The organism is Xanthomonas sp. CPBF 426 (genome assembly GCF_903989465.1).
Lineage (GTDB): Bacteria > Pseudomonadota > Gammaproteobacteria > Xanthomonadales > Xanthomonadaceae > Xanthomonas > Xanthomonas euroxanthea.
Genome location: NZ_LR861805.1, coordinates 919383 through 1380755, shown reverse-complemented (window position 1 = coordinate 1380755; position 461373 = coordinate 919383). Strand labels below are relative to the sequence as shown.

The window sequence follows — 461373 nt, the reverse complement described above, 5'->3', positions numbered from 1 at the left end:
ATGTTTGAATTGAATATGCCGCTGTGCGGTCGCAGCGCCGATTCGGTGCACCGTGCCGTGCCGGCATGCTGCTGCACTTGCGCGCTCGGCAGCAGGGCCGCATTCGAACCGCGCCTCTTGCGAGGCAATCAGAACCGCGGCAATCCGGTCAATGCCACAACAAAAAAACGGACACGCATCCAGCGATGCGTGTCCGTCCAGAGGCAGCGCGCAGGCACATGCCTTAGTGAAGCGTCACCCTCAGGCGGTCTGTTCGCCGCGCTTGCCAACGCGGTACAGCAGCCAGCCGACCAGGGCGAGGATCGCCAGGCCGAACCATTGGTTGAGCTGCAGGCTGGCCGGCAACGCCAGCACATCGGCACGGCTGGACAGCACGATCGGCACCGCGATGGCGATCCCCATCAACGCCTCGCCGGTGATCAGGCCGGCGGCGAACAGCACGCCCGGGCGGTGCACGCGGTCGCGGCCTTCCTCGTCGTCGGCGCGGATCTTGTGGAAGCGTTCCACCAGATGCGCGATCAGGCCGCCAATGAAGATCGGCACCATCAGCTCCAGCGGCAGGTAGATACCGATCGCCGCCGCCAGCACCGGCACGCGGAAGCGCTTGCCGGTCTTCTTCAGCCATTCGTCCAGCGCGATGATCGCCGCGCCCACGCCGGCACCGATGGCAATCATCGACCACGGCAACTGCCCACCGAACAGGCCCTTGGCGACCGAGGCCATCAGCGTGGCCTGCGGCGCAGCGAGCGAATTTGGATGCTGCGGGGTAGCCGGGCCGATGCCGTAGGCCTGCGCGAGCAGGTTCAGCACCGGCGCCATGATCAGCGCGCAGGAAAACGCGCCGATGCCCAGCATCAGTTGCTGCTTCCACGGCGTGGCGCCGACCAGATAACCGGCCTTGAGATCCTGCAGGTTGTCGCCGCCCACCGCTGCCGCGCAGCACACCACCGCGCCGATCATGATCGCCGCCACCGCACCCAGAGGCGCGGCGCCGATGCCGACCGGCACCAGGCCATCCTTGCCCAGCAGCAGCACCAGCACTGCCGAGGCGAACAGGATGGTGGAGATGGTGATACCCGAGACCGGGTTGTTGGACGAACCGATCAGGCCGGCCAGATAGCCGGACACCGACACGAACAGGAAGCCGGCCACGATCATGATGATGGTCATCGGGATCGACACGTGCCACTGCTGCACGATTGCCTGGTACAGGCCCAGCAGCGGCAGGGTGCACAGCACCAGCGCCACCAGCATCCACTTCATCGGCAGGTCGCGTTCGGTCTCGGCAACCACACCGCCACCGCTCTTGCGCGCAGCGGCGAAGCCGCTCTTGACCCCGGACAACAGCGATTTACGCAGCGAGAACAGCGTCCACACGCCGCCGATCAGCATCGCGCCGACACCGAGGTAACGGATCTTCGCGCCCCAGATGCCGAATGCCGTATCGGCCGCCGGCGCGCCGACCAGGCTCTGCGCCAGTGCCGGGTCGCTGCCCATGAAGAACTGCTGGTACAGCGGAATGGCGATATGCCAGGACAGGATCGACCCGGACAGCACCACGATGCCGACATTCAGCCCGACGATGTAGCCCACGCCCAGCAGCGCCGGCGACAGGTTGGTACCCAGATAGCCGACCAGGCGGCTGCTGCCCAGGTAGGTGGCCTGCGCCCAGGTGTCCGGGATCACCCGCAGACCGCTGGCCGCACCCAGCTTGACCAGCGCACCGATGGCGCCGGACATGGCCAGGATCTTCAGGCCCGGGCCGGGATTCTCGCCGGCCTTGAGCACCTCGGCCGCGGCCTTGCCTTCGGGGAACGGCAGCGGGTCTTCGACGATCATCGAGCGCCGCAGCGGCACCGAGAACAGCACCCCGAGCAACCCGCCCATGCCGGCGATACCGAGCACCCACCAGTACTTGAAGTCCGGCCAATAGCCCATGATCACCAGCGCGGGAATGGTGAAGATCACCCCGGCCGCGATCGACGAACCGGCCGAGGCACCGGTCTGGACGATGTTGTTTTCCAGAATGGTGCCGCCGCCGAGCAGGCGCAGCACGCCCATCGAGACGACCGCGGCCGGAATGGCGGTGGCGATGGTCAGGCCGGCAAACAGGCCCAGATAGGCGTTGGCGGCCGAAAGCACCACCGCCAGCACGATGGCCAGCACGACGGCGCGGAAGGTGAGCTGGCGCGGTTGCGCGTCATGGCTCATTGGGCAGTTCCCCTGTGGCAAAAAATCCGCACCACGCTAGCGCCTACGCAGGGTTCCGTCCAGCTGCGCCGCGGCGTGACAGTGTGCGTGATGTGGCGACTGGAATGCCTGAAAGTGTGTCCACCAGGGCGGCAGGCGTGCATCAGCGCGTGCCAGCGGCTGCATCGTCATATCGGGGATCTTCTACCGGTGACGATGCGTCGGCTGCTGCACCGACGCTGGCAGCGTTGGCGCGGCCGTTCGCCGCAGAAGGCGCGCCAGCCACACTGGCTCAATGAAAATCGCGCGAGGGCAGTTGCATGTCGCCGAGCAGGTCGCTGAGGTCGTGCAGGTCGCCGGCGATCAGGTGCTCCACGCCGTCCACGCGTTCCCAGCGGCCACGCACGGCCAGCAGGCGCGATTCCAGCAGTGCGCGGCGGCGGCGCAGCGCCAGGTGCGACCAGACGATGACGTTGATCATGCCGTGCTCGTCTTCCAGGGTGACGAAGATGGTGCCCTTGGCAGTGGCCGGGCGCTGGCGCTGGGTGACCAGGCCGGCGACATGCACGCCGCTGCCGTGGCGGCGGCCCTGCAATTCGCGCAGGCCGAGGATGCGCCGTTGCCGCATCTGCGGGCGCAGCAGCGCCATCGGATGCTGGCGCAGACTCAGGCCGACCGAACGGTAATCGGCCAGGATCTCCTCGCCTGCGCGCGGTGCTTCAAACTCCACCACGCGTTCCTGCGGGCTGCCCGGCAGCAGCGGCCGGCGCGCTTCCACGCCGGCCATCGCCCAGCGCGCGGCATTGCGGTTGCCGACCATGCCCTGCAGGGCGCCGGCTTCGGCCAATGCCAGGCGTGCCTTTTCGTCGAGTGCGGCGCGCAGGCACAGATCGCCGATATCGGCGAAGGCCCGCTGCGCGCGCGCGGCGACAATGCGATTGGCCACCACCTCCGATAACCCGGCGACCTGGCGCATGCCCAGCCGGATCGCCGGTTGTTCGCCGGGGTCTTGGTCGCTGCGCCAGGGCCGGCCACCGACCAGCGTGTTGTCCCAATCGCTGTGCAGCACGTCCACCGGCAACACCTCCACGCGCGCGCGCTCGGGACTGCCGCGGCGCGCGTCCTGCACGATCTGGCTGGCCGAGTAGAAACCCATCGGCTGCGCATTGAGCAGCCCGCAGGCGAAGGCCGCCGGCTCGTGGCGCTTGAGCCAGCAACTGGCGTAGACAAGCTTGGCGAACGAGGCGGCGTGGCTTTGCGGGAAGCCGTAGGAACCGAAGCCCTTGATCTGCTCGAAGATCTGGTCGATGAAGGTGGAGGCGTAGCCTTTGCCCTGCATGCGCTCACGCACCCGCGCGCGGTGCTGTTCCATATCGCCGCCGCGCCGCCAGGCCGCCATCGAGCGGCGCAGATTGTCCGCTTCGCTCTCGGTGTAATCGGCAGCGTGCATCAGCAGTTCCATCACCTGTTCCTGGAACAGCGGCACACCGAGCGTTGGCTTGAGGATGTCCTCCACCTCCGGCGAGGGATAGTTCACCTCCTCGCGGCCCTGCCGCCGGCGCAGATACGGGTGCACCATATCGCCCTGGATCGGGCCGGGGCGCACGATCGCCACTTCGATCACCAGGTCGTAGAACACCGCAGGCTTGAGCCGCGGCAGCATCGCCATCTGCGCGCGCGATTCGATCTGGAATACGCCCACGGTATCGGCGCGCTGGATCATCCTGTAGGTCGGCGCATCCTCGCCCGGCAGCGTGGCGATGCTGTAATCGCGCCCGCGATGCCCGCGCACCAGCTCCAGCGTCTTGCGGATGCAGGTCAGCATGCCCAGCGCCAGGCAATCGACCTTGAGCAGCTTCATCGTCTCCAGGTCGTCCTTGTCCCACTGGATGATGGTGCGGTCGGCCATGGCTGCGTTTTCCACCGGCACCAGCAGCGACAAGGGTTCATCGGAGATGACGAATCCGCCCACATGCTGCGACAGATGGCGCGGGTGATCGCGCAGGTGTTCGGTCACCGCAAGAATCTTGTTGATCAGCGGGTTGGCCAGATTGAAACCGGCCTCTTCGATGCGCTGTTCCATGGGCGTTTCGCCATTGCCCCAGCCGTAGCAATTGGCCAGCAGCGCGATCTGGTCCGGCGGCAGGCCGAAGGCCTTGGCCACATCGCGCACGGCGCTCTTACCGCGATAGCAGATCACGGTGGCGGCCAACGCCGCGCGTTCACGCCCGTATTTGTTGTAGACGTACTGCAGCACCTCCTCGCGGCGTTCGTGCTCGAAATCGACGTCGATGTCCGGTGGTTCGTTGCGTTGTTCGGAGAGAAAACGCGCCATCAACAGACGCGTTTCATCCGGGTTGACCGCCGTGATGCCCAATGCATAACACACCGCCGAGTTGGCCGATGAGCCACGGCCCTGGCAGAGAATCTTCTTCGACCGTGCGAACTGCACCACGTCCTGCACGGTGAGAAAGAACGCCTCGTACTTCTTGTGCGCGATCAGCGCCAGTTCCTTCTCAATGACGGTGCGTACCTTTGCCGGCGTTCCATTCGGCCACCGCTCACGCATCCCCTCTTCGGTGAGCTGTCGCAGATAACTCGCTGGGGTATGTCCTTCCGGCACCAGCTCGCGCGGGTAGGTGTATTCAAGCCTGGAAATATCGAAGCTGCAGCGCTGCGCCAGGTCCACGGCGGCCTGCAACAACGCATCCGGGTAGATGTTGCCCAAGGCCCGCCGCGTGCGCAGATGGCGCTCGCCGTTGCGGAACAGATGCGCGCCGCACTCGGCCAACGGCAAGCTGTGGCGGATGGCGGTCAGGGTGTCCTGCACGATGCGCTCGCGCCGCTGCGCCATGTGCACATCGCCGCTGGCCAGTGCGCTCATGCCCAGTTGCTGCGCCAGCACCTGCAGGGCAAGCAAGCGCGCCGCATCGTCCTGTTCGCGATGCAGCTCCACCGCCAGGAATGCACGCGCGCCGAACACCTGCTGCAACCAGGTGCCCTGCCCGGCCTGCGGCTGCGCACCGGGCAACCACACTGCGAACACGCCGGGCTCCACGCCGCGAAACTGTGCCTCCACCTCGGCACGCCCCAATCGATAGGCGCCCTTGCTTGCCGCACGCCGCGCGGTGGTGATCAGCGCGCACAGCTGCGGATAGCCCTGCGCGTTTTCCACCAGCAGGACGAAGCGGGTGCCATCGACCAGGGTGAACTCGCTGCCGACGATCAGGCGCACGCCGGTGGCGCGCGAGGCTTCCAGCCCGCGCACGATGCCGGCCAGCGAGCACTCGTCGGTGATCGCCAGGGCGCTGTAGCCGCAGTGTTGCGCGCGCGCGAACAACTGCTCCGCGCTGGAGGCGCCACGCAGGAACGAAAAATCCGACAGGCAGTGCAGCTCGGCATACGCGGGCAGCCCATCGGCAACCATGGCATGGGCGATATCGTCGTTTGCCGCGCGCAACCGCGCGGCGACCGTCCAGCCGCGCGGCATGCGCCCACCGGGCGTATCGCGGTCCACACCGTCGACGGCGTCATCCCAGCTCATGCGCGCACACCGTCAGCCTCGCGCTGCCAGTGCACGGGTTTTCCAGTGCGCTGCAGGTCGATGCGTTGCCGTTGCCGCTTCGCTGCGCGGCATTGGGCGCCTACGCCACCGCTGCGGCGACCGGCCCGGCAGGCAGTGCGCCGGTGCTGCAACGGGATGGATCGGATCATGCAAACCACCCGTGCAGCATCCAGCCATCGACACGGCCTGGTGCGGCAAACACCCAGGCCTGCCGCCCGCGTGCGGTTTCCACCACGTAGTAATCGCGACGCGCCTCGTCGTCGTCCCACCAGCCGCTTTCCAGCCGCTCCGGGCCGGAGACGATGCGCAGCTGGGTCTCGTGCAGGGGCACCGGTTGCGGCAGCAGCCAGGTCGGGCGTGGCGGACGTGGCGGCGCACCGGTTTCGCGCACCGCATCGCCAATGGCGCGCCGCCAGGCGCGCTCCGGGCGCGGGTCGTCGGCCGGCAGTACGCGATACACCGCCTCGTCGCCGAGCCGCGCACGCAGGCGCTCGCGCAGTTGCGGCCACTCCACCGATTGCTGCGCACGCTGATCGAACAGATCGCGCATGGCCGGCACGAACGGCGGCAGCTGCCGCGCCAGCAGGCGCATCGCCACCACCGGCCGCGGGATCTCCACCCGCTCCAGCCGGTTGCGCGCAAGCTCGAACAACAGCGTCGGCGCCCGTTCCGGGGTGAGCAGGCCGATCTCGACATCGGTGGCGCCTTCTTCGTGTTCCAGCCGCAGCAGGAACCGTTGCACGCCGCCATCGCGGATGGACAGGTAGGTGCACAGATCGCCGATCAGGCGCCGCAGCGGGAACAACAGCGCCGGATGCATTTCCACCTCGTAGCCGAGTTCCACCCGCTGGTCGAAGTGATCCGGTGGCGCGTAACACTCCAGGGGGTCGTCGACCTGGCCGTAGAGGCGGTCCAGATGCTCGAGCAGGCCCGCACCGAACCGCCGGCGCAGCCCATCGCGCGGCAACGCGCGCACCGCCGCCAGCGTGCGCACGCCCATGTGCTGCAGGCGCTCACCGGCATCGCCCGGCAACGCGGCGCGGCGTACCGGCACCTGGTCCAGCGTGGCGTGCAAGGCCGGCAACTGCGTCACCACCATGCCATCGCGCAAACCGGCCAGCACACGCGCGGCACGCGGTGTCGGTGCCAGGGCAAGCCGGTGCTGGAAGCCCAAGGCCTGCAGTTCATCGCGCAGCCGACGCTCGAAACGCGGCCACGGCCCGAACAGTTGAAAACTGGCGCCGGCCTCCAGCACGATGGCGCGCGACCATTGCTGGCTCACCAGCGAACTGTGCCGGTACGCCCACGCCGCAAGAAACCGCTGGGTGCGCGCCTCGGCCTGCGCCTCGTAGTCGATGGTGCGCACAGTGGCCATCAGCGCATGCGCCGCCGACAGCCGCATGCCGGCTTTCAGGCCGGCGGCGGACGCCGCTGGATTGACCGAATGCAGGCTGCGCAACTGTGCCGGCCCTTCCACCAGCACCAGCGGTGCGTCAGGCTCTTCCAGGCGCCGAAGGACGGCGTCCAGCGCCAGCTGCGGCAGCAAGATGCAGGCCCACAACATGCGCGCGCCTCAATGCGCCAGCCGCAACGGCTGCGACGGGACCTGCCCGCCGCGGCACTTGCGCACCTGCCAGGCATCGCGCTCGGGCAGAAATTCCAGCCGCAGCGCGGCCGGCGATGCATTGACCGCATGCTTGCGATCGCGCAGCGCGAACGCGCAACAGTTGCCGCTGTCGGCGGCGACTTGCAGCCGCCGCAATGCGCGTGCATCGCCGGTCTGCGGCCAGCCCAGTACCGCCGCGCAGGCGCCGCTGCGCAGGCATTGTTCGAACGCCCACAAGGCATCGCGCGGCTCGGCCTGCACCACTTCCAGATGGTCCAGCACCACCCCGCCCGCCTGCCAGGCCGGCGCATAGGGAATGAACGGCGGCGCCACCAGCACCACCCGGCTGCTGGCGCCGGTCATGCGCGCCAGCGTGGGCAACAGCAGCGCGATCTCGCCCACGCCGTGCGCGGGCAGCAGCAACTCGGTCAGTGCCCGCCGCGGCCAGCCGCCATCGGGCAGCAATGCGTCCAGTGCCCCATGCCCGGTGGATTCGCCGCCATGGGCGATGGCGGTGCCGTGACCTGCGCGCCATACCGTGCGTGCGGCCAGCAAGGCGTCCAGCGGCAGGGCGACTGCCGCGTTGCCGTCCTGCCTGATGCGCGCGGGCTCCTGGCTCATCTCAACCCTGCCGGATCAGACCGCAGTACAGCCCTTCGATCGCGAAGTCGGCATCGGCGGCCACCACGATCGGCGCATGCGCGCGGTTGCGCGGCAGCAGGCGGATGCGTTCGGCACCACGCTCCAGCCGCTTGATGGTGATTTCGCCATCCACCCGCGCCACCACGATCTGCCCATCGCGCGCCTCGCTGCTGCGATGCACGCCGACCAGATCGCCGTCCAGGATGCCGTCGTCGATCATCGAATCGCCTTGCACCTGCAGCAGATAGTCCGGGCGCAACGAAAACAGCGCACGGTCCAGCCACAGCTGCCGGTCCAGGCCGATATCCGCCCCGATCGGCACGCCGGCCGCCACCCGCCCCAGCACCGGCAAGGCCAGCAACGCATCGCGCGCGGCGCCGCCCGGCATGCGGATGCCCCGCTTCTGATTGGGCAGCAGCTCGATCAAGCCGGCCTCGGCCAGCGCCTGCACGTGCTTTTGCGCGGCATTGCGCGAGGCGAACCCGAATGCCTGCGCAATCTCGGCCAGGCTGGGCGACACCCCTGCGTGGGCCTGCTCCTGCAGGAAAGCCAGCACGGCCAGACGTTTGGGAGAGAGAGGTTCCATGGGAGTGCAGCGGCCGGACGGGGCAAGGTGTACATTTGTACACCTATCTGTCGCAGCAGGCGAGATTGGCCCGTGCAGGTTGCTGAGCCGCTTCAGCCAGGACCGGCCTGCGACCGGCCGGATACGACCCAGCGCCGAATCTGGCCGCGCGGGCCGCTGCGCTTGCGCCTGGCTTACCGCGCACGCATCCGTTTGTGGATTGGCAACAAGCGCACGGCTGCGGTCGCCGGCGAAACCGTCATCGTGCTCAATGGCGCTGCGCTGTTAGCCGATGATCCGGAGCTCTACGGCAGCTACATCGGGCTGGCCGACGGCATGATTGAAGCACCCGCCTTTGCCGATTGCTTGCGGCCGCCCGTGCAACCCCGGCAGCAGGAGCGGATCCACCCACCTGCGGCGCACTACCGCCGAGGTCACGGCGCAGGCTCACTCTCAAGAACCTTGCTCTGAAGAACCTTGCTCTGAATAACCTCGAGGCGCTGGGACATCGCGCGTGGCCAGGCGCCCGCCCTCTCGTCGGGCGCCCAAAACGGCAGCAGCATCGATCAGCTCTCGCGCGTGCTCGCCGGCCGCTTCCGCGTCGCCGCCGCTTTCCTGGCGGCAGCCTTGCGCACGCCAGGCCCCTTGGTCTTGGCAGCTTTCTTGGCCGCTGCCGAGCGGCTGCTGGAACTGCGTTTGGCCGCTGCACTCCTGGCCTGGCGCGACAGCGCCTGGGTGCCGGCAACCTGCTTGGCGGTGGTCTTCTTGCTGGCCGTCTTCAAGGCCTTCTTGGCGCCTGCCGACCGCGTGGGCGAGGTCTTCTTGGTGGCGTTCTTGGCGGCCTGTTTCGTCGTCTTCTTGGCGGCCTTCTTGGTGGCCTTCTTGGTGGCCTTTTTCGCCGTCTGCTTGGTCGCTTTGCGGGTGGTCTTGTTTGCGGTCTTGGCGGTGGTCTTCTTGGCCGCCTCGCTGTCCTGCGCCGCCTTTTTCTTGGTGCTCCTGGAGGCGCTCTTGGACGGCTTGGCATCCACGCCATCGCGGCGCGCCTTGGACAGGCCAATCGCAATTGCCTGCCTGGTGCTCTTGGCACCATGCTTGCCTTCGCGCACGTGGTCGATTTCTTCTTTGACGTATTCGCCGGCCTGGGTACTGGCCGACTTGCCCTCGCGCTTGTCCTGGGCGGCCGCGCGCCGCGTCTTGGCTTCTGGCATGGGGGTGCTCCCGGTGCGTTGTGACGTGCCGATGTAAGCAACCGCCACGTCAACGCCTGGTCGACAACGCACTTGCGGTTGAACAACACGCCGTTGAACAGCATGCCGTTGAACAGCACGCTGCCAGCCTGCATCCAGCGCGTTGCTTGTCAGCCTTCGCCTGCCGGCAATGGCTCGCCCTGCGCATCGTAGGCTGGCGGGTGATAGAAGTTGACCGTCTTCAGCGGCGTGTCACCGGTATTGCGAATCTCGTGCGCCTGGCCACGCTCGATCGCGATCAGGCTGCCGGCCTGCAATGCCTGCGTGTGGCCATCCACGATGGCCTCGCCCGCGCCGTCCACCACGAACAGCCATTGGTCGGCGCCGCGATGGCGATTGTCCGGGCCACCCTCGCGATCGCCCGGTGCCATCACCATTTCGGCCGCCTGCATCTGGCGCAGCGAAAACAGCACCTTGAAGGGGTTGCTCAATTCCAGCGTTGCGTACTGCATGCGCGCGTCTCCTCATCGGTTGCGCCGATGCTGTCGCCGCACACGTCAAGGCGGCGGCAATGCACTATTGGCTGCGGCAGTACCAGTCCCAGATCACATCGGGCAGATGCGCCTGCAGTGGCAGCTCCAGTGCGCGGTAGCCATCCAGCACATCGCGCAGCATCTGTTGCGCTGCGGTGGGCCCGGTGACGCCGTCGAGTTCATCCTGGCTCAACTGCAGCAGCGACCAGTCGTACAGGCGATCGATCCGCTGGGCCATTGCCGCCTGCAGCCAGGCCTGCAGTGCGAACACGCGATACCCCTGCTGCTCCAGCTGCGCCACTGCCACCTCGAGCGCCTGCCCCACACCACGAAACCATTCGGTGTGCCCGCCCGCCGCACTGCGAATCGCCAATGGGGCCGGTGCGTTGTGCTCACCCAGGGGCCGGCGCAGTTGCAGTTCCAGATCCCGCGCATCGCGTTCGCGCTCGGCTTCCACCAGCACGCCGCGCTCCAGGTCGAAGAACGCAAACCAGCGCGGATGCAGGCTGCCGATGCGGCCCAGCGGGTCGCGCGAAAAGCCGATCTTGCAATGGTCTTCCCACTGGCACGGGAACACATAGGTGAAGCAGCGGCCGTCGATGGCCACCTTGCCACGGCGCAGCTGCGCGCTCATTGGCCTGCCTTGCGCTGCGCCTGCAACTCACGAGGTTGATGAGCCTCGACCGGCTGCTCCCAACCGAACACGCTGCGCCCGCCATAGCGGTGCGCATCCACGCGTTCCTGCGCGATATACGCCTCCACCGACGGACCGCGTGCGCCGGCCTCCAGCCGACGTGCCTGCGCATCCAGCCGCGCGATGGCCTGCAGCCGCTCCTCGTTGCCGAGCCGGGCCTGCTGCATCGCCTGCTTGAGCACGCCGATGGTGTGATCCAACACGCGCGTGGGCACCGGGAACGGATGCCGGTCCTTGCCGCCGTGGGCAAGCGAAAAGCGCGCCGGGTCGCTGAAACGACACGGGGTGCCATGCAACACCTCGGCCACCATCGCCAGCGAACGCACGGTGCGCGCGCCCACGCCCGGCACCTGCAACAGCGCGGTGAAATCGGCGGGGCCGCACTCGGCCGCAGCCGCCAGGCTGGCGTGCAGCCGGCGGGTGATCACGTTTTCGCTGCGCACGTCGTGATGGCCGGGCATGCTCAGATGCGGTTGCTGCGCGGGGTCCCAGCCCTGGCCTGCAAACAGGTCACCGGTGACCGGCGCCTGCGCCACAGCAGGCGCAACCGGTGCCTGCGCGGCGTCGATGCGTTGCCACTCACGGGCAAGGCGATCCGGCGGCAGCGTCTGCAACAACGCCACCTGCGCCGCACGCGCGGCAGCGGCGCGATGGTCGGCCAGGTTGACGATATTGCCCTGCTGCGGCCCGTCGATGGCCGCATGCGGCGCATCCACAAAACTGCTCAGCCCTTCCGACAACCAGTGATAGCGGCGCGCCTGCTTGCGTTGCCCGTTCATGCCCTGCTGCACCACCACCCAGCGCCCGTCGTCGCTGACGATGAAACTGTGCAGATACAGGTCGAAGCCATCCTGCACCGCGGCGCTGTCCACCTTGGCCACCAGGCGACTGGCCTGCGCCAGCGCAGCGCCATCCAGCCCGACCCCATCGCCCACCGCCAGCAGTTCGGCCGGCGTTGCGCGCGAGTGCCGCCCGCGCCCACCGCAGACATGGATGCCGAGTTCGCCGGACAACGGCGTGAGCCCGCGCTTGAGTGCGCCCATCACGCTGGTGGTGATGCCGGAGGAATGCCAGTCCATCCCCATCACCGCGCCAAAGGACTGGAACCAGAACGGATGCGCAAGCCGCCGCAACAATTCATCGCGCCCATAGGTGTGCACGATCGCCTCGCACATCACCGTGCCCAGGCGCGTCATCCGCTCACCCAACCAGCGCGGTACGCGCCCGCCATGCAGCGGAAGATCGGCACTGCCGCCGCGCCGGCTCATTGCAACCTCGTCGTCATCTGCACAGGATAGCGAGACCGCCGTCGCACGCCGTGCGATTGGCGTGGACCGCAATAACGCGCAACTGACGAGTTCAGTTCCAGCGGACCGCTGAAACCGGCACGGCGAGCTCGGCCCATTGCCATCGCGCAGTGCCGCGCATGCCCGGGCATCACCCACGTACCGATGTGAACACCATCACCGCATTGCCTACACCCTGCGTTGACCGTCGCGTGGTCAAGGTGAAGGCCCTCTCAGCCATCGCCACGGGGCTCGCATGAATGCCACTCCCGCCGCAGCCCGTGACACGGCGCCGGCCACCGCCACCACTGCCGCGCCGACCTACCCGGTCAACCTGCGCATCAATGGTCAGCCTTACCAATTGCAGCTCGAAGCCTGGGTCAGCCTGCTTGACCTGCTGCGCGACCGGCTCGATCTCACCGGTACCAAGAAAGGCTGCGACCACGGCCAGTGCGGTGCCTGCACGGTGCTGGTCGATGGGCGCCGCATCAACAGCTGCCTGACGCTCGCCGTCATGCAGGACGGCGCCGAGATCACCACCGTCGAAGGCCTGGCCGAGGGTGATCAGCTGCATCCGCTGCAGCGCGCCTTCATCGACAACGACGCCTTCCAGTGCGGCTATTGCACGCCCGGGCAGTTGTGTTCGGCGGTGGGCCTGATCAAGGAAGGCAAGGCACACGACCGCGACCAGGTACGCGAACTGATGAGCGGCAACCTGTGCCGCTGCGGTGCCTACCCGCAGATCACCGATGCGGTGATGCAGGTCATGGGCAAGCCCAGCGACAGCAGCGACAGCGCCGCCACGCCATGGACCCCAGGGACGGTGCCGGCATGATTCCGCTCACCTACACGCGCGCGGACTCCGTCGATGCGGCCCTCACTGCGTTGTCGGTGCGTGGCAGCGATCCGCACCCGGTGCCTGCCGAAGCCCCGGTGCGCCTGATCGCCGGCGGCACCAATCTCACCGACCTGATGAAGCTGCAGCTGATGCGGCCGGGCAGCCTGGTCGACATCAATCGTCTGCCACTGGACGGCATCAGTGCGCTCCCCGAAGGCGGCCTGCGCCTGGGCGCACTCGCGCGCAACGCCGACACCGCTTACCACCCGGAGGTGGAAACGCGTTACCCCCTGCTGAGCGCGGCGATCCTCGCTGGCGCCTCGCCGCAGATCCGCAACATGGCCAGCAATGGCGGCAACCTGCTGCAGCGCACGCGCTGCCTGTATTTCTACGACCACGCCACCCCGTGCAACAAGCGCGAGCCCGGGACCGGCTGCTCGGCCATCGGCGGGCTCACCACCTACAACGCCATCCTCGGCGCCAGCGCGCAGTGCATTGCCACGCACCCGTCGGACATGTGCGTCGCGCTGGCTGCGCTGGACGCGGTGGTGCACGTGCAAGGCCCCAATGGCGAGCGCGACATCCCGTTCGCGCAGTTCCACCGCCTGCCCGGCGAGCACCCGGAGCTGGACAGCACGCTGGCCCCGGACGAGCTGATCGTGCATATCGACCTGCCCGATGCGCAGCGCTTCGTCGCGCATAGCGCCTACCTGAAGATCCGTGAGCGGCTGTCGTACGCCTTCGCGCTGGTGTCTGTGGCCGCCGCGCTGGACCTGGCCGAGGACGGCAGCATCCGCGAGGTGCGCGTTGCCCTGGGCGGCGTGGCGCACAAGCCCTGGCGCAATCCCGACGCCGAGGCGCAGCTGGTGGGCAAGCCGGCCACGGCCGACAGCTTCGGCATCCTGGCCGATGCCCTGCTGCAGGGTGCGCAACCGCAAGGCAAGAACGCCTTCAAGCTGCCGCTGGCACGCCGCGCGATCGTGCGTGCGCTGGACGTCGCCCGCGAGGGCACCATCGACAACCGCGGGCGAACCAGCGCGCTGGAGGAAGCGCCATGAACGCACGCAGCACCGATGCACTCGACAACGACCTGAGCCCGCCGGTTGCCGACAGCGGCACCGGCTATCGCCCCACCGGCACCGGCGTCACCCGCATCGACGGGCGCGCCAAGGTCACCGGCCAGGCGCGTTATGCCGCCGAATGGCCGGTGCCCGACCTGGCCTATGGCGTGGTGGTCAACAGCAGCATCGCCAAGGGCGAGATCGTCGCCTTCCATCTCGACGCCGCGCGTGCGGTGCCCGGCGTGCTGGAGATCGTCACCCATGAAAACCGGCCGCATATGCGCGGCATGGACGTGTTCTACAAGGACATGACCGCACCGGCCGGTTCGCCGTTCCGCCCCTTGTACGACAACAAGATCCTGTACAGCGGCCAGCCGATCGCGCTGGTGGTGGCCGACACCTTCGAAGCGGCGCGCCATGCTGCGCATCTGGTGGAGGTGGAACTGCTGCAGGACCCGCACGACACCAACCTGATGACCAACCTGGACCGTGCGCACAAGCCCAAGGCCATGAAGGCCGGTTTCTCGCCGCCACCCAAGGACAAGGGTGAGCCGGACAGCGCCTTCGCCAATGCCGCCGTCCAGGTGCAGGCCGACTATTACAGCGGCGTGGAGCACCACAATCCGATGGAGCTGTTCGCCTCCACGGTGATCCGCGACGCCGATGGCCACTTCACCATCTACGACAAGACCCAGGGCTCGCAGAACAGCCGCTGGTACGTCTCGCATGTGTTCGGCCTGAGCAAGCGCAAGGTCACCGTGCGCAACCCCTACGTGGGCGGCGCCTTCGGCTCCGGGCTGCGCCCGCAGTATCAGTTGCCGCTGGCGGTGATGGCCTCGATCCTGCTGGACTGCTCGGTACGCGTGGTGCTGACGCGGCAACAGATGTTCACCTTCGGCCATCGCCCGGAGACGCTGCAGCGGCTCAAGCTCGGTGCCGACCGCGATGGCCGCCTGCAGGCGATCTGGCACGAGGCCATCGCCGAGACCTCGCGGATCGAGGACTACGTCGAGGTGGTGGTCAACTGGAGCGGGCAGCTGTATGCCTGCGACAACGTGCATCTGGGCTACAACCTGGTGAGCCTGGACCAGTTCAGCCCGATGGACATGCGCGCCCCCGGCGCCGCACACGGCGTGCATGCGCTGGAAGTGGCAATGGACGAGCTGTCCTATGAATTGGGCATGGATCCGCTGGCGCTGCGCCTGAAGAACTACGCCGAGGTCAACCCGGCCGACGACAAGCCCTACTCCACCAAGGCACTGCGCGCGTGCTACCAGCAAGGCGCCGAGCGCTTCGGCTGGGCGCAGCGCCCGTTGCAGCCGCGCGCACGCAAGGAAGGCAACGAATGGGTGGGCTGGGGCATGGCCACCGGGCAATGGGATGCGATGCAGATGTTTGCGCGCGCGCACGCGGTGCTGCACGCCGATGGCCGGCTGGTGGTGAGCAGCGCAGCCAGCGATATCGGTACCGGCACCTATACGGTGATGGCGATGATCGCGGCCGAAGCACTGGGCCTGCCGCTGGAACAGGTCACCTTCCAGCTGGGCGATTCGACGCTGCCGGTGGCACCGATCGAAGGCGGCTCATCGCACGTGACCACGGTGGGCTCGGCGGTGGACGGCGTGTGCGGCAAATTGCGCGCGCGGCTGCTGCGGCTGGCGCAGGCGTTACCGAATTCGCGCTTCACCAAGGCCAAGCTGGACGAGGTGGTCTTTGCCGATGGCACGCTGGCGTTGCGCGCCGACGCCGGCACCACCATGGCCCTGACCGAGGTATTGCGTGCTTCCCAGCTGGAACAGATCGAAGACAAGTTCCTGCTGCTGCCCAATGTGCTCAAGCAACGCAACTACACCCGTGCCACCCATGGCGCGGTGTTCGTGGAAGTACGGGTGGACGAGGAGCTCGGCACGGTGCGGGTCACCCGCGTGGTCAGCGCCGTGGCGGCCGGGCGCATCCTCAACCCGATCACCGCGCGCAGCCAGATCGTCGGCGGCGTGGTCTGGGGCATCGGCCAGGCGCTGCACGAACACACCCAGTCCGATCACCGCTTCGGCCGTTTCATGAATCACGATTTTGCGATGTATCACGTCTCGGCCAATGCCGACATCCACGACATCGATGTGATCTTCGCCGACGAGGACGACCGCATCGTCAGCAGCCTGGGTGCCAAGGGCGTGGGCGAGATCGGCCTGGTCGGCGTCTCGGCGGCGATCTGCAATGCGATCTTCCATGCCACCGGCAAGCGCATCCGCAGTACCCCGATGACGCCGGACAAGGTGATGGCGGACTGAGGCCTGCACTGCAGGTGCCCGCGCGCGCCCCTCAGGTAGAGCCATCTGCCTGAGGGCGGACGCGCCGGCAGCGTGCTGGCGCTGCAGCGTCTGCGGCAACCGCAGGCGCAACAATCCGGTCAGCCGCGCGTCGGTGGTGCCGAACAGGACAGTCGGCGCGTCCTGCTGGTGGGAGGATGTGTCTTTCGGAGGATCCAGCGTCAGCGGCACAAAAGTGCCGCTGGCGGTCGGCGCATCGCGCCCAACCGACCATGCCATGCACTCAGGTGCGCGTGGCCGCCAGAAAATGCGCACGGTCCTGCTGGGTGCGGCGGCGGATCTCCGCCAGGGCATCGCTCTCGGTCGCCTCCAGCATGGATTCGAACAGGCGCTGGAAGTGGTTGCGCATGGCCGTGCGTGCCGCCATCGGGTCGCGTTGCTGCAGGGCCTGCAGGATGGCGGTGTGTTCGTCCACACGGGTGGCGCCGTCGTCGTGGCAGACCCGCGCGTACACCTCGCGCACGCGCGGCAACTCGTTGCGCATGCGCCAGATCAGCTGCACGCAGTGCGCCACCACCGGGTTGCCGCTGATCCGCGCGATCGCCAGATGGAAGGCGCGGTCGTAGTCGGCGGCGGCCGCATCGCTGAGCCCAGGCGCCGACAGCGCCTGGATCATGCCATTCAATTCATCCAGCTCCGCATCGGTGATGTGGCTGGCCGCCAACGCGGCCGCTTCCGCCTCGATCACCGCGCGCGCGGCGGTCAGCTCGAACGCGCTGACATCCGGCAAGGCGCCCTCGTCCGAGGCCAGGCGTGGCTTGACGTACACGCCCGAGCCGATCTTGATCACGATGCGGCCCTGCGCCTCCAGTGCGATCTCGGCTTCGCGCACGGTCACGCGGCTGACGCCGAAGCGCTCGGCCAACTCGCGTTCGCCCGGCAGGCGCGAGCCGACCGGGAATTCGCCCGTGTCGATCAGCGCGCGGATCTTGGCGGCAACGGAGTGGTACAGGCGGTTTTCGGACATCGGCGACTCAAACCCTCAAGGTGATCGGCCCGGCACGCGGGTGCCGGACAGGTGGCGCGGCGGAAACCGCGCCGGTGGCGACGCTAGAACCGGTAGCGCACCCCCAAATAATAGCGTCGCCCGTAGGTGTTGTACTCACGGAAGCTACCGGGCACCGGCATGTCGGAGATCCGCGGCTCATTGGTCAGGTTGGACGCCTCCAGCGACACCGACAGCTGCGCATTGACGCGGTAGCTGGCACGCAGGTCCAGGGTGCCGCTGTCGCGCACGTAGCGGTTCTGCGCCGGGGCGCCGACGAACTTCTGGAAATACTCCGAGCGGTACTTGTAGATGGCCTGCAGGTCGACCGCGCCGATGGCGTAATACAGCTGGCCGGAGAACACGTGCCGCGACAGGCCGAAGATATTGGCCGGCGCGACGATGCCGCCGCTCACCAGCCCGGTCGCCGGATCGATCTGGTCGCCCAGGCGCAGATCCTGGGTCTTGTAGTTGGAATCGGCGTAGTTGTAGCTGAGCTTGACGCCCAGGCCGTCGAATGGCGCCGGCAGGTAGGAGAAGCGGTGGGTGCCGGTCAGCTCCAGCCCGGTGAGATCGCTCTTCTGCCGGGTGGTGACGTCCTGCACCACCGGCACCACCACCGACGTGCCGTCGATGACGAAGCGTTCGTCCACCACCGTGGGCACCGCGCCCCCGGTGAACTGCTTGTAGTAGACCGCGGCGCTGAGCAGGGAGTCGGCATTGGGGTACCACTCCAGCGACACGTCTGCATTGGACGACAGCAGCGGCCGCGTGCGCGGGTTGCCGGTGGCGGTGATGCTGCCGATCGCCTCGCCGACGGTCGTGAATTCGGTCCCCGGTTCCAGGATGAAGGTGCGCCCGGCAGACAGCGCCACCAGATCCGGGCGGGCCATGGCCCGGTACAGCCCCAAGCGCAGCTGGGTCTGGTCGGTCAGGCCGATGTTGGCGTTGAAGCTGGGCAGGAACACGCGGTTGGACGCGCGCACCGTCTGCGCGGCGAAGCGTCCGGTTTCCACCAGCTGGATGGTGCCGTCGGGGTTGTCGATGACGTCCAGCTCGCCGCGCAATCCCACCGAGCTCACATCGGTGCGCACCCAGCGCACGCCCAGGTTGCCATCCAGCGGTCGCCCGAACAGCGTGCTGGCAAATTCGCCCATCACGTACAGCGCGCGGGTCTTTTCTTCCACGTCGGAGTCGGCGGTGCCGCGCGGGTCGGCATTGCGGCCGGTGTCGTCCACGCCGGTAATGGCGCCGAACAGACAGCGGCTGTCGAAGGTGGCCCACTGCTGGATGGTGTTGCCGCTGGCGCCGGAGAGGAAATCCTCCTGCGGGAACGGTTGCCGGCAGGCCAGGTTGGCGGCGCGGATCGTGGCCGCATCGGTGACGTTGCGCTCGACGCGGTCGTCCAGGTCGCGGTAGGTCGCCTCGGACAGGCGCACGCCACCCTTGATGGAGGTAAGAAGCCCGCTTTCCGGGGTGAAGGCGCCATCGAAGCGCCAGGCCCGGATGGTGTGCTCGCGGCGCAACTCGTCGCGGCGCGCACGCGCGGCCGCGCTGAAATTGTCCGGGTTGTTCAGGTCGAACGCAGGATCGACCACGATCCCCGGCACATCGCCGGCATAGGTATAGGTGTAGTCCACGCGCTGCCCGTTGATCCCGGGCACGCGGTTGCCGTTGATGTCGGTGGCATTGGAGCGCAGCCGCATCATGCGGTCGATCTCGCTGCGCTCGGTGCGCGAATACGACAGGTCGGTGGACAGCATCCAGGCCGCGTTCGGGCGCCATTCCACGCGCAGCCCGCCACCGCGGTACTGCTCGTCGCGCACCTTGTAGTCGGTGGACGATTCCACCGTACTGCTGCCGGTATGGCCGAGCAAGGCGCCGTTGTCGCCCACCTGGCGGTTGTTGAGGTTGCGCAAGGTCTCGGAGAAATTGAGCTCGGCGCGGTCTTCGGTGACGGTGCGCTGCGAGTCCTGGTAATCCAGGGCCACGTCCAGGCCGTCGAACGGCCGCCATTGCAGCGCTGCGAAGGCGGCATCGCGTTGATCGTGTTCGCTGATCTGGCGGTACACGCGACTGCCGGGCGCCAGGTAGTACGGCGTGCCCGCCTGCACCTGCGCCGGGGTCACGGCGGTGCAGTTGCGGCTGGCGCCCACCACCTCGTTGGCGTTGCAGGCCGTCCAGGTGGAGCTGCTGCTCATCACCTCTTCCGGGTTGGTGCCTTCCAGCCGCTGCAGGCCGAGCGAGACCCCCAGCTTGCCGGCCCCGCGCAGGTCGAACTGGTCCAGGTAGCTGACGGTGCCGCGCCAGCCCACGCCATCGGCGTCGCGCAGCTTGCTGTCGCCGTCGGCATAGGTCGCCCGCCCGTCCAGCTGCACGCGGCGCTTGCCGAATTCCAGCGGCCGCACGGTCTGCATGTTGACCGTGCCGGCGATGCCGCCCTCGACAAAGTCGGCGCGCTGGGTCTTGTAGATCGCCACGGTGTTGATGAGTTCGGAGGGGAACTGGTTGAAGTTCACCGAGCGGTCGCCGCTGCCGTTGCTGGCCTCGCGCCCGTTGAAGGTGGCCGAGCCCAGGAACGGCCCCAGGCCACGGATGGAAATCTCCGACGCGCCGCCCTTTTCGCGGTGCGTGGCCGCACCGGTGATGGTCTCGATCGCCTCGCCGATCGACAGCGCCGGCAGGTCGCCGATGTCCTCGGCCGACAGCACGTCGGCCACCACCGTCTGCTCGCGCTTGCTGTCAATGGACGACTGGATCGAGCTGCGGATGCCGGTGACCTTGACCTGATCCAGCGTGGTGGGCGCTTGCTCCGGTGCCTGCTGGGCGGCATCGCTTTGCTGGGCCAGGGCTGCCTGCGCGCTTGCCAGTAAAAAGGCAGTCAGCAGCGCCTGGGCCAAGGCATTCCGAATAATTGGTCTACGTAATTGGACTAGTTTCAGATAACGCACAATTCCTCCTCCCAAAGGACGCTCGAGACCGAGCGAGGTGGAGACTCCACGCGGATCAACGCCAAGTCAACCATTTCTGCGATTTATCTAACGAGCCACCTGACTAGGCCAGTTCTGTGGATTATTTTGTGCAATTGCAGCATGACATCGAGCCGATCGCGGGCTTCAATACAGACCAACTGGACTACTCTTTTGGTTGACGATCCAGCCTGCACTGTTACCCTCGGCCATCACCGACGCGCCAGCGTCCAGGAGCATCCCGATGCGATCCCCCGTTTCCCTTGCCTGCCTGTTGCTGCTGTGCGCGCCCGCCTGGATCGGCTCGGCCCAGGCCACCTCGTACCTGGTGCACGACCAGAGCGAGTACGCCGTGGCAGCGGCCGCGCTGCGTGCCGGCGATCGCATCGTGCTGGCCGATGGGCAGTGGCGGGATTTCGCCATCGTGCTGCGCGGGCAAGGCACCGCCGAGCAGCCGATCACCCTCACCGCGCAGACGCCCGGCAAGGTGATCATCAGCGGCACCTCCGACCTGCGCATGGCCGGCACCTACTTGGTGGTGTCGGACCTGGTGTTCCGCGACGGCCACGGCCCGGGCGATGCGGTGCTGTCGTACCGCATCTCCAGCAAGGAACGCGCGCGCCACAGCCGCATCACCCGGGTGGTGGTGGACGGCTTCAGCAAGCCCACCCGCAACGATTCGGACAACTGGGTGGCGCTGTACGACAGCGACAACCGCTTCGACCACAACCAGCTGGTCGGCAAGACCAATGCCGGCCCCACCCTGGTGGTGGTGCGCGACGCCACCCAGGGCCTGGACAATCGCCATCGCATCGACCACAACTGGTTCGGGCCACGCCCCAACCTGGGCGCCAATGGCGGCGAGACGCTGCGCATCGGCACCAGCAGCGACGCCGACAGCGCCTCCAACTCGGTGGTGGACAACAACTGGTTCGAAGGCTGCGACGGCGAGGTGGAGGTGGTCTCCAACAAGTCCGGCGGCAACACCTACCGCGGCAATGTGTTCAAGCAATCGCGCGGCGCGCTGGTGCTGCGGCATGGCGATGGCAACCTGGTCGAGCGCAACGTGTTCTTCGGCGACGGCAAGGCCAACACCGGTGGCATCCGCGTGATCAACCGCAAGCAGACCGTGCGCCACAACTACCTGGAAAACCTGGCCGGGGATGGCTATTCGTCGGCGCTGAGCATCATGTACGGGGTGCCCAATTCGCCCGCCAACCGCTACGTGCAGGTGGACCAGGCGCGCATCGAGCGCAACACCTTCGTCAGCGTCAACCAGCTGTTCTTCGGTGCCGGCATGGATGCCGAGCGCACCGCCGCGCCGATCAACAGCCGCTTTGCCGGCAACCTGATCGTGGCCGCCAGCGACCCGGTGCGCGTGCTGGGCGATCTGTCCGGCATCGCGTTTGCCGGCAACCTGCAAAGCCCGCTGGCATCCACCCGCCTGCCCGGCGGCGTCGACAGCCGCCAGGTGACGATGACCCGCGCCAGCACCGGCTTGCTGGTCGCCGACAACGCCACCGGCGTCGGCGCCGACCCGGCGCTGAGCTACATCGCACGCGACCAGGTGGGCGTGAGCTGGTATCCCAAGCAGGCGCCGCAGGCGGTGAGCGACAGCGGCCGCCGTACGCGCGTGCGGCCGGGCCCGACCAGCCTGACCGACGCCGTGGCGCACGCCGGCCCCGGCGATCGCCTGCAGCTGGATGCAGGGCGCTACCAGGTCGATGACATCCTCGACGTGGACCGGCCACTGACGCTGGAAGGCCCGCAACACGGGCGTGCGCGGATCCGCTTTTCGCAGCCGGCGCTGTTCCAGATCGCGCCCGGCGGCACACTCAGCCTGGCCCGGCTCGAGATCGATGGCCGCGCCGCGCCCGCACAGCCGGGCAACGCGGTGATCCGCACCAGCCCCGGCACCGCCGTGGCGCAGTACCAGCTCACGCTGCGCGACACCCACCTGCATCATCTGGACGCCCAGCCCGGCTTCGATGTGATCGCGCTCGGCAAGGGCAGCCTGGCCGACCACATCCTGCTGGACAGATTGCTGGTCGAAGACGTCTCCGGCCGGGTGCTGTCCGCACGCGCCGAGACCGACGACCGTGGCACCTACAACGTCGAACAGGTGACGGTGCAGCAGTCGCAGTTTCACCGCGTCGCCGGGCCGGTGCTGGACCTGTATCGTGGCGGCCGCGATGAAAGCACCTTCGGCCCGGTGCTGCAGCTGAGCGACTCGCACTTCACGCAGGTCGGCCGCGCTGCGGATGCGTCGCTGCGCCTGCACGGCGTGCAGCGTGTCGCGCTGCGCAACAACCGCTTCGTCGACAGCGCCGCGATCCTGGCGCAACCCACCACCGGCACGCCCCACCTGATCGCCAGCGGCAACCAGTTCGTTCGCACCCCGGCGTTGCATGCCGACGCAGCGGAGCCCCTGCTATGACCCGTTCCACCCGCCTGTTGCTGCTGGTCCTGGTCGGCGCCGGCAGCGCCCTGTCCTGTATCGCCGCGCCGTCACCAGCGGCCGAGCCAGCGGCGCAGCCGCAACCGCGCGCCACCGACGCCGCACCAGTGCTGGTCACCGCCCAGCAATGGCGCGCCATGGCCAGCGATGGCGCCAGGCTGCCGGTGTTCGCCCGCGAACAGGCACGCGCAGAAGCCAGCGTGCGCGCGGCGATGGGGGCCGGTGTGGACGTGCCGGTGCCCAGGGACCCCGGCGGCGGCGCCAGCCACGAACAGCACAAACGCAACTACCAGGCCATCCAGGCAGCCGGCGCGCTATACCGGCTCACCGGCGACCGCGCCTATGCCGACTATGCGCGCGACGTGCTGCTGGCCTACGCACGCCTGTATCCCACGCTGGGCGCACACCCCGCCGGGCGCGGCCAGGTGCCGGGGCGGCTGTTCTGGCAGTCCTTGAACGACTCGGTGTGGCTGGTCTACGCAAGCCAGGGCTACGACGCCATCCGCGACACGCTCAGCGCGCAGGACCGCGCCACCATCGACCGCGACGTGTTCGCGCGCATGGCGCACTTTTTGTGCGACGAAAGCGCAGACAACTTCGACAAGATCCACAACCATGCCACCTGGGCGGTAGCCGCCGTGGGCATGACCGGCTATGTGCTGCGCGACCAGGCGCTGGTGGACAAGGCGCTGCGCGGCAGCAGGCGCGATGGCAAGGCCGGCTTCCTGGCGCAGGTGGACCAGCTGTTCTCGCCGGACGGCTACTACGCCGAAGGCCCGTATTACCAACGCTATGCCCTGGCGCCGTTCGTGCTGTTCGCCAACGCGATCGCGCGCAACCAGCCGCAGCAACGCATCTTCCAGCGCCGCGACGGCGTGCTGCTCAAGGCCGTGGACAGCCTGGTGCAGAGCAGCTACGGCGGCTATTTCTTCCCGATCAACGACGCCATCCTCGACAAGGGCCTGGACACCGAGGAACTGGTGGCCGGCATCGGCATCGCCTACGCGCAGACCCACGATGCGCAACTGCTGTCCATCGCACAACGCCAGCGCCGCGTGCTGCTCACCCCCGAAGGCCTGGCCGTGGCCAGCGCGCTCGCGCAGGACCGCGCCCAACCGTTCGCCTTCGGCAGCGTGTTGCTGCGCGATGGCGCACGGGGCGACCAGGGCGCGCTGGCGATCCTGCGCAGCGGCGGCGACGACGGCCAGACGCTGGTGATGAAGAACACCTCGCAGGGCATGGGCCACGGCCATTTCGACAAGTTGAACTGGCTGTTCTACGACAACGGCCAGCGCGTGGTCACCGACTACGGCGCGGCGCGTTTCCTGAACGTGGAAGCCAAGGCCGGCGGCATCTATCTGCCGGAAAACAGCAGCTGGGCCAAGCAGACCATTGCGCACAACACGCTGGTGGTGAACGAGACCAGCCACTTCAACGGCGACTGGAAGGTGGGCGAGCAGCATGCGCCGACGCAGCTGCTGTTCGCCGGCAGTGCCGACACCCGGATCGCCTCGGCGCGCATGCAGCAGGCCTACGACGGGGTCAGCTTCACCCGCACCCAGGCGCTGCTGTCGCACCCGCAGCTGCGCCTGCCGGTGGTGGTCGACCTGCTGCGCGTCAGCGGCAGCGCGCCGGCACGCTACGACCTGCCGCTGCACTTCAACGGGCAGATCATGCAGGTCGGCTTCACCGCAGAGCGCGCACTGACGCAACGTCCGGTGCTGGGCAAGGCCAACGGCTATCAGCACCTGTGGGTGGACGCCTCCAGCGATGCGAGCACCGACACGCGCAGCCTGAGCTGGCTGCTCGCCGGCCGCTTCTACAGCTACCGCTTTGGCAGCAGCGCGCCGGCGCGTGCCCTGCTGGTGGAGAGCGGAGCCAACGACCCGGACTTCAACCTGCGCCGCGAACCGGCGCTGATCCAGCGCGTGGATGGGCAGGCCAATGTCAGTTTCTTCGGCGTGCTGGAACCGCATGGCGAATACAACGGCACTGCCGAATACGTGCATGGCGCCGACAGCCGCATCCGCGCCATCGAGCGCGTGCGCGGCGACGATGCCGAGGTGATCGTGCTCACCCTGGTCGGCGGCCAGCGCATCGCGCTGGCGGTGGCCGACGACGCCGATGCACAACGCGCCCACCAGGTGCAGGCCGGAGGCCAGCACTACCGCTGGCGCGGCGGTTACGCGCGCTTCGATCGCGCTGCAGGTGAAAAATGAGCACCGCCTCCACCTCCACGACACCCACGCGCCCCGCAGGCAAGCGCTCGGCGGTGCGCTGGCTGATCGTGGCGCTGATCGCGGTGGCCACGGTGATCAACTACATCGACCGCAACGCGCTGGCGGTGATGTGGCCGGCGATCTCGCGCGACATCGGCGCCACCAAGGAAGACTACGCGCTGCTGGTCACCATCTTCATGCTGTTCTATGCCGCCGGGCAGTTCGTGTTCGGGCGGCTGTTCGACATCATCGGCACCCGGCTCGGCTTTGCCTTGTCCATCGCGGTGTGGTCGCTCTCCATTGCGCTGCATGCCATCACCCACTCCATCATGGCGTTCTCGGTGGTGCGCGCACTGCTGGGCATCAGCGAAGCCGGCGCCTGGCCGGGCGCGGTCAAGGCCAATGCGGAATGGTTTCCCACCCGCGAGCGTGCGCTGGCGCAGGGCATCTTCAATGCCGGCGCCTCCATCGGCGCGATCGTCTCGGCACCGCTGATCGCGCTGCTGTTCCTGTCGTTCGGCTGGAAGGGCACCTTCGTGCTGGTCGGCGTGCTGGGCATGCTGTGGTTACTGCCGTGGCTGGTGATCTACCGTGCCGGGCCGGACCGGCATCCCTGGGTCAACGCGGCCGAGCGGGCGTTGATCCTGGACGCACCCGAGGCCGGCAGCGCGCCGCCGCCGGCTTACCTGCCCACGCTGCGCCAGCTGATGTCGCACCGGCAAAGCTGGGGCATCGTGCTGGCGCGGTTCTTCCTGGATCCGATCTGGTGGCTGTTCGTGTCGTGGCTGCCGATCTACCTGGCCGAGACCTTCCACTTCGACATCAAGCAGATCGGTGCGTTCGCCTGGGTGCCATTCGTCGGCGCGATGCTGGGCAGCCTGTGCGGCGGCTGGTTGTCCGGGCGCCTGATCGCGGCCGGCTGGAGCGTGGACCGCGCGCGCAAATGGACCATCACCCTGGGCGGGGCCATCATGGCGCCGGCGCTGCTGGGCGCCGTGCAGGCGGCCGACCCGCGCATGGCGGTGCTGACGATTGCCGCGGTGCTGTTCGGCTTCCAGATCGCCATCGGCAATATCCAGACCCTGCCCGGCGATCTGTTCGCCGGTAAATCGGTCGGCTCGCTGGCCGGCATCGGCGGCATGGCCGCGGTGGCCGGCACCCTGATCACCACCTGGCTGGTCCCGGTGATGACCGCGACCTCGTACGCACCGATGTTCATCCTGGTCGCCGCGCTGGTGCCGGCCTCGCTGGCCGCGCTGTGGCTGGTCACCGGCCGCATCCACCGACTCGACGCACCGGGCACCTGAGCGTGCCTGCCGCCTACTCCGCTTTCCCCACACCAACAGGACATACCCGCATGCATTTCCACGACAAGGTCGCCATCGTCACCGGCGGCGGCCGCGATATCGGCCGCGCCATCTCGCTCAAGCTGGCCGCTGCCGGCGCCAAGGTCTGCATCAACTACGCCAACGACGACGCCAGCGCGCGCGACACGCTGGCACAGCTGCAGGCCGCCGGCGGCCAGGGCATCCTGCACCGCGCCGACGTCACCGATGCCACCGCCGTGGCCGGCCTGCTGACCGCCACGCGCACCGCCTTCGGCCAGCACATCGATGTGCTGATCAACGTGGCCGGCGGCATGCTGGCGCGCAAGCCGCTGGCCGATATCGACGAGGCCTTCTTCCATCAGGTGATGGACCTCAACCTCAAATCGGTCTACCTGACCACCCAGGCGGTGGCACCGCATATGCGCGAAGGCGGCGCGATCGTCAATTTCGCCTCGCTTGCCGGGCGCGATGGCGGCGGGCCGGGCGCGGCCATCTATGCCACCGCCAAGGCGGCGGTGATGACGTTCTCGCGCGCAATGGCCAAGGAACTGGGCCCGCGCGGCATCCGCGTCAACGCACTGTGCTGCGGCATGATCGCCACCCGCTTCCATGACGATTTCACCAAGCCGGAAGTGCGGGCCTTCGTCGCCAACGCCACCCCGCTGCGGCGCGAGGGCCGCCCGGAGGAAGCCGCCGATGCGGCGTTGTACCTGGCCTCGGATGCGGCCAGCTTCATCAACGGCGCCAACCTGGACGTCAACGGCGGCGTGTTCTTTTCCTGATCGACAAAGGAGGCTTGCGCATGGTCTGGCGATGGATGATGACTGCGACACTGAGTGTGGTGCTGGCAGGCCCGGCCACGGCGCACCCGGCACCCCGCTGGGTGCCGGCCTGGATCGCCTCGGCGACGCCGGACCGGCTCGACGGCGGTGCCGACACGCCGCTGCAATTTGCCGATGAAACGGTGCGCCAGGACATGCGCCTGGGCAGTGCGGCGGTGGCCTTGCGCGTGCGCATCAGCAACGAGCTGGGCACCACCCCGCTGACGATCGGTGCGGGCACGGCGCGTCTGCTCGGTAGCACCGGGGACGCCCACCCGCTGCGCTTCGATGGGCGCGCCAGCGTCACCGTGCCGCCCGGCGGCGTGCTGCTCAGCGACCCGGTGCCGTTGCGCGCACCGGCATTGGCCGAGGTGGCGGTCAGCCTGTATTTCCCCACGCCGGCGCGCCCGGCGGTACGCCGCACCGCGCTGCGGGTGGTCAAGGGCCAGGCCGAGGTACCGGACAGCAAGGCGCTGGCGTATCGCCAGAACGTCATCTCCGCCCTCTACGTGCAACCGCCGCATCCCCGCCAGACCGTGGTGGTGGCGCTGGGCGATTCGATCACCGAAGGCGCCACCGCCACGCGCGGCGCCAATGGCGACTGGCCGGCTTTGCTGGCCAGGCGGCTGGAGCAGCGTTGCCCCGGCAGCGTGGTGGTGCTCAACGCCGGCATCAGCGGCAACAAGCTGCTCGACGATGGCCGCAGCCCCAGCGCGCTGGCGCGGCTGGATCGCGACGTGCTGGCACTGCCCGGCGTGGACCAGGTGATCCTGTTCGAGGGCATCAACGACATCCGCCACAGCGGCCCGCCGGATGCGATTGCCGGCCGCACTGCTGCCGACATGGTGCTGGGCTATCGCCAGATCGTGACCCGGCTGCAGCAACACGGCATCGCCGTGATCGGTGCCACGCTGACCCCGTTCGGCAACTCCGATCGCTACGAGCCGGTGGCGGCGGCCACGCGCCAGACGCTCAACGGGTTCATCCGCGATGGGCAGGCGTTCGATGCGGTGATCGACTTCGACGCCGCGCTGCGCGACCCGGCCAGGCCGGAGTGGCTGCCCGCCGCGCTGACCCGCGACTTCCTGCATCCCAACGATGCCGGTTACCAGCGCATGGCCGAATCAGTGGACCTGTCGTTGTTCTGCAAGGCCCGCTGAGGCGCCTTGCCACGGTGACGCGCCTGCGCCAGGCGCGCTGCCACGGTGACACGGCGGCACGGCCGCATGCACGCTTGCCTGCCTTCAGCTCTGGCGCTTTTTCAGGATGCTGATCTCCCCGGAGGTCTCCAGGATCGCCATGTCGATATCGGCATCGTCGCGGCAATCGGCCTTGCGTTTTGCCACCTCGAAATCGGCATAGCTGACGTTGTGGCGGACCAGTTCCTTCCAGTAGATCTGCCCGCCCCGCGCCAGCAGCGCGGGGGTGCCCTGCACCCAGGTATCGATCCGCCGGCTGCGCGCGGTGGCCATGCCCACCAGCCAGTTCAATACCAACAAGGTGGCCGCCAGGATCATGCCGCCCAGCAACGAGACGTCTTCGCCGATCAGCGAGTTCTGCACCGCGGTTCCCAGCAGCACGATCAGCAGCACGTCGAATGGCGTGGATTGGCCCAGCGCGCGTTTGCCGGTCAGGCGCGTCAACAGCAGGACCACGCTATAGACCGCAACCGCGCGCAGCACGAACTCCCACCACGGCATACCCAGGTGCATCATTTCGTAGAAGCGCACGCGTGTTTCCACGTCCAGCATCGTGTGTCCTGACCGGTTTGATCGATGGCGCACGCTAGTGCGCAAACGGTGAAGGGGCCGTGCTGTCGCAGCGCCACTGCGGCCGACAATTCGGCACCCCTCGTGCACCGCAGCACGGCTTTTTGCTGGCGATCCGTTAGCGTCTGGCCTGGACACACGGGGATGGCGGGCATGGGGACTGGAATCACACGTCGCGGGTTGCTGCTGGGTGCCGCGTCGGCAGCGTTGTCGGCACAGCTGCCGGTAGGGTTTGCGTTGCCGCGGCGTGCGGCCGCGGCGCCGGCCTTTATCGATGCGTTGATTGCGCGCATGAGCGTGGAGGAAAAGGCCGGCCAGCTGACGCTGTCCGGTTCGGCGCAACAGACCGATGCGGCGGCGGCGGCCAATCCGGTCAACACCGTGCCCACCGCCGAGGGCCAGCTTGCCGCCGTACGTGCCGGGCGGGTGGGCGGCATCTTCAATGGCTCCAATGTGCTGTGGCACCGGCAACTGCAGCAGGCCGCGCTGCAGAGCCGGCTGAAGATTCCGCTGCTGTTCGCCGCCGATGTGATCCACGGGTTCACCACGGTGTTTCCGGTGCCGCTGGCTGAGGCCGCCAGCTTCGAGCCGGCGCTGGCGCAACGCACCGCGCGCGCCGCCGCACTGGAAGCCAGCGCAGTCGGCATCGACTGGACGTTCGCACCGATGGTGGATATCGCACGCGATGCGCGCTGGGGGCGCGGCGTGGAAGGCAGTGGCGAAGACGTGCTGCTTGGCCGGCGGTTTGCGCAGGCGCGCGTGCGCGGCTTCCAGGGCGAAGGACTGGATCATGCCGATGCACTGGCGGCCTGCCCCAAGCATTTTGCCGCCTACGGCGCCGCCGAAGCGGGCCTGGACTACAACACCGTCGACATCTCCGAGCGCAGCCTGCGTGAGGTCTATTTCCCGCCGTTCCAGGCCGCGTTCGATGCCGGCGCAGTGACCACGATGGCGGCGTTCAACGAGATCGCCGGCATCCCTGCCACGGCCAATCGCTGGTTGCTGAGCGAGGTGCTGCGCGGCGAGTGGGACTACCGCGGCCTGGTGGTGTCCGACTACACCGGCGATCTGGAGCTGATCGGGCACGGGGTCGCCAGCGATGCGCGCGAGGCAGCCAAGCTGGCGTTCCTGGCCGGTGTGGACATCAGCATGCAGAGCGGGCTGTATCTGCAGCATCTGCCGGCGCTGGTGGCCGCCAGCGAGGTGACCATGGTGCAACTGGATGCATCGGTACGCCGCGTGCTGCAGTTCAAGGCCGCGCTTGGATTGTTCGACGATCCGTTCCTGCGCATCGTGCCGGCACGCGCACAGGCACGGCAGCGGCGCCCCGAAACACTGGCGCTGGCACGCGAGGCGGCACGCAAATCCATCGTGCTGCTCAAGAACGATGGCGAGCTGCTGCCATTGAAGACACAAGGGCAACGCATCGCGCTGATCGGGCCGATGGCGCGCAACTGGACCGACAGCGCCGGCCCCTGGAGCCTGTTCGGCGGCGACGACAGCGGTAACGACCTGGCCACCGCACTGCGCGCGCGGCTGCGCGACCCGAGCGGCCTGCAGGTGGTGCAAGGCTGCGACTTCGAACATGGCCTGCCCGGCGGCGTGCAGGCGGCCGTCACCGCAGCGGCATCCGCGGATGTGGCGGTGCTGGCGATCGGCGAGCCGATGCGCTACTCCGGCGAAGCGCAGTCGCGCAGCGAGATCGTCATCCCCTCCGGGCAGCAAGCGCTGCTGGCGGCGGTGGCGGCCACCGGCACGCCGGTGGTGGTGGTGCTCAGCAACGGCCGTGCGCTGGTGATCGATGGCCCGGTACTCAAGGCACCGGCGACCCTGGTCGGCTGGTTCCTGGGCTCGGCATCGGGCGCCGCGCTGGCGGACATCCTGTTTGGCGCGCACGGTCCGTCCGGGCGCCTGCCGGTGAGTTTTCCGCACACCGCCGGGCAGCTGCCCTATAGCTATGCGCACAAGCCCAGCGGCCGTGCCGACCCGCGCCCGGATGCCTTGCAGCCATTCAAGACCCGCTACCGCACCGCGCCCCATGCCGCGTTGTTTCCGTTCGGGCATGGGCTGACCTATGGCCGCATTGAATACGGCGAGCTGCGCCTGAGCGATGCACGGCTGGCGGCGACCGGCAGCCTGCGCATCAGCGCGCGCATCCACAACCGCGGCACCCGCGATGCCGAAGAAGTGGCGCAGCTCTACATCCGCGACCGCAGCGCCAGCGTCACCCGCCCGGTGCGCGAACTGAAGGACTTCCGCAAGCTGGCGGTGCCGGCAGGCGGCAGCGTCGCGGTGGAGTTCGTGCTGCGCCGTGAGGACCTGCTGTTTATCGGCCAGGCATTGAAGCCGACGGTAGAGCCTGGCGTATTCGATCTCTGGGTGGCGCCCTCGTCGGAGGCTGAGGGCGTGTCCGCGAGTTTTGAATTGATGGGCTGAGTACGAATCGCGCTCGGAATGGCCCGGCCAAGGAGATGGATTTACCGCATGTCCTGCTAGTGGTGAGAGTCCAGCGACTTCGGCTGACCCAGCTTTTGACTGAATTCAAATGCGGCTACGACGTGGCATCCCGGATGTCTTGCCCAGGTGTGGTTGAACAGGTGGGGGTAGATCAGCTGCAGAGCGGCTGATCTGTGACATTGCTGCAGGGCCCTTGCCCGCCCACCATCGCAGGACACGCCGCAAGTACGTCCTTGTAGGCTCTTACGCGGCATCCATGCCGCGTAAGGTCCCGCGACGGTGGGTGGGCAAGGACCCGTCGGGATGGTCGGTGTGCATGGTCAGGAGCAGTGATGCCGTGCCCTGCGATGTGATGAGACGCAGTGCGATCTGATCGGCGTTCTTCGACGCGAGCAACTCGCTGCCATGCCGACATCGATTCACTCGTCATCGAAGGCACGTCTAGCCAACATGCTGACGCCATCGCTACAACCTTCGAAAGCTTTGTTAGCCGATCGTATTTCCGCGCAACACCTCTGCCAGGAACGGCGCGGTGCGGCTGCCACGCTGCCGCGCGACCGCCTCCGGCGCACCGGCCACCACGACGGCGCCACCCGCACCGCCCGCGCCCGGCCCCATGTCCAGCACCCAATCGCTGCTGGCGGCCACGCGCATGTCGTGTTCGACCACGATGACCGTATTGCCGGCTTCCACCAGGCCTTGCAACTGCCGCATCAAGGTATCCACGTCGGCCGGATGCAGGCCGGTGGTCGGCTCGTCCAGCACGTACACGGTGTCGCGTCGCTGCGCGCGTTGCAGTTCGGTCGCCAGCTTGATGCGCTGCGCCTCGCCACCGGACAGTTCGGTGGCCGGCTGCCCAAGCCGCAGATAGCCCAGCCCCACTTCGCGCAACACCTGCAGCGGGCGCAGCACGCTGGCATCGTCGGCAAAGAAGCTGGCGGCCTGGTCCACGGTCATCGCCAGCACCTGCGCGACGTTGTGACCCCGCAGCGCGATCTCCAGGGTCTTGGCGTTGTAGCGCGCGCCGTGGCAGCTGGGGCATGGCGCGTACACGCTGGGCATGAACAGCAATTCCACATGCACCGAGCCCTCGCCCTCGCAGGTGGCGCAGCGGCCCTTGGCGACGTTGAACGAAAACTGCCCCGGGTCGTAACGGCGGCGGCGCGCGGCTGGTGTGGCGGCGAACAACTTGCGCACCGGATCGAACAGGCCGGTGTAGGTGGCCAAGTTCGAACGTGGCGTGCGGCCGATCGGTTTCTGGTCCACCCGCACCAGGCGGCGCACCTGGTCGAGCCCGCCGACGATCGCACCACCCAGCGGCACCTGCGTGCCGCGCTCCAGCGGATCCAGCGCTTCGTCGTCCTCTGCCTGCGCCTGTCCAAGATGGGCGCCGAGCAACTCCACCAACGCCTGGCTCACCAGCGACGACTTGCCCGAGCCGGACACGCCGGTCACGGTGGTGAACACACCCAGCGGCAGGTCCACATCCAGGTCGCGCACATTGTTGCGGGTGATGCCGCGCAGCTGCAGCCAACCGGTGGCCGCACGCGCGTGGCTGTGCACCTGCGGCGGGGTGCCGAACAGGTAGCGGCGCGTGGACGAGGCTTCCACCTGCTCCAGTCCCGCCGGCGGCCCGCTGTACAGCACCTGCCCGCCGTGCACGCCGGCCGCCGGGCCGACATCGACGATCCAGTCGGCGTGGCGGATCACATCCACCTCGTGTTCGACCACGAATACCGAATTGCCGGCCGCCTTGAGCTGATCCAGCGCGCCCAGCAAGGCCTGCGCATCGGCCGGGTGCAGGCCCGCCGATGGCTCGTCCATCACATACACCACGCCGAACAACTGCGAGCGGATCTGCGTGGCCAGCCGCAGCCGTTGCAGCTCGCCCGGCGACAGCGTCGGCGTGCTGCGCTCCAGGCTGAGATAACCCAGGCCCAGCGCCTGCACTACGGCGATCCGCGCGCGCAGGTCGGCGGCGATGCGTTGCGCGGCGATCGCCTGTTCCGGATGCGTGTCGGCCTGCCCACGCTTGCCGTTGCGCTTGCGCTGGCCATCGGCAGCTTCGGCAGCCGGGCGCAGCAAGTCGGCCACCTCGTCCAGCGGCCGCCGCGACAGCTCGCCGATGTCCAGGCCCGCAAAGGTCACCGACAGCGCTTCGCGCCGCAGCCGCTTGCCGTCGCACTGCGGGCACTGCGTGCTGATCAGATACTGCGCCGCGCGCTTTTTCATCTGCGCGCTCTGCGTGGTGGCAAAGGTGTGCAGCACATAGCGCCGCGCGCTGGTGAAGGTGCCCATGTAGCTGGGCTCCTCCTTGCGGCGCAGCGCGCGCCTGGCCTCGTCCAGGCTGTAGCCGGCGTACACCGGCACCACCGGTTGCTCGTCGGTGTAGAGGATCCAGTCGCGGGTCTTCTTCGGCAGCTTGTGCCACGGCAGGTCAACGTCGTGGCCCAGCGTGGTGAGGATGTCGCGCTGGTTCTGGCCATGCCAGGCACCGGGCCAGGCGGCAACCGCGCGATCGCGGATGCTCAGCGTGGGATCCAGCACCATGGTCGCCTCGGTCGCATCGTAGATACGCCCCAGACCATGGCAAGTAGGGCAGGCACCGGCCGGGGTATTGGGCGAAAAGCCGTCGGCGTAGATGATGTCCTGCCCCGGCGGGTAGCTGCCCGCACGCGAATACAGCATGCGCAGGGAATTGGAGATGGTGGTGACGCTGCCCACCGACGAGCGCGCACTCGGCGCGCCGCGCGCCTGCTGCAAGGCCACCGCCGGCGGCAGGCCTTCGATGGAATCCACTTCCGGCACGCCGACCTGGTCGATCAGGCGCCGCGCATACGGCGAGATCGAATCCAGGTAACGCCGCTGCGCTTCGGCAAATACGGTACCGAACGCCAGCGACGACTTGCCCGAGCCGGACACCCCGGTGAACACCACCAGCGCATCGCGCGGGATGTCCACGTCCACGTTCTTGAGGTTGTGCTCGCGCGCACCGCGCACGCGCACCAGGCCGGAGGATGACGAGATTGGATTGGACATGACCACCAGACCGACATTCGACAACGCACTAGCCTAGCGCGGGACGCATGCAGCCGATGTCAGGGGCAACGGCCAGTGCTGCAGCGCCTGACGCTGATCGCCTTGAAATGCGTCAATCGAGGGCCCTGCAGCCAACTCTCAGCGTCGAGAGTGCGGCGCCCTCACCGCTTGCGGGACACGCCCTGAACCCATCCTTGGGGCTCGGTGGCGGCATCCATGCCGCCACACGGTCCCGCAACCGGCGAGGACACCGCACCAGACAGTTGGTCGGCGCTCGTTCGGAAAGCTGTTTTTCGTGCGGCGTGCATCAGACGTGCAACCGATGCTTCATGATCGAACGAGACGCATCCAGCACTGCTCTTCCATGCACACCGACCATCTTGACGGGTCCTTGCCCGCTCACCGTCGCGGGACCTTACGCGGCATGGATGCCGCGTAAGAGCCTACACGGACGTACTTGCGGCGTGTCCCGCGATGGTGGGCGGGCAAGGGCCCTGCAGCCAACGCGCAGCGTCGAGAGTGCGGCGCCCTCACCGCTTGCGGGACACGCCCTGAACCCGTCCCTGGGGACTCGGTGGCGGCATCCACGCCGCCACACGGTCCCGCAACCGGCAAGGACACCGCACCAGACAGTTGGTCGGCGCTCGTTCGGAAAGCTGTTTTTCGTGCGGCGTGCATCAGACGTGCAACCGATGCTTCATGATCGAACGATACGCATCCAGCACTGCTCTTCCATGCACACCGACCATCTCGACGGGTCCTTGCCCGCTCACCGTCGCGGGACCTTACGCGGCATGGATGCCGCGTAAGAGCCTACATGGACGTACTTGCGGCGTGTCCCGCGACGGTGGGCGGGTAAGGGCCCTGCAGCCAACTCACAAACCAGCCGCTCTACAACACAATCACCCCAGCGCGTGCGCCGGCACCGGCTGCTCGCCGGTCTCGGCCAGCGCCTGCATGCGCGCCACCACACCACTGAACAGCCGTGCAGTTGCCGCGCCACGCGTGCGGAAGATCTCCTCAAGCTCGCCGTAGTACCACAAGGTGCCGGCGCGCCCGGCGGTGAACACGTTGAAGATGTCCTGGCCCACGGCCGGGTTCTCCAGGTCCTGCACGATGGTGCGCGCGTTATAGAGCTTGTCGCAGCCGGACACCAGCAGGGCGCGCTCGGGCGTGTTGCGCAGGTGGTCCAGATAGGCCAGCTTGCGTTCGCGCCAGTCGCGTTTGCGTGCGCTGTCGGTGTTGTCCACCTCGGCCTTGTCTTCGGCGGTGGCATCGGTGCATGCCATCACGATGTCGGCCACCGCATCGCCGAACTGCGCGCGGATCGAGGCCTCATGGCCGCCGCCGCAATCTTCCACCACATCGTGCAGCAGCCCGGCAATGGCCTGTTCTTCGTCGCCGCCGCATTCCAGCACCAGCGTGGACACCCCCAGCAAGTGGCTCAGATACGGAATCTGCGTGCCCTTGCGCACCTGCCCGGCATGGGCGATGCGCGCGTAATCCACGGCCAGGGCGTAACGTTCGGTGAGAGCGGTCATGGGGCGTCCGATGCGAGCGAGCACGCATTATCGCCGAGCGCGATGGCGCACCGGGTGAGGATGGCGCGAGGATGCGTGTGCAGACTCAATGACGCGGCGTTGCGGCCGATACCGCTAGGCTCACCCCACGCCGCACGATTGCCCAGCCATGCCCACGCTCCCCGTTTGCAACGCCTGCCGCGACGGCCAGGACTTTCCCACCGCCATCACCATGGCGTTCCAGCCGATCGTGGACGTGTCCACCCGCAGCATCTACGCCGGCGAGGCGCTGGTGCGCGGCGTCAACGGCGAATCGGCCGGCAGCATCCTGGCCGCCGTGGATGAGCGCAACCGCTACGCCTTCGACCAGGCGTGCCGCATCAAGGCGATCGAATGCGCCGCGCAGATCCCGCTGCCGGCCTTGCTGTCGATCAACTTCATGCCCAATGCGGTCTACAACCCCGAACACTGCCTGCGCGCCACGCTCTCGGCCACCGCGCAGTACGGCTGGCCGCTGGACGCCATCATCTTCGAGGTCAGCGAACAGGAACACCTGGCCGAGCCGGCACATCTGCTCGACATCATGCGCACGTATCAGGCCCGCGGCCTGAAGACCGCCATCGACGACTTCGGCGCCGGCTATTCCGGCCTCGGCCTGCTGGCCGACTTCCAGCCGGACCTGCTCAAGCTGGACATCGCCCTGGTGCGCGGCATCGACGCCGACCGCAGCCGCCAGGCCATCGTCCGCCACACCACCCGCATGTGCGAAGAACTCGGGATCGCCGTCATCGCCGAAGGCATCGAACACCCGGACGAATGCCGCGCCCTGCGCGACATGGGCATCCACCTGCAGCAAGGCTACCTGTTCGCCCGCCCGCAGATCGGCGAACTGCCGCAGGTGCATTGGCCGGAGTAGCCATCAGGCGCGCCACCACCCCAGCGTGTAGCTCCGCTACGGCCCGGCAGCTGCCGGCGCACGCAGTGTGACGATGTGTCGGGCCAGCGACCTCAGATCGCGCGTACCGAGTGGTAACAGCCGGATGGCCAAGGAATGGAGGAATCGAGCCGCCAAAAGCACTCGCTCTTCCGATTCCCGATTCCCGATTCCCGATTCCCGATTCCCCAATCCCGATTCCCGATTCCCTATTCCCCAGCGCTGGCCAGCTCGGAAGCCGGCACCGGGTTGGCCTGATGTGCCAGGTACTGATGGATCTGCGCCACCACCGCCGCGCCTTCGCCCACCGCCGCGGCCACCCGCTTGACCGAGCCGGCCCGCACATCGCCGATGGCGAACACGCCGGGGCGGTTGGTTTCCAGCGGCAGGCAGGCCGGCACGCCATCCCCACGCGCGTTGCCGGTGACGACGAAACCGCGCTTGTCCATCTCGACGCATTGCTGCAGCCAACCGGTGTTGGGGTCGGCGCCGACGAACAGGAACAGATGCCGCAACTCCACCCGCGTGGTCTGCCCGTCGGCGCGCGTGCGCAACACCGCCGCCTGCAGACCACGCTCCGGATCGCCCTCCAGCGCAGACACCTCGGTGCCGGCATGCAGCTGCACGTTCGGCAGCACGGCGATGCGGTCGATCAGATATTGCGACATCGACGATTCCAGCCCTTCGCCGCGAATGATCAGGTGCAGCTCCTTCACCCGCGGTGCCAGGAACGCCACCGCCTGGCCGGCGGAATTGCCGCCGCCCACCAGCGCCACCACCCCGCCCTCGCACAGCCGCGCTTCCACCGGCGAGGCCCAGTACGACACGCCATGGCCTTCGAAACGCTCCAGCCCGTCGATCTCCGGACGCCGGTAACGCGCGCCCGAGGCGATCACCACGGTACTGGCCAGCAGCTGCTTGCCGTCGGCCAGATCCAGCTTCAGCGCGCCATCGTCGCGCCCGCATTCCAGCGTGCCGGCCTCGATCGGAATCGCCAGCTCGGCGCCGAATTTCAACGCCTGGTTGTAGGCGCGCCCGGCCAGCGCCTGGCCGGAAATGCCGGTCGGAAAGCCCAGGTAGTTCTCGATCCGTGCCGAGGCGCCGGCCTGCCCGCCGATGGCGCGCTGGTCCAGCACCAGCACCGACAGGCCCTCGGACGCCGCGTACACCGCCGTCGCCAGGCCGGCCGGGCCGGCACCGACAATCGCCACGTCGTAGCGCTTGTCCGGGTCGATGTCCGGGGTCATGCCCAGGCAATGCGCTGCCTCGGCATCGCTGGGCTGGCGCAGCACCCGCCCGCTGGGGCACACCATCACCGGCAACTCCTGCTCCTGGATGCCGAAGCGCTGCACCAACGCGCGGCCTTCCTCGTCGGAGGCATCGATCACCGTGTTCGGGTAACCGTTGCGGGTCAGAAAGCCCTGCAACCGGGTGAGGTGCGGATCGTCCGGCTCGCCGATCAGCACCGAGCCCGAGGCATCGCCTTCGATCAGGCCGACCCGGCGCAGGATCAACGCACGCATCACCACCTCGCCGACTTCGGCCGAGCTGATCATCAGCGCGCGCAGATGCGCGGTGTCGAACGGCAGCGCCAGGCAGCCCTGCGGCCCGGCACGTCCGCCGGCCAGCGACGCGCGCCCGGCGAGTTGACTCACCTCACCGGTGAACTGCCCGGGCGTGTGCGAGGTGACCGGCTTTTCGTTGCCCAGCCCGTCGCGCCGGACCACTTCGATGGCGCCTTCCAGCACCACCCACACCGGTGCGTGCGCATCGCCCACGTCGAAGACGATCTCGCCGGCAGCGAAACGCTGCGCCGGCCCGCTGGCAAAACGCCGCGTGATCGCCAATTGGCCCGAGTCCAGCTCGGGAAACATCTGATGGTGGCGGGTATCGGCCAGGGACATGGAGGGGCGACGCTGAGGGGGGAGTGCATGCAAGCATGGCCAGCCGTGAGGGCGATGGCAATCACCCGAATGGGCCATGCCGGGCGCGACAGAGCGCGCATGCACGACCAGCACGGGTGGGTACGTCAGTGCGGTGTTCGCGCAGGCACAACGCATCACGCAGGTGTCAGCGCATCGCACGCTCACCAGCGGCGATCGGCACGACCAGCCGCAACCGTGCGCGCAGAACGTAACTGACGCAGCCGCTGCGCTGGCCGCCAAGCGAACACGGCCCTGGAGCCGCTGCCGGCACGCCGCGCTCGAACGCTTCGATTGCTCCGGTTACCTGTCGCTACTGTTGCTGCTGTTGCTGCTGTTGCTCGGGCTGCTCTGGTTACTCCGCTTGCTCCGCAGCATGCCGACAAACGTGCACCACGCCTTCTCAGCCACGCGCCGGTTGCACCTGCTCCCAGTGCGGCCCGTGCTGGCCGGCGGCCATGCGCTCTGCCGGACGCACGCGAAACACCACGCTGATGCGCTCGCCCACCGCACGTGCGGTCTTGGCAATGCCGTGCTCGTGGCTCAGTTGCGAGGCATGGCTCATCGCCAGCAGGCTGCCGGGTGCCAGTTCCACAGCGATCGCACGCGTGTTGCCGTCCTTTGCGCGCAGCTGCATCCGCCGCGTGGCGCCCAGCGACACCAATGCAATCGGATACGGCGCCTGCAGTGTCTGCAGCTTGTCGTGATGCATGGCCACGCTGTCGCGGCCGTCGCGATACAGATTCAGGCCCACGGCGTTGTACGGGGCAGGCAACACGGCCTGCACCGCAGCGAGCAGCGCCTGCAGCGGCAGCCCGGGCGGCAGCGGTGCATCCAGCCGATACGAGGCCAGCAGGCGCGGCACCTCCACCACACGGTCATACATCTCGCGGCGCTGGCTGCGCCAGTCGGTCGCCTGGCGCAGCGCGGCAAAGCACTGCTGCGCCACGGCAGGCGCCAGCAGCTGCGGCCAATAGCGCACGCCGCCCTGCGTATCGTGCAGCAGCTGCACGGGCACGGTGGGAGTATCGAACAGATCCATCGGGGTGATATGCGGACGGTTTGCGCGATTTCAGCAGCCCGGCGTTGCGATTGCCCGCAGCTGAAGCCCCGCATTCGCACGCTCTCTCGCAGTTGCTGGCATTGCGCTCGTTCCGTGCAGAAAGGCGACCGATCTGCGCATCCGCTGCCTCCTGCGCGCAGCGCCGGCAACCTCTCAAAGACAGGCACACGCATCACCGCCGCCCGCCGCGCACGGGTTAGCGAGCTCAACGATGCAGCCATGGATGCCATGCGATCAGGCCCGACAGCTGTGCTACGGTCCGGCGCTGCATCCGCCTGGAACCGTTCGCATGCAGCATCGCTCAATCGCCTTCTCTCCCCTGCGTTGGCTGGCGTTGCTTGCCGCCTGCGTCAGCTTCGCCGGCAACGCGGCGCCACGCGCAGACGACGCGGGTTTCAGCGCGGTGGATCCGTTCATCGGCACCGGTGGCGAAGGCCACACCTATCCCGGCGCCACGGTGCCGTTCGGCATGGTGCAGCTGAGTCCGGACACGCAGATCAAGCCGCGCAAGGAGGCCTATGGCTGGGCCGCCGGTTACCGGCATGGCGACAGCACGATTGTCGGCTTCTCGCACACGCACTTTTCCGGCTCCGGGCATTCGGACCTGGGCGATGTCCTGCTGATGCCGCAAACCGGCCAGGTCAAGCTCGAACGCGGCGATGCCGCCACACCGGGCAGCGGCTATACCGCGCAGTTCGACCACGCCAGCGAGCAGGCGCAGCCCGGCTACTACGCGGTGACCTTGAAGGACCGCAACATCCGCGCAGAACTCACCGCCAGTGCGCGCGTGGGTGTGCATCGCTATCAGTTCCCCAAGGGCGTACCGGCGCATGTGCTGGTGGACCTGCGCACCAGCCTGTACGACTACCCCGGCAAGGTGCAGTGGTCGCGGCTGCGCGTACGCGGCGATGGCACCGTGACCGGCTTTCGCGAAACCCGCGGCTGGGCACCCGGCCGCCAGCTGTACTTCGCCATGCGTTTTTCGCGCCCACTCACCGCTACCCAACTGCACGACACCGAGCAGGACATCCCGTACAAGGGATTCCCGCCGCCGGGCGAGAAGAACCCCGCGCAGCGCGCACAGATCGAAGGCCGGCAACTGGTCGGCGTGTTCGATGTTGCCAACGATGGCACGCCGCTGGTGGTCAAGGTTGCGCTGTCGCCGGTCAGCGAGGCCGGCGCCATCGCCAATCTCGATGCGGAGGTGCCGGGCTTCGATTTCGACCGCGTGCGTGCCGATGCACGCGCGCAGTGGACACAGGCACTGTCGGCGATCGATGCGCAAGGCACGCCGCAACAACGCACCCAGCTCTACACCGCGCTGTATCACACCCTGCTCGGCCCCACCCTGTTCATGGACAGCGATGGGCAATACCGCGGGCCGGACAATGCGGTGCATCAGGCGCATGGCTGGACCAACTACTCCACCTTCTCGCTCTGGGACACCTACCGCGCCCTGCATCCGTTGCTGACCCTGGTGCAGCCGCCGCAACGCAGCAGCGACATGGTCAATTCCCTGCTCGCCTCGCGCCGTGAGAGCGCCTACGGCATCCTGCCGGTCTGGGCGTTCCACGGCCTGGAAACCTGGTGCATGATCGGCTACCACGCCGTGCCGGTGATTGCCGACGCCTACATGAAAGGCATCGGCGGCTTCGATGCCAACGAAGCGCTCGATGCCATGGTCGCCAGCGCCAACTACGGCCCCTACGACGGCATCGCGCAGTACCGCGAGCTGGGCTACGTGCCCATCGACGAAGAAGGCGAAGCCGCGTCCAAGACGCTGGAATACGCCTTCGACGACTGGACCATCGCGCGCATGGCCGACAAGCTCGGCAAGCCCGCCATCGCCGCAGAATTCAGCAAGCGCGCCGGCAACTGGAAGCACGCCTTCGACCCCGCTACAGGCTACATGCGTGCACGCACGCGTGCCGGCAACTTCCGCGAACCATTCGATCCATCCACTAGCGGCTACGGCAGCGACTACACCGAAGGCAATGCCTGGCAGTACTCCTGGTATGTGCCGCAGGACGTCGCCGGGCTTGCCACCGCACATGGCGGCGACGACAAACTTCTGGCGCGCCTGGATGCGGTGTTCGATGCCAAGGTCGACCCCAAGGTATTCGCGCACATGGAAGACATCACCGGCCTGATCGGCTGGTATGCGCACGGCAACGAGCCCAGCCACCATGTCGCCTATCTGTACGCCTACGCCGGCCAGCCCTGGCGCACCCAGGCACGGCTGACCCAGATCATGGACACCCAATACCACGCCGGCCCCGAAGGCCTGGCCGGCAACGACGATCTCGGCCAGATGTCGGCCTGGTACGTGTTCACCACGCTGGGCTTCTATCCGGTGGCACCGGGCAGCAACCAGTACATCATCGGCCGCCCGTTCCTGCCGCGCGCCACGCTCAAGCTGCCCAATGGCAAGCGCTTCAGCGTGATTGCCGATGGCCTGAGCAAGGCGCGCAGCTACATCGGCAGCGTCACCCTCAACGGCCAGCCGCTGACCCGCGCCTACCTCACGCACGAAGAAATCCAGGCCGGCGGCGAGTTGCGCTTCCGCATGCAGGCCACACCGAACACGCAATGGGCCACCGATCCGGCGCAGCGGCCGTATTCGATGTCGACGCAGACGCGCTGAGTCAGTAGTGGATGCCCATGCGTAGCCCGCAGGCGTCGCGCTCCACCACCGCCGGCAGGCTGCCGGCGGTACCTGCGGCAATGCGCTGCGCGCTCCAGCAGGCCACCAGGGCATCCAGCACATCGTCCGGCTTGGCCAGCGCACGCGGCACGCGCTCCAGCAACGCGGCCACCTGCCTGGCGCCATAGCACTGGCCCAGCAAGGCGGCGCGCTGTTGGTGGCCTGCACTGCTCTTCTTGCCCGCCGCCAGGCCATGCCCGCCGGCGAGCACGGCGAACGACACCTCCGGGTGCACCTCGAACACGCGCTCCGCCCACGCCGGATCGGCGCGCAAGGCATCGTCCCAGGCGCGAATCTTCGACAGCAGCGCAAACGACTGCACGCCAAAGCCACGCTGCCCGTCGTGGTCCAGCGCCCGATGCAACGCAGAGGCTTCCACCTGCCTGGGTGCATGCAGCATGCCGCGCAATGGCGCGGCAAAGATGCTGCATGCGCGGCGCCCACCCACAAAGCGCCGCGCCTGCACATCCGCAGCGCGGGGCGCGTGCTCGCTCAGACCGATCGGGATATCCACGCCCAGCACGGCGACGTCCCCCAATGCGCTCGCCACCGCGGCCACTGTGGGGTAGCCGGCAAACTGCAATCCATCGCCGGCCTGCCACACCGCCAGCCAGCCGCTGCCGGCGCCATCGATCCCTACACACTGCATTGCGGTCCTCCCGGTCGTGGCCTGCGTGCACGGCGCAGCAGCACCGCACGCACGCCCTCTGCGTGGCGCGTTCACATCATGCACAACATTCGTTCACCCGCACGCATCGCCGTGGTTTCCAGACTGCTCCGCATCGGCCGCAGCACGCTGCGGCCCTGCCATCCCCCAATGCAGGAGCCAGCGCATGTCCAGCACCAAGAACCAGTATGAAATGCAGAACCCGCTCACCCAGTTTCCGCAGCCGAAGTTCCCTGAGCAGACCCAGGAAGCGCCGGGCACCATCCATGCATTGCAGCCCAAGGCCGACCACGGCGAGCAGAGCTACCAAGGCTTCGGCCGCCTGAAGGGCCGCAAGGCGCTGATCACCGGCGCCGACTCGGGCATTGGCCGCGCCACTGCAATCGCCTACGCACGCGAAGGCGCCGACATCGTGCTGAACTACCTGCCGGAAGAAGAACAGGACGCTGCGGAGGTGGTGAAGTTGATCGAGGCCGAAGGCCGCAAGGCGATCAGCATCCCCGGTGATCTCAAGGATGAGGCTTTCTGCGACCAGTTGGTCGCACGCGCGGTCAAGGAGCTTGGCGGGCTGGACCTGCTGGTCAATATCGCCGGCAAGCAGACCGCGATGAAAGACATCGCCGACATCACCACCGAGCAGTTCGACGCCACCTACAAGACCAACGTGTACGCGATGTTCTGGCTGTGCAAGGCGGCCATCCCGCACCTGCCGCCGGGCGCATCCATCATCAACACCGGGTCGATCCAGTCCTACCAGCCCTCGCCGACGCTGCTGGACTACGCGTCCACCAAAGCGGCCATCGTCAACTTCACCAAGGGCCTGGCCCAGCAGGTCGCCGACAAGGGCATCCGCGTCAACGCGGTCGCACCTGGCCCGGTGTGGACCCCGCTGCAGCCCAGCGGCGGCCAGCCGCCGGAAAAGATTCCCGAGTTCGGCTCGGAAACCCCGCTCAAGCGTGCCGGCCAGCCGGTGGAAATGGCGCCGCTGTACGTGATCCTGGCCTCGCAGGAATCCAGCTACGTCACCGGCGAAGTGTTTGGTGCCACCGGTGGCTTATTGCTGTCCTGAGTTAGCTTAAAGCGCACTTCCAGCGTCACGCCACCAGAACCCCGCCGATCGCTGCATGCGCAGCGGTCGGCGGGGTTTTTTCGGTGGCGTTTTCGGTAGTGGCGGCAGTCTCGAATGCTGGTGCATCAGCACCACCGAACCCCAAGGTAGTTCGACCAGCTACGCAAAGACGGCTTCGATCATTGCAAAAGCTCCCCTTCTCCCGCCGGGAGAAGGTGCCCCAGGGCGGATGAGGGTACGCAACCCCACCAATGCTCTGCCCACGGCCTGCGCTTACTCCGTCATCACCACCGTCTGGATCGCATGCGCCGGGATCTCCAATTCACTGGACGCCGCGCCCACATACAGGTTGTAGCGGATCGCTACGTCGCTGGCATTCATCACCACCGTCGCCAGGCTGCCATCGGTGTTGAGAAAGGACGTCGTTGCCAGATTGCTGCGGCTGCTGGCCGCACTCACCCGACGCGCGCCGGGGCGGATGAACTTGGAAAAGTGGCCGATATACCAATAGCTCGGCGTGTAGATCACCTCGCCGGTGCGCGTGTCGGCATGCACCGGCGCAAAGCAGTAATTGCCCACGTGGTTCGGCCCGCCATTTTGATCGAGCAGGATGTTCCAGTCAGTCCAGCCCACCGCCCCATGATTGAGATCGTTGATGATGGCGGTGCCATAGCGCTCACCATTGGGCCAGTACTGCAACTTTGCCGGGTCGAACTTTTCCACCGCCGCTTCGGTCAGCAACAGCGGCTTGTCCGGGTACGCCTGCGCCACCGCCGCCACGTTCTCCACCATCGGCGCGAACCCGGCCCAGGTCTCGTACCAGTGGAAGCCCATGCCCCACGCGTATTTCGCCGCTTCCGGATCGTCGAAGATCACATGCGCGCGGTGCAGCATCATGTCGCGGTTGTGGTCCCACACGATGATCTTGCGGTCGCCATAGCCGGCCTGCTCCATCGTCGGGCCGAGGTGGTTCTTCAAAAAGTCGCGCTCTTCCTCGGCGGAAAACACCATCGACTCCCAGGTTTGCACCGCCATCGGCTCGTTCTGCAGGCTGATGCCCCAGATCGGGATGCCCGCCTTCTCGTAGGCCGCAATAAAGCGCGTGTAGTAGGTGGCCCAGGCCTGCGCATACGCGGGTAGCAACTTGCCGCCCTTGAGCATGTTGTTGCTGTCTTTCATGAAGGCCGGCGCGCTCCACGGGCTGGCGAATGTCGTCAACTTGCCGCCGGCCGCCGCAATGGCCTGGCGCAGCATCGGGATGCGATAACGCTCATCGTGCCTGACCGAAAAGCTCTTCAGCGCCGCATCGCCTTCCTTGATGTAGGTGTAGCTGCCGCTGCTGAAATCCGAGCTGTGGATGGCGGTGCGCGCCAGCGTATAGCCAATGCCCTTTTGCGGGTCGTAGTAGGCAGTGAGCAATGCGCGCTGCGCGGGCTTGGACAGCCTGGCGAAGGTCTCGGCACTGGCGTCGGTGATCGCCCCGCCGATGCCCAGCACCTTCTGGAAGCGCCGCTGCGGATTGACGAAGATGGAGTTCTCCTTCTCGGTCAACGCATGCCCGGCGGTGGGCGCATCGGCAGTGCTGACACGCATCTGCTGCGTGGCGCCTTGGGCGGAGGTGTAAACGCGTAGTGCACCGGCGGCAGTGGCTGGCGGAGTAGCAGCCTCCGCAACCGCAGCTTCTACCGCCTTCGATGCGGGCGTGGATGCAGACGGTGCCGTCGATGCCAGCATCGGAATCGGCGTTGTTGCTGTTGCTACTGTTGCAGATGCAGATGCCAACACCGTTTCAGTCACAGTACCCCAAACCCCCAGAACCCCCACCACCGACCACGCAATCGTTCGCTTCACCGTGCACCCTCCCAGGTTGGTGACCAAGCCTAACCGACCAACGCGGCGCAACATCGCGCAACAAACGAGCGCAACCGTGCACCCTTCCACCATCGGACACTCCCTTCTCCCCTCGGGAGAAGATGGCCCGAAGGGCCGGATGCGGATACGTCTGCTCAGAGTGCAACCAACCCACTGCAATCAAGGCAACAACCTAAACCCCAACTGGAAAGACAGCCCCACGACTCCAGCAGACGCATCCTCACCCCAACCCCTCTCCCGCTGGGGAAAGGCTTGGTCTGCGCGCCGCATCAACGCGACGAGCGTCGATCACCCCCGCGCCAACCGATCCAGAATCCCAGGCACTTCCAGTCCAAGCTCGCGCGCCAGAAACCCCACTGGCCCAATCCGCCTGGCCAACTGCCTGCCCGCCGCCGCATGCACAAACACGCCCCATAACGCAGCGGTCAACGCATCGCAGCCGCGCGCGGTAAACCCGGCAATCAACCCGGCCAGCACATCGCCAGACCCGGAGGTGCCCAACCCGGATGCGCCCCCGCGATGCATCCACAGCGCACCATCCGGCCCAGCAATGAAACTGTCCGCGCCCTTGAGGATCACCACGCTGCGCAGCTTCTGCGCAAACTTCAGCGCGTACGCGCCCGGCGCCGCTTCCACCGCCGCCTTATCGTCGCCGGCCAGGGTCGCCATCTCGCCCGCATGCGGCGTCAATACGAATGGCCGCCCGATCGGCGCCCGCAGGCCACGCGATAACGCACCGGCATCCAGCACCAAGGTGCACACCGCCTGCTCGGCGGCGCGCCTGACCATCGCCGTGGTGGTGGCCGACGACGCCATGCCTGGCCCGATCACTGCCGCATCGCAGGCCGCCATCGCCCCGTCCAGCGCGCGATGCCCGCGCACGATCTCGCCCTGCCCGTTCTGCGCCAACCCCAGCACCAGCGCCTCCGGCACCGCCAAGGCCATGCCCGGCGCCACACTGGCGGCGGTGGCGATCTGCAGCTTGCCCGCACCGGTGCGCAGCGCCGCCTCGCCGGCCAGCAGCACCGCACCGGGCACGCGCATCGAGCCGCCCACGATCAACACGCGCCCGCGCTGCTCCTTGTCGCCACCCGGGGCCGGCAACGGCATCGACCGCAAGGCGGCCGCGGTGAGCATGCGCACGCGCGGGGCGGCCATCAGCGCGCCCCGGCCGGGCGGTCGGACTCGGTGGTCACCGGCTCGTCGGCCAGCTCCGGCGGCACGAACTTGGTACGCAGCAACTCCAGCGATTGCCCATCGGCCACAGCCGCGTATTCGGTGACGCCACAATTGGGTACATCTCCCTCGCGGTCGATGCCCAGGATGGTGGCCTCGTCCATCCGCTCGATCAGGTAACGGAAGCAATTGACGATTACCTGATGCCCCACGATCAGCACCCGCGCGCCCACATGGTTGCGCTGCAGGTCACCCACCACCCCGCGCAGGCGGAAGATCACATCGCACCAGCTCTCGCCACCGGGCGGGCGGAAGTAGAACTTGCCCACCAGCTTGCGCTGCTCGGCCAGCTCCGGAAAGGTCGCAAGAATGCCGGCCGTGGTGTAGCGGTCGAGCACGCCGAATTCCTTCTCGCGCAAACGCTCGTCCACGCTGACCGACTCGGCCGGCTGCCCCAGCGCACGCGCCACCGCAGCGGCAGTCTGGCGCGCACGTATGTAGGTGGAACTCAGGATCAGCGTCGGGCGCTCCTGCTCGGGCAAGCCGGCCATCCACGCCCCCAGCGCCTCGGCCTGGCGCTCGCCAAGGTCCGACAACGGCACATCCGCATCGCGGTGCTCCAGGTCGATCAAGGCCGCCCCATTGGACTCGGCCAGATCACGCGCCACATTGCCCGCGCTCTGCCCATGCCGCACCACCCACAACCGCGCCGGCCACTGCGCCGAGACACCGGCTACCGCACTGTTCTCACTCACATGCTTCTCCTGCACAACGTCGGCCTCAGGTGTCGCACAGCCGCCGTGAAAACATGGTCGACCAGCGCATCCGTGACCGGCGTTTCAATACGCACGCGCATCCATGACTGATGGCGCAGCAACAAGCGAACGCAACGGACAACGAACGCCGCGCCGCTATACTGCAGCCCCCCACCAGCCCGCCGCCCATGTCCAACGTCCTGTTGCTGCGCACGGCAAAAGAGCGCGAAGAACTGCTGCTGGAAGAGGTGCTGGACGCCACCGAGCAATGCATCGACGCCATCGGCCTGGGCGCCACCAGTTTCGAACTGATCGCCGAGCGCGCCAGGGTCAGCTGCGGCAGCCTGCTGCAACGCTTCGAAGACAAGGACGCGCTGGTGCGCGCATTGCTGGAGCGCAACTACATGCGCGCCATCCGCCAGATGTGGCTGGTGGAACGCCCGGCCAACGTGCACGTGGTGGATTTCATCGCCGGCCTGCTCGAGGAATGGCTGCTGCAGGAAATCAACATCAAGCGCACCCGCATCGACCTGGAACTGCACCTGGCCACCCTGCGCGACCCGGTGCTGGCCGCCTTCATGCGCCGGCAGAGCGCATCGCTGATCGAACACCTCAGCGCCCTGCTCAAGCGCCTGCTCCGCGGCCACGCCGACCCGGCCAGCAGCGAACAGGAATTCCAGGCCCGCGTCTTCGCCGTCGCCGCCATGTGCGGCGGCCTGCACAGCGTGATGACCAGCGGCATGGAACTCAACCGCATGCATCTGCAGCTGATACTGCGGGAGAGTCTGTCGGGGATTTTGAAGTCTGCGCCGGTGTGATCGGCTGCTTCATGCGTGGTCGGCTGCGATTACACAGCTGATGCTGTGCGCTTGTACCGGTTCCAGAATGCCGACCAGATAAGATCCAGCTTCATACCAAGGAAGGATGTCGCATGCGAAATCGAATCACGCCCAAGGTAACTGTGCTGCTAATGCTGCTCGTGGCGTTTGCGTTCGCTAGCATTCCTGCACTGGCCACAAGTACGGTCGTCACCTTTCGAAGCGCTGACAACACATATGAAGTCGAACTGTATGTCGGTGGTGGAAGCAAAGAAAACGACGGCATCGCCGGCGCCATGATTCGCTGGCCCGGCTATGAGCACAGGGACCTGCCTTTCACCGGCGTGAAGTACCACCTGGATAAGGAACACACCCGCGCAGGAGCCAAATTCGTCAATCCAGGCGACCCTCAATACGCCCCGTCTTTTACTGTGGAGATAGAGGGTAGAAGTGGCCGCCTGACCGTTGGCAAGCGCGTCATTCCAGGCAGCGCCTCCTGGATAGTGGGCCCCTACGCCTACCCTTAGCGGCTCGGCAAACGCTACAGGATCCATCAAAAGGACGAACGATGAAAACACACATGCGCAGTCTATGGACCAGTCTGATCTTGTTGATCGCCCTGCTGACAAGTACGTCCGCTGGCGCCACCGGCGATGTCCTGTCGTTTGAAACAGATACCGCCGGCTACAGCTTTCTGGTCTATAGCGGAGGCGACCCTGATGGCATAGGCGGCCTGGTCATGACCTGGCCGGACATTGCATCACGCGGGCTTCCATCGGAAAGCACGCAGTGGTACTTCAAGCCAACTGCGAACCACATGCGCATCGTTTTCACCAACCCCGGACGCACCGACTTGCCACCGTCGTTCACGCTTGAAATCAAGGGCAAGCGAGGCACGCTCAAGTTCAACAAACGCACGATCAACGGCAAAGCATACTGGTATACCGGCTCACTGGCGGAATACTGATCACCTTTCCAGGATAACAACACACTGCAAGTACATCCGCGAGGACCGATCTGACGGCGACGCCGGTAACGGCACCTGTCCGCAGAATGCCCAGCCAATGGCAGATTGGTGGCAATGGACAGATCGGGTTTGGCAGGACGTCTGGACAGCAAGCAACCAGTGGACCATCACTGCGTCGTGCCATGCCGCGACAAAGCCGCAGCGCCCGGCCACACCGACCATCATCAAAGGCGCTGAAGCGCCAACTGATCCAGGATGGTGCGCATGGCGCCCGCCGCATCAAAGATAGCGCTGCCCAACACGGGCAAGGTGCCGCGGTCCAGCCGATCGGCGTTGCCGGCAGCGATCACATCGCCATGGGCGGCGACGGTCAGCAACAACTGATCCAGTGCATCTACCTGCTCCACGGTAATGCCGAAGGCAAACGCATCACGCTGCATGTCATCCCCTGCCCGCCTGCGTGTACGGGGCGACGCCATCACTGGCCGGCTCATGCGACCTCCCCGGCGTCAGCACGTTCGCTGTCAGAGGCGTCGGGCTCCAGGCGCGCGGGCCACTGCACCTGCGCCAGTGCCTGCGTCACCTGCTCGGCCAGCAGCTCCAGGCAGCACGCCAGTTCGTCCAAGCGGATGGCTGGCTGCCGCAACTGCTCTTCGGCCTGCGTGCGTGGCTGCGCCAAGCGCGCCAAAAACCGCATGTGGTCGCGTAATTGCTGCAGGCGGTATTGCGCGTTTTCTGGCAAAAAGTAGCCAGCTTCGGCGTTGGGTTGACGATGAGCCTCGGTCATAGGATCTCTCGCATCAAGAGAAACCACCATTTTCGGAGGTGGCAAGCCGCTGTACGAGGAGTTCCGAGGCTCCGTGAGGTAAAGATTGCTATCGCAACTGGAATAGGTCAAGTGCAATAGCGAAAACTAGAGACCCATGCCAGCTATGGCCGAGCTTGATTACCGATCCAGCCTTGTAAGTTGGCCTCTATCGCTTGCCAGATGGCATATCGGTAAGTGCACAATGTCCGCTTGTTTCAAACCAAACAGGCGGGAAGGCCAAGCGTGATTGTTTACCAGTCGACCAAAGCCGCGTTTCTTCTGCTTTCGCAACAACAGCCCATCGAACGAGTAATTTCAAACGCTTACACCGTCAAGACAGGGAGATATGCGCCCGAGAGCGAGTTCCGAGCCTGGCGGCACTCCCTTACGCACATGGCTGATGTTCTAAGTGATGACAACCTGCCGGATGACATGGGCATCGGAATCGAATTCGGCATCGCACAAACCGCCAAGCGCATCGACTTCATTCTAAGTGGGCTGGGCGAGACTAATGAACCGCGCGCGATCATCGTAGAACTCAAGCAATGGTCGACGTCATCCGTCACCGATAAGGACGGCATCGTCAAAGCGCAGCGCGGTGGGGCGAACGAGAGCGAAGGCCTGCATCCATCCTACCAAGCCTGGTCTTATTCCGCACTGCTACAAGGCTTCAACGAAGCGGTGCACGAAGGAGGCGTGCAGCTGCAGCCCTGTGCCTACCTGCACAACCATTTTCGCGATGGCACCATCGACGATCCCCGCTATGCGGCGTACACCGACAAAGCACCGCTGTTTCTGCGTGGCGTTGAGGAGAAGCGCAAGCTGCGGGAGTTCATTCGCCAGCATGTGCGACAGGGCGACAACGGCCAACTGCTCTACAAAATCGAGCAAGGCCGTATCCGTCCCTCCAAGATGCTTGCCGACAACGTTGTCGGCATGATCAAGGGCAATCAGGAATTTGTGCTGATTGACGAGCAGAAGTTGGCCTACGAAACCTGTCTGGCGCTTACTGCACAGGCCAGCGCTGAACGCAAACAGGTCCTGATCATCAAGGGGGGCCCCGGCACCGGGAAATCAGTAGTGGCAGTAAACCTGATGGTTGAGCTGACCAAGCGTGGCGTCACCACCAAATACGTATCTAAGAACGCCGCTCCACGCGCGGTTTACGCGCAAAAGCTGGCCGGGCATATACGCAAGATTGAAATCGGCAACCTGTTCTCGGGCTCAGGAAACTTTCATCAGACCGAACAAAATGTGTTTGGTGCGTTGGTGGTGGACGAGGCGCACCGCCTCAACGAGAAGAGTGGCCTGTACGGCAATTTAGGCCAGAACCAAGTGATGGAGCTCATCCGTAGCGCCCACTGCACTATCTTCTTCGTCGACGACGACCAGGTCGTCACCTTGTCAGACATCGGCCACACCGGCGAATTGCGCCGTTGGGCCGCAGATCTCAATGCCGAGGTGACTGAACTTGAGTTGGCCTCACAGTTCCGCTGCGCCGGTTCGGATGGCTACATCGCTTGGCTGGACAACTTCCTCGATATCCGTCAAACCGCCAATGCCGATTTCGACCGTAACGCCTTTGATTTCCGCATCGTCGATTCTCCGGTGGAACTGCATAACCTGATCCGAGAGAAAAACAAGCTCAACAACAAGTCACGGGTTGTCGCCGGCTACTGCTGGGATTGGAAAAGCAAAGGCGATGCGAACGCTTGGGACATTGAAATTCCCGAGCATGGCTATCGGGCGCAATGGAATCTGGGGAGCGATGGCAGCTTGTGGGCAATCGCTGAGAACTCCGTCGAGCAAGTCGGTTGTATCCATACCTGCCAAGGATTGGAGCTGGACTATGTAGGTGTGATCATCGGCACCGACTTGGCTTGGCGTGGAGACCGCTTGGTTACCGATCCGAGTAAGCGTTCAAAGCAAGACCGCTCGATACGTGGATACAAGTCACAATCCAAGAATAATCCGGAGATTCATGACCGCGTGGATCGCATCATCCGGAACACGTACAAAACCCTGATGAGCCGAGGCATGAAGGGTTGCTATGTCTATGTAGCCGACTCAGAGCTGAAGAAATCGATCATTGTGTGACAGCTTCATTCCAAAGCAGATACCTTTCGAACCTATAGGAGTTCCTATTCTAGGCTTTCCGGCCCGCTCGCTACACCCGATTTACATCGGGCGTTCTAGTCGTTCCCAGCGACTTAAGCCGCTAAGGTAGAAGGATTTCTGCATTTCGAAGAATAGCCGTCTAAGTAGAACCATGCACCGACATGGAAAAATTAACGTTGTATTACTTAATAACCAAGGGGATTTAAGATGTTTAAGATTGACGGCCTAGACAAACTGACAAAACAGCTCACACAAGCGCAACTAGCCATAGAAGAGCTCGATGGCGAAATTGAAACGGTGAAATTCGATCCCAACGACCCCGCCAGTATTGAGTCTGCAATACATCAAACTAATACCACCCTAGATGCGAAGATCGCCACTTGGGCTGACAACCCACTTGTCGTGCAGCTGGTTGACGGGATGAAGGAACAATTTCGCGAAGCGATAATCGAACGCGCTGCTGCGGCACGCCTTGAGAGAGGTGAGCAATGACCGCGCTCGACTTGTTTGATCAGATAAACTCGACGGTGCTCGACCTCCAGGGAGCAACACTGCAAACCTACGAGCGCCCACTGCGGAAGCTGGGACAGCTCCTGAATCACCCGGATCTTGCTCAATTCAATGAAGAGTTGACTGCTGACCTTAATCTTGACCAGTTCATCGAAGATGGCCGAAAAACTGGGAGCAGCTTCGTTGGCAGCAACGTGTTGAATTGGCCGGAAGATCCAGAAAGACAAATTGGCATGCAGTTATTGTTGGTGAAGTACTTGGCGGAGGACCCGCGAAGAGCAATCGATCTTTCGCACGAGTTCTATTACTCAGGCAAGAAGATCATCAGCGGCATTCAGACAATGACAGGGCAATTGATTGTCCCGTTCGCCAGGGATTTCAAAGCCTACGTGAAGGCAAGTGGCAGTACGGTTATCAATCTTATAACTCCGCCAAAATCGAACAAAGTTTTCATAGTGCATGGGCGTGATGTTGCCGCACGTGAGTCGGCCGCCCGATTTCTTGAAAAAATTGGAATCGACGTGGTGATTCTGCACGAGCAGGCCAATCAGGGGCGCACTATCATCGAGAAGATTGTGGCGCACTCGGATGTCGGCTTCGCGGTTGTCCTGCTCACGCCAGATGATGAAGGACGTTCCGCCGGTACCGAGAGATGGGAATACCGTGCCCGCCAGAACGTGTTGCTGGAGCTAGGCTATTTTATAGCCAGACTGGGACGTGAGAACGTTTGTGCATTGAAGAAAGGAAACGTGGAGATCCCTAGCGATTTCGCGGGAGTGGTCTGGACGGCAATGGAAGATAACAGTGGCTGGAAGACCGAACTTGCTAAAGAACTCAAGGCGGCCGGCTATGCGATTGACTGGAACCGGGTAATGGGATGACCCGCTTTCAAGCCCAACTAGAGGCGGATCATCTAGCCTGTGCAGCTGCTACCACTTCAATCAGACAGTCCTAATGCGAGAGGAAACACACGAGATGCTCCTGCGGAGGCTGGCGCCCCGTCGATTGAAGATGTCCCGTTATCTGAGTTCGCGTAGGCATAGCCAACTCAGGTTACGGTGCCCGGCGCACACCTTCTCTGCCAGGTGTTTGATCAGGCTAACGACCGCCCGCCGAGGAAGAACACCTGTTCGCAAAGCTCGCCTAGTGCATCCGCAATCACAAGCAGATGCGGCAAATTAGGATCATTAGATCGCATCGCCAAGCCCCAGTAACTGCTTGAGATAGCGCGCTGCCAGCGCTCGCTCGCGGGCACGCCCGCTGCGTAGGGCGTCCTGCAGCGCCAGCAGTTGGTGCAAGGCAGGGTCGGCCAGCGCAGCGTTGGGCGCACCGGCCGACAACGGCGACAAGCCGGGGCCTTTGGCTGTGCCCTGCGCGCTTGGCCACACCGGTGCCTCCCCTGGGGAGCTGGCAATCGCAGTGAACAATGGGGGCACGCCAAAGGCCGTCGGAATGCCATGCCTTAGCGGCCCGATCACGGCAGGAAAGGCGTAACGCACACCGTGGACCGCAAACTCGTGCAGCGCCGTGCGCACCGTCTCCCACTCGCCGCGACTTTTTTTCAGCGCCAAGCCGGATGCCACCGCGCGCTTGACGCTGCGATGCACCTGCGAGGCGCTCATGCCCAGCGCTTCTCCAAGGGAGGCATAGGTCCAGGCCTGGCCCGCCTGGGCGACCTGCTTGTACAGCACCACCAGATCCTGGGGCTTCAGTTCCACAGCCAAGCCCGCCTTATTCCATATTCCGGAATATGGAATATCCGGCGAGCGAGCGATTTTTGCAAGCGGGCATTTTCGAAAGCGAACCCCGAGCCTTGATCTACAGCCAAACAGTGGGAACGGACGACCTCACCCAATACTTCGCGGCTTGACAGCCTCTTCCTGCACTACCCCTCTCTCCTGCGCCTGACTCTGCGCTTGCGCCAAGGTACGCCCATCTAGCTCTTGCAGCTTTGCTAGCGATTGCTCCACCGGCGTAGTGACGGCCACGTCGGTGGGCATGCTGGCGCGCAGATGGGCCGGGTTGCTGGGTTCGCCCTGTACCACGAACACGGTGGCACCGGCCGCTGCACGCGGAGTCTGGTTGCTCAGCATTACGTGGTCGATGCGCTCGAGCCCGTGCTCTTTTGCCAAGTGGGCCAGGCTGGCGCTCATCCGCTCGCTGTGCGCATCGCTGGCGCGGCCCATGCTGGCATCCAACCGGCCAACCAAGGTGCTGGCTTGTGCATGCAACGGATGAGGCGCGGGGTGGGCGTCTTCTGCGTCTGCCTGTCGTGGCCTCCCAGGCACCGGCACTGCAGGCCCGCCGTTCTGCCGCTGCGGCTGGGCCGGCCGATGCCCCTGCTCCTCCTGCCCTGGCTGTACCCCTTCACGCCCTCGCCCTTGGTCCTGTTGCTGCTCCCGCACCGGCCCGGGTGTAGTGCTGGTCAGCACGTATTGCCAGCGCGTCTGCGCTGGGTTGCCTTGAACCGCCGCGATGAACCCATCGTACTCGGCTGGATGAATTGTCTGGCAGCCAGCCGAATCGGTACTGCCGCTGGAACCGCTATGAATCTTGAAGGTGTCGTTGAGATTTTGCACACCGTTGAGATCGGCTTGATCAAACCAGCCGTCCGCATTGCTATCCCGCTGTACCCCGCCCCGCCCTGCATCGACAGCCGCCTGACTTGGGCGTAATGCGTTGTCTTGGGTGCCTGGCCGGCTGGGATTTGGGTGCTGCCCCATCCGCATCTCGATGGTGCCTTCGCTCAGGCGACCGAGATCCCTGATGCCATCGGCATTGACATCCTCGCCTTCGATCTTCCTGGGCCTGGTGATGCTTTCAAAGCCTGGCGACGGTGCAAATGTCCTGTTCTCCATGCCGCCTTCCGCACGCGGGCGCCGCCCCGTGTTGCCTGCATGATGATCGTACTGCGCAGTCGGCTCGGTGTTTGCTTGTTGGGCGACCTGCGTATGACGCGTGCCATCGGCATCCTTCCACAGTACGACCAGGCGGTCGTTGTAGACGCCCGTGCCGCCCTGAGCTTCGTTGATGGCAGGGGTTGCCGGATCGTCGCTCCGCAAGCTTCCGGCATGCGCGCGATCCTGCATGGCCGCAAGCGTTGAGTTTTCCTGGCGAAGGCCTAATACCACGCGCTCGTTGGGTCGCGAGAGTGCCTCGTGCGCGGCCTCGTTACCTCTCACCTGCACGATGCTCGCATAGACGTCATAGCGCTGCGCGTCGCTCAAGGCAGCCATTTGCGCCTGCGGCGGAATTGCTGGCTGGTTTGACGCGGCTAGTTGCAAGCGTTGCAGCACACTGGCATCCGCGGCGACGACCGGCCCTTGTTGTTGATTGGCGATTGCACCGGCGGACGCTGCGCCGATATAGCGATCCAGTGCGTCACGCAAGACCTCTGCCTGGCCTTGTCTGCGCTCATCAAGCATGCGCAGCGCCTCGGCCTGTCGATTGGCGTTGAACAACGCAGAAATCTGGTCGGCAGTCGCGCGGATGTCTAAATCGTTGGATCTCGCCATTTCGATGCTCCTTGCAGAAGTGGTCACTCGCTGATGAAACGGTCCTCACCATCTGGATAATCCGCACATGCCGGTTCGCCTGTGCGCTGCTGGCGACAAGGCCACTGCGCTCTAGCAACTCGTTCTACCAGCTCGAAGCGTTCGCCTGTCCACCGAAGAAAACCAAAATGGGCGTAAGACCCGACGCGCTTTGGGTCATCGGTGGCCAGCGGCTGGTCAGGGTCGAATTCCATCAACCATCGCATTGTCGGCGCCAAGGGCAGCTTGTCATCGAACAGAAAAAGCTCCGAGCCGCCGTGGTCGTTTTGCCGGGCAACATCTTCTGCAGTCAAGCTAGGCGCTGGTGGAAACACCGCTGCACTGACATCGCGTGCGGTGCCGTCCTTGGTGACGCGATACGCCTTTCGCCCTTTGCCTGACTGGCACGCGAGGCCTGCCTCGCCCGCGCCACATTTCACCGGCCAGACCAAGTACACCGTTTTGTCAGGATCCGCACTTTCAAACGAACGGATCGTCAGATCACCCGCAACCACAGTGAAGTCCGCGCGCCGTCCCAATCCGGGTGCGGCCACGTACACGGCATCGCGCAGGCGCGCTTCGCGCGCTTGCGGCGAGGCATCGACCGCATCTGCAGGCAGGGCAAGCAATGCAGCCGCCATATGCGCAGGTGCCGGGCCTTTGCAAAACCCGTCCCTTAGCAAAGGCGCAGGCGAGGAGCCCTGTGATTGCGTACGGTCCACACAGACGGCGCCCATCTGCCGTTCCAGTTTGAAGGACACCCAAGGTGAAGGCGTCGCAGCAGGCGCCTGAGGAAAAGACGATGCTGCGTGTGCACCACTTGGGGGTTTTGCGGCAGCCAGTTCCATCGAAAGCCGTGCACACCCAAGCGTCATGATGGGCGCCAGCGCGGTCGCCACAATGCAATGCGTCAGCTTCTTCACGGGCATCCTTGAACGAAGAGGGCGAACGCCACGGACTGTGGCCGCATGAGCAGGCTCGGTCAAGTGACTGATCGCAGACGAAAACGGTTCAGCGACACTCTCATTTCGGGACCGAAATAGACGCTGCATCCCGCAAAGACGCCATCTGGTATGGACTCAGCGCGACTGTCCGGGGTGAGCAGCAATTCGGATGGTTCGGAACGTTCAACCAACACGCTGCGTGCGGCTCCATGTGATCGCCAGCATTGCACAAGGAGGTCGAAGTAGCCTGTGTTAAAGCTAGCCTAGAGCATGGATGACCCATAGGCGCTGCCCCGTCCTTCCTGATTTGCCGCACCAGTCATCCGACAACGACTTCGCCTGAGCGACGGCCGGTCACGACCATCTCGTACCACCTGCCCATTGACCGTACTGGGTAGCGGCAAGCGCACCTCGATTAGCGAGCAGGTGCGCTCACGCCATCGAAAGCCACCTGCTCCCGCGCCCTCCCTGCACTATCCGCGCAGCGCCACCCGAAGCGCCTCCCCCGCCAACCGCGCACTCGCCAGCAGACGCTCCAGGCTCTGCCCATGCCGGGCGCTGGCGGACAGCCCGGCCATGGTGGTGCTGACGAAGTCCGCCAGCCGGTCTGCGTCGTGCGGGCGCTGCTTGGCGATGTGGGAGCGGATCAACTCCTGGGCTGCGACATGGAAGCCGCAGGCGGCCTCGCGCGCCTGCGCGTCGTTGCTGCGCGTGCCTTCCAGCACCAGGCAGCCGGTGGCGGCAGGGTCTACGGCGTAGCAGCGGGCGGCCTGCTCCAGTACGTCGGCCAGCGCGTCGGCCAGTGGACGGGCGGTGTCCAGGATCTGTGGCAACGGGATGGCCCCGGTCTGCGCGTAGCGGTCGAGGATGCGCGCATACAGGCCGGCCTTGCTGCCGAAGGCGGCGTAAAAACTGGGCGGGTTGATGCCCAGCGCTTGGGTGAGGTCGGCCACGCTCAGTGCGTCGTAGCCGCGCGCATGAAACAGCTGCTGCGCGGTGGCGACCGCTTGGTCCGGGTCGAACGCCCGCGGCCGGCCGCGGGCTCGGGGGGTTTCTGTAGTCATAGTTACAAAATCCTTGACGGCAGGCGAAAACTATTATGTATTACTCGCTACATTAATTGCGAGGTGATGCATGTCAGCGTTCAAAGACAAGTCGGTATTGGTGCTCGGTGGCAGCCGGGGGATTGGGGCCGCCATCGTGCGGCGCTTCGTGGCCGAGGGCGCACGGGTGACGTTTACCTATGCCGGCTCTGCCGAGGCGGCGCAGCGCCTGGCCGGTGACACCGGCAGCACCGCGGTGCTGGCCGACAGCGCCGACCGCGATGCGGTCATCGACACGGTGCGCCGCAACGGGCCGCTGGATGTGCTGGTGGTCAACTCCGGCATCGCATTGTTCGGCGATGCCCTGGATCAGGATCCGGACGCGGTGGACCGGCTGTTCCGCATCAACGTGCACGCGCCCTACCACGCCGCCGTGGAGGCCGCGCGGCAGATGCCGCCCGGCGGGCGGATCATCGTGATCGGCTCGGTCAACGGCGACCGCATGCCGCTGCCCGGCATGGCGTCCTACGCGCTGAGCAAATCCGCCCTGCAAGGGCTGGCGCGCGGGCTGGCCCGTGACTTCGGGCCGCGCGGCATCACCATCAACGTGGTGCAACCGGGCCCGATCGATACCGACGCCAACCCGGAAAACGGGCCGATGAAAGACCTGATGCACAGCTTCATGGCGATCAAGCGCCACGGCCGCGCCGACGAAGTGGCCGGCATGGTGGCCTGGCTGGCAGGCCCGGAAGCGAGCTTTGTCACCGGGGCGATGCATACGATCGATGGTGCGTTTGGAGCATAGCGCGGCGACGTCTGCGTTGACGGCACTGCAGCTCGACACGTGCGACCGACGGCGGCAAACGCCCTCCGTCAACACACATGGCGAGCTGACGTTGCACCGCCAGCATCTTGATTCACCGGCATCTCCTGCCGGCAGCGCGTGATCGCATTCCCATACCATGCGGCGCATGGCATGGGTCATCGCAGGCCTGGCCCTTGCTGTCGCGCTGATCCCAGGTTGCCTATAGTTGCGGCGAACCCTGCAATGGATTGACCAATGCACATGATGTCATCCGGCCGGTGCCTGGCCCTTGCACTCGCCGTCGCTGTGACCGGCAGTGCCTGTGCACGGACGCCATCACCCGAACAGAAAAGGACTTCCCCCATGCCAGACCACGTCACCACAGGCCGCACCATCAACGGGCACACCTATTCGGACGCTCCGGTTGACGTAAAGCTGGGGCCGAACACCTTCCGCATCCCCGCCAACTACCTGGACAGCCAGATCGCGCCATGGCCGGGCGAAGGCGTCACGCTGGTCATCGAGTGGCCAGACATGACCCCCACCCCGCCCGGGGCACGGGCCAACCCGCGTACGAATGATTTCCGGAAAGAAATTTCAGTTCGGATCAACTACATCGACCGGGTTCCCATCGAGACATCTTTGGAGCGACACTCGTCCAATGAGGCAATTACCGAAGCCAATTCGGTGGAACGCCGAGATCCGAGGCAGCGCCTTGATCTCCGCCTTGCCCAGCAAGACACTTTGGGCCTGACGCCCTACGCAATAGACGAAGCGAAAATGCTGACGTACTCAAAAGAGTACGAGGACCGCTATGGAAAGCCGCCGATTCGCAACCCCGCCTACGAAGATGACTGGTACGTCGCCCGCGACTCAAGCGGTGGGCTCATCACCTTCATCAAGTGCGACAGCACAAAATTTCGTGGGGATGGCGTGCGGCTGGAGGGATCTGAGGTGGTACACGAAAAAGGCGCTGTTGCTGCAAGTTGTGTCCACTACTTCTCTGACATCGAGAACAAGCTTTCCATCACCCTGAACTATAAGCGCGCCTTCTTGAAAGACTGGAAACACATGGAAGACGCGGTACGGAACGTGCTGGCACGGACCAAGGTGAAGTGATCAGCGCGACTATCAGGAGCAGGACATGAGCGGATTGAGCGAGCAGGATCTGAAGATTCTTTCCAGCTACGCGGACGCGGGCAACCGCGAGCTGTACTGGAACTATCTTTCGCAACTAGATGGTTCAGATGGTTACGGGACGTTGGCGTTAGGCGTGGTGCGCAACGACAGCTTGCCTGGTCGGGTCGCAAATAGTTACGCACAGGATTACGCCAGGACCCAACACGACAACGGCTCGCGTTTTGCCAACGCTGAATTGAGCGAGAGGCAATGGGAAGCATTTGGGCAAACCCTGCTCAAAAAGGATCTTGAAGTCAGACGATACTGGATGAGCGAACACCGCCCGGACCTTGCGCAGAACTTGCCAGGTGCTGACGTCATGCTGGCACACGACCAAGCTTTCCTGGACCATGAGCTCGACCCCAACTGCTGGACCCCACGCGTCCTCCTGCAAGCCGCCCTGGAAAAAAGCGGCCCCCAGAAGCTGGAACAGATATGGACCAACATGCTCGACAACGAGTACGTCGGCGCCACTCGCATCAGCAATACCGGCTACGAGACCTTTGCGCAGATGGGACTGGCGGCCGGCAGCCAGTACCTGGCCAAGCTGGGCACCACCGAGGCGATCCAGATGCTGGAGGGCCGCTCCGCCGTCGACCCCAACGTCATCGGCAGCAACAGCTTCTACGCGATGTACTTCGAGAAAGAACAGAAGTGGGTGAACGTCAGCGCAGGCGGCGGGCATCTGTCCCTGCGCGAAGAAACCAATGCCGGCCGTATCGCCGAACTCGACGATGCCCGCGCCGTGCGCCTGGAGCGGCAGCAGAAAGCTACGCAGTTCCACGAAGACGACCCGTACCGCTCCATCACCCGCAGCCCGTTCACGGCGTCGGCCGACGGCCTGCCGGATCCGACGCAGGCGCCCACCAAACTGACCGATATCGGCCCTGATCACCGCGACTACGCACTGCTGCAGCAGGTGCGTGCGGGTGTAAGCGCGATCGATGCGCAAGCCGGGCGCACGCCGGACGAGAGCAGCGAGCGCCTCATCGCCAGCGTGATGACCCTCGCCCGCCAGAACAACCTGGACCGGGCCGACCATGTGGTGCTGAGCCAACAGACCGCCGACAGCCCGGCCGGCCGCCACGTGTTTGTGGTGCAGGGCGAGTTGAACAACCCGGCGCACCTGCGCGCCCACATGCCGACCGACGTGGCCGTGCAGACGCCGGTGGAGCAGTCGCTGCAGCAGCTGGAGGTGGCCAGTACCGACCGCCAGCAGGCGTTGGCGCAGAGCCAGCAGCAGGAGATGGATACCCGTCAGCGTGAGAGTGCGTCGATGCGCATGGGATAAGGCAGCGCTGCTCAGAGCACCTCCCTGTCTACTTCCGGCCGATCTCGATGCATGACGCGCGGCACTGGCCCTACCGGAGCCGGCCAGTGCAGGTCTGCGCACATCCGCGACAACGCAGCGTGCCCCACGATGACAATGCACCGGCGTAACCGCGCCAGTTGCGCCCCGGCGCCGCTGGAACTCATGGCAAACCAGCAGTCCTCAAACGCCAACGGCCCGGACAAGCCGGGCCGTTGGACGATGCCGCGTCTGGCGTCAGCCGATCAGGCGAACGGGTCCTGCAGCACCATCGTGTGGTCACGATCCGGGCCGGTGGAGACGATGCTGATCGGGCAGCCGGCCAGTTCTTCCAGCGCGCGCAGGTAGGCACGTGCGGCCACCGGCAGCTTGTCCCACTCGGTGATGCCGTGGGTGTTCTCGGTCCAGCCCGGGAACTCCAGGTACACCGGGGTGCACTCTTCCCAGCCCTGCGCGTCCAGCGGGGCGTATTCGGTGCGCTTGCCGCGGTATTCGTAGGCGATGCAGACCTTGAGCTTTTCCATGCCATCGAGCACGTCGAGCTTGGTGATGCACAGGCCGGAGATGCCGTTGATAGCCACCGCACGCTTGAGCGCGACGATGTCCATCCAGCCGCAGCGACGCGGGCGGCCGGTGGAGGCGCCGTACTCGGCGCCGCGGTCGCGAATGCCCTGGCCCACGTCGTCGTCCAGCTCGGTCGGGAACGGACCGCCGCCCACACGCGTGGCGTAGGCCTTGGCGATGCCCAGCACGTAGTCGATGGCGTCAGCGCCCACGCCGGTACCGGCCAGTGCGCCGCCCACGGTGGTGTTGGAGCTGGTGACGTACGGATAGGTGCCGTGGTCGATGTCCAGCAGCGCGCCCTGCGCGCCTTCGAACAGCACGCGTTTGCCCTGCTTGCGCAGGTCGTGCAGGATGCCGGCCACGTCCGACTTCATCGGCTGCACGTAGTCGCCAAAGGCCAGTGCCTCGTCGAAGGTCTTCTGGAAGTCCACCGCTTCCACGCCCAGGTACTTGGTCAGCACGAAGTTGTGGTAGTCCAGCGCGGTGCGCAGCAGCTCTTCCAGCTGCGGCGGGTAGTGCAGGTCGGCGATGCGGATACCGCGGCGGGCCACCTTGTCCTCGTACGCCGGGCCGATGCCGCGGCCGGTGGTGCCGATGGCCTTGCCGCCGGCGGCCTTCTCGCGCGCCTGGTCCAGCGCGATGTGGTACGGCATGATCAGCGGCGCAGCCGGAGAGATCTTCAGGCGCGAGCGCACTTCCACACCGGCGCCTTCAAGCTCGCTGATCTCCTTGATCAGCGCGGCCGGGGAAATCACCACGCCATTGCCGATAAGGCACAGCGCGTCGTCGCGCAGGATGCCGGACGGAATCAGGTGCAAGACGGTCTTCTTGCCATTGATGACGAGCGTGTGGCCGGCGTTGTGGCCACCCTGGAAGCGGACCACCGCACCGATCTCTTCGGTGAGCAGATCGACGATCTTGCCTTTGCCTTCATCGCCCCACTGGGCACCGAGCACGACAACTGACTGACCCATGACGGGTGAACTCCTGAGTTTTGCTGCGGCCATCGGGGCCGCGGGATGGGACCGGTTCACGGCTGGCGGCGTCGCCTGGCGCGCGGCTCCATCGGGGAGCCTTGCAGCGGCGCGTAAAGCCCTGACACGGAAAAAGCCGAACGAGGTGCCCTGTGTGAGCGTGCCCGGCCGGCTTTTGTGCATTATCCGGGTTTCCGGTGACGTGCACTACCCCCGGCGAACGGCGGATCGGGGGCTGGTCGGATTGCCGCTGGCCATCGGTTGCGCGGTGCTCCGGGCGCTGCCGGTCCCTCGCAATCCCAAACCCCCATCGCGGGCCGTAGGAGCGCACCCGGGCGCGACTGCTTCACCGGTAATGCCTGTCGCGCCCCGGTGCGCTCCTACGCTGCCCGTTGCGGTCGGAACCACCCACTCAGTGACGCACAGTCCACAGCGCGATGGCGCCCAGCACCAGGGTCACACCGCCGATGGCACGCAGTTGGGCCGTGGGCAGGCTGAACAGCTGCTCGACCATCCGCTTCCAGGCGGCGGGCGCGGCGAACAGCAGCAGGCCTTCGATGACGGCGATCAGGCATAACGCGGACAGGAACTCGTGCATCAGCAACACCAGGACAAACGTGGGAGCTGCAGTGTGCCCGGTTCGGCAGCCTGCCATGCCCCACCGTAGGAGCGCACCTGGGCGCGGCGGGATTGCCGGTAAAGCAGTCGCGCCCGGGTGCGCTCCTACATGGCGAGGTGGCGTGCCTCGCGAGATCTGCAGACCGCCTGACGCACGACCATTCGATCCACGAAAGGCACCGGATCAACATCCCGACACGCCGCACCTCGTAGGAGCGCACCTGGGCGCGACAGGCATTGCCGGTAAAGCAATCGCGCCCGGGTGCGCTCCTACGAGGATGCCGGGGTTTGGTCACCTCTCAAAGCCAGATTGCGTCCCAGAACGGGTAATCGCCCACGCGGCTGACCAGCCCGGCACGGAGGGGATTGGCGATGAGGTAGCGCGCGGCTGCGTGCAGGTCCTCGTCCTTGCGCAACGCGTGGTCGTGGTAGCTGCGGCTCCAGACCGGTGCGTGATGCTGGCGCTGATCGTTCACCGCGCGCGCTGCACACGCTTTCATGCATGAGACGGCGTTGGCCAACCCGGTGGTGCTTCCAAGCTGCAACAACCAATGCACATGATCCGGCATCAATACCCAGGCCAACAGCCTGGCATCGGAGGGCGTTTCCGCGGTGAACGCGCGGCAGGCCGCTGCGGCCATCAGCACATCTGCGAACACAGGGCGACGCTGCCATGTCGTGGTGGTCAGCAGGTAAGCGCTGTTGGGCGAAGACTGCCTGCCACGGCGCAGCGCGCGATGCCCGGGAGTGTCGATGTTGGCCATGGCACGATGCTGGCGGCCTCGGACCACGCGAGATATCGGCAGTTGCCGCGTTCTGCGCTAGGGATCCATGTGGCGGCTGACTGTCAGAGGCAATCAGCGGGGTCCGCCGGCAAGGCCCGTCGCGCCCGGGTGCGCTCCTACCCGGTCGAGTCTGGCCAACCCGACGGGGAAGGCGCGCCAGGCAGCTGCGGACTCCGGACATACCCACCACCATCGCAGTCCACGAAACGCCATCGGCCCGATCCATCGGCCCACACGCGCCACGCGTAGGAGCGCACCTGGGCGCGACGGGCACTACCGGTAAAGCAGTCGCGCCCGGGTGCTCTCCTACGGTTGGGCGCGCGTCTGTCTGCCCGGCAGTGATAGGCACATACGCCAACGCCCGCGTTCGGCGGGCGTTGTCGTTTCAAGGCATGGCGATCAGCCAGCGATCAACGATCGCTCTTGAGGTATTGCAGGAACGGGTCGTTCTTGTCCAGCACCACCACGCCGTTGCCGTCGGTCATGGAGCCGCGGTACGCCTCCAGGCTGCGATAGAACGCGTAGAACGACGGATCCTTGGCACCGGCCTGGCCGTAGATGCGGGCGGCGTCGGCATCGCCTTCGCCGCGCAGCTTCTGCGCATCGCGCTCGGCGTCGGCCACGATCACCGTGGACTCGCGGTCGGCCTGGGCGCGGATGGTCAGGGCCTGCTCTTCGCCTTCGGCACGCAGCTTGCTGGCTTCCTGCTTGCGCTGGGCGCGCATGCGCTCGTAGACGTCGGTGATCACCTGGCTGTCGGTCGGCAGGTCGATCTGCTTGATGCGCAGGTCGGTGATCTGCATCCCCAGGCCCTTGATGGCGCCGTTGATGCCCTTGAGCTGGTTGGCGATCAATTCGCTGCGGTCGCCGGAGACCAGCTGCTGCAGGGTGCGCGAGTTGATCTGGTTGCGCAGCGAGTCGGTGATGATCGGGGCCAGGCGCGAATTGGCGACCGACTCCTCGCCACCGGTGGCGCGATAGAACGCCCGCACGTCGGAGATGTAGCCGATGGCGAAGAAGTCCACGCTGACGTCTTTCTGCTCGGCGGTGAAGTAGCGCGCCGGGGCGGTGTCCAGCACCTGGAAGCGGCGATCGAACACGCGCACCGATTCCACCACCGGGATCTTGAAGTGCAGGCCGGGCTTGAGGTCGGCACGCACCACACGGCCCAGGTTGAGCACCATGGCGGTCTGGTCCTCGCGCACCACGAACACCGAGCCCATCAGGGTCAGCAACACGGCGACGATCAGGCCGATGACTAGCGAATTCTTCATTATTCGGTTCCCTCACGGCCGGTCGGGCGCGGGCCGCGCTCCGGATTGCGGATGCCCTCGCTGCCGCCACTGGTTTGCGGCGGATTCAACAGCACATCCTGCGGCACCATCGACGGCATGCCGCCGTTGCCCGTAGTGCCGCTGTTGCTGGCGGACTTGCCGGCGTCGGCCGGCAACGGCACGTAGATGACCTGGCGGCCATCGCTGCCGATCACCTTGCGGTTCTCCGACAGCACCTTCTGCACGGTTTCCAGCCACAGGCGCTTGCGCGTGACCTCGGGGGCGTTGGCGTACTGCTCCTGCAACAGCGTGAAGCGATCGGCGTCGCCCTCGGCCTTGGAGATCACCGCCTGCTTGTAGCCTTCGGCGCCGGTCCGGGTGCGCGCACCCTGGCCGCGTGCCTCGGGCACCACCTTGGCGGCGTAGGCCTGGGCTTCGTTGATCAGGCGCTCGCGCACCTGCTGGGCGCCGTTGACCTCGTCGAAGGCCGGCTTCACTTCTTCCGGCGGGCGGGCGTCGGGCAGGGTCACGCCGGTGACGGCCAGGCCGGTGTTGTAGGCGTCCAGTGCCGCCTGCAGGCGATCCTTGGAGGCAATGGCCAGCGGGCCACGGTTGTTGAGCACGGTATTGAGATCGGAACGGCCGACCTGCTCACGCACGGCACTCTGCGCGGCCTGCTCCAGCACCAGATCGGCATTGCGCGAACCGAACAGGTACTTGCGCGGGTCGCTGATCTGGTACTGCACGTTGAGCGAGACGTTGACGATGTTCTCGTCGCGGGTCAGCACCGGCACCTGGTTGCTGAAGGTCTTGATCTCGGTGGCGTTGACCTTGCGCACCGACTCGACCGGCCAGGGCAGCTTGAAGTTCGGGCCGGGCTGCAGGATGCGCGAGAACTGGCCGAAGCGCAGCACCACGCCGCGCTGCTGTTCGCCGATGAGCTGGAAGCTGGAGAACAGCACCATCAGCACCACCGCGACCAGGATCCAGCGCCCCACGCCACCATCGAACAGCTCTTTCAACGGGGCGGGCAGATTGCCCCAGCCACCACCGTTGCCACCACCGCGCGGGCCCCAGGACCTGCGACGGTTGGGGTCCGGGCCGTCTCCGCCCTTGTTGCCGGGTGTGTTCCAGGCCATGCACGCTCCATGATCGAGGGGCTGTGCGGGCCAGTCCCGCAGTGCCGCCGTGTTGTTTGATTCGCTGATTCTACTAGATGGGGCAGACCGACCGTTTTGAAAGGCCCCAATTGGTGCATCCCGGTTTAGCCGCTGGGGTGAATCGAGCAGATGGCCGGGTTCGCAGACGGGGAAGGACACGCTGTCAGCGCGATCTGGGGGCAAGCACCGGGCGCGCGTTCTGGAGTTGGCCAATGGTGATCACGCCGAGACTGGACGCGGACCCGGCCTGCGATGCGCTGCACGATGACGCCGACGACATCGTGCTGCTCGCTGACGCGTGGCCATTGTCAGTCGACCGATCCGGCGTCTGGCCTGGCTGGATAGCCCAGGGTCGCGGTCAGGCCAAGCAACCGCTGCGCTTTGCCGACCCCGGGTTGCGGCGCAGGATGCCGCCGATGGCAGGCGAGCATCGGTGTCCAAACGGCACTGGCGGCGCAGCTGACGTTGGCATCAGCGCTGAGGGGCATGCGGCTGGGGCGATGCTGCGCTGGCACGACGCAGTCCGGAACGCGTCCGCCAACCCTGCTTCCCCCTCGTCGCCGCACTCACGCCATCGGCGGTTCGTCTTTCTGGTTGAACACGCGCTCCATCACTTCCAGCAACTCATCTTCGGAGAACGGCTTGGTGATGTAGGCGCGTGCGCCCTGGCGCATGCCCCACATGCGATCGGTGTCCTGGTCCTTGGTGGTCACCAGGATCACCGGGATGTGCTGGGTGGTCGGCTCGCGCTTGAGCGTGCGGGTGGCCTGGAAGCCGTTGAGGTTGGGCATCACCACATCCATCAGCACCAGATCCGGGAGTGACGACTTGGCCGCTTCCACGCCGGCGGCACCATCGGTTGCAGTGATGGTCTCGTGCCCCAGCTTCTCGACGATGCGCTGAATCCCCAGCAGCTGCGACGGCGAGTCGTCGACGATCAGAATGCGTGCCATGTGTTTCCCCTAGTGTGCGCGGCGAGTGTAGTGCGCCGGCCGCGCTTGCGGTAGCTGGGCCAGGCGGTGCGCCCGGCGATGCCGTTACGAGGCGTGATCCGGTGGCGCGGCGCGATCGCCTCAGCCAACACTTACTACGTTGGACAGGACGCAGTTGGATGCAACAACGTCGCAGAAAGCCGCTCGCCGACGTATTACGTGCATGCTGCCCTGCCCTCAATCCCTCATCGATACGAGGGGGACGACGGGTCCCTTCTCCCATCAGGAGAAGACAGCGCCGATGAGGGGACGGCGGCGATTCAACCGCGCAGATCGACGTTCACCATTACACCGCCTGCCCACCGAACCCTCACCCATTTCCCGCGTCACCCCACGCCGCCTACACCGATTCGCCGAACGCCTTGGCCAGGTTGCGGTAGGCCTTCTTCTGCGCATCGTCGGTGGGGGCCGGGGCCAGGATCTCCAGCTCCACGATCTGGTCGCCCGGGGTGGTGCCCGGCAGGCCGCGGCCGCGCAGGCGTAGCTTGCGGCCGGCGTCGGAGTCGGCCGGCACCTTCAATTCCACCGCCCCGCCCAGGGTCGGCACGCTGATCGTGGTGCCCAGTGCCGCCTGCCAGGGCATGACCTGCAGGGTGTACAGGATGTTGCGCCCGTCCACCTCGAACTGCGGGTGCGCGGCGTATTCGATCTCCAGCAGCAGGTTGCCGCCGCCATTGCCCTGCCCGCTCAGGCGGATCACCTGGCCAGGCTGCACACCCTTGGGCACGCGCACGTCCAGCTGCTTGCCGTTGATGGTGATGCGCACGCTGTCGCCCGCGTACACCGCTTCCAACGGCACCGCCAGCTTGGCGCGGGTATCGCCGCGCGCCTGCGGCCCTGCGCCGGCACCAGCCCCCGGGCCGCGCGGACGGCCGCCGCGCTGGCCGGCAAACAGGCTTTCGAAGAAATCGCTGAAGCCGCCACCGGCGCCGCCATTGCCGAACACTTCCTCGAAGTCGTAGCCCTGCCCGCCGCCGTAGCTGGGCGGGGCCTGGAACTCGTCGCCCGGGCGGAAGCCCTGTGCCTTGAGCTGGTCGTAGGCCTTGCGCTTGGCCGGGTCGCGCAGCGCCTCGTAGGCTTCGTTGATGGCCTTGAACTTGTCTTCGGCGCCGGCTTCCTTGCTGACGTCGGGGTGGTACTTGCGCGCGAGCCGGCGGTAGGCGGTCTTGATTTCCGCATCGCCTGCGCTGGGCTCCACGCCCAGCGTTGCGTAGTAATCCTTGAATTCCATCTAATCACCTCTGAAAAAAACGGCCCGCAGCCGAGGCCACGAGCCAGTCATATCGCAGCCGGGCGGGCAACCGCACCTATTCTACGGTGCGGTTGCCGCCGGGAAGCGAAGCAGGCCGCTTCGCTCCAGGTTTTGCGGCCTTACTGCACGGTGCCGCCGCTGGTGTCCTGGCCGGTGCCGACCTGGATGCGGCGCGGGGTGGCCGCCGGGCGCTTGGGGATGCGGATTTCCAGCACGCCGTTATGGCCGGCGGCGGTGATGCCGTCGTGGTCGGCACTGTCGGGCAGCGCGAAGCGGCGGTGGAAGCTGCCGTAACGGCGCTCGATGCGCGAGAAACGCTCGGTCTCGGTGCTGGACTCGCTGTTGCGCTCGCCCTTGATCGACAGGATGCCCTTGTCCATCTGCACCTCGATCTGGCTGGGGTCGATGCCCGGCAGGTCGGCATACAGCACGAAGTGGTTGGGCTCTTCCTTGATGTCCACGCGTGGCACCCACTGCGCGGTCACCACCGCCGATTCGTCGGTGTCGCCGTTGTGCTCGAAGAAACGGTCGAACACGTGCTTGATCTCGTTTTGCAGCGCGTGGGTGGGCCACTGGGGATAACGAACGATGTTCATTGCGAGCCTCCAAAAGGTTGGGTGAGGGGCCGGCTGCCGCGGCGTGCGCACGTTGCGCCGGCCATGTGCGTCAGATAGGCGTGCGGCTGCGGATTTCAAGCGCGTTGACGCGCTTTTCCCCTGCCCCTTTCTAGAATTCGTTCAGCCACAGGAGCCCGCCCCATGACCATCCACGTTGGTGACCGCATTCCCGAAGTCGTGCTCAAGCGCCTGCGTGAGGGCATCGAGGCGGTCGACACCCACAGCCTGTTCGCGGGGCGCAAGGTGCTGCTGTTCGCGGTACCGGGCGCCTTCACCCCGACCTGCTCGGCCAAGCACCTGCCCGGTTATGTGGAGCACTTCGATGAATTCCGTAAACGCGGCATCGAGGTGCTGTGCACCGCGGTCAACGACCCGTTCGTGATGCAGGCCTGGGGCCGCAGCCAGCTGATTCCCGACGGCCTGCACCTGCTGCCCGACGGCAACGCCGAACTGGCCCGCGCGCTGGGCCTGGAGATCGACGCCAGCGGCTCGGGCATGGGCCTGCGCTCGCGCCGCTACGCGCTGTATGCCGATGATGCCGTGGTCAAGGCCTTGTTTGTCGAAGAACCTGGCGAATTCAAGGTGTCTGCCGCCGATTACGTGCTGCAGCACCTGCCCGATTGATGCATTGATTCCCCCCGTCCACTCAGAAGGAAACCGGCCAGCCATGTCTACCCAGCCAGCCAAGCAACTCCCCGGCATTACCGATACCGCCACCTTGCGCAACCGCGCACGCCAGAGCATCGAAGACGGTGCCATCACCGAGAGCTACCACGCCGACCGCGAGGCGGTGATCGACCTGCTCAACACCGCACTGGCCACCGAATACGTGTGCACCCTGCGCTACTACCGCCACTACTTCATGGCCAAGGGCATGCTTGCCGACGCGGTCAAGGGCGAATTCCTGGAGCATGCGCAGCAGGAACAGGAACACGCGCACAAGCTTGCCGAGCGCATCGTGCAACTGGGCGGCGAACCGGACCTCAACCCGGACACGCTGACCAAGCGCTCGCATGCCGAATACAAGGAAGGCACCGACCTGCGCGACATGGTCAGGGAGAACCTGATCGCCGAACGCATCGCCATCGACAGCTACCGCGAGATGATCGACTTCATCGGCGACAAGGACACCACCACCAAGCGCATCCTGGAAAGCATCCTGGCCCAGGAAGAAGAGCATGCCGACGAGTTTGCGGACCTGCTGGAAGGCTGGATCGGCGAGTGAGTTGAGCGAGCCGCGTGATTGCAATGTAGCGATGCGTTGCCATCGATGGTGGCGTCGCATCGACGACGACATCGACGTCGACGTCGAAGATAAGTCGAAGTCGAAGTCGAAGTCGAAGTCGACTCGATGATGCAACAGACAGGGCGCCGAGAGCGCCCTGTCTATTTTCGTGCCCAAGCGCCGCGTAGGAGCGCACCCGGGCGCGACGGGGCGTTACCGGGAATGCCCTGTCGCGCCCGGGTGCGCTCCTACGGGGTTGCCGGCCACCGCACATGCCCGTTACCGACCCGGTCAGCGCAATACGCGAAAGCGCAGCTGTGTCCAGGCACCGTCGCTGGCCATTGCGGTGAGCGTATGCGTGCCGACTTCCGCGAAATCGCGCTGAAATCCCTGGCGTCCGTTGGTCTGTGCGATCCAGCGGCCGTCCAGCAACCAGTCGATGCGCGCGTCGCTGCCCAGCGCACGCAGGTGCAGGCGCACCGGGCGCGATGCGGCGTTGGCACGCGCCAGCGTGGCGCGATCGCTCAGCCCGTCGATCCGCAGCACGCCGCCACCGGTCATGCGTCCATCCGGCAGACAGTCCGCGGCCAGTGGTGGCAGTTGCGCAGCCTTGCGCTCGGCCGCACTGAGCCAGGGCGACACCAACGCCGGCCAGCGTGCCACGGCCTGCGGCACGCGCTGATGCGGCTGGCTGCACTCCTGCGACAACCGCTGCCCGCTGCGCGCATCCACATCGAAATGCAGCTGCCCGCCGTGCCATAGCCGCGCATCGCGTTCGGCAAAGGTGGGCGGTACGGCGCCATCGAGCACGTAGGCGTCGGCGCGGCGTGCGCATTGCGCCGGTGGTGTCTGATCGGCCGCGCCGCCGAGCGGCCAGCAGATGGCCAGCGCCTGCACCGTGGGCGGCATCGGCACCGGCGCGCTGTCGCCGGCGCTGCGGGGCAAGGCGTCGATGACCTCGAACATCAACGGCAACGCGGTGACGGCGCCGTACTGGCCGGGCAGCGGCGTGCCGTCCGGCCGCCCCACCCACACCCCGACCGTGTAGCGGCGCGTGCCGCCGATCGCCCACGCATCGCGGTAGCCGTAGCTGGTGCCGGTCTTCCAGGCCACGCCCGGGCGCGCAGTGGTGTCGAAGGTCCCGCCGCCATACCCGGGGCGCGGATTGCTCTGCAGGATCTCGCGCACGATCCAGGCCGCGCCCGGCGACATCAGCCGGCGCTCGATGCGCGGATCGTCCGGCGTGTAGCGCACACGCCCAGCGATACCGCCGCGATTGAGCGCCGCAAAGGCACCGACCAGCTCCTGCAGTTGCGCACCGGTGCCGCCCAATATCAATGCAAGCGACGGCGTGCTGCCATGTGCGAAACGCAGGCCGATGCCGGCATTGGACAGCCGCGCGGCAAACCGCGCCGGGCCGATCCGGTCGAGCAGGTCCACCGCCGGCACGTTCAACGACAACCGCAACGCCGTCGCCGCGCTCACCGGGCCATTGAAGGCCGCATCGAAATTGCCGGGCCGGTAGCTGCCAAAGCTCTGCGGGGCATCCACCAACAGGCTTTCGGAATGGATCACCCCATCGTCCAGGGCCATGCCATACAGGAACGGCTTGAGGGTGGACCCGGGCGAGCGCCAGGCCTGCACCATGTCCACATGCCCCAGCCGCTTGCGGTCGCCGAAGCTGGCCGAACCCACATACGCGCGCGCTTCCATGCTGGCGTTGTCCACCACCAGCAAGGCGGCCGAGGTGCGCTCGGGCAGCTGCGAGAAATAGGTGGCCACGCGCTCCTCCAGGGTGCGCTGCAGTTCGACATCCAGCGTCGTGACGATGCGCGCTGCACGCGGTTGCACGCCGTGCAGCCGCTGCGCGAGCAAGGCCGCATGCAATGGCGGTGTGAGCGAGCGCGTCACCACCGGCTCGATCCGCGCATCGTCCACCTGCGCGCGCGACCACACCCCCAGCTCCACCATGCGATCGAGCACCTTGTCGCGCGCGCGTTGCGCGGCCTCGGGATGGCGATCCGGGCGCAGGCGGCTGGGCGATTGCGGCAATACCGCCAGCAATGCGGCTTCGGCCTGCGACAAGGCCTTGGCCGGCTTGCCCAGATACGCCCAGCTGGCCGCTTCCACGCCTTCGATGGTGCCGCCGTAGGGCGCGCGCTCGAGATACAGCGTCAGAATCTCGCGCTTGCTCAGGTGCGCTTCCAGCTGCAGCGCGCGCAACAACTGCTTGACCTTGCCCCACGGTGTGCGCGTGTGCGGGTCCAGGATGCGCGCCACCTGCATGGTCAGCGTCGAGCCGCCGGAGACGATGCGCCCCTGCCCGATCCACTGCCCGCCGGCACGCAGCAGGCCCCACGGATTGACCCCAGGATGGCGCCAGAACCAGCGGTCCTCGTAGTTCAGCAACGCCTGCAGGTACAGCGGCGACACACTCTGCGGGCTGGCCGGATAGCGCCACACCCCGTTGCGGTCGGCGAAGGCGCGCAACGGCGTGCCATCGCGTGCCACCACCAGCGTGGAGGTGTCGCGCGACTTGGGCAGTGGCAGCGGGAAGGCCAGGTCCAGCAGCAACACGGCAGACAGCAGTGCCACGGCGCCCCAGCGTAGCCCTGTCAGCCAGCGGCGGCCATGCCGGGCCACACCATCGTCGCCAGCGGCGCGTTCCTGCGTCCGGTCGGTCCTTGCCTGCACGTGCTGCTGCTCATCCATCCTGCCAAGGATGCAGGGCAAAACGCATTTCGGCCACTATCGCGCGGCATGCTGTGGCAACGCGCGATCAACGTTGCTGCACGCTGCTGCCTTACGCGAGGACACGCGCGTTAGCCCACGCCCGCCGCGCGCAGCGGGCGAGGCGGCCGTGCAAACAACCGCAACAAGCCCATCGCCAGGAATACCGCAGACAGGCGCAACGCAATGCCGAGCCAGCCGCTGGCCGCCGAATCGGAGACCGAAAAGACCGTCCAGGCCGCGTTGAGCGAGACATGCAACACCCAGCCGCTCCAGATCGTGTAGCCATCCTGCGCGTCCACGATGGCAAACAGCAGCGCACCGATACCGGTTATGGCGAAGATCAACAACGCCTCGCCACCTCCACCGCCGGCCCCGAGCCAATGCACGCCGCCAAACACAAGCGCCTGCACCAGCGCGGCGATCGCCGGGCGCCATGCCAGCGCACGGCAGGCAAAGACGAAGCCGAAACCGCGAAAGACGATTTCTTCGGCCAGCGGAAACAGCAGTGCCAGCCACAGCAGGCCAAGCAGATCGTCGGTACCGACTGAGCTGGACTGCGTCCACAGCCCAAGCCAGCACGGCAGTGTGGCCAGCAACGTCAGCGCAGGGCCACGTATGCCGTTCCAGCGCAGCCCCAGACGCGCCGCGAGTTCGCCTGGCATGCCAGGACGTAGCAATGCCGCTGCGACCAGCACGACCACCACGCTGAGCAGATTGTCGGCAATCCCGCCGCCGTAGGGCACCGGAATTTTCGGGATTGGAAAACCAAGGGCCTTGGCCACATCACGCACCTGCAGCGCGACCAGCAGCACCACCAACCAGACCGCATGCCGACCGACACGGCGCGGGAGTGTATCGAGCAGCATGCAGACGTCCTTGCGTGCAAACAGCGGGTGACTATACCGCTGGCGGCGACATCGGCGCAGCGTCCGGGGTTGATGTGGTGCGACCAGACCCGGTTCGCATCGCGCGCCAGCTGCCTGCCGCAATGCAATGGGCCGCCTACTGCTGCTCCAGCGCGGCGCGATAACGCAGCAAGGCTTCCGGCGCGTCGGTCTGGATGATCGACACGCCATCGCGGTACAGGCGGCCCCAGACCTTGTCCGGGTCGCGCACCGCATCGGCGTCGCCACCGTAGCCGGCAATGAAGCCGCCCCACAGCGAGTTGACCATCAGCCGCACCTTGTGCGTCTTGCTCACTGCAACCAACGCCGGCAACTGGGCTGGCGACATCCTGGGCAGCTCGAACGCAGCCGGATGTGCGTTGCGCGTCTGCGCAGTGGCAATCGCCGCCAGATCGGCAGTGCCATGTGCATTGATCAGGATCGGGAAGAAATAGACCTTGTCGAACGGCAGCATCGCGGCCAGTGGCGGCGTGGCGATGCCGGCTTCGGCCTTGACGATCACCTGGTGCTGCATGCCGGCACGGGCAACCGCATCGACCACCTGCACGTAGATCGCGTCCTTGACGTCCAGGTTGAGCAGGATGTGGCCCTTGGAGGCGGCCAGCATCTGCTCGAGCGTGACCACGCGTTGGTCGGTCAGCGGCGCCTGCGCGCCACCTTCGTCGCTGCGCAGCCGCAATTTTTGCAGGTCGGCCAGGGTCAGCTCGGACAGCTTGCCGGTGCCGTCGGTGGTGCGGTCCACGGTGGCGTCGTGCAGCATCACCAGGGTGCCATCGGCGGCGCGGCGCACGTCGGTCTCCATCACGTCGGCGCCGATGGCGATGCAGCGCTCCAGTGCGGCCAGCGAGTTCTCCGGCGCGCTGTCCTTGAAACCATGCTCCGGTGCCGGCGCATGGCAACCGCGATGGGCCACCACCACGATACCGCCGCCGGGATTGCTCAGCCGGGCCTGGATCGCGGCGACGCCGCCAGGTGCTGCGCTGGCAGGGGTGGCAAGTGCCGCGCCCAGCATAGCCGCGACGGCGGCGACAGAACGTAAGGTCATCGAACAACTCCGCTTGTAGGATTAACAGAATGACTGCGCTTTTTGTCAGGAGGGCGCGGCAGGCAGAGACGGTGCGAGATCTGCCATGCACAGATCTCGCTTGCTCCACGTTGCCCGTACGCTACCGACGTCCGCGCCGCAGTATGTTCGCCGCGCCTAGAGCGTCGGCGTAAAACGCAGGCCGAACCAGTAGGTCGTTGGCACCGAATAACTGTCCTTGAGCAGGTTCTGCCCGGGACCGGTGACGCTGGTGATGCGGCTGTGGGTGAGGTTGCTGACCTGGCCGATCAGGCTGAGCTGCTTGCTGATGGCATAGGTGGCGGTGAAATCCAGCTGCGAACGCGGCGACCAGTACAGATCCTGCCAGTCGATGTTGCTGACGATGGCGCGCAAGGCCTTGCCCTGGCGATTGTAGGCCGCACGCAGCTCCAGCCCGCCGGTGTTGTAGAACAGCGTGGCATTGGCGGTGTAGTCCGGCTGGCCGACCAGGTTGTCGAGCTTGCGCTCGCGCTGGCGCACGTTGCTGCCGCTGCCGACGCTGTAGGGCACATCCAGGCTGCCATCGAGCACCGCAACATTCGCGCTGAAACCGACCCCGCTCAGCCATGGCGCAATCGGCGCCAGGGTGTTGACGATGCCGTTGAATTCCACGCCGCGGATGCGCGCCTTGGCAGCATTGGCCGGCGTGCTGATAAGCGCGTTGGCATAGGTGGTGCCGTCGAAGCTGAAGCTGTCGGTGCGCGAGAGCGTAAAGATCTCGTCCTGGATGCGCTTGTCGAACACGGCCACGGACGCGAACGCGTCGAAATCGCCGGGCAGGCGCCATTCCAGCGACAGATCCAGGTTATTGGATACACGCGGCTTGATGTCCGGGTTGCCGATGGTGACGGTGACGCCTTGCGCATTCGGGTTGCCGGCATCGGCGGTGTTGACGAAGCCGATCGAAGTGCGCGCCGCATACGCATCGTATGGCGGGCGGCCGAGCGTACGGCTTGCGCCGGCGCGCAAGTCCAATGCATCGCTCAGGTGGTAGGTCATGATGGCCGAGGGCAGCAGATAATCGTAGTCCGCGTTGGTCGGGTTATCGATATACACATAGCGATTGGTCGCGGTATCCAGCTGCCGCTGGCGGCCGACCGTGTTGAGCCTGGTGCTGTCGAAATGCAGGCCGCCTTGCACGTTGAAACGTTCGCTGCGATAGCTGACCAGCCCATAGCTGCCGACGGTCTTTTCGGTATGGGTGAAGTTGTCCTGGTTGCTGAAGGCCTGCTGGTCGGTGCTGTTGAACGCGCTCAGCGGCGTGGCGGCCAACGCGCGATTGGCCTTGTCGGGATCGATGGTGATCAGGTTCAGGCCGGCATAGCGCATCGGCGCCCGGCCGGTGCCCGCCACATCGGCCAGGCCCAACGCCGGCGCACTGGTATTGGGCTGGTACTCGACGCGATAGATATCGTAGGACGGTCTGTCGGTGGTATACGACACGCCTGCCGCAAAGCCGATGCCCTGGTCGCTCTCGCCCTGGTTGAACCCATAGTCGAGCCGGCCGGTGAGAATGCGATCGGCGGCGGTGCGTTTGTAGTCCGGGCGCCAGTACGACAGGCTGTAGTTGCCCAGATCGTTATAGGCCTGCGGCGACACCCCGAAGCGCTGGTCGACGCCGGAGGTGTCGTAGTTGAACGCGTAATCGGGCGTGGCATTGACGGTCACGCCGCTGCCGGTCTGGCCCACCGCTACCGGCGCGGCGCGGGTGATGCCGGTGGCGTACTTGATCATGCGGATCGGCTCGTCGTAGGTCGCATCCGACCACGCCCCGCGCGCGGAGAACTGCTGCCGGTCGGTGGGCCGCCAGATCGTGCCCAGTTGCGCGACCTTGGTACGCGTGGTGACGATCTGGTTCGAGTAGCCCACTTCGATATCGCCACCGGGGTAGCTGCCGGAGGTGGCGGTCTGGTTGAACACCTGGCCACGGTTGCGCGGGTCGATGATGACCTCGTTGCGCTCCATGTTGTCCTTGAAATAGTAGTAACCGGCCGTTGCATAGGCCTCGAGCGCGGCACTGGGATGCACCTCGAACTTGCCGGTGACACCGTAACGGTCGCGCTGGTTCTGCACGTACCAGTACTTGTCCTGCTGCGGCACCGCCCAGCCATTGCCGAGATTGGCGCCGGTCTGCAGCACGCCGTTGGTGTCGTAGAACCCGTAATGCACCGTGTCGGTGGTCATGTGGGTTTCGGTGTAGCTGCTCAGCGTCTGGTAGTTGGCCGACAGCGTAAAACCGTACTGCTGCTCGCTGCCGAAGGTGCGGCTGCCGGTGGCGTTCAAACGATAGCCGGGGTCGTCCTGATCACGCGGCTTGCCGACATCGTTGGCGTGGCCGAGTGCGGCTTCGGCGCTGAAGAACGGCTTGCCGCCGTTTTCGAATGCGCTGCGTGTCTTGAGGTTGATCGCCCCGCCGGTCGCATTGGGATCCAGGTCGGGCGTGAAGGTCTTGACCACCTGCAACTCGCTGACCATCGATGCCGGCAGCAGATCCAGCCGCACGCCGCGCGTGATCGAGCCGAGCGTGCCGTTTGGCGTGCCGGGCGAGGCGATGGTCAGCCCGTCGATGGTGACGTTGTTGTAGGACGGGCCCAGGCCGCGCAGCACCGGTGTGGCAGCCTCGTCGCGCGGATGCTCGTTGTCGGTGGCCGGCAATACCGACAGGCCGGGCACGCGGCGCAGTGCTTCGACGATGGTGCTGTCGGGCAAGGCGCGCACATCGGTGGCGCTGATCACATCGGTGATGTTGGTCGCCGCGCGCTTGCTTTCCACCGCGGCGGCATTGGCACGGCGCACGCCGGTGACCTGCATGGCGTCGAGCGTCTGCACGCCGGTTTTGCTGGTGGTGGCCGGTGCGTCGGGGTCGGCTGCATCGCCTTGCGACGCTACTGGCGATACCGTCGATGTAGCCGATGCAGAAGCTATCGATGCAGCGTCTGAGGAATCTGCAGATGCCTCTACTGACAACGCAGAGCGTTGCTTTGCAGCCGCAACGTCGGCATCGGGCGTGGCAGCCTTGTCATTGTTAGCTGTCGCTTCGGACGTGGTTGCCTCGTCATTATTCGCTGTAGCTGCGCTCGTTAATGGGCTCGCGGTCGCGCCCCTCGCCGTAGAAGACGCTTCAGCTGAGGCGTCGGCTGGCATCGCCGCACGCTCGCTTGCGTAGGCCTGCAAAGCAGGCGAACAGGCCGCAATGGTCACGGCGAGAACGGACAGGGGCAAACGGTACGAATCGGAGCGCTGCATGGAATCCCGGGATCGCGCAGCAAGGACGCCGCGCCGATGAGAAAGCACGCCACCGTAGCCAGCAAAAATGACCCTTGCGTGTCGCTGGCATCGCATCGAAAAGACAGTGCGCAACGATGTCGCTGGATGCGAAGCAGGCAGTTGGCAGTTCGCGAAAACCTTCTGAGTGACGCGGGAAAACCCCTCCCCCTCCGGGAGAGGGGTTGGGGTGAGGGTACGGGGCGAAGCCACCCGGCGGTGAATGACATGAGGCTTCGCACGTACCCTCCTCCGCCCCTGCGGGGCACCTTCTCCCGAGGGGAGAAGGGAGAGTTTCGGTGGCCCGCCAGGGGATGGCGCGACCCTACGGCTGCACCACCGTCATCGTCGCCGGCGTGCTGCGCCCCACGCCGCGCAACTCGGGGCGGTACATGTCTTCCACCAACGATGGCGGCACCGTATACGTGCCCGGGGTGACGGCGCGCACCAGGTAATACAGCTGCGCTTTGCTGCCCGAGGAGAGCGCCAGCGCGGCCACATAACGGTCGTCGCGGAACTCTTCGTGCTTGACATCGGCGGCGCTGGAACGCTCGCTGATGCCGATGCCGTCCACCACCACGTCGGCCCACTGTTTGGCATCGCCGAGATTGAAGTTCTCGATCTCCAGCCCGGCCGGCAACAGGTCGGTCAGCAGTGCGTCGGGCATGTCGCTGTTGGCGGTGATGGCCACGCGCACGATCAACGCCTCGCCTTCCTTCAATGCACGCGGCGTCCACGGTTTGCCGTCGGTGGTGTACCAGCTGCGCTCCACGCTGAGGGTGCGCGTGTCCGGCTCCGGCGCGCTGCGCGGGATGCCGGCCACTTCCAGGCTGGCGTACATCGGGGCCTCGCCCTGCGGCGCGAACTGCACGCCGCGCGCCAAGGCGGCGCTGTCGAAACTGCGCCCGAACAGGCGCGCCGGCGCGATCTGCTGCGTTTCGCCGCCCACGCTCAAGGTGCCGGAGACCTGCTTGCCCTGCCCGACCATCAAGGCCTTGCCCAAGCGCGCCAGAGCCACCTGCTCCTGCGTGCTCAGCCACAGCCAGCCGGTGGCGCGTCGTGCATCCAGCGCACGGCCCAGCGCGACAGCGCGGGTGTCGTACTCGGGCCTGGACAGGCCACGCTCGTGCAGCAGCGCCATCATCAAGGCATCGTCGCGGATCGCGCTGCCGTAATCGGCGAAGTACGACGGGCGTTCGCTGCTGTCCTTGGCAAAACCGGCCTTGATCGCCGCCTGCCCACGCTTGGTGTCGCCCTGCAGCGACAATGCCGCCCCCAGATGCACCAGCGACAGACCGGTCAGCGCCTTGTCGCGCTGGTTGTCGTACAGCGCACGCAGCGTGCCCAGCGGGGCGCGGTTGACGCGTGCCAGCACGTAGCCGGACCAGGCCTGGTTGGCGAACTTCAGGCTATCGCGGCGATCCTGCCCGTAGAACTCGTTGCCGCCGGACAGCAGGTCCTCGCTGAGCCGATTGAGCGCCTTCTGCAGCACGTTGTCGGGCACCGCAAAACCGGCGTCTTTGGCATCGAGCAGGAACTCGGCGATGTACGGGGTCAGGCCCGGATTGACGTAGCCGTCGTCGCCCCACATCGAAAAATGCCCGCTGGCGATCTGCATCGAGGCCAGGCGACCGAACGCGCCTTCCATGCGCTCGCGGCGTTTGGCCGCCTCCAGCCCCTTGGTGCCCAGCGCCCGGGCGGTGGCGTCGTCGAGCAACAGCGCGGCGTAGCCCTTGCTGGTGGTCTGCTCGGCGCAGCCATACGGATAGTCCAACGCACCCTGCAGGGCGCTGGCGAACGGAATCGGCGGCAGCGGGCTGACCACCATGCGCGCGGTCACCGAGCCGGCCATCAGGCCATCGGCAAAGCCGCTGTCCAGGCTGACCGGTGACAGCGGATCGAGCACGCGCGTCTGCGCACGCAACACCTGCGGCCAGCCGGCACGCACCGGCAGGTCGTAGCTGCGGTCGGCCTTGAAGCCGTTGCCGTCCACGCGCACACGCACCTTGGCCACGCTATAGCCTTCGGTGGCGCTCAGCGGGAAGCTCAGTGTCTGCTTGGCATCCGCACCGAGCTTGACGCTGCGCGCGGCCTCGGCAATGGCCAGTGGGCCGATCCCGTCCACACGCACGTTGAACTCGCCCGGCTTGCCGGTGAAGTTCTGCACGTCCAGCGTCACCGTGCTGCGGTCACCCGGCGCCATCACGCGCGGCATGCTGGCCTCGGCCAGGATCGGCGCGCGCACCACGGTTTCCATGGACTGATTGCCGAACCGCGTCTCCGAATACACCAATGCCGAGACCCGCAAGGTGCCGTTGAAATCCGGCACCGGCAGTTGCACGCGTGCATTGCCCCGGGCATCGAGTTTCACTGAGCCGGAGAACAGGTCCACGGTCTGCACGCGCGCGGTCGGGCGCTTGGCTTGCGGCAAGGCTTCCAGCGCCATGTCGCCGCCGAACTTGAGCTTGCCGCTGGCGCCTTCGAAGCTTTCGATCACCCGCCCGTAGATATCGTAGGCATCGGTACCCAGGCGTCGCTGCGCGAAGAACTGCGCATTGGCATCGGGCACCGGGAAACGGGTGATGTTGAGGATGCCCACGTCCACCGCCGAGATGGTCACGTGCGCCGCCTTGCCGGCCAGCTCCGGCACGCTCACCGTCACCGGCAAGGCCTGCTCGGGGCGCATCTGCTTGGGTGCCGCCAGGCCCACCGCCACACGCCGCGCCTTGCGGTCCATCGGCACATACGCCACGCCCACCGCGCGCGCCGGGGTGATCTTGCTCGGCGCGCTGCCGCCGCGGAACACCAACGCGGTGACGTACACATCGTGGCGTTCCCAGGCCTCGGTGACCGGAATGTCGAACGTGCTCCCCGGCTTAACGTCGATGTCCTGCACGTACAGCAGCTTGTCGCTTTCCACCAGCAACACGCCCTTGCCGGCATGCGGCGGGGTCAGCGTGACGGTGAGCGTGTCGCCGGCGCGGTAGCCGGTCTTGTCCAGCGCCAGCTTCACCTTGTCCGGGCGCGCGTCCAGGCCGCGGTTTTCGTCGTTCCAGCTCCAGCCGGCGCGGAACGGGTAGCGTGTGGTCAGCCCGGTGGCCGGGTCGAACACGTCCAGGCGGTACTCGCCCCACTCCACCGGAAACTCGAGCTTGGCGTTGCCGCCGGCGATGTCGAGCGTGCGCGTGTCCTTGTTCTCGAAGCGGCGGGTGAAGTCGTAATCCCAATGGTCGTCGGTGTAGTTCCAGTGGTAGTCGCGTAGCTCGCGCACCAGCGTGGCCTTCAGGCCCTTGGCCGGTTGCGGCTTGCCATCGGCATCCACGCGGGTGAGTTCGAAGCGTGCGGTGCCATTGGCATCGGTGCCGTCCTTGTCGTCGAACAGGGGGCGCACGCCGACCAGCGCCTTGGCCGGCCACAGCACGCGCTTGACGGTGCGGGTGACGGTGCGCCCGCCGGTCTCGTAGACGCTGCCCGAGACCACCGCGGCAATCGTGCTGACCGGCCTGGCTTCGGCCGGCAGCGCAATGTCTTCGCGCAACACGCCGTCGCTGCCGAACGTGGTATCGATCACGTCCTTGGCTTCGCGCGGCAGCTCCAGCGTGGGGTCGCCGAAGAACCAGCCCGGCAAGGAATCGAGCGGATGCTGCTCGACGCTGACCGCAAGCTTGGCGGTGAAGCGGTTGCCATCGGCCGGCGCGCCATACAGGTACGCGGCATTGGCGAGCAGCGTGAACGGCTGGCCGGCGCTCAGGGTCTTTTGTGTGCTGTCCAGATCCAGCTTCATGCGTTCGGGCAGGAACTCTTCCACGCGCACGCTCATGCCCTGCACGGCGTCCTTGCTGGTCGGATCGGTGCGGAATTCCACCTGCCAGCGACCGGTCGGCGCATCGGCCGGGATCTGCTGGCTGAACTCGAAATAGCCCTGCTCGCCCGGCTGCAGCCGGGTCTCGCGGAAGGTCTTGCCGTCCGGCTGCTTGAGTCGCAGGAACACCGGCTGCGGCTTGGTGGGCTTGCCGTCGTTGTCGCGCAGGATCGCCGACACGCGCATGGTCTCGCCGGGGCGATACAGGTCGCGGCCGGCCCAGGCGAACACGTCGAACCAGGCGCTTTCGCGCCCGGCCACCGCGAATTCGCTCAGGTCCAGCGCCGGCTGGTTAAACGGCAGCACCGAGATATCGGTCTTGCTGCGCGCCACCAGCACATGGCCGGCATCGAGCGTGTAATTGAGCAGCGCATTGCCGTTGCCGTCGGTGGCACCCTTGAGGAACAGCTCGCCCTTGGCATCGAGGATGCGCACTTCCACGTTCTTGATTGGCTCGCCGCTCTGCAACGAGGCGGTGTGCACGAACAGCTTGTCCTTGTAGGCGCGCGTATGCAGGCCGATGTCGCTGACGGTGAAGAACGCCGTCTCCTGTTCGTTCTCGAAGCTGCCGGCGCGCTTCATCACCGCAAAGTACAAGCCCGGCTCTTGCAGCTCCTTGATGTCCTGCGTGGGCAGGTAGGTCAGCACGCGCTCGTTCTGCTTGCCGCCCAGGATGAAACGGTTGACGTACACCGGCTCGGCCAGCCTGGACAGCGGTTGTTTGTCGTTGTATTCGCTCTCCAGCTCCCAGCTGCCGCGACGGCCGCCGCGCTGGAACTGCTGGAAGAACGCCGGCAGTGACTTCTCGCGCACACGCAGGAACTCCACGTCCACTTCCGGCACGTTGACCGACACCACCGGCAGGCCGCGGCTTTCGCGCGCCGGCAGCACGCTGCCTTGCGAGGCGAACCCGGCCACCGGCTTGAGCGCGCCGGTGTAGACCTTCTGCTTGAGCGGCTTGCCCAGGCGGCTGCCATCGGCCGCCAACAGGTTGGCGTCGACCAGCACGGTGTAGTCCTTGGCCGCTTCCACGTACGGGTAGCGCAACGTCTTGCCATCGTCGGACAGCGTCCAACTGCTGTCGCCGGTGCCGACCTTTTCCTCGAAGCGCACCAGCGCATCGAAGTCCTGGGTGCCGACCAGCGGCCGCGAGAATTCCAGCGCCAGCGACAGCCCGTCGCTGGTCTGGTCGGGATAGGCGCGCGCCAGCACAAAACCGGTGATCGCCTGCTTGTCGGCCTTGATCGCCTCGCCGCTGGCGGCAGGCAACTGGCCGCTTTCGTTGCGCTTGCACGCCACCGCGCCGATCGCCACGCACAGCACTACCACCCACAGCAACATGCGCCGCGTGCCCGACCACCTCATCCCTGATTCCCTGCTGTCCATTCGCGCTACCCCATGACTGAGGACGTAAGTATAGCGATGCCGTTCACGTCACCGATGGCGGCATGAGGCGACGCAGGGACTTGCCGATGGGCGGCGATGATGCGCCACCTGGCCAGCGCTGCGATGGCACCTGCGTGCCCGACCGACGGTAAGCGCAGTGGTTTGACGCCGGTCCATGGCAGGTCGCTGAGTTGCCGCTTGGCTGCAGGGTCCTTGCCCGCCCACCATCGCGGGACACGCCGCAAGTACGTCCCTGTAGGCTCTTACGCGGCATCCATGCCGCGTAAGGTCCCGCGACGGTGGGCGGGCAAGGACCCGTCGAGATGGTCGGTGTGCAGGGGCGCGCACAGGGTATGGCGTGCATTGTTCGGAGGATGGTGCGTCCAACAACCATTCCATCACAAGCAGAGCAACAAGCAGGCGTTCAACAAAGCAACCGACGCATTTTCTGGTGCGGTGTCCTCGCCGATTGCGGGACCGTGTGGCGGCATGGATGCCGCCACCGAGCCTACACGGACGTACTTGCGGCGTGTCCCGCGAGCGGTGAGGGCACCGCGCGCACGACCAACCAGGCTTTTGACTGCATCCCAAAATGCGGCCAATAAAACCACTGCGCTCGCCACCAAGCGGGCGCTCACCACACTTTGAAAGCCACTCCTAGCGCAACTGCAGCACCGTGCGCATGTACATCTCGATCAACGCCGGCTTGTCCGCGCGCAGGCAGGCCTGCACGTTCGGCGTGCCTGTGCCTTCGCGGGTGTACCCCTGCGCATCGACGTCCAGGTGCAACGGCGTGGTCGGGCACAGTGCGGGGCGCAGCAGCCAGGCCACCGGCACCGCGTCGAACAAGGTCGGCGTGGCGCTGGCCCAGGGCTGGTCGGTGTTGCGCCACTGGTAATACAGCTGGGTGAGCGCATCGGTGAGCCCGTCGCCGTGTGCAAACAGCGCGACGCGCTCGGGCTCTTCCAGCGGAACCTGGGTGGCGTCCAGGGGCAGCAACACGATCGGCACGCCGGCCGCGAACACCCGCTGCGCCGCCGGCACATCGGCCAGGATGTTGTACTCCGGCGCCGGCGCACTGGCCGGCCGATACGCCGATTTGCCATAGCCAACGCGGACCGAGCCGCCCATCGCCACGATGCGCTTGAGCCTGGCAAAGCCGGCCGGGTCGCGCTGCTGCGCCAGTGCCGCGTCGGTCATCGGCCCCAACACCAGCAAGGTCACCTCGCCGGGATGCAGGTGCGCCTGCTGCAGGATCATCGCCGCCGCATCCGGCAGCTTGCCTGGCGCCTGTCCCCTTGCGGCCCAGCGCGCCTGGCTGAAGGGGATCGCGCTGGTGGTGCGTGCACCCACCGCCAACGGGATCTCGCTGCGCCCGGCCTGCTGCAACAGGCGCTGCAGCAACTGCGCGCGCAAGCCGGTGTCGCCCCAGGCCGATGCGATGCCCAGCACCCGCAGCTGCGGGCTGCGCAGCAACAACCCCAGCGCAAACGCATCGTCGATGTCGTCGCCGATATCGGTGGAGACCACCAGCAACTCGGTGGATGTGGGTGTTGGCGGCGCCTGCGCTGCGGTCACGGCAGGCGTCTGCCCCCATGCCACTGCCGATGCGCACCACAGCCCCAGCATCCACCACGCGTTTCGCCATCTCTGCTGCATGTCCCTGCTCCTGCGACCATAAAAAAACCGCCGGCGTGTTGGCCGGCGGTTCAATCGTGCTACACCACCACGCCGATCAGAAATTGGCGCGGAACTGCGCGCCGACGATGCGCGGGTCGTTGATGAAGCCGGTGAGGTTGTTGAAGTCGATCGCACCGGTCACACGGATCTGGTTGGTGCAGTTGCGGCAGAACACCGACACCTCGTACGCGCCCGCACCCCAGTTGTAGCCGATCTTGGCGCCGCCTTCGACCAGCGGCTGGCCGGTGAACTCCTTGGAGTCGTACAGGAAGAAGTTCACTTCGCTGCGGTAGGACCAGTCGGTGTAGAAGAACAGCTCGCCGTCGTTGCCCATCGGGATGCCGTAACGCAGGGTGGCGTTGGCCATCCACTTGGCAGCCTGCGGCAGATCGTTGCCGTCGATGATGGCGTTGCCGGCCGCGTTGAGCGGGTCGGTCACGGTGCAGGTGCGGCACACGCCCACCGACAGCGCCGGGTCGTCGATGCGGGTCCAGTTGTAGGCGCCGCCGGCGGTGACGCGCAGGTTCTGGGTGAGCAGCGCTTCGAAGTCGAACTCGGCGCCGCGCGCCTTGGTCTTGTCGGCGTTGAGCAGGCGCACGTCGTTGGAGACGCCGCCCACCGCGGTGAGCTGCTGGTTCTTGACGCGGAAATCGTAGATGTCGAAGCTCAGGCGCGCGCGGTTGTCGAACAGATCCGACTTGATGCCGATCTCGAACGAATCCACCGTCTCCGGCTCGGCCACGGTCAGCGGCGCGGTGCCCGAGGGCACGCCGAAGCTGGCGCCGCGGAAGCCGCGTGCCGCACGGGCGTACACGTTGACGTCGTCGTTGATGGCGAAGGTGGCCGCCAGATCGCCGGTGACCTTGGAGTTGTCGGTCTCGCCGCTGGACGGCTCGACCAGCGTGACGCGATCCAGCGCCAGCACGTCGAAGGTCTTCTTGTCGTAGGTGTAGCGGATGCCGGCGCGCAGGTTCAGGCGATCGGTGGCCGCATAGTTCAACGAGCCGAATGCCGCCCATGAGGTGTTGCGCTGGCGGGTCAGCTGGTAGCTGGCCAGATCGCCGCCGCTGAAGGTGTTGTAGGTGTAGTTTTCGCCTTCCACATCGTCATGGAAGTAGTACAGGCCGGCCTGCCAGTTGAGCGGGCCCTCGTACTGCGATTCGGCGCGCAGTTCCTGGCTGTACTGGTCCAGGCTCTTGATGCCGCCGGCGGTTTCCACCGGGAACGGAATCACGCCCGGGCCGGACGGCGGTGCGAACACCGCGCCGAAGCCGCCGTCGATGTCGCCGCGGCTGTAGTACTTGCCGATGCCTTCGTAGGCGGTGATCGAGTGCAGCGCGATGTCGCCCAGGTCCCAGGTCAGGTTGGCGCTGCCGCCATAGGTCTGCAGTTCCTGGTTGTTGGCGCCGTCGATGAAGGACTTCTCTTCGTCGAAGCCGTCCACCAGCTGGTTGGTGCCGGGCTGGATGACGTTGGCGCGGAACAGCCGCGCGGTGCCGTCCAGGTGACGCGCATGCGCGTTGAACAAGGCACTGAAGTCGTCGCTGGCCTGGTACAGCAGCTGCAGGCGCACGGCCGAATCGGTATAGCCTTCCAGGTCGCGGCCATCGCGGTTTTCCACCCAGTCGTCGCGACGCTGGCCCAGCGTGGACAGACGCGCCGCCCAATGCTCGCCCATGGCGATGCTCAGGCCGCTTTCCAGCGTCATCGTGCCGTAGGTGCCGTAGGACAGGCTGGCGTAGCCGTCGTTGGCGCCAATGGTCGGCTTGACCGAGTTGAACTTGACCACGCCGGCCGGCGTGTTGCGGCCGAACAGCGTGCCCTGCGGGCCACGCAGCACTTCCAGGCCTTCCAGATCGAAGATCGGGAAGCCCTTCAGGAACGCGTTTTCCTGCACCACGTCGTCATAGATCAGCGACACCGGCTGCGAGGCGTAGGTGTTGAAGTCGGTGTTGCCGTAGCCGCGGATGTACACGCGCGGGAACACACGGCCGTTGGACGATTCGATGTTGAGGCTGGGCGCCTTGCCCGCGAGCACGCGGATATCCGAGCCGCTGGTGGAGATGGCATCCAGAAATTCCGGACGCAGCACCGATGCCGAGACCGGCACGTCCTTGGAATCTTCCGAGCGGCGCTCGACCGTGACCTTGACCGCGTCCAGGCGCACGACACCGTCGTCGCTGGGCGCCTGCTGGGCGGCGGCATGAAGCGGAAGAAGGGAAGCGACGGCAACGGCGAGCGCGCTGATCTTGAGCGACCGGCTGGCGGACATGGGAAGACTCCGAATTCGGTTGGCGGAGCGGCCTGATCTGCATGCCGCGTTGCAACAGAATTAACACGATTTACACAAATTTGGCAGAGCGCGTGCGAAAAAGTTTTCCGAATTCGAAAAGGCGTTCGAATTAATGCAACACCCAAGTGCATTTTGTGCGCCGGGGGCGTGCCCGGTCTCAGCGAACGATCAACCGCCCCCGGGCGGCGTCGACCGGCACCCGCACCCAGCCTTCCATCAACACCCGCGCACTACGGCTCATCAGTGCCTTGGTGACCCGCCATTTGCCATCGATCGATTGCGCCTCGGCGCCGACCCGCAGGGTGCCGGACGGATGCCCGAAGCGCACCGCCGTGCGCGTCACGCCGCCGGCGGCCAGATTGACCAGCGTGCCAGGCACAGCCGCGGCTGTCCCGATGGCGACGGCCGCGGTGCCCATCATGGCGTGGTGCAACTTGCCCATCGACAGCGCGCGCACCAGCAGATCGATCTCGGCCGCGCGCACCGGCTTGCCGCTGGACGCGGTGTAATCAGCCGGTGGCGCGACAAAGGCCACCTTCGGGGTGTGCTGCCGCGTGGCTGCCTCTTCCACCTTTGCAATCAAGCCCATCCGCAACGCGCCGTGCGCGCGCAAGGTCTCGAACATCGTCAGTGCACGCGGGTCGCCATTGATCGCCTCCTGCAGCTCGGTGCCGGTGTAGCCCAGGTCGCGCGCGTTGACGAAGATGGTCGGAATGCCGGCATTGATCAGCGTCGCGGCGATCGTACCCAGGCCGGGAACCTCCAGCTGATCGATCAGCCTGCCGGTGGGAAACATCGCCCCCCCCTCGCCTTCAGCAGCGTCGGCCGGGTCGAGGAATTCCAGCTGCACCTCGGCGGCCGGAAAGGTCACCCCATCCAGTTCGAAGTCACCGGTTTCCTGCACCTGGCCATCGGTCATCGGCACATGCGCCACGATGGTCCTGCCGATATTGGCCTGCCAGATCCGCACCGTCGCCACACCGTCGCGCGGCACCCGCGCGGCATCGACCAGGCCATTGGCAATCGCAAACGGCCCCACCGCCGCCGACAGGTTGCCGCAGTTGCCGCTCCAGTCCACAAACGCGCTGTCGATGGATACCTGCCCGAACAGGTAGTCCACATCGTGCCCGGCGCGCGCACTGGCCGACACGATCACGCCCTTGCTGGTGCTGGAGGTCGCCCCACCCATGCCGTCGATCTGCTTGCCGTACGGGTCGGGGCTGCCGACCACCCGCAGCAACAACGCATCGCGCGCAGGCCCGGGCAATTGGGCGGCAGCGGGCAGGTCCTGCAGGCGAAAGAACACGCCCTTGCTGGTGCCGCCACGCATGTAGGTGGCCGGGATGCGGAGTTGGGAGAGAGGGGTCATGGGCTTGGTCTATCTCGGTTGATCGTGATCGCGGCGAAGACGCATCGACTGCGGCGCTGCCGGAGAGTTGAGGCAAAACTCGCGTCGAACCGCTCAGGCGTCGCCGCTCATCCACGCAGGAATGTCGCGCTGCATCTGCAGCACACGCCAGATGACGATGTCCGTGTTGCGTTCGATGTAGAAAATCAAATAGGGAAATCCCTTCGGTGGCCACACCCGCAGGTCCTGCAGCTTCAACAGCACCGCATGTCGGCTGGAACCGACACCCGGGCGCTGCATCAGCATCTTGACCGCCGACTCCAGCGCGTCGGCAAACGCCAGTTCCAGCGCGAGCCCGGCTTGTTCGCCATACCACGCAGCGGCTTCGTCGACGTCGCGCAGCGCCAACGGGCGCCGGCGCGCCGGCTTCACTTGCTGGCAGCGCGTGCCTGCGCGCGCTCACGCATCTTGTCGAAAAAATCAGGCTCCGTTGCCACGGCCGGCCCGGAGTTGGCCCCATCCAGCAGCAACCCACGCAGCTGTTCCACATCGCGTTGCTTACGGATCAGTTCGCGTAGGTACTCACTGCTGGACCCGTAGGCATGCTCCTGGACTTGCTGATCGACGAACTGCTTGAGCTCGTCGGGCAAAGAGATATTCATCGTGGCCATACGACCTCCTGATGGCAAAGATTGCCAAAGCGTGCGCGCCTGCACGGGTGGGTGCAAGCGCGACCTGGCGTCCTCGGGCGTCGAAGCCATCAGGCTGCCGAGGCCTCAAGAAAATCCTGGGCAAACCGTTGCAATACGCCGCCCGCTTCGTAGATCGACACTTCTTCGGCGGTATCCAGCCGGCAGGTCACCGGCACCTGCAGCTGCTCGCCATTACGCCGATGGATCGACAGCGTCAGCGTGGCACCCGGCGTGCGCTCGCCGACCACATCGAAGGTTTCGCTGCCGTCGATGCCCAGCGTCTTGCGATCGCTGCCCGGCTTGAACTCCAGCGGCAACACGCCCATGCCGATCAGGTTGGTGCGGTGAATCCGCTCGAAGCCTTCGGCCACGATCACCTCCACGCCGGCAAGACGCACGCCCTTGGCGGCCCAGTCGCGCGAGGAACCCTGGCCGTAATCGGCACCGGCAATGATGATCAGCGGCTGCTTGCGCGTCATGTAGGTTTCGATCGCCTCCCACATGCGCAGCACCTGCCCTTCCGGTTCCAGCCGCGCCAGCGAGCCTGCCTTGACCTGCCCATCGACCACCGCCATTTCGTTGACCAGCTTGGGGTTGGCGAAGGTGGCGCGCTGCGCGGTGAGGTGGTCGCCGCGATGGGTGGCGTAGGAGTTGAAGTCCTCCTCCGGTACGCCCATCTGCGCCAGATATTCGCCGGCCGCGCTGCCGGCCAGGATCGCGTTCGACGGCGACAGATGATCGGTGGTGATGTTGTCGCCCAGCACCGCCAACGGGCGCAGCCCGCGCAAACTGCGTGCACCGGCGAGCGCGCCTTCCCAATACGGCGGGCGACGGATGTAGGTACTGGTCGGCCGCCAGTCGTACAACGGGCTCACCTGGATGCCGTGCCCCACGCTGCGCTTGAACATCGGATCGTAGACGCTGCGGAAGTGTTCCGGCTTGACGCTGCGCGCCACCACCGCATCGATCTCCGCATCGCTTGGCCACAGATCCTTGAGCGTCACCGCAACGCCTTCGGCGTCGATGCCCAGCACATCCTTTTCGATATCGAAGCGCACTGTCCCGGCGATGGCATAGGCGATCACCAACGGTGGCGATGCCAGGAACGCCTGCTTGGCGTAGGGATGGATGCGCCCGTCGAAATTGCGGTTGCCCGACAGCACCGCTGTCGCGTACAGATCGCGGTCGATGATTTCCTGCTGGATCGCCGGATCCAGCGCGCCACTCATGCCGTTGCAGGTGGTGCAGGCAAACGCGACGATGCCAAAGCCCAGTTGTTCCAGCTCGCCCAACAGGCCGGCCTCTTCCAGATACAACTGCACCGCCTTGGAGCCCGGCGCCAGCGAACTCTTGACCCACGGCTTGCGGGTCAGTCCACGCGCGTTCGCGTTGCGCGCCAGCAAGCCGGCGGCAATGACATTGCGCGGGTTGGAGGTATTGGTGCACGAGGTGATCGCGGCGATGATCACCGCGCCATCGGGCATCTGCCCCGGCACATCGTCCCAGACACCGGCAATGCCGCGCTCGGCCAGCGCGCTGGTGGCCACGCGCTTGTGCGGATTGGACGGGCCGGCCATGTTGCGCACCACGCTCGACAGGTCGAACTGCAGCACACGTTCGTACTGCGCTGTGACCAGATCATCCGCCCATAAACCCGTCTGGCGCGCGTAGGTCTCCACCAAGGCAATCTGTGCGTCCTCGCGCCCGGTCAGACGCAGGTAGTCCAGCGTCTGCTGGTCGATATAGAACATCGCCGCGGTGGCACCGAACTCCGGCGTCATATTGGAAATGGTCGCGCGGTCGCCGATGGTCAGCGCGCTGGCGCCGGCTCCATAAAACTCGAGATAGGCACCGACCACGCGTTGCTGGCGCAGGAATTCGGTCAGGGCCAGCACGATATCGGTGGCGGTGATGCCGGGCGCCGGCCGGCCCAGCAATTCCACGCCGATGATGTCGGGCAGGCGCATCCACGAGGCACGGCCGAGCATCACGTTCTCCGCTTCCAGCCCACCCACACCAACCGCGATCACACCCAGCGCATCCACATGCGGGGTGTGGCTGTCGGTACCCACGCAGGTATCGGGAAAGGCCACGCCGTCGAGCGTGTAGATCACCGGCGACATCTTCTCCAGATTGATCTGATGCATGATGCCGTTGCCCGGCGGAATCACTTCCATGTTCTCGAACGCGCGCTTGGTCCACTCGATGAAGTGGAAGCGGTCGGCGTTGCGGCGATCTTCCACACTGCGGTTCTTGGCGAAGGCCTGTTTGTCGAAGCCGGCGTATTCCACTGCCAGCGAGTGATCGACGATCAATTGCACCGGCACCACCGGGTTGACCTGCGCCGGATCGCCCCCCTGCTCGGCGATTGCATCGCGCAGTCCGGCCAGGTCGACCAGCGCGGTCTGCCCCAGGATGTCATGACAGACCACACGCGCCGGAAACCAGGGAAAATCCAGGTCGCGCCTGCGCTCGATCAACTGGCGCAGGTAGGCCTCCAGCATCTGTGGCTGCGCGCGCCGCACCAGGTTTTCGGCATGCACGCGCGCGGTATACGGCAACGTTGCGTAGGCGCCGGGTTGCAGCGCATCCACGGCGGCGCGCGCATCGAAGTAGTCCAACGAGGTGCCCGGCAAGGGCTTGCGGTACTGGCTGTTCATGGCTGGCGATATCACAAAGCGGGCGGGGTCTGCTGGTGCTGGTGCTGGTGCTGGTGCTGGTGCTGGTGCTGTTGCTGGTGCTGTTGCTGGTGCTGTTGCTGGTGCTGTTGCTGGTGCTGGTGCTGGTGCTGTTGCTGTTGCTGGTGCTGCTGGTGCTGTTGCTGTTGCTGGTGCTGCTGGTGCTGGTGCTGCTGGTGGTGCTGGTGCTGGTGCTGGTGCTGTTGCTGGTGCTGTTGCTGGTGCTGGTGCTGCTGGTGCTGGTGCTGGTGCTGGTGCTGCTGGTGCTGCTGGTGCTGCTGGTGCTGCTGGTGCTGCTGGTGCTGCTGGTGCTGCTGGTGCTGTTGCTGCTGTGGCTGTGGCTGTTGTTACAGGCGCTCGTGCTGCTAGTCACCACCTGCTGCTCGCCACTCTCCCTTCTCCCGCAACGCGGGAGAAGGTGCCCGAAGGGCGGATGAGGGCCGCTCGCAGGCAGCAGCTTTTCAGGAGCGCTGATCCAGCGGCACGAACACCTGATCCTCTGGACCCGTGTAATTCGCAGAAGGCCGAATGATCTTGCCGTCCATGCGTTGCTCGATGACGTGCGCGCTCCAGCCAGCCGTACGCGCCAGCACGAACAGCGGCGTAAACATCGCCGTCGGCACGCCCATCATGTGGTAGCTGACCGCACTGAACCAGTCCAGGTTCGGGAACATCTTCTTGATGTCCCACATCACGCTCTCCAGGCGCTCGGCGATGTCGTACATCTTGCGGCTTCCCTGTGCCTCGGAAAGCTCGCGCGCCACCTCCTTGATCACTTTGTTGCGCGGGTCGGACACGGTATAGACCGGATGCCCGAAGCCGATCACCACTTCCTTGCGCTCCACACGCGCCTTGATGTCGGCCTCGGCCTCGTCCGGCGTGTCGTAGCGCTTTTGCACCTCGAAGGCCACTTCGTTGGCGCCGCCATGCTTGGGCCCGCGCAATGCGCCGATGCCACCGGCGATGGCGCTGTACATGTCGCTGCCGGTGCCGGCAATGACGCGGCTCGCAAACGTCGACGCGTTGAACTCGTGCTCGGCGTACAGGATCAGGCTGGTGTGCATCGCACGCACCCACGACTCCTTCGGCGCAAACCCGTGCAGCAGATGCAGGAAGTGCCCGCCGATCGAGTCGTCGTCGGTTTCCACCTCGATGCGCTTGCCGTTGTGGCTGTAGTGATACCAGTACAGCAGCATCGACCCCAGCGAGGCCATCAGCTTGTCGGCGATATCGCGTGCGCCAGGATGATTGTGGTCGTCCTTTTCCGGCTGCAGGCAGCCCAGCACCGACACGCCGGTGCGCATCACATCCATCGGATGCGACGAAGGCGGCAGCTGCTCCAGTGCGGTTTTCACTGCCGCCGGCACGCCGCGCAGCGAACGCAACTTGGCCTTGTAACCGCGCAGTTCGCCACTATTGGGCAACTTGCCATGCACCAGCAGATAGGCGATTTCCTCGAACTCGCTGGTGGTGGCCAGGTCCAGGATGTCGTAGCCGCGGTAATGCAGGTCGTTGCCGCTGCGCCCCACCGTGCACAGCGCGGTGTTGCCCGCAGCGGTGCCGGACAGGGCGACGGATTTCTTCGGCTTGAAGCCGGGATTGACGGTGTCGTTCATGCGATGCGCTCCCAAACGGTGTCGTGTTGCGGTGTCACGGATGAAATGGCCGAACCTGCACGCAGCAAGGCGCGATCATGCGCCTTTGCGTGCAAACAAGCCGTCCAGGCGCTGCTCGTAGTCGTGGTAGCCGATGCGCTCGTACAGCTCTTCACGCGTCTGCATGGTGTCCAGCACGGCCTGCTGATGCCCATCGCGCCGGATCGCGGTGTAAACCGCTTCGGCCGCCTTGTTGGCCGCACGGAACGCCGACAGCGGAAACAGCTGGATCGCCACGCCGGCCTGCGCGAGCTGGTCGCGTGTGAACAGCGGCGTCTTGCCGAATTCGGTGATGTTGGCCAGCACCGGCACGCGCACCGCATCGACAAACCGCGTGTAGGTCTCCAGGTCATACGCGGCCTCGGCAAAGATGCCGTCTGCACCGGCCTCCACGCAGGCGATCGCACGCTCGATCGCCGCATCCACGCCTTCCATCTGGATCGCATCGGTGCGTGCGATCAAGAAGAACGCCGCATCGGTCTTGGCATCGGCCGCCGCCTTGACCCGGTCGACCATCTCGGCCTGGCTGACGATCTCCTTGCCCGGCCGATGCCCGCAGCGCTTGGCGCCGACCTGGTCTTCGATATGGCAGCCGGCCGCGCCCGCCTTGATCAGCGACTTGATGGTGCGCTCGATATTGAACGCGCTCGGCCCGAAGCCGGTATCCACGTCCACCAGCAGCGGCAGCGCGCAGACATCGGTGATGCGGCGCACGTCGATCAGCACGTCTTCCAGCGTATTGATGCCCAGGTCCGGCAACCCCAGCGAACCGGCCGCAACGCCACCGCCAGACAGGTAGATGGCCTGATAGCCGGCGCGCTGCGCCAGCAGCGCGTGGTTGGCATTGATCGCGCCGATCACTTGCAGCGGCGATTCGGCGGCCAGCGCGGCGCGGAAGCGCGAGCCGGCGGAAGCAGTGGGCGAGGACGTCATGGTGGTTCCTGGGGTGGGATGCGGGATAGAGCGCAAATGGCATGCCAACGCCAAGCCATTGATTCGACTGGACCAGTCAGCGCCAAATGTTGCAATACTGCAACGCGCCAAGCACGATGCAACATCCCTGCAACGCGACGCCACCGATGCGCAGCCCCCGATTTATCGAGCCGACGGAGACCTCTGGCCCCGTCATCTGGACCGTCAGCGTCTCTCGCCTGACCGGCCTGCTGGCCGACGTCATCCCCGAGTTCGACCAGCGCGCGCGCATCGAGCAGGTCAACCTCGGCTTTGCCGAGGCCGTGGAGGTCATCGGCCAGCGCCTGCGCCGCGAGCGCTGCGACGTGCTGGTCGCCGGCGGCTCCAATGCCGCCTATCTGCGCAGCCGGCTCGCACTGCCACTGGCGCCGATCCAGGCCACCGGATTCGATCTGATGGAAGCGCTGGCGCGCGCACGCCGCATCGCACCGCGCATCGGCGTGGTCACCCATGCCACCGACGTGCCCTCATTCCGCGCGTTTCAGGACAGCTTCGACCTGGACATCGAGCACCGTCGCTTCGTCACCGCCGAAGACGCGCGTGACTGCATCGCCGACCTGCGTGCCAGCGGCATCCAGGTCATCGTCGGCACCGGCATGGCGATCGATTTCGCCGAGCAGGCCGGCTTGCCCGGGGTACTGCTGTACTCGGCAGATTCGGTCCGCCTGGCACTCGAGCACGCCATCGCGCTGGGGAGCGCACCCGGCAACGATCACTCCGCCAGCCGCACCGTCACGCGCCGGGTGCGGCGCACCGACGCATTGCTGGGCGACGATGCTGCAATCACCCAGGTGCGCGAGCTGGTGCAGCTGTACGCCCCACATCCGGGCACCGTGCTGATCAGCGGCGAGACCGGTACCGGCAAGGAACTGGTCGCACGCCAGTTGCATGCCGGCAGCCGCCGGCGTGGCCGCTTCGTCGCCATCAACTGCGGCGCCATCAGCGAGTCGTTGCTGGAGGCGGAATTGTTCGGCTACAGCGACGGCGCCTTTACCGGCGCACGCCGCGGCGGCCATGTCGGCCTGATCGAAGCCGCGCAGGACGGCACGCTGTTTCTCGACGAAATCGGCGAACTGCCGGTGCCGCTGCAGACACGCCTGCTACGCGTGCTGGAAGAGCGCGAAGTGCTGCGGGTTGGCGCCACCCTGCCGGTCGCCGTGGACGTGCGCGTGGTCGCCGCCAGCCTGCAACCGCTGCAGGCACTGGTCGAGCAAGGACGCTTCCGCCGCGACCTCTTCTATCGCCTGGCAGCGCTACGCATCGCCCTGCCGCCACTGCGCAACCGCCCCGACGAGATCGCCTTGTTGCTGGCGCATTACTTCCAGCACCTCGGCGGCATGCCTTCCCCGCTGTCATCGACAGCACTGCAGCGGCTGCAACAGCACGCATGGCCGGGCAACGTGCGCGAATTACGCAATCTGGTCGAGCGCCTGTGCATTCATTGGAAGGCACAACCGCGCCACAGCCTTGACCTGGATCAACTGGAACGCTGGGCACCTGAGCTGTTCGAGATGCGCATTGGCGATGGCGATGGCGATGGCACAGCAGCACCCGGGCACACCGATCTTGCGAGCTCGCGCCTGCAACTCACCGCAGCGGTCGTTCGCGCAGCGCTCGATCGCGCAAACGGCAATCGCGCCCTCGCCGCACAGGCACTGGGCGTCTCGCGCACGACGCTGTGGCGCTGGATGCAGGCACACGCGGCGGCATCGCGGGATTGAGATACAGGCTTCGCCTGGCCGGGCTGCACGCGCGGACCTGTTTCGCGAATCTTCACAACGCCAGCCGCGCGCTCGGCGGCAACAGGTCATGCGCCGCGTTCCACACACCAGGGGTGCTGCCACATTGCTGATGTGATCACACGCAGCGCCGCTACCCAGCACCCACCCATTGAACGAGTGCGCAGCGATCACTTGACCCGCATGTACTCGGTATCGCCCGTACTCAGGTGCCCGGTCGCCTGGTCGATCGCATAGTTGACGGTGCCATCGGCGCCGGACACCTGCAGCACGCCCTTGTTCAAGATCGCCGGATGATTCTTCGTCCTGACGCCGCCGCCGAGCCGCTCCGGCGTGGTATCGCGAATGATGAAGCTCTCGCCGTTGTGCTCGATGCTGAGCACGTTCTTCTCCGACGTCGTGTTGACCCACCTGCCCACGTACTGCTCGCCCACATCGCGTGCACAGCCGGCCAGCAACGCCATCGCAACCAGAGCACTTCCAAGCAGCGCCTTCATCGCCACTCCTTCTTCAACGCGGGGGACTGCAGGATGGCGATTCGTTCCCGCGCCTGCAACAAGCAGGCACAACCGGATGAACAGGCCTGTCAGCGACTTGAACAAGTCGTTGGGATCAACGGGCTCTGCATCCCACTCGCACGGATAGCGGCGACACCTGCGATTTGACGGCATCGGCTGGTCCACATCACTTCAAGCGAGCCAGACGCCCAAGGCGGTTGCAGGAGCGCCTTCAGGAAAACAAAAAAGCCGGCGCATGGCCGGCTCTTCTTCTCGCGTTGAAACCCTTGTTGTTGCTGGATTTCGATGGTGGGCGGTACAAGGTTCGAACTTGTGACCCTTGCCGTGTGAAGGCAATGCTCTACCGCTGAGCTAACCGCCCGGTGACGCGAGCCGCACATTATAGGGCAGCTGCGGCGATCGTCAACAGGTTCATCGGCGACGGCGGCAATGCGCTCGAAAACGCCCCATTCCGGTGGCTGGGCGTGGCGCCATGACTCCCTGGCGCGACGCTGTGGCAGTCGATTCGGCGCCGTCAGATGCCCGATACGCCCGTCGATGCCCCGCGCCAGACAACGGCGATCACGCGCGCGACCGCAGCGCGCCGCATCACATCGTGTGCGTCGGCTTGTCGGAGGTCGTCAATCCCGCCAGCAGCGTCTCGATCTTGTTGCGCACGCTCTCGCCTTCCTGGCCGTCCGGGAACTGCACGCCGATGCCGGCGGCGCGGTTGCCCTGCGCACCGGCCGGGGTGGTCCAGATGACCTTGCCGGCAACCGGCAGGCGTTCGCTGGAGTCCGGCAGGGTCAGCAGCAGGAAGACTTCGTCGCCGAGCATGTAGCGCTTGGGCGTGGGCACGAAGATGCCGCCACCTTTCACGAACGGCATGTAGGCGCTGTAGAGCGCCGGCTTGTCCTTCAACGCCAGCGACAAAATGCCCTGGCGTGCATTCATTGCACTCATCGAGTTCCCCTAGAACGTGCCGGACGCTCTCCCTCGCGCCAGGCCAGCAACAATTCCGTCACCGCCAGATCGGCGCGGACGGTGGTGCGCAGCAGGTCGCGGGTGCGATTGGCGGCGTCGAACCAGGTCGCCAGCTTGTGCAACCGCGATGGATCGGTCAAGCCGGCCGATGCCTGTGCCAGCGCAAGGTCCGCCGCGTGGCGCAGCCGTTGGTCGGCCTGGCCGTCGTTGGTCCAGCGCTGCGCAACCTCCACTGCGCCGGCGCGCCCGGCGGCGATCTGTTCCAGGTCCTGCGCCACCGCGCGCCGCACCGCCAGGCCATCCTCGCGCAGCCACTGCGCCGCAAGCCCCGGATGACCGCGCGCGGCGTCCAGCGCTTCCTGCGCAGCCCGCTCGTCGACGCCCTGCGACAGCAGCCAGGCCAGCGCCTCGTGCGCGGGCGGCAGCTTGAATTCCAGCCGCTGGCAGCGGCTGCGGATGGTCGCCGGCAAGCGTGCCGGCTGCGCGCTGATCAGCCACAGGTAGCGCCCCGGCGAGGGTTCTTCCAGCGTCTTGAGCAGCGCGTTGCAGGCAGCGCGATTGATCGCATCGGCCGGGTCGACGATCACGATCTGGGCGATGCCGTACTGCGGGGTCAACGAGAGCTTTTGCGAAATCTCGCGCACCTGCTCGATCACGATCTCGGTGCGCAGCTTGTCGCCGGTGCGGTTGGGAATGAACGAGATCAGCTGCAGATCCGGGTGGGTCCCGGCGGCGATCAGCTGCCGGCTGCGCTGCGCCAGCGCCGGGTCCGGCGCGCTGGCCAGCACGTGCTCGGCCAGCGCCAGGGCCACCGCACGCTTGCCCAGGCCATCCGGCCCGCAGATCAGCAAGCCGTGGCCAAGCCGGCCGGCGTCCAGCGCCGCCAGCGTCTGGTCGTAGGCGCGCTGCTGCCAGGGTGAGAACGCAGTGGTCATGGCGTGGGCTCCGGTTGCGGCAGGCGGCGACGCTGCAGGTACCGCGCCACCGCCGCGTTGTGTTCGGCCAGGGTGGCCGAGAACACGTGCGCACCCGTGCCGTCGCCGACCGCCACGAAGTACAGGGCATTCCCCGGTGCCGGACGCACTGCCGCCAGCAAGGCCTCGCGGCCGGGCATGGCGATCGGGGTCGGGGTCAGGCCGGTGCGGGTGTAGGTGTTGTACGGCGTATCGGTGGTCAGGTCGCGGCGGCGGATATTGCCGTCGTAGCTGCTGCCGATGCCGTAGATCACGGTGGGGTCGGTCTGCAGCTTCATGCCCAGCTGCAGGCGGCGCAGGAACACGCCGGCAATCAGCGGACGCTCCGCACCCAGCGCGGTTTCCTTTTCGATGATGGAGGCCAGGATCAACGCCTGCTCCGGCGAGCTGAGCGGCAGATCGGCAGCGCGCTGCGCCCAGGCCTGCGCCAGCGCTTTGTCCATGGCGAGGTGAGCGCGCTTGAGCACGTCCAGATCGCTGTCGCCGCGCTGGTAGAGATAGGTTTCCGGCAGGAAGCGTCCTTCCGGGTGCTGGTTGGCGAACCCCAGCCGCGCCATCAACGCCGCATCGTCCAGCGCAGCGATGGATTGCTGCAGCGGCGTGGCGGTGGCGATCGCGGCGCGCAGCTGGCGGAAGTTCCAGCCTTCCACGATCGTGAAGCGGTACTGGATCACCCGGCCCTGGCGCATGCGTTCGAGCAGCTCGCGCGGCGACAGCGCCGGGGCCAGCGCGTATTCGCCCACCTTGAGTTTGCCTGCCGCATCGACCTGGCGCGCGAGCAGCTGCCATTCCAGATCGGTGCCCTGTGCCACGCCGGCGGCGCGCAACTTGCGCAGCGTGGCCTTGAGTGAATCGCCGGGCGCGATCACCACACTGGGCGCACTCGCGCTCACCGGCGTCTGGGCAAAGTGCAGGTAATGCCGCCACGCCACCACCGCCGCAATCGCCAGCAGCGCTGCAAGCAACAGCGCCGTGCCCAGCACGGCCAGACATCCACGTTTGCCAGTCACCGCCACACGCACCTCGTCATTGCCCCAGCGCCGCGCAGGATACCGCGCGCCGGTGATGTCCCGTTGAAGCGCTCATGCCTGGTCGAAGGCGCGCAGCACGCCGCGCGCCTTGGCGCGGGTTTCGTCCAGTTCGCGCTGCGGGTCCGAATCCACCACGATCCCGGCGCCGGTGCGGAAATGCACCTGGTCCCCGGCCACCTCGGCGGTGCGGATCAGGATGTTCAGATCCATGTCGCCGTCGCGATTGAGCCAGCCGAATGCGCCGGTATAGGCGCCACGCGCGGTGCCTTCGAGCTCGGCGATGATCTGCATGCAGCGCACCTTCGGGCAACCGGTGATGGTGCCGCCCGGAAATACCGCAGCAACCACCTCGCCCGGGGTGACGTCGGGGCGCAGACGGCCACGCACGTTGCTGACGATATGGTGCACATGCGCGTAGCTTTCCACGCCCATCAGCTCGTCCACCTCCACCGTGCCCGGTGCGCAGATGCGCCCCAGGTCGTTGCGTTCCAGGTCGATCAACATGACGTGCTCGGCGCGCTCCTTCGGATGGCCGACCAGCTCGCGGATGCGCGCGGCATCGTCGTCGCCGGCAAAGCGCGCGCGGGTACCGGCGATCGGGCGCGTCTGCACCACATTGCCCTGCACCGACACCAGCCGCTCCGGCGAGGAACTCACCACCACGCGTCCTGCCGCGACGAACAGGCCGGCAAACGGGGCGGGATTGGCCGCGCGCAGGCGCGCATGCAACGCCGCCGGATCGACCGCAGCGGCAAACGCCGCATGCCAGGCGCGCGAGATATTGGCCTGGAACACGTCGCCGGCGCGCAGGTAATCGAGCACACGCTCCACGGCAGCGGTAAAGCGCTCCGGCGCATCTTCTTCGACAGCCACCGGCCCGGCCCACGCTGGCAACGGCGGTAGCGCGGCGCAGGCGGCGATGTCCTCGACGATGCGGGTCAGCAGATCTGCACGGCCCGGCTCGGCCAGCGCGATGCAGCGGCCCTGCACCCGATCGCGCAGCACCGCGGCCGGTGCGCGCAGCGCCAGCGCGCTCGGCAAGCCATCGCTGCGCGTGGGTAGCTGCAGAATCGGTTCGACCTGCGCGGCCAGCTCGTAATCCAGCAGCACCGCCCAGCCACCGCGAAACGGCCACGGGCCGGTCGCAGCGTGCGGCAGGCGCTCGGCCTGCCAGGCCGCATCCAGTGCCTGCAGAAATCCGCCTTCCAGCACCCGTCCATCGCCGTCGCGCGTGCGCCCGTCGGCATCCAGCCGCAGGCTTGCGCCGTCTGCCAGCAACAACACATCCCAGCGGCCGTGGGCGGTGCCGGAAGCAGTGGATTCGAGCAGTGCCGGATAGCGCTGCGGCGCCAGCCGATGCAGCGCCAGCAGGTCGATGTCCGCGTGCAGGGGTCTGGTGAGCGTCATCGGCCTGGTGTGGCGTGGGGTGCTAAGACGCGCCACCCTGCAATGGAGGCAGGGCACGCATGATGAGAGGGGTCAGGTCGCGCAGCGAGGTTCGGCAGCGCCACTGTCCGGGTGTGGCGGACGGAATCCCATGCGTCGTGTACCGCGAGACATCACTCGCGGTACACACGCACAGTGATCTCAGATGCGCTTGAACACCAGCGTGCCGTTGGTGCCGCCGAAGCCGAAGCCGTTGGACATCACCGCGTCCACCTGCACTTCGCGCGCCACGTTCGGCACGTAATCCAGGTCGCAGCCTTCGCTGGGCTCTTCCAGGTTGATGGTCGGCGGAATGATGCCGGTGTGCAGCGCCATCACCGAGAAGATCGCTTCCACGCCGCCAGCCGCGCCGAGCAGATGGCCGGTCATCGACTTGGTCGAGCTGACCATGGTCTTGTAGGCGTGGTCGCCCAGCGCGCGCTTCATCGCCAGGGTTTCTGCCAGATCGCCCAACGGCGTGGAGGTGCCGTGCGCATTGAGGTAGCCGATCTGCTCGGGATTGAGCTTGGCATCGCGCATTGCCGCGGCCATGCTGCGCGCCGCGCCCTCGCCGTCTTCGCTGGGCGCGGTCATGTGGAAGGCATCGGAGCTGGCGCCGAAGCCGACCAGTTCTGCATAGATGCGCGCGCCACGCGCCTTGGCGTGTTCATACTCTTCCAGCACCAGCACGCCGGCACCGTCGCCCAGCACGAAGCCGTCGCGCTGCTTGTCCCACGGACGCGAAGCGCCGGTCGGATTGTCGTTGCGGGTGGACATCGCCTTCATTGCGCAAAAGCCGCCCACCGAACTCGGCGAGGAGCCGCGCTCGGCGCCACCGGCCAGCATCACGTCGGCATCGCCGTGCTGGATCATGCGCATCGCGGTGCCGATCGAATGGTTGGAGGTGGCGCAGGCCGACACCGCCGAGAAGGTCGGGCCTTTCAGGCCCTTGATCAGGCTCACCTGGCCCGGCAGCATGTTGATGATGGTGCTGGGCACATAGAACGGCGAAATCTTGCGCGCGCCGCCCTCGTGGAATTTGATGGTCTGCTCTTCGATACCGAGCAGCCCGCCGATGCCGGAGCCGAGAATGGCGCCAACGCGTTCGGCATTGCTTTCGTCGATTTCCAGGCCGGAATCGTCCAGCGCCATGAACGAGGCGCCGACGCCGTAATGGATGAACGAATCCATCTTCTTGACGTCCTTGGCGGACACGAACAGCGTGGGATCGAAATTCTTGATCTCGCCGGCAATCTTGGTGGTGAACTGCGAGGCATCGATCTGCGTGATCGGGCCGATGCCTGAGCGCCCGTGGATGATTCCATCCCAGCTGGTGGCCAGATCATTGCCCAGCGGCGACACCATGCCCATGCCGGTAACGACAACACGACGACTCATTGCAGATCTCCTCACCACGGAACGGACGGTGCTTGCGGTTTGCGGATGACGCTTGAAAAACACAGGGCCGCATCAGCGGCCCCATGGAATGTCTGACGCAGCAACGGCTTGACGCACGCCGCCGCAGTCAGGAACAACGCATCAGCTCTTGACGTGAGCCTTGACGTAGTCGATCGCCTGCTGGACCGAGGTGATCTTCTCAGCCTCTTCGTCCGGGATCTCGCACTCGAACTCTTCTTCCAGCGCCATCACCAGCTCGACGGTGTCCAGCGAGTCGGCACCCAGGTCATCGACGAACGATGCGCTGGTGGTGACTTCCTCTTCCTTGACGCCGAGTTGTTCGACGACGATTTTCTTGACGCGTTCTTCGATGGTGCTCATTGGGGATATCGCTCCAGATGGAGTAGTGGTGGTACGAAAAAAACGCCATCGCCGCTGCGATGGCCGCGTTGGATAGTGTAGTGGAAGCGACCGAGCCTTGCATTGCATCACAAGTCCCCGCCAATCAGCCACTTAGCGCCTCCCGGCGCCGCACGCTCACGGCATGTACATGCCGCCGTTGACGTGCAGGGTCTCACCGGTGATGTAGCCGGCACTCGGGCCGGCCAGGAACGCCACCGCGTTGGCGATGTCGTCCGGCTGGCCCAGGTGGCCGAGCGCGATCTGCTGCAGCAAGGCGGCCTTGGCCTCGTCCGGCAGCGCCTTGGTCATGTCGGTATCGATGAAGCCGGGCGCCACCACATTCACGGTGACCCCGCGCGAGCCGATCTCCTTGGCCAGCGACTTGGAAAACGCAATGATGCCGGCCTTGGCCGCGGCGTAGTTGGTCTGGCCGGGATTGCCGGTCACGCCCACCACCGAGGCGATGTTGACGATACGGCCCTTGCGCGCCTTCATCATGCCGCGCATCACCGCCTTGGAGGTGCGGAACACGCTGGTCAGATTGGTGTCGATGATCGCCTGCCAGTCGTCGTCCTTCATCCGCATCAGCAGGTTGTCGCGGGTGATGCCGGCATTGTTGACCAGGATCGAGATCGCGCCGAACTCCTTGCCGATCGCATCGATCAGGCCATCGACCGCCGCAGCGTCGGTGACATCGAGCTCACGGCCGTGGCCGCCTTCGGCAGCCAGTCGCTCGCCGATCGCCGCAGCGCCGGAGGCCGAGGTCGCGGTGCCGATCACGGTGGCGCCCTGGGCGGCCAGCGTCGCGGCGATGGCCGCGCCGATCCCGCGACTGGCACCGGTGACGAGGGCGATCTCGCCCTGCAGAGGCTTGCTCATGAATGCTGTTCCTCGAGTGGGAAGCGCGCGACCGCAGCCGCGAGCGGTGAGGGCTGCCGGCAGGACCGGCAGGTGCGTCGAATCAGTGGGTCCACGCCTCGAGCGCGCCGGCATAATCGGCCGGCGTGGCCAGCGGACGGGCGTCCAGGCGCTTGTCGATACGCTTGATCAGCCCGCTCAGCACCTTGCCGGGGCCGCATTCGGCGATCCGGCTGATGCCCTGGGCGGCCAATGCCTGCACGCAGCCGGTCCACTGCACCGGCAGGTACAACTGCTCGGCCAGCGCCTGGCGAATCGCCTCGCTGCCGGTGTGCACGCGTGCATCGACGTTCTGCACCACCGGAATCTGCGGGGCGTGCCAGCTCAGGCCGGCCATCGCTTCGGCGAGCTGGTTGGCGGCATCGCGCATCAACGGGGTGTGCGAGGGCACGCTCACCGCCAGCTTGACAGCCTTGCGCACGCCACGCTCGGCCAGCAAGGCCAGCGCGCGATCCACCGCCGCCGCATCGCCGCCGATCACGATCTGACCGGGCGAGTTGAAATTGGCCGGCACCACCACCTGGCTGCCTGCCGCCTCGGCACAGACCTCCTGCACCAGCGCATCCTCGGCGCCCAGTACCGCCGCCATTGCGCCGACACCGGCCGGCGCGGCGGCCTGCATGAACTGGCCGCGCAGCCGGACCAGGTGCGCGCCGTCGTGCAGCGACAGGGCGCCGGCAGCGACCAGCGCGGTGTATTCGCCCAGGCTGTGCCCGGCCAGGACCGCCGGGCGCTGCCCGCGCTGCGCATTCCACAGCCGCCAGACCGCCACACCCGCAGCCAGCAGGGCCGGTTGGGTGTATTCGGTGCGGTTGAGCATCTCTTCCGGGCCGCCCTGGGACAGGGCCCACAGGTCGACGCCGGCGCCATCGGAGGCTTCGGCAAATGTTTCGCGGATCTGCGGGTGCAGTTCGGACAGTTCGGCCAGCATCCCTAAGGACTGCGAGCCCTGGCCGGGAAACACGAAGGCGAGAGTGGATTCGGTCACGCGTTGCTGCCTACAAAAATCGAGCCGGGATGATACGTGCGAAATCGTCCCGGCGTCTGTACTGCCGCGTATGCAAGCCCCCGCCAGCGGGGCCGCCGACACGCCTACAGCAAGGCGTTGAGCAGATCCATGTCGCCATCGGCCAGCCAGTCCACGCACATCACCAGCACCAGCAAGACGCCGAGCGAGGTTGCCGCGTGGATGGCCAGGATGGCACGCGCCAGCGCCCCGGCAGAGCGGCCCAGGCGGCCGGTGAGCTGCGCAAACCGCTGCAATCGCCCGGTCACCACATGCGCATGCGCCGCCACCGCCGGGCCGGCCGCATCGAAGGCGCACGTCATCAACCGCTGCAGCACCGCGCGGCGGCCGCGGTAGTACTTGGCCACCCCGTAGCCGAACACCAGCCAGTCGCGCGCCTGGGCCTGCGCCAGGTCCATCACTTCCAGCGGGTCTTCCTCGAAATCGATGAAGCCGACCGCCTGCCCGTCGAAGGTCATGTTGCGCGGAAGCGGCTGGCCGAAATAGGCGCCATCGCGATGGGCATCGGCGATGGCCGCCACCGCCAGCGAAACCAGCCGGTCGCGCTCGGGCGCATCGGCCTCGCGCAGGCAACTGGCAAAGGAACGCCCGTTGTCGCTGAGCACCAGGGCCGCCTGTCCGCAACCGACCACGCGCGGCACATTGACCGCTTGCGCCTGCAGCTCGCCGAGCCGGCGTGCCTCCAGATCGCGCGCAGCATCGCCGCCACGGTGCGGCGGTGGACGCAAGGCATCCAGGCCCCAGCGGCGGGCAACGAAGTTGAGTGCTCCAAGCGAGACCGCGCGGCTGTGGCGGCGGTACTGCTTCAGCCAGACGCGCTGTCCGGCGATGACGATGGGTTCTGCCATGACGGGCCCGTCCCTGATGCTGTCAGGCAGCGCCGGCGGACGCGGCGCTGCCTGCCGGACTCAGTAGCGCAGCAGCGCCGAGCCCCAGGTAAATCCGCCACCGAATGCTTCCAGCAGCAGCAATTGACCACGCTGCACGCGGCCGGAGCGCACCGCTTCGTCCAGCGCCAGCGGCACCGAGGCCGAGGAGGTATTGCCGTGGCGGTCCACGGTGACGACCACTTGCTCCATCGGCAGATCCAGCCGCTTGGCGGTGGCCTCTATGATGCGCAGGTTGGCCTGATGCGGGATCAGCCAGTCCAGGTCGTGCTTGTCGTAGCCATTGGCGGCCAGGGCCTCGTCGACCACCGAATCCAGGGCCTTGACTGCGTACTTGAACACGTCGTTGCCCTTCATCAGCAACGCGCCGCCGCCGTTCTTGCCCTCGCCGAAGCCCACCGATACGCCAACCGGATCCCACAGCAGTTCCTTCTTGCTGCCGTCGGCATGCAGATGGGTGCTGAGGATGCCGGTGTCTTCGTCGGCCTTGAGCACGACCGCGCCAGCGCCGTCGCCGAACAACACGCAGGTGGTGCGATCGGTCCAGTCGACGATGCGGGTCAGGGTTTCGGCGCCCACCACCAGCACGGTCTTGGCATCGCCACTGCGCACGAATTTGTCGGCCACGCTGAGCGCATAGACAAAGCCCGAGCACGCCGCGTTGACGTCGAAGGCACCGCAGCCGACATTGCCCAGCCGCGCCTGCAGCAGGCAGGCAGTGGACGGGAAAATCAGGTCTGGGGTGGTGGTGCCGACAACGATCAAGTCGATCTCGTCGGCGGTCACGCCGGCCGCTTCCATCGCCTTCAACGAGGCGAAATACGCCAGGTCGCTGGTGGTCTGGTCGTCGGCGACGATGTGACGCTCACGGATACCAGTGCGCGAGAAGATCCATTCATCGCTGGTGTCGACGATCTTGGACATGTCGTCGTTGGTCAACACCTTTTCGGGCAAATAGCTACCCGTGCCCGCGATTCTGGAATAGATCCGCTTGCTCATACTGTTCCCTGTTGCAAGAGCCGCGGTGATCGGCGGCTCCGGAAGAAGCGAGGGTCACCCGGCGGCGTCGAACGCGCCGGGTGCCACGAATCAATCTTCTTGGACGGCCGACGACTTGGTCGCAATCACCTTCTTGCCGCGGTAGTAACCGTCAGCGGTGATGTGGTGGCGCAGATGGATCTCGCCGCTGGTCGGATCGGTCGACAGCTGCTTGGCGGTCAGGGCATCGTGCGAACGACGCTGGCCGCGACGCGACGGGGTAACTCGGGATTTCTGCACAGCCATGGGATTGCTCCAACTTAAGTTCGATAACTTGTCTGTCGAGTCGAACTGGACGCTTCACGCCCGCGCCGACCTGTCTTTCCGCCCTTCACAGCGGCGGTTACTGTTTTTTGAACGCTGCCAGCGCCGCGAACGGACTGGCCTTGTCTTGCTCTTCCTGGGTCGGAACCCACTCGGCCTCGACGGCCTCGCTGCCCGGCGCCATCGGCACCACCGGGATCGACAGGACCAGCTCGTCCTCGACCAGGTCTGCGGCCCGCAGCATGCCATCTTCCGGCACCAGCAAGGCTTCGTACTCGGCCGGCAACGCCGCTTCGTCGGCTTCGTCACGGATCAAACCAAGACGCTGCCTGATTTGTACCGGATACAGGAAACGCTGCAGGCTGCGCTGGCAGGCCAGCGGAAGCTCGACATCGACACTGAGCTCGACGTAGGCAACCTTCAACAGGCTGTCCTGATCGAACTGGAGCGAGTAGACACACTCGCCCTCGGTATCGACCAGGCTGCCTTGCAGGCGGGTCATCGCAGAGAGCGGGATGCGGCCATCGAAGCGCCTGCGCGCTGCGACCATCCGCCAAGCATCCAGCATTTCGGGTACGTTCGCGGACATAAGCCGCAGAATGTTAAAGATCCGCCGACGCCCTGTCAAATACCCCTATTCACGCACCTGGCACGGCGCCAAGGCTGGCAGACTTCCCTACCCGTCCGACGCAGCGCCCATGATGCCACGCCTGATTCTTGCCTCCACCTCAGTCTATCGGCGCGAGCTGCTTGGCCGGCTGCGACTGGACTTCACCACCGCCCGGCCGGAGGTCGACGAGCAGGCGCACCCCGGGGAGGCCCCGGACGCGCTGGCCAGCCGGCTGGCCGCGGAAAAGGCGGCGGCGGTGGCCGCGCAGGCGCCCGACGCCTGGGTGATCGGTTCGGACCAGGTCGCCGACCTGGACGGCCAGGCCCTGGGCAAACCGGGCACGCTGGAGCGGGCGCATGCGCAGCTGACGGCGATGTCCGGCCGCGTGGTGCGCTTCCATACGGCAGTGAGCCTGGTCGGCCCTGGCCGCACCACGCACGCGCTGGACCTGACCGAGGTGCAGCTGCGCCCCCTGACGCGCGCCGAAATCGATCGCTACCTGGCCGCCGAGCCCGCACTGGATTGCGCCGGCAGCTTCAAGTGCGAGAGCTTCGGCATCAGCCTGTTCGACGCCATTCGCTCGCAGGACCCCACCGCCCTGGTCGGCCTGCCGCTGATCGCGCTGGCACGGCTGCTACGGCAGGCGGGGTTCGAGATTCCGTAGGAGTTGCATTGCGGCCGAGCGTGGAGGCCGCACACGGAAAGATCGGGCAGCAGCAAAAATCCCGAGTCCCCAGTCCCGGCATCCATGCAAGCGGATTCGGCCGCATACGGCCTTAATCGGGCCGAGCCAGCGGGCAGAACTGATACGGATAGTCGGCCTGCCCCACATGCGAGGACAGCGTGCGGCAGCGCGCAGGGTCCAGCGTCAGCCCGTACGCGGCCAGGCGCTGCTGCGCGGCCTCGCGCACGGCACGGTCTGCAGCGGCGATGTCCGCCGCCCTGCCCTTGGCAATGTTGAGTACGCAGCGGCCCGGCTGAGATGCATCCAGCTCGGCGCGCAGGCCGCGCGCGATCAACCAGCGCAGGTGCGTGCATTGCGGTTGCACGCTCCACCCCAGCTGCTGCGCCCAGCGATTCATCCGGTCGACCCGCAGTTGCTGCTTGTCGCGCGCCGCGCCCAACATGGCGTATAGCTGCGGCCGCTCGGCAATCAGCGTGCGCACGCGCTGCCGGTACTGGTCGGTCTCGGCGATATTCGTCGCCACACCGATATACCGCGCCTGCCGCGGAAGCAGCGGCACCCGCCAGGATTGCGGCTCGTCGCCGACCAGCAACACCGTGGAGGCGGCAGGTTCGCCCATCGCCGGTTGCTGCACCTGGAAGCTGTCGCGGGCCCAGGCTTCATGCCCCCAATCTTTCCACCCGACCACCGCGACCAGGGCGCATAGCCCGATCAACCAGGCCGCCTTGCGATCGGCGCGTGTGGCGAATGCGTGCCGACACACGATCCAGAGCACCAAGGGCGCAAGCAGCTCCAGCACCACCAGATAGCGATGAATGCTGAAAATGGCCTGCCACAGCGCGTAAGCAACGCTGAAGAACATCAGCAGGACCATGGCCGAGCGATCCAGCCCAACCTGCCGTACGGGCCGGCGCAGCACGCCGCGTCCTGCAGCGACCAGCGTCACCGCATACAGCACCGCCCAACCGGCTTGCACCAGACCGAGATCACCGATCCGCTGCGGCTTGAAGGTAAACAGCAGCGGCCAGATCAGCTGCTCGCCGAGATTACGCGGCAACCACCGCACATCGGCGATCGACACCGGCTGCGCCAGCGGCGATTTGAAGACTCCGTTGAACTGCGGAAACAGCGGATTGCCCAGGTGTTGCCAGACCTGCCAATACCAGGGCCCGGCTATCAGCACCAACACCAGCACCGCAACGCCGGCCAGCACGCCGAGGCCCAGCACGCGCGAGCGCATCCGCTCGCCATCGCAAAGGACCGCCGGCACCAACGCCAACGCGTAGAGCGCATTGGTGAGCTTGAGCGAGACGGCCAGACCCATCAGTGCGCCAGCGATGGCCCATCGATGCACAGCGTGCGCACCGTGCCGCGCACGCGCTTGCGCTGACAACACCAGCGCCAACGCTGCCAGCACAGGGATCGCACTGGCGGTATCGCCCATGGTGCCGCCAAGTTCGGACAGAAACACCGCGCTGCACATGCCGGCCACTGCTAGCAGCGGCGCCCACTGCGCGCGCCGCGCTTGCCCGGCCAGTACGCGCCATGCCACTGCCGCCACCGGAACGAACACCAGCGCATGCAAGCCGCCCAGCAGCAGCCCGACCACCGGCCCGGGAAGCTGCAGCATCAGCCAGGCATGCAGGGCATCGAGCAATGGGCTGAAGTAACTCTGCATCTGCGCCGACGCCAGATCCACGCCCAGCCGATCATGTGCCCAGGCATCGCCAATATAGAGGTGGTAGTTGCGCAGGTCCCAGTTGGCGTCCTGGCCCAGCCCAAGCGAGAGCAGCGCACCCAGCAGCACGACCGCCGTCACCGCTGCGGCGATCTGGCGTGGCGAATGAAAGCCGAACTGGCGATCGGCCCAACCCAACAGCCGCTGTCGCCGGCCCACCGGTGTCGATGTCGCGATGGCTGCCATCAGCGGGCAGCTACAGGCGCACGCGGCGCCACGAGAATGGCGACGCCCGGCTCGGCCAGATACGCCAGATGCTTGGCCTCGACGCGTCCGCGCGTGACCGTGTCCAGGATCAGCCCGCACGCCAGCAGCAGGAAACCCAGCAGCATCAGCGCCACGCACAGGATCGCCGTGGGGAACCGCGGCACCAGTCCGGTCTGGAAATAAGTCTCGAACAACGGAATCGCCAGCACGATCGACAACGTGGCGCTAAGCACAAAGCCGATGGAGAAGAACAACAACGGCCGCTCGGCCTTGAACAGCTTGGCGATGGTGGTGAGGATGCGCCAGCCGTCGCGCCAGGTGTTCAACTTGCTTTGCGAGCCTTCCGGGCGCACGCCGTAGGCGGTTTCGACCTCGGCCACCGGCATGCGCAGCTGCAATGCGTGCACGGCCAGTTCGGTTTCGGTTTCGAATCCGTGCGCATGCGCAGCGAAGGATTTGACGTAGCGCCGGGAGAACACGCGATAGCCGGACAGCATGTCGTCGAAGCTGCGACCGAACAGCAGCCCCGCGCAACGCGTCAGCAACACGTTGCCGATACGATGACCGGGCCGATACGCGGCCTGCTGCTGATCGCGCCGCGCCCCGACCACCATGTCCAGGCGCTCGTCGATCAGCTTGCGCACCAGCACCGGTGCGGCAGCCGCATCGTACGTCGCATCGCCATCGACCAGCACGTAGATGTCGGCCTCCACATCGGCGAAGCCACGCCGCACCACATTGCCCTTGCCCTGCAATGCCACGCGATTGACCTGCGCGCCCGCCGCCGCCGCGACTGTCGCGGTGGCATCGCTGGAATTGTTGTCCAGCACATGGATCGCCGCGCCCGGCAAGGCAGTCGCAAACGCGCCGACCACCGAGGCGACCGTGGCCGCCTCGTTATGGCAGGGCACCAGCACGGCGATTCGGATCCCGGGCACAGGCACGGGAGGGACAACAGTCATGGCATCGGTCATTGCGTGATCTAAGGTGTGGAAATGGTAATGGGCTGTTCCCACCAGTCCTCGACGCTGCCGTCGTGGCCGTGCAGGCGCAGTCCCAGCCAATGCGTGCCCGGCGGCAGCGCATGCGTGTCGAAGGTGGCGCTGAAACCGACATTGGGATGCTGCGGGTCGGTGGAGATCTTCCAGTACGGGCGCACATCCAGCAGCGTGCCGTACTCGGCCTGCGCGACCGGACGCCCGTCCAGCAGCAGCTCCACATTCGACAGGCCGACGCCATCCTTGAACGCCCAGCCACGCACCTGCACCTGCCCGGACACCTGCACGTCCGGCAGCGGCGTATCGATCCAGGCCATCGCCGGGGCGATGCACGGCCCGGGCTGGCGCTGCGCCGGCAGCGCGAACAGCAGGAAGCGCTGGTAGCCGTGATCGGTGGACACCACGGTGGGCGGCGGCAGCGGCCCGACCATCTCGCAGATGGCGTGATAGCGCTTCAGCAGGTCGCGATAACGCTGATCGCTGGGCGAGAGCACCAGCAGCCGCGGCCCGTTGCGCGTGCCGTCACTGAGCAGCCCCCATTGCAACAACTGCGCGCTGCGCCCGTGCTTATCGTTCAACTCTGCACGCAGCACCTCGACATTGGCATCGTGCAACTGGAAGCCCAGCTCGGCACCGACCTTGAAATTTTCCGCCAGTACGCGCGTACCCGGCGGCATCTGCGCCAGCCGGGTCTTGACCGCGCGCGCCAGGTCCTGCCACCCGGCGAAGTTGCGCGGATAGTATTTTTCGCCGGCCGCATGCGCGCGAAGCGACGGCACCGACACCGCCAGGTAATAGCCATACGCCCCCAGGGTGCCGAGCAGCGCGATCACCCAGGCCGCGCGACGCAGCGTATGCGGCCAACGCATCAGGATCACCGGCACCGCAACCAGCAAGGCCAGGTAGCCCGGCAGCGGCCAGTGGAAACTGATCCGCTCGGCATCGCTGAAGAAACCGAGCACGAAGATCGCCACCGTCGAAATCCCGCCCAGCAGGCCGAAATAGCGCCATTGCGCCCGCGAACCACCGCCGGCGCGCGTGCCGGCCAGACCGACCTTGAGCATCGCCCAGGCCAGCGGCGGGGTCACCAGCACCGCTTGTATCAGCAAGAACCACAGCCCGGTGACCTGGAAACGCCACGGATGCCGGTCGACCAGCTGGAAGCGCAGCCCGGCCTCGTCGTGCTCGGTATTCCAGAACAGCAGCGGCAGCCAGCTCACCGCGCCCACCGTCAGCGCCATCCAGATGCGCGGGTCGCGCATGACCGCACGCCCCTGCGGGATGCACAGCAGCGCGATGCAGCCCACACCGATCACGCCGGCAAAACGGTAGTGACTGAGCGCGCCGATCACCAGGCCGATGGCGAGCTCGAGCGCACTGGTGGCATCGACCTCGCGCAGCAGCCGCGCGCCGGCATCCATGCACAGCACCGCCGCCAGCGCCATCGGCACATCCGGCACCGCCAGGATGCCCAGCGTGGCCGACAGCGGCATCAGCAAGGTCAGGCTGCCGGCCTGCCAGCCCAGCGTGGAGCCGAACCAGCGCGTGGCGATATGCGCGATCAACCAGGGAATCAGCGCGGAAATGGCCAGAAACGGCAGGCGCAGGGCCAGCAGGTGATGCCCGCCCAGTTCCACGCCCAGCCGCGCCAGCCAGGCCGTCATGCCCGGCAGATCCGAATACGCGGCGGCCAGATGCTGGCCTTCCTGCCAGTAGAACGCCTCGTCGACGAACAGCGGCAGCCGCGCGGCGATCAACAGCTTGACGGCCGTCGCCAGTGTCCACAGGATCACGAAGGTGCGATGTGCGCGTTGGTCCCCCTGCATTGCCCTGTGCACTCTTCTTCCACCTACGGAATTGTGATGTCGATACCGCTGCGTTCCACGGAAATGCTAACCGATGCGCTGCGCCAATCGCTGCGGCGCGCACAAGACCAGGTCAATTCGCTGCTGTTGGGCAAGGCGCAGGAAGTGCGTCTGGCGTTCGTGGCGCTGCTGTCCGGCGGCCATCTGCTGATCGAGGATCTGCCCGGCCTGGGCAAGACCACCCTCGCCCACGCGATGGCCTCCAGCCTGGGGCTGGGCTTCCAGCGCGTGCAGTTCACCTCCGACCTGCTGCCGGCAGACGTGCTGGGCGTGTCGGTCTACGACGCCGCCTCACGCCAGTTCCAGTTCCATCCGGGCCCGGTGTTCACCAACGTGCTGCTGGCCGATGAAATCAATCGCGCCCCGCCGCGCACGCAAAGCTCGCTGCTGGAGGCCATGGCCGAACAGCAGGTCACGCTCGATGGCGTCACCCATGCGTTGCCGGAGCCGTTCTTCGTGATCGCCACGCAGAACCCGGTCGATCTGTCCGGCACCTTCCCGCTGCCGGATTCGCAACTGGATCGCTTCTTGCTGCGGCTCAGCCTGGGCTATCCCAGCGCCGATGCCGAGCGCGCGCTGCTGTCGGGCGTGGACCGGCGCGAATTGATCGCCCAGGCGGCGCCGCAACTCAGCGACACCGACGTGGTGGCGCTGCGCACGGTGGTGGGCCAGATCCATACCAGCGATGCGCTGATCGGCTATGTGCAGGCCTTGCTGCTGCGCAGCCGCCAGCACGCCGGGGTGCGCGTGGGGCTGTCGCCGCGTGCCGGCATCGCGCTGCTGCGTGCGGCCAAGGCCTATGCGCTGCTGCTCGGGCGTGAGCACGTGCTGCCGGAAGACGTGCAGGCGCTGTTCGTGGCCGTGGCCGGGCACCGGCTGGTGCCGGAGGCCGAATCATCGTCCGGGCCAGCGCTGGCCAAGGCGCTGCTGCACAGCGTGCCGGTGGACTGATCCCGGTGCGTGCGCACGTGCGCGGCATCGGCCGCCGACTCAGCCTGCTGGCGCGCCCGCGGGGCGCGGAGGCCTTGCCGATCGTGCTGGATCGGCGGCGCATCTACGTGCTGCCGACGCGCTTCGGGCTGTTCGTCACCGCCTTGCTGCTGGCGATGCTGCTGGGCGCATTGAACTACAACAACAACCCGGCCCTGCTGCTGGCGCTGTTGCTGGCCACCGCCGGGATTGCCAGCAGCATCATGGCGCACCTGCAGCTGTCGGCGCTGCGCATCGAGGCGGTCTCGGCCGAACCGGTGGTCGCCGGCGAGCCGTTGCGCATGCGGGTGTCGCTGGCACGTCGCGACACCCGCGCACGGCGTGGGCTGCGCCTGGATCATCTGGACAGCAGCGGCTTCTGTGCGTTGCTCGCGCACGACATGGCCGAGGTCGACCTGCTGGTGCCCACCGAACGGCGCGGCTGGCAGGACATCGAACGCATCCGCCTGTCCAGCACCCAGCCACTGGGGCTGGTGCGCGCCTGGTCGTGGGTCTGGCCGGAAACGCCGCTGCTGGCCTATCCCAAGCCCGAAGAACAGGGGCCGGCATTGCCAGAGGGCGCCGGTTCGCCCAACCAGACCCGCCTGCACCCGCAAGGCGAGGAGTTGCACCAGCTGCGCCCGTATCGCGCCGGCGATGCGCCACGCACGATTTCCTGGAAGCACTCGGCGCGCCGCGACAGTCTGCTGGTGCGCGAGTACGAGCAACCCCTGGGCATCGAAGTCACGCTGGACTGGCGCACGCTCAACGCGCTGCCGTACGAGCGCCGCATTGCGCGGCTGGCGCGCTGGGTCAACCTGGCCGAACGCGACGGGCGGCGCTACCGCCTGCTGCTGCCGGGCCAGCCGCCGCTGGGGCCCGCACAAGGCAGCTCCCACCATCACCTGTGTCTGCGCGCCCTGGCCCTGCTTCCCCATGACTGAGCCATCCGTCCCGATCACCCAGGCCAGCCGCGGCTGGGTGCTAGTCACCAGCTGGCTGGCACTGGCGCCGTTGCTGCTGCAGCTGCCTGGCCTGCTCGCCGGCACCATTGCCGTGGCCGCCGTGCTGGTCGGCGTGCTGAGCTGGCGCGCCACCCTGATGGCACCGGTGCGGGTGTTGCTGGTGGTGGCGATGCTGGGCGCGGTGTACTGGCAGATCGGCATGCGCTTCGGCCGCGACACCGGTTGCGCAGTACTGGCGTCGATGCTGGCGATCAAGGCCTCCGAGCTGCGCACCCTGCGCGATGCGCGCAGCCTGCTCGGCTTTGCGTTGTTCGCCCCGTTCGCGGCGTTTCTTCTCGACCAGGGGCCGGCGACGATGGGGCTGGCACTGCTGGCGGTGGTGAGCGCACTGCTGAGCATGCAACGGCTGGCCGACGAGGAACACCGCACCGCCACGCCTGGGCTGCGGCTGCAACTGCGCAGCATCGGCAAGCTGGTCGCCATCGGTGTGCCGCTGGCGCTGGCCACGTTCTGGCTGCTGCCGCGCCTGAGCTCCCCGCTGTGGGGCGTGCCCGAGCGCGCGCTGTCGCGGCCTGGCCTGTCGGACGACATGTCGCCGGGCGAATGGATCGACCTGATGGCCGACGACAGCCCGGCGCTGCGCGTGCAGTTCACCGGCACGGCGCCACCGCCGCAACAACGCTACTGGCGCGGGCCGGTGATGTGGGACTTCGACGGCCGCACCTGGCAGCGCGCGCGCTGGACCGGCCGCAGCCAACCGGCATCGGTCACTGCCGGGCCGCAGACTTATCGCTATCGCCTGGATTACGAGCCCACCGATCGTCGCCAACTGGTGTCGCTGGACCTGCCCACGCAGGCGGTGGCCAATGCCGATCTGTCGCCCGACTACGAACTGTTCGCACGGCGGCCATTGAGTGCGCTGACCCGCTGGGAGCTGCAATCGGCACCACCGGCCCGCTTCGACACCGACCTGCCCGACCAGTTGCGCAAGCGCGCGCTCGCGCTGCCGCCGGGCTTCAATCCACGCACGCTCACGCTGGCACGGCAATGGCGCAGCGAGGCCGGCGGCAACGACGATGCCGTGGTGCAGCGGGCGCTGCAGTGGATCACCCGCGAGTTCGCCTACACCCTGGATACCCCCCTGCTCGGCCGCAACAGCGTCGACGAATTCCTGTTCCAGCAAAAGGCCGGGTTCTGCGAGCACTTCAGCTCTTCGTTCGTGGTGCTGATGCGCGCGGCCGGCATCCCGGCGCGCGTGGTCACCGGCTATGCCGGCGGCACCTACAACGGCTTCGGCAATTACTGGGTTGTGCGGCGCATGGATGCGCATGCCTGGACCGAGGTCTGGCTGGCCGGGCGCGGCTGGGTGCGGGTGGACCCCACCGCTGCCGTGGCACCGGAACGCATCTACGACACGCTGGAAGACCGCGTGCAGGTCGGGGCGGGCAACAATTTCGCCCAGCTCGGGATGTGGGCCAGCCTCGGCCAGGTCAGCGACCTGCTGCGCCGGGGCTGGAACGACCTGGTGCTGTCCTTCGATGCGGACCGCCAGCAACGGCTGTTGCAGCCGTTCGGCATCGATCGCCTGGACACCTCGCAACTGGCCGCTATCTTCGGCATCTTCGCGGTCAGCGCACTTGCATGGATGGGCTGGCTGCTGGCGCGCGGCGAGCGTGAGCGCGACCCGCTACTGCGTGCCTGGCATCGCCTGGGCCGCCGCTACGGCAAGCTCGGCCTGGCCCGCGAACCGCACGAACCGGCCATCGCCTGGGCGCAGCGTGTCGCCTGTTCACACCCCAATCCGGCATTGTTGGCGCTCAGCCAACGTTTCGCTGCCGCGCGCTACGCTGGCGCTGATTCGGACAGCGCCTCACTCCTCAAAGATCTGCAGCAGCATCGCCCGCGAACCGGAGCTTCCTCATGAGTACCCGCTTTCTCCTTCCCATTGTCGCCGTGCTCGGGCTCGCCGCCTGTGCCACCGCGCCCAAGCCGCTGCAGGGGCAGTTCCCTACGGTCAGTCCGAGCGATTCCACCGCCAGCGCCCAGGTCGGCACGTCGGTGCGCTGGGGCGGCAAGATCATCCAGACCAAACCCGGGCAGGGCCAGACCTGCTTCGAGTTGATCTCGCGCCCGCTCAATGCCAGCGGCCGCCCGGACCGCAACGCCGTGGACGCCAGCGATGGCCGCTTCCTGGCGTGCCGCTCGGGCTTCTACGATCCGGCCGTGTTTGAGCCGGGCCGCGAAGTGACCTTCATCGGCAAGATCGAAGGCTATGAAACCACCAAGATCGGCGAGTACGACTACAAGCTGCCCAAGGTCAATGCCGACGTGGTCTATCTGTGGCCGGTCGTGCGCGAAGTGGACGTGGTGCCGGCCTACCCGTACGGCCCGTGGGGAGACCCGTGGGGTCCGCGCTGGGGCGGTGGCTGGGGCTGGGGCCGCGGCTGGTGGTAACCGGCTGCTGAGTCAGTGACACGCAAAAACGCCGCTCCCAGGGAGCGGCGTTTTTGCGTGTGCGTCTCGGCTGCTCGAACAGGCGCATGCGCTCGCTCGCGCAACGAGGTCAGGGCGTGCCGAAACGTCCCAGCGGCGCGCCGGCCAGCAGATGCAGGTGGATATGGAACACGGTCTGGCCGGCATGCTCGCGACAGTTCATCACGATGCGATAGCCGTCCTGCGCCAGTCCCTGCGCGCGGGCATATGACGCTGCGGCAAGTGCGAGCTTGCCCACCAGCAACGCCTGCTCGGGCGGCACATCGTCCAGCGTGGGAATGGCGTACTGTTTGGGAATGAACAGCACATGCACCGGCGCCTGCGGTGCGATGTCCTGAAAGCCCAGCACCTCCTCGTCTTCATAGACGATGCTGGCCGGGATTTCGCGACGAATGATCTTGCCGAAGATGGTGTCGGACATGGTGGAAATGGGGAATGGGTAATCGCAAGAGCTTACCGCGTGCGCTACTGTTTTCGCTTTTCCAATTCCCGATTCCCCACTCCCGATTCCCGGCGCTCAAAGCACCTCACTGCGGGTGCCAAAGGCATGCGACAAGGTGCCGCGATCCACGTATTCCAGCTCGCCGCCCAGCGGCATGCCCTGCGCGAGACGACTTGGACGCACCGCATGCTGGCGGGCCAGCTGCGCCAGGTAATGCGCGGTTGCCTCGCCTTCCACGGTGGCATTGGTGGCGATGATCATTTCGGTGACTTCACCGGCGGCCAGACGCTCGCCGAGCCGGTCCAGCCCCAGCTCGCGCGGGCCGATACCATCCAGCGGCGACAGCCGGCCCTGCAGGATGAAGTACAGCCCGCGGTAGCCGGTGGCGTGTTCGATCGCCAGGCGATCGGCCGGCGATTCCACCACGCACAGCTGCTGCCGGTCGCGACTGCTGCTGGCACAGATCGCGCAGATCTCCGACTCGGTGAAGTCGCGGCATTGCACACAATGGCCGACCTTCTCCACCGCATTGGCCAATGCGGCAGCCAGCCGACGCCCACCCTCGCGCTCGCGTTCGAGCACGTGGTAGGCCATGCGCTGGGCCGATTTCTGGCCCACACCCGGCAACACCCGGAAGGCCTCGATCAGTTGTTCGAGAAGAGAGGACATTGGGTTGGGAATCGGGAATCGGGAATCGGGATTGGGGAATCGCAAAAGCCAAAGACAATCTCGCTCTTACGATTCCCGATTCCCCACTCCCGATTCCGCGCCTCTCAGAACGGCAACTTCATGCCCGGCGGCAGCTGCATGCCGGCGGTGGCCGAGCCCATGCGGTCCTTGGACTCGGCGTCGATCTTGTTGGAGGCGTCGTTGAAGGCGGCGGCGATCAGGTCCTCGGCCATTTCCTGGTCGGAGAGGATGCTCGGGTCGATGCGGACCTTGCGGCACTCCTTGGCGCCGGTCAGCGTCACGCTGACCATGCCGCCGCCGGCGGTGCCGGTGACTTCCAGCTTGGCCAGTTCTTCCTGGGCGCGCTGCAGGTTTTCCTGCATCTTCTGCGCCTGCTGCATCAATTGGGCAATATTCCCACGCATGTGTCGTTACTCGTCGTAAGGGCGGATGGAATCGGGCACGACCCGCGCGCCTTGCTGCTGGATCAGCTGCTGCACATTCGGGTCGTTCATGAATGCTGTTTCGGCCGCGCTCTGGCGCTCGCCTTTCTGGCGATTGGCCCGCTCGTGCAGGGTCTCGACATCGGCGTTGCCGGTTTCGATGACGATGCGCGGCGTGTTTCCCAACTCGGGCGCGAGCGCCTGCGCAAGGTTGGCGATGGAACGCTCGGAATTGAGGTATTCGAAGCCCGGCGCCAGCGCCAGACGCAGTACGCCGTCGCGATGGTCGAGGAAGGCGGCATTGGCAGCGAGCTGTCGCGAGGGACCGTTCAGGCCACTGCGGGTAACCAGCTCCAGCCACTGCTCGGCGTCGGCGATGCGGCCGTCGTCGAGCAGGACCGACGGCTCGGTTGCCGGCGCCGGCACGGAAGGCGCAGCCGCCGGTGGCATCTGCAGCACCGGCGCTGCAGGTGCTGGAGCCACGGCGGCGGCAGGAACTGCCACGGCAGCGTCGGGCGCGACCGCAGCGGGCAATGCCGTATCGGCTGCCACGGGTGGCGCCATTGCCGCTTCCGGCGCGGGCGCACGCGGCGCTGCGGGGACGGGGGCAGCGTTGGCGCGCACCGGCGCATCGTCCATCGCCCAAGGCGGCGTGTCGTCGCTGCGCGCGGGAGCTGTGGATGGACGGCTGTCGGTCGCTGCTTCCACAGCGGGCAATACCACGACGGGGGCTGGCGCAGCAGTGGCCGGGGCCGGTGCGACGACCGCAGCCACGGCAGCAGGTACGGCTTCCTTCAACCCTGCCGGCTGTCCCACGGCTGCAGGCGCAGGCGCGGCTGCCACCGGTGCGGCGGCCTGCACGCCAGTTGCCGCAGAACGCGCGTGACCGCCGGCATTGGCACCACGTCCATCGTCACTGCCGCCAGCCGGCACCGCCGCCGCAGGGCGGAAGGCCAGCATGCGCAGCACCGCCATCTCGAACCCGGCGCGCGGACTCGGCGCCAGATACAGATCGCGGCGGCCGTTGAGCGCCATCTGGTACCACAGCTGCACCACTTCCGGACGCAGCTGCGCGGCATAGGCGGTCGGGTCGATGCCATCGCCGACAAAGGCCACCGACGGCACCAACTGCTGCACCTGGATGCGGTGCAAGGCCTCGGCCAGCGCCTCCAGCACGCCGCTCCAGTCGGGCGAGAATTCGGCCAGCGCCGCAACCACCTGCATCAGGCGCGCGCCATCGCCATCGGTCAGCGACTGCAGCATCGCCCCGACCTGGGTGCGATCGACCGTGCCGAGCATGGTGCGCACCACCTCCTCGCGCAGTGCGCCGCCGGCATAGGCAATGGCCTGGTCGAGCAGCGACAGGCCATCGCGCAGCGAGCCGTCGGCGGCCTTGGACAGCTGCACGATCGCCGACGGATCCGACTCGATCTGCTCGGCGGCCAGGATCCGGGTCATCTGGCCCTGGATCTGGTCCTCGTCCAGCCGCTTGAGGTTGAACTGCAGGCAGCGCGACAGCACGGTCACCGGCAGCTTCTGCGGATCGGTGGTGGCCAGCAGGAACTTCACGTGCTCCGGCGGCTCTTCCAGCGTCTTCAGCAGCGCATTGAACGCCGCCTTGGAGAGCATGTGCACTTCGTCGATCAGATAGACCTTGAACTTGCCGCGCGAGGGCATGTACTGCGCGTTCTCGATCACCTCGCGCACATCGTCCACGCCGGTGTTGGACGCGGCGTCGATTTCCAGCAGGTCGATATAGCGGCCGGCGTCGATATCCAGGCAGGCCGGGCACTGGCCGCACGGATCGGCACTGGTGCCGGTCTCGCAGTTCAGCGATTTGGCGAAAATGCGCGCAATCGTGGTCTTGCCCACGCCGCGGGTGCCGGTGAACAAGAACGCGTGATGCACCCGCCCACTGTCGAGCGCGTTACTGAGCGCGCGGACCACGTGTTCCTGGCCTACGAGTTCGGCAAAACGCTTCGGGCGCCACTTGCGGGCGAGAACGAGATAAGACATCGGGCAACCAGCTTCCTCTGAACCGATATTGTGCCACGGCGCGTCAAGTGGGTCGTTCAGCGGCCGTCGTGCCCGCCGCCTCCCGGACCGGTGGACCGCCGCAGCAGGGTCGGTGACCGGCCAGACAGCAGCGCTGGCAGCGTCGTGCCGGCCCGGCGGATCACTTACCTTGTTAATGGCGCCCGCGGCGGCTAGAATCCCGCTCCTGCCGTCGACCCAGTCGCACGGCAGGTACGGAGAGGTGTCCGAGTGGTTGAAGGAGCACGCCTGGAAAGTGTGTAAGCGTCTAAACCGCGCTTCGGGGGTTCGAATCCCCCTCTCTCCGCCAGAATACGCAAACCCCTGAGAAATCAGGGGTTTTTTGTTAGCGTAAAAACTGGCTGCAGCCGCGCAAGTCGGAACACACGACACTTATGCGCATTCCTCATCATCTCGTTCGAGCCCCCTCCGGACTCTGGTCCTACCGACAGCGTGTCCCGGTCGATTTGCAGCCCATCGTGGGTCGCCAGACCTTCAAACGCACCCTGCACACTTACGACATGCGCGAGGCAAGGCTGCGCGCGCTGACGCTGGCCGCCCGCTATGCTCAGGTCTTCATTGTGTTGAGGGACCGACGCATGCAAAGCCAAGACGACGACCTGGACGCGCTTCTGGCGCGCCTGACCGGCACCCAACGCCCGCAGGAGCTGACCCTAAATCGGACGCGCGCGGCGGACGGGTCGATCACCGAGGAATGGCAGATCGACACCCCAGAGGACGTCACGCTCTTCCAGCAACTGATGGCGCTCACCGCCCCGCAGCCCAGCGCGCTGGGGGAGCTGATTCAACAGCACGTGCCGCCTCTCCCCACGCCGAGGCGGGTAACCAAACCTTCCCTCGAATCAATCACGCTCGGGAAGGCCCGAGACGCTTGGCTAAACAGCCTCAAAGGCAGCACCCTGCCCAAGACCTGGACCATCAAGCGGACCGCTGTCGAACTGCTGACCAGCTTCTTGGGCGAGAAGACCAAGCTGCACACGGTCACCCGCTCGGACTTGGCGCGTTGGTATCAGGACATGCGGGAAAAAGGCGCCTCTACACCCACGCTCACCAACAAGCAGTCCTACATCGGCGGCAAGGGCGGGTTCTTCGAGTGGGCCCAAGCCTCCGGCCACTACCCTCGGGGCGACAACCCCGCGTCCGGGCACGTGAGCTATTCGACCCGGGAAAAGCGCGCTCGGCGGAAGTTCGGGTTCAAGGCTTACGACGCCCACCAAGTCCAGGCGCTGTTTGCCCCGGCTGCTTTTGAGGCGCTGCCCCTGGCCGCGCGGTGGGCTTCCCTCATTGGCTTGTATACCGGCGCCCGCGCTTCGGAGGTCGGCCAGCTGCTGACTGCCGACGTAGTGGAAGAGGGCGGTATCCCTTGCTTCCAGATTTCGGACGAGGGCGAGCATCAGAAGGTGAAGACGGACAAGAGCTTGAGGACCGTGCCGATTCACCCCGACCTCCTCGCCCTGGGCTTCCTGACCTGGGTGGAGCAGGCGCGCGCCGAGGGACAGGGGCGCCTGTTCCCGGCGGCCAAGGCCGACGCCAAGAACGGCCAAGGGAACTGGATCTCCAAGGCCTTCAGCCGGCACCTGGCCGAGGTGGGCAAGAACTGGCCCACGGCCAAGCGAGGCTTTCACTCGCTGCGCAAAACCCTGATCCAGGAGTTGCAGGGAGCGGGTGTGGTTTCCGAGCTCCGCGCTCAGCTGGTCGGCCATGAGTTGGACGACGAGCACCACGTGACCTACAGCCGATCCTTCACCGCCAAGGAGAAGCTTGATGGGCTGCGAGGCGTATCGCCGGGCCTGTCGGTGCTGGCCTACGGGCTCAGCCTGGACGCGCTGTCGGCCTTGATGAATAAAAAAACATCCGTCGTCTCCTTGAAAGAACATTCTTCAGGAGCTCGATGAAGCCAGCGAAGATAAAGACTAACAGCGGGCACAAAATCGCTTGGCACAATTAACTCTATGCCTTCGGAAGTTGCGACCAAGGCTCACCGTCGCGTCAACGGACTGAGCCTTGATAACTTCAACTAACTTAGCGAGTGAGTACCATTCGAGACCAGATTAAACTCCTACCGCTGGATCCAAGCAAAGCTTCCTGTAAACATCAGGATTCACGCTATTCCAACGATACTGCCTGCCGGAAGACTGTCCCAAAAATGCAACCTGCTGATACTTCAGCAACTCGCCACCTGCCTTCACCTCTCTGCTCTCACATGCGTAACGTATGTCCGAAATAGTGACATCCACAAAACCTAGGTTTTCCTGAACAAGCCGGTATAGGCCAGCAGATAACTGGCGACCAAATCCCTTAGAGACAAACACGCCCTCCGAAGTCTTGTATGAAATCAACACAAGACCCGAATCAATATCGGAGTAAACCTCGATGTCGCCAGCATCGCTAGGCATAGCGCCCAGCGACACCGAAGCTGAAAAATCATTCGACCTCTTAAGGCTTTCCAAATCCTTATAAGCTCTAGGAGCGTCGTAGGGAGCACACCCAGAAAGAGCAAGTAGCAGCAAAGATAGAAACTTGAACCTACTCATCCTGACCCCACTCTGGGATGTAATTGGATAAAAATGGCCGAGAGCGCTCAGGAACCAGTCCCATACACCGACGGGAGCAATCCTCGCCCATCTGACATGTCGCACCTAACCGGTTAACGTCCATATCCGCCTGATTGTCCGCCTGCATCTCATAGTGGCCGCGTCGCCTTCCATCTCCATACAACCCCAGGCGCCCGGCGTAGTAATCCTTGGTTTCCTTAAGCGCCATCATTTCCAAGACCAACTCAGGGTTCTTTGTCGCCTGCGTTGCCTTGCAAGCGGCAAGGCAATGATAGAACTGATCGCTCCCCGCAATATTTCGGCTCTTCATTTCTGAATTCAACGAGGAAAGTATCTTCATTGCCGTCGCACCACCTCGATTAGCGCCCGACTCAAATTCTGGCTGCTTCATTCGGTATTGGCCAAATTGGAATGTGCCAGACTCAAGCCCTAGCGGATCAATCAGGTAAAGCGGACTTCCTCCAACATAGCCAAATGTCGACAAACCGCCGCCCAATCCAATCGGATCACTCTGCCCATACCGCCCGGTAGCAGAGTCGTAGTCCCTGAAGTAATTTTGATTCAACCCGCTAGCCGCATCAAACCGCTGCCCCGGGAACCGCATATCCAACACCAACGCCGCACCATCGCCATCCGGATCCTGATTCGGCGCAGTGTTGCCGAAGGCCTCACCCTTTAGGCTCCAGCTCCACACCGCCACGTTACGAGCCGGGTCAACCACCACACGCGGGCTGCCCAGGTGATCGGGTTCGATGTAGTGCAGCTTGTTGGCGTTGGCAAGCAGGCCGACCGGTAGATCGTCCAGCCAGATCACCTGTTGCTTGGGCGCTCCATTGGTGTCGTAGTCGCCCAGCCAGTGGCCGGCTTCATCGTAAAGCGTGTAGGTGTTGGTGGTGCCGAGGAAGCGGCGCACCTGCTCGCCTTTACCGTTGTAGCGATAATTCATCACCAGCACGCCTGCACGCTTGACCATGCTCATGCGGCCGGATGCGTCGTAGGGGAACTCCCTCGCCTTGCCACCGATGCTCAGCGTATTGCCTGTCTTGTCGTAGGTGCGCGCCACGCCAGCTACTGCACTCAGGCGATGATTGGTCGTTGGATAGGTGTAAGCCTGTGTAACGCTGCCAACCTTGGCGCTGAGGCGATTGCCGGTGGCGTCATAGCTATAGCCATCAATGACGGTTCCGGTGACACCGTCGGTGAGGGCTGTGAGGCGGCCGAGCGTGTCGTAGCCCAGGCCGATCTCCGGCGTCGGATTGCCGGCTGGGGTCAGTGAGGTGAGATTGCCCACCTCATCGAACCCGAACCCGACATCCAGACCGCCAACCGCTTTGTCCTGAATGGCCTTGGGGCGATAATCCTGGTCGTAAGCTCGGGTCAGCACGCGGCCGTTGCCGTAGGTCCAGCCGGCCACCGGGCCCATGGGCAGATGCGTGGCACCCCTGACCAACACCTCGCGCGAGCCGCCAGGCGCTGTATAGCCCACCTCGGCGATCTGGCCCAGCTCATTGCGGACATAGTCAACCATCGCCCCGTCCGGATAAACCATGCTCGTCAAGTTCCCGCCTGCCGTGTAGGCATAACGGACCGTCAATGCCTTGCCATTGGTCGTCTGGACCTTGCGCACCAGGTCGCCGAATCGGTTGTAGCAATACTGCGTCGTGCCGCTGCCGTCCTTCATGCTGGCCAAGCGCCCGGCTGCGAATTGCTCTCCCGCCACGCAGACGGCCGGGGCCACGTCGTAGACAAAACGGGTCTCGAGCGCTGCATCGGCATAGGTCACCGACACTGGGCGGTTCAAGGCATCGTAGGTGTAGGTGGCCTGCCGGTTAGCTGCGTCCTTCCTGGACAGCACGTTGCCTGCGTCGTCGTAGGTGAAGCCGGTGCTGCCCGTGTCGGGACTCTGTAACGCCAACAGTTCGCCCAGACCATTGCGCTTGTAGGTCGTCTTCAAGCCTTTCGGGTCCGTCACCGCTGATAGCTGTCCCAGCGCGTCGTATTGGAAAGCACTCGTCGCCTTGATGTCGGCGGTGTCTTCAATACTCTGCTTCAAGCGATGCAAGGCATCATAGGTATAGGTGCTTGACCTACCCATGGCATCTATCCGCTCCTTCAACGTGCCCACTGCATCGTAGGTAAAATCCGTTGGGTTGCCCTGCGCATCTGCGGTTGTTTTTAGGTGGCCTAGCTCATCGTAGAGCCGGGACATGGTGGCCTTAAGCACACCTTTTGAGTCCTGGATTTCCTCCTTAACTCGCCGTCCGGATTTGTCGAGCGTGTAGACGAAGGAGTTGCCGTAACGATCCGATACCCTGGTCAGCCGGAATGCGCTGTCGTAGATGAAGTTAGACACGTCGCCGCCCGGCAGCGCAACCTGCTTGACCAAGCCGGTGGGCCAATAGCTGTAGCGCGTAATGCGGTCATCCGTCTCCGAGCCGCTGTCCTGTCCCCGGACCATGCTTGCCGTCAGCCGACCTCGCGCATCGTAGCTGTAGTCGGTCACAACCCCATTCGGATCCTTCTGCGACAACACACGGCCGGCGCTATCGTAACTGAGGAGTTGGGTGACCTGGCCCACTGCATTGGTGATCGTCTTCAGGTCTCCGCCCTGGGCCGCGGGATAGTAGTCGTAGGTGGTGGCGTCGCTGAGATCCGTGCGCGCTCCGTCCACACGCAGAAGCACTCCCACCAGGGGGCAGCTTCCTGCGGTTACGTCGGCCTGCTCGCAATAGGTGAAGGTCTGCTGACGCTGCTTCCCGGAAACGGCATCTTGCTCGACCTGGGTCAGTGCTTGGCCACGCTCATTGCGAGTCCATCGCTTGGACACAACCAGCCCCTGCGCCCCCTTCACATTGAGCTCGGTCAATTGGTGGGTCAGCGCATCTCTCACGCTCTCGGTGCGCACCGCCTCCGGCGTGCCGTCGCCGACCGTCACCGCCGATTGATACGCCGGCGCGTATTCGTAGGAAACCTTGCTGCCCGATGCGTCCGTCACGCTTTGCAGCCGACCATCGCTGAAGTAGGTGTTGGACGTGCTTGCTGGGCCTTCGGTTACGTTGTTGACCGGGCTGAAAATGGTAGACCCATACTCGAAGCGCTTGACCGCGCCAGAAGCTTGTGTGACTTCCGTAACGCCTTCGGCCACGTAGTTCAGGGTCACTCCATCGACCACCTCGGTATCGCCATGGAGAACGCTGCTGATCACGCGTCCATAGGTGTCGTAACCAAACGAAGCGTAACGCTGTCCGTTCTCCCCGGTGATACCAGTCAAATAGTTGACCAGCTGGGGCTCCGCAAGCCCCTTCTCATGATAGTGGTAAAGGCGCTTTGCGCCGTCGGGATACGTTGCGACAATCAGATTTCCATCCACATCGTAGTCGTAAAGGACGATGCCGCCACCAGGAATCTCCATGCCTGTGACACGCCCGTCGGTATAGGTGAACGTCACGGCGCGGCCATGGCCATCAACCAATCGCGCAATGCGCGTGCCCTCGTAAACCACGGTTACATCACGATCCGGCGAGGCTGGATTGCGCACCGCGAGTAGCTGGCCATCCTTACCGAAATCGCGGTATTCGCCAGTTTCTTCGATGACCCGGTAATACGTAGTGCTGTTGCTGATGCGGCGATATAGCCGCCCCGAATTCTGAGCACGGCCGGTGCCAGCAGCAACCGTGGTGAAAACATCCCTGTTGCCCGCCTCGTCGAGATAGGCTGTGTTGGAACTATCGAATCGATCGCTGTAACTCAGCGACCAGCCTTCTCCGACCGGAATGGAACTCTTGGTCTGGTTGACGGAATGATAGTAGCGATTGAACGAGCGACCTGCGAACTCAAAGTCTTTCTCTTCGCGAGACTTGTCGCCTGTCGTGGGATGGCAAGGATTATTGGTGCTGCAGCTTTGGAACTGCTTTAAGGGTGACGTGACCCAGGTGTTGTCATCGTTCTTGGGCTTACAAAGAGCCTCCGTCGTAAGAGCTGCCTCCGCGAGAATTGAGTTTCCAAGAAAAGGCGTGAAGTTTGCTTCGCACGTCAACTTTCGCTTTTTATAGACATTCCAGCGCCACGACACCGAGACAGGTGCCCCCGAGTTCGACGGACAATTAAATGTCGAGGTGAAATATTTGTCTGAGCTATAGCTAACATCGCCACTTGGAAGCAGACCCAGTCCCGTCGTGTTGTAGTCCGACGTTTGAACATTGGACTGGAGCGAGCAAGATTTCCCGACCTTGGTCGTTAGGATGTCCAACGACTTGGCGATGAGTGCTCCTTCATCCGTGCACCAGCTTGATCCAAACTCTGGGGACGCTGTGCAGCCGGGGTTTCCGACCCCGTAGATACCTAGGTTGACCCCATAGGATGGGTTAGAGACCGAGGTAGCCTTTAGCGACGGCACACGGAAGTAGGTCCAGACCTCTCCCGCCCCCCGACTCAAAAAACCTCTTGAGTAGGCCTTCAAATACTGACCGATGCCTTGGTAGTCCTTGGAATTGCGAATGGCATCGGCGGCTTTCTCCATCGTGTCGTAGCAGCCGATGCCCGCTGCACAGAACGTAGCCTTGGGCGGGGTTTGGGCGTACGCAGGACTAGCGCCTAGTAACCCATAGGCACTAAAAACAACCGGTATCAAGAGCGTCGCGTAACGCGCGCCCTTTGACAGAACTGAGGAAGCAGAGAAACGCGCCACGGCCCGATTTGACACGGCAACACTCCTTGTCAGCTGCACTTGCAGCATCAGTTAGGAATCCATTCCCACCCACCCCACGCTGGCAGCGGTGGTGATTACAACCAATCCCATGAAAAGGACGGCTAAGCGTTAACGATATCGGATTAGCGATGCGGCGACAAGCAAGGCGTTTCCAAGCAGAAACTATCGTCTTAAATCATGGTGGCATTGTCAGCGGCAGTGGTTCGGGGCACCCCGAATGCAACGAAGTCAGACCGTTGCAAGAGCCTGTTCGGCAGGTTTGCTTTCAGTATTGACATGATCAGAGCTCCACGCTTTTCCCTCTTGCTAGCGCCCGCTTGCCATGGGGGAGTTGCTGACGCCATTGTCTGTCTGCGTAAAACTTGGATCTCGCCGGCATGAGCAACCCAAACAGCCCGCATGAAGCACGTGTCGCGGTATTGGTCGACTGCGACAACGTGCCGACCGACATCGTCGAGCACGCGTTGCTCATGGTGGCCCAGTTCGGCCGGGTCGTGCTGCGCCGTGGGTATGGCAACCACAACACCCTCGCCAACAAGTGGCAGGAAGTCCTGGTCCGCCAAGCGTTCACCCCTTGCCTTCAATATCAATACGCCTCCGGGAAGAACACGGCCGACATCGCTTTGGCGCTCGACGCCTTGGAGGCGTTGTTCGATCACCGAGCCGACACCTTTTGCGTAGTGACGAGCGACTCGGACTTTTCTTACCTTTGCCGCAAGCTCAGGGAGCGTGGAGCGACGGTCTTCATCGTGGGCGAGCCCAAGACCCCGGATGCCTTGCGCAACGCCTGCGACCAGTTCTTCGAATGGGACCGGACGGCCAAGGAGGTGGCCGCACCCGAAGTCCAGGGCAATGAACTGCCTGTCCTGAAATCGGAAGCGACAAAAGAAGAAGCCCCTCGCGTAGAAACTAAGCCACTGCCGAAACGGCGTCCCCGGTTCTTGGTCGAGGCCGTGACCCTGCTAACCGGGGACACCTCCGAGGGCAAGGTCGGATTGGGAGCACTGGGCCAATACCTTAAACGAACCGACCCGTCCTTCTCACCCAACCTCTATGGGCACTCCGGCCTGCTCAACATGGTGAAAACCTATGACCTGCTGACGACGCAGCGGGAGGAGACCGGCGGTTGGTCGGTCAGCATTTCGCACAAGCCAGAGCTGCCCGATACAGCAGGATGACGCGACTTGGTTTCAGGTAGCACTTAGTGCAGAGATCAGACAGAGCTCCACAGGTGGAGGCCCGATATCACTTAACTGGCATACGTTAAATCGAATTTCGTCGCGTATTCAAATTTGTGAAGTCAGACCCGAAGCGAGCTCTTGCGGAAGTGGCGATTCTTGGTTGGATGAGGACTTCCCCACACGCAGGAGTTTTCATGACCACCCATCCCCAACAACTCGAAATCGCTGGCCAACTGCTTGCCGGGCTGATGAGCCAAACGCTCTCTGACGAGCCACTGGTGCGCCAACGCAATGTCTGCAACGCCTGGGCCTCTGCTGGCGAGTTGATCGTCTACAGCCAGAAGAAGCCGCCAGGCGGAGGCAGCGTCGCCCAATCCTTGGAGCATGCCCCTCCGCATCCCTTCCAACCGGTGCGCACACGGGAAGCCGTCATCGTTAGGGAGCTTCCGTCAGTGGAGGAATGGCGAGCGGGCCGGAAGAAGAAAGACGTGCAGTTGGATCCAGTCCGCAGCAAGAAGCGTCCGACCCTTCACTGAGACGGACGCAAGCACGGAAACATTGAGCCCCGCAGTGCGGGGCTCTTTGGTTTCAGTGGAAGCGCGGTGGCTTGGGAACATGGACAGGCGCAGGAGGAGCGGAAATGGCAGGACTTGGGCGCTGCTCATCCGGTTTGGCCGCCATGTCGAGCTGGAGGGGATAGCGCTGGAGCATGTCCCGGCTCCAAGCCTCCAGATGCGCCGCGCTGGCCGAGGCCTCTTTCTCGCAGAGGGCTTGTTCCTCCGGGGTCACTCTGGTCCTTGCATCTGCAAGCTCTGCGGTCCGGCTTTCCAGGGTGCTGAGTCGGCGCCCGCGCCGCTGCTTCCAGTCCCCCTGCATCCACGATGGACCGGGCTCGGGATTGTTCGCAACGAAGTCGTTCCACGCGTTCTCGGCCATGTGGTGCAGCTTCTCGGCGCGACGCACGGCCAGCAGCCGCCGGGCGAACTTCATGGCCGTTGCCTTGAAGCGCCGCAACCGCCGCAGTAGCTCGTTGAGGTCGGGACGGAGCCGGGCCTCCTCGGCGAAGGCAGTCACGCGCTCCCTGATCCACTGCAGCAGGTCCAGGGTTGCTTGGAGGTTTTGAGCCAGGCGGGGATCCGCTTGAACAGCCACGCCCCATTCGTCGCTGGCCTCCTCCGCAAGCTCGGCGACCGAACGTGGCTCGCGGGGCGGCTTGGCCTCCTCTGCCTCCATCAGTCCCAGCCCACGGGCAATGGTCGCCATGCTGGGGGACACCTCGATGTGCCCAGCCCCGCGCCTGAGCTGCAGGGACAGCACATCAGAAGGTCGGCGAGCCTCGCGCTCGGCCTGGGCCTGGCTGTGACCGTCGGGCACCGGCATGGCGCGTCCTTCCTGCTCGAACACGGCGATGAGCTTTTGGAAGGTCGCCTCGTTGGTCTCTTCGATCCGACGATTTGCGTCCGAACGCTCCGACGGCTGGCCCCGCCGGGCCAAGGCGATGCCGTTCTTGCCGATGTGCTGGGTGGGCTCACGGGAGAGCACGGCAGCCGCGGCCAGGTCGCCCCGGGCCAAGGCATCGTCGGCCTGAGCGGCCAGGCTGCGATGGTCCACGCGAATCTCGAGCGCCGCCTTCTCAAGGTGGGCGTTGATGGTGGAAGCGACCAGCTCGCGGACCCACTCCACCTCCGCCCTGCCCGACGGCCCGCCGTCGAGCTCCCGGGTTTTGTCGGTGAGGCCGTCCGGCCCGATGCGACGCGTCGTCGCCAGGACATGGACGTGCCAGTTCAAGCCGTCCTTGCTGCCGGGGCTGTGGATGCTCGCTTGGGCCGCAAACCCGTAGCGCGCGACGAGCGCACGGGTGACTTCCACGGCCAGCTCGGACTTCTGGAGGTCATCGAGTTCATGGGGCAACGCGAACTCGAACTCCCGGGCGACCGTGGAATCTTTACGACGCTCCGCAGCCTCCGCCGCCGGCCAGAGCTCAGCGGGGACCAGGGCCCAGTCGGGTGCGTCTTCGGGAGCGATGCAGCGCGTTTCGACCACGCCGTCTCGACGGCGATAGTCGTGGCGCATGCCGGTGATTGCATCCTCGAGCAGCAGGCCGGCGCGGTAGGCGGCCGCTGCGATGGAGGAATGTCCTTTGGCACGGCTGAAGGTTTTGACGTTGGCGTGGTAGATGGCCATGAAGCGTGGGTCCCGAGGCGGTTGAGTTCGCTTCGTTTATGCCGTGAATTCGGATTTGCGCAAGGGCTGAAAGCACTTGGGGTTCAAGGGGCGGAGACCCTTGCGCACGTGTTCCGCAGGAACACCTAGGTGCGCTCTTGCTTCTTTCTTTTACGCACTGTTTTTCAGCATCGAACAACTTTTGAGTGCTGGAAATTTTCGAACCCGCATAAACTTGACTAGGTGCTTTTCCGTGATTGACTCAAAGACGGGATCATTGGAGAAACGCATGACTGCCACAAGCCACTACCACGACCGCATTGCCCGAGCCACAAAGCAGTTAGCCCAACTGCAAGCGAAGGAGCTTTTAGCCAACCAGCGCATTGAGTTGAAGGCCAGGCAAACCGCGAGGCGAGAAAAAGCGAAGCGGCGGCAGAATGTGGCCGACTTGGTCTTCTCAGTTGACGCCCATGTGCTGGACGACGACGAGTTAGCAGGAGCGTTGCTTCAACACTTGGACGCCCGCAAAGAACTCAGCGTCAGGCAAGCCGCTCGTTTGCGAGGCGCCGCGCGAGCCGCATTACCAAGCACTTAAAGGGCTCACGATCTGGCAATTCAAGAAGCGGGAGACGACGTTTGGAAAAAGGAGGACGGCACAGCGCCGCCCTCTTCCCGCAAACGCTGTGCTCCTCAATCGGCTATCAGTGTTTTGCTCACCTTGTTCGTTGCCAAGTCGACGGCCGAAAGGCTCAGATCCTCGTTAAGGACATACGCCTTCTTGAGGTCCTTGCTGAAGACAATGGCCTGCCTTGGGGCTTTGAAGCCCGAAATCGTTCCAGTCACTTTCAGCGTCTGCGTGTCGATGACCGACAAGGTATTGTCCGCCATGTTCCCCGAATACACGTGCTTGCCATCGGGCGTGAGCGCTGCGCCGTAAGGGTCCTTCCCCACGGCAATAGTGGTGGTGATCGAACGCTTGGCCGTGTCGACCACAGCCACGGTGTTGCTGCCGCTGTTGGCGGCATACAGCGTTTTGCCGTCCGACGAGATGGAAATCGCCCGCAGTTTGTTGAAGCCGGTGATTTCGCCTTGAATCGTATTGGTCTTTGTGTCCAGCAAGCTGATCTTGTCGCCCTTGAAATTGGTGACGTAAGCCGTCGCACCATCTGGGCTGATACGGATGCCCTGGCGAGGCTGCGAGAAGCCAGTCACTACCGCCACCGGGCGATCGCTGTTCAAGTCGAACACCGAGACCGTGCTGGCCGCTTCGTTGTTGACATACAAAAAGCGTCCGTCCTTGCTGAGCGTAGTGCCGAAGGCCCCGGCACCCAACGGAAGGTCGGCAACCGTTTTGAGCGTCTGACTATCGATTTTGCGCACCACGCCCAAGCTGCTATCGGAGACGTAAAAGAACGCGCCGTTCGGTGAGAACACGATATTTCGGGGCGTGACGTAACCCGATAAAACCCGCTTGGACTTGCCCGCCTTGAGGTCATAGACCACGATTTCCGGGCGCCGACTGTCGGACACCACGGCCGTCGCCTCATCCGGGCTGACAGCAAGCGAGTTGTTGCGGATATCGCCGTCAAAGGTCCACCGTTCCTCGGCCGCTTGAGTGCCCAGCGATACAGCCATCGCGCCGCCGAAAACCAAGCCGGCAATCGTTTTTTGTAACAGGTTCATCGCATCCTCCGGTTCTGCGCGACTGCGCGGGTGATCGTTCTCATCGCAGCAATCTGCTGGACCTCACTACTCTGGCCCATGGCAACGAAGAAGGAAAACAAATTATCCCTGTTTCACCGACCTATTTTTTAGGTATCTTCTTTTTGGGGTCTCGCCCCATTTCCAGGCACTGTTCCCAAGCCCCGGCCAACCCCTGAGAGATGAACTTGTCGCGGTGCTTGACCAAGTAGAACTGACGGGCCAACGGGGGAAGCACGCGCTCAAGGGCCACCAGTCGCCCGGAAGACAGCAAGTCGCTCACCACCCAACGGGAGAGGCAACTGACGCCGATTCCCTGGACTAGCGTGTTTTTGATGGCCTCGGAACTGCCGATCTGCTGCGTGTTGGCTAGGTCGCTTAGATGGCGCAACAGAAGCGCCTCGACTTCTTCCCGGGTGCCAGACCCTTGCTCTCGCAGCAGCCAGTCGGCCCGGCGCAGGTCCGCCTTGGTGACTTTCGAGGCCTTGGCCAGCGGATGTTGGCCCCCCACGACGATCAGCAGTTCGTCCGTCAACCAGGGCTCGGCATGAAGTTCCGGAAGATGAGAAGGGCCTTCCAGGAGCCCCATGTCGAGTTGGAAGTCAGCGACCTTTCGCGCAATCGCGGCGTTGTTGGCCACGTCGGCGTCCACGTGAATGTGGGGGGACGACTTGCGCAAGTCGGCAAGCAAACGGGGCAAGACGTAGTTGCCGATGGTCGTGCTGCAGCCGATCCGCAGGCGAACCGGACGATCGGAAGCGCCGGGGCGGTAGCTGGTTTCAATCTGGCGTGCGCCGTCGAGCAGTTGCCGTGCCTGCGGCAGCAGGCGTTCGCCTTCGGCGTTGAGCAGCAACCGCTTGCCGACTCGGTCGAACAACCGCGTTTCCAGCACGCTCTCCAACTCGTTGAGCGCAGCGCTCGTGGCCGATTGCGAAAGCGCCACCGCGGCGCCGCCGCCAGTGGTGCTGCCATGCTCGGCCACGGCGCAAAAGATTTGGAGCTGACGGAGGCTGACCTTCATTTCAATCCACCAAACAGGTAACTCTTACCAAGATTACCCGTTTTACAGATATTAGAAGCCGCCCTAGACTCTGCTCGTTCCCAACGCCCCGCTGCGAGGCTGCTGCAATGAGCGAAAGCAAACTGATGGCCATCATGGGCGGGCACCGGCCCCTGGCCGCTCTTTCCAACCCTCGCGAGGCCATTCGGCAGTTCACGCCGAACTGGTTTGCCGCGACCATGGGCACCGGCATCCTGGCGCTGGCCTTGGGCCAACTTCCCTTCCCGTCCCCGTGGGCCAAGGCCCTTGGCGAAGCATTGTGGTGCTTCAACATCGGGCTCTTCATTTTGTTCAGCACGCTCTACGCCAGCCGTTGGCTGCTGTTTTTCAACGAGGCCAAGCAGATCTTTGGCCATTCCACCGTTTCCATGTTCTTTGGGACCATTCCCATGGGGCTGGCCACCATCATCAATGGCTTGCTTCTTTACGGCCTGCCTAGGTGGGGAGCGGATGTGCTTCCGTTGGCGGAGACGCTCTGGTGGGTCGATGTGGCCATGTCGTTGGCCTGCGGGGTGCTGATCCCCTTCATGATGTTCACGCGCCAACAGCACAGCATCGACCAGATGACCGCCGTTTGGCTGTTGCCGGTGGTGGCGGCCGAGGTCGCGGCCGCAAGTGGTGGGCTGCTGGCTCCCCACCTCACGGACGCCGCAAGCCAATACCATGTGCTGATCACCAGCTACGTGCTGTGGGCATATTCGGTGCCGGTGGCCTTGAGCATCTTGGTCATCTTGCTGCTGCGCATGGCGTTGCATAAGTTGCCGCACGAAAGCATGGCGGCGTCCAGTTGGTTGTCGCTGGGCCCCATCGGAACCGGCGCGCTGGGGATGCTGGTGCTGGGCACGGATGCCCCTGCCATCCTGGCTGCCCAAGGCCTCGAGTCGGCAGGAAGCATGGCGGCGGGATTTGGCCTCATCAGCGGGTTGTTGTTTTGGGGATTGGGATTGTGGTGGATGGTGCTGGCCATGCTCATCACCGTGCGCTACCTCCGAAACGGCATCCCGTTCAACCTCGGCTGGTGGGGGTTCACCTTCCCGCTGGGCGTGTATGCGGTGACGACATTGCGCCTCGGGGCCACGCTTCACCTGAGCTTCTTCGAAGTTCTGGGCACGGCGCTGGTCGTGTTGTTGGCCGTCATGTGGGCCATCGTCTTTGCCAAGACACTGGCCGGCGCTTACCGGGGAAACCTGTTCGTTTCTCCCTGCATCGCTTCGCTCAATAAGGGGAGTTGATTCACCCTTCGCGTGGGGCAGCGGGAGCGGTCTGAAGCGAGCGCTTGGCTTCGCTCAGGACGGACAAGATGCGCTTGGTAACCTCGGGGCTGGTGCAGACCGACAGCGGGCTTGGGTGAGGCATGCCGAAGAGGGCCAACAGAGGGAAGCTCTCCCTGACACTGGGCATGCACTGCTGGGCGATTCGCCCCGCAAAAACAATGGTGTGAAGCCTGGGAAGGCGGGAAAGCACGTCCAGGAGCATCACCACCCCTTCCTGTAGATCTGCCTTCCTAAGTGGTTTCTTGGTCTCACCTGCCGATGGCAGCCATGGCACCGCGTTCCAAAGGATGGTCTCGTTGCGCGGCAATGCCACCTGTTCGAGGAAGTGTTTCAAGTTTTTCTGCGCAGGAACCGGGTTGTCTCGCGACACAAAGCGCGGCGTGGCGGCATGGCGAGCGGGGCTTTCCAGCAACACCATCACCCGAGCCCTTTCACCCCCATCCAGCGGGTCGAAAAACGGCAGCGCTAGACCACGCTGGCATTGGCCTCGGACCCACTGGTTGAGGCTTCGGACGTGAGCACTGTCGACCAGCGTGGCACGGTATGAGGTGGAATCAGGCATACAAAAGTGGAGTGACCGATTTCATAGCGCCGTTTTGGTATCGCTCAAATGCACTTCTACATTTTCCATCGGACATGCCATGCCGAAAAATGACATCAAGGCCCACCCATGGTCATTCGTGGCCCCTGTTCCTGCTGAGCCGTCTGTTGCTGCGTTTGTTCCATCTGCTGCTGACGCACTTGGTCCTGCTTGATAACCTCTGCTTGCTGGAGGTTTTGCTGGGCCGGCTGTTGAGACGCTTCTCGACCGTCCACGTGGGCGTGGAACTGCGGCGCTTTGTCCACCCCATGCGGGGCATAGATCGCAACGACGTTCTGAGCGCCATCGTTCCCCAAGCCTCCGGTGACCCTATCCACTCGCTTGAGCAACGGATCGTCCACCTGCTGCTTGTAAAGCGCAGCCGAGACGTTCTTGCTCTCTTCGTCGTTCCAGTTCCCCGTGCCACGCACCCAGGCATGGATCTGCTGATAGGTGTGGTGGTCAGCGTGGGCGGGGTTGTCGGCCAGCACGGCCTGGTCGCGAGAGACGGCTTGGAGGGCGAGTTCCGGCTGGCCGGCGCCCCCTTTCCCAACCTGCCGCACCTCGGAAGGCCGCAGCTGTCCGTCAGAGGTGTCGGTGAACCCAAAGGCCTTGCCCTGCCCACCCAAGGACACTCCAGCCGCCTGGATTTCTTCCGCTGAAGCACCAAGCTCCTTCAGGTTCAGGCCGAGACTTGGAATCGACTGGCTGGAAGCCCGGTCTAGGTCACGGGATACGGCAGCCCCGGCGGACACGACGTAGGACAAGTAAAGGGCGTTGTAGTCGGACTGTCCTAATGCGCCCAGGCCTTTGCCGGACTGATCGAACTGACAAATTGCAACGGCTTTTACCGCAGGGCTGTCGATGCGGTTGTCGGTGTGTTGGATGCCCTGGACATCCATCTGGATGCCTGGCGCCAGCCGCCCGTTCGTGACGCAGGGCGTGGTCGGGTCGAGGCGATAAAGCAGTTCTGCTTCGCTGACGTTGCTGTCTTGGTGCTTGACCCGACTGGCCACCGAATTCATCGATACCATTTCGGCGAGCGCTTCGTTCTGCCTGGAAGCGTTGATGTATTCCTTTGCCAACGGGGTGATGTCAACCGTCGCATCGCCGTAGCGTGCGCCCTCTTTGAGCGCCTCATCGATTCGGTAGGAAAGTTTGTAGGTGCTGAGGTCGTTGGAGCGGGCCATCAGAGCATGCCCCGTTTCGTGCCCCAGGACTCCGGTGAGCTGATCTATCCGCTCTGACCGGGTCGGTCGCTGCAACACGTCGGCGTTGACGCTGATCGTCTTTTCGGCATGGTTATAGTGCCCACCTTCGTTGGGCGTGTGAGCGAACCTGATGTGCTCAAGGTCGCCGTTGTCGATGGCTTTGGTCATCACCTCAACCAGGTAAGGAGAGGACTCCACCGCCTCGCGGAGGTCCTTGGCTGCACCTGGGGACAGAGACGATTGCTGCTCGGTCTCTTGGAGCATGCGCTCAATGCGAGGGTCAAGCATCGCTCCGCTCCATCTCAAAGACAACGACCGTCACGCAGGTCGGCGCGTCCCTTTTGTCTGGGGTAACCGCAATGTAGAGCCCCAGCGACGGGCTGACGATCTTGTGGAAGGTGATTCGCTGGTCGTCGCCAAACGTGGGCACATACACCTGGAACCCTTCGGCTTCCATCTTCTTCTTCAGCGCCTCATAGGCTAGGCAGGCGTTCGGGGTGAGTGTCAGTTCCACCCGGTGCCCTAGGAGCTTGGGCGACCCCTTCCACACGGCCCACTCGTAAGTGCCCTGTCCCACCTTGCCAGTCACCCCTCTGCGCTCATGCTTGGCGTCGGGAGGAAGCGCGATTCCCAAAAGTCGCTCCACATTGGCGGGGGCGGAGTCTGCTTGGGCGTGAAGGGACTGGGCGAGGACTCCGATTTGTTTGATCAGCTGGTCGGCGGTGTGCTCATCCCCTGGTTGCAAGGCGGGATAGCCGTCCCAGGTCATCATCGGCGCGGAACCGGGAGGGAGCGCCGCATCTGAGATGGCAGCCGCCTTGTCCTGCTCGCGCCGAACGTCAGCGGATGTGATTTCCTTCATGGCTTTCTCCTGATGGACGCCTGACGGCTCTGCGCATGCGGCCACTCCCAACAACAGTGTGCATGCTGAAAGGGCTTTGGCGATGCGCCTACCTTGACTAAAGATATCCATGGCCAACATCCGGGTGTCGGGAGGTTGGACAGCTTAACGCCAGCGCCTGGGCGCAGGCCAACTCGGTAGGCAGAGGGAGGGCTATGCCCACCCCCTGGCCGCCAAGCTGGTGTGCTGCTGGCCGCCGATAACCAGATGGTCGAGGACCCGGATGTCGAGAAGTGCCAGCGCTTGCTTCAGTCACTCGGTGACTTGGCGGTCTGCTTCGCTGGGCTCCGGGTTGCCGCTCGGGTGGTTGTGGAAGAGGATGACGGCGACGGCGTTGAGCTCCAGGGCGCGCTTTGCCACGACTCGCGGGTGGACATCGCATCCGTCAATGGTGCCGGTGAACAAATGCTCAGTGTTCAGGACCTGGTGTTGGGTGTCGAGGAAGACCACGCCGAAGACTTCGTGCGGCAGGTGGGCGCATCGAGCGACCAGGTAACTTCCGGCCTGCTCCGGGCTGTGGATGCGGCCTTGGCGTTGAAGGCGCTGCTCCAGGATATTCGCTGCCGCGAGGAGAATCCCCTCCTCGCCCATGTGGAGTTGATACTGGACTGCTCGGTCTTGGGTGCGCTTTATCGGTTTGTCTCCACCGGCGCGACAGGCGCCTCGTGGGAACCGCCAAGCGGAGCGTAGGCCCGACCGCACCCGAGAGTGAGCGCCGCGGCAGCGGCGCGCAGCGGAGGGCCGCAACAGAACGCCAGCGTCGAGAAGGAGGCCTGTCCTTGCGGTCGGGACAGCGAAGCCAAGATTCCCTTCAAGAGGCCCGGCGCTGGTGGAGACAGCACGTGCATGCCCTACAAGGCCTGCGGGCTAAACCGTATTAGGATGAGCGGGGCGATTGCTGTCGGCAGGCGATTGCCTAACCGCGCCCTGCTAGGGATGGGGCATTAGCAGACATGCGCTTGCCTGCGTCATGTCTGCCTGCAAGTGCACTGCTATCCGCAGGGTTGGGCCATGGCAGCCCCAATGGACTCACACGTTCTAGTCCGTGCTTTCGAGCCCGTGCCAGGACAAGATTTCGTCAGCTCGACGGCCGACGAACTGCACGTCCTCACCAGTCGTAGCCTCTTGCTCGATAGCAGCAGCCATGTTGGCAAAGGCTTGCCAGAAGTGGCGGCGATCAGGACTGGAAGCCCGCAGGGCGGGCACCGCAGCATCCAGACGCTCAAGGTGACGGCGAAGCTCGGCTCTGTCCATGGGCTTGAGTATCAGCAGCCTTGTCGCACTGCTTGAGACGCATCCACCAAGGCAGCGCGGAATCAGTTTCGGGTGCCGGCACGACGCTGCTCAAGCGTCCGCAGGGTGAGCGACCATCGGGGCCCACGTCCGGCAAGGTCAGACTGCACTCCTGGCATTCGTCGCACCATCGGTGTCGCGCCCTATCGGATGTCAGAAAGTTCCGATCCAGCATATCGCTGCTTTGAATATAAATTCAGACTAACAATAATAGACTAACATTTAACTTAAGTTCATTTTTAAAATCGAGCAACAAGCTCATTTAGTTAGCTTATTTGCTGCAAACAGTACACAAATGACTGCGATAAATCGACCCAAATTTCCTCGTATCCCTTGGTATATAAGGATTTCTGCCAGGTAACGAATTGGCGAATCTGGGAAGCACCCCGGAGGGGACACCCTGACGCCTAAGGACTGCGCCGACACCGCAGATTTTTGTATCGCCCCCGTTGACGAATTCTCGTCCTGTCATATCCCTACTTCCATCTTTCGATGGAAGTGATCCATGACCAGCAACTCCTCCGCAGCACTCAACGATTACATTGCTTCGCCCTTCGGCCTCCTGCATTTGGAAGGCATCCACATTGGCCGCTACCGCATTGACCTCGCTATTGTCCGAGGCCGGGAAGCCGCCATCAATCTCCAAGAATGCATCCTCGCCGCACTCGACGAAACCGGACGGAAGAGCGGTCTGAAGAACAACACACGCTATCCCGCCCAGCTGCCCATGGGCACCCCGTCGCGCCCTCTGGCCAAGGAGATCGAGGATCATCTGGAGGACATGCGTCGCCGGCAACTGGAGCCCAAAACCATCCAGTCCACCGAACGCACGTTGAAGCTCCTGCTTCTTACCTGCGGCAACATCTCCGCGGCTCGAGTGGACTATTACCACATCCAGGCGCTCTGGAAACTGCTGCGCTGGGCCCCAAGGAACCTGGTGTCTGATCCGCTGCTGAAGGACCTCTCCTTCGACGAAGCGATCGCGCTGGGGAAAGAGCAAGACGTGCCGCCGCTGTCACCTGCCACGGAAGAGCGTCACCGCCGATTCCTTGTTGCCTTCTTCAACCACTTGGTCAACGGACAAGCCATCGACTTGTCACCGATGAAAGCCTTCCGGAAACCCAAAGAAGATCACACCATCGATCCCGACAAGGCGATCCGCTTGTTCGAGGACGCAGACCTGCAAGCCATTTTTGACCCCGCAACCTTCATCCCCTGGGCCAAGAAACCACAGTATTGGTGGGCACCGATGATCGGCTTGTATACCGGTGCCAGGGTCAACGAGGTCTGCCAGTTGAAGCTGACCGACATCATCGAGGAACGCGGGGTGTGGTGCATCGCTTTTCAGAAGACGTTGGACCAAGACTTGGCCGCAGACCCGAAGCGACGGCGGCGCAGCCGGCAAAGCATGAAAGGCGCGGGCTGCATGCGCATCATCCCCATCGCGAAGCCGCTCCTGGAGGCAGGCTTCCTCGAGTTCATGGAGGACATGAAGGAAATGGGCCATCCTCGGCTGTTCCCGCTGCTCTCTGCGGGCGTGAACCGCACGACGGGGGAAACCAACGCTCGCTACAGTCAGCAGTTCGTGGTGGACTTTGGGCGCTATCTGAAGAGCCTGGGCTTCCCCAAGGGCATCGGGTTCCACGCCTTCCGCCATACGCTGGCCACTGAGCTCGATGTCAACGATGTTCCGGAGAAAGAGATTGCCTTGGTCACCGGCCACAGCACCGATCCCCGCGACCGGGTCCAGGTGCTGCGCAGGCACTACCTTCACAAGAAGCCCCAGGTGACGCGCAGCAAGCAGATCAACGCCTTGGAGCTCTATCAGCCCAACGTGGACTTGCCGCGCTACCAGCGGGGCCAGTTCGCTTCACAGCTGTCAGATGCATCGAAGTTCTATCCTTAGAGCATCCAACAGGGCCTGCTACCCGCAACCTTGCGATATCCAAGACGCAATCGGATGCTTTTTAGAATCCGACGATGAGAGCTAAAAGACCCTCTTGCTCAACTCCACGAGTGCGTCACGGAAGGTCTTGCCTTTCCTCTTGGCCTCCTTGAGGACGGTACGCTCTTCCTGACTGATTGGGCAATACCAGACCTTTCCTTTCGGGTCCGAATAGAATGCATAAAGACCAGAGATGTTTGGCTGACCGAAAACCTCGTAGACCTGCTCAGATTGCACAGCAATATGAAGGATTTTAGGAGTCTTATCTGGGTGCCAACCAACCACAGTCTCCTTGGCCCAGGCGGTAGTTCCATCATCCTGATAGTGTTTTACGAAAGACTTCCTCTCAGACTTATTGCACTGAAGAACCATGACTCTCGAAGCACTAGAGTCGATAAGCGTGAGTTTCTTTCTGTAGTCAGCCATTGACTTCCTCGTCCTTGGTGCTAAAAGCTCGGAAACTTCGGAGCTGGAAATGCCATACTGGATACACGTTAGCACCGTAAACGGCTCAGAGGCGCTCGTCGGTGACATTACTGACGAACAACTCGACATGCTGGGCCCTTTGTTCAATGAGTTGGGCGCAGCTTTCGAGTTTGGCCTGATGGGCTCTAAAGAGGTGCTCGGTGGATGCCTCGCATCAATGGCTGGTGATGGTTCCGAGCAAGGCTTTATCCTGCCTCTGACTCAGAAACACTGACGGAAACAAAGAAGCGAGTCTGATTTTACCGGTCACTTCCATGCCAACACCTTGCGCGACTTCATGTCGCCGCGGGCGCGAACATAAGCTTCGCCCTTCTTGAGGGAGGTCAACGACGCCCCTGCCCCCAAGATGCGCTTGACCGAAGCCTCTCGTGCATTTGTTCCAAAGCACACCAGAAGCCCCATCTCCGACAAGAAATCGTCGTCCTCGCCCTCGAAATCGTCCGGCTTCTGCGAGATGAGCATGACGGCCGCACCCTTCGAACGGCCAAGCCGGATGAGGTTCGACAAACCTGGGAGCCTGGCTTCCAGAGCGCGGTGAGCCTCATCGATGACACACATAATGCGGAGCGAGCGATTGCCTTCGGCATCGGTGTCCGAATCTTGCTTAGAGTTGATAAAGCGCTCCAAGGCATCCGTCAACAACGCCACAACAGTCACTCGAACGAGTTCTGGGACACTGGCGGGCAACGAGATGATCCAAGACCGGGAAAAGAACTCCTCTGGCGTCATCTTGGGCTCAAAGAGCGGAAGCCTGCACAGATCCACCAGCATGGAGACTGCGCCATCTTCCTTGACCCCGGCAGACGCGTAGACGTTCTCAAGACACTCTTTCACGTCTTCCAGCGTGCAGGGATGGCGAGTGCGCAACGCCTCCTCCAAGGCATCATTGAGCCTGCGGCGCTGCTGGTCTCCAAGCTTGTTTTGCTTAAGATTGCTCAGGCTGTCTCGCAAGCGCTGTGCGGTATTGACTACTCCATGCTTGCTGTTGTCTGACAGGGCAAACACGTCCAGCGGAATAGTGATGTTCGGCGGCGAAAGAACGACCGCGCCGAAGGCTTTGTCCAACGCGTTGTGCTTGTCCGCCATGTCCCCCTTGAAGTCGAACGCCAACAACGGGACGTTGGTCTGCTCAGCGATAGACCTCAAGACAAAAGCAGCCGTCCGGGTCTTACCACTGCCCACGCCGCCCATGAAAGCGCTATGAGGACTGCCTCCTGGAGCATTGAGCGTCCAAGTAACTTCTTCATTGCTCGAAACGTCGTGGCCGATTTCACCCATGCGCACGGGGACCGGGCCGCGCGATGTCTCTGCCACGACTGGGGAAGTTCCACTACGACGCTTCTCCGTCACCTCTGGCAACGCGCTCTCAGCCAGACGGCGCCAGAACTCGGAATTATCGCCATCGGAAGCATCGAGCTCTTCAGACAGAATCTTCATTCCCCTGGCCCAGTGTCGCTGGACGACGCTTTGCAGATCCTTGATGGTGAGCGAACTGCCAGCATGCTCGATAAGGAGCGACACCCAACTGGCTAGGTCAGCCCCCGTCCCAAACAGTACGTCGCCCTTGATAACCCGGCCCACCTCGCCCTCCACCTTGGAGGGCAGCGCAGGTATGGCCAAAGAGCGGGCTAATGCCAGTCTTGCAGGGATGTTGAAGGACCCAAACCCAAGTCGATCTTTGACTCGCTGAGACAGTTCATCCGTGTCAGCGGTCGAGCGAAAGGCCGTGCCGGCAATCACTTCTAGGGTCAGATAGTCGTTTGTTCCATTGCTCATCTCAGACTCCTTGCCCGTCAAAATAGCCTTCCTCGCACCAGCTACGAGCCACGCCACCCTCTACCTTGTTTCGGATGATGTAGAACTTAGACACCTTGGCGCGTATCGCGGCAAGGAACTGACCGACCACCTCTGTATCCGTAGAGATCAGAATGACCTGCCCTTTGCGGCTGGTGATGTGTTTCAGCACGTTCAGTCGATGGTTCTCGTCCAGACGACCCAACGGGGTGTCCACAACCAAAGGGAAGGTGCGCTCGGACACTTCAGCGATGGCTGAAAAAAGCGCTTGGGTAAAGATTTGCTTTTCGCCGGCCGACAGGTCGTATTGACGTAGATCTCGGCCGTCTGGGGAGGCCAGTTCAACAGCGCCGTCCTCATTGATTGTGACGTCCCGCAAGTAGTCGCTGCGGTGAGCCATGGCACGAATTCCACGGGTCATCGCCTCTGCCACGGCATCGGACTGCAAGGGCCAGGCTTCTTCAACCAGATTCCCCAGCATCTCCGCGACCTTTTCAGCACGACCTGCCAACTGCGCCGGCCGCTCGGATTGGTCCAGATGCCCAGTCAAGCGACCCAGCTCGCGCCGCTTCTGTTCCAAGTCGGCTCCGCGAGACTTGACCATGTTGGTCAGCGAGCCACGCTCTTCGCGCATCAGGCCCACTTTAGTGTTCACTTCGTTTAGCTGGTCGCGCTTTTCTTCGACCTGCGGCGTGGCTCCCTCCGTCGAACGAATGACAGCGGAGACTTCGCGCAGCTTGGCTGAGCTGCTCTCCATGGTCTCAAGCAGCTCGACAATGCTTGCGGAGGAGACCGCCTTTGCATCGCGAAGACGATCCAGGACCCGCTGGAGCATTGGGCCGCGGGCGTGCGCATGCCTAAAAGAATCGGCCACATCGCCTGGGGGCGGAAACCACAACCGCTCCAGAGCCTTTTCCACGGCCTCGCGGACGCCAGCCACTTGGCGCTCAAGAAGCTCGGGCTCCACCGTCGGCAACTGCTCGTTCAAGAACTCGAGGACGCTGGCGGTGCGATCATCCCGTTGAGAGAGCGCAGCTTCCCACTGGTCCAGACGCGCCTCTTGGTCAAGGCGGGCTTCAACCTTTGAGAGCAACATGCCGCCAGCAAGTGCGAGCGGTAGATCTGACTGCGCTGCGGTGACCAGCTGGTCCTGTGCAGAGTTGTAGCGCTTTTCGTAGTCGGCCTGCTCACGGGTGAGCTCCTCTAGCTGGGCTCTGGTGCCTGCCCCGTAGCCAAGCTCTCGCGTCAATGAATCGCGCAACGTTTCGCTGTCGCGGATTTCATTCTCAATGGCCTGCAGCCGCTCTTCGTAACGCGCTAGCTCTTCTTCCATGCTGCCGACAGCCGAATCCAGCTCGGCGATGGCCTCATTACTCACCCCTTTCGGGACCTGGCTGCGCTTGGTGTTTGCATAGGTGCGAAGGTCCTTCTGCAACTGCTTGAGCCAGTTCAAGCCCAGCAGCCCTTCGATGCCCTCTCGCACCTGGGAACCCATGTCTCGTTCGGCATACACGGCGGCTGACTCGCCGTCGAAAAGGAAGAACCCTGCCAACGACGTAGGGATGAAGGTCTTGGACACCCAATCGCGATACCAGCCTTCAATGTCATGCTCTGTTCGACCGGGCCCAATGACCCGCCGACCAATGCCTTGAAAAATCTTTAGCTGCTCGGCTGACTCACCAGCTTTCAGCTTGCCTTGGTCATTGAAATACCAAGTCCTCTCGATCCAAATCGGATCGCCGCCATCATCAATAAACTTCAGCTCAATACGGCAGGAAGAACGGCCATTGGCAAGCGCATTACCGAAAAGGGCGCGCTCCATGAACTCTTTGAATGACTGCGCCCGCCCTTGTTCGTCGCTGGCAACGCCCGCGCGCAGCACCAGTCGCAAGCCATCGCGGCCAAACAAGCCCAATGCCAATGCCTCAAACAGCGAGGTCTTACCAAACCCGTTGCGCCCTCCGATAACAACGACGTTCTTCGTCTTGCCGGGCGTAGGAAACTCGAAGGTAGCCGACTCGAAAGCCTTCCAGTCTCGCAGACTGATTGACTCAAGATGCATTGTCGGCCTCCTCTTCATACGTCTCGCCCAGCACCTCGTCGAAGGCCTCCCAAAGGCCGTGGCGGCGCTGCATGGTGCTCTTATCAACAACCTCTTCAACCAGTCTGCGGAGGTCGTTCACCGGCAAGCCGATCTGACGGCAGTGTTTACGAATCAACTTGTTGCCCGCCTCTTGGGCGAAAAGCGTTACGACGTCACGTGGCATCTAAATCTTCCCCTGTGTCCTTACTTGGAACCTGCAACGGCCCGTGCTTCATCTACGGACCTGGTAGCAAACGTGCTGGCGTCTTCGGCCCAAATCTCTCGAATTCGGATGACCTCAGACTCCTCAATGATCTTGCTCTTGGTTTCCCGCTCGAGTGCCAGAACCCGATCTAGAACCTCGCGACGCGTTTCCAACGTGAAAGGGCCTGGAATGAAGACGCCGTCGTTGGTGATGGTCAGCTTGCCATTTCTGCGGCGAGCGAGACGGCGCTCTGGGTCATTCCGGATCCCGGCCAGCCAATCTCGGAAATCGACCAGAGGAGTGAATTCGCCATAGCCCGCCTCAACGAACCCCATCAAGCTCTTGTCCTTGTCCACCACTGTGCATGTCCAGCAGCCAAACCGAGAGTTCGAGGTTCCACAGCCTGGCGCGTCATCCTGGGACAACACAGTCGGGCACTCGGCCGCGCCCGCGTCCATGTAGAGCTGGATCAGCGCGCTGTGCGACCCTCCCCATGGCGGGGGCGTGAAGGCTAAATATTCCCAAACCTCGTCTGTAGACAACTCAACGATGGGGCGGAAGACCATGCAGTTGAGAAGATCGTTGTGCCGGTTGAGCCGTTCGCCATTGTCGTAGCGAGCAACCGTTGCAGCGCGCGTGGAGCTCTCCGAGCGCCGGACGCCCAGAAGAAGGATCACCTGCCCTGCCATGTCCGCTTGCGAACGGATGTATTGGCTCGTCGGCTGGATTTTCATCCGGTCCGTGCACCAGCGAAATGACCTGTTCGGCGGCGGATAACCTCTGCCAATCAGGTTCACCCAGAAGGTGGAATCCGTTTCTGGGCGTGTGGTCACCACTCGAACCGGCATCCGCCAAGCATTGGCGGCGTGGTCGATTTCAGACTGGACCGTGGCAACGTGGGTGACGACCAGCGGGCTTTCCACGAGGGTGTCATTGGACACGATATGAACCTCTCGCGTCCGCTCGTGCGGAGCAAGAGACATTAGGACATCGAAGACCAGGTGCGTAACGAGGGTGCTGTCTTTGCCACCGGAAAAGCCGATGACCCAGGGGTGTTGATGATCGGCCAGGTATTCCTCTCGGATGTCCTGCTGAATGCGCTGAATTTTCTTCCCCAGCGCGGGGTCCATCTGGGGGCGGGGACGTGCAATGCTCATCATCAGATTGTCTCATAGGCTTGATGCAGCCAAGCCGGGCGGGGCCGCAAAAAAGGCCCCACCATCGTGAAAGGCTTTGTATCGATTGGGCCTCGGTGACCGCGCTGCGGCCAGCTCAAGGCACACCAAGCTAATCCGAAGTGAGATGGCTCTTGACGAGGTCTAGCACTGCTTGTTGCCGCTCCTCGGGCAGCCGAGCAACCAAGAGGATGACTTCGGCCAGGACATCAGATCCGGCGTGGAAGTAGGCCTCCGGAACCCCCAAGACATCGCTCAAGGCAGCCAGGGTCTCGTGGTCGGGCTCTCGGTCTCCTCGCTCGTAACGGGAGAGACGTGACGAGGCAGCTTTCTCGTTCATCCCCAGCATCGCTCCTAGTTCGACTTGCGACAGGCCCGCCACGCGCCGGGCCGCGCGCAAGCGACGACCAAAGACAGAACTTGTGGGCAGGGATGCGGGCATGGAGATCTAACTGATAGCTGACCCCCAAGTCTGCACCGAGTAGCATCCTAGCGCACTTATCTGCCAATATGGCAGATAGAACTGCACCCACCCGAGGCCATATGGAACTTTCAAGACAAGGAGCGTTCGCTGCGCTCCTGGCAATGATGTTGGTTGCTCCTATCTCCGCCCACGCCCAGGACGGCTCTGCCCCCAAGCCCGGCTTCTTCCGCCAGCTCGGAAAGAGCTTGGCCGACTCGGGCAAGCAGATGGTCGGCATCAATCCGAACTCGGGCAGCAAAGCCGGCAGCCAGGGAACTGGCTCGATTTACGCGCCCATCAGTGGCGCCGGAAAACTGCCCAACCTCTTCAAGGGCGACAACCACCAGGCTGCCCAGGCGGGGCGCCTGGACTGGCCCCGAGTCGCGTTGACCTTTACCGAGTGGGGTGCATCCCTGCCCTGCTGGACCGCGGAAGCCCGCATCTGGACCAGTCCAACCGCCTCCAGCGTCGAAACCTTCCGCACCTGTTTCGATGCTGCAGTGGTGGAAACCGACGACCTGGGCGAAACGGCGGAGCTCAACAGCGCAGCCCTGTGGAAAGGCCGGGACTCGCTCAGCGGCATCCGCGTGCCGCCCAGCAAGCCCAACACCGGCGCTCAGCGGTCCACTGGCCCCAACCCGCCTGCACAGCCGTTCGTGGTCAACGTGACCCGCCCTGGCGTCGCTGACCGGGCTGTGGACATGTCGCTGCGCATCGCTTGGGTGGCCGGCTTTATTCAGACCGCGGACCTGCACCCGGGCCCCTCCGGAATGCTGACCCCGTTCAAGGACAGCCGGATGTGGATCGCAGGGTTCAAGCCCGACGGCAACCGCGACAAGTAACCCTGCCCTCCCCCCACTCCCTCTCGCTATCAAAGGACAGACATGAAACACGCAAGGATTGGCCTGATCGCTCTGACTATGGCCTTGGGCCTCACTGCCTGTAGTGGCAAGCCCTCGTCTGACAACGCCAAGGAAGCGTTCGTCAGGCTGCTTCAACAGAGTGGCGCTGGCCAGGTCGCCGACGTCCAGAACTTCGAACTTACCGGCTGCGTTGAAGCCGAAGGAGCCGAGGGCTACCGCTGCGACACGAGTGGCAAGGTGGCGATCGACATCGGAGGCCGGCAGGTGCCGATTCCCGTGAGCAAAAACCTGCGCTACGCCAAGAGCGACGGCACGTGGAGGGCCTACGCCAAATGAAGACCCAACCCGATTCGATGGCAGGAACGCCCGCTGGCACCGTGGGTGGGCTTGGTGGGGACGGCGCATTGCGCGCCGCTCCCAAGAAAGTCCTGACGCCGCACACGCGCTTCTTCCGGTGGTTTTCGCTCAGCCTGCTCTTCCTGGGCCCGTTCGGCTTCATCGTCGGGCCGTTGATGGCTCGGAGGGGACTGCGGAAGGCGGAGCGGCTCTACCCGCAGGAGGCCTACGCGGCTCGGCGGCGCGACCAAGGGTTTACCGCTGCACAGTGGTGGGTCATGACCCCATTAACGGTCATGGGGGCTTTCTGGGTCAGCTCGATGCTCAGCGGACTCCCCATGGTGCTGCTTGTGCTGTGGCTTCAACTGACGCGCTAGACCCAAGCACTCACTGGGGAAGCGAAGGGTGCCCTACGACGGCGCCCAAAGCGCTGCAGCAAAGCCTCATCGACGAAGCCGTTGGCGTGACGAAAGTGCCGTAGACCTGAGAGAGGCCTGGGCCCATTACTTCCCTGGCGGCTTGGTGGTGAAGTAGGCTTCAAGTAAGCGATTCATGGGAGCCAACTCATCCAAGGTATGCGGGTCTTTAAGATATAGATGATGTCTTTAAGGGCCAGCTGACTGCTGTGATAATCAGGCCCATCCATCCTCGGGCGGACGCTTTACTTATGGAGTCAGGGAGCGTGATAACACTCGCTTACTTTACCTTGCCACCGCTATCTGGCTGAAAGCGCTTTTCCAAAAAATAACATCATTAGAAAGACATTGGCTTGGGGCTTTCCCCGAACAGAAGCCCACTTTTTAAAAGCAGCTTCCGCCAAACTGACTTGAGCTAACGCATGTAATCTGTCAAATATTCTATTTATGTCGTAATCAGCAGCATGCCGCTCTTCTTGAAGAGTGACAAAATGACGCGCCACGTCAGCCAGTTCAGGCAGGACTGCTGTTGATATCAACGCTGAATATGGCCTGCCTAAGTTAGGCTGAGAAATACCCTTGGCCGCATTTTTCATGTCGCCATGAGTGAGTGCCCTTTGGATATGTCGTCCTATCCCCGCGGGCTGGGCGGGGCTTACAAGGCTTGCGGCCTCTGACGACAAAAGATGAAATAGGGCGTAGTAGGCAGTTGAAATCGCTCGCCTAAGGCTAGCCTGTTGCGGCCTTCTCTTTTCTTTCGTCGCCAAATGCCTTGCTTGACGCAGGAGGTCTTGAGGGAGCGCCATTAACGCTTTTTACCCATCCCACTGACTAACTCGACATAAGGCCAGCGGGAAACGCCCTGGCTCAGCGCAACCTTCTGCACCTCGTCAGCGAAGCTTCTCAACTCCTTAAATCTCTTTGAACTAGAAGCTACGGACTTTTCGTTCACCTTCAGTTTGACAAACAACGAAGAATCCCCGCTCGAGTCATCTCCAACCTTGATGTCGTAAGACAACACAGTATTAGGGATCCTCATTGCCTTTATAAGGCTATCGAGGACTTTGCGGTCTTCGGATTCGGAGTGGATAATAAGGTCGGCCATGAAGAACAATTACCACAGATTGATAAATCTTGCAACAGCAGTGACGTGTGAGACCTTTGATGTGATAGCCGAACCCATCACAAAGACCAATGCCGCTAGAAGGCAGAGCGCCTCCGTGATTGATTTTTGCAGCAATCCAGAACGCTAGATTAGTAGCGCCTTCTCGCCGGCGTCCTCTTCTACCGTTTTTTGCGAGCTGACCTGAATGTAAGCAAAGTGCCCGACCGGCGGACCGAACTTAGCAAGCGTCTCCGCTTTATCGGACAAGCTAGTGCGATCGATGTAGAAGTTCTACAAGACCGTCTGCCCAGTCCCGTCCCAGTGAGGGGTTCTTCGCGGAAGCCGACACTCCCGCTTCGCCGAGCCCGGCAACCCAGCCCCGTTGAGTTGGGTAGGCCTGGAAACAGCCGCTTTACCTGAGATTCCTCCAAGTAGGGAAGGAGCTCGGCCTCGATGACCGCCTAGACGCTACTTCCTCTTGGTGCCGTAAGGCAACTGATTGAAAGGCTTCGGGGATACCCCCCTGTTTACGGGCATGAGTGGTGATTGATCTTGGAGTCCGTCCCATCTTCAACCAATGATGCGGATTAATGATGCGGATTCGGGTATCACCACCTCCGCGCCCCTCCCGCGGATTCGGGTATCACCACCTCCGCGCCCCTCCCGCGGCCAACGGGGAGCCGATCACTGAGGCTAGCAACGGGCATGAACAACCCGCTACAATGGCAGACCACAAAGCAGGACACCCTCCTGGTTTGCGTGGCTGTAGGAGAGTCAGGAAGTTGGATCGGGATCAGTACCTCCCCCTCTCTCCGCCAGTTTCATGATCCTGTAACGCGCTTGCATGGATCCAGGGCCGCGCCAGTGGCCCACGTCTTATGGTGGCCCCGTCGGTCCCTCGCGACGCTAGATCGAAAATCCCGCCAGGGCCGGAAGGCAGCAACGGTATCGATTGATGCGGGCGCCGAGGTCAACCGGCGGGGACACCACCCCAACTCCCTGGATTCCCCGCAGCGCTTGAGTTGCGAGCGTCTACTGCGCCTGCGATTCCGGATGCAGCCAGCCCGCGTCGCCTTCAAGATAATGCTCGTGCTTCCAGATCGGCACGCGCGCCTTGACCTCGTCGATGATGAAGCGGCAGGCATCGAATGCGGCGCCGCGATGCGCCGCGCTGACTCCGACCCACACCGCCATGTCGCCGATGCGCAGCTCGCCCACGCGGTGCACGCAGTAGGCATTGACGATGGCAAACCGGTGCATCGCCTCGTCGAGCACGCGCTGGCCTTCGGCCTGGGCAAGTGCGGCATAGGCTTCGTAGCGCAGCCCGGCCACGCTGCGGCCTTCATTGTGATTGCGTACCCAGCCTTCGAAACTGGCAAACGCGCCGGCGTGCGGGTGCTCCAGCGCGGCGCGCAAGCTGTCGACCGGCAATGGCACATCGGACAGCGCGAAGAGGGCGGTTGTCTGCTGGCTCATGCTCAACCTCCCGACACTGGCGGAATAAACACGATTTCACTGCCATCGCGCACGCCATCCTCCCAGCGCGCGAATGCGCCATCCACCGCCACGCGCAGCTGCGCCGGCGTCCAGCGCAGGCCGTGACGCGTCTCGAGTTCGGCATACAGCGCGCGCAGGTCCTGCGCCGCTGATTGCACCTGCTCGCTGGCAATGCCCGCCGCCTCACGCAGGCTGGCGAAATACAGCACCGTCACCGTGGCGCTCATTGTCTTGCTCCGATATCGCGCTTGCCGCCGCGCTTGGACACCAACTTGGTCGGGCCGATGCTCATGCTGTGCGACAACGCCTTGCACATGTCATAGACCGTCAAGGCTGCCACGCTGGCACCGGTGAGCGCTTCCATTTCCACGCCGGTGCGATGCACGCAACGCACCGTGCAATGGATGTCCAGCACCTGCTCGCCCGCCCAGTCGATCTCGAAGCGGCACGCATCGATCGGCAATGGATGGCAGAACGGAATCAACTCGTGGGTGCGCTTGACCGCCATGGTGCCGGCGATCACCGCCGTTTCCACGATGCCGCCCTTGGCGCTGCGCAAGCCATTGGCGCGCAGCTGCGCGGCGACAGCGGCCGGAAAACGCACCCGGCTCTGGGCGGTGGCGCTGCGCGCGGTGACCGCCTTGTCCGAGACATCCACCATCGTGGGCAGTCCGGAAGCGTCCAGGTGGGTCAGGCGTGCGGAACGGGAGTTTGCGGGCATGGGAAACGACACGATGACAGGCGCTCAGGATGCGGCATTCTCGGTGAACGCGGCGCCTCGATGGAACCGCATTCCCTACCCGCCGATCAAAAACATTTCGACCGGCTTGCCGCGCCGTGGCGTCGATGCACGCACTTCGCTGTAGCGATCGCCACGCACGCTCCAGCGCGCACGCAGATGCTCGGACAGTCCATGCTCGCCCTCGGCCAGGGCCGGCTTGAGGTCATGGCCCTGGCTGGCGAACAGGCAGGTGTACAACTGCCCGTCGGCCGACACGCGTGCGCGCTGGCAATCGCCGCAGAACGGCACGCTGACCGAACTGACAAAACCCACCTCGCCCGCGCCATCGGCAAATGCATGCCGCTGCGCCACTTCGCCGGTGTAATTGGCATCCAGCGGCACCAGCGGCCAACGCGCGTGGATACGCGCGTGCAGTTGCGCAGAGGTCACCACCGCATCGGCCGTCCAGCCATTGCAGCTGCCCACATCCATGAACTCGATGAAGCGCAGCACGTGGCCGCTGCCACGGAAGTGCTCCACCAGGGGCAGCACCTGATCTTCGTTGATGCCGCGCTGCACCACGCAGTTGATCTTCAGGCGCTGAAAGCCGGCCTGCTCGGCGGCGGCGATGCCGGCCAGCACCTGCGCAATCTCGCCGCGGTTGCCACTCATGCGCCTGAACAGCTCCGGCTCCAGGGCGTCCATGCTCACGGTGATGCGGCGCAACCCGGCCTGGCGCAGCGCCACCGCCTGCCGCGCGAGCAAGGTGCCATTGGTGGTGAGCGCCAGATCCTCGATGCCCTCGATGGTGGTCAGGCGCGCAATCAGGCTGGGCAGATCGCGACGCAACAGCGGCTCGCCGCCGGTCAGGCGCACCTTGGTGACCCCGACCGCGACGAAGGCACGCACCAGCGTTTCCAGCTGGTCAAAACTCAGGCGCTGCTGCGCATCGAAGCCGTAATCGTCGGGCACGCGGTCGGCCGGCATGCAGTAGCCGCAACGGAAGTTGCACGCCTCGATGACCGACAGGCGCAGATCGCGCAGTGGCCTGCCGTAGCGGTCCTGCATCGGCGCGGCGGTCAGGTTCGGCAACAGCAAGGCCGCCATCAGGGCACCATGGCGGCAGTCGGCTCCGCCAGCGGCAGATGTTGGCCGGGCACGGCCACGCGATGGCCGCGTGCGCGCAGCACGTCGCCGTCGGCGTCGCTGGCGTAGTGGTACAGCAGCATGCGGCTCAACAGGTCCTGCGGGTATTCCCGCTCCAAATCGTCCACCCCAGTATGCGACGGGTTGCCGTGAACGCCGCAGTCATGCGCGATGAGCTCGCTGTCATCGGCGTAGCGGGCCAGGATCTCCGGGATCGGCCGGGTGTCGCCGCTCCAGACCAGGGCCCCTTTCAGCCGCAGCCCGTAGGCGGTCTCCGGCCAATGGTGGCGCGCCGGGAACACCTCCAGCCGCACCCCGTCGTGCCAGAACGCCTCGCCGACCGGTACCAGCTGGAACGCGTCCCAGAAGTTCGCACCGCCCTCGGCCAGCACGTTCGGGTAGTCGGCGATCCGCCGCTGCAGCAACGGCACCACCGGCGCCGGCACGTACAGGCGTGTGCGCCCGCGGCGTCCGGAGAAATAGCTGTCCACGAACAGCCGTTCCAGCCCGCTCACGTGGTCCAGATGCACGTGAGTGATGAACACCGCCTGCGGCAGCTGACCATAATGGGCCTGATAAGCGGTGAGCCCTTCGCTGCCGCAGTCGATGGTCAGCCACGGCGCGCCGGCGCGCTCGATGGTGGCCATCGGCGAACCAAGCGCGACCGCCGACGCATTGCCGACCCCCTGCACACGCAACGCCCAGTTCATCAGTAGCCCCGGCCCCAGGCCAGTTCGTAAGCGCGATGCAGGCGCTCGTAATCCTTGTCGACCTCTTCGCGGCTGCGGCTGCCGCGCAACTTCAGCAGCGAGCGGTGCAGGCGCTTGAGATTGCGTTCGCGCCAGCGCGTGGCCGGAATCCGCAACACACCACGGTCGAAATCGATCAGCCAGCCATGCCCGCCGGCATCGAACAGGATGTTGTGCGCGTTGAGGTCGGCATGATCCAGGCCGGCACGATGAAAGCGCGCAATCAGCCGCCCGGTCTCTTCCCACGGCGCACCGCGCCCGGCCACCTGCGCGTGATCAGCAAGCGAACGTACGTTCTCCAGGCGTTCCATCAACAAGGCAGCGCGATAGCTCAGCCCTTCGCGCAGGTAGCAGGCCGCCAACGGACGCGGCACCGGCAACTTGCGCTGGACCAGTTCGCGCATCAGCCGGAATTCGGCAAAGCTGCGCGTGCGTCCCGCTCCCTTCCACAGATAGTGATCGCGACTCACGCGCGCGGCCATGCCGCCGCGCAGGTACTGCCGCAACACGCTACGACCGAACGGCGCATCCACGAACCAGGCCCCACCCCGCCCGCCTTCGTCGACCGGCCGTGCCCTGTCACCCCAGCGTTGCGGCGAAAACAGCCCGGCATCGGCTTGCCGCAGCCGTTCGCGGTCGAACAGAATGGCGCCATAGCCGCGGCCTTCGCGGTACGGCGTCAGCGCTTCAGTGGCGTCGAAAGCAACCATCCATCGAGTCTAACAACACCATGGCTTCTACGCCCGCTTCGTTATGCCTGCTGCGCCTGTCCGCCCTGGGTGACGTCACCCATGTGGTGCCGCTGGTGCGCACCTTGCAGGCGGGATTTCCGGCAAGCCAGCTGCATTGGATCATCGACAAGGCCGGGTTGAAATTGCTCGACGGCCTGCCCGGCGTGCAGTTCCACGCCTACGACAAGCGCACCGGCGTGGCCGGCATGCGCGCGCTACGCCAGTCGCTGGCGCCATTGGGCCGCTTCGATGCGCTGCTGCAGATGCAGGTGGCCTTCCGCGCCAACGTGCTGTCGGCCTTCGTGCCGGCGCAACGACGGATCGGCTATGACCGCAGCCGTTCCAAGGACCTGCACGGCCTGTTCGTCAACGAGCGCATCGCCGACCGCCCCGGCATCCACGTGCTCGACGCCATCGGCAGCTTCGCCCAGCCGCTCGGCCTGACCCAGCGCCAGGTGCGCTGGGATCTGCCGGTTCCCGACGAGGCCCATCACTGGGCACGCGCACAATGGGACGACGACGGCCGCCCGGTGCTGATGATTTCGCCGTGCTCCAGCCACGCACGCCGCAACTGGTATCCCGACCGGCATGCCGCGCTGGCCGACCATGCAGCAGCCCAGGGCTGGCGGGTCGTGCTGTGCGGTGGCCGCAGTGAGCTGGAACGCAGCACCGCCGATGCCATCGTCGCGGCCACGCGCGCGCCGGTGCTGGACCTGGTCGGCAAGGACACGCTCAAGCAACTCCCCGCCCTGCTCGCCCGCGCCGATCTGGTGGTCACCCCCGATTCCGGGCCGATGCACATCGCAAACGCGATGGGCACCAAGGTGCTGGGCCTGCATGCGGCCAGCAATCCACTGCGCAGCGGCCCGTATTCGGACGTGCGCTATTGCGTGGACCGGTACGACGCGGCCGCCCGCAAGTACCTGGGCAAGCCGGCCGACCAGCTGAAATGGGGCACCAAGATCGAGTTCGACGAGGTAATGGCCCTGATCACCGTGGACGATGCGATCGCCGCATTCGAGCGTTATCGTGGTGATCATCCGCGCTGAAGACCGGCGGCGGACCGTCGCTGTAACGGCTAGCCAATCGGTGCCGGACGGTCCGCGCTGCGGCCCGTTTGCCCGGAACAGCCGGGAAACAACGGCGAAACCCCGACCCGGCACGCGCGCGGCAGCCAACCACTGCGGTACCCGATGACGTACACCTGGCGACACGCCAGGGTGTACCTCTCGCGGACCGGCCGCCGTCATGCCTCCGGTCACGCAGGCCTGCGATCAGCGGCCATCAGGCACCGGTGGCGCGATAGTCCTGGTACGACTTCTCTTCCACGTACGACGAACCCAGCGCCAGGTTGATCTCTTTCTTGATGCGCGCGCGCTCGTCGTTTTCGATATAGACGCTGCGCGCCAGCTGTACGAAGCCGTCGTCGAAGCTCTGCGCCTGCTCCTTGAGCCGGATGTCGTCCTCGATCACCCATAGCCGCTCGTTGACGGCCTTGAGCGCGGCGCGCAGGCGCACGATGTCGTGGCCGGCGGCCGGATGCGCCATCCAGCTGGTCTCCAGCGCGGACAGCTCGCTGCGCACATTGGCCAGCTTGGCGGGGTCGCGCATGCGCTCGGACTTGATCTGCAGGATCGCGATCTTGTCGAGCAGTTCGCCAAAGGACACGGGTACCAGGATCTCGGACATGACAGGCCTCCAACGGATATCGGGCGATTGTAGCCAGCGCAGCAACGGGCGGCGGCGACACATAAACAAAAGCCCCCTTGCGGGGGCTGATGCGAATCTGGCGGAGAGGGGGGGATTCACTCGGCACTGCGTGCCTTCGCCCTGCGGGCGGCTTCGCCGTGCAGACAGCGATGCTGTCTGTCGAACCCGGGGCTTCTCACCCCCCAATGACGCCGGCGAAACGCACGCGGCACTGGCACAACTGCTCGCCTCAATCTGGCGGAGAGGGGGGGATTCGAACCCCCGAGGCGCTATAAACGCCTGCCTGATTTCGAGTCAGGTACATTCAACCGCTCTGCCACCTCTCCAGATGGTCCCCAGTGTCCCGGGGCCGTGCATCATACGGGCACGGGCGCCAGGCCACAAGCGGCCCGGGCCGGCATCGCCGGCACGATCGCGGCTCCGGGCGTGAACCCGGCCTGCGGCATCGGCGATCGGCGTGTTGCTGCTGGCCGGCCGCCCCGCGATGATGGTCACGCACCTCCTCTCTTTGGCGACCCGCCCCCATGCTCGAATTCGGACACCTTACCCATGTCGGCCTGCGCCGTGACCTCAATGAGGACACGTACTACGGCGACAGCGAATTGGGGCTGTGGCTGGTGGCCGACGGCATGGGCGGGCACGCCTGCGGCGAAGTGGCCAGCGCGCTGGCGCGCGAAACCATCGTGCGCGAGGTGCGCGCCGGCACCCCGCTGGCGCAGGCGGTACGCATCGCCGACGAAGAGATCATCAAGACCTCGCGCCGCTGCAACGACACCTTGCCGATGGGCACCACGGTCGTCGCTGCGCGCGTACTCGGCCAGCGCTTCGAAGTGGCCTGGGTCGGCGACAGCCGTGCGTACCTGTGGCGCGACGGGCGGCTGGCGCAACTGAGCCAGGACCATAGCTATGTGCAGGAACTCATCGCCCAGGGCACCCTGACCAGCGAGCAGGCGCGTGCACATCCGCATCGCAACGTGGTGACCCAGGCGCTGGGCGTCACCGATCCGGTCCACCTCAATGTCGCCACCATGCAGGGCGAACTCAAATCCGGCATGCAGCTGCTGCTGTGCAGCGACGGCCTCACCGAAGAAGTGGACGACGCCGCGATCGCCACAACCCTGTCGCAGGCCGATTGCAGCGCCCAGGAGTGTGTCGAGTGCCTGGTCGCCGCCGCGCTCGATGGCGGCGGCTCGGACAACATCACCGCGATATTGGTGCGCAGCTACTAAACGCGGCCAACGAAGCGTAGCGAGCACCCGGCTGGCGGTGAGCGCAAGGGTGTTGTTGGCCGCATTTTGGTTGGAGGCAAACAAACGCCTGGTCGGTCGAGGGCGCGACGTCCTCACCGCCTGCGGGCCACGCCGTGGATCTAATCCTAAAAACTCCCTGGCGGCATTCATGCCGCCAAGGGTCCCGGGACCGCCGAGAGCACTGCACCAGAGCATGAGTGGGCTGCCTAGTCGAATACCCTGCACACCGACCATCTCGACAGGTCCTTGCCTGCCCACCGTCGCGGGACCTTACGCGGCATGGATGCCGCGTAAGAGCCTCCATGGATGGATTCACGGCGTGTCCCGCGATGGTGGGCGGGCAAGGGCCCCTCGGCAAAGCCGCAGATCACCGGCCTGCAGCGAAGAGCAACATCATCCCGCTCCGCACTAGACCAGAGAGACATCAGCTTCGTTGGCAGAGCCAGGCACGGACATCAAACCCGCGCGGTAGCCATTCCGGGCGCGTATTTCGCGGCCTCGCCGGGCACCAACTGCGCACTGCACTCCCACCACATCGCCCGTCGCGCGACAGCAGGACACCAGTTGCCGAAAGCCGCACTACCCGGCAGCAGCCACCTCTTCGACCGGCGCATCCCACAACGCGCGCCCAGCCTTCTTGCGCAGATACGCCAGGCGCGCCTCGTGCGCCTGCGACTCCGAGGCGGTTACCACCACCCGTGCGCGCGGCAACAGCAGCGCCGGATCGAAGGTGATCATGCCCTCGCCGTGCTCGCTGCGCTGGCCGGTATCGGCACTGGCAAAGCCGATTTCTTCCTGGCCCGAGGTCAGTGCGATATACACATCGGCCAGGATCTGCGCATCGAGCAAGGCGCCATGCAACTGGCGATGCGAGTTGTCCACGCCCAGGCGCTTGCACAAGGCATCCAGCGAGTTGCGCTGCCCCGGATAGCGCTCGCGCGCCATCATCAAGGTATCCACCACAGTGGTGCGATCGACGATACGGCCGTAGTTGTCGCCCAGCAGCGACAGCTCGTTGTCCAGGAATCCCAGATCGAACGCGGCGTTGTGGATGATCAGCTCCGCGCCGTCGATGTAGGCCAGGAACTCCTCGACCACATCGGCAAACAGCGGCTTGTCGGCCAGGAACTCCAGGGTCAATCCGGTCACTTCCTGCGCACCGGGTTCGAAGTCGCAATCGGGCTTCAGGTAGCGATGGAAATTGTTGCCGCTCGGGCGTCGCTCCAGCAGCTCCACCGCACCGATTTCGACGACGCGGTTGCCCTTGCGCCACTCCAGGCCGGTGGTTTCGGTATCGAGAATGATCTGACGCATGAATCCTCTTGCTTACGCGGTTGCGCTGCCACCGCGCTGGGCGATGGCCTGATTGCGGGCGAGCACGTCGACGCGCTCGTTGTCCGGGTCGCCATTGTGGCCTTTCACCCAACGCCAATCGATGCGGTGACGTTGCGTGGCCGCATGCAGCCGCTCCCACAGTTCACGGTTCTTGACCGGGTCGCCGCCGGCCGTCTTCCAGCCGCGGCGCACCCAGCCGGCCATCCACTCGGTAATGCCCTGGCGCACGTATTGCGAGTCGGTATGCAGCACGATCTGGCACGGCTCGGTGAGCGTCTCCAGCGCCATGATCGCCGCCATCAATTCCATGCGGTTGTTGGTGGAGGTAGCTTCGCCGCCGGACAGTTCCTTCTCGCGGCCGTTGTAACGCAACAAGGCCGCCCAACCGCCCGGCCCGGGATTGCCGAGGCAGGAGCCGTCGGTATGCACTTCAATGGATTTCATCAGGTTCTGGTGTTTGGAAAGTGGTCGGTAGTCAGATCGTGGCCACGGGCTGCGGCCAGCGCGAGGGCATCGCGATCGGGGTCGGCCCGATCGACGCTGCGGCGCGCTTTTCCACTTCGAGCAGATACACCGCGCGCCAGGGTGCGCCATCGATGTCGGCCGCGCCACGCCCGGTGCGCCAGATCGGTCCCAGATAGCGCTCGGTCTGCACGCATTGCAAGCCCGCACGCTGCGCCAGCAACCGCCAGCGATCCGGCCGCAGCGCCACCGGACCACGCCGCGCCCAGCGAAAGCGGTACGGGCTCAGCGGATTGAGCGCGAACAGCCATAGCCGCCCGCCCGGCATCAGCAACCGCTCGCATTCGGCCAGGAAGTCCGCCGCGCCGCCCACCACCGCATGCTGCACCACGATGGCCTGCAGGCTTTCGGTCGGCAACGGAAACGGCATGGCGCAACATGCGTCGCCGACAAAGCGGCCAGCGCTGCGAGACAGCCGCAGCCCGCGTCCCTGCAGGACCTCGCGCGGCGGCAACTCGGTAGTCGGCGTCAGCCACAGCCAGGGCTGCGACGGGCGCGTCTGCAGCGCTGCAAGCGCCAATCGGCGCTCCAGCTGGAGCAGGCTGCGCCCTGCACCTGTTTCAAACCAGGATGAGACGCCAGCTTGACGGGAGAATGGCGTGACAGGCATGGTCCCAATTCTATGCGACTGACCGCCCTGCCCGCATTCGACGACAACTACATCTGGGCGCTGGTCGCCACCGATGGCCGCGCGGTCATCGTCGATCCCGGCCAGGCCGAGCCGGTGTTCGCCGCCGCAGAGCGCGAAGGCTTCCGTCCCAGCGCGGTCCTGTTGACCCACCATCATGCCGACCATATCGGCGGCGTGGCAGCGCTGCAGCAGCGTTGGCCGGACCTTGCGCTGTACGGCCCGGCCGACGAACGCATTCCCGCAGACGCCCACCGCGTGGGCCAGGGCGAGCGCTTGAGCCTGCTTGGCACCCATTTCGATGTGCTGGACGTGCCGGGCCATACCCGCAGCCACATCGCCTTCGTCACCGACCGCCATCTGTTCAGCGGTGATACCCTGTTCAGCCTAGGCTGTGGGCGGATGTTCGAAGGTACCGCTCCTCAGATGTTCGACGCGTTACAGCGCCTGGCCTCCCTGCCCGGCGAAACGCTTGTGTGTTGCGGCCACGAATACACGTTGGCCAACGCGACCTTTGCGCTGCACGTCGATCCCACCAACGCTGCCTTGCAGCGCCGTCAACAGGAAGCCCAGGCCATGCGTCAAGCAGCCCGTCCTACCCTGCCGATTTCGCTCAAGAGTGAACTGGCCACCAATCCTTTCCTACGCACCAACAGTCCTGAAATCCGTGCCGCAGTAGCATCGCGTGCAGCCGGCGCACTTTCCTCTGAAGTTGACGTTTTCGCCGAACTTCGGCGCTGGAAAGACGAATTTCGCGCATGAGGCGCCTGCTTCTGGCAGTGCTGGCCGCATCGGCGGTCACAGCACCTGCAGCCGCATCGTCCAACGACGCAAGCCGCCTCACCCCCGCACAGAGCTCGATCACCCAGACCGTCGCACCCGAGGTGCGCAATGGCAGGGAAATTTTTTCCTCGTTTCTGGACGGCCGCGCCGACCCTGGCTGCGACAGCGCGCATAGCGATACGCGCTGGGAACAACACTTCTCGCGTGCACCGGCCCGTCTGGCCGACGACGCGCAGGACGTGTTGCCGCTGTTCGGCTACGTGGTCGATGAACTGCGCGAAGCAGACATGCCGACCGAATTTGCGCTGATTCCATTCGTCGAAAGCGGTTATCGCCCGGGAGCGCGCAACGGCAGCGGCCCCGCCGGCCTCTGGCAGTTCATCGCCACCACTGCCCGCAACCACCATGTCCCGGTCGGCGCGCAGTACGACGGTCGCCTCTCGGCAGTGGATTCCACCACGGCGGCGGTGCGCTATCTCAAGACGCTGTATGGCATGTTCGGTGGCGATTGGCGCCTGGCCCTGATGGCCTACAACGCCGGCGAGTATCGCGTGCTGCAGGCCATGCGCAGTGCCGGCATGAACGCGCAGAATGCCCGCCCGTCCGAGTTGCCCGGCATGTCCAAGGTCACCTATGAATATGTGGAAAAGCTGCACGCACTCGCCTGTGTGCTCGACCATGCACAGCAGCAAGGCAATCTGCTGAGCTCGCTCGACCGTCCGGTGCCGGTACTCACCGAACACGCGTTGCCGGCCGGCACCAGCCTCAACGCCTTTGCGGGACAACGTGCCATCGAGCCGCAACTGCTGGCCCGCCTGAATCCGGCGCTGGCCAGCGCGCGCGCCGCACCGCGCGGCGTGCACGTGCTCGCCCCGATCGCACCCGCACAGCCGGGCGCGACAGGCACTGTGGTCGCATCCGCCGAAACGGATAGCCTTGCCGACCAGAGCGCTGACGCTCCCACGGTCGTTGCCACCGCAGCGACGAAGGCATCCAGGCCGCAAGCGCGCACCACGCATACGGTGCGCAATGGCGAATCCGCCTGGGCCATCGCGCGTCGCTACGGCGTCACCGTCACCACCTTGCTCACCAGCAATGGCCTGGACAAGCGCGCCGTGCTGAAGCCCGGCATGGTGTTGTCGTTCGACGACGCACGCTGACGCGAGCGGCCTGCCTCCCGCGGTCCCGACTGGCCAGTACGCACGTCCGGCAGACATGCAGCCAACCGGTAACGCTGCGCAGAACCTGAGCTCGGTTGCCACCATGCCCCCGCCGCCCCGCTCCATGCGACCCCGGGCGCGCAGTCACGCCGGCAGCCGGATGACGCCCCCCCCCCGCATGGAAAGCGGGCAGCGACCTGCGGCATCGGCCAAAGAAAAAGCCCGGTCACCCGGGCTCTTTCTCCACCAGTCCAAGAGCAGCTGTTACAGCTGCGCCTCTTCGATCTGGATCTTGTAGCGCTTGCGCATTTCCTTGACGTAGGCCTGCGCCGCGTTGTTGCCGTCGATCTGGCTCAGCTGCTCGCGCAGCATGGTCTGCTGCTCGGCCGGCATCTGCTTCAGATCGCCCGGAGTCGCCTTGCTGATGACGAAGACCGCAAAGCGCCCGCCATCCAGTTCCACCTTGCCCACCGACGGCTTGCCTTCGCTCGGACGCGGCGCGCTGAAGATTGCGCGGTTTGCCGCCGGCGTCGGAATCGGCGCAGTGCGCGGCAAGCCCGGGATCGGCTGCACCTGCAACTTTTCGCTCGCGGCCAGCGCCTGCAGGGTCTCGCCTTTCTGCACCCGTGCCAGCAAGGCATCGGCAGCCGCCGCGGCCGCCTTTTTGGTGCGGTCCGCATGGACCGCCGCGATCACCTTGTCGCGCACCTTGTCCAGCGGCAAGGCCGCCTCGGCGGTGTGGTTGGTCACGCGCAACACCACGCTGTGGTTTGGCGCGATGGTGATCGGATCACTCACCGTGCCGTCCTGTACCAGTGTCTCGGAAAATGCCGCGCGCAGCACCGCCGGGTTGGCAGCGATACCACTGGCATCGGCGCGCGAGAACGGGCCCAGCGTCTGCACCGGCAGACCGACCTGCTTGGCTGCAGGCTCCAGCGCGGTGGGATTCTTGTAGACCTGATCCACCAGCTTGCCGCTCACATCCGCAAACGCCTTGTCGGCATCGGCCTTGAGCTGCTCGGCGGCGAGCTGGTCGCGCACCTGCTCGAACGACTTGCCCTGGCCGCCCTTGACCTCGCGCAGCTGGATCACGTGGTAGCCGAACTCGCTCTTGATCGGGCCGACCACCTCGCCAGCCTTCATCGCGAACAAGGCATCTTCGAACGGCTTGACCATCGTGCCCTTCTCGACCCATCCCAGGTCGCCACCGGCACCCTTGGAACCGGGGTCCTGCGAATTGGCCTTGGCCAACGCGGCGAAATCGGCACCCGGCTGCTTGGCTTGTGCGGCCAACTTGGCCGCCTTTTCCTCAGCGGCCTTCTGCGCGGCGGGATCGCTGCCGGCGCTGATCAGGATGTGCGATGCCAGACGCTGATCCGGCTCCACAAAGCGTGCCTTCTCTTCGTCGTAGCGCTTGCGCAGCGTCGCCTCGTCGGCGGCAGTTGCCGGCGGCAACTTGGCGGCATCGAGCTCGACATACTCGATCGTCACCGTCTCCGGCTGACGGAAATCCTGGGCATGCCCGTCGTACCACTGCTTGATCTGCGCATCACTGACCGGGGCGGTATCGGTGGCCGGCGGCGGCAGCATCGCCAGTTGCACGTCACGCGTTTCGCCCATGAGCTTGAGCAGGCGCTCGAACTCGGCCTTGGTCGCAAAGCCCGACTCGGCAATCGCCTGCGGAATCACCGACTGCTGCAAGCTGTCGCGCACCAGTGCGTCGAACTGCGCCGGCGTGCGCGGCGGCGTGCCTTGCGCAAGGGCCGCGCGGTACTGGTCGGGGCTGAACTTGCCATCGACCTGGAACGCCTGAATGCCGGCGATGTAATCGCGTACCGTCGCATCGCCGATCACGATGCCGGCATCTTCGGCGCCCAGACGCACGACTTGCTCGTCGACCAGCTGGTCGAGCACCTGCAACTTGTTCTCGCGGGATTCGAACGTGCGCGGATCGAATTTCTCGCCCTGGCGCTGCCGCTCCTGCATGCGCGCCTGCTCGAAGCGTGCGCGGAAATCCTGCGTACTGATTTCATGGTGCTGCCACAGCAGCGACACCGGCCACCAGGACGGTGCCGATTTCCACCATGTCGGTGGTGCCTGTACCTTGGCCACGTTATTGGCGCCAATGCCGCCGAGGTAGCTGTTGTCGATGACGAACAGGAACGGAATCATCAGCAACCCCAGGATGGCGGTAGCGATCCAGCCTGACGTCTTGTCGCGAAGTTTCTGCAGCATTGGCAAATCACGGCCTGTGGGCGAGCCGCGCAGTGTAACGCGCCTGACGCCGGGCACCCAGCCCAATCCCGCACTGCACCGGGTTCGGCATGGCTTTCGATGCGTAATGACCGCCATGGCCGCAAAAAAAAAGCCCCCGGCATGACGCCGGGGGCCTTGTATAACTGGCGGAGCGGACGGGACTCGAACCCGCGACCTCCGGCGTGACAGGCCAGCATTCTAACCAGCTGAACTACCGCTCCGCTTTAAACTTGGACTTCTGCTTCTTCACCGCAACCGCATTGCGAATGCGGTGAAGAAGACGAAGCCCCCAATCGCTCAGGGGCTTCGGTGTAACTGGCGGAGCGGACGGGACTCGAACCCGCGACCTCCGGCGTGACAGGCCAGCATTCTAACCAGCTGAACTACCGCTCCGCGCTTGAAACAGTTGCCTGGTGCTTAATGGTGGGTGCTGAGGGTTTCGAACCCCCGACCCTCTCCGTGTAAGGGAGACGCTCTACCGCTGAGCTAAGCACCCTAGCGAGTCGATTAGTTTACTGCATCCTTCAGGGCTTTGCCAGCCTTGAACGCAGGATTCTTCGAAGCAGCGATCTTGATGCTGTCGCCGGTCTTCGGATTGCGGCCGGTACGCTCAGCGCGCGCGCGGACCTGGAAGGTGCCAAAGCCAACGAGGGTGACGGCATCGCCCTTCTTCAGCGCCTTGGTGATTTCGCTCACAACCGCGTCAACAGCACGGCCGGCCTCAGCCTTGGAGATGTCAGCGGCAGCGGCAACGCCATCGATCAATTCGGTTTTATTCATTCTTGAAACTCCCTTTGCGGCAGATGCCGCGGAATCGACAATCGGCGCTCTTGCCGTTAGCGAAGAACCCGACACAAGTGGTATCGCGTGACGCATCACAATTTGCCGCGCCCACGAGTCGTGCATTTATACCAGCGCCCCCAACCGCACGCAAGCCAAAACCCAATAACGACGCGGGTTTTGGCTTGTTTCGCCTGGGTTTAGACAAGCGGTTTTAGTGCTTGACGCGGGCACCCGGAGTAGTGCGTGACTTGCCGCGAACCGCAACCCGCGAGGCGGTCTTGCGGACCTTTTCCTTGCTCGCCTTCTTCGGTGCCAACGGACGCTCCAATGCAAGGTCCAATACTTCGTCGATCCACTTGACCGGCACGATCTCCAGGTCACGCGTGACGTTGGCCGGGATGTCGGCAAGATCCTTGCGGTTCTCGTCGGGGATCAGCACGGTGCGGATGCCGCCGCGCAACGCGGCCAACAACTTCTCCTTCAGGCCGCCGATGGCCGACACGCGACCGCGCAAGGTGATCTCGCCGGTCATCGCCACATCGGCGCGGATGGGCACCTTGGTCAACACCGACACCAGCGAGGTCACCATCGCGATACCGGCGCTCGGGCCGTCCTTCGGTGTCGCGCCATCGGGCACGTGCACGTGCACGTCCTGCTTCTGCAGGAAATCCACATCGATGCCCAGGCGCTCGGCGCGCGAACGCACCACCGACAGCGCAGCCGATGCCGATTCCTTCATGACGTTGCCAAGCTGACCGGTCAGGATCAGGTTGCCCTTGCCCGGCACCAGCGTGGACTCGACCTGCAGCAGTTCACCGCCGACCTCGGTCCAGGCCAGGCCGGTCACCAGGCCGATTTCGTTTTCCTCTTCGGCACGGCCGAAATCGAAGCGACGCACACCCAGGTACTTGTCGAGGTTCTTCGCATTGACCGTGACCAGCGCCTTGGGCGTGCCCTTCTTGGCAGGCACCTTCTTGGCAACGAGCTGCGGACCGGCAAGGGCAATTTCCTTGACCACCTTGCGGCAGATCTTGGCCACTTCGCGCTCGAGGTTACGCACACCGGATTCGCGCGTGTAGTAACGCACAATGTCCTGGATCGCGTCGCTGCCGATCTCGATCTCTTCCGGCTTCAGGCCGTTGGCCTTGATCTGCTTGGGCACCAGGTAGCGCATGGCGATGTTGAGCTTCTCATCCTCGGTGTAACCGGGGATGCGGATGACTTCCATGCGGTCCAGCAACGGCCCCGGAATATTGAGCGAGTTGGAGGTGGCGACGAACATCACCTCCGACAGGTCCAGGTCCACTTCCAGGTAGTGGTCGTTGAAGGAGTTGTTCTGTTCCGGATCGAGCACCTCCAGCAGCGCCGAGGACGGATCGCCACGGAAATCCATCGACATCTTGTCGATCTCGTCCAACAGGAACAGCGGGTTCTTGCTGCCGACCTTGTTGAGGTTCTGCACCAGGCGGCCAGGCATCGAGCCGACATAGGTCCGGCGATGGCCACGGATCTCGGCCTCGTCGCGGATGCCGCCCAGGCTCATGCGCACGAACTTGCGGTTGGTCGCCTTGGCGATCGACTGGCCCAGCGAGGTCTTGCCCACGCCCGGCGGCCCGACCAGGCACAGGATCGGCCCCTTCATCTGCTTCACGCGCGACTGCACCGCCAGGTACTCGAGAATGCGCTCCTTGACCTTGTCCAGGCCATAGTGGTCGGCATCCAGCGTGTCCTCCGCGACCTTCAGGTCCTTGCGGACCTTGGTGCGCTTCTTCCACGGCACACCCAGCAGCCAGTCCAGATAGTTGCGCACCACGGCCGCTTCGGCAGACATCGGCGACATCTGCTTGAGCTTGTTGAGCTCGGCCTTGGCCTTGGTCTCGACCGGCTTGGGCATGCCCGCCTCGGCGATCTTGCGCGCCAGTTCTTCCAGCTCGCCCGGCGCATCGTCCAGATCGCCCAGCTCCTTCTGGATCGCCTTCATCTGCTCGTTGAGGTAGTACTCGCGCTGGCTCTTTTCCATCTGCGACTTGACGCGGCCGCGGATGCGCTTTTCCAGCTGCTGCACATCGATCTCGCCGTCCACCAGCCCGACCAGCAACTCCAGCCGCTCGCCGATCTCGGTGATTTCCAGCAGGCGCTGCTTGTCGGCCAGGCGCACGCCGATGTGCGCGGCGATGGTGTCGGCCAGACGGCCCGGCTCGTCGATACCGGCCAGGGTCTGCAGCAACTCCGGCGGCAGCTTGCGATTGGTCTTGACGTACTGCTCGAACAGCGACATCAGCGAACGCGCAATGGCCTCCACTTCGCGCGGCTCACGCGCGTCGCTGGCTTCGATTTCGATGCCCTGACCCTGCAGCGCACCATCCAGCTCGACGACCTTGTCGACAGTGACCCGCGACAGGCCTTCGACCAGCACCTTGATGGTGCCGTCGGGCAGCTTGAGCAGCTGCAGCACCTGCGCGAGCGTGCCGACGGTATACAGGTCGCTGGCGGCCGGGTCGTCGGTTTCGGCCGACTTCTGCGCGACCAGCAGGATGCGTTTGTCCGCTTCCATGGCTTTTTCCAGCGCGCGCATCGACTTGTCACGGCCGACGAACAGCGGAATCACCATGTGCGGAAACACCACCACGTCGCGTAGCGGCAACACCGGCAGATCGAGAACTTCTGATTGGGACTGGGCCATGGGGCGCTCCGCAGGAATGGGGGTTTTGGGGCGTAAAAAAAGCCGATGGCCCCGTTATGGGGCCATCGGCGAGGTGTTGCAAGTAGCGTTCGGAAACCCTTTATCCGCGAGCGAGGCCGGGGCCCGGCGAAGCGGCCTCAGGGACTCAATCGCCGGACGCTGCCTTGGCCGGAGCCGGCTGCGCCTGGTAGATCAGGTACGGCTCGGATTTGTGCTCGATCACCGACTCGTCCACCACCACCTTGCTGACATTTTCCTGCGAGGGAAGCTCGTACATCGTGTCCAGCAGCACCGATTCGACGATGGTGCGCAAACCACGCGCGCCGGTCTTGCGCTTGAGCGCCTTCTTGGCGATCGCAGACAGGGCGTCCGGGCGGAACTCCAGTTCCACGCCTTCCATGTCGAACAACTTCTTGAACTGCTTGGTGATGGCGTTCTTCGGCTCGGTCAGGATCTTGATCAGCGCCGGCTCGTCCAGCTCCTCGAGCGTGGCGACCACCGGCAGGCGACCGACGAACTCGGGAATCAGGCCGAACTTGATCAGATCTTCCGGCTCGACCTCGGCCAGGATCTTGCCGACTTCCTGCTTGCGCTCGCTGCTCTTGACCTTGGCACCGAAGCCAATGCCGCCGGCATCGTTGGAGCGCTGCTGAATCACCTTGTCCAGTCCGGCGAATGCACCGCCGCAGATGAACAGGATGTTCTTGGTGTCGACCTGCAGGAATTCTTGCTGCGGATGCTTGCGGCCGCCCTGCGGCGGTACCGAGGCCACCGTGCCTTCGATCAGCTTCAACAGCGCCTGCTGCACGCCTTCGCCGGACACGTCGCGGGTGATCGACGGGTTTTCGCTTTTGCGCGAGATCTTGTCGATTTCGTCGATGTAGACGATGCCCTGCTGGGCCTTTTCGACATCGTAATCGCACTTCTGCAGCAGCTTCTGGATGATGTTTTCCACGTCCTCGCCGACATAGCCGGCTTCGGTCAGCGTGGTGGCATCGGCGATCGTGAACGGCACATTGAGCAGCCGCGCTAGCGTTTCGGCCAGCAGCGTCTTGCCCGAACCGGTCGGGCCGACCAGCAGGATGTTGGATTTCGCCAGCTCGACGTCATCGTTGCGGCTGCGGCTCTCGATACGCTTGTAGTGGTTGTACACCGCCACGGCGAGCGTGCGCTTGGCGCGCAACTGCCCGATCACGTATTGATCCAGCACCTCGAGGATCTCGCGCGGCTTGGGCAGGCTGGAACGTGCCGACTGCGCCTTCTCTTCGAGTTCCTCGCGGATGATGTCGTTGCACAGCTCCACGCACTCATCGCAGATGAATACGCTGGGACCGGCAATCAGCTTGCGGACCTCATGCTGACTCTTACCGCAGAACGAGCAGTAGAGAATCTTGTTGCTGTCGCCGGAACGACCTTGGCGGTCTTCGCTCATGCTTCTGTTACCCAGTTACCCCACCCGATGCACGGGGGTTCGATTTCGAGAATAGCACAGGGTCGGGAGGACATCCGCCCAGCCCGACCCTGCCGGTTTTTCCTGCAATTTCAGCAATCTGGCGATCAAGACGGCTGGATCGACTCTTCCGGACGGCGTTCCAGCACCTGGTCGACCAGGCCATAGGCCTGCGCATCGACCGCGCTCTTGAAGTTGTCGCGCTCGGTGTCGCGCGCAATGGTCTCCAGGGACTGGCCGGTGTGCTTGGCCAGGATCTCGTTCAGGCGCGAACGCAAGGTCAGGATCTCGCGCGCGTGGATGTCGATATCGGTGGCCTGGCCCTGGAAGCCACCCAGCGGCTGGTGGATCATCACGCGCGAATTCGGCAGCGCATAGCGCTTGCCGGCCGCACCCGATGCCAGCAGCAGCGCGCCCATCGAGGCGGCCTGGCCGACGCAGATGGTGCTCACGTCCGGCTTGATGTACTGCATGGTGTCGTAGATCGCCATGCCGGCAGTGACCACGCCACCTGGCGAGTTGATGTAGATGCTGATGTCCTTTTCCGGGTTGTCGGCTTCCAGGAACAGCAACTGGGCCACGATCACGTTGGCCATGTGGTCGTCGATCGGACCGACCAGGAAGATCAGACGCTCCTTCAGCAGACGCGAGTAGATGTCATACGCACGCTCGCCGCGGCTGGTCTGTTCGACCACCATCGGCACCAGGTTCAGGGCTTTGGTCACAATGCTCATCAGTCTTCCTGTAGTGGCAGCGGCGTGCGCCGATGCCCGGGTTTGACATCCGCATCCCAGCCATCGGGATGCGGGTTGGTGTCACGCGGTCGCTTACCTTAGACCCGAATGGCGTCCTGGAACGACAGCGACTGCTCGGTGTGCTGGGCGCGCTCGGCGATCCAGTCGATCACCTGCTCTTCCATGACACGGCTCTGCAGTCCACTCATCAGTTGGGGATCGTTGCGGTACATCTCAATGACCTGTTCCGGCTCTTCGTAGGTCGAAGCGATCAGACGCAGCGTTTCGCTGACGCGCTTGGATTCCAGGCGCAGCTCGTTGCGACGGGCCACCTCGCCCACCAGCAGACCGACCAGCACGCGCTTGGCCGCCGCATCCATGAACCCCTGATGGGCATCGGCGGGGATCTCGCCCGGGTTGCGGCCGCTGCGGCGGACCTGCTCGACCTGCTGTGCCAGCATCGAACGGGCTTCGTTCTCGACCAGACGCGGCGGCATCTCCACGTGCGCATAGGCGGCGATCAGCTGCTCGCCCACTTCGCGACGCAGGCGGTTCATCAGCGCGCCCTTGAGCTCGCGCTCCAGGTTGGTGCGGATATCGGCGCGGAACTGCTCGGCATCGCCACTCTTCACGCCGAAGCTCTTGATGAACTCCTTGTCCACCACCGGCAGCACCGGCTCGGAGACCTCGACCGCCTTGACGTGCACCTGCACGGTCTTGCCGGCCAGCTGGGGCACGCGCCACTCGGCCGGGAAGTCGATGGTCAGGGTCTTGTCTTCGCCCTTGGCCAGACCTTCCAGGCCCTTTTCGATCTGGTCGAACATCACGCCCGAGCCCAGCACGCTGCTGCCGGTCTCCACGCCTTCGGCGGGCAGACGCTCGTCGCCGGCCTGCGACCAGGTCTCCAGCGCCACCAGATCACCGACCTGCGCGCCACGCTCGACCGGGTTCCAGGTGCGGCGCTGCAGGCGCAGGTTCTCGATCATCTGGTCGATGTCGGCATCGGTCACCTCGGCGGTATGACGCACCACCGACAGCTTGGCCACGTCGATATCACCGAAATCCGGCACCACTTCGAAGGTGGCGACGAAGTCGAAATCGCTCTCGCCCTGATCGATGCGCGGATTGCCGGCCAGGCGCAGCGAATGCTCGCGGACTGCCGAGTCGAAGGTCTCACGCAGCAGGCCTTCCATCGCCTCGGCACGCACCTGCTGACCGAAGCGCTGCTCGATGACCTTGGTGGGCACCTTGCCCGGGCGGAAACCCTTGATGCGCGTGGTGCGCGCGAGTTCGCGCAGGCGGCCACCGACATGCGTCTCCAGGCGCTCCTGCGGCAGGGTGAAGGTCAGGCGGCGTTCCAGATTGCCGGTGGATTCGATCGATGCTTGCATGTTGACTCCTGCCACCGACTGCACAAGCGTCGGCACGAGATGGAAGATGCGGGTTGACGGATGGCGAGAAAGCCGCCGAGCCTTGTAGTTTCACCGATAATGGCGGCCGCTGCCAGCGGAATACGCGTCACCGCAGCGCGCAAGGCAGAGGCACCAGGCCTATGGCTGAAAGCGGCCGGACGACACACGGCCGCACTGCATGGTGCGAAAGGGGGGACTCGAACCCCCACGCCTTGCGGCGTCAGAACCTAAATCTGGTGCGTCTACCAATTCCGCCACTTTCGCGATGCTGCAGTTGCCCAGCCATTGTTGCAGGGATGCCGGCAAAGAAAAAGCATCGCGGGCGTAATGATGCCGCCCACTGGCCGCGAATGGATGCCGCCTGCCGGTGCGGGCAAACTGACCCCTGCCGATGCCCCACCCGGCGCGCCGACGGTAAACGCATTCATTATGCGAGGCATCACCTGCGCGCGCCCCTGGTTTGCTCCGCTAGCGTTGGGTAAAGCTGAGATTAGCTAAAATTCCGTTAACACCTGAGAGGCAGTCATCGCGATGAGAGATCGGTATCGGCAAATCGTGGCGCTGTCCCGCGATTGCATCAAGGAGATCGACCTCGACGGGCGGATTACCGCGATCAACGTCAATGGCCTGACCGAATTGGGTGCCAGCCACCAGGATCAGCTGATCGCGCGGCCATGGCGCGAGCTGTGGCCACCGGAAGCGGCCGAGCTGGTGGACGCGGCGATCGCCGGCTCCCGCGCCGGCTCGATCCAGGAATTCGAAGCTGCCAGCGTGAACTTCGCCGGCGTGCGCCAGATCTGGCAGGTCGTCACCAGCCCGCTGTTCGATGCGCTTGGCAAGGTCGAAGCGATCCTGGCCGTGAGCAAGAACATCTCCGACCGCCGAGCGCTGGAGATCGCCTTCCGCACGCTGGATTCGACCCTGGCGGCAGAGCGCGCGTTCTCCAACGGCGCGCTGCGGCTGGCACGCGCGCGCGAACATTCGCTGTCGACCGAGCTGCACAGCCTGCGCGACCTGCAAGAGCGCATCGAAGGCGATCTGGACATCGCGCGCGCCGCGCAAGGCGCTGCCGAAAAGATTTCCGAGCAGGCGCAAAAAGGCGAAGCGGTGGGACAGCTGCTGGCCGGCGTCGTGCACGATTTGAACAACGTCCTGCAGGCGGCCACCTCGGCCATCGACCTGGTGGTACGGCGCGCCAGGATCGACGCGCACGACGCCAAGCTGTTGGGCGTGGCCGATGCGGCGCTTCAACATGGCTCGGTCATGGCCCAGCGCCTGGTCGGCTTTTCCCGGCAGTATCCGTATAGCCCGGAATCGGTGGATCTGGCCGCCCTGACCGAACAGCTCGGCCCCCTGCTCGAACAGGTGATCGGCGCAGACCTGCAGCTGCAGCTGCGCACCGCCGAAGGTGGATGCTGCGCCATGGTCGATCGCCACACGGTGGAACGCGCCATCTTGAACCTGGTGATCAACTCCCGCGATGCCTGCCGACGGGGCGACGTCATCCGCGTGGAGACCGGCGACACCGTGGTCGCCGAGGAACAGGCCAACCTGGCCAGGCCGGCAGGGCACTACGTCACCATTGCCGTGGCCGACAACGGGCATGGCATGGATGCACACGTGCAGGCGCATCTGTTCGAAGCGTATTTCACCACCAAGGATGCCGACAAAGGCGCGGGCCTGGGGCTGGCACAGGTGTACAGCGCGGTCTGCCAGGCGGGCGGCTTTGTCGAAGTGACCTCGGCGCCCGGCCAGGGCGCGTGTTTTACACTGGCATTTCCGCGCATGCAGCAAAGCCAGCCGCCCGCGCCCGCTGCATTGCCGTAAGGCGACCACGGCTGCCGTGGCCGCAGCTGCCTTGCGCATCGCATCACCAGCAGGCGTATCGAAAGCGCCGCCCGACGCAACACGGAACGTCTTCCTGCGCATCCTGGGGAGCGCTGGCGGCCTATCCTCCGGCCCGGGGAGACACTCTCAGGCGCGACCACATCAGCCAGACGATCGCGGCGCAGGCACTGCCTGCCGCCAGCCCACACTGCAGCAGCGTCAGCATCACCGCGCGATCGGACAGCCACGACCAGCCGCCGATGATCGCCAGCAGCAGCACCATCACCCCGGCCGAGAGCAGACCGCTCGAGGCACCGATGCCGATGTGGACCACGGGGTTGGGCCGGCGCCCGCGGTACAACCAGGCGCATGTGCGCGCGCATAGCCATCCCGCGGCAGCACAGGCAATCACCGGCAGCACCAGCGCATACGACCAGGCGACGATCGTCAACACGGTCTGCAGATCGAGCCGGCTCCACCGCACCAGGCCCAGCAGCCCACCCAGCGGGGGACCGACGATCGCGAAGACGCCGATCTGGCCCAGGATGGAATGCCGCATTACTCCAGACACATCAGTCCTCATTCGCGTGCGTTCATCCGGGCGGGGACGGCCGTCGATGGCGATTGCGCACCTGACGCAGGCAATCCATCGCACCGAGTCGGTAGGGTCACTGTGGTTGCGCGGCCACCGACCGAGACGACGACGACGCTGCAGCCAATCCCTGCACCATCGCTTTCCGCAGCACAAAAAGAAAAGCACCTAGGCTGCTGCCTAAGTGCTTTTGTTTGGTGGGCCGTCAAGGATTCGAACCTTGGACCTATTGATTAAGAGTCAACTGCTCTACCAACTGAGCTAACGGCCCTGAAACTGGTCGCACATTGTATGCGCGTTTTTGCCTCGTTGCAACACCCGCGACGCATCGGGTCCAACTTTCCTGCAATCAGTGGGGTGGCTGAGGGGACTCGAACCCCCGACATCTGGAATCACAATCCAGTACTCTAACCAGCTGAGCTACAGCCACCACTGAAACCTACTTCCTACCGCACCGCCGATGGCGCGCCCGACAGGACTCGAACCTGTAACCGCCGGCTTAGAAGGCCGGTGCTCTATCCGGTTGAGCTACGGGCGCCCGGACCGAACTTCGCATTCCCACGCCGTCAAGAGCTCGGAATGGTCGGGGTAGAGGGATTCGAACCCCCGACATCCTGCTCCCAAAGCAGGCGCGCTACCAGACTGCGCTATACCCCGGCGGGACCTTTCAATCCCGAAGGCTGGAAAGGTCGGCTATTTTGGGAATGATTGGCCTTGCTGTCAATCACTCTGTGTAAATTGGACGATCCGGTATCCTCACACTCATTGCTCGCCAAGTCGGCAGGCACCTACATTCATGGAGAATACGCATGCGTAGCGGCAATCCCGCCCTTCGGGAATCCACCTTCCTCGACCTGGGCTCCGGCGCGGTGGTCACGCGCGACGGTCAGGCGATGACCCTCAACGGCACCGTCAACAAGACCGGCCTGCTATTGCTGATGGCGGTACTCACTGCCGCCTTCGCCTGGTCGCAATCGATCGGCGCCGATGGCATGCCGCTACCGGCAGCACGCCTGTACATGATCGCCGGCGCGATCGGCGGACTGGTATTCGCACTGGCGACCAGCTTCAAGCCGACCTGGGCCCCGGTCACCGCGCCGCTGTATGCGCTGGTGGAAGGCTTCTTCCTGGGTTCGATCTCGGCGGTGTACGAGGCGCGTTTCAACGGCATCGTGTTCCAGGCGGTGTTGCTGACCTTCGGCACCATGTTCGCGCTGCTGTTCGCCTACCGCAGCGGCATGATCAAGGCCACCGAGAACTTCAAGCTGGGCGTGGTGGCGGCCACCGGCGGCATTGCGCTGGTGTATCTGGCGACCATCGTGCTGGGCTTCTTCGGCGTGCGCATTCCCTTCATCCACGACTCTGGCCTGATCGGAATCGGCTTCAGCCTGTTCGTGGTCGTGGTGGCCGCGCTGAACCTGGTGCTGGACTTCGACTTCATCGAAAGCGGCGTCGAACACGGCGCGCCCAAGCACATGGAGTGGTATGGCGCGTTCGGCCTGATGGTCACCCTGGTGTGGCTGTACATCGAGTTCCTGCGCTTGCTGTCGAAGCTGCAGTCGCGTAACTGAGTGGAGAATCGGGAATCGGGAGTGGGGAATCGCAACAGCGACCCCTTCGCCTGATGGCGTGACACTGGCTTCAAGCAACCCCCTTCCAGCAAAAAGAAAGGGCGCCGTCGGCGCCCTTTCTCTTGTGCGACCTACCGGCGCGCTCAGAGGCGGCTAGCGATGGCCTTGGCGAAGCCCATGGTGTTGCCGGTGCCGCCCAGGTCGGGAGTCAGTGCATCCTTGGCTTCCAGGGTGGCCACGATCGCTTCGCGCAGGCGCTCGGCGTTCTGCGGCTGACCGATGTGGTCCAGCATCTGCGCGGCACCCAGCAGCAGTGCGCACGGGTTGGCCTTGCCCTGCCCTGCGATGTCCGGCGCCGAGCCGTGCACGGCTTCGAAGATCGCCGCGTCCACACCGATGTTGGCGCCCGGGGCCAGGCCCAGGCCGCCGACCAGGCCGGCACACAGGTCGGAGATGATGTCGCCGAACAGGTTGGTGGTCACGATGATGTCGAACTGCTCCGGACGCATCACCAGCTGCATGCAGGTGTTGTCGACGATCATTTCCTGGAACTCGATTTCCGGGTACTGCGCGGCCACGTCGCGTGCCACCTTCAGGAACAGGCCCGAGGTCGACTTGATGATGTTGGCCTTGTGCACCGCGGTGACCTTCTTGCGGCCGGTGGCGCGCGCCAGGTCGAAGGCGTAGCGCACGATGCGCTCTGAGCCCTTGCGGGTGACGCGGGCGCCGGAGAACGCGGTCTCGCCATCCTCGGACACGGTCTGGCCTTCGCTCAGGTAGGCTCCTTCGGTGTTCTCGCGCACCGTGATCAGGTCCACGCCATCGGCGAAACGCGACTTGGTGTTGGGGAACGACTTGGCCGGACGCACATTGGCATACAGGTCGAACTTGCGACGCATGGCCACGTTGATCGAGCTGAAGCCCTCGCCGACCGGCGTGGTCAGCGGGCTCTTCAGGGCCACTTTGTTCTTGGTGATCGAGGCCAGGGTGGACTCGGGCAGCAGATCGCCGTGCTTTTCCAGCGCGACCAGGCCAGCGTCGGCGTACTCGTAGGTCAGGCCAGCCTGCAGCGCGTCGAGCACGAACAGCGTGGCATCCATGATCTCCGGGCCAATACCGTCGCCGCGGATGACCGTGATTGTCTGCGTCATAACGTTGGGTTTCCGAACTTGAAGGGGGGAGCGCCAGCCGCAATACCCGGCAGAGCGGCGCAAGGAGGTTTCACAGGCAATTATGCCCGATGCCGGTGAAGGCGCCCAAACCGACCTTGGTCTAAGAGCGGCCCGGATGACTGCTGCGGAAACCCGGTGCAGTCAGTGGCATCAGACAACCGCAGTGCGCGCCCGCAGCCTCCAGGCGCACCAGGACCCAGCGTGCGGAGGCGCTCTGGACGCACCGCCCTCGCCTACGGCCGGCACCGGACAACCAGAGCGCACAAAGTCTGTGCCGCCGACTAGGGCGGCACGCGCGCGCCCGCTTTTACGAATCCCGAATCACCACTCCCGACTCCCGCTCGACACATCAATCGTGCGCGTGCTGCGCCGGTGCCTGGGCGCCGCCCTCGAGCTGGTCGAGGAAATCCACCGCGCGACGCAGATGCGGGATGACGATGGAGCCGCCAACCACCAGGCCGACCGAGAAGGTCTCGAAGAACTCTTCGCGGGTCACGCCGGCTTCCTTGCACTGGGCGACGTGGTAGCTGATGCAGTCGTCGCAGCGCAGCACCATCGAGGCGACCAGACCGAGCAGCTCCTTGGTCTTCACGTCCAGCGCGCCGGCCTGGTAGGTCTGGGTGTCCAGCGCAAAGAACCGGCGCACCACCTGGTTGGGCTCGGCCAGGATGCGCTGGTTCATGCGCTGGCGAAATTCGGTGAACTCGCGCAGACGGTCGTCGCTGCTGCCGTCATGCTCACTCATGCCTGGCCGCCTGCAGTGCCGGCCAGCAACGGTTCGAGCTTGCCGGCCCGGTGCATGGCCATCATGTCGTCGTAGCCGCCCACATGGACGTCGCCGACGAAGATCTGCGGCACGCTGGTGCGCTTGGCCAGCGCGACCATCTTGTTGCGCTCGGCCGGGTCCAGGTCGATGCGCACCTCGGTCCAGGTCCGGCCCTTGCTCTTGAGGAAGTTCTTGGCCGCCACGCAGTACGGGCAGATCGCAGAGGAATACAGGGTGATCTGCGGGCCGGCGGCCGCATCCTGGACATTGGGGTCTTGGCTCACGGGAAACTCCGCGGTTGGTCTGAGGTCTGACAATGGTACCGGGCGACTGGAATTTCCATGTCGTCACCGCAACACTGTGGATTAACCGATGATTCACGCCATCGCGCCGTGCTGCCCGCATGCTCCGCGCATTACCTGGGAGTTCCACTTGCGCCTGCTACCGCTCGCCACTGCCCTCACGCTGGCCGTTGCCATGGGCGTGGCACCCGCGCAGGAAAACCGCCTGCCCGACATCGGCTCGTCCGCCGGCGAGCTGCTGACCCCGGCGCGCCAGGCCGAGTACGGCAAGATGATGCTGGCCGAGCTGCGCAACTACGACTACGTGCTGGACGACCCGCTGATCACCGACTGGCTGCAGACCATGGGGACCCGGCTTGGCGCCAACAGCGACCAGCCGCAGCAGCCGTTTACGTTCTTCATGCTGCGCGACCGCCAGATCAACGCCTTCGCCACGCTGGGCGGCTATATCGCGGTCAATGCGGGGCTGGTGTTGACCGCCGAGCGCGAGGACGAAGTGGCCGCGGTGCTGTCGCACGAAATCGCCCACGTCACCCAGCAGCACGTGCTGCGTGGGGTGGAGCGGGCCCAGCGCGACCAGATCCCGATCCTGCTGGGCATGCTGGCAGCGGTGGTCGCCGCGCAACAGGCCGGCGGCAATTCCAAGGGCGATGCCACCATGGCCGGCATCACCAGCGCGATGGGCCTGATGCAGCAACGCCAGATCGACTACACCCGCTCCAACGAATCGGAGGCCGACCGGCTGGGTATCCGCACGCTGGTGCGCAGCGGCTACGACGTGGATGCAATGGCCGGCTTCTTCGAACGCATGTCGGTGGCAATGCGCGCCAACGAGGGCGGCTACAGCGCGCCCGACTTCCTGCAGACCCACCCGGTCACGGTCACGCGCATCAGCGAGGCCAAGGCGCGCGCCGAACAGATGAAGAAGAACACCGTGGTGCTGACCACCTCGGTACCGGGCGGAACGCGCCAGGAACGGGTGGACCCGGCCGACCCGTCGCTGTCCGAACCGCTGAGCCGCAACGGCAACGCGATCCTTCCGTATGCGCTGCGGCTGCCGGTGGATGCACTGAGCCGCGGCGACGACCAGCAGAACTTCGACTGGGCCAAGGAGCGCCTGCGCGTGCTCAGTGCGACCACGCCGGATGCGGCGATCCGCGAATACGAGACCCTGCGTCGCAGCAACAAGCACGGCCTGACCGATGCCCAGCGCTACGGCCTGGCGCTGGCGCGCCTGCGCAACAGCGGCGGCCGGCCGAGCGAACCGGTGGCCGAACTGACCAGCCTGCTGGAGGCGCACCCGGATAATTTATGGCTGACGCTGGGCCTGAGCGAGGCGCAGGCGCGGGTGGGCCAGCGCGAGGTGGCCAATGCCCGCTTCGACGCGCTGCTCAAGCAACTGCCGAACAACCGCGCGGTGGCGCTGACCTACGCCGGCGCGCTCAACGAGCAGGCCAGCAAGGAGTCCGGCCAGCGCGCGCGTCAGGTGCTGGAACCGCTGCTGCATCGCAGTAGCGAGGATGCCTTGTTGCAACAGACCTACGCACGCGCCTGCGAGCTGTCCGGCGACCATCTGCGCGCCAGCGAGGCCTATGCCGAATCTGCGTATCTGAACGGACGCCCGGAACAGGCGCTGATCCAGCTGGAAGCGCTGAAGAAGAAAGATCTCGACTATGTGACACGGGCTCGGGTGGATGCGCGCATCGCGGCGATCACCCCGAGCGTGCTGGAACTGCGCCGACAAGGGATTCGCGACCCGGATCTGTCGACCCGCTAGCGCTTGTGACGGCTGGCGCAATGGTCCATCCCGGCGTGTGCCTAGGCGTCCCGCACTGCGCCGGCCCCTGGTGCAGGCCGCTGTTGCCGAGGGCCTGGTCACCGCGCATGTCACATTAGAGTCACAAAACCGTAGTCTACTGGCGATCACCAAAGCCAGACGGTAAGCCCCGCGTGCAAAAACGCATTCTGATCGTCGATGACGAACCCGCGATTCGCGACATGGTGGCGTTCGCGCTGCGCAAAGGCGAGTTCGAACCCATCCATGCCGGCGATGCCCGCGAGGCGCAGACCGCCATTGCCGACCGTGTGCCGGACCTGATCCTGCTGGACTGGATGCTGCCGGGCACCAGCGGGCTGGATCTGGCGCGACGCTGGCGCAAGGAACAGCTGACCCGCGAGATTCCGATCATCATGCTGACCGCGCGCGGCGAAGAGAACGACCGCGTCGGCGGCCTGGAAGCCGGGGTCGACGATTACGTGGTCAAGCCGTTCTCGGCGCGCGAGTTGCTGGCGCGCATCCGTGCGGTGATGCGGCGCACCCGGGAGGACGACGAGGACGGCAGCGTGTCGGTGGGCCGCCTGCGCATCGACGGCGCCGCGCACCGGGTGTTTGCCGGCGACGCGCCGGTGCCGATCGGCCCGACCGAATACCGCCTGCTGCACTTTTTCATGACACACCCCGAGCGCGTGTACACGCGTACCCAGCTGCTGGATCATGTCTGGGGCGGCAGCGTGTACGTGGAAGAGCGCACCATCGACGTGCATATCCGCCGCCTGCGCAAGACGCTGGAACCGTTCGGCCTGGAAAACATGGTGCAGACCGTGCGTGGCTCGGGCTACCGTTTCTCTTCGGCAACCTAGTGGTTGCCGCACAGCCGGCCGGCCACGCAGGCCAGCCGGCTCGCACGCCCATCTGACGCCCGGTGGTAACGCCTTCCATGCCTCGACATATCCGTTCCGCCTGGCTCAAGACGCTCGGCACCCTCGCGCTGTTGCTGGGCGCTGCCGTGCTGGTCGGCGTGCTGATCGAGCATGTGTGGATGGCGCTGACGCTGACCGCCCTGGGCGTGCTGGCCTGGCATTACTGGCGGCTGCGCCAGGTGCTGCGTCGCCTGACCGCCCGGCAGCGCGCCGAACCCGCCGCCGGGATCGGGGCCTGGAACGAACTGGACCGCCTGCTGTATCGCAGCCAGGCCGAGATGCGCGGGCGCAAGCGTCGCCTGATCGAAATGCTGCGAACTTATCGCGCCGCCGCACAGGCGCTGCCGGATGCGGTGGTGGTGGTGGATCGCAACAGCCAGCGCGTGCAGTGGTTCAACCGGGCCGCGGGCGGACTGCTCGGCCTGCATCATCCGGGCGACATGGGCGTGTCGGTGGTGGAGCGGCTGCAGCCGTTGCCGCTGGCGCACTGGCTGGCGGCCGGCCGCAATGCCGAACCCATGCTCGACGCCGCCTCGCCGGTGGATCCGGACCTGCGCCTGAACCTGCGCCTGATTCCCTACTCCGACGATTACTGGCTGCTGGTGGCGCGCGATGTCAGCAAGCTGCTGCGGCTGGAGCAGGTGCGCCGCGACTTCGTGGCCAACGTCTCGCACGAACTGCGTACGCCATTGACGGTGGTGCATGGCTACCTGGACATGCTCGACCCCGAAGACTTTCCCGATGCCGGCCCGATGCTGGCCGAGATGCGCAAGCAGTCGCAGCGCATGGCGCAGCTGGTCGAGGACCTGCTGACGCTGTCGCGGCTGGAATCGCAGGAAGAACTCGGCGAGGAGCACGTGGCGATGGCGCCGATGCTGTCGACCCTGCGTCGCGAGGCCGAAGCGCACAGCCAGGGTCGCCACACGGTGAACGTGCTGGACGAGGCCGGCGTGGACCTGCTCGGCTCCAACAAGGAACTGCATAGCGCCTTCTCCAATCTGGTCACCAATGCGGTGCGCTACACGCCCGGCGGTGGCACGGTGACGATCCGCTTCGTGCGCGAGGGCGATGGCGCAGCCCTGGCGGTACGCGACACCGGCTACGGCATTCCCGCCTCGCACCTGCCACGCATCACCGAGCGCTTCTATCGCGTGTCCAGCAGCCGCTCGCGCGAGAGCGGGGGCACCGGGCTGGGGCTATCGATCGTCAAGCACATCCTGGGACTGCACCAGGCGCGCCTGGAAATCGAAAGCGAAGTCGGACGCGGCAGCGAATTCTCATGTCATTTTGTCGCTGCGCGCGTCGTACAGCGCGATCAGTCCCTGCCACTGTCACGTTCGGCGTGATATGTAGGGGGTGCGCGCCGCAACGCGGTGCGATGCCCGCGCGCCGGACGCGCTGCATTGCCTGCGCTGCGACCGGCGCGCTGTCACACCGCACACCATCTCCGTCTTGATGACCGATTCCATGGGCCACGCCAAACACTTGCACGACATCACCCCTTCCGAAGACGTCGCCACCGATCCGCTGCGCGATCCGTCGCTGTACATCAACCGGGAACTGTCGCAGCTGGACTTCAACTTCCGGGTGCTGGCACAGGCGATGGACGACCAGGTGCCGTTGCTGGAACGGCTGCGCTTCCTGTGCATTTCCTGCACCAATCTGGATGAGTTCTTCGAAATCCGCGCGGCCACCGTGCGGCATGCGCAGGAATTCGGCCTGCCGCCGGCACCGGACGGGTTAAGCCCGACGGCCATCCTCAACGCGGTGCACGACCGCGCGGCCAAATTGGTCGAGCAGCAGTACCACGTGTGGAACGAGGTGCTGCGCCCGGCGATGGAGACGGCAGGCGTGGCGGTACTTGGGCGCTCGACCTGGAATTCGCGTCAGAAACGCTGGCTACGGGCCTATTTCCGCAACGAGATCATGCCGGTGCTGTCGCCGCTGGGTCTGGACCCGGCGCATCCGTTTCCCAAGATCCTCAACAAGACATTGAACATCGTGGTGGTGCTGGAGGGCCAGGACGCATTCGGGCGCGCCGGTCATCTGGCCATCGTGCGTGCGCCGCGGTCGTTGCCGCGCATCATCCAGCTGCCGGCGAGCCTGTCGCCGGAGGGCGCGCAGAGCTTCGTGTTCCTGTCCTCGGTGCTGTCCGAGTTCGTCGACGAGCTGTTCCCGGGCATGCAGGTCAAGGGCTCGTATCAGTTCCGCGTCACCCGCAACTCCGAACTGGTGGTGGACGAGGAAGAAGTCGAGAACCTGGCGCTGGCCTTGCGCGACGAACTGGTTACGCGCGGCTACCGCCCGGCGGTGCGCCTGGAGATCGCGCACGACTGCCCGGCACCGATCATGCGCACCCTGCTGCAGAACTTCGGCCTGAATGAAAACGCGGTGTATCGCATTGTCGGGCCGGTCAATCTGAGCCGCGTCATCCAGGTCTACGACCTGGTGCAGCGCCCCGAACTGAAATATCCGTTGTTCAATCCGCGCACCTTGCGCGACACCGACGGCATCTTCCAGATCGTCAGCAAGGGCGATGTGTTGTTGCACCACCCCTTCGATGCGTTCACCGCGGTACTGGACGTGATCCGTCAGGCCGCGGTTGACCCGAACGTGCTGGCGATCAAGCAGACGCTGTACCGCACCGGCAAGGACTCGTTGATCGTCGATGCGCTGATCCTGGCCGCGCGCAACGGCAAGGACGTCACGGTGGTGGTGGAGCTGCGCGCGCGCTTCGACGAAGAGGCCAACCTGGGCCTGGCCGACAAGCTGCAGGAAGCCGGCGTGCAGGTGGTGTACGGCGTGGTCGGCTTCAAGACCCACGCCAAGATGCTGCTGATCGTGCGCCGCGAGGGACGCAAGCTCAAACGCTATGTGCACCTGGGCACCGGCAACTACCACAGCGGCACCGCGCGCCTGTACACCGACATCAGCCTGATCACGGCGGATGTGGAAATCGGCAACGATGTGCACATGCTGTTCCAGCAATTGTCCGGGCTCGCGCCGCGCATGAAACTGGAGCAATTGCTGCAGTCGCCCTTTACCCTGCATGCCGGCGTGTTGAAGCGGATCGAGCGCGAAACGCGGCTGGCCCGCAACGGCCGCCCGGGCCGCATCATCGCCAAGATGAATGCCCTCAACGAGCCGCAGGTGGTGCGCGCGCTGTATACCGCCTCGCAGGCCGGCGTGCAGATCGACCTGATCGTGCGCGGCGCGTGCACGCTGCGCCCGGGCGTGCCCGGCGTCTCCGACAATATCCGCGTGCGCTCGATCGTGGGGCGCTTCCTGGAACATAGCCGCGTGTACTGGTTCGGCAACGATGGCGCGGCAGAGCTGTACTGCGCCAGCGCCGACTGGCTGGAACGCAACCTGCTGCGCCGCGTGGAGACCTGCTTCCCGATCCTGGATCCGGATCTGGCCAAGCGCGTCTACCGCGAAGTGCTGCAGAACTACCTGGACGACAACGTCAATGCCTGGGAACTGGATGCCGAAGGCGTCTATCACAAGCGCGTCCCCGGCCCTGGCGAGCCGGCACATTCGGCGCAGATGACCTTGCTCGAGCGGATCTGAAGGGGCGCGGGCGCGGCCCCTCACGGGGCCAACGGCCCATCGGCTACCATGCGCCCATGCCAATGCCCTCCCCCACGATCCCGCCCCTGCGCGATGGCGATTTCCTTGCCGCCATCGACTTAGGGTCCAACAGCTTCCACATGGTCATTGCGCGCTACCTGATGGGTCAGCTGCGTGTGGTCGATCGCCTGCGCGAAACCGTGCGCATGGCCGACGGCCTGGATGGCAAAGGTGGCATCTCCAACGAGGCGCGCCAGCGCGCGCTCGAATGTCTGGCGCGTTTCGGCCAGCGCATCCGCGAAGTGCCATCGTTGCGCGTGCGCGCGCTGGCCACCAACACGGTGCGCCAGCTGCGCTCGCCGCAGGCGTTTCTGATGCCGGCCGAAACCGCGCTCGGGCATGCGATCGAAGTGGTGAGCGGACGCGAGGAAGCGCGCCTGATCTATCTCGGCGTTGCGCATGCGCAACCGCCCAAGCCCGATCAACGCCGGCTGGTAATCGATATCGGCGGCGGCTCGACCGAGTTCATCATCGGCCGCGGGTTCCAGACCCTGGAACGCGAGTCCCTGCAGGCTGGCTGCATCGCCAGCACGCGGCGCTTCTTTCCCGGCGGCAAGCTGTCGAAGAAGAAATGGAAGGATGCGCTGACCGAGATCGGCGCCGAGTTCCAGCAGTTCGCCAATCAGTACAAGGCGCTGGGCTGGCACGAGGCGATCGGCTCGTCGGGTACGCACAAGGCCATCGGCGAGATCTGTGCGGCGATGAAGCTCACCAAGGGCGCGATCACTGCCGAGGCGCTGCCGGCGCTGCGCGACGAACTGCTCAAGGCCAAGCGCATCGAGGACATCCAGTTGCCCGGCCTGGCTGCCGAACGCCGGCCGATCATCGCCGGCGGCATTCTGGTGCTGGAAGCGGCGTTCCAGGCCCTGGGGCTGGAAAAGCTGATGGTCAGCAAGGCGGCGATGCGCGAAGGCATCCTCTACGACATGCTCGGCCGCGGCGGCGAGAACGACCCGCGCGACAGCTCGGTGGCCTCGCTGGTGCAGCGTTACGGCATCGACGAAGTGCAGGCGCAGCGCGTGGAGGCCACGGCCTGCCGCCTGTTCGACCAGGTCTGCGAATCCTGGCAGCTGGATGGCGACGACGCGCAGGTGTTGCGCCGCGCCGCCCGCCTGCACGAGCTGGGGCTGATCATCGCGCACAGCCAGTATCACGTGCACGGCAGCTACATCCTGGAGCACTCGGATATCGCCGGTTTCTCGCGGCAGGAGCAGCAGGTACTAGCATCGCTGGTGCGCACGCATCGGCGCAATGTGCCCAAGACCGCGTTCGATGCGCTGCCGGATCGGTTGCTGCTGCCAACCCGACGCAAGGCCGCACTGCTGCGGCTGGCGGTGCTGCTGCATCGCGCGCACGAATCCGACCCGATTCCGACCCTGGAACTCACCGCCGATGACACCCGCCTGTCATTGATCCTGTCGCAAAGCTGGATCGACTCGCGCCCGCTGCTGCGTGCCGACCTGATCGGCGAAGTCGAAAGCATGGCCGGGCTGGGGATTGCGTTCAAACCGTTTGTGACCTGAGGCCTGCGGCCTCAGGCGGGAATCGGGAATGGGGATTCGGGAATAGTCGACCACGGAGCTCTGAGAAGTTCTGACTGGTGGCGATTGCGCTAAACGAGTGCAGCACGCTGCCTTTGCGATTCCCCATTCCCCATTCCCCATTCCCCATTCCCGGCTCCACTGTCACCGCCGCGACTTGTGGGCGCAACATCCATGCCATCGCCCTCCCGGAAGCTAGCGAAAACCGGAGAACGGGCATGCGCTACGCGATCGTTACCGAAACCTATCCCCCTGAAGTCAACGGTGTTGCGCTGACCGTGCATGGGCTGGAGACCGGCCTGCGCGCACGCGGACACCAGGTGGACGTGGTGCGTCCACGGCAGAGCGGCGATACGGATGCGGCCACGGCCCTGCTGGTGCGCGGTGCATCGCTGCCGCGCTATCCGGGACTGAAATTCGGGCTACCGGCAACACAACGCCTCGTGCGTCATTGGCAGATCACGCAACCGGATGCGGTCTATGTGGCCACGGAAGGCCCCTTGGGCTGGTCGGCGATGCGTGCGGCACGCCGACTGGGCATCCCGGTCGCCACCGGCTTCCATACGCGGTTCGACGAGTACCTGCCCGACTACGGTGCCGCCTGGCTGCAGGGCACCGCGCTGCGCTGGATGCGCCGCTTCCATAATCAGGCCGAGGCCACGCTGGTGCCCACGCGCGAGCTGCAGCAGTTCCTGCGCGACGGCGGCTTCGAGCGGGTGCAGCTGCTGGCGCGCGCGGTGGACAGCCAGCAGTTCGATCCGGCCCGACGCGATCCGGCCCTGCGTGCCGAATGGGGCATCGAAGGCGAAGGCTTCGCGGCGATCTACGTCGGACGCATCGCCAATGAAAAGAACCTGCCGTTGGCGATCCGCGCCTTCCGCAAGTTGCAGCAGATCCGCCCGAAGGCGCGCTTCGTCTGGGTCGGCGATGGCCCGGCACGCGAAAAGATCGCGCATGAAAATCCGGACTTCATCTTCTGCGGCGTCCAGCGCGGCGCGGCGTTGGCACGCCACTTCGCCAGCGGCGATCTGTTCCTGTTCCCCAGCCGCAGCGAGACCTTCGGCAACGTGACCCTGGAGGCAATGGCCAGCGGTGTGGCCACGGTCGCCTTCGACTACGGCGCCGCGCGCGAGTATCTGCGCAACGGCCACAGCGGTGTGGCTGTGGAGAACGACGAGACGTTCATCCAGGCCGCCGTCGCACTCACCGAGGACGATGCGCTGCGCCGGCGCCTGGGGGCTGCGGCCGCACAGGCGATGAAGAAACTGCATCCGGACACGGTGGTGTCCGACTTCGAGGCCTTGCTGATGGGCATCACCGCGACACGGGGGCGTTATGTCGGCAACGCGGCTTGAGCTCCTGCGCGGTCACGAAGCGCGCTGGTGCCGGCGCGCCAATCACTGGTGCCGGCGCCACCCGGTGCGGCGTGCATTCGCCACCATCAGCCGGCTCGGCGATGGCGTGTTCTGGTACAGCCTGATGGGCTTGCTGGTGCTGGCCGACGGCATGGACGGCGTGCGTGCCTCTGCGCACATGGCAGCCACCGGAGTGCTCGCGCTGAGCTTGTACAAGTCGCTCAAACGCTGGACGCGGCGGCCGCGCCCGTATGCGGCCGACGTGCGCATCCGCGCCTGGGTGGCACCGCTGGACGAGTTCAGTTTTCCGTCCGGCCACACCTTGCATGCGGTGTCCTTCAGCATCGTGGCGGTGGCCTACTACCCGTGGCTGGCACCGGTGCTGGTGCCGTTTTCGGCCGGCGTGGCGCTGTCGCGCGTGGTGCTGGGCCTGCACTATCCCAGCGATGTGCTGGCTGCCACGGCGATCGGCGTGGTGCTGGCCAGTCTGTCGCTGTGGGGAGTGCCGGTGCTGCTCGGCTAAAGCGTGAGATCTGCCATCGCCGCGCTTGCCTGACCAAGCCGATGCCGCTCGTCGCCCAGCCGGCCGTTCACCCGGCGCTCGCGCCGCGATGCGACGCTCCACCGATTCCCGATTCCCGATTCCCGATTCCCCATTCTCGATTCCCCACCCCCGATTCTCCATTCCCGATTCCCGATTCCCGTCCCGCGCTGCCGCCGTACAATGGCGCAATGACGACCCTGTTCATTTCCGACCTGCACCTGGATCCGGCCCGGCCGGCGATCACCGAGCTGTTTCTGGACTTCCTGCGCACGCAGGTGCCGGGCAGCGACGCGCTCTACATCCTCGGCGATCTATTCGAAGCCTGGATCGGCGATGACACGCCATCGACCGCTGCCGATGCGGTGGCCGTGGCGCTGCATGCGGTGGCCGATAGCGGCGTGCCGGTGTTCTTCATGCCGGGCAATCGCGACTTCCTGGTGGGCGAGGCATACGCGCAACGCGCCGGCTTCCGCATCCTGCCCGATCCCACGGTGGTCGACTTGTACGGACACCCGACCCTGCTGATGCATGGCGACCTGCTGTGTACCGACGACACCGCCTACCAGGCGTTCCGTGCACAGACGCGCGATCCGGTCTTCCAGGCGCAGTTCCTGGCGCAGCCGCTGGCCGCGCGGGTCGCCTTCGCGCAGCAGGCACGCGCTGCCAGCCAGGCGCGTCATGCAGAACTCAAGCAAGGCGACCAATCGCGCTTCGAGACCGTCACCGATGTCACCCCGGCCGAGGTGGAAACCACCTTCGTGCGGTATGGCCTGGACCGTCTGATCCATGGCCATACCCATCGCCCTGCGATCCATACCCTGCAGGCCGGCGGCCAGACCTGCACCCGCATCGTGCTGGGCGACTGGTACGAACAAGGCTCGGTGCTGCATGTGGATGCCGACGGCGTTTCACTGGAGCAGCTGACACTTTGACGTAGCTGACCGCAGCTAGCGAGCAGCCACAGCGGGCGCAGGCCGCTCGCCCGGAAGCACGGTGCAAGCGAGATACGATGGGCATCGGCCGCTCCGTCTGCAGGTGCGCGCTGTGGTTTCGACATCAGGCCTGCGCACGCTCGACGTGCTGCTAGCCGCGCAGGAACCGCAGCTGGACGCGCTGCCGGTAAGCCCGATCGCGCCAGCTGCTGTTACGCAGCCGCACAGTCCATGCGGCATCCCAAGGCATCACTGCATGCTGCGCGCATGTTCGGCATAGTCGACGAAGTCGGCGTTGACCACGTCGTACCAGAGCACCGTGCCATCGGCCTGCACGCGGAAACGATCGCGCACCGGGTTGGTCTGCGGGTCGCCGGGGCACTCGTTGCCATGCCGCTCGCGCACTGCGAAGTCGAACGCATCCGCTGCGGACTCAGCGTCGTCTTCCTCGACGATGCTGATGCAGTTGTCCGGATAGAAATGGTCAGCCTGCAGCCGGGTTTCCAGCACATGCAGCGCACGGGCGCGGGCATCGTTGCCGGTCGGCGCGGCCTGCGCGGACACGGCCGGTGTGGGTGGCGCAGGGGCTGGGTCGGCAGGTTGCTGTTTGCAGCCGGCAACTGCCAGCGCGGCCAGGCACAGCGCCGCGTAACGCAGGGACTTGGACATGGGTGCTCCGCTCCGCAGGACACGCCGGCGACAACCGGCAGTGCCTCTAGTCTGCGCGATCACTGCGCCTGCGTGTAGCGGCAAAGGCCCGGCACCTGCGGTGCCGGGCCGACAGCGGTAGACGCCTGGTCCTCAGCGGAAGCCGGCGATGGTGGCCTTGGTATTGACCAGCACGCGCTGATTGTCGGCGGTGCTGGCATTGCCCATCGGCACGCCGTTGTAGCTGATGTTGGGGTTGGACCAGTAGTTCAGGCGCGGGCAGCCGCTGCTGCAGTCGTAGGCCATGATGGTGCGCCAGCTGTTGCCGTAGCGATAACCGTGCCCGTAGGCGTACGGCGAGGTGCTCGGGTCGTTGGTGGCGTCATGACGGGCGCTCTGCAGATGGCCGATTTCATGCGCGAAGCTGTAATAGCCGGTGGCGCAATCCCAGTACACCGAGGCGAACGCGGTCGCGGCGGTAGAGCCGATCCCCGATGCCAGGCCGCAGTAGCTGCTGTTGTTCAACACGATCACGCCCACATCGGCGGTGTAGGTGTTGCGGCTGGTGTGGATGCTGTCCATGTAACCATCGTTGGTCACGCGGAAGCGCTGCAGGTCAGTGGTGAAATTGCCGGTTTCGCTGTAGCTGGTGGTCTCGTAACGCGCCAGTTGCAGGGTGATGCCGACATTGCTGTTGATGTAGCCCTGGTTGGCCTCGGCCACTGCCAGTTGCACCAGCGACTGCATGTTGCCGCCGTAGGCGGTCACCGCCTGATTGGTCGCCACCACCAGCACGCGGATGGTCGCCGGGCTGCCCGACGATGCGGCGGCCGCGGTGACGCGCCCGTCGCTGGGCATGTCGATCTTCGGCAACAGGCTGTATTCGGCCGGGTGCTCCTGCGGCAAGCGGCTTTCCTCCACCTGCACCAGGACGTGGCGGCCATCGGCGAGCGGGCGCAGCCGATACAGCTTGCCGGCGTAGCGGATGGTGCCGGTGACGGTATCGCCGCTGCGCACCAGGATGGCCGAGTTCAGCGGATCCACCCCCGACAGCGTGCGTGCGCGGGTCCCGGCGCGCGGGCCGAGGTTGCCGTACCACACGCTATCGCCGCCTTCCAGGGCATCGACCTTGGCCTGGGTGGCAGTGACGGTCTGGCCGTCCAACTGCAGTTCCAGCAGCTTCTCCGAGGCGGTGACCGCACCGGCGTCGAGCTGGACCACCTGCGCGTTGGCCGTGGACGGTGCGCTGAGCAGGCGCTGCAACGAGGGCTCGGCAGTGGCGGTGGTGGCCGCGCTGCGGCTCAACGCCGGGCCCGATTGATACAGCGGCTTGCCGGCAGCGGCGGCCGAACCGGCCAGGCACATGGCGATCAGACCCACCGTGGTGCACATCGACTTCGACTTCATCGTCTCTCTCTCCTTAGACATGGAAGTAACGGATGTGAAACACCGGGCCCCTGCCCCCGGGACGCCATTAAGGCGCGCCGTGCCGTCCGGATTGCAAGTTGTTACAAAAGAAAATTACGTTTTTGTGATGTCTACCGTTGAATGGATGCGATTCCGGCGGCTGCATGGAAGGACCCAGCGCACAGTCCGGCGGTCGAAGGCGCATTGCAGCGCACGTCGTCTGCGGCGTCCGGCGACATCGAGTCCGCGTGATTGCCGGGGGCGACCGGTGGCGGTACGCATCGATGCGGCGCGTTGCGCGCGTTCCGCACGCAGTGCGCCCGGTGCTGCATGCACGACACGACGGGCGCGTTTCAGGCAGCGCAGCATCGGTACTGGCCGATTCGATCTGCCCGCATACGGCGCTCAAGCGAGCGTGCAACTACGGCCGACGCCTCCACCACCGGCTGCTCAGCCGGCCTGCTCCACCAGATCGGCCAGTTCGTCCTCGTCGAAGCCGGCAAGCAGCCGCGCCTGCAGATTGAACGGCCCGTGCAGGTAACCGCCGGCGTACTCGTGCAGCAGCGCCTTGAAGCGCGCGCGCGGCTCGATGCCGGCCTGCGCGCAATACCAGCGGTACCAGCGCGAGCCGGCCGCCACGTGCGCCACTTCCTCGCGCAGGATGGTGTCCAGCACCTCGGCAGTGGCGGTATCGCCGAGCGAACGCAGTTTGACGATCATCGCCGGCGTCACATCCAGCCCGCGCGCTTCCAGCACGCGCGGCACCAGCGCCATGCGCGCCAGGCCGTCGTGCGCGGTTTTCTCGCACATTTCCCACAGGCCGTTGTGCGCGGCGAAGTCGCCGTAGTCGTGGTCATGTGCGTGCAACCGCGCGCGCAGCAGCATGAAGTGGCGCGATTCGTCATCGGCCACGCCAACCCAGTCGGCATAGAACGCCTCCGGCAGCCCACGGAAGCGATACACCGCATCCCAGGCCAGATCGATGGCGTTGAGCTCGATATGCGCGATGGCGTGGATAAAGGCGGCGCGCCCTTCCAGGCTGCCCAGCCCACGCCGCGGCACCTGCCGCGGATGCACCAGCACCGGCCTGGCAGGCCGGCCCGGCATGCGGATCGGCTGCGGTGGCGCCGCCTGCGGCGATGGCAGCGGCAAGCTGCCGGCGCGGAACGCGGCCGCATGCCGCTGCGTCAATGCGACCTTCTCCAGCGGATCGGCCGCCTGCAGGCAGGCATGTGCGGCTTGCAGAAGATCCATCGTGTCCATCACTCCGTCTTTGCGATAAACCGCAGGGCCGACAACACCGGCAGTTGGCGCTTCACGCTGCAGCGGCGATCGCCATCCCGACGCCGCCATCGCAGGTTCGGTCTGCGCACATCCACAGCGGCCGGCGAAACTGCCGCACCACCGCAGCGCACGCCATGTCGCGCCCGGCTGCAGCCAGCTGACGCGATCACCACGCAGCCGGTCGGCATGGCACAGGGACGCCATGCCATGCCTGGGGAGCGCCGGCCTGCAGCGCTAGCGCAGACCGTTATGCGCGGCGACGCTTCTTGGCATCGTCCGAGCGCAGCTGCTGGATGCGTTCGAAATAGCCCGGCTCGATGCCGGTGATGTATTCGCCGTTGAAGCACGAGGAATCGAACTGCTGGATGTCCGGGTTGCCTTCGCGCACCGCCACTTCCAGGTCTTCCAGATCCTGGTAGATCAGCCAGTCGCAGCCGAGGAATTCCTGGATTTCCAGCTCGCTGCGGCCATGCGCGATCAGCTCTTCGGCTGCCGGCATGTCGATGCCGTAGATATTGGGGTAACGCACAGGCGGCGCGGCCGAGGCCAGATACACCTTGCGTGCACCGGCATCGCGCGCCATCTGCACGATCTGCCGGCTGGTGGTGCCGCGCACGATCGAATCGTCGACCAGTAGCACCACGCGGTTGCGGAATTCCAGGTGGATCGGATTGAGCTTGCGCCGCACCGATTTCTGCCGCTCGCCCTGCCCCGGCATGATGAAGGTCCGGCCCACGTAGCGATTCTTGACGAAGCCCTCGCGGTACTTCACCCCGAGCACGTTGGACATCTCCAGCGCCACATCGCGCGAGGTGTCCGGGATCGGAATGATGGTGTCGATATCGTGATCCGGGCGCAGGCGCAGGATCTTCTCGCCCAGCTTCAGGCCCATGCGCATGCGCGCCTTGTGCACCGAGATGTTGTCGATCATCGAATCCGGGCGCGCGAAGTACACATACTCGAAGATGCACGGCGCGTTGACGGTCGGCGCGGCGCAGACTTCCGAAAACAGCTCGCCGCGCGCGGTGATCACCATCGCCTCGCCGGGGCGCAGGTCGCGCACGCGCTGGTAGCCGAGGATGTCCAGGGCAGCCGATTCGGAGGAGACGATGTATTCGGTGCCTTCGGCGTGCTCGCGCTTGCCCAGCACCAGCGGACGGATGCCGTGCGGGTCGCGGAAGGCCACCAGTCCCAGGCCCAGCACCACGCTGACCACCGCATAGCCGCCCTTGCAGCGGCGGTGCACGCCGGCCACCGCGCGGATCGCCGCCTCGGGGGTGAGCATGCGCTGCGCATCCAGCTCGTAGGCGAACACGTTCAGCAGCACTTCGCTGTCCGAATCGGTGTTGATGTTGCGGCGGTCGGCCTCGAACACCTGCTGGCGCAAGGCCTCGGTGTTGATCAGGTTGCCGTTGTGCGCCAGCGCGATGCCGTAGGGCGAGTTGACGTAGAACGGCTGCGCCTCGTCCATGCCTTCCGAGCCTGCGGTCGGATAGCGGCAATGAGCGATGCCGACACGGCCTTCCAGCACCGCCATCTTCTTTTCGTCGAAGACATCGCGCACCAGCCCGTTGGCTTTTTGCACGCGCAGGCGCGTGCCGTCTGCGGTGGCGATGCCTGCGGCGTCCTGCCCACGATGCTGCAGGACGGTCAGGCCGTCATACAGCTGCCCGGCGACGTTCTGGTTGCCGACAATACCGACGATGCCACACATGGTGCGCGTTCTCCGCTACGGCTTGCGCCGTTACTGTGAAGGGGGCCGTGCCTGGCCTTGGGACTCGACCCGAGCCGGGTCGCTTTCTCCGCCGCGAACCTGCGCCGGATCGATATTGGCCGGCATCGCCTGCGCCGGATTGCGTCCGTCGCTGGCAGCTTTGCCGGGTTGTCCAAGCGCACGCGTGATGGTGTCGCTCAGACCGGACCCGGACAGCGCCTTGCCCAGGTCCGCATTATCGCCTGCCGAGGGCAACTTCCCCAACTCCGTTGGCAGGTTGCCGAGTTCCATCGATGGCATGTCCATCGACGGCATCCGCCAGGCCGGCAGTTGCGCCCGCATCCAGCTCGCGCCCGGCGACAGCATCGGCATCAGCATCGACTGGCGCCAGGCCGGCTCGCGCGGCAGCGGCGTGAAGCTCATCAGCAGCACCAGCACGCTGGCCAGAAAGCCGCCGCGCACCAGGCCCAGGCCGAAGCCGAGCATGCGGTCCATCCCGCCCAGGCGCACCGCATCCACGCCGGCGCGGATCACCATGCCGATCACCGCCACGGTGATCAGCACGCCGACGAACACCATCGCGTAGCCGCCGAACGACTCGGTGGCCGACGGATGCTTGCCATCGGCGATCCAGCGCGCGGCCGGGCCGCCGAACTGGAACGTCGCCCAGCCGGCCAGCAACCACGACAGCGTGCCGACCACGATGGCGACAAATCCGCGCAGCAGGCCCAACAGGGCCGACACCAGGATGATGACGCCCAGCACCATGTCGATCATTGCCCACTTCTCCGCGCGGCGCGCACGCCGCTGGTCCAACCTGGCTCGGTGTTCATTGCGCTCCCCTCCATGGGTGTGAGGCGATCAGGAATCCGCTCGCCGCCGGCGATACCACGCGAAACGGTGACCCGGCATGCTGCGGACGAGCCGCACCACGCAGCGAACCACCCGACTGCCGATCCTCGGCACTGACCGCGCCCGCCCGATGGCGGCGTAGTGGCTTACGGATGCGGACGCACCATGCCGGAAATGCCGACCTTGGCCGCCACCTGCGCGCGCAGCTGTTCGGCATCGCCGCGATTGGCGACCGGGCCGACGCGCACGCGGTTGAGCGCGCCCTTGTCGGTGCGCACCTGTTCGACGAAGGCGCTGAAGCCGGCGGCGCGCACGCGGTCGCGCAAGGCGTCGGCGTCTTCGGCGCGACCGAAGGCGCCCAGCTGCACAGCAAAGCCGACCGAGCTGGCTGCAGGCGCTGCCGGCGCGGCGGGCGCCGCGACGACCGGCTTGGCCGGCTCGGGCTTGGCTGGCTCCGTTTTCGCCACCTCCGGCTTGGCCGGGGCAGGCTTGGGCGCTTCGGCCGGCTTGGGCGCGGTGGCCAGCGGCTTGGCCGGCTCCGGCGGCAGGCTTTCGGTCTTGGTCGGGGCGGTCGTGCCGGCGGCGGCCACGCTGCTGGTCGGCTTGGCGGCCGTTGCGGGCGCCGGCGTGCTGGCTGCCGGCGCCGGCGCGGCGGCGTTGGCATCCAGCGTCACCACCTGGGCGTTGACATCGCTGCGCACTTTCACCGCCTGCAGGCGCGCCGCTTCGGCCTGGGCCTGATCGACATACGGCCCCACGCGCACGCGCCAGGCCGGGCGGCCGTTGATCTGGGTCTTTTCGCTGAAGCCGGGCAGCTGCGCCTGCTTGAGCCGCGCCAGTACCGCATCGGCATCGGCGCTGGTGGCGTAGGCACCGAAGTTGACCGCGTAGTTGCCGGCCGCCACCTCGGGTGCCGATGGCGTACTGGCCGGGTTGGCCAGATCGGCTGCGTCCGGGTTGTCCTGCACCGCGGCCGGCGCCGTGGCGGCACCGCGCATGCCCAGCGCGCCACCGGCCGGCGCATCGCCCGGGGTGACCAGCGGCAATTCGCGGGTCTCGAACTCGCCATTGGCCGGTGCGGCAGGTGCCTCCAGCGGCACGTCGGCCACGCCGCTCGACGGCGCAGGGCCCTTGACCAGCATCGGCAGGAAGATCACGGCGAGCGCCACCAGGACGATGGCGCCAATCAGTCGCTGTTTCAGAGCAGTATCCACGTAGAGAGACGAAAGGCGGCGTGGCGGGGTGCCGCGGCGATTATAAGGCCGCAGCCGGGCTACCGCCCCGGGTGGACTGAACGAAGTGCGTTTAGCGCGTCGGCAACGGTATGAAACGAGCCGAACACCAGCACCCGATCACCGGGGGCGGCCTGCGCCAGCACTGCGCCCAATGCGCCCGCCACATCGCCGTGACATACCGCCTGCGCTGCCGCACTGCCCTGCAGACGGACCTGCAAGGCCTGCGCCGACTGCCCACGCGCGCCGTCCAGCCCGGCCAGGCTCCAGTGGTCGACCTGCGTGGCCACCGCCTCCACCACGCCCAGCACGTCCTTGTCCGCCAGTGCGGCGTAGATGGCATGCGTGCTGCCCATGTGCGCCTGCGCGCCCAGTGCATCGGCCAGCGCGCGCGCGGCCTGCGGGTTGTGGCCGACGTCCAGCAGCACCTGCACGCCATCGACGTCACAGCGCTGCAATCGCCCGACCACCCGCGCGCTGGAAATTCCCTGCGCCCACGCGGCATCGGGCAGCGCTTCCGGCAAGGCCTGCAGCGCGGCAATTGCCGCGGCCGCATTGGCCAGCTGCACCGGCGCGTGCAGGGCCGGCATCGGCAGCTCCAGCGTCACCGCGACATCGCGCCAGCGCCACTGCGGCGCTTCTGGATGCTGCGCCTCGATCGGCTCGAAGAAATAATCGCTGCCGGCGCGGATGGCGTTGGCGCCCAGCTGGTAGGCACGCCGCAGTACGCTCGATGGCGGGTCGATTTCGCCCAGCACCACCGGCTTCCAGGCGCGGATGATGCCGGCCTTCTCGGCGCCGATCGCTTCGCGGTCTTCGCCCAGCCAATCGGTATGGTCGATATCCACGGTGGTGATCACCGCGACATCCGAGTCGACGATATTGACTGCATCCAGGCGCCCGCCCAGGCCGATTTCCAGCACCGCCAGGTCCAGCGCGGAGCGCTGCAGCAGCCACAGCGCCGCCAGCGTGCCGTATTCGAAATAGGTCAGCGTGGTGTCGCCGCGCACTGCCTCGACCGCCGCAAATGCCTCGACCAGCGCGGCATCGCTCGCATCGACGCCATCGATGCGCACACGCTCGTTGTAGTGCAGCAGATGCGGCGAGGTGTAGCTGCCCACCTTCCAGCCGGCGGCGCGCCCGATCGCCTCGATGAAGGCCACGGTGGACCCCTTGCCATTGGTGCCACCGACCACGATGACGTGCCTGGCAGGCGCGGCAAGCTGCAGACGTGCCGCCACCTCGCGCACGCGCTCCAGGCCCATGGCAATGGTGCTTGGATGCTGCTGCTCGATATAGACGAGCCAGTCGGAGAGGGAGTCGGTTGCGTTCACGGCGGGGACTGCGCAGGAAGAACCGCATTATCGCGAATTTTCAGGCCCTCACGTAGTCGGACAAACGACGCCATCTTGCCCAGGCGCATGCGCCTGTCGTTGCCGACTCCAATTGTCTGTGTCGGACGTCCCGATCACCGGGCGTCTTCGATCGCTGCAACCCGCATTCCCAACAGCGAGCGCTGACCGGTCAACACCACGGTCACCTGCTGATCGAGATGCCGACGATAGAGCGCCTCGCTGACGCACAGATGGCCGGGAAACCGATTTTCCAGCGGCCCGCCACGCAATCGGTATTTGCACGAACGCCCGCTTTGAAAGTACTCGACCTGCATCACATGCGTTTCCTTGAAATCGACACCGGCCATACGCGTGTACACCCACGGCGCCCCTAGAGCCAGTACGAGCCAGCACAGAAATCCCAACAGCGGCGGCGCCAGGCAGATCGCCAGAACCGTGTTCAGCGGCTGCGTACCGAAGACCGCCTTCCATCCGCCGATGCGATAGGCCGGCGCAAAGATCAGCACCGTCAATGCGCCTCCCAGCAGCACCATCGGCGCTACCCAGTTCCGACCAGAAAGAAACGGTGCGGGAATGAAGTCGGAAAACACCGCTAGCGCCAACAGGCCGCACACACTGCCCAAGACAGCGCACCGAAGCACCTTGGGCCAGTTGGCGATGGTCCAGCGATGACGCACCACAGCGCGATCCTGCATCCTTGCCGGGCGTTGCCTTACAGCGCCCGATGCTTGGCTTCGCCAAAGAACGGCGTGTGGTGCGCGCAGTCGTTGAGCCGCACCACTTCCAGGTGATCCACGTCCTCGCCCTCGAGCAGGTTGAGCGTGGTCGGTGCCTGGCGGAAGGTCCACAGCCGGGACAGCGGCAGGCCCAGGATCTTGCACAGGATCACGCGGTTGACCGCATCGTGCGCGACCACCAGCAAGGTGTCGGCCGTGCCCAGGCCATCGGCCGCGCGCGCCAGGCCACGCCAGCTGCGGTCCAGCACCTGACGCAGGGATTCGCCGCCGGGCATCAGCACGGTATCGGGCTCGTCGCGCCAGGCGCGCAGACGTGCCGGATCCTTGTCGTTGATCTCGCTGGCCAGCAAGCCTTCCCATTCGCCGTGGGCGATTTCCTGCAGGTCTGCATCGGTCTGCAGCAGGTTTTCGCGCGCGCTGCCCAGCGCCAGCCTGGCGGTGGCCTGCGCGCGTGACAGCGGCGAGGCCACCGCGCGGGTGATCTCCAACGACTGCAGACGCGCGCCGAGCGCGGCCGCCTGGCCTTCGCCGACCGGCGACAGCGGGATATCGATCTGGCCCTGGTAGCGGCCTTCGGCGTTCCACGGCGTCTCGCCGTGACGGGCAAGCAGGATGCGCATGCGCGAGAGATTCCTTGGGGGAAGGGGCCGGCTCGCCGCAGCGAAACGGGAGCGCATGATAACCCCTCCCGCTGCGGTGCCGGCCGCCCGCATCAGCGCAGGCCGGGTTGCTGCAGCGGTGGCGGTGCCGGGGCCACTTCCGTCATGACCCAGCGCAACCACCGCGATCCACGGCGACGATGCGAGTCATCGGCGGATCGGAGATCCTGCCGCTCACCGACTTCCGGTTGCCATCAAAGGCCGGCACAACCAGCCTGCCCTGCGCGGCCATCGCCGGCGAGCCCCGACACCGACTCAGACGCGCCCGAATGCCGGATCACTGCGGCTGGGCCTGCCGGTTTCCAGATGCCCGGCCAGCCGGCGGCGGAACGCGGTTCCGGGCTGTTCCAGCACGACGTCGTACCAGTGATCACTGGCTGCAAGCGCCAGCCGCACGGTCTGGCGCTGACCTGCGGCCAGGTGCATCGACCGCACGGCCGGGTCTGCATAGTCCAGCGCGCGCAGCTGCAGCGTGCACGGTTGCCGTCCGGCGTTGCCGATGTCCAGCACCAGCATCTCGCCGTCCTGCCGCGCCTCCAACCACGGCGCTGCCGATTGCGTCCCGGCTGCAGCGAGGTCGCCAGCGAATTCGCGCAGGAAACCATTGGGCCCATGCACGTTCAGCGCATAGGCGCCGTTGTGCGCAGCGCCGACCGGCACATCGTCCAGCTGGGTGCCAGGCAACACGGTGTAGTACCACGGGCCGCCGCTTGCAGCGCTGGTGTAGACATTGAACGCGGCCGCCGCAGCGCCGCTGTTGACGAACTGCAGTTGCACGCCACCTTCGCCCTGCACGCGCGCATGCACCTGCAAGGCGTACGGCAATGCACGCGCCGGACGTTGTCCCGGCTCCTGTCGCGACATGCTGGCCCTGGTCGGCGGCACCGGTAGCGGCTTGTCGCGCACCGCGGCGGTGCGCGCGCGGTAGTCGTCGACCGACGGCAGTGCGCTCACTGCCGAATCGTCCGGCTTGCGGAAATCGAACACGCTGGTCAGATCGCCACTGACCGCCCGGCGCCACGGGCTGATGTTGGGTTCGGCCACACCGAAACGGCGTTCCAGCAACCGCAGTACCGAGGTGTGATCGAACACCTGCGAATTGACCCAGCCGCCGCGCGTCCAGGGCGAGATCACCAGCATCGGCACGCGGATGCCCAAGCCCATCGGCACGCCCGCGTAGACCTCCCCGCGCGTGTCGACGTTGCTGCGCCCCATGCGCGCACCCAACGCCGGCAACGCTGCGGGCACGTGATCGAAGAAGCCGTCGTTCTCGTCGTAGTTGATGATCAACGCGGTCTTGGCCCACACCTGTGGGTTGGCGGTGAGCGCATCGATCAGGCGCGCCACCAGCGACTCGCCATAGGCCGGCGGCGCTTCCGGATGTTCGCAGTACGCGGTGGGCGGCACGATCCAGGACACCTGCGGCAAGCGGTCGGCCTGCACGTCGGCGGCGATCGCGGCGATGAGATGCTCGGCCTGCGTGGTGGCGGCGTTGTCGGCGGTGGAACCGGGCACGCAGGCACGCGCACGCCGATAGCGTTCGTCGTCGGGGTGCAGATCACGATAGTGCGAAAAATACGCCAGCGAGTTGCAGCCGAAGTTGTCGTACTCCTGGTACACGCGCCAATCCACGCCTGCGGCCTGCAGGCGCTGCGCGTAGGTGGTCCAGTCCATCGCCGCATACCCGGGCTTGTCGCGGGCCATGTCGGCGGTCCAGTTGCCGTCGTCGGCGTTGGTCACCACCTGCGCGCCGAGATTGCCCACGCTGGTACCGCTGGTGCCGGTGAACAGGTACATGCGATTGGGATTGGTCGGCCCGTGCAACGAACAGAAATACCCGTCGCAGATGGTGAAGGCATCGGCCAGTGCGTGGTAGTACGGGATGTCGTGACGCTGGAAATACCCCATCGTCAATTCGCCCTTGTACGGCACCCAGGCGTCGTACTCGGCCCAGCGCGCCGGGTCCTGCCCGTGGCCGGCTTTCCAGGAGTGATCCAGGCTCTTGATCAACGGCGCGGACGTGTTTTGCGAATCGAAGGCGAACGGCAGCAGGCGGCGCCCGTCCGCGGCCGGCTGGCTCCAGACCGGGTGGCCGTCGCGCAGCTGCAACGGACGCGGATCGCCGAACCCACGCACGCCACGCAGCGTGCCGAAGTAATGGTCGAACGAGCGATTCTCCTGCATCAGGATCACCACGTGCTCGATGTCGCGCAGTGTGCCGGTGCGCGAGTTGGCCGGCAGCGCGAGTGCGCGGCCGATCGAGGACGGCAGGGCGCCGGCGGCGGTCAGCGCGGCGACGCGCTTGAGGAAATCGCGGCGCGAGGGGGAAGACGTCATGGCTACGGGACCTGCGAGAAATACGTGTACATGCCGCGCACTGCGGCCGGGTAGGACACGTATAGCGGTCAAGCACGACAGTTTTGCGACAGCCACCGTCATCAATGTTTCATACGTCGTTGACACCCTGCGTCGCGAAACGCCGGTCTTGCACCGTGCGTCGCCCTCAGCCGTGCTTGAACAGGATTCCCCCATGACTTCCGCTCGTCGCTTTCATGTCACTCCGCTGGCGCTTGCCCTGGCCGCGCTGCTTCCGGTCATCGCATCTGCGGCCACACCGGTTGCCGTTGCAGAGGCGCCGGTAGCCGATGCCCCGGCCACCGTGGCCGATGCCGCCGCCAATGCCACCCAGCTGGACGCGATCAATGTGGTGTCGCAAGGCAGCACCCGCCAGGTCCAGCGCATCAGCCGGCAGGACATCGAGCAGCTGACACCGGGCAGCAGCGCCTTCAAGGCGGTGGAAAAATTGCCGGGCGTGCAGTTCCAGTCGGCCGATCCGTTCGGCACCTACGAGTGGTCCACGCAGGTCACCCTGCATGGCTTCGACCAGAGCCGGCTGGGCTACACGCTCGATGGCATTCCGCTCGGCAACATGAGCTACGGCGTCACCAACGGCCTGCACATCACCCGCGCCATCATTTCGGAGAACCTCGGCTCGGTGGAGATCGCGCAAGGCGCCGGTGCGCTCGGGACTGCGTCCAACACCAACCTCGGCGGCACCATGCAGTTCTACTCGGCCGATCCGCAGACCACGCCCGGCCTGCGCCTGGTGCAGACGGTCGGCAGCGATGCCACGCGGCGCACCTTCGTGCGTGGCGACACCGGCGACCGCAATGGCCTGTCGGCGTATCTGTCCTACGCCAATGCCAGCACCGACAAGTGGAAAGGCTTCGGCGACCAGCAATCCGAGCAGGCCAACCTCAAGACCGTCTACCAGTGGGGCGATGGCAACCGTCTGAGCCTGTTCGTGGATACCTCGCGGCGCAAGGAATACGACTACATGGACCTGTCGTTGACCAGCCAGCGTGCGCTGGGCTGGGACTACGACTATCTGCAGCCGGATTGGGCCACCGCGGTGCAGATGGCGCGTGCATATCAAACCACCGGCGCCACCAGCGGCGTGGCCAACGGCTATCCGCAATCACTGGCCGGACTTCCCGACGATTACAGCTGGCTCGACGCCAGCTACTACGCCGGCGGCGGTCTGCGCCGCGACAACCTGGCAGGTTTGTCGGGCACGTTCGTGTTCGGCGGCGCCACGCTGGATGCCACGGGCTACTACCATGCCAACCGTGGTGAAGGTCAGTGGGTGACGCCCTATGTGCCGACGTCTGCGCAGGTTCCGCTGTCGATGCGCACCACCGACTACGGCCTGGATCGTTACGGCGGCACCAGCGCATTGAAATGGTCGTGGGGCAACCACGATCTGGAAGTGGGCCTGTGGGCAGAAAACGCACGTACCACGCAGCAGCGCAACTACTTCGCGCTCGGCAACGAGGGCTATACCTCGCTGTACAACGTGTACGAAGTGCAGACGCCGTTCCGCCGCGATTTCCTGCAGCGCTACACCACCCAGACCCGCATGCTGTACCTGCAGGACAGCGTGCGCCTGCTCGACGACCGCCTGACCATCAACTACGGTGCAAAGGCGCTCAGCACCACCACGCGTGCGCAGTCCCTGGTGCCGACCACCGCGCTGGCACAGGGCCGCATCCGCGCCGAGGACAACTTCCTGCCGCAGGTTGGCATCAACTACAAGCTGGACGAACGCCAGGACATCTACGCCTCCTACAGCAAGAACATCGCCGCATTCGGCTTCACCCCGTTCGGCACCTCGCAGGCGGCGTTCGACCGCAGCCGCTCCACGCTGGAGCCGGAAGAATCGCAGACCGTGCAGGTGGGTTACCGCGTGCAGGATGCGCAGTTCCAGCTGTCGGCCGATGCCTACTTCACCAAGTTCTCCAACCGCTTGTTGACCACCTCGCCGTGTAGCGCGGTGCAGACCTGCGCGGCGATCCTGAGCAATGTGGGTGCCGTGCATAGCGCAGGTGCGGATCTGGCCTTGATGTGGCGTCCGATGGAAGGCCTGAGCTGGTTGAATTCGCTGTCGTGGAATCGCTCGCGCTACCAGGACGATTACCTCAACAACGGCGTGGTCGCCACCTCCGGCAAGGACGTGGTCGGCATCCCCGCGTTGATGTTCTCCTCCAGCGCCAGCTACCAACTCGGCAACCTGCGCCTGGATCTGGACGGCAAGTATGTCGACAAGCGCTACATCACCTTCCTCAACGATTCGCAGGTGCCCTCGTACTGGCTGTTCAATGCGGGCGCGCGTTACGACTTCGGTCGCGTGGGCGGGGTGGCCGATGTGGCGTTGGCGCTCAACATCACCAACCTCACCGACAAGCGCTATTTCGCCAGCACCGGCACCAACGGCTACGTGGCCTCCGATCCGCAGGGCTACAACCAGACCATGGTGGTCGGCGCGCCGCGCCAGTACTTCATGAGCCTGGATGTGAAGTTCTAAGCAGCTTTGCACCACCTAAGGCGCCCTCATCCGGCGCTACGCGCCACCTTCTCCCGCATGCGGGAGAAGGCATGCCGACACTCCCCGATACCTCGAGCAGGTCGGCAAGTTACTTTTCCGGGCCTTCACGCGTTCACGCCTGCTCGGCCGCTCCGTATCTCGGCCTCATCTGCTTGTTGTCTCCCCCAGCTTTTCCTTGTTTTTCCTGATTCTCTTCTGTCTTCCCCGCTTTTCCTTTCTGCCTTCCCTGCGTGTCTGCCCTCCCTGCATGGACACCGACGCATTCACGCAAGGCGTCGATCGCATCGGCCCGCTGCGGTGGCCCTTCCTGCACTGCAACTTGCCTGCTTGCTGACTTCCGTGCTTGTTGGCTTCCCTGCCTCGAATTCCTTACTTGTTGCCTCCCTGCTTCTCGAATTCCCCGCTTCTCGAATTCCCTGTTTGTTGTGCTCCCTGTTTCTCGACTTCCCCGCCCTTCCCCCGCTTGCGGGGGAAGGTGCCCGAAGGGCGGATGGGGGCAACCGCCCCGCAACAAACACATACCGCCAACCAACCAACCCAGCGCCACCGCCGCCCCCGAACGCACGGGGACCATTGCTGTTGCACTGCCACATGCACTCACCGCGCGCCGCATATAATCGCCGCCTTACTTTCACTCAGCAGGTCCCGCCAGATGGCGCAGACGATGAAGGCGCTGGTCAAGCGCGAAGCAAACAAGGGCATCTGGCTGGAACAGGTCGCCGTTCCCAGCCCTGGCCCCAACGAGGTGCTGATCAAGCTGGAAAAGACCGCGATCTGCGGCACCGACCTGCATATTTACCTGTGGGACGAGTGGAGCCAGCGCACCATCACCCCCGGCCTGACCATCGGCCATGAGTTCGTCGGCCGCGTGGCCGAGCTCGGTTCGGCGGTAACCGGCTACCAGGTCGGCCAGCGCGTGTCGGCCGAAGGCCACATCGTCTGCGGACATTGCCGCAACTGCCGCGGCGGCCGTCCGCACCTGTGCCCCAACACGGTCGGCATCGGCGTCAACGTCAATGGCGCCTTCGCCGAGTACATGGTGATGCCGGCCAGCAACCTGTGGCCGATCCCCGACCAGATTCCTTCCGAGCTGGCCGCGTTCTTCGACCCCTACGGCAACGCCGCGCACTGCGCGCTGGAGTTCGATGTCATCGGCGAGGACGTGCTGATCACCGGCGCCGGTCCGATCGGCATCATCGCCGCCGGCATCTGCAAGCACATCGGTGCGCGCAATGTGGTGGTCACCGATGTCAACGACTTCCGCCTCAAGCTGGCCGCCGACATGGGCGCCACGCGCGTGGTCAACGTGTCCAAGACCTCGCTCAAGGACGTCATGGCCGACCTGCACATGGAAGGCTTCGACGTGGGCCTGGAAATGAGCGGCAACCCGCGCGCCTTCAACGACATGCTCGACTGCATGTACCACGGCGGCAAGATCGCCATGCTCGGCATCATGCCGCGCGGCGCCGGTTGCGACTGGGACAAGATCATCTTCAAGGGTCTGACCGTGCAGGGCATCTACGGTCGCAAGATGTACGAGACCTGGTACAAGATGACGCAACTGGTGCTGTCGGGCTTCCCGCTGCACAAGGTGCTGACCCATCAGTTGCCGATCGACGACTTCCAGAAGGGCTTCGACCTGATGGAAGAAGGCAAGGCCGGCAAGGTCGTGTTGAGCTGGAACTGACCGGCCAATACGTTTCAACGCAAAAGGCGCCGCGAGGCGCCTTTTGCATGTCCGTTTTCAGAGCGCAGGCAACGCAAGCGAAGCTTAGTGGGTCGAGGGCGCGGCGGCCTCAATGCACCAATAAGTTAGTCGGTGGTCAGGTAAAAAAAACACGCTTATTGCTAGGCGGTGAGACGCCCAGAGTTCCATAGATTGCTTGTTGGCAGTCCGCCCGTTGCTCAGCGCGCGACGGGAAAATCGTCGGACGCAAGGTGATCCTGACGATGTACGCCATGGTCTGCTTGCAACCACGCACCGACCATCTCGACTGGTCCTTGCCCGCTCACCGTCGCGGGACCTTACGCGGCATGGATGCCGCGTAAGAGCCTACAGGGACGTACTTGCGGCGTGTTCCGCGTCGGTGGGCGGGCAAGGGCCCTGCAGCCAGGTAGCAGATCAGCCGCTCTACGCTTGAGCTATCGCATGGGCGACTGCTGCAAAAGACCGAGCATCTCAACTGGTCCTTGCCCGCTCACCGTCGCGGGACCTTACGCGGCATGGATGCCGCGTAAGAGCCTACAGGGACGTACTTGCGGCGTGTCCTGCGATGGTCGGCGGGCAAGGGCCCTGCAGCCAGGCAGCAGATCAGCGGCTCTGCATCTGCAAGTGATCCATCCGCACGTTGCAATCACTTAAAGACAAGACAAACGCAATTTGAGTCTTGGGGTCTTTCAACTTCAGGGCACCTAGGAGTCCGAGCATCGACTCTTCCCGCCTCATCACCACATAGCCAGATCGTCAAAACCGCTGTTCAGGCAATTGCCCTCACGGCCAGGTGACTGTCGCAGTCGCCACCAGATGGTTCTGCGAATTCTGCCGCCCGAAGCCGAATTCCGCCGCTTCGCTGGTGTCGTAATAGCCCACGCTCAGACCCAATGGACCGAACACCTTGCCGACATTCACGCCAAAGTCGTTGTAGTCGTGGTCCACCTGGCTCAGCGAGGAGGTATAGACGCTGTGCCCCGCATGCGCGCCGAAGGTGAAGTCGTGTGGCAGCGACCAGTTGGCATCCAGCGCGTAGTAGTAGCCATCGGTCTTGGTGCCATAGAGATCGTTGGTATAGGCAACGGTAAGGCTATAGGTCTTCAGGAACGTGGTCTTGGTGATCAGCTCGGCGTAATTGGACGCGCCCGCTCCCAGATACTGGTAGCGATTGACCATCACATCGAAATTGAAGTTGGTGCCCAGGTCGGTGTTGTAGCCGACAAAACCATCCACTTCCCAATCCGGGTCGCCGGCACCGTAGTCGACGTTGGAGGTCCAGGTGCCGATGTACAGGCCGAACGGCGTCTTGTAGGTGAGCCCGGCCTGGAAGGCGGGCTCCTCATTGGTCTGCGAAATACCGCGGAACAGGTAGTCGCTGGTCACCGCAAAGGTACCGCTAAAGGGGGAAGCGGAGGCTTCTTCGTCCTGCGCCTGTGCCAACGGCGCGACACCAAGCAGCAGCAACGACAGACAACACGCGAGCGAGGACGGCTTCATGGACATCTCCTGGAGCGATGGGCGGTCGGATTGCGCGAGGCGGGACTGCCATGCCTTATTAGTCCAACCGTCATTGCAGCGCAACAGACAAGTCGCGCTCGCTTGACCTGGCGCACAAGCTTGAGAGCAGATGACGCCGGTCAGGGTTCTGTCTCATCGACCGCCCGCGCGGAATCTTGATGGGCCGGGAGTGGAGATTGGAGATTGGGGATTGGGGATTAGCAGGGATTCGCTTCGCTTTTGCGAATTCCCAATTCCCAATCCCGAAATCCCGAATCCCGGCCCAAATCAGACCGGAAACACACCGTAATGCCGCGCTGCCAGCCGCAGCTGCTGCCCAGGCTGGAAGCTGCCCGCCGATGCCGGCAGCTCCACTTCCACCTCGTTGCCTGCCGGCTCCAGCGTGGCGCGCAGCCGCAGACGCGCCCCGCTGCGCTGCGACCAGGCCACCGTGGCCGGCCAGCCGGCATCGTCCGGCACCAGATCTTCCGGCCGCACGTAGACTTCTACCGGGCCGGCCGCCAACGCGGCATTGGCTGCCGGCAAGGCATGCCCGGCGACCTGGATCTGGCCTTGCGCCAGCACTCCCGGAATGCGGTTCACCGCGCCCACGAACGAATACACGAACGGCGAGGCCGGCTTGTCGTAGATCATCGCCGGCGTGTCGAGCTGCTCGATGCGGCCGCGATTGAGGATCGCCACCCGGTCGGCCAGCTCCAGCGCTTCTTCCTGGTCGTGGGTGACGAACACCGTGGTCAGGCCGGTGCGCTCGTGCAGCTCGCGCAGCCAGCGGCGCAGATCGCGGCGCACCTGCGCATCCAGCGCACCGAAGGGCTCGTCCAGCAGCAACACGCGCGGCTCGATCGCCAGTGCACGCGCCAGCGCCACGCGCTGCCGCTGGCCGCCGGACAGCTGGGTGGGATAGCGGTGCTCGAGGCCCTGCAACTGCACCAGCGCCAGCAACTCTTCCACGCGTGCGCGGATGCGTGCTTCGGCCCAGCGCTCGGCGCCGCGCCGCACCCGCAGGCCGAAGGCGATGTTCTCGAACACGTCCATATGCTTGAACAGTGCATAGTGCTGGAACACGAAACCGACCCGGCGCGACTGCACGCTCATGCGTGTGGCGTCTTCGTCGCCGAACAGCACCTGGCCGCCATCGGCATGCTCCAGCCCGGCCATGATCCGCAGCAAGGTGGTCTTGCCGGAGCCGGACGGCCCCAGCAAGGCCAGCAACTCACCCTGACGCACGTCCAGGGTGATGTCGTCCAGCGCGGTGAACGTGTCGAACTGCTTGCGCAGGCGGTGGATGCGGATGCCCATGTTCACCTCAATGTCGGTGGTTGGCGGCGAGCGAATCGCCGTGCCGCCATTCCAGGTACGTCTTCAGCGCCAGCGTCAGCAGCGCAGTCAATGCCAGCAACGAGGCACACGCAAACGCGGCGCTGTAGGCGTATTCGTTGTAGAGGATTTCCACGTGCAGGGGCAGCGTGTTGGTGCGCCCGCGGATATGCCCGGACACCACCGACACCGCACCGAACTCGCCCATCGCGCGCGCCGCGCACAGCAACACGCCATACATCAGGCCCCAGCGGATGTTGGGCAGGGTCACCCGCCAGAACATCTGCCAACCATTCGCGCCCAGGCTCAGTGCGGCCAGCTCCTCATCGCTGCCCTGCTGCTCCATCAGCGGCATCAGCTCGCGCGCGATGAACGGGAAAGTGACAAACGTCGTCGCCAGCACGATGCCGGGCAGCGCAAACACGATGCGCGGCAACTGGACCAGCAACTCGCCAAAAAACGGCAGCTGCAGCCGCCAGCCTTCGTCGATCAACGGCCATGCCCAGCCGCTGCGGCCGAAGATCAGCACGAAGATCAGGCCGGCCACCACCGGCGATACCGAAAACGGCAGGTCGATCAGGCTGATCAGCAAGCGCTTGCCGGGGAACCGGTGCTTGCTGACAGCCCACGCTGCCGCCACGCCGAACACCAGGTTCAGCGGCAGCACGATGGCAGTGACGATCAGGGTCAGCTTGATCGCCGACAGCGCATCCGGGTCGACGATCGCACGCAGGAAGGTCTCCCAGCCGCCGCGCAGCGCCTCGGCGAACACCAGCACCAGCGGCAGCAGCAGAAACGCCAGCAGGAACAGCAGCGCACCCACAATCATCAGCCACTGCACCCAACGCGGCTCGTTGGTGGCCGAGTCGGTGATCCGGCGCGCCTGTTCGGTCATCTGGCGGGTCTGCACCATGGCGGGCAGCGGCGAGACAGCATCGTTCATGCAGTCCTCCGTTGATAGCGCAGCAGGCGTGCCTGCAGCGTATTGACCACCAGCAGGATCACGAACGACAGCAGCAGCATCGCCGCGGCAATGGCGGTGGCGCCGGCGTAGTCGAATTCCTCCAGCCGGATGGTGATCAGCAACGGCGCGATCTCGGTGGAATTGGGCAGGTTGCCGGCGATGAAGATCACCGAACCGTACTCACCCACGCCGCGCGCGAATGCCAGCGCGAACCCGGTCAGGACCGCCGGCCAGAGCCCCGGCAGCACCACCCGCCACACGGTCTGCCAGCGCGATGCGCCCAACGTGGCGGCGGCCGCTTCCAGTTCGCGCTCGCTCTCGGCCAGCACCGGCTGTACCACCCGCACCACGAACGGCAACCCGACGAACACCAGTGCCAGCACGATGCCCAGCTGGGTGTAGGCCACCTTGATGCCGACCGCTTCCAGCCAGCGCCCGACCCAGCCGTTGCCGCCGTACAAGGCGGTCAGCGCGATGCCGGCCACCGCGGTCGGCAACGCGAACGGCAGGTCGATCACCGCATCGAACAGGCGCTTGCCCGGAAAGTTGTAGCGCACAAACACCCAGGCCACCCAGGTGCCCATCACCGCATTGAAGGCGCCGGCCGCAAACGCGGTGCCGAAGCTCACCCGCAACGCCGACAGCACGCGCGGCTCGCTCCACACCCGCCACAGGCCGTCCCAGCCCAATCCGCTGGTCTTGATGAAGATGCCCAGCAGCGGGATCAGCACGATCAGTCCCAGCCAGGTCAGCGTGATTCCAAGACTCAAGCCCAGCCCGGGCATAACGCGTCGGCGCGGTGCCGGCGCTGGGTGGGGTGCAACCGACATCTGCATCGCCTACTTTTTTGCCTGGATCTGGTCGAACACGCCACCGTCGGCGAAGTGTTCCTGCTGCGCCTTGTCCCACGACCCGAACGCGTCCTGGATGGTCACCAGCTTGATGTCCGGGAACCGTGCCAGATCGGCGGGATCGGCAAATTCCGGGTGGCGTGGGCGATAGAAATGCTTGGCCGCCAGCTTCTGCCCTTCCGGCGCATACAGGTAGCGTAGATACGCCTCGGCCACATCGCGGGTGCCGTGCTTGTCGACGTTCTTGTCGACCAGCGCCACCGACGGCTCGGCCAGAATCGACAGCTTCGGCACCACGATCTCGAACTTGTCCTTGCCCAGCTCCTCGCGCGCCAGCAGTGCCTCGTTTTCCCAGGCCAGCAGCACATCGCCGATGCCACGCTGCACGAACGTGGTGGTGGCGCCGCGCGCGCCGGTATCGAGCACCGGGACGTTGCGGAACAACGCCTGCATGTAGCGCATGATGCGCTCGCGGTCGCCCTTGAAGATGTGGTCGGCGTATGCCCAGGCAGCCAGGTAGTTCCAGCGCGCGCCGCCGGAGGTCTTGGGGTTGGGCGTCACCACCGCCACGCCCGAGCGCAGCAGGTCCGGCCAATCGTGGATGTTCTTCGGGTTGCCCTTGCGCACCAGGAACACGATCGTCGAGGTGTACGGCGCGCTGTTGTCGGGCAGGCGCTTCTCCCAGTCGCTGTCGATCAGCTTGGCCTTTTCGGCGATCGCGTCGACGTCGTAAGCCAGTGCCAGCGTCACCACGTCGGCTTCGATGCCATCGATCACCGCGCGCGCCTGTTTGCCGGAGCCGCCGTGCGAGGTCTCCACCGTGACGGTGTCCTGCGGATGCTGCTGCTTCCACTGCGCGGCAAAGGCGCTGTTGTAGTCGCGGTAGAACTCGCGGGTGGGGTCGTAACTGACATTGAGCAAGCCGATGTCGCGCGCGCCCGCCTGGCCGGCCAGGACCAGCAGGCTGCACAACACGGTCGATACAAGACGGAAGCGGGGGTGGGTCACAGCAATCTCCAAACCGTTGGGGCGCAGCTGAACAGCAAGCATGCCATGCTGCGCAGCGGCACGCAGGCGGTGAAATGACATCAAGGCCGCGCCTTATGCCGATTTTGCATGACGTAGTGGTATGCCACCGTGATCGTTAAAATCATGCGTCTCTTGCCACTGCGATCGCCATGACCAACGCTCCCGCCGCGCTGACCGCCCATTACGCCGCCGAACTGGACACCATCCAGGCCCAGGGCTTGTTCAAGTCCGAGCGCATCATCACCGGCCCGCAGTCGGCCCGGATCACCCTGGCCGATGGCCGCAGCGTACTCAACTTCTGCGCCAACAACTATCTGGGTCTGGCCGACCACCCGGACATCATCCAGGCCGCCAAGGACGCGCTGGACACGCACGGTTTCGGCATGGCCTCGGTGCGCTTCATCTGCGGCACCCAGGATCTGCACAAGCAGCTCGAGCGCACCATCGCCGACTTTTTCGGTACCGAGGACACCATCCTCTACGCCGCCTGTTTCGATGCCAACGGTGGCCTGTTCGAACCGCTGCTCGGCGAAGCCGACGCGATCATCTCCGATGCGCTCAACCACGCTTCCATCATCGACGGCGTGCGCCTGTGCAAGGCCAAGCGCTTCCGCTACGCCAATTGCGACATGGCCGATCTGGAAGCGCAGCTGCAGGCCGCCGATGCGGCTGGCTGCAAGACCAAGCTGATCACCAGCGACGGCGTGTTCTCGATGGACGGCTTCATCGCCCCGCTCGACGAGATCACCGCCCTCGCCCGCAAATACAACGCGCTGGTGCATATCGACGAATGCCATGCCACCGGCTTTCTTGGCGCCACCGGCCGCGGCTCGGCCGAGGTCAAGGGCGTGCTGGACCGGATCGACATCATCACCGGCACGCTGGGCAAGGCGATGGGCGGTGCGTTGGGCGGCTTCACCACCGCCAGGCGCGAAGTCATCGAACTGCTGCGCCAGCGCTCGCGCCCGTATCTGTTCTCCAACTCGTTGCCGCCGCATGTGGTGGCCGCCGGCATCAAGGCCTTCGAGATGCTGGAAGCCGCCGGCGAGCTGCGCACGCAACTGGTCGACAACACCCGCTATTTCCGCGAGCGCATGACCGCCGCCGGCTTCGACCTCAAGCCCGGCGTGCATCCGATCAGCCCGGTGATGCTCTACGACGCACCGCTGGCGCAGAAGTTCGCCGAGCGCCTGCTGGAAGAAGGCATCTACGCAATCGGCTTCTTCTTCCCGGTGGTGCCCAAGGGGCAGGCGCGCATCCGCACCCAGATCAGTGCCGCGCATACCCGCGCGCAGCTGGATCAGGCGATCGACGCGTTCATCAAGATCGGCCGCGAACTCGACGTCATCAAGGACTGAATGCGCACGGTACTGCGCCAACGGCTGCTGCTGGCGGCGCAGACCGATACGCAGGCGCAGCTGCTGGACGGCAACTGGGAAACCCGTTGCCTGCATTGCCGTCGGCGCCTGCAACTGCGCGCCGATGGCGAACCGCTCGGGCACACCACGCTGGAACACGTGGTCCCGCAGGCCTGGTTTGGCCGTCGCGCGGCGGCAGCGCTGTGCGCGCTGGTCGACGACGATGCCAATGCAGCGCGTAATCTCGCCCTGGCCTGTGCCAGCTGCAACCACGCCAAGGGCCGTCGCCACGATGCCAACGGTGCCGGCGACGCCCGCGCCGTGGAGGTGGTCAGCGCCTTGCTCAGCGCGCGCCTGGTGCGTTGGCGGGAGCCGCCGTCAGCGCGCTGACTTCCTCCGGACTGAGCATCCGCCACGCCCCCTTGCCCAACTCGCCCATCGCCAGCGAGCCGATTGCAACCCGCACCAACCGCAGCACGCTGATCTCCACCGCCGCCAGCAAGCGGCGAATCTGCCGATTGCGACCTTCGTCCAGCACGATCTCCAGCCACGCATTGCGCTCGCCTTCGCGCAGCACGCCGACCCGCCTGGCGCGCAGCAGCACGCCCTCGCCGTCCGGGTCGGGATCGACCACGCCGGCCTGCAGCTGCGCCAGTTGCGCAGCGCTCGGGCGGCAATCGATCTGCACGTGATAGGTCTTGTCCGGCCCGGTCGCCGGGTCGGTCACGGCCGCTGCCCATTGCGGGTCGTTGCTGAAGAGCAGCATGCCTTCGCTGGCCTTGTCCAATCGCCCGACCGGGGCGATCCACGGCAGGCCGGCGCCATCGAAGCAGCGATACACCGTGTCCCTGCCCTGCTCGTCGCGCACAGTGGTGACCACGCCGCGCGGCTTGTTGAGCATCAGGTAGCAGCGCGCCGGCCCGGACAACGGGTGTCCGTCGATGCGGATGCTGGACTGCTGGTCGGCACGGACCGGATATTCGGGATCGTGCACCACGCGTGCCGCCACGCTGACCCGCCCTGCAGCGATCCAGCGCGCAGCTTCAGTACGCGAACACACGCCCAGTTTGGACAGCACGCGCGCCAGCCCGTGGCGCGGCGCGCTGGTCGCCGTGGTCATGCCGGAGGCGCGTGACGCGCCCGCCGGACCACGCGTGCGCTGCCGGGACGTCGCCGGCGCAGGCCGCCGGGTCATGCCGTCCCGACCGCGCTGCTTACTTGTTTTCGACCGACTTGGCGTCGGCCGCGGGCGTTGCGGTTGCCGCAGCAGCCGGCGCCGGCGCAGCCACCGGACGCGCCTTGACCACGCGCACGCCGCGCGCCTTCATCCAGGCGTCGAATTCTTCGGCGGTCATGCGCTTGCCGTTCTGGCTCATGTCAAAGCGCCACGGCGTGTTGTCGAATGCGGTGGTGGCCTTGTAGGCGGCCGGATCGTTCGGATTGACGGTGCCGCCGGGCGGAATGACCTTGGCGAGGTCCTGGCAGCCTTCCACGCGCAGACGCAGCAACACGCGGTCCACCGACTGCTCGGTGGTGTACGGCTGTGCCAGCACGCCAGTGGGCATGCCCAGCTGCACGCTACGGGTGTAGAACTCGGCGGCCGCCGGCGCGATGACGGTGGCGGGCAACGGCAACGGCTGGGACACCGTGCTGCCGGCACAGTTCGGAGCGGCGTAGGCGGCGGGAATCAGGGCGAGACAGAGCAATCCAGCCGTAGCGGTACGCAGCATCGGGTTCTTCCAGTATGAGTGTGGTGTTGACGCGGCGAGTGTAGGCAGCGATGAACCCTGTTTCAACCGGAAGCGTGCCTGGATGGCAACGCAGACAGGATTTGCACTGTCCGGGTACAGATTTCCGGTTCCCACAAAGACAAAACCCGGCGCAAGGCCGGGTTTTGTATGCAACAGCTAGCGGTCCAATTAGTTCTGGACGTTCAGCTCGGTACGACGGTTCTTCGCACGGCCTTCCGGATTGTCGGAACCATCCGGGTTGGCGTTCGGAGCAATCGGACGGCTCTCGCCGTAGCCGATCGGACCAACCAGACGCGACGCATCGACGCCGTTCTTGGTCAGGTAGTCGTACACGGTGGTCGCACGACGCTCGGACAGCTTCTGGTTGTACGCGTCGGTACCCTTCGAGTCGGTGTGACCGGCAACCTCGACCTTCAGGTCGGGGTAACGCTTCAGGATCTCGGTCGCTTCGCTCAGGATCGAGACGGCGTCCGGACGCAGGGTCGACTTGTTGAAGTCGAAGTTCACGCCCTTCAGGTCGATCGACACAGGCACCGGGCAACCGTCCGGACCGATGGTCTGGCCAGGCTGCGAAGCCGGGCACTTGTCGTCGCAGTTGTTGACGCCGTCACCGTCGTCATCCAGGTCTGCGCAGCTCGGGGCAACCGGAGCCGGAGCCGGCGGCGGAGCGGTCGACGGAGCCGGTCCCAGCGGGATCACGACGCCGACCGAAGCCAGCACGTCGCCGAACCAGTCTTCCTGCGGAGCAGCAACGCTCTGGTCGTTGAAGTCAGCGCGGTAGGCCAACTCGGCACGCACGGCGACGCGCTTGTCGAAGGTGGTCTGCAGACCGACACCAGCCTTGGCGGCAAAGTTGCCGTCCTTCTGCTGGCCCGGCGAAACCGGGTTCGGGGTCGCGTCGAACTCTTCTTCCGAACGCTGGTAGCCCAGACCGAACAGCAGGTAGGGGTTCCAGCCGCGGCCTTCCTGGATGAAGTGGCGACGCAGGTCGAACGAGATGCCGTACTGGCTCCAGTTCTGGTCCTGGTTGGCATCGAAGTTCGGGTTCTGATAGTTCAGCTCGCCGTCGATCGACCAGTTCGGGCTAACGAACTTGCCCAGACCCAGGGTGACGAACGGGGCGTCATTGGTCAGACGATCGCTGTCCTGGAAGTTGAAGCCAGCGCTACCGGTCAGGTACCAACGGTCATCGAACTCCTGCGCGGAAGCAGCCTGGGCAACCGCCAGACCGCCGAGCAACGCGGCAGTGAGAATTTTCTTGTTCATGTGTATACAGCTCCTTCTTTGGGAGATAAAACCGATAGAGGCGTTGTTCTTGGTAAAGATGCTCGTCACATCCAGAGCCATCGGGGCGCAGATTAAGCCGGCTTCAGTGAAGATCGCGTTAACGGTCATATAACATGTGAAAGCAATCACCAGGGCCGGCGATCCCTTTCAATACTACGTATACAGTTTCATGAAGGGAAGGACCGCGCACGCAGTTTGCACATCCCGGCTGCATGAACCGCAGCCCAATTAAGCCAGTTGAATACGCTGGCGGATCCAGCCTTCCGGCCCGCTGCGCACTGATGCGTCAACCACATTGGTGAACGCCAGGCCCCGTCCGAGCTGAATTGTCGGGTCGGTGGTTGCGGCGCGACGGCGACACAACGCACCCTGAACTCCCCACCTGGAGCGACCCGATGAAAGCTGTCGTCATCACCCGTCACCTGCCGATCGACGATCCCGCCGCATTGCTTGACATGGAACTTCCAGCCCCGTCAGCCCCGTCGGGGTATGACTTATTGGTGCGTGTCGAGGCGATCTCGGTCAATCCGGTCGACACCAAGGTGCGCGCGCCCAAGCCGCAGACACTGGATGCGCCGAAGATCCTGGGCTACGACGCGGCCGGCGTCGTCGAAGCGGTGGGGCCCGATGTCACCGCGTTCGCAGTCGGCGACGAGGTGTATTACGCGGGCGACATCGGGCGACCGGGCAGCAATGCGCAATATCAGCTGGTCGATGCGCGCATCGCCGGCTGCAAGCCCACCTCGCTCAGCTTCGCCCAGGCCGCAGCCCTGCCGCTGACCACCTTGACCGCATGGGAGCTGCTGTTCCAGCGCATGCCGTTCTCTTTCGACGGCGCCCGCAATCGCGGCAAGCACCTGCTGATCATCGGTGGCGCGGGCGGCGTGGGCTCGATCGCGATCCAGCTGGCGCGGCATGCCGGCTTCAGCGTGATCGCCACGGCCTCGCGGCCGGAGACCATCGAATGGGTCCGGCAGATGGGCGCCCAGCATGTGATCGACCATCACCAGCCGCTGCTACCGCAGTTGCAGGCGTTGGGAATGCAGAGCGTGGACGCCGCCCTCAACCTGGCCGACACCGATCGCTACTGGCAGCAGCTGGGCGAGATCCTGGCGCCGCAGGGGCATGTGGGCCTGATCGTGGAGCCGCGCGGCCCGCTGTCGATCGGCGATCCCTACAAGGCCAAGTGCATCGGCATCCACTGGGAACTGATGTTCACCCGCACCCGCTACGCAACCGAGGACATGGTCGAGCAACACCGCATCCTCAACCGCGCCGCCAGCCTGATCGATGCGGGCGAGTTGCGTACCACCCAAACCGAGACGCTGTCGCCGATCAATGCGCAGCACTTGCGCGAGGCGCATCGGCGCCTGGAAAGCGGCAGCACGATCGGCAAGCTGGTGCTGGCGGGTTGGTGATCGGCCTGCCCGCTTGAGTTCGGCTGTTGCGTGGTGCACGGGCCGGTTGGCTTGCACATTAGAAGGCGGCAGGACCACAGCGCGCGCACGTGAATCAGCAGCAATGCGGGACCGGCATCCGGATCGCAGGCAGCGTTGCAGCTGTGGCATCTGCGCACTCACAGCCATGTGAGTCGCAGTGCGCGCAAGGCAATCTGTTCCGCAGCAACGCGCGGATGGATCGACCTTGCTCTATAGAGAGTCGCCATTGCGGCCACGGCGACCCGCGTGACGCGTCGGATGCGGCTGCCGATCAGGGGCCGTTGATCGGGAAGCCGGCAAGCCGGATCGACCGCCAGGTCTCCCAGACGGTCTCATCCAGCAAGCGGGATCGCACCAGGGACGTGCCGCGCTGCCAACGGGTACGCGGCCTGCTGCGGACGCCACCCGCCCTGTCCTGCCCTGCCCCCAGGCGGCCGACTGCACCCGCTGTGCGCGTCGGGACTTGCCGCCACGCCCGTTTGCCGGCATCGTGCGCACTCCGTACGCCAGCGTATCCATACCATGTCGCCCGCCACCGGCCCGTCCGTCTCGCCCTATCCGCACCTGTTCACACCGCTCGATCTGGGTTTCACGCAACTGCGCAACCGCGTCCTGATGGGCTCGATGCACACCGGCCTGGAAGACCGTGCGCGCGATTTCCCCAGATTGGCCGCGTATTTCGCCGAGCGTGCTGCCGGCGGTGTCGGGTTGATCGTCACCGGCGGGTTTTCGCCGAACGTGGTGGGCTGGCTCAAGCCGTTCGGCGGCAAGCTGTCATGGCCGTGGGAGGTGCGCCCGCATCGTCAGGTCACCCAGGCGGTGCATGCACACGGCGCCAAGATCTGCCTGCAGCTGCTGCACGCGGGGCGCTACGCCTATCACCCGCTGTCGGTGGCCCCGTCCCGGCTCAAGGCGCCGATCAACCCGTTCACTCCACGCGCGCTCTCGGCACGTGCGGTGGATCGGCAGATCGCAGCCTACGCGCGCGCGGCGCGGCTGGCGCGCGACGCCGGCTACGACGGCGTGGAGGTGATGGGGTCGGAAGGCTACCTGATCAACGAATTCACCGCCGCGCGCACCAACCAGCGCAGCGATGCCTGGGGTGGCGATGCGGTAAAACGCATGCGCTTTGCGGTGGAGATCGTGCAACGCATCCGCGACGCCTGCGGGCCGGACTTCATCATCATCTACCGGCTGTCGCTGGTGGACCTGGTCGACGGCGGCAACCAGTGGCAGGACATCCTGACCCAGGCGCAGGCGATCGAAGCGGCAGGCGCAACCATCATCAATTCCGGCATCGGCTGGCACGAGGCACGCATTCCGACCATTGCCACGTCGGTCCCGCGTGCGGCGTTTGCCGGTGTGACCGCCAAGCTCAGGCCGCACTTGCACATCCCGGTGGTGGCGACCAACCGCATCAACATGCCGGAGGTGGCCGAACGCATCCTCGCCGACGGCGCGGCCGACATGGTGTCGCTGGCACGCCCGCTGCTGGCCGATCCGCAGTGGGCCAACAAGGCCCGCGCCGGCCAGTCGCAGGCCATCAATACCTGCATCGCCTGCAACCAGGCCTGCCTGGATCATGTGTTCGACAACAAGCTGGCGAGTTGCCTGGTCAACCCACGCGCAGCGCACGAAACCGAACTGATCTACGCACCGACCCCTGACCCCAAGCGCATTGCGGTGGTGGGTGCCGGCCCGGCCGGTCTGGCCTGCGCCACGGTGGCGGCCGAGCGCGGCCACCGCGTCACCCTGTTCGATGCAGGCGATGCAATCGGTGGGCAATTCAACGTCGCCAGGCGCATCCCGGGCAAGGAAGAATTCACCGAGACGCTGCGTTACTTCGGTCACCGCATCGACGCAACCGGGGTGCAGTTGCATCTGAATACCCGCGTGCAAGCGGCCGATCTGAAGGACTTCGACGAGATCGTGCTGGCCACCGGCATCGAGCCGCGCAAGGTGGATTTCCCCGGCGCCGATCACCCGATGGTCGTGAGCTATCTGGACGTGGTGCTGGGCCGTCATGTGGCTGCCGAGAAAGTCGCGATCATCGGGGCCGGCGGGATCGGCTTCGATGTGGGCGAATTTCTCGTGCACACAGGGCAATCGCCGTCGCTGGACCCCGCGCGCTGGATGGCCGAATGGGGTGTGGACCCCAGCTTCGAGACCCCTGGCGCATTGGCCAGGCCGCAGCCCGAGCCCCCCGCCCGCCAGGTCTGGCTGCTGCAGCGCAGCCCAGGCAAACCCGGCGCGCGCCTGGGCAAGACCACCGGCTGGATCCACCGTGCCACGCTCAAGGCCAAGGGCGTCAAGATGCTCGGCGGTGTGGAGTATCTGGGTGTGGACGACGCCGGCCTGCGGATCCGCGTGGAAGGTAACGAGCAACTGCTCGATGTCGGCACGGTGGTGATCTGCGCCGGGCAGGAACCGCGCCGCGACCTGCTTGCCGCGCTGCAGGCGGATGGCCGGCAACCGCATCTGATCGGCGGCGCGGATGTTGCCGCCGAACTGGATGCCAAGCGTGCGATCAATCAGGCCTGCCGCTTGGCGGCGACCCTGTAACGCGCGTTTGGCAGCGCGCTGAAAGGCCACGGCGGCCTGCTCACGGCGCCACTCGAACATGTGTACGAGCGCGGGTGTGCGCCGGATGGGCGCACCGTCACCGCTGCGGGTGGCAGCGGCAGGGCGATGACCGGTCTGTGCGTCAGATGCCGCCTCAGGGTTCTCTAGCGAGGTCGGATGCGCGTATCGGGGTGGACTCCGACGCCGTTGGCGATCGCGCCAGACGGTACAAGCGCCTCTGATTGGCGCGGCACCGGTAGATTCTTTTTCCTGTCGTGCAGCTCGGCTATAAACCGGCGATGCGCTCCACCCTGACTGCACCGCCCCACATGCTGCCGCCGGCAGCATTGCGGGCCTATGTTGCGGCGCATTTCGGCAAAAGCCTGCTGTGGTACACCGGCGAGTTGCTGCTGATTTTTGCGTTGACCGAATACGTTGGATTGAGCGCGGTGGCGGCTGGCGCGTCGGTCGCCGGCGGATTGGTGATCAGTGCAGTGATGGGCATGGTCGCCGCGCGACGCTGGAGTGCCCACGCCAGCCTGGCCTGGGCCGGGCGTTCGCAATGGCGTGGCATTGCGTTGGCAGCCCTCGCCCTGGCACTGGTGTTCGTGACGCCAGCGCTTCCTGCCGGTGCCAGGCTGATCAGCGTGTTGCTGCTCAGCCTGCCCTTCCGCGCGGCCTATGCGATCGGCGACGTGGCACAGAACACCTTGTTGGGGTTGGGCCACTGGCCCTGGCGCGGTGCGCGCGGCGTCAGTGCGCTGCGCCTGATCGGCAGCGGTCTGGCCGCGCTATCGGTCAGCGCAGCGATCGGCCTGGTGCTGAAGGCTGGGGCATATGCCGGCGCATCGACAGCGTTGATGGTCGTCGCGCTGGTCAGCAGCATCGCACTGCTGTCGGCATGGTGGTTACGCAACACGCTGCAGCCTTACGCGCACGCAGTTGCCGCCGCTCCGTTACCGCCAGCCACGTCGGAGTGGCAGCGCAATCAGTTGCTGCCCGTGGCGGTCATCGCAGCACTGGCGTTGGCGTTGCCGACGTTCACCAAATTGGCGCCGTATCTGGCGCAATCGCGCATCGGCTCGGCCGGATGGGGCAGCGCGGTGTTGATTGCGTACGCGTTGGGCAGCGTCTGCATACAGCCCTTGGCAGCGCGTTGGCCGACCGTGGCGCTGCGTCGATTGGGCCTGAGTGGAGTTGCACTGTCCGGGCTGGGATTGATCTTTGCCATCGCCATGGCTCGACACTGCGTGCTGGATGCCGGCCTGGCCTTCGGCATGGGTGTGGCGGCGGGAAGCGCCGGGCAATGGGTCTGGGCGCGCCACGCAGAACTCGCCTCGCGCCATGGCCCCGCACGGCAGGCCCGCGCCTGTGCCGCACTCACTGCGACAGCCCAACTCGCACTGGCGGCCGGCAGTGGCGTGATCGGACTGCTGCTGAACGTCTCCGGCTATCCGCATGGGCACGCTGCGCAGCTGGCGTGGGCGATGGCCCTGGGGCCGATACTCTGCGGCGTGTCATGCATGCTGATCGCCTGGATCGGCAGCGCGTTGGCGATGTCTGAAAAACGCAGACCTGTTGCAACGGTGCTGCCAACGAGTCAGGCATGAAATCTCGATCAGGCCACAACGACGTAACGCGTACGCGCAAGGTGCTGTGCCGACCGCAATCACGTGCTTCGGCGATCGCCATGCACGTCTGCACGCTTGCAGGTTCTGTAGGTTCTGCAGGTTCTGCAGGTTCTTTTTTTTCATCAAGTCGAACTTGATGCGCGTGGTTCAACGTGCCTAGTTCTTCTGGAAATAAACAGTGCGCGTACGCAAGGCGGCAGTAAGCGCACGATGCAATCGCAATGTCGTCAACGACGATGCGCCGCTGCCACCGTCAAGAAATCGTGCGACGGGGTCTGGCGATTTCGGCGGCATCTCTGAGTGCTGCCACTGCAGCGCATCCTTGCGTGATGCAGGTGCAGGCGTGGCGAGCGACCTGGGGATGCGATGCGACAGCAATAGCTGTCATGACGCGTCGCGGATACCCACCCCCATCAATTCGCATCGAACACGCTACCGCCTCCTCTGGCTCTAGGGACTGCAACACAGGGTTGTACGCTGCATGCGCAAGCGCAAGCGCACGATGCATGATCCCGGCAGCACGGCATCCGCACTGACAGTTCTTTCCTGCACCCTGCGTTCGCATGTGGATGTCCAACCGCTGCTGCGGCAAGACGCCGGCGTACAAGCACATTCATCAGTGACGATGATGTGTAGCGCACCATGCCGACGGCACTGCATGCGTGGCCTGCACATGAGGCGTTGCGTGTCGCAAACAACGCGCAGACGCGCAACACTGCATGCGCATTGCGCCGATGTTGATTGCCACATCCGCTGTCGCCACCACGATGCGACGCACACGACGGATTCAGCGCGCTGTCGTGCTCGAGCCAAGCGGTAGATGTAGCAAGCACTCACACGCGTCAACCCCGCCTATTCAGCCGCGATTCTGTGATCGACGCCTACCTTGCGCCAACTTTTTGACCCACCGCATTTGGTGGGCACCTCCGGTAGATCCTTGTTTCGCCGGAGACCGGGCGACCCGTGGCAGGCCGCCTCCCCATGACGCCAAGCCCTCTGTACTGGTGCATCCACCTTGGATGCTCTGCGGATCGGCCCATACGGAGCAAGGAGTTCTATGAAACTGGTTTGGATACTTTGGCTGTCGCAATTGTTGCCTCAGCCAGCTGCAGATTCGTTGTGCTTGAGCACCACCGTGTACCTGGAAGCGCGTGATCAGACCTTGCGCGGCCAGCAAGCCGTCGCGGAAGTTGCGTTGCGTCGTCTGGACAGCGGTTTGTGGGGCGATTCGATGTGTCAGGTGGTCACCGCGCGCAAGCAGTTCGCGCCCACCATCGTGGCCCCGGGAACGCAGCTGAAAAATGACGATGCCTGGAACAAGGCGCTGCATGTGGCGCTGGCTGCAGAGCGCAACTGGGCGCTACCGGTGGGTCAGCGCAAGGAAATCGTGCCGGGCGCCAGCCACTTTGCCGCAAGCGCGATCGCCAGCCCGAGCTGGCGCAATGCATACCAGGTGGCCACCATCGGCGACCACACGTTCTATCGCGTGCAGAAGCTGCGTCCGCGCACCGCATCCTGACGTCACCCACGCACTCACGCGTTGCCGCTAAGCTTGCGTCTTCGTCTTTGTGCGGGAATTCTCATGAAGCTGTACACCAAGCCGGGCGCGTGTTCGCTGGCAGATCACATCGTGCTGCGTTGGTCGGGGCTGCCCTTCGAGCTGGAAGTGGTCGACGCCGCCACGATGAAGTCGCCCGGGTATCTGCGCCTCAATCCAGCCGGTGCGGTGCCGTTGCTGGTCGTCGACGACTGGGCGCTGACGCAGAACGCGGCCATTCTGAACTACATCGCCGACGTCGCACCGCTCACCGGGCTGTCCGGCGATGGCAGCGCGCGCAGCCGTGCGGAAATCAATCGCTGGATCGCCTTCGCCAATGCCGATGTGCATCCGACCTTCAAGCCGATTTTCGGCAGCACCGCCTATCTGCAGGCCGAGGCGCTGATTGCGCGCAGCCATGACGACGCACGCAACAAGCTGCGCGCCCTGTACGAACGTGTCGACGCGCATCTGCAGGGGCGCAACTGGCTGGCCGGCGACACCCACACCGGCGCCGATGCGTATCTGTTCGTGACGCTGCGATGGGCGCAGAAGGCGGGCGTGGACCTGAGCGGGCTAAGCGCCGTGGCTGCTTTCGTGCAGCGCATGCTCGACGATGCCGATGTGCAGGCCGCGCTAAAGGCCGAAGGCCTGGCCTGAGCCGAGCGTACCGCGTGATGTGATCGATGCGGCGGCAACGCGTATCGCATCGGCCTTGCAGGATCGATGGGCGTGATGGCGCGCTTCCCGCGCCACCGACCGGCGCATGTAACGCAACGCATCACGGAAGCGACGCATAAAAAAACGCCGGGCAGTGCCCGGCGTTCTTCATGTACTGCCAAGCCGGGAAACTCAGCCCAGCAGATGCGACACGCCGCTGCGCTCTTCTTCCAGCTCGGCCAGGGTCTTGTCGATGTACTTCTGGCTGAAGTCGTCGATCGGCAGATCCTTGACCAGGGTGTACTCGCCGTTTTCGGTGGTGACCGGGAAGCCGAAGATCACGCCTTCCGGAATGCCGTAGGAGCCGTCGGACGGCACGCCCATCGTCACCCACTTGCCATTGCTGCCCAGCACCCAGTCACGCACGTGATCGATGGCGGCATTGGCGGCCGACGCTGCCGAGGACAGGCCGCGCGCTTCGATGATCGCCGCGCCGCGCTTGCCAACGGTCGGAATGAAGGTGGACGCATTCCATTCCTGGTCGTTGATCGCATCACCGATGGACGCACCATCGGCGGTGGCGAAACGGTAGTCCGGATACATGGTCGGGCTGTGGTTGCCCCACACCACCAGCTTCTCGATGCCGCCGACCGGCTTGCCGAGCTTCTGCGACAGCTGGCTGAGCGCACGGTTGTGGTCCAGACGCAGCATGGCGGTGAAGTTCTTCGGGTTCAGATCCGGCGCCGACTTCATTGCGATGTAGGCATTGGTGTTGGCCGGGTTGCCGACCACCAGCACCTTGACGTCACGCTTGGCCACCTTGTTCAACGCCGCGCCCTGCGCGGTGAAGATCTTGGCGTTCTCCAGCAGCAGGTCCTTGCGCTCCATGCCCGGGCCGCGCGGGCGCGCACCGACCAGCAGGGCGACATCGATGTCCTTGAACGCCACTTCGGCGTCGTCGGTGCCGACCACACCGGCCAGCAACGGGAATGCGCAGTCTTCCAGCTCCATGATCACGCCCTTGAGCGCGGCCTGGGCCTTTTCATTGGACAGTTCCAGCAATTGCAGGATCACCGGCTGATCCTTGCCCAGCATTTCGCCGGAGGCGATGCGGAACAGCAGGGCATAGCCGATCTGGCCGGCAGCGCCGGTCACGGCAACACGAACAGGTGCTTTCATGGGGAGTTTCCTCTGCTAAAAAACATGGGTGGAGGTGCACGCTGGCGTGGCGCGAGGCCTGGCGGCGCGCAGTGACAGACGAACGGCCGCACACGGCGGCCGTTCGGGAAAAGCCGTCAGGCGGCGAGGATCTTGTTCCACTCCGCGACGCGGTCGGCCTTGGCGGCCAGCACGGCGTCGGTATCGCCTTCGATCGTCACCTTGTTGATCACATCGCCCTGGGCGACGGCATCGACCACGTCCAGGCCCTGGGTGACCTTGCCGAACACGGTGTGCTTGCCGTCCAGCCACGGGGTGGCGGTGTGGGTGATGAAGAACTGGCTGCCGTTGGTGTTGGGGCCGGCATTGGCCATGGACAGCACGCCACGCTCGTGGCCGACGCCGTTGTTGGCTTCATCCTCGAACCGGTAGCCCGGGCCGCCGCGGCCGGAACCTTCCGGGCAGCCGCCCTGGATCATGAAGTCGGCGATGACGCGGTGGAAGCTCAGGCCGTCGTAGAAGCCGCGCTGGACCAGGTTGACGAAGTTGGCGACGGTCAGCGGGGCCTTGTCGGCGAACAGCTCGACCACGATCGGGCCGCGGGTGGTGTCGAAATGGGCGATCAGGGACATGGAAATCCTTGCAGGTTTCAGGGTGTATGACAGCCCATTAGAATACACCCGGCCGTGCAGGCGACCGTGCAGGTTGGACCATCGTCGGGGGTCTCACGGCAAGCTGAATGGGCGTTTTGGACCGCTCGACGGCCGAACGCAACGGCACGGCAACGAAACCGCTATAATGTCGGGCTTACCTCATCTCAAGACTGGCGCCAGACAGGGGCCCTTTCCGCATGTCTATCGAAAAACTCCGCAATATCGCCATCGTCGCGCACGTCGACCACGGCAAGACCACCCTCGTCGACTGCCTGCTGAAGCAGTCCGGCACCCTGTCCGAGCGCACCGTGCTGGCTGAGCGCGTGATGGACAGCAACGACCAGGAAAAGGAGCGTGGCATCACGATCCTGGCCAAGAACACGGCCATCACCTGGAACGGCAACCGCATCAACATCGTCGACACCCCGGGACACGCCGACTTCGGTGGCGAGGTCGAGCGCGTGCTGTCGATGGTGGACTCGGTGCTGATCCTGGTCGACGCGATGGACGGCCCGATGCCGCAGACCCGCTTCGTGACCCAGAAGGCGTTTGCGATGGGCTTCAAGCCGATCGTGGTGGTCAACAAGATCGACCGTCCCGGCGCACGCCCGGACTGGGTGATCGACCAGGTGTTCGACCTGTTCGACAAGCTCGGCGCCACCGATGAGCAGCTGGACTTCCCGATCGTCTACACCTCGGCCCTGAACGGCTACGCCAGCCTGGATTCGAGCGTGCGCGACGGCGACATGACCCCGCTGTACGAAGCGATCATGCAGCACGTGTCGGCACCGGACGTGGATCCGGACGGCCCGTTCCAGATGCGCATCAGCCAGCTGGACTACAACAACTTCGTCGGCGTGATCGGCATCGGCCGCATCCAGCGCGGCGTGCTGAAGAAGAACATGCCGGTCAGCGTGATCGACCGCGAAGGCAAGAAGCGCCAGGGCAAGGTGCTGCAGGTGCTGGGCTTTTTGGGCCTGGAGCGCATCGAGCAGGACACCGCCGAGGCCGGCGACATCGTCGCCATCTCCGGCGTGGCCGAGCTGACCATTTCCGACACCGTGTGCGCGCTCGACGCGCCGGAAGCGCTGCCGGCGCTGACCGTGGACGAGCCCACCATCTCGATGACCTTCCAGGTCAACAACTCGCCGTTCGCCGGCAACAAGGACCTGTCCGGCGGCAAGTTCCTGACCAGCCGCCAGCTGCGCGACCGTCTGGACCGCGAGAAGGTGCACAACGTGGCACTGAAGGTCGAGGAAGGCTCCGACGCCGACAAGTTCCTGGTCTCCGGCCGTGGCGAGCTGCATCTGTCGGTGCTGATCGAGAACATGCGTCGTGAAGGCTACGAGCTGGCCGTGTCGCGTCCGGAAGTGATCATCAAGGAGATCGACGGCAAGCAGATGGAGCCGATCGAACAGCTCGTGGTGGACATCGAAGAACAGCACCAGGGCGGCGTGATGGAAAAGCTGGGCACCCGCAAGGGCCAGCTGAAGAACATGGAGCCGGACGGCAAGGGCCGCGTGCGCCTGGATTACATGATCCCGGCGCGTGGCCTGATCGGCTTCCAGAACGAGTTCCGCACCCTGACCCAGGGCTCGGGCCTGCTGTTCCACGTGTTCGACCATTACGGCCCGAAGGAACAGGGCGCCATCGCCAAGCGTCAGAACGGTGTGATGATCGCCAATGCCGCCGGCGCCACCCCCGCCTATGCGCTGGGGCCGTTGGAAGAGCGTGGCCGTCTGTTCGCTGCAGAAGGCGACAACGTGTACGAAGGTCAGCTGATCGGTATCCACTCCAAGGACAACGACCTGACCGTCAACGCGATCAAGACCAAGCCGCTGACCAACATGCGCGCCTCGGGCAAGGACGATGCGATCAAGCTGACCCCGGCGATCAAGTACACGCTGGAACAGGCGCTGGACTTCATCGAGGACGACGAGCTGGTCGAAGTCACTCCGAAAGAAATCCGCCTGCGCAAGAAGTTCCTCACCGAAAGCGACCGCAAGCGCGCTGGCCGTTCCGGCTAAGCACGACCGGTCCATCATCGTGCGCAACACGCCCTACAGCCCGGATCCGCGCGCGCATCCGGGACTGCATGTGATCGCCTTGCTGGAGACGGTCAAGGGGGCGCTTGCGCTGGTGGCGGCGACGGGCCTGGAAATTCTAGGCCCGCTCCCGCTGCAGAACGCGGTCAGCACGCTGATCCGCCGCTTCAATCTGGATCCCGACCACGGCGCACTGCCGTCGTTGCTCAAGACCATCAGTCCCGACGCCGTCCATCTGGCCGCAGCCGCAATGCTGGCCTACGGCCTGCTGCACGTCGTGGAAGCCTGGGGTCTGTGGCGTGCCAAGGCCTGGGCGTCGCTGCTGGGCTGCCTGTCGGCGGCCATCTATCTGCCTTTCGATATCTACGCCATCGTCCGCCATCCCGGCTGGACTGCCTGGGGCGTGCTGGCAATCAATCTGATCGTGGTCGGCGTGCTGGCACGCGACCTGATCAAGCGCCGGCGGCGCTGACGCACCCTGCCCGTCTGCGGGCACCTCATACACGTTGTCACCCCGACGCAGCGCCGTTAGCCTGCAAACAGTCCTCCGGGGAAGACCACCCATGCGATCCACCACCTTGTCCCTCGCGCTACTGCTGGCGCTGTGCGGCTGTGCGCATGCCGACGACCGCCTGGCGCCTGCCGGTGCCCATGCAGCCGCTGCCAGGCAAGACGCTCTGAGCGATGCCGACGTCGTTGGCCTGCAGGCACGCATGGCGTCCGGCGAGACCAGCAGCCTGGATCTGACCCGCGCGTACCTGCGCCGCGTGGCGACCATCGATCGCGCCGGCCCCACCCTCAATTCGGTGATCGAACTCAACCCGCAAGCCGAAGCCGACGCACGCGCACTGGACGCCGAACGCCGCGCCGGCCATGTGCGCGGGCCCCTGCACGGCATTCCGGTGTTGCTCAAGGACAACATCGATGCGCTGCCGATGGTCAACAGCGCCGGTTCGCTGGCGCTTGCCGATTTCAGGCCAGGCCGCGACGCCTTTGTGGTGCAACGCCTGCGCACGGCCGGCGCAGTGATCCTGGGCAAGACCAACCTGAGCGAATGGGCCAATTTCCGCTCCACCAAGTCGAGTTCCGGCTGGAGTGCACGCGGTGGTCTGACCCGAAACCCTTACGCGCTGGATCGCAACCCCTGCGGCTCCAGCGCCGGCACCGGCGCGGCGATCGCCGCCAGCCTGGCCACCGTCGGTATCGGCACCGAGACCGACGGCAGCATCACCTGCCCGGCCTCGGTGAACGGTCTGGTCGGGCTCAAGCCGACCGTGGGCCTGGTCAGCCGCGATGGCATCATTCCGATCTCGGCCAGCCAGGACACCGCCGGCCCGATGACGCGCAGCGTCGCCGATGCTGCCGCCGTGCTGCAGGCGATCGCCGCGCCCGACCCGCAGGATCCGGCCACGCGCACTGCGCCTGCGCCCACCCCGAACTACCTGGCACACCTCAAGCCCGATGGCCTGCGCGGCGCGCGCCTGGGCCTGCTGCGCAATCCGCTGCGCGAGGATCCCGCGATCGCCGCCGCCTTGGACCGCGCCGTGCAGACCCTGCGCGCGGCCGGTGCCACCGTGATCGAAACCCGCCTGGCGACCGATGGCCAGTGGGATGCTGCCGAACAGACGGTCTTGCTGGTCGAGTTCAAGGCCGGCCTGAACGCGTATCTGCGCAGCCGCGCCGCCCCGGTGTCGAGCCTGGAGCAGGTGATCGCCTTCAACCGCAGCCACGCGCAGCGCGAAATGCCCTACTTCGGGCAGGAACTGTTCGAGCAGGCACAGGCCGCGCCCGGGCTCGACGATGCCGCGTATCTCACCGCCCGCGCCACGGCCAAACGTCTGGCCGGGCCGGAAGGCATCGATGCCGCGTTGCAGGCCGACCGCCTGGATGCACTGATCGTGCCCACCACCGGCGCCGCCTGGGTCACCGACCTGGTCAAGGGCGACACCTTTCCCGGTGCCGGCTACGGTGCGGCCGCGGTGGCTGGTTATCCCAGCCTGAGCGTGCCGATGGGCCAGACCCAGGGCCTGCCGCTGGGCCTGTTGTTCATGGGCAGCGCCTGGAGCGAGCCACGCCTGATCGAACTGGCCTACGCGTACGAGCAGCGCAGCAAGGCGCGGTTTGCGCCCAGTTATGCGCCAGCGGCACCAGGCGCGTCACCGGCAGCACCGCCTGCAGCTACACCGTAGTCGCAGGCTCGCCGTCTTCGGCACCGGGCGAGCGCACGCTCTCCGGGGCGATCGGCGCGGCGGCGCGCAGGGGCGGCTTTTCCTGCGCGGCGATTTCGGCACGGATTCTCGGCAAGGCGTACGGGTGCTCGCGGGTCAGGAAGTCGATCATGCGCTCGCGGCTGATGCAGCGCAGGTCGAACGCATCGCCGGAATTGCGCGCACTCACCAGCAGACGCACCTGGATCGTGCTCTCGCTGGTTTCGGTCACCTGGGTCACGCAGACCCGCCCATCCCAGAGCGGCTCGCTCTTGCAGATGCGCTCCAGCTCGGCACGCACCGCCGCGATCGGGGTGCGGTAGTCCAGCCACAGGAATGCGGTGCCGAGCAGGTCGGCGCTGCTGCGTGTCCAGTTCTGGAACGGGTTTTCGATGAACCAGGTGAGCGGCACCACCATCCGTCGCTCGTCCCAGATCCGCACCACCACGTACGAGCTGCCGATCTCCTCGATGCGGCCCCATTCGCCTTCCACGATCACCACATCGTCCAGCCGGATCGGCTGGGTCAGGGCGATCTGCAGGCCGGCGATCAGGTTGCCGAACACCGGCTTGGCCGCGATACCGGCCACCAGCCCGATGATGCCGGCCGAGGCCAGCAGCGTCTTGCCGATCTGGCGCACCTGTTCGAAGCCAAGCAGCACCACCGAGATGCCGAGCAGGATCACCGCGCCCATCACCACCCGGCTCAGCACGCGTGTCTGGGTCTGGATGCGCCGGGCGGTGAGGTTGTCGGACACCTCGATCGGATTGCTGCGCAGGATCGCCATCTCGCCAGCGGCGACCGCACGCACGAACAACCAGGTCACGCAACCGACGATGCCGACGTGCAGCAGGTGCTGTACCGCTGCCAGCGTCTTGCCGGCCAGTGGCGTCGCTTCGGTGGCGATGCCCAGAAACAGCAGCGGCAGGATGAAGGCAGCCGGCAGCGTGACCACGCGGATGATGCGTGCGCGGCGGTAGTCGCGGCCCTGCATGCGGCGAAACAGCCACAGCATCAGCGACCAGGTGACGATGCCCGCCAGCAGCGAGGCACCAAGCGGGATTGCGTATTCGCGGATGACGTTCCAATCGGCAGTCAAACCGTTCCTCCTGTGGGGGGAAAAGAGGGATGGCTGCAACAGCATGCCGCACGCGGCATGAGTATCACGTCATGCGCACGGGGACCTCACCCGCCCAGCGGCTGCGCCGCCACCTGCTGTTGCTTGCGCACGATCGCCATTGCGATTTCCAGCGACTGCTCGTAGTTCAGGCGTGGATCCACGCTGGACCGGTAGGCGCGTTCCAGATCGCGCTCGGTCAACTCGCGCGCGCCACCGGTACATTCGGTGACATCTTCGCCAGTGAGTTCCAGATGCACCCCGCCCAGCCGCGTCCCGGCTGCCGCGTGCAGATCGAACGACAACTCGACCTCGCTGCGGATATTGTCGAAACGGCGTGTCTTGTAGCCATTGCCGGTGCTTTCGGTATTGCCGTGCATCGCATCGCACACCCACAACACCCGACGCCCGTCGCGCCGGACCGCCTCCAGCAGCGGCGGCAACTTTTCGGCGATCTGCGCCGCCCCCATGCGGTGGATGAAGCTCAGGCGGCCAGGTTCGTCTTCCGGATTGAGCACATCGATCAGACGCAGCAGCTGATCCGGCTGCACCGACGGCCCCACCTTGATTGCAATCGGGTTGCGTACCCCACGCAGATATTCCACATGCGCGCCATCCAGCGCGGCGGTGCGCATGCCGATCCACGGGTAATGCGTGCTCAGGTTGAACCAGCCCCACTGACGCGGCACCTGGCGGGTCAGGCCCTCCTCGTACGGCAGCAACAACGCCTCGTGCGAGGTGTAGAAGTCGATGCGATTGAGGTTGTAGACCTCGGCGCCGGACAGGGTTTCCATGAAGCGCACCGCATCGCCGATCGACGCCACCATCCTCTGGTAGTCCGCAGCCAGCGGCGAATAGCCCACCCAGTCCAGATTCCAGTATTCGGGATGGTGCAGGTCGGCAAAGCCGCCGTCGATCAGGGCGCGCACGAAATTCATCGTCATCGCCGAGCGCGAATGCGCGGTGATCATGCGCTGCGGATCCGGCACGCGTGCCGCTTCTGTGAAGGCGGGTGCGTTGATCACATCGCCGCGGTAGCTCGGCAAGGTCACCCCATCGCGGGTCTCGGTATCGGCCGAGCGCGGCTTGGCGTACTGCCCGGCAAAGCGCCCGACCCGCACCACCGGCAGGTGCAGGCCGTGCACCAGCACCAGGCTCATTTGCAGCAGCACCTTCAGGCGATTGGAGATCGTGCCCGATTCGCAATCGCTGAAATTTTCGGCGCAATCTCCGCCCTGCAGCAGGAAGCGCTTGCCCTCCTGCGCCTCGGCCAGCTGGCGCTTGAGCGCGAAGATTTCCCAGGAGGTCACCAGCGGCGGCAACTGCCGCAACTCACCCAGGGTGTGCTCCAACGCAACGGCATCCGGGTACACCGGCATCTGCAGCGCCGGCCGCTGCCGCCAACTCTGCGGCGACCACTGGTCTGCCTGGTTGACGGACGAATGAGGGGAAGCGGACATCGTGAACTCCAGAAAGCGTGGGCGCCGGCCAGTGCCGGAACGGAACGATCAGAACAGTTTGCGCGGACCACGCTGCCTGAACCCGGCATACAGCGCCCACAGTGCCAGGCCCACGAACCAGAGCATGCTCCACATCGGCATGCTCAGGCCCAGGAAGCGCCAATCGATGTTGCCGCAGTCGCCGGTGCCGGTCAGTACCGTGCGGAACACTTCGAACGGCCCCATCGTCTCGCTCAGGAAGCTCAACGGCGGCCCGCACGACGACATCATGTCCTTGGGCCGGATCTGCACCCAGACATGCCGCGCCGCGATGCCCATGCCCACACCGGCAGCGAGGAAACTCAGCACGCCATAGACCTTACGCGTGCCCGCGGCGCGCGGCCCATGCAACGCGCCCAGCAGAAACAACACCGCCAGCGCCGCAAAGGCGATCCGCTGGAAGATGCAGAGCGGGCATGGCTCCAGACCAAGATGCAGCTGCACATAGATCGCATAGGCAAGCAATCCTGCGCATCCAAGAAAGCCCAGCAAAAACTGCGCCCGGAAACCCCAACGAAATGGATTCATCGCTACCGCTTGCCTAGGATCGAATGTCCGATTATCAGCCATCGCCGCCGCGGTGACCACGGATGCCTGCATCGGGCAGGTTGCGGCGCGAAGTCCCGTCCAGCCATGCCTATCGCCCGCCACGCGCCACCCTGCATGTTGGCGATGCAGCCCTGACGCAGCCACCGTCGCAGCAGGCCGCTTGGCGATGGTTGAACCCTGCAGGTCGCTGCACTGCATTGCGGCTGTGACATCGACGCCAAGGCGACAGGCCCGGCTCGGGGGCCTGCAATGAAAAAGCCCGGCGCTAGCCGGGCTTTTCAAGATCCTTGCGAAGGGCGAACCGATTACTCGGCCACTTCCTCGGCGACGACCGGACGGTCGACCAGCTCGACATACGCCATCGGCGCATTGTCACCGGCACGGAAGCCGGCCTTCAGGATGCGCAGGTAGCCGCCGGGACGGGTCGCATAACGCGGGCCCAGTTCGACGAACAGCTTGCCCACCGCTTCCTTGTCGCGCAGGCGGGCAAACGCCAGACGACGGTTGGCAACGCCATCGACTTTGCCGATGGTGATCAGCGGCTCGGCGACGCGACGCAGTTCCTTGGCCTTCGGCAAGGTGGTCTTGATCAGCTCGTGCTTGAACAGCGAGGCGGCCATATTGCGGAACATGGCTTCGCGGTGCGCGCTGGTGCGGTTGAACTTACGGCCAGATTTCTGGTGACGCATGAGTGTGATTTCCTAAGGAATGTTGAGACTGCTTTGAGAGACGTTGTCGCCATCCTGGCGCTGTTGAATGGACTGCGGTTGGTCCGAGCCGGCCGTCCTTTGACCGGATGTCACCGCGGGCTTTGGCCCGTCGATGTAAAAACAGCATGGGCGCCCGAAGACGCCCATGCGGATGATGCATTAACCAAGCATGCCGTGCTGGGCGACACCGGCCGGCGGCCAGTTCTCCAGCTTCATGCCCAGTGCAAGGCCGCGCTGTGCCAGCACTTCCTTGATTTCGGTCAGCGACTTCTTGCCAAGATTCGGGGTCTTGAGCAGTTCCACTTCGGTCTTCTGGATCAGATCGCCGATGTAGTAGATGCTCTCGGCCTTCAGGCAGTTGGCCGAACGCACGGTCAGCTCGAGGTCGTCGATCGGGCGCAGCAGCACCGGATCCACGCCGCTGGCAGCCGGCTTGGCCGCACCGCGATCGCGGTGGGTGAAATCGCCGAACACCGACAGCTGATCGCTGAGGATGTCGGCGGCGGTGCGCACGGCTTCCTCGGCATCGATGGTGCCGTTGGTCTCGATATCGATCACCAGCTTGTCGAGGTCGGTGCGCTGTTCAACGCGCGCAGCTTCCACGGCATAGGCAACGCGACGCACCGGCGAGAACGACGCATCCAGCATCAGACGACCGATGGTGCGGGTCTCTTCGTCCGGACGACGACGCGCAGCAGCCGGCTGATAGCCGAAACCACGCTCGATCTTCAGGCGCATGTTCAGCGCCGTGTCCTTGGTCAGGTGGCAGATCACATGGTCGCCGTTGATGATCTCGACGTTGTGATCGGTCCTGATGTCGGCCGCAGTGACCGTACCCGGACCCTGCTTGGACAACGACAGCGTCGCGCTGTCGCCACTATGCATACGAATCGCCACGTCTTTCAGGTTGAGCAGGACGTCAAGCACGTCTTCCTGCAGCCCTTCGACCGTGGTGTACTCGTGCAGCACGCCGTCGATCTCGACCTCGGTGATCGCAAAACCCGGGATCGACGACAACAGCACACGACGCAGGGCATTGCCCAGCGTGTGCCCGTAACCGCGCTCCAAGGGCTCGATCACGACCTTTGCGCGATTGTCGGTAAGACGTTCGATCTGCGGACCACGGGGGCGCAGAACCTGGTTGGCGGTAACCGTCATGTTGCGGGGTCTCCTGCGAACCTCCGGCGGTGCCGGAGGCTCTCCAATGTGAATTACTTCGAATACAACTCGACGATCAGCGCTTCGTTGATATCCGAAGGCAGGTCAGCGCGATCCGGAACGGCCTTGAACACGCCGCTGAACTTCTTCGAATCGACTTCGACCCACGACGGCGTCATGTCGTGCTGCTCAGCCACGGTCAGGGCTTCCTGCACGCGGAGCTGCTTCTGTGCCTTTTCCGACAGCGTGATCGCATCGCCAGCCTTGATCTGGTACGACGCCAGATTCACCGACTTGCCATTGACCAGCACGCCACGGTGCGACACCAGCTGGCGCGCGGCCGGACGGGTGACGGCAAAGCCCATGCGGTAGCAGACGTTGTCCAGACGGGTTTCCAGCAACTGCAGCAGGTTCTCGCCGGTGTTGCCCTTCTTGGTCGAGGCCTTCTTGTAGTAGTTGCGGAACTGACGCTCCAGCAACCCGTAGATGCGCTTGACCTTCTGCTTTTCGCGCAGCTGGGTAGCGTAGTCGGAGAGCTTGCCTTTGCGAGCCGCGCCATGTTGGCCGGGCTTCTGCTCAAGCTTGCACTTGGAGTCCAGCGCACGCGCCGGGCTCTTGAGGGAAAGATCGGCGCCTTCGCGGCGGGCGAGCTTACAGGTAGGACCGATATAACGAGCCATTTCTTATCGCTCCCTTTAGACGCGACGCTTCTTCGGCGGACGGCACCCGTTGTGCGGGATTGGCGTCACGTCGATGATGTTGGTGATCTTGTAGCCCACGTTGTTCAACGAACGCACGGCCGACTCACGGCCCGGACCCGGACCCTTGATACGTACTTCCAGCGACTTCACGCCGTAATCGAGCGCAGCGCGGCCAGCCTTTTCGGCGGCAACCTGAGCAGCGAACGGGGTCGACTTGCGCGAACCACGGAAGCCGGCGCCGCCGGACGTAGCCCACGACAGCGCATTGCCCTGGCGATCGGTGATGGTGACGATGGTGTTGTTGAACGAAGCGTGGACGTGGGCGACGCCATCAGTGATGACGCGCTTGATCTTCTTCTTCGTTTTCTTTTCTGCTGGCTTTGCCATGATCTATCCCTTACTTCCTGATCGCCTTGCGCGGACCCTTACGGGTGCGGGCGTTGGTACGGGTGCGCTGACCACGCAGCGGGAGACCACGGCGATGACGCAGACCGCGATAGCAGCCCAGGTCCATCAGTCGCTTGATCGCGATACCGATTTCGCGGCGCAGGTCGCCTTCGACGACATACTTGCCGACTTCGGCCCGCAGGCGCTCGATTTCGGGTTCGGACAGATCACGAATCTTCGTGGTCGAGGTAACGCCTGCGGATTCGCAGAGCTTCTTCGAACGGGTACGGCCGATGCCGTAGATGCTTTGCAACCCGACCCAGACGTGCTTCTGGGCTGGCAGGTTGACGCCTGCAATACGCGCCATGACGCGATTCTCCAACTGAGTGATGGCCCGACAGCGCCCAGGCGCCATCCGGCAGGATGGATCAAAAGTGAACTCGGAATTGTAGCAAGGCCTCGGATTGCTTTGAAGCCCGTGGAACCAAAGTTCCATGGACCCGGCGTGGGGAGTGTGCCCTCGCTCCGGCGCCGGACGATGTTGATCCAGAAAACTTCTCCGAATCGCCTGTACTACTCCCGCACAGGACCACCTCGTCACACCCGCGCGCGAGACGTCGCGCGAGCCGCCCTTCTGATCGGAAGATCGTGGCCCGGGAACCAGGCCGTCTTCACGCAATGAAGATCTAGTGTACCACCTAACCGCCCGCGAGACTTAACTGCGCGCCAGACCGCCGCGCGAGCCACCCTTGAGGTTGGCCTTCTTCAGCAGGCTTTCGTACTGATGCGACATCAGATGCGCCTGGATCTGCGCAATAAAGTCCATCACCACCACCACGGCGATCAGCAACGACGTACCACCGAAGTGGAACGAGGTGCCCAGCTGCGTGCGCATGATTTCCGGCAGCAGGCAGACGATCACCAGGTACAACGAACCCGCTGCGGTCAGACGTGTCAGCACGCCGTCCACATAATCCGCCGTCGCCTTGCCCGGGCGGATGCCCGGAATCAGCGCGCCCGACTTCTTGAGGTTGTCGGCGGTTTCCTGCGAGTTGAACACCAGCGCGGTGTAGAAGAACGCAAAGCCGATGATCAGTGCCGCAAACACCAACATGTGCACCGGCTCGCCCGGCCCGAGCGCATTGGCGATCTTCTGCAGCCAGGAGCCCACGCCGCTGCCGGACGCCGCCTGACCGGACCACATCGACAGCGTCGCCGGGAAGGCGAGGATGCTGGACGCGAAGATCGGCGGAATCACGCCTGCCATATTGAGCTTCAGCGGCAGGAACGAGGTCTGGTTCATGTACGCATTGCGACCGCCCTGGCGGCGCGCGTAGTTGACCGTGATACGTCGCTGCCCGCGTTCGACGAACACCACAAACAGCGTGAAGGCCAGAATGGTGATGACGATCAGCAGCAGTGAAATGAAGCTCAGATTGCCTTCGCGGAAGGCCTCGACGGTCTGGATCGCCGCCGACGGAAGACCCGCCACAATGCCGGCGAAGATGATCAGCGACACGCCGTTGCCGATGCCACGCTCGGTGACCTGCTCGCCCACCCACATCAGGAAGATGGTGCCGGCGGTCAGCGCGATCACTGCGGTGAGCACGAAGCCCATGCCCGGCGCATACACCACCGGAGCGCCACCGGGCGCGGTCTGATTCTGCAGTGCAAGCGCGATGCTACCGCCCTGCACCACTGCCAGAAGCACCGCACCGATGCGCGAATACTGGGTGATCTTGCGTCGGCCGGATTCGCCTTCCTTCTGCATCGCCTTGAGGGCGGGAAAGATGTGCGTGGCCAACTGGATCACGATCGATGCCGAGATGTACGGCATCACGTTCAACGCAAAAATACTGAAACGGTGCAGGGCGCCGCCCGAGAACATGTTGAACATGTCCACGATGCCGCCGCCCTGCGCCTGCATCAACGAAAGCATGGCATCGGGATTCACGCCAGGCACCGGCACATAGCAGCCGATGCGATAGACGATCAATGCCCCGAGGACGAACAGCAGCCGCTGGCGAAGTTCCGTGAACTTGCCGAGCCCGCCACCGAGGTTACCAATGCCAGCCTGCGCCATCTGCCGATTACTCCTCTACGCTGCCGCCGGCAGCTTCGATTGCTGCCTTGGCGCCTGCACTTGCAGCCACGCCCTTCAGCACGAACTTCTTGCTCAGCTCGCCCTTCAGCACGATCTTCGCCTTCTTGGCGCGGCTCGGGACCAGATTGGCCGCACGCAGCGCTGCAAAGTCGATCTCACCGGCTTCCAGCTTGTCCAGCTGGTAGGACAACACTTCGGCACTGTCACGCGCCATCTTCGAACGGAAACCGATCTTCGGCAGACGACGCTGCATCGGGGTCTGGCCGCCTTCGAAGCCGGCCTTGATCTTGCCGCCGCCCTTGCGCGCGAACGAACCCTTGTGGCCGCGGCCACAGGTCTTGCCAAGGCCGGAGCCGATGCCACGGCCGACGCGGGTGCGCTCGGTGCGGGCGCCGTCGGCGGGCTTGAGGTCATTGAGATGCAAAGTCATGGGATTAGTCCTCAACCTTGACGAGGTAGTGAACGGTGTTGATCAGGCCGCGAACCTGCGGGCTGTCCTTCAGTTCACGCACATCGTTGAGCTTATTCAGGCCCAACGCACGCACCGACAGGCGGTGACGCGACTGGGTTCCACGCAGGCCACGCACCAGGCGCACCGTCACGGTCTTGTTGGTGTCCTTAGCCATGGTTGAGCTCCTCCACCTTCTTGCCGCGCTTGGCCGCAACACGCGCCGGCGACTGCACTTCCGACAGACCCTTCAGGGTTGCACGGACCAGGTTGATCGGGTTACGCGAACCAACCGCCTTGGCCAGCACGTTCTTGACGCCAACCGCTTCCAGCACAGCGCGCATGGCGCCGCCGGCGATGACGCCCGTACCTTCCGAGGCCGGCTGCATGTAGACGCGTGCTGCGCCATGGCCGGACTTGACGGCATGCCACAAGGTACCGTTGTTCAGATCGACGGTGGCCAGGTTCTTGCGCGCCTGCTCCATCGACTTCTGGATGGCGACCGGCACTTCGCGCGCCTTGCCATAACCGAAACCGACCTTGCCCAGACCATCGCCGACCACGGTCAGCGCGGTGAAGGTGAACTGGCGACCGCCCTTGACCGTCTTGCTGACGCGATTGACCGCGACCAGCTTTTCGATCATGCCATCGTCGACTTTCTCTTCGCGGTTACGGTCGCGATCACGACCCCGCGGTGCACGTTCTTCTGCCATCTTGATTCCTTGATTGATTGAGTATGTACGGCTCGAAGCCGCTTATGGTTGTGAAGTCACGCGGTGTTCCCGGCTCCGTTGCAAAAGAACGGGACGGTCCGGCATCTCCCTGCCGGCGGTATCGCGGACGTGACCGGTGGCCACGTCCGCAGCAGTGCTTAGAACTGCAGGCCGCCTTCGCGAGCTGCATCGGCCAGCGCCTTGATACGGCCATGGTAGCGGTAGCCCGAGCGGTCGAACGCGACCTTCTCGATGCCCGCAGCCTTGGCACGCTCGGCGATCAGCTTGCCGACCTTGACGGCCGCATCGCTGTTCTTGCCGTTCTTCAGGCCTTCCTTGACGTCGGCCTGCAGGGTGTTCGCCGCGGCGATCACCTTGGAACCGTCGGCGGTGAAGACCTGCGCATACAGATGCTGGCCGGTGCGCAGCACCGACAGGCGAGCGACGCCCAGCTCACGGATGTGCGAACGGGTGGACTTGGCGCGACGCAGACGGGCGATGTTCTTGTTGATGCTCATGATATTTATCCTACGGAAGCTGAAGGAAGCAGGCTTTTGCATCGAAAAGTCCGGCCATGGATGGCCGGGCTCCTAGCAGAGGGACCTGCGTTACGCCTTCTTGGCTTCCTTGCGAATGATGACTTCACCGGCGTACTTCACACCCTTGCCCTTGTAGGGCTCCGGCGGACGGAAACCGCGAATCTTGGCGGCGACTTCGCCGACGCGCTGCTTGTCGGCGCCCTGGACCACGATCTCGGTCTGGGTCGGGGTCGACAGCGTGATGCCTTCCGGCGCCACGAACACCAGCGGATGCGAGAAACCGAGCGCCAGGCTCAGATCCTTGCCCTGCATGGCGGCGCGGTAACCGACGCCGACCAGCTCGAGCTTGCGCTCGAAGCCTTCGGACACACCCTTGACCATGTTGGCCAGGATGGCGCGCACGGTACCGGTGATGGCGATCTGCGACGGGTCATTGGCCGACAGCGTGGCAACGTCGCCGTCGATGGCGATTTCGACGCCAGTCGGCTTCGGCAGGGTCAGGGTGCCCTTCGGGCCCTTGACGCTGACCAGCTCGGGCTGGACGTTGAGTTCAACACCCTTCGGAAGGGAAACAGGCTTCTTGGCTACACGGGACATGATCGATTCCTTCCCTTAGGCCACGAAGCACAGGACTTCACCACCAACGCCGGCTTCGCGAGCCTGCGCATCGGTCATGATGCCCTTCGACGTGGAGATGATGGCGATACCCAGGCCACCCAGGACCTTGGGCAGCTCGGTCTTGCCGCGGTACTGGCGCAGACCCGAGCGCGAGAAACGCTTCAGGGTCTCGATGACCGGACGGCCTTCGAAATACTTCAGCACGATTTCCAGCTCCGACTTGTTGTTCTCGGTCGCTGTCACGCGCAGGTCGGTGATGTAACCCTCGTCCTTCAGGACCTGGGCGATCGCAACCTTGATCTTGGACGACGGCAATTTCACCGTCTGCTTACCAACCGCGGCCGCATTCTTGATGCGTACCAGCAGGTCGGCGATGGGATCAGTCATGCTCATATGAGTACCTTTGAGTGCACCGATATCCGCTTTCGCGAAAATCTTGTGTTTTCCTGGGGATGGGCCAGGACCCTTTACGCCATGCCGCGCCCATGCGGGCAAGACAGAAGCGGAAGTATACGACAAAAGAGCCCGACTTGCGTCGGACTCCCCTGTTGAACAGAACGATCCTGTTCAAGCCGGCCGCGAACGGCCGGCAATGCTGTTACCAGCTTGCCTTGCGCAGGCCCGGAACGTCACCGTTCATCGTGGCCTTGCGCAGCATGTTGCGACCCAGACCGAACTTGCGGTAGACACCGCGCGGACGGCCGGACAGCTCGCAACGGTTGCGGTGGCGGCTCGGCGACGAATCGCGCGGCAGCTTCTGCAACTTGGTCGACGCATCGATCTTCTCTTCGTAGGACGCATCCTGACTGGAGAGGATCTTCTTCAGCGCATCACGCTTGCCGGCGAATTTCTTCGCCAGCTTTGCACGCTTGATGTCGCGGTGGATCATGGAGGTCTTTGCCATTTCGGATGTCCTCGACGGTCAGTTACGGAACGGGAACTTGAACGCTGCCAGCAGCGCCTTCGCTTCCGCATCCGTCTTGGCGGTGGTGGTGATGGCGATATCCATACCGCGAATCGCGTCGACGGCGTCGAAGTCGATTTCCGGGAAGATGATCTGTTCCTTCACACCCATGTTGAAGTTGCCACGACCGTCAAAGGAGCGACCGGAAACACCACGGAAGTCGCGCACGCGCGGCAGCGAGATGTTGATCAGACGATCCAGAAACTCGTACATCTTGGCGCGACGCAAGGTGGTCTTGCAGCCGATCGGCCAACCGTCACGAATCTTGAAGGATGCGACCGAAACGCGCGACTTGGTGACCACCGGCTTCTGGCCGGAGATCTTGGACATGTCGGCGACCGCATTTTCCAGAATCTTCTTGTTGGTAGCCGCCTCGCCCACGCCCATGTTTAGCGTGACCTTGACCAGCTTCGGCACTTCCATCGGATTGGTGTAGCCGAATTCCTTCATCAGGGCCGGCACCACGTTTTCCTTGTAAAACTTTTCGAGACGAGTGTTCATGATCGCATTCCTCAGGCGTCGAGCGCCTCACCGCTGGAGCGGAACACACGCAATTTGCGTCCATCCTCCAGCACCTTGAAGCCAACGCGCTCGCCCTTGCCCGTTGCCGGGTTGACGATATTGACGTTGGAGATATGGATCGACGCTTCACGCTCGACCACGCCGCCGGCGACACCCGCCTGCGGGTTCGGCTTGGTGTGGCGCTTGATGACGTTGGCATTGGAGACGATCACGCGATCGCCGTCCACACGCACAACTTCACCCTGCTTACCCTTGTCCTTGCCGGTGTTGATGACGACCTGGTCGCCCTTCTTGATACGGTTAGCCATGTATATGTCCTCCGCTCACAGCACTTCGGGAGCGAGCGAGACGATCTTCATGAACTTCTCGGAACGCAGCTCGCGCGTCACCGGCCCGAAGATGCGGGTCCCGATCGGCTCCTGCTTATTGTTCAACAGCACAGCGGCGTTGCCATCGAAGCGGATCAGCGAACCGTCGGGACGGCGCACACCCTTGCGGGTACGCACCACGACGGCGTCGTAGACTTCGCCCTTCTTGACCTTGCCACGCGGAATGGCGTCCTTGACGGTCACCTTGATGATGTCGCCAATGTGTGCGTAGCGGCGCTTGGAGCCACCCAGCACCTTGATGCACATCACTTCCTTGGCACCCGAATTGTCGGCGACATCGAGGTAGCTCTGCATCTGGATCATGATTCAGATCTCCCTTACTCGGCCGAACGGGTGACGATTTCGACCACCCGCCAGTTCTTGGTCTTGGACATTGGAGCAATCTCGGTCACACGCACGACGTCGCCTTCGTTGCAGGCATTGTCGGCGTCGTGTGCGTGGAGCTTGGACGAGCGCTTGATGTACTTACCGTACAACGGGTGCTTGACCTGGCGCTCCACCAACACGGTGACCGTCTTGTCCATCTTGTTGCTGACGACACGGCCTTCGACCGTGCGCAGCGTTTGCTTTTCGTTGTTGTCGCTCATCGCGGCCGTCCTTACTTGGTGCTGCCGAGCAGGTACTTGACGCGAGCAATCTCGCGGCGCACCCGGCGGGTATCGTGGGTCTTCGGCAGCTGGCCGGTGACCTGCTGCATACGGAGCGAGAACTGCTCCTTACGCAGATCGGTCAGGTGGGCCTTCAGTTCGTCAGCCGACTTCTCGCGGAGTTGTTTGATATCCATCAGCGCACCGTCCGGGTCACGAAAGTGGTGGTCACCGACAATTTCGCGGCGGCAAGGCGGAACGCCTCACGTGCGATATCTTCGGGAATCCCCTCGATTTCATAGATCATGCGGCCCGGCTGAATCTGCGCGACCCAGTACTCCACGTTGCCCTTACCGGAGCCCATGCGGACTTCGATCGGCTTCTTGGTGATCGGCTTGTCGGGGAACACACGGATCCACATCTTGCCGCCCTTCTTGACGTGGCGGCTGATCGTACGACGTGCTGCTTCAATCTGACGCGCGGTCAGCTGACCGTGCGCGGTTGCCTTGAGGCCGTACTCGCCGAAGCTGACGGCGTTTCCGCTCCATGCCAGGCCGTCGTTACGGCCCTTGTGCATCTTGCGGTATTTGGTTCGCTTGGGTTGCAACATTGCCGTTACCTCGCTTCACGAGCCGGGCGCGAAGGACGGTCACCACGGTCGCCGCGATCGTTACGATCGTTGCGCGGGCTGTCGTCCTGCTTCTCCTGGCCAACCTGGGAGAAGTCGAAGACCTCACCCTTATAGATCCAGACCTTGATGCCGATGATGCCGTACGTCGTGGACGCCTCGGCAAAACCGTAATCAATGTCGGCACGTAGCGTGTGCAGCGGCACGCGGCCTTCGCGGTACCACTCCGAACGGGCGATTTCTGCACCGTTGAGGCGGCCAGCCACGTTGACCTTGATGCCCAGGGCACCCAGGCGCATCGCGTTGCCGACCGAGCGCTTCATTGCACGGCGGAACATGATGCGACGCTCAAGCTGCTGCGCGATCGACTCGGCGACCAGCTGCGCATCTAGCTCCGGCTTGCGCACTTCGGTGACGTTGATGTGGGCAGGAACACCCATCATCGCGCTCACTTCCTTGCGCAGCTTTTCGATGTCCTCGCCACGCTTGCCGATCACCACGCCCGGGCGGGCGGTGTGAATGGTCACGCGGGCGGTTTTGGCAGGGCGCTCGATCAAGATCTTGCTGATACCTGCCTGCGCGAGCTTCTTGCGCAGCATTTCACGCACTTTCAGGTCGGCTGCCAGATAGGCGGCGAAGTCGGCCTTGTTTGCGTACCACTTGGAATTCCAGTCCTTGGCGATGCCAAGGCGAATTCCAGTCGGATGAACTTTATGACCCATGGTCTTTTCCTTTCCGCTTACTTGGCGGCGCCGACAATCACAGTGATGTGACTGGTGCGCTTGAGGATGCGGGTACCGCGGCCTTTCGCCCGCGCCATGAAACGCTTCAGGGACGGACCTTCATCAACCATGATGGTCTTGACCTTCAGCTCGTCGACATCCGCGCCCTGATTGTTCTCGGCATTGGCAATCGCCGACTCCACAACCTTCTTGATCAGGTGCGCAGCCTTTTTATCCGAGAACTTCAGCAGATTGACCGCACGTTCGGCGGACAAACCACGCACCTGGTCAGCGACCAGGCGGGCCTTCTGCGGGGAGATGCGCGCGGTGCGCAGGATTGCTTTCGCTTCCATCGTCATCTCTCCCTTACCTGCTCGACTTCTTGTCGCCACCGTGACCCTTGAAGGTCCGGGTGACGGCAAATTCGCCGAGCTTGTGGCCGACCATATTCTCGTTGACGAGCACCGGAATGTGGTTCTTGCCGTTATGCACGGCGATGGTGATGCCTACCATTTCCGGCAGGATCATCGAACGGCGCGACCAGGTCTTGATCGGCTTCTTGCTACCCGCAGCGGACTCCACCTTCTTTGCAAGGTGGTGATCGACGAACGGGCCCTTCTTGAGTGAACGTGCCATGGTCGATTAGCCCCTACGATCGCGGACGATGAATTGCTGGGTGCGCTTGTTCTTGCGCGTCTTGTAACCCTTGGTCGGAACACCCCACGGGGTGACCGGATGCGGATTACCCTGGCCAGCCTTGGCCTCACCACCACCGTGCGGGTGATCGACCGGGTTCATGGCCGCACCGCGAACGGTCGGGCGAACACCGCGCCAGCGCTTGGCGCCAGCCTTGCCCAGCTTCTCGAGGTTGTGCTCGTCGTTGCCGACTTCGCCGATGGTGGCGCGGCACTCGACCGGCACCTTGCGCATTTCGCCCGAGCGCAGACGCAGCGTGGCATAGATGCCTTCGCGAGCGACCAGCTGGACGGCTGCACCGGCAGCACGTGCGATCTGAGCGCCCTTACCCGGCTTCAGCTCGATACCGTGGACCGTCGTACCGACCGGGATGTTGCGCAGCGGCAGCGTGTTGCCGGTCTTGATCGGTGCGTTGGCACCGGCAATGACCTGATCGCCAGCCTTCAAGCCCTTGGGGGCGATGATGTAGCGACGCTCGCCGTCGACATAGCACAGCAGGGCGATATGAGCGGTACGGTTCGGATCGTATTCGATCCGCTCCACACGCGCCGGAATACCTTCCTTGTTGCGCTTGAAGTCGATGATGCGGTAGTGCTGCTTATGACCACCACCGACGTGACGCACGGTGATGCGGCCATGGTGGTTACGACCACCGGACTTGCTCTGCGAATCGAGCAGCGCCGCGTGCGGTGCGCCCTTGTGCAGATCGGGAGTAACCACGCGCACGGCGGAACGACGGCCGGGAGAGGTGGGTTTGAACTTCATCAATGGCATGGGATGGACCTCAGGCCTTGGCCGTTACGTCGATGGACTGACCATCAACCAGGCGGACGTACGCCTTGCGCCAATTGCCACGGCTGCCAGCACGGTTACGGAAGGACTTGCTCTTGCCCTTGACGTTGACCACGTTGACCGCTTTGACCTTGACGTCGAACAGCTGCTCAACCGCGGCCTTTACATCGGCCTTGGTGGCTTCGTTCGAAACTTCGAAGACATACTGGTTGGAGATTTCCTGCAGGCGCGCGGTCTTTTCGGAGACTCGCGGAGCACGCAGCACGCTGAAGATTTTTTCGTTGCTGCTCATGCCAGCCACTCCTCGACCTTCTTGACCGCATCGGCGGTGATCACGACCGTATCGGCCCCGACCAGAGCGACCGGATCCAGACCCTGCACATCACGCACCTGCACATACGGCAGATTGCGGGCGGACAGATACAGGTGCTCGGAGGCTTCCTCGGTGACGATCAGCGGGCGCTTGCCCACATCCAGTCCCTTCAGCTTCTCGATCAGACCCTGGGTCTTGGTGGTTTCGACGTCGAACGCATCGACGATCATCAGGCGACCCTGGCGATTAAGCTCAGAGAAGATCGCGCAGATGGCCGCACGGTACATCTTGCGGTTGACTTTCTGTTCGAAGCTGCGCGGCTTGGCCGCGAAGGTCACGCCGCCGCCGACGAAGATCGGAGCCGTCAGCGCGCCATGACGCGCACCGCCGCCCTTCTGCTTCTTCGACTTCTTGGTCGTGCCCGCAACTTCCGAACGCGTCTTCTGTGCCTTGGTACCAGCGCGACCGGCATTGCGATAAGCGACGACGACCTGGTGAACCAGATCTTCGCTGAATTCGCGACCGAACACGGCATCGGAGACCGAGACCTTGTTGTTGCTACCCGTGATAACGAGTTCCATCGTCATCTCTCCTTATGCCTTGCTCGCCGGACGGACGATCACGTCGCCACCAGCTGCGCCAGGCACGGCGCCGCGGATAGCAATCAGACCACGCTCGACGTCGACCTTGACCACTTCCAGGTTCTGCGTGCTTTGCTGCACGGCGCCCATGTGGCCCGACATCTTCTTGCCCGGGAAAACGCGACCCGGGGTCTGGCGCTGACCCAACGAACCCGGCGCGCGATGCGACAGCGAGTTACCGTGAGTTGCATCGCCCATACGGAAGTTGTAGCGCTTGATGGTGCCCTGGAAACCCTTACCCTTGGTGACGCCCTGGACGTCGACCTTCTGGCCGACCTCGAAGATGTCCGCCTTGATTTCGCCGCCAACGGCGAAATCGCCGAGCTGGGCATCTTCAACGCGGAATTCCCACAGGCCGCGACCCGCTTCCACCTTCGCCTTGGCGAAGTGGCCAGCAGCCGGCTTGTTGACCAGCGCGGCACGACGGGCACCAACGGTAATCTGCACGGCGCTGTAGCCGTCAGCTTCGACGGTCTTGATCTGCGCGATGCGGTTTGGAGTTGCTTCGATCAGCGTGACCGGTACCGAGCGACCGTCTTCGGTGAAGACGCGGCTCATACCAGCCTTGCGGCCTACGAAGCCCAACGAATATTTCTTCGTCATGGTCGTAGTCCTCAGGTCAACTTGATCTGAACGTCGACGCCAGCCGCGAGTTCGAGCTTCATCAGCGCGTCCACGGTCTTGTCGTTCGGGTCGACGATATCGAGCACACGCTTGTGCGTGCGGGTTTCGTACTGGTCACGCGCATCCTTGTCGGCATGCGGGGATACGAGGATGGTGTAACGTTCGATCTTGGTCGGCAACGGGATCGGGCCACGCACTTGCGCGCCGGTCCGCTTAGCCGTTTCGACGATCTCGCTGGCCGAACGGTCGATCAAACGATGATCGAACGCCTTCAACCGAATCCGGATCTTTTGTTCCGACATGACGGAAGCTTCCTTCGTTAAAAGAGCGACGGGCAAGGCCTCTGGGATACCTGCCCCGATATTCCTGACGTAGATGAAATCGCCATGCATCCTGCTGACGAGGGCATTTCCTCCGCCCAAAAACTGAGGCAGACCGGTAAACCGGCCTGCCCAGACGGAAAAGTATAATGCGCAACAAGAGCACGGTCAACAACAGGTGAGTTGTTGAGTGCTCCATGCAACGCGACCCTCCCGGTCTGGCGAACACGAGCGGCATCCTGCCGTTCTTTTCGCTGTAACTCAGCGCCCTACCCAGGGACACCGAGCCGCGCATTATAGCGCGGCACTTTTACATGCGCAAGCGCCCTACCCGATAAAGACGCCGGCCGTGCACGCACCTCCGACTCGGCCCACGAAAAAGGGCCGGCTTGCGCCGACCCTTGTTCGTGCGGATCCAGCGACCGAAGCCGCCGGATTGCAGGACTTACTTGACGATCTTGGCAACCACGCCGGCGCCGACGGTACGACCGCCTTCACGGATGGCGAAGCGCAGGCCTTCGTCCATCGCGACCGGGTTGATCAGGGTCACGACCATCTTCACGTTGTCGCCCGGCATCACCATCTCCACGCCTTCCGGCAGCTGGCAGGCGCCAGTGATGTCGGTGGTGCGGAAGTAGAACTGCGGACGGTAGCCCTTGAAGAACGGGGTATGACGGCCACCCTCGTCCTTCGACAGCACGTAGACTTCGGCTTCGAACTCGGTATGCGGCTTGATCGAACCCGGCTTGCACAGCACCTGGCCGCGCTCGACGTCGTCACGCTTGGTGCCGCGCAGCAGCAGACCGGCGTTGTCGCCTGCCTGACCCTGGTCCAGCAGCTTGCGGAACATTTCCACGCCGGTGACGGTGGTCTTCTGGGTATCACGGATACCGACGATTTCGATTTCGTCGCCAACCTTGATGATGCCGCGCTCGATACGACCGGTCACCACGGTGCCGCGGCCGGAGATCGAGAACACGTCTTCGACCGGCATCAGGAACGGGCGGTCGACGTCGCGGGTCGGCTCCGGAATGAACGAATCCAGCGCCTCGACCAGCTTGAGGATCGCCGGCACGCCGATGTCGCTCTGGTCGCCGTCCAGCGCCAGACGCGCCGAACCGTGGATGATCGGCGTGTCATCGCCCGGGAAGTCGTACTTGCTGAGCAGCTCGCGCACTTCCATCTCGACCAGCTCGAGCAGCTCGGCGTCGTCGACCATGTCAGCCTTGTTCAGGAACACGACGATGTGCGGCACACCGACCTGACGCGAGAGCAGGATGTGCTCGCGGGTCTGCGGCATCGGGCCGTCGGCGGCCGAACACACCAGGATCGCGCCGTCCATCTGCGCCGCACCGGTGATCATGTTCTTGACGTAGTCGGCGTGGCCGGGGCAATCGACATGCGCGTAGTGACGGGTCGGGGATTCGTATTCGACGTGTGCGGTCGAAATCGTGATGCCGCGCGCCTTCTCTTCCGGCGCCGCATCGATCGCGTCATACGCCTTGAACTCGCCACCGAAACGCTCAGCACCGATCTTGGTCAGCGCGGCTGTCAACGTGGTCTTGCCATGGTCGACGTGACCGATGGTGCCGACGTTCACGTGCGGCTTGGTGCGCTCAAATTTAGCTTTTGCCATGACTAACTACCTCTAATTGAAAAATTTGTGAGAAGCGGCTGAGCGAACTCAGCCCTTCTTGGTGACGGCGTCGGCGATGTTGGCCGGTGCCTCTTCGTAGTGGTCGAATTCCATCGAGAACGTCGCACGGCCCTGGCTCATCGAGCGCAGCGAGGTCGCATAACCGAACATCTCGCCCAGCGGAATCATCGCGTTGATGATCTTGCCCGACGGGCTGTCGTCCTGACCCTGCAGCACGCCACGACGGCGGCTCACGTCGCCCATCACGTCACCCAGGTAATCCTCCGGGCTGACGATTTCGACCTTCATGATCGGCTCCAGCAACACCGGGCTGGCTTTCGCAAAGCCCTGCTTGAACGCCATCGACGCGGCCAGCTTGAACGCCATTTCCGAGGAGTCGACGTCGTGGTACGAGCCGAACACCAGCTTGACCTTCACACCCACCACCGGGAAGCCGGCGATCGGACCACTGGTGATCGTCTCGCGCAGACCCTTTTCGACCGAGGGGATGAATTCCTTCGGGATGATGCCGCCGGTGATGTCGTTGATGAAGAGGAAATCGTCCTTGACGTTGTCACTCTTGCGATCTTCCTCGGTCATCGGCGACAGCTCGATCACAACGTGACCGTACTGACCCTTACCACCGGACTGCTTGGCGTGCTTGTAGTCGGACTTGACGTCGGACTTGCGGATCGTTTCGCGGTAGGCCACCTGCGGCTTGCCGACGTTGGCCTCGACATTGAACTCGCGACGCATACGGTCGACGATGATGTCCAGGTGCAACTCGCCCATGCCCGAGATGATGGTCTGGCCGGATTCTTCGTCGGTCTTGACGCGGAACGAGGGATCTTCCTGCGCCAGACGGCCCAGGGCCATGCCCATCTTTTCCTGGTCCGACTTGGTCTTGGGTTCCACCGCCATCGAGATCACCGGCTCCGGGAACACCATGCGCTCCAGGGTGATGACCTTGTCCTGCGCACACAGCGTGTCGCCGGTGGTGACGTCCTTCAAACCCACGGCAGCGGCGATGTCACCAGCGCGCACTTCCTTGATCTCTTCGCGATTGTTGGAGTGCATCTGCAGGATGCGGCCCACGCGCTCTTTCTTCGACTTGACCGGGTTGTAGACCTGGTCGCCGGAGTTCAACGTGCCCGAGTAGACACGGAAGAACGTCAGCGAGCCCACGAACGGGTCGGTCATGATCTTGAACGCCAACGCCGAGAACGGCGCGGTATCGGTGGCAGGACGGGTGTCTTCCTTCTCGTCCTCGTCGATACCCTGGACCGGCGGACGGTCGGCCGGCGACGGCAGCAGGTGCACGACGCCGTCGAGCATGGCCTGCACGCCCTTGTTCTTGAACGCCGAGCCGCAGAACACCGGCACGATTTCGACCTTCAGGGTGCGCTCGCGCAGACCCACCAGGATCTCCTCTTCGCTCAGGTCGCCCTCGTTGAGGTACTTGTCCATCAGGTCTTCGCTGGCTTCGGCAGCCGCCTCGACCATGAACGAACGCGCCTCGGTCGCGATCTCGACCAGGTCAGCCGGGATGTCGCGGTATTCGAAGGTGGTGCCCTGCGATGCGGTATCCCAATGGATCGCCTTCATCTTGAGCAGGTCGACCACGCCCTCGAAGCCGTCTTCGGCGCCGATCGGCACCTGCATCGGCACGGCGTAGGCACCCAGACGGGCCTTCAGCTGCTCGACGACCTTGTCGAAGTTGGCACCGGTACGGTCCATCTTGTTGACGAAGGCCATGCGCGGCACGGAATACTTGTTGGCCTGGCGCCACACGGTCTCGGACTGCGGCTGCACGCCACCAACGGCGCACAGCACGAACACCGCACCGTCGAGCACGCGCAAGGAGCGCTCCACTTCGATGGTGAAGTCAACGTGCCCGGGGGTATCGATGATGTTGAAGCGGTGCTGCGGCATGGACTTGTCCATGCCCGACCAGAATGCAGTGGTCGCAGCGGAGGTGATGGTGATACCACGCTCCTGCTCCTGCTCCATCCAGTCCATCACTGCAGCGCCGTCATGGACTTCGCCGATCTTGTGACTGACACCGGTGTAGAACAGGATGCGCTCGGAGGTGGTGGTCTTGCCGGCATCAATGTGGGCCATGATGCCGAAGTTGCGGTAACGCTCGATAGGGGTGGTGCGGGCCACGGGGAGCCTCTCAATTTCTTGGATTTCGGATGGCCGAACGCCGCCTTTCGGCGGCCTTCGGATTGGATGCGACGCCAAAGGCGTCGCAAACAGCACTCAGATGGTGCTGAAGGGCCCCGTTACCAAGGCCCACGAGGTCACCAGCGGTAATGTGCGAACGCCTTGTTCGCCTCCGCCATACGGTGCGTCTCTTCGCGCTTCTTGATCGCGCCGCCACGGCTTTCCGAGGCGTCCAACAGTTCTGCAGCCAGCTTGCGCGGCATGGTGTTCTCGCCACGCTTGCGCGCGGAATCGATCAACCAGCGCATTGCCAGCGCCATGCGACGGGAGGAGCGCACTTCGACGGGCACCTGATAGGTAGCACCACCGACGCGACGCGATTTAACTTCGACAGCCGGGGCCACGTTGTCCAGTGCTTTCTGCACCAGCTCGACGGCATTCGGATTCTTTTCGCCAATGACGTCCATCGCGCCATAGACAATTTTCTCAGCAACCGACTTCTTGCCACTTTGCATCACCATATTGATGAAGCGGGCAATGGTTTCGCTGCCATGCTTTGGATCAGGCAGGACGGTGCGCTGCGGAGTAGAACCTTTACGGGACATTGGAGTGTTTCCTTAGCTCTTCGGGCGCTTGGCGCCGTACTTGGAACGACCTTGACGGCGCTTTGCGACGCCGGCGGCGTCCAGCGAACCACGGACGGTGTGATAACGCACACCGGGAAGATCCTTGACGCGGCCACCGCGAATCAGGACCACGGAGTGCTCCTGCAGGTTGTGGCCTTCACCACCGATGTAGCTGATGACCTCTTCCTGGTTCGTCAGGCGCACCTTGGCAACCTTACGCAGGGCCGAGTTCGGCTTCTTCGGGGTAGTGGTATAGACGCGTGTGCAGACGCCACGGCGCTGCGGACACTTGTCCAGTGCCGGAGAGGCACTCTTGTAGGTGGTCGCTTGCCGAGGCTTGCGGACCAGCTGATTGATCGTCGTCATCAGTTGATTCTTCTGATTGAGAGGCCGAGACGGCCTTGCACGAAAACAAAGGCAGGCCGAAAAACGGCCCGCCGAGACAGGGAAGTATAGCTGGCAGGACGAAACTCCGTCAACTTCACGGAAATCTAACCCTGCTGGCCCATCCAAAGGCCGGAAAACGGAGGGCCTCCTGCCCTCCTTTTCGCTTGGCTTACGGCGATCTTGCGACCGCCGTCGGAGCGCTTACTCCTCGTCCGCGCCAGCGTCGGCCACGGCTGCGACCGGTTCGGCAACCGTCGGCTTGCCCGACAGCGTTTCCATTTCCGAGTCGGTCAGACCCGACGACTTGCGACGTCCGGCGTGATACGCCAGGCCGGTACCGGCCGGGATCAGACGACCCACGATCACGTTTTCCTTCAGACCGCGCAGGTTGTCGCGGGTGCCGCGCACGGCAGCCTCGGTCAACACGCGGGTGGTCTCCTGGAACGAAGCCGCCGAGATGAACGACTCGGTGGCCAACGAGGCCTTGGTGATACCCAGCAGCACCGGATCGTACTTGGCCGGCAGCTCGTTGCGCTTGACCAGGCGGGCATTTTCCTCGATGACGCGCTGGCGCTCGACCTGCTCGCCGTTGAGGAACTTGCTGGTGCCCTGGTCGGTGATCTCGACCTTGCGCAGCATCTGGCGGGTGATCACCTCGATGTGCTTGTCGTTGATCTTCACGCCCTGCAGGCGATACACGTCCTGGATTTCCTTGACCAGATACGCGGCCAGCGGCTCGACACCCAGCAGACGCAGGATGTCCTGCGGGCTCGGCTCGCCGTCCACCACGGTCTCGCCCTTGGTCACATGCTCGCCTTCGAACACGATGATCTGGCGGTACTTGGGGATCAGCTCTTCGTGTTCCGATCCATCGGTGTCCTTGATGATCAGGCGCTGCTTGCCCTTGGTGTCCTTACCGAAGCTGATGATGCCCGAGCGCTCGGCCAGGATCGCCGGATCCTTCGGCTTGCGCGCTTCGAACAGGTCGGCAACGCGCGGCAGACCACCGGTGATGTCGCGGGTCTTGGACGCTTCCTGCGGGATCTTGGCGACCACGTCGCCCACGCCGACGGCGGCGCCGTCCTGCAGGTTGACGATGGAGCGCGGCGGCAACAGGTACTGCGCCGGCAGATCCGTATTCGGGATCGTCAGGTCGTTGCCCTTGCCGTCGACGATGCGCACGATCGGGCGCAGCTCCTTGGCATGTGCACCGCGACGCTTCGGGTCGGTGATTTCGCGCGAGGCCAGACCGGTCAGTTCGTCGGTCTTCTCGATGACGGTGACGCCGTCGACGAAGTCGATGAAGCGGATGAAACCGGCCACTTCCGACACGATCGGGTGGTTATGCGGATCCCAGTTCGCCACGCCCTGCCCGGCCTTGACCGCATCACCATCCTTGGCGGTGATGGTGGCGCCGTACGGCAGCTTGTAACGCTCGCGCTCGCGGCCATGGCCGTCGAGTACGGACAGTTCGCCCGAACGCGAGACAGCGACCAGCGCGCCGCTGGCGTGCGCCACAGACTTCAGGTTGTTGAACTTCACCGAACCGGTGGTCTTGACGGTGATGTTGTCCACCGCCGCCGCACGCGATGCCGCACCACCGATGTGGAACGTACGCATGGTCAGCTGGGTACCCGGCTCACCGATCGACTGCGCCGCAATGACGCCGACCGCCTCACCGATGTTGACCTGGTGACCGCGGGCGAGATCGCGACCGTAGCAGCGTGCGCACACGCCGAACGAGGATTCGCAGCTGATGGTCGAACGCACCTTCACCGACTGCACGCTGGCGTCTTCCAGCTTGGCAACCCAGGCTTCGTCCAGCAGCGTGTTGCGGGTGACGATCGGCTCTTCGTCGTTGCCCGGCAGGTACACGTCCTCGGCCACCACACGGCCCAGCACGCGCTCGCGCAACGGTTCCACCACGTCGCCGCCTTCCACGATCGGGGTCATGATCAACCCTTCGGTGGTGCCGCAATCGACCTCGGTGATCACCACGTCCTGCGCCACGTCGACCAGACGACGGGTCAGATACCCCGAGTTCGCGGTCTTGAGCGCGGTATCGGCCAGACCCTTACGGGCACCGTGGGTGGAGTTGAAGTACTCCTGCACGTTCAGGCCTTCGCGGAAGTTCGCCTTGATCGGCGTCTCGATGATCGAGCCATCCGGACGCGCCATCAGGCCGCGCATGCCGGCCAGCTGACGGATCTGCGCCTGGCTACCACGCGCACCGGAGTCGGCCATGATGTACAGCGAGTTCATCGACTTCTGGTCGATGGTTTCGCCCTTGGCATTTTCGACCTTCTCGGTACCGATGGTGTCCATCATCGCCTTGGCGATGCGCTCGCTGGTGCGCGACCAGATGTCCACGACCTTGTTGTAGCGCTCGCCGGCGGTGACCAGACCGGACTGGTACTGTTCCTGGATCTCCAGCACTTCGGCTTCGGCCTCGGTGAGGATGCCCTTCTTCTCGTCCGGGATCAGCATGTCGTCGATGCCGATCGACACGCCTGCGCGGGTTGCGTAGGCATAGCCGGTGTACATCAGCTTGTCGGCGAACACGACGGTGTCCTTCAAGCCCAGCAGACGGTAGCTGGAGTTGATCAGGCGCGAGATGTTCTTCTTGGTCATCTCGGTGTTGGCCAGCTGGAACGGCAGGCCTTCGGGCAGGATTTCGCTCAGCAGCGCACGACCGACCGTGGTGTCTACGATCGAGGTGCCGCTGCTGCGCTTGCCGTCGGCTTCCACGTCCACCTGGGTGATGCGGACCTTGACCTTGGCGTGCAGTTCCACCACGCGGTTGTCGTAGGCGCGCTTCACTTCGCTGGTGTTGGCGAACACCATGCCTTCGCCCTTCTTGTTCTCCAGGGCGCGGCTCATGTAGTACAGGCCCAACACCACGTCCTGCGACGGCACGATGATCGGCTCGCCGTTGGCCGGCGACAGGATGTTGTTGGTGGACATCATCAGCGCACGCGCTTCCAGCTGGGCTTCCAGCGAGAGCGGCACGTGGACGGCCATCTGGTCACCGTCGAAGTCGGCGTTGAACGCAGTACACACCAGCGGATGCAGCTGGATGGCCTTGCCTTCGATCAACACCGGCTCGAACGCCTGGATGCCCAGGCGGTGCAGGGTCGGCGCACGGTTCAGCAGCACCGGATGCTCGCGGATCACTTCTTCCAGGATGTCCCAGACTTCGGCTTCTTCGCGCTCGACCAGCTTCTTGGCGGCCTTGATGGTGGTGGCCAGGCCGCGACGCTGCAGCTTGGCGAACACGAACGGCTTGAACAGCTCCAGCGCCATCTTCTTCGGCAGGCCGCACTGGTGCAGCTTGAGGTACGGACCGACGGTGATGACCGAACGACCGGAGTAGTCCACGCGCTTGCCGAGCAGGTTCTGACGGAACCGGCCCTGCTTGCCCTTGATCATGTCGGCCAGCGACTTCAGCGGACGCTTGTTGGTGCCGGTGATGGCACGGCCGCGACGGCCGTTGTCCAGCAGCGCATCGACCGATTCCTGCAGCATGCGCTTCTCGTTGCGCACGATGATGTCCGGCGCATTGAGCTCGAGCAGACGACGCAGACGGTTGTTGCGGTTGATCACGCGGCGGTACAGATCGTTCAGATCCGAGGTCGCGAAGCGGCCGCCATCCAGCGGCACCAGCGGGCGCAGGTCCGGCGGCAGCACCGGCAGCACGGTCATGACCATCCACTCCGGACGGTTGCCCGATTCCAGGAAGGCTTCGATCAGCTTGATGCGCTTGGTGAGGCGCTTGAGCTTGGTTTCCGAACCGGTGCTGGCGATTTCCTCGCGCAGGCGGGTCATTTCCGACTGCAGGTCGATCGTGCGCAGCAGCTCATACACCGCTTCGGCGCCCATGGCGGCGTCGAAGTCGTCGTTGTACTCCTGGCGTGCGGTCAGGTACTGCTCTTCGGTCAGCAGCTGGCGGCGCTCGAGCGGGGTCAGGCCCGGCTCGGTGACCACGTAGGCTTCGAAGTACAGCACGCGCTCGATGTCACGCAGGGTCATGTCCAGCATCAGGCCGATGCGCGAGGGCAGCGACTTGAGGAACCAGATGTGCGCGACCGGCGAGGCCAGGTCGATGTGACCCATGCGCTCGCGACGCACCTTGGCCAGGGTGACTTCGGTGCCGCACTTTTCGCAGACCACGCCGCGGTGCTTCATGCGCTTGTACTTGCCGCACAGGCACTCATAGTCCTTGATCGGTCCGAAGATGGCGGCGCAGAACAGGCCGTCACGCTCGGGCTTGAAGGTCCGGTAGTTGATGGTTTCGGGCTTCTTCACTTCGCCGTAGGACCACGAACGGATCAGGTCCGGCGACGCCAGCGCGATCTTGATCGCGTCGAAATCCAGCGTCTGGCGCTGTTGATTGAAGAGGTTGAGCAGGTCTTTCATTTGATATCTCCGGGTCGGAGGAATTTCGTATCTGAGATGAAACCGAGGGACTTACGTTCCAGATCCCGGCACCGCGTTGCGGCGCCGGGATCCGGCGCGATCACTCTTCCAGTTCCATGTTGATCGCCAGCGAGCGGATTTCCTTCACCAACACGTTGAAGGATTCCGGCATGCCCGCGACCATCTCGTGCTCACCATCGACGATGTTCTTGTACATCTGGTTGCGGCCCTGCACGTCGTCGGACTTCACCGTCAGCATTTCCTGCAGGGTGTAGGCCGCGCCGTAGGCTTCCAGCGCCCAGACTTCCATCTCACCGAAGCGCTGACCACCGAACTGCGCCTTGCCGCCCAGCGGCTGCTGGGTGACGAGCGAGTACGGACCGGTCGAGCGCGCATGCATCTTGTCGTCGACCAGGTGGTTCAACTTCAGGTAGTGCATGTAGCCGACCGTGGTCTTGCGATCGAACGCTTCGCCGGTACGACCGTCGTACAGCTGGGTCTGACCGCTCTGCGGCAGCTCGGCCAGTTCCAGCATGCGCTTGATTTCCGCTTCGCTGGCGCCGTCGAACACCGGGGTGGCCATCGGCACGCCATCGATCAGGTTCTTGCCCAGGTTGAGCAATTCCTCATCGCTGAACTGCGACAGGTCCACGCGCTGTGCATTGATCGCGCTGTCGTGGTTGTAGATGTCGTCCAGGAACTTGCGCAGCTCGCTGACCGCCGCCTGGGCTTCCAGCATGCGCTGGATCTTGCGACCCAGGCCCTTGGCGGCCCAGCCCAGATGCACTTCCAGAATCTGGCCGATGTTCATACGCGACGGCACGCCGAGCGGGTTCAGCACGATGTCGACCGGCTCGCCGGTAGCCATGTACGGCATGTCCTCGACCGGCACGACATTGGAGACCACACCCTTGTTGCCGTGGCGGCCTGCCATCTTGTCGCCCGGCTGGATGCGGCGCTTCACTGCCAGGAACACCTTGACCATCTTCAGCACGCCCGGTGCGAGGTCATCGCCCTGGGTGATCTTGCCGCGCTTGTCGGCAAAGCGTGCTTCGAATTCCTTTTCGTGCGCCTGGATCTGCTTCTGTGCGCGCTCGATGGCGTCGGCTGCGTCTTCGTCCTTCATGCGCAGCTGGAACCAATCGGACTTCTTCAGCCCGTCCAGATACGCGTCGGTGACGTTGTCGCCCTTCTTCAGGTTCGGACCGCCGTTGGCAACCTTGCCCACGATCTGCGAACGCAGACGTGCGTAGATGGCCGCTTCCAGGATGCGGAACTGGTCGTCGAAGTCCTTCTTGACGCGCTTGATCTCGGACTCTTCGATCTGACGCGCACGCTTGTCCTTCTCGATGCCGTCGCGGGTGAAGACCTGCACGTCGATGACGGTGCCGTCCATGCCCGGGGGCACGCGCAGCGAGCTGTCCTTCACGTCGGACGCCTTCTCACCGAAGATCGCACGCAGCAGCTTTTCTTCCGGGGTCAGCTGGCTCTCGCCCTTCGGCGTGACCTTGCCGACCATGATGTCGCCGGCGCGCACTTCCGCACCGATGTACACCACGCCGCTCTCGTCCAGACGGTTCAGCGCCTGCTCGGACACGTTCGGGATGTCGGCGGAAATTTCCTCCGGCCCCAGCTTGGTGTCGCGTGCAACGCAGGTCAGTTCCTCGATGTGGATCGTGGTGTAACGATCCTCTTCCACCACGCGCTCGGAGAGCAGGATGGAGTCTTCGAAGTTGTAGCCGTTCCACGGCATGAACGCGATCAGCATGTTCTGGCCCAGCGCCAGTTCACCGATGTCGGTGGACGGGCCGTCGGCCAGCACGTCGCCGCGCGCGATCACATCACCCACGTTCACCAGCGGACGCTGGTTGATGCAGGTGTTCTGGTTGGAGCGGGTGTACTTGATCAGGTTGTAGATATCCACGCCGGCATCGGTGCCGCCGCCGATTTCCGCCTCGTTGACCTTGACCACGATGCGGGCCGCGTCGATCTGCTCGATCACGCCACCACGCAAGGCATTGACGGTCACGCCCGAGTCGCGCGCAACCGCACGCTCGATGCCGGTACCAACCAGCGGCTTCTGCGAACGCAGCGTCGGCACGGCCTGGCGCTGCATGTTGGCGCCCATCAGTGCACGGTTGGCGTCGTCGTGCTCCAGGAACGGCACCAGCGCCGCGGCGACCGACACGGTCTGCATCGGCGAGACGTCCATGAAGTGCACTTCGGCCGGCGGCTTCAGCAGCGACTCGCCCTGGAACCGGCACGGCACGAACTGCTCGGTGAGCATGTTCTTGGCATCGGTCAGCGCGTTCGCCTGGGCGATCACGTACTCGTTCTCTTCGATCGCCGACAGGTATTCGACGTCGTCGGAGACCTTGCCGTCCAGCACCTTGCGGTACGGCGTCTCGAGGAAGCCGTACTGGTTGGTGCGGGCAAACACGGCCAGCGAGTTGATCAGGCCGATGTTCGGGCCTTCCGGGGTTTCGATGGTGCAGACGCGGCCGTAATGGGTCGGATGCACGTCGCGCACTTCGAAGCCGGCGCGCTCGCGGGTCAGGCCGCCCGGGCCCAGTGCGGAGACGCGACGCTTGTGCGTCACTTCCGACAGCGGGTTGTTCTGGTCCATGAACTGCGACAGCTGCGAGGAGCCGAAGAACTCCTTGATCGCCGCAGCCACCGGCTTGGCGTTGATCAGTTCCTGCGGGGTCAGACCCTCGGACTCGGCCATCGACAGGCGTTCCTTGACCGCGCGCTCGACGCGGACCAGGCCCACGCGGAACACGTTCTCGGCCATTTCGCCGACCGAACGCACGCGACGGTTGCCCAGGTGATCGATGTCATCGACCACGCCGCGACCGTTACGGATCTCGGTGAGCACCTTGATCACTTCCAGGATGTCGGAGGTGTCGGTGTGCTCGGCGACCAGGCGCTTGGATTCTTCGTCGTTGCGCTCGGCAAAGTACTTCTTGTCGTACAGCACCGACTCGCCCAGCACATCCTTGCGGCCGACGCGACGGTTGAACTTCATGCGGCCGACCGTGGACAGGTCGTAGCGCTCGAAGGTGAAGAACAGGTTGTGGAACAGGTTCTGAGCGGCTTCCTTGGTCGGCGGCTCGCCCGGACGCATCATGCGGTAGATTTCGACCAGCGCTTCGAGCTGGGTCTTGGTCGGATCGATGCGCAGGGTGTTGGACAGGTACGGACCGCGGTCCAGATCGTTCACCCACAGGGTGCCGACCGCATCGACGCCGGCCTTGCGGAAGGCCGCCAGCTGGTCTTCGGTGATCTCGTCGTTGGCATTGGCCAGCAGTTCGCCGGTCGAGCCATCGACCACGTCGTGCGACAGGATGCGGGTGAGCAGATAGTCGTCCGGCACGGCCAGCGCGGCAACGCCGGCGGCTTCGAGCTGCTTGACGTGACGGGCGGTGATGCGCTTGCCCGCTTCCACGATGACCTTGTCGCCATCGGCCAGGTCGAAGTTCAGCGTTTCACCACGCAGACGCTCCGGCACCAGCTCCAGCTGCACGCCTTCGTCCGGGTTGATGTGGAAGGTGTTGATCTCGAAGAACTCGGCCAGCATCTCTTCGTTGCTGTAGCCGAGCGCACGCAGCAGGATCGACACCGGCAGCTTGCGGCGACGGTCGATACGGGTGAACAGCGCATCCTTCGGGTCGAACTCGAAGTCCAGCCAGGAACCGCGGTACGGAATGATGCGGGCGCTGTACAGCAGCTTGCCCGAGCTGTGGGTCTTGCCACGGTCGTGGTCGAAGAACACACCCGGCGAGCGGTGCAGCTGCGAGACGATGACGCGCTCGGTGCCGTTGACGATGAAGGTGCCGTTGTCGGTCATCAGCGGGATTTCGCCAAGATAGACCTCCTGCTCCTTCACGTACTTGATGGCCTTGGTCGACGACTCGCGGTCGTAGATCACCAGACGCACGGTCACGCGCAGCGGCGCGCCATAGCTCATGCCGCGCTGACGGCATTCACGCTCGTCAAACACCGGCTGACCCAACTTGTAGCCGACGTATTCCAGCGCGGCGTTGCCGCTGTAGCTGGAAATCGGGAACACCGACTTCAGTGCCGCGTGCAGACCGAGGTCCTTACGCTTGGTCGGCTCCACGTCTTCCTGCAGGAATTCGCGGTAGGAATCCACCTGGATCGCAAGCAGGAACGGCACTTCGAGAATCGAGCGCTGCTTGCCGAAGTCCTTGCGGATACGCTTTTTTTCGGTGAACGAATAAGACGTCATGAGTCTTCACCCTAGGCTGCGGGGGCCGCGTCGCGGCGGCCCTGAAATAACAAAATTGTCAGTTGGAAGTCGCTGGTATTGCCGGCACCAGCACGCCTTCTCCCGCTACTTCCAACTACCAACTCGGTGAAGCAGGGATTGGGGATGACGAGATTGGGGATACGCGAAGATTGCCTTCGAATCCCGAATGCCGACTCTCAAATCCCGGCCTTCCATCAACGGCCAAAGGCCGGGAGCTTTACGCTCCCAGCCTTCAGTGCATCACCATGAAACGCTGGCGATGCAAGGTACTGCTTACTTGATTTCGACAGTCGCGCCAGCTTCGGTCAGTTCCTTCTTGATCTTCTCGGCTTCATCCTTCGAAGCGCCTTCCTTCAGCATGCCACCGGCTTCGGTCAGGTCCTTGGCTTCCTTCAGACCCAGGCCGGTCACGGCGCGGACGGCCTTGATGACGCCGACTTTGTTGGCGCCGCAGTTGGTCAGCACCACGTTGAACTCGGTCTGCTCTTCGACCACGGCGGCCGGGCCAGCTGCAGCAGCAGCGACCGGAGCGGCGGCGGAGACGCCGAACTTCTCTTCGATGGCCTTGACCAGCTCCATCACTTCCATCAGGGACTTCTCGGCGATGGCGTCGACGATCTGTTCGTTGGTAAGGGACATTGTAATTACCTTTAAATGATTTTCTGGATTGGGGTTCTAGCGAACGCTAGGACATCAAGCTTCGGCAGTCTCGGCGACCGGCGCGGCGGCTTCGTCGCCACCACCCTGCTTGTCGCCCACGGCCTTGACGGCACGGGCAAACATGGCAGCCGGTTCGGACAGCACGCGGGCCAGCATGGCCAGGGCCTGGTCGCGGGTCGGCAGCGAAGCCAACACGTCGACGTGGCCAGCCGGGAACAGTTCCCCGCCGATGGACACGACCTTGGCCTGCAACTTGTCGTTGCCCTTGGCGAATTCCTTGATCAGGCGACCGGCAGCGCCGGGCTCCTCCATCGAAAACGCGTACAGCAAAGGACCGACCAGCTTGTCAGCGACGACAGCGAACTCGGTACCTTCAACGGCGCGCGCAGCCAGAGTGTTCTTGACAACTTTCAAGAACACACCGGTTTCGCGGGCCTGCTTGCGCATCGCGGTCATCTGGGAGACCGTGATGCCAGCGTATTCGGCGGCGATCAAGGAGTGAGCCTTGGCGGCGATGTCTGCCAGCTCGGCGACTACTTCTTGCTTCTGAGACAGATTGAGAGCCATTGCACTCCTCCGTTAAAGCCGGGATGGGGATTGGTGCTTGGTGATTCGTCGAAAGCCATGAAGCCGCTCCTGCAAATCCCCAATGCCGAATCCCTAATCCCCGCTTCAAACTACTCCGCTCGCGGCTCCTGCCGGTTGCGGTCCAGGGCAGCCTCCTTCCTGGAAGCCGGGAACATCGACCGATGTTCCTTTGGTGGCCGTTCTAGACCTGGAGTGGGCTCGATCCGGGATGTCCCAGACGCGCGTAAACCAGAAAGCTCCAGAAGGGCGACACCATCTACGCCGGCCGGCTCTTGCGAACCTGATTAAGCGATCCCGCTGCATCGACGGCGACTCCTTGCCAGTGCGAGCATCCGTGCCCGTCGTCGATCTGCGCTGACCGCGCCTGCGGTCTTTGACGGCTACCGCCGGACAAGCCGGCGATCGCCTTCAAAATGTCCGTTACCCCAAAGGAGGGAACGGACTCCCAGCACACGGTGACCCGGGCCGGAAAAACAATGCTGTACTCCATCGACGGGTCAGGCCCATGACAGGCCCGACCCCTCAACTCACTTCAGCGCAAGGCTCGACTGGTCGACCGTCACGCCAGGACCCATCGTCGAGCTGACCGACACCTTCTGCAGGTAGGTTCCCTTGGAGGTGGCCGGCTTGGCCTTGATCAGATCGACCAGCAGCGCCTGCAGGTTCGACTTCAGCGCTTCGTCATCGAAGCTGGCCTTGCCGATGGTGCAGTGGATGATGCCGGCCTTGTCGGTGCGGTAACGCACCTGACCCGACTTGGCATTCTTGACCGCTTCGCCCGGGTTGGCCGACACGGTGCCGACCTTCGGGTTCGGCATCAGGCCACGCGGGCCCAGCAGGGTGCCGAGCTTACCGACGACGCGCATCGCGTCCGGGGTCGCGATGACCACGTCGTAGCTCAGGTCGCCGGCCTGCATCTTCTCGGCCAGGTCGTCCATGCCCACCGCCTCGGCACCAGCGGCCAGGGCTTCGTCAGCCTTGGCGCCGGCCGGTGCGAACACCGCAACACGCACGCTCTTGCCGGTACCGGCCGGCAGCACGGTCGAACCGCGCACCTGCTGGTCGGACTTCTTGGCGTCCACGCCCAGGCGCACGGCAACGTCGATCGACTCGACGAACTTGGCCTTGGCAACGGTCTTCAGGATCTTGATTGCGTCTTCGAAGGCATAAGTCTTGCCCGGAACGACAGCGGCCGCAATGGCCTTAACGCGCTTGCTCTGTGCCATGTCTTAGCCCTCCACCGTCAAACCCATGCTGCGGGCAGAACCCGCAATCGTGCGCACTGCCGCTTCCAGCTCGGCCGCCGTCAAATCGGCTTCCTTGACCTTGGCGATCTCTTCCAGCTGCTTGCGCGTCACCTTGCCCACCTTGTCGGTGTTGGGGCGCTTGGAACCGGAGGTCACGCCTGCGGCCTTCTTGAGCAGCACGCTGGCCGGGGTGCTCTTGGTAATGAAGGTGAAGGTACGGTCGGAATACGCGGTGATCACCACCGGCGTCGGCAGACCCGGCTCCAGCTTGGAGGTCGCTGCATTGAACGCCTTGCAGAACTCCATGATGTTCAGACCGCGCTGACCCAGTGCAGGGCCGACCGGCGGCGCAGGATTGGCCTGACCGGCCTTGACCTGCAACTTGATGTACGCAGTTATCTTCTTTGCCATTTCGATACTCTCCGGGTGCTAGCGCCTTGACTGCAGGCTCCCCATCGGACCGGGAAATCACGTGTCCCGGCTTCACGTTTCTGACCACACGCAGATGGCTGCCATGCGGCAGCCATTGATTCCCGGCGGTTCGCCAGGTGAGCGAGCCGCGCACTATAGCAGCATTCGAGGCGGGCGCCTAGACAGCGCCCAACCGACCTCAGCCCTTCTCGACCTGACCGAACTCGAGCTCGACCGGCGTGGAGCGACCGAAGATGAGCACGGCAACCCGCAACCGGCTCTTCTCGTAATTGACTTCTTCCACGACGCCGTTGAAGTCGTTGAACGGACCGTCGGTGACGCGCACCATCTGACCCGGCTCGAACAGCACCTTCGGACGCGGCTTCTCGACGCCATCCTGCACACGCTGCAGGATCGCATCCGCCTCTTCGTCGCGGATCGGCAACGGACGGTCGGCGGTGCCGCCGATGAAGCCCATCACCTTGGAAGTTTCCTTCACCAGGTGCCAGCTTTCATTGTCGATGCGCGGAATACCGGCTTCTTCGTGGGTCTCGATCTGCACCAGCACGTAGCCGGGGAAGAACTTGCGCTCGGACCGGCGCTTCTGGCCGGCGCGCATTTCGATGACTTCTTCGGTCGGCACCAGGACGTCGCCGAAGCGATCTTCCATCTCGGTGCGCGCGATACGGTCGCGCAATGCCTGCGCAACGGATTTTTCGAAGCCTGAATAGGCGTGAACGACATACCAACGCTTCACTGCTTGATTCTCCTCAACGAGCCAGGAACCACTGCGTGAGCTTCTGGATGACAAAGTCGAAGCCGCCCAACAGCAAACTCAGAATGATCACAACAACAATTACGACCCAGGTCGTGCGGATGGCTTCCTGGCGCGTCGGCCAGACCACCTTGCGCAACTCGAACCTGGATTCGGACATGAATTCACGGGCTTCCCGGCCTTTGCCGGTCCCCAGAAACACAAACGCACCGGCCACCAACCCCACAATCACAGCCAGCGCGCGCAACTGCGGCGTCCAGGCTCCAAACTGCGTGGCACGCTCGGGTGCAGAAAACCAGAACCACACAAACAACCCCGCGATCACCAGGAGCGCGGAGATGACGTATTTCACGATATCGGCGCTGGCAGCAGACGCGCTTTTGGAAGGCTCGATTTTGCTATTCATCCGGCTCTAGTTACCGATCTGACCCGAATCGCTGGGCCGGAAAGAGGAGTGGCACGCCAGGAGGGACTCGAACCCCCAACCTGCGGTTTTGGAGACCGCTGCTCTGCCAATTGAGCTACTGGCGTATGTACTCGTTTACCGCAAACCCTAAGACAACGAAGGCGGACCGCGGTTTAGCCGGCCCGCCATTCGTTTGAATCCAGCCGCCGCAAGGCGACTGGACGCAGGCACTTACTTGACGATCTTGGCAACCACGCCGGCGCCGACGGTACGACCGCCTTCACGGATGGCGAAGCGCAGGCCTTCGTCCATCGCGACCGGGTTGATCAGGGTCACGACCATCTTCACGTTGTCGCCCGGCATCACCATCTCCACGCCTTCCGGCAGCTGGCAGGCGCCAGTGATGTCGGTGGTGCGGAAGTAGAACTGCGGACGGTAGCCCTTGAAGAACGGGGTATGACGGCCACCCTCGTCCTTCGACAGCACGTAGACTTCGGCTTCGAACTCGGTATGCGGCTTGATCGAACCCGGCTTGCACAGCACCTGGCCGCGCTCGACGTCGTCACGCTTGGTGCCGCGCAGCAGCAGACCGGCGTTGTCGCCTGCCTGACCCTGGTCCAGCAGCTTGCGGAACATTTCCACGCCGGTGACGGTGGTCTTCTGGGTATCACGGATACCGACGATTTCGATTTCGTCGCCAACCTTGATGATGCCGCGCTCGATACGACCGGTCACCACGGTGCCGCGGCCGGAGATCGAGAACACGTCTTCGACCGGCATCAGGAACGGGCGGTCGACGTCGCGGGTCGGCTCCGGAATGAACGAATCCAGCGCCTCGACCAGCTTGAGGATCGCCGGCACGCCGATGTCGCTCTGGTCGCCGTCCAGCGCCAGACGCGCCGAACCGTGGATGATCGGCGTGTCATCGCCCGGGAAGTCGTACTTGCTGAGCAGCTCGCGCACTTCCATCTCGACCAGCTCGAGCAGCTCGGCGTCGTCGACCATGTCAGCCTTGTTCAGGAACACGACGATGTGCGGCACACCGACCTGACGCGAGAGCAGGATGTGCTCGCGGGTCTGCGGCATCGGGCCGTCGGCGGCCGAACACACCAGGATCGCGCCGTCCATCTGCGCCGCACCGGTGATCATGTTCTTGACGTAGTCGGCGTGGCCGGGGCAATCGACATGCGCGTAGTGACGGGTCGGGGATTCGTATTCGACGTGTGCGGTCGAAATCGTGATGCCGCGCGCCTTCTCTTCCGGCGCCGCATCGATCGCGTCATACGCCTTGAACTCGCCACCGAAACGCTCAGCACCGATCTTGGTCAGCGCGGCTGTCAACGTGGTCTTGCCATGGTCGACGTGACCGATGGTGCCGACGTTCACGTGCGGCTTGGTGCGCTCAAATTTAGCTTTTGCCATGGGTGCGTGTCTCGGTAATCGTTTGGAGTTGAAGACGATTGAGTAATGGTGCTCACGAAAGGAATCGAACCTTCGACCTCCTCCTTACCAAGGAGGTGCTCTACCGACTGAGCTACGTGAGCGAGTTTTGCATTATGCCATGCATTTGCGTTCAATGGAGCGGGAGACGGGAATCGAACCCGCACCATCAGCTTGGAAGGCTGAGGTTCTACCGTTGAACTACTCCCGCGCTGGGAACTGCATGCCACAACGTGAAACTGGTGGAGGGAGGTGGATTCGAACCACCGAAGGCGTAAGCCAGCAGATTTACAGTCTGCCCCCGTTGGCCGCTTGGGTATCCCTCCAGCTTTTACTACCGGACCGGTGCGCAATGAAGCGAATCGGTTCGGGGTGAAGCAGCCCGTTATTTTGTTGTGGGACGCACCCGGTGTCAACAAAAATTTTGAACTCTTCGCCACTCCCGAAAGCGCGCGAGGACCAGCGCCGCGCGCACGGGATCAGACGTTGAAACGGAAGTGCAATACGTCGCCTTCCTGCACGCGATATTCCTTGCCTTCCAGGCGCAGACGCCCGGCATCGCGCGCACCGGCTTCGCCGCGGTGCTTGATGAAGTCGTCAAAGCCGATCGTCTCGGCGCGAATGAAGCCCTTCTCGAAATCGGTATGGATCACCGCCGCGGCCTGCGGCGCGGTCGAGCCAGCCTTGACCGTCCACGCGCGCACTTCCTTGACGCCGGCCGTGAAGTAGGTCTGCAGGCCGAGCAGCTTGTAGGCGGCGCGGATGACGCGATTCAGGCCCGGCTCGTCCAACCCCAGATCGGCCAGGAAGGTGTCGCGGTCCTCGTCGTCGAGCTGCGACAGCTCTTCTTCGATCGCTGCCGAGACCGGCACCACTTCCGCACCCTCGGTCAACGCATGCTTGCGCACTGCCTCCAGGTGCGGATTGTTCTCGAAGCCGTCCTCAAGCACGTTGGCGATGTACATCACCGGCTTGAGCGTCAGCAGGAACAGGTCGCGCACCAGCGCCTTTTCATCCTCGTCCAGACCGGCTGCACGCCCGGCCTTGCCATCGGCCAACGCGGCCTGCAACTTGGCCAGCACCGGCTTGCGCGCCGCTGCGTCCTTGTCGCCGCCCTTGGCGCTGCGCTCGGCACGGTTGAGTGCCTTTTCCACGCTGTCCAGGTCGGCCAGCGCCAGCTCGGTATCGATGGTTTCGATATCGGCGATCGGGTCGACCTTGTTGTTGACGTGGATGACGTCGTCGTTTTCGAAGCACCGCACCACGTGGGTGATCGCATCGACCTCGCGAATGTGCGCGAGGAACTTGTTGCCCAGCCCTTCGCCGCTTGCCGCGCCCGCCACCAGGCCGGCGATGTCGACGAACTCGACCGCGGTCGGAATCAACTTCTGCGGCTTGACGATCTCAGCCAGCTGATTGAGGCGCGGGTCCGGCACCGGCACGATGCCGACATTCGGCTCGATGGTGCAGAACGGGAAATTGGCCGCAGCGATGCCCGCCTTGGTCAGCGCATTGAACAGGGTCGACTTGCCGACGTTGGGCAGGCCGACGATGCCGCATTTGATACCCATGGGTTTTCCAGTGAATGGAGAATCGGGAATCGAGAATGGCAAGAGCAGCGCTCCTCCCATTCCCGATTCCCCATTCTCTATTTTTCCGTATGCAGGCGCTTCATCGCCTCGTTGAAATTACCTTGCATTGCCAGCGGCAGCACGTCGATGGCGGCGTCCACTGCAGTCCCGATTGCCGCGTCGTCGTCGCGCCCTGCCCGTCCCAGCACCCATGGCACTACGCGGTCCTTGTGGCCGGGATGGCCGATGCCGACCCGCAGGCGGTGGAATTTGCCGTGCCCCAGCAGGCGGATGGTATCGCGCAGGCCGTTCTGGCCACCGTGGCCGCCATCGAACTTGAGCCGTGCGACGCCTGGCGCCAGATCCAGTTCGTCATGCGCAACGAGCAACTGCTCCGGCTCGATCTTCCAGAACCGCAACGCGGCGGTGATCGATTTGCCGCTGAGATTCATGAAGGTGGCCGGCTTGAGCAGCCAGACCGGCTGGCCGGCGATCTCGACCTTGGCGGTCTCGCCGAACAACTTGGCATCCAGCCCCCAACGCGCGCCATGGCGCTGGACAAGGGCATCGACGAAACGAAACCCGGCGTTGTGCCGGGTTTGCGCGTGTTCCGGACCGGGATTCCCGAGTCCGACAATCAGGCGGAGTGCAGACATGCCAGCGACCGCGGCCGATCCCACGCAGTGCGAAGGATCGGTCAACGGCTTACTTGGTCTCGGCGCCGTCGCTGCCTTCTTCACCGGCAGCGTCTTCTTCCTCGACCCGCACGTGCTTGGCAGCAACCACCGCCACGTCGTGCTCCTTGCCCAGCTTCAGCTCCGGAATTTCCACGCCGGCCGGCAGCTTGATCTCGGACAAGTGGATCACGTTGCCCACTTCCAGGGCGCCGAGGTCGACCTCGATGAACTCCGGCAGGTCCTTCGGCAGGCAGACCACCTGGACTTCGTTGAGCTCGTGGGTGACGACCACTTCGCTGGACTTGCCGGCCGGCGAGGTTGCCTCGTTGACGAAGTGCAGCGGCACAGCGGCACTGAGCTTCTCGTTGGCGCTGACGCGCTGGAAGTCGATGTGCATGATCAGCTGCTTGAACGGATGGCGCTGCATGTCACGCAGCAGCACCTGCTGCACGTCGCCATTGAGATTCAGGTCCAGGATCGACGAGTAGAACCACTCGTTCTGCTGGGCAAGCCAGATCTGCTCGTGGTTGAGCTGGATGCTGACCGGCTCGAGTTCGCCACCGTAGACGATGGCCGGAATGACGCCAGCGTGACGCAGGCGGCGGCTCGCACCCTTCCCCTCGTCTGCGCGGCGCTCGACCTTGATTTCGTGAGTCTTTGCCATGTTGTTTCACTACCTAGATTGGAATACCGCCTCGCGGCGATGAAGCGTCTCACCCGCGACCAGGAGAGACGTGGTACCGGCACCCGCACACTGCGGGCACCGAATGGGGTTCAGTCGACGTAGAGCGAACTCACCGATTCGCCGAAGGCGATGCGGCGAATGGTCTCGGCCAGCAGTTCGGCCACGCTCAGCTGACGAATCTTGGCGCAGGTGCGCGCAGCTTCGGTCAGCGGAATCGTGTCGGTGACCACCAGCTCGTCGAGCTGCGAATTGTTGATGTTGTCCACCGCCGGGCCGGACAGCACCGGGTGGGTGATGTAGGCCACGACCTTGAGCGCGCCGCGCTGCTTCAGCGCTGCGGCGGCTGCGCACAGGGTACCGGCGGTATCGACCAGGTCGTCGACCAGCACGCAGGTCTTGCCCTGCACGTCGCCGATGATGTTCATCACCGTGGCCACATTGGCGCGCGGACGACGCTTGTCGATGATGGCCAGATCCGCATCGTCCAGGCGCTTGGCGACGGCGCGCGCGCGCACCACGCCACCCACGTCCGGCGACACCACTATCAGGTTGTCGGTGCCATAGGCGCGCCAGATGTCGGCCAGCAGCAGCGGCGAGGCGTAGACGTTGTCCACCGGCACGTCGAAGAAGCCCTGGATCTGGTCGGCGTGCAGATCGACCGTCAGCACGCGGTCGGCCTCCATCGCGCAGATCATCTTGGCGGCAACCTTGGCGGTGATCGGCACGCGCGAGGAACGCATGCGGCGGTCCTGACGCGAGTAGCCGAAGTACGGGATGACCGCAGTCACCGAGGCGGCGCTGGCGCGCTTGAGCGCGTCGATCAGCACCAGCAGCTCCATCAGGTTTTCCGCACTCGGCGCGCAGGTCGGCTGGATCACGAACACTTCCTGCCGGCGCACGCTCTCTTCGATTTCGACCTGCACCTCGCCATCGGAAAAGCGCGTGACCAGCGCCTTGCCCATGCGAACGCCGAGCTCCTTGCAGATGCTCAGGGCAAGCGGCTTGTTGGCATTGCCGGAGAACACCAGCAGATTACGTTGGTCTTGCATGAGGTCTCTCGGGCGGCGGCGAAGAGCGTGCGGGCGATGGTTGAGCTGGACAAACCGACCAAATGCCGGGCTTTCCTTGAATCCCCGCACATGGAGGTGCGGGCTGTTGCAGAAGGATCTGCATATACGACTGTTGCAGAGGGATCTGCATATTGGCAGGGGCGGTAGGATTCGAACCTACGAATGCCAGGATCAAAACCTGGTGCCTTGGGCCTCTTGGCGACGCCCCTGCATCAAACCTGTCTCGCGTCCAGTGCGTCGAGCAGTGGCGAGTGCGCTGCACCTTCCACGACCCACGCCCTCAGGCTGCCCGGCAACTGCGCCATGGCCTGCTCTGCAGCAGCGCGCGTGGCGAATTCGACGAAACACCCGCCCCCTGACCCGGTCAAACGCGGCGTCCCGATCCTGGACAGCGCCTGGAACACTGCCTCGATGGCGGGTTCACGGCGCCGCAGGACCGGCTCGAACGCATTGTCGAGCAGAGAACCCGAAGCGAAGTCCGCTATTTTCACGGGCGCAGCATCCCGCGTCAATTCCCGTGACTGAAATAAGGCCGGGGTGGGCACGTGGATTCCCGGATCGACCAGCACATAGGACGCTGCCGGGAGGCTGATTGGCGTCAGTTGCTCGCCGACACCCTCGGCCCAGGCATTGTGCCCGCGCACGAACACTGGCACGTCGGCACCCAGCCGCAATCCCAGCCCGGCCAGCGTATCGACCGGCAAACCCAGGCCCCACAAGGCGTTCAGCGCGACCAGTACGGTGGCGGCATCCGACGAGCCCCCCCCGAAACCACCGCCGGCGGGGATGCGTTTGTCGACCCGGATGTCGGCGCCGGCCTGCGTGCCCGCGCTGGACTGCAGCAGGCGCGCGGCACGGATCACCAGGTCGTCGTCTTCCGCCACGCCGGGCAGGCTGTCGCCGATACGCCGGATCAGCCCGTCATCGCGCAGGCGAAGATGAATGGTGTCCCCCCAGTCCAGCAGCCGGAACACGGTCTGCAGCAGGTGGTAACCATCGGCGCGGCGCCCGACGATCCGCAGGAACAGGTTGAGCTTGGCCGGCGCAGGCCACGCCGACCAGCCCGCTTGCGCCGCAGGCATCAGGGCGACACCGCCCAGTGGTCGACCAGCAGACGCACCTTGGCCTCGCCATTGCGGGCTTCGATGCGCTGCGGCAGCTCGGGTTGGCCTTCGCCAGCCGGCGCCCAGGCGAGGAAATCGATCGTCCAGCCATCCTGCTGTACGGTCCGCGGCCGACCGGCTGCATCCAGGTCCACGCGTTCGGCGCCCGCGTCGGCGATGCGCAGCGCACGGACCCAGTCCGGCATCTGGTTGACCGGGATGGTCCAGCCGGTTGCTTCCAGCAGTACCTGCTCGGCATCGGGGCCGCTGCGCGGGCCACCCTCCAGTCCTTCCAGGCGTCCGGCGCCAGTGGTGGTGTCGCCGGTGAGCACCCAGCTCTGCCGGGTCACCGGCGCGCTGAGCTGCACGCGGTATTGCGCACCGTCCTGCTGCCAGTCGATACGGCCGCTCCCGCCCTGACTGCCCTTGCTGATCGCCACCCGGCCCTGGAACGACCAGGCCGGATGCGCCTGCAGCCAGGCCTGGCGCGCAGCTTCGGCCTGGCGCGCGCGCTCGGACACCTGCTCCACCACGGCCGCGCCATTGCCCTGCCCGCGCGGCACGCTGACGCAGGCCGACAGCCCGACCAGCACCAGCCCGCTCAGGGCCAGTGTTCGGATCGCCGTGCTCATAGGCCGAACTTTTCCACGGCGCGTTGCAGCGCGCGGTTGTCCGGGTCCAGACGCCGCGCTTCATCGAAGTAGCGCCGCGCTTCGTCCTGCTTGCCGCTGACCCACAGCACCTCGCCCACATGCGCGGCGATTTCCGGGTCCTTGACCAGTGCCCAGGCACGGCGCAGCTGCACCAGGGCCTCCTTGGCGCGGCCCATGCGGTACAGCACCCAGCCGTAGCTGTCGACGATGGCCGGGTTGTCCGGGTCGGCGGTGCGGGCGCGGTCGATCAACGCCAGCGCTTCCTTGTAGCGGGTGGTGCGGTCGGCCAGGGTGTAGCCCAACGCATTCAGCGCCGCCACGTTTTCCGGCTCGGCGACCAGGATCTTGCGCAGGTCGGCCTCGGCACGTGCGACATCGTCGCGGCGCTCCCAGGCCAGGCCGCGGGCATACAGCAAGGCTCCGTCGTCCGGATAGGCGGCCAGGCCGCGCTCGAAGGCATCCAGTTCGCCCGGTGCGTCGCCGGCGCGCTGGTGCAGCTCGGCCTCGAGCACATAGGCGTCGCGACGTGCGTCGTCGTCGGCAGTGGCATCGCTCTGCAAGGCGCGGACCTCGGCCAGCGCCTCGGGCTTGCGGCCCAACTCGTACAGCGCACTCGCGGCGCGCAGACGCGCTTCGCTCAGCTGCGGGCCGCCGGGTACGCCGCGATACCACTCCACCGCCTCGTCGTAGCGCTTGAGGAATTCGGCGATCTTGCCGAGCAGCAGGCGGCGGTCCGGGTCGGGCTTGGCGGCATTGCTCTTGAGCTCGCCGTACAGCGCCTCCAGCGCAGTGCGATCCTTTTCCTTGGCCAGCATGGAGGCGCGCAGCCCGTAGGTCTGGGTGTCCTGCGGCCCGGTCGACAGCACCCGCGCGGCGGCTTCGGTCTGCCCCATGGCATCGTAGGCAAAGGCCAGCGCGCCACGCAGCTCGGAATCCTTGACCGCCTGCGGCTCGACAGTCTTCAGCAGCGCCAGCGCCTCCTCGTTCTTGCCCTCCTGCTGCAGCTGGGTGGCGTGCAACAAGGCCACGCGCGGCTCCTCGGGGAAACGGCGCACCACTTCGTCGACGATGCGCTTGGCCAGCGCCGGGCGCTCCATGCGCAGGGCGAGCCGGCCGAACTCCTGCCAGGCTTCGATCTGGTTGGGAATGGCGCCGGCCTTGACCAGGTCCTCGAGCACGTCGGCCGAGGCTTCCGGCTCGCGTCCGCCATTGGCCAGGGCGATCAGGGCGAAGCGCCAGCCGCGCGGGTCGGATTCCTTGAGCAGGCCGAGCAGATCACGGCGGGCGGTCCGCAAGTCGTTGCGGCGCAAGGCCAGCGAGGCTTCGGTACTGCGCATGGACATCGACGAGGGTGCGCGGGCACGCCACAACGCCAGGGCCTCGATCGCACGCGGGTCGTCGTTGGCCAGCATGGCGATGCGGGCAGCGCGCTCGGCCAGCCCGGCGTCGCCGGCCTCGGCCTTGGCAGCGTCCAGATAGGCGCGGGCGGCCTCGTCCAGCTGCCCGGCCTGCAAGGCGAATTCGCCGGCGAGCACCGGCTCCAGCGAGGTGGTGCCGACGCCCTTGGGCGGCGGCGCGGGCGGTGCTTTCTTGGGTACTGCGGTGGCACTGGTGGAGACTGCGACCAGCAGAAGAACACACAGGATGCGAATCGGTACAGGCATCGGGGGCAACCGGGCCGTAAAATGGGGCCCTGAATGGCCGCCAGCTTATCGCAAGCAACTGAACAATGACGTTGTGGGTGCTCGGACTGAATCACCAGACCGCACCTGTGGACCTGCGCGAACGCGCGGCGTTCGCAGGCGACGCGTTGCCGCGCGCGCTCGAATCCCTGCGCGCGTTGCCGCAGGTGCGCGAGGCCGCGTTGCTGTCCACCTGCAACCGCACCGAGCTGTATGCGATGGCCGACGACCCGCACAGCCTGGTGAGCTGGCTGGAAACCCACGCCCCTGGCTTGAGCGGCTATCTGTATCAGCATCAGGAGGAGCAGGCGGTACGCCACCTGTTCCGCGTCGCCACCGGGCTGGACTCGATGGTGCTGGGCGAGCCGCAGATCCTGGGCCAGGTGAAGGATGCCTGGGCAGTTGCGCGTGCGCACGGCGCGCTGGGAAGCGGACTGGACCGCTTGTTCCAGCAGACCTTCTCGGTGGCCAAGCGGGCACGGACCGATACCCGCGTTGGCGCCAACCCGGTGTCGGTGGCCTCCACCGCGGTGCGGCTGGCACAGGAATCCTTCGCACGGCTCAACGAATCCACCGTGCTGTTGATCGGCGCAGGCGAAACCATCGAGCTGGCCGCCAAGCATCTGAGCGAAGGCCGCGTGCGCCGCCTGTTGATCGCCAATCGCACGCTCGCCCATGCGCAGGCGCTGGCCAGCCAGCACGGCGGCTACGCACTGCCGCTGACCGATCTGGACCGCCACCTGGCCGAGGCCGACGTGGTGTTCTCGGCCACCGCCGCGCGCGAGCCGATCGTCACGCGCGCGCAGGTGGACCAGGCGCTGCGCGCGCGCAAACGCAAGCCGATGCTGCTGTTCGACCTGGCGGTGCCGCGCGATATCGAAGCCTCGGTGGCCGAGCTGGGCGACGCCTACCTGTACACCGTGGACGACCTGGAACGCGCGGTGGAAGACAATCGCCGTGGCCGCCGGGAAGCGGCCGACCAGGCCGAGGCCATCATCGACCTGCAGGTGGCACGCTATGTCGAAACGGTGCAGGCCAATGCGCGCCAGGCGCCGCTCAAGCGCTTACGCGCGTTCGGCGACAGCACCCGTGACGAGCTGCTGGCCAAGGCGCGCCAGCAATTGCACAACGGCAAGCCGGCCGACGAGGTGCTGGAACAGCTGGCGCACGCGCTGACCAATCGGCTGCTGCATCCGCCCACCGCCGCGCTGCGCGATGCTGCGCTCAACAACGACCTGGAATTGACCAGCGCGGCCGACCGGCTGTTCCCGGAAAAGCCCGGTTACCAACATCCCCCTGTCACTACCCCGATCGCGAGGACCGATGACGCCGACCCTGCGCCGTAAGCTCGAAGCGCTGGCCGAGCGCCGCGAAGAACTGCAGCACCTGCTCTCCGACCCCGATGTGGTCAGCAACAACGACAGGTTCCGCACGCTGTCGCGCGAACTGTCGCAGCTGGAGCCGGTGGCCGTGGCCCTGGAAGACGAGGCGCGTGCCAAGGCCGACCTGAGCGCGGCCGAAGCGATGCGCAACGATCCGGAAATGCGCGAACTGGCCGAGGAGGAGATCGCCGCCGCCCAGACGCGCCTGGAAGAACTGGATGCGCAACTGGCGTTGCTGCTGGTGCCGCGCGACCCGCGCGACGACGGCAACCTGTTCCTGGAAGTGCGCGCCGGCACCGGTGGCGACGAGGCGGCGATCTTTGCCGGCGACCTGTTTCGCATGTACGCGCGCTATGCCGAGCGCCAGGGCTGGAAGGTGGAGATCGAGTCCGACAGCCCCGGCGAGCACGGCGGCTACAAGGAGGTGGTGGCACGGGTGGTCGGACGCGGCGCGTATTCGCGGTTGAAGTTCGAATCCGGCACCCACCGTGTGCAGCGCGTGCCGGCGACCGAATCGCAGGGCCGCATCCACACCTCGGCGGCCACGGTGGCGATCATTCCCGAGGCCGACGACGTGGAAGAGATCGTGATCAACCCGGCCGACCTGAAAGTGGACACCTTCCGCTCCTCCGGGGCCGGCGGCCAGCACGTCAACAAGACCGAGTCGGCGATCCGCATCACCCACGTGCCCAGCGGCGTGGTGGTGGAATGCCAGACCGAACGCAGCCAGCACGCCAACCGCGACAAGGCGATGAAGCGGCTGAAGGCGCAATTGGTGGAAGCCGAACGCAGCAAGGCGGCCGCCGCCGAAGCGCAGACGCGCAAGTTGCAGGTTGGCAGTGGTGACCGCAGCCAGCGCATCCGCACCTACAGCTTCCCGCAGGGACGCATCACCGACCACCGCGTGGAAGGCCTGACGCTGTACGACCTGCCAAACATCATCGAAGGCGACCTGGATGCGCTGATCGCACGCCTGCTGCACGAGCATCAGGCCGACGAACTGGCACGGTTGAGCGACAGCCCGTGAGTGCGCAGGTCCCGCGCGAGCTGCTGCAGCTGCGCGAGGCGGTGCGGCGCCAGCCGGGCGATTTCGTCGCCTGGCTGATGCTGGCCGATGCCGAACTCGGCATGGGCGCGATCGTTGCGGGCGAGGCCGCGGTGCAACGCGCGCTCGCGCTGCAGCCGGGCCACCCGGAAGCCGTGGCCCGGCTTGGCCGGGTGCGCTGGACCCAGCAACGGCATGCCGAGGCGGCAGCGTTGCTGCAGCAGGCATCGGACCTGGTGCCCCAGCATCCAGGCATCGCGTTATGGCTTGGGCATGCATTGGAAGATGCGGGCCAGGCCGAAGCTGCGGCGGCCGCGTATACGCGTGCGCATCAGTTGCTGCCCGACGAGCCGTATATCACTGCGCAACTGCTCAACTGGCGGCGCCGCCTGTGCGATTGGCGCGCGCTGGACGCACTTGCTGCGCAGGTGCGCAATGCCGTGGCACGGGGCGCTGCGGCGGTGGAACCGTTCGCCTTCCTGAGCGAGGACGCCAGCGCGGCCGAACAGCTGGCATGTGCACGGACACGCGCGCAGGCCGTCGCCGCGATGCTGCGCCCGCTGGCGCCGACTGCCGTGCGCAGCCGGGGCGCGTTGCGGCTCGGCTTCGTTTCCAACGGGTTTGGCGCGCATCCCACCGGCTTGCTGACGGTGGCGTTGTTCGAAGCGCTGAAGCGCCGGCAGCCGGCGCTGCAACTGCATCTGTTCGCCACCAGCCACGACGACCGCAGCGCGATCCGCACGCGCCTGGCGCACGCCACCACGCTGCACGATGTCACCACGCTCGGGCACCTGGCCACCGCGCAGCACATCCGCGACCAGGGCATCGATCTGCTGTTCGACCTGCGCGGCTGGGGCGGCGGCGGGCGCCCGGAAGTGTTCGCGCTGCGGCCGGCGCCGGTGCAGCTGAACTGGTTGGCCTACCCGGGCACATCGGGCGCGCCGTGGATGGACTACGTGCTGGGCGATGCCTTTGCGCTGCCGCCGTCGCTGGAGCCGTTCTATCTCGAGCGCGTGCTGCGCCTGAACGGTGCGTTCCAGCCGTCGGATACCTCGCGCGTGGTCGCCGAACCACCATCGCGGGCGCAGTGCGGCTTGCCCGAGCATGGCGTGGTGCTGTGCTGCTTCAACAATAGCTACAAGCTCAATCCACGCAGCATGGCGCGCATGCTGGCGGTGTTGCGCGCGGTGCCGGGCAGCGTGCTGTGGCTGTTGTCCGGGCCGGGCGAGGCCAACGCGCGCCTGCGTGCGGTGGCGCAGGCGCAAGGCGTGGATGCGCAGCGCCTGGTGTTCATGCCGAAGCTGCCGCATGCGCAGTATCTGGCGCGCTACCGGCATGCCGACCTGTTCCTGGATACGCATCCATACAACGCGCACACCACCGCCTCGGATGCGTTATGGGCGGGTTGCCCGGTGCTGACAACGCCCGGCGAGACGTTTGCCGCGCGCGTGGCCGGCAGCCTGAATCATCACCTGGGGCTGGATGAGATGAATGTGGCCGACGACGCCGCGTTTGTGGCCAAGGCGGTGGCGTTGGCGAGTGATCCAGCCGCGTTGAGTGCGTTGCGTGCGCGGGTGGCGGAGCGTCGGCGAGCGTCGGGCGTGTTCGATATGGATGGGTTTGCCGACGGGTTCGCCGACCTGATGCAAGCACTCGCGCGCCAACATGGTTGGCCAGGTAACTAGCGGCCTGCTTGCCTTTCCAAGGTAGATGGCTGTCTTCTGCTGTACCCCAACCCGCCCCCGCTCCGTGCCCCGGCCCGCGCTTGCGGCGCGGGCGCTCCAAGGCACGCGCGCCCAGCTGTGCCTCCTCGCCCCTGCGGAGAGGTGCTTAAAAGCGTCATTGAATTTCTTCGAGACCTTTTCAGGTCATGGAAACAACGTGCAGAGCGGCAGCGTGGCCGGGGATTGGCGGAGAGCTGCACAGGGATGTGCCGCGGCGGCGAGTCAGACAGGATGTCTGCCGAGCCGAGGAGCCGATCCCCGGCCGCGCTGCCGCCCTCACCGAAGCGAGTACCGACAGGCGTCTTGCTTCGCCGTACCCTCACCCCAACCCCTCTCCCGGCGGGAGAGGGGCTTCAAGCGGCGCTTCATTAGCTTGTTCAAGCTTTTCAGGTCATGCAAACAACGCGCCGAGCGGCAGCGTGGCCGGGAATTGGCGGAGAGCGGCACACGGATGTGCCGCGGCGGCGAGTCAGACAGGATGTCTGCCGAGCCGAGGAGCCGATCCCCGGCCGCGCTGCCGCCCTCACCGAAGCCGGCAACTGAAAGATGGCGCTGGATCCACCCTCGCCTGTCTCGGACGTATCGGCTTCGCGCGAGCTGTCAGCCATGTATCACCCGCGTTGGGGACCACCTGCCTGCAACTAACGTCGTGCGGCTTCACGCCGTGGTGCTGTACCCGCGCGTCCCGGCTCGCTAGGCTTGGGGCATGCCTTCCAATCTCGACTTCATTCCCTTGCACCTGTGCGTGCTGACGGTGTCCGACAGCCGCACGCTGGCCGATGATCGCTCCGGCGACTATCTGGTCGATGCCCTGACTCACGATGGTCACGTGCTGCACGAGCGCGCCCTGTGTCCGGACGACCGTTACCGCATGCGCGCGATCGTCTCCGCGTGGATCGCCGATGCGCAGGTCGACGGCATCCTGATCACCGGCGGCACCGGCTTTACCGGCCGTGACAGCACGCCGGAGGCAATCACGCCATTGCTGGACAAGACCATGCCCGGTTTCGGCGAATTGTTCCGCGCGGTCAGCGTCGACGAAATCGGCACCTCTTCGCTGCAGTCGCGCGCGTTTGCGGGGCTGGCCAACCACAGCTTCGTGTTCTGCCTGCCCGGCTCCACCTCGGCCTGCCGTACGGCCTGGGAAAAGATCGTGCGTGCGCAGCTGGATGCACGTACCAAGCCCTGCAATCTGGCGACACTGCGTCCACGCCTGGGCGAATAGCCTGCGCGCTTCATCGCTGTCGGAACGCACATGTCGCACCTGAAACGCAAGGCCTACAAGAAGCTGTTGGCACCGCTGCAGCTGGAACTGGTCAACATGGCCCGCTGGCTGCGCCACACCAACCAGCGCGCGCTGGTGCTGGTGGAAGGCCGCGACACCGCCGGCAAGGGCGGCGTGATCCAGGCCATCGCCAGCCATCTGAACCCGCGCCAGTGCCGGGTGGTGGCATTGCCGACACCCAACGACCGCGAAAGCACGCAATGGTATTTCCAGCGCTATGTGGCGCACCTGCCCGCGGCGGGCGAGTTGGTGCTGATGGATCGCAGCTGGTACAACCGCGCCGGCGTGGAACGGGTGATGGGCTATTGCACCGACGCCCAGTACGAAGCGTTCCTCGATCAGGCGCCGCGTTTTGAACAACTGCTGGTCGACGACGGCATCCTGCTGTTCAAGTACTGGCTGTGCGTGGACCAGGCCGAGCAGGAACAGCGCTTTGCCGAACGCCAGGAAGATCCGCTCAAGGGCTGGAAGTTGTCGCCGGTGGACCTGCAGTCACGCAGCAAGTACGAGGACTACACCGCCGCGCGCGAGCGCATGCTCGAGGTGACGCATACGCCGGACGCGCCGTGGACGCTGGTGGATTTCAACGACCAGAAGCGGGGCCGACTGAGTCTGATCCGCAACCTGCTGGATCGGCTCCCGGACATCGCAGTGCCCGATGACACGCTGCAGCTGCCACCGCTGGATGGCAAGCCGCACAAGGAACGTTACGGAGTACTGGAACCGATCGACGATTACGCCGGCCAGTCCTGAGAGATCTCGTCGCTGGCCGTGGCGCGTGGCAGGGGATACAGGCCGGACTGGCGTTCGGCCTGTTCGGCCTGCAAGACCAGCTGGCTCAGGCGCTGACTGAACAGCTGCATGAACCCGCGGTGCAGCGGGCGCATCGCTTCGATGTAATCCACATCGTCGGCCTGCGGACCGAGCGGGCTGCAGGACGATAGCAGCACTTCGTCCAGGCGCAGCGCGCTGTCGGGCAGACGCACCAGCGCGGCGCGGCGCAACCAGTCGCGCATGCCCTGGCGGTACTCGGCGGCCAGGATGTAGGCCACTTCGACCTGATCCAGGTCCACGTCCGGATTCCACGCCAGCACCTGGATGACCTGCGATCGCTCGTCCAGCATGCGGCTTTCGGCAACCAGGCCGTGCAATTGCTGCAGCAGACGCCATTGGACGCCGGCGGCTTCGCGTTGCGGGGCCGGCAGGCTTTCGATCGCCAGCGCCAGGCGGCGGGCGAACAATGCAGGCACCTCGGCCAGGACGACCGGGCCGGCATCGGCGCCGAGCAGGAAACGTTCGGTGCGCAGCGTGGCGGTGTCGGGCAGGTAGCCGTCCTGCAGCGGCCGCATCACGCCATGGTCGAGCAGCGACAGCACCACATCCAGCCAGTAGCGACGCTCCTGTTGCAGTGCGCGGTTGGCGGTGGCGTTCTGCCAGGCCGGACGGACATCGTCCAGACGCGCGATGCAGGCCTGGGCATCGAGGTTGTCCCAGGGCGCACGGGTGGCGTCATTGGGATCGAAATTTTCCACGCTGAGCATGCCGCCGCCGAAACGGTGCCAGGCTGCGCCGCGCTGGGTGCCGGCAGGATCGGGCCTGGACGCGGTCATCGGCGCGGCGGTGGCCGGGCGCAACAGGGCAGCATAGGCATCTGCCCAGGAATCGGGCAGACGCGCCGACAGCGGATAGCCAGCTGCGGACGGGCCCAGGCCGCGACGAGCAAGTTTCAGGCTCCACAGCACCGCACCGATCGCGATGCCGCCGAAGATCCAGGCCAGCAGCCAGCTGGTGGCCGCCTGCCCAGGCTGCAGCACACGGGTCTGCGGCTGCAGGAACAACAACCAGCCGCTGCCCGCCACGACGCCCAGGTAAAGCCATGGCGCAAGCTGCGCCAGGCGGCGGTTGCGATGGTGGGCAGGCGGTTCGTGCCCGTCGGTGTGATCTTGAGATGGAGCGGCCATATAGTTCCCCTGCGCGCCTGATCGCGCTGACAAGGTTATCGGCGACGCATCGCAAGTCTGTTGGCCTGCGCCGGCGGCAGCGACTCAGCCAGTTACACATTCTTCAGTCGGCGGCTGCGCGCAGGGCATGCGTGTCACCGCCGCGACCCGGGCCGCCGGCGGGCCTTGCCATAACCAGGTCTCCAGCGCATCCAGGGCGGCGTCGGTCCCGGCAGCGACCACCTCCACACTGCCGTCGGGCAGGTTGCGCGCATGTCCACGCAGGCCCAGCGCAACCGCGCGCTCGCGGGTGGCCGCACGGAACCACACACCCTGCACCACGCCGGTGACGAGGAAGCGCGCCGCCTGCATCAGCCGGCCTTGCCGGTGATGCCGACCGCCGTTTCGATGTCGCGCGCGGTGACCGGGCCGAGGAACTGCTTGGCGACCTTGCCGTCCGGACCGATCAGATACGTCATCGGCAACCCGCGCGGCGTGGCGAAGTCCTGGGGCGGCTGGTAGGGGTCGAGGACGGCGATCGGGTACGACACCGGGTGGTCCTTCAGGAACGCCTGCATGTCGGCGCTGCTGATGTCTTCATAGGCCAGGCCCACCACTTCGATGGTGTCGCGCATGGTGTGCAGCGCCGACAGCTCGGGCATCTCCTTCAGGCACGGCGCGCACCAGGTGGCCCAGAAATTGACCACCACCCACTTGCCGCGATGCGCGGCCAGGTCGTAGGCCTCGCCGGTCACGGTCGGCAGCGACAGCTTGGGCATCTCGGCGGTCTGCTGCACCACCGAGGAGTCGGTCGCGCCTGCCGGGTCGGCGGGGGCGGAAGGGGTTTGCGGCGTCTGCGCGGTGGGCGCAGGCGCTGCACCGCCCGCAGCGGGCGTGCCCTCGCTGGCGGGCTTGCAGGCGGTCAGCAGCAACAGCGGCAACAGCAGCGCACAGGCGCCGCGCACGAGGCGCACGGTCATGAGGGGTCTCCGGGAAGGTGGGTGTAGAGGTCGCCGACCGGTTGCGCCAGCACGCTGCGCAAGGGTTGACGCAGTTGTTCCAGCGCAGCGGACGCGGCCTGGCCGTAGGCATCGTCGCGGCACGGCAGCGGGCGGTCTTCGATCGGCACGCGCAGCTGGCAGTTTTCGTAGAGTTCGGCCAGCGGCACCACGTCCAGATCGCGCGCCAGCAGCCATTGGCCGCGCTCGTCGCGGCGCAGCAGGCGGATGCGTTTGAGTTCGCACAGCAACTCCTGCATCAGCGTGTCGGTGAGCATCGGCTCCAGCGCCAGGATGCGGTCTTCGTCCAGCCCGTTGCCATGGATGCGTGCCTGGCGGAAACGACCAAGCAGGCGCAGCAGGCCATAGATCTCAAAGCCAGGCGGCAACCGCATCGCTTCGGGCTGGTAGCGAAACGCGGACATCGACGAGGCCAGCGAAGCGCCCAGCAGCACCGACACCCAGCTCAGATAGATCCACAGCAGCAGGATCGGCAGCGCCGACAGTGCGCCGTAGATGCGCTGATAGGTCTGGAAGTTGCCCAGATAGAAGCCGAAGCCCCATTTGACGATCTCCATCAGGATCACCGCCAGCAATGCGCCCGGCAGCGCGTGCCGCAGGCGCACCGCATGCTGCGGCACCACGCGGTAGATCAGCACGATGCAGACGAACTCCACCGCCATCGGCGCCAGCCGCCAGGCGAATTCGGCCAGCCACTGGCCTTCGGTGGTGCGGAACAGCGGCAATGCGAACACGTAGGCGGCCATCGCCATCGAAGCCGCCGCCAGCATCGTGCCCAGGGTCAGCACCGTCCAGTAGATCAGGAAGCGGGTCACCTTCGGCCGTGCGGCGGCCACCCGCCAGATGCTGTTGAAGGTCTGCTCGATGCTGTGCAGGGTGATCAGCAGCGAGGCCACCAGCGCGACCATGCCGGCCACGGTGAACTTGCCCAGGTCTTCCAGCGAACGGTTGAGGTAGTTCTGCACCGAACGCGCCGCGCCGGGCACGAAGTTGTTGAAGATGAAGTCGGTCAGCGCGTCCTTCCATTCGTTGAAGGCCGGAAACGCCGACAACACGCCGAACACCACGATCGCCAGCGGCACCAGCGCGAACACCGTGGTGTAGGCGAGCGAGGCGGCCGCCTGGAACAGGCGGTCATCGAGAAAGCGGCGCCACAGGAAGCGCCCGAAGCTCACGGTCCGCGCGCGGTCGCGCAGCCGTTCCTTCCATTGGTGGAGTTTGTTCACGCGCGACATCGCGCAAGGGTACCCGATGCGCCGTCATCGCGGCCTTGCCGCAGCCGCAGCGTGCAGCGAGGTGGTGGCTTGGCCGATACTGCGGCAACTTACATAGGCGGTGGATGCGCGATGGCGGAGATTCTGGTGCTGTATTACAGCCGTGGCGGTTCGGTGGCGCGGCTGGCGCGGCAGATCGCGCGCGGCATCGGCGAAGTGCCCGGCATGAGCGCGCGGCTGCGCACGGTACCGCCGGTGGCGGCAGTGACCCAGGCCAGCGCCCCGCCGGTGCCGGACGAGGGCGCACCGTACGTGGACAAAGCCGATCTGGCCGAGTGCAGCGGGCTGCTGCTGGGCAGCCCGACCCGCTTCGGCAACATGGCCGCGCCGATGAAGCATTTCCTCGATAGCCTGGGCGCCGAGTGGGCCAGCGGCACCCTGGCCGGCAAGCCGGCAGGCGTGTTCACCTCCACCGCCGCGATGCACGGCGGCCAGGAATCCACCTTGCTGTCGATGCACCTGCCGCTGCTGCACCACGGCTGCCTGATCGTCGGCATTCCGTTCACCGAGCCGGCGCTCAGCCACACCACCAGCGGCGGCACGCCCTATGGCGCCAGCCATGTCTCCGGCGCCGGAGGCGACCCGCAACCGAGTGAGGACGAAGCCGTGCTGGCGCGTGCGCTGGGCCGGCGGGTGGCCGACATCGCGCGGCGCCTGGCCAGCCCGTGAGCCTGCGCGCCACGCATGGGTTGCTGACCGCCGCGCTACTCGCGCTGACGGTGTTGTTCGTGACCTGGTTTCACGACGACCGCCACCGCGCCGCGGCGCTGCTGGTGTTTGCACTGCCGCCGGCGCTGATGGCCGCGCTGACGCTGCGCAGCGCGCGCGCGCGTTTCTGGGCCGGCGTGTTCGCGCTGGGCTGGTTCAGTCACGGCGTGATGGCCGCCTGGAGCCAGCCGCAGGCGCGTGGGCTGGCGTGGCTGGAAGTGCTGCTGGCCCTGCTTGTCGTGGCACTGGTGGGCGGCCCCGGGATGGCGGCGCGCTTCGGCCGCCCTCGCCCTCCACGTTGACCCGGCTTGGGCAGCGCACGCGCCGGGGTCGTATCATGACGGCCCTCGCGCGGCCTGCACCGCGCCCGTTTGAAGGACTGGCAGCAATGGAAGACCTCCTGATCGTCACCACCGGTGGCACGATCGACAAGATCTACTTCGACGACAAATCGGACTACCAGATCGGCGACCCGCAGATCGGCCAGATCCTCAAGGAGCTGGGCGTGACCTTCCGCTTCTCGGTGATTCCGATCATCCGCAAGGATTCGCTGCACATCACCGATGCCGACCGCGAACTGGTGCGCGCCACCATCGCTGCCCAGCCGACGCGCCACGTGCTGATCACCCACGGCACCGATTCGATGGTGGAAACCGGCAAGGTGCTGCAGTCGATCGCCGACAAGACCATCGTGATGACCGGCGCGCTCAATCCGGCGCGCTTCCGCGGCTCGGATGCCGAGTTCAATATCGGCTGCGCGGTCGGCGCGGTGCAGTCGCTGCCGGCCGGCGTGTACATCGCCATGAACGGGCGCATCTGGAATCCGGAAAAGGTGCGCAAGAACGTCGCCGCCAACCGCTTCGAGTCGCTCTGAGGCCATGAGCAAGGCCACCCGCGCGACCAGGGCCCTGGATGCCGTCGGCGTGGCCTATGTGTTGCACCCCTACGTGTACCAGGCCGATGCGGACGCCAAGGGCGTGCAGGCGGCAACCGCTCTCGGGCTGGCGCCGCACACGGTGCTGAAGACACTGATGGCCTGGGTCGATGACCAGGCCGTATGCGTGGTGATCCCGTGCGATCGCCGGGTGTCGTTGAAGAAACTGGCCAGTGCCTGCCACGGCAAGTCCGCGCGCATGATGGAGGTGGCCGATGCCGAGCGTCGCACCGGCTACAAGGTCGGCGGCATCAGCCCGCTCGGGCAACAACGCCAGGCGCCGGTGCTGATCGAAGCCAGCGCACTGGATGCCCCGTCGCTGTGGATCAACGCCGGGCAACGCGGTTTGCTGCTGGCATTGCCGGGCGACGGCATCGTCGCCGCATTGCAGGCGCGGCCCTGCAGTGTCTGCGACTAGACGCGGCAATCTCCGTGCCGCGTGCATGTCGGCTGGCGCCGGCCAGCACCTGGGACATGCAAAAAGTGCCTTCTGCTTGCGGCAGCGATCACGCACGTGCCAGGAAACGTGAGTGGTGCGCCGGTGCCACGTGCCCGACGCGCGATCACGCGCATAGGCCGGGCGCAGCCCTGTACCCACCGGCGCAGGGCCGCGCGCACGTTCAGTACGTGGCCACCAGCGTGACCGCCGAAAATGCCAGCGTGGCCTTGAGCCGCACGTAATACACCCCTGCCGCAGGCGCGGTCAGCGTGCAGCTGTCGGCGTTGCCCACCACCGCGGTACGGCAGCCGTAGGCGGTATCGCTGGGCAATGCGCCGGCGCGCAGCGACAGATCGGCATTGCCGCTGCCTCCGCTGAGCGCCACCCGCAGGCTGCGCGTGCCCGCGGGCACATTGACCTGGTAATACAGCGAACCACCGGTCGCCGCGGCCAGGCCGCTGCGCGCCGCATTGCTGGTCAGGGTGGTCGAGGCGATCACCGCAGCCACCGCACCATCGGCATTGACCAGCCCTGCCCCGCACCCCTGCGGACATGCCACCGGCAATGCACGCGCAGTGCTCTTGAGCATGGCTTCGACGCTGGCCGCACTGAGCGGATTGAGCGCCACCGACTGCATCAACGCCACCACGCCGGCCACGTGCGGCGCCGCCATCGAGGTGCCGCTGTAGACCGCGTAACTGGGATTGCCCGCCGCGGTGGTGCCGCTGTTGAGCGTGGACAGAATCGCCTGGCCGGGAGCGGCGATATCCACGCCCTTGCCGAAGTTGGAAAAACTGGCCTTGGCCCCGGACGACGTGGTCGCGGCCACCGCGATCACGTTCGGGCAATTGGCCGGCACGCTGTTGGAGACATCGACATTGCTGTTGCCGGCGGCCACCACCACGCTGGTGCCGCGTGATACCGCGCTGGCGATCGCATTGCTCAAGGTGGTCGAACAGGTGCCGATGCCACCCAGCGACAGGTTGATCACCTTGGCCGGGGTCGGATTGGCCGGCACACCGGATACCATGCCGCCGGAGGCCCACACGATCGCATCGGCGATATCGGACAGATAACCGCCGCAACGGCCCAGTACGCGCACCGGCAGCACCTTGGCATTGAATGCCACGCCTGCCGTGCCGGTGCCATTGTTGGCGGCGGCCGCGACGATGCCGGCCACATGGGTGCCATGCCAGCTGGAGCTGGACGCACTGGCACCGCTGCCGCAGTCGTTGGCCGCGGCCCAGTCGCCCACATCGGCGGCGCTGGTGTCGCGTGCGTTGCCGTCGCGGGCGATGAAGGCGTCGCTGATGAAGTCGTAGCCGGCCAGCACATTGGCCGACAGCTCCGGATGCGTGGTGACGCCGGTATCGATCACGGCCACCACCGCGCCCTTGCCGGTCGCCTTGTCCCAGGCCGGCCGCACGTTGATGCCGGCGGTCGTGGTGCCCAGCGCCCATTGCTCGGACAGGCGGGTGTCATTCGGCACCAGCATCGGACGCATCAGCATGTCCACTTCCACGCGCTTGACCGACGGGTCGGCCGCCAGACGCCGCATCAGCGTTTCCGCATCCACCCGGTCCAGCGCACGGTCGGCCACCAGCAGTTGCGGCCCGACGCCCAGCCAGCGCGACGACGACAGGCCGAGCGCGCGCCCGCGCCGCGCCGGCACTGCGCGGGCGATCTCGCGCAGCGAGCCGCTCAGACGCCCGCCACGGTTGCCAGCGCTGCTGTCCTTGTAGCTGACGATGAAACGCTGATGGGCCGACGCCGACCCCAGCCCCTGCAGGCTGACATCGCCGGCGAACGCGGGCGCAGTGCCGCACAGCAGTGCACAGGCCAGCGCGACATGGCGTAACCCTTTGAATGATAGATGGTGCATGGATCGACCCCTCCCCAAGATGTCGTGGTGCAAACGCGGGCACAGGTGTGCCGCTTCGCATCGTGGTGAGGCGCGCCGACTGGCGTCGCTGCCCACCTGCCCACGCTATCGACCCGGTACGAGCGGACCTGAGCCGGGATCGCCGGCCAGACGTGGCGAACCATGGGGTTCGTTAAGGCGGCCGCTTGAAGGGCAGATGCCGGCGACGACCGGAACTGCGCCGACCTGCCCTCCCCGTACACCCCAAAAACGCCATTGCCCCGCGTTTTGGCGGGGCAATGGGGATACCAAGCGTGCTGCAGCCACGCTGCATCACGCAGACCGACGCGATGCCAACGGTCCGCCCGCTGGCACCGCGCGTGGCTTACGGGGTCTGGCTGACGGCACCGGCCGCGTTGACGATGCCGGCACCGCAGCCACCCGAGCAGGCGCCCGGCAGCGGACGGGCGGTGTTCTTCAACAGGGTTTCCACCGCCGCCGGGGTCAACGGACGGCTGGCCGCCGACTGCACCAGCGCCACCACGCCGGCCACGTGCGGGGCCGCCATCGAGGTACCGTTGTAGGAAGCGTAGCTGGCGCTGCCCGGGGTGGTGGTGCCGCTGTTGAGCGTGGACAGGATCGCCGAGCCGGGGCCGGAGATGTCGATGGTGCTGCCGAAGTTGGAGAAGCTCGAACGCGCCCCGGCCGAGGTGATCGACGCCACCGAGATCACGTTGGCGCAGCTGGCCGGGGTGAAGTTGGCCACGTTGGCATTGCTGTTGCCGGCCGCCACCACCACCGTGGTGCCGCGCGACACCGCGCCGTTGATGGCGTTCTGGTAGGTGCTGGAGCAGGTGCCGTTGCCGCCCAGCGACATGTTGATCACCTCGGCCGGGTTGGCGTTGGCCGGCACCCCGGACACGGTACCGCCGGACGCCCAGACGATCGCATCGGCGATGTCGGAGGTGGTGCCGCCGCACAGGCCCAGCGCACGCACCGGCACGATGCGCGCATTGAACGCGGTGCCGGCCACACCGGTGCTGTTGTTGGTGACCGCGGCGATGGTGCCGGCCACGTGGGTGCCATGCCAGCTGGAGTTGGCCGCTGCCACGCCGGAGCCGCATTGGTTGGCAGCGCGCCAGTCGCCCTGGTCGGCCGGATTGCTGTCGCGACCGTTGTTGTCGCGCGCGCGTGCCGCGTCGCTGATGAAGTCGTAGCCCGGCAGCACGTTGGCATTGAGGTCCGGGTGGCTGGTGATGCCGGTGTCGATCACCGCCACCACCACGCCGGTGCCGGTGGCCGTATCCCAGGCCGGACGCACGTTGATGCTCGAGGCGGTGGTGCCGAAGCCCCACTGCTCGGACAGACGGGTGTCGTTGGGGGTCAGCGTCGGATACATGATCTGGTCGACTTCCACGTACTCCACGCTCGGGTCGGCGGCGATCCGGCGCATCAGCGTCTCGGCCTCGGCGCGGTCCAGGCCACGGTCGGTCTTGAGCACTTCCGAGCCCAGCGCGGTGCGACGCACGTGATTCAGGCCCAGCGCACGGCCGGCGCGTGCGGGCACGGCGGTGGCGACCGACTTGAGCGATGCACGCATCGAGGTCGGGCTCACCGCGGCGCTGGAACCGTCCCTGTACTTGACGATGAAGCGATCCAGGGTGGGCTGCGAATCCAGGCCGGAAAGATTGACCTGACCGGCAAACGCCGGCACCGCCAGCAGCGAGGTCAGCGCGGACACACCCAGGACCACCAGCGCGCGCGTGGGCGCACGACGTTGCGACACATTGGACATCGATCGTTCCTTATTTGAGAGGGTGCCGCAGGTGCGGCGAGATGGCCGAACCATCCCCGCGTGCTGCGGATCGGGTCGGGCAGTGCACGGGCGCGTGCGCCCGGCGAGACGACTGACCGATGTCCATTCCGGTCGAGCGGCAACACATCACCTGCGCCTGCCGATGCGGCAGACGTGGGCGATACGTCGCTGATGGGGTAACGCCGCTCTGCGGCAGCGAATCGGCACTGCCCGGCCATGGCCAGGCAGTGCCGACGTGCCTCAGTAGCTGGCGCGCAAGGTCACGCCGGAGAACGTGCTGTACGCCTTGACCCGCACGTAGTACGTGCCCGACGGCGCGCTGATGCTGCAGGTCTCGGCATTGCCGCTGCGGTACGGGCGGCAGGTGTAGGTGGTGTCGGTCGGCGCACTGCCGGCACGCACGTACAGGTCTGCGTCGCCGCTGCCGCCGCTGATCGCCACGGTCAGCGTGCCGCTACCGGCCGGCACCGCGATGGTGTAGTTCAGTTCCGCACCCGTGGCCGCGCCCAGTCCGGTGACCGGCGTGCCGTTGGTCAGGGTGTTGCCGGTGCCGCCACCGCCGCCACCGTTGCTGCCACTGATGGCGGCGGTCACCGCCGCATCGGCATTGACGATGCCGGCACCGCAGCCGCCCGAGCAGGCACCCGGCAGCGCACGCGCGGTGTTCTTCAACAGGGTTTCCACGGCGGCCGGCGTGAGTGCACTCGGCGCGACCGACTGCACCAGCGCCACCACGCCGGCCACGTGCGGCGCCGCCATCGAGGTGCCGTTGTAGGACGCGTAGCTGGCGCTGCCCGGCGTGGTGGTGCCGCTGTTGAGCGTGGACAGGATCGCCGAGCCCGGCGCCGACACGTCGATCCCGGTGCCGAAGTTGGAATAGCTGGCCTTGGCGCCGGCCGAGGTGGTGGCTGCCACTGCGATCACGTTGGCGCAGTTGGCCGGCAGCGAACCGGACACGTTGACGGAATCGTTGCCCGCCGCCACCACCACCGTGGTGCCGCGCGAGACCGCACCGCTGATCGCGTTCTGCATGGTGGCCGAGCAGGTGCCGCCGCCGCCCAGCGACATGTTGATCACTTCGGCCGGGTTGGCATTGGCCGGCACGCCGCTGACGCTGCCGCCGGACGACCAGACGATGGCGTCGGCGATATCCGACAGCGAACCGCCGCACTTGCCGAGCACGCGCACCGGCACCACCTTGGCGTTGTAGGCAGTGCCCGCCACGCCGGTGGTGTTGTTGGTCACTGCGGCCACCGTGCCGGCCACATGGGTGCCATGCCAGCTGGAAGTGGCGGCGGGAATGCCGGTGCCGCACTCGTTGGCGGCGTACCAGTCGCCTTCGTCGGCGGGATTGCTGTCGCGTCCATTGCCGTCGCGCGCGGTGGTGGCATCGCTGATGAAGTCGTAGCCCGGCAGGATGTTGGCGTTGAGATCGGCATGGGTGGTGATGCCGGTATCGATCACGGCCACCACCACATTGGCGCCGGTGGCCTTGTCCCAGGCCGGGCGGATATTGAGGCCGGCGTTGCTGGTGCCGAAGGCCCACTGCTCGGACAGGCGGGTGTCGTTCGGGGTCAGCGTGGCGTGCAGGATCTGATCCACCTCCACGCTCTGCACGTTGGGGTCGGATGCCAGCTGGCGCATCAGGGTTTCGGCTTCGGCGCGGTCGAGTGCGCGGTCGGTCCTGACCAGCTCCGGTCCCAGCGCCAGGCGGCGCACCGAGTTCAGGCCCAGCGCCTTGCCGGCCTTGGCCGGAACAGCGCGCGCGGCGGTGCGCAGCGACGTGCTCAACGCGGTGGGACTGGCCAGCGCGGTGCTGCCGTCCTTGTAGGTCACGATGAATTTCTGGTGGGTCTGGGCGGTGGCCAGGCCATCCAGATAGACCTCACCGGCAAAGGCCGGGGTCGCCAGCAACAACGAGGTCAGCGCAGCCGCGCTCAGGATGGTGAGTGCGCGGGGGCACTTGCGGAAAGACTCGTTCGACATCGAATTCCCTTCTAGATCAAAGAGCACCGCCGTGGCGGTGGTAGCCGGTGCCGCCTTCCATAGGTCAGCACCGAGGTCCCGGATCGACCCCCTGTTATCGATCCGTTCAGCGAACCTACCGCACTACAACCAGACTGGACAATAAGAAGTTCGCACTTTCTACAAATCAAATATCAGATTTGTGACACCGTACGGCACCGTTCAGTCAGTTGAAGACATGTTCGGACATGCATAGCCACGCCCCTGCTGCGCTGCGCCCAAAAAAAAGGCCCCTGCGCGACTGCGCAGAGGCCTTTTTTGACGCGATGTGTTGGCTCAGGACAGACGCACCAGCCAACCATGACGATCCGGGACGCGCCCATATTGGATATCGGTCAACTCCTGGCGCAGCGACATGGTCACCTCGCCAGCCGGGGCGGACAGATCGCCGACCGCAAAGCCATCGCCCTTCAGCTCGCCGATCGGGGTGACCACGGCGGCGGTGCCGCAGGCGAACACCTCGGTGATCTCGCCCGACGCCACGCCCTGCTTCCACTCGTCGATGGCGACCTTGCGCTCGATCACCTGCATGCCGCGGTCGCGAGCCAGTTGCAGGATGCTGTCGCGGGTGATGCCTTCCAGGATGCTGCCGGACAATTCCGGCGTCACCAGCGTGCCGTCCTTGTAGACCAGGAACACGTTCATGCCGCCCAGCTCTTCGATGTACCTGCCTTCGACCGGGTCCAGGAACAGCACCTGCGAGCAGCCCTGTGCATAGGCCTTCTGCTGCGGCAGCAGCGAGGCGGCGTAGTTGCCGCCGCACTTGGCCGCACCGGTGCCGCCCTTGGCCGCACGTGCGTATTCGGTAGACAACCAGATCGACACCGGCGCCACGCCCTTGGCGAAATACGGACCGGCGGGGCTTGCGATGACGTAGTAAGAGGCCTTGTGCGCGGCACGCACGCCCAGGAACGCCTCGTCGGCGATCATGAACGGACGGAAATACAGGCTGGTTTCCGGGGCCGACGGGACCCAACCGGCATCCACCGCCACCAGCTGGCGCAGCGATTCGACAAACAGGTCGACCGGCAGTTCCGGCAACGCCAGTCGGCGCGCCGAGCGCTGCAGGCGCTCGCCATTGGCCTGCGGGCGGAAGGTCCAGATCGAACCGTCGGCATGCCGGTAGGCCTTGATGCCTTCGAAGATCTCCTGGCCGTAATGCAGCACCGAGGCGGCCGGATCCAGCTGCAGCGGGCCATAGGCGCGCACCTGCGCGTCATGCCAACCGAGCTCGTTGGTCCAGGAAATGGCGACCATATGGTCGGTGAAATGCAGCCCGAAGCCGGGCGCGGCCAGGATCACGGACAGCTCGTCGGCACTGCGCGGCGACGGGGAACGGGTGGAAGCGAAGGACACGGACACCGGAAGATTCCTGTATGGCGGGCGAAAGGACGCGGCGCCACCTCTTGGACATGGCGCCTGATGATCAGAGCATGCCGGTCTCGAGACGGGCTGCTTCGGACATCATATGCCGGCCCCACGGCGGGTCGAAGACCAGTTCGACGTCGGCTTCGGCAATGGTCGGGATCATTTCCACCTTGCTGCGCACGTCGTCGACCAGGATCTCGCCCATGCCGCAACCGGGGGCGGTGAGGGTCATCTTGACGTCCACCCGGCGCTGATCGTCTTCCTCGCGATGGCTGACCACCGCCTCGTAGACCAGGCCCAGATCGACGATGTTGAACGGGATCTCCGGGTCGAAGCAGGTGCGCAGCTGCTGCCACACCAGCGCCTCCACCTCTTCGTCGCTGGCATCGGCGGGCAGTTCCAGCCCCGGCGGGGCCTCCTTGCCGATCGCATCGCCATCCTTGCCGGCAATGCGGAACAGGTTGCCTTCGACAAAGACGGTATAGCTGCCACCCAGCGCCTGGGTGATATAGCCGTAACTGCCTGCGGGCAGGGTCACCGAATCGCCCTGCGGCACCATGACGGCATCGCAATCGCGTTCGAACTGGACGGGTTCGCTGCTACGGGAATACATGGGCTGGATATGGGGCCGCGGCGGGTGCGCGCAAGTCCGCCATTCTAGCCGACCACGGCAAGGCCGCTGCCGGTTGCCGGATGGAGCCAGCGACGACGCTGCATTCCATCGGCGCGCCCATCACCGCGCAAAGCACGTCGCGCGCCTTATCATGTGCGCACTGTCAGGAGCTCCAATGCCGCCCACCACCGCGTCCGCCAGAACCGCCCACTGGCTCTGGCCCCCGCTCCTGCTGCTGGGATGCGTCACCGCCCTGATCGCCTGGATGCTGATTGCGCTTGCCGCCGGCAACCAGGCCGGCTGGATGGCGGTACTGACGGCCCTGGAAATCGTCTGGATGCTGCGCCTGGGCACGCTGGGCGCCGGCCCGCTACGCACCGGCGTTGCGGTCGCGGCGACCGCGCTGGTCATCGTCGGTGCCAACTGGGGTATCGCCTCGGCACACCTGGGTGGCGCTCTGGGCCTGGACCCGTGGACCTCGGCGCAGAAGATGGGCACCGGGCTGGCCTGGACCCTGCTGCAGCTGGCCAACAACGGTTTCGACCTGCTGTGCTATGCCGCCGCACTGGTCCTGGCGTGGTGGACGGCGCGCTGAGCCAGGCGCGTTTTGTTGCAATCGCCGGCGCACGGATGCGTTGAAGCGGCGGCCGCGCAGCTTCGGGTAACGCTACTGCTACTGGGTGCTATGCGCTTTGTTGCGCTGACGCAGCGATGCCTGGAGAACTGTGCGAGTTGGCTGCAGGGCGCTTTAGCTTGGCTGCAGGGCCCTTGCCCGCCCACCATCGCGGGACACGCCGCAAGTACGTCCTTGTAGGCTCCGGCGCGGCATCCATGCCGCTCAGGGTCCCGCGACGGTGAGCGGGCAAGGGCCAGTCGAGAGGGTCGGTGTGCATGGAAGAGCAGTGCCGGATCCGGATGCACCTTGTTCGATCGTGAAGCATCGGCTCCAGGTCTGCTACACACCGCACGGCAGACAGCTTTTTCAGATGAGGGCCGGCCAACTGTCTGGTGCGGTGTCCTTGCCGGTTGCCGGACCGTGTGGCGGCATGGATGCCGCCACCGAGCCCCCGGGGATGGGTTCACGGCTTGTCCCGCAAGCGGTGAGGGCGCCGCGCCCTCGACTAGCCAGGCTTTTGACTATCTGCAAAAACACCGCTGCGAATCGAAAGCCCGGTGTTTTTCTTAAAGCCCCGCGTCCTGCTCGGGACTGGCTGGACACGGCGAAGAGAGCGACTTGGCGCGGCTGTCCTGCAACGCCGCTACACGGGCCCATGTGCTGAGGACGGCGCCGCTTCCACGCATGACGTCACAGACGCATCCACCTGATCCGTCGCACGAGGCCTCAGTGCCCGCCCCCGTCCAGCGCCTTCAGCTCGCTGACCAGCGCACCGGCCGCTTCCGCGCCATCGCCGTACAGCATGCGGGTGTTGTCGGCGTAGAACAGCGCGTTTTCGATGCCGGCAAAGCCGGTGCCCTTGCCGCGCTTGATCACCACCGTGTTCCTCGAATTGACCACGTCCAGGATCGGCATGCCGTAGATCGGGCTGGCCGGGTCGGTTTTGGCTACCGGGTTGACCACGTCGTTGGCGCCGATCACCAGCGACACATCGGTGCTGGCGAACTCGGGGTTGATGTCGTCCATGTCGGCGATCAGGTCGTAGGGCACGCCGGCTTCGGCCAGCAGCACGTTCATGTGCCCGGGCATGCGCCCGGCGACCGGGTGGATCGCGAACTTCACCTTGACCCCGCGCGCGATCAACCGCTGCGCCAGCTCCCAGATCTTGTGCTGCGCCTGCGCCACCGCCATGCCGTAGCCGGGCACGATCACCACGCGCTCGGCGAACGCCATCATCGCCGCCACGTCGCCGGCCTCGATCGGCTTCTGCGCACCGCCGATCTCCTGTGCCTGGCCGCCGCCACCGAAGTTGGAAAACAGCACGCCGCTGATCGGCCGGTTCATCGCCTTGGCCATCAAGCGGGTCAGCAGGATGCCGGCCGCGCCAACCATCATGCCAGCGATGATCAGCGCCTCGTTGCCCAGCACGTAGCCCTCGAACGCCACCGCCAGGCCGGTGAAGGCGTTGTACAGCGAGATCACCACCGGCATGTCGGCGCCGCCGATCGGCAGCGTCATCAGCACGCCCAGCGCCAGCGCCACCACGAAGAAGGCGACGATCGCCAGCGGCTGCAGACTGCTGGCCGCCCAGATGCCGAGCACCAGCACCGCCAGTGCCACCAGCAGATTGACCGCCTGCTGGCCCGGAAATGTCACCCGGCGGTCGAGCCGGCCATCCAGCTTGGCCCAGGCCACGATCGAGCCGGACAGCGACACCGCGCCGATCGCCGAGCCCACCGCCGCCAGCACCACGGTGGTGGTATCCGGCCGCCGCGCCGCCAGGTCGGCGATGGCCTGTGCGCTCCAGTGGGTGGTGTCGCGGTTGGCGAAGAAGGCAAAGCGCAGCAACTCCACTGCCCCGATCGCCGCCGCCGAGCCGCCGCCCATGCCGTTGTACAAGGCCACCATCTGCGGCATGTCGGTGATGGCGACCTTCCTGGCCGACCACCACGCCACCCCGGTGCCGATCGCCAGCGCGGCCAGGATCAGCGGCACGTTATGCAGTTCGGGCAGGAAGAACGTCGCCACCGTGGCGATCAGCATGCCCAGCCCGGCCCAGCGGATGCCGCTGCGCGCGGTCAGCGGCGAGGCCATGCGTTGCAGCCCGAGCAGGAACAGGGTCGCCGCGACCAGATAGCTGGACTTCGCCAGCCACGCCAGCAACGCGGCGGTGGAGACGTTCATGGCGCGTCCCCGCCCGGCGGCTTCCTGCTGGACCTGAACATGTCCAGCATCCGCTCGGTCACCACGTAACCGCCGGCCGCATTGCCCGCACCCAGCATCACCGCGACAAATCCCAGCGCCTTTTCCAGCGTGGTGTCGGCATGCCCGAGCACCACCATCGCGCCGATCAGCACGATGCCATGGATGAAGTTGGAGCCGGACATCAGCGGGGTATGCAGGATCACCGGCACCCGCGAGATGATCACGTGGCCGGCGATGGCCGCCAGCATGAAGATGTACAGCGCTACGAATCCGTCGCTCATCGTCGTTCGCTCCACTGGCCGGTGTGGCCCGCCGATCATACCCACGCCATGCGTGCCTGGCGCGTGTCAACCGAATCGGCACTCGCCCGTTGACGTCGTATCGTCTCCGCGGAAGCTACGCTGTGCTGGTGGGAACCCCTTTCGATCCGCAACCTGCCGCACCGGCCGCCACCGCGCCGGTTTCGCTGGACGCCTTCCTGGCCGGCATCGGCCCGCGTGCGTTCCGCTTTGCCGAGGCCGGCCTGCGTCACCGCGAGGATGCGCTGGACGCGGTGCAGGACGCCATGGTGAAGCTGCTCGGCTACCGCGAGCGCCCGGCCGCCGAATGGACGCCGCTGTTCTGGAGCATCCTGCGCAGCCGCATCATCGACCTGCAGCGGCGGCGCAGCTTCCGCCTGAAGTTCTGGGCACCGGCCGAGCGCGCCGACGACGAAGGCACCATCGACTGGGCCGACCCCGGCACCGGGCCGGTGGACGAACACCAGCATCAACAGGCCTACCAACGGCTGGTCGAGGCCTTGCGCAGCCTGCCGGCGCGCCAGCGCGAAGCGTTCACGCTGCGGGTGCTGGAAGACCTGGACGTGGCCACCACCGCCAAGGCGATGGGCTGCTCGGAAGGCTCGGTCAAAACCCACCTGTCGCGTGCGCGCGACGCGTTGCAAACACAGTTCGAGGATTTCCTGTGAATCGCTCCCACGACCCGGCCAAGCTGGATGGGCACCTGCGCCAGCTGCATGCCACCGCCCTCACCAGCCTGCCGCCGCAGACCCTGGCGCGCCTGCGCCAAGCCCGTCATGCGGCCGCTCCCACGCGTTCCCGACGCGGTTACTGGTTGCTGGCGACCGCGTGTTCGGGGCTGCTGGCGGTCGGCGTCGGCCTGCAACTGCGTCCGGGCGAGACCGCCTCGCCTGCCTCCCCCCCGACCCAGGCAATGGCCGGCACCACCACCGATACCGACGACATGCTGACCCAGAATCCGGACCTGTACGTCTGGCTGGGGTCCGACACCGCCCTGGCCATGGAATAAGCACGATGACCCGCACCACCCGCCTGTTGTTGACCCTGCTGCTATGCGCGGCGCCCTGCGCCTCCCTGCTGGCCCAGGCCCACTCCCCCGGACCGCCGGGACCGCCACCGCCGGATGGCCCCGGCCCGCGAAGACCCGGCCCGCGCGCGGCAGACACGCCGATGCCCGAGTGGGACAAGCTCACCCCGCAACAGCGGCAGGTGCTGATCGATGCGCTGCGCGAGCGCTGGAACGATGTGCCGGAAGAACGCCCGCGCATGTATCGCCACGCGCGCCGCTGGCTGGACATGACCCCGGAGCAGCGCAAGCAGGCCAAGGCCGGCATGGACCGCTTCCGCAACATGAGCCCCGAGCAGCGTCGCGAGGCCAAGGCCTTGTTCGACCGCATGCGCACGCTCAACCAGCAACAACGCAACGAGCTGCAGCAACGCTGGCAGAAGATGAGCCCGGCCGAGCGCAGCACCTGGTTGCGCGAGCATCCGCCAACCGACGACTGACGGCAGCGTCGCCGCGGCGAGCGCGGCACGCCATCGCACGGGTGCATCCCGGTCCCAGGTGGACGTGCGTGCGGCCACTGTAGGAGCGCGCTGGCCCGCGATGGAGCTTCATCGGTAACGCTCCATCGCGCGCCAGCGCGCTCCTACCCGGAAACGCCGACGCGCAAGGCGCATGGACGCGGCGGGGCTATGCAGTCGCTGTCGCCGACCAGCGTGTCTTGGCCAGCAGTTCGTCGTCCCAGTCGAACGACAGCGCGCCATCCTTGATCAGCAATGCGGCGAACGCGTAGACGTTGCGCGCGAACATGTCGCTGGCGTGCACCGCGCCCTGGCTGGCCAGATCGAGCGGGCCGGCGATCACCACGCCGTCGAGCTCATACGTTTCGCCGGGCCGGGTGGCGGCGCAATTGCCACCGGTCTCCGCGGCCAGATCGACGATCACGCTACCGGCGCGCATGCCGTGCAGCATCTGCATGCTCAGGATCTTCGGCGCCGGCCGGCCGGGCACGGCGGCGGTGCAGACCACCACGTCCACGCCCTTGAGATGGTCGGCAAGACGGCGTTGCTGTTCGGCACGCTCCTCGTCGGTGAGCTGGCGCGCATAACCGCCCTCGCCGGCCGCGCTCACGCCAAGATCCAGGAAGCGCGCGCCCAGCGAGGCGATCTGTTCGCGCGTTTCCGGGCGCACATCGAAGCCTTCGACCTGCGCGCCCAGCCGTTTGGCAGTGGCGATCGCCTGCAGCCCGGCCACGCCCGCACCGATCACCAGCACCTTGCACGGGCGCATGGTGCCGGCGGCCGTGGTCAGCATCGGAAAGAAGCGTGGCGCCAGCTGTGCGGCGATCAGCATCGCCTTGTAGCCCGCCATGCCGGCCTGCGAACTCAAGACGTCCATCGATTGCGCACGCGTGGTGCGCGGCAGCCGCTCCAGCGGGAATGCGATCAATTCATGCCCGGAAAAGGCCTGCGCGCGTGCAGGGTCGGCATCGGGCGAAAGCATGCCGATCAGCACCGTGTGCGGCTTGCACTGCAGCAGGACATCGATCGGCGGTCCCTGCACGCACAGCACCACGTCGGCCTGTCCCAGTGTGTGTGCGCCGGCCAGTTGCGCGCCGGCCTGCTGGTAGGCCGCATCGTCCATGCTGCTGGCGCGTCCGGCGTCCGGCTCGATCCACACGCTGGCGCCAAGCGCGACCAGTTTCCTGATCGTTTCCGGCGTTGCCGCCACGCGGCGCTCGCCGGCCGCCCGTTCTTTCAGCACCAGCACCTGCACAGCCATGGGTTGCTCCGGTCTCGCGCTCCAGTGGCGGCGATGCTAGCAGAGCCACGCACCGCCGCCGGGCGTGCGGACCGGCACGCGGCCAGCCAGGCCATGCCCGCGCAGGTCCGGCCCGTGTTTCAGGGTTCGAGCACGGCGTGCAGCAACGGCGCAAACACCACCTCCGGTGCGAAGGCCAGCAAGGCCGTGTGCTTGCGGTCGATCGCAAGCGAGGCATAGCCATGCACCGCGCTCCAGGCCAGCAGCGTGCGTTGCTGCAGCACGTCCGTGGCTGGGGCATGGCCGTGACGGGCGACCCACTGCGTCCGCACTGTCTCGCGCAGGCTCGCCATCGCCGCATCGCTGGCCTGCACGAGCCGCGGCAGGCTGCGCGAGCTCACCTCCAGCCCCAGCATCAGCCGAAACTGCTGCGGGTAGTCCAGCGCAAACCGCACATACCCCAGGCCACAGCCGAGCAAGGGGTCGGCCAGTGCCTGCTGGGCGGCACGAATGCACGCGAGCATGCGTTCGTAGCCGTCGGCCGCCAGCTCCGCGAGCAATCCGTCCAGCGAACCGAAGTGATGCGCCGGAGCCGCGTGCGAGACACCGGCGCGCCGCGCGCATTCGCGCAAGCTCAACCCACGCACGCCGGATTCGCTCAGCAGCTCCCAGCCGGCGCGCCGCAACGTGGCCGGCAGGTCGCCGTGATGATAGGCAGCAGACGCATCGGTGCGCGACATGGCGGCTTCGTTTTTCGGGATTCCAGTGGAGCAGATCATCTTGACGATGACAAGATCCAACTGCAGACTCGCCCATCTTGTCACCAGCAAGATACAGCGCTTCCTCCTCCACAAGGATCCTTCCCATGAGCGCGTCCATCGCCAAACTGCGTCTCCGGATGCTTCGCGGTGTGCTGGCCGGCGCCAGCCGCCTGGCCCCTGGCCCGACCGGGCGCTATCTGGCGCGCCGTTTCGTGACACCTGCGCGTGCAGGGCGGCAACAGGCGGCCGCCCTCGCGGCAACCTTGACCGACGTGCAACGCCAGACGCTGCACATCGACGGGTTCGACATTGCGGTGTACCAGTGGGGCGAGCTGAGCCAGCAGCCGTATGTGCTGCTGTCGCATGGCTGGTCCAGTTACGGGCTGCGTTTTGCTGCATGGGTGCCGCAGCTGCGCGCACTCGGCTACGCGGTGCTGGCGTTCGATCAGGCCGCGCATGGCCTGAGCGGCGGACAGATCAGCAACATGCCGCATTTCGTGCAGGTCCTGCGCCAGATCGGCAGCCGTTTCGGCCGCCCTGCCGCCTTCATCGGGCACTCGATCGGCGCGGCAGCGGCGGTGTTTGCCAACGACCCGGCATGGCGGCCCGAGCGCTACGTGCTGATCGCGCCACTGGTCGAACCCAGCGCCAGTGCGCACCGCCAGTTTCGTGCCTCGGGGATCGCACCCGCCGCGTTTGCGCCATTCGAAAACTGGCTGTGCCAGCTCACCGGCCTGCGTTTTGCCGATCTCGACGCGAGCCTGCACCTGCCACAGTTGGATCGCCCGGCGCTGGTCATCCATGACCGCCGCGACCGCGAGACGCCGTGGGAGGAAGGCGCGCGCTTTGCCGCATTGTGGCCGGGCGCGCAGCTGTTCAGTACCGAGGGCCTGGGCCATAACCGCCTGGTCGATCACGCTTCGGTAATGGCGCGGGCGCTGGAGTTCATCGGCCCGGCAGCGCGGTAACTGCGCGCGCGTTGTGCCGCAGGCGCGTGCTGCGGTGGTGCGATGCCCCCGGCACACATGCTGGACGAAGCCTCGCTTGCGCCGGTTGCGGTGCGCTGCATCGCAATCGTACGGCCCTGTGCTGATCAACCACGACGCGGCAACGCGGTGACTGCCGCTCAGTGCACCGTGCTGTTATGCAGCGGATCCAGCCGATCGATCACGCCCTGCATCGCGCTGTCGAACGCGCCATCGTTGATGTGTTCGCGCAGCCGGCCCAGGCGCACCATCACCGCCAGTTCCTCCGGCGAGGCGACGCAGAAGCGCACGCCGCGGCGATTGACGAACAGCAACCGCTGCGAGATCGGGCTCACCCACGACAGCTTGCCCGCCTGCACCTTGCCGTCCTTGTCGACGAAATCCAGCCAGGTGCCGATATCCATCGCGCGAAAACGCTCGGCATCGGCGCTGTCGATGCTCTGCGCCACCGCTTCGGCGCCAAGCACCACGCTGACGCTTTCGGCAGCCGGCGGCGGCAGATTGACCTGCGGCAGCTCCGGCAAGGCCTTTTCCAGCTCCGGACGCGCTTCGGCGATCGCCTGCAGGGTGTCGTGCAGCGCGCTGATCGCCACCACCACCGCATCACCGTGCAGGCCGATGCTGGCGAACACGCGATGCAGGGCCGGCTGCCAGACCTGCAGCCACGGCTTGCCGACGATGTGGCGACGTGCCTCGGCCAGTTCTTCGAGCACGCCGTCGGCCAGGGCGAGGGCCTCGAGGGTGCCGGGACCTTCGTCGCCGTCGCGCAGGATCGCCATGGTCAGGTGGTGCAGCCACGGCTGACGCAGGAAATCCTCCACTGCCCTGGGCAGCGGCGTGCCGGCCTGGGTGCGCTGTTCCAGCTCCGACAGCGCGCGGCTGCGCGCCAGCTCGAGCTTTTCCTGGCCCCGCTGGGTTTCGGTGGCGCGGCGCTCGGCGATCTCCACCCGGCGCCGGTGCTGGGACAGGAAATCGCGGAATTCCTCTTCCAGGGTCATGAAGATCGCCAGGTTCTCGTTGAACTCGGCCACCAGGCGGTCGACGATTTCCTCGACCTTGCCCATCAGCACGCGCTCGGCGGCGCTGTCGCCGTTGTTGCCTTCGCAGGCCTCGGCCAGCGAGTTGAGCAGGCGCCGCGCAGGATGGGTCTTCTGCACGAACATCTTGCGGTCCAGTAGCGCGACCTTGACGAAGGGCACCACCAGGCGGCCGATCATTTCGCGCGAGCGGTTTTCCAGGTCGCGTTCGTCCAGCATCACGTCGAACAGCATGCCGACCAGATCGATCGCATCCTCGTCCATCGGGTCCAGGCGCGCGGTGGCCGGATCCACGCCCAGCCGGGTCGCGCTGGACAGCACTTCGTTCTTCAGCCGTTGGGCCAGCGATTCGGTGTCGTCGCCGATGGCCGCCTGCAGCGTCGCGCTCGGCGTGGCCTGCAGCAACGACAGCACCGACATCATTTCGCGCTGGCTCAGCGGGCGTTGCTGGCCCACCGCCACCGAGGCGGCAGAGGCGGCGTTGTCGCGCACGCTGCGGGTCTGCTGCAGCAGTTCGTGCAGCGCCTCCAGCAGCATGCCCTGGCTCCCGCCGGGATGATCGGCCTCGCCACCGTCCATGCCGCCCGCACCGCCGCCGTCGGCCTGGCCACGCTGGGCGGCAGCCTGCATGCGGCCGCGGCTATGCGCCCAGCGGTCCAGAAAACGGTTGGCCCAGGCCGGTGCGTACTGGTCATTGAGATCGTCGCCGCCCATCTGCGCAGCAGCGCCCTGGGCCTCGGCCTGGGCGCGCTCTTCGGGCGTCTCGCCCCGGGGCTGTGCGCGCGGCGGCGGGCGCTTGGGCTGGGAGATCTCCGGCATGACGCCGGCCTTGGCCAGCGTCTCGTCCAGACGAGCATACAGCTTGCCGATCGACTCGGCCAGGTCGCGCTCGCACAGCTTGATCAGCACCAGGCGCACTTCCGGCGCCAGGTCGCAGGTGGCGAAGGCTTCGTGGATCGCCACGCCCAGATGTTCCGGACCCAGCGGATTGGTATCGGCCACCAGCTCCAGGCCGCCGGCAATCCAGCCCAGGCGGCGGTCCACCCGCGCCAGCACCTGCTTGAAGTCGCGCAGCAGCACGGTGGCCAGATTGCGCACCGCCAGCCGCGACTCGAGCACGTGTTCGGGCACCAGGCTCAGCGGGCCGGTGCCGATGTCCCCTGCCAGGACCACCTCGGCCGACAAGGGCTCGCCCAGCAGCAGCGCCTGCCAGCCGTCGTCCAGCTGCTGGCGGAACTGCGTGGTCACCTCGTCGCGCTTGCGGCGCAACTCGCGCATGCCATCGAGAAACAGCAGCTGCGATGCGCCGGCGGACTCGGCGCGATCGAACAGCACATCGTCAAAGTGTGCGACGGCAGCTGCGAACACCTGCGCGAGTGGGGGCACGAACACGGCGTGCGCCTGTTCGAGCAAGCGTTGGTCACGGCCCGGATGTCCCGACGGACTGGGCTGAAAAGTCATGCGCAAAGGCTCCCCGCCCCTGCAGGCGTGAAAATATTCAAACGAGAAACAGCAGACGCGGCCCCAAATTCCGCCACCGCATGGTAGGCGTTTCGCTCGTTTGTTAAGTGTGACACCGTTCGCACTTTACTCGTGACCGCCCAAGGTTTGCGTGTCAAGCCAACATCCTAGCTGCATCGTTGCGGTGGCGCTTGCCCACGCGCGTTCATCGCCTGCGGGGGTTAAGGCTCCAGCCTGTACGGCCGCTCCAGCGTATCGACCACGTCCTGCATCGCGCCGTAGAACGCATCGTCGTCGCGATGCAGGCCCAGCCGGTCCAGCCGCGCCATCATCGCCAGCTCCTCCGGCCAGGACACGCACAACCGCCCGCCGCGCCGGGTGACGAACATCAGCCGCCCGGAAATCGGGCTGATCCACGACAGCTTGCCGGCCTGCGCACGGCCCTGCCGGTCGATGAAGTCCAGGCAGGTGCCGACCGGCATGGCACGGAAGAAATCGGCGGTGACGCGATCGAATGCCACCTGCGCGCTGGCGTCCAGCATCGGGGTCAGCGGCGCGCCGACCGGGTCGGCCGGAGCGGGGCTCGGGGGCAGCGCGGCCAGGGTTGGCGCGCGCAGGACCGGATCGGGCGGCCCGGTCACCGCGACCGGGGGCGTGGACACCAGCGCATGCTGCAACTCCTGCACGGCCCGCCCGGCCTCGCATGGCGCCAGCCCGGCCAGGGCGAAGGCCTGCAGCAGCTGCGCGCGCTGCGCCTCCAGCGCCGTGTCGCCAGGGGCAGCCGTCAGTTGCGCCAGTACCGCATCGCCCAGGGCCACAGCGGCCTCCAGCGCCGGGCCGCCGCCGTCGCCGCGCAACGCCGCCTGTTGCACATACGGCTGCCAGACGCGGCCGAGAAAATGCGCCACCAGCGGCGGCAGCGGCCCACGCGCCAGGCGTTCGGCCAGCGCCTGCGCGGCGGCGCGGCGTGCGCGCTCGCGGCGCTCTTCGGCGTGCTGCAATTCGTTGGCACGGCGCTCGGCGATCTCCACCCGACGGCGGTAGTGCGCGTAACTGGCACCGAACTCGGCTTCCAGCGTCAGAAACACCCCCGGATGCTCGTCGAAATCACGCACGAGCGTATCGACCACCGCCTGCACCTGGTCGAGCAAGGCCTGTTCTGCCGCGGTTTCGCCGGCATTGCCGTCGCAGGCCTCCACCAACAGGTTGAGCAGGCGACGCGCCGGGTGGCCATCGCGCACGAACAGGAGGCCGTCCAGCATCGCCAGCTTGGCCATCGGCACCAGCAACTGGCCGAGCACACTGCGCTGCGCATCGGACAGATGGCTTTGCACCAGGATCGCGGTGAACAGCAGGGCCACCAGATCCAGCGCGTCGTCGTCGTCGGGGTTCAGGCAGGTGGTGGCCGGATCCACGCCAAGCGCGGCAGCGGCACGCCTGACCTGCTGGCGCAGGCCACGCGCCAGGCCCAGGCCGGTGCCGTCGATGGCGTCGAAACCGGCCGCAGGCATGGTCTGCAGCAGCGACAGCGCCGAGACCACCTCGCGCGGCGACAGCAGACGCCGCGCGGCAAAGGCGGGCGTATCGATATCCGCATCGGGTTCGCGTTGGCGGCGTGCATGCTGCAGCAACTGGTGCAGGCCCGCCGGCAGCAGCGCGCGGCCGCTGCGCAGATGCACGTCGATCGCCCCGCCGCCGGCCAACGCCCCCTGCCCGCCCGACCAGCCGGCAAAGAAGCGCGCAATCCAGTCCGGCGTCTCGGCGGCCTGCGCGCCTGCGCCGTCGTCCTGGCGCGGAATGCCACGCCGCCGGCTGCGTGGCTGCGGCAGCTCGCGCAAGCGCGCCACCTGCACCAGCGCCTGTTCCAGCGCGCCATAGCGCTGGCCGATGCGTTCCATCAGGTGCTGCTCGCAGACCTTGATCACCGCCAGATGCGCCTTCGGCGCCAGCGGCACTCCCTGAAAGGCCTCGTACAAGGCCACGCCCAGATGCTCCGGCCCGAACGGATTGCTGTCGCCGTCGATACGCAGCCCGCCGGCAATGAAGCCGAGATAGCGATTGAGCCGCATCAGCTCCGGGCGCCACTGGTGCTGCAGCGCGCCGGCCAGATTGCGCACCGCCAGGCGCACCTCCAGATCCTGCTCGGGCAGCAGGGTCAGCCCGGCCGCACCGCGTCCCAGGCTGCGATCGGCCGACAACGGCCGCCCGGCTTCCAGCCCCTGCCAGGCCTTGGCCAGATGCCCGCGAAAACGCGCAGTGATCGGCTCGCGCTGCTGCCGCACCGCCTGGATCGCTTCCAGGAAGTCGTTCTGGGCCGTGCCGGCATCGGCCGCCAGCCGGAACAGTGCCTCGGCCAATGCATCCTGGAATTGGACAAAGGCATCGGCCAGCGGCACCAGCACGATCTCGCGTACCTGATCGAGCAGCTGCGGGTTGCGGCTGGGAAGCACGGGGGTGGACACGAACTGGGTCATCGGGCAGCGCACAGGACGAACACGGAAGGGATGTCACGACCGGGCCGACCTCGGCCCGCCGCCCATGATGCGGCGGACGTTGGGAAGGGCCCGTCTATACTTGCCCGCATCCTCGCCTCGACCCGAAATTATGCACGCACCGTATTCGCTCCAGGCGCTGGACGCGCGCCGCTCGGTCCCCTCCAAACAGCTGGGCGAACCCGGCCCGGATGACGACACCTTGCTGCGCATGCTCGCCTCGGCAGTGCGCGTGCCCGACCACGGCAAGCTGGTGCCGTTCCGCTTTCTGCGCATCAGCGGTGACGCACGCCAGGCACTGGGCGATTTCCTGGCCGAGCGCACCCAGGCCGCCGACCCGCTGGCGCCGCCCGCAGCAGTGGAAAAAGACCGCAACCGTTTCAATGATGCGCCGCTGGTGGTCGTGGTGATCGCCACACTGCGCCCCGGGCACAAGGTGCCCGAGCAGGAACAGCTGCTCACCGCCGGCTGCGTGTGTTTCGCGCTGCTGCAGGCCGCGCAGGCGCATGGCTTCGGCGCGCAGTGGCTGACCGCATGGATGGCCTACGACCCGGCGGTGACCGGCTATCTGGGCCTGGAGCAGAACGAGCGCATCGCCGGTTTCATCCATATCGGCACCCCGCGCATGCAGGTGCCCGAGCGCGAGCGCCCGGACCCGCGTGCGCTGCTGCGCGACTGGGCCCCGTGACCACGCACACCCCCACGCTTGCGGGCGCGCCCCTGGCGGTCACTCGCCCGACCCCGCTGTATCTGGTCGATGCCAGCCTGTACGTGTTCCGCGCCTGGCATTCGATCCCGGATGAATTCCAGGATGCGCAGGGCTGGCCGACCAATGCCGTGCACGGCTTCGCCCGTTTCCTGCTCGACCTGCTCGAGCGCGAGGACCCCGCGCACATCACCATCGCCTTCGACGAGGCGCTGGACAGCTGTTTTCGGCATGCGATCTACCCGGCCTACAAGGGCAATCGCACCCCGGCACCGGATGCGTTGCGGCGCCAGTTCGCGCATTGCAAGGCGCTGTGCGCCGCGCTGGGCCTGAGCGTGCTGGCGCACCGCGATTACGAGGCCGACGATCTGATCGGCAGTGCCTTGCACAGCGTGCGTGCGCACGGCCTGCGCGGGGTGATCGTGTCGGCCGACAAGGACCTGTCGCAGCTGCTGCTCGAGCACGACGAACAGTGGGATTACGCGCGAAACCTGCGCTGGGGCATGGACGGGGTCAAGGCGCGCCACGGCGTGCATGCGCACCAGATCGCCGACTACCTGGCGCTGTGCGGCGATGCGATCGACAACATTCCCGGCGTCACCGGCATCGGTGCCAAATCGGCGGCGGTCCTGCTGTCGCATTTCGGCAGCCTGGATGCGTTGCTGGAACGCATCGACGAGATTCCGTTCCTGCGCCTGCGCGGCGCGGCGCAGATGGCCGCGCGCCTGCGCGAGCAACGCGAACACGCATTGCTGTGGCGCCAGCTCACCACCATCGCCCTTGACGCGCCATTGGCGCTGACCGCTGCCGGTTTCACGCGCACGCAAGCCGATACGGACATGCTGGGCGGATTGTGCGAGAGCCTGCGCTTCGGCCCGCTCACCCGGCGCCGGTTGCTGGCCGCGTGCAGTGGCGCGCCGGCACCGCGCACTCCCGTTTCCCTGGAACAAGGTCTGCATCCATGAACCGACACGATACCCCGCCCACCGTGGTCTACGAAGGCAAGTACCAGCGCATGGTCGTGCGGGGCACCTGGGAATATTCCGAGCGCGTGCATGCCGGCGGCCTGGCCGCGATCATCGTGGCGGTGACCCCGGACGATGCGATGTTGTTCGTCGAACAGTTCCGCGTGCCGCTGCAGGCACGCACCATCGAAATGCCGGCCGGCCTGGTCGGCGACGTGCATGCCGACGAGTCGATCGAGCTGTCGGCCATTCGCGAGCTGGAAGAAGAAACCGGCTGGACCGCCGAGCACGCCGAAGTGCTGATGATCGGCCCCACTTCGGCCGGCGCCAGCAGCGAGAAGATCGCCTTCGTGCGCGCCACCGGCCTGCGCAAGGTCGGCGCGGGCGGCGGCGATGCCAGCGAGGACATCACCGTGCACGAGATCCCGCGCGCGCAGGTCGGCGCCTGGCTGGTGCAGAAGATGGCCGAGGGCTACCAGATGGATCCCAAGCTGTGGGCCGGGCTGTATCTGGTCGATCACGCACTGGACGGCACCCCGCGTGGCTGAAGCGACCGCTGACCGCCTGCTGGGCGCCGACGATCCGGCAGCCTTCAGCGTGCACAACCCGCAGGCCGCCTCGCCGTGGCTGTTGATCGCCGACCACGCCGGTCAACGCGTGCCGGCGCGGCTGGCCAATCTCGGCCTGCCGCAGCATGCGCTGGACCGCCATATCGGCTGGGATATCGGCATCGCCGGGGTCACCCGCCTGCTGGCCGACGCGCTGGATGCCATCGCCATCGCGCAGACCTATTCGCGCCTGGTGATCGACTGCAATCGCCCGCACGGTTCGGCCACGCTGATGCCCGAGGTCAGCGACGGCACCCCGATTCCCGGCAACCTGCAGCTGTCGGCCGACGCGCGGCAGCAACGCATCGACGAGATCTTCGCGCCGTACCACGCGCGCATTGCGGCGGAGCTGGATGCGCGTGCACAGCGCAGTCAACCGACCGTGCTGGTGTCGATGCACAGCTTCACACCGATCATGGCCGGCAATGCGCGGCCCTGGCATGCCGGCGTGCTGTACAACCGCGACACCCGGCTGGCGCACCGGCTGCTGCAGGCCTTGCGCGAGGAGCCGGATCTGGTGGTCGGCGACAACCAGCCGTATGCGGTCAGCGACAGCAGCGACTACGCGATTCCGGTCTACGGCGAAGGCCGCGGCCTGCTGCATGTGGAGCTGGAGATCCGCCAGGACCTGATCGCCGACGCGACCGGCCAGCAGGCCTGGGCACGGCGACTGGCACGCATCCTGCCGCCACTGGCACAGGCATTGCTGCCGCCCTGAAACCGACAATCACGGTAGGAGCGCGCTTGCGCGCGATGGGGCGTCATCGGTAACGCCTTATCGCGCGCAGGCGCGCTCCTACGGGGCATGCGGCGGCGGCGCTGATCCGCAGCCTCGGTGACGACGGTTGCCTCGTAGGAGCGCACCCGGGCGCGACAGGCCGTCCCGTTACCCTACGTCGCGCCCGGGTGGGCTCCTACCGCTGGCGCGCGAGCGCTGCTGCAGCTTCCCGTGCACGCTCCCGGTTGCGCTCAGGCAAACCCATCGGTCGCGCGCACCAGCGCATCGACGTTTTCCGGCTCGAATGCCGAATGACCGGCGGCCGGGCTGACCTGCAGCTGCGCCTTCGGCCAGGCCTTGTGCAGATCCCAGGCGCTTTGCATCGGGCACACCACGTCGTAACGCCCCTGCACGATCACGCCGGGGATATCGGCGATGCGGTGCGCGTCGCGCAGCAGCTGGTCTTCGACCTCGAAGAAACCGCCGTTGACGAAGTAGTGGTTCTCGATGCGCGCGAACGCCAGTGCAAAGTGCGCGTCCTCATGCCCGGTGACGAAATCATCGTCCACATGCAGGAAGCTGGTGGCGCCTTCCCATACGCTCCAGGCCTTGGCCGCGGCCAGCCGCGTGGCTTCGTCGTCGCTGGTGAGGCGGCGGTGGAAGGCGGAGATCAGATCGGCGCGCTCCACCAGCGGAATCGCGTTGATGTAGTGCTCCCAGGCATCCGGGAACAGCCGGCTGGCGCCTTGCTGGTAGAACCATTCCAGCTCGAAGCGGCGCAGCAGGAAGATGCCGCGCAACACCAGCTCGGTGACCTGTTGCGGATGGGTCTGCGCGTAGGCCAGCGCCAGCGTCGAGCCCCAGCTGCCGCCGAACACCTGCCAGCGCGCGATGCCCAGGTGCGTGCGCAGGCGTTCGATATCGGCGACCAGGTCCCAGGTGGTGTTGTTCACCAGATCGGCATGCGGGGTGGAGCGGCCTGCGCCACGCTGATCGAACAGCACGATGCGGTACTTGGCCGGGTCATGGAAGCGCCGCATCTTGTCGTTGCAACCGCCGCCGGGGCCGCCATGCAGCATCACCACCGGCTTGCCCTGCGGATTGCCGCACTGCTCGAAATACAGGGTGTGGCGGTCGTCGACCTGGAGGGTGCCGTGGTCGTACGGCGTGATCTCGGGATAGAGCGTGCGCATGCGTCGGTCCTGCGGGAAACCGCTAGTGTATCGGCAGCCGGCACACCCACGCCGGGCGCACCCACGCGATCAACCAGGCAAGGTGCACGGCGGTACCCGAAGGCCCGGTGCAGCTGATCCAAGACGCCCGCAGGCGCCGCCAGGCAGGCGCGGTCGCCGCCCGGAACGGACTGCCCCCTGCGCCTGGCCCGGGGCAGAGCGCGCCGTCTGCACACACCTGACGACCGCTTTTCACCGTGGCTAGCCTAACTGTGGCTAGCCGCCCAGCCCGTCCGCAGCGCGCGACCAGCGCCCTGACGTCACTCGATCGCGCTGTTCCAGGTCCTGATGGGTCGCCACCGCATCGAAGCCGCGCGCCCGCAGCAGCTCGGCCACCGCCGCGCCCTGGTCCCAGCCATGTTCGAGCAGCAACCAGCCGCCCGGCAGCAGATGCGCGGGCGCATCGGCAACGATCAGGCGGATGTCGTCCAGGCCGTCGGGGCCGGAGGCCAGCGCACTGGCCGGCTCGTAGCGCAGATCGCCCTGGCGCAGATGCGGATCCTGCGCGGCGATATACGGCGGATTGCTGGCAACCAGATCGAAGCGCTCTCCGGCCAGCGGCGCGAACCAGCTGCCCTGCCGGCAGTCGACATTGCGCAACCGGTGGCTGTCGGCATTGCGCTGGGCAACCGCCAGCGCCGCCGCACTGGCGTCGGTGGCGATCACCTGTGCCTGCGGCCGCTCGCTGGCGATGGCCAGCGCGATCGCCCCGCTGCCGGTGCCCAGATCGGCAACGCGGCGGCCAGGCAGGTTGTCCAGGCGCTCGAGTGACAGTTCAACCAGCAGCTCGGTGTCGGCGCGCGGGATCAGCGTGGCAGTGGAGACCGCCAGCTCCAGCGTCCAGAACCCACGGCTGCCGGTCAGATACGCCACCGGCTCGCCGCCCTGGCGCCGCTGCACCAGCGCTTCGAACGCCCGGGCCACAGACGGGTCGACCGGGTCGCGGCCATGCGCGAACAACCAGGCGCGGTCGCGGCCCAGCGCGTGCAGCAGCAGCGGCTCGGCATCGCTGCGGTCGATTCGCTCCACTGCCCGTCGCAACAGTTGCTCGGCGGCAAGACCGTCCGGGTCCTCGCTCATACGGTTCATTCACTCCTGCGCAACATCGGCCGACCATTATCGGAGATGGAATCTGCCCCTGCAGCGGCAGACGCCGTCTGCGCACTCGATAGCCACAGCCTATCTATACAATTCTATCAATCGATTTGAGAAATCTATCGATCCTGCCTACCATGGCGACTGTTCCATCCCCCGTCCCCTTCACCGCACGAGGAAACTCAATGTCTCTCATTAACACCCAGGTCCAGCCGTTCAAGGCGAATGCGTACCACAACGGCAACTTCATCGAAGTCACCGAGGCCAGCCTGAAGGGCAAGTGGTCGGTGCTGATCTTCATGCCGGCCGCCTTCACCTTCAACTGCCCGACCGAAGTGGAAGACGCCGCCGACAACTATGCCGCGTTCCAGAAGGCAGGCGCCGAGGTCTACATCGTCACCACCGATACGCACTTCTCGCACAAGGTGTGGCACGAAACCTCGCCGGCCGTGGGCAAGGCGCAGTTCCCGCTGATCGGCGACCCGACCCACAAGCTGACCCGTGCCTTCGGTGTGCACATTGAAGAAGAAGGCCTGGCCCTGCGCGGCACCTTCATCATCAATCCGGAAGGCGTCATCAAGACCCTGGAAATCCACGACAACTCCATCGCCCGCGACGTCACCGAGACGCTGCGCAAGCTGACCGCTGCCCAGTTCGTCGCCAACAACCCTGGCCAGGTCTGCCCGGCCAAGTGGAAGGAAGGCGCCAAGACCCTGGCTCCGTCGCTGGACCTGGTCGGCAAGATCTAAATCGACCATCCCTTGCGGCCTGTCCTCAGGCCGCAAGGACATCTCCGGCCCAGCATTGGGCCGGGGGTGAACCGGAGCCGGTGCCGGGCTGCCCGCCAGCCATCGCCAGCACGCATTCCCGACATCGCGCCGGCTGCGGTTCATCCCCTCCCCCCGGCGACCTGCCCCACCGCAGCGACGCCACGCCCTCCCCTTGCCCATTCCCAGGAGTTCTCCATGTTGGATGCCAACCTCAAGACCCAGCTGACCGCCTACCTGGAACGGGTCACGCGGCCGATCCAGATCAATGCCTCGATCGACGACAGCGCCGGCTCGCGCGAAATGCTCGACCTGCTCGAGGACCTGGTGCTGCTGTCGGACAAGATCAGCCTGGACATCCACCGCGACGACAACCAGCGCAAGCCTTCGTTCGCGCTGACCACGCCCGGCCAGGACATCTCGCTGCGCTTTGCCGGCCTGCCGATGGGCCACGAGTTCACCTCGCTGGTGCTGGCGCTGCTGCAGGTGGGCGGGCACCCGTCCAAGGCTGCCGCCGACGTGATCGAGCAGGTGCAGCATCTGGATGGCGACTATCAGTTCGAGACCTATTTCTCGCTGTCGTGCCAGAACTGCCCGGACGTGGTGCAGGCGCTGAACCTTGCCGCCGTGCTCAACCCGCGCATCAAGCACGTGGCCATCGATGGCGCGTGGTTCCAGGACGAGGTAGAAACCCGCCAGATCATGTCGGTGCCCACCGTGTACTTGAACGGCGAGTTGTTCGACCAGGGCCGCATGACGCTGGAGCAGATCGTCGCCAAGCTCGATACCAATGCGGCCAAGCGCGATGCCGCAAAAATCGCTGCGAAGGACGCGTTCGACGTATTGGTGGTCGGCGGTGGCCCGGCCGGCTCGGCAGCGGCCGTGTACGCCGCACGCAAGGGCATCCGCACCGGCGTGGCCGCCGAGCGTTTCGGTGGCCAGGTGCTGGACACCATGTCGATCGAAAACTTCATCTCGGTGCCGGAAACCGAAGGCCCGAAGATGGCTGCCGCGCTCGAGCAGCATGTGCGCCAATACGACGTGGACATCATGAACCTGCAGCGCGCCGAGCAGCTGATCCCGGCCGGTGCCGATGGCCTGATCGAGATCAAGCTGGCCAATGGCGCCTCGCTCAGGAGCAAGACCGTGATCCTGTCCACCGGCGCGCGCTGGAGGCAGATGAACGTGCCGGGCGAAGACCAGTACAAGAACAAGGGCGTGGCCTATTGCCCGCATTGCGATGGCCCGCTGTTCAAGGGCAAGCGCGTGGCGGTGATCGGCGGCGGCAATTCCGGTGTCGAGGCCGCGATCGATCTGGCCGGCATCGTGGCGCATGTCACGCTGGTGGAGTTCGACGACAAGCTGCGCGCCGACGAAGTGCTGCAACGCAAGCTGCGCAGCCTGCACAACGTGCGCATCATCACCAGTGCGCAGACCACCGAAGTGCTGGGCGATGGACAGAAGGTCACCGGCCTGGTCTACAAGGACCGCACCGGCGGCGACATTCAGCACGTCGATCTGGAAGGCGTGTTCGTGCAGATCGGCCTGCTGCCCAACACCGAATTCCTCAAGGGTTCGGTTGCGTTGTCGCCACGCGGCGAGATCATCGTCGACGATCGCGGCCAGACCAATGTTCCGGGCGTGTTCGCGGCCGGCGACGCCACCACGGTGCCGTACAAGCAGATCGTGATCGCGATGGGCGAAGGTTCCAAGGCTGCGTTGAGCGCGTTCGACCACCTGATCCGCTCCAGCGCACCGGTCAGCGCCGACAACGTCGCCCAGGCTGCGTAAGCGCACTCGAGTCAGCGCCCGGCCCGGCCGGGCGCTACGCTCCAGGCGTCCCCCGTCACCGCAATGAGGGCTGCTGCACATGAATCTGCGTGACCTGAAATATCTGGTCGCCCTGGCCGACCACAAGCATTTTGGCCGTGCAGCGACGGCGTGCTTCGTCAGTCAACCGACGCTGTCCACACAGATCAAGAAACTCGAGGACGAGCTCGGCGTGCCGCTGGTGGAACGTGCACCGCGCAAGGTGATGCTGACCCCGGCCGGCCGCGAGGCGGCGATGCGCGCACGCGGCATCGTGGCCGAAGTGGAACAGATGAAGGAAGCCGCGCGGCGCAGCCAGGATCCGGAAGCGGGCACGGTACGGCTGGGCATCTTTCCCACCCTGGCGCCGTACCTGTTGCCGCATGTGGTGCCGCGGATCCGCGAGCGCTTCCCGCGTCTGGAACTGCTGCTGATCGAGGAAAAGAGCGATCAGCTGGTGCACCAGCTGCGCGAAGGCCGCCTGGATGCGGCGCTGCTTGCGCTGCCGTTGCAGGATGAGCAGTTGCATGCCGAATTCCTGTTCGAGGAACCCTTCGTGCTGGCCGTGCCGGAAGGTCATCCGCTGTCGCGCCATGACAGCATGACGCTGGACGATCTGTCCGAGCAGCGGCTGTTGCTGCTGGAAGATGGCCACTGCCTGCGCGAGCAGGCGCTGGATGTCTGCCATCTTGCCGGCGCCCTGGAAAAGTCCGAGTTCCAGGCCACCAGCCTGGAGACGCTGCGCCAGATGGTGGCCGCCAACGTCGGTGTGACCTTGCTGCCGCTGCTGGCGGTCAAGCCACCGGTAGCACGCTCGGAGAACATCCGCCTGATCCGCTTCCGCGAGGACAAGCAACCCAGCCGCCGCATCGCCATGGCCTGGCGCCGCAGCTCGGCCATGACCGCGTTCCTGGAGCAGCTGGCGCAGTTGTTCAAGGAGTTGCCGGAGAGTCTGTTTACGCTGGACCAGCCGGCGACGGGTCCCAAGGCGGTTGCGGCCTAGGAATCGGGAATCGGGAATCGGGATTCGGGATTCGGGATTCGGGGATCGTGTCACGGCTGCGGTTGCTTGGCGTGATGCGTTTTCACTTGCTAGTGGACAGAAGCGACGCGCAAGCGTCGTTTTTTGTTTGGCCGCTGGTGACGATGTGATGCATCTGGACACGGCCGGCAGCTGCGGCGTCATTGACGTGCGACGGACTCCATCCCGTCGCAGGGCGCTGACGCGCGCGGCGTGTGCTGACGCATTGCCGCGCTTGCCTGATCCCTGGCCACGGCCCGAAACGCGCGGTGCCGCGCCGGCCTCAACGGTGGCATGCGCTGCCCCATCTCGCCATGCATTGCGATCGGGCAGGGGCGCCCTCATCTGGTGAGTGACGCTCACCATGTCGGCGAGCGGTAGTCGTCAAGGAGATTGCCATGACTTCGCAGCACCACAGCGGCTTGCCGCCGTCCATCCTGGTTTCCAGCCATGACCTCGCCCGGCTTGAGGCCCTGCTCGATTCCCCCGCATTCAACAAGCACCCGGCCGCCACCGCGCTGAGTGACGAACTGGGCCGTGCACGCGTCGTGCCGCCCGACCAGATTCCCGGCGATGTCGTCACCATGCACTCCCGCATCGATTGCGAAGATGAGCTGCATGGCGAACGGCATACGCTCACCCTCGTGTATCCGCACGAGGCCGATGTGCAGCACGGCCGCATCTCGGTGCTTGCGCCGGTCGGCAGTGCGCTGCTCGGCCTGTCGGTCGGCCAGAGCATCGACTGGCGCACGCCCGACGGGCGCAACCTGCGTCTGCGCGTGAGCGCCGTGCACGATCAACATGCGCTGGCCGGCGCCTGACTTCCCACGCCAGGCGCGCTACCGTAGCGCGCTGCGTCCTATCCACGACCCGTTCCACGATTCGAGAGAACCCGCATGACTGCATCTCCCTCCAAGCTTGCCCAGCTGCGTGACCTGTCCGTCGTCGTTGCCGACACCGGCGACTACGACGCCATCAAGCGTCTGAAGCCGGTCGACTGCACCACCAATCCCACCCTGGTCAAGAAGGCTCTGGACCTGCCGGTGTATGCCGATCTGATCGAGCGCGAACTGGCCTGGGGCCGCGAACATGGCGGCGAAGACCGCACCGCCACCGTCAACGAAGTGGCCGACCGCCTCACCATCGGTGTCGGCGTCAAGCTGGCCGAACTGGTGCCGGGCCGTGTCTCCACCGAGGTCGATGCCGACCTGGCGCACGACACCGAGGCGACCATCGCCAAGGCGCGCAAGTTCATCGCGATGTATGCCGAGCGTGGCGTGTCCAAGGACAAGATCCTGATCAAGATCGCGGCCACCTGGGAAGGCATCGAAGCCGCCCGCCAGCTGCAGCGCGAAGGCATCGACTGCAATCTGACCCTGATCTTCAACCGCTCGCAGGCGCTGGCCTGTGCCGAGGCCGGCGTGTTCCTGATCTCGCCGTTCGTGGGCCGGATCCTGGACTACTACGTCGCCCAGGGCCAGACCCCGGCCAGCATCGACGAAGACCCGGGCGTGGTGTTCGTGCGCACGGTCTACAACGAGTTCAAGCAGCGTGGCTCGTCCACCGTGGTGATGGGTGCCTCGTTCCGCTCCACCGCGCAGATCGAAGCGCTGGCCGGTTGCGATCGCCTGACCATCTCGCCGGAGCTGCTGGAAAAGCTCGATGCCGAACACGGCCAGCTGACGCGCAAGCTCTCGCCTGCGCAGGCCGACAACGCGCAGATCACCCCGATCGACAGCGACCGCTTCGCCACCGATCTGGCGGCCGACCCGATGGCCACCGAAAAGCTGGCCAGCGGCATCGACGCCTTCGCCAAGGATCTGCAGGCACTGCGCAAGACCATCACCGACAAGCTCGCCGGCTGATTGCAGCGCCACGGGTCGCACCGACGACGCCTGCAGCCTCCTGGCTTCAGGCGTTTTGGTTTGCATCGTCTGGCTGCGCGACATGCTGACGCCACGACGCGTGGCGATGCCGGCCGATCGATGGCTTTCTCGAAGGCGAATACGCCCGTTCCACCGCGGCCATTCTCGCCCGGCTCGGCGTGCGAGACTGGCGCGGGAACTGCATCCGGCCAAGGGTGGCCTTGCCGGGCATCGCTGAGCGTGCGGGCATGTTGACGCCTGCGCGGCCGCCGCCGGGCTGCCAAGCGTCTGTTTGGTCTGATCGGTGCGCGCATCGACGTCGCTCTCCACACATCGCTTACACCCGCCCGACCCGCACTGCCTAGAATCCGGGTTCCTCAACTGGCGTAGCGGACAATGGCAAACATTGCAGTGGTGATGGTCGACGGCGTGGCCGACTGGGAAATTGGCATCGTCCTGCCGGCGGCGCGCGAATGGTTCGGCGACCAGGTCGCCATCGCCAGCATCGATGGTCAGCCGGTGCAGTCGATCGGCGGGCTGCGCATCACCCCGGACTTCGCCCTCTCCGATCTGGCGCCGCTGGATGCCGATCTGTGGATCCTGCCCGGCAGCGAGCGTTGGCAAGCCGGCGAAATCCCCGGACTGAGCGGCCTGCTGGTCGAGCGCGTGCAGCATCAGCGCCCGGTCGCCGCGATCTGCGGTGCCACCATCGCCCTGGCCTATGCCGGCCTGCTCGACGAACGCGCGCATACCAGCAACGCGCTGGCTTTCCTGCAGGAACATGTGGTGCCTTACGCCGGTGCTGCGCAATACCGGCACGAAAAGGTGGTGACCGCCGATGGCGTGATCACCGCACCCGGCACCAGCCCGGTCGGCTTCGCGCTTGCCTGCATGCGACTGCTGCATCCGGAACGCACCGACATGCTGGCCCAACTGCGCGGCATGTTCGCCGGCGAGTTCGTCTGATCCAGCGGATTCAGTCGCACCCGGCGCATTGGCTGCGCTGACTGGATGGAGCGGGTCGCCGCACCGATCCATTGCACCGATTGGCCGTCAGGATTGACCGCAATGATCCGCCGGGCCGGTTCGCCGCTCGGCCACCCGCAGCGGTGCCGGCGCGTCTTGCGTACGCCCCACACAAAAAGATGGCCACGTCGTCTCCGACGTAGCCATTCGAGTTGCCTGGCATGCACTCCCATGCGCTGCCTGATCGTGAGAACGCTGCCGGTCACTGTTGGCCATCGGCACGCCGCCACGATCACGTGGATGACAGCGCTTCAATCCGGCCCGCCTTTCCGTCAGGCATCCAGCCCGATCGGGCAGCTCACTCCCGTTCCGCCAAGCCCGCAATAGCCATTGGGATGCTTGGCGAGATACTGCTGGTGATCGTCTTCGGCGTAATAGAACGTGGGCGCCGGGAAACGGATCTCCGTGGTGATGGCGCCATACCCGGCGGCGTCCAGCTGCTGCTGGTACGCATCGCGGCTGGCTAGCGCGGCGTCGTATTGCGCCTGTGTCGTGCAATAGATCGCCGAGCGGTACTGCGTGCCCACATCGTTGCCCTGCTGCATGCCCTGGGTGGGGTCGTGGCTTTCCCAGAACGTGCGCAGCAGTTGCGCGAACGACACCTTCTCTGCGTCATAGACCACCAACACCGCCTCGGTGTGGCCGGTCTGCCCGGAACACACTTCGCCGTAGGTGGCGTTGGGTGTTTCGCCGCCGGCATAGCCCACTGCCGTGGTGTACACCCCTGGCAGGTTCCAGAACTTGCGTTCTGCACCCCAGAAGCAGCCAAGCCCGAATTGCACCTGGGCCAGGCCGGTGAATTCCCCGCGCAACGGATGGCCGTTGATCAGGTGGGTGTTGTGGAGCGGTAGTGCCTGCTCGCGTCCGGGTAACGCCTCGCCCGGACGTGGCATACGTTGTTTGAAAGCGCCGATTCCCAGCATGGTGCAACTCCGCAATCGTGAGGATTGCCTGCTGGATGGCGCCGGCCGTAGCGGCTTTCAAGCCACTACGGCCGATGCGGCATCACTTCCTGGTCAACGAGGCGGTGGCGGTGTCCACTTCCGGCATCGCCGAGCTGTGGTGGTTGATGATCAGCCACTTGCCGTCGCGCTTTTCGTACACGAAGGTGTAACGCGCCTGCACCTTGCTCTTCTTGCCGTCCTTGTCGGTCAGCGTGAAGGTATAGACGCCGGCATCCACTGCGCTGTCGTCATCGAGCACGCGCACGGTGCGGTAGTTCACCACGCCCTGCGGCTTCTTGGTCAGGAACATCTCGAAGTACTTTTCGATCTGCGCGCGCGAGGCGCGTACCTCGTTGGAGACGGTCGGCAGCAGCACGCCGTCCGGCGCATACAGATCGGCCACCTTGTCCGGATTGCCGGTGGCCAGCGCCGCGTTCCAGGTGTCGAACAGGGACGCGACTTCGCGTTCTTCGCCGCCTGCCGGCAACGTGGCCTTGTCGGTGTAGTGCATCACGCCGCCAGCCAGCACCGGGGTGGCAGCCAGAGCCAGAACCAGAGAGAACAGAGTGCGACGCATGGGAAATCTCCGTGTGGTGGATGGGGGTGCCTCATCGGGCAAGCGCAGTATCGAAACCAAGCGGCCCCAACAATTCTGCCGGGTGGCATATACTCAAATATGCTGATCGGCCTAGAGCGAACCTATGGAAACCCCTACCAACGCTGGCGATTGGCGCCTGACGCTGCGACGCGAGGCATCCGATAGCGCACGCTGGCAGGCGCTGTGGGAGGCGGCGGTGGCGCTGCGCCAGGCACAGACGCCGGAGCAGGCCTGCGACGCGGTGCTGGGCCGGGTGCTGCTGTTGCTGGGCCTGGAACATGGCGCGGTGCTGGCCCAGCGCGGGCCGCGCGCGCAGGTGCTGGCCAGCCGCGGCCGCGCATTGCCGCCCGGAGCCAGCGCGGCCGGCGACAGCCATGAGGCCGCATGGCTGATGCCGCCGCGCCCGGCCGATATCCGCGAGGCCAAGATGCCGATCCATGCGCTGGGCAGCACCCTCGGCATGCTGTGCGTGGCCTGGAACGACAACCGTCCCGCCCCCGGCAACGATGACGTCCAGGCGCTGCAGGCCTTCGCACTGCTGCTGCCGGCGATGGTGGCCGAACCGGCCAAACCGCTCGCCACGCGTCGGCGCAAGCCGGTGCAGGACGACCGCCTCGGTACGCTCAGCAAGCGCGAGAAACAGGTGCTGTCACTGCTGCCGCGCGGCCTCACCAATGCCACCCTGGCAGCTGAACTGGGGATTTCTCCCGGCACGGTCAAAGTGCATGTGGAGCGAATCCTGCAGAAACTTGAGGTAAAAGATCGCACCCAGGCCGCGGTGTACGCGGTCCAAGCCGGACTCGCGCTATGAATGCAGTGGCGGTGCGTTGGAACGATTGGCCGATCACCCGCAAGAGCCTGGCGGTGGTGACCCTGCCCTTGCTGCTGCTGGCGGTTGCGTTGATGGCGATCTACAGCGTGGAGCGGCAGAACATCGCTGCCGAAAACGATGTGCGGCAGACGCTGGAAGTGCTGAGCGATCTGTACGAAGCCCATGCGCTATTGGCCGAAACCGCAGCCGGCGTGCGCGGCTATCGGCTGGTGCGCCGCGATGAATTCCTCACCCCGTACCGCGATGCCGAGCCGCGCCTGCAACGGGTGGCCGAGCGGCTGTCGCAACGCATCACCGACCCGGGGCAGGCGCAGCGGTTCGCGCGCATCAAGCCCTTGTTTGCGGAAAAGATGCAGGGCTGGCGCCGTCTGCTGGCGCCGGATCTGAGCCGCGAGGAAGAGATCCGCCAGCTGTGGGACGGCAAGTACAAGCTCGACATCCTGCGTGCCGAACTGCGCGAACTGCGCAATTACGAAACCGCGCAATTGCAGGTGCGTACCGCCAAGGCGCAAGGGCTGCGCCAGCGCAACCTGATCATCACCCTGAGTGCGGCAATGCTCGGCGGCCTGGGCGCGGTGTTTGCGGTGGCCTGGTTTGCCTCGGCGCTCTCCGGGCGCCTGCGCACGCTGGCCGCCAACGCCGACCGGCTGGGCGAAGGCCTGCCGCTGGCACCACAGCCGCGTGCCGGCGATGAGCTGGGCCAGGTCGGTCAGCGCCTGGCCCAGGCCAGCGAGCTGCTCGCCGCACGTGCGGCCGAAGCGCAACTGGCGCGGCGCGAGGCGGAAACCGCCAACCGCGCAAAGACCGAATTCCTGTCGCGCAGCAGCCACGAATTGCGCACGCCGCTCAATGCGATCCTGGGCTATGCGCAGGTGCTGGAAATGGATCTGCCCGAACCCGGGCACCGCCGTCATCTGCAGCATATCCTCGGCGCCGGCCGGCACCTGCTGGGGCTGATCACCGAGCTGCTGGACATCGCGCGCATCGAGGCCGATCAACTGGACCTGAGCCCGGAGCCGATCTCGGTGCGTGCGGCCGTCCACGAGGCCCTGGGCCTGATCGCGCCGGACGCGGACAAGCACGGCATCGCGCTGCAACCGGCGGCCATCGACGGGCCGTGGACGGTGCGCGCCGATGCGCAGCGGCTGCGCCAGGTGCTGCTCAACCTGCTGTCGAATGCGGTCAAGTTCAACCGCACCGGCGGCCAGGTGCAGGTGAGCGCGCAGCCGGATGGCGAGCAGGTGCGCATCACGGTCGCAGACCAGGGCGCGGGCCTGACGCCGGCGCAGATCGAGCGGCTGTTCACGCCGTTCGAGCGGCTGGGTGCAGAGCGCTCGGCGGTGGAAGGCACCGGGTTGGGCCTGGCACTGAGCAAGCGGCTGATCGAGGCGATGGGTGGGCGCATCGGCGTGGACAGCAGCCGCGATGGCGCACGCTTCTGGATCGCGCTGCCGCAGGGCGAACCGCAGCGCCGCGAGCCGGCGCGCGCCAGCGTGCCGCCGAGTAACACGGGCAGCGGCGTGTGCCGGCTGCTGAGCATCGAGGACAACCCGTCCAACCAGGCCCTGATCCGCACCCTCAGCGAACGTCGCCCGCAATGGCAGCTGCTGGAGGCGGCCAGCCTGGCGCAGGCGCGCGAACTGCTGCAGCACGGTGTCCCGGACCTGATCCTGCTGGACCTGCATCTGAGCGATGGCAGCGGCGAAGACCTGCTGCGCGAGCTGCAGGCGCAGCCGGCCACGGCCGGCGCGCCGGTGGTGGTGATCAGTGCCGATGCCACCACCGCCACCCTGGCGCGGGTCGGTAACCAGGGCGTGCGTGCGTATCTGACCAAGCCGCTCGACGTGGCGGAATTCTTCACTGTGATCGACGGACTACTGGCATGACACGCGACGAAATCCTCGGCTCGCGCATCCTCATCGTCGACGACGAGCCGGCCAATGTGCGGCTGCTCGAAGACCTGCTGCAGCGCGAAGGCTTCCAGCAGGTCATCGCCACCACCGACCCGCTGCGGGTGATGGGGCTGGTGTCGGCATTCGCGCCCGACCTGATCCTGCTGGACCTGAAGATGCCCGAGCTCGACGGCTACGCGCTGCTGGAACAACTGGCGCGGCTGTCCGATCCGGGCCACTTCCTGCCGGTGATCGTGCTCACCGCCGACCCCAGCCGCAGCGCGCGCCACCGCGCCCTGGGCCTGGGTGCCAAGGACTTTCTGACCAAGCCGCTGGACACCTTCGAGGTCGCGCTACGGGTCTGGAACGTGGCCGAAACCAACGTGCTGTTCAAACGCCTGCGGGCGCTGGCGGCGCCGGAGGCCGCGCCGCCCGGGTGGCGTCAGCCAGGATGATGGGTGCACGTCGTAGGAGCGCACCGGGGCGCGACGAGGCTTTCCCGGTAACGCCCGTCGCGCCCCGGTGCGCTCCTACGACTGGTACTGCGCTACAGCGCGGGTGGCCTCGCCGCACTGACCGAGGGCCGCCAACGGGTAGCATCAGCCGGGATGATGCGCGCCATCAATCCCGAGCGCCTACCAGCGTAGGAGCGCACCCGGGCGCGACGAGGCTTTCCCGGTAACGCCCGTCGCGCCCCGGTGCGCTCCTACGACTGGTGCTGCGCTAGAGCGCGCGGGTGACCTCGCCGCACAGGCCGATGTCTGCCAGCACCGCCTGCGCCTGGCTCAGGTGCAGGTCGGCCACGCAGACCTGCAGCACGCCGAAGGCGGGCAGCTCGCCGGCACCGCCCAATAGCGATTCGCCGAACACGAAGGCGGTGATGCCGGCATCTTCCAGCGCGTGCTTGGCCAGGTGCGCGTCGATGATGTGGCTGGCGCGGTACGCGATCTGCATGTCAACCGCGCTCCAGGCGTTCGCGCTCGGCGCCCTGCGTCCACTCGCGCAGTGCCGGCAGCGCATCCAGCGCGGCCAGGTAATCCCCGGCAGTCTCGAACAGCGGTACGCCGTAGCTGGCAAAACGCAACGCGACCGGGGCGAACATGGCATCGACGATGCCGAAGTCGCCACACAGGAACTGCCCGGCATGGCCGTGCGCGGCGCGCAGGCTGGCCCATAGCGCCTGGATGCGGGTGATGTCGCGCTCGGCGGCCGCGTCCCAGTGGGCGGGGCCGGGCTGACGAGCAAGGTTCATTGGCAGCTGGGTGCGCAACGCGACGAAGCCCGAATGCATCTCAGCCGCAGCCGCGCGCGCCTGCGCCCGCACGGCCAGGTCCACGGGCCAGCCGCGACCGTCTAGCCAGCGCTCGTTGACGTACTCGCAGATCGCCAGCGAGTCCCAGACATGCAGGGCGTCGTCCCACAGCACCGGCACCTTGCGCGTCGGCGAATAACCGGCAATGCGCGCCTGGAACTCGGGCGTGTCCAGCGGCAGGCGGACTTCTTCGAACGGTACCTGGAAGTGCCGCAGCAGCAGCCACGGGCGCAGCGACCAGGAAGACAGGGTCTTGTCGCCGATCACCAGGCGGGGCAAAGGCATGCGCTGCTCGCTGCAGAAGGTCGGCGCAGCGTACGCGTCGGGGCCGGCGACCGCCAGCCGTGGCCGATCGGGCGCTCCCGGCGCGCCTTCACCCACCGGCGCGACCGTCTCGCCGACAGCCACATGTTGCAGCCAATAGCGGACTTGAGCAGGCCCATGGCCCCACCGGGTGGCGTTGGTGGCACCGGCCAACGGGCCTGCTGGCGCTTCACGCCACAGCGGAAAGCACCGGCCCACCACGCAACATCCCCGCCGCCTACCCCTAAACCGGTGCCACCGCCTAAACTTGCGGTTTACCTATTGCTGATGCGCGCATGTCCGAGACCCTAGCCACCGACGCCACCGCCCCGGCGGAGAAGAAAGACTTCATCCGCCAGATCGTCCGCGAGGATCTGGCCAGCGGCAAGCACACGGTCATCCGCACCCGCTTCCCGCCCGAGCCCAACGGCTATCTGCATATCGGCCACGCCAAGGCGATCTGCCTGGATTTCGGCCTGGCGGCCGAATTCGGCGGGCTGTGCAACCTGCGCCTGGACGACACCAACCCGGCCAAGGAAGACCCCGAGTTCGTGGTCGCCATCCAGGACGACGTGCGCTGGCTGGGGTTCGAATGGGCGCAGCTGCGCCATGCCTCGGACTACTTCGAGGTGTACTACCTGGCTGCGGAAAAACTGATCCGCGACGGCCATGCCTTCGTCTGCGACCTGTCCGCCGAACAGGTACGCGAGTACCGCGGCACGCTGACCGAGCCCGGCCGCAATTCGCCGTTTCGCGAGCGCAGCGTCGAGGAAAGCCTGGACCTGTTCCGGCGCATGCGGGCCGGCGAATTCCCCGATGGCGCGCGCACCCTGCGCGCCAGGATCGACATGGCCAGCGGCAACATCAACCTGCGCGACCCGGCGCTATACCGCATCAAGCATGTCGAGCACCAGAACACCGGCAACGCCTGGCCGATCTACCCGATGTACGACTTCGCGCATTCGCTGGGCGATGCAGTGGAAGGCATCACCCATTCGCTGTGCACGCTGGAATTCGAAGACCACCGCCCGCTGTACGACTGGTGCGTGGACAAGGTGGACCTGGCCGCACATCCGGAGCTGCTGCAGCCGCTGCTGGACAAGGGCCTGCCGCGCGAGGCCGCCAAGCCGCGCCAGATCGAGTTCTCGCGCTTGAACATCAACTACACCGTGATGAGCAAGCGCAAGCTCACCGCGCTGGTGGAAGAACAGCTGGTGGATGGCTGGGACGACCCGCGCATGTACACGTTGCAGGGCCTGCGCCGGCGCGGCTATACGCCGGCGGCGATGCGCCTGTTCGTGGACCGGGTCGGCATCAGCAAGCAGAACTCGCTGATCGATTTCTCGGTGCTGGAAGGCTGCCTGCGCGAGGATCTGGATGCGGCCGCGGCGCGCCGCATGGCGGTGGTCGACCCGCTAAAGCTGGTGCTGACCAACCTGCCCGAGGGCCACGCCGAGACGCTGCAGTTTTCCAATCATCCCAAGGACGACAGCTTCGGCACGCGCGAAGTGCCGTTCGCGCGCGAGCTGTGGATCGAGCGCGAGGATTTTGCCGAGGTTCCGCCCAAGGGCTGGAAGCGCCTGGTGCCCGGTGGCGAGATCCGCCTGCGCGGCGCCGGCATTGCGCGCGTGGACGAAGTGCTCAAGAACGCTGCGGGCGAGATCGTCGAGCTGCGCGGCTGGCTGGACCCGGAATCGCGTCCGGGCATGGTCGGTTCCAACCGCAAGGTCAAGGGCACCATCCATTGGGTCAGCGCCGCACATGCGGTGGAAGCGGAAATCCGCCTGTACGACCGCCTGTTCTCGGTGGAAAAGCCCGATGACGAGTCCGAAGGCAAGACCTACCGCGACTATCTCAACCCGGAGTCCAAGCGCAGCGTGCGCGGCTATGTGGAGCCGAGTGCGGCGCAGGCGGTGCCCGAGCAGTCGTTCCAGTTCGAGCGCACCGGCTACTTCGTGGCCGATCGCCGCGACCACAGCGCTGCCACGCCGGTGTTCAACCGCAGCGTGACCCTGCGCGACACCTGGGCCAAGTGAGTCGGAACCGCGCCGGGGGACAGCCATCCGGCGCGGATATGGCGTCAGGCAGCCAAGCCGGCCTGGCTGGCGCGATCGGCCGCTGATGGCTGTCACCGCAGATCAGGCAAGCAGCGCGAAGCCACCGCAGCGCGGTGTCTTTTGAAGTAATGAACAAGCGCAATGGAGACTGCGTGCCGCACTTCATTGCAGGGCGCATGGCATGAAGGAGCAGCACGATGCGTGAGCGCTTGATGGTCGGTGTTGCCTGCGGCATCGGTGCAGGCGCGTTATGGGGACTGGTGTTTCTGGCGCCGCAGTTGCTGGCGGCATTTACGCCGTTGCAACTGGCCGTTGCCCGTTATCTGTCCTATGGCGCGGTCGCCGCCCTGGTACTGGCACCGCGCGCGCGGCAGACCGCTGCACGGCTGGGGCGGGCCGAATGGTGGGCGCTGGTGCGTCTGAGCCTGCTGGGCAACCTGATCTATTACGTGCTGCTCGGCAGCGCGGTGCAGTGGGCCGGCAGCGCGGCGACCGCGCTGATCATCGGCCTGTTGCCGGTGGTGGTCACCGTGATCGGCACGCGTGCCGCAGGCGCGGTGCAGCTGCGACGCCTGGCTGCGCCATGCGTGTTGTGCGTCATCGGCGTGGCGCTGGTCGCCCTGGACACCTTGCAGCACGATGCCGGTCACCACGCCAGCGATCGCGCCACCCGCATCGCCGGCCTGCTTTGTGCGTTCGGTGCGCTGGCGTCGTGGTCGGCCTATTCCATCGGCAATGCGCGCTGGCTACGACGGCGGCCGGACCTGTCCGGGGGCGATTGGTCGCTGCTGACTGGCGTGGTCACCGGCGCATTGGCACTCCTGCTGGCGCCGGCCGCCCTGCTCGGCAGCGCACCACATGCGCCGATCGACTGGGCGGGTTTCTGGGGCATTTCGCTGTTGCTGGGCATCCTGGCCTCGGTGATCGGCAACGCCTTGTGGAACCGGGCCAGCCGCGTGCTGCCGCTGACCCTGGTGGGCCAGATGATCGTGTTCGAAACGGTCTTTGCGCTGCTGTACGGCTTTGCCTGGGAAATGCGCCTGCCCACGCCGCTGGAGCTGGCCGCCATCGCCTGCCTGCTGGTCGGCGTGCTGTGGTGCGCAGCACTGCATGCGGAAGCGAAATGACGCCGGCGGCTGATGCGCGCAGCGGCCTAGATTGCAGGCTGTGTCCGTCAGGAACGTCGCCATGTGCCTCCCCCAACCATGTTCCCGCCCGCCTGCAAACACGCTGCGCAGCGCGGTGTTTTCGCTGTCGATCGGCCTGGCGGCCTGCTCGCCGCAGCCACCCGCCTCGACCGCGGTGACCCCGGCCGAGGTGTTCTGCACGCTGCTTCCGGGCCGGTCTGAGGACGATCTGCCCAGCGATCGCCGCGACGAAAGCATGCAGCAACTGGACCTTGCCACCCGCTGCAACCGGGCACTGCGCAGACAGCGCTGACTGCACCGACGCTGCAGGCGTGTTCCGGCCACGCGCCAGCCACAGCCGGCGCCATCGGGCGCAACGCGCGCAGGCCCCGGCGCCCCGGAGGTGTGCCGGGGCCCAGGTCCAGCCGCACTCCACGCAGCAGGGGCTTACCATGGCCGCTCACCTGTCCTGATCGGAGCGGCCGCATGTCCCGTCTTTTGTCCCGGTGTCTGAGCTCGATGCTGTTGCTGGCCTGTCTGGTGTCGGTCGGCTGCGCCGCACCGCCGGCCGATACGGCCACGCCGCCTCCAGCGACCGGCTCGGCAACCAGTCCGGCAAGTGGCAAGCCGATCACCGTGACCACCACCTGTCGCACCGACGCCGACTGCACGGTGAAGAACGTCGGCAACTGCTGCGGCGCATTTCCGGCCTGCGTCAACGTCAACAGTGCCACCGACCCCAAGGGCGTGCAGGCGCAATGCCAGGCCAGCGGCATGATGAGCGTGTGCGGCTTCCGCGAGATCAGCGCCTGCCAGTGCGTGGCCGGGCAATGTGCCGCAAAGGACGCCCAGGCCGATACACTGCGCCCCGCTCCCCCCTCTACAGAAATGGTCCACTGATGCTTTACGCGCAAGTCCACCTCACGCTGCCCGACTGGATCCACGCGCATGTCGACGACAGCCGCGCCTATCCCAGCGACGAGGACAAGGTGGCGCTGGCAATCGACCTGTCGCGGATGAACGTGCATGAGCGAAGCGGCGGCCCGTTCGGGGCGGTCGTGTTCGGCCCGGACCACCGCATCATCGCCGCGGCGGTGAACCGCGTGGTGCCGCAGACCACCTCGCTGGCGCACGCCGAAAACATGGCCTACATGCTTGCCCAGCAACGCCTGCAGACGCCGCGCCTGAACGATGTGCTGTCGCCGGTGACGCTGGCCACCTCGGCGCAGCCGTGCTGCCAGTGCTACGGCGCCACGGTGTGGGCCGGCATCGACCGCCTGCTGATCGGCGCACGCGCCGAAGACGTGATGGCGCTGACCGAATTCGACGAAGGCCCCTTGCCGGCCGATTGGGTGGGCGAGCTCACCCGTCGCGGCATCGAGGTGGTGCGCGACGTGCATCGCGACCAGGCCTGCGCGGTGTTGCGCACCTATGGCGAGGGCGGCGGTGACCATTATTGACCTGCCCCGCAGCGATCGCGCACGCCAGGCCCTGCGATGAGCGGCCTGCTGTGTTACTGCCGCCAGGGCTTCGAGCCGGAGCTGGCCGCCGAGTTGAGCGCGCGCGCCGCCTTCGTCGGCATCGCCGGCTATGCGCGGACCCAGCGCAACGACGGCTATGTGCTGTTCGTCTGCGATGAGGCCGCGCAACTGGCCACCAGGCTGCACTGGCGCGAGCTGATCTTCGCGCGGCAGAAGCTGGTGGTGGTCGCCGAACTCAAGGGCATCGACCCCAAGGACCGCATCACGCCGATCCTGGCCGCACTGGAAGGCCAGCCGCGTTTCGGCGATCTGTGGGTGGAACACCCGGATTCGGACGCGGGCAAGCCGCTGGCCGGGCTGGCACGCAGTTTCGGCAATGCCTTGCGTCCGGCCTTGCGCAAGGCCGGCCTGCTGACCGACAAACCGCAGCCGCGCCTGGCGCGGCTGCATGTCTGCTTTCTCGATGGCGACCATGCCTTGCTGGCGGTGGCCGACAGTGCCGACAGCGCGCCGTGGCCGTTGGGCATTCCGCGCCTGAAGCTGTTGCCGGAGGCGCCATCGCGCTCGGCGCTCAAGCTCGACGAAGCCCTGCTCACCCTGCTCACACCGGAAGAACGCGAGACGCTGGTCAAGCCCGGCATGCGCGCCGCCGATCTGGGCGCGGCGCCCGGCGGCTGGACCTGGGTGCTCACCCGCCAGCACCTGCATGTCACCAGCGTCGACAACGGCCCGCTCCGCGAGCATGTGCTGGAAACCGGCCTGGTCGAACATCTGCGTGCCGACGGCTTTCACTGGAAGCCTGCGCAGGCGCTGGACTGGATGGTCTGCGACATGGTCGAGCAACCGCGCCGCGTGGCCGAACGCATGGCCACCTGGATCCGCGAAGGCTGGTGCCGCAACACCATCTTCAACCTCAAGCTGCCGATGAAAAAGCGCTGGGACGAAACTCGGCTATGCCTGGACCTGTTCGAACAGCAGGCCGAAAAATCGCTGATCGTGCGTGCCAAGCAGCTGTATCACGATCGTGAGGAGATCACGGTGCTGGCGATGCGGGGCTGAGGGCCGGGAATCGGGAATCGGGATTGGGGAATCGTAGGAGCCGGGAATCGGGAATCGGGAATCGTAAAGGCGGGTGATTGGCGGCGGAATTGCTGTGGTACTGGCCAGTGGCAGCGTGCCGATGTGCATCGGCACCACTCCTGGGGCCCATGCAGAGCACCTGAGTAGGCGTACGGCTCGCAGCAGGCGCTGGTCCCGCACGACGGCACGGCATGTGCTCCAGCGTCGGATTGAAAGGCCTCCTCGTACGCGAAGGCCTTTTTAGCTCTTGGTGGCGGCAAGCTGGCTTGAGCCAGTCTGCTCTCTCAGATCAGGCCCAGCCTGCTCCGTCGCTCGACGGAGCGGGCCGCGATTACAGCACGATCCGCTTGCTGCCCTCGCGGGCCGAGCGGTAGATCGCATCGACGATGCGGATGTCGCGCAGGCCTTCTTCGCCGGGTGCGCGCAGCGGAGTGCCGTTGATGATCGCCAGCGCGTCCTCGTCCATCTGCAGTGCCTGCTGGTGCGGCACCTTGGCGTCGAACACGCGCCCGTCGCTGGCCTTGCCGGTCACGCCCTGGTAGCTCTGGAACGGCGACAACTCATACCAGCCGCGCTCGCACTCGGCGCGCAGCACATTCATGTTCTTGCCGAAGCTGGTCTTGCACTCGGCACGCACCGCATTCGGAAATTCCAGCGTGAAGTCCATATGCTCGTCGACTTCATCGAACAGCTCCGGGCGATCGGTCCAGCGCTTGGCGGTCACGGCCAACGGTTCGCTGCCCGCCGTGTAGCGCGCGGCATTGAGCGGATACACGCCCATGTCGTACATCGCCCCGCCGCCGAACTGGGAACGCAAGCGCCACGGACGATCGGCCTTGGTCGCATCGTGATAGCCGTTGTACCCGGCCTCGGCACGCACGCGTTGCATCGCGCCGAACGGCTTCTCGCTGGCCATCGCGATCAGGCGGCGCGTATTGGGTTCGTGCTGCATGCGGTAACCGATCGCCAGCGCCACCTTGTTGCGCCTGCACGCCGCGATCATGGCCTCGCATTCGCCGGCATGCATCGCCATCGGCTTTTCGCACCAGACATGCTTGCCGGCCGCCGCCGCGCGCAGGGTCAGCGGCGCATGCAGGTGGGTGGGCGTGACGATGTACACCACGTCGATGTCGTCGTTGTCGGCGATCCGGTCGAAGTTTTCGTAGCTGTAGACGTTGCGATCGGCGATGCCGTACTTGGCCTGCCACTGCGGAATCTTCGAGGGCGTGCCGGTGACGATGCCCGCCAGCTTGCAATGCTTGGTCAACGCCAGGCCCGGCGCGAGTTGCTCGCTGGCATAACTGCCCAGGCCGGCCAGCGCCACATTCAGCGGTTTGCCCGGCTTTTTCTTCGGCAATGCCCAGCCGGGCGCAGCCAGCAGGATGCCTGCACCGCCGAACGCGGCAAGCAGACGGCGACGTGTGATCGATTCCACGGACATGCAAACCTCCTTCGCAAGATTGAGAGCGGCTGACACCATCGCGTGCGGTCATCAGTCGATGACGACGCACGCGCACCGGAGTGTCAGTGGATACATGCCGCACCACGTCCCAATCGCACTGCCCGCAGATGGGCGCAGTGGTGCTGTTGGTCGCTGGTCGGCCAATACTGCCCGGGCACATTACTTGATCGTGCGTGATCACCGCCATGGCCGCTGCGCGCGTTCTGGCACACTGGCAACGATCCCATCTGGAGCATGCCGCATGACCGCTGTCGCCCGCCGTCGTTTCCTGCCCCTGGCGTTGCTGTTGTCCAGCTCGCTGGCAATCGCTGACGATGCGCCCTTCGTTGCGCGCGACCTGATCGGCGATGGCGCCTTCACCCACAATGCCGAAGGCCCTGCGGCAGGGCCGGATGGCGCGCTGTATGCAGTGAATCTGGGCAAGGACGGCACCATCGCGCGCATTGCACTGCACGTCGATGGCAGCGCGAAGGCAGAGGTCTTCGTGACCTTGCCCGACGGCAGCACCGGCAATGGCATCCGCTTCCGCGACGGGACGATGTACGTGGCCGATTTCACCGGCCACAAGATCCTGCAGGTGAACCTGCGCACGCGTGCGGTCAGCACCTTCGCCTCGCTGCCCGACGCCGATGGTCCCAATGACCTGGCGCTTGCGCCCGATGGCAGCTTCTATGCAAGCGACCCGAACTGGAAGGACAACAGCGGCCGCCTGTGGCACATCAGCCGCGAGGGCGTGGTCCAGTTGATGGAGTCGGGCATGACCACGCCCAACGGGCTGGACGTCAGCCCCGACGGCAAGCATCTCTACGTCAACGAAAGCATGTCGCGCAAGGTCTGGGTGTACGACCGCGTCGATGGCGGCCTGCGCAACAAACGCCTGCTGATCAGCTTCCCGGACTTCGGCATGGATGGCATGCGTTGCGATGCCGACGGCAATCTCTACATCGCCCGCTACGATGCCGGGCAGATCGCGGTGGTCTCGCCGCAGGGCACGTTGCTGCGCACGGTCGCGTTGAAGGGCCGCAAGGCCAGCAACGTGGCGTTCGGCGGCAGCGATGGCAAACAAGTGTTCGTCACCCTGCAGGATCGTGGCGCAGTTGAAACGTTCAGGTCCGATCGCCCGGGGCGCGAAACCGGACACTGAAACTGCTGCGCGCGTCGCAACGGTTCTCAGGTCGCGCAACAGCGCGCTGGCATCCTGCAGGTCACCCGTGGAGGACTCCCCATGCAACCGATCGAACTCAAGGACGCGGCCGCCTTCGGCAACGAATTCCTGCGCCTGACCCTGCTGCAGGGATTCCAGTCGCTGACCAAGCGCGACCTGGAATTGCTGATCTTCGTGCTGCTCGAACGCGATGGCGCCATCTCGCGCAACAGCTCCAACGCGATGGTCGCGCTGCAGCTGCGGGTGACCTCGGCCAAGGTCAAGGCATTGCGTCGCGACGGCTATGCGCGTTGGCGCTCGCTGGTGCCCGAGGAAGGCGACGCGGCGATGCAGCGCATCGTCGCCAACGTGCTCACCGAAGACAACCTGCGCTCCGGTGCCAAGCACGTCAGCGAACGTAGCCGCAAGGAAGGGTTTCTGGCGGTGCGCATCGAACACCCCGATGACGCGCAGCAATTTGAGCAGGCCATCCTGGATGTCGGTGCCTTGCCGGTGTACGAGCGCAATCGCGAAGTGGTCGCGGTGCGCTTCGACACGCTGCTGAAAGTCGCCGAGCGCTGGGGCTATCTGCAGCCGGATCCGCAGGCCACCGTGCGCGAACTGCAAAAGCTCACGCCCACGGCAGAGGAAGTGGCGGATCTGCTGAAGAAGGACATCGCGCAACTGCGTTGGGAAGATGTCCGGCGCGCACTCAACAGCCTCGGCGCCAAGGCGGTGGCCAGCACTGCCGAGGGTGGCCTGAAGGGCTTGCTGAAGATCGTGTTTCCGTTCATCCCGGGCTGAGCGGCGGAGCCGGGTGCACTGTCCGAAGCTGCGGTGCGGCGGTGAGTTCCGGCTCCGGTCCCGGTTGGCCGATGGCGCATCTCGTGCCGCACCGACGGTCGCCTGGCACACGCAGACGCTGTCTGCCGTACGCCGGGCGCAGCGTGCACGCACCTCAACACGCCCGCCAGCCTCTATGCTTGCGGGCTGTTCCACATCAGGGGGATCTGATGACCACCGTTCGTATTGCCTCGTTTTCCGTACTGCTGCTGTTCGGCGGCCACGCGCTCGCGCAACAGACGCCGACGCCGGCCAGCAGCGTGCCGCTGATCGAGGTTCCCAATGTGATTCGCACCCAGCCGCTGTCCAGCGGCGAGGTCACCCATCAGGCCCAGCTGGAGCGTCCACGCGGCGAGGCCAGCGTGATCGTGCGCTCGATCCAGCCCAATAGCGTGGTCGGCAGCTACCGCATCGACTTCCAGGCGCTGGATACCGATGGCGACGGCCGCATCAGTCGCGCCGAGGCCCAGGCCAACCCGGCACTGGCAGAGGAATTCGACGCGCTCGACACGCGTCACAGCGGCCACCTGAGCCGCGAGCAGCTGGCCGGCTGGCTGATTCAGTAAGGTATTGGTCAGCAGTGTGTGCGGCTGCGCTACGCAGGCGCGCACGCTGCTTCGTTTGTGACCGCGGCAACCTCTTGCAGTGCCCGCTTCGGTCGGCTAGATTGTATTTAACGGATACAATTTGGACGGATCGATGACTGCTCGCCTGGCCCTTGCCGCAGACCTTGGCTATCAATTGCAACTGGCGACCCTGGCCTCCAGCCACGCCGCGCGCCAGGAACTGGCCGAACTGCATCTGACCCCGGCGCGCGTCACCGCCTTGATCCATATCCGCGACCAGCCCGGCTGCGACCAGACCGAACTGGGCAACCGCCTGCTGGTCAATCGCGCCGCCGGCATGAAGATCGCCAACGCGCTGGCCGAGCAGGGCCTGATCGAACGCCTGGCCGGCCGCGACCGACGCAGCAAGGGCCTGTATCTCACCTCGCTTGGCGAGCGCACGCTCGCCACTGCCCAGGGCTGCCTGGCACGGGCGGTTGCGCGTACCTGCACCGGCCTGCAAGCCAGCGAGCAGCAGACCCTGCTGCGCCTGCTCTGCAAGTTGAACGCCAGCGCCACGCTGGAACGGGCAAACGTGGCGGACACCGCGCTCGCCGAAGACCTGTGATTCCCACCTTGTACCGACTCGAAGGAGACGCCGCTTGAACGAGCATGACGTGGTATCGGTCCGCATCGAAAACCGCATTGCCTGGGTGAAGTTCGCACGCCCCGACAAACGCAACGCGATGAGCCCGGCGCTCAACCGCCGCATGATGGACGTGCTGGACGAGCTGGAATTCGACGACAACGTCGGCGTGCTGGTGCTCGGCGGCGAAGGCACGGCCTGGTCGGCCGGCATGGATCTGAAGGAATACTTCCGCGAGACCGAGGCACAGGGCCTGCGTGGCGTGCGTCGCTCGCAGCGCGAGTCCTACGGATGGTTCCGCCGCCTGCGCTGGTATCAGAAACCCACCATCGCAATGGTCAATGGCTGGTGTTTCGGCGGCGGCTTCGGGCCCTTGTTCGCCTGCGACCTGGCGATCGCCGCCGACGAGGCGCAGTTCGGCCTGTCGGAAATCAACTGGGGCATCCTGCCCGGCGGCGGCGTCACCAAGGTCGCGGTGGAGCTGCTGTCCATGCGCGATGCGATGTGGATGACGCTGACCGGCGAAATGGTCGACGGCAAGAAGGCCGCCGAATGGCGCCTGGTCAACGAAAGCGTGCCGCTGGAACGGCTGGAAGCACGGACCCGCGAAGTGGCCCAGTTGCTGCTCAAGAAGAACCCTGTCGCCCTGAAGTATGCAAAGGATGCCGTGCGTCGCGTCGGCACCATGACCTACGACGAAGCCGAAGATTATCTGGTGCGCATGCAGGAAGCGGCCAATTCGTTCGACAACAACGCCCGCAAGGAAGGCATCCGTCAGTTCATCGACGAGAAGAGCTACAAGCCCGGCCTGGGCGAATACGACCTGACCAAAAACAGCGCCTGAGCAGTTCCCAGGGCGCCTGAAGCGATGCGTGCACCCCACGCATCGCTGGCGCTGCCAGTGGTTTTCTGCACCGAGGAGGGAGTATGGAAGCCTTGTCCGCAACCCTGCGCGGGATCGCTGCGCGTGGGCCATTGAGCCTGTTCATCGACGGCCAGTGGCGCGCAAGCAGCGGCGATCGCGACGTCGATGTGATTGCACCGCACACCGAGCAACGCCTGCTGCGCTACACCGAGCCCGCGCCTGCCGACACCGAGGCGGCCATCGCCGCCGCGCGCGCCGCGTTCGACACCGGCCCCTGGCCGCAGCTATCGCCGCAAGAGCGTGGCGTCGTGCTCAAGCGCGTGGCCGCGCAGTTGCGTGCGCGCCTACCGGAACTGGCCGAGGCCTGGACCGGACAGGTCGGCGCCACCATCGGCTTCAGTCGCCGCGCCTCGCAGCAGGCGCCCGGCCTGTTCGACTATTACGGCGACCTGATCGCGACCCATCCGTTCGTGGAGCCCCGTGCACGCGCCAACGGCGGCCGCGTGCACATCGTGCAGGAGCCGGTGGGCGTGGTCGCCACGATCACCCCCTGGAACGCCCCGCTGGTGCTGCTCTGCTACAAGGTCGCTGCCGCCCTGGCGGCCGGTTGCACGGTGGTGGCCAAGCCCTCGCCGGAAACGCCGATCGATGCCTACATCCTGGCCGAGTGCATCAGCGCGGCCGGCGTGCCCGATGGCGTGTTCAATCTGCTGCCGGGCGGTCGCGAGGTCGGCGAACACCTGATCCGCCATCCGCAGGTGGACAAGGTGAGTTTTACCGGGTCCACCCAGGCCGGGCGGCTGATCGGGATGGCCTGCGCCGAGCGTCTGGCGCGGGTCGGGCTGGAGCTGGGCGGCAAGTCCGCCGCGATCGTGCTGGACGATGCAGACATCGCCAAGGTGCTGCCCAGCCTGGTGCCCTACTCGATGCCGATCACCGGCCAGGTGTGCTTCGCGCTCACCCGCGTGCTGGTGCCGGCGCAGCGACGCGACGACATCCTGCAGGCGTATTGCGCGGCCATCGGCGCGCTCAAGCTCGGCGATCCGTTCGCTGCCGAGACCGGTATGGGTCCGTTAGCGCTTGGCCGCCAGCTCGAACGCGTGCAGTCCTACATCGCACACGGCCGCGCCGAGGGTGCGCGCCTGGTCATGGGTGGCGGCCGCCCGACGCATCTGCCGCGCGGCTTCTTCCTCGAACCGACGGTGTTTGCCGAGGTGACCCCGGACATGACCATCGCCCGCGAGGAGATCTTCGGCCCGGTGGTGAGCTTTATCGATTATCACGACGAGGCCGACCTGATCGCCAAGGTCAATGCCAGCGACTTCGGCCTGCACGGCACGGTCTACAGCGAGGATCCCGATCGCGCCTATCGCATCGCCCGCCGCGTGCGCAGCGGCAGTCATGCGATCAATGGCATGTGGGTGGACTTCGACATGCCGTTCGGCGGGGTCAAGCACTCCGGGATCGGCCGCGAAGGCGGCATCGAAGGACTGCATGCCTTCCTCGAGACCAAGACCATCTATCTCAGTTAGGCCCTTCAGCCCAGCGACCGCACAGATACCAGAGCAAGTGCGGTCGCAACGCGGTGGCAGGCACCGCCTCGTCCATCGCCTCCTGCGGCGCACCCGCACTCTCTGGTGAACGTTCGCCAGGTGGATCGGGCGCACGTATCAACCTTCAGCCGTAGCCGTCGCACTCACGCCAGTCACTCCCCATCTGCATTCGGAAGACAGCGCCATGACCATGCCGACCGACTCGATCTCCTTCCACGCCCGCCTCACCCCGCACCGGCTTGCCGCCCGCGACCTGCTGCTGGACCAGCAATGGACGTACGCAGAACTGGACGTCTTGATCGGCCGTCTGGCCGCGTTGCTGCAGAGGCGCGGCTGCATCGATGGCGAACGGCTCGCCGTGCTGGCACGCAACTCGGTCTGGCAGGTGGCGCTGCATTTCGCCTGCGCACGCGTCGGCGCGATTTACGTGCCGCTCAACTGGCGGCTGAGTGCAACCGAACTGGATGCATTGCTGCAACGCGCAGAGCCGCGCCTGCTGCTGGGTGACGACGTTGCTGCAGGGCGCGCCGATGTCGAGGCGCTGGCCGATTTCGTCGATACGGCGAAGACGCTGGAACCGGCAGACACGGCGGCGATTCCCCCCGACCGCGTCAGCCTGATCCTGTTCACCTCAGGCACCTCCGGCCAGCCCAAAGGCGTGATGCTGAGCGAGCAGAACCTGCAGCAGGTGGCACACAACTTCGGCGTCACCACGCGCGTGGAGGCCGGCAGCAGTTTCCTGTGCGAAGCGCCGATGTTCCACATCATCGGCCTGGCCACCAACGTGCGCCCGGTGCTGGCGGTGGGCGGCTCGATCCAGGTCTCCAACGGCTTCGAACCCAGGCGCACGCTGGGCTGGCTGAGCGACCAGTCGCTGGGCATCACCCATTACGTCGGCGTGCCGCAGATGATGCAGGCCTTCCGCAGCCAGCCCGGTTTCGATGCAGCCGCGCTGCGGCATCTCACTGCGCTGGTCAGCGGCGGCGCGCCGCATGCCAGCGATGACCTGCTCGGCTGGCTGGACGATGGCATCCCGATGGTCAGCGGCTTCGGCATGAGCGAGGCCGGCACCGTGTTCGGCATGTCGGTGGACTGCGCGGTGATCCGCGACAAGCTGGGCGCGGTCGGCATTTCGGCGCCGTCGGTGCAGACGCGCGTGGTCGATGGCGATGGCAACGACTGCCCGGTCGGCGTGCCCGGCGAGCTGTTGTTGCGCGGCCCCAACCTCAGCCCCGGCTACTGGCGCGATCCGCAGGCAAGCGCCGACGCGCGCGACGCCCACGGCTGGTTCCACACCGGCGACATCGTGCGACGCGATGCCGATGGATTTTTCTGGATCGTCGATCGCAAGAAGGACATGTTCATCTCCGGCGGCGAGAACGTGTATCCGGCCGAGATCGAGGCGGTGCTTGCCGACCATCCGCAGGTCCGCGAATGCGCGGTGGTGGGGATCGCCGACCCGCAATGGGGGGAAGTGGGCTACCTGGCGATCGTGCCGGCCGACGACGCGCCGGATCTGGAGCAGATCCGCGCCTATCTGGTCGAACGACTGGCCAAGTACAAGGTGCCCAAGCATCTGCGCGTGGTCGAGGCGCTGCCGCGCACCGCGACCGGCAAGCTGCAGAAAGCGCGCCTGAAAGATGCCCTGGCCAGCGAGGCGTGATGCATGCCGGGCGATCGCGCCGCGCGCAGCTGGCAACGCCCCGCGTTTTTGCACTGCCCAGGTGCGGCAGCGACCAACGCCCCGACAGCACGACGGGCAGCCTGCGCTGCCCGTCGTATGCATCCGGCGCTCCGGCGGCGTGCGACGCAGCCGCAGCTTGCTGCCGCGGTTGCAGCGCTCAATCGATCACGCGGACTCGTCCAGCAACAGGTTGTCCTCGCTGATCTGGTCGTCCACCCACACCGCACCCTGCCCGGCCATGACCGCCAGCTGGCGCTCCAGCTCACGCATCAGCAAGCGCACGCCGGGCTTGTGGATGGCACTGCCATCGCGATAGATCACCCCGCCTGCGCGCGCCTGCGACGGCTGTTGCAGCTGGAAGGCCCGCAGCTCGCCACGTGCGATATCCCCGGCCACCATCATGCTTGGCATCACGGCAACGCTGTCGGTGCCGAGCAGGATCTCGCGGGTAAAGCTGGCCGAACTGGAACGCAGCTGATCGCGCGTGGCCAGCCCGTGCTCGCGCATCACCTGCGCCACGTCGCGCTCCACATGCTGGCTCAGCGTCGGCAGCACCTGGCGATACGCGGCGGCTTCGCCGATGCGCACCTGGCCGTTGGCAAACAGCGGATGATCGCTGCGCGCCACCAGCGCGATCGGATCCTGGTACAGCACCTTGCGGATCAATGCGTCGTAGCGGGCCAGCGGATACAGCCGGCCCACCACCAGGTCGATCTCGTTGCCGGCCAGCTTGGGCAGCAGCTCGTCGGTACGCCCATGCAGCAGGCGCACCCGCAGCGTGGGTTCGGCGCGATACAACGCAGCCAGCACGGCCGGCAACAGGCCGCTCGCCGCGACCGGCAACGCGCCCACGGTGATGGTGAGTGCGTCATCCTGCAGCAGACCCTCGAAGGTGTCCTGCGCGCGGCGCAACTGGCCAAGCACGACGTGCGCGGTCTGTACCAGCACCTCGCCCATCGCGTTGGGGCGCACGCCACGCGAGTGACGCTCGAACAGCGGCGCGCCGACGATCTCCTCGATCTCCTGCAGGGCACGCGTCAACGCGGGCTGGGTGACGTTCAATACGCGTGAGGCGCGCAGCAGGCTTTTCTGCCGGTCCAGCGCCTCGATGACACGTAGATGCCGGACCTTGATGCGGTGTTCGAAGAACACGGAGGACATGGTCATGGGGGTAGACCTTACGTTGGGAAGTCGGGTAATGCGGCGCGACGGCACCTAGCCGCCGCCTGCAGATCAGCGTGCATCGGGCACACGCCGTGTCTGCATGAAGTCTTCGAAGGACTCGCCACGCATGATGGCGTAGACCTGCAGATTCGTCATGCGCACCACGCGTGCGAATTTTTCGATGACGAAGAAGTTGGCGCCGTACTGCACCAGGCCGAGCCAGTCGCGTGCACGGATCAGCGCCTTTTCGTGCTCGGTGAGGCCGGCTTCCTGCATCAGGGTTTCGGAATCCTCAAGAAAGCGATCGCGCCACGGGGCGCGGATCATATGCCAGAAGAATCGGTTGATGCGCAACACGCGGTTGCTGGTGCGCAGATCGAACAGGTAGGTCCCGCCGATCTGGTCCATGCCCTGTACTTGCGGATTCATGGGTCGGCCCTCATGCCGCGTTTGCGGTATGCGCGGCGTGTGCGAGCAACTGCGCCGAAGACGGCGCGTCAGCAGCTTCGACACCCGGCTCGTACAACACCACCGTCATCGCGGTGGTGGTCATCAGGTAGTAGTTCTGGTGCAGCTTGCGGATCGGCCCGCCCAGCGCGCCACGCATCGCCAGCCACATGATCTGCTCCACGCTCTCGGCCCCACCCAGGCGCACGTAATCGGTATGGGTCAGATCGGTCAGCGTTTCCGGCGCATGCTGGAAGCGGTCCAGAAATTCCATGTCCCACTCGGTGTTGTTGAAGCCAGTGCGCTCGCCGTGGATCTGATGCGACAGCCCGCCGGTGCCCACCACCACCACCTTGAGATCCTCCGGATAGGACTCGATCGCCCGCCGCACTGCCTGGCCCAGGCGATAGCAGCGGCGCGCGGTCGGCAGCGGGTACTGCAGCACGTTGATCGCGATCGGCACCACCGTGCCCGGCCAGTCCGGCACGTGCGGCCACAGCAAGGGCAGCGGCGCCGCGCAGCCATGGTCGATCGGCTTGTCTTGAAAGACGGTCAGATCGAATTCGTCGTTGACCAGGCATTCGGCGATATGCGCCTGCAGCTGCACATCGCCGCGGATCGGCGGCAGATTGCGCAGCCCTGCGCCTTCATCGGCCACTGGGAAGCGCTCGCCGATGCCCAAGGCGAAGGTCGGGTACAGGTCGAAGAAGAACGTCGTGCAATGGTCGTTGTAGAAGAACACCAGCACGTCTGCCTGCTGCTCGGCCAACCAGGCAGCCACCGGTGTGTAGCCGTCGAACAACGGCTTCCACAAGGGATCCTGCTGTTTGCCCTTGTCGTAGGCCACCCCGATGGTGGGAACGTGCGAGGTTCCGATGCCGCCGATGATGCTTGCCATGCTGCACTCCTGCGATACGTGCCGGCCACTGGCAGTGACCGATTGCGCATCATTGATTGAGCCGAAATCGTCCTGCCACGGGATCCCAATAGCGCCGACTGGCCACTCGGGACCGCCAAAACGGTATCCTTGGGATCCAAAGTGCCACCAAGCGATCTGATCTGCAAGGTTTTTTATACCGGGATTGCGAGTTTTCCCCTTCGAAGGAACGTGCGCCGCAGTACGGCGCGAGAGAATGGAGCCAATGGCGAACAACCACCGATTGCAAGCGGTCCAGCAGCTACGCGAACTGATCCTGTGCGGCACCTTCGCCCCGGGTGAGCGCATCACCGAGGCTGCCCTGGCCGAGCGACTGGCCATCTCGCGCACTCCCATCCGTCAGGCCCTGCCCGCGCTGTGCCAGGAAGGCCTGCTGGTACAGGCAGGCAACCGCGGCTATGCAGTGCGACGTTTCAGCCAGCAGGAAAGCCTGGACGCATTGGCGGTGCGCGCCTTGATGGAAGGCATGGCCGCACGCGCCGTCGCCGAACGGGGCGCTTCCGCCACGCTGCTGGCCACCTTGCATGCCTGTCTCGCCGAAGGCGACCGGATCCTGGCCACGCGCAGCCTGAATGCCGACGACGAGCAGGCCTATGGCGCGATGAATGCCCGCTTCCACCGCGCCATCGTGGTGGCCGCCGACAAACCGATCCTGACCGAGACCGTGGACCGCTGCACCGTGGTGCCCTTCGTCAGCCCGGTCAATGTGGTGTTCGGTCAACGCTCGCCCACGCTGGCCTACGACGATCTGTACTACGGACATCGGCAGCACGGCACCATCGTCTCGGCCATCGAACAACGCGATGGCGCGCGTGCGGAGCTGTTGTTCCGCGAGCACGCCAATACCCAGCGCCACAGCATGGGCATCTGACGCGCGCAGGGGTTTGGTGCGGACAGCGTGCACTGGCCTGGCGCAGCAGCCTGCACAGCTCAGAACTCGAACGTAGGACTACCCGAGCTTGCGCTGCATGCAGCGTTGCCTGCAGCAGCGTGCTGCATCCGTCTGCGCCGCAGCACGCACGCGGACGCCCCGGCGTGCATGCTGCGCATATGTGCGTGCTTCCACGTTAAAGGGAATGCACGAACATCAGATTGACACTGGTGCCGGCCACCGAGTTCTTCACCTCCACCGGCAGGTAGACATTGAAATTCAGCAGGTTGTCGGCATCCAGCCGCCAGGACAGCCCCGGCCCGAGATAGAACTGCATGCGCTTGCTGTCGGGTACACGCTGCCCGTTGGTGCGGTTGTCCTGCAGCTGCTGCAGGTAATACCCGTTGATGCCCAGGCGCAGCTGCTCACTGACCTTCACCGAGCTGGCCAGATTGGCCCACACCAGATCGCCGGCCTGACCATTGCGAAAACCGAACCCCGGGATCGGCGGTACGCCGCCGGCGCGATCGGTGCGGAAGTTGTAGAGATAGTTGACCCGCATGCTGATCTCCCAGGTGTCGCTGGGTTGCACGGTGAATGCCCAATGCGGCGCCACCGACCAGAATCCGGTGCTCTGGTTGATGGCGGCATCGCGATCGAACTTGCCCACCGGGGCGAACGCATCGATCGCAAAGCGCTGGAAGAACAGGACACGTCCGTTGCGCATCACCGGGTCGATCTGCAGCGCCGGCCCGAAGGAGATATCGCCGATCCCGAACCCGTTGCCGCGTAGCTGCACCGGGCTGTCTGCAGCGAAGGACGTGTCGTAGTTGACCAGCGGCACGATCGTATTGAAGCTCAGCGACGCGCGCTTCCAGCGATAGGGCGTGACGTAGATCAGCTGGGTCAGCAGGACGCTGACACCGACCTTGGGATCGCGGAAGGCGGCCGCATCGTCGCCGCGCGCGTCCTTGATCGCGTCGAAGTCGTAATGGCGCAGATATTCGATCACCGTCCAGCCTGGCGTCGAGGAGCCGAAGCCATCGAGAAAACTCGTCCCGCCCAGATTGATGCCCTGCGGCGGTGCAGCGGTTTCCGGCACCGCTTGCGCGGACGCCGCAACGGGCAGGCCGGCACCCAGCAGGGTGACCAGGGTCAGGACACGCTGCCGATGCGACGACAACCGTGGCAGTGCAACGGCACAACGGGCAGATGAGCTCACGCGTTCCACTAGGCGATTCTCCAATGCGATGGATGGATGACTGCGGGCGCGACGTGGGGGAGGAAAGCGGTGCTGCGGCAGGCGACGACGAGGGTGCCGTCCGCCTGTGCGTCCAGGCACGGATGCGAGGCAGTTGATCAATCGGCGCCGATACGCATCAGCAAGGCGCCAAGCCGCTGCTTGAACAGCCAGCGCTCCTGCTCCCGCACCAGCACGTCGTCGAAACTGCCGAGCAACGCAGGCGACTGGGCCGTCCAGGGCGGTGCGGTGGAGGTGTCCGCGGCGGTATAGAGCAGGACCTTGCTGTGCGCGTGCGCCACGGTCGGCGATTGGATGCTGACCAGGGTGTTGAGCATCAGATGGCAAGTGGTGCGCGGCGGGCGGGCGCGGAAGGAGTGCAGGATCGCCTCGCGGCCGTGCACCGGCAGCTCCGGTGCGCTGGGCCGGGCGAACACGCCGTCGGCAGTGAACAATGCGGCAAGGCCTTCGTGGTCATGCCGATCGTTGAGCAATGCGAATTGGCGAATCACCTGCTCGCAGGCAATGATGATCGATGCATCGTCGTGCATGCAGCCTCCTCAAGTCGCTGCTGATAAACCGGCAATCCTGGTCAACGACAGCGCGCGCGTCGCCGGCCGGACCGGATCGCCATCACGCCTCCTGCAACCAGTCGCGCATTGCTGCGCTGACGGCGGCGGGGGCTTCCAGCGGCGCCATATGCCCGCTGTTTTCGAAGACCACCAGCCGCGCGTGCGGGATCTGCTGCGCCATCTGCTGGTGCTGGGCCAGGGGACTCCAGGCGTCCTGCCGGCCCACGCCCAGCAGGGTCGGGCAGCGAATCTGCGCCAGCACCGGCGCGGCGTCGGGGCGCTCCAGCAACGCATGGATCTGCCCGGCGTAGGCCTGCACGCTGTGCCGCTGCACCATCGCGATCAGGGGATTCATCAACCCGGCATCGTCGTGCCGGTCCGGATGCAGCATCGGTGGCAGCCATTGCCGTGCGAGCGCCTGCATGCCCTGCGTGTGGGCAAGCTGCACCAGTGCCGCGCGCTGTTCACGCTCGCCATCGCGGCGTGGCGCAATGCCGGTGTCCAGCAAGGCCAGGCGCTGCACGCGTTGCGGCGCCTGGCGCATGATTTCCAGCGCCACCCGCCCGCCCATCGAATGGCCGGCCACGGCGAACTGCGGCGGAGCGACGGCCAGCACGTGTGCGGCCATCCGCGCGATGCTGTCGAAGCCGGCGAAGTCCAGCACCTGCACCGCGGCGAGATCGCTCAGCGCCTCGCGTTGCGGCTGCCAGATGGTGGCATCGCAGAGCAAACCGCAGAGCAGCAGCACGTTGGGCCTGGACGAACGGGTGGCGAAAGATGACATGGCTCGACTGTAGCCACGCCGGCTGCGCCCGTCGTATGGAACATGCTGCCTGCGCTATAAGCGCATCGACATACAAAGACGGGGCCGACGACGGTGGCGTCGGCCGGCATGTCGGTCACGCGCTGCCGGAGGCGCGCTTCCACAGCACATCCACCAGCGGCGGCAACCTGCCGGCCAGCCCGAGGACCGACCCGCGCAACAGCGTCAGATGCATCTCGTCGTTGGAGAACACCGTGTTGATCGCATCGAAGCCATAGGCGGCCACGGTGTTCTCGCTGCGGCGGGCGCGTGCCCAGCGCTGCAGCCGATGCGGGGCGGCCCAGTCCGCACGCTTTGCCAGCGCATGGCGCACCTCCGCGCGCAACGCGGCGACATCGCGCAGGCCCAGGTTGACGCCCTGCCCGGCCAGCGGATGCACCACGTGCGCGGCATCGCCCAGGGTCAGCACGCGGCCGCTGACGTATTGCTCCACCAACTGCCGCTGCAGCGGAAACGCTGCACGTGCAGACACCACGCGCACCTGCCCCAACCGCGCCGCGAAGGCCTGGGTCAGCTCGCGCGCGAAGTCGGCATCGTCCAGTGCCAGCACGCGCGCGGCCTCGGCATCCGGCAAGGTCCATACGATCGAACTGCGGCCATCGGCGAACGGCAGGAATGCCAGCGGGCCGGTGGTCAGAAAGCGCTGCCAGGCAGTGGCCTGATGCGGCTGCTCGGTCTCCACGAAGGCAACCACGCCACGCTGCGCGTAGGCATGCCGCGACACCGGCAGGCCGGCGAGCTCGCGCAAGGTCGATGCGGCGCCATCGGCAGCGATGGCGACCGCCGCTTCCAGGCGGCTGCCATCGTCCAGGCGCAGGCGCACGCCGTGTGCATCCTGTTCCAGCTCGACCACGCGTGCCGGGCAATGCACCTGGATGCCGGCCGCATGCACCGCCGCCCACAGGCGATCGACCAGCACCGCGTGTTCGATGATCCAGCCCAGTTGTTCGCGGCCCAGGGTATCCGCGTCGAAGCGCAGTTCGCCGCCACCGCCGGCGTCCCAGACCCGCATGCGCCGGTACGGCTGCACGCGGGCAGCGCGCACGGCGGCCCATACGCCCAGGCTGTCGAGCAGCGCGGCATTGTCGGCAGCGAAGGCATACACGCGCAGATCGGGCTGGTCGGCCCGCCAGCGCGCGGGTTCGCGGCCTTCGACCAGGGCCACGCTCAGGCCGGCATCGGCCAGGGCCAGCGCGCAGGCGGCACCGACCACCCCGCCACCGACGATCAACGCATCGCGGCTACCACGGCGGCTCATGCCACGCCCCTGCACAACTGCGGCACATCGCCACGGAACCCCATCGCCCCGCCGACCAGCATCGACTGCAGCGGCGCCGCCTGCGAGGTCGCAAGCAGGCCGAGGCTGCGCAGCGGCCGCAACAACGGCGCCGGATTGCCGGTGAGCCGCGCCAGCCCGCTGGAAAAGCCGATGGTCTGTTCGCGGTCCACGCGTCGGCGTGCCAGGTACTCGGCCAGCAACGCGCCCGCACCGGCATCGCGGCGATCGTGCTCGATCAATTCGGCCAGTGTCAGCGCATCGCGCAAGCCGAGGTTGAAGCCCTGCGCGCCGATCGGATGCAGTGTCTGCGCGGCGTTGCCCAGCAGCACCACGCGCTCGGCGACCAGCGCGTTGGCCAGCACCTGCACCAATGGATATGCGCTGCGCTCGCCGCTGGCGACAAAACGCCCGGCGCGCCATCCGGCTGCCCGCTGCAATCGGGCAAGCCAGCCGGTCTCGTCGAGCGCGGCCACCGCCTCGGCCTCGCCGCGCGCCACGCAGTGGATCGCGCCGTAATGGCGGTCGCCGCGCGGCAACAGCGCGGTCGGCCCATGCGCGCCGAAGCGCTCCCACGCGGTGCCATCCGGTGGGCGGGAGGCGCGCACCCGCGCCACGAACAAGGTCTGCAGGAAGTCGTGCGCGTCGCTGCCGATATGCAGCAGCTCGCGCACTGCGCTATGGGTGCCGTCGGCGCCGACCACCAGCCGTGCCTGCACGCGCTGCTCGCCGTCATCGGTGGCGATCCGCAGCGTGCGCAGACCGTCCTGTACCGGCTCGACCCCGATGCAGCGTGCCGGGCGATAGCGGCGCAGCCGGGTCAGCTCGTCCAGGCGGGCCTGCAACGCCTCGCCGAAATCGCGCGCTACCACCACCTGGCCGAAGCTGTCGCGGCCGTAATCGGCCGCGTCCAGCTGCACGCGGCCAAAGTCGCCGGCGCGGCTGACGTGGATGCGCCGGATCGGGCCGGGCGCGCTGCGCAGCTTGGCCATCACCCCCAGCACGCCCAGCGCATTGACGGTGGCGGCGGCAAAACTCAGGTTGCGCTGGTCGAACACCGCTGGCGGCGTGCCGGCCGGGGTGGCTTCCACCAGCCCGACATCCAGGCCGATGCGGTCCAGCGCAATCGCCAGGCTGGAGCCGACCAGGCCGCCGCCGACGATCAGAACGTCATGTGGATGTGTCATCGCCACATGATAAGCCTTCGCCCATGACCCGTTGCCGCGTCCGGGTGGGACAGCTTGCCGCGCCCGGGCCGGCGTAGCGCGGCCGGCTGCTCACCCAGGTCCGCTGCCCGACCCTTGCCGCTGCAGGGCACACCCAGGCGCCCACCGGTCTGCATCCGGGGTGGGCGGCGGCAACGGCAGCGCTGCCACGGTCGCTTGCGCCAGCCACTCCCGCAGGACCGCCAAGGCGCGGGCGTGCCGGGTTCCACGCTACACTCGCCAGCCTGTGATCCGGCCACCTCCGCGCATGACTCCTCGCTCGCACGACACCCTGATTTTGAGCCTGCTTGCCGTCCTGATGGCGGTCACGCGGATCAATCACTTCGCGCCGGTCCCGGACGCGTCCTGGGCGGTGTTCTTCATCGGCGGCTTCCATCTGGCTGCGCGCACCAGGCTGGCCTTCCCGCTGCTGATGCTGCTGGCAGTAGCGGTGGACTGGCTGGTGATCACCCGCCAGGGCCTGAGCTTCTGGCAGCACTACTGCGTATCGCCGGCGTACTGGTGCCTGGTGCCGGCGTATTTCGCGCTGTGGGCCGGTGGGATGTGGTTGCGCCGGCAGTACCACGGCGCGCAATGGAGCGCGCTGGCCAGGCTGGTGCCGGCGCTGTTGCTCTCCGTGGCGCTGTGCCAGTTGATCGCCCAGGGCAGCTTCTACTGGATCAGCGCCAGCGTGGCCGAGCCGACCGTGGCCGGCTGGTTCAAGAACTACAGCGACTGGCTGGGGCCGTATCTGCGCAGTGCCGCGCTGTATGTGGCCGCCGCCGCGGCGATCCAGATGGCAGCCGAGCGCCTGACCAGCGCGCCCGGCCAGATCCAGGCCGGCTGAGATGGGCAACCGGCTCTCGCGGATCTATACGCGCACCGGCGACGACGGCAGCACCGGCCTGGGCGACGGCAGCCGTACCGGCAAGGACGCGTTGCGCGTCAACGCCTATGGCAGCGTGGACGAGGCCAACTCGGCCATCGGCGTGCTGCTGGCCGCCCCCGGCGTGCCGGAACCGGTTGCCGAGCTGCTGACCACCCTCCAGCACCAGCTGTTCGATCTGGGCGGCGAGCTGTGCATCCCGGGCCATGCGGCGATCGATAGCGCCGATATCGCTGCACTGGAGCGCCAGCTGGATCTTTTCAACGACACGCTCCCCCCGCTGAAGGAGTTCATCCTGCCGGCCGGTGGCGAGGCCGCCGCGCGCTGCCACCTGGCCCGCACCATCGTGCGCCGGGCCGAGCGCGAGACCGTTGCGCTGTCGCGCCAGGAGACCGTGCGCGGCGAGGCGATCGGCTATCTGAACCGGTTGTCGGACCTGCTGTTCGTGCTGGCGCGCGTGCTGGCGCGTGCCGATGGCCAGCAGGAAGTGCTGTGGCGGCACGACCGCCGGCGCGGCTGACCTGCACATGGCACGGCGGACAGGCTAGATTTGCCCTATGTTGGTCTTTACCCATCCCGCCTGCCTCGGTCACGACGCCGGCCCCGAGCATCCCGAGCGCCCCGCCCGTCTGGAAGCGGTACTGGAGGCGCTGCGCGACGCCTTCCCGGACCTGGACTGGCGCGAGGCGCCGCTGGCCAAGCTCGGCGACCTGTGCCGTGTGCACGAGCGCGAACAGGTGGATGCGGTGCTGGAAACCGCCTTCGACGGCCACCATCGGCTCGACGTGGACACCGTGATGTCGCCCGGCTCGCGCGCGGCGGCATTGCGCGCGGCCGGCGCCGGCGTCGCCGCGGTAGACGCGGTGATGCAGGATGCCACCCGGACCGCCTTTTGCGCAGTGCGCCCACCCGGTCACCACGCCACCGCGCAGGTGTCGATGGGCTTTTGCCTGTTCAACAACGTCGCCGTGGCCGCCGCGCATGCGCGCGACCGGCATGGGCTGGAACGCATCACCATCGTGGATTTCGACGTCCACCACGGCAACGGCACGCAGGCGATCTTCGAGCGCGACCCGGCCGTGCAGTATCTCAGCACCCACCAGTCCGGGCTCTATCCGCACTCGGGCAGCGTTTACGAGCGCGGCATCGGCAACATCCACAATCTGCTGCTGCAGCCAGGCAGCGACGGGCTGCGCTTCCGCAATGTGTGGGAAGACGAGATGCTGCCGCTGATCGACGCCTTCCGCCCGCAGCTGATCCTGATCTCTGCCGGCTTCGATGCGCATCTGCGCGATCCGCTAGCCGATCTGATGCTCGATGCCGACGATTTCGCCTGGCTGACCGGCGCGCTGCGCACCCTGGCTGACCGCCATGCGCGTGGCCGGGTGGTGTCCATGCTGGAGGGCGGCTACGACCTGCAGGCCTTGCGCGAGAGCAGCGTGGCGCACGTGGCCGCGCTGCGGTGAACCCCGACGGCGCGCTGCTTGCGCCCCCATCGCGATGAACCTCGCCCCCCCGACCCGGGAGCTCTTCATTGCCCCTATGCGGGGTATGCGGCAAGCTAGTCGCCATTTTATTGGTTGAATCACGCGTGCGCCGAGTTCTCCGCCTGCTGCCCCTGCCTTTGAGCATCGCCATCTGCCTTCCGGCCATGGCTGCCGACAAGCCGTTGAACTGGGGACTGTGCCCGGCGGTGGATCCGCTGCCCGGCTTCGACGGCGCCCCCGCCGCCGATGCCAAGGCCGCCGAAATGCGCCAGGAGTTGCCGACCGACATCGAAGGCGACCAGCTCTCCGGTACCGATACCACCCCGCAGTACCAGGGCAACGTGGCGCTCAAGCGCGGCGACCAGTTCCTGGGTGCCGACAACCTGCGCATGGACACCGAGACCGGCAACTACATCGCCGAAGGCAATGTCCGCTACCAGGACACCTCCTTCCGCATGGTCGCCGACCGCGCCGAAGGCAATCAGGACACCGACGCCCACAAGGTCACCAACATCCAGTACCAGTTGGTGGACCGGCGCGGCAATGGTGCGGCCGAATCGGTGGATCTGCAGGGCCAGGTCGGGCAGATGCACCGTTCGACCTATACCACCTGCGATCCCTCGCAGCCGATCTGGCGCGTGCGTGCGCCGGAGATCGACGTCGACAACGAAGAAGGCTTCGGCACCGCACGCAACGCCGTGCTGCAGATCGGCAAGGTGCCGGTGCTGTACTTCCCGTGGTTCAAGTTCCCGATCGACGACCGCCGCCAGACCGGCCTGCTGTTTCCGCAGTTCGGCCTGTCCGGCCGCAACGGCTTCGACTACCTGCAGCCGATCTACCTGAACCTTGCGCCGAACTACGACGCCACCCTGCTGCCGCGCTACATGAGCAAGCGCGGTTTCATGTTCGGCACCGAGTTCCGCTACCTGTACGAAGGCGGCCGCGGCGAGATCACCGGCAACTACCTGCCCAACGACGACCTGCGAAAAAAGGACCGCGGCAGCGTCTTCTATAGCGGCTATCACAACATCAATGATCACTGGCAGGCGCGCAGCAGCATCTCCTGGGTCAGCGATACGCGCTATGTGGAGGACTTCACCAGCCGCTTGAACGGCATGGGCTCGGCCTCCAGCCTGCAGAGCACCATCGGCATCTACGGTACCGGCGAGACCTGGACCGCCGGCCTGATGGCCGACCGCTGGCAGCTCACCGACTACACGCTGGACGAGCAGTCGCTGCCGTACAACCGCCAGCCGCGCGCCTATTTCACCTGGGACAAGCCGTTCGGCATCTTCGAGGCCGGCGTGTATGCCGAAGCGGTGCGCTTCACTCACGACGATTCGTACTTCGTCAGGCCCCCGGTGAACGGGAGCACCAGCGGCGATGACGATGATGACGACTATGTCCGCACCAACATCCGCAACAAGGAATATGGCAGCGGTTCGCGCCTTGACATCAAGCCCTACATCTCGATGCCGTTGTCCGGCGCGGCCTGGTTCTTCACTCCGACCGTTGCATGGCGTTACACCACGTACCAGCTGGATTCCACGCTGGCCAACACCGCGCCGCTGACCGGTGATCGTTCACCCTCGCGCAGCCTGCCGATCGCCTCGCTGGATGCCGGGCTGTATTTCGACCGCGAGACCTCGGTGTTCGGCACCAACTATCTCAATACGCTGGAACCGCGCCTGTACTATTTGTACGTGCCGTACCGCGACCAGGACGATCTTCCGGTCTTCGATACCCGCCCGTTCACCTTCAGCTACAGCCAGTTGTTCCGCGACACGCGCTACACCGGTGCCGACCGCCAGAACGATGCCAACCAGCTGACCCTGGCGGTGACCTCGCGCTGGCTGCGCCAGGACGATGGTCGCGAGAAGCTGTCGCTGAGCGCGGGCCAGATCCTGTACTTCAACGATTCGCTGGTCACCATCAACAACAGCACCAATTCGGCCGCCGGTAGCGAACAACCCATCGAGCAGGGCAAGTCCGCCTGGGTGGCCGATGCCAACTACATGATCAACGACCGCTGGTCGATGGGCGCCACCTACCAGTGGAACCCCAACTCGCGCAAGGAAGACCTGGCCAGCCTGCGTACGCGCTATTTGCTGGGCAACGACGGCATTATCAATCTGGCCTATCGCTACCGCCGCAATCCGACCAACAACACCGACCAGCTCGAGCAGGCCGATTTCTCGTTCCTGTATCCGATCAACCCCACCTGGAGTGCGGTCGGCCGTTACTACTACTCGCTGCTGGATCGCAAACCGCTGGAAATGATCGGTGGCGTGCAGTGGGACAGCTGCTGCCTGGCGGTGCGCGCGCTGGTGCGCCGGTTCGTGCGCAACCGCGATGGCGAGATGGACAACTCCATCCAGTTCGAGTTCGTGCTGAAGGGCCTGAGCTCGTTCGGGCAGAACACGGACCGCACTTTGCGCCGTGCTATTCTCGGCTATTACCGCGACGACCTCTACCTGGTCCCGCCCAGCAACACCACGACTAATCCGGACGATTACGATCCGAACTTGATTCCATGACCAAGCCTTTCTCTGTTGTTCTCGCCTCGCTGCTGGTACTCACCAGCACGCTCTCGCCGTTGGCCTCGGCGCAGCAATCCCAGCCGCTGGATCGCATTGCCGCCATCGTCGACGAAGACGTGGTGCTGCAGAGCGAGCTTGATCGCGCCGTGCGCAACGTCAAGTCGCAGTACGCCGGCCGGGAGAACCAGCTGCCGCCGGACGATGTCCTGCAGCGTCAGGTGCTCGAGCGTCTGGTCCTGGTCAAGCTGCAGGTCGGCCGCGCCGATGGCAGCGGCATCCGCGTCAGCGACGAGGAACTTAACCGCGCCATCGCCAGCATCGCCCAGCAGAACGGCACCACCGTGGACGGCCTGCGGCAAAAGCTGGCGGCCGACGGCATGGGTTATGGCGACTTCCGCGCCTCGGTACGCGACGAAATCATCGTGCAGCGGTTGCGGCAGAGCTTTGCGCAGAGCCGCATCAGCGTGAGCGAAGGCGAAGTGGATACCGCGCTGGCGCAGCAGGCCACCACCGGCAGCCAGTACCACCTGGCGCACATCCTGGTGGGCCTGCCGGAAGGCGCAACCGCCGATCAGATCGCCACCGGCCAGAAGAAGGTCGATGGCGTCAAGGCATTGATCGACAAGGGCGAGCTGGATTTCTCGGCAGCCGCGGTACGGTATTCCGATAGCCCCAATGCGCTGGAAGGCGGCGATCTGGGCTGGCGCAGCCTGGATGAAATCCCGAACGCATTCGCCCAGTTGATCCGCGACATGCAGCCTGGCCAGGTGGCTGGTCCGCTGCGTGGTCCGAGCGGTTTCCAGCTGCTCAAGCTGGTGGAAATGCGCGACGCCAATGCCGGCGGCGAGAAGAAGCTGGTCACCGAGTACAACGCCCGCCACATTCTGGTGCGCATCGGCGACAACCAGACCGAAGCGCAGGCGAAGGCCAAGATCGACACGCTGCGTGCGCGCATCACCGGCGGTGCCGACTTCCAGGCCGTTGCGAAGGAGTCGTCCGAAGACACCAACAGCCGTGGCCAGGGTGGAGATCTGGGCTGGTTCCCGGCCGATGCGTTCGGCCCGGACTTCGGCAAGCAGGTCGAAGGCCTGGCCGATGGCGCCGTGTCCGAGCCGTTCCGCACCCAGGCGGGCTGGCACATCGTGCAGCGCGTGGGCAGCCGTCAGACCGACGTCAGTGCCGAGAGCCAGCGTGCGCAGATCCGTGAAACGATCGGCCGCCGCAAGCTGGAAGAAGAGTACAACCGCTACCTGCAGGAGCTGCGCGGCGAAGCCTACGTGAGCTTCCGCACCGGCGACCGCGCCGATGGCGATGCCACTGCGGCACCAGCCAAGCCGGCCGACCCTGCCGCACCGACCCCGCCGCCGGCACAGCCGACGCGCTGATTCGATGCTCCCGTCGCTCGCGCTGGTGCCAGGCGAGCCGGCCGGGATCGGGCCGGAACTATGCGTCCGGCTCGCCCAGCGGCCGCGCTCGGACGCCCACCTGGTCGCCTACGCCGATCCGGACACCCTGCACAGCGCCGCAAAGGCGCTGTCCTTGTCTGTGCGGTTGCTCGATCCGGACCAGCGCGCGCGTGCGCCCGGCGACCTGCCGGTGCATCCGATCCGCCAGGCCGTGGCGACCCGCTTCGGCACGCCCGACCCCGCCAACGCGGCAGCGGTGATTGCCGGCCTGCGTGGCGCCGCCGGCGACTGCCTGTCCGGCAGGCTGCAGGGCATCGTCACCGGCCCGGTGCACAAGGCGGTGATCAATGCCGGCGGCATTCCCTATACCGGCACCACCGAGCTGCTGGCCGAACAGGCGGGCTGCCCGGTGGTGATGATGCTGGCCAATGCCATCGTGCGCGTCGCCCTGGTGACCACCCATCTGCCGCTGCGCGCAGTGGCCGATGCGATCACCGCCGACACCGTCACGCGCTGCCTGCGCATCACCGACGCTGCACTGCGACGCGACTTCGGCCTGGAACGCCCGCGCATCGCGGTGCTTGGCCTCAACCCGCATGCCGGCGAAGACGGGCACCTGGGCCGCGAGGAACTGGACATCATCATTCCGGTGCTGGAGCAGCTACGCGGCGACGGCATGCAGCTGATCGGCCCGCTTCCGGCCGATACCGCATTCTTGCCGCAGAAGCTCACCGGTTTCGATGCGGTGGTGGCGATGTATCACGATCAAGGCCTGCCGGTGCTCAAGTACAGCGGTTTCGAGCAGGCGGTCAATATCACGCTCGGCCTGCCCTATCCGCGCGTAGCGGTCGATCACGGCACCGCGCTGGAGCTGGCCGGGCGCGGTCTTGCCGACCCGTCCAGCCTGATGGCGGCCACCGAGCTATGCGCGCGCCTGGCGAAACGCGACTGAGCAACGGCGATTGCCGCGCTCAACGGTGCGCCGCGTGCACGCAGCCCGTCTGTCGCGTCTTGCAGGCGCAGAACCGGCACCGCGTGCAGGCGCTGCCACGTTAAACTGCGCGCATGAATCATTCTTTCAGCGCACCGGCCAAGAAGTCGCTTGGCCAGCACTTTCTTGCCGACCGGTATTACATCGACCGCATCGTGCAGGCGGTGGACCCGCGCGCCGGCCAGCACCTGGTCGAAATCGGCCCTGGTCAGGGCGCGATCACCTTTCCACTGCTGCGCAAGCACGGCGCCCTGACCGTGATCGAATTCGACCGCGACCTGATCGCCCCATTGACCGAGGCGGCCGCACCGATCGGCGCGCTGAGCATCATCCATCGCGATGTGCTCAGTGTGGATTTCACTGCGCTGGCCGATGGCACGCCGATCCGCTTGGTCGGCAACCTGCCCTACAACATCTCCTCGCCGATCCTGTTCCATGCGCTGGACCATGCCGCAGCGGTGGCCGACATGCACTTCATGCTGCAAAAGGAAGTGGTCGACCGCATGGCCGCCGGCCCCGGCAGCAAGGTGTACGGGCGATTGAGCGTGATGCTGCAGGCGTATTGCGAGGTGACCGCACTGTTCGTGGTGCCGCCGGGCGCATTCCGGCCGCCACCGAAGGTGGACTCGGCGGTGGTGAGGCTGGTGCCGCGCGATCCGGCCACGGTGCTGATCAGGGATCGGCGGCGCTTTGCCGACGTGGTGCGCGCCGGCTTCGGCCAGCGTCGCAAGACCCTGCGCAATGCCTTGTCCAACGTCTGCGAGCCCGCCCATTTCGAGGCCGCGCAGGTCCGCCCGGATGCACGCGCCGAACAACTCGAGGTCGCGGATTTCATCCGTCTGGCCAATGTCGAGCTGGCTTGAGCGCCGCTCCCACACGGTTTTCTTTAGACTTTCCGCATGCACGATGATCCACGCTACCGGGTCGAGGTCGAGGTGTCGCCCCGCTTCCTCGCCCATCAGTCGACCCCCGACGAAGGCCGCTATGCCTTCGCCTACAGCATCCGCATCCAGAACGCGGGCGCCGTGCCCGCGCGCCTGGTCGCGCGTCACTGGCAGATCACCGACGCCAACGGACGCACCGAGCGGGTGGATGGCGAAGGCGTGGTCGGCGAGCAACCCTGGCTGCGTCCCGGCGAGGCGTTCAGTTATACCTCCGGCGTGCTGCTGGAGACCGAGCAGGGGCAGATGCAAGGCCACTACGACATGGTGGCCGACGATGGCACCGAATTCACCGCCCCGATCGCCGCCTTCGTGCTGAGCGTACCCAGGACGCTGCACTGATGGATGCTGGACTGATGGAGCGCACGCGATGAGCGTCTGGGCAATTGGCGATCTGCAGGGGTGTTACGACATCACCCAGCAGTTGCTGGAAAAAATCAACTTCGATCCTGCGCAGGACACCTTGTGGTTCTGCGGGGACCTGGTCAACCGCGGCGGTCAATCGCTGGAAACGCTGCGCCTGGTGCATTCGCTGCGCGCACATAGCGTGGTGGTGCTGGGCAACCATGATCTGTCGCTGCTGGCGATCGGCGCGCGCTCGGAAGAAGAGCAGCGCAAGGTCAATCCGGATCTGCTGCGCATCGTGCTGGCCGAAGACCGCGACCTGCTGCTCGACTGGCTGCGGATGCAGAAGCTGGCACACGTGGACCGCGACCTGGGCTGGATGATGATCCATGCCGGGCTCGCGCCGAAGTGGACCACGCAGATGGCCGAGAAACATGCACGCGAGGTCGAGCAGCAACTGCAGGGCGGCGGCTACCGCAAACTGCTGCGCAACATGTACGGCGACCAGCCGGGCTGGTCGCCGGGCCTGAGCGGGTACGACCGCAGCCGCGCGATCATCAACCTGTTCACGCGCATGCGCTATTGCACACCACGTGGGCGCATCGCCACCGACGACAAGGGCACGCCGGGGACGCAGGCGCAGGGCCTGTATCCGTGGTTCGAAGTGCCGGGCCGGGTCGAGCGCGACCTGAAGATCGTCTGCGGGCATTGGTCCGCGCTCGGGCTGACCATCACCCAGGGCGTGCATGCCATCGATACCGGCGCGGTGTGGGGCGGCAAGCTCACCGCGCTGCAGCTGGATACCGACGAATTGCGCGTGGTGCAGGTACCGGGAATCCCGATCACGCAGCCGACGCAGGCCGCGCAGCGCAACCGGCCACCGCGCCGGCGGCAACGCCAGCGCGGTGGCGGCGGGGACCATGCGAACGCGAGCGCCGGTTCCACCGCTGCTCCCGATACCGCCCCGCCCACTCCTGCTGCTGACTGAGCTGAGAGACGGGTCTGGTCAGGCGAATCGAACCAAGCGCTGAGCCACCCGCGCTTCAGTCGAAGCACACGCCTCAGCGTCGCCGATAGTCCACGTAGTCGAATGCGAAGGCATGACGGGCATCGGCCGCATGCGGTTCGCGCTGCACGGCTTCCCACACGGCCGGGTCGATCGGCGGAAAGTAGGTGTCGGCCTGCTCCACGCTGGTGTCCACGTCGGTCACCGCCAGCAGGTCGGCACGTTCCATGGTCAGGCGATACACCTCGCCGCCACCAATGACGCACAACTCCTGTGCGCCGGCCGCCTCGGCCTGCGCAATCGCGGCATCGACCGACGTCACTGCCTGCATGTCCGCAAACGGCACCTGCCCCGCACGTGTCAGCACCAGGTTCAAACGCCCCGGTAGGGCACGTCCCAACGACTGCGCAGTCTTGCGCCCCATCAGGATCGGCTTGCCCAAGGTCAGCGCCTTGAAACGCTTCAGGTCGTCCGGCAATTTCCACGGCAGCTCGTTATTGCGGCCGATGGCGTTGTTGCGGTCGAAGGCGACGATCAAGGTCAGTTTCATGCAGCAGACGATATCCCTTCGAGCATCAAGGCAACGTGTGGCCTCACGCGGCCGGCGAAGCGCCGCCTACACCGCCACCGGTGCCTTGATCGCCGGATGCGGGTCGTAACCCTCGATGGCGATGTCGTCGAAGCGGAAGGCGAACAGATCGGTCACGGCAGGATTCAGGCGCAAGGTCGGCAGCGCGCGCGGGGTGCGTGTCAGTTGCTCGCGTGCCTGCTCGAAGTGGTTCGAGTACAGGTGCGCATCACCGAGGGTATGCACGAAATCGCCCACGCCCAGGCCGGTCGCCTGCGCCACCATATGCGTCAGCAAGGCATAGCTGGCGATATTGAACGGCACGCCCAGAAAGATGTCGCCGCTGCGCTGATAGAGCTGGCAGCTGAGTTTGCCGTCGACCACATAGAACTGGAACAGGCTGTGGCATGGCATCAATGCCATCTGCGGCAGTTCGCCGACATTCCAGGCGCTGATCACCAGCCGGCGCGAATCCGGGTTGCGCTTGATCTCGTCCACCAGCCATTGCATCTGGTCGATCTCCACCCCGTCCGGGCCGGTCCAGCGCCGCCACTGCTTGCCGTAGACCGGGCCGAGATTGCCATCGGCGTCGGCCCACTCGTCCCAGATGCGGACCTGGTTGTCCTTGAGATACCCGATATTGGTATCGCCCTGCAGGAACCACAGCAGCTCGTGGATGATCGAGCGCAGATGCAACTTCTTGGTGGTGACCAGCGGAAAGCCGTCGTTGAGGTCGAAGCGCATCTGCCAGCCGAACACGCTGCGCGTGCCGGTGCCGGTGCGATCGGACTTCTCGGCGCCGTGTTCCAGCACATGCTGCAGCAGGTCCAGATAGGGCTTCACTTGCCCGCCTCCACGCCCACGGCCTGCACCCGCACCGGCTGCAGCACCGGCGCGCGGCGCGACATCGCCAGCAGCACCAGGCCCACCGCAATCAACGGCAGGCTCAGGATCTGCCCCATCGTCAGCCAGTTGAAGGCCAGGTAGCCGATCGGCGCATCCGGTACCCGCACGAATTCCACGATGAAGCGGAACACGCCGTACAGCAGCGCAAACAACCCGGACACCGCATAGCGGGCGCGCGGCTGCATCGAGAACGCCCACAGCACCACGAACATCACCACCCCTTCCAGCGCCGCTTCATAGAGCTGCGACGGGTGCCGCGCGAACTGGGTCAACGCACCGGCAACGTATTGCGCCTGGATTTGCGCTGGTGCGACATTGGCCAGCTCCGGCGCATGCGGAAAGATCACGCCCCAACCAGCCTGGGTGAACTTGCCCCACAACTCGCCGCCGACGAAATTGCCCAGCCTCCCGAAGCCCAGCCCCAACGGGACCAGCGGCGCCACGAAATCCATCACGTCGAAGAAGTGCAGCCGATGCTTGCGCGCCCACAACCCGCAGGCGATCAGCACGCCCAGCAGGCCGCCGTGGAAGCTCATGCCGCCTTGCCATACCTTGAACAGGATCAATGGGTTGGCCAGCAAGCTGTCGAACGCATAGAACAGCATGTAGCCGATGCGCCCGCCCAGCACCACGCCGAGCATGCCGTAGAACAACAGGTCGGAAAATCCGTCCATGTCCACACCCGGCAGGCGGCCGCGCAGGATGCGCGAGCGCCCCAGTGCCCAGGCAGAGAAGAATGCGGCCAGGTACATCAACCCGTACCAGTGCACCTGCACCGGTCCAAGCGAGAAGGCGATGGGGTCGATGGCGTGCAGATAGATCATGCGGACCGCGGATCACAAAAAAGCGAGGCGTCTATTCTGACACCTCGCGCGCGCTCAGCCTAAGAGCTGGGGACGATCGGGCAGCTCGTCTTCATGCTGGGAGCCGGGGACGGCAGGAAAATGCTCGGTCAACAGCGCGGTCACCGCCTCGATCCCGGCCAGCACCGCCGCCTCGTACTCGCCATCGCGCAGGAACTGCTGCATGCGCCGGCACACCTCGGCCCAGTGCGCCTCCGGCACCCGGCTGCGCAGGCCACGGTCGGCAACCACCTCGATGGCGTGGTCGGCCAGCAGCAGATACAGCAGTACCCCGTTATTGGCCTCGGTGTCCCAGGTACGCAATTGCGCGAAGACCTGTTCGGCGCGCTGGCGCGCGGTCTGCCCACGCCATAGCGCCTCCAGCGGCAGGTCGGCATCCACCGCCACCATGATCTGCCCGGTGTGGGTGCGCTCGCTGGCGGCCACTGCCGCGGCGATCGCATCCATGCAGCTGGCTGGAAAACTGCGCTGCGCCGAGGGCGCGAAAACGTGTCTGAGCCACCGCATCACCAGCTCCCCGAGGCGCCACCGCCTCCCGATGATCCGCCACCACCACCCCAGCCGCCGCCGCCGAAACCGCCGCGGCCACCGCCTCCAAAGCCGCCGAATCCGCCACCGCCCCAGCCACCGCCGCCGACAAAGCGCCCCGGCGAACCGGACGCCAGGCCTGCCAGCAGCCCGATCACCGCAGCGCCCGCACTGGCGAACAGCAGCGAGGTAAACAGCAAGGCAGCGCCGCCGGCCGCGACGCCGGTCAGCAATGCGCGCAGCGGCCGCGGCAGGGCGCCGAGGATGCCACGCGCCACCATCGCGACCACAAACCCGATGAACAAGGCCATGATCCAGCCACCGCCTCCGCTCGAACCATTGCCCGTGCCGGCAGCGGCGTGCCCGCTGACCGGCGCCGGCAAGGGCTCGCCCTCGATCAGGCCGGCCAGCGTCGCAGTCGCAGCGCCGATGCCGCCAGCGTAGTCGCCCTCACGGAAGCGCGGTGCCAGGTACTCCTGAATGATGCGGTTGGCGGCAATGTCGGGGATCGCGCCCTCCAGGCCGTAACCGGGCTGGATGCGCACCCGGCGATCGTCCTTGGCCACCAGCAGCAGCACGCCGTCGTCCACGCCCTTGCGACCGATCTTCCACTGGTCGAACACCCGCTGGGTGTACTGCTCGATCGCCTCCGGCTGGGTGGTCGGCACGATCAGGATCTGCAACTGCGCGCCCTTGCGCTGCTGCAGGGCCAGCGCCTGCTGCTCGAGTTGCCGGGTCTGCGTGGCGTCCAATGTGCCGGTGGTATCGACCACCGGCGAGCGCAGTGGCGGAATGGCTGCAAGGTCCTGCGCCAGCAGCGAGGCCGGCAGCAACAACAGCGCCAACATCCAGAACACCCAGCTGTGCGTTTGCCGCATTGCCTGACTCCTGCCTGGTAAGCGCTGTTACTGCGCAGGCTGCGGTTGCTGCGCAGGCTGTTGCTGCGGCGCCTGCTGATTGCCGAAATCCACCTGCGGTGCGCGTGAGATCTGCGCCTCGTTTTCCACGCTGAAGTTGGGTTTGGGCTGGTAGCCGAAGATCTTGGCGGTGATCACCTGCGGAAACGAACGGATGTAGGTGTTGTAGTCCTGCACCGTCTGGATGTAGCGACCGCGCGCCACGGTGATGCGGTTTTCGGTGCCTTCCAGTTGCACCTGCAGATCGCGGAACGACTGGTCGGATTTCAGCTGCGGATAGTTTTCGCTGACCACCATCAGGCGCGACAGCGCGCTGCCGAGCTCGCCCTGCGCCTGCTGGAACCGTTTCAGCGAGGCTTCGTCATCGGCATTGACCTGGATCTGTCCGACCCGCGAGCGCGCGTTGGTCACTTCGGTCAGCACCTGACGCTCCTGCTGGGCATAGCCCTGCACGGTGCGCACCAGATTGGGAATCAGGTCGGCACGACGCTGATACTGGTTCAGCACCTCCGACCAACCTGCCTTGACGCCTTCTTCCTTCTGCTGGATCGCGTTGTAGCCGCAACCGGACAGCGAGACGGTCAGCATCAGCAACACCAGGGCGCGAATCAGGACGGGCATGCAGGCGATTCCGTTGAAAGAGAGCCGCAGCATGCCACGCGGCGAGTCAACCCGGCATGCACATGCGCCCGCCAGGCAGCTGATCCCGGCCAGATGCGAGAAAGCCTGCAACCGCAGCAGTCACCGCTGGCTCCGTGGCGGCCGCCACGACCGCCGGCGCGCTCTGGTGCGTCGCTCGCACGAACGTCTCCACCTTCGCCGATCCAATCGCCTGCAGAAGCTGATCGGCGGCTGTGGCCTGCGCAGACGCACGGGCCGTCAGAACCACCGCGGCAGCAGTATCAGTCCCCAGCAGAGCAGCACATTGATCAACAGCAGGAACACCGCCGCCGAACCCATGTCCTTGGCGCGGCCGGCCAACACATGGTGCTCGGGGCCGTAGCGCTCGATCACCGCCTCGATCGCCGAATTCAGCAATTCGGCCGCCAGCACGATCAGCAATGGCGCCACCAGCGCGATGCGTTCCAGGCCGGACTGGCCCAGCCACAGCCCCAGCGGCGACATCACTGCCGCCAGACACACCTCCAGCCGAAACGAGGATTCATGCAGCCATGCCGCGCGCAATCCCTGCCATGACCAGATCGCCGCCTTGAGCATGCGGCGCGGACCGCGCGGCACGTGTCCCAGTTGATCGGCCATGCGGTCAGTGCTTCCGGCCGCAAGGGCATGTCTGGGGACGGCTAAAACGCATGGCGGGGTCACTGCTGAGGAAAGTGCGAATCTTGCACCGTCGTGCAGCGCACCGCCAGGGCGCTGCCACGCGGCAGAACAGCTGACGTTGGGCCTGCCGGGCCGTCAGGTGCTGCCGCATGGCGCAATCTTCGCCACAGCGTCGGTGCAGGCACGGCGAGGCGATCTGCACGCACGGCGATCGCAGGCGCTGGAAGCCATGGGTTTGCCCTGCGCTTCCAGCCTGCCGCACCATGATGGCCCGTCTTACTGTTGCAGGTTCCTTCGCATGACCAAACATCCCTTGCGCACGCTGTTGTGCGCCCTTGTGCTGTTGTCCGGCCAGCTACACGCCGCCACCCCGCACACCACGCCGCAGATACCGGCGCAGGTGTCCAATGCCGCCTGGGAAGCGGATATGCAGCACTTCGCCGACAGCGACGCGCAGCAGCCGCCCCCCAGGCACGGCATCGTCTTCGTCGGCAGCTCGTCGATCCGTTTCTGGGACACGCTGGCACAGGATTTCCCCGGCATGCCGGTGATCAATCGCGGCTTCGGCGGGTCGGAAGTGCGCGACAGCACCTGGTACGCCGACCGCATCGTGATCCCGTATGCGCCGCGCCAGGTGGTGCTGTATGCCGGCGACAACGATCTCAACAGCGGCCGCACGCCGCAGCAGGTCCGCGACGACGTGCTGGCATTCGTGACGCGCATCCGCCGCGATCTGCCCAGCGCGCGCATCAGCTACCTGTCGATCAAACCCAGCCCCTCGCGCGCCCATCTGCTGCCGGCGATCGTGACCGCCAATCGCCTGATCAAGGACGCACTCGCGCCGCTGCCGCAGGTGGACTACGTGGACGTCTACACGCCGATGCTCGATGCCACCGGCAAGCCACGTGCCGCGTTGTTTCGCGACGACATGCTGCACATGACCGCCGATGGCTATGCCATCTGGCGCAAGGCCGTGGCACCGGTGTTGGAGCAGAAGTAACGCTTGGCGGGTCGATCTGGCGTTGCACTCGCCAGATCAAACCATTGCGTCACCGATCCCGCAGAGGCACCTGGCGTCTGCGGCAGATCGGCACGGCACGCAGCCTCGTTGCCATGTGGTGGAAAACAGCAGCATCGGCAGCCGCAACCGGCGCCCTGGCGCATGCGGCGCATCTCCCTGGTCAGTGGCAGATTGCTGGCACCCACATGCCGCTACGGCCACTACTCCCTCAGGCCACCACCACCGCAACCGAGGTGCCGACACCGGACTCGCTATGCAGTTCGATCCGCCAGCCGAAGCGATCGCACAGCCGGCGCACGATCGACAGGCCCAGCCCGGTGCCCTGCGGGCGGGTGGGATCGGCGCGGAAGAACGGCTCGAACGCGCGCGCGCGCGCCTCTTCGCTCATGCCGATCCCGGTATCGCGCACGATGATGCGGTCCTGGGTGACTTCCACCTCGATGCTGCCGGTATCGGTATAGGCGCATGCATTGCGCAGCAGGTTGCTGAGCACCACGCGCATCACTCGCGGCGGGGCGAACATCTGCAGGCTGCGGTCACCGACCATCGTCAGGGACACCGGCTTGTCGCCCAGCAGCTGGCGGGCGCTATCGACTTCCTCGCTGGCCAGTTCGGCGGCATCGAAGGTCTCGCTTTGCGGGTCGATCTCGGCTTCGCGCGCCAGGATCAGGAAGGCGTCGATCACCGCTTCCATGTCACGGCCGGCGCGCTGGATCCGGCGCAGGCTGCGCTGGGTGCGTTGCGACAATTCGTCGTCGGCCAGCGCCATGTCGCTGGCCACCCGGATCACCGTCAACGGTGTGCGCAGTTCGTGGCTGGCATCGCGGGTGAAGTTGCGCTCGCGCGCGACATGGTCGCTGACCTTCTGCCCGAGCGTATGCAGGGCAGCGGCCAGCTGCCGCGTTTCACCCTGCAGGTCGGCGGGCAACCGGTCCGGTGCCAGTTCGTCGACATCCGGGTTGCGCGGATCCCACTGCGAGACGCGCCGTGCCAGCCAGCTGATCGGCGACACCAGGCGTTTGGAGATCCGGTAGGTCACCCAGAACACGCCATAGATCGCCAGCAGCACCAGCATCGCCGGCACGATTCCGAACCAGAGCGTCAGATGGGCCGCACGCGAGCGTGGGAACACCAGGTACAAACGCCCTTCCGGACGTTGATCGACATACACCAGGGCATCGGCGGCAGCCACTTCGCTGAAGCCTGGCGACAACCGCTGCAACTCCGCCGGCGCCGTGTCGCGGCCCTGGCCGGCAGGCAAGAAATAGCCCTGGATATTGCGTGTATTCGGCGGCGGGTTGTTCGGTGCGTCCTTGTGCACGCGCCAGAAATGCACCGCCTCGTCGGCCAGCACGGTCCGCACCAGGCTGTACTTGATGACGAACGACAGCAGATAGCCACCCAGCACGATCGCCAGGCTCGCCAGAGCGACCTGCAGGAGGAAGGCCAGACGTATTTTTCGTGGAAGCCCGTGCGGCATTGCTGCATCCAGGGGAGAGCGCCGGATTATAGGCAACGCTTCCGTAAGCCCGTCGTGCAGCCAGACGGCAGCGCGCGGAAACGAGCGGCGCGTGGGCGCCTACAGGAGGTGGCCGGCCGCCAGCATGGCGGCCGGCCGGCGACATCAGGCCATCGGCTGGGCGATGTCGGCAATGCGATAGCCGGCGCTCTGCACGGTGTGCAGCAGCGGGCGATCGAACGGCTTGTCGATGATCTTGCGCAGGTTGTACAGATGGCTGCGCAGGGTGTCCGAATCCGGCAACCCGTTGCCCCAGATCTCGCGCTCGATTTCCTGGCGGGTCACCACCCGCGGCGACTCGCGCATCAGGATGGTGAGCAGCCGCAGACCGATCGGCGAGAGCTGCAGCTCGGTGCCGGCGCGGGTGGCGCGCATGCTGACCGGATCGAGCACCAGGTCGGCGACCTTGAGCACTTCCGACCCGACCTGGCGGCGCTCGCGACGGATCAGGGCACGCAGGCGCGCTTCCAGTTCCTGGATCGCGAACGGCTTGGTCAGGTAGTCGTCGGCGCCGAAACCCAGGCCGGTGAGCTTGTCGTCCAGCGTGTCGCGGGCGGTCAGCATCAGCACCGGGGTGGACTTGCGTGCGTCGTTACGCAGGCGGCGGCACACTTCGATGCCGTCCAGACGTGGCAGCATGAGATCCAGCACGACCACGTCGTAGCTGTTCTCGGCGGCCAGACGGTAGCCGTCGAGTCCGTCCTGCGCATAGTCGACCTCGAAGCCACGGCCTTCCAGGTACTCGCCGATCATTTCAGAGATATTGCGGTTGTCTTCAACGACCAGCACGAGGCCGGACGTTTCCTTGGTCTGACGCATGGACTTTCCTCGGTCTTCAGCTTTGTGAAACATGCCGGATCGGCAGTGGAAAGGGCGTGAAGACCATCTAACGTTTTGTGGCGGCGCGCGATGGCCGCCGGCCGTCAACGGCCGAGCAGGGGGCGCAGCGCGGGCCACACCGTTTCCAGCACCCTGGGCTGGGCCGCAGCAGTGGGATGCAGGCCGTCCGCCTGCATCAGGCCTGGCTGAAGCGCGACCTTTTCCAGGAAGAACGGCACCAATGCGGTCTTGTACTGGCTGGACAGGTCGGCATAGGTCGCCTTCAGGCGGTCGCGATAGGCGGGGCCATAGTTGGGCGGCACATCGATGCCGAGCAGCAGCACCTTCGCGCCGGCCTGCTGGCTGAGCTGGATCATCTTTTCCAGGTTGCCCTTCAGCTGGGCCGGGGTCAGGCCGCGCAGCGCATCGTTGCCGCCGAGTTCGATCACCACCACGCCGGGGTGGTGCTTCTGCAGCAGGCCGGGCAGCCGCGTCAATGCACCGGAGGTGGTCTCACCGCTGATGCTGGCATTGACGACCGCCGGTGGCGTCGCCATGTCACGCTTGAGGCGTTGGTCCAGCAAGGTGACCCAGCCAGACTGCACCGGGATGTTGTGCGCAGCGCTCAGGCTGTCGCCGACGACCAGGATCGGGGCGGTCGCCACCGGACTTTTGGCAGAGGCAATTCCCGGCGCGAGCAGGGACAGTGTCAGCAGCCACAGGACCAGCACGCCATATCGCAGTGTTCTTTCACGCATTCGGAGATTCCTCATCGACAGTCTGGCCCCCCACTCCAGTACCCGCATTGCCATCGACGTCCGCGACGTCGGCAAGTCCGTCAGTGGACCGGAGGGAACACTCCACATCCTCGACAAGGTCAGCTTGACGGTCAGTGAAGGCGACAGTATCGCCATCGTCGGCGCATCCGGCTCGGGCAAGACCACCCTGCTCGGCCTGCTGGCCGGGCTGGACCTGCCCAGTCGCGGCAGCATTGCGCTGTCCGGCCAGGAGCTGGGCCAGCTGGACGAAGAGGCCCGTGCCGCCCTGCGCGCGCGCGAGGTGGGCTTCGTGTTCCAGAGCTTCCATCTGCTGCCGGCGCTGACCGCCGAAGAAAACATCGCGCTGCCGCTGGAACTGGCCGGGCGCGAGGACCCGGCGCGGGTACGCGAGGTACTGGAGGCAGTCGGCCTGAGCGCGCGTGCGCGCCACTACCCGCGCCAGCTGTCCGGTGGCGAGCAGCAACGCGTGGCGCTGGCACGCGCATTCGTGGCCAGACCGCGCATCCTGTTTGCCGACGAGCCCACCGGCAGCCTGGACCAGACCACCGGCGCGCAGATCAGCGACCTGCTGTTCGCGCTCAATGCCACCAGCGACACCACCCTGGTGCTGGTGACCCACGACATGACGCTGGCGCAGCGTTGCAAGCATATCTACCGCATCGACAGCGGCCGCCTGCACGCCCAGACCGGTCCGGCCGCATGAACGTGCTGCGCCAAGCCGCACGCGCGGTGCGCCGCGAGTTCCTGGCCGGCGACCTGCTGACCGTGTTCGCCGCGCTGGTGCTGGGCGTGGCGGTGATGACGGCGGTTGGCACGCTGGTCGATCGGGTGACCCTGGCGCTGACCTCCAGCGCGGCCGAGGTGCTCGGTGGCGATCTGGGCGTGACCGGCCGCCAGGAAATCCCGGCCGACTTCGCCGCCGAAGCGCAACGCCGCGGCCTGCAGAGCACGCGCATGGTCAGCTTCCCCAGCGTGCTGTTTCACGGCGAGGCCAGCCAGATGGCCAATATCCGCGGGGTTGGCGCGGGCTACCCGCTGCGCGGGCAGTTGCTGGTGTCCAGGGACAGCGCCGGCATGCAGGGCACGCCTGCGGGCGCACCGCCGCCGGGCCAGGCCTATGCCGACCCCCGCCTGCTAGAGGCCCTGGGCCTGCGCGTGGGCGAACAGCTGGAGTTCGGTGCCGGCCACCTCACCATCACCGGCGTGCTGCGCGCAGAGCCGGATGCGTCCGGCGAGCTGATGCAGCTGTCGCCACCGCTGCTGGTCAATCGCGCCGATATCGACGGTGCCGGATTGCTTGGCCCCGGCAGCCGCGCTTCGTACCGGCTGATGTTCTCCGGTGCGCCCGATGCCATCGCCGAACTGCGCGCCTGGCTGAAACCGCGCGCCAGCGAATTCCGCCTGGTCGGCATCGAGGACACCCAGCGCGGCATGCGCGCAGCGTTCGATCGTGCGGGGCGCTTTTTGGCCTTGTCGGCCTTGCTGGCGGTGCTGTTGTCCGGTGTGGCGACCGCATTGGCAGCGAACCGCTTTGCGATGCGCCGGATCGACACGGTGGCGGTGCTGCGCTGCCTGGGCGCACGCCAGCGCGACATCCTGGCGATGCTGTCGCTGCAATTGCTGCTGACCGCGATTCCGGCCTGCCTGGTCGGGATCGGGCTGGGCATGCTGGCGCAGGAAGGCCTGGTGCAGGCGCTGGGCAGCCTGATCCCGAACCGGCTGCCGTTGCCGCAGGCCACCCCGGCCCTGGCCGGTGCAGGCATCGGCCTGGTGCTGTTGCTGGGCTTCGGCCTGCCGCCGCTGCTGCGGCTGCGCAACGTGCCGCCGATGCGCGTGCTCAACCGCAGCTTTGCCGCGGTGCCGCCGAGTTCCCTGCTGGTCTACGCCGCGGCATTGGCGGCCACGCTGGCGCTGACCGTGTATGCGACCGGCAACCTGGTGCTGGCCGGCTGGGTGCTCGGCGGGCTGGCCGCCCTGGCGTTGGTGGCGATGGCACTGGGGCTTGGCCTGCTGGCCTTGCTGCGGCCGATCCAGCACCGCCTGCGCGGCGCCTGGAAGCTGGGGCTGGCTTCGCTGACGCGGCGCCGCGGGCTGAGCGTGGTGCAGTTGGTCGGGCTGTCGCTGTCGTTGTGCGCGCTGCTATTGCTGGCGGTGGTCGGCCCCGGCCTGCTCGGGCAATGGCGCGATCGGCTGCCGGCGGACACGCCCAACTATTTCCTGATGAATATCCAGCCCGAGCAGACCGAACCGGTGCTGCAGACGCTGCGCGGCCTGGGTGTGCAGGATGCGGCCGTGGAGCCGTTTTCGACCGGGCGCCTGGTGGCGATCAACGACAAGCCGCCACTGCGCGGCGACCGCGATCCGGCCGACGATGGCGACGGCGACAACCGGCCGGTCAATTTCTCCTGGCGGCATGCATTTCCGCCGGCAAACACCTTGCTGGAAGGCAAGTTCTGGGCGGCCGACAGCACCGCGCCGGAGGCCTCGGTGGAAGAAGGCTGGGCGCAGCGGTATCAGCTCAAACTGGGCGACCGCATCACCCTGCTGCTGGGCGAGCAGCAGCGCAGCTTCACCGTCACCAGCATCCGCAAGGCCGACTGGGACTCGTTCCGGGTCAATTTCTTCCTACTGCTCAACCAGGGCTCGGTCGGCGATGCGCCGTACAACCTGATTTCCAGCTTCCACCTGCCGCCCGGCAACGCGCCCAAGCTGGCGTCGCTGAGCCGCGACTACCCCAACATTTCGGTGCTGGACATCGATGCGATCCTCGGCCGCGTACGCGAGGTGATCGACCAGGTGGCGCAGGCGGTGCAACTGGTGATGGGTTTCAGCCTGCTGGCCGGCGTGCTGGTGCTGCTGGCGGCCTTGCAGGCCACCGCCGGCGAGCGCCGCTATGACAGCGCGGTGCTGCGCACGCTGGGCGCGCGTCGCGGCCAGTTGCGTGGTGCGGTGCTGGTGGAGTTCGGCGCGCTCGGTCTGCTGGCGGCGACGCTGGCGGTGACCGCCGCCGCGGTGATCGGTGCGGTGGTTGGGCAAAAGGCGTTCGAGATCGCATTGACGCCGGACTGGCCGCGCCTGCTGCTCGGCGGCGCGTTTGGCCTTGCGTTGAGCCTGCTGGCCGGCTGGTCGGGCACGCGCCGCATCCTGTCCACGCCGCCGGCGCTGGCACTGCGGACCGACTGAGGCCGGGTTGGCTGGACACGTGAGCAGGGCGGCGCGCAGGCGTCGCCCTTTTGCGTTCCATCGCCCCGGTGCATATACCGGCAGCGCATAAGCACCTTGCCAATCGTACGTTCGCAGCGGCGAGCGGACTGCCTACAATGGTGTGTCCGGCCGCCGGCCCAGGCGGCCCTTCGTTGCCGTCGAGGTGCCACCGTCATGGCCAGCGTCCCTTCTGCTGCACGTGCGCAGCCGCCGCGCGATGCGGTTTCCGCCGAACACGCTTCCAGTGTCCGGATCGTGCCGTTCGATGCCCCGCTGGGCGCCGAAGTGATCGGCCTGGATCTGTCGCAGCCGCTGGATGCGGAGACCTTCGCGCGCATCCACCAGGCGCACCTGGACTACCACGTGCTGGTGTTTCGCGAGCAACGCATCACGCCGGCGCAGCAGGTCGCCTTCAGCCGTCGCTTCGGCCCGCTGCAGATCCATGTGTTGCGTAATTTCCAGTTACGCGGGCATCCGGAGGTGCTGGTGGTCTCCAACATCAAGGAAAACGGCAAGCCGATCGGCCTGGGCGACGCCGGCCACTACTGGCACTCGGATCTGTCCTACAAGGACACCCCCAGTCTGGGATCGCTGCTGCACGCGCAGGAACTGCCCAGCGAAGGCGGCGACACCTTGTTCGCCAACCAGCACCTGGCCTGGCAGACCCTGCCCGCCGCGCTCAAGCAGACGGTGCAGGACCTGCGTGCCGAGCACAGCTACCTGGCCAAGTACGAGGAACTGCGTGCGCGCAATCCGTGGCGCCCGGCGCTGACGCCGGAACAGATCGCCGAAGTGAAACCGGTGCAGCATCCGGTCGTGCGCACGCACCCGGAAACCGGCCGGAAAGCGCTGTTTGTCAGCGAGCATTTCACCACCCGCATCGTCGGCCTGCCCGACGACGAGAGTGCCGCGCTGCTGCAGGCCCTGTTCGACCACAGCACCCGCGATGCCTTGGTGTACCGGCATCGCTGGCAGCCGCACGACATGGTGTTCTGGGACAACCGCTCGGTCATGCATCTGGCCGCCGGCACGCCCGATCACCTGCGGCGCCGCCTCAACCGCACCACCATCGAAGGCGATGCGCCGTTCTAGCCAAGGTGCCGCCTCGCGCACGGTTTACAGCGCGTGATGCGCTGTGAAACGCGCCATCCCCTCCCCCTCCCGACTGGAGCGCCGCATGCGTTTGACCGTCACCTCTCACGCGCGTCCGCAGCGCCGACGCGTTTCCCGGCGTATTGCGCTGCTGCTCCTGGCCGCACTGCCGTTACTGCACACCGCACAGGCACAGGCCGAAGGAAAGCTGCGCATCGCCAAGCAGTTCGGCATCGTCTACCTGCTGCTGGACGTGGCGCAGGATCAGAAGCTGATCGAGCAGCAGGGCAAGGCGGCCGGCGTGGACATCGACGTGCAGTTCCTGCAGTTGTCCGGTGGCGCGGCCGTCAACGATGCCCTGCTGACCGGGTCGATCGATATCGCCGGTGCCGGCGTCGGGCCGTTGTTCACCATCTGGGACCGCACCCATGGCCGCCAGAACGTGCGCGGCGTGGCATCGCTGGGCAACTTCCCCTACTACTTGATCAGCAACAATCCGCGCATCAGGTCCATCGGCGATTTCACCCCGCAGGATCGCATCGCGGTGCCGGCCACCGGCGTCTCGGTGCAGTCGCGTTTCCTGCAGCATGCCTCGCAGCAGCGCTGGGGCGACAAGGGCACCCACCAGCTGGATCCGCTGCAGGTCGCCTTGCCGCATCCGGACGCGGCCGCAGCGATCATCCGCGGCCGCACCGAGATCACCGCCCACTTCGCCAGCCCGCCATTCCAGGAGCAGGAGCTGGCGCGCAATCCGGCCGCGCACATCGTGACCAGCTCCTACGAGATCGAAGGCGGCCCCTCGTCGGCCACCGTGCTGTATGCCACCGAGAAATTCCGCCGCGACAATCCCAAGACCTACCGCGCGTTCGTCGCGGCGCTGGATCAGGCTGCGCGCTTTGTCACCGCCCATCCGGAGCAGGCGGCGGATATCTTCCTGCGTCGCAATGGCTCGAGCATCGATCGCGCGCTGGTGCTGCAGATCCTCAAGGACCCGAAGGTACAGTTCACCGTGGTGCCGCAGAACACGCTGGGACTGGGCAAGTTCATGCAGCACAGCGGCGCGATCAAGCAGACGCCGGGCAAGCTGGGCGACTATTTCTTCGACGATCCGCTGATCGCAGGCGGGAGCTGAGCGATGGCCACGCCCACACCATTGCTGCAGGTCGACCACGTCAGCCTGGAATACGCCTCCGCGCAGCGCGTGGTGCGTGCCACCCACCGCGTGCGTTTCGACGTACATGAGGCCGATCGCTTCGTGCTGCTGGGGCCGTCGGGTTGCGGCAAATCCACCTTGCTCAAGGCGGTGGCCGGCTTCGTCACCCCGCGCGAGGGGCAGATCCGCCTGGATGGCAACGCGGTCACCGGACCCGGACCGGACCGGGTGGTGGTGTTCCAGGAATTCGACCAGCTGGCGCCCTGGAAGACCGTGCGCGAGAACGTGGTGTTCGGCCTGCGTGCCGCCCGCAAGCTGTCGCGTGCCGAAGCGCGCGAACGTGCCGACGACAGCCTGGCGCAGGTCGGGCTGAGCGCGTTTGCGCAGGCGTATCCGCACACCTTGTCCGGCGGCATGAAGCAACGCGTGGCGATTGCGCGCGCGTTGGCGATGCGGCCGCGCGTGTTGTTGATGGACGAGCCGTTCGCCGCGCTCGATGCGTTGACGCGTTCGCGCATGCAGGAGCAGGTGCTGGAGCTGTGGGAGCAATCGCGCTTCACCTTGTTGTTCGTCACCCATTCGATCGAGGAGGCCTTGGTGGTCGGTAACCGCGTGCTGTTGTTGTCGCCACATCCGGGCCAGGTACGCGCCGAGCTCAACGCGCATGCGTTCGGCCCGCACAGCGCCGGCAGCGTGGCGTTCCAGCAGACCGCGCAGCGGATCCATCGGCTACTGTTCGACCTGCCCGACGACACCCTGGACGATGCCAAGGTGGCGCCATTGCGTCGCCCTGCCGAGCGCCAGCGCGAGGTGCTGCCATGAGCGGCGGCAACGCCACCGCGCTGCCGCCATTGCCACCGGTGCGGGCCGAGTACGAAGTGGCCCTGCAGCCGCTGGATCCCGCATTGGTTGCAGCCGCCGCGCCGACGCGCTGGCAGGCACCACCGTGGCTGCGCAAGGCGCTGGTGCTGGTGGTGCTGATCGCGGTGTGGGAGATCGCCGCACGCGTGGTTGGCGACGATCTGATGCTGCCCAGCGCGCTGCAGACCGCACGCGCGTTCTACGACGGGCTGCTGTCGGGCGAGTTGTTGCGCCGCGTGGGCGCCTCGCTGCGCGTGCTGGCGCAGGGCTACGCGCTGGGCGTGGTGCTGGCCTTCGTGCTGACCGCGCTGGCCGCCTCCACGCGCTGGGGCCGCGACGTGCTCGGCACGCTGACAGCCATGTTCAATCCGCTGCCGGCCATCGCGCTGCTGCCGCTGGCCCTGCTGTGGTTCGGCCTGGGCACCGGCAGCCTGGTGTTCGTGCTGGTGCATTCGGTGCTGTGGCCGCTGGCGCTGACCACCTACGCCGGCTTCCAGGCGGTGCCGGAAACCCTGCGCATGGCCGGGCGCAATTACGGGCTGCGCGGGCCGCGCTACGTGGCGCAACTGCTGATTCCCGCCGCGCTGCCGGCGATCCTGTCCGGGCTGAAGATCGGCTGGGCCTTCGCCTGGCGCACCCTGATCGCGGCCGAACTGGTGTTCGGCGCCACCTCCGGCCAGGGCGGCCTGGGGTGGTACATCTTCCAGAACCGCAACGAGCTGTATACCGACCGGGTGTTCGCCGGCCTGGCGATGGTGATCGTGCTGGGCCTGCTGGTGGAGGGCGTGGTGTTTCAGGCCATCGAGCGGCTGACCGTGCGCCGCTGGGGCATGCAGCGCTAGCGGGATGACCGCGGGAACCCCGGGCGCCGCGATGCGTGGGCAGGCGCTTTGCCTGGCCACGCTGCAGATGAACGTGCCGCGCCGGCCACCAACGGCCTGAGCCCGCGTGCCGGGCTCATCGGCACGGTCGCGTGCGCTTAACGGGCCTGGCTTATGCTGCCGGCCCCTCTCCTGCCGCCTGCCGTCATGCCTACCGCTCCTTTCACTGCCTATCTGTATCCGGTGCTGTTGCTGATCGCCAGCAATGTGTTCATGACCTTCGCCTGGTACGGGCACCTGAAGTACAAGAGCACGCCGCTGATGATCGCCATCCTGGTCAGCTGGGGCATCGCGTTCTTCGAATACTGCCTGCAGGTGCCGGGCAACCGGCTGGGCAGCGCGGTGTATTCGGCGCCGCAGCTCAAGGGCATGCAGGAGGTGATCACGCTGCTGGTGTTCGCGGGCTTCTCGACGTTCTACCTGGGCCAGTCGTTGAAGTGGAATCACTGGGCCGCGTTCGGCTTGATACTGGTCGCGGCGTTTTTGATGTTCAAGGAATAACGACCAAGCGCCGTCTCGCCGGTAGGAGCGCACCAGGGCGCGACCTCGCAGGAGCGTCCCGCGGCGCGATGGGCGTGTCGGGCGCGATGGGCATGTCGGACATGTCGGGCGTTATCGGGAATGCCACGTCGCGCCCTGGTGCGCTCCTACAACCGGGGTGGCTAGTTCGCCGGTTCGACCCACTGCGCGAACACCGCGTCCAGCTGCGCGTCCTTGACCCGCTTGCCGTCCTGCACCGCCTCGGCCTGCTGGAACATCGGCATGATCATCGCCATGCCGTCCGGCTTGGTCTTCAGATGCACGCCAGGCGGCGTGTCGAGGAACCTGGCCCAGCGCGTGCGCACCTTGGCCCAGTAGCCCTGGGTGCCCTTCCAGTACGCATAGGCCGGGGCGAAGTCGACCTCGCTGGTCTTGCGGTAATCGTTGAAGCCGAACTCGCGCGCGATCGCTTCCTGGCTGCCGTCGGGCTTGCGCAGCACCTTGGTGTTGAACTGTTCGTGGGTCCAGCCGTTGGGCGTGAGCGTATGGCGATTGATCACCGCGAGCGCGTTGTAGTCGCTGCGCTTGGTGTACTCGCGGCGCGGCAACGGGCGCCAGCTCAGATCGCTGGTCCAGGTGGGATGGCCGTCGGCATAGTCCCAGCGACCGGTGCCGCAATAGCGCGGCGCGTCGCTGACCTCGTAGACGCACTGCGTCCAGGCGCCGGTGGTCACTGCCGGCGGCAGCGCATGCACCGTCCAGGTCTGATCGGCGCTGAACTCGAACCGCTGCGGCGCTTCGTAGATCCAGTCCTGCCGCCAGTGCTTGGTCACATGCTTGCTTTTCTCATCCACCAGCAGGTGCTGCAGCACCAGCTTGCGCGGTGAATCCTCCACCACGATCACCACTTCGCTGGCACCGCTGCGCATGGCCGACGCACGCTCGTAGCCGGGCTTGAGCAGCACCGTTTCGTCAAAGGCAAAGTCCACCGCGTATTCGCCCTGCATTGCCAGGATGCTCTGGCGGTCGCGCTGGACGTCGGCGGCGGCGATCAACGGCAACAGGCTCAGCGTCACTGCGATGCAACGGGGAAACAGTCGGCTCATTCGGAACTCTCGGGAGTGTTGGAGACCGTCAGCGGCGCAGGCGCACCAGCGCCGTCGTCATGTCGGATGGGTTGGTGTTGCTGGATGTGGCGGAGGCCGTGCGCAAGGCGGCAGCGCGTGCGCAGCAGCAATCGTCCACCGCCACGCGTCCGTCGATGCCCTCCTCGCGTGCCAGGCGTGCGGCAACCTCGGCGCCCAGCGCCGACACGCTCGCTAGGCTGGCGACAAACGGTTGCTCGCCGGTGGCGGCGGTCTGCAGCCGCAGCGCGCTCAATCGCCACGCCTGCCCCCGCATGCGTCCGGCCAGGCGACGCCACAGCCGCTCCCCGACGCCCAGCTCATGGGTTTCCACCGGCAGCGGCGGCAGGCGCGAGACCAGGCGATCCCAGACCAGGAAGTCGCTGTCAGGCAACAGGCAGATCCGCCAGCAGCACTGCCCTTCGGCATCGAAGAACCAGATGCTTTCGCGCACGCCATCGCTGTCGACCTGCCGGCACGCCGCCGCATCCACCGCGTGCTGCCAGCCGTCCAGTTCGTTGCCCAAGGCAGGCCGATACAGACACAGCACCGTGCCCAGCGCGGCCAGCTGCTGCGGCCGCGGCAACGCGGCGCGGGTGGCACGTGCATGCGACAACGACGGCAGCGGGCGGGCGATGGGCATGGCCGCTACCAGCTCACTGCCAGGCTGACCGAGGCGGTACGCCCGGCGCCGGTGAAGCGGTCGAGCACCGTGCTGCTGGCCAGCGTGCCGTTGGGCAGCGCGTTCCAGTCCACGTAGCGGCGGTCGGCGAGATTGAAGATGCCGGCGGTGACCTTGGCACCGGGTGCGAACTCCCAATGCCCCATCAGGTCCAGCGTGGCGTAGCCGGCCGGGGTGTAATAGCTGTCCAGCTGTGGGCGACGCTTGCGTGCGACGAAGGTGCCGATCACTTCCGCGCCCCAGCCATCGCTGTCGAAGGCCACGCCGAGCGTGCCGCGCAGCGGGTCGACCGAGTTGAGCGGGGTGCCGTCGGTGAGGTTGTCGCCTTCCGAGTACGCCACGGCGCTGTTGAGCGACCAGCCCTGCCAACCGGCCAGGGCGCCCAGATCGATCCCGCCGCGCGCTTCGGCACCCTTGATCACCACATCGTCCACGTTGCGCGACTGGAACAGCATCAGCCCGTCGGCGTTGAAGCCGGCCGGCGCATAGGATTCGATGAAGTTGCGGTAGTCGGTGTAGTACACGCTGACGCCCAGATAGCCGATGGCATCATTGAAGCGCAGCCCCAGCTCGCCACCGCGGCTGGTTTCCGATTTCAGGTCCGGATTGGCGATGGCGGTGTAGCGCGCCTGCAGGTTGGTGAAGCCGATATTGACGTCGTTGTACGGCGGTGCGCGGAAGCCGTGCGCGTAATTGGCATAGGCCGACCAGGCGTCCGAAAACCGCCACAATGCACCGAACTTGGGAGAGACCTGGGTCTCGTCGATGGTCTCGGCGGCAACGCCGGGATTGTCTTCGCGGAAGATGTCGTCCACCTGCGGCGACAGCCGGAAATAATCCACGCGCACGCCCGGCGTCAGCGACAGCTTGCCATCGAACAGGCCGATCTCGTCCTGCGCATACAACCCGAGCTTGGTGGTCTGGCTCTTGGGGAAGTCGCGCACCGGAAACACGTCCTGCCCCACGCGATTGGTGATGGTACCATTGGCCAGATTGACCGAGTAGCCATCGCGCTTGGCGCGGGTGTCGGTCCAGGTACCGTCCAGGCCATAGGTGATGGCGTGACTGAGCGTGCCGGTGTCGATGGCCTTGTGTGCGTTGACCAGCAGGCCGTACACGCGCTGATCGAAGTTGTGTTCGTTATGCCGGCGGGTGTTGTTGCCACGCAGCTCGTCGGTGCGCTGCAGGCTCTCGCTGTCCTGGCGATACAGCTGCCACTGCAGGTCGTCGGCCAGCGACCAGCCCAGCGCATCCAGTTCGTGCCGCAGCGAAACGCGCGCACGGGTCTGATGGTCGCGCCCGTCCTGCGACAGGATGCGCAACGATGGGGTGGTCACACGCGGGTCGATGCCGGTCAATGCCTCGATGCTGCCGTAGTCTTCGTTGCCTTCCACGGTGAGCTTGAAGCGCTGCTGCGCGCTGGGCGCGTACACCAGCTTGGCCAGCACGCTGCGGCCATCGATGCGCTGCGGGTTGGCCGCGGTGCGGGTGACATCGCGGCTGCGGATGTCGCCCTGGTTCTGCGCCTCCTGGCCCTGGCGATGGCTGACCGCCACCATGCCGCTCCAGCGTTCGCCGCCGAACGCACCGGTGGCACCGGCGAACAGGCCGTTCCAGTCGCCTTCGTAGCCGAACTTCAGGCCGACATAGCTGTGCCTGTCGGCGCGCAGGTAATCGGAGGGGTCCTTGGTGACGAAGGCCACCACGCCGCCCAGGGCGTCGGAGCCGTACAGGGAGCTGGCCGGCCCGCGCACCACTTCGACGCGCTTGAGCGTTTCCAGATCGACAAAGTTGCGGTTGGCGTTAAGGTAGCTGCCGAAACTGAAGGTGTCCGACACCGGCACGTTGTCGACCAGGATCGCCACGCGGTTGCCATCCAGCCCGCGGATGCGGATGCCGTTGGCGCCGCTGAAGCGGCCGCTGGTGCTGGTGACCGACACGCCCGGCGTGTAGCGGAACAGATCCTTGAGCTCGCGCACCAGTTGATTGTCCAGTTGCTCGCGGTCGATCACATCCACCGTGCTCGGCACATCGACCAGGGCGCGCTGGGTACGGGTGGCGGTGACCTGCAGCCGGTCGAAGTCGTGGACCTCGCGCGCGCCGTCATCCGCGGCAGCGAGGTCGGCAGCGTGGGCACACGACGAAACGGCAGGCAGCGCAAGCGACAGCGCGACCACCAGCGGATGCAGGCGACTCATCGGGAACCCTTGAAAGGACATTCCCGGCAGCGTGTGCTGCAGACAAGGCCGCGGCCGGCCGCCGGGGAACAGCGTGGGGTGCGCGGACGGCGGCGGCAACGCCCGCGACAGACGGTCCGACCCTGCGCAAGGCGCGGATCGGAGCAAGGCGCTTACTTGGTCAGGATGAGCTTGTCGTTGCTGGTATGGCGCAGGCGATAGACGCGGTCGCCATGCTGGATCAGCACTTCGCGACGGCCCTTGAGCAGCGCCTCGCTGCTGATGAGGTCTTCTGCTGGGACGGCACGCGGAGCAGCGCGGTCGCGCAGGTTGACCGGTTCGGAGCGGAGCAGCACGGGATGAGCGGTCATGATCTGGATCTCCAGTCGGTTGGCCAGACAAATAATAACCATTCTCATTTAATGATCAAGAGCCATTCTCATCTTCGCCACACGATCTTTGCATGGACTGAACATTTTCGATTCACAAAATCTATCGGAGTATTCCAGCCAAGCCATCCAGCGCTGTCTTCTGCGCGATGATCGCGGCTCGATCACATCGCTCTGGCATGCGTTTCTGGTCGAGCGAGAAGCAGCCAGCGCCTGACGCCACAGCGACCTGGCCGGCGTGCACGACAGGGAAGACGCAGCCTCACCGGCTCGGTCGGCTAGCAAGACAAAGCCGACAACCTTGCAGCCGCACCACCCCCAGTGCGTGGCGTGCTCTTAGCGCGTTACCGCCTCCACCTGCGCCCAGCCGGCGGCATCGACCTGGGTCAAGGTGTCCAGCGCGCCGAGATTTTCTTCCAGCTGGGCCACCCGGCTGGCCCCCAGGATCACCGTGGATACGTGCGGGTTGCGCAGGCACCAGGCGATGGCCAGGCGTGCGGGCGACTGGCCCAGCTCGGCGGCCAGTGCACAGAACGCGCGGGCGCGTTCCAGGCGGCGCGCTTCCGGCGCGCCCAGCACTTCGTCCTGCAGCCAGTGATTGTCCGGTTGGCCGAGGCGGCTATCGGCGTCTACACCGGCGTTGTACTTGCCGGTCAGCAGGCCCGAGGCCAGCGGCGACCAGATCGTGGTGCCCAGCCCGCCCTCGCACAGCGGCGCGTATTCGCGTTCCAGCCGGTCGCGGTGCAGCAGGTTGTACTGCGGTTGCTCCATCGACGGAGCGTGCAGGTGTTCCTGCTCGGCGATGGTGATGGCCTCGCGCACCTGCTCGGCGCTCCACTCGGAGGTACCCCAGTACAGCACCTTACCCTGGCGGATCAGGGCATCCATGCTGCGCACGGTCTCCCGGATCGGCGTGTCCGAATCGGGCCGATGGCAGAAGTACAGGTCCAGATAGTCCACCCGCAGGCGCTTGAGTGCGGCATGGCAGGCGTCGGTGACATGCTTGCGCGACAGCCCGCGCTGGGTCGGGCGCGGGCTGTCCACCGCGCCGAAAAACACCTTGCTCGACACGCAGTACCCGTCGCGCGGCAGGCGCAGGTCGGCGATCACATCGCCCATCACCTCTTCGGCGCGGCCGCGTGCGTAGACCTCGGCGTTGTCGAAGAAAGTGACGCCGTTGTCCCAGGCGGCGGCAATCAGGTTGCGCGCTTCGCTGCGCCCGATCTGCTTGCCGAAGGTGACCCAGGCCCCGAACGACAGGGCCGACAGCTGCAGCCCGGTGGACCCCAGACGACGGTAATGCATTGGCACACTCCAACAACCTCCGCGGCGCCCTGCCCCGGATCGGCGTGCGCAGTGTAGGACGTGGTGCTGCCGGCGCGACAGGCTTGCGCGGCATCCATGCCGCTCAAGGTCCCACGCCGACACCCGCGCAAGCACCACCAGTTATTGTCGGTTGCGGAAAGAAAATGCCGAGGGCCCGGTGGTCTGCAAGTCTTTGGGAGCGTCACCATCGCTGGCGACATGACAGTAGATGGATGGCTTACTGATCACATCGGCCACGAAGTCCACGGGCATCAACACCTGCTTGACGCATTGCTTGCCAATCAGCGGCGGCAAGCTTGGGAGCGGGGTGTCGCGTCCGGGGGGCGGGACCGTCTGCCGGCATGGATGTCGCCACCGAGTCTCCAGGGACGGATTTACGGCGTGTCCCGCCACCGGATGCGGTGCCGCGCCGCCGACCGACTCCGCACACCGACCGACCCTGCGCATGAGATCTGCCGGTGCTACGTGGAAGCTTCGGTCTACGGCGGGCGCTTGCACGCGTACCGGCGTGGGACACGCCGCAAGTACGTCCATGTAGGCTCTGGCGCGGCATCCATGCCGCTCAAGGTCCCACACCGATACGCGCGCAAGCACCACCGGTTGCTATCGGTTCCGGAATGAAATGCGAACAGCCAGATGAGCTGCACGTTCTTCCGAGCGTCCATTCCTGGCGGCGTGACAGCAGATGGATGGCTTACCGATTACATCGGCCACGGAGTCCACAGCCATCGACACGTGCTTGAAGCCTTGCTTGCCTTTCAGCGGCGGCAATGTTGGGAGCGCGGTGTCGCGTCCGGGGGCGGGACCGTGTGGCGGCATGGATGCCGCCACCGAGCCTCCAGGGACGGATTTACGGCGTGTCCCGACATTGGATGCGGCGCCGCGCCGCCGACCGACTCCGCACACCGATCAATCTTGTGCACCACATCTAGAGTTCCACGCGAATGCTTCGGTCTGCTGCGGGCGCTTGCACGCGTACCGGCGTGGGACACGCCGCAAGTACGTCCATGTAGGCGCTGGCGCGGCATCCATGCCGCTCAAGGTCCCACACCGGTATGCGCGCAAGCACCACCGGTTTTCATCGATGGCTGAGGGGAAAAGCGGCGTCCGGTCGGGTGATCGCGCTTCGGGGCGCGGTCTTTGCAGGCGACGCACGGGCAGCGAATCGATGCCCCCCGATCCATGACCTTGCGCAAGGGCGGCTCGCCCGCCCGCACGCAGGGAACTGCCCGCGCCCGCCCTGGCTCGCCTGCGGGTCAACGGGCGGGGCCTGAATGCTGCTCGCCTTGCCCGCGGTCACCCCCTGCTCTAGGCTTCTCGTTTTGCCGTCAGCAGCCCCGGGGATTGGAATGGTCGAAGGTTTGGGAAGGATCGGTTTCGGCCTGTTCGGTCTGGCGGTGCTCATCGGCATCACCTGGCTGTTTTCGAGCAACCGCCGCGCGATCGACTGGAGGCTGGTTGCCACCGGTCTGGCGCTGCAGATTTCGTTCGCCGCGCTGGTGCTGCTGGTGCCGGGCGGACGCGATGTGTTCGATTCGCTGGGCAAGGGCTTCGTCAAGGTGCTGAGCTTCGTTAATGAAGGGTCCACCTTCATTTTCGGCAACCTGATGAACATCGACAGCTACGGCTTCATTTTCGCGTTCCAGGTGCTGCCCACCATCATCTTCTTCTCGGCGCTGATGGGCGTGCTCTACCACCTGGGCGTGATGCAGGTGGTGGTCCGCGCGATGGCCTGGGCGATCACCAAGGTGATGCGCGTGTCCGGCGCGGAAACCACCAGCGTGTGCGCCAGCGTGTTCATCGGCCAGACCGAGGCGCCGCTGACGGTGCGCCCGTACATCCCCAAGATGACCCAGTCCGAGCTGCTGACGATGATGATCGGCGGCATGGCGCATATCGCCGGCGGCGTGTTGGCCGCCTACGTCGGCATGCTCGGTGGCAGCGATCCCGCGCAGCAGGCGTTCTACGCCAAGCATCTGCTGGCCGCCAGCATCATGGCCGCGCCCGCCACCCTGGTGGTGGCCAAGCTGCTGGTGCCGGAAACCGGTACCCCGCTGACGCGTGGCACGGTCAAGATGGAAGTGGAAAAGACCACCAGCAATGTCATCGATGCGGCCGCGGCCGGCGCCGGCGATGGCTTGCGGCTGGCGCTGAACATCGGCGCGATGCTGCTGGCCTTCATTGCGCTGATCGCCCTGATCAACGCACCGCTGACCTGGCTGGGCGAGATCACCGGCGCTGCCGCGCTGCTGGGCCGGCCGACCAACCTGTCGACGATCTTCGGCTACGTGCTGGCGCCGATCGCCTGGGTGATCGGTACCCCGTGGGTGGACGCGACCACGGTCGGCTCGCTGATCGGGCAGAAAGTGGTGATCAACGAGTTCGTCGCCTACAGCGAACTGTCGCGTATCGTGAAGGGCGAAGTGCCGGGCGTGGGCCTGAGCGCGGAGGGTCGGCTGATTGCCACGTATGCGTTGTGCGGCTTTGCCAACTTCAGCTCGATTGCGATCCAGATCGGTGGCATCGGCGGGCTGGCACCGGAACGCCGTCACGATCTGGCCAAGTTCGGGCTGCGCGCGGTGCTGGGCGGTTCGATCGCCACGTTCATGACCGCTACCATTGCCGGTGTGCTCTCGCATTTCGGTTGAGGGGCGCGGGTTCATCGGTGTGACGGTCTAATCGCCGCACGCCACGTTTCATTCAGTCATTCAAGTCAAGGGTATTTATGAGTTCGGTCGTCGTTGTCGGGTCCTTCAATGTCGATCACGTGTGGCGCTGCGACGTGCTGCCTGCGCCGGGCGCCACCATCGCCGGTCGCTACAGCACCGGCCCGGGGGGCAAGGGCTTCAACCAGGCGGTCGCGGCTGCACGTGCCGGCGCCAGGACGCACTTTCTGTGCGCGCTGGGCGACGATGCCGGCGGTGCGCTGGCGCGCTCGCTGGCGGCGCACGACGGCTTCGCACTGATCGCCGAGCCCAGCAACGAGCCGACCGGCACCGGCGGGATCTACGTCGACGCGCACGGCCGCAACACCATCGTGATCGGTGCCGGCGCCAATTCGGTGCTGAGCGCTGCATTCGTGGACAACCAACGCGCACTGGTGGCCTCGTCCAGCGTGTTGCTGGCGCAGCTGGAATCGCCGGCGGAAACCATCGAGTCGGCGCTGGCACTGGCACGCGAGTGCGGCGTGCTGACCGTGCTCAACGCCGCACCGGCCAATGCACCGACCTCGATCGGCCTGCTCAAGCTGTCGGATGTGCTGACGCCCAACGAAACCGAGTTTGCCGCCCTGCTCGGCCGCCACGTCGGCGAACGCATCAATGCCGACGATGTGGCGGCGCTGGACGGCAACACGCTGCATTCGCTGTGCCGCAAGCTGTTGCCGGGCGGTACCGTGGTGGTGACGCTGGGATCGGTGGGCGCCTTCATCTCGCACGCCGAAGAACAGCTGCGCGGCGACACGGCCGCGCATTACCGGGTGGGCGCGGAAAGCGCGCAGACCGTGGACACCACCGGCGCCGGTGACGCCTTCAACGGCGCGCTGGTGGCCTCGCTGGCACAAGCGCCCACTGCCAGCTTCATCACCCACGTGCGCTTTGCCACCCGCTACGCCGCGCGCTCCACCGAAGTGGAAGGCGCCGCCACCTCGATGCCGCGCATGGCCCCCGAACCGGTCGTGTGATCCGCGCGCTTCAGGCAAACAACGAAGGCGACCGCAGCGATGCGGTCGCCTTCTGCGTTCAGGGCGTCGGCCATGCCCACCAGACTGGTTTGATCCGCGACCGGCATGTCGAGGCCTGTCCATCGACGGAGGCTGCGAGCCCCGCTGCGCCGGCGCTTCGATCTTCTTCATCTGATAGCAGGCTGGGCGGCGGCACCAGGCGTGATGCAGCGTCGGGCGCCCTACCCTCATCCGGCGCTGACGCGCCACCTTCTCCCGGCGGGAGAAGGAATAGAAGCCCCTCTCCCGTCGGGAGAGGGGTTGGGGTGAGGGGACGGTCAACCAGCAATCTTGCCGCTGCCCTCGCTCTACCAGTCACGCGACCCGCGCAGCAACCGCGCAAGACCGAAAGCCGAAAACGCTCTTCCGATTCCCGATTCCCGATTCCCGAATCCCGATTCCCGATTCCCGATTCCCGACTCCCGATTCCCCCACCCAGCTACAATGCCGCCATGCAGATCGGCCCCTACTCCATCGACCCCAAGGTGATCCTGGCCCCGATGGCCGGCGTCACCGACAAGCCGTTCCGGCTGCTGTGCAAGCGGCTGGGCGCCGGGCTGGCGGTGTCGGAGATGACCATCTCCGATCCGCGTTTCTGGGGCACGCGCAAATCGCTGCACCGCATGGACCATGCCGGCGAGCCGGATCCGGTCAGCGTGCAGATTGCGGGCACCGAGCCGCAGCAACTGGCCGAGGCGGCGCGCTACAACGTCGACCACGGTGCGCAGCTGATCGACATCAACATGGGCTGCCCGGCCAAGAAGGTCTGCAACGCCTGGGCCGGCTCGGCGCTGATGCGCGACGAAGAGCTGGTGGCACGCATCCTGCGCGCAGTGGTGCAGGCGGTGGATGTGCCGGTAACCTTGAAGATCCGCACCGGCTGGGATTGCGATCACCGCAACGGTCCGACCATCGCACGCATCGCGCAGGACTGCGGCATCGCCGCGCTGGCGGTGCACGGGCGCACCCGCGACCAGCACTACACCGGCGTTGCCGAGTACGCCACGATTGCGCAGATAAAGGCCGCGCTGCAGATTCCGGTCATCGCCAATGGCGATATCGATTCGCCGCAGAAGGCGGCGCAGGTACTGCGCGCCACCGGCGTGGATGCGGTGATGATCGGGCGTGCGGCGCAGGGGCGCCCGTGGATCTTCGGCGAGGTGGCGCACTATCTGGCCACCGGCGAGCTGTTGCCGCCGCCGTCGTTGGCGTTCGTGCGCGATACCCTGCTCGGCCACCTGGAAGCCTTGCATGCGTTCTATGGGCAGCCGCAGGGCGTGCGCATCGCGCGCAAGCATCTGGGCTGGTACGCGAAGGATCACCCGCAGAGTGCCGACTTTCGCGCGGTGGTCAATCGCGCCGAAACACCGGAAGCGCAGCTGGAACTGACCGGCGCGTATTTCGATGCCCTGATCGCCGGCGTGCCACCGGCACTGTCGGTTGCCGCCTGAGTTTTTCCGCGTTGTTGGAGCTGCAGCGATGAGCGCACCGAGCGACACCCCGACCTATCTGCATGGATTTTCGTCCACCGAACAGGCACGCCTGCTCAAACAGGCGCGCCTGCTGGAAGCCACGCTGTTCAACCAGATCGACTACAGCGGCGCGCGCCGGCTGCTGGAGGTGGGCAGCGGCGTGGGCGCGCAGACCGAAATCCTGCTGCGCCGCTTTCCCGACCTGCATGTCACCAGCGTGGACCTGAGCGAGGCCCAGTTGGGCGCGGCACGCGCCAATCTCGAACGGTTGGCATGGTGCCGCGAGCGCTACACGCTGCAGCAGGCCGATGCGAGCGACCTGCCGTTCGAGGCGCGTCAGTTCGATGCGGCATTCCTGTGCTGGGTGCTCGAGCATGTGCCCTCGCCTGCGCGCGTGCTCAACGAGGTACGGCGCGTGCTGCTGCCGGGCTCGCCGGTGTATGTCACCGAGGTGATGAACGCCTCGTTCCTGCTGCATCCGTATTCGCCCAACCTATGGCGCTACTGGATGGCCTTCAACGATTTCCACGACCAGGGCGGCGACCCGTTCGTCGGCGCCAAGCTGGGCAACCTGCTGCTGGCCGGCGGCTTTCGCGATGTGCATACCGAGATCAAGACGCTGCATTTGGACAACCGCGAGCCGGGCCGGCGCAAGACCATGATCGGATTCTGGGAAGAAGTGCTGCTGTCGGCGGCCGACCAATTGCTTGCGGCCGGCGCGGTGAACGCAGACACCGTGGACGGCATGCGCCGCGAACTGGCACAGGTGCACAGCGACCCGGACGCGGTGTTCTTCTACTCGTTCGTGCAGGCACGCGCGACGGTGTATTGAGCCGGCGTGCTGCACGGAGCTGCGGCAGGCGCATTGCTGGCCAACCGCCTGGGCACGCCTACCGGGCCGCCGGTGCAGGCATCGCGGCATGTTCCAGATCACCGGTCAGCACCGTCCCGGTGGGTTCGTGCCAGATGCGGCGCCACATCTGCGCCAGCACCTGGCCGATCTGATCGCGCGCCACCGGCGCGCGGTAGGCGGCCTGGATCTGTCGCGGCGCGATCGGCTGCCACTGCCCGTCTTCGCGGTGGGCCACCACGAAATTGAAGTTGTAGTCCGGCTCCAGGCCCATGCGCAGGTCGCTGAGCATCAGCTCGTCATCGACCAGGCGTGCGCGCATGAAACCGCGATTGAACCAGGTCAACCGGCGCACTGAATCGAACCGGGCCACTTCGCCCAGCGCCTGGGTGTTGCTGGAATAGCCACGAAACTGCATCGGGCCCTTGTCGGCCACCAGCGAGCGCTCGCCGATCACATAGCCGTTGGGCGTCATCGCCACCACGCGCCACAGCAGGGTATTGAGCGGCATCGGCACCGAGAAGCGCGGCGCATCCTTCAGTCCGAGTGCGGCCAGCGCACGGTCCGCTTCCTGGTCGACCAGGTGCTTGGCCAGCAACGACCAACCCAGATAGGCGGAGCTGAGCGCCAGCCCGATCACCAGCGCGTGCTGCGCGACGGGCCGCGCGCGTGCAAACCATGCCACCGCGCAGGCGAGCAACAGCCATAGCGTGTAGGCCGGGTCGATGATGAAGACGCTCGACCACATCGCCGGATGCGGCTGCAGCGGCCACCACAGCTGGGTGCCGTAGACGGTGAAGGCATCGAGCAAGGGATGGGTGATCAAGGCCAGCTGGATCGCCCAGAACCAGCGCTTGGGCGCACTGGCCACGCGCCCATTGCCGTAGCGGCGAAACAGCCACCAGATCAGCCAGCCCAGCAACGGCAGCACCAACAACGAATGGCTGGCGCTGCGATGCACCGTCATCAGCGTGACCGGATCGTCGGTCAACGGCAGCAACACCAGCGCATCGAGATCGGGCAAGGTGCCCAGTGCGGCGCCGGCCAACAGGGCCGCACGGCGCTGTCCAGCCGGTGCGATGGCAGCGGCGACGGCGCCGCCGAGAACGATCTGGGTCAATGAATCCATCGGCCGATGCTAGCAGGCCAGGCATCGTTCAGTGCCATCGCGTGCGTTACGACCGCGGGGCAGTCAGCCAGCAGGTGCGTTGCCCGCATCGCGCTGCGGTTCGCTGACAAAAAACGAGGCCGCTGCCGACGTCTGGATGCCCTGCACCAGGATGGCGGACGCTGCAGCCCGATGGCGGCTCCCGGCAGCCGCGGCCTGCCGACATGCGCTACGCATGACGACCTCACGCCGCGCGCTGCTGCGCGGCGTGGGGTTGCGGCGCCAGCTCGGCCAGCACCTCGCCGTGATGGTTGACCAGTTGCAGTGCGCCGCACTGCGTCTCGCGCAGCGCCGTCAGGCTCTCCACCCAGTCGCCGGTGTTGGCGTACAGATGGCCAGCCTGCATGCGCAGTGCGGCGCGATGGATATGCCCACAGACGATGCCGTCCAGATCGCGGCGCACCACATCGGCCAGGCCGGCCGCCACGAAGCGGCCGATGTAACGCTCGGCTGCATCGCTGCGTCGCTTGAGAAACTCGGCCAGCGACCAGTAGCGCATGCCCAGCCGACGCCGCAGACGATTGGTCAGCTGATTACCGGTGAGGATGCGGTAGTAGAGCCAGTCGCCAAATCGTTCCTGCAGGCCGCCGAAATGGGTCTGCGCGTCGTAGTCGTCGCCATGGGTGACCAGCAGCCGGCGCCCGTCCAGCAAGGTGTGGACGCTGCGTCGGCGCACCTGCATGGCCGGCATCACCAGGCCGCAGAAGCGGCGGATGGCACGGTCGTGGTTGCCGGGCACGTAGATGATCTCGGTGCCACGCCGGGCCTGCGCATGCAGGGCCGCGATCACCTGCTGATGCGCCACGTCCCAGACCGCGCGCCGCTGCGAAATCCACCACAGGTCGATGATGTCGCCCACCAGATACAGCCTCTGGCACCGCTGGCGGCCAATGAAGGCGGCGATCTCGGCGGCATGGCAATGCCGCGAGCCCAGGTGCAGGTCGGACAGGAACAAGGCACGGACCGGTGGATGCAACGTGGACAAGTGCATGCGGGCGTCTCCGGGGCAGAAATCTCGGCGCTGCGATCGGGCGCGGCGCAGGCAGGGTGCGTGCGCCGCCCGCAGGCGCCGGCAGCGCACGCGCGTAGATGCACACCCCGCCGCAAGCCGCGACGCACTGCATCGAACACCGCATCGCGGGTCGTGGGCGCCATGGCAGCCATGCGCCCTCGCCCCGGCACGCTGTCCAACGGCATCGCTTATTCCCCTGCGGCGCCCCGGCCGCAAGCAGCCAAGGCGCCAGGTACGCGCGCATGCTGACCGCTCGATACGACCACTGCATGGCAAGCTGACGACACCCCGATGACCGTGCAAACCCGTGCCACGACACGGGTTTAACGCCACACCGGGCTGTTCAGGCGCACAATGCACAGGGTTGTCGGACGGTGTATCATCCGCACCCATCTTTTCATCCGAATCAAGGGATATAAGCCTGATGTCCAGCTACCTGTTCACCTCCGAATCGGTCTCCGAAGGCCATCCGGACAAGATCGCCGACCAGATCTCCGACGCAGTGCTGGATGCCATCCTGGCCCAGGACAAGCGCGCCCGCGTGGCATGCGAGACGATGGTCAAGACGGGCGTGGCGATCGTTGCCGGCGAAGTGACCACCAGTGCCTGGATCGACCTGGAAGCGCTGACCCGCAAGGTCATTCTGGACATCGGCTACAACAGCTCCGACGTCGGCTTCGACGGCGAGACCTGTGGCGTGCTCAACCTGATCGGCAAGCAGTCGCCGGACATCAACCAGGGCGTGGACCGCAAGAACCCGGAACAGCAGGGCGCCGGCGACCAGGGCCTGATGTTCGGCTATGCGACCAACGAGACCGACAGCCACATGCCGGCTGCGATCCATCTGGCGCACCGCCTGGTCGAGCAGCAGGCCAAGATCCGCAAGAAGAAGAACTCGGCGCTGTCCTGGCTGCGTCCGGACGCCAAGTCGCAGGTCACCCTGCGCTACGAAGACGGCGTTGCGACCGCGATCGACGCGGTGGTGCTGTCGACCCAGCACGATCCGGGCATCAAGCAGAAGGATCTGGTCGAGGCCGTGCGCGAGGAAATCCTCAAGCCGGTGCTGCCGGCCAAGTGGCTGCACAAGGGCACCAAGTTCCACATCAACCCGACCGGCAAGTTCGTGATCGGCGGGCCGGTGGGCGATTGCGGCCTGACCGGCCGCAAGATCATCGTCGACACCTACGGCGGCTGGGCGCGCCACGGTGGCGGCGCGTTCTCCGGCAAGGATCCGTCCAAGGTCGATCGCTCGGCAGCCTACGCCGCGCGCTACGTGGCCAAGAACGTGGTGGCTGCCGGCCTGGCCGACCGTTGCGAAGTGCAGGTTTCCTACGCCATCGGCGTGGCCGAGCCGACCTCGATTTCGGTCACCACCTTCGGCACCGGCAAGATCGCCGACGAACAGATCGAAAAGCTGATCCGCAAGCATTTCGACCTGCGTCCGTTCGGCATCATCCAGATGCTCGACCTGATCCACCCGATGTATCAGCAGACCGCCTCCTACGGCCACTTCGGCCGCAAGCCGAAGGACTTCTCCTACACCGACGCAACCGGCGCGCAGCACACCGCCACCGCGTTCTCGTGGGAAAAGACCGACCGCGCCGACGCCCTGCGCGCCGACGCCAAGCTGAAGTAAGCCAACTGCTCCTGCGGGAGCGGATGCAGTGAATTGCACATGGGCCGCTGATGCGGCCCATGTGCGTTTTGGTGGGATGGATGCTTCCAACCGAACCCCACGGCTGGATTCACTGCGGGTCCGGTTTTTTGATGCGGCCACGCTTACTGACGAATCTGCGCGTTGGACATCTAGTGGGTTTGTGCGAATGCTCCAGTCACTGACGCTCTGTGACTGAAGGCTTCGGCCACTGAAGGCGCTTGCAAGCGTAATCGCCTGCCGATCAGCAGTGGCAACGCTGGGAGCGCGGTGCCGCGTCCGGGGGCGGGACCGTGTGGCGGCATGGATGCCGCCACCGAGCCTCCAGGGATGGATTCACGGCGTGTCCCGACACCGGATGCGGCGCCGCGCTGCCGACCAACTCCGCACACCGACCAACCCTGCGCATGAGATCTGCTGGTGCTCCGTAGAAGCTTCGGTCTGCTACGGGCGCTTGCGCGCGTACCGGCGTGGGATACGCCGCAAGTACGTCCATGTAGGCTCTGGCGCGATATCCATGCCGCTCAAGGTCCCACACCGGCACGCGCGCAAGCACCACCGATCATCGTCGGCGGCTGAAAAAAGAAAAGCCCCTCTCCTGCGGGAGAGGGGTTGGGGTGAGGGTACGGGGCGTAGCCTCTTTGCATATTCGATGACACCAGGCGTCGCGCGTACCCTCATCCGCCCCTGCGGGGCACCTTCTTCCGTTGGGAGAAGGAACAACCGGTGGTCGCCTTTTCCAGATCAGGATTGCTGCTGCACGGTTACCGATCGAGCTGCAGCTGTTTCTCAAGCGCGTGTATAAACTCCGGCAACGGGCATGCCATGCGTTGCCCAGCTGTGCAAATGCCAAGCGCCAACGTCTGCTGCAACGGCGGGTGCGCCAGATCCAACGGCGCCAGCGTCCGCAGTTGATCCAGCGATTGCGCCAGGTACTGCGCACGTACTATCTGCTGCCCGTTCGGCTCGCGCCATAGGCCCAGCACCAGCGCGCCACCTGGCGGCGGATCGTCGGCGCCGTAGCCGGGCAGATGGAAGTGCAGGCCCAGCAAACTGCTCAACGCGGCGATATGCGTATCGCTGCCGACGAAAACAGAGACCGTTGGCGCCTGCATATTGCCGAAGCGCTGCAGCACGTTGCGCGCCAGCGGTGCGCCCGAGCGTGAGGCCATGTAATGCGGACGTGCGTAGATATCAAACAACAAGGCATGCAGTCGGGACACCTGCGCCAGCCGCTCGGGTGTGGCACGGCCCCAGCCGACCTGCGCCAGCGGCAGGCCTTCGGCGTATTGCAGCAGCAACACCTCGCCGGTGCCGGAGGTCAGATCGATCGGCCCACCCAGCGCCAGGCCGCGCCCGTTGGCCGACGGCGTCAGCGTGGACGGCATCTGCGCAAAGTCGCAGGGTGTGCGCGTGCAGCCCAGGATCTGCTGCATCGCCTGCAGCTCGGCCGCGTGCCCTCGCAACACTGCGGCTGGGCCACCGGTCTGTCTATTGATCGCCGCAACTGCCGCCGCGCCATCGAACGGCACTGCACCGGCCTCGATCGGTCGGAACAACGGATCGTTGCTGCCGGCCTGGCGATGCCCGGCGACGATCCCGCAGCCCGGTGCCAGCGCCGCGGCCAGCAGGGCGCCGCTGTCGATGGTGCGCTGGTCGGTATTGGCCCAGACCGACACGCTGCCTGGTGCCGGGCACCCGCTCGGTGGCAACACGCCCTGCTGCACCAGCCATTGGCGCAAATAGTCGCCGCTCAAGTGCACGCCGATGCGCCCACGCGGCGTCAGCAGGCTGGCCGCTGTGGACCATTGCGGCCATGGCGCGTCGGCATAGTGCGCCGCAGCGGCTTCGCCCTGCAGCGGTGCGCGCACGCCGTGCCGAAAGACAACCACCACGCGTTCCAGTTGCGCGGCCTGCGCGGTCTTTGCGACTGCGGGCGGTCCGGGCGGACGCGGCGTGCAGCCGATCAGCAGCAGCGCGCCGAAGCTGAGCGCCGGCACCAGCCATCGCAGCCAAGACGCGGTCGTCGATGCCGGCCTGATACCTGCGCGCAACGGCGCGACGCCTCTGCAGGATGGCAACAACGCAACCCCCATCGCGTCGCTGCCGTCGTCGCCTGCAGGCGTCGGGTCACTACCCTGCCCCGTTGTCATCGCGTGCCCAGAACACATGCTTGGTGGTCATCCCGTTGGTCACGGCGGAATCTACGTTGCCAATGTGCCAGGCAGACGACATCCGGCGGAACTTCGCGAACATGTCCGGGCAAGCACCACGCGCCGATATGCTGCGCATCAGCCGCGCGGCCACGGTAACGGGCGCGGCAGGCGTCCTTACGAATCGCACCGCGCCGCATGGTGCGCCACCTTGCGTGGATAGCCTTCGCACCGGCCGTCAGGACGCCCTGCACAGGGCCGCGGCACGATGACTTGCGATGGGCCGGCATCAACGCATCGGCACATCTGCCCGCAGCACGCGCATGCTGCGCCACCTGCACGGGATCGTCGTTGTCCTGCGTGCTTATGCAATCACGATCGGCGGGATGGCCGGGAATCCGGGTAGCGCTTGATCGGCCACGGGTGGCGCTGCGGATGAAGGCGCTGCGGTCTGTGCTGGCAGCGGCGTGGTGCCCGCGGGACCGGCCGCCTGCCGTTGGCCTTCGTCGCGGCCGCGGCCGGCCAATAGCAGGGGCACCCGGATCACTGCCGACCGCATCGTGCGCATTGCCTCTTCCCTGCTTCAGGCGTCTTCGGGAAACCGCCTGATGGCACGGGCCAGATAAACAATGCGCTAGTGCGGGACGCGCATCGGATGGCAGCGCGCATTGTCGGCCGCTGGCAAATTCCACATCCGCAGTGCGTGCCCTGTAAGCCACGCCTTCCGGCAGTGCGCTGCAGCGCGATCAGAATGTCGCGGGCGTTGCGGCCGCTGGCTTGCCCTGCGCATCCGTTGCGCCCGCCGCCTCGGAGCGCAATTGCTCGTGCAGGATGCGGCGGATCTCCAGAATCGCCTGCGGCGTTTCCTGCACGCTGTGCCAGGAGGTCACCACCAGTTCGGACTCGGCACCGTCCAGGTGCGCGCTGCGATATGGCACCAGGCCATCGTCGGAGTCGGCCAGCGGCACCTGCGGTTTTTCGCGTCCGACGATGGTGTGGTAATGCACCTGCGGGGAAATCGGCAGGTCCATGCTGGCGCGCACGAACGGATCGGTATCGCGCAGGTTGTCGATGCTGGTCGGCGGCAGCAGGCGCCGCTTGCGGCGCGGGTCGCCGCCCTGCCCGCCACGCTCGCTGCTGGCCAGGTCCTGAAACACATCGCCGAAGCGATCCAGCAAGGCGATCGGCAAACGCACCAGGCGGCCGACGAAACGCCCCAGCCCACCCTCGGCCAGGGGCGTGCCGCGATGCGGCGCGGCGATGAAGATGGCGCGGTCGATCTGCGGCATTGGCGAAAAATGCAGCAGCGGCGACAACTTCGCGCGGATGCGTGCGCCGCGCTCGCCGTCCAGCCGGTAGTTTTCCAGCAGGGAATTCCACAGGCGATCGCCCGACGAGGACACCAGCAGGCGGCCGATCACCCCGCCCATGCTGTGGCCGATCAACACCATGTCCTGCGATGCGATCGCCGTGCCGGCCGGATCGAAGTGCTGCAGGCTGCGCTCCACCAGGGCCTGGATTTCGGCGCGGTTGACCGCCACCGGCGCATTGGTGGGGTAGTACACCTGCCAGATCTGGTAGCGCTGGCGCAGCGCTTCATCGCCCATCACTTCGTTGGCGACATTGACCCAGGCTTCCGGGCTGCTGGCCAGCCCGTGCAGCATCAGCAGCACGCGCCGGTCCGGGTCGTAGGGCTGCATCAGATACAGATGCGGGCGGTCGATGCCGCGCGCGCGGCCCAGCATCGACCGCAGCGACTGCGCGGCAAACCCGGACCTGGCCAGCCACAGCCCATAGGCGGCGGTGAAATTGGCCGCCAGCGGCACGCGCTGGCCATGCAGCACCACCTCGTTCTGGCGATACGGATCGTAGGGCACCACGGTGGCGGCATGGCCACGCAGCACTGCATCCAGCGTCTGTCCATCGAAACGCAGCAGCAGCGTTGCCGGTGCGTACGGCATCTCGCTGAAGGTCGGCAGCGGACGCTCCGGTGCTGCGACGGTGGCGGCTGGTTGCAAGGCCAGCCCGGCGGGGTCGCCGACCACTTGCGGGTCCACCTCGGCCACCAGTTCGGCCCCGAAGCCATCCCGTCGATACGTGCTGCGCAGTCCATCGAAGCGCAACGCCGAGGCGGCGAAGATCGCGCGCGGCGTGTTGCCACCGCCCGGCAAGCGATACGCAGACATGTCGATCCTGACCTGCCAGCGCCCCAGGGTGGTGGGTTCGCGCTCGGTCTGGCCGGTCTGCTGCGCGCGCGCGAACAGGCGTTCGATCACCTGCTGCACGGCATAGTTGTAGTAGTCGCGTACCTGCGTCTGGCGATTCTCGAACGCACGCGCACTGGGCGCCCGATCGGTGAAGAACAGGTAGGCGTAGGCATGCCGCGCCGCTTCCAGCCAGGCGTCGACTGCCGCATCGCTCATCGTTGCCGGGTCGCGCCCGCCCAGGGCAATCGCCTGCGCCGTCCAGAGCTCGGCCTGCGTCGCCAGCCGGCGCTCATTGCCGATGCCTGCGAGGGTGGTGAGCTGCTGCAGGCAGGGCAGCGGGTCGCTGCGGCAGGCCTTGGGCTGCAGACCGGCCACCTGCACCGTCTCGCTGCTGGCCTGGCTCAATGCGCCGGTACTGAGCACATCGCCGCGCGTGCGCGCGATGTAGTCGCCGCTGCTGTGCGATTGCACCGTGACCATCGCGCAGCCGCTCAGCCACAGGCTCGCCAGCAGTCCTGCCAGCACGGCAGCGGCGCGGCATCCACGCAGGCGCGGCGTCATCGCACTGCGCTCCCGGCTGATGCTGGTGCTGGCGCCTGCGGCATGCCGGCACGGATGCGATCGGAGAAATCCGCGGCCTTGTCGGCGGCGATCGCACGTGCGGTGAAATATCCGCGCTGCTTCAGGGTGGCGAAGTCGTAGCCGGGCATCAGCCCATCGTGATCGTAGGCGTATTCGTCGACGTAGCCGGACAGCAACAGGCGATGATCCAGCGGCAAGGTGGGCTGCAATTGGCGCGCCAACGCAAACACGATCGTGGTGCAGTTGCTGGTGAGCGTGTTGTAGAACGCCGGCGCGCGATTCAGGTCGTTGGCCAGGCCCACGTAGCCCATGAACATGCGGCGCAGCCCGGCCTTGGGAAGCGCCAGCCGGTACAGGTACATGTCCTCGCCGCGCACGTTGGTGCGCACGCGCAGGATGTCGCGCTCGTCGGCGGCCACCAGGGTTTCTTCGAAACTGCGGAAGAACCCGCCCAATGCCGAGAACGACTCGCCACGCTCCTTGCGGATTTCCAGCGAGAACACCACGTGCGAGCCGTCGTCGAAACCGAACGACACCAACGTGTGCGCGATCGCCGGACCCATCCAGTACGACAGCGCCAGATCGGCGCTGACCAGGCGATCCAGGTCGTACTGGCGGGTTTCCCAGCGCGGCTGGTAGTCGGTTTCGCCATGCCAGTCGAAATTGCGCACGTTGTGCAGCGTGACGATGTTGCCGTGCACCTCCGGCTGCAGGCGCTGGGCGACATCGTCGGCCCAGTCGCGGTCCTGGCTGGGCTGCATCATCCACCACGACAGCGCCAGCACCGCGAAGGCGGCACTGAAGATGCCCACCAAGGCCCAGTTCTCGCGGCCACGCCGCAACCCCCACAACGCCGCGATTGCCATCGCGCACCACGAGCCCACCCACGCCGCGCGCACGAACGCATTGCCGGTCAGCGCGAAGTAGATCGCCAGCCCGCCCCAGAGCGCGGCCAGCACCAGCGCCCCCCGCAACGCCCAGCGCCCGATGCGCGAACGCGTGGCCGGTTTCATCGGGTGCCGCCTTCCGGCACCTGCATGCCCAGTGCGTGCATCAACAGGTCGGCCGAGCGATGAGCAAGCCGTTTGCGTTCGGATTCGTCGTTGCCGCGCAGGCAGCTGCCGAGCATGTCGATCACCAGCAGTAGTTGCTCGTCATCGACATCGGCACGGCACAGGCCGGCGTCGCGGGCGCGGTGCACGAACGGCAGGAAGATGCGCACCACACGCCGGTCGGCCGCGTCCACGGCCGGGTGCGCGCGTTCGATCGAACGCCAGAAATCCACCAGCGGCGCGGACTGGGCGATGTGCTCGGCCACATCGTGCAGCAGCACGGCCAGCCCGTCCGGGCGCTCGGCCAGATCGGCGGCCAGCCGTTCCAGGCCATCCAGGCCACGGGTCATCAGCGCGGTCATCAGCGCGAGCCGGTCGGGGAAGTTGCGGTACAGCGTGGCGCGGCCAAGGCCGGCACGCTCGACCACCAATTCCAGCGGGGCGTTGACGCCGTGTTCGCTGAACACTTCGTCGGCAGCATCGAGTATCTGCCGGCGGCGCAGCGCGGCATCAGGGCGGGAAGTCGTCATCGCGGCATTATCGGACAGATTTGTCCGGTAACACCAGAGCCCGCTTCACCAATCCGCGCCCTCTCCGACCAACGGTCTGCTCCGGCAGTCTGCTCCGGCAGCCGCCTTCGACGGCCGGAGCAGCGAACGGATCAGCCGGTGTTCTGCACGCCTTGCGAGACACCGTTGACGCAGGCCACCAGCGCGCGCAGCAATTCGTCGTCTTCGCCATCGGTGGCGCGCCAGCGCTGCAGCAGGTCCACCTGCAGCACGCTGATCGGGTCGATGTAGGGGTTGCGCAGGCGGATCGACAAGGCCAGCCGCGGGTCGTGCTGCAGCAGCGACTGCTGGCCGGTCAACGCCTTCACCCAGCCCTTGGTCAGCGCCAGCTCGGCGCCGATGCCCGGGAAGAACCGCGCATGCAGGTCGCCCGACAAGCGCGAAAACAGCTCGGCGATGGTGAGGTCGCCCTTGGACAGCACCATCGCCACGTCGTCGAGGAAGGTGCGGAAGAATGGCCAGTCCTGCGCCATCTCGCGCAAGGTCTCCTCGTGCCCCGCATCCACTGCCGCCTGCAGGCCGCTGCCCACGCCGTACCAGCCCGGGATCACCGCACGCGCCTGGCTCCAGGCGAACACCCACGGAATCGCGCGCAGGTTGGACAAGGCCGCGTCCTGGCCGAGCCGGCGCGACGGACGCGAGCCCAGCGTCATGCGTTCGATCACATCGATCGGCGTGGCCAGGCGGAAGTACTGCATGAAATCCGGCGCGCCAACGAAGGCGCGATACGCCACAGTGCTGCGCTCGGCGACCAGATCCATCACCGGGCGCCAGCGCTCCTCGCGCGGCTCGGGCGCACGCGGACGCAGGCTGGACAGCAGCACCGCGCCGGTCATCTGTTCCAGCGAGCGCAGCGCCAGGGCACGGATGCCGTACTTGCGATGGATCACCTCGCCTTGCTCGGTCACGCGCAGCCGGCCATCGACACTGCCGCGCGGCGCGGCATCCAGCGCGCGGCTGGTCTTGCCGCCGCCACGCGCGATCGAGCCACCGCGGCCGTGGAAGAAGGTCAGCCGCACGCCGAGTTCGGCGGCGGCCTCCAGCAGTTCGACCTGCGCGCGTTGCAGCCCCCACCGCGAGGCGGTGATGCCGCCGTCCTTGCCGCTGTCCGAATACCCCAGCATCACCATCTGCGTATCGCCGCGCGCAGCCAGGTGCTGGCGGTAGACCGGGTCGGCGAGCAGATCCTGCACGGTGCCGGTGCCGCCGCGCAGATCGTCCACGGTTTCGAACAGCGGCACGATATCCAGCGGCACCGTGCCGGCGTCGTCGACCAGACCGCCGCGGCGCGCCAGCGCCAGCACGGTGAGCACGTCGGCGCGGTTGTGCGCCATCGAGATGATGTAGCTGCCCAGCGCATCGGCGCCATGGCGGCTGCGCGCATCGGCGAGCGCGGCGAACACCGCATCCAGCCGCGCATTGCCTTCGTCATCCACGCGCGGCAATGCCTGTTCGCCGGAGGCATACGGACCGAGCAATGCGGCGCGCTGGGTGGCGTCCTGTTCGTCCCAGTCCGCCTGACCCAATGCGTCGGCCACCGCGCGCGCATGCACGCTCGATTCCTGGCGCACGTCCAGACGCGCCAGGTGGAAGCCGAAGCTGCGCACGCGCCACAACAGGCGGCGCACCGCGAACCAACCGGCGTGCAGGCCCTTGTTGGCCTGCAGGCTGTCCAGGATCAATTGCAGATCGTGCTCCAGCTCGGACGGACTGGTGTAGGCGCCGTCGGCATCGTCCAGCGTGGCCTGCAGGCGCGCGCGCATCAGATCGTTGAGCAGCCGGTACGGCATGTCGCCATGGCGCGGACGCGAGCGTGCGGCGTCCTCCGGCAACAACGCGCGGTAGCGCTGCAGTTGCTCGCTCAACGCCGGGCTCACCGCCACCAGCGTGGTCGACTGGCTGAGCAGGCTGGCCAGTTGCCAGAGTTCCTTCTGATACCGGTCCAGCACCGCACGCCGTTGCGCATCCAGCGTGCCGGCAATGGTGGTGGCATCCACATTGGGGTTGCCGTCCATGTCGCCGCCGACCCAGGTGCCGAAGCGCAGCAGCCGCGGCAGGGTCGGCACGCTGCCGTAGGTCTCTTCGATGGCGTGTTCGAGGGTTTCGTACATCACCGGCACCACGCGATAGAGCACCTGGGTGAGGTAGAACCCCACATGCTCGCGCTCATCCTCCACGGTGGGACGCACCGGCGAGGAGTCGGCGGTCTGCCAGGAGGCGGTCAGGGCCATGCGGAAGCGCGCCGCGTCGGTGGCGCGCTCGTTGGGCGTGCGCATGCCGTCCAGGTTGTCGACCAGGCTGGCGACCATCAGCTGTTCTTTTTCCAGCAGCGCGCGGCGCACCGCTTCGGTCGGGTGCGCGGTGAACACCGGCTCCACGTCGATGCGCGGCAACCACGCGCTGAGTTCGTCCAGGCTCACGCCCTGTGCCTTGAGCCGACGCAATGCGTCGTGCAGGCCATCGGGCTGCGGCGTGTCGGTGCCGCTGCGCTGGTATTCGCGGCGGCGGCGGATGCGGTGCACGCGCTCGGCGATGTTGACCACCTGGAAATAGGTGCTGAAGGCACGCACCAGCGCCTCGGCCTGGCGCGGCTCGCGCCCGGCCAGTTGCGCGCTCAGCGTGGACGGCGGCGCATCGCCCTCGCGCCGCGCGATCGCGGTGGTGCGAACGCGTTCGACTTCCTCGAGGAATTCCGCAGAGACCTGCTCGGCGAGCAGGTCACCGACCAGGGCGCCGAGCCGACGCACATCGTCGCGCAAGGGCAGGTCGGGGGTAGCGAACACAAGACTGCTGCGGTACTCGTTCATCGGAAACGCACACCCTCTCAAGCGCAAAGTCGTCGAAGACTAACCCAAAAGGATTAGATGATCGCGACCGGCACGACGGTTTCATCATCAACCATCGTGTGCCAGCGCTTTGTCCGATGACTCTCGTAGGAGCGCGCTGGCGCGCGATAGGGCTTTCCCGGTAATGCCCCATCGCGCGCAAGCCCGCTCCTGCGAGGTGGGGCTGTCCGGGTAACGCCCATCGCGGACAAGCCGCGCCTGCGGGGTGGGGTTGTCCTGGTCATGCCCCGTCGCGCCCGGGTGCGCTCCTACGGGTGACCGCGGCAATCGCGTGGGCGGCGCAGCGATGCGTCCCGGGACGCGCAGGCCGCATCCACGTAGGAGCGCACCCGGGCGCGACGACGCTTCACCGGTAACCCCGCATCGCGCGCAAGCGCGCTCCTGCCGGTGCCGGCCCACCATCGATCAACGCGTACGCGTCGCGCCGGTCTCCTTCACCGGTTCGCCGAGATGGGTCTTCAACCACTGCTCGCTCTCGGCCAGCATCTGCAGGATCGACTGCCGTGCGCGATACGCATGCGATTCGTTGGGCAGCAGCACCAGCCGCGCGGTGCCGCCCAGGCCCTTGATCGCGGCGAACATGCGCTCGCTCTGGATCGGGAAGGTGCCGGTGTTGTTGTCGTCCTGGCCGTGGATCAGCAGCAGCGGGTCCTTGATCCTGTCGGCATAGTTGAACGGCGACATCGCCTGGTACACCGATTGCGCCTGCCAGTAGTTGCGCTCCTCGGCCTGGAAGCCGAACGGCGTCAGCGAGCGGTTGTAGGCCCCGCTGCGCGCGATGCCGGCCTTGAACAGCCGCGTGTGCGCAAGCAGGTTGGCGGTCATGAAGGCGCCATAGGAATGCCCGCCGATGGCGATGTGTTCGCGGTCGGTGACCCCGCGCCGCACCACTTCGTCCACCGCGGCCTGCGCATCGGCGACCAGCTGCGGCACGTAGGTGTCGTTGGGCTCGGCATCGCCCTCGCCGACGATCGGCATGGTCGGGTTGTTGAGCACCACATAGCCGATCGCCAGGAACGCCTGCGGGCCCCAGTAGCTGATCGCGTTGAAACGGTACGGCGAGTCGGTGACCTGGCTGGCGGTATCGGCACTCTTGAACTCGCCCGGGTAGGCCCACATCAGCAGCGGCCGCGGGCCGTCGCGCTTGGGGTCGTAACCGGGCGGCAGCAGCAGCGTGGCGGTGAGGTCCACGCCATCGGCGCGCTTGTAGCGGATCTGCTCCTTCTGCACGCCGCGCAACTGCGGCAGCGGGTGGGCGAAATGCGTCAACGCCCGCGGTGCAGGCGCTGCGTCGCCCAACGTCTGCACGACGTAGTTGGCCGGCTCCTCGGGCGATTCGCGGCTGAGCAGCAACTGCGTGCCCTGCGCGTCCAGCAACGCCAGCGGCGCGGAATAACTCGGCGCCTGCGAATGGAACAGACGCGTGGCACGCTTGCTGCGCAGATCGAAGCGATCCACGAACGGGCGATCACCTTCCGGCGAAGCGCCCTTGCCGAGCAGGAACAGGCTGTTGCCGTCGGCACCGGTCTGCAGCAGCGTGCGGCCCTTGCCGTCGGCCACGGTCGCCGGCGTGCCGGGATCGTTGTAGCGGTCCTGCGAGGAGCGGTCCCAGAGCAATTCGGGTGCGCGCTGTGGCTGGTCCGGTGCGATGCGCCACTGTTTGGTGCGGCGGGTCTTCCACCAGCTTTCGCTGAGGATGGCCAGATCGCCGCGGCCCCACTGGATGCCTTCATACCGGCTACCCAACCGTGCCAGCGTCACCGGCGCGCGCGCGAACGGCGCGGCCTGCATCAGCACCGCATCGCGGACCGTGCTCGCGCGGGCCGGATCACCGCCGTCCTGCGCCTCGGCCCAGACCAGCGTGGCCGGCGCATCGGCGCGCCAGGCGATATCGCGCACGCCGGTGGGCACCGCGTCGTTGCCGGTCGGCAGGCCTTCGACCAACGGCAGCTGTGCGATCTGGCGCACCAGCTTGCCCTGCAGGTCCAGCACCTCGATGCGGCGGGCGAAATTGTCCACCGGCACCACGTATGAAAACGGCCGTTCGGCGCGTTCGCTCAGGAGGTAGCGGCCATCCGGCGATACCGACAGGTTGAGATAGATGCCGGGCGTGGCGATCGGGCGCACCTGCCCGGTCACGCCGACGATGATCGGCTGGCCGGTGGCGTAGTACTCGAACACGCGTGCGTCGGTCTCGTTGCGCAGCAGGTCCTGGTAGGTCGGCAGCGAGCGCACGCCGGCCGCGGCACTGGTCTGCTGGATCGCCGGGCCGTCCGGGGTCGCGTCGCGCGCCGGTGGCGTGCCCTGCCCGGCCACCTGCTGTTGCAGCAACAGGCCGCTGCCATCGGGCAACCAGTGCAAGGCGTCGTCGACGCTGGTGTTCAAGCCGGCGACCAGGCGCCTGGCCTGCCCGGCCGCCACGTCCACCAGCCACAGTTCGTTGGCCCCGCTGGCCGCGTCCTCGCGGCGGAACGCCAGATAACGCTGATCCGGCGACCAGCTCAACGTGGCCAGCGCCAACGGCGTCGGCAGCCCGGTGATCTGCCGCTCGCTGCCATCGGCCACCGACAGCAGCCACAGCTTGTCGGCAAAGGCAAACCGGCTGCTGGCAACCGTCTTGGGATGGATGCGCAGGCCGGCCAGCTTGAGCTCGGGCTGGGCCACCTCGGCGATGTCCGGCAATGCAGGCAACTGCACCATCGCGCCCAGGTCGCGTTTGGGCGACAGGTGCAGCAGCGGTGCGCGCGGGGCATCCACCACCGCCTGCAGCGCCTTGGAGGGCAGCTGGTAGCCGGTGCTTGCCGCCGCGGCGGGCTGGGCGGCCGGTGCGACGGCTGCCGCTGCAGCCAGTGGTGTTGCGCTCAGCGCCAGCGCGCCTGCCAGGACCCATCGCTGCCGCCGCCTGCCGTGCCGTGCATCGGATATCGCCTGCATTGTCCATCCCCAGCGTCGATCGACTCCGGACCATAGCAGCCGCCCGCGCACCGCTCCCCCTGCCGTTGGTTGGGTGCACACCAATTCATGCCGGAGGGGGGTGCTGCCGATATAATCGATGCTCTCGTCGAGGGGCGCTGCGACCGGTATGGCGGACTGATCTGCCTACTGCACCACAGGTGCAGGAAACTACGGCCAGGCTCGACCAGCATTCATCGTTCAACGGCGCCCGGAACTGCAGACATTTGTTTGCCTACCGGAGCTATTGCATGAACGCTGTCGCAAAAACCGTCGCGCAGACGGACTACAAGATCGCCGATCTTTCCCTGGCCGATTGGGGCCGCAAGGAACTGGACATCGCCGAGCACGAGATGCCGGGCCTGATGTCGATCCGCCGCAAGCATGCGCAGACCAAGCCGCTGAAGGATGTCCGCATCACCGGCTCGCTGCACATGACCATCCAGACCGCGGTGCTGATCGAAACGCTCAAGGACATCGGCGCCAACGTGCGCTGGGCCTCGTGCAACATCTTCTCCACCCAGGACCACGCGGCCGCCGCGATCGCCGCCTCCGGCACGCCGGTGTTCGCCTGGAAAGGCGAGACGCTGGAAGAGTACTGGGACTGCACCTTGGACGCGCTGACCTTCACCCTGCCCGACGGCACCCAGACCGGCCCGGAGCTGGTGGTGGACGACGGCGGCGACGTCACCCTGCTGATTCACAAGGGCTATGAGCTCGAAAACGGCAGCACCTGGGTCGACGAGCCGGCCTCCTCGCACGAGGAAGGCGTGATCAAGGCGCTGCTCAAGCGCGTGGCCGTCGAGCGTCCGGGTTACTGGACCCGCGTGGTCAAGGACTGGAAGGGCGTCTCCGAAGAGACCACCACCGGCGTGCACCGTCTGTACCAAATCGCCGAAGCCGGCAAGCTGCTGATCCCGGCCATCAACGTCAACGACTCGGTCACCAAGAGCAAGTTCGACAACCTCTACGGCTGCCGCGAGTCGCTGGCCGATGGCCTCAAGCGCGCGATGGACGTGATGCTGGCCGGCAAGGTTGCGGTGGTCTGCGGCTATGGCGACGTCGGCAAGGGCAGTGCCGCCTCGCTGCGCGCCTACGGTGCCCGCGTGATCGTCACCGAGATCGACCCGATCTGCGCCCTGCAGGCGTCGATGGAAGGCTTCGAGGTCAACACCATCGAATCCACCCTGGGCCGCGGCGACATCTATGTCACCACCACCGGCAACAAGGACATCATCACCGTCGAGCACCTGCAGGCGATGAAGGATCAGGCCATCGTCTGCAACATCGGCCACTTCGACAACGAGATCCAGGTCGATGCGCTGAATGCGTTGAAGGGCGTGGAGAAGATCAACATCAAGCCGCAGGTCGACAAGTACGTGTTCGCCAACGGCAACGCGATCTTCCTGCTGGCCGACGGCCGCCTGGTGAACCTGGGCTGCGCCACCGGCCACCCGAGCTTTGTGATGTCCAACTCGTTCGCCAACCAGACCCTGGCGCAGATCGACCTGTGGGAAAAGCGCGACAGCTACGAGAAGAAGGTCTACATCCTGCCCAAGCACCTGGACGAGGAAGTCGCGCGTCTGCACCTGGAAAAGATCGGCGTCAAGCTGACCACCCTGACCAAGGACCAGGCCGAGTATCTCGGCGTGGACGTGGCCGGCCCGTACAAGCCGGATCATTACCGCTACTGATCAGCCGGGCGGTTGATTGCCCGGATGTCACCGCTTGAACAGAACGGGCGCCGCAAGGCGCCCGTTTTCTTTGCAGGATGCCGGATGGTGATGGCCATGCGTGGAAGCGGCCCCACACGGCGATCGACCTCCGCTCGCCGCATGCGGCGACATCGACAGGCCCGAGTTAAGCAGCAGCGCTCTTTTCCCTGCCGCGCGAAAAATCGCACGATGCGCTGCAGCTGGCGGCCTGCTACGGCCGCCAGTTCGCATTGCGTTCCCAGAACGCAACGCTGCGCCGGTACGCGTCGCGGTCCAGTGCCACACCGGAGCCGCCCTCGTCCACGCCCAGTGCGTTGCGCAGCATGGTGATGGGCGCCATCGGAATTTCTTCCGGCTCGGTGGTGTACAGGCAACCGACCACGCCCCAATCGGCGTCGATCGGCGCGCCTTCCCTGGCCAGTTGATCGCGGCTGTAGAGGATCGGCAGCAAGTACGTCGCCACCGGCGGCTCCACCCCTTCGAACCAACGCACCAGCACCGGCAACTCCTGCGTGCTGCGTGCCTCGTAGCCGGAGCGCAGCTGGTGGCGGTTTTCGTCGGTGATCGGCGCAGTGAGGCAGCGCGTCGAGGTCCAGTTGCGGTGCACATGCAGCTGGCAGAACGGCGCATAGCCTGCGATCACGCGCACCGGCGTTTCTTCGTTGAGCCGCTGGATGAACTGCTCGGGCGTGCAATCCTGGATGGCGTTGCGACGACCATCGCGGGGAAACAGACGGGTGCGGGCGAACGGTGTGAGAACGATGGACATGAGCGTGGTCGGATGGCGAAGGACGCCAGGGTAGCCTGCCGCCCTGCGGCGCGACCACTTACCAGATCAGATCGTCCGGCACCTTGAACTGGCTGTAATAGTCGTCGTCGCTGTCCGGCGCCGATGGCGTGCTGCTACGGCCATGGTCCAGCACCACAGCGTCCGCATCGCGGCTGTAGATCTTGTCGGCGGCGGCGCGCGGAATCAGCTCGAAGCCATCTCCATGCCGCACGATCACCAGCGCGCCGCTGGCCAGCTGGCTGCGCAGCGCAGTGTTGACCAGCACGCTGCGGATGACGCTGCCGTCGTTGAAGCGGTAGTCGATCTCGCCCTCACGCTTGACCTTGTTGGTCTCCACGATCTGCCGGACCTGGGCCAGCAGTTCCTGCTGCCGCAGCTGCACCTTGCGCTCCTCGGCCAGTGCGCGATCACGCTCGGCGCGCTCGGCCTGCAGGCGCGCTGCATCCACCTTGTCGGCATCTGCGGGCAATGCCGCCCCGCCCTTGGCATGACGTTGCTTGACCTGCTCACGCGCCACCTTGTCCACCTGGGCCTTCTTGACCAGCCCGGCCTTGAGCAGTTGTTCTTGCAATGGATTACGCATGGGAAGGATCGGCAATGAACTGGCCGCTAGTTTAGCGCGCCCGGCACCCGGCTTCTGCGAGCCCCCGGCCGAAACCAAGCGCGGCGCCGCTCGCCGCTGCGCTGCATTGTGCGACCGGCCACCCTGTTGCCGCCGAACGCCGTGCGCAGTTCCGCGGTCCATTGCATTGAATACGTATGCACAACACCGATGTTGCGTCGCGATGCACGCTTAGCATCACCGCGCGCTGCACGCCGTGCGCGCGCTCTCCGGAACAGGGGCCGGAGGCCTTGCCGCGGGCAGCGTGATGCACACGCCGGCCTGCGCCTACCACTGGAGAACCACCCGATGCGCACCACACCTGCCCACTCTCCAACCTCGGCCCTGCAGCGCGGCGCCCGCGCATTGCTCACCGCGCTGGCCTTGCTGCTGGTGACAGCCAACGTCCAGGCCGATGTCATCCTGCATGCCTTCAACTGGCCGTATGCCACCGTGGAAGCGCGCGCCAGGCAGATTGCCGATGCCGGGTATCGCAAGGTCCTGGTTGCGCCGGCGTACCGCTCCGAAGGCAGCGCCTGGTGGGCGCGTTACCAGCCGCAGGACATCCGCCTGATCGACAACCCGCTCGGCGACACCATCGCCTTCAGGCGCATGGTGCAGGCATTGGCCAACAACGGCGTGGAAACCTATGCCGACGTCGTGCTCAACCACATGGCCAACGAGGCGGCGACACGTTCGGACCTCAATTACCCCGGCAGCGCCGTGCTCGCGCAATATGCTGCAGATCCGGGCCGTTACGATACGTTGCGCCTGTTCGGCACCTTGCAATCGAACTTGCTGAGCGCCAGCGATTTCGGCCCGGCGCAGTGCATCACCAACTACAACGACGCCTATCAGGTGCGCACCTATCGTATCTGCGGTGGCGGCAGCGATCCGGGCCTGCCGGATCTGCTCGGCAATGAGTGGGTGGTGCAACAACAGCGCGCCTATCTGCAGGCACTCAAGGGCCTGGGCGTTACCGGCTTCCGGGTCGACGCGGCCAAGCACATGTCCTTCGACCACCTCAACCGCGTGTTCGATGCTGGCATCCGCTCCGGCGTGTATGTGTTCGGCGAAGTCATCACCGGCGGCGGTACCGGCAATGGCGATTACGATCAATTCCTGGCGCCGTATCTGCAATCCACACCGCATGCGGCCTACGACTTCCCGCTGTTCAACGCGGTCCGCAATGCGTTCGCCATTGGCGCGAGCCTGCAGCAGCTGGTGGATCCGGCATCCACCGGGCAGGCCTTGCCAGGCAATCGCGCGGTGACCTTCGCCGTCACCCACGACATCCCCAACAATGCCGGCTTCCGCTACGCCATCCTCGACCCGGTCGATGAGACGCTGGCGTACGCATATCTGATCGGCCGCAACGGTGGCATGCCGATGATCTACACCGACAACAACGAAAGCGGCGACAACCGCTGGGTCAACGCCTATCAACGCGAGGATCTGCGTCGCATGATCGGCTTCCACAACGGCATGCAGGGCACCGACATGCAGGTGCTGTCGTCCAGCGCCTGCCATATCCTGTTCCGTCGTGGCAGCCTGGGCATCGTTGGCATCAACAAGTGCGGCACTCCGGTCACCACCACGGTGGGCATGAACAACAGCGTGTTGTACTGGAATGCCGACTACACCGATGCGCTGGGCTCCGGCAACGTGGTCCGCATCACCGGCAGCTCCCACACCTTTACGCTGCCGGCGCGTGGCGCGCGCATGTGGCGTCGCTGAGCGATCACCACGGTCGTTGAATCGGCCGCACGCAGGTGACCGTCGACCGGGCAGGTAAGCATTCGCACACCTGCGCAGCACCGCGTCACCAGCCGCTCGATATGCGGCCTGCCGCAGCATGCGCGCGCAGGCCGCGTGCTTTCAGGCATCGGCATGCGGCATGGCGGGCAGTCGTGCCGCGGCTGTCGCCTTTGTATCCAGTGGCCATCAACACAAACTTGGACAGGCGCTGAACCAAACCGGCACGGAGAGTTTGTTGGTGCAACGAATCCTGCTGCGCCCCGGACCTATGTGGCAGCCCGATGCACGCCGTTGTCGTCTGCAGGCAGGCGTGCCGAGTGCAGCGAAGGGCGTTGCCCGGTCATCGGACAACGTTCTCGACCACCGAACAATCGAGCAACCGGAGCAAGCCGATGCCTCTGTACTTCGTCCGCCATGGCGAGTCGCTCGCCAACGAGCAGAACTATTTTGCCGGTGCGCAGGATTCGCCGCTGACGCCACTGGGCCGCCGACAGGCCCGGCAGGCAGCCGACTTCGTTCGACAACGCGGGCTGCGTTTCGACCAAGTGCATGTCTCGACGCTCGAACGCGCCCAGGCCACCGCGGCGATCATCCTGGAAGGCGTCCCCGATGCCCCGCAGGTGCTGTACAGCGATGCGCTGAAGGAGCGCGACTTCGGCATTTTCGCCGGCAAGAACAAGACGCTGATCAAGAAGTCGATCGGCCATGGCCTCTTCGATGCCTGTTTTCATGATGCCGATGGTGCACCGCCTGACGGCGAGCACTGGATGGACATGTACGCGCGTTGCAAGCACTACTACGACACGGTGCTGGCACCGCTGGACCGCCAGGGCAAGCAGGTGCTGGTGGTGGCGCACAAGTACATCGTCGAAGTGTTCGCATTGATCGCCTCGGGCCTGCCGCCCGCCGAGTACATCGACTTCCGGCTGCCCAATTCGCGCCCGTTGTCGTGGGAGGAGCTCAAGCGCATGACCGCGCGCAGTTCCTCAGGTCTGAACTATCTGGGCGAGCAGACCGAAATCCATCTGCTGCAATGGATGCTGATCGCCGCCGTGGCCGGCTTTGCGCTGTCGTGCATGGGCCTCGCACTACCGCATGGCCTGATCTCCACCGCCATCGTGGCCCTACTGGCGGTGAATGCGTTCTTCCTGTCGGTCCGTATCGAACCGGGTGCGTTGCGCCTGACCGGAGGACCGGAGAACCTCGCATTGAGCGTGGTCAGTGCGGCACGCGCCGGGCTGGCCATGGTGCTGCTCACGCAGTCGCATAACGAATGGGTGCATGTCCTCGGCTTGCTGCTGATCGTGCCACCAGCGCTGTCGGTGCCCACCTTCTCGCTTGCGCGCGGCGGCGATTATTTCTTTGCGGCGCGCTACACCCTGGTGCTGTCGATCGTGCTGCCGGTTGCATTGCTGTTGCTGTTCCTGGATCACCACGAGGTGCTGGGCAATGCGCATGCACTGGAACGCTTCTTCGTGGTGTTGCTGATCGCGCTGGCGGTGCCCTCCCTGCTGGCACAGGGCTGGCGACGTGCGCGCCCGATCGCAGCCGGCAAACTGGCCACCAACTGGGGCTGGGCGGGCTTGCTGACGATGGTGCCGCTGGCCTTGCTGGTGGGGCTGCAAGCGGGTGGCAGGCCGTTGGCAGACGCCCTGGGGCATGGGGGTTGGCAGGCATGGGCCGCCTTGCTGCTGCCGTTTGCGCTGCTGCTGGCCTGCCGCCTGGGCAGCGCGGCGTATCTGTCCGCCTACCAGCGCGTGACGGGCAAGGCCGTATCCGCGGCGATCGCCTCGGACATCCACCTGCTGCAGACCTCGCCGAACATCTTCCTGTGGCTGAGCCTGTTGCTGCCCGGCACGTTCGCACATGCACCCACGCTGGTTGCCGGCACGCTGCTGGGCTTTTTCGCCTTTGCGCTACTGGACGAGACATGGGTGGTACGGCGCTTCCGTGCGCAGATCACTCCCGCGCTGCGCCAGCACGCTGCGCGCACTGCGACGCGCGCCAGGCCGCTGGACGCCGGCGGCGTGGCAGCTGGCACCGTGGCGCTGGACAGCAGGTAGGCGCGCAGGCACCAGGCACATCGTTGCATGCGCTTGGTGCCGTATCATTGCCCGGGTCGTCGAGACCTTAGTCGGGGTGTTGCGCACAGCGCACTTCCATCCCACGCCATGCTGGAACGCGAGCGATACCGCGCCGACTTACCAGGCAAACGGCGCGGTGACCTTGCGCGCGCCGAGCATGAACGCATCGGCCACATGCACGAACGGGGTGACGTCCACCTCCGATTCACCAGCGCGCACCAACTGCACGAAACGGCGGTACAAACCGTCGTACTCGCCGGCCGCCTCCACTGTCTGTGGCTGGCCATTGATGCTCAGCCTGGCACCGCCCTCGCTGAGCATGAGCAGGCCATCGGTGGTGTCCACTTCGATATCCCAGCGCTGATGGCCGGTCTGCAGGAAGTCGAATTCTGCCGTCACCGGCACACCCGCGGTATCGACAAAGCCGAGCCTGGCGTACAGCGGTGCCTGACGGTTCTCCGGCGTGTGCAGCTCCGCCTCGCGCAGCGCGAAGGGGCGCGGCAACAGATGCGTGACGATGGACAGCGCGTTGATGCCGGGATCGAACACGCCCATGCCGCCCGGCTCCAGGATCCAGTCCTGGCCCGGATGCCAATGGCGGATGTCTTCCTTCCAGGTGATATGCGCGCGCAGGATCTGCTTGTCGGCCAGCCACGCCCGCGCAGGCGCCACCGCGGCGGCGCAGCGCGAATGCCAGCTGGTGAACAGGCTGCGTTGCGCGCGCTGCGCCAATGCGCGCAGGTCGTCGATCTCGGCCAGGGTGGCGGCCGGGGGTTTTTCCAGGAACACATGGCGCCCGGCAGCCAGCGCGGCCTGTGCCTGCGCATGCCGCCCCACCGGTGGCGTGCACAGCGCGACCGCTTCAATCTGTGGATGCGCAGCGAAGGCCTCTTCCAGGGTGTGATAGGCCGGCACGCCGTCGACCGTGCCATGCCGGCTCACGGTGGCCACCAGTTGCACATCGGCGCGCGCGGCGATGGTGGGCACGTGCTGGTCGCGGGCGATCTTGCCGATGCCGACAAGGGCAATGCGCAATGCGTCTGGATGCTTCATCGAAACCTTCGGGCTGATGGTGAAGTGGCGGGACCCGCGATCGCCCGTTTCAGGCGCTTGTACACGGACACTGCAGCAGCGGCGCGATGCACAAGCGCACGCAACGGCGAAGTGTACGGTCAGGCCGCGGTTCGCTGCGAGACATCGCTCCTGCTTGTTTTGCTATACCTGCGGCGCCCGGCGGCCGTGCAAGGGCGGCCATTGCGGCAACAAGCGCAGCTGCAACGGCGCACCCGGCCTGCGACCGGATTGCGGCGACGATTACTACGCCGCGTTCGTCATCGATCCCGATGGGCACCACCTCGAAGCGGTGGTCGACACGCCTGCATGATCTGCCTTGGCAGCCACGCCGACTGCAGACAGCTGCTGGACGCGCATTGCGATGCGCTGGCCGGCAACCTCACGCTGCGACGGTCCGCGCCACCTGCCCGGCACGCACGCGTCAGGCAGGCCGCCGCATGCACTCACATCTCCAGCACGACCTTGCCCAGGTGGCTGCCCTGCTCCAGATAGCGGTGCGCTGCAGCGGCTTCGCTGAGCGGGAAGCGCTTGTCGAGCAGCACGCGCAGCTTGCCCTGCGCGATCCACGGCCACACCACGCGCTCCACTTCCGCAGCCAGGCGCGCCTTCTCGTCGGCACTGCGCGGGCGCAGCGTCGAGCCGGTGAGGATGGCCTGCTTGCGCATCAGCAACGGAATCGGCACCTCGATGGTCGAGCCGGCCTGGGAGGCGATGTAGACGATACGTCCGCGCGGATTGAGCGCTTCCAGGGTGTCGGCAAATACTGCAGCGCCCACCATGTCCAGCGATACGTCCACCCCGCCGTGCGCCTTGGCCACGGTGACAAAGGATTCGGTGGTGGAGTCGATCGCCACATCGGCGCCCAGCTCGCGTGCCTGCGCCGCCTTGCCCGCCGAACGCGCGGTGGCCAGCACATGCGCACCGGCGGCCTTGGCCATCTGGATCGCCGTCACCCCGATCCCGGAGGTGGCGCCGTGCAGCAGCAGCCACTCCCCGGCGGCAAGCCGGCCATGCTCGAACAGGTTGGCGTACGCGGTAAAAACGGTTTCCGGCAGCGCCGCGGCATGCGCCATCTCCATGCCGGCCGGAATCGGCAGCACATGCCGCGCATCGACCGCTGCGTATTGCGCGTAACCGCCACCGCCCAGCAGTGCACATACCCGATCACCCACCTTCCAGCGGCCGGCCGGCTCCACGATCTCCCCGGCGATTTCCAGCCCGAGCGTCTGCGGTGCGCCGGGCGGCGGCGGATAGTGGCCGGCACGCTGGAGCAGATCGGGACGATTGATGCCGGCCGCATGCACGCGGATCAGCACCTGCCCCGGCGCGGGGCGGGGACGCGGCTGCTCGTCGGGGTAGAGCGCATCCGCATCGCCCTTGCCATCGCGGATGGCGATTGCGGTCATCGTGGTATCGCTCATGCGCAGCACTCCGTAGAAAGTGCGCCCAGTGTAGGGATCCCTGCGTCAAGGCATGGCGCACGCCCGGTCGCGACACCTCACCCACGCGCGGCGCGACCCCACTCTCAACCAACGCAGGGCGAGCGACTACGCGATGGCCGGCGCACGCGTTGAAGCGATGTTGCAACGGACGCACGCCACCGCTGATGCCAGTCCGGGTGCGCCGCTGTGCGGCGACTGCCCGCAGGCCCGCAGGCCGGGCCGTCATTCCGTTGCCGGCAAGCGCATCGCAAGACCACACCGCATCAGCACGCGCGCCTGCATTGCAGACGCACGTGGCAACACATCACTGCGCGCTGGGCGCGGCGTCCTGGTCGATGTACTGGCGAATCGCCTCGAACACCTTGGAGGTGCCGTCATCCTGATCCGACGGCAGGCGGGCGGCGAAGTCCCTCAGCAACTTGTCGCCATCCACGCCGGGTTGCTCGGCCAGGGCAAGCGCCAGATCACCGACGCTGCGTGCCAACGCAACCCAGATGCGGCCCAGCGATTCGGCGATGACATCCATTTCCTGCTCTTGCATGTCGCGCTCCGATCAAGTGGCCTGGGGACTGGAGCTTACCGTGTACGCCGCACCCCGAGACTGGCGCCCGAAGCGGCCCCAACCCTGTCGCACATTGCGCAGGCATGCACGAGTTCCCCGAGGCAGCCGCATCCAGGACACTCGCAACCAAATATGCATTCATCGCGATGAAGCGATATTATGCCGGCACGATCCGCCGGACCCGCCGCGATGACGCCTCTCAGTTTCGAGTTCTACCCGCCCAAGACCGACGACCAGCGCGCACAGCTGGACCGCACGGCGGCCAGGTTGAAGGGCTACGCGCCGGAGTACGTCTCGTGCACCTTCGGCGCCGGCGGCTCCACGCTCAGCTACACCTCCGAGACGGTGCGCCACCTCAAGCAGAAGCACGGTTTCGAGGCCGCCCCGCACCTGTCCTGCGTCGGCGGCAGCCGCCAGGAGATCCGCGAGCTGCTCAAGCTGTATCGCGCGATCGGCTGTACCCGCATCGTCGCCCTGCGCGGCGACCTGCCCTCGGGCATGGGCCATCCGGGCGACCTGCGCTATGCCTCGGACCTGATCGCCTTCATCCGCGCCGAGCATGGCGATGCGTTCCGGATCGAGGTCGGTGCGTATCCGGAAACCCATCCGCAGGCAACCGACGCACTGAGCGATCTGCGTTACTTCAAGGCCAAGGTGGATGCCGGTGCCGATGCCGCAATCACCCAGTATTTCTACAACGCCGATGCGTACTTTCATTTCCGCGACGCGGTGCAGCGCATGGGCGTGGAGATCCCGATCATCCCCGGCATCATGCCGATCTCCAATTTCTCGCAGCTGCGGCGTTTTTCCGAGCAATGCGGCGCGGAAATTCCGCGCTGGATCGGCAAGAAGATGCAGTCCTTCGGCGACGATGCCGAGGCGGTGCGCGCCTTCGGTGCGGAAGTGGTGGCCACCGTGTGCGAGCGCCTGATCGCCGGTGGCGCGCCTGCGCTGCACTTCTACACGCTCAACCTGGCCAAGCCGACCACGCAGGTGCTGCAGCTGCTCGGGCGCTGAGCCACGCCAGCGATGCCATGCCATGCTGGCTGTCTGTGCGGGCACGGCACCGGCAGGCGCGCGTGGTGCGCAAGCGCCGTGCAGGCTACCGCTGTCTCGGCGCGTTGCGCGCCGGCTCACGCACGGCCCGTTACGCTGCGTCGATGCCCCGCCTCCTGCTGCCGTTGCTGCTGCTGTCCTGCCTTTGCCCGGCCATGCGCGGGCAGGCGCAGGAGATCCGCCGCTGCGTGACAGCGGACGGGCAGACCATGTTCACCGACCGCCGCTGCGAAGATGTCGGCGCTGCGGCGCGCCCGCCGCCGGCCACGCGCGCGCAGGGCACTATTGGCCTGTCTGGCTACGGCTGCCCGCGCCGGCTGAGCGAACTGGTGTCGTTGCTGCAACTGGCGGTGGACAGCCGCGACGTCAACCGGCTTTCCAGCCTGTACCTGTGGAGCGGCCAGTCCGACGCGGCCGCCAGCCAGGTACTGAGCCGGCTGGAAGCCATCGTGCAACGCCCGTTGCTGGATATCGTCCCGATGTACCCGCAACGCGATCCGCCGACCTGGCAAGCCGATGCAGACACGTCGGCGGCGGCTCCATCACTGGACGGCAGTGCGACCGACACCCCACTCCCGGCACCCCCGGGCCGCCTACGCCCCTGGGGCCTGCGCCTGGAGCAGAATCTCGCCAGCGGCACACCCGCGCGCAGCGTGTTGCGGCTGCGCCGGCAGTACAACTGCTTCTGGGTGACGTTCTAGCGCAGCGCCCGCCTTGACGGACGCCGGCGGATCGCAGTGGCGAAGTATCTGCGTGGGTTGCAAAGGTAAGCAGCGCATCGGCTGCGAGAACCCTTCGGACCACATGCCTCATCTGCAGGCTACGCGGCGAGCCGGTCCATGATCTGCCTAGCCGCCTGCTGCGGATTCAGCCCGGCGCTGTCGATCACCCAATGCGGCTCGGTCCATGCCACGTAGTCATGCACGAGCACGGAGGACCAATCCGGCATGCGCAATCCAGGCACCTCGCTCTGCCGCGATTCCACGCGCTGCCGATGCACCTTGCGATCGCTGCACACTACTTCGATCTCCAGCAGGCGGCTGCGTGTGCGGCGCGCCACATCACGCCACGCCTCACGGGTGACCGGCAGTGGGTTCACGCAATCGGCGACCACCACGTGACCCTGGTGCAGATTGGCCGCGGCAAGCGCATAGGCGGTCATGTAGCCGGCTGGTCCGACGTCGTTGGCGAGTGCACCACTTTCGCGCAGTGACTGCTCGATTGTATCGATACGCAAATAAAACGCAGTGCAGTGCGTCAGCAGCGCCTGAGCAATGGAACTCTTGCCGACACCGGGCAATCCGCCGAACACCACCAAGGTCGCTGACGGCGCAGTCACTGCGGCCACAGCGCGCGAATCGCCGCGATGCCCTGCGCGCCATGCGCGCGTGCCGCGCGCAGGTCGTCGACCTGCATGCCCCCGAGTGCGTAGATCGGCAAGGAGACCTGCTCGCGCAAGCGTTCGAACCCCTCCCATCCCAGGGGTGTCGCACCCGGATGCGATGCGGTCGCCTGCACCGGCCCCAGCACCGCGAAATCGCAGCCCAGACGCTGGGCGTGGCGCAGATCCTCCAACCCATGACACGAGGCGGCAACCGGCTGTTCGGCCGGCAACGGGCGCTCCTGCAGGCTGGCCAACTGCTCCGCGCCCAGGTGGACGCCGATGCCGAGTTCGCCGGCCAGTGCGATGTCGCGGTTGAGCAGCAGCTGCGCGCGCGTACGGCCGCGCAGGCGCAGCACCTGTTGCAGCAAGGCCTGCCAGCGTGCCGGTTCGGCCTGCCGCGCACGTAGCTGGATGCGCGTGATGCCGTCCTGCAGTGCACGCTCCAGGCCTTCCAGCCACAGCGCGTCATCGTCCGGCTCGGGCGTGATCAGATAGCGGTCGGGCTGGCGCAGCACGCCGACCACCGGCACGTCGGCCGGCGGCATCGAATACCGGGTCAGCTTGTCCGCGGCCACCCAGGTCATTGCCTGGCCTTCGCGGCCGCGCGGGCTGCCCTTCCAGGCGGTGATGTGGCGCACTTCCAGGCGCAGCCGCTTGTCCGGGTACAGCTGCGGCACGTCCATCAACCACTCGCCGACCTGCGCCTCGATACCGAGCTCTTCGTTGAGTTCGCGCACCAGGGCCTGTTCGGAGGTTTCGCCAGGTTCGCGCTTGCCGCCCGGAAATTCCCACAGGCCGGGCATGTCGCGGGTCTCGGTGCGGCGGGTCAGCAGGATGCGGCCGCGGGCGTCGGTGATCACGCCGGCGACGACGTGGATGGATCTCAGGGAATCGGGCATGGGCACAAGAGTGCCGCGAGTGAGCGGTTCAGCGCAATCGCTTGAGGGCGGGGAATGGAGATTCGGGAATCGGGAATCGTTTGAAGCACGCACCATGCCCGCCTTTGCAATTCCCCATTCCCGATTCCCGATTCCCGATTCACGTCTACAGTGGATGCCCGATGCGCCAGAGCACTCCGCTGGGATCGTGCAGGGTGAAATCGCGTGCGCCCCATGGCCGGTCTTCCGGCACGCTGCAGGTCACTGCGAACTGCGCGTCCAGGCCGGCATCGTGCACGTGCTGCCACCAGCTGTCGGCATCGTCCACCCACAGGTGCAGCATCAGGTTCTCGGCCAGCTCGCGCAGGTAGAAGTCCTGCAGCAGGAATGCGCAATGCGTGCCATGCCGGAAGCAGGTCACGTTGCCCACCTCGTCCTCCTGCACGAAGCCCAGCGCGCGATAGAACCGCTGCGACAGCGCGTAGTCGCGCGCAGGTACGAACACCTTCAGTTGCTGGCTCGACAGCTGCGACATGACGCACTCCCCCGCAGGACGTGGATCGAGCATACGCCCCGCAGTGTCGCAGGCGGAAAAGCCTGCGTGCAGCAGGCATGGTTGCCACCGGCGCGCGATGGACAAGCATGGGGCGAACCGCGCCAAGCCCAGGCTCACCAGGACGGCGCCCATCGAGCTGGTCGAACGCTCCTGGCGTCTATGCCACGGGTTGCAGACCGTGCCTGGCAACCACGCAAGCCAAGCCGTTGGCGGGGACTAGGCGGAGAGTTGGAAAAAGCGTGAGATTCAGTGGGGTCATTGCACCCCGCCGCCCACATTCCACGCCTGAGTATCAGCAGCTCCAACGAATCCCTCCGTCAGCAGAGCCCCCTTGGTAAGGGGGCGCGCCAACGGCGCGGGGATCGGAAGCAAGGACCGTGCACCAGGCGTCCGCGACGCGGACGCCTGGTGTGCAGCCCCGCCAGGCGGGCTGCACCACGGTCAACTCAGCTCAGCTGAGTTGACCGTGACAGTGCTTGTACTTCTTGCCACTGCCGCAGGGGCATGGATCGTTACGGCCCACCTTGGGCTCGTCGCGGGTTACCTGCGACACCGGCACCGGGGCGTTGCCGCCCTGCATCTGTTCCACTTCCTCGTCGGCACCGTAGCCGCCGGCGTCCTGATGCTGGAACTGCGAGGCCATCAGCCGCGCCTGCGCCTGCAGGCGTTCCTGCTCTTCCAGCTCGGCCACTTCCTCCTCGCTGCGGATGCGCACGCGCGCCAGCAGGTTGATCACTTCGCGCTTGACGTTCTCTAGCATCTCGGAGAACAGCTCGAAGGCTTCCTTCTTGTATTCCTGCTTGGGCTGCTTCTGCGCATACCCGCGCAGATAGATGCCCTGGCGCAGGTAATCCATCTTGGCCAGATGCTCCTTCCAGCCCTGGTCCAGCACGGTCAGCATCACGTGCTTCTCCAAGGCGCGCATGGTGTCGCTGCCCACCGCCACTTCCTTCTCGGCAAAGTGCGCATCCACCGCCGCCTGCACCTTGGCCGCGATCTGCTCGGCGTCCAGTTCTTCCTGCGTGCGTGCCATCTCGCTCAGCGCCAGCGGCATGCCCAGCTCCGATTCCAGCGTGGCTTCCAGCCCCTTCAGGTCCCACTGCTCGTCGACCGAATTGGGCGGCACGAAGCGCGCGACCAGGTCGTAGATCACATCGCCACGGATGCCGTCGACGTTGTCCTTGACCGATTCGGCATCCAGCAATTCATCGCGCTGGGCGTAGATCACCTTGCGCTGATCGTTGTTGACGTCGTCGAAATCCAGCAGGTTCTTGCGGATGTCGAAGTTGTGCGCTTCCACCTTGCGCTGGGCCTTTTCGATCTGCCGGCTGACCAGGCGGTCTTCGATGACGTCGTCTTCCTTCATGCCCATCATGCGCATCGCCTTCTGGACCCAGTCCGAGGCGAAGATGCGCATCAGGTTGTCTTCCAGCGACAGGTAGAAGCGCGAGGAACCCGGGTCGCCCTGACGACCGGCACGGCCGCGCAGCTGGTTGTCGATACGGCGCGACTCGTGCCGCTCGGTACCGATGATGTGCAGGCCGCCGGCCGCCTTGACCGCGTCGTGGCGACGCTGCCATTCGGTCTTGGCCGCAAGGCGCTGCTCGTCGCTGATGTCCTCGCCCATGGCATGCAGTTCGGTTTCCAGCGAACCGCCCAGCACGATGTCGGTACCGCGACCGGCCATGTTGGTGGCGATGGTCACCGCGCCCGGCTGGCCGGCGTTGGCCACGATGGTGGCTTCGCGCTCGTGCTGCTTGGCGTTGAGCACCTCGTGCTTGACCCCGGCCTTGCGCAGGTGCTCGGACAGCATCTCCGAGGTTTCAATCGAAGTGGTACCCACCAGCACCGGCTGGCCACGCTTGGCGCAGTCTTCGATGTCGGCCAGCACCGCGTTGAACTTGCCCTTGCGGTTGAGGAACACCTGGTCCGGATGGTCCTTGCGCACGGTCGGGCGGTTGGTCGGGATCACCACCACTTCCAGGCCGTAGATGCTCTGGAATTCGTAGGCTTCGGTATCGGCCGTACCGGTCATGCCGGACAGCTTCTTGTACATGCGGAACAGGTTCTGGAAGGTGATGCTGGCCAGCGTCTGGTTCTCGCGCTGCACCGGCACGCCTTCCTTGGCCTCGACCGCCTGATGCAGGCCGTCGGACCAGCGACGCCCGGACAGGGTGCGGCCGGTGAATTCGTCGACGATGACCACTTCGCCATCGCGCACGATGTAGTCCACGTCGCGCTGGTAGATCGCATGCGCGCGCAGCGCGGCATTGAGGTGATGCACCACGCTCAGGTTCTGCGCGGCATACAGGCCGTCCTCGGCATTCTCGAGAATGCCGGCCTGCATCAGCAATTCCTCGGCGTGGCCCATGCCCGCCTCGGACAGATGCACCTGCTTGCCCTTCTCGTCGATCCAGTAATCGCCCTCGCCCTCTTCGCTTTCCTGCCGGGTCAGCTGAGGCACGATGCGGTTGACGCGGATGTACAGCTCCGGCGATTCGTCGGCCGGGCCGGAGATGATCAGCGGGGTGCGCGCCTCATCGATCAGGATCGAGTCGACTTCGTCGACGATCGCGTAATGCAGGTTGCGCTGGTAGCGGTCGGCCCTGGACAGCGCCATGTTGTCGCGCAGGTAGTCGAAGCCGAACTCGTTGTTGGTGCCGTAGGTGATGTCGCTGCCATAGGCCTCGCGCTTGTCGCTGTGCGGCATGCCCGGATACACCACGCCCACGCTCAGGCCCAGCCAGTTGTACAACTTGCCCATCTGCGCGGCGTCGCGGCGGGCCAGGTAGTCATTGACCGTGACCACATGCACGCCCTCGCCCTGCAGCGCGTTGAGGTACACCGGCAGCGTGGCCACCAGGGTCTTGCCTTCACCGGTGCGCATCTCGGCGATCTTGCCCAGGTGCAGCACCATGCCGCCGATCAGCTGCACATCGTAATGGCGCATGCCGAGCACGCGGCGGCTGGCCTCGCGGCACACCGCAAAGGCTTCGGGAAGAATCTTGTCCAGGGACTCGCCGGCGGCAAGTCGCTGCTTGAACTCCGGGGTCTTGGCTTGCAGCTCGGCGTCGGAGAGCTTCTCGATCGTCGGCTCCAGCGCATTGATCTGGGTGACGAGGCGGTTGAGCTGGCGCAGCTGGCGTTCGTTACGACTGCCAAAGACACGGGTAAGCAGACTGTTGATCATTGAAGAAACCGGTTGAAAAGGAACGGTTTGACCGACGCCGGTCCCCAAGACCCGGCCGCCGTAAACGAAACAGGGCGCACTGCGCCCTGTCGATGGCAACACCCTATTGTAGCTTGGGGCGGGCCTTCACGAATCAAGCACCACCCGCGCCGTCGTCAACCGCGCCCGCGGCGGCCCACCGGCGTATTGGTATCGCCGAGGAACTTGCGCGGATTGACCACCCGCCCGTCCGCCCACACTTCGAAATGCACGTGCGCGCCGGTGGAGCGGCCACTGGATCCGGCCCTGGCCACCTGCTGGCCGGCGCGGACCAGATCGCCCACCTTCACCACCAGGCGCGAGTTGTGTGCATAGCGGGTCACGTAGCCGTTGCCGTGGTCCACTTCCACCACGTTGCCGTAGCCGCCGCGCACGCCGGCGTAGCTGACCACGCCATCGGCGACCGACATCACCGGGTCGCCCACGTTGGCGTGGAAGTCCACCCCCTTGTGGAAGGCCGAGCCGCCGTCGAACGGATCGGCGCGACCGCCGAAGCCGGAGGTGATGTAGGTGTTGCGGATCGGCATCCGCGAGGGCACCGAATTCTGTTCGAGCTGATGATCGAACATCAGCGTGGCCAGCACGTTCAGTTGTTGGCCGGAGGCGGAGAACTGCTGTTCGACCTGCCCTAGCGTCTGCTTGAGCGATTCGACCGGCATGTCGCTGACCGGCTCATCGCCGCCACCGACGCCGACCGGCGCGTCGAAGTCGAACTCGCCGTCCTTCAGCTTGCCCATTTCGGTCAGCCGCTCGCCCAATGCATTGAGACGGGTGGCCTGCGCCTGCAGCTCGCCCATGCGCGCGGCCAGTGCGTTGACCTGCGCCTGCGAGGCGCGCTGCGCCTGGGCCAGCTCGGCCTGCTGCCGGGCAACCTTGGCCTGCAACGCGGAATTGGTCACCATGCCGGTGGCGGTGCTGGCACCGATGCCGATCAACATGCCCAGCCCGAGCACGGCACCGAGGACTACCATCGGTCGATCCGCAGCGAAGCCCTGGAACTGCCGGGCCAACCGTTGCGCCCGGGTTTCGCGAGATTTGATTACAACTTTCTTCAACGCCATATGAGTGTCATGTCCAAGCCCAAGTCCAACGCACGCAACCCTTCCGTCCCACAACCGGCCATCGAGGCCGCGTTGGGTGAAAAGGCTGGCGACCCCTTGCGCCGCGCCTTGTGGCTCGATGCGCTGGACCGGCAGTTGCGCCCCCTGTTACCGCCTCATCTGGCCACCCGTTGCCGGCTGGCCAATGTCAGAGACGAACAGCTGGTTTTTCTGGTTGATTCACCTGTCTGGCATGCCAAGTTGCGACTTGCCGAGACCCAATTACTGGATGCCGCCCGATCCATCGGACTGAAGGCCACCGCAGTGACCATCAAGACCACCACCACCCCGCTGCATTCCCCAACGCAGCAGAATCGCGAGCGTCCACGTCCTGTGTCGGAGGCCACGCACCGAGGTCTGCGCGATGCGCTGGCCTCCCTGCAGGACGTTCCACCCACCAAACGGTGAGTCGGTGCCGCCTGTTACGCGACGGCCATCGCGGCGTGAAAGAGTTGCGAAGGCCGCGCACGACCCGACGCATCCTAGCGGGCCTGGGCCGCGCAGGAGTTAGAGAAGTCTTAAATAAAAGTTAAGAACGGGCCGTAAATCCGACGCAGTTCACACTTCGAACGCCGATTACGGCATTCCCCGACATCAGGCGTAGACGGGGCTGGCGTAGGTGACCGGTGGCTGCACGCTGCCCTCGGGGAAGCTGACCCATTCCCAGGCGGCCTGATCCGCCAGTAGCGCGCGCACCAGCTTGTTGTTGAGTGCGTGGCCGGATTTGAAGCCTTCGTAGGCGCCCAGGATGGCGCCGCCGGCCAGATACAGGTCGCCAATCGCGTCCAGGATCTTGTGCCGCACGAATTCGTTGGTGTAGCGCAGGCCGTCCTCGTTGAGCACGCGGAACTCGTCCAGCACGATGGCATTGTCCATCGACCCGCCCAGGCCCAGATTGCGCTCGCGCATGTACTCGAGATCACGCATGAAACCGAAGGTCCGGGCGCGCGAGATTTCCTTGACGTAGGCCGAGGTGGAGAACTCGATTTCCTGACGCGACTGCTTGGCCGGGATCATCGGGTGATTGAATTCGATGGTGAAGCCGAGTTTGTAGCCTTCGTACGGCTCGAAGCGCGCGACCTTGTCGCCCTCGCGCACTTCCACCGTCTGCTTGATGCGGATGAAGCGCTTGGCCTTGTTTTGCTCGACGATGCCTGCCGATTGCAGCAGGAACACGAACGGGCCGGACGAACCGTCCATGATCGGCAACTCGGCCGAGGACAGTTCGACGATGACGTTGTCCACACCCAGGCCGGCCAGCGCCGACATCAGGTGCTCGACGGTCTGGATCTTGGCGCCATTGCAGGTCAGGCCGGTGCACAGCGTGGTCTCGGTGACCAGCTCGGCATCGGCAGGGACTTCGACGATCGGCTCCAGGTCCACTCGCCGGAACACCACGCCATGATCGACCGGGGCAGGTCGCAGCGTCATGTACACCTTGTCGCCACTGTGCAGGCCGACGCCGGTGGCGCGAATGGTGTTCTTGAGAGTGCGTTGCTGGGTCATATGCGAAGTCTGGATGAACAATGCAGACAGACGCTGAACCGGCTGTCTAATCCGTGGAGATTATCCGAATTTTAACAAGTCGCGCGTGACGGGAACTGTAATTCCCGGGTCACGCAACTGCAAAAGCTGCCGGATCGTGGCCGATCCGGCAGAAAGGACATGGCACAGCATCCCCGGGGCGAACCCCGGGGCGGGATGGACCGCGCCGCCGTAGCGACGCGGCCGACGCTCCTTAGTCGGCCTGGCGGCGCAGGAACGCCGGGATATCCAGGTAGTCGTTGGGCAGGTCTGCAGCCGGCGCAGCGGAACCGCCGCCATTGTTGCTACCGCTGCCGCTGCCGACCGAGTCGCTGCTCGGACGACGCAGGCCCAGGCCCATGCTGCCGCCGACGGCCTTGGACACCGCGTCGCCGCCGCTGGTCTCGAAATCGCCGAACTCCGGCTGGCCGGTGGTGGCGTTGCGCACCAGCTTGATCGGCGCGCGCTGGTCCGGACGCTGGGTCTGGCGGGCAACCGCACGGTTCAGGCCAGTGGCCACCACGGTGACGCGCACTTCGTCCTGCATGTCCGGGTCAAGCACGGTGCCGACGACCACGGTCGCATCTTCCGAGGCGAACGCCTCGATGGTGCGGCCGATCTCGTCGAACTCGGACATGGTGAAGTCCGGGCCGGCGGTGATGTTGACCAGGATGCCGTTGGCACCGGCCAGGTTGACGTCGTCCAGCAGCGGGTTCTGGATGGCGGCTTCGGCAGCGGCCTGCGCGCGATCGTCGCCGCGTGCCGAACCGGTACCCATCATGGCCAGGCCCATTTCCGACATCACGGTGCGCACGTCGGCGAAGTCGACGTTGATCAGGCCCGGACGCACGATCAGGTCGGCGATGCCCTGCACGGCGCCCTGCAGCACGTCGTTGGCAGCGCGGAAGGCCTGGATCATGGTGGCGTTGCGGCCGAGCACGGTGATCAGCTTTTCATTGGGGATGGTGATCAGCGAGTCGCAATGCTGGCTCAGCTCCTCGATGCCCTTCAGCGCAACCTGCATGCGGCGACGGCCTTCGAACGGGAACGGCTTGGTGACCACGGCCACGGTCAGGATGCCCATTTCCTTGGCCAGCTGTGCAACCACCGGGGCGGCGCCGGTGCCGGTGCCGCCGCCCATGCCGGCGGTGATGAACACCATGTCCGCACCCTGCAGCGCGTCCATGATGCGCTCGCGGTCTTCCAGCGCGGCCTGGCGGCCGACTTCCGGATTGGCGCCGGCGCCCAGGCCCTTGGTGACGTTGGTGCCGAGCTGCAGCTGCAGCTTGGCGCCACAGTTCTTGATCGCCTGCGAGTCGGTGTTGGCGGTGATGAACTCCACGCCATCGACATTGGTGTTGACCATGTGCGCGACCGCGTTGCCGCCGCCGCCGCCCACGCCAACGACCTTGATGACCGCGTTGGGAGCCATTTTTTCAATCAGTTCGAAATGTGCCATGTCAGTGTCCTCTTTAGATGCCGTGAATGGGGAATCGGGAATGGGGAATCGGATTGCTCCGTTCGCCAGCCCAACACCCGCACGTCGGCGAATGTTGTTGTTTGAATGCCGGGAATGGGGAGTTGGGAATGGGGAATCGCAACTGCGAGCGATCTCCACACCAACTTCACTTTCTCAGCGGAACCACAAAAGTATTTACGCCCTGCCCGCTCTCACCGCTCTCCACTCAAATCTGCCGCAACCGCTTTGCCTTTGCTTCAACCAATTCTCGAATCCCGATTCCCGATTCTTCAGAATTCCCCGCGATACCAATTCTTCAATTTCTTGAACAAACTGCCGGCCCGTCCGGTCGGGATCGACGGGCGGCGCGGGTGTTCGATCTGGCTGCCCATCAGCAACAGGCCCACGCCGGAGGCGTGCACCGGGTTGCCGACGACTTCGCCCAGGCCGGTGACGTGCTGGGGAATGCCCACGCGCACCGGCATCTGCAACATTTCTTCGGCCAGTTCGACCACGCCTTCCATCTTCGAGGCGCCACCGGTGAGCACCATGCCGGCGCGCACCATTTCCTCGAAACCGGAGCGGCGCAATTCGGCCTGCACCATCTCGAAGATTTCCTCGTAACGGCCCTGCACCGCCTGCGCCAGCGCATGCCGCGGCATGCGGCGCGGCGGGCGATCACCCACTGACGGCACCTGGATGCTTTCCTCGGCGGTAGCCAGCTGCGCCAGCGCGCAGGCGTAGCGCACCTTGATCTGCTCGGCTTCCGGGGTCGGCGTGCGCAACATGTGCGCGATGTCGTTGGTGACGTGGTCGCCGGCGATCGGCAGCGAAGCGGTGTGGCAGATCGCGCCCTGCACGTAGACCGCCAGGTCGGTGGTGCCGGCGCCGATATCCACCAGCACCACGCCCAGTTCGCGTTCGTCGGCGGTCAATACCGCCACGCTGGAAGCCAGCGACGACAGCACCAGGTCGTCCACCTGCAGGCCGCACTTCTGCACGCACTTGGTGATGTTGGCCGCGGCCGACTGCGCGCACACCACCAGATGCGCGTGCACCTCCAGGCGCACGCCGGTCATGCCGACCGGATTGCGGATGCCTTCCTGCGAATCGTCCAGCACGTATTCGCGCGGGATCGCATGCAGGATGCGCTGGTCGGCGGGAATGGCCACGGCCTTGGCCGCATCCAGCACGCGCTCCAGATCGCTCCAGGTCACTTCGCCGTCGCGGATCGGCACGATGCCGGGCGAGTTCTTGCACTGCACGTGGTTGCCGGAAATCGACGCATACACCGAACGGATCTCGCAGCCGGCCATCAGCTCGGCCTCTTCGACCGCACGCTGGATCGACTGCACGGTGGATTCGATGTCCACCACCACGCCGCGCTTGAGACCGCGCGATTCATGCGAACCGATGCCGATCACTTCGATCGGATTGCCGGGCGAGTACTCGCCGACCAGCGCGACGACCTTGGAGGTGCCGATGTCCAGTCCAACGATGAGGGATTTGTCGCCTTTGCGGTTCATGTCTTAAAGCCGGGAATAGGGAATAGCGAATGGAGAATGGTCAACAGCGGTGCACGGATGCGGGGAGAGTTCAGGACAAGCGTGTGCGGCGCAGCGGGCGACACTGGCTTTGGCTTTTTGTCCATTCCCGACTCCCCATTCTCCATTCGCCGTTCCACCGTGAAGCCGTTGGTGTAGCGCAGGTCGGCGCGGGCGATCGGGCGTTGTGGGTCGGCCAGTTGCGGCAGCACGCGGGCGAAGCGTTGCAGGCGGGCGCGGGCGTCGTCGCGGCCGATCACGATCTGCACGCCGTTGCTTAGGCCCAGCGACCAGCTGCCGCGTGCGTCCATTTCCAGACGTTCCACATCCAGCCCGGTCGGCGCGAACAGCGCGCGCGACTCGTTGTAGAGCGCCACCACGTCCTGGGTCTTGCTGTCCGGGCCGCCGAGCTGCGGCAGCTTGAAGTCCTTCAACAACGGCGGGGTGCGGAACAACCGGCCCTGCTCGGACAACATGCGGTCGGTGCCCCAGCGCGCGAACGGCTTGTGCTCGGTGACGTGCACTTCCAGCACGTCCGGCCAGCGCTTGCGCACCTGCGCACTTTCCACCCACGGCAGGCGCGCGATGGCGTCCTGCGCGTTCTGCAACTTCACCGCGAAAAAGCCCGCGCGCGCATACGGCAAGACCACCGCACGCAACTGCTCGGCCGGCACCCGCTTGAAATCGCCCGACACCCGCAGCCGCGACAACGGCCAGCGCTCGGCACCGACCCAGCCATTGAGCACGGCCACCACCGGCAACGCGACCAGCGCCACCGCGAGCAACCACGCCAGGATGCGCAGGGTGGCGTTCATGCGCGCGCTCCGCGCGCGGGAATGGGGAATCGGGAATAGGGAATCACAACGGCAACAGCGCAGCCGCTGTTCACGATTCCCGATTCCCGATTCCCGATTCCCGGCGTCATAGCGTCTGCTCCAGCACGCGCCAGACCAGTTCTTCGAAATCGATGCCGAGCTGGCGCGCGGCCTTGGGCACCAGCGAGTGACTGGTCATGCCCGGGGCCGTGTTGACTTCCAGCAGATACAACTGGCCGCTGGCGCGGTCGCGCATCACGTCCACGCGGCCCCAGCCGCGCGCGCCGGCGGCGCGGAAGGCATCGAGCGCGAGCTGGCGAATCTGCGTCTCGGCATCGCCGTCCAGGCCCGGGCACAGGTACTGGGTGTCGTCGGCCACGTATTTGGCGTCGTAGTCGTACCACTGGCCCTTGGGCACGATGCGGATCGACGGCAACGCGACCTCGCCGAGCACGGCCACGGTGAGTTCGTCGCCTTCGATCAGCTGCTCCATCAGCAGCGCGCCGTCGTAGCGCGCCGCCAGCACCACCGCCTCTTCGAGCTGGGACTGGTCGAACACGCGGCTGATGCCGACGCTGGAGCCTTCGTTGGCTGGCTTGACGATGACCGGCAGGCCGATCTGCCGTGCGGCGGCATGGATGTCATCGGCACTGGCGCCGGCGGCCAGGCGCGCGTAGCGCGGCGTGGGCAGGCCCAGCGACAGCCACACCTGCTTGGTACGGATCTTGTCCATGCTCAACGCCGAACCCAGCACGTTGGAGCCGGTGTACGGCACCTTGAAGGCTTCCATCAGGCCTTGCACGATGCCGTCTTCGCCGCCGCCGTTATGGCCGTGCAGCACGTTGAAGACCCGATCGAAACGCTGCTCGACCAGGGCCTGCGCCAGGGCCGGGATGCCGTCGACCGGCTGCGCATCGACGCCGCGCGCACGCAATGCCTCGAGCACGTTGCCGCCGGAATTCAACGACACCTCGCGCTCGGACGAGGTGCCGCCGAGCAACACCGCGACACGGCCGAACGCGGCCGGATCGCTGATGCGTGCATTGGGAATCACCGCGCTCATGCGGTCGCTCCGGTGAAGCCGTTGTTGATGATGTGCTGTGCGACATAGCCGATATCGCCGGCGCCCATCATCAGCAGCAGATCGCCGTCCTGCAGCACGTCCGGCAGCACTTCGGCCAGGCCGGAAATCTGCCCGACCACCACCGGTTCGCTGCGGCCGCGCGCACGGATCGCACGCGCCAGTGCACGCGCATCGGCGCCCGGAATCGGTGCCTCGCCGGCCGGATAGACCTCGCTCAGCACCAGCGCATCGACGGTGCTCAGCACCGCGGCAAAGGCGTCGAACTGATCGCGGGTACGGCTGTAGCGATGTGGCTGGAACGCCACCACCAGGCGCTTGTCCGGCCAGCCACCGCGGGCGGCGGCGAACACCGCTTCCAGCTCGCGCGGATGGTGGCCGTAGTCGTCGACCACACGCACGCGCGCACCGGTGCTGGTGGTGACTTCGCCCAGGTCGTTGAAGCGGCGGCCGATGCCGGCGAAGTTTTCCAGCGCACGCGCAATGGTCTCCGGCGCCACGCCCAGCTGCCAGCCGATCGCGGCAGCGGCCAGTGCGTTGAGCACGTTGTGACGGCCCGGCAATGCCAGCGTCACCGGCGTGGTGGTGCCTTCGGGCAGGCGCAGCGTGAAGCGCATGCGCGGGCCGTCCTGCACCACGTCTTCGGCGCGCACGTCGGCGTTCTCGCTCATGCCGTAGCTCATCACGTGGCGCGGTGTCTTGCCGGCCAGCGCGGCCACTTCCGGGTCGTCGATGCACAGCAACGCCAGCCCGTAGAACGGCAGGCGCTGCAGGAATTCGGCGAATGCGGCCTGGATGCGTGCGAAATCGTTGCCGTAGTTTTCCAGGTGATCGGCATCGATGTTGGTGATCACCGCCATCAACGGATTCAGGCGCAGGAAGCTGCCATCGCTTTCGTCGGCCTCGGCCACCAGCCATTGGCCACCGCCGAGCTTGGCGTTGGCACCGGCGGCCAGCAACTGCCCGCCGATGACGAAGGTCGGATCCAGCCCGCCTTCGCTCAGCACGGCCGCCGCCAGGCTGGTGGTGGTGGTCTTGCCATGCGTGCCGGCCACCGCGATGCCGCGACGGAAGCGCATCAGCTCGGCCAGCATCGCCGCACGCGGCATGATCGGAATGCGCTGGCTGCGCGCTTCCATCAGCTCGGGGTTGTCTTCGCGGATCGCACTGGACACCACCACGCAATCGGTGCCTAGCACGTTGGCCGCCGAATGCCCGCGCATCACCCGCGCGCCCAGCTTGGCCAGCCGCCGCGTCGCCACGTTATCGGAGTTGTCCGAACCGGAGACTTCGTAGCCCAGCGTCAGCATCACCTCGGCAATGCCGCTCATGCCGGTGCCGCCGATACCGACGAAATGCACGCGCGGGAATGCACGCACCAGATCGCCACTGTCCTGCAGGCGGCGGATCACGCGGCACCTCCTGTGGAGGTGCGAATCGGGAATCGGGAATCGGGAATCGTGTGGAGCGGAGCGCCTGCAGCGACGGATACTTGGTCGGTGCGCTTGTCTGCGTGCATCAATGTGTGTTCCTGCAATTGTTCTGAGCTTTGCCCATTCCCCATTCCCGATTCCCCACTCCCGGCTTCCTGGAGAATGATGTCGGCGATGCGTTCGGCTGCATCCGGTTTGGCCAGGGTGCGGGCGGCCTGTGCCATCGACAGGCGGCGTGCGGGGTCGGCGAGCAGGGTCTGCAAGACCTGCTGCAGGCGCACGGCCAGTGTGTCGTCCTGCTTGAGCAGCACGGCGGCGTCGGCGCCGACCAGGTATTCGGCATTGCGGGTCTGGTGGTCGTCCACCGCTGCGGCAAAGGGCACCAGCACGCTGCCGATACCGGCGGCGCACAGTTCGGCCAGCGTCGATGCACCGGCGCGGCACACGACCAGGTCGGCCCAGGCGTAGGCGGCGGCCATGTCGGCGATGAACGGTTCGACGCTGGCGTTGACGCCCGCCTGCGCGTACGCCGCCTCGGCTTCGGCGCGCAGTTTCTCGCCGCACTGGTGGCGCACGTCCACATCCGGGTGGCCGAGCGCGGCCAGGGCGGCCGGCACGGCCTGATTCAATGCGCGCGCGCCCTGGCTGCCACCGAGCACCAGCACACGCACGGCACCGCCACGGCCGACCAGACGCGTGGCCGGCGCGGGAAGCGCTGCGATTTCGGCGCGCACCGGATTGCCCACCGCTTCCTCGCCAGCGAAGCTGCCCGGGAAACCGGTCAGCACACGGCGCGCAAACCGCGACAACACCTTGTTGGTCATGCCGGGGGCGCGGTTCTGTTCGTGCACCAGCAACGGCACGCCGAGCAGCCGCGCCGCCAGGCCACCCGGGCCGGCCGCGAAGCCGCCGAAACTGATCACCGCACGCGGCTGGCGCTTGCGCAGCACGAAACCGGCGGCGCGCACTGCGCGCATCACCCGCACGGGTGCACCGAGCAACTTCACCAGGCCCTTGCCGCGCAGGCCGCTGATGGCCAGCGTGTCCAGTGGAATGGCGTGCTGCGGCACCAGCCGGGTTTCCATCGCGCCATCGGCGCCCAGCCAGGTCACCGGCACGCCACGCGCGCGCAGCACCTTGGCCACGGCCAGACCGGGGAAGATGTGCCCGCCGGTGCCGCCAGCCAGAACCATCACTGGTCGACTCCCCGCACATGGATGTGCGGGCGTTTGCGAGGGATTTGCATGGGCACTCATGCAATCCTCCCGAAGGTCGGTTCCACACGCGGCTGCATGCGGCTGGTGCCGCGCAGGATGGCCGACGCCGGTGCCACCGATGCGGCAGCGACCGGTGCGGCTGCGGGTGCGGCGGCAACCGGGTCACGCTGCGGCTTGTGCGCCGGCGCATAGGCTGGCGCGACCGATTCGACCACCGGTTCGGCCGGCTCGGCCGATGGCGCGCCCGCGCCCTGCGGCGACAATTTGCTGCGCAGGCGCTCGGCACGATCCATCTCGTAGGACACGCGCAGCAGCAGGCCCATCGCCACGCAGGTCATCAGCACCGACGAACCGCCAGAGGAAATCAGCGGCAGGGTCAGGCCCTTGGTCGGCAGGATGCCCAGGTTCACGCCCACCGAGACGAAGCTCTGCAGGCTGATCCACAAGCCGATGCCGAAGGCGATGTAGCCGGAGAAGTGACGCTTCATTTCCACGCAGCGCATGCCCAGCCAGAACGCGCGGCCGACCAGCAGCGCGTACAGCGCGATCACCCCGCACACGCCGACAAAGCCGAGTTCTTCGGCAATGACCGAGAAGATGAAGTCGGTATGCGCTTCGGGCAGGTAGTTAAGCTTCTGCACCGAGGCACCCAGGCCCACGCCGGTCCACTGGCCGCGGCCCACCGCCATCAAGGCGTTGGACAGCTGGTAGCCGGAGCCGAGCTGGTCGGCCCACGGGTCCAGGAACGAGGTGATGCGGCGCAGCCGGTACGGCTCCAGGATCGCGATGAAGGCGAACACCGGCAGGCCGAACACGATCGGCATCGACATGCGCGGCAGGTTCACCCCGCCCAGCACCAGCATGCCGGCGGTGATCGCCAGCAGCAGCGTGGACGAGCCGAAGTCCGGCTGCATCAGCAGCAGGCCGACCAGGGCGATCGCCACGCCCAGCGGCTTGAGCATCGCCGGCCAGGTCGCGTTGACCTCGTCGCGAAAGCGCACCAGATAGCTGGACAGCCACACGATGTAGAGCACCTTGACCGCTTCGACGGTCTGGAACTTCGACACGCCCAGGTTGATCCAGCGTTTGGCGCCGTTGACGCTGCTGCCCAGGCCGGGCACGAACACCACCATCAGCAGGCCGAAGCAGGCCAGCAGCAGCACCTGGTTGTACTGCTCGATGGTCTTGAGCTCGGTACGCATCGCCCAGAACGCCAGGCCCACGCCGATGCCCAGGAACAGCAGGTGGCGGGTCAGGTAATAGAACGGGTTGTCGGACAGCTCGATCGAGCTGGACGCCACCATCACCACGCCCAGCGAGGCGAGCGTGGCCGCGGCCCCGAGCAGCCACGGGTCGTAGCGGCCGCCGATGGCGTCCAGTCGCGTGGCCTGGCGGGACATGTCGTTCATCAGCGCACCTTCAACGTGGCAAGGCCGATCAGCACCAGCACCACCGAAATGATCCAGAAGCGCACGATCACGCGCGGCTCCGGCCAGCCCTTGAGTTCGAAGTGGTGATGGATCGGCGCCATGCGGAACACGCGCTTGCCGGTCAGCTTGAAGCTGGCGACCTGGATCATCACCGACAGCGTCTCGATCACGAACACGCCGCCCATGATCACCAGCACCAGTTCCTGGCGCACGATCACCGCGATGGTGCCGAGCACCGCGCCCAGCGACAGCGCGCCGATGTCGCCCATGAACACCATGGCCGGATAGGTGTTGAACCACAGAAAGCCCAGGCCTGCGCCGGCGATCGCCGAGCAGATGATGATCAGCTCGCCAGCCCCCGGAATCAGCGGGATTTTCAGGTATTCGGCAAACACCACATTGCCCGAGGCATAGGCGAACACGCCCAGCGCGCAGGCCACCAGCACGGTCGGCATGATCGCCAGACCGTCCAGGCCGTCGGTGAGGTTCACCGCATTGGAGAAGCCGACGATCCAGAAATAGGCGATCACCACAAAGCTCACGCCGGCCAGCGGCAGCGCGATCGACTTGAACATCGGAATGTAGAAGGTGATCGCGGCCGGCACGTCGGCGGTGTAGTACAGGAACAGCCCCGCTGCCAGGCCGAAGATCGACTGCAGCAGGTACTTCCAGCGCGACTTCAGGCCGTTGGGATCGCGGCGCACGATCTTGATCCAGTCGTCGTACCAGCCGATCGCGCCGAAACAGATCATCACCGCCAGCACCAGCCACACGTAGCGGTTGCGCAGGTCGCCCCACAGCAGCACCGACAGGGTCACCGTCAGCAGGATCAGCGAGCCGCCCATGGTCGGGGTGCCGGCTTTGGAGAAATGCGTCTGCGGGCCATCCTGGCGGATCGGCTGGCCACCCTTGAACTGGGCCAGCTTGCGGATCACCGCCGGGCCCATCCACAACGACAGGAACAGCGCGGTCAGCGCCGCCAGGATGCCGCGGAAGGTCAGATAGTTGAACAGCCCGAACAGGCTCTCCAGTTGCTGCAGCCAACGCGCCAGCTCAAGCAGCATGGGATGCGTCCTCCGCCGGGGCCAGCAGCGCGGCGACGATGCGGTCCATGGCGCTGCCACGGGAGCCTTTCACCAGCAGCGTGGGCGGGGTGTGCGCCGTGGTGGCGGCAGTCTGCGCCGCCGCACCGGTGTGTTCGTACATCGAAGAAGATTCCTGCGTTTGAGTCGGCGAAACGGCGAGCTGCGCCAGATCCGCCTGCAAGGCCGCGATCAACGCGGCATGGGTGGCGAACACGCGGCCGCCCTCGCCGAACGCCTGCGCGGCGGCGGCACTGAGCTCGCCCAGCGCGTACAGGCGCTGCAGCTTGGCCGCGCGCGCGCGACGGCCGGCGGCCGCATGCAAGGCTGCGCCTTCCGGGCCGAGTTCACGCATGTCGCCGAGTACCAGCCAGCCCTGGCCAGATGCCGCGGCCAGCGTGTCGATGGCCGCGTCCAGCGAACCGGGATTGGCGTTGTAACTGTCGTCGATCAGCACAGCGCCGCCGGGCAGGGTGTGGGTGATCTGACGACCGGCCACCGGGCGCGCCTGCGCCAGACCGGCGGCGATGACCGGCAGGGCGATGCCCGCACCCAACGCCAGGCCGGCCGCAGCCAGCGCGTTGAGCACGTTGTGGCGGCCCGGCAACGGCAGCGCGATCTGCGCCTGGCCTTGCGGGGTCACCAGCGTGAACTGTGCCCCGCCCGCCTGCAGCCGCAGGCCATGCGCGGTGATCTCGGCACTGGCCTGCAGGCCGTAACGCAACACGCGGCGGCCCTGCACCGGCTGCGCCTGCAGTTGCTGCTCGAACCAGGCACCGAAGGCATCGTCGGCATTGATCACTGCCACGCCATCGGCCGGCAACGCGGCATAGATGGCGCCCTTGGTGCGGGCGACGCCGAGCAGGCTGCCCAGGCGTTCCAGATGCGCGGATGCGATGTTGTTGACCAGGGCCACGTGCGGCTGCGCGATCTCGGTGAGATAGGCGATATCGCCCGGCTTGCCGGCGCCCATTTCGTAGATCGCCAGATCCGCATCGTCCGGGGCGGCGATCACCGCCAGCGGCAGGCCGATCTCGTTGTTGCGGTTGCCCGGCGTGGCGTACACGGTGGTGCCGTCGACACGCCCGGCCTCGCTCAGGATGGCCAGCAGCAAGGCCTTGACGCTGGTCTTGCCGTTGGAGCCGGTCAAGGCGATCACCCGCGTGGCGCGGTCGCGCTGCATGCCGGCGGCGATACGCGCCAACGCCAGTTCGGTATTGCCCACCAGCACCTGCGGCACGCTCAGCGCCGGCAGCAGCCGATCGACCAGCAGTCCGCTGGCGCCATGTGCCACCGCGTCTGCGGCAAAGTCGTGCCCGTCGAAACGCTCGCCGCGCAGCGCCACATACAGGCTGCCATTGGCCAGCGTACGGGTGTCGTTGCCGACGGTGTCGATCATGGCGTCCTCGCCATGCAGCTCGCCACCGGCCCAGTGGGCGATCAACGACAATGGAGTGAGCTTCATGCGCGCACTCCCAGCCCGGTCCGCGGCAACAAGGCCTGCGCCGCCACGATGGCGTCGTCGAAGGCATGCCGCACACCGGCCACTTCCTGATATGGCTCGTGGCCCTTGCCGGCGATCAGCACGATGTCGGAGGCACCGGCCATGCTGATGGCCTGATGGATCGCCGCGGCGCGGTCGCGCTGCACGATCGCCGCATCCGGACGCGCGAAGCCGCGCAGGATGTCGGCCACGATCACATCGCCATCTTCGCCCCGCGGGTTGTCATCGGTGACGATCGCCACGTCGGCGTTGACCTCGGCAATGGCCGCCATCTGCGGGCGCTTACCGGTGTCGCGCTCGCCACCGCAACCGAACACGCAGATCAACCGGTCCTGCGCATGCGCGCGCAGGCTGGCCAGTGCCTGTTGCAGCGCATCGGGCGTGTGTGCGTAGTCGATCACCACCAACGGTGCGCCATGCGCGCCACCGAGGCGGTTCATGCGCCCATGGATCGGCTGCAGCCGACCGAGCACCTCGGCGATCCGTGCCGGCGCGATGTCCAGCGCAGACAACGCGCCGGCCACGGCCAGCAGGTTGTCCACGTTGAAACGGCCCAGCAGCGGCGAGTGCACCGGATGCACGTGACCGTCGATATGCAGCGCGAAATTGATCCCGTTGTGATCCAACTGCAGCGCCTGTGCACGCACGCTTGCTTGGGCCTGCGCGCGCGAACTCACGCCGATCGCGCGCAGCGCGGGGTCGAGCGAGGCCAGCAGCGTGCGGCCGAAGTCATCGTCCAGGTTGACCACGGCGGCCTTCAATCCGGCGCGCGCGAACAGCCTGGCCTTGGCCGCGCCGTACTGCGCCATGTCGCCGTGGTAATCGAGATGGTCGCGGGTGAGATTGGTGAACACCGCCACGTCAAAATGCACCGCATCCACGCGGCCCTGGTCCAGCGCATGCGAGCTGACTTCCATCGCCACGGCCTGCGCGCCCTCGTCGCGCAGTTGCGCCAGCAAGGCATGCGTCTGCAGCACCAGCGGTGTGGTGAACCCGGTCGGCACGGCGCTGCCGTACAGGCCCACGCCCAGGGTACCGAGCGTGCCGGCGGGCGTGCCGAGCAGCGTCAGGGCCTGTGCCAGCAATTGCACCGTCGAGGTCTTGCCGTTGGTGCCGGTGACGCCGACCATGCGCATCGCCTGCGAAGGCTGGCCGTGGAACTGGTCGGCCATCGCGCCCAGGCGCGCACGCAAACCGGGCACGGCGATCGCATCGACCGGTACCGGCAGATCGGCCGGCGCCGGCGGCTCGAACAACACCGCCACCGCGCCATTGGCTCGCGCCTGGTCGACAAAGCCCAGGCCGTGCGCGCCGAAACCGGCGATCGCCACGAAGGCATCGCCTGCACGCACCGCGCGGCTGTCCATCACCAGGCCCGACACCTGCACGTCGTGCGCAAGCCGCACGTCCGGCAACAGCTGCGACAGCGGCATGGCGCGGCTCACTGGCGGCTCTCCTGCAACGGCGCGGGCTGGGCGGTGGTGGGCGCGGCCGGCGGTGCGATCGCGGTCGGGATGCCGGCGGACACTTCGTCCACCGGATCCGGCACCAATGCCGGGTCCAGGTCGGCCGGCTGCGGCTTGACCACCGGCTGCCCGGTCTTGCCGGCAGCCTGCGCGGCCAGCCACGACTGGATGTCGTCCGGCGGCACGTCCATCAGCCGCAGCGCGCCTTCCATCACCCGATGGAACACCGGTGCCGACACCAGGCCGCCGTAATACACCTTGCCCTGCGGATCGTTGATCACGATGACGGTGGCAAAGCGCGGACGCGTGGCCGGCACCAGGCCGGCGAACAGCGCGTTGTAATGCCCGCGCTCGTATCCGTTGGCGCCGTTCTTGCGCGCGGTACCGGTCTTGCCGGCCACGTGGTAGCCCAGGATCGCCGCGCCCTTGGCGCCACCCTGGGTGACCACGGTTTCCATCATGTCGATGACCTGGCGCGCCACTTCGGGGGTGACCACCTGGCGGGTTTCGTTGTGCTGGCCGCGCACGAAGGTCGGCGGGGTCAGCTTGCCGCCATTGCCCAGCGTGGCGTACGCCTGCGCGATCTGCAGCGGCGTCACCGACAGGCCGTAGCCGTAGGACATCGTGGTCTTGGACGGGCCGCTCCAGCGCGCCGGCTGCAGCACCACACCGGCCGATTCGCCGGGAAACCCGCTATGCGGCGCAGCGCCGTAACCGAAGTTGCGGATCGACTGATAGAAGGTCTGGTCCGGCACCTTGGCCGCGATCTTGGCCGCGCCGATGTTGGAGCTGCGCGTGATCACGCCGGTGACGTTGAGCACGCCGTTGTTGCGCGGCACATCGCGGATGGTGAAGCGCCCCACCGACATGTAGCCGGGGTTGGTGTCGATGACGGTGTCCTTGGTCACCACGCCGGCGGTCAGCGCCGTGGCCACGGTCAGCGGCTTCATCGTCGAGCCCGGCTCGACCAGATCGGTGACCGCACGGTTGCGGCGCGCCGACGGGTTGATGCCGGTGACCGCGTTGGGGTTGTAGGTGGGCAGGTTGACCATCGCCAGCACTTCGCCGGTGGCCACATCCATCACCACCATCGAGCCGCCGGCAGCGTTGTTTTCGACCAGCGCGTTGCGCAGCTCCTTGTAGGCCAGGAACTGGATGCGGCGATCGATGCTCAGCGTCAGGTCCTTGCCCGGCTGCGCCGGACGCACCAGATCCACGCTCTCCACGATCGCGCCGCGCGCATCGCGCACCACCTTCTTGGAACCCGGCTTGCCGCGCAGCCATTCGTCGAAGGCCAGCTCCAGGCCTTCCTGGCCGCGGTCGTCGATATTGGTGAAGCCCAGCACGTGGGCCATCGCCTCGCCTTGCGGATAGAAGCGCCGGAACTCGCGCTGCGAGAACACGCCCGGGATCTTCAGATCGACAATGGCATGCGCCTTGTCCGGGTTGATCCGGCGCTGCAGGTACATGAATTCCTTGCCGGCCTTCTGCGCCAGCTTGGCGTTCAATTCGTCCAGCGGCTGGCCGAGCGCCTTGGCCAGCTCGGGAATGCGGTCCGGATTGCGCAACAGCTCCTGCGGATTGACCCAGATCGATTCCACCGGCGTGGACACCGCCAGCGGCTCGCCGTTGCGGTCGGTGATCATGCCGCGCGAGGTGGCGATCGGCAGCTCGCGCAGATAGCGCGCTTCGCCCTGGCGCTGGTAGAAGTCACGGTTGACCAGCTGCACGAACGCCGCGCGGCCGATCAGCGTCACCGAGCACAGGCCCAGCGCGATGCCGACCAGCGTCAGGCGGCCACGCAGGTTGAAGTTGCTGCGCGCGCGGTTGCGGCCGGCTTTCATGGCGCACCTCCGTGTGCGCCACCCTGCGGGCGGCTTCGCCGTGCAAAACGGCTGTCCTGCCGTTTTGTCATGGGCGCAACACCTATATGTGCGCCACCCTGCGGGCGGCTTCGCCGTGCAAAACGGCTGTCCTGCCGCACCGTCATGGGCGCACCACCACGATGTCGTTGGTCTCCGGGAACTTCATCCCGATGCGCGCACGCGCGACCTGATCCACGCGGTTGCTTTCCGCCCAGGTGGCCTGCTCCAGCTGCAGCCGGCCGAATTCGATATTCAATTCATCGCGCGTGTGTTCGAGCTTGGACAACTGCACGAACAGCTTGCGATGCATGTGGCGCATGTACACGACCCCGATCGCCGAGGCGATGCTGCAGGCCAGCAGTACGATGAGCAGCAGGCGGCTCATGCGGCGTCTCCGTTCGGAGACGCCGGGAATCGGGAATCGGGATTCGGGAATCGGGAAGCAGCGGCGCTGTTGCCTTTGCCCATTCCCGATTCCCCATTTCCCATTCCCAGCTTCTCGGCCACCCGCAACACCGCGCTACGGGCGCGCGGATTGACGCTCAGTTCGGCGTCGTCGGCCTTGATGGCGCCGCTGATCAGCTGCAGCGTCGGCACGAAAGGCTGGGCTTCGGGCAGGCGGCGGTTGCTCGGCGGCGCCTTGGCGTAGCGGGCCATGAACTGCTTGACGATGCGGTCTTCCAGCGAGTGGAAGCTGATCACCGCCAGGCGGCCGCCGGGCTTGAGCGCACCCAGGGCGGCATCCAGGCCGGCTTCCAGGTCGTCCAGCTCGCGGTTGATATAGATGCGGATCGCCTGAAAGCTGCGCGTGGCCGGATGGGTCTTGCTGTCGCCGCGCGGCATCACCGAGGCGATCAGCTCGGCCAGCTGCGCGGTGCGCAGCAGCGGCTGTTCGGCGCGACGCGCCACGATGGCGCGCGCGATGCGGCGGCTCTGGCGCTCTTCGCCATAGGTCCACAGCACGTCGGCGATGTCGCGCTCGCTGGCCTGCGCCAGCCACTCGGCCGCGCTCTGCCCGGCGTCCGGGTCCATGCGCATGTCCAGCGGGCCGTCCTTGCCGAAACTGAAACCGCGCCCGGCCACATCCAGCTGCGGCGAGGACACGCCCAGATCCAGCAGGATGCCGTCGACGGTTGCCGCAGCGACCACCTGGCCGAGGCCGGCAAAGCTACCGCGATGGATGGACACGCGCGCATCGCCACCGAACGACTGTTCGGCCACGGCGATCGCGTCGGGGTCCTTGTCCATCACCAGCAGTCGACCTCCCGGGCCAAGGTGTTGCAGCACGCCACGGGCGTGTCCGCCACGTCCGAACGTGCCATCGAGATAAGTTCCGTTTTCGATCACCTGCAGGCCGTCCAGAACCTGCGTGTACAGCACCGGCACGTGGGCCGCCGGCGGCTGCGACACCGGGTGACCGGGCTGCGCTTCACCGCGCATCCGGGCACCCCGGCTCACAACCTGAGATCGAGCAATTCATCGCCCAGATCCCCGTCAGACAATGTCTGCTGGATCAGTGCGCGATGTGCCTGCTCGCTCCAGAGTTCGAATTTGTCGCCCATGCCCAGCAGCACGGCCTTCTTCTCGATGCCGACCGCGTTGCGGTGGCTGGCCGGGATGCTCAGACGGCCATTGGCGTCCAGCTCCAGCACTGCGGAAGAACCCACCAGCTTCTGCTGCAGCGTGCGGACCACGCGCTGGGTGTTGGGCTTGGACATCACATCGTCACGCACCCGCTCCCACTCCTTTTCCGCATACAGCCACAGGCAGCCGGCTTCGAACGGGTTGTAGGTGAGCACCAGGCGATTGCCGCTCACGCGCGTGACCAGGTCGCGGTACGCGGTTGGCACCGCCATACGCCCCTTGTCGTCCACCGTGATGGCAGTCTCGCCCTGAAACACCGAATACAACCTCGAATACCCGCTGGGGGATCATTGAACCACGAAAAACCACAAAACACCTGGTTTTCCCTCCGTTGCCCACCTTAGCAGCGCGTCAAAGGTTGTCAACAACTTTGAGGGCCACAAATCGCCAGTCGCATCAATGAGTTGCGGCACTCTTTAGAGACTTGTTCAAAGGTTATCCACAAGTTGCTGTTTCATCTCAGATTTTGAGATTGAACGAAAATTCAGGGGCGTGAAGGCCATGTAAACCCGACCGCAGTCTCACTTCACACTGCGCCAGCTGCACATGGTCAATGCGCAAACAGGCGACAATCGGCGGCATGTGCCTGGTCGCTCTTGCCTGGAAAACCCACCCGCGCTGGCGCCTGCTGCTGGTGGGCAACCGCGATGAATTCCACGAGCGCCCGACCGCTGCGCTGGCGCGCTGGCCAGCACCCGCCGACGGGGTGCTGGCGGGCCGCGACCTGCGTTCGGGCGGCAGCTGGGTGGGCCTGGGCAGTGACGGCCGCGCCGCGGTGGTGACCAACGTGCGCGACCCGCTCGCCAGCGCGTCCGGCCGCTCGCGCGGTCACCTGATTGCCGATTACCTGGCCGGCAGCCTGGGCGCGGCCGTCTACGCCGGCGACCTGGCGGCCGCCGCGCACGAGTTCCCGCCGTTCAATCTGGTGGTGTGCGACGCCGAGCGCTGCGAACACCTCAGCAATCACCCGCCCCTGGCACGTACGCTGGCGCCTGGCATCCACGGCATGTCCAACGGCCCGCTGGACGCGCACTGGCCCAAGACCGCTGCGTTGACCGCGGCCTTGCACGACTGGTGCGCCGCAGGCAGCGACGACCTGCAACCGCTGTGGACCGCCCTGGGCAACCCCGCCATCGCGCCGGACCACGCCCTGCCCCACACCGGCGTGGACCTGCCCACCGAACGCCTGCTGTCGGCCGCCTTCATCAGCGGCGCCAGCTACGGCACCCGCGCCAGCACCATCGTCGCAGTGGACCACCACGGCAACGGCTTCATCCACGAACGGCGCTTCGGCCCGAACGGCATCTTCCAGGGCGAGACGCGGCTGGAGATTTAGAGACACCGGCACTGCGTGGCGGGACGATGAGGCAAGAAACAAAGGGCCTGGCCCACGCATCGCTCCCGTAGGCCGGGCAAATGCAGATCGCCCAGCCCCCCCTTCTCCCGCCTGCGGGAGAAGGGGGGGCCCAGCGCCGGATGAGGGTGGGATCCGCCACGCATTCCCGCGCTGCCCCCATCCGCCCTTCGGGCACCTTCCCCCGCAAGCGGTGGAAGGCAAAAAGGTCTGGACCCGCCATTCCCCTCCGCAAGCCGGAGCAGAAAGCAGCAGTCATTACCAAGCAATTCCATCGACAGCAGTTCCATCGATGGCGGACGACCCGACGCTCCAGCAGTGCACCCGAGTGCAAGCCCCCTTGAGTCAAGGGGGCGCGGCGACAGCCGCGGGGGTGTGGCATGCCCGGAGCGGGGCCCGCGGTTTGTACCGCCACCGGCGGTATGAAGCGTGGGTGTCTTCTTTGGGCGAACGCCCGAAGAAGGCAGCGACAGCCGCAGGGGTGTGGCATGCCCGGAGCGGGGCCCGCGGTTCGTACCGCCACCGGCGGTACGAAGCGTGGGTGTCTTCTTTGGGCGAACGCCCGAAGAAGGCAGCGAACAGCCGCAGGGATTTGGAATGCCCGGAGCGGGACCCGCGGTTTGTACCGCCACCGGCGGTACAAAGCGTGGGCACCTTCGAGAAGGGCGAACGCCCGAACGAAGGTGGCGGAGCCGGCCGGTAAGCCGGGTTCTGTCGTGGACAGTCATTCGTCTAGGCGCTACGTCACCGCAGCGCTCAAGCAACCTACCCGGATCCAGCGCGGGCCACGCCAATGGATCCCTATTTGGTCTTGCTCCAGGTGGGGTTTGCCGTGCCGGTCCGTTACCGGACTCGCGGTGCGCTCTTACCGCACCATTTCACCCTTACCGGCCCCTCGCCACCCCTCTGCAGCCTCTAAACGCACTTGGCGATGCTGCGCATCGCCGACACGCGTCAGTGGCGGCAGAGGGGTGACGAGGGACGTAGGCGGTATCTTTCTGTTGCACTTTCCGTCGGCTCGCGCCGCCCAGGCGTTACCTGGCACCTTGCCCTATGGAGCCCGGACTTTCCTCGGCACTCTTGCGAGTGACGCGACTGTCTGGCCGACTCCGCCGGGGCGCACTATACGCTATCGCCACCGTGCACAACGGCGCCGCGACTTCCCCCCGCCGTTGCCGGTAGGCCCGCTATTGCCTGTAGGAGCGCACCCGGGCGCGAAAGGCCTTACCGAGAAAAATCCCAATGCACGTAAACCCGCTCCTGCAACAGCACACCTAGCCGCCATACAAGGCCTTGCGCGGCGCACCGGTCAGCTCGGCCGCCAGCTTGGCGGCCGTGGACGGCGGCAGGTGCTCGGCAAGCTTGGCGTAGACGCGGCGGCCTTCGGCCAGCAGGCCTTCGGCGGCATCGGCGGCGCCCTGCACCATCACCACGAACTCGCCCTTGCGCTGGTTGTCGTCGGCTTCGACCTTGGCCTGCAACTGCGCCAGGGTGCCGTCGAGTACGGTTTCGAACAGCTTGGTCAGCTCGCGCGCAATCACCGCCGGGCGCTCGTCGCCGAAGGCCAGGCGCAGGTCGGCCAGCGATTCGACGATGCGGTGCGAGGACTCGTAAAACACCAGGGTGCGGGTTTCGCCGGCCAGGTGCGCCAGGCGCTCGCGACGCGCGGCGCTCTTGGCCGGCAAAAAGCCCTCGAAGCCGAAGCGGTCGCTGGGCAGGCCGGCCACGCTGAGCGCGGCGATCGCCGCGCAGGCGCCGGGAACCGGGCTGACCCGGATCCCGGCCGCGCGGGCGGCGCGCACCAGCTTGAAGCCAGGATCGCTGACCAGCGGGGTGCCGGCATCGCTGACGATGGCCAGCGACTCGCCCTCGCGCAGGCGCGCGACGATGCGCTCGGACATGGCGTCTTCGTTGTGGTCGTGCAGGGCCAGCAGCGGGCGGTCGATGCCGAAGTGGCCGAGCAGCTGGCGGGTGTGGCGGGTGTCTTCGGCGCAGATCGCGGCCACGCCACGCAGCACCTCCTGCGCACGCGGCGACAGGTCGGCCAGGTTGCCGATCGGCGTGGCGACCACGTGCAGGGTTCCAGGGGAGGTCATCGACGGTATTCCGTAGGGCAAAGGGTAGAATCGTAGCGTTTTTAACGGTCCGCCCCGGCGGGCCCCGTCCAATGGATCTGAAATGAACAAGCGTGTTGCAAGGATCTCCGCCCTGTCGCTGATGGTGATGCTGGCCGCCGGTTGCGCCACCAGCAGCGTCACCCAGACCGCCTCGCCGACCCAGAGCGCGGCGCTGGCGTTGCTGGACCAGGGCAAGCCGCGCGAGGCGGCGCAGCAACTGGAAGCCGAGGCCGCCGGCGCCAGCGGTGCGCAGCGCAGCCGCCTGCTGGCCGCGTCCGCGTTCGGCTGGCACGACGCCGGCGATGACGCACGTGCGCGCACGCTGCTGGCGCAGGTCACCGCGCGGCATCTCGGCGGCGAAGACCGCGCCCGCTTCGCGCTACTGACCGGCGAGCTGGCGGTGATCGACAAGCAGGCCGCGCAGGCGCTGCAGGCCCTGGGCGACAGCCCGCAAGGCCTGCCCCAGCCGCTGCAGACCCGCTGGCTGCTGGCACGCGCCGCCGCATTGGAAGGCACCGGCGACCTGTTCGGCGCCGCCGCCGACCGCGCACGCGCCGATGCCAGCCTGACCGGCACCCCGCGCAGCGATAACCAGCGCGCGATCGTGCGCCTGCTGGCCGCACTCGACGACGCCACGCTGAAGGGCCGCACCGCGGCGCTGCCGGCGGGCGATCCGCTGTACAACTTCGCCGGCCGCGCCCTGATCAGCCGCGGCCTGGCGCTGCCGCGCGCGTTCGACCGCGACGCGCAATGGGGCTTTGACACCAGCAAGCGCCCGCCGGCCGAACGCGATGGCTATCGCCCGCCGATCAAGCTGGGCGTGCTGCTGCCGCTCAGCGGCAACCTGGCCACCGCCTCGGCGCCGGTGCGCGACGGTCTGCTGGCCGGCTACTACGCCGAAACCCGCCGCCGCCCGGAACTGCGCTTCTTCGACACCGCCGGCACTGCCGCCGGCGCCAATGCCGCCTACGACAAGGCAGTGAGCGCCGGGGTGGATTACGTGGTCGGCCCGCTGGGGCGCGACGAAGTCAGCGCCGTGTTCGCACGCGGCCAGCTGGCGGTGCCGGTGCTGGCGCTCAACCGCCCCACCGACAACAAGGCACCGCCCAGCGGCAGCGCCGGCTTCTCGCTGGCGCCGGAAGACGACGGCATCATGGCCGCCGAATACCTGCTCTCGCGCGAGCGCCGCAATGTGCTGATCGTCGGCACCAGCGACGACAACGGCAAGCGCACCATCAAGGCCTTCCGCGACCGCTTCAGCGAACGCGGCGGCACCATCGCCGGCAGCATGAGCGTGGCCGAGGTGCCGGGCGACATCGGTGCGCAGCTGCGCAACTACGGCACCGCCGATGCGGTGTTCCTGGCGGTGCGTGGCAACACCGCGCGCGCGCTGGCGCCGCAACTGGCCTTGAGCGGGTTCGCCGGCAAGTCGCGCGTGGGCACCTCGCAGCTGGTGGCCGGCACCGGCAAGGTCGAAGACGACCTGGCCCTGGACGGCATCGTCTACCCGAGCGAGACCTGGACCGCGCTGGGCGTGTCCGGGCTGCCGGCCTCCACCCAGGTCGCCAGCACGTTGCCCAGCGCACGCGGACCGGGTGCGCGCCTGTTCGCGTTCGGCTACGACGCCTGGAAGATCAGCGCGTATCTGGAAAAGCTCGCCACCGGCACCGATGGCGGCCTGCGCGGCGCCACCGGCACCCTGCATCTGGACGGCTTCGGCAACGTGCTGCGCACCCCGGCCTGGTCCACCTTCAACGGTGGCCGCCCGGTGCCGATCGCCGACGGCCGCTGACACCATGCCGGCAGCGCGTCAGCAACGTGGTGCGGCGGTGGAAGCGGCCGCCCGCGCGCTGCTGGAGCAGGCCGGGCTGCGGTTGGTGGTGGGCAATGCCAGCTACCGCGGCGGCGAACTGGATCTGGTGATGCGCGACGGACAGGCGCTGGTGTTCGTGGAGGTGCGTTATCGCCGCGACAACCGCTTCGGCGGTGGCGCGGCATCGGTGGATGCGCGCAAGCGCCGCAAGCTGGTGCTGGCCGCGCAATTGTTCCTTGCCTATCACCCGGCACTGGCGACACTGCCGTGCCGCTTCGACGTGGTGGAAGCCAGCGGCGAGCCGCCGGTGCTGAACTGGATCCGCGACGCCTTCCGCGCCGACGACTGCTGACAACGACCCACGCGCGATGCCCACCATCATCACCCACGCCGCCGTGCCGCTGGCGCTCTGGTGCGCCAGTGAACGCGGCCGCCTGTCGCCACGCCTGCTCGCTGCCGGCATCGTCGCGGCGATGTTGCCGGACGCCGATGTGCTGGCGTTCGCGTTGCATGTTCCGTACGCCGATGCGTTCGGCCATCGCGGCGCCAGCCATTCGCTGCTGTTCGCCGGGCTGATCGCGCTGCTGGGCAGTGTTGCGCATCGCCTGTTGCGTGCGGACGCGCTGCAGGCAGCAACGTTCTTGTGCGTCTGCGCCGCCTCGCATCCGCTGCTGGATGCGATGACCTCCGGCGGATTGGGCGTTGCGCTGGCCTGGCCATGGAGCGAGGCACGCTGGTTCGCACCGTGGCGGCCGATCCGCGTGTCGCCCTTCGTCAATGGTTTCTTCAATGCGCGCGGCCTGGCCACGCTGCTCTCCGAGCTGCGCTGGGTCTGGCTGCCGCTCACCGCCGCCGCGCTGGGATGGAGATGCATCCAGCGCGCGGCACCACAGGATCACCTGTCATGACCGATGTGCTTCCCACTGCCCTGGCCGACTTGCTGGCCGCGCGGCTTGGCCCCGATGGCTGGCTGACCGGCGCCGACGCGCGGCGCCGCCATGGCGAAGACGATTCGCGCCGCTGGGCCTTGCCCGCCGCCGTCGCCCTGCCGCGCGATACCGAGGAGGTGGTGGCGATCGTGCAGGCCTGTCGCGCCCATGGCGTGCCGATCGTGGCGCGTGGCGCGGGCACCGGCACCACCGGTGCGGCAGTGCCGTTTTCCGGCGGCGTGGTGGTGTCGATGGCGCGCATGAATCGCATCGTGGCCTTGCGCCCGGAAGACCGCTGCGCCGTGGTGCAACCGGGCCTGCTCAACGGCGAACTGCAGCAGGCCCTGCAGCCGCACGGCCTGTTCTGGCCGCCGGATCCGTCCAGCGCGGACATCTGCAGCGTCGGCGGCAACCTGGCCACCAATGCCGGCGGCCCGCGCGCGGTGAAATACGGCGCCACCCGCGACAATGTGCTCGGCCTGGTCGCTGTGACCGGCACCGGCGAGGTGATCCGCTGCGGCGGTGCATACACGAAAAATTCCACCGGTTACGACCTGACGCATCTGCTGGTCGGCAGCGAAGGCACTCTGGCGATCATCGTCGAGGCGACCTTGAAGCTGACACCACGTGCGATCGCACAAGCCGGTTTGCGCGCGCTGTATCGCGACGCGGCCAGCGCCGCGGCAGCGGTGTCGCGCATCATGGCGCAACCGACCACGCCGACAATGCTGGAATTCATGGATGCCAGTGCGATTGCGCTATTGCGCCGCAACGGCAGCGACGTGCCCGAGGCCGGCGCGATGCTGCTGATCGAAGCCGATGGCGATCACGACACCCTGCCCTACGCGCTGCAGGCCTTGCACGCTGCAGCCGATGGCGAGGGCGTGGTGAGCCTGGACGTGGCCGCCGATGGCAGCGCGCGCGACAAGCTGTGGGCGGCACGCCGCGCACTGTCGCCGGCGCTGCGCACGATCAAGCCCGGCAAGATCAACGAAGACGTGGTGGTGCCGGTGTCGCGCATCCCCGACCTGGTGGCCGGCGTGGAGGCATTGGCTGCGGAATTCGCGCTGCCGATTGTGGCTTTCGGCCATGCCGGCAATGGCAACCTGCACGTCAACATCATGTACGACCCGGCCGATGCCGACGAAGACGCACGCGCCCATGCCGCATTGCCGCGCCTGTTTGCGCTGGTGCTGGCGCTGGAAGGCACGCTCTCCGGCGAGCACGGCATCGGCGTGGCCAAGCGCGATTTCATGGCCCAGGCCTTCAGCGCACCGACGCTGGCGGCGATGCGTGCGATCAAGGCCGCGCTGGATCCGGACGGGATCCTGAATCCGGGCAAGGTGCTGCCACCGCTCGAGTGACGCTGCCGCCTCAGCGCGTCACCCCGATGAAGCGCAGCCCCACGCCCGGTTCGGTGACGATGTAACGCGGGGCGGCGGCATCGTCGTGCAGTTTCTGGCGCAGCTTGCCGACCAGGATGCGCAGGTAATGGGTGTCGTCTTCATGGGTGGGGCCCCACACCTCGCGTAGCAGCTGCGGTTGGGTGACCACGCGGCCGGCGTGCTTGAACAGCAGCGCGAGCAGGGCGTATTCCTTGCGACTCAAGGGCACCGCCTCGCCATCGAGGGTGACCTCGCGCAGGCCCAGATGGATGTGCAGGCGGCCGTCGTCGAACACGCTCTCCTCCACCGTGCTGCCGGCGCCGGCCTGGCGCAGCAGCGCGCGGATGCGCGCCATCAGTTCCTGCACGCCGAACGGCTTGGTGACGTAGTCGTTGGCGCCGGCATCGAGCGCGGCGACCTTTTCGGTTTCGCCGGCGCGCACGGTGAGCATGATCACCGGCACGCTGGACCACTGGCGGATCTCGCGCAGCACCTCGTGGCCGTCGCGATCGGGCAGGCCGATGTCCAGCACCACCAGTTCGGCGCCCTGCCCGGCCAGCATGGCCAGGCCTTCCTCGGCGGTGCCGGCCTGCAGCACGCGATACCCCTGTGCGCGCAGGCTGATGTCGAGAAAGCGGCGGATCTGCGGCTCGTCGTCGACGATCAGCACGCGGGCAGGCGGGATGGCAGTGGGGTCAGTCGGCATCGGGGCGAGGTGGCGCGGCGGGAACGAGCAACGGCAGCGTAATGCGGATCGTGGTGCCGTGACCATCGGCGCCGGCCAGCGCCTCCACGCTGCCGCCATGCGCGCCGATCATGCCCTGGCAGATGGTCAGGCCCAGCCCGGTGCCATGGCGGCCGCGGTCGCCACGCTCCACGCTGTAGAACATGTCGAAGATGCGCGCGCGCTCGTCCTCGGGAATGCCGGGGCCCTGGTCGCCGATATCGATCTGCAGGGCGCCGGCCTGCAGCCGCGCCTGCACGGTGACGGCCACGCCGGCTGGTGAAAATTTCGCCGCGTTCTCCAGCACGTTGAAGATCGCCTGCTCCACCAGTGCCGGGTGCACCCAGATCGCCGGCAGGTCGGCAGCCAGCTCCAGCTGCAGGCGCACCGCCGGCTGGTAGCGCTGCAGCCGCCGCGTGGCCGAGCCGATCAACTCGTCCACGCCGATCCAGTCGCGCTTCAAGGTCAGCCCGGTATGGCCGAGCCGGGTCATGTCGAGCAGGTTCTGGATGTAGCGATCCAGCCGCTCGCCTTCGAGCTGGATGGTGTCCAGCAGGCTGTGGCGGTCCTGCGCGTCCATCGCATCGCCGTAGCTGGCCAGGCTGCTGGCCGAGCCGATCATCGAGGCCAGCGGCGAGCGCAGATCGTGCGAGACCGAGGACAGCAATGCCGAGCGCAGGCGCTCGGTTTCGCCACTGACGCGCGCGCCCTCCAGATCGGCGACCAGGCGCGTGCGCAGCGCTGCCTGGCCGATGTCCTCCACCATCGCTTCGGCCAGCCGACGTTGCTCCAAGCCGGGCCGCTGCACGCTCTGACGAAAGCGCAGCGCGGCCACGCCCAGGCTGCCACGTTCGTGCCGCACCGGCAGGCACCACCACTGCGCGCCGGCCAGCGTATCGGTGAAGTGGCCGGCCGGCTGCCCGTGGCGCTGGGTCCACTCCGCCGCGCTGCGATCGAGTGCGCCGAAGCTGGCCGGCGCATCGCTTTCGCGTTGCTCCAGCCGCAACCAGGCCTCGGCATCCAGTGCAGTGGCCAGCGCACGGCGGCCGGCTTCCAGCACCTGCCCCAGGTCGGCGGCGGTGCTGAGCTCGCGGGCCAGCGCCTGCAGTGCATTGGCATGCGCGTTGGCGGCGCGCAGGGCCAGCACCTGGCTGCGCAGGCGCGAGGCCAGGCGGCCGGCGACCAGGGCGGCGATCAGGAACAGGCATACCGTCACCACGCCCTGGCGCGCGCTGATGTGCAGGGTGAAGCGCGGTTCGATGAAGAAGAAGTTGTAGGCGACAAAACTCAGCAGCGCGGCGATCACCGCCGCGGCCATGCGTGTGCGCGAGGCCACCAGCACCACCGCGACGATGAACACCATCGACAGGTCGTCGATGTCGGTCCAGCGCTGGATCACCCACGCCACCGCGACCGCTGCAGCGGCGGCGATCGCCGCAAACGCCAGGTCGTAGCGCTGCAGCCACTGGCGCGGATTGCGCCAACGCTGGCGCGCGCGTGCACGCGCATCGGCGGAGCTGACGATGACCAGCTCGTAATGCGCGCCACGCTGCAGCAGTTGCTGGGTCAGCGTGCGGTTGAACATGCGCGCCAGCGGGCGTTCGCGCGTGCGCCCCAGCACCAGCGTGGACACGCCGTTTTGCGCAGCGAAATCCAGCAATGCCTGCGCGACGTTGGCGCCATGCAGCAGCGCGGTATCGCCACCCAACCGACGTGTCAGTGCGAACGCGCGGTCGATCTCCAGCTGCCAGGCGGCATCGGCCACGGTGCGTGTCTGCACGGTGACCACCGTCCACGGCGCATCGCGTCGCTCGGACAACCGCCGCGCCACCCGCACCAGATAATCCGAGCTGCCACGCCCATCGATGGCCACCACCACGCGGCGACGCAAGGCGGCGGTGCCGGGCAGGCCGCGCGCGGCCTGGGTGTCGCGCAGATCGCTGTCGACGCGGTCGGCCGCGGTCTGCATCGCCAGCTCGCGCAGGGCGGTGAGGTTGGAGGGCGAGAAGAACGCCTGCAAGGCCTGCGTGGCCTGTTCGGGCAGATACACCTTGCCCTGCTGCAGGCGCTCGATCAGTTCGCGTGGCGGCAGATCCACCAGCACGATGTCGCGCAGGCGATCGAACACCGCATCGGGCACGGTCTCGGACACGCGCACCCCGGTGATGCGCAGCACGATGTCGTTGAGGCTTTCCAGATGCTGGATGTTGACCGTGGTGTAGACATCGATGCCGGCATCGAGCAGTTCCACGATGTCCTGCCAGCGCCGCTCGTGCCGGCTGCCCGGCACGTTGCGGTGGGCCAGCTCGTCGATCAGGGCTAGCTTCGGCTTGCGCGCGAGCAAGGCGTCCAGGTCGAGCTCTTCCAGCTGCCGGCCCTGGTAGCTGATGCGGGTACGCGCCAGCAACGGCAGGCCATCCAGCAGTGCGGCGGTCTCGCTGCGGCCGTGCGTTTCCACCACTCCGGCCACCACGTCCATGCCCTGGCGCAGGCGCTCACGCGCGCGCGACAACATGGCGTAGGTCTTGCCCACGCCCGGCGCGGCGCCCAGAAAAACGGTCAGACGCCCGCCGTGTTCGCGCTGCAGTTCGCCGATCAGCGCGTCGGCTTGTTGGGTGCGGGCGTCGATCATCGGGAATGGGGAATAGGGAATGGGGAATCGCAAAGCCTACAGCTGCCCGCTGATCCTAGTGCTTTTGCTTCATCCCATTCTCGATTCCCGACTCCCCATTCCCGGCGCGATCCAGCGCCAGGTTCAGCGCCAGCACATTCACCCGCGGCTGCCCGAGCAGGCCTAACTGTGGCGATTCGGTGGCGGCCTGGACCAGCGCGGCGACCCGTTGCTCCGGCCAGCCGCGCGCGGTGGCGACGCGGCGCAGTTGCACCTGCACCGCGGCCGGGCTCAGATGCGGGTCCAGGCCGCTGCCGGACTGGGTCAGCAATTCGCCGGGGACTGCCTCCGGCGCGATGCCGTCGCGCGCCGCCACCTCGGCGCGCGTGGCGGCGATGCGGGTCTGCAGGTCGGGATTGGAAAGCGCCTGGTTGCTGCCGGCCGCCGCGGTCGGGTCGTACTTGGCGGCCGAGGGGCGTGGCTGGAAATAGCGCGCATCGGCAAACGGCTGGGCCACCAGGGCCGAGCCGACCACCCGCGCGTCATCGCGCAGCAGCGAGCCGTGCGCCTGCACCGGGAACAGCGCGCCGGTGATGCCGGTGGCGACCAGCGAATAGCTCAGGCCCAGACCCAGCAGGATGAACAGCGCCAGCATCACCGCTCCGCGCAGGGCGCCGTCGTCGCGCAACGGCAGCGACGCGGACGTACCGGTTTTCGAAGAAATCGTCATGACTCAGTTCCCCAGGGTGGCGACAAGCGCCAGGTCGATCAACTTGATGGCGGCAAACGGCAGCAACACGCCGCCCACGCCGTACATCAGCATGTTCCGGCGCAACAAGGCCGTGGCGCTGGATGGACGAAAGCGCACGCCGCGCAAGGCCAGCGGGATCAATGCCGGGATGATCAACGCATTGAAGATCAAGGCCGCCAGCACCGCATGCCGCGGGTTGGACAACTGCATCACGTTGAGCGCGGCCATCGACGGAATTGCCGCGGCAAACAACGCCGGCAGGATCGCGAAATACTTGGACACGTCGTTGGCCAGCGAGAACGTGGTCAGCGCACCGCGCGTGATCAGCTGCTGCTTGCCCACTTCGACCACCGCCAGCAGCTTGGCCGGATCCGAATCCAGGTCCACCATGTTGCCGGCCTCCTTGGCCGCCTGCGTGCCGGAGTTCATTGCCAGGCCCACATCGGCCTGGGCCAGCGCCGGCGCATCGTTGGTGCCGTCGCCCACCATCGCCACCAGCCGCCCGCCGGCCTGCTCGGCGCGGATGCGGGCCAGCTTGTCTTCCGGGCGCGCCTGGGCGATGTAATCGTCCACGCCGGCTTCGGCGGCAATCGCGGCGGCGGTGAGCGGGTTGTCGCCGGTGATCATCACCGTCTTGATACCCATCGCACGCAGCTGCGCGAACTTCTCCTTGATGCCTTGCTTGACCACGTCGCTCAGCTCGACCACGCCCAGCACATGCCGGCCTTCGGCCACCACCAGCGGGGTGGCGCCGCCGCGTGCGACCTCTTCGATACGTCCTTGCAATTCCGGTGACACCGTCGCGCCCATGCCCTGCACATACGCCACGATCGAATCGCCAGCGCCCTTGCGGATGCTGCGCCCGGCCAGATCGACGCCGGACATGCGGGTCTGCGCGGTGAAGGCGATGAAATGCGCGCCCTCCGGCTCGACAGCCACGGCACCCTGCTGGCGCGCCAGCTTGACGATGGACTTGCCTTCCGGCGTCGGGTCGGCCAGCGAGGCGAGCATGGCCGCATCGCGCAGTTGCGCACGGTCGATACCGGCCAGCGGATGGAACGCGGTGGCCTGGCGGTCGCCGTAGGTGATGGTGCCGGTCTTGTCGAGCAACAGCACGTCCACGTCGCCGGCCACTTCCACCGCCTTGCCGGATTTGGCCAGCACATTGGCCGACAGCGCGCGGTTCATGCCGGCGATGCCGATGGCCGGCAACAGCCCGCCGATGGTGGTTGGAATCAGGCATACCAGCAGCGCGATCAACAACAGCGGATCCAGCGTGACCCCGACGAAACCGGCAATTGCCGGCAACGAGGCGACCACGATCAGGAAGGTCAGCGTCATCGCCGCCAGCAACAAGGTGAGCGCGATTTCGTTCGGCGTCTTCTGCCGGTTGGCGCCTTCCACCAGGGCGATCATGCGATCGAGAAAACTCTGCCCCGGTTCGGCGGTGACCTTGAACACGATCTCGTCGGAAAGCACGCGCGTACCGCCGATCACGCCACTGCGATCGGTGCCGGCCTCGCGCAGCACCGGTGCCGATTCACCGGTCACCGCCGCTTCGTTGATCGTTGCAACACCGCGCACGATTTCGCCATCGGCCGGGACGAACTCGCCTTCGGACACCATCACGTAGTCGCCCGGGCGCAGCTCGGCCGCCGGCACGCGGGTCTCGCGGCCACCGAGTGCGGTTTCCACCCGGCGCGCGACCAGATCCTTGCGCGCACGGCGCAGCGATGCGGCCTGCCCACGCCCGCGCGCTTCGGCGATGGCCTCGGCAAAGTTGCCGAACAGCACGGTCACGAACAGGATCGCCGTCACCGCCCAGCCGAACCCGGCATTGCCATGCCCGCTGGCGGTGATCACCGCCGCCAGCACCGTGCCGCCCATCACCACCGCCATCACCGGGCTGCGCAGCAGATGCCGCGGCGCCAACTTGCGGAAGGCTGCGCGCATCGCCGCCACCAGCACGGCGGCGTCGAACAACGCTGCGTCACTGCGCTCGCGTTTTTCAGTCGTATCGATCGTAGACATTGCTCAAACTCTCAGGACGCCGCCAGGGCGAGGTGTTCAGCGATAGGACCCAGCACCAGCGCGGGCATGAACTGCAGCACGGTGAGTACCAGCACGATCGCCATCAGGGTCAGCGCAAAGGTCGGTGTTTCGACCTGCAGGCTGCCGGCCGACTCGGGCGCACGCCGCTTCACGGCCATGCGCGCGGCCACCATCAGCGGCAGGATCAATGCCGGATAGCGCCCCAGTGCCAACACCACCGAGCAACTCAGGTTCCACCAGTACGTGGCATCACCCAGCCCCTCGAAACCGGAGCCATTGTTGGCAAAGGCAGAGGTGTACTCGTAGAACACCTGGCTGATCGCGTGGAAGCCGGGATTGGAATTGGCCGTCCATGCAGGCACCGCCAGCGCCACCGCGGTGAAGCCCAGCACCACCAACGGCTGCAGCAGAATCAGCAGCGCAAGCAGCTGCACCTCGCGCGCTTCGATCTTGCGGCCGAACAGCTCCGGCGTACGCCCGGTCATCAAACCGGCCAGAAACACGCTCAGCAGCAGATACACCACAAACTGCTGCAAACCGCAGCCGACGCCGCCCCAGATCGCGTTGATCAGCATGTCCACCAGCGTGACCAGGCCGCTCAACGGCGCCAGCGAATCGTGCATCGCGTTGACCGAGCCGTTGGAGGTCTGTGTGGTCAACGCCGCCCATAACGCGGACGCATCCGCGCCGATGCGCACCTCCTTGCCTTCCATCAGGGCAGGCGAGCTGGCGCTGGCCGAATGCGCTTCGGACCACACCAACAGCGCGGTGGACGCGGCCGACATCGTCAGCATGGTGCCCAATACCAGGGCGGTGAGACGTTTGCGCCCGGTCAGGTAGCCGACCATGAACACCACGCTCATCGGCAACAGCACCAGCGCCAGCGTCTCCAGCAGATTGCTCAGCGGCGTGGGATTTTCCAGCGCCACCGAACTGTTGGGGCCGTACCAGCCGCCGCCATTGGTGCCGAGCTGCTTGACCGCGACCATCGCCGCAACCGGCCCGACCGGTATGGTCTGCTTGGGCATGCCGGCACTGCTGTCCAGCGGTGCGGCAGTGGCCGCACCCTGCAACGTGGAGGGCACGCCCTGCCAGCCAAGCAGCACCGTCCACAGCAGGCACAACGGCAGCAGGACGCGCACGCTGGCGCGGATCACATCGGCCCAGTAATTGCCGACATCCGCGTCCGGCAGGTCCTCCACGCCGGAACCCGACGGCTGCCGTCCCTGGCGCGGCATGCCCAGCTCCGGCTCGTCCGGCCCAGCCGCCAGCGACTTGGCGCCCGCCGCCGCATGAGGCAGCAGCGAGGCATCGGACACCGTTGCGGCACCTCGCCCACCGAACAATGCACGCAAGGTCGCCACCGCCAACGCCAGGCCCATCATCGGCGTCACCACCTGCAGGCCGACGATGCCGGTCATCTGCGCCAGATACGACAACTGCGCCTGGCCCGAGTAATGCTGCTGGTTGGTGTTGGTGACGAACGACACCATGGTGTGCAACGCGGTATCCCAGCGCATGTTCGGGACGGCGTCCGGGTTGAACGGCAGCCACGCCTGGGTCATGAACACTGCCCAGGTGAGCAGGCCGACCACCAGGTTGCTGAGCAAAAACGCCACCGCATAGCCGCGCCACGACATGCCCTGCTGCGGGCGGGTGCCGAGCAGTGCATACAGCGGCCGTTCGATCCAGCCGAACAGCGCATCGCCACGCATCGGGGCGCCGCGCATCACCGCCGCCAGATAGCGGCCAAGCGGCCAGGCCAGCACAATGGCCAGCGCATAGACAAGGAGAGTTTCAATCATTGGAGCGCACTCGCATCAGAAGTCTTCGGGGCGCAGGACCACGTACAACAGGTACGCAGCGGCAACGAGCACGGCCACGCCGCACAACAGGGACAACCAGGCAGGCATGTCGGCTACTCCTAGAGACGCGCGCAACGCGGCGCGATGGAGACGGTGTGCGGCGGCGCATGCAGCATCTGCGGGCCGACGAGGCAAAGCGCTGCCGCACCGCGCGCGCAGCGGCGATGGAGCAGACAGGTCAAGGGATGCATCGGAATCGTCCAGGGCGGAACCGCTCCGCCAACCTGCGCAGTGTCTTCCCCGGCTACGTAAAGTCGCTATGGACCTGCGACAGCCCTCGCGTAAATTCCGCATAAATGCTGCGCAGCGACGGTGTGCAGTCGGGAACCCTGACCATGCAGCCGTTCCAGGCAACCACGACTTCTAGTTCGTCCACACCCTCCGGTGCCGACTCAGGACGACCAGCTTTTGAGTCGGGGCGTTATGAAGCTGTAGCAACGCTCTGCCGGTCGAGGGCGCGGCCCTCACCTGAAAAGCTGTCTGTCATGCGGTGTGCATCAGACCCGGAGCCGATGCTTCATGATCGAGCAAGGCACATCCAGCACTGCTCTTGCCATGCACACCGACCAACTCGCTTGGTCCTTGCCCGCTCACCATCGCGGGACCTTACGCGGCACGGATGCCGCGTAAGAGCCTCCATGGACGGATTCACGGTGTGTCCCGCGATGGTGGGCGGGCAAGGGCCCCGCAGCAAACTCGCAGCATCGAGGGCGCGGCGCCCTCACCGCTTGCGGGACACGCCGTAAACCCATCCCTGGGGGCTCGGTGGCGGCATCCATGCCGCCACACGGTCCCGCAACCGGCAAGGACACCGCACCAGACAGTTGCTCGGCGCTCATCTGAAAAGCTGTCTGTCGTGCGGTGTGCATCAGACCTGTAGCCGATGCTTCAATGATCGAACAAGGCGCATCCAGCACTGCTCTTCCATGCACACCGACCAACTCGATAGGTCCTTGCCCGCCCACCGTCGCGGGACCTTACGCGGCATGGATGCCGCGTAAGAGCCTACATGGACGTACTTGCGGCGTGTCCTGCGAGGGTGGGCGGGCAAGGGCCCTGCAGCAAACCCGCAGCATAGAGGGCGCGGCGCCCCAGCCACCCGCGGAACAGGCAGCAACTCCGCACTTGAAGACTCCCACATATGCGGCCTGTCGACGGAACGCTCACTGCCGCTGCACTAACGTGCCGACGTCATCCATCAGAGTCCTTGCACATGCCTGTCAGCTACTCGATCAGCCTGCCCGACCCCAAGCTCGCCCGTGGCGGCGATGCGAGCGTGAGCTTCACCGCCCATGGTGCCGAGGCCTTTGCCGAACAGCTGCAGGCCGCCTTGCGTGATCCGGACTGGTTCGATCGCTGGCGCCTGCTGCAGGCCGACCCGGATGCGGTGGACCCCAGCCTGGGCGTCACCGATCCCTCGGCGACGGTGACCGGCAAGCAGGGCGACCTGCGGATCGACCTGGTCGCCACCACCAGCATCCCCGGCGACCTGCTCAAGCAGCGCATGCAGGCCCTGGCCGGGCACCACTGGGAGCTGCGCGACGTGCGTTGACTCTATTGCCGCCGTGCGTACAGCGCGGCGGCAATATCCTCAGGTCGGTGCGCCGTGTGCCACCCGCCGCGGCCAGCGCCATTTCAGATTCACCGCCAGCGTGCCGACCACGATCAACGCCAGGCCCAACCACTGCACCGGCACCAATGCGTGGCCGTAGAGCAGATAGTCCAGCAATAGCGTCACCAGCGGATACACGAACGCCAGCACCGCGATCGTGGCCACATGCAGATGGCGATAGGACGAATAGAACAGCACATAGACGATGCCGCTGTGGATCACGCCCAGGCCCACCAACCACAGCCAATGCAGGCCCGGATGCAATACGGCGCCGTTGGAAAACCCGGCCAGCAGAAACGTGCCGACCCAGCACTGCACGGTCACCACCGCCAGCGGCCGCTCACGGCTGATGCGACGCGACATCAGCAACGAGGCACCGCACAGCAACGCTGCCAACAGCGTGAGGGCAATGCCGATCAGGTAGCCACGATCGGCCGCCTGCCACAAGCGTGCCGGATCTGCCGAGCAGGCCACGCCGACGAATGCCAGCAGCGTCCAGCCCAGATCGGCACGCCGCGTGCGCTCGCCCTGCAACAATGCGGCCAGGAGCAGCATCACGAACGGGAACACGTGGTAGACCATGGTCGCCACGCCGATCGACGAGCGCGCCATCCCCGCGAACAATGCCACCCAGTTCAACACCAGCAGCACGCCGCTGATGGTGGCATTACGCAACAGCGCACGCTCGCGCCACAGTCCTTGCAGCTGTCCACCGATCACCCCGCACACGCTGAGAAACAGCGCACCGAACAGGCAGCGATAGAACACCGCCGTCACCGGATCCTGCCCGCTTTCGTGCACGAATACGCCGACCGATCCAATCAACACTTCGGCAACCAGCAATTGCCAGATCGCACGTCGCCCAGCGCCGGCCGATGCCGCTTGCACATACACGGGCGTGCTCATGGCGTAATGGTTCCCTGCAGGTACTGGACGGCGCTGCCGCGCACGTTGACGTGCCGCGGTACGACCCGGCACTGCAGTTGGCCGCTCCGCGCAAGGTCCTGCAGCGCAGTGGGCCACGTGCTGACCGGCCGCTGTGCCCAGCGTGGTGCATGCGCAGCATCGATCGATTGGGTGAGCGGCCCTTCGCCAACGCCATCGGAAGGGCGGAAATAGCGGGCAACAGCAAACGCAGCAAGCAGCACGGCCAACCTCACGGACGAGAAGACATACCCGGCGTACTCACCGGGCACGCCCAGTCTGCAACGTGCCACACGACCATGACAGATTCAGATACGCTGCAAATCGACCAATACAGATGGAAGGCGCCCGCAGATGCTGCTGTATGAATCGCTGGCCACGCAGCTGCGGCAGCAGATCGAAGGTGGCACCCTGCGTGCCGGCGAGCGCCTGCCCTCGATCCGGCAACTCGCTGCCAACCACGGCATCAGCACCGCCACCGCCGTGCAGGCCTGTCTGCAACTGGAACGCGAAGGGCGCGTGCAAGCGCGCCCGCGCTCGGGCTACTTCGTGCGCGGCACGGCGTCATCATTGCCGGCCGCAGCCCTCCTCCCGCGTCGGCGCAAACCGGGCATGGTCGACAACCCGGCCTTGCAGCGCGTGCTCGAGACCCTGGCGCGTACCGACCTGGTGCCGCTGCACACCGCCACGCCCGCGCCTGCGCTGTTGCCCACCGCGCACCTGGCCGCAGCCCTGGCGCGGCAGTTGCGTCGCCAGCGCACGGCTGCGTTGGATTACGCACCGCCGCAGGGCCACGCCGCACTGCGCCGCCAGATCGCACAGCGGTATGCACATTGCGCAACCACCGTCGATGCCGACGAAGTGGTGATCACCGCCGGCGCGATGGAAGCGATCAGCCTGGCGCTGCGCACGCTCACCGCACCGGGCGATGTGGTGCTGGTGGAAACACCCACCTATCACGGCATCCTGCAGGCTGTGGCTGCGCTGCGCCTCAAGGTGCTGGAGGTACCCAATCGCCCCGGTCAGGGTATCGATGTCGCACGTGTGGATGCGCTGCTGCAGCGCACCCCGGTGCGTGCGGCAGTGCTGATCCCCAACTTCAACAATCCAAACGGCAGCCTCACTCCCGACAGCGCCAAGCGCGCATTGCTCGACAGCTGCGCCCGCCATGGCACGGTGGTGATCGAAGACGACATCTATGGCGAACTGGATTGGTCGGGCCAGCGCCCGCGCCCGCTGCGCCACTTCGACACCCATGCCAACGTGATCACCTGCGGCTCGTTCTCCAAGGTGCTGTCACCCGGCTTGCGTGTGGGCTGGTTGCTCGGTGGCGACTGGACCGACGCCCTGGTACGCGCCAAGTACTTTTCCACTGTCGGCAGCGCCAGCCTGCCGCAACTGGCACTGGCCGATTATCTGGCGCAACACGATCTGGAACGGCACCTGCGCAAGCTGCGCCGCACGCTGGCCGACAACGGGCAGCGGCTGCGCGATGCGATCGTGCGGCACTGGCCGCAGGACACACGCGTGGGCGAGCCGGCCGGCGGATTATCGCTATGGCTGCAATTGCCCGACGCCGGCAGCGGGCAAGCCCTGTTCGAAGCCGCGCTGGCAGAGCGCATCGGCACCTCGCCCGGCCATCTGTACTCCAGCCGTGGCGACTACGCAGATCACCTGCGCCTGACCTGTGGCCAGCCGTGGAGCGATACGCTGGAGCGCGCGATGCGGCGGCTGGGCAAGCTTGCGGCGCAGGTGGCGCGTTAGCCGTTCTTGGTGGTTCGCATCAACTTGCGCGCTGGCTGGACGCGCGGTCATCCAGGCAACGTCGTCATGCCCTGCTTGCACCATGCACAGCGACCATCCTGGCTGGTCCTTGCCCGCCCACCGTTGCGGGACCTTACGCGGCATGGATGCCGCGTAAGAGCCTACATGGACGTACTTGCGGCGTGTCCTGCGAGGGTGGGCGGGCAAGGGCCCCGCAGCCACGCGCAGATCGGCTGCTCTACAAGGCCAGCTGCCCGCTCCACCGGGCGTCGCCCGTCCCTCATCCGCCAGTGAGCCCGTACCCTCATCCGCCCCTGCGGGGCATCTTCTCCCGAGGGGAGAAGGGAGCCAGGCCGCACGTCAGCCGTTTTACCAGCTGGCCTCCCCTCCGCCGGGCGTCGGCCCTCCCCTCATCCGCCCCTGCGGGGCTCCTTCTCTCGGGGGGGGGAGAAGGAAGTTCAGCTCGACACCTTACTCATGCCACGGCGCGCGCAATACGGCAGCGCGGCAACGCAACGCGATGCGAACCACCGCCATGCGCCGTCTCATGGCACGCAGCACCACCCGCTTGCCCAAAACGATCAACCACGCAACGCCGCGGCATGGTGTGCAATGTGCTCGCCGATAAAGCTGGCGATGAAGTAATAGCTGTGGTCGTAACCGGGCTGCAGCCGCACCGTGACCGGATAACCGGCGGCCTTGGCGGCCTGTTCAAACAGCGACGTCTTCAGCTGGTTTTCGAGGAATTCATCGCCATCGCCCTGGTCGATCAACAGCGGCAGGCGCTCCTGTGCCTGTGCGATCAACGCAGTGGCGTCGTACGCTTTCCACGCTGCGCGGTCCGGCCCCAGATACTGGCCAAACGCTTTCTCGCCCCATGGCACCAGGCTGGGCGCGACGATCGGCGAGAACGCCGACACGCTGCGATAGCGGCCCGGATTCTTCAATGCGATGGTCAGGGCGCCATGGCCGCCCATCGAGTGGCCGCTGATCGCGCGCGCACCGGTGGTGGCAAAGTGCGCTTCGATCAACGCCGGCAATTCGTTCACCACATAGTCGTACATGCGGTAATGCGCCGCCCACGGTTGCTCGGTGGCATCGACGTAGAAGCCGGCGCCCTTGCCGATGTCGTAGCCGTCCGCGTCGGCCACATCGTCGCCACGCGGGCTGGTGTCGGGGGCGACCAGGATCACGCCATGCTCGGCCGCGTAGCGCTGCGCGCCGGCCTTGCTGATGAAGTTCTGTTCGGTGCAGGTCAGGCCGCTGAGCCAGTACAGCACCGGTAGCGGGCCATCGGCGGCCTGCGGCGGCAGATAGACGCCCACCTGCATGCTGCAGTTCAAGCTCTGCGATTGATGCCGATAGACATCTTGCCAGCCGCCGAAGCAGGCATGGTGTTCGATACGTTCCATGAGATTCCTTCGATAAGAACCTGCGGCCGGCATGCGTGCCGGCCGCGGGGTTGGGCGATCAGTGCAGCAGGCCCTTTTTGCGTGCCACGTTGGCAGCCAGTGCATCCATCAATCCCGGCGACAGGCAGTCGTATGGGGTCAGCCCGAGCTCGTTGAGACGGGCGCGCACGCCGTCCATGGCAGCCGGCGGCGTGCCGGTTTCGATGATGGAGGACACGAACGCCGCAAAGCCCGGCGGCGACCAGCCCGACTGCTGCGACAACTCGGTATGGATGAAGTCCAGACCGTAAAACGCGTGTTCCTTGTCTTCGATGCGCCCGAACATGTGCACGCCGCAGCCGGTGCATGCATGCCGCTGGATCGCCGCAGTTTCGTCGACGACCTTGAGCTTTTCCGCATGCGCGGTCACCGTGACCTTGTCGCGCGGCACCACTGCAATCACCGAAAATGTCGCGCCTTCCGGCTTCCAGCATTTACTGCAGCCGCAGGCGTGGTTGTGCGCGGTCTGCGCAGCCACGTCCACGGTCACCTTGTCGCTGGCGCAGTGGCACGCGAGGGTTCCGCCCTGAAAACTTTCCGCACCTCCACGCGCTACACCACTGTCTACCGAAGGATGAATCGAGACGCTGGTCATCATGCCCCTCCCGGAGTATCGGGTACCACGTGCGCGGAAGCGGCCGCGCGCCGATTCTGGCCGTACGGTCAGAAATGAATCACGGTGCGGATCGACTTGCCTTCGTGCATCAGGTGGAAGGCCTCGTTGATCTCTTCCAGCGGCATGGTGTGGGTGATGAACGGGTCGAGATCGATCTCGCCCGTCATCGACTGCTCCACCATGCCCGGCAACTGGGTACGCCCCTTGACACCGCCGAAGGCCGAGCCGCGCCACACGCGGCCGGTCACCAGCTGGAACGGACGGGTGCTGATTTCCTGGCCTGCACCGGCCACGC

Annotated in this window: 404 protein-coding genes, 16 tRNA genes, 2 other RNA genes, 7 pseudogenes and 1 riboswitch (1 of these 430 cut by a window edge); of the genes and pseudogenes, 148 read left to right on the top strand and 281 right to left on the bottom strand. The window is 65.9% G+C overall.

All coding sequences use genetic code 11. The features are described 5' to 3' along the window. Positions 1-240: 240 nt before the first annotated feature. The 5 genes from H7A87_RS05920 to lexA form a co-directional block, all read right to left on the bottom strand. Positions 241-2211 carry an oligopeptide transporter, OPT family gene (locus tag H7A87_RS05920; protein WP_104582397.1) on the bottom strand — a complete coding sequence of 657 codons (1971 nt, stop codon included), beginning with the start codon at positions 2209-2211 and terminating at the stop codon, positions 241-243. A 271-nt stretch (positions 2212-2482) separates the two neighbouring features. Continuing rightward, on the bottom strand, positions 2483-5734 hold the full coding sequence (locus H7A87_RS05915) for an error-prone DNA polymerase (RefSeq protein WP_180496904.1): 3252 nt from the start codon (positions 5732-5734) through the stop codon (positions 2483-2485). Positions 5735-5900: 166 nt separating this feature from the next. Then, positions 5901-7319, bottom strand: coding sequence for a DNA polymerase Y family protein (locus H7A87_RS05910; protein ID WP_104582396.1), 1419 nt, complete (start codon positions 7317-7319; stop codon positions 5901-5903). A gap of 9 nt (positions 7320-7328) precedes the next feature. Next, entirely contained in the window at positions 7329-7982 is a 654-nt protein-coding gene (gene imuA, locus H7A87_RS05905; RefSeq protein ID WP_180496903.1) for a translesion DNA synthesis-associated protein ImuA, read from the bottom strand. A 1-nt stretch (position 7983) separates the two neighbouring features. Continuing rightward, the gene (gene lexA / locus H7A87_RS05900) at positions 7984-8589 is read right to left on the bottom strand and encodes a transcriptional repressor LexA (protein ID WP_115676342.1); all 606 of its coding nucleotides are present in this window, start codon (positions 8587-8589) and stop codon (positions 7984-7986) included. Between the two features lie 125 nt (positions 8590-8714). Between lexA and H7A87_RS20800 the strand changes: the two are divergent. Continuing rightward, a pseudogene (locus H7A87_RS20800) lies at positions 8715-9039 on the top strand (Fic family protein); the annotation flags it as partial. A gap of 95 nt (positions 9040-9134) precedes the next feature. On the opposite strand, the gene H7A87_RS05890 reads toward H7A87_RS20800, so the two are convergent. From H7A87_RS05890 to H7A87_RS05875, 4 genes are all read right to left on the bottom strand, one after another. Beyond that, positions 9135-9776 (bottom strand): DNA-binding protein, encoded by a 642-nt coding sequence (locus H7A87_RS05890; protein WP_119129207.1) that lies wholly within the window; start codon positions 9774-9776, stop codon positions 9135-9137. 149 nt (positions 9777-9925) lie between these two features. Further along, positions 9926-10267 carry a cupin domain-containing protein gene (locus H7A87_RS05885; RefSeq protein ID WP_119129206.1) on the bottom strand — a complete coding sequence of 114 codons (342 nt, stop codon included), beginning with the start codon at positions 10265-10267 and terminating at the stop codon, positions 9926-9928. Between the two features lie 64 nt (positions 10268-10331). Continuing rightward, the gene (locus tag H7A87_RS05880; RefSeq protein ID WP_119129205.1) at positions 10332-10922 is read right to left on the bottom strand and encodes a GIY-YIG nuclease family protein; all 591 of its coding nucleotides are present in this window, start codon (positions 10920-10922) and stop codon (positions 10332-10334) included. Next, on the bottom strand, positions 10919-12250 hold the full coding sequence (locus tag H7A87_RS05875; protein ID WP_119129204.1) for a DUF763 domain-containing protein: 1332 nt from the start codon (positions 12248-12250) through the stop codon (positions 10919-10921). The genes H7A87_RS05880 and H7A87_RS05875 overlap by 4 nt, the downstream gene beginning before the upstream one ends. A gap of 274 nt (positions 12251-12524) precedes the next feature. On the opposite strand from H7A87_RS05875, the gene H7A87_RS05870 reads away from it, so the two are divergent. The 3 genes from H7A87_RS05870 to H7A87_RS05860 are packed head-to-tail and all read left to right on the top strand — an operon-like array spanning position 12525 to position 16458. Then, positions 12525-13103 (top strand): (2Fe-2S)-binding protein, encoded by a 579-nt coding sequence (locus tag H7A87_RS05870; protein WP_115676337.1) that lies wholly within the window; start codon positions 12525-12527, stop codon positions 13101-13103. Then, positions 13076-14164 (top strand): xanthine dehydrogenase family protein subunit M, encoded by a 1089-nt coding sequence (locus H7A87_RS05865; RefSeq protein WP_180496902.1) that lies wholly within the window; start codon positions 13076-13078, stop codon positions 14162-14164. Before H7A87_RS05870 ends, H7A87_RS05865 begins: the two co-directional genes overlap by 28 nt. Further along, entirely contained in the window at positions 14161-16458 is a 2298-nt protein-coding gene (locus H7A87_RS05860) for a xanthine dehydrogenase family protein molybdopterin-binding subunit (protein ID WP_119129203.1), read from the top strand. The genes H7A87_RS05865 and H7A87_RS05860 overlap by 4 nt, the downstream gene beginning before the upstream one ends. Before the next feature lie 262 nt (positions 16459-16720). On the opposite strand, the gene H7A87_RS05855 is transcribed toward H7A87_RS05860, so the two are convergent. Further along, positions 16721-17464, bottom strand: coding sequence for an FCD domain-containing protein (locus H7A87_RS05855; RefSeq protein ID WP_104582388.1), 744 nt, complete (start codon positions 17462-17464; stop codon positions 16721-16723). 83 nt (positions 17465-17547) lie between these two features. Next, positions 17548-20382 carry a TonB-dependent receptor gene (locus H7A87_RS05850; RefSeq protein WP_232087933.1) on the bottom strand — a complete coding sequence of 945 codons (2835 nt, stop codon included), beginning with the start codon at positions 20380-20382 and terminating at the stop codon, positions 17548-17550. A gap of 313 nt (positions 20383-20695) precedes the next feature. Between H7A87_RS05850 and H7A87_RS05845 the strand changes: the two genes are divergently transcribed. Genes H7A87_RS05845 through H7A87_RS05825 form a run of 5 tightly spaced genes read left to right on the top strand, consistent with a single transcriptional unit; the run spans position 20696 to position 28437 of the window. Further along, the gene (locus H7A87_RS05845) at positions 20696-22888 is read left to right on the top strand and encodes a polysaccharide lyase 6 family protein (RefSeq protein WP_232087932.1); all 2193 of its coding nucleotides are present in this window, start codon (positions 20696-20698) and stop codon (positions 22886-22888) included. Further along, positions 22885-25128, top strand: a complete 2244-nt coding sequence (locus tag H7A87_RS05840) for an oligoalginate lyase (protein WP_119129201.1) — start codon at positions 22885-22887, stop codon at positions 25126-25128. The genes H7A87_RS05845 and H7A87_RS05840 overlap by 4 nt, the downstream gene beginning before the upstream one ends. Next, the gene (locus H7A87_RS05835) at positions 25125-26435 is read left to right on the top strand and encodes an MFS transporter (protein WP_119129200.1); all 1311 of its coding nucleotides are present in this window, start codon (positions 25125-25127) and stop codon (positions 26433-26435) included. The genes H7A87_RS05840 and H7A87_RS05835 overlap by 4 nt, the downstream gene beginning before the upstream one ends. Before the next feature lie 50 nt (positions 26436-26485). Next, a complete protein-coding gene (locus H7A87_RS05830; RefSeq protein ID WP_104582383.1) occupies positions 26486-27238 on the top strand; it encodes a glucose 1-dehydrogenase in 753 nt (250 codons plus the stop codon). 35 nt (positions 27239-27273) lie between these two features. Then, positions 27274-28437, top strand: coding sequence for an SGNH/GDSL hydrolase family protein (locus tag H7A87_RS05825; RefSeq protein ID WP_119129199.1), 1164 nt, complete (start codon positions 27274-27276; stop codon positions 28435-28437). A gap of 84 nt (positions 28438-28521) precedes the next feature. On the opposite strand, the gene H7A87_RS05820 is transcribed toward H7A87_RS05825, so the two are convergent. Beyond that, positions 28522-29028 (bottom strand): YetF domain-containing protein, encoded by a 507-nt coding sequence (locus H7A87_RS05820; RefSeq protein WP_119129198.1) that lies wholly within the window; start codon positions 29026-29028, stop codon positions 28522-28524. Between the two features lie 171 nt (positions 29029-29199). Between H7A87_RS05820 and H7A87_RS05815 the strand changes: the two genes are divergently transcribed. Then, positions 29200-31482, top strand: a complete 2283-nt coding sequence (locus H7A87_RS05815) for a glycoside hydrolase family 3 N-terminal domain-containing protein (RefSeq protein WP_119129259.1) — start codon at positions 29200-29202, stop codon at positions 31480-31482. 507 nt (positions 31483-31989) lie between these two features. On the opposite strand, the gene H7A87_RS05810 is transcribed toward H7A87_RS05815, so the two are convergent. Together H7A87_RS05810 and H7A87_RS05805 are read right to left on the bottom strand one after the other, a co-directional pair. Further along, on the bottom strand, positions 31990-34542 hold the full coding sequence (locus tag H7A87_RS05810) for an excinuclease ABC subunit UvrA (RefSeq protein ID WP_119129258.1): 2553 nt from the start codon (positions 34540-34542) through the stop codon (positions 31990-31992). A gap of 902 nt (positions 34543-35444) precedes the next feature. Continuing rightward, positions 35445-36083 carry an HD domain-containing protein gene (locus H7A87_RS05805; RefSeq protein ID WP_119129196.1) on the bottom strand — a complete coding sequence of 213 codons (639 nt, stop codon included), beginning with the start codon at positions 36081-36083 and terminating at the stop codon, positions 35445-35447. A gap of 148 nt (positions 36084-36231) precedes the next feature. On the opposite strand from H7A87_RS05805, the gene H7A87_RS05800 reads away from it, so the two are divergent. Continuing rightward, entirely contained in the window at positions 36232-36978 is a 747-nt protein-coding gene (locus H7A87_RS05800; RefSeq protein WP_115676327.1) for an EAL domain-containing protein, read from the top strand. A 227-nt stretch (positions 36979-37205) separates the two neighbouring features. Here the strand turns inward: H7A87_RS05800 and H7A87_RS05795 are convergent, their stop codons facing one another. Both H7A87_RS05795 and H7A87_RS05790 read right to left on the bottom strand, forming a co-directional pair. Continuing rightward, positions 37206-38900, bottom strand: coding sequence for an FAD-dependent oxidoreductase (locus tag H7A87_RS05795; RefSeq protein WP_104649775.1), 1695 nt, complete (start codon positions 38898-38900; stop codon positions 37206-37208). A 421-nt stretch (positions 38901-39321) separates the two neighbouring features. Beyond that, positions 39322-39960 carry an alpha-ketoglutarate-dependent dioxygenase AlkB gene (locus H7A87_RS05790; protein WP_119129195.1) on the bottom strand — a complete coding sequence of 213 codons (639 nt, stop codon included), beginning with the start codon at positions 39958-39960 and terminating at the stop codon, positions 39322-39324. 310 nt (positions 39961-40270) lie between these two features. Here H7A87_RS05790 and H7A87_RS05785 point away from each other — a divergent pair, with 310 nt between their 5' ends. After that, positions 40271-42625, top strand: a complete 2355-nt coding sequence (locus H7A87_RS05785; RefSeq protein ID WP_119129194.1) for a GH92 family glycosyl hydrolase — start codon at positions 40271-40273, stop codon at positions 42623-42625. A 1-nt stretch (position 42626) separates the two neighbouring features. Here the strand turns inward: H7A87_RS05785 and H7A87_RS05780 are convergent, their stop codons facing one another. After that, positions 42627-43334 (bottom strand): DUF429 domain-containing protein, encoded by a 708-nt coding sequence (locus H7A87_RS05780; RefSeq protein ID WP_119129193.1) that lies wholly within the window; start codon positions 43332-43334, stop codon positions 42627-42629. A gap of 184 nt (positions 43335-43518) precedes the next feature. Here H7A87_RS05780 and H7A87_RS05775 point away from each other — a divergent pair, with 184 nt between their 5' ends. Then, positions 43519-44421: an SDR family oxidoreductase gene (locus tag H7A87_RS05775; RefSeq protein WP_119129192.1), complete on the top strand. Its 903-nt coding sequence runs from the start codon at positions 43519-43521 to the stop codon at positions 44419-44421. 273 nt (positions 44422-44694) lie between these two features. On the opposite strand, the gene H7A87_RS05770 is transcribed toward H7A87_RS05775, so the two are convergent. The 3 genes from H7A87_RS05770 to H7A87_RS05760 all read right to left on the bottom strand — a co-directional run bounded on the left by H7A87_RS05770 (position 44695) and on the right by H7A87_RS05760 (position 48239). After that, complete coding sequence (locus H7A87_RS05770; protein WP_232087931.1) at positions 44695-46155, bottom strand: glycoside hydrolase family 30 protein; 1461 nt, start codon at positions 46153-46155, stop codon at positions 44695-44697. Positions 46156-46581: 426 nt separating this feature from the next. After that, positions 46582-47451: an NAD(P)H-hydrate dehydratase gene (locus H7A87_RS05765; protein WP_119129189.1), complete on the bottom strand. Its 870-nt coding sequence runs from the start codon at positions 47449-47451 to the stop codon at positions 46582-46584. Continuing rightward, positions 47451-48239: a histidine phosphatase family protein gene (locus tag H7A87_RS05760; protein WP_102581842.1), complete on the bottom strand. Its 789-nt coding sequence runs from the start codon at positions 48237-48239 to the stop codon at positions 47451-47453. Before H7A87_RS05760 ends, H7A87_RS05765 begins: the two co-directional genes overlap by 1 nt. Positions 48240-48412: 173 nt before the next feature. Here H7A87_RS05760 and H7A87_RS05755 point away from each other — a divergent pair, with 173 nt between their 5' ends. The 3 genes from H7A87_RS05755 to H7A87_RS05745 all read left to right on the top strand — a co-directional run bounded on the left by H7A87_RS05755 (position 48413) and on the right by H7A87_RS05745 (position 50009). Beyond that, a complete protein-coding gene (locus H7A87_RS05755) occupies positions 48413-49042 on the top strand; it encodes a TetR/AcrR family transcriptional regulator (protein ID WP_104582370.1) in 630 nt (209 codons plus the stop codon). Positions 49043-49155: 113 nt separating this feature from the next. Then, positions 49156-49569, top strand: a complete 414-nt coding sequence (locus tag H7A87_RS05750) for a hypothetical protein (RefSeq protein ID WP_147421112.1) — start codon at positions 49156-49158, stop codon at positions 49567-49569. A gap of 41 nt (positions 49570-49610) precedes the next feature. Next, entirely contained in the window at positions 49611-50009 is a 399-nt protein-coding gene (locus H7A87_RS05745) for a hypothetical protein (RefSeq protein WP_146009980.1), read from the top strand. A gap of 224 nt (positions 50010-50233) precedes the next feature. Here H7A87_RS05745 and H7A87_RS05740 read toward each other — a convergent pair whose 3' ends face one another. Next, a complete protein-coding gene (locus H7A87_RS05740; RefSeq protein ID WP_232087930.1) occupies positions 50234-50449 on the bottom strand; it encodes a hypothetical protein in 216 nt (71 codons plus the stop codon). Positions 50450-50499: 50 nt separating this feature from the next. Further along, positions 50500-50796, bottom strand: a complete 297-nt coding sequence (locus H7A87_RS05735; RefSeq protein WP_119129185.1) for a hypothetical protein — start codon at positions 50794-50796, stop codon at positions 50500-50502. A 264-nt stretch (positions 50797-51060) separates the two neighbouring features. Here H7A87_RS05735 and H7A87_RS05730 point away from each other — a divergent pair, with 264 nt between their 5' ends. The 3 genes from H7A87_RS05730 to H7A87_RS05720 all read left to right on the top strand — a co-directional run bounded on the left by H7A87_RS05730 (position 51061) and on the right by H7A87_RS05720 (position 54326). Then, positions 51061-52914 (top strand): DUF2075 domain-containing protein, encoded by a 1854-nt coding sequence (locus tag H7A87_RS05730; protein ID WP_119129184.1) that lies wholly within the window; start codon positions 51061-51063, stop codon positions 52912-52914. 228 nt (positions 52915-53142) lie between these two features. Beyond that, positions 53143-53427, top strand: a complete 285-nt coding sequence (locus tag H7A87_RS05725; RefSeq protein WP_119129183.1) for a hypothetical protein — start codon at positions 53143-53145, stop codon at positions 53425-53427. Further along, a complete protein-coding gene (locus H7A87_RS05720; RefSeq protein ID WP_119129182.1) occupies positions 53424-54326 on the top strand; it encodes a nucleotide-binding protein in 903 nt (300 codons plus the stop codon). The genes H7A87_RS05725 and H7A87_RS05720 overlap by 4 nt, the downstream gene beginning before the upstream one ends. Before the next feature lie 306 nt (positions 54327-54632). Here the strand turns inward: H7A87_RS05720 and H7A87_RS05715 are convergent, their stop codons facing one another. Then, complete coding sequence (locus tag H7A87_RS05715) at positions 54633-55163, bottom strand: AsnC family protein (RefSeq protein WP_119129181.1); 531 nt, start codon at positions 55161-55163, stop codon at positions 54633-54635. A gap of 129 nt (positions 55164-55292) precedes the next feature. Next, on the bottom strand, positions 55293-56168 hold the full coding sequence (locus tag H7A87_RS20970; RefSeq protein WP_321186791.1) for an XVIPCD domain-containing protein: 876 nt from the start codon (positions 56166-56168) through the stop codon (positions 55293-55295). Between the two features lie 555 nt (positions 56169-56723). Between H7A87_RS20970 and H7A87_RS05705 the strand changes: the two genes are divergently transcribed. Further along, entirely contained in the window at positions 56724-56942 is a 219-nt protein-coding gene (locus H7A87_RS05705) for a hypothetical protein (protein ID WP_119129180.1), read from the top strand. Between the two features lie 41 nt (positions 56943-56983). Here H7A87_RS05705 and H7A87_RS05700 read toward each other — a convergent pair whose 3' ends face one another. Then, positions 56984-57619: a hypothetical protein gene (locus H7A87_RS05700; RefSeq protein WP_180496995.1), complete on the bottom strand. Its 636-nt coding sequence runs from the start codon at positions 57617-57619 to the stop codon at positions 56984-56986. 776 nt (positions 57620-58395) lie between these two features. Beyond that, complete coding sequence (locus H7A87_RS05695) at positions 58396-58986, bottom strand: TetR/AcrR family transcriptional regulator (RefSeq protein ID WP_119129178.1); 591 nt, start codon at positions 58984-58986, stop codon at positions 58396-58398. A 70-nt stretch (positions 58987-59056) separates the two neighbouring features. On the opposite strand from H7A87_RS05695, the gene bdcA reads away from it, so the two are divergent. The 3 genes from bdcA (at position 59057) to H7A87_RS05680 (ending at position 62240) form a co-directional block, all read left to right on the top strand. Next, entirely contained in the window at positions 59057-59770 is a 714-nt protein-coding gene (gene bdcA / locus H7A87_RS05690) for an SDR family oxidoreductase (protein ID WP_119129177.1), read from the top strand. A 255-nt stretch (positions 59771-60025) separates the two neighbouring features. After that, positions 60026-60889 (top strand): hypothetical protein, encoded by an 864-nt coding sequence (locus H7A87_RS05685; RefSeq protein ID WP_119129176.1) that lies wholly within the window; start codon positions 60026-60028, stop codon positions 60887-60889. 25 nt (positions 60890-60914) lie between these two features. Then, positions 60915-62240, top strand: a complete 1326-nt coding sequence (locus tag H7A87_RS05680) for an XVIPCD domain-containing protein (protein WP_180496900.1) — start codon at positions 60915-60917, stop codon at positions 62238-62240. A 263-nt stretch (positions 62241-62503) separates the two neighbouring features. On the opposite strand, the gene H7A87_RS05675 is transcribed toward H7A87_RS05680, so the two are convergent. From H7A87_RS05675 to H7A87_RS05640, 8 genes are all read right to left on the bottom strand, one after another. Beyond that, a complete protein-coding gene (locus H7A87_RS05675) occupies positions 62504-63796 on the bottom strand; it encodes an adenylosuccinate synthase (protein ID WP_115047915.1) in 1293 nt (430 codons plus the stop codon). Between the two features lie 412 nt (positions 63797-64208). Further along, positions 64209-64394, bottom strand: coding sequence for a DUF2065 family protein (locus H7A87_RS05670; protein ID WP_119129255.1), 186 nt, complete (start codon positions 64392-64394; stop codon positions 64209-64211). A 319-nt stretch (positions 64395-64713) separates the two neighbouring features. Further along, entirely contained in the window at positions 64714-65178 is a 465-nt protein-coding gene (locus H7A87_RS05665) for a transposase (protein WP_119129175.1), read from the bottom strand. Positions 65179-65609: 431 nt separating this feature from the next. Then, complete coding sequence (locus H7A87_RS05660) at positions 65610-66473, bottom strand: protease modulator HflC (protein ID WP_039523939.1); 864 nt, start codon at positions 66471-66473, stop codon at positions 65610-65612. Beyond that, entirely contained in the window at positions 66473-67612 is a 1140-nt protein-coding gene (gene hflK / locus H7A87_RS05655; RefSeq protein ID WP_104649797.1) for an FtsH protease activity modulator HflK, read from the bottom strand. The genes H7A87_RS05660 and hflK overlap by 1 nt, the downstream gene beginning before the upstream one ends. A 587-nt stretch (positions 67613-68199) precedes the next feature. Further along, positions 68200-68586 carry a twitching motility response regulator PilH gene (pilH, locus tag H7A87_RS05650; protein WP_115676308.1) on the bottom strand — a complete coding sequence of 129 codons (387 nt, stop codon included), beginning with the start codon at positions 68584-68586 and terminating at the stop codon, positions 68200-68202. 379 nt (positions 68587-68965) lie between these two features. Further along, positions 68966-69856: a DnaJ C-terminal domain-containing protein gene (locus H7A87_RS05645; protein WP_104582351.1), complete on the bottom strand. Its 891-nt coding sequence runs from the start codon at positions 69854-69856 to the stop codon at positions 68966-68968. Positions 69857-69996: 140 nt separating this feature from the next. Next, positions 69997-70473, bottom strand: a complete 477-nt coding sequence (locus H7A87_RS05640) for an Hsp20/alpha crystallin family protein (RefSeq protein WP_119129174.1) — start codon at positions 70471-70473, stop codon at positions 69997-69999. 162 nt (positions 70474-70635) lie between these two features. On the opposite strand from H7A87_RS05640, the gene H7A87_RS05635 reads away from it, so the two are divergent. Together H7A87_RS05635 and H7A87_RS05630 are read left to right on the top strand one after the other, a co-directional pair. Then, positions 70636-71118 (top strand): peroxiredoxin, encoded by a 483-nt coding sequence (locus H7A87_RS05635; RefSeq protein ID WP_104582349.1) that lies wholly within the window; start codon positions 70636-70638, stop codon positions 71116-71118. Between the two features lie 43 nt (positions 71119-71161). After that, positions 71162-71719, top strand: a complete 558-nt coding sequence (locus tag H7A87_RS05630; RefSeq protein ID WP_104582348.1) for a ferritin-like domain-containing protein — start codon at positions 71162-71164, stop codon at positions 71717-71719. 291 nt (positions 71720-72010) lie between these two features. On the opposite strand, the gene pbpC is transcribed toward H7A87_RS05630, so the two are convergent. From pbpC to H7A87_RS05605, 5 genes are all read right to left on the bottom strand, one after another. Then, positions 72011-74362, bottom strand: coding sequence for a penicillin-binding protein 1C (gene pbpC / locus H7A87_RS05625; RefSeq protein WP_321186790.1), 2352 nt, complete (start codon positions 74360-74362; stop codon positions 72011-72013). Positions 74363-74541: 179 nt separating this feature from the next. Continuing rightward, the gene (locus H7A87_RS05620) at positions 74542-75318 is read right to left on the bottom strand and encodes a CPBP family glutamic-type intramembrane protease (RefSeq protein WP_232087929.1); all 777 of its coding nucleotides are present in this window, start codon (positions 75316-75318) and stop codon (positions 74542-74544) included. Positions 75319-75454: 136 nt separating this feature from the next. Further along, entirely contained in the window at positions 75455-76402 is a 948-nt protein-coding gene (locus H7A87_RS05615) for a glycerophosphodiester phosphodiesterase family protein (RefSeq protein WP_180496899.1), read from the bottom strand. Between the two features lie 156 nt (positions 76403-76558). Beyond that, entirely contained in the window at positions 76559-79687 is a 3129-nt protein-coding gene (locus tag H7A87_RS05610) for a TonB-dependent receptor (protein ID WP_119129172.1), read from the bottom strand. A gap of 343 nt (positions 79688-80030) precedes the next feature. Continuing rightward, positions 80031-84932 (bottom strand): alpha-2-macroglobulin, encoded by a 4902-nt coding sequence (locus tag H7A87_RS05605; protein ID WP_180496898.1) that lies wholly within the window; start codon positions 84930-84932, stop codon positions 80031-80033. A 308-nt stretch (positions 84933-85240) separates the two neighbouring features. Here H7A87_RS05605 and H7A87_RS20965 point away from each other — a divergent pair. Further along, positions 85241-85500: pseudogene (locus H7A87_RS20965) on the top strand (hypothetical protein); the annotation flags it as partial. Positions 85501-85610: 110 nt separating this feature from the next. Here the strand turns inward: H7A87_RS20965 and H7A87_RS05600 are convergent. The 6 genes from H7A87_RS05600 to acnD form a co-directional block, all read right to left on the bottom strand. Continuing rightward, positions 85611-86582: a nucleoside hydrolase gene (locus H7A87_RS05600; RefSeq protein ID WP_119129170.1), complete on the bottom strand. Its 972-nt coding sequence runs from the start codon at positions 86580-86582 to the stop codon at positions 85611-85613. Between the two features lie 106 nt (positions 86583-86688). Next, positions 86689-88905 carry a TonB-dependent receptor gene (locus H7A87_RS05595; RefSeq protein WP_104582343.1) on the bottom strand — a complete coding sequence of 739 codons (2217 nt, stop codon included), beginning with the start codon at positions 88903-88905 and terminating at the stop codon, positions 86689-86691. Between the two features lie 178 nt (positions 88906-89083). Next, the gene (gene prpF, locus H7A87_RS05590) at positions 89084-90295 is read right to left on the bottom strand and encodes a 2-methylaconitate cis-trans isomerase PrpF (RefSeq protein WP_119129169.1); all 1212 of its coding nucleotides are present in this window, start codon (positions 90293-90295) and stop codon (positions 89084-89086) included. Between the two features lie 93 nt (positions 90296-90388). Beyond that, positions 90389-90682, bottom strand: coding sequence for a type II toxin-antitoxin system RelE/ParE family toxin (locus tag H7A87_RS05585; protein WP_232087928.1), 294 nt, complete (start codon positions 90680-90682; stop codon positions 90389-90391). 20 nt (positions 90683-90702) lie between these two features. Further along, entirely contained in the window at positions 90703-90945 is a 243-nt protein-coding gene (locus H7A87_RS05580) for a type II toxin-antitoxin system ParD family antitoxin (RefSeq protein ID WP_029220676.1), read from the bottom strand. An 89-nt stretch (positions 90946-91034) separates the two neighbouring features. Next, positions 91035-93626, bottom strand: coding sequence for a Fe/S-dependent 2-methylisocitrate dehydratase AcnD (gene acnD, locus H7A87_RS05575; protein ID WP_119129166.1), 2592 nt, complete (start codon positions 93624-93626; stop codon positions 91035-91037). Between the two features lie 35 nt (positions 93627-93661). Between acnD and H7A87_RS05570 the strand changes: the two genes are divergently transcribed. After that, on the top strand, positions 93662-94081 hold the full coding sequence (locus tag H7A87_RS05570; RefSeq protein ID WP_180496897.1) for a hypothetical protein: 420 nt from the start codon (positions 93662-93664) through the stop codon (positions 94079-94081). A gap of 24 nt (positions 94082-94105) precedes the next feature. Here H7A87_RS05570 and prpC read toward each other — a convergent pair whose 3' ends face one another. Both prpC and prpB read right to left on the bottom strand, forming a co-directional pair. Then, a complete protein-coding gene (prpC, locus tag H7A87_RS05565) occupies positions 94106-95260 on the bottom strand; it encodes a 2-methylcitrate synthase (RefSeq protein ID WP_119129165.1) in 1155 nt (384 codons plus the stop codon). A 75-nt stretch (positions 95261-95335) separates the two neighbouring features. Continuing rightward, complete coding sequence (gene prpB / locus H7A87_RS05560; protein WP_115676297.1) at positions 95336-96232, bottom strand: methylisocitrate lyase; 897 nt, start codon at positions 96230-96232, stop codon at positions 95336-95338. Between the two features lie 146 nt (positions 96233-96378). On the opposite strand from prpB, the gene prpR reads away from it, so the two are divergent. After that, entirely contained in the window at positions 96379-97992 is a 1614-nt protein-coding gene (gene prpR / locus H7A87_RS05555) for a propionate catabolism operon regulatory protein PrpR (protein WP_119129164.1), read from the top strand. Between the two features lie 188 nt (positions 97993-98180). Here the strand turns inward: prpR and H7A87_RS05550 are convergent, their stop codons facing one another. The 14 genes from H7A87_RS05550 to H7A87_RS05485 all read right to left on the bottom strand — a co-directional run bounded on the left by H7A87_RS05550 (position 98181) and on the right by H7A87_RS05485 (position 109444). Then, complete coding sequence (locus tag H7A87_RS05550; protein ID WP_119129163.1) at positions 98181-98507, bottom strand: hypothetical protein; 327 nt, start codon at positions 98505-98507, stop codon at positions 98181-98183. 307 nt (positions 98508-98814) lie between these two features. Further along, a tRNA-Val gene (locus H7A87_RS05545) sits at positions 98815-98889 on the bottom strand. A 227-nt stretch (positions 98890-99116) separates the two neighbouring features. Then, positions 99117-99470, bottom strand: a complete 354-nt coding sequence (locus tag H7A87_RS05540) for a PilZ domain-containing protein (RefSeq protein WP_026064467.1) — start codon at positions 99468-99470, stop codon at positions 99117-99119. Next, positions 99467-100426 carry a DNA polymerase III subunit delta' gene (locus H7A87_RS05535; RefSeq protein ID WP_119129162.1) on the bottom strand — a complete coding sequence of 320 codons (960 nt, stop codon included), beginning with the start codon at positions 100424-100426 and terminating at the stop codon, positions 99467-99469. The genes H7A87_RS05540 and H7A87_RS05535 overlap by 4 nt, the downstream gene beginning before the upstream one ends. After that, positions 100423-101487, bottom strand: coding sequence for an endolytic transglycosylase MltG (gene mltG / locus H7A87_RS05530; protein ID WP_119129161.1), 1065 nt, complete (start codon positions 101485-101487; stop codon positions 100423-100425). The genes H7A87_RS05535 and mltG overlap by 4 nt, the downstream gene beginning before the upstream one ends. Positions 101488-101547: 60 nt before the next feature. Next, positions 101548-102903, bottom strand: coding sequence for an aminodeoxychorismate synthase component I (locus tag H7A87_RS05525; RefSeq protein WP_119129160.1), 1356 nt, complete (start codon positions 102901-102903; stop codon positions 101548-101550). Positions 102904-103083: 180 nt separating this feature from the next. Continuing rightward, positions 103084-104319 carry a beta-ketoacyl-ACP synthase II gene (fabF, locus tag H7A87_RS05520; protein ID WP_119129159.1) on the bottom strand — a complete coding sequence of 412 codons (1236 nt, stop codon included), beginning with the start codon at positions 104317-104319 and terminating at the stop codon, positions 103084-103086. Between the two features lie 141 nt (positions 104320-104460). After that, positions 104461-104700, bottom strand: a complete 240-nt coding sequence (acpP, locus tag H7A87_RS05515; RefSeq protein ID WP_002814322.1) for an acyl carrier protein — start codon at positions 104698-104700, stop codon at positions 104461-104463. A gap of 156 nt (positions 104701-104856) precedes the next feature. Then, a complete protein-coding gene (gene fabG / locus H7A87_RS05510; protein ID WP_047130408.1) occupies positions 104857-105600 on the bottom strand; it encodes a 3-oxoacyl-ACP reductase FabG in 744 nt (247 codons plus the stop codon). A gap of 82 nt (positions 105601-105682) precedes the next feature. After that, entirely contained in the window at positions 105683-106627 is a 945-nt protein-coding gene (gene fabD / locus H7A87_RS05505) for an ACP S-malonyltransferase (protein ID WP_119129158.1), read from the bottom strand. A 104-nt stretch (positions 106628-106731) separates the two neighbouring features. Further along, positions 106732-107514 carry a serine/threonine protein phosphatase gene (locus tag H7A87_RS05500; RefSeq protein ID WP_119129157.1) on the bottom strand — a complete coding sequence of 261 codons (783 nt, stop codon included), beginning with the start codon at positions 107512-107514 and terminating at the stop codon, positions 106732-106734. A 60-nt stretch (positions 107515-107574) separates the two neighbouring features. Continuing rightward, entirely contained in the window at positions 107575-108552 is a 978-nt protein-coding gene (locus tag H7A87_RS05495) for a beta-ketoacyl-ACP synthase III (RefSeq protein WP_119129156.1), read from the bottom strand. A gap of 90 nt (positions 108553-108642) precedes the next feature. Beyond that, positions 108643-108837 carry a 50S ribosomal protein L32 gene (rpmF, locus tag H7A87_RS05490; RefSeq protein ID WP_003483870.1) on the bottom strand — a complete coding sequence of 65 codons (195 nt, stop codon included), beginning with the start codon at positions 108835-108837 and terminating at the stop codon, positions 108643-108645. Positions 108838-108934: 97 nt separating this feature from the next. Then, entirely contained in the window at positions 108935-109444 is a 510-nt protein-coding gene (locus tag H7A87_RS05485; RefSeq protein ID WP_047130404.1) for a YceD family protein, read from the bottom strand. 109 nt (positions 109445-109553) lie between these two features. Between H7A87_RS05485 and H7A87_RS05480 the strand changes: the two genes are divergently transcribed. After that, positions 109554-110129 carry a Maf family nucleotide pyrophosphatase gene (locus tag H7A87_RS05480; protein WP_119129155.1) on the top strand — a complete coding sequence of 192 codons (576 nt, stop codon included), beginning with the start codon at positions 109554-109556 and terminating at the stop codon, positions 110127-110129. A 112-nt stretch (positions 110130-110241) separates the two neighbouring features. Here the strand turns inward: H7A87_RS05480 and H7A87_RS05475 are convergent, their stop codons facing one another. From H7A87_RS05475 to H7A87_RS05465, 3 genes are read right to left on the bottom strand one after another with little or no spacing between them, the layout of a single operon-like run. Beyond that, entirely contained in the window at positions 110242-112074 is a 1833-nt protein-coding gene (locus H7A87_RS05475; RefSeq protein WP_180496896.1) for a hypothetical protein, read from the bottom strand. Continuing rightward, positions 112074-113069, bottom strand: a complete 996-nt coding sequence (locus H7A87_RS05470) for a glycosyltransferase family 2 protein (protein ID WP_180496895.1) — start codon at positions 113067-113069, stop codon at positions 112074-112076. Before H7A87_RS05470 ends, H7A87_RS05475 begins: the two co-directional genes overlap by 1 nt. Before the next feature lie 8 nt (positions 113070-113077). Further along, positions 113078-114919, bottom strand: coding sequence for a glycosyltransferase family 39 protein (locus tag H7A87_RS05465; protein WP_164740267.1), 1842 nt, complete (start codon positions 114917-114919; stop codon positions 113078-113080). A 36-nt stretch (positions 114920-114955) separates the two neighbouring features. Between H7A87_RS05465 and H7A87_RS05460 the strand changes: the two genes are divergently transcribed. From H7A87_RS05460 to H7A87_RS05445, 4 genes are read left to right on the top strand one after another with little or no spacing between them, the layout of a single operon-like run. Continuing rightward, the gene (locus H7A87_RS05460) at positions 114956-115909 is read left to right on the top strand and encodes a MoxR family ATPase (protein ID WP_115047984.1); all 954 of its coding nucleotides are present in this window, start codon (positions 114956-114958) and stop codon (positions 115907-115909) included. 5 nt (positions 115910-115914) lie between these two features. Further along, entirely contained in the window at positions 115915-116871 is a 957-nt protein-coding gene (locus H7A87_RS05455) for a DUF58 domain-containing protein (protein ID WP_047130400.1), read from the top strand. Further along, positions 116864-118816, top strand: a complete 1953-nt coding sequence (locus H7A87_RS05450) for a DUF3488 and transglutaminase-like domain-containing protein (protein WP_119129153.1) — start codon at positions 116864-116866, stop codon at positions 118814-118816. Before H7A87_RS05455 ends, H7A87_RS05450 begins: the two co-directional genes overlap by 8 nt. Beyond that, positions 118813-119346 carry a Slp family lipoprotein gene (locus tag H7A87_RS05445; RefSeq protein ID WP_024938444.1) on the top strand — a complete coding sequence of 178 codons (534 nt, stop codon included), beginning with the start codon at positions 118813-118815 and terminating at the stop codon, positions 119344-119346. The genes H7A87_RS05450 and H7A87_RS05445 overlap by 4 nt, the downstream gene beginning before the upstream one ends. Positions 119347-119455: 109 nt before the next feature. On the opposite strand, the gene H7A87_RS05440 is transcribed toward H7A87_RS05445, so the two are convergent. The 4 genes from H7A87_RS05440 to dnaX form a co-directional block, all read right to left on the bottom strand. Continuing rightward, positions 119456-119806 carry a histidine triad nucleotide-binding protein gene (locus H7A87_RS05440; protein WP_119129152.1) on the bottom strand — a complete coding sequence of 117 codons (351 nt, stop codon included), beginning with the start codon at positions 119804-119806 and terminating at the stop codon, positions 119456-119458. A 96-nt stretch (positions 119807-119902) separates the two neighbouring features. Then, a complete protein-coding gene (recR, locus tag H7A87_RS05435; RefSeq protein ID WP_047130396.1) occupies positions 119903-120496 on the bottom strand; it encodes a recombination mediator RecR in 594 nt (197 codons plus the stop codon). A gap of 104 nt (positions 120497-120600) precedes the next feature. Then, positions 120601-120921: a YbaB/EbfC family nucleoid-associated protein gene (locus tag H7A87_RS05430; protein WP_005913896.1), complete on the bottom strand. Its 321-nt coding sequence runs from the start codon at positions 120919-120921 to the stop codon at positions 120601-120603. A 6-nt stretch (positions 120922-120927) separates the two neighbouring features. Next, on the bottom strand, positions 120928-122955 hold the full coding sequence (gene dnaX, locus H7A87_RS05425; protein WP_119129151.1) for a DNA polymerase III subunit gamma/tau: 2028 nt from the start codon (positions 122953-122955) through the stop codon (positions 120928-120930). 235 nt (positions 122956-123190) lie between these two features. Here dnaX and H7A87_RS05420 point away from each other — a divergent pair. Together H7A87_RS05420 and H7A87_RS05415 are read left to right on the top strand one after the other, a co-directional pair. Next, positions 123191-123283, top strand: a tRNA-Ser gene (locus H7A87_RS05420). 85 nt (positions 123284-123368) lie between these two features. Beyond that, the gene (locus tag H7A87_RS05415) at positions 123369-124889 is read left to right on the top strand and encodes a site-specific integrase (RefSeq protein ID WP_180496894.1); all 1521 of its coding nucleotides are present in this window, start codon (positions 123369-123371) and stop codon (positions 124887-124889) included. Positions 124890-125045: 156 nt separating this feature from the next. Here the strand turns inward: H7A87_RS05415 and H7A87_RS05410 are convergent, their stop codons facing one another. Beyond that, positions 125046-125528 carry a hypothetical protein gene (locus H7A87_RS05410; protein WP_046933738.1) on the bottom strand — a complete coding sequence of 161 codons (483 nt, stop codon included), beginning with the start codon at positions 125526-125528 and terminating at the stop codon, positions 125046-125048. Beyond that, positions 125521-130284: an RHS repeat-associated core domain-containing protein gene (locus tag H7A87_RS05400; protein ID WP_232087927.1), complete on the bottom strand. Its 4764-nt coding sequence runs from the start codon at positions 130282-130284 to the stop codon at positions 125521-125523. The genes H7A87_RS05410 and H7A87_RS05400 overlap by 8 nt, the downstream gene beginning before the upstream one ends. Before the next feature lie 350 nt (positions 130285-130634). Between H7A87_RS05400 and H7A87_RS05395 the strand changes: the two genes are divergently transcribed. Continuing rightward, positions 130635-131435: an NYN domain-containing protein gene (locus tag H7A87_RS05395; protein ID WP_046932555.1), complete on the top strand. Its 801-nt coding sequence runs from the start codon at positions 130635-130637 to the stop codon at positions 131433-131435. A 197-nt stretch (positions 131436-131632) separates the two neighbouring features. Further along, positions 131633-131974, top strand: a complete 342-nt coding sequence (locus tag H7A87_RS05390; RefSeq protein WP_075287345.1) for a hypothetical protein — start codon at positions 131633-131635, stop codon at positions 131972-131974. A 52-nt stretch (positions 131975-132026) separates the two neighbouring features. Here the strand turns inward: H7A87_RS05390 and H7A87_RS05385 are convergent, their stop codons facing one another. Then, positions 132027-133622, bottom strand: coding sequence for a MobA/MobL family protein (locus H7A87_RS05385; RefSeq protein ID WP_119129759.1), 1596 nt, complete (start codon positions 133620-133622; stop codon positions 132027-132029). 268 nt (positions 133623-133890) lie between these two features. On the opposite strand from H7A87_RS05385, the gene H7A87_RS05380 reads away from it, so the two are divergent. Next, on the top strand, positions 133891-134196 hold the full coding sequence (locus H7A87_RS05380) for a hypothetical protein (protein ID WP_055829085.1): 306 nt from the start codon (positions 133891-133893) through the stop codon (positions 134194-134196). Between the two features lie 95 nt (positions 134197-134291). On the opposite strand, the gene H7A87_RS05375 is transcribed toward H7A87_RS05380, so the two are convergent. After that, positions 134292-135284 (bottom strand): beta-propeller fold lactonase family protein, encoded by a 993-nt coding sequence (locus H7A87_RS05375; protein WP_055828826.1) that lies wholly within the window; start codon positions 135282-135284, stop codon positions 134292-134294. Between the two features lie 121 nt (positions 135285-135405). Beyond that, positions 135406-136323 carry a LysR family transcriptional regulator gene (locus tag H7A87_RS05370; protein WP_055828830.1) on the bottom strand — a complete coding sequence of 306 codons (918 nt, stop codon included), beginning with the start codon at positions 136321-136323 and terminating at the stop codon, positions 135406-135408. Positions 136324-136430: 107 nt separating this feature from the next. Here H7A87_RS05370 and H7A87_RS05365 point away from each other — a divergent pair, with 107 nt between their 5' ends. After that, the gene (locus H7A87_RS05365; protein ID WP_075287973.1) at positions 136431-137594 is read left to right on the top strand and encodes a TDT family transporter; all 1164 of its coding nucleotides are present in this window, start codon (positions 136431-136433) and stop codon (positions 137592-137594) included. A 1-nt stretch (position 137595) separates the two neighbouring features. Here the strand turns inward: H7A87_RS05365 and H7A87_RS05360 are convergent, their stop codons facing one another. From H7A87_RS05360 to H7A87_RS20795, 5 genes and pseudogenes are all read right to left on the bottom strand, one after another. After that, entirely contained in the window at positions 137596-138054 is a 459-nt protein-coding gene (locus H7A87_RS05360; protein WP_232087967.1) for a uracil-DNA glycosylase family protein, read from the bottom strand. A gap of 239 nt (positions 138055-138293) precedes the next feature. Next, complete coding sequence (locus tag H7A87_RS05355; protein ID WP_119129758.1) at positions 138294-139715, bottom strand: XVIPCD domain-containing protein; 1422 nt, start codon at positions 139713-139715, stop codon at positions 138294-138296. Next, a complete protein-coding gene (locus tag H7A87_RS05350; RefSeq protein WP_232087925.1) occupies positions 139708-140289 on the bottom strand; it encodes a hypothetical protein in 582 nt (193 codons plus the stop codon). The genes H7A87_RS05355 and H7A87_RS05350 overlap by 8 nt, the downstream gene beginning before the upstream one ends. A gap of 192 nt (positions 140290-140481) precedes the next feature. Continuing rightward, positions 140482-140961: pseudogene (gene radC / locus H7A87_RS05345) on the bottom strand (DNA repair protein RadC). A gap of 405 nt (positions 140962-141366) precedes the next feature. Next, entirely contained in the window at positions 141367-141582 is a 216-nt protein-coding gene (locus H7A87_RS20795) for a hypothetical protein (RefSeq protein ID WP_232087924.1), read from the bottom strand. Between the two features lie 544 nt (positions 141583-142126). Between H7A87_RS20795 and H7A87_RS05340 the strand changes: the two genes are divergently transcribed. Further along, positions 142127-143527, top strand: a complete 1401-nt coding sequence (locus H7A87_RS05340; RefSeq protein WP_119129757.1) for a site-specific integrase — start codon at positions 142127-142129, stop codon at positions 143525-143527. Between the two features lie 81 nt (positions 143528-143608). Here the strand turns inward: H7A87_RS05340 and H7A87_RS05335 are convergent, their stop codons facing one another. Next, a complete protein-coding gene (locus H7A87_RS05335; RefSeq protein WP_119129756.1) occupies positions 143609-143992 on the bottom strand; it encodes a hypothetical protein in 384 nt (127 codons plus the stop codon). Between the two features lie 49 nt (positions 143993-144041). On the opposite strand from H7A87_RS05335, the gene H7A87_RS05330 reads away from it, so the two are divergent. After that, entirely contained in the window at positions 144042-144266 is a 225-nt protein-coding gene (locus tag H7A87_RS05330; RefSeq protein ID WP_075287338.1) for a hypothetical protein, read from the top strand. A gap of 32 nt (positions 144267-144298) precedes the next feature. Here the strand turns inward: H7A87_RS05330 and H7A87_RS05325 are convergent, their stop codons facing one another. The 5 genes from H7A87_RS05325 to H7A87_RS05305 all read right to left on the bottom strand — a co-directional run bounded on the left by H7A87_RS05325 (position 144299) and on the right by H7A87_RS05305 (position 149691). Next, positions 144299-145828 (bottom strand): DndE family protein, encoded by a 1530-nt coding sequence (locus H7A87_RS05325; protein WP_075287337.1) that lies wholly within the window; start codon positions 145826-145828, stop codon positions 144299-144301. Position 145829: 1 nt separating this feature from the next. Beyond that, entirely contained in the window at positions 145830-147908 is a 2079-nt protein-coding gene (dndD, locus tag H7A87_RS05320; protein WP_075287336.1) for a DNA sulfur modification protein DndD, read from the bottom strand. Then, entirely contained in the window at positions 147898-148113 is a 216-nt protein-coding gene (locus H7A87_RS05315; protein WP_017154970.1) for a DNA modification system-associated small protein, read from the bottom strand. The genes dndD and H7A87_RS05315 overlap by 11 nt, the downstream gene beginning before the upstream one ends. Positions 148114-148133: 20 nt before the next feature. Next, the gene (dndC, locus tag H7A87_RS05310) at positions 148134-149291 is read right to left on the bottom strand and encodes a DNA phosphorothioation system sulfurtransferase DndC (protein WP_223646397.1); all 1158 of its coding nucleotides are present in this window, start codon (positions 149289-149291) and stop codon (positions 148134-148136) included. A 130-nt stretch (positions 149292-149421) separates the two neighbouring features. Then, the gene (locus H7A87_RS05305; protein WP_232087966.1) at positions 149422-149691 is read right to left on the bottom strand and encodes a helix-turn-helix transcriptional regulator; all 270 of its coding nucleotides are present in this window, start codon (positions 149689-149691) and stop codon (positions 149422-149424) included. Positions 149692-149852: 161 nt separating this feature from the next. On the opposite strand from H7A87_RS05305, the gene H7A87_RS05300 reads away from it, so the two are divergent. Genes H7A87_RS05300 through H7A87_RS05290 form a run of 3 tightly spaced genes read left to right on the top strand, consistent with a single transcriptional unit; the run spans position 149853 to position 151348 of the window. Continuing rightward, positions 149853-150614, top strand: a complete 762-nt coding sequence (locus tag H7A87_RS05300; RefSeq protein ID WP_180496893.1) for a hypothetical protein — start codon at positions 149853-149855, stop codon at positions 150612-150614. A 42-nt stretch (positions 150615-150656) separates the two neighbouring features. After that, positions 150657-150971 carry a hypothetical protein gene (locus H7A87_RS05295; protein ID WP_119129754.1) on the top strand — a complete coding sequence of 105 codons (315 nt, stop codon included), beginning with the start codon at positions 150657-150659 and terminating at the stop codon, positions 150969-150971. After that, complete coding sequence (locus H7A87_RS05290) at positions 150968-151348, top strand: hypothetical protein (RefSeq protein ID WP_180496892.1); 381 nt, start codon at positions 150968-150970, stop codon at positions 151346-151348. Before H7A87_RS05295 ends, H7A87_RS05290 begins: the two co-directional genes overlap by 4 nt. 338 nt (positions 151349-151686) lie before the next feature. Here H7A87_RS05290 and H7A87_RS05285 read toward each other — a convergent pair whose 3' ends face one another. Then, positions 151687-151983, bottom strand: a complete 297-nt coding sequence (locus tag H7A87_RS05285; RefSeq protein ID WP_147421125.1) for a hypothetical protein — start codon at positions 151981-151983, stop codon at positions 151687-151689. A 209-nt stretch (positions 151984-152192) separates the two neighbouring features. Continuing rightward, on the bottom strand, positions 152193-152492 hold the full coding sequence (locus tag H7A87_RS05280) for a hypothetical protein (RefSeq protein ID WP_147421124.1): 300 nt from the start codon (positions 152490-152492) through the stop codon (positions 152193-152195). An 887-nt stretch (positions 152493-153379) separates the two neighbouring features. Here H7A87_RS05280 and ffs point away from each other — a divergent pair. Then, an RNA gene (ffs, locus tag H7A87_RS05275) (signal recognition particle sRNA small type) lies at positions 153380-153476 on the top strand. A 48-nt stretch (positions 153477-153524) separates the two neighbouring features. On the opposite strand, the gene H7A87_RS05270 is transcribed toward ffs, so the two are convergent. From H7A87_RS05270 to H7A87_RS05245, 6 genes are all read right to left on the bottom strand, one after another. Next, positions 153525-153974: a molybdenum cofactor biosynthesis protein MoaE gene (locus H7A87_RS05270; RefSeq protein WP_164740268.1), complete on the bottom strand. Its 450-nt coding sequence runs from the start codon at positions 153972-153974 to the stop codon at positions 153525-153527. Beyond that, positions 153971-154216, bottom strand: a complete 246-nt coding sequence (locus H7A87_RS05265; RefSeq protein WP_104582320.1) for a MoaD/ThiS family protein — start codon at positions 154214-154216, stop codon at positions 153971-153973. The genes H7A87_RS05270 and H7A87_RS05265 overlap by 4 nt, the downstream gene beginning before the upstream one ends. Then, the gene (moaC, locus tag H7A87_RS05260; protein WP_104649532.1) at positions 154213-154710 is read right to left on the bottom strand and encodes a cyclic pyranopterin monophosphate synthase MoaC; all 498 of its coding nucleotides are present in this window, start codon (positions 154708-154710) and stop codon (positions 154213-154215) included. The genes H7A87_RS05265 and moaC overlap by 4 nt, the downstream gene beginning before the upstream one ends. Before the next feature lie 75 nt (positions 154711-154785). Beyond that, entirely contained in the window at positions 154786-155817 is a 1032-nt protein-coding gene (moaA, locus tag H7A87_RS05255) for a GTP 3',8-cyclase MoaA (protein ID WP_119129751.1), read from the bottom strand. Next, positions 155817-156566, bottom strand: a complete 750-nt coding sequence (locus H7A87_RS05250) for an MBL fold metallo-hydrolase (protein ID WP_119129750.1) — start codon at positions 156564-156566, stop codon at positions 155817-155819. The genes moaA and H7A87_RS05250 overlap by 1 nt, the downstream gene beginning before the upstream one ends. Then, positions 156566-157315 carry a 3-deoxy-D-manno-octulosonic acid kinase gene (locus tag H7A87_RS05245; RefSeq protein WP_104582316.1) on the bottom strand — a complete coding sequence of 250 codons (750 nt, stop codon included), beginning with the start codon at positions 157313-157315 and terminating at the stop codon, positions 156566-156568. Before H7A87_RS05245 ends, H7A87_RS05250 begins: the two co-directional genes overlap by 1 nt. 20 nt (positions 157316-157335) lie before the next feature. Here H7A87_RS05245 and H7A87_RS05240 point away from each other — a divergent pair, with 20 nt between their 5' ends. Next, positions 157336-158385: a glycosyltransferase family 9 protein gene (locus H7A87_RS05240; protein WP_104649529.1), complete on the top strand. Its 1050-nt coding sequence runs from the start codon at positions 157336-157338 to the stop codon at positions 158383-158385. Positions 158386-158620: 235 nt separating this feature from the next. Here the strand turns inward: H7A87_RS05240 and H7A87_RS05235 are convergent, their stop codons facing one another. Further along, positions 158621-159025 carry a DUF6165 family protein gene (locus H7A87_RS05235; protein WP_104582314.1) on the bottom strand — a complete coding sequence of 135 codons (405 nt, stop codon included), beginning with the start codon at positions 159023-159025 and terminating at the stop codon, positions 158621-158623. Positions 159026-159281: 256 nt separating this feature from the next. Next, positions 159282-159372: transfer RNA gene (locus H7A87_RS05230), tRNA-Ser, on the bottom strand. 198 nt (positions 159373-159570) lie between these two features. Here H7A87_RS05230 and H7A87_RS05225 point away from each other — a divergent pair. Then, positions 159571-160275, top strand: a complete 705-nt coding sequence (locus tag H7A87_RS05225; RefSeq protein ID WP_104649527.1) for a PP2C family serine/threonine-protein phosphatase — start codon at positions 159571-159573, stop codon at positions 160273-160275. Between the two features lie 600 nt (positions 160276-160875). Here H7A87_RS05225 and dnaQ read toward each other — a convergent pair. Genes dnaQ through H7A87_RS05210 form a run of 3 tightly spaced genes read right to left on the bottom strand, consistent with a single transcriptional unit; the run spans position 160876 to position 162763 of the window. After that, positions 160876-161610 carry a DNA polymerase III subunit epsilon gene (gene dnaQ, locus H7A87_RS05220; protein ID WP_104649526.1) on the bottom strand — a complete coding sequence of 245 codons (735 nt, stop codon included), beginning with the start codon at positions 161608-161610 and terminating at the stop codon, positions 160876-160878. A 12-nt stretch (positions 161611-161622) separates the two neighbouring features. Continuing rightward, the gene (gene rnhA / locus H7A87_RS05215; protein ID WP_104649525.1) at positions 161623-162075 is read right to left on the bottom strand and encodes a ribonuclease HI; all 453 of its coding nucleotides are present in this window, start codon (positions 162073-162075) and stop codon (positions 161623-161625) included. A gap of 31 nt (positions 162076-162106) precedes the next feature. Next, positions 162107-162763 carry a hypothetical protein gene (locus tag H7A87_RS05210; RefSeq protein WP_104582311.1) on the bottom strand — a complete coding sequence of 219 codons (657 nt, stop codon included), beginning with the start codon at positions 162761-162763 and terminating at the stop codon, positions 162107-162109. A gap of 12 nt (positions 162764-162775) precedes the next feature. Between H7A87_RS05210 and gloB the strand changes: the two genes are divergently transcribed. Both gloB and H7A87_RS05200 read left to right on the top strand, forming a co-directional pair. Beyond that, positions 162776-163543 carry a hydroxyacylglutathione hydrolase gene (gloB, locus tag H7A87_RS05205; RefSeq protein ID WP_119129718.1) on the top strand — a complete coding sequence of 256 codons (768 nt, stop codon included), beginning with the start codon at positions 162776-162778 and terminating at the stop codon, positions 163541-163543. Further along, positions 163540-164724 carry a lytic transglycosylase domain-containing protein gene (locus H7A87_RS05200; RefSeq protein WP_119129717.1) on the top strand — a complete coding sequence of 395 codons (1185 nt, stop codon included), beginning with the start codon at positions 163540-163542 and terminating at the stop codon, positions 164722-164724. The genes gloB and H7A87_RS05200 overlap by 4 nt, the downstream gene beginning before the upstream one ends. A gap of 264 nt (positions 164725-164988) precedes the next feature. Here H7A87_RS05200 and H7A87_RS05195 read toward each other — a convergent pair whose 3' ends face one another. The 10 genes from H7A87_RS05195 to H7A87_RS05150 all read right to left on the bottom strand — a co-directional run bounded on the left by H7A87_RS05195 (position 164989) and on the right by H7A87_RS05150 (position 174306). Further along, positions 164989-166959: a peptidyl-prolyl cis-trans isomerase gene (locus H7A87_RS05195; RefSeq protein ID WP_119129716.1), complete on the bottom strand. Its 1971-nt coding sequence runs from the start codon at positions 166957-166959 to the stop codon at positions 164989-164991. A gap of 165 nt (positions 166960-167124) precedes the next feature. Continuing rightward, positions 167125-167201 (bottom strand) — tRNA-Asp (locus H7A87_RS05190). 95 nt (positions 167202-167296) lie between these two features. Continuing rightward, positions 167297-167373, bottom strand: a tRNA-Asp gene (locus H7A87_RS05185). A gap of 28 nt (positions 167374-167401) precedes the next feature. After that, positions 167402-167476 (bottom strand) — tRNA-Val (locus tag H7A87_RS05180). Between the two features lie 11 nt (positions 167477-167487). Beyond that, entirely contained in the window at positions 167488-167760 is a 273-nt protein-coding gene (locus tag H7A87_RS05175) for an HU family DNA-binding protein (RefSeq protein WP_024938423.1), read from the bottom strand. A 214-nt stretch (positions 167761-167974) separates the two neighbouring features. Continuing rightward, on the bottom strand, positions 167975-170446 hold the full coding sequence (gene lon, locus H7A87_RS05170) for an endopeptidase La (RefSeq protein ID WP_104582307.1): 2472 nt from the start codon (positions 170444-170446) through the stop codon (positions 167975-167977). Between the two features lie 145 nt (positions 170447-170591). Then, on the bottom strand, positions 170592-171878 hold the full coding sequence (gene clpX / locus H7A87_RS05165) for an ATP-dependent Clp protease ATP-binding subunit ClpX (protein ID WP_104582306.1): 1287 nt from the start codon (positions 171876-171878) through the stop codon (positions 170592-170594). 125 nt (positions 171879-172003) lie between these two features. After that, a complete protein-coding gene (gene clpP / locus H7A87_RS05160; protein ID WP_002806026.1) occupies positions 172004-172630 on the bottom strand; it encodes an ATP-dependent Clp endopeptidase proteolytic subunit ClpP in 627 nt (208 codons plus the stop codon). A gap of 98 nt (positions 172631-172728) precedes the next feature. Next, on the bottom strand, positions 172729-174021 hold the full coding sequence (gene tig / locus H7A87_RS05155; protein WP_024938422.1) for a trigger factor: 1293 nt from the start codon (positions 174019-174021) through the stop codon (positions 172729-172731). Between the two features lie 200 nt (positions 174022-174221). Further along, positions 174222-174306, bottom strand: a tRNA-Leu gene (locus H7A87_RS05150). Positions 174307-174573: 267 nt separating this feature from the next. On the opposite strand from H7A87_RS05150, the gene H7A87_RS05145 reads away from it, so the two are divergent. Then, positions 174574-175869 carry a PAS domain-containing sensor histidine kinase gene (locus H7A87_RS05145; RefSeq protein WP_119129715.1) on the top strand — a complete coding sequence of 432 codons (1296 nt, stop codon included), beginning with the start codon at positions 174574-174576 and terminating at the stop codon, positions 175867-175869. 121 nt (positions 175870-175990) lie between these two features. Here the strand turns inward: H7A87_RS05145 and H7A87_RS05140 are convergent, their stop codons facing one another. The 5 genes from H7A87_RS05140 to H7A87_RS05120 all read right to left on the bottom strand — a co-directional run bounded on the left by H7A87_RS05140 (position 175991) and on the right by H7A87_RS05120 (position 177118). After that, entirely contained in the window at positions 175991-176428 is a 438-nt protein-coding gene (locus tag H7A87_RS05140; RefSeq protein WP_119129714.1) for a hypothetical protein, read from the bottom strand. Between the two features lie 228 nt (positions 176429-176656). Continuing rightward, positions 176657-176732: transfer RNA gene (locus H7A87_RS05135), tRNA-Lys, on the bottom strand. Between the two features lie 82 nt (positions 176733-176814). Further along, positions 176815-176891 (bottom strand) — tRNA-His (locus tag H7A87_RS05130). A 31-nt stretch (positions 176892-176922) separates the two neighbouring features. Continuing rightward, positions 176923-176999, bottom strand: a tRNA-Arg gene (locus tag H7A87_RS05125). A gap of 42 nt (positions 177000-177041) precedes the next feature. Beyond that, positions 177042-177118: transfer RNA gene (locus tag H7A87_RS05120), tRNA-Pro, on the bottom strand. 152 nt (positions 177119-177270) lie between these two features. On the opposite strand from H7A87_RS05120, the gene H7A87_RS05115 reads away from it, so the two are divergent. After that, on the top strand, positions 177271-178032 hold the full coding sequence (locus tag H7A87_RS05115) for a Bax inhibitor-1/YccA family protein (protein ID WP_104582303.1): 762 nt from the start codon (positions 177271-177273) through the stop codon (positions 178030-178032). 143 nt (positions 178033-178175) lie between these two features. On the opposite strand, the gene H7A87_RS05110 is transcribed toward H7A87_RS05115, so the two are convergent. The 3 genes from H7A87_RS05110 to grxC form a co-directional block, all read right to left on the bottom strand. After that, the gene (locus tag H7A87_RS05110; protein WP_104532882.1) at positions 178176-179183 is read right to left on the bottom strand and encodes an isocitrate dehydrogenase; all 1008 of its coding nucleotides are present in this window, start codon (positions 179181-179183) and stop codon (positions 178176-178178) included. 370 nt (positions 179184-179553) lie between these two features. Further along, positions 179554-179949: a carboxymuconolactone decarboxylase family protein gene (locus H7A87_RS05105; protein WP_104582302.1), complete on the bottom strand. Its 396-nt coding sequence runs from the start codon at positions 179947-179949 to the stop codon at positions 179554-179556. After that, on the bottom strand, positions 179946-180254 hold the full coding sequence (grxC, locus tag H7A87_RS05100) for a glutaredoxin 3 (protein ID WP_104582301.1): 309 nt from the start codon (positions 180252-180254) through the stop codon (positions 179946-179948). Before grxC ends, H7A87_RS05105 begins: the two co-directional genes overlap by 4 nt. A gap of 88 nt (positions 180255-180342) precedes the next feature. On the opposite strand from grxC, the gene H7A87_RS05095 reads away from it, so the two are divergent. From H7A87_RS05095 to lpxH, 8 genes are all read left to right on the top strand, one after another. Further along, a complete protein-coding gene (locus H7A87_RS05095; protein ID WP_180496891.1) occupies positions 180343-182049 on the top strand; it encodes a M48 family metalloprotease in 1707 nt (568 codons plus the stop codon). Positions 182050-182222: 173 nt separating this feature from the next. Beyond that, positions 182223-182912 (top strand): phosphate regulon transcriptional regulator PhoB, encoded by a 690-nt coding sequence (phoB, locus tag H7A87_RS05090; RefSeq protein ID WP_104582300.1) that lies wholly within the window; start codon positions 182223-182225, stop codon positions 182910-182912. Positions 182913-182989: 77 nt separating this feature from the next. Next, a complete protein-coding gene (gene phoR, locus H7A87_RS05085; RefSeq protein ID WP_164740269.1) occupies positions 182990-184318 on the top strand; it encodes a phosphate regulon sensor histidine kinase PhoR in 1329 nt (442 codons plus the stop codon). A gap of 121 nt (positions 184319-184439) precedes the next feature. Beyond that, positions 184440-186542, top strand: a complete 2103-nt coding sequence (ppk1, locus tag H7A87_RS05080; RefSeq protein ID WP_104582478.1) for a polyphosphate kinase 1 — start codon at positions 184440-184442, stop codon at positions 186540-186542. A gap of 62 nt (positions 186543-186604) precedes the next feature. Continuing rightward, on the top strand, positions 186605-188125 hold the full coding sequence (gene ppx / locus H7A87_RS05075; RefSeq protein WP_026064255.1) for an exopolyphosphatase: 1521 nt from the start codon (positions 186605-186607) through the stop codon (positions 188123-188125). 236 nt (positions 188126-188361) lie between these two features. Then, on the top strand, positions 188362-189498 hold the full coding sequence (locus H7A87_RS05070; RefSeq protein ID WP_119129713.1) for a glycosyltransferase family 1 protein: 1137 nt from the start codon (positions 188362-188364) through the stop codon (positions 189496-189498). Continuing rightward, positions 189479-190021: a phosphatase PAP2 family protein gene (locus tag H7A87_RS05065; protein ID WP_115676271.1), complete on the top strand. Its 543-nt coding sequence runs from the start codon at positions 189479-189481 to the stop codon at positions 190019-190021. Before H7A87_RS05070 ends, H7A87_RS05065 begins: the two co-directional genes overlap by 20 nt. A 209-nt stretch (positions 190022-190230) precedes the next feature. Further along, positions 190231-190974 carry a UDP-2,3-diacylglucosamine diphosphatase gene (gene lpxH, locus H7A87_RS05060; protein ID WP_102583853.1) on the top strand — a complete coding sequence of 248 codons (744 nt, stop codon included), beginning with the start codon at positions 190231-190233 and terminating at the stop codon, positions 190972-190974. A 249-nt stretch (positions 190975-191223) separates the two neighbouring features. Here lpxH and H7A87_RS05055 read toward each other — a convergent pair whose 3' ends face one another. From H7A87_RS05055 to H7A87_RS05010, 11 genes and pseudogenes are all read right to left on the bottom strand, one after another. After that, on the bottom strand, positions 191224-191643 hold the full coding sequence (locus tag H7A87_RS05055) for a hypothetical protein (RefSeq protein WP_119129712.1): 420 nt from the start codon (positions 191641-191643) through the stop codon (positions 191224-191226). Between the two features lie 132 nt (positions 191644-191775). Beyond that, positions 191776-193029: a zinc-dependent metalloprotease gene (locus tag H7A87_RS05050; protein WP_119129711.1), complete on the bottom strand. Its 1254-nt coding sequence runs from the start codon at positions 193027-193029 to the stop codon at positions 191776-191778. 450 nt (positions 193030-193479) lie between these two features. Continuing rightward, positions 193480-194292: a ferritin-like domain-containing protein gene (locus H7A87_RS05045; protein WP_180496890.1), complete on the bottom strand. Its 813-nt coding sequence runs from the start codon at positions 194290-194292 to the stop codon at positions 193480-193482. Between the two features lie 268 nt (positions 194293-194560). Beyond that, positions 194561-196027: an amidophosphoribosyltransferase gene (gene purF, locus H7A87_RS05040; protein ID WP_104582292.1), complete on the bottom strand. Its 1467-nt coding sequence runs from the start codon at positions 196025-196027 to the stop codon at positions 194561-194563. A 30-nt stretch (positions 196028-196057) separates the two neighbouring features. Beyond that, positions 196058-196804: a CvpA family protein gene (locus H7A87_RS05035; protein WP_115676267.1), complete on the bottom strand. Its 747-nt coding sequence runs from the start codon at positions 196802-196804 to the stop codon at positions 196058-196060. Between the two features lie 221 nt (positions 196805-197025). After that, positions 197026-198093 carry an SPOR domain-containing protein gene (locus tag H7A87_RS05030; protein ID WP_119129710.1) on the bottom strand — a complete coding sequence of 356 codons (1068 nt, stop codon included), beginning with the start codon at positions 198091-198093 and terminating at the stop codon, positions 197026-197028. Positions 198094-198152: 59 nt separating this feature from the next. Beyond that, positions 198153-199445 carry a bifunctional tetrahydrofolate synthase/dihydrofolate synthase gene (gene folC / locus H7A87_RS05025; RefSeq protein ID WP_119129709.1) on the bottom strand — a complete coding sequence of 431 codons (1293 nt, stop codon included), beginning with the start codon at positions 199443-199445 and terminating at the stop codon, positions 198153-198155. A gap of 134 nt (positions 199446-199579) precedes the next feature. Next, the gene (locus H7A87_RS05020; RefSeq protein ID WP_104582288.1) at positions 199580-200089 is read right to left on the bottom strand and encodes a hypothetical protein; all 510 of its coding nucleotides are present in this window, start codon (positions 200087-200089) and stop codon (positions 199580-199582) included. A gap of 89 nt (positions 200090-200178) precedes the next feature. Then, entirely contained in the window at positions 200179-200823 is a 645-nt protein-coding gene (locus H7A87_RS05015; protein ID WP_119129708.1) for a histidine phosphatase family protein, read from the bottom strand. 92 nt (positions 200824-200915) lie between these two features. Beyond that, a pseudogene (locus H7A87_RS20785) lies at positions 200916-201106 on the bottom strand (S46 family peptidase); the annotation flags it as partial. 11 nt (positions 201107-201117) lie between these two features. Beyond that, positions 201118-203199 carry a phospholipase C, phosphocholine-specific gene (locus tag H7A87_RS05010; protein ID WP_119129707.1) on the bottom strand — a complete coding sequence of 694 codons (2082 nt, stop codon included), beginning with the start codon at positions 203197-203199 and terminating at the stop codon, positions 201118-201120. 193 nt (positions 203200-203392) lie between these two features. Here H7A87_RS05010 and H7A87_RS05005 point away from each other — a divergent pair, with 193 nt between their 5' ends. Beyond that, positions 203393-205726: a TonB-dependent receptor gene (locus H7A87_RS05005; RefSeq protein ID WP_119129706.1), complete on the top strand. Its 2334-nt coding sequence runs from the start codon at positions 203393-203395 to the stop codon at positions 205724-205726. Positions 205727-206399: 673 nt separating this feature from the next. Continuing rightward, complete coding sequence (gene tdh / locus H7A87_RS05000) at positions 206400-207434, top strand: L-threonine 3-dehydrogenase (RefSeq protein ID WP_180496889.1); 1035 nt, start codon at positions 206400-206402, stop codon at positions 207432-207434. An 804-nt stretch (positions 207435-208238) separates the two neighbouring features. Here tdh and H7A87_RS04995 read toward each other — a convergent pair. The 5 genes from H7A87_RS04995 to H7A87_RS04975 form a co-directional block, all read right to left on the bottom strand. Next, entirely contained in the window at positions 208239-208955 is a 717-nt protein-coding gene (locus H7A87_RS04995) for a TorF family putative porin (RefSeq protein ID WP_104649509.1), read from the bottom strand. A 288-nt stretch (positions 208956-209243) separates the two neighbouring features. After that, on the bottom strand, positions 209244-210275 hold the full coding sequence (locus H7A87_RS04990; RefSeq protein ID WP_119129749.1) for a sulfate/molybdate ABC transporter ATP-binding protein: 1032 nt from the start codon (positions 210273-210275) through the stop codon (positions 209244-209246). Positions 210276-210282: 7 nt separating this feature from the next. Beyond that, the gene (gene cysW / locus H7A87_RS04985) at positions 210283-211236 is read right to left on the bottom strand and encodes a sulfate ABC transporter permease subunit CysW (protein WP_104582285.1); all 954 of its coding nucleotides are present in this window, start codon (positions 211234-211236) and stop codon (positions 210283-210285) included. After that, positions 211233-212093, bottom strand: coding sequence for a sulfate ABC transporter permease subunit CysT (cysT, locus tag H7A87_RS04980; protein ID WP_119129705.1), 861 nt, complete (start codon positions 212091-212093; stop codon positions 211233-211235). Before cysT ends, cysW begins: the two co-directional genes overlap by 4 nt. Before the next feature lie 3 nt (positions 212094-212096). Beyond that, positions 212097-213197, bottom strand: coding sequence for a sulfate ABC transporter substrate-binding protein (locus H7A87_RS04975; RefSeq protein ID WP_104649506.1), 1101 nt, complete (start codon positions 213195-213197; stop codon positions 212097-212099). Positions 213198-213286: 89 nt separating this feature from the next. Here H7A87_RS04975 and kbl point away from each other — a divergent pair, with 89 nt between their 5' ends. After that, positions 213287-214495, top strand: a complete 1209-nt coding sequence (kbl, locus tag H7A87_RS04970) for a glycine C-acetyltransferase (RefSeq protein ID WP_119129704.1) — start codon at positions 213287-213289, stop codon at positions 214493-214495. Further along, a complete protein-coding gene (locus tag H7A87_RS04965) occupies positions 214496-214885 on the top strand; it encodes an HNH endonuclease (RefSeq protein ID WP_104649504.1) in 390 nt (129 codons plus the stop codon). Here H7A87_RS04965 and H7A87_RS04960 read toward each other — a convergent pair. From H7A87_RS04960 to H7A87_RS04950, 3 genes are all read right to left on the bottom strand, one after another. After that, the gene (locus tag H7A87_RS04960; protein ID WP_119129703.1) at positions 214839-215690 is read right to left on the bottom strand and encodes a pseudouridine synthase; all 852 of its coding nucleotides are present in this window, start codon (positions 215688-215690) and stop codon (positions 214839-214841) included. The genes H7A87_RS04965 and H7A87_RS04960 overlap by 47 nt on opposite strands. Positions 215691-215709: 19 nt before the next feature. Then, positions 215710-216225, bottom strand: coding sequence for a hypothetical protein (locus tag H7A87_RS04955; RefSeq protein ID WP_024938551.1), 516 nt, complete (start codon positions 216223-216225; stop codon positions 215710-215712). A 189-nt stretch (positions 216226-216414) separates the two neighbouring features. Continuing rightward, positions 216415-217512: an OmpA family protein gene (locus tag H7A87_RS04950; protein ID WP_104532906.1), complete on the bottom strand. Its 1098-nt coding sequence runs from the start codon at positions 217510-217512 to the stop codon at positions 216415-216417. Positions 217513-217928: 416 nt separating this feature from the next. Between H7A87_RS04950 and H7A87_RS04945 the strand changes: the two genes are divergently transcribed. From H7A87_RS04945 to H7A87_RS04925, 5 genes are all read left to right on the top strand, one after another. Next, positions 217929-218951 (top strand): zinc-binding alcohol dehydrogenase family protein, encoded by a 1023-nt coding sequence (locus H7A87_RS04945; protein WP_119129702.1) that lies wholly within the window; start codon positions 217929-217931, stop codon positions 218949-218951. Between the two features lie 543 nt (positions 218952-219494). After that, the gene (locus H7A87_RS04940) at positions 219495-221534 is read left to right on the top strand and encodes an NADPH-dependent 2,4-dienoyl-CoA reductase (protein ID WP_119129701.1); all 2040 of its coding nucleotides are present in this window, start codon (positions 219495-219497) and stop codon (positions 221532-221534) included. A 311-nt stretch (positions 221535-221845) separates the two neighbouring features. Then, entirely contained in the window at positions 221846-223144 is a 1299-nt protein-coding gene (locus H7A87_RS04935) for an MFS transporter (RefSeq protein ID WP_232087965.1), read from the top strand. Positions 223145-224222: 1078 nt separating this feature from the next. Continuing rightward, positions 224223-224684 (top strand): cell wall hydrolase, encoded by a 462-nt coding sequence (locus H7A87_RS04930; RefSeq protein ID WP_104582275.1) that lies wholly within the window; start codon positions 224223-224225, stop codon positions 224682-224684. A 63-nt stretch (positions 224685-224747) separates the two neighbouring features. Next, positions 224748-225362 carry a glutathione binding-like protein gene (locus tag H7A87_RS04925; RefSeq protein ID WP_119129699.1) on the top strand — a complete coding sequence of 205 codons (615 nt, stop codon included), beginning with the start codon at positions 224748-224750 and terminating at the stop codon, positions 225360-225362. Between the two features lie 192 nt (positions 225363-225554). On the opposite strand, the gene H7A87_RS04920 is transcribed toward H7A87_RS04925, so the two are convergent. Further along, positions 225555-226541 carry a malate dehydrogenase gene (locus H7A87_RS04920; RefSeq protein WP_104582273.1) on the bottom strand — a complete coding sequence of 329 codons (987 nt, stop codon included), beginning with the start codon at positions 226539-226541 and terminating at the stop codon, positions 225555-225557. A gap of 116 nt (positions 226542-226657) precedes the next feature. Further along, positions 226658-227152: a peptidylprolyl isomerase gene (locus H7A87_RS04915; RefSeq protein WP_016904578.1), complete on the bottom strand. Its 495-nt coding sequence runs from the start codon at positions 227150-227152 to the stop codon at positions 226658-226660. A gap of 218 nt (positions 227153-227370) precedes the next feature. On the opposite strand from H7A87_RS04915, the gene typA reads away from it, so the two are divergent. From typA to H7A87_RS04900, 3 genes are all read left to right on the top strand, one after another. Further along, a complete protein-coding gene (gene typA / locus H7A87_RS04910; RefSeq protein ID WP_104560414.1) occupies positions 227371-229200 on the top strand; it encodes a translational GTPase TypA in 1830 nt (609 codons plus the stop codon). Between the two features lie 70 nt (positions 229201-229270). Beyond that, entirely contained in the window at positions 229271-229690 is a 420-nt protein-coding gene (locus H7A87_RS04905; RefSeq protein WP_180496992.1) for a DUF2127 domain-containing protein, read from the top strand. A 106-nt stretch (positions 229691-229796) separates the two neighbouring features. Beyond that, positions 229797-231407: an amidase gene (locus tag H7A87_RS04900; RefSeq protein WP_180496991.1), complete on the top strand. Its 1611-nt coding sequence runs from the start codon at positions 229797-229799 to the stop codon at positions 231405-231407. Here the strand turns inward: H7A87_RS04900 and H7A87_RS04895 are convergent. The 55 genes from H7A87_RS04895 to H7A87_RS04625 form a co-directional block, all read right to left on the bottom strand. Beyond that, positions 231397-232524, bottom strand: a complete 1128-nt coding sequence (locus tag H7A87_RS04895) for a mechanosensitive ion channel family protein (RefSeq protein ID WP_104582270.1) — start codon at positions 232522-232524, stop codon at positions 231397-231399. The genes H7A87_RS04900 and H7A87_RS04895 overlap by 11 nt on opposite strands. Before the next feature lie 86 nt (positions 232525-232610). Continuing rightward, positions 232611-234002 carry a 3-deoxy-7-phosphoheptulonate synthase class II gene (locus H7A87_RS04890; RefSeq protein ID WP_119129697.1) on the bottom strand — a complete coding sequence of 464 codons (1392 nt, stop codon included), beginning with the start codon at positions 234000-234002 and terminating at the stop codon, positions 232611-232613. Positions 234003-234050: 48 nt separating this feature from the next. Then, the gene (locus H7A87_RS04885; protein WP_115676249.1) at positions 234051-234569 is read right to left on the bottom strand and encodes a disulfide bond formation protein B; all 519 of its coding nucleotides are present in this window, start codon (positions 234567-234569) and stop codon (positions 234051-234053) included. 326 nt (positions 234570-234895) lie between these two features. Beyond that, positions 234896-235279 (bottom strand): 50S ribosomal protein L17, encoded by a 384-nt coding sequence (gene rplQ / locus H7A87_RS04880; RefSeq protein WP_003486665.1) that lies wholly within the window; start codon positions 235277-235279, stop codon positions 234896-234898. Between the two features lie 180 nt (positions 235280-235459). Next, entirely contained in the window at positions 235460-236458 is a 999-nt protein-coding gene (rpoA, locus tag H7A87_RS04875; protein WP_002811635.1) for a DNA-directed RNA polymerase subunit alpha, read from the bottom strand. A gap of 53 nt (positions 236459-236511) precedes the next feature. Next, on the bottom strand, positions 236512-237138 hold the full coding sequence (gene rpsD, locus H7A87_RS04870) for a 30S ribosomal protein S4 (RefSeq protein WP_002811641.1): 627 nt from the start codon (positions 237136-237138) through the stop codon (positions 236512-236514). A gap of 15 nt (positions 237139-237153) precedes the next feature. Continuing rightward, the gene (gene rpsK, locus H7A87_RS04865) at positions 237154-237546 is read right to left on the bottom strand and encodes a 30S ribosomal protein S11 (protein ID WP_003486671.1); all 393 of its coding nucleotides are present in this window, start codon (positions 237544-237546) and stop codon (positions 237154-237156) included. Positions 237547-237556: 10 nt separating this feature from the next. Next, entirely contained in the window at positions 237557-237913 is a 357-nt protein-coding gene (gene rpsM / locus H7A87_RS04860; RefSeq protein ID WP_003486672.1) for a 30S ribosomal protein S13, read from the bottom strand. Between the two features lie 348 nt (positions 237914-238261). Further along, the gene (gene secY / locus H7A87_RS04855) at positions 238262-239629 is read right to left on the bottom strand and encodes a preprotein translocase subunit SecY (protein ID WP_016900648.1); all 1368 of its coding nucleotides are present in this window, start codon (positions 239627-239629) and stop codon (positions 238262-238264) included. 7 nt (positions 239630-239636) lie between these two features. Then, positions 239637-240080: a 50S ribosomal protein L15 gene (gene rplO, locus H7A87_RS04850; protein ID WP_016900650.1), complete on the bottom strand. Its 444-nt coding sequence runs from the start codon at positions 240078-240080 to the stop codon at positions 239637-239639. Positions 240081-240084: 4 nt separating this feature from the next. After that, positions 240085-240276, bottom strand: coding sequence for a 50S ribosomal protein L30 (gene rpmD, locus H7A87_RS04845; RefSeq protein ID WP_104582267.1), 192 nt, complete (start codon positions 240274-240276; stop codon positions 240085-240087). After that, positions 240269-240811, bottom strand: coding sequence for a 30S ribosomal protein S5 (gene rpsE / locus H7A87_RS04840; RefSeq protein WP_003486682.1), 543 nt, complete (start codon positions 240809-240811; stop codon positions 240269-240271). The genes rpmD and rpsE overlap by 8 nt, the downstream gene beginning before the upstream one ends. Positions 240812-240969: 158 nt before the next feature. Next, on the bottom strand, positions 240970-241329 hold the full coding sequence (rplR, locus tag H7A87_RS04835) for a 50S ribosomal protein L18 (protein ID WP_016900655.1): 360 nt from the start codon (positions 241327-241329) through the stop codon (positions 240970-240972). A gap of 90 nt (positions 241330-241419) precedes the next feature. After that, positions 241420-241947, bottom strand: coding sequence for a 50S ribosomal protein L6 (gene rplF / locus H7A87_RS04830; RefSeq protein ID WP_104608441.1), 528 nt, complete (start codon positions 241945-241947; stop codon positions 241420-241422). A 15-nt stretch (positions 241948-241962) separates the two neighbouring features. Beyond that, positions 241963-242361 (bottom strand): 30S ribosomal protein S8, encoded by a 399-nt coding sequence (rpsH, locus tag H7A87_RS04825; protein ID WP_010371096.1) that lies wholly within the window; start codon positions 242359-242361, stop codon positions 241963-241965. A gap of 205 nt (positions 242362-242566) precedes the next feature. Continuing rightward, positions 242567-242872, bottom strand: coding sequence for a 30S ribosomal protein S14 (gene rpsN / locus H7A87_RS04820; protein ID WP_005917137.1), 306 nt, complete (start codon positions 242870-242872; stop codon positions 242567-242569). 18 nt (positions 242873-242890) lie between these two features. After that, a complete protein-coding gene (rplE, locus tag H7A87_RS04815; protein ID WP_010371090.1) occupies positions 242891-243433 on the bottom strand; it encodes a 50S ribosomal protein L5 in 543 nt (180 codons plus the stop codon). 11 nt (positions 243434-243444) lie between these two features. Continuing rightward, on the bottom strand, positions 243445-243762 hold the full coding sequence (rplX, locus tag H7A87_RS04810) for a 50S ribosomal protein L24 (protein ID WP_003486696.1): 318 nt from the start codon (positions 243760-243762) through the stop codon (positions 243445-243447). A gap of 15 nt (positions 243763-243777) precedes the next feature. Continuing rightward, complete coding sequence (gene rplN / locus H7A87_RS04805; protein ID WP_003486699.1) at positions 243778-244146, bottom strand: 50S ribosomal protein L14; 369 nt, start codon at positions 244144-244146, stop codon at positions 243778-243780. A 14-nt stretch (positions 244147-244160) separates the two neighbouring features. Next, complete coding sequence (gene rpsQ / locus H7A87_RS04800; RefSeq protein ID WP_102252624.1) at positions 244161-244430, bottom strand: 30S ribosomal protein S17; 270 nt, start codon at positions 244428-244430, stop codon at positions 244161-244163. A gap of 11 nt (positions 244431-244441) precedes the next feature. Then, positions 244442-244627, bottom strand: coding sequence for a 50S ribosomal protein L29 (gene rpmC, locus H7A87_RS04795; RefSeq protein ID WP_006450638.1), 186 nt, complete (start codon positions 244625-244627; stop codon positions 244442-244444). Further along, entirely contained in the window at positions 244627-245040 is a 414-nt protein-coding gene (gene rplP, locus H7A87_RS04790; RefSeq protein ID WP_011036127.1) for a 50S ribosomal protein L16, read from the bottom strand. Before rplP ends, rpmC begins: the two co-directional genes overlap by 1 nt. Before the next feature lie 5 nt (positions 245041-245045). After that, positions 245046-245780: a 30S ribosomal protein S3 gene (rpsC, locus tag H7A87_RS04785; RefSeq protein ID WP_102252623.1), complete on the bottom strand. Its 735-nt coding sequence runs from the start codon at positions 245778-245780 to the stop codon at positions 245046-245048. Between the two features lie 17 nt (positions 245781-245797). Continuing rightward, positions 245798-246133 carry a 50S ribosomal protein L22 gene (gene rplV / locus H7A87_RS04780; RefSeq protein WP_002811686.1) on the bottom strand — a complete coding sequence of 112 codons (336 nt, stop codon included), beginning with the start codon at positions 246131-246133 and terminating at the stop codon, positions 245798-245800. Between the two features lie 13 nt (positions 246134-246146). Continuing rightward, a complete protein-coding gene (rpsS, locus tag H7A87_RS04775) occupies positions 246147-246416 on the bottom strand; it encodes a 30S ribosomal protein S19 (protein WP_005993369.1) in 270 nt (89 codons plus the stop codon). Between the two features lie 6 nt (positions 246417-246422). Further along, entirely contained in the window at positions 246423-247250 is an 828-nt protein-coding gene (rplB, locus tag H7A87_RS04770; RefSeq protein ID WP_003486715.1) for a 50S ribosomal protein L2, read from the bottom strand. 10 nt (positions 247251-247260) lie between these two features. Then, positions 247261-247560, bottom strand: coding sequence for a 50S ribosomal protein L23 (gene rplW, locus H7A87_RS04765; protein WP_002811694.1), 300 nt, complete (start codon positions 247558-247560; stop codon positions 247261-247263). Then, a complete protein-coding gene (gene rplD, locus H7A87_RS04760; RefSeq protein WP_016900669.1) occupies positions 247557-248162 on the bottom strand; it encodes a 50S ribosomal protein L4 in 606 nt (201 codons plus the stop codon). The genes rplW and rplD overlap by 4 nt, the downstream gene beginning before the upstream one ends. Before the next feature lie 12 nt (positions 248163-248174). Beyond that, a complete protein-coding gene (gene rplC, locus H7A87_RS04755; protein ID WP_006450633.1) occupies positions 248175-248825 on the bottom strand; it encodes a 50S ribosomal protein L3 in 651 nt (216 codons plus the stop codon). Positions 248826-248836: 11 nt separating this feature from the next. Beyond that, positions 248837-249148 carry a 30S ribosomal protein S10 gene (gene rpsJ, locus H7A87_RS04750; RefSeq protein ID WP_003486723.1) on the bottom strand — a complete coding sequence of 104 codons (312 nt, stop codon included), beginning with the start codon at positions 249146-249148 and terminating at the stop codon, positions 248837-248839. A gap of 463 nt (positions 249149-249611) precedes the next feature. Continuing rightward, positions 249612-250802 (bottom strand): elongation factor Tu, encoded by a 1191-nt coding sequence (gene tuf, locus H7A87_RS04745; protein WP_104582262.1) that lies wholly within the window; start codon positions 250800-250802, stop codon positions 249612-249614. Positions 250803-250850: 48 nt separating this feature from the next. After that, complete coding sequence (fusA, locus tag H7A87_RS04740) at positions 250851-252968, bottom strand: elongation factor G (RefSeq protein WP_046345811.1); 2118 nt, start codon at positions 252966-252968, stop codon at positions 250851-250853. A gap of 137 nt (positions 252969-253105) precedes the next feature. Then, entirely contained in the window at positions 253106-253573 is a 468-nt protein-coding gene (gene rpsG, locus H7A87_RS04735; protein ID WP_005993356.1) for a 30S ribosomal protein S7, read from the bottom strand. Between the two features lie 12 nt (positions 253574-253585). Further along, positions 253586-253960, bottom strand: coding sequence for a 30S ribosomal protein S12 (rpsL, locus tag H7A87_RS04730; protein WP_002811712.1), 375 nt, complete (start codon positions 253958-253960; stop codon positions 253586-253588). A gap of 222 nt (positions 253961-254182) precedes the next feature. Further along, positions 254183-258397, bottom strand: coding sequence for a DNA-directed RNA polymerase subunit beta' (rpoC, locus tag H7A87_RS04725; protein ID WP_104582265.1), 4215 nt, complete (start codon positions 258395-258397; stop codon positions 254183-254185). A gap of 100 nt (positions 258398-258497) precedes the next feature. Further along, a complete protein-coding gene (gene rpoB, locus H7A87_RS04720) occupies positions 258498-262649 on the bottom strand; it encodes a DNA-directed RNA polymerase subunit beta (RefSeq protein WP_104535790.1) in 4152 nt (1383 codons plus the stop codon). 294 nt (positions 262650-262943) lie between these two features. Further along, positions 262944-263309 carry a 50S ribosomal protein L7/L12 gene (rplL, locus tag H7A87_RS04715; protein ID WP_008574194.1) on the bottom strand — a complete coding sequence of 122 codons (366 nt, stop codon included), beginning with the start codon at positions 263307-263309 and terminating at the stop codon, positions 262944-262946. A gap of 54 nt (positions 263310-263363) precedes the next feature. After that, complete coding sequence (rplJ, locus tag H7A87_RS04710; protein WP_104582264.1) at positions 263364-263897, bottom strand: 50S ribosomal protein L10; 534 nt, start codon at positions 263895-263897, stop codon at positions 263364-263366. Between the two features lie 548 nt (positions 263898-264445). Continuing rightward, positions 264446-265144, bottom strand: coding sequence for a 50S ribosomal protein L1 (rplA, locus tag H7A87_RS04705; RefSeq protein ID WP_104582263.1), 699 nt, complete (start codon positions 265142-265144; stop codon positions 264446-264448). Positions 265145-265147: 3 nt separating this feature from the next. Then, positions 265148-265576, bottom strand: coding sequence for a 50S ribosomal protein L11 (gene rplK / locus H7A87_RS04700; protein ID WP_016900682.1), 429 nt, complete (start codon positions 265574-265576; stop codon positions 265148-265150). Between the two features lie 199 nt (positions 265577-265775). Then, a complete protein-coding gene (nusG, locus tag H7A87_RS04695) occupies positions 265776-266333 on the bottom strand; it encodes a transcription termination/antitermination protein NusG (protein ID WP_016900683.1) in 558 nt (185 codons plus the stop codon). Between the two features lie 13 nt (positions 266334-266346). Further along, positions 266347-266757, bottom strand: a complete 411-nt coding sequence (gene secE / locus H7A87_RS04690; RefSeq protein ID WP_104560438.1) for a preprotein translocase subunit SecE — start codon at positions 266755-266757, stop codon at positions 266347-266349. A gap of 49 nt (positions 266758-266806) precedes the next feature. Further along, positions 266807-266882: transfer RNA gene (locus tag H7A87_RS04685), tRNA-Trp, on the bottom strand. A gap of 106 nt (positions 266883-266988) precedes the next feature. Continuing rightward, a complete protein-coding gene (tuf, locus tag H7A87_RS04680; RefSeq protein ID WP_104582262.1) occupies positions 266989-268179 on the bottom strand; it encodes an elongation factor Tu in 1191 nt (396 codons plus the stop codon). Between the two features lie 46 nt (positions 268180-268225). After that, a tRNA-Thr gene (locus H7A87_RS04675) sits at positions 268226-268301 on the bottom strand. Positions 268302-268334: 33 nt separating this feature from the next. Then, positions 268335-268408, bottom strand: a tRNA-Gly gene (locus tag H7A87_RS04670). A gap of 29 nt (positions 268409-268437) precedes the next feature. After that, positions 268438-268523: transfer RNA gene (locus H7A87_RS04665), tRNA-Tyr, on the bottom strand. A 153-nt stretch (positions 268524-268676) separates the two neighbouring features. Further along, positions 268677-269768, bottom strand: a complete 1092-nt coding sequence (ychF, locus tag H7A87_RS04660; RefSeq protein WP_104582261.1) for a redox-regulated ATPase YchF — start codon at positions 269766-269768, stop codon at positions 268677-268679. A gap of 77 nt (positions 269769-269845) precedes the next feature. Beyond that, positions 269846-270424, bottom strand: coding sequence for an aminoacyl-tRNA hydrolase (pth, locus tag H7A87_RS04655; protein ID WP_104582260.1), 579 nt, complete (start codon positions 270422-270424; stop codon positions 269846-269848). A 49-nt stretch (positions 270425-270473) separates the two neighbouring features. Beyond that, on the bottom strand, positions 270474-271109 hold the full coding sequence (locus H7A87_RS04650; protein WP_104582259.1) for a 50S ribosomal protein L25/general stress protein Ctc: 636 nt from the start codon (positions 271107-271109) through the stop codon (positions 270474-270476). A gap of 110 nt (positions 271110-271219) precedes the next feature. Further along, positions 271220-272179: a ribose-phosphate diphosphokinase gene (locus H7A87_RS04645; protein WP_104582258.1), complete on the bottom strand. Its 960-nt coding sequence runs from the start codon at positions 272177-272179 to the stop codon at positions 271220-271222. A 153-nt stretch (positions 272180-272332) separates the two neighbouring features. After that, positions 272333-272409 (bottom strand) — tRNA-Gln (locus tag H7A87_RS04640). Between the two features lie 3 nt (positions 272410-272412). Beyond that, the gene (gene ispE / locus H7A87_RS04635; RefSeq protein ID WP_115676527.1) at positions 272413-273300 is read right to left on the bottom strand and encodes a 4-(cytidine 5'-diphospho)-2-C-methyl-D-erythritol kinase; all 888 of its coding nucleotides are present in this window, start codon (positions 273298-273300) and stop codon (positions 272413-272415) included. Continuing rightward, complete coding sequence (gene lolB / locus H7A87_RS04630; RefSeq protein ID WP_104582257.1) at positions 273282-273935, bottom strand: lipoprotein insertase outer membrane protein LolB; 654 nt, start codon at positions 273933-273935, stop codon at positions 273282-273284. The genes ispE and lolB overlap by 19 nt, the downstream gene beginning before the upstream one ends. After that, positions 273932-275620: a tetratricopeptide repeat protein gene (locus H7A87_RS04625; RefSeq protein WP_119129696.1), complete on the bottom strand. Its 1689-nt coding sequence runs from the start codon at positions 275618-275620 to the stop codon at positions 273932-273934. The genes lolB and H7A87_RS04625 overlap by 4 nt, the downstream gene beginning before the upstream one ends. 65 nt (positions 275621-275685) lie before the next feature. On the opposite strand from H7A87_RS04625, the gene hemA reads away from it, so the two are divergent. The 5 genes from hemA (at position 275686) to ppk2 (ending at position 281827) form a co-directional block, all read left to right on the top strand. Beyond that, positions 275686-276984 carry a glutamyl-tRNA reductase gene (gene hemA / locus H7A87_RS04620; RefSeq protein ID WP_104582255.1) on the top strand — a complete coding sequence of 433 codons (1299 nt, stop codon included), beginning with the start codon at positions 275686-275688 and terminating at the stop codon, positions 276982-276984. After that, positions 276962-278047, top strand: a complete 1086-nt coding sequence (gene prfA / locus H7A87_RS04615) for a peptide chain release factor 1 (RefSeq protein WP_119129695.1) — start codon at positions 276962-276964, stop codon at positions 278045-278047. Before hemA ends, prfA begins: the two co-directional genes overlap by 23 nt. Continuing rightward, complete coding sequence (locus tag H7A87_RS04610; RefSeq protein ID WP_119129694.1) at positions 278044-279750, top strand: tetratricopeptide repeat protein; 1707 nt, start codon at positions 278044-278046, stop codon at positions 279748-279750. The genes prfA and H7A87_RS04610 overlap by 4 nt, the downstream gene beginning before the upstream one ends. Positions 279751-280495: 745 nt before the next feature. Further along, entirely contained in the window at positions 280496-281014 is a 519-nt protein-coding gene (gene moaB, locus H7A87_RS04605) for a molybdenum cofactor biosynthesis protein B (RefSeq protein ID WP_039530503.1), read from the top strand. 30 nt (positions 281015-281044) lie between these two features. Beyond that, entirely contained in the window at positions 281045-281827 is a 783-nt protein-coding gene (gene ppk2 / locus H7A87_RS04600; RefSeq protein WP_104582252.1) for a polyphosphate kinase 2, read from the top strand. Here the strand turns inward: ppk2 and H7A87_RS04595 are convergent. The 4 genes from H7A87_RS04595 to H7A87_RS04580 form a co-directional block, all read right to left on the bottom strand. Beyond that, positions 281809-283035 (bottom strand): hypothetical protein, encoded by a 1227-nt coding sequence (locus H7A87_RS04595; RefSeq protein ID WP_119129693.1) that lies wholly within the window; start codon positions 283033-283035, stop codon positions 281809-281811. The genes ppk2 and H7A87_RS04595 overlap by 19 nt on opposite strands. An 84-nt stretch (positions 283036-283119) precedes the next feature. Beyond that, entirely contained in the window at positions 283120-283386 is a 267-nt protein-coding gene (locus tag H7A87_RS04590) for an acylphosphatase (protein ID WP_119129692.1), read from the bottom strand. After that, entirely contained in the window at positions 283386-283994 is a 609-nt protein-coding gene (locus H7A87_RS04585) for a TlpA disulfide reductase family protein (RefSeq protein ID WP_119129691.1), read from the bottom strand. Before H7A87_RS04585 ends, H7A87_RS04590 begins: the two co-directional genes overlap by 1 nt. Next, positions 283991-285268 (bottom strand): YihY family inner membrane protein, encoded by a 1278-nt coding sequence (locus H7A87_RS04580; protein WP_104582248.1) that lies wholly within the window; start codon positions 285266-285268, stop codon positions 283991-283993. Before H7A87_RS04580 ends, H7A87_RS04585 begins: the two co-directional genes overlap by 4 nt. 111 nt (positions 285269-285379) lie before the next feature. On the opposite strand from H7A87_RS04580, the gene wrbA reads away from it, so the two are divergent. The 4 genes from wrbA (at position 285380) to ybaK (ending at position 287367) form a co-directional block, all read left to right on the top strand. Beyond that, positions 285380-285976, top strand: coding sequence for an NAD(P)H:quinone oxidoreductase (wrbA, locus tag H7A87_RS04575; RefSeq protein ID WP_115676235.1), 597 nt, complete (start codon positions 285380-285382; stop codon positions 285974-285976). Then, a complete protein-coding gene (locus H7A87_RS04570) occupies positions 285973-286317 on the top strand; it encodes a DUF2069 domain-containing protein (RefSeq protein ID WP_119129690.1) in 345 nt (114 codons plus the stop codon). Before wrbA ends, H7A87_RS04570 begins: the two co-directional genes overlap by 4 nt. Before the next feature lie 86 nt (positions 286318-286403). Then, positions 286404-286889, top strand: coding sequence for an asparaginase domain-containing protein (locus H7A87_RS04565; protein WP_016900703.1), 486 nt, complete (start codon positions 286404-286406; stop codon positions 286887-286889). A gap of 4 nt (positions 286890-286893) precedes the next feature. Further along, complete coding sequence (gene ybaK / locus H7A87_RS04560; protein WP_119129689.1) at positions 286894-287367, top strand: Cys-tRNA(Pro) deacylase; 474 nt, start codon at positions 286894-286896, stop codon at positions 287365-287367. Positions 287368-287569: 202 nt separating this feature from the next. Here the strand turns inward: ybaK and H7A87_RS04555 are convergent, their stop codons facing one another. From H7A87_RS04555 to sufT, 5 genes are all read right to left on the bottom strand, one after another. Next, complete coding sequence (locus H7A87_RS04555) at positions 287570-289270, bottom strand: S8 family peptidase (RefSeq protein ID WP_119129688.1); 1701 nt, start codon at positions 289268-289270, stop codon at positions 287570-287572. Between the two features lie 364 nt (positions 289271-289634). Beyond that, positions 289635-291044, bottom strand: coding sequence for a S8 family peptidase (locus H7A87_RS04550; protein ID WP_164739959.1), 1410 nt, complete (start codon positions 291042-291044; stop codon positions 289635-289637). Positions 291045-291305: 261 nt separating this feature from the next. Further along, complete coding sequence (locus tag H7A87_RS04545) at positions 291306-293051, bottom strand: S8 family peptidase (RefSeq protein WP_119129687.1); 1746 nt, start codon at positions 293049-293051, stop codon at positions 291306-291308. A 315-nt stretch (positions 293052-293366) separates the two neighbouring features. Then, positions 293367-294452, bottom strand: a complete 1086-nt coding sequence (locus tag H7A87_RS04540; RefSeq protein ID WP_104582243.1) for a branched-chain amino acid aminotransferase — start codon at positions 294450-294452, stop codon at positions 293367-293369. 64 nt (positions 294453-294516) lie between these two features. Then, the gene (sufT, locus tag H7A87_RS04535; RefSeq protein WP_016900709.1) at positions 294517-295071 is read right to left on the bottom strand and encodes a putative Fe-S cluster assembly protein SufT; all 555 of its coding nucleotides are present in this window, start codon (positions 295069-295071) and stop codon (positions 294517-294519) included. Positions 295072-295246: 175 nt separating this feature from the next. Here sufT and H7A87_RS04530 point away from each other — a divergent pair, with 175 nt between their 5' ends. Next, on the top strand, positions 295247-295666 hold the full coding sequence (locus tag H7A87_RS04530) for a hypothetical protein (protein ID WP_119129686.1): 420 nt from the start codon (positions 295247-295249) through the stop codon (positions 295664-295666). A 747-nt stretch (positions 295667-296413) separates the two neighbouring features. Here H7A87_RS04530 and H7A87_RS04525 read toward each other — a convergent pair. Then, positions 296414-297871, bottom strand: a complete 1458-nt coding sequence (locus H7A87_RS04525) for an NAD(P)(+) transhydrogenase (Re/Si-specific) subunit beta (RefSeq protein ID WP_119129684.1) — start codon at positions 297869-297871, stop codon at positions 296414-296416. Further along, positions 297868-298173: an NAD(P) transhydrogenase subunit alpha gene (locus tag H7A87_RS04520; RefSeq protein WP_119129683.1), complete on the bottom strand. Its 306-nt coding sequence runs from the start codon at positions 298171-298173 to the stop codon at positions 297868-297870. The genes H7A87_RS04525 and H7A87_RS04520 overlap by 4 nt, the downstream gene beginning before the upstream one ends. A gap of 122 nt (positions 298174-298295) precedes the next feature. Between H7A87_RS04520 and H7A87_RS04515 the strand changes: the two genes are divergently transcribed. From H7A87_RS04515 to H7A87_RS04505, 3 genes are read left to right on the top strand one after another with little or no spacing between them, the layout of a single operon-like run. Continuing rightward, positions 298296-298859 (top strand): RNA polymerase sigma factor, encoded by a 564-nt coding sequence (locus H7A87_RS04515; protein WP_115676227.1) that lies wholly within the window; start codon positions 298296-298298, stop codon positions 298857-298859. Continuing rightward, entirely contained in the window at positions 298856-299200 is a 345-nt protein-coding gene (locus tag H7A87_RS04510) for a hypothetical protein (protein WP_119129682.1), read from the top strand. Before H7A87_RS04515 ends, H7A87_RS04510 begins: the two co-directional genes overlap by 4 nt. A 5-nt stretch (positions 299201-299205) precedes the next feature. Further along, entirely contained in the window at positions 299206-299697 is a 492-nt protein-coding gene (locus H7A87_RS04505) for a DUF3106 domain-containing protein (protein ID WP_119129681.1), read from the top strand. 187 nt (positions 299698-299884) lie between these two features. Here H7A87_RS04505 and H7A87_RS04500 read toward each other — a convergent pair whose 3' ends face one another. Next, positions 299885-300976, bottom strand: coding sequence for an NAD(P) transhydrogenase subunit alpha (locus H7A87_RS04500; RefSeq protein ID WP_119129680.1), 1092 nt, complete (start codon positions 300974-300976; stop codon positions 299885-299887). A gap of 119 nt (positions 300977-301095) precedes the next feature. Further along, positions 301096-301695 (bottom strand): TetR/AcrR family transcriptional regulator, encoded by a 600-nt coding sequence (locus H7A87_RS04495; RefSeq protein ID WP_119129679.1) that lies wholly within the window; start codon positions 301693-301695, stop codon positions 301096-301098. Positions 301696-301820: 125 nt separating this feature from the next. Here H7A87_RS04495 and H7A87_RS04490 point away from each other — a divergent pair, with 125 nt between their 5' ends. Then, positions 301821-302684: an alpha/beta hydrolase gene (locus H7A87_RS04490; RefSeq protein ID WP_119129678.1), complete on the top strand. Its 864-nt coding sequence runs from the start codon at positions 301821-301823 to the stop codon at positions 302682-302684. 158 nt (positions 302685-302842) lie between these two features. Here H7A87_RS04490 and H7A87_RS04485 read toward each other — a convergent pair whose 3' ends face one another. Then, positions 302843-305200 carry a DUF1631 domain-containing protein gene (locus H7A87_RS04485; protein ID WP_104585065.1) on the bottom strand — a complete coding sequence of 786 codons (2358 nt, stop codon included), beginning with the start codon at positions 305198-305200 and terminating at the stop codon, positions 302843-302845. Between the two features lie 221 nt (positions 305201-305421). Next, a complete protein-coding gene (locus H7A87_RS04480; RefSeq protein ID WP_119129677.1) occupies positions 305422-307674 on the bottom strand; it encodes a DUF1631 family protein in 2253 nt (750 codons plus the stop codon). Between the two features lie 130 nt (positions 307675-307804). On the opposite strand from H7A87_RS04480, the gene H7A87_RS04475 reads away from it, so the two are divergent. From H7A87_RS04475 to H7A87_RS04460, 4 genes are read left to right on the top strand one after another with little or no spacing between them, the layout of a single operon-like run. Continuing rightward, the gene (locus H7A87_RS04475) at positions 307805-308380 is read left to right on the top strand and encodes a nitroreductase (protein ID WP_119129676.1); all 576 of its coding nucleotides are present in this window, start codon (positions 307805-307807) and stop codon (positions 308378-308380) included. Beyond that, on the top strand, positions 308377-309363 hold the full coding sequence (locus tag H7A87_RS04470; protein ID WP_115676213.1) for a 5'-3' exonuclease H3TH domain-containing protein: 987 nt from the start codon (positions 308377-308379) through the stop codon (positions 309361-309363). The genes H7A87_RS04475 and H7A87_RS04470 overlap by 4 nt, the downstream gene beginning before the upstream one ends. Then, positions 309360-309911, top strand: coding sequence for an NUDIX hydrolase (locus tag H7A87_RS04465; RefSeq protein WP_005988855.1), 552 nt, complete (start codon positions 309360-309362; stop codon positions 309909-309911). Before H7A87_RS04470 ends, H7A87_RS04465 begins: the two co-directional genes overlap by 4 nt. After that, on the top strand, positions 309904-310689 hold the full coding sequence (locus tag H7A87_RS04460) for an N-formylglutamate amidohydrolase (RefSeq protein ID WP_119129674.1): 786 nt from the start codon (positions 309904-309906) through the stop codon (positions 310687-310689). Before H7A87_RS04465 ends, H7A87_RS04460 begins: the two co-directional genes overlap by 8 nt. A 251-nt stretch (positions 310690-310940) precedes the next feature. Here the strand turns inward: H7A87_RS04460 and pip are convergent, their stop codons facing one another. Together pip and prmC are read right to left on the bottom strand one after the other, a co-directional pair. Beyond that, positions 310941-311882: a prolyl aminopeptidase gene (gene pip, locus H7A87_RS04455; protein ID WP_104585053.1), complete on the bottom strand. Its 942-nt coding sequence runs from the start codon at positions 311880-311882 to the stop codon at positions 310941-310943. A gap of 255 nt (positions 311883-312137) precedes the next feature. Then, positions 312138-313001 carry a peptide chain release factor N(5)-glutamine methyltransferase gene (gene prmC / locus H7A87_RS04450; RefSeq protein WP_119129673.1) on the bottom strand — a complete coding sequence of 288 codons (864 nt, stop codon included), beginning with the start codon at positions 312999-313001 and terminating at the stop codon, positions 312138-312140. Between the two features lie 200 nt (positions 313002-313201). Between prmC and ahpC the strand changes: the two genes are divergently transcribed. The 6 genes and pseudogenes from ahpC to H7A87_RS04420 all read left to right on the top strand — a co-directional run bounded on the left by ahpC (position 313202) and on the right by H7A87_RS04420 (position 319444). Continuing rightward, the gene (ahpC, locus tag H7A87_RS04445) at positions 313202-313765 is read left to right on the top strand and encodes an alkyl hydroperoxide reductase subunit C (protein ID WP_003488826.1); all 564 of its coding nucleotides are present in this window, start codon (positions 313202-313204) and stop codon (positions 313763-313765) included. A gap of 216 nt (positions 313766-313981) precedes the next feature. After that, complete coding sequence (ahpF, locus tag H7A87_RS04440; RefSeq protein WP_104585049.1) at positions 313982-315574, top strand: alkyl hydroperoxide reductase subunit F; 1593 nt, start codon at positions 313982-313984, stop codon at positions 315572-315574. A gap of 79 nt (positions 315575-315653) precedes the next feature. Continuing rightward, positions 315654-316595, top strand: a complete 942-nt coding sequence (locus H7A87_RS04435; protein WP_024940621.1) for a LysR substrate-binding domain-containing protein — start codon at positions 315654-315656, stop codon at positions 316593-316595. Positions 316596-317011: 416 nt separating this feature from the next. Continuing rightward, positions 317012-317453, top strand: a pseudogene (rnk, locus tag H7A87_RS04430) (nucleoside diphosphate kinase regulator); the annotation flags it as partial. Between the two features lie 56 nt (positions 317454-317509). Beyond that, entirely contained in the window at positions 317510-318478 is a 969-nt protein-coding gene (gene tal / locus H7A87_RS04425) for a transaldolase (protein WP_119129671.1), read from the top strand. Between the two features lie 396 nt (positions 318479-318874). After that, positions 318875-319444 carry a type 1 glutamine amidotransferase family protein gene (locus H7A87_RS04420; protein WP_104585045.1) on the top strand — a complete coding sequence of 190 codons (570 nt, stop codon included), beginning with the start codon at positions 318875-318877 and terminating at the stop codon, positions 319442-319444. 332 nt (positions 319445-319776) lie between these two features. Here H7A87_RS04420 and msrA read toward each other — a convergent pair whose 3' ends face one another. Together msrA and H7A87_RS04410 are read right to left on the bottom strand one after the other, a co-directional pair. After that, positions 319777-320427 carry a peptide-methionine (S)-S-oxide reductase MsrA gene (gene msrA / locus H7A87_RS04415; RefSeq protein ID WP_104585043.1) on the bottom strand — a complete coding sequence of 217 codons (651 nt, stop codon included), beginning with the start codon at positions 320425-320427 and terminating at the stop codon, positions 319777-319779. A gap of 82 nt (positions 320428-320509) precedes the next feature. Continuing rightward, positions 320510-321025, bottom strand: a complete 516-nt coding sequence (locus tag H7A87_RS04410) for an SgcJ/EcaC family oxidoreductase (RefSeq protein WP_119129670.1) — start codon at positions 321023-321025, stop codon at positions 320510-320512. 124 nt (positions 321026-321149) lie between these two features. On the opposite strand from H7A87_RS04410, the gene H7A87_RS04405 reads away from it, so the two are divergent. From H7A87_RS04405 to H7A87_RS04395, 3 genes are read left to right on the top strand one after another with little or no spacing between them, the layout of a single operon-like run. Further along, a complete protein-coding gene (locus tag H7A87_RS04405) occupies positions 321150-321857 on the top strand; it encodes a response regulator transcription factor (RefSeq protein ID WP_104585039.1) in 708 nt (235 codons plus the stop codon). Further along, a complete protein-coding gene (locus H7A87_RS04400) occupies positions 321854-323764 on the top strand; it encodes an ATP-binding protein (protein WP_119129669.1) in 1911 nt (636 codons plus the stop codon). The genes H7A87_RS04405 and H7A87_RS04400 overlap by 4 nt, the downstream gene beginning before the upstream one ends. Further along, complete coding sequence (locus tag H7A87_RS04395) at positions 323761-324225, top strand: response regulator (RefSeq protein WP_119129668.1); 465 nt, start codon at positions 323761-323763, stop codon at positions 324223-324225. Before H7A87_RS04400 ends, H7A87_RS04395 begins: the two co-directional genes overlap by 4 nt. Before the next feature lie 268 nt (positions 324226-324493). Here the strand turns inward: H7A87_RS04395 and H7A87_RS04390 are convergent, their stop codons facing one another. Further along, entirely contained in the window at positions 324494-324724 is a 231-nt protein-coding gene (locus H7A87_RS04390) for a DUF2007 domain-containing protein (RefSeq protein WP_039409981.1), read from the bottom strand. A gap of 1 nt (position 324725) precedes the next feature. Beyond that, positions 324726-325367 carry a glutathione S-transferase family protein gene (locus H7A87_RS04385; protein WP_104585084.1) on the bottom strand — a complete coding sequence of 214 codons (642 nt, stop codon included), beginning with the start codon at positions 325365-325367 and terminating at the stop codon, positions 324726-324728. 314 nt (positions 325368-325681) lie between these two features. Between H7A87_RS04385 and H7A87_RS04380 the strand changes: the two genes are divergently transcribed. From H7A87_RS04380 to rlmM, 6 genes are all read left to right on the top strand, one after another. Beyond that, the gene (locus tag H7A87_RS04380) at positions 325682-327421 is read left to right on the top strand and encodes a glutamine--tRNA ligase/YqeY domain fusion protein (protein WP_119129667.1); all 1740 of its coding nucleotides are present in this window, start codon (positions 325682-325684) and stop codon (positions 327419-327421) included. 218 nt (positions 327422-327639) lie between these two features. Beyond that, on the top strand, positions 327640-328569 hold the full coding sequence (locus H7A87_RS04375) for a DMT family transporter (RefSeq protein ID WP_104649468.1): 930 nt from the start codon (positions 327640-327642) through the stop codon (positions 328567-328569). Positions 328570-328630: 61 nt separating this feature from the next. Next, a complete protein-coding gene (locus H7A87_RS04370) occupies positions 328631-328882 on the top strand; it encodes a hypothetical protein (RefSeq protein ID WP_126946864.1) in 252 nt (83 codons plus the stop codon). A 173-nt stretch (positions 328883-329055) separates the two neighbouring features. Next, on the top strand, positions 329056-329469 hold the full coding sequence (locus H7A87_RS04365) for a hypothetical protein (protein WP_104585027.1): 414 nt from the start codon (positions 329056-329058) through the stop codon (positions 329467-329469). Further along, positions 329469-330029: a nucleoside deaminase gene (locus H7A87_RS04360; protein WP_104585025.1), complete on the top strand. Its 561-nt coding sequence runs from the start codon at positions 329469-329471 to the stop codon at positions 330027-330029. The genes H7A87_RS04365 and H7A87_RS04360 overlap by 1 nt, the downstream gene beginning before the upstream one ends. 36 nt (positions 330030-330065) lie before the next feature. Beyond that, the gene (gene rlmM, locus H7A87_RS04355) at positions 330066-331109 is read left to right on the top strand and encodes a 23S rRNA (cytidine(2498)-2'-O)-methyltransferase RlmM (RefSeq protein ID WP_104585023.1); all 1044 of its coding nucleotides are present in this window, start codon (positions 330066-330068) and stop codon (positions 331107-331109) included. Positions 331110-331461: 352 nt separating this feature from the next. On the opposite strand, the gene H7A87_RS04350 is transcribed toward rlmM, so the two are convergent. Next, positions 331462-332571 (bottom strand): Gfo/Idh/MocA family oxidoreductase, encoded by a 1110-nt coding sequence (locus H7A87_RS04350; RefSeq protein WP_115676190.1) that lies wholly within the window; start codon positions 332569-332571, stop codon positions 331462-331464. 262 nt (positions 332572-332833) lie between these two features. Here H7A87_RS04350 and H7A87_RS04345 point away from each other — a divergent pair, with 262 nt between their 5' ends. The 7 genes from H7A87_RS04345 (at position 332834) to H7A87_RS04315 (ending at position 339851) form a co-directional block, all read left to right on the top strand. Next, positions 332834-333736, top strand: a complete 903-nt coding sequence (locus H7A87_RS04345; protein WP_115676188.1) for an SMP-30/gluconolactonase/LRE family protein — start codon at positions 332834-332836, stop codon at positions 333734-333736. Positions 333737-333817: 81 nt separating this feature from the next. After that, positions 333818-334540 carry a hypothetical protein gene (locus H7A87_RS04340; RefSeq protein WP_104560559.1) on the top strand — a complete coding sequence of 241 codons (723 nt, stop codon included), beginning with the start codon at positions 333818-333820 and terminating at the stop codon, positions 334538-334540. Between the two features lie 209 nt (positions 334541-334749). Beyond that, positions 334750-335145: a hypothetical protein gene (locus H7A87_RS04335; RefSeq protein ID WP_104649463.1), complete on the top strand. Its 396-nt coding sequence runs from the start codon at positions 334750-334752 to the stop codon at positions 335143-335145. A gap of 133 nt (positions 335146-335278) precedes the next feature. Further along, positions 335279-335752 (top strand): MarR family winged helix-turn-helix transcriptional regulator, encoded by a 474-nt coding sequence (locus H7A87_RS04330; protein WP_104585082.1) that lies wholly within the window; start codon positions 335279-335281, stop codon positions 335750-335752. A gap of 34 nt (positions 335753-335786) precedes the next feature. Beyond that, entirely contained in the window at positions 335787-336614 is an 828-nt protein-coding gene (locus tag H7A87_RS04325) for a p-hydroxycinnamoyl CoA hydratase/lyase (RefSeq protein WP_016900748.1), read from the top strand. Between the two features lie 83 nt (positions 336615-336697). Further along, a complete protein-coding gene (locus H7A87_RS04320) occupies positions 336698-338167 on the top strand; it encodes an aldehyde dehydrogenase (protein WP_119129666.1) in 1470 nt (489 codons plus the stop codon). 205 nt (positions 338168-338372) lie between these two features. Next, positions 338373-339851 (top strand): AMP-binding protein, encoded by a 1479-nt coding sequence (locus H7A87_RS04315; protein ID WP_119129665.1) that lies wholly within the window; start codon positions 338373-338375, stop codon positions 339849-339851. A 186-nt stretch (positions 339852-340037) separates the two neighbouring features. Here the strand turns inward: H7A87_RS04315 and H7A87_RS04310 are convergent, their stop codons facing one another. The 3 genes from H7A87_RS04310 to H7A87_RS04300 all read right to left on the bottom strand — a co-directional run bounded on the left by H7A87_RS04310 (position 340038) and on the right by H7A87_RS04300 (position 342381). After that, complete coding sequence (locus H7A87_RS04310; RefSeq protein ID WP_104585011.1) at positions 340038-341039, bottom strand: LysR substrate-binding domain-containing protein; 1002 nt, start codon at positions 341037-341039, stop codon at positions 340038-340040. A 66-nt stretch (positions 341040-341105) separates the two neighbouring features. Continuing rightward, complete coding sequence (locus H7A87_RS04305) at positions 341106-341465, bottom strand: protocatechuate 3,4-dioxygenase (RefSeq protein ID WP_119129664.1); 360 nt, start codon at positions 341463-341465, stop codon at positions 341106-341108. A gap of 10 nt (positions 341466-341475) precedes the next feature. Continuing rightward, the gene (locus H7A87_RS04300; protein ID WP_104585009.1) at positions 341476-342381 is read right to left on the bottom strand and encodes a gallate dioxygenase; all 906 of its coding nucleotides are present in this window, start codon (positions 342379-342381) and stop codon (positions 341476-341478) included. A gap of 235 nt (positions 342382-342616) precedes the next feature. Here H7A87_RS04300 and H7A87_RS04295 point away from each other — a divergent pair, with 235 nt between their 5' ends. Further along, positions 342617-343291: a GntR family transcriptional regulator gene (locus H7A87_RS04295; RefSeq protein WP_104585007.1), complete on the top strand. Its 675-nt coding sequence runs from the start codon at positions 342617-342619 to the stop codon at positions 343289-343291. A gap of 196 nt (positions 343292-343487) precedes the next feature. On the opposite strand, the gene H7A87_RS04290 is transcribed toward H7A87_RS04295, so the two are convergent. The 5 genes from H7A87_RS04290 to ubiH all read right to left on the bottom strand — a co-directional run bounded on the left by H7A87_RS04290 (position 343488) and on the right by ubiH (position 348389). Beyond that, the gene (locus H7A87_RS04290) at positions 343488-344522 is read right to left on the bottom strand and encodes a transporter (protein ID WP_119129663.1); all 1035 of its coding nucleotides are present in this window, start codon (positions 344520-344522) and stop codon (positions 343488-343490) included. Positions 344523-344650: 128 nt separating this feature from the next. Continuing rightward, positions 344651-345082 carry a nuclear transport factor 2 family protein gene (locus H7A87_RS04285; protein WP_115676180.1) on the bottom strand — a complete coding sequence of 144 codons (432 nt, stop codon included), beginning with the start codon at positions 345080-345082 and terminating at the stop codon, positions 344651-344653. Positions 345083-345164: 82 nt separating this feature from the next. Then, positions 345165-345887, bottom strand: coding sequence for an alpha/beta hydrolase (locus H7A87_RS04280; RefSeq protein WP_104649456.1), 723 nt, complete (start codon positions 345885-345887; stop codon positions 345165-345167). A gap of 115 nt (positions 345888-346002) precedes the next feature. Next, the gene (locus H7A87_RS04275; RefSeq protein WP_115676178.1) at positions 346003-347184 is read right to left on the bottom strand and encodes a UbiH/UbiF family hydroxylase; all 1182 of its coding nucleotides are present in this window, start codon (positions 347182-347184) and stop codon (positions 346003-346005) included. Beyond that, positions 347181-348389 carry a 2-octaprenyl-6-methoxyphenyl hydroxylase gene (ubiH, locus tag H7A87_RS04270; RefSeq protein WP_115676176.1) on the bottom strand — a complete coding sequence of 403 codons (1209 nt, stop codon included), beginning with the start codon at positions 348387-348389 and terminating at the stop codon, positions 347181-347183. The genes H7A87_RS04275 and ubiH overlap by 4 nt, the downstream gene beginning before the upstream one ends. A gap of 286 nt (positions 348390-348675) precedes the next feature. On the opposite strand from ubiH, the gene H7A87_RS04265 reads away from it, so the two are divergent. From H7A87_RS04265 to H7A87_RS04225, 9 genes are all read left to right on the top strand, one after another. After that, positions 348676-349254 carry a hypothetical protein gene (locus H7A87_RS04265; RefSeq protein ID WP_119129662.1) on the top strand — a complete coding sequence of 193 codons (579 nt, stop codon included), beginning with the start codon at positions 348676-348678 and terminating at the stop codon, positions 349252-349254. A gap of 1 nt (position 349255) precedes the next feature. Then, positions 349256-349813, top strand: coding sequence for a cob(I)yrinic acid a,c-diamide adenosyltransferase (locus tag H7A87_RS04260; protein WP_115676171.1), 558 nt, complete (start codon positions 349256-349258; stop codon positions 349811-349813). Positions 349814-349850: 37 nt separating this feature from the next. Continuing rightward, entirely contained in the window at positions 349851-350759 is a 909-nt protein-coding gene (locus tag H7A87_RS04255) for a histone deacetylase family protein (protein WP_104584989.1), read from the top strand. A gap of 125 nt (positions 350760-350884) precedes the next feature. Further along, entirely contained in the window at positions 350885-353317 is a 2433-nt protein-coding gene (lptD, locus tag H7A87_RS04250) for an LPS-assembly protein LptD (protein ID WP_104649451.1), read from the top strand. Continuing rightward, on the top strand, positions 353314-354705 hold the full coding sequence (locus H7A87_RS04245) for a peptidylprolyl isomerase (protein ID WP_104584983.1): 1392 nt from the start codon (positions 353314-353316) through the stop codon (positions 354703-354705). The genes lptD and H7A87_RS04245 overlap by 4 nt, the downstream gene beginning before the upstream one ends. A 4-nt stretch (positions 354706-354709) precedes the next feature. Continuing rightward, complete coding sequence (pdxA, locus tag H7A87_RS04240) at positions 354710-355678, top strand: 4-hydroxythreonine-4-phosphate dehydrogenase PdxA (protein WP_119129661.1); 969 nt, start codon at positions 354710-354712, stop codon at positions 355676-355678. A gap of 113 nt (positions 355679-355791) precedes the next feature. Then, positions 355792-356580, top strand: coding sequence for a 16S rRNA (adenine(1518)-N(6)/adenine(1519)-N(6))-dimethyltransferase RsmA (gene rsmA, locus H7A87_RS04235; protein WP_104584976.1), 789 nt, complete (start codon positions 355792-355794; stop codon positions 356578-356580). Between the two features lie 36 nt (positions 356581-356616). Then, the gene (gene apaG, locus H7A87_RS04230; protein ID WP_104532996.1) at positions 356617-357000 is read left to right on the top strand and encodes a Co2+/Mg2+ efflux protein ApaG; all 384 of its coding nucleotides are present in this window, start codon (positions 356617-356619) and stop codon (positions 356998-357000) included. A 28-nt stretch (positions 357001-357028) separates the two neighbouring features. Beyond that, entirely contained in the window at positions 357029-357991 is a 963-nt protein-coding gene (locus H7A87_RS04225; RefSeq protein WP_119129660.1) for a symmetrical bis(5'-nucleosyl)-tetraphosphatase, read from the top strand. A gap of 73 nt (positions 357992-358064) precedes the next feature. On the opposite strand, the gene H7A87_RS04220 is transcribed toward H7A87_RS04225, so the two are convergent. From H7A87_RS04220 to H7A87_RS04190, 7 genes are all read right to left on the bottom strand, one after another. After that, positions 358065-358559, bottom strand: coding sequence for a dihydrofolate reductase (locus H7A87_RS04220; RefSeq protein ID WP_119129659.1), 495 nt, complete (start codon positions 358557-358559; stop codon positions 358065-358067). A 66-nt stretch (positions 358560-358625) separates the two neighbouring features. Further along, positions 358626-359420, bottom strand: coding sequence for a thymidylate synthase (locus H7A87_RS04215; RefSeq protein ID WP_104649447.1), 795 nt, complete (start codon positions 359418-359420; stop codon positions 358626-358628). Continuing rightward, complete coding sequence (lgt, locus tag H7A87_RS04210) at positions 359417-360307, bottom strand: prolipoprotein diacylglyceryl transferase (protein ID WP_119129658.1); 891 nt, start codon at positions 360305-360307, stop codon at positions 359417-359419. Before lgt ends, H7A87_RS04215 begins: the two co-directional genes overlap by 4 nt. 54 nt (positions 360308-360361) lie before the next feature. Continuing rightward, complete coding sequence (locus tag H7A87_RS04205) at positions 360362-360853, bottom strand: TPM domain-containing protein (RefSeq protein WP_164739960.1); 492 nt, start codon at positions 360851-360853, stop codon at positions 360362-360364. Continuing rightward, complete coding sequence (locus tag H7A87_RS04200; protein WP_119129657.1) at positions 360853-361752, bottom strand: TPM domain-containing protein; 900 nt, start codon at positions 361750-361752, stop codon at positions 360853-360855. The genes H7A87_RS04205 and H7A87_RS04200 overlap by 1 nt, the downstream gene beginning before the upstream one ends. Positions 361753-361779: 27 nt before the next feature. Beyond that, entirely contained in the window at positions 361780-362412 is a 633-nt protein-coding gene (locus H7A87_RS04195) for a LemA family protein (protein ID WP_104649654.1), read from the bottom strand. 258 nt (positions 362413-362670) lie between these two features. Continuing rightward, positions 362671-363051, bottom strand: coding sequence for a diacylglycerol kinase (locus H7A87_RS04190; RefSeq protein ID WP_104533011.1), 381 nt, complete (start codon positions 363049-363051; stop codon positions 362671-362673). Between the two features lie 319 nt (positions 363052-363370). Between H7A87_RS04190 and H7A87_RS04185 the strand changes: the two genes are divergently transcribed. Then, positions 363371-364072, top strand: a complete 702-nt coding sequence (locus H7A87_RS04185; protein WP_119129655.1) for an SGNH/GDSL hydrolase family protein — start codon at positions 363371-363373, stop codon at positions 364070-364072. A 229-nt stretch (positions 364073-364301) separates the two neighbouring features. On the opposite strand, the gene H7A87_RS04180 is transcribed toward H7A87_RS04185, so the two are convergent. From H7A87_RS04180 to H7A87_RS04170, 3 genes are all read right to left on the bottom strand, one after another. Next, positions 364302-365573 (bottom strand): HAMP domain-containing sensor histidine kinase, encoded by a 1272-nt coding sequence (locus tag H7A87_RS04180; RefSeq protein ID WP_104586222.1) that lies wholly within the window; start codon positions 365571-365573, stop codon positions 364302-364304. A gap of 144 nt (positions 365574-365717) precedes the next feature. Continuing rightward, the gene (locus tag H7A87_RS04175) at positions 365718-366431 is read right to left on the bottom strand and encodes a response regulator transcription factor (protein ID WP_002811889.1); all 714 of its coding nucleotides are present in this window, start codon (positions 366429-366431) and stop codon (positions 365718-365720) included. A 104-nt stretch (positions 366432-366535) separates the two neighbouring features. Beyond that, positions 366536-367204, bottom strand: a complete 669-nt coding sequence (locus tag H7A87_RS04170) for an arylesterase (protein WP_180496888.1) — start codon at positions 367202-367204, stop codon at positions 366536-366538. Between the two features lie 109 nt (positions 367205-367313). Here H7A87_RS04170 and H7A87_RS04165 point away from each other — a divergent pair, with 109 nt between their 5' ends. From H7A87_RS04165 to H7A87_RS04135, 7 genes are all read left to right on the top strand, one after another. Further along, the gene (locus H7A87_RS04165) at positions 367314-367913 is read left to right on the top strand and encodes an ATP-binding cassette domain-containing protein (protein ID WP_104586218.1); all 600 of its coding nucleotides are present in this window, start codon (positions 367314-367316) and stop codon (positions 367911-367913) included. Then, positions 367910-370393, top strand: coding sequence for an FtsX-like permease family protein (locus tag H7A87_RS04160; protein WP_119129654.1), 2484 nt, complete (start codon positions 367910-367912; stop codon positions 370391-370393). Before H7A87_RS04165 ends, H7A87_RS04160 begins: the two co-directional genes overlap by 4 nt. Before the next feature lie 195 nt (positions 370394-370588). Beyond that, a complete protein-coding gene (locus H7A87_RS04155) occupies positions 370589-371506 on the top strand; it encodes a TauD/TfdA family dioxygenase (protein WP_119129653.1) in 918 nt (305 codons plus the stop codon). A gap of 85 nt (positions 371507-371591) precedes the next feature. Next, positions 371592-372638: an ABC transporter substrate-binding protein gene (locus H7A87_RS04150; protein WP_119129652.1), complete on the top strand. Its 1047-nt coding sequence runs from the start codon at positions 371592-371594 to the stop codon at positions 372636-372638. A 3-nt stretch (positions 372639-372641) separates the two neighbouring features. Beyond that, positions 372642-373481: an ABC transporter ATP-binding protein gene (locus tag H7A87_RS04145; RefSeq protein ID WP_115676154.1), complete on the top strand. Its 840-nt coding sequence runs from the start codon at positions 372642-372644 to the stop codon at positions 373479-373481. Next, positions 373478-374362: an ABC transporter permease gene (locus H7A87_RS04140; RefSeq protein WP_119129651.1), complete on the top strand. Its 885-nt coding sequence runs from the start codon at positions 373478-373480 to the stop codon at positions 374360-374362. Before H7A87_RS04145 ends, H7A87_RS04140 begins: the two co-directional genes overlap by 4 nt. Positions 374363-374548: 186 nt before the next feature. Continuing rightward, entirely contained in the window at positions 374549-374902 is a 354-nt protein-coding gene (locus tag H7A87_RS04135; RefSeq protein WP_024938302.1) for a DMT family protein, read from the top strand. A 161-nt stretch (positions 374903-375063) separates the two neighbouring features. Here H7A87_RS04135 and H7A87_RS04130 read toward each other — a convergent pair whose 3' ends face one another. The 5 genes from H7A87_RS04130 to H7A87_RS04110 all read right to left on the bottom strand — a co-directional run bounded on the left by H7A87_RS04130 (position 375064) and on the right by H7A87_RS04110 (position 380558). Further along, a complete protein-coding gene (locus H7A87_RS04130) occupies positions 375064-375987 on the bottom strand; it encodes a DUF6607 family protein (protein ID WP_119129650.1) in 924 nt (307 codons plus the stop codon). Positions 375988-376015: 28 nt separating this feature from the next. Then, on the bottom strand, positions 376016-376648 hold the full coding sequence (locus tag H7A87_RS04125; RefSeq protein WP_119129649.1) for a Hemin transport protein: 633 nt from the start codon (positions 376646-376648) through the stop codon (positions 376016-376018). A 5-nt stretch (positions 376649-376653) separates the two neighbouring features. Beyond that, a complete protein-coding gene (locus tag H7A87_RS04120) occupies positions 376654-378885 on the bottom strand; it encodes a TonB-dependent hemoglobin/transferrin/lactoferrin family receptor (protein WP_119129648.1) in 2232 nt (743 codons plus the stop codon). 152 nt (positions 378886-379037) lie between these two features. Further along, positions 379038-379277, bottom strand: a complete 240-nt coding sequence (locus H7A87_RS04115; protein ID WP_024938306.1) for a hemin uptake protein HemP — start codon at positions 379275-379277, stop codon at positions 379038-379040. Positions 379278-379589: 312 nt separating this feature from the next. Then, positions 379590-380558: an aldo/keto reductase gene (locus H7A87_RS04110; protein ID WP_119129647.1), complete on the bottom strand. Its 969-nt coding sequence runs from the start codon at positions 380556-380558 to the stop codon at positions 379590-379592. A gap of 1370 nt (positions 380559-381928) precedes the next feature. Here H7A87_RS04110 and H7A87_RS04105 point away from each other — a divergent pair. The 4 genes from H7A87_RS04105 to H7A87_RS04090 all read left to right on the top strand — a co-directional run bounded on the left by H7A87_RS04105 (position 381929) and on the right by H7A87_RS04090 (position 386604). Then, positions 381929-383227 carry a nucleoside transporter C-terminal domain-containing protein gene (locus H7A87_RS04105; protein WP_016903833.1) on the top strand — a complete coding sequence of 433 codons (1299 nt, stop codon included), beginning with the start codon at positions 381929-381931 and terminating at the stop codon, positions 383225-383227. 77 nt (positions 383228-383304) lie between these two features. After that, positions 383305-384261: a ribokinase gene (locus H7A87_RS04100; RefSeq protein WP_119129645.1), complete on the top strand. Its 957-nt coding sequence runs from the start codon at positions 383305-383307 to the stop codon at positions 384259-384261. A 491-nt stretch (positions 384262-384752) separates the two neighbouring features. After that, positions 384753-385751 carry a tRNA dihydrouridine synthase DusB gene (dusB, locus tag H7A87_RS04095; RefSeq protein WP_119129644.1) on the top strand — a complete coding sequence of 333 codons (999 nt, stop codon included), beginning with the start codon at positions 384753-384755 and terminating at the stop codon, positions 385749-385751. 28 nt (positions 385752-385779) lie between these two features. Continuing rightward, the gene (locus H7A87_RS04090; RefSeq protein WP_119129643.1) at positions 385780-386604 is read left to right on the top strand and encodes a methyltransferase domain-containing protein; all 825 of its coding nucleotides are present in this window, start codon (positions 385780-385782) and stop codon (positions 386602-386604) included. A gap of 58 nt (positions 386605-386662) precedes the next feature. On the opposite strand, the gene H7A87_RS04085 is transcribed toward H7A87_RS04090, so the two are convergent. Beyond that, complete coding sequence (locus H7A87_RS04085) at positions 386663-387751, bottom strand: metal-dependent hydrolase (protein WP_119129642.1); 1089 nt, start codon at positions 387749-387751, stop codon at positions 386663-386665. Between the two features lie 223 nt (positions 387752-387974). Then, a complete protein-coding gene (locus tag H7A87_RS04080) occupies positions 387975-388781 on the bottom strand; it encodes a UDP-2,3-diacylglucosamine diphosphatase (RefSeq protein ID WP_119129641.1) in 807 nt (268 codons plus the stop codon). A gap of 445 nt (positions 388782-389226) precedes the next feature. Here H7A87_RS04080 and metK point away from each other — a divergent pair, with 445 nt between their 5' ends. Then, positions 389227-390438, top strand: coding sequence for a methionine adenosyltransferase (gene metK / locus H7A87_RS04075; RefSeq protein ID WP_024938312.1), 1212 nt, complete (start codon positions 389227-389229; stop codon positions 390436-390438). A gap of 782 nt (positions 390439-391220) precedes the next feature. Here metK and H7A87_RS04070 read toward each other — a convergent pair. From H7A87_RS04070 to H7A87_RS04045, 6 genes and pseudogenes are all read right to left on the bottom strand, one after another. Further along, positions 391221-392372 (bottom strand): annotated as a pseudogene (locus H7A87_RS04070) (histidine-type phosphatase); the annotation flags it as partial. A 983-nt stretch (positions 392373-393355) separates the two neighbouring features. After that, positions 393356-395377, bottom strand: a complete 2022-nt coding sequence (locus tag H7A87_RS04065) for an alpha/beta fold hydrolase (RefSeq protein WP_119129638.1) — start codon at positions 395375-395377, stop codon at positions 393356-393358. Beyond that, entirely contained in the window at positions 395374-396411 is a 1038-nt protein-coding gene (locus H7A87_RS04060) for a DUF4105 domain-containing protein (RefSeq protein ID WP_119129637.1), read from the bottom strand. Before H7A87_RS04060 ends, H7A87_RS04065 begins: the two co-directional genes overlap by 4 nt. Next, positions 396408-396980, bottom strand: a complete 573-nt coding sequence (locus H7A87_RS04055) for a TetR/AcrR family transcriptional regulator (RefSeq protein WP_102583939.1) — start codon at positions 396978-396980, stop codon at positions 396408-396410. The genes H7A87_RS04060 and H7A87_RS04055 overlap by 4 nt, the downstream gene beginning before the upstream one ends. Positions 396981-397111: 131 nt before the next feature. Beyond that, complete coding sequence (gene ppc / locus H7A87_RS04050; RefSeq protein WP_119129636.1) at positions 397112-399826, bottom strand: phosphoenolpyruvate carboxylase; 2715 nt, start codon at positions 399824-399826, stop codon at positions 397112-397114. Between the two features lie 444 nt (positions 399827-400270). Then, entirely contained in the window at positions 400271-402799 is a 2529-nt protein-coding gene (locus H7A87_RS04045) for a prolyl oligopeptidase family serine peptidase (RefSeq protein WP_119129635.1), read from the bottom strand. Between the two features lie 123 nt (positions 402800-402922). Beyond that, positions 402923-403037, top strand: a riboswitch (S-adenosyl-L-homocysteine riboswitch). A gap of 31 nt (positions 403038-403068) precedes the next feature. On the opposite strand from H7A87_RS04045, the gene ahcY reads away from it, so the two are divergent. Continuing rightward, the gene (gene ahcY / locus H7A87_RS04040; protein WP_115676125.1) at positions 403069-404511 is read left to right on the top strand and encodes an adenosylhomocysteinase; all 1443 of its coding nucleotides are present in this window, start codon (positions 403069-403071) and stop codon (positions 404509-404511) included. A 232-nt stretch (positions 404512-404743) separates the two neighbouring features. Here ahcY and H7A87_RS04035 read toward each other — a convergent pair whose 3' ends face one another. Both H7A87_RS04035 and H7A87_RS04030 read right to left on the bottom strand, forming a co-directional pair. Then, complete coding sequence (locus H7A87_RS04035) at positions 404744-405301, bottom strand: DUF3228 family protein (RefSeq protein ID WP_119129634.1); 558 nt, start codon at positions 405299-405301, stop codon at positions 404744-404746. A 58-nt stretch (positions 405302-405359) separates the two neighbouring features. Next, positions 405360-405905 carry a DUF2058 domain-containing protein gene (locus H7A87_RS04030; RefSeq protein ID WP_119129633.1) on the bottom strand — a complete coding sequence of 182 codons (546 nt, stop codon included), beginning with the start codon at positions 405903-405905 and terminating at the stop codon, positions 405360-405362. A gap of 384 nt (positions 405906-406289) precedes the next feature. On the opposite strand from H7A87_RS04030, the gene H7A87_RS04025 reads away from it, so the two are divergent. Continuing rightward, a complete protein-coding gene (locus tag H7A87_RS04025; RefSeq protein ID WP_180496989.1) occupies positions 406290-407660 on the top strand; it encodes an alpha-amylase family protein in 1371 nt (456 codons plus the stop codon). A gap of 413 nt (positions 407661-408073) precedes the next feature. Next, positions 408074-409744, top strand: coding sequence for a histidine phosphatase family protein (locus H7A87_RS20780; protein WP_232087922.1), 1671 nt, complete (start codon positions 408074-408076; stop codon positions 409742-409744). A 138-nt stretch (positions 409745-409882) separates the two neighbouring features. Here H7A87_RS20780 and H7A87_RS04010 read toward each other — a convergent pair whose 3' ends face one another. Then, a complete protein-coding gene (locus tag H7A87_RS04010) occupies positions 409883-410818 on the bottom strand; it encodes a Gfo/Idh/MocA family oxidoreductase (protein ID WP_119129631.1) in 936 nt (311 codons plus the stop codon). A 220-nt stretch (positions 410819-411038) separates the two neighbouring features. Between H7A87_RS04010 and H7A87_RS20960 the strand changes: the two are divergent. Further along, positions 411039-411149: pseudogene (locus H7A87_RS20960) on the top strand (VOC family protein); the annotation flags it as partial. Positions 411150-411282: 133 nt separating this feature from the next. Here the strand turns inward: H7A87_RS20960 and H7A87_RS04005 are convergent. After that, a complete protein-coding gene (locus tag H7A87_RS04005) occupies positions 411283-412260 on the bottom strand; it encodes an NAD(P)H-quinone oxidoreductase (protein ID WP_115676120.1) in 978 nt (325 codons plus the stop codon). Positions 412261-412585: 325 nt separating this feature from the next. Further along, positions 412586-412822, bottom strand: a complete 237-nt coding sequence (locus H7A87_RS04000; RefSeq protein ID WP_115676119.1) for a hypothetical protein — start codon at positions 412820-412822, stop codon at positions 412586-412588. Between the two features lie 210 nt (positions 412823-413032). Here H7A87_RS04000 and metF point away from each other — a divergent pair, with 210 nt between their 5' ends. Beyond that, positions 413033-413860, top strand: coding sequence for a methylenetetrahydrofolate reductase [NAD(P)H] (gene metF, locus H7A87_RS03995; protein WP_119129630.1), 828 nt, complete (start codon positions 413033-413035; stop codon positions 413858-413860). Between the two features lie 143 nt (positions 413861-414003). Beyond that, entirely contained in the window at positions 414004-414600 is a 597-nt protein-coding gene (locus tag H7A87_RS03990; RefSeq protein ID WP_119129746.1) for a hypothetical protein, read from the top strand. A 119-nt stretch (positions 414601-414719) separates the two neighbouring features. On the opposite strand, the gene H7A87_RS03985 is transcribed toward H7A87_RS03990, so the two are convergent. The 5 genes from H7A87_RS03985 to H7A87_RS03965 form a co-directional block, all read right to left on the bottom strand. Beyond that, entirely contained in the window at positions 414720-415238 is a 519-nt protein-coding gene (locus tag H7A87_RS03985; RefSeq protein WP_119129745.1) for an AAA family ATPase, read from the bottom strand. Beyond that, positions 415235-416182 carry a Nudix family hydrolase gene (locus H7A87_RS03980; protein ID WP_119129629.1) on the bottom strand — a complete coding sequence of 316 codons (948 nt, stop codon included), beginning with the start codon at positions 416180-416182 and terminating at the stop codon, positions 415235-415237. Before H7A87_RS03980 ends, H7A87_RS03985 begins: the two co-directional genes overlap by 4 nt. A gap of 145 nt (positions 416183-416327) precedes the next feature. Beyond that, positions 416328-416696 (bottom strand): VOC family protein, encoded by a 369-nt coding sequence (locus H7A87_RS03975; protein ID WP_119129628.1) that lies wholly within the window; start codon positions 416694-416696, stop codon positions 416328-416330. 472 nt (positions 416697-417168) lie between these two features. Continuing rightward, positions 417169-419907 carry a preprotein translocase subunit SecA gene (gene secA, locus H7A87_RS03970; RefSeq protein WP_104584574.1) on the bottom strand — a complete coding sequence of 913 codons (2739 nt, stop codon included), beginning with the start codon at positions 419905-419907 and terminating at the stop codon, positions 417169-417171. A gap of 155 nt (positions 419908-420062) precedes the next feature. After that, positions 420063-421007, bottom strand: a complete 945-nt coding sequence (locus H7A87_RS03965) for a M23 family metallopeptidase (RefSeq protein ID WP_104649684.1) — start codon at positions 421005-421007, stop codon at positions 420063-420065. Between H7A87_RS03965 and H7A87_RS03960 the strand changes: the two genes are divergently transcribed. Next, a complete protein-coding gene (locus H7A87_RS03960) occupies positions 421008-421454 on the top strand; it encodes a DUF721 domain-containing protein (protein WP_104543326.1) in 447 nt (148 codons plus the stop codon). Positions 421455-421640: 186 nt separating this feature from the next. Here H7A87_RS03960 and lpxC read toward each other — a convergent pair whose 3' ends face one another. From lpxC to mraZ, 15 genes are all read right to left on the bottom strand, one after another. Then, positions 421641-422552 (bottom strand): UDP-3-O-acyl-N-acetylglucosamine deacetylase, encoded by a 912-nt coding sequence (gene lpxC / locus H7A87_RS03955; protein WP_104584571.1) that lies wholly within the window; start codon positions 422550-422552, stop codon positions 421641-421643. Positions 422553-422784: 232 nt separating this feature from the next. Further along, a complete protein-coding gene (gene ftsZ / locus H7A87_RS03950; protein WP_119129627.1) occupies positions 422785-424029 on the bottom strand; it encodes a cell division protein FtsZ in 1245 nt (414 codons plus the stop codon). Positions 424030-424319: 290 nt separating this feature from the next. Beyond that, positions 424320-425555 carry a cell division protein FtsA gene (ftsA, locus tag H7A87_RS03945; RefSeq protein WP_003485272.1) on the bottom strand — a complete coding sequence of 412 codons (1236 nt, stop codon included), beginning with the start codon at positions 425553-425555 and terminating at the stop codon, positions 424320-424322. After that, positions 425552-426388, bottom strand: a complete 837-nt coding sequence (locus H7A87_RS03940) for a cell division protein FtsQ/DivIB (protein ID WP_119129626.1) — start codon at positions 426386-426388, stop codon at positions 425552-425554. Before H7A87_RS03940 ends, ftsA begins: the two co-directional genes overlap by 4 nt. 106 nt (positions 426389-426494) lie before the next feature. Continuing rightward, a complete protein-coding gene (locus H7A87_RS03935) occupies positions 426495-427451 on the bottom strand; it encodes a D-alanine--D-alanine ligase (RefSeq protein WP_119129625.1) in 957 nt (318 codons plus the stop codon). Further along, on the bottom strand, positions 427448-428881 hold the full coding sequence (murC, locus tag H7A87_RS03930; RefSeq protein WP_104584564.1) for a UDP-N-acetylmuramate--L-alanine ligase: 1434 nt from the start codon (positions 428879-428881) through the stop codon (positions 427448-427450). The genes H7A87_RS03935 and murC overlap by 4 nt, the downstream gene beginning before the upstream one ends. Beyond that, positions 428878-430158 (bottom strand): undecaprenyldiphospho-muramoylpentapeptide beta-N-acetylglucosaminyltransferase, encoded by a 1281-nt coding sequence (gene murG / locus H7A87_RS03925; RefSeq protein ID WP_119129624.1) that lies wholly within the window; start codon positions 430156-430158, stop codon positions 428878-428880. The genes murC and murG overlap by 4 nt, the downstream gene beginning before the upstream one ends. Continuing rightward, positions 430155-431528, bottom strand: a complete 1374-nt coding sequence (gene ftsW, locus H7A87_RS03920; protein WP_119129623.1) for a putative lipid II flippase FtsW — start codon at positions 431526-431528, stop codon at positions 430155-430157. The genes murG and ftsW overlap by 4 nt, the downstream gene beginning before the upstream one ends. Continuing rightward, complete coding sequence (mraY, locus tag H7A87_RS03915; RefSeq protein ID WP_104538520.1) at positions 431528-432613, bottom strand: phospho-N-acetylmuramoyl-pentapeptide-transferase; 1086 nt, start codon at positions 432611-432613, stop codon at positions 431528-431530. Before mraY ends, ftsW begins: the two co-directional genes overlap by 1 nt. Beyond that, positions 432603-434096: a UDP-N-acetylmuramoyl-tripeptide--D-alanyl-D-alanine ligase gene (gene murF / locus H7A87_RS03910; protein WP_119129622.1), complete on the bottom strand. Its 1494-nt coding sequence runs from the start codon at positions 434094-434096 to the stop codon at positions 432603-432605. The genes mraY and murF overlap by 11 nt, the downstream gene beginning before the upstream one ends. Continuing rightward, positions 434093-435568 carry a UDP-N-acetylmuramoyl-L-alanyl-D-glutamate--2,6-diaminopimelate ligase gene (locus tag H7A87_RS03905; RefSeq protein WP_180496988.1) on the bottom strand — a complete coding sequence of 492 codons (1476 nt, stop codon included), beginning with the start codon at positions 435566-435568 and terminating at the stop codon, positions 434093-434095. The genes murF and H7A87_RS03905 overlap by 4 nt, the downstream gene beginning before the upstream one ends. 8 nt (positions 435569-435576) lie before the next feature. Next, positions 435577-437445, bottom strand: a complete 1869-nt coding sequence (locus H7A87_RS03900; RefSeq protein WP_104584549.1) for a penicillin-binding protein 2 — start codon at positions 437443-437445, stop codon at positions 435577-435579. 142 nt (positions 437446-437587) lie between these two features. Beyond that, positions 437588-437851, bottom strand: coding sequence for a cell division protein FtsL (ftsL, locus tag H7A87_RS03895; protein ID WP_005991913.1), 264 nt, complete (start codon positions 437849-437851; stop codon positions 437588-437590). Continuing rightward, positions 437848-438906, bottom strand: coding sequence for a 16S rRNA (cytosine(1402)-N(4))-methyltransferase RsmH (rsmH, locus tag H7A87_RS03890; RefSeq protein ID WP_180496987.1), 1059 nt, complete (start codon positions 438904-438906; stop codon positions 437848-437850). Before rsmH ends, ftsL begins: the two co-directional genes overlap by 4 nt. A 14-nt stretch (positions 438907-438920) precedes the next feature. Then, on the bottom strand, positions 438921-439376 hold the full coding sequence (mraZ, locus tag H7A87_RS03885) for a division/cell wall cluster transcriptional repressor MraZ (protein WP_016903087.1): 456 nt from the start codon (positions 439374-439376) through the stop codon (positions 438921-438923). A 314-nt stretch (positions 439377-439690) separates the two neighbouring features. Here mraZ and H7A87_RS03880 point away from each other — a divergent pair, with 314 nt between their 5' ends. Next, a complete protein-coding gene (locus tag H7A87_RS03880; RefSeq protein ID WP_119129743.1) occupies positions 439691-440446 on the top strand; it encodes an NRDE family protein in 756 nt (251 codons plus the stop codon). Between the two features lie 702 nt (positions 440447-441148). Here H7A87_RS03880 and rnpB read toward each other — a convergent pair. Together rnpB and rsmI are read right to left on the bottom strand one after the other, a co-directional pair. After that, positions 441149-441575, bottom strand: an RNA gene (gene rnpB / locus H7A87_RS03875) — RNase P RNA component class A. Positions 441576-441738: 163 nt separating this feature from the next. Next, entirely contained in the window at positions 441739-442560 is an 822-nt protein-coding gene (gene rsmI / locus H7A87_RS03870; RefSeq protein ID WP_104649691.1) for a 16S rRNA (cytidine(1402)-2'-O)-methyltransferase, read from the bottom strand. Between the two features lie 82 nt (positions 442561-442642). Here rsmI and H7A87_RS03865 point away from each other — a divergent pair, with 82 nt between their 5' ends. From H7A87_RS03865 to H7A87_RS03850, 4 genes are read left to right on the top strand one after another with little or no spacing between them, the layout of a single operon-like run. Beyond that, entirely contained in the window at positions 442643-444373 is a 1731-nt protein-coding gene (locus H7A87_RS03865) for a penicillin-binding protein activator (protein WP_119129620.1), read from the top strand. Positions 444374-444377: 4 nt separating this feature from the next. Then, entirely contained in the window at positions 444378-444746 is a 369-nt protein-coding gene (locus H7A87_RS03860) for a YraN family protein (RefSeq protein WP_104584541.1), read from the top strand. Positions 444747-444762: 16 nt separating this feature from the next. Then, positions 444763-445302 carry a metal-dependent hydrolase gene (locus H7A87_RS03855; protein ID WP_119129619.1) on the top strand — a complete coding sequence of 180 codons (540 nt, stop codon included), beginning with the start codon at positions 444763-444765 and terminating at the stop codon, positions 445300-445302. Beyond that, positions 445299-446687 carry an FAD-linked oxidase C-terminal domain-containing protein gene (locus tag H7A87_RS03850; protein WP_104649694.1) on the top strand — a complete coding sequence of 463 codons (1389 nt, stop codon included), beginning with the start codon at positions 445299-445301 and terminating at the stop codon, positions 446685-446687. Before H7A87_RS03855 ends, H7A87_RS03850 begins: the two co-directional genes overlap by 4 nt. Before the next feature lie 10 nt (positions 446688-446697). Here the strand turns inward: H7A87_RS03850 and H7A87_RS03845 are convergent, their stop codons facing one another. From H7A87_RS03845 to H7A87_RS03820, 6 genes are read right to left on the bottom strand one after another with little or no spacing between them, the layout of a single operon-like run. Continuing rightward, positions 446698-447414: a response regulator transcription factor gene (locus H7A87_RS03845; RefSeq protein WP_119129618.1), complete on the bottom strand. Its 717-nt coding sequence runs from the start codon at positions 447412-447414 to the stop codon at positions 446698-446700. Then, positions 447404-450064: a sensor histidine kinase KdpD gene (locus H7A87_RS03840; RefSeq protein ID WP_119129617.1), complete on the bottom strand. Its 2661-nt coding sequence runs from the start codon at positions 450062-450064 to the stop codon at positions 447404-447406. Before H7A87_RS03840 ends, H7A87_RS03845 begins: the two co-directional genes overlap by 11 nt. A 55-nt stretch (positions 450065-450119) precedes the next feature. Beyond that, a complete protein-coding gene (kdpC, locus tag H7A87_RS03835) occupies positions 450120-450773 on the bottom strand; it encodes a potassium-transporting ATPase subunit KdpC (RefSeq protein WP_119129616.1) in 654 nt (217 codons plus the stop codon). Positions 450774-450776: 3 nt separating this feature from the next. Further along, a complete protein-coding gene (kdpB, locus tag H7A87_RS03830; protein WP_119129615.1) occupies positions 450777-452825 on the bottom strand; it encodes a potassium-transporting ATPase subunit KdpB in 2049 nt (682 codons plus the stop codon). A gap of 11 nt (positions 452826-452836) precedes the next feature. Further along, a complete protein-coding gene (gene kdpA, locus H7A87_RS03825) occupies positions 452837-454651 on the bottom strand; it encodes a potassium-transporting ATPase subunit KdpA (protein WP_119129614.1) in 1815 nt (604 codons plus the stop codon). A gap of 15 nt (positions 454652-454666) precedes the next feature. Next, positions 454667-454759 (bottom strand): potassium-transporting ATPase subunit F, encoded by a 93-nt coding sequence (locus tag H7A87_RS03820; RefSeq protein WP_006452907.1) that lies wholly within the window; start codon positions 454757-454759, stop codon positions 454667-454669. A 1165-nt stretch (positions 454760-455924) separates the two neighbouring features. Between H7A87_RS03820 and H7A87_RS03815 the strand changes: the two genes are divergently transcribed. Next, positions 455925-456263: a hypothetical protein gene (locus tag H7A87_RS03815; protein WP_180496887.1), complete on the top strand. Its 339-nt coding sequence runs from the start codon at positions 455925-455927 to the stop codon at positions 456261-456263. A 39-nt stretch (positions 456264-456302) separates the two neighbouring features. Here H7A87_RS03815 and H7A87_RS03810 read toward each other — a convergent pair whose 3' ends face one another. Then, positions 456303-457229, bottom strand: a complete 927-nt coding sequence (locus H7A87_RS03810; protein WP_119129612.1) for a DMT family transporter — start codon at positions 457227-457229, stop codon at positions 456303-456305. 372 nt (positions 457230-457601) lie between these two features. Here H7A87_RS03810 and H7A87_RS03805 point away from each other — a divergent pair, with 372 nt between their 5' ends. Next, on the top strand, positions 457602-459011 hold the full coding sequence (locus H7A87_RS03805; RefSeq protein ID WP_119129610.1) for a PLP-dependent aminotransferase family protein: 1410 nt from the start codon (positions 457602-457604) through the stop codon (positions 459009-459011). Positions 459012-459592: 581 nt separating this feature from the next. On the opposite strand, the gene fghA is transcribed toward H7A87_RS03805, so the two are convergent. The 3 genes from fghA to H7A87_RS03790 all read right to left on the bottom strand — a co-directional run. Further along, on the bottom strand, positions 459593-460423 hold the full coding sequence (gene fghA, locus H7A87_RS03800; RefSeq protein ID WP_104585996.1) for an S-formylglutathione hydrolase: 831 nt from the start codon (positions 460421-460423) through the stop codon (positions 459593-459595). A 58-nt stretch (positions 460424-460481) separates the two neighbouring features. Further along, complete coding sequence (gfa, locus tag H7A87_RS03795; protein WP_104586020.1) at positions 460482-461057, bottom strand: S-(hydroxymethyl)glutathione synthase; 576 nt, start codon at positions 461055-461057, stop codon at positions 460482-460484. 68 nt (positions 461058-461125) lie between these two features. Beyond that, positions 461126-461373, bottom strand: the final stretch of a protein-coding gene (locus tag H7A87_RS03790) for an S-(hydroxymethyl)glutathione dehydrogenase/class III alcohol dehydrogenase (protein WP_104585998.1). It continues 862 nt past the right edge of the window; 248 of the gene's 1110 nt are visible here — the last part of the coding sequence; its start codon lies beyond the right edge, outside the window — the gene reads right to left on this strand; its stop codon occupies positions 461126-461128.

Excerpts from the sequence above, each read along its gene's own strand:
- H7A87_RS04565 (WP_016900703.1), top strand. The coding sequence starts at position 286,404 with ATGGAAGACCTCCTGATCGTCACCACCGGTGGCACGATCGACAAGATC.
- H7A87_RS03845 (WP_119129618.1), bottom strand. The coding sequence starts at position 447,414 with ATGCCGACTGACCCCACTGCCATCCCGCCTGCCCGCGTGCTGATCGTC.
- acpP (WP_002814322.1), bottom strand. The coding sequence starts at position 104,700 with ATGAGCACCATCGAAGAACGCGTCAAGAAAATCGTCGTCGAACAACTC.
- rnhA (WP_104649525.1), bottom strand. The coding sequence starts at position 162,075 with ATGAAATCCATTGAAGTGCATACCGACGGCTCCTGCCTCGGCAATCCC.
- H7A87_RS05465 (WP_164740267.1), bottom strand. The coding sequence starts at position 114,919 with ATGCAGGGGGACCAACGCGCACATCGCACCTTCGTGATCCTGTGGACA.
- rpsK (WP_003486671.1), bottom strand. The coding sequence starts at position 237,546 with ATGGCAAAGCCAGCAGAAAAGAAAACGAAGAAGAAGATCAAGCGCGTC.
- kdpA (WP_119129614.1), bottom strand. The coding sequence starts at position 454,651 with ATGATTGAAACTCTCCTTGTCTATGCGCTGGCCATTGTGCTGGCCTGG.
- rplC (WP_006450633.1), bottom strand. The coding sequence starts at position 248,825 with ATGACGAAGAAATATTCGTTGGGCTTCGTAGGCCGCAAGGCTGGTATG.
- H7A87_RS03805 (WP_119129610.1), top strand. The coding sequence starts at position 457,602 with ATGCTGCTGTATGAATCGCTGGCCACGCAGCTGCGGCAGCAGATCGAA.
- H7A87_RS05675 (WP_115047915.1), bottom strand. The coding sequence starts at position 63,796 with ATGGGTCAGTCAGTTGTCGTGCTCGGTGCCCAGTGGGGCGATGAAGGC.
- dnaQ (WP_104649526.1), bottom strand. The coding sequence starts at position 161,610 with ATGCGTCAGATCATTCTCGATACCGAAACCACCGGCCTGGAGTGGCGC.
- H7A87_RS05540 (WP_026064467.1), bottom strand. The coding sequence starts at position 99,470 with ATGAGTGCAATGAATGCACGCCAGGGCATTTTGTCGCTGGCGTTGAAG.
- H7A87_RS05450 (WP_119129153.1), top strand. The coding sequence starts at position 116,864 with ATGACTGAGCCATCCGTCCCGATCACCCAGGCCAGCCGCGGCTGGGTG.
- H7A87_RS05750 (WP_147421112.1), top strand. The coding sequence starts at position 49,156 with ATGCGAAATCGAATCACGCCCAAGGTAACTGTGCTGCTAATGCTGCTC.
- H7A87_RS05525 (WP_119129160.1), bottom strand. The coding sequence starts at position 102,903 with ATGACGCTCACCAGACCCCTGCACGCGGACATCGACCTGCTGGCGCTG.
- H7A87_RS04260 (WP_115676171.1), top strand. The coding sequence starts at position 349,256 with ATGGGCAACCGGCTCTCGCGGATCTATACGCGCACCGGCGACGACGGC.
- H7A87_RS05300 (WP_180496893.1), top strand. The coding sequence starts at position 149,853 with ATGGAACTTTCAAGACAAGGAGCGTTCGCTGCGCTCCTGGCAATGATG.
- H7A87_RS03935 (WP_119129625.1), bottom strand. The coding sequence starts at position 427,451 with ATGAGCGCGGTGATTCCCAATGCACGCATCAGCGATCCGGCCGCGTTC.
- H7A87_RS05915 (WP_180496904.1), bottom strand. The coding sequence starts at position 5,734 with ATGAGCTGGGATGACGCCGTCGACGGTGTGGACCGCGATACGCCCGGT.
- H7A87_RS04090 (WP_119129643.1), top strand. The coding sequence starts at position 385,780 with ATGAGCGCACCGAGCGACACCCCGACCTATCTGCATGGATTTTCGTCC.
- H7A87_RS05630 (WP_104582348.1), top strand. The coding sequence starts at position 71,162 with ATGTCTACCCAGCCAGCCAAGCAACTCCCCGGCATTACCGATACCGCC.
- H7A87_RS05285 (WP_147421125.1), bottom strand. The coding sequence starts at position 151,983 with ATGAAAAATGCGGCCAAGGGTATTTCTCAGCCTAACTTAGGCAGGCCA.
- H7A87_RS04890 (WP_119129697.1), bottom strand. The coding sequence starts at position 234,002 with ATGTCCGCTTCCCCTCATTCGTCCGTCAACCAGGCAGACCAGTGGTCG.
- H7A87_RS05535 (WP_119129162.1), bottom strand. The coding sequence starts at position 100,426 with ATGACCACTGCGTTCTCACCCTGGCAGCAGCGCGCCTACGACCAGACG.
- H7A87_RS04255 (WP_104584989.1), top strand. The coding sequence starts at position 349,851 with ATGTTGGTCTTTACCCATCCCGCCTGCCTCGGTCACGACGCCGGCCCC.
- H7A87_RS04410 (WP_119129670.1), bottom strand. The coding sequence starts at position 321,025 with ATGCGTCGCACTCTGTTCTCTCTGGTTCTGGCTCTGGCTGCCACCCCG.
- H7A87_RS05380 (WP_055829085.1), top strand. The coding sequence starts at position 133,891 with ATGACTGCCACAAGCCACTACCACGACCGCATTGCCCGAGCCACAAAG.
- H7A87_RS05795 (WP_104649775.1), bottom strand. The coding sequence starts at position 38,900 with ATGTCCCTGGCCGATACCCGCCACCATCAGATGTTTCCCGAGCTGGAC.
- rpsE (WP_003486682.1), bottom strand. The coding sequence starts at position 240,811 with ATGGCAGAAGAACGTGCACCGCGGGGTCGTGATCGCGACCGTAACCGC.
- rpsQ (WP_102252624.1), bottom strand. The coding sequence starts at position 244,430 with ATGAGCGACAACAACGAAAAGCAAACGCTGCGCACGGTCGAAGGCCGT.
- H7A87_RS05620 (WP_232087929.1), bottom strand. The coding sequence starts at position 75,318 with ATGCTGCTCGATACACTCCCGCGCCGTGTCGGTCGGCATGCGGTCTGG.
- H7A87_RS04285 (WP_115676180.1), bottom strand. The coding sequence starts at position 345,082 with ATGCACGACGATGCATCGATCATCATTGCCTGCGAGCAGGTGATTCGC.
- dndC (WP_223646397.1), bottom strand. The coding sequence starts at position 149,291 with ATGAGCATTGCACGTCCCCGCCCCCAGATGGACCCCGCGCTGGGGAAG.
- tdh (WP_180496889.1), top strand. The coding sequence starts at position 206,400 with ATGGCGCAGACGATGAAGGCGCTGGTCAAGCGCGAAGCAAACAAGGGC.
- H7A87_RS04435 (WP_024940621.1), top strand. The coding sequence starts at position 315,654 with ATGAATCTGCGTGACCTGAAATATCTGGTCGCCCTGGCCGACCACAAG.
- H7A87_RS04265 (WP_119129662.1), top strand. The coding sequence starts at position 348,676 with ATGACTCCTCGCTCGCACGACACCCTGATTTTGAGCCTGCTTGCCGTC.
- H7A87_RS05245 (WP_104582316.1), bottom strand. The coding sequence starts at position 157,315 with ATGGTTGCTTTCGACGCCACTGAAGCGCTGACGCCGTACCGCGAAGGC.
- murG (WP_119129624.1), bottom strand. The coding sequence starts at position 430,158 with ATGAGTGCCCATGCAAATCCCTCGCAAACGCCCGCACATCCATGTGCG.
- H7A87_RS05195 (WP_119129716.1), bottom strand. The coding sequence starts at position 166,959 with ATGCTGCAGAAACTTCGCGACAAGACGTCAGGCTGGATCGCTACCGCC.
- H7A87_RS05145 (WP_119129715.1), top strand. The coding sequence starts at position 174,574 with ATGAGAGATCGGTATCGGCAAATCGTGGCGCTGTCCCGCGATTGCATC.
- H7A87_RS05600 (WP_119129170.1), bottom strand. The coding sequence starts at position 86,582 with ATGCTGGGGCTGTGGTGCGCATCGGCAGTGGCATGGGGGCAGACGCCT.
- H7A87_RS04365 (WP_104585027.1), top strand. The coding sequence starts at position 329,056 with ATGTCCCGTCTTTTGTCCCGGTGTCTGAGCTCGATGCTGTTGCTGGCC.
- H7A87_RS05740 (WP_232087930.1), bottom strand. The coding sequence starts at position 50,449 with ATGCAGCGTGATGCGTTTGCCTTCGGCATTACCGTGGAGCAGGTAGAT.
- pilH (WP_115676308.1), bottom strand. The coding sequence starts at position 68,586 with ATGGCACGCATTCTGATCGTCGACGACTCGCCGTCGCAGCTGCTGGGG.
- H7A87_RS05430 (WP_005913896.1), bottom strand. The coding sequence starts at position 120,921 with ATGCGTGGGAATATTGCCCAATTGATGCAGCAGGCGCAGAAGATGCAG.
- rpsL (WP_002811712.1), bottom strand. The coding sequence starts at position 253,960 with ATGACGACGATCAATCAGCTGGTCCGCAAGCCTCGGCAAGCGACCACC.
- moaB (WP_039530503.1), top strand. The coding sequence starts at position 280,496 with ATGCCTTCCAATCTCGACTTCATTCCCTTGCACCTGTGCGTGCTGACG.
- H7A87_RS04305 (WP_119129664.1), bottom strand. The coding sequence starts at position 341,465 with ATGAATCCGCAAGTACAGGGCATGGACCAGATCGGCGGGACCTACCTG.
- pip (WP_104585053.1), bottom strand. The coding sequence starts at position 311,882 with ATGCGCACGCTCTATCCCGAGATCACGCCGTACGACCACGGCACCCTC.
- H7A87_RS05175 (WP_024938423.1), bottom strand. The coding sequence starts at position 167,760 with ATGAATAAAACCGAATTGATCGATGGCGTTGCCGCTGCCGCTGACATC.
- H7A87_RS05775 (WP_119129192.1), top strand. The coding sequence starts at position 43,519 with ATGTCCAGCACCAAGAACCAGTATGAAATGCAGAACCCGCTCACCCAG.
- H7A87_RS04920 (WP_104582273.1), bottom strand. The coding sequence starts at position 226,541 with ATGAAAGCACCTGTTCGTGTTGCCGTGACCGGCGCTGCCGGCCAGATC.
- ahpC (WP_003488826.1), top strand. The coding sequence starts at position 313,202 with ATGTCTCTCATTAACACCCAGGTCCAGCCGTTCAAGGCGAATGCGTAC.
- H7A87_RS03810 (WP_119129612.1), bottom strand. The coding sequence starts at position 457,229 with ATGAGCACGCCCGTGTATGTGCAAGCGGCATCGGCCGGCGCTGGGCGA.
- H7A87_RS05550 (WP_119129163.1), bottom strand. The coding sequence starts at position 98,507 with ATGAAGGCGCTGCTTGGAAGTGCTCTGGTTGCGATGGCGTTGCTGGCC.
- H7A87_RS04065 (WP_119129638.1), bottom strand. The coding sequence starts at position 395,377 with ATGACGCCGCGCCTGCGTGGATGCCGCGCCGCTGCCGTGCTGGCAGGA.
- H7A87_RS04010 (WP_119129631.1), bottom strand. The coding sequence starts at position 410,818 with ATGAAGCATCCAGACGCATTGCGCATTGCCCTTGTCGGCATCGGCAAG.
- H7A87_RS04955 (WP_024938551.1), bottom strand. The coding sequence starts at position 216,225 with ATGCTGCGTACCGCTACGGCTGGATTGCTCTGTCTCGCCCTGATTCCC.
- acnD (WP_119129166.1), bottom strand. The coding sequence starts at position 93,626 with ATGAACAGCCAGTACCGCAAGCCCTTGCCGGGCACCTCGTTGGACTAC.
- prpR (WP_119129164.1), top strand. The coding sequence starts at position 96,379 with ATGCGCAGCCCCCGATTTATCGAGCCGACGGAGACCTCTGGCCCCGTC.
- H7A87_RS04940 (WP_119129701.1), top strand. The coding sequence starts at position 219,495 with ATGTCGCCCGCCACCGGCCCGTCCGTCTCGCCCTATCCGCACCTGTTC.
- H7A87_RS04385 (WP_104585084.1), bottom strand. The coding sequence starts at position 325,367 with ATGCCTTTGCCCCGCCTGGTGATCGGCGACAAGACCCTGTCTTCCTGG.
- H7A87_RS05335 (WP_119129756.1), bottom strand. The coding sequence starts at position 143,992 with ATGGCTGACTACAGAAAGAAACTCACGCTTATCGACTCTAGTGCTTCG.
- clpP (WP_002806026.1), bottom strand. The coding sequence starts at position 172,630 with ATGAGCATTGTGACCAAAGCCCTGAACCTGGTGCCGATGGTGGTCGAA.
- rplB (WP_003486715.1), bottom strand. The coding sequence starts at position 247,250 with ATGCCATTGATGAAGTTCAAACCCACCTCTCCCGGCCGTCGTTCCGCC.
- H7A87_RS05295 (WP_119129754.1), top strand. The coding sequence starts at position 150,657 with ATGAAACACGCAAGGATTGGCCTGATCGCTCTGACTATGGCCTTGGGC.
- H7A87_RS05445 (WP_024938444.1), top strand. The coding sequence starts at position 118,813 with ATGAGTACCCGCTTTCTCCTTCCCATTGTCGCCGTGCTCGGGCTCGCC.
- H7A87_RS04960 (WP_119129703.1), bottom strand. The coding sequence starts at position 215,690 with ATGACCCGGCGGCCTGCGCCGGCGACGTCCCGGCAGCGCACGCGTGGT.
- H7A87_RS05290 (WP_180496892.1), top strand. The coding sequence starts at position 150,968 with ATGAAGACCCAACCCGATTCGATGGCAGGAACGCCCGCTGGCACCGTG.
- H7A87_RS04275 (WP_115676178.1), bottom strand. The coding sequence starts at position 347,184 with ATGAGCCGCCGTGGTAGCCGCGATGCGTTGATCGTCGGTGGCGGGGTG.
- H7A87_RS04145 (WP_115676154.1), top strand. The coding sequence starts at position 372,642 with ATGGCCACGCCCACACCATTGCTGCAGGTCGACCACGTCAGCCTGGAA.
- murF (WP_119129622.1), bottom strand. The coding sequence starts at position 434,096 with ATGAAGCTCACTCCATTGTCGTTGATCGCCCACTGGGCCGGTGGCGAG.
- H7A87_RS05440 (WP_119129152.1), bottom strand. The coding sequence starts at position 119,806 with ATGTCCGACACCATCTTCGGCAAGATCATTCGTCGCGAAATCCCGGCC.
- H7A87_RS04585 (WP_119129691.1), bottom strand. The coding sequence starts at position 283,994 with ATGACCGTGCGCCTCGTGCGCGGCGCCTGTGCGCTGCTGTTGCCGCTG.
- rpsD (WP_002811641.1), bottom strand. The coding sequence starts at position 237,138 with ATGGCTCGTTATATCGGTCCTACCTGTAAGCTCGCCCGCCGCGAAGGC.
- H7A87_RS04930 (WP_104582275.1), top strand. The coding sequence starts at position 224,223 with ATGAAACTGGTTTGGATACTTTGGCTGTCGCAATTGTTGCCTCAGCCA.
- H7A87_RS05225 (WP_104649527.1), top strand. The coding sequence starts at position 159,571 with ATGCTCGAATTCGGACACCTTACCCATGTCGGCCTGCGCCGTGACCTC.
- H7A87_RS04925 (WP_119129699.1), top strand. The coding sequence starts at position 224,748 with ATGAAGCTGTACACCAAGCCGGGCGCGTGTTCGCTGGCAGATCACATC.
- H7A87_RS04595 (WP_119129693.1), bottom strand. The coding sequence starts at position 283,035 with ATGGCCGCTCCATCTCAAGATCACACCGACGGGCACGAACCGCCTGCC.
- H7A87_RS05235 (WP_104582314.1), bottom strand. The coding sequence starts at position 159,025 with ATGTCCGAGATCCTGGTACCCGTGTCCTTTGGCGAACTGCTCGACAAG.
- mraY (WP_104538520.1), bottom strand. The coding sequence starts at position 432,613 with ATGCTGCTTGAGCTGGCGCGTTGGCTGCAGCAACTGGAGAGCCTGTTC.
- H7A87_RS04330 (WP_104585082.1), top strand. The coding sequence starts at position 335,279 with ATGACTGCTCGCCTGGCCCTTGCCGCAGACCTTGGCTATCAATTGCAA.
- H7A87_RS05875 (WP_119129204.1), bottom strand. The coding sequence starts at position 12,250 with ATGAGCCGGCGCGGCGGCAGTGCCGATCTTCCGCTGCATGGCGGGCGC.
- H7A87_RS05410 (WP_046933738.1), bottom strand. The coding sequence starts at position 125,528 with ATGAGTAGGTTCAAGTTTCTATCTTTGCTGCTACTTGCTCTTTCTGGG.
- H7A87_RS04555 (WP_119129688.1), bottom strand. The coding sequence starts at position 289,270 with ATGCACCATCTATCATTCAAAGGGTTACGCCATGTCGCGCTGGCCTGT.
- H7A87_RS04175 (WP_002811889.1), bottom strand. The coding sequence starts at position 366,431 with ATGCGTCAGACCAAGGAAACGTCCGGCCTCGTGCTGGTCGTTGAAGAC.
- H7A87_RS04350 (WP_115676190.1), bottom strand. The coding sequence starts at position 332,571 with ATGTCCGTGGAATCGATCACACGTCGCCGTCTGCTTGCCGCGTTCGGC.
- H7A87_RS03860 (WP_104584541.1), top strand. The coding sequence starts at position 444,378 with ATGCCGGCAGCGCGTCAGCAACGTGGTGCGGCGGTGGAAGCGGCCGCC.
- cysT (WP_119129705.1), bottom strand. The coding sequence starts at position 212,093 with ATGCAGATGTCGGTTGCACCCCACCCAGCGCCGGCACCGCGCCGACGC.
- H7A87_RS04345 (WP_115676188.1), top strand. The coding sequence starts at position 332,834 with ATGACCGCTGTCGCCCGCCGTCGTTTCCTGCCCCTGGCGTTGCTGTTG.
- tuf (WP_104582262.1), bottom strand. The coding sequence starts at position 250,802 with ATGGCAAAAGCTAAATTTGAGCGCACCAAGCCGCACGTGAACGTCGGC.
- H7A87_RS05005 (WP_119129706.1), top strand. The coding sequence starts at position 203,393 with ATGACTTCCGCTCGTCGCTTTCATGTCACTCCGCTGGCGCTTGCCCTG.
- H7A87_RS03905 (WP_180496988.1), bottom strand. The coding sequence starts at position 435,568 with ATGCCGCTGTCGCAGCTGTTGCCGGACGTGCGGCTTGCGCACGACGTG.
- H7A87_RS04340 (WP_104560559.1), top strand. The coding sequence starts at position 333,818 with ATGCAACCGATCGAACTCAAGGACGCGGCCGCCTTCGGCAACGAATTC.
- H7A87_RS05485 (WP_047130404.1), bottom strand. The coding sequence starts at position 109,444 with ATGTCCGCGAACGTACCCGAAATGCTGGATGCTTGGCGGATGGTCGCA.
- H7A87_RS04295 (WP_104585007.1), top strand. The coding sequence starts at position 342,617 with ATGGAGCCAATGGCGAACAACCACCGATTGCAAGCGGTCCAGCAGCTA.
- H7A87_RS04975 (WP_104649506.1), bottom strand. The coding sequence starts at position 213,197 with ATGTCATTTCACCGCCTGCGTGCCGCTGCGCAGCATGGCATGCTTGCT.
- H7A87_RS05200 (WP_119129717.1), top strand. The coding sequence starts at position 163,540 with ATGAGGCGCCTGCTTCTGGCAGTGCTGGCCGCATCGGCGGTCACAGCA.
- clpX (WP_104582306.1), bottom strand. The coding sequence starts at position 171,878 with ATGAGCGAAGACCGCCAAGGTCGTTCCGGCGACAGCAACAAGATTCTC.
- prpC (WP_119129165.1), bottom strand. The coding sequence starts at position 95,260 with ATGAACGACACCGTCAATCCCGGCTTCAAGCCGAAGAAATCCGTCGCC.
- H7A87_RS05695 (WP_119129178.1), bottom strand. The coding sequence starts at position 58,986 with ATGACTACAGAAACCCCCCGAGCCCGCGGCCGGCCGCGGGCGTTCGAC.
- H7A87_RS05360 (WP_232087967.1), bottom strand. The coding sequence starts at position 138,054 with ATGGTGTTGCTGGAAAGCCCCGCTCGCCATGCCGCCACGCCGCGCTTT.
- H7A87_RS05035 (WP_115676267.1), bottom strand. The coding sequence starts at position 196,804 with ATGATCGACATGGTGCTGGGCGTCATCATCCTGGTGTCGGCCCTGTTG.
- ppk2 (WP_104582252.1), top strand. The coding sequence starts at position 281,045 with ATGTCGCACCTGAAACGCAAGGCCTACAAGAAGCTGTTGGCACCGCTG.
- H7A87_RS05820 (WP_119129198.1), bottom strand. The coding sequence starts at position 29,028 with ATGCTGGACGTGGAAACACGCGTGCGCTTCTACGAAATGATGCACCTG.
- rplR (WP_016900655.1), bottom strand. The coding sequence starts at position 241,329 with ATGAGCATCAACAAGAACATCGCCCGTCTGCGTCGCGCCAAGTCCACC.
- purF (WP_104582292.1), bottom strand. The coding sequence starts at position 196,027 with ATGTGTGGCATCGTCGGTATTGTCGGCAACCAGAACGTCGCCGGGCAG.
- H7A87_RS03965 (WP_104649684.1), bottom strand. The coding sequence starts at position 421,007 with ATGGCGTTGAAGAAAGTTGTAATCAAATCTCGCGAAACCCGGGCGCAA.
- H7A87_RS05865 (WP_180496902.1), top strand. The coding sequence starts at position 13,076 with ATGGACCCCAGGGACGGTGCCGGCATGATTCCGCTCACCTACACGCGC.
- H7A87_RS04530 (WP_119129686.1), top strand. The coding sequence starts at position 295,247 with ATGCCGCCCACCACCGCGTCCGCCAGAACCGCCCACTGGCTCTGGCCC.
- H7A87_RS04245 (WP_104584983.1), top strand. The coding sequence starts at position 353,314 with ATGACCAAGCCTTTCTCTGTTGTTCTCGCCTCGCTGCTGGTACTCACC.
- H7A87_RS05840 (WP_119129201.1), top strand. The coding sequence starts at position 22,885 with ATGACCCGTTCCACCCGCCTGTTGCTGCTGGTCCTGGTCGGCGCCGGC.
- H7A87_RS05660 (WP_039523939.1), bottom strand. The coding sequence starts at position 66,473 with ATGAAGAATTCGCTAGTCATCGGCCTGATCGTCGCCGTGTTGCTGACC.
- rpmF (WP_003483870.1), bottom strand. The coding sequence starts at position 108,837 with ATGGCTGTGCAGAAATCCCGAGTTACCCCGTCGCGTCGCGGCCAGCGT.
- H7A87_RS05010 (WP_119129707.1), bottom strand. The coding sequence starts at position 203,199 with ATGACGTCTTCCCCCTCGCGCCGCGATTTCCTCAAGCGCGTCGCCGCG.
- H7A87_RS20795 (WP_232087924.1), bottom strand. The coding sequence starts at position 141,582 with ATGGACAGAGCCGAGCTTCGCCGTCACCTTGAGCGTCTGGATGCTGCG.
- H7A87_RS05280 (WP_147421124.1), bottom strand. The coding sequence starts at position 152,492 with ATGGCCGACCTTATTATCCACTCCGAATCCGAAGACCGCAAAGTCCTC.
- H7A87_RS04885 (WP_115676249.1), bottom strand. The coding sequence starts at position 234,569 with ATGAATCCATTTCGTTGGGGTTTCCGGGCGCAGTTTTTGCTGGGCTTT.
- H7A87_RS05580 (WP_029220676.1), bottom strand. The coding sequence starts at position 90,945 with ATGGCCACGATGAATATCTCTTTGCCCGACGAGCTCAAGCAGTTCGTC.
- rplP (WP_011036127.1), bottom strand. The coding sequence starts at position 245,040 with ATGTTGCAACCCAAGCGAACCAAATACCGCAAGATGCACAAGGGCCGT.
- H7A87_RS05350 (WP_232087925.1), bottom strand. The coding sequence starts at position 140,289 with ATGAAGGAAATCACATCCGCTGACGTTCGGCGCGAGCAGGACAAGGCG.
- H7A87_RS04495 (WP_119129679.1), bottom strand. The coding sequence starts at position 301,695 with ATGTCGCGCACCGATGCGTCTGCTGCCTATCATCACGGCGACCTGCCG.
- rplO (WP_016900650.1), bottom strand. The coding sequence starts at position 240,080 with ATGACTTTGCATCTCAATGACCTCAAGCCCGCCGACGGCGCCCGCACC.
- H7A87_RS04650 (WP_104582259.1), bottom strand. The coding sequence starts at position 271,109 with ATGGCAAAGACTCACGAAATCAAGGTCGAGCGCCGCGCAGACGAGGGG.
- rpmC (WP_006450638.1), bottom strand. The coding sequence starts at position 244,627 with ATGGATATCAAACAACTCCGCGAGAAGTCGGCTGACGAACTGAAGGCC.
- H7A87_RS04150 (WP_119129652.1), top strand. The coding sequence starts at position 371,592 with ATGCGTTTGACCGTCACCTCTCACGCGCGTCCGCAGCGCCGACGCGTT.
- dusB (WP_119129644.1), top strand. The coding sequence starts at position 384,753 with ATGCAGATCGGCCCCTACTCCATCGACCCCAAGGTGATCCTGGCCCCG.
- H7A87_RS04400 (WP_119129669.1), top strand. The coding sequence starts at position 321,854 with ATGAATGCAGTGGCGGTGCGTTGGAACGATTGGCCGATCACCCGCAAG.
- H7A87_RS04485 (WP_104585065.1), bottom strand. The coding sequence starts at position 305,200 with ATGACTTTTCAGCCCAGTCCGTCGGGACATCCGGGCCGTGACCAACGC.
- H7A87_RS05065 (WP_115676271.1), top strand. The coding sequence starts at position 189,479 with ATGTCGGCAACGCGGCTTGAGCTCCTGCGCGGTCACGAAGCGCGCTGG.
- rpoC (WP_104582265.1), bottom strand. The coding sequence starts at position 258,397 with ATGAAAGACCTGCTCAACCTCTTCAATCAACAGCGCCAGACGCTGGAT.
- H7A87_RS04220 (WP_119129659.1), bottom strand. The coding sequence starts at position 358,559 with ATGAAACTGACCTTGATCGTCGCCTTCGACCGCAACAACGCCATCGGC.
- fabG (WP_047130408.1), bottom strand. The coding sequence starts at position 105,600 with ATGAGCAAGCCTCTGCAGGGCGAGATCGCCCTCGTCACCGGTGCCAGT.
- fabF (WP_119129159.1), bottom strand. The coding sequence starts at position 104,319 with ATGAGTCGTCGTGTTGTCGTTACCGGCATGGGCATGGTGTCGCCGCTG.
- H7A87_RS03900 (WP_104584549.1), bottom strand. The coding sequence starts at position 437,445 with ATGAAAGCCGGCCGCAACCGCGCGCGCAGCAACTTCAACCTGCGTGGC.
- wrbA (WP_115676235.1), top strand. The coding sequence starts at position 285,380 with ATGGCGGAGATTCTGGTGCTGTATTACAGCCGTGGCGGTTCGGTGGCG.
- H7A87_RS05110 (WP_104532882.1), bottom strand. The coding sequence starts at position 179,183 with ATGACGCAGACAATCACGGTCATCCGCGGCGACGGTATTGGCCCGGAG.
- H7A87_RS05115 (WP_104582303.1), top strand. The coding sequence starts at position 177,271 with ATGCGTAGCGGCAATCCCGCCCTTCGGGAATCCACCTTCCTCGACCTG.
- H7A87_RS04500 (WP_119129680.1), bottom strand. The coding sequence starts at position 300,976 with ATGGCTGTGCAGGTGCTGGTGCTGAAAGAACGGGCGGCCGGCGAGCGC.
- H7A87_RS04110 (WP_119129647.1), bottom strand. The coding sequence starts at position 380,558 with ATGCATTACCGTCGTCTGGGGTCCACCGGGCTGCAGCTGTCGGCCCTG.
- H7A87_RS05415 (WP_180496894.1), top strand. The coding sequence starts at position 123,369 with ATGCGCATTCCTCATCATCTCGTTCGAGCCCCCTCCGGACTCTGGTCC.
- H7A87_RS04055 (WP_102583939.1), bottom strand. The coding sequence starts at position 396,980 with ATGACGACTTCCCGCCCTGATGCCGCGCTGCGCCGCCGGCAGATACTC.
- hflK (WP_104649797.1), bottom strand. The coding sequence starts at position 67,612 with ATGGCCTGGAACACACCCGGCAACAAGGGCGGAGACGGCCCGGACCCC.
- rpmD (WP_104582267.1), bottom strand. The coding sequence starts at position 240,276 with ATGGCTAAGGACACCAACAAGACCGTGACGGTGCGCCTGGTGCGTGGC.
- H7A87_RS04205 (WP_164739960.1), bottom strand. The coding sequence starts at position 360,853 with ATGCGGTGGCTCAGACACGTTTTCGCGCCCTCGGCGCAGCGCAGTTTT.
- dnaX (WP_119129151.1), bottom strand. The coding sequence starts at position 122,955 with ATGTCTTATCTCGTTCTCGCCCGCAAGTGGCGCCCGAAGCGTTTTGCC.
- H7A87_RS04370 (WP_126946864.1), top strand. The coding sequence starts at position 328,631 with ATGTGCCTCCCCCAACCATGTTCCCGCCCGCCTGCAAACACGCTGCGC.
- H7A87_RS05460 (WP_115047984.1), top strand. The coding sequence starts at position 114,956 with ATGTCGATACCGCTGCGTTCCACGGAAATGCTAACCGATGCGCTGCGC.
- bdcA (WP_119129177.1), top strand. The coding sequence starts at position 59,057 with ATGTCAGCGTTCAAAGACAAGTCGGTATTGGTGCTCGGTGGCAGCCGG.
- H7A87_RS05050 (WP_119129711.1), bottom strand. The coding sequence starts at position 193,029 with ATGAAGTCGAAGTCGATGTGCACCACGGTGGGTCTGATCGCCATGTGC.
- H7A87_RS04085 (WP_119129642.1), bottom strand. The coding sequence starts at position 387,751 with ATGGATTCATTGACCCAGATCGTTCTCGGCGGCGCCGTCGCCGCTGCC.
- rpsS (WP_005993369.1), bottom strand. The coding sequence starts at position 246,416 with ATGGCACGTTCACTCAAGAAGGGCCCGTTCGTCGATCACCACCTTGCA.
- tig (WP_024938422.1), bottom strand. The coding sequence starts at position 174,021 with ATGCAAGCATCGATCGAATCCACCGGCAATCTGGAACGCCGCCTGACC.
- H7A87_RS05210 (WP_104582311.1), bottom strand. The coding sequence starts at position 162,763 with ATGCCTGTCACGCCATTCTCCCGTCAAGCTGGCGTCTCATCCTGGTTT.
- lexA (WP_115676342.1), bottom strand. The coding sequence starts at position 8,589 with ATGGAACCTCTCTCTCCCAAACGTCTGGCCGTGCTGGCTTTCCTGCAG.
- ppk1 (WP_104582478.1), top strand. The coding sequence starts at position 184,440 with ATGGGCCACGCCAAACACTTGCACGACATCACCCCTTCCGAAGACGTC.
- H7A87_RS04100 (WP_119129645.1), top strand. The coding sequence starts at position 383,305 with ATGAGTTCGGTCGTCGTTGTCGGGTCCTTCAATGTCGATCACGTGTGG.
- secY (WP_016900648.1), bottom strand. The coding sequence starts at position 239,629 with ATGGCGCAGGCTGGCATTGGTAACCTCGGTGGCGGGCTCGGCAAGTTC.
- H7A87_RS05735 (WP_119129185.1), bottom strand. The coding sequence starts at position 50,796 with ATGACCGAGGCTCATCGTCAACCCAACGCCGAAGCTGGCTACTTTTTG.
- H7A87_RS04005 (WP_115676120.1), bottom strand. The coding sequence starts at position 412,260 with ATGAGCGATACCACGATGACCGCAATCGCCATCCGCGATGGCAAGGGC.
- H7A87_RS05885 (WP_119129206.1), bottom strand. The coding sequence starts at position 10,267 with ATGCAGTACGCAACGCTGGAATTGAGCAACCCCTTCAAGGTGCTGTTT.
- H7A87_RS04475 (WP_119129676.1), top strand. The coding sequence starts at position 307,805 with ATGCACGCACCGTATTCGCTCCAGGCGCTGGACGCGCGCCGCTCGGTC.
- H7A87_RS05265 (WP_104582320.1), bottom strand. The coding sequence starts at position 154,216 with ATGAGCGCCACGGTGACGGTGCTGTATTTCGCCAGCCTGCGTGAGGCG.
- pdxA (WP_119129661.1), top strand. The coding sequence starts at position 354,710 with ATGCTCCCGTCGCTCGCGCTGGTGCCAGGCGAGCCGGCCGGGATCGGG.
- H7A87_RS04315 (WP_119129665.1), top strand. The coding sequence starts at position 338,373 with ATGACCATGCCGACCGACTCGATCTCCTTCCACGCCCGCCTCACCCCG.
- H7A87_RS04995 (WP_104649509.1), bottom strand. The coding sequence starts at position 208,955 with ATGAAGCCGTCCTCGCTCGCGTGTTGTCTGTCGTTGCTGCTGCTTGGT.
- H7A87_RS04380 (WP_119129667.1), top strand. The coding sequence starts at position 325,682 with ATGTCCGAGACCCTAGCCACCGACGCCACCGCCCCGGCGGAGAAGAAA.
- imuA (WP_180496903.1), bottom strand. The coding sequence starts at position 7,982 with ATGAGCCAGGAGCCCGCGCGCATCAGGCAGGACGGCAACGCGGCAGTC.
- gfa (WP_104586020.1), bottom strand. The coding sequence starts at position 461,057 with ATGACCAGCGTCTCGATTCATCCTTCGGTAGACAGTGGTGTAGCGCGT.
- H7A87_RS05745 (WP_146009980.1), top strand. The coding sequence starts at position 49,611 with ATGAAAACACACATGCGCAGTCTATGGACCAGTCTGATCTTGTTGATC.
- H7A87_RS03840 (WP_119129617.1), bottom strand. The coding sequence starts at position 450,064 with ATGATCGACGCCCGCACCCAACAAGCCGACGCGCTGATCGGCGAACTG.
- ftsA (WP_003485272.1), bottom strand. The coding sequence starts at position 425,555 with ATGAACCGCAAAGGCGACAAATCCCTCATCGTTGGACTGGACATCGGC.
- rpsM (WP_003486672.1), bottom strand. The coding sequence starts at position 237,913 with ATGGCGCGTATTGCAGGCGTCAACCTGCCAGCCCAGAAGCACGTCTGG.
- H7A87_RS03815 (WP_180496887.1), top strand. The coding sequence starts at position 455,925 with ATGCCTGTCAGCTACTCGATCAGCCTGCCCGACCCCAAGCTCGCCCGT.
- H7A87_RS05685 (WP_119129176.1), top strand. The coding sequence starts at position 60,026 with ATGCACATGATGTCATCCGGCCGGTGCCTGGCCCTTGCACTCGCCGTC.
- H7A87_RS04130 (WP_119129650.1), bottom strand. The coding sequence starts at position 375,987 with ATGAGCCGACTGTTTCCCCGTTGCATCGCAGTGACGCTGAGCCTGTTG.
- H7A87_RS05055 (WP_119129712.1), bottom strand. The coding sequence starts at position 191,643 with ATGTCCAAGTCCCTGCGTTACGCGGCGCTGTGCCTGGCCGCGCTGGCA.
- secA (WP_104584574.1), bottom strand. The coding sequence starts at position 419,907 with ATGATCAACAGTCTGCTTACCCGTGTCTTTGGCAGTCGTAACGAACGC.
- H7A87_RS04480 (WP_119129677.1), bottom strand. The coding sequence starts at position 307,674 with ATGACCCAGTTCGTGTCCACCCCCGTGCTTCCCAGCCGCAACCCGCAG.
- H7A87_RS05720 (WP_119129182.1), top strand. The coding sequence starts at position 53,424 with ATGACCGCGCTCGACTTGTTTGATCAGATAAACTCGACGGTGCTCGAC.
- H7A87_RS05790 (WP_119129195.1), bottom strand. The coding sequence starts at position 39,960 with ATGGATCTGTTCGATACTCCCACCGTGCCCGTGCAGCTGCTGCACGAT.
- H7A87_RS05785 (WP_119129194.1), top strand. The coding sequence starts at position 40,271 with ATGCAGCATCGCTCAATCGCCTTCTCTCCCCTGCGTTGGCTGGCGTTG.
- H7A87_RS05140 (WP_119129714.1), bottom strand. The coding sequence starts at position 176,428 with ATGCGGCATTCCATCCTGGGCCAGATCGGCGTCTTCGCGATCGTCGGT.
- H7A87_RS05640 (WP_119129174.1), bottom strand. The coding sequence starts at position 70,473 with ATGAACATCGTTCGTTATCCCCAGTGGCCCACCCACGCGCTGCAAAAC.
- H7A87_RS04625 (WP_119129696.1), bottom strand. The coding sequence starts at position 275,620 with ATGCCTGTACCGATTCGCATCCTGTGTGTTCTTCTGCTGGTCGCAGTC.
- ftsZ (WP_119129627.1), bottom strand. The coding sequence starts at position 424,029 with ATGGCACATTTCGAACTGATTGAAAAAATGGCTCCCAACGCGGTCATC.
- cysW (WP_104582285.1), bottom strand. The coding sequence starts at position 211,236 with ATGAACGATGCTGTCTCGCCGCTGCCCGCCATGGTGCAGACCCGCCAG.
- H7A87_RS05070 (WP_119129713.1), top strand. The coding sequence starts at position 188,362 with ATGCGCTACGCGATCGTTACCGAAACCTATCCCCCTGAAGTCAACGGT.
- H7A87_RS03880 (WP_119129743.1), top strand. The coding sequence starts at position 439,691 with ATGTGCCTGGTCGCTCTTGCCTGGAAAACCCACCCGCGCTGGCGCCTG.
- sufT (WP_016900709.1), bottom strand. The coding sequence starts at position 295,071 with ATGTATTCCCGTAGCAGCGAACCCGTCCAGTTCGAACGCGATTGCGAT.
- ppc (WP_119129636.1), bottom strand. The coding sequence starts at position 399,826 with ATGAACGAGTACCGCAGCAGTCTTGTGTTCGCTACCCCCGACCTGCCC.
- H7A87_RS05765 (WP_119129189.1), bottom strand. The coding sequence starts at position 47,451 with ATGGCCGCCCCGCGCGTGCGCATGCTCACCGCGGCCGCCTTGCGGTCG.
- prpB (WP_115676297.1), bottom strand. The coding sequence starts at position 96,232 with ATGACGTCCTCGCCCACTGCTTCCGCCGGCTCGCGCTTCCGCGCCGCG.
- H7A87_RS04135 (WP_024938302.1), top strand. The coding sequence starts at position 374,549 with ATGCCTACCGCTCCTTTCACTGCCTATCTGTATCCGGTGCTGTTGCTG.
- H7A87_RS05375 (WP_055828826.1), bottom strand. The coding sequence starts at position 135,284 with ATGAACCTGTTACAAAAAACGATTGCCGGCTTGGTTTTCGGCGGCGCG.
- H7A87_RS04155 (WP_119129653.1), top strand. The coding sequence starts at position 370,589 with ATGGCCAGCGTCCCTTCTGCTGCACGTGCGCAGCCGCCGCGCGATGCG.
- ahcY (WP_115676125.1), top strand. The coding sequence starts at position 403,069 with ATGAACGCTGTCGCAAAAACCGTCGCGCAGACGGACTACAAGATCGCC.
- H7A87_RS05250 (WP_119129750.1), bottom strand. The coding sequence starts at position 156,566 with ATGAACTGGGCGTTGCGTGTGCAGGGGGTCGGCAATGCGTCGGCGGTC.
- H7A87_RS04550 (WP_164739959.1), bottom strand. The coding sequence starts at position 291,044 with ATGTCCAATGTGTCGCAACGTCGTGCGCCCACGCGCGCGCTGGTGGTC.
- H7A87_RS05475 (WP_180496896.1), bottom strand. The coding sequence starts at position 112,074 with ATGGCAGCCATCGCGACATCGACACCGGTGGGCCGGCGACAGCGGCTG.
- H7A87_RS04185 (WP_119129655.1), top strand. The coding sequence starts at position 363,371 with ATGACCAAACATCCCTTGCGCACGCTGTTGTGCGCCCTTGTGCTGTTG.
- rplL (WP_008574194.1), bottom strand. The coding sequence starts at position 263,309 with ATGTCCCTTACCAACGAACAGATCGTCGACGCCATCGCCGAGAAGTCC.
- H7A87_RS05825 (WP_119129199.1), top strand. The coding sequence starts at position 27,274 with ATGATGACTGCGACACTGAGTGTGGTGCTGGCAGGCCCGGCCACGGCG.
- H7A87_RS05615 (WP_180496899.1), bottom strand. The coding sequence starts at position 76,402 with ATGACCTTACGTTCTGTCGCCGCCGTCGCGGCTATGCTGGGCGCGGCA.
- H7A87_RS04320 (WP_119129666.1), top strand. The coding sequence starts at position 336,698 with ATGGAAGCCTTGTCCGCAACCCTGCGCGGGATCGCTGCGCGTGGGCCA.
- H7A87_RS05610 (WP_119129172.1), bottom strand. The coding sequence starts at position 79,687 with ATGCAGCGCTCCGATTCGTACCGTTTGCCCCTGTCCGTTCTCGCCGTG.
- H7A87_RS05770 (WP_232087931.1), bottom strand. The coding sequence starts at position 46,155 with ATGCTGGCATCGACGGCACCGTCTGCATCCACGCCCGCATCGAAGGCG.
- H7A87_RS05605 (WP_180496898.1), bottom strand. The coding sequence starts at position 84,932 with ATGAGGTGGTCGGGCACGCGGCGCATGTTGCTGTGGGTGGTAGTGCTG.
- H7A87_RS05400 (WP_232087927.1), bottom strand. The coding sequence starts at position 130,284 with ATGCTGCAAGTGCAGCTGACAAGGAGTGTTGCCGTGTCAAATCGGGCC.
- lpxH (WP_102583853.1), top strand. The coding sequence starts at position 190,231 with ATGACGACCCTGTTCATTTCCGACCTGCACCTGGATCCGGCCCGGCCG.
- rplJ (WP_104582264.1), bottom strand. The coding sequence starts at position 263,897 with ATGGCTCTCAATCTGTCTCAGAAGCAAGAAGTAGTCGCCGAGCTGGCA.
- metK (WP_024938312.1), top strand. The coding sequence starts at position 389,227 with ATGTCCAGCTACCTGTTCACCTCCGAATCGGTCTCCGAAGGCCATCCG.
- H7A87_RS05340 (WP_119129757.1), top strand. The coding sequence starts at position 142,127 with ATGACCAGCAACTCCTCCGCAGCACTCAACGATTACATTGCTTCGCCC.
- H7A87_RS05105 (WP_104582302.1), bottom strand. The coding sequence starts at position 179,949 with ATGAGTGAGCATGACGGCAGCAGCGACGACCGTCTGCGCGAGTTCACC.
- H7A87_RS05890 (WP_119129207.1), bottom strand. The coding sequence starts at position 9,776 with ATGCCAGAAGCCAAGACGCGGCGCGCGGCCGCCCAGGACAAGCGCGAG.
- H7A87_RS05680 (WP_180496900.1), top strand. The coding sequence starts at position 60,915 with ATGAGCGGATTGAGCGAGCAGGATCTGAAGATTCTTTCCAGCTACGCG.
- H7A87_RS03990 (WP_119129746.1), top strand. The coding sequence starts at position 414,004 with ATGCCCCGCCTCCTGCTGCCGTTGCTGCTGCTGTCCTGCCTTTGCCCG.
- H7A87_RS03855 (WP_119129619.1), top strand. The coding sequence starts at position 444,763 with ATGCCCACCATCATCACCCACGCCGCCGTGCCGCTGGCGCTCTGGTGC.
- H7A87_RS04990 (WP_119129749.1), bottom strand. The coding sequence starts at position 210,275 with ATGGGCATCCGCATCCACCGCCTGCGCAAGCAGTTCGACACGTTCACC.
- H7A87_RS05830 (WP_104582383.1), top strand. The coding sequence starts at position 26,486 with ATGCATTTCCACGACAAGGTCGCCATCGTCACCGGCGGCGGCCGCGAT.
- rplW (WP_002811694.1), bottom strand. The coding sequence starts at position 247,560 with ATGAGCAGCAACGAAAAAATCTTCAGCGTGCTGCGTGCTCCGCGAGTC.
- H7A87_RS04945 (WP_119129702.1), top strand. The coding sequence starts at position 217,929 with ATGAAAGCTGTCGTCATCACCCGTCACCTGCCGATCGACGATCCCGCC.
- H7A87_RS04405 (WP_104585039.1), top strand. The coding sequence starts at position 321,150 with ATGGAAACCCCTACCAACGCTGGCGATTGGCGCCTGACGCTGCGACGC.
- ftsL (WP_005991913.1), bottom strand. The coding sequence starts at position 437,851 with ATGAGCCGCCTGCTGCTCATCGTACTGCTGGCCTGCAGCATCGCCTCG.
- H7A87_RS04080 (WP_119129641.1), bottom strand. The coding sequence starts at position 388,781 with ATGCACTTGTCCACGTTGCATCCACCGGTCCGTGCCTTGTTCCTGTCC.
- dndD (WP_075287336.1), bottom strand. The coding sequence starts at position 147,908 with ATGCATCTTGAGTCAATCAGTCTGCGAGACTGGAAGGCTTTCGAGTCG.
- H7A87_RS04300 (WP_104585009.1), bottom strand. The coding sequence starts at position 342,381 with ATGGCAAGCATCATCGGCGGCATCGGAACCTCGCACGTTCCCACCATC.
- lpxC (WP_104584571.1), bottom strand. The coding sequence starts at position 422,552 with ATGACCCAGCAACGCACTCTCAAGAACACCATTCGCGCCACCGGCGTC.
- H7A87_RS05595 (WP_104582343.1), bottom strand. The coding sequence starts at position 88,905 with ATGTCCGCCAGCCGGTCGCTCAAGATCAGCGCGCTCGCCGTTGCCGTC.
- H7A87_RS05845 (WP_232087932.1), top strand. The coding sequence starts at position 20,696 with ATGCGATCCCCCGTTTCCCTTGCCTGCCTGTTGCTGCTGTGCGCGCCC.
- ubiH (WP_115676176.1), bottom strand. The coding sequence starts at position 348,389 with ATGACACATCCACATGACGTTCTGATCGTCGGCGGCGGCCTGGTCGGC.
- H7A87_RS04545 (WP_119129687.1), bottom strand. The coding sequence starts at position 293,051 with ATGTCGAACGAGTCTTTCCGCAAGTGCCCCCGCGCACTCACCATCCTG.
- H7A87_RS04120 (WP_119129648.1), bottom strand. The coding sequence starts at position 378,885 with ATGAGTCGCCTGCATCCGCTGGTGGTCGCGCTGTCGCTTGCGCTGCCT.
- H7A87_RS04375 (WP_104649468.1), top strand. The coding sequence starts at position 327,640 with ATGCGTGAGCGCTTGATGGTCGGTGTTGCCTGCGGCATCGGTGCAGGC.
- ychF (WP_104582261.1), bottom strand. The coding sequence starts at position 269,768 with ATGGGTATCAAATGCGGCATCGTCGGCCTGCCCAACGTCGGCAAGTCG.
- H7A87_RS04335 (WP_104649463.1), top strand. The coding sequence starts at position 334,750 with ATGACCACCGTTCGTATTGCCTCGTTTTCCGTACTGCTGCTGTTCGGC.
- H7A87_RS05395 (WP_046932555.1), top strand. The coding sequence starts at position 130,635 with ATGAGCAACCCAAACAGCCCGCATGAAGCACGTGTCGCGGTATTGGTC.
- rsmI (WP_104649691.1), bottom strand. The coding sequence starts at position 442,560 with ATGACCTCCCCTGGAACCCTGCACGTGGTCGCCACGCCGATCGGCAAC.
- rlmM (WP_104585023.1), top strand. The coding sequence starts at position 330,066 with ATGAGCGGCCTGCTGTGTTACTGCCGCCAGGGCTTCGAGCCGGAGCTG.
- rplN (WP_003486699.1), bottom strand. The coding sequence starts at position 244,146 with ATGATCCAGATGCAGAGCTACCTCGATGTCGCCGACAATTCGGGTGCC.
- H7A87_RS04580 (WP_104582248.1), bottom strand. The coding sequence starts at position 285,268 with ATGTCGCGCGTGAACAAACTCCACCAATGGAAGGAACGGCTGCGCGAC.
- rpsN (WP_005917137.1), bottom strand. The coding sequence starts at position 242,872 with ATGGCAAAGACCTCCATGATCCACCGCGACATCAAGCGTGCAAAGCTG.
- msrA (WP_104585043.1), bottom strand. The coding sequence starts at position 320,427 with ATGCTGGGAATCGGCGCTTTCAAACAACGTATGCCACGTCCGGGCGAG.
- H7A87_RS04965 (WP_104649504.1), top strand. The coding sequence starts at position 214,496 with ATGCGCACGGTACTGCGCCAACGGCTGCTGCTGGCGGCGCAGACCGAT.
- rpoB (WP_104535790.1), bottom strand. The coding sequence starts at position 262,649 with ATGACGTCTTATTCGTTCACCGAAAAAAAGCGTATCCGCAAGGACTTC.
- rpsJ (WP_003486723.1), bottom strand. The coding sequence starts at position 249,148 with ATGTCGGAACAAAAGATCCGGATTCGGTTGAAGGCGTTCGATCATCGT.
- H7A87_RS04950 (WP_104532906.1), bottom strand. The coding sequence starts at position 217,512 with ATGAACAAGAAAATTCTCACTGCCGCGTTGCTCGGCGGTCTGGCGGTT.
- tal (WP_119129671.1), top strand. The coding sequence starts at position 317,510 with ATGACTGCATCTCCCTCCAAGCTTGCCCAGCTGCGTGACCTGTCCGTC.
- H7A87_RS04465 (WP_005988855.1), top strand. The coding sequence starts at position 309,360 with ATGAACCGACACGATACCCCGCCCACCGTGGTCTACGAAGGCAAGTAC.
- kbl (WP_119129704.1), top strand. The coding sequence starts at position 213,287 with ATGACCAACGCTCCCGCCGCGCTGACCGCCCATTACGCCGCCGAACTG.
- H7A87_RS05390 (WP_075287345.1), top strand. The coding sequence starts at position 131,633 with ATGACCACCCATCCCCAACAACTCGAAATCGCTGGCCAACTGCTTGCC.
- H7A87_RS05015 (WP_119129708.1), bottom strand. The coding sequence starts at position 200,823 with ATGCGCATCCTGCTTGCCCGTCACGGCGAGACGCCGTGGAACGCCGAA.
- prpF (WP_119129169.1), bottom strand. The coding sequence starts at position 90,295 with ATGACCCCTCTCTCCCAACTCCGCATCCCGGCCACCTACATGCGTGGC.
- H7A87_RS05095 (WP_180496891.1), top strand. The coding sequence starts at position 180,343 with ATGATTCACGCCATCGCGCCGTGCTGCCCGCATGCTCCGCGCATTACC.
- typA (WP_104560414.1), top strand. The coding sequence starts at position 227,371 with ATGTCTATCGAAAAACTCCGCAATATCGCCATCGTCGCGCACGTCGAC.
- kdpC (WP_119129616.1), bottom strand. The coding sequence starts at position 450,773 with ATGACGATTTCTTCGAAAACCGGTACGTCCGCGTCGCTGCCGTTGCGC.
- H7A87_RS04140 (WP_119129651.1), top strand. The coding sequence starts at position 373,478 with ATGAGCGGCGGCAACGCCACCGCGCTGCCGCCATTGCCACCGGTGCGG.
- H7A87_RS04045 (WP_119129635.1), bottom strand. The coding sequence starts at position 402,799 with ATGCAGGCGATATCCGATGCACGGCACGGCAGGCGGCGGCAGCGATGG.
- rplX (WP_003486696.1), bottom strand. The coding sequence starts at position 243,762 with ATGGCTAACCGTATCAAGAAGGGCGACCAGGTCGTCATCAACACCGGC.
- H7A87_RS03940 (WP_119129626.1), bottom strand. The coding sequence starts at position 426,388 with ATGAACGCCACCCTGCGCATCCTGGCGTGGTTGCTCGCGGTGGCGCTG.
- H7A87_RS05385 (WP_119129759.1), bottom strand. The coding sequence starts at position 133,622 with ATGGCCATCTACCACGCCAACGTCAAAACCTTCAGCCGTGCCAAAGGA.
- H7A87_RS04170 (WP_180496888.1), bottom strand. The coding sequence starts at position 367,204 with ATGAGGAATCTCCGAATGCGTGAAAGAACACTGCGATATGGCGTGCTG.
- moaA (WP_119129751.1), bottom strand. The coding sequence starts at position 155,817 with ATGGCGGCCTTGCTGTTGCCGAACCTGACCGCCGCGCCGATGCAGGAC.
- rplA (WP_104582263.1), bottom strand. The coding sequence starts at position 265,144 with ATGGCACAGAGCAAGCGCGTTAAGGCCATTGCGGCCGCTGTCGTTCCG.
- phoR (WP_164740269.1), top strand. The coding sequence starts at position 182,990 with ATGCCTCGACATATCCGTTCCGCCTGGCTCAAGACGCTCGGCACCCTC.
- H7A87_RS04190 (WP_104533011.1), bottom strand. The coding sequence starts at position 363,051 with ATGGCCGATCAACTGGGACACGTGCCGCGCGGTCCGCGCCGCATGCTC.
- H7A87_RS05910 (WP_104582396.1), bottom strand. The coding sequence starts at position 7,319 with ATGTTGTGGGCCTGCATCTTGCTGCCGCAGCTGGCGCTGGACGCCGTC.
- H7A87_RS04030 (WP_119129633.1), bottom strand. The coding sequence starts at position 405,905 with ATGCGTAATCCATTGCAAGAACAACTGCTCAAGGCCGGGCTGGTCAAG.
- H7A87_RS03960 (WP_104543326.1), top strand. The coding sequence starts at position 421,008 with ATGAGTGTCATGTCCAAGCCCAAGTCCAACGCACGCAACCCTTCCGTC.
- rpsH (WP_010371096.1), bottom strand. The coding sequence starts at position 242,361 with ATGAGCATGACTGATCCCATCGCCGACCTGCTGGTACGCATCAAGAAT.
- kdpB (WP_119129615.1), bottom strand. The coding sequence starts at position 452,825 with ATGTCTACGATCGATACGACTGAAAAACGCGAGCGCAGTGACGCAGCG.
- secE (WP_104560438.1), bottom strand. The coding sequence starts at position 266,757 with ATGAATAGCAAAATCGAGCCTTCCAAAAGCGCGTCTGCTGCCAGCGCC.
- rsmH (WP_180496987.1), bottom strand. The coding sequence starts at position 438,906 with ATGCGCGGTGAAGCGCAGCCCGGTCACCCGGTGTCGCAGCCGCCGGCG.
- H7A87_RS04915 (WP_016904578.1), bottom strand. The coding sequence starts at position 227,152 with ATGTCCCTGATCGCCCATTTCGACACCACCCGCGGCCCGATCGTGGTC.
- fghA (WP_104585996.1), bottom strand. The coding sequence starts at position 460,423 with ATGGAACGTATCGAACACCATGCCTGCTTCGGCGGCTGGCAAGATGTC.
- H7A87_RS04115 (WP_024938306.1), bottom strand. The coding sequence starts at position 379,277 with ATGGTTATTATTTGTCTGGCCAACCGACTGGAGATCCAGATCATGACC.
- H7A87_RS04280 (WP_104649456.1), bottom strand. The coding sequence starts at position 345,887 with ATGTCATCTTTCGCCACCCGTTCGTCCAGGCCCAACGTGCTGCTGCTC.
- H7A87_RS03975 (WP_119129628.1), bottom strand. The coding sequence starts at position 416,696 with ATGTCGCAGCTGTCGAGCCAGCAACTGAAGGTGTTCGTACCTGCGCGC.
- pth (WP_104582260.1), bottom strand. The coding sequence starts at position 270,424 with ATGTCTGCACTCCGCCTGATTGTCGGACTCGGGAATCCCGGTCCGGAA.
- rpoA (WP_002811635.1), bottom strand. The coding sequence starts at position 236,458 with ATGACGGTTACCGCCAACCAGGTTCTGCGCCCCCGTGGTCCGCAGATC.
- H7A87_RS05370 (WP_055828830.1), bottom strand. The coding sequence starts at position 136,323 with ATGAAGGTCAGCCTCCGTCAGCTCCAAATCTTTTGCGCCGTGGCCGAG.
- H7A87_RS04645 (WP_104582258.1), bottom strand. The coding sequence starts at position 272,179 with ATGCAAGACCAACGTAATCTGCTGGTGTTCTCCGGCAATGCCAACAAG.
- H7A87_RS05835 (WP_119129200.1), top strand. The coding sequence starts at position 25,125 with ATGAGCACCGCCTCCACCTCCACGACACCCACGCGCCCCGCAGGCAAG.
- H7A87_RS05780 (WP_119129193.1), bottom strand. The coding sequence starts at position 43,334 with ATGCAGTGTGTAGGGATCGATGGCGCCGGCAGCGGCTGGCTGGCGGTG.
- H7A87_RS04590 (WP_119129692.1), bottom strand. The coding sequence starts at position 283,386 with ATGCAGGCGGCGCGCTTCCTCGTCACCGGCGTGGTGCAGGGTGTGTGG.
- H7A87_RS05480 (WP_119129155.1), top strand. The coding sequence starts at position 109,554 with ATGATGCCACGCCTGATTCTTGCCTCCACCTCAGTCTATCGGCGCGAG.
- H7A87_RS05810 (WP_119129258.1), bottom strand. The coding sequence starts at position 34,542 with ATGTCCAATCCAATCTCGTCATCCTCCGGCCTGGTGCGCGTGCGCGGT.
- rsmA (WP_104584976.1), top strand. The coding sequence starts at position 355,792 with ATGAATCATTCTTTCAGCGCACCGGCCAAGAAGTCGCTTGGCCAGCAC.
- hemA (WP_104582255.1), top strand. The coding sequence starts at position 275,686 with ATGACGTTGTGGGTGCTCGGACTGAATCACCAGACCGCACCTGTGGAC.
- ftsW (WP_119129623.1), bottom strand. The coding sequence starts at position 431,528 with ATGAACGACATGTCCCGCCAGGCCACGCGACTGGACGCCATCGGCGGC.
- H7A87_RS04490 (WP_119129678.1), top strand. The coding sequence starts at position 301,821 with ATGAGCGCGTCCATCGCCAAACTGCGTCTCCGGATGCTTCGCGGTGTG.
- H7A87_RS05700 (WP_180496995.1), bottom strand. The coding sequence starts at position 57,619 with ATGGCGGCTGCATTGCTTGCCCTGCCTGCAGATGCGGTCGATGCCTCG.
- H7A87_RS05365 (WP_075287973.1), top strand. The coding sequence starts at position 136,431 with ATGAGCGAAAGCAAACTGATGGCCATCATGGGCGGGCACCGGCCCCTG.
- H7A87_RS03820 (WP_006452907.1), bottom strand. The coding sequence starts at position 454,759 with ATGCCTGCCTGGTTGTCCCTGTTGTGCGGCGTGGCCGTGCTCGTTGCC.
- gloB (WP_119129718.1), top strand. The coding sequence starts at position 162,776 with ATGCGACTGACCGCCCTGCCCGCATTCGACGACAACTACATCTGGGCG.
- H7A87_RS04360 (WP_104585025.1), top strand. The coding sequence starts at position 329,469 with ATGCTTTACGCGCAAGTCCACCTCACGCTGCCCGACTGGATCCACGCG.
- rpsG (WP_005993356.1), bottom strand. The coding sequence starts at position 253,573 with ATGTCCCGTAAAGGTTCTACTCCGCAGCGCACCGTCCTGCCTGATCCA.
- ybaK (WP_119129689.1), top strand. The coding sequence starts at position 286,894 with ATGAGCAAGGCCACCCGCGCGACCAGGGCCCTGGATGCCGTCGGCGTG.
- H7A87_RS05355 (WP_119129758.1), bottom strand. The coding sequence starts at position 139,715 with ATGCTTGACCCTCGCATTGAGCGCATGCTCCAAGAGACCGAGCAGCAA.
- H7A87_RS04200 (WP_119129657.1), bottom strand. The coding sequence starts at position 361,752 with ATGCGGCAAACGCACAGCTGGGTGTTCTGGATGTTGGCGCTGTTGTTG.
- recR (WP_047130396.1), bottom strand. The coding sequence starts at position 120,496 with ATGTCCTCTCTTCTCGAACAACTGATCGAGGCCTTCCGGGTGTTGCCG.
- H7A87_RS05645 (WP_104582351.1), bottom strand. The coding sequence starts at position 69,856 with ATGGAATTCAAGGATTACTACGCAACGCTGGGCGTGGAGCCCAGCGCA.
- rplQ (WP_003486665.1), bottom strand. The coding sequence starts at position 235,279 with ATGCGTCACCAGAAATCTGGCCGTAAGTTCAACCGCACCAGCGCGCAC.
- H7A87_RS04395 (WP_119129668.1), top strand. The coding sequence starts at position 323,761 with ATGACACGCGACGAAATCCTCGGCTCGCGCATCCTCATCGTCGACGAC.
- H7A87_RS05920 (WP_104582397.1), bottom strand. The coding sequence starts at position 2,211 with ATGAGCCATGACGCGCAACCGCGCCAGCTCACCTTCCGCGCCGTCGTG.
- H7A87_RS05855 (WP_104582388.1), bottom strand. The coding sequence starts at position 17,464 with ATGTCCGAAAACCGCCTGTACCACTCCGTTGCCGCCAAGATCCGCGCG.
- H7A87_RS04420 (WP_104585045.1), top strand. The coding sequence starts at position 318,875 with ATGGCAAACATTGCAGTGGTGATGGTCGACGGCGTGGCCGACTGGGAA.
- H7A87_RS04160 (WP_119129654.1), top strand. The coding sequence starts at position 367,910 with ATGAACGTGCTGCGCCAAGCCGCACGCGCGGTGCGCCGCGAGTTCCTG.
- H7A87_RS05500 (WP_119129157.1), bottom strand. The coding sequence starts at position 107,514 with ATGGCAGAACCCATCGTCATCGCCGGACAGCGCGTCTGGCTGAAGCAG.
- H7A87_RS04195 (WP_104649654.1), bottom strand. The coding sequence starts at position 362,412 with ATGCCCGTCCTGATTCGCGCCCTGGTGTTGCTGATGCTGACCGTCTCG.
- H7A87_RS03850 (WP_104649694.1), top strand. The coding sequence starts at position 445,299 with ATGACCGATGTGCTTCCCACTGCCCTGGCCGACTTGCTGGCCGCGCGG.
- rplE (WP_010371090.1), bottom strand. The coding sequence starts at position 243,433 with ATGAACACTCGTCTCGAAAAGTTTTACAAGGAAAACGTGGTGCCGGCC.
- lon (WP_104582307.1), bottom strand. The coding sequence starts at position 170,446 with ATGGCCCAGTCCCAATCAGAAGTTCTCGATCTGCCGGTGTTGCCGCTA.
- prfA (WP_119129695.1), top strand. The coding sequence starts at position 276,962 with ATGACGCCGACCCTGCGCCGTAAGCTCGAAGCGCTGGCCGAGCGCCGC.
- prmC (WP_119129673.1), bottom strand. The coding sequence starts at position 313,001 with ATGAGCGAGGACCCGGACGGTCTTGCCGCCGAGCAACTGTTGCGACGG.
- lolB (WP_104582257.1), bottom strand. The coding sequence starts at position 273,935 with ATGAGCACGGCGATCCGAACACTGGCCCTGAGCGGGCTGGTGCTGGTC.
- H7A87_RS05800 (WP_115676327.1), top strand. The coding sequence starts at position 36,232 with ATGCCCACGCTCCCCGTTTGCAACGCCTGCCGCGACGGCCAGGACTTT.
- lgt (WP_119129658.1), bottom strand. The coding sequence starts at position 360,307 with ATGATCTATCTGCACGCCATCGACCCCATCGCCTTCTCGCTTGGACCG.
- H7A87_RS05315 (WP_017154970.1), bottom strand. The coding sequence starts at position 148,113 with ATGCCACGTGACGTCGTAACGCTTTTCGCCCAAGAGGCGGGCAACAAG.
- rplK (WP_016900682.1), bottom strand. The coding sequence starts at position 265,576 with ATGGCAAAGAAGATAACTGCGTACATCAAGTTGCAGGTCAAGGCCGGT.
- H7A87_RS05330 (WP_075287338.1), top strand. The coding sequence starts at position 144,042 with ATGCCATACTGGATACACGTTAGCACCGTAAACGGCTCAGAGGCGCTC.
- H7A87_RS05880 (WP_119129205.1), bottom strand. The coding sequence starts at position 10,922 with ATGAGCGCGCAGCTGCGCCGTGGCAAGGTGGCCATCGACGGCCGCTGC.
- H7A87_RS03865 (WP_119129620.1), top strand. The coding sequence starts at position 442,643 with ATGAACAAGCGTGTTGCAAGGATCTCCGCCCTGTCGCTGATGGTGATG.
- H7A87_RS04225 (WP_119129660.1), top strand. The coding sequence starts at position 357,029 with ATGAGCGTCTGGGCAATTGGCGATCTGCAGGGGTGTTACGACATCACC.
- H7A87_RS04390 (WP_039409981.1), bottom strand. The coding sequence starts at position 324,724 with ATGCAGATCGCGTACCGCGCCAGCCACATCATCGACGCGCACCTGGCC.
- H7A87_RS04000 (WP_115676119.1), bottom strand. The coding sequence starts at position 412,822 with ATGCAAGAGCAGGAAATGGATGTCATCGCCGAATCGCTGGGCCGCATC.
- H7A87_RS04180 (WP_104586222.1), bottom strand. The coding sequence starts at position 365,573 with ATGCCGCACGGGCTTCCACGAAAAATACGTCTGGCCTTCCTCCTGCAG.
- H7A87_RS05045 (WP_180496890.1), bottom strand. The coding sequence starts at position 194,292 with ATGGACACGATGGATCTTCTGCAAGCCGCACATGCCTGCCTGCAGGCG.
- rpsC (WP_102252623.1), bottom strand. The coding sequence starts at position 245,780 with ATGGGTCATAAAGTTCATCCGACTGGAATTCGCCTTGGCATCGCCAAG.
- H7A87_RS04035 (WP_119129634.1), bottom strand. The coding sequence starts at position 405,301 with ATGTCCATCGTTCTCACACCGTTCGCCCGCACCCGTCTGTTTCCCCGC.
- H7A87_RS05755 (WP_104582370.1), top strand. The coding sequence starts at position 48,413 with ATGTCCAACGTCCTGTTGCTGCGCACGGCAAAAGAGCGCGAAGAACTG.
- H7A87_RS20780 (WP_232087922.1), top strand. The coding sequence starts at position 408,074 with ATGCCTCTGTACTTCGTCCGCCATGGCGAGTCGCTCGCCAACGAGCAG.
- H7A87_RS05805 (WP_119129196.1), bottom strand. The coding sequence starts at position 36,083 with ATGACCGCTCTCACCGAACGTTACGCCCTGGCCGTGGATTACGCGCGC.
- rplF (WP_104608441.1), bottom strand. The coding sequence starts at position 241,947 with ATGTCCCGTGTAGCCAAGAAGCCTGTTTCCCTTCCGAAGGGTGTTGAA.
- H7A87_RS05240 (WP_104649529.1), top strand. The coding sequence starts at position 157,336 with ATGGCTTCTACGCCCGCTTCGTTATGCCTGCTGCGCCTGTCCGCCCTG.
- rplV (WP_002811686.1), bottom strand. The coding sequence starts at position 246,133 with ATGGAAGCGAAAGCAATCCTGCGCACCGCGCGCATCTCCCCGCAGAAG.
- H7A87_RS05495 (WP_119129156.1), bottom strand. The coding sequence starts at position 108,552 with ATGAGCAAGCGGATCTATTCCAGAATCGCGGGCACGGGTAGCTATTTG.
- H7A87_RS05670 (WP_119129255.1), bottom strand. The coding sequence starts at position 64,394 with ATGCACGAGTTCCTGTCCGCGTTATGCCTGATCGCCGTCATCGAAGGC.
- H7A87_RS05325 (WP_075287337.1), bottom strand. The coding sequence starts at position 145,828 with ATGAGCAATGGAACAAACGACTATCTGACCCTAGAAGTGATTGCCGGC.
- H7A87_RS05815 (WP_119129259.1), top strand. The coding sequence starts at position 29,200 with ATGGGGACTGGAATCACACGTCGCGGGTTGCTGCTGGGTGCCGCGTCG.
- H7A87_RS20970 (WP_321186791.1), bottom strand. The coding sequence starts at position 56,168 with ATGGGGCAGCACCCAAATCCCAGCCGGCCAGGCACCCAAGACAACGCA.
- H7A87_RS04520 (WP_119129683.1), bottom strand. The coding sequence starts at position 298,173 with ATGAGCGACGGATTCGTAGCGCTGTACATCTTCATGCTGGCGGCCATC.
- H7A87_RS05870 (WP_115676337.1), top strand. The coding sequence starts at position 12,525 with ATGAATGCCACTCCCGCCGCAGCCCGTGACACGGCGCCGGCCACCGCC.
- H7A87_RS05860 (WP_119129203.1), top strand. The coding sequence starts at position 14,161 with ATGAACGCACGCAGCACCGATGCACTCGACAACGACCTGAGCCCGCCG.
- H7A87_RS04310 (WP_104585011.1), bottom strand. The coding sequence starts at position 341,039 with ATGACCATGTCCTCCGTGTTCTTCGAACACCGCATCAAGGTCCGGCAT.
- ahpF (WP_104585049.1), top strand. The coding sequence starts at position 313,982 with ATGTTGGATGCCAACCTCAAGACCCAGCTGACCGCCTACCTGGAACGG.
- moaC (WP_104649532.1), bottom strand. The coding sequence starts at position 154,710 with ATGCCCGCAAACTCCCGTTCCGCACGCCTGACCCACCTGGACGCTTCC.
- H7A87_RS05665 (WP_119129175.1), bottom strand. The coding sequence starts at position 65,178 with ATGGCCAACATCGACACTCCCGGGCATCGCGCGCTGCGCCGTGGCAGG.
- tuf (WP_104582262.1), bottom strand. The coding sequence starts at position 268,179 with ATGGCAAAAGCTAAATTTGAGCGCACCAAGCCGCACGTGAACGTCGGC.
- H7A87_RS05470 (WP_180496895.1), bottom strand. The coding sequence starts at position 113,069 with ATGACCGATGCCATGACTGTTGTCCCTCCCGTGCCTGTGCCCGGGATC.
- H7A87_RS03980 (WP_119129629.1), bottom strand. The coding sequence starts at position 416,182 with ATGCCCGATTCCCTGAGATCCATCCACGTCGTCGCCGGCGTGATCACC.
- H7A87_RS05635 (WP_104582349.1), top strand. The coding sequence starts at position 70,636 with ATGACCATCCACGTTGGTGACCGCATTCCCGAAGTCGTGCTCAAGCGC.
- H7A87_RS04105 (WP_016903833.1), top strand. The coding sequence starts at position 381,929 with ATGGTCGAAGGTTTGGGAAGGATCGGTTTCGGCCTGTTCGGTCTGGCG.
- H7A87_RS04125 (WP_119129649.1), bottom strand. The coding sequence starts at position 376,648 with ATGCCCATCGCCCGCCCGCTGCCGTCGTTGTCGCATGCACGTGCCACC.
- rplD (WP_016900669.1), bottom strand. The coding sequence starts at position 248,162 with ATGGAACTCGTTATCACGGGTAGCAACAACAAGGTCTCGGTCTCCGAT.
- metF (WP_119129630.1), top strand. The coding sequence starts at position 413,033 with ATGACGCCTCTCAGTTTCGAGTTCTACCCGCCCAAGACCGACGACCAG.
- ppx (WP_026064255.1), top strand. The coding sequence starts at position 186,605 with ATGCCCTCCCCCACGATCCCGCCCCTGCGCGATGGCGATTTCCTTGCC.
- H7A87_RS04505 (WP_119129681.1), top strand. The coding sequence starts at position 299,206 with ATGACCCGCACCACCCGCCTGTTGTTGACCCTGCTGCTATGCGCGGCG.
- apaG (WP_104532996.1), top strand. The coding sequence starts at position 356,617 with ATGCACGATGATCCACGCTACCGGGTCGAGGTCGAGGTGTCGCCCCGC.
- H7A87_RS05725 (WP_119129183.1), top strand. The coding sequence starts at position 53,143 with ATGTTTAAGATTGACGGCCTAGACAAACTGACAAAACAGCTCACACAA.
- H7A87_RS04525 (WP_119129684.1), bottom strand. The coding sequence starts at position 297,871 with ATGAACGTCTCCACCGCCGCGTTGCTGGCGTGGCTGGCGAAGTCCAGC.
- H7A87_RS04060 (WP_119129637.1), bottom strand. The coding sequence starts at position 396,411 with ATGAAACCGGCCACGCGTTCGCGCATCGGGCGCTGGGCGTTGCGGGGG.